At 57.2% G+C, this 368624-nt stretch carries 351 protein-coding genes and 6 tRNA genes (1 of these 357 running past the window's edge); 151 read left to right on the top strand and 206 right to left on the bottom strand.

The features are described from left to right. A protein-coding gene (purU, locus tag FVV99_RS09560; RefSeq protein WP_148253855.1) for a formyltetrahydrofolate deformylase crosses the window boundary here: on the top strand, positions 1-323 show its final stretch. It extends 532 nt beyond the left edge of the window; 323 of the gene's 855 nt are visible here — the last part of the coding sequence; its start codon lies beyond the left edge, outside the window; it ends in the stop codon at positions 321-323. A 50-nt stretch (positions 324-373) separates the two neighbouring features. Here the strand turns inward: purU and dinB are convergent, their stop codons facing one another. Then, positions 374-1441, bottom strand: coding sequence for a DNA polymerase IV (gene dinB / locus FVV99_RS09565; RefSeq protein WP_148253856.1), 1068 nt, complete (start codon positions 1439-1441; stop codon positions 374-376). A gap of 7 nt (positions 1442-1448) precedes the next feature. Further along, positions 1449-2111: a transcriptional repressor LexA gene (gene lexA, locus FVV99_RS09570; protein WP_148253857.1), complete on the bottom strand. Its 663-nt coding sequence runs from the start codon at positions 2109-2111 to the stop codon at positions 1449-1451. A 219-nt stretch (positions 2112-2330) separates the two neighbouring features. Here lexA and FVV99_RS09575 point away from each other — a divergent pair, with 219 nt between their 5' ends. The 5 genes from FVV99_RS09575 to FVV99_RS09595 all read left to right on the top strand — a co-directional run bounded on the left by FVV99_RS09575 (position 2331) and on the right by FVV99_RS09595 (position 6491). Next, positions 2331-2999: a TetR/AcrR family transcriptional regulator gene (locus FVV99_RS09575; protein WP_148253858.1), complete on the top strand. Its 669-nt coding sequence runs from the start codon at positions 2331-2333 to the stop codon at positions 2997-2999. A gap of 9 nt (positions 3000-3008) precedes the next feature. Further along, positions 3009-3527 carry a L,D-transpeptidase gene (locus FVV99_RS09580; RefSeq protein ID WP_148253859.1) on the top strand — a complete coding sequence of 173 codons (519 nt, stop codon included), beginning with the start codon at positions 3009-3011 and terminating at the stop codon, positions 3525-3527. Positions 3528-3618: 91 nt separating this feature from the next. Continuing rightward, a complete protein-coding gene (gene nagZ / locus FVV99_RS09585; protein WP_148253860.1) occupies positions 3619-4644 on the top strand; it encodes a beta-N-acetylhexosaminidase in 1026 nt (341 codons plus the stop codon). Between the two features lies 1 nt (position 4645). Then, positions 4646-5905 carry a mechanosensitive ion channel family protein gene (locus FVV99_RS09590; RefSeq protein WP_148253861.1) on the top strand — a complete coding sequence of 420 codons (1260 nt, stop codon included), beginning with the start codon at positions 4646-4648 and terminating at the stop codon, positions 5903-5905. 7 nt (positions 5906-5912) lie between these two features. Then, positions 5913-6491: a hypoxanthine-guanine phosphoribosyltransferase gene (locus FVV99_RS09595; protein WP_148253862.1), complete on the top strand. Its 579-nt coding sequence runs from the start codon at positions 5913-5915 to the stop codon at positions 6489-6491. Positions 6492-6507: 16 nt separating this feature from the next. On the opposite strand, the gene FVV99_RS09600 is transcribed toward FVV99_RS09595, so the two are convergent. Continuing rightward, entirely contained in the window at positions 6508-6945 is a 438-nt protein-coding gene (locus FVV99_RS09600) for a MerR family transcriptional regulator (protein WP_148254184.1), read from the bottom strand. Between the two features lie 134 nt (positions 6946-7079). Here FVV99_RS09600 and FVV99_RS09605 point away from each other — a divergent pair, with 134 nt between their 5' ends. From FVV99_RS09605 to FVV99_RS09615, 3 genes are all read left to right on the top strand, one after another. Beyond that, on the top strand, positions 7080-8186 hold the full coding sequence (locus tag FVV99_RS09605) for an enoyl-CoA hydratase/isomerase family protein (RefSeq protein ID WP_148253863.1): 1107 nt from the start codon (positions 7080-7082) through the stop codon (positions 8184-8186). Positions 8187-8272: 86 nt separating this feature from the next. Next, the gene (locus FVV99_RS09610) at positions 8273-9451 is read left to right on the top strand and encodes an acyl-CoA dehydrogenase (protein WP_148253864.1); all 1179 of its coding nucleotides are present in this window, start codon (positions 8273-8275) and stop codon (positions 9449-9451) included. A 154-nt stretch (positions 9452-9605) separates the two neighbouring features. Next, positions 9606-10811, top strand: coding sequence for a CaiB/BaiF CoA transferase family protein (locus tag FVV99_RS09615; RefSeq protein WP_148253865.1), 1206 nt, complete (start codon positions 9606-9608; stop codon positions 10809-10811). Between the two features lie 21 nt (positions 10812-10832). Here the strand turns inward: FVV99_RS09615 and ppsR are convergent, their stop codons facing one another. After that, positions 10833-11666 carry a posphoenolpyruvate synthetase regulatory kinase/phosphorylase PpsR gene (ppsR, locus tag FVV99_RS09620; RefSeq protein ID WP_148253866.1) on the bottom strand — a complete coding sequence of 278 codons (834 nt, stop codon included), beginning with the start codon at positions 11664-11666 and terminating at the stop codon, positions 10833-10835. Between the two features lie 214 nt (positions 11667-11880). Between ppsR and ppsA the strand changes: the two genes are divergently transcribed. After that, entirely contained in the window at positions 11881-14253 is a 2373-nt protein-coding gene (gene ppsA, locus FVV99_RS09625; RefSeq protein WP_148253867.1) for a phosphoenolpyruvate synthase, read from the top strand. 25 nt (positions 14254-14278) lie between these two features. On the opposite strand, the gene FVV99_RS09630 is transcribed toward ppsA, so the two are convergent. The 4 genes from FVV99_RS09630 to acnB form a co-directional block, all read right to left on the bottom strand. Next, entirely contained in the window at positions 14279-16174 is a 1896-nt protein-coding gene (locus FVV99_RS09630) for a glycerophosphodiester phosphodiesterase family protein (protein WP_148253868.1), read from the bottom strand. 70 nt (positions 16175-16244) lie between these two features. Beyond that, on the bottom strand, positions 16245-16733 hold the full coding sequence (gene rraA / locus FVV99_RS09635; protein WP_148253869.1) for a ribonuclease E activity regulator RraA: 489 nt from the start codon (positions 16731-16733) through the stop codon (positions 16245-16247). A 142-nt stretch (positions 16734-16875) separates the two neighbouring features. Continuing rightward, complete coding sequence (locus tag FVV99_RS09640; RefSeq protein WP_148253870.1) at positions 16876-17478, bottom strand: porin family protein; 603 nt, start codon at positions 17476-17478, stop codon at positions 16876-16878. A 311-nt stretch (positions 17479-17789) separates the two neighbouring features. Beyond that, positions 17790-20393 carry a bifunctional aconitate hydratase 2/2-methylisocitrate dehydratase gene (gene acnB, locus FVV99_RS09645; protein ID WP_148253871.1) on the bottom strand — a complete coding sequence of 868 codons (2604 nt, stop codon included), beginning with the start codon at positions 20391-20393 and terminating at the stop codon, positions 17790-17792. A gap of 362 nt (positions 20394-20755) precedes the next feature. Between acnB and miaE the strand changes: the two genes are divergently transcribed. Together miaE and FVV99_RS09655 are read left to right on the top strand one after the other, a co-directional pair. Continuing rightward, a complete protein-coding gene (gene miaE / locus FVV99_RS09650; protein ID WP_148253872.1) occupies positions 20756-21415 on the top strand; it encodes a tRNA-(ms[2]io[6]A)-hydroxylase in 660 nt (219 codons plus the stop codon). Positions 21416-21488: 73 nt separating this feature from the next. Continuing rightward, entirely contained in the window at positions 21489-25376 is a 3888-nt protein-coding gene (locus FVV99_RS09655; protein ID WP_148253873.1) for an AAA family ATPase, read from the top strand. 23 nt (positions 25377-25399) lie between these two features. On the opposite strand, the gene FVV99_RS09660 is transcribed toward FVV99_RS09655, so the two are convergent. Genes FVV99_RS09660 through queC form a run of 4 tightly spaced genes read right to left on the bottom strand, consistent with a single transcriptional unit; the run spans position 25400 to position 27883 of the window. Beyond that, positions 25400-25696 carry a YkgJ family cysteine cluster protein gene (locus FVV99_RS09660; RefSeq protein ID WP_148253874.1) on the bottom strand — a complete coding sequence of 99 codons (297 nt, stop codon included), beginning with the start codon at positions 25694-25696 and terminating at the stop codon, positions 25400-25402. Continuing rightward, a complete protein-coding gene (locus FVV99_RS09665; RefSeq protein WP_148253875.1) occupies positions 25693-26538 on the bottom strand; it encodes a 6-pyruvoyl trahydropterin synthase family protein in 846 nt (281 codons plus the stop codon). The genes FVV99_RS09660 and FVV99_RS09665 overlap by 4 nt, the downstream gene beginning before the upstream one ends. Then, positions 26538-27185: a 7-carboxy-7-deazaguanine synthase gene (gene queE / locus FVV99_RS09670; protein WP_148253876.1), complete on the bottom strand. Its 648-nt coding sequence runs from the start codon at positions 27183-27185 to the stop codon at positions 26538-26540. Before queE ends, FVV99_RS09665 begins: the two co-directional genes overlap by 1 nt. Beyond that, entirely contained in the window at positions 27185-27883 is a 699-nt protein-coding gene (gene queC, locus FVV99_RS09675) for a 7-cyano-7-deazaguanine synthase QueC (RefSeq protein WP_148253877.1), read from the bottom strand. Before queC ends, queE begins: the two co-directional genes overlap by 1 nt. A 184-nt stretch (positions 27884-28067) precedes the next feature. Here queC and FVV99_RS09680 point away from each other — a divergent pair, with 184 nt between their 5' ends. Next, positions 28068-28478: an SRPBCC family protein gene (locus tag FVV99_RS09680; protein WP_148253878.1), complete on the top strand. Its 411-nt coding sequence runs from the start codon at positions 28068-28070 to the stop codon at positions 28476-28478. Between the two features lie 20 nt (positions 28479-28498). On the opposite strand, the gene FVV99_RS09685 is transcribed toward FVV99_RS09680, so the two are convergent. From FVV99_RS09685 to flgA, 3 genes are all read right to left on the bottom strand, one after another. Continuing rightward, positions 28499-28951 carry a flagella synthesis protein FlgN gene (locus tag FVV99_RS09685; RefSeq protein WP_148253879.1) on the bottom strand — a complete coding sequence of 151 codons (453 nt, stop codon included), beginning with the start codon at positions 28949-28951 and terminating at the stop codon, positions 28499-28501. Positions 28952-28987: 36 nt separating this feature from the next. Then, a complete protein-coding gene (gene flgM, locus FVV99_RS09690; RefSeq protein ID WP_148253880.1) occupies positions 28988-29275 on the bottom strand; it encodes a flagellar biosynthesis anti-sigma factor FlgM in 288 nt (95 codons plus the stop codon). 65 nt (positions 29276-29340) lie between these two features. Continuing rightward, complete coding sequence (gene flgA, locus FVV99_RS09695) at positions 29341-30042, bottom strand: flagellar basal body P-ring formation chaperone FlgA (protein WP_148253881.1); 702 nt, start codon at positions 30040-30042, stop codon at positions 29341-29343. Between the two features lie 224 nt (positions 30043-30266). Here flgA and flgB point away from each other — a divergent pair, with 224 nt between their 5' ends. The 11 genes from flgB to flgL all read left to right on the top strand — a co-directional run bounded on the left by flgB (position 30267) and on the right by flgL (position 40899). Then, complete coding sequence (flgB, locus tag FVV99_RS09700; RefSeq protein WP_148253882.1) at positions 30267-30680, top strand: flagellar basal body rod protein FlgB; 414 nt, start codon at positions 30267-30269, stop codon at positions 30678-30680. A 21-nt stretch (positions 30681-30701) separates the two neighbouring features. Continuing rightward, positions 30702-31109, top strand: coding sequence for a flagellar basal body rod protein FlgC (gene flgC, locus FVV99_RS09705; RefSeq protein WP_148253883.1), 408 nt, complete (start codon positions 30702-30704; stop codon positions 31107-31109). A 14-nt stretch (positions 31110-31123) separates the two neighbouring features. Then, entirely contained in the window at positions 31124-31819 is a 696-nt protein-coding gene (flgD, locus tag FVV99_RS09710; RefSeq protein WP_148253884.1) for a flagellar hook assembly protein FlgD, read from the top strand. Positions 31820-31926: 107 nt separating this feature from the next. After that, a complete protein-coding gene (flgE, locus tag FVV99_RS09715; protein ID WP_148253885.1) occupies positions 31927-33117 on the top strand; it encodes a flagellar hook protein FlgE in 1191 nt (396 codons plus the stop codon). Positions 33118-33129: 12 nt separating this feature from the next. Further along, complete coding sequence (gene flgF, locus FVV99_RS09720; protein WP_148253886.1) at positions 33130-33885, top strand: flagellar basal-body rod protein FlgF; 756 nt, start codon at positions 33130-33132, stop codon at positions 33883-33885. A 39-nt stretch (positions 33886-33924) separates the two neighbouring features. Continuing rightward, positions 33925-34707: a flagellar basal-body rod protein FlgG gene (gene flgG, locus FVV99_RS09725; protein WP_148253887.1), complete on the top strand. Its 783-nt coding sequence runs from the start codon at positions 33925-33927 to the stop codon at positions 34705-34707. Positions 34708-34723: 16 nt separating this feature from the next. Beyond that, the gene (locus FVV99_RS09730) at positions 34724-35413 is read left to right on the top strand and encodes a flagellar basal body L-ring protein FlgH (protein ID WP_148254185.1); all 690 of its coding nucleotides are present in this window, start codon (positions 34724-34726) and stop codon (positions 35411-35413) included. Between the two features lie 48 nt (positions 35414-35461). Continuing rightward, positions 35462-36586, top strand: a complete 1125-nt coding sequence (locus FVV99_RS09735; RefSeq protein WP_148253888.1) for a flagellar basal body P-ring protein FlgI — start codon at positions 35462-35464, stop codon at positions 36584-36586. After that, positions 36586-37638, top strand: a complete 1053-nt coding sequence (gene flgJ, locus FVV99_RS09740) for a flagellar assembly peptidoglycan hydrolase FlgJ (RefSeq protein WP_148253889.1) — start codon at positions 36586-36588, stop codon at positions 37636-37638. The genes FVV99_RS09735 and flgJ overlap by 1 nt, the downstream gene beginning before the upstream one ends. 77 nt (positions 37639-37715) lie before the next feature. After that, positions 37716-39626 (top strand): flagellar hook-associated protein FlgK, encoded by a 1911-nt coding sequence (gene flgK, locus FVV99_RS09745; protein ID WP_148253890.1) that lies wholly within the window; start codon positions 37716-37718, stop codon positions 39624-39626. Between the two features lie 28 nt (positions 39627-39654). Continuing rightward, positions 39655-40899 (top strand): flagellar hook-associated protein FlgL, encoded by a 1245-nt coding sequence (flgL, locus tag FVV99_RS09750; protein ID WP_148253891.1) that lies wholly within the window; start codon positions 39655-39657, stop codon positions 40897-40899. 100 nt (positions 40900-40999) lie between these two features. Here flgL and fliR read toward each other — a convergent pair whose 3' ends face one another. The 13 genes from fliR to fliF all read right to left on the bottom strand — a co-directional run bounded on the left by fliR (position 41000) and on the right by fliF (position 52549). Continuing rightward, positions 41000-41791, bottom strand: coding sequence for a flagellar biosynthetic protein FliR (fliR, locus tag FVV99_RS09755; RefSeq protein ID WP_148253892.1), 792 nt, complete (start codon positions 41789-41791; stop codon positions 41000-41002). 2 nt (positions 41792-41793) lie between these two features. Further along, positions 41794-42063, bottom strand: a complete 270-nt coding sequence (gene fliQ / locus FVV99_RS09760) for a flagellar biosynthesis protein FliQ (protein WP_148253893.1) — start codon at positions 42061-42063, stop codon at positions 41794-41796. An 84-nt stretch (positions 42064-42147) separates the two neighbouring features. Further along, positions 42148-42882 (bottom strand): flagellar type III secretion system pore protein FliP, encoded by a 735-nt coding sequence (gene fliP, locus FVV99_RS09765; protein ID WP_148254186.1) that lies wholly within the window; start codon positions 42880-42882, stop codon positions 42148-42150. Positions 42883-42914: 32 nt separating this feature from the next. Beyond that, positions 42915-43406 (bottom strand): flagellar biosynthetic protein FliO, encoded by a 492-nt coding sequence (gene fliO / locus FVV99_RS09770; RefSeq protein WP_236645361.1) that lies wholly within the window; start codon positions 43404-43406, stop codon positions 42915-42917. Further along, the gene (fliN, locus tag FVV99_RS09775) at positions 43403-43912 is read right to left on the bottom strand and encodes a flagellar motor switch protein FliN (RefSeq protein ID WP_148253894.1); all 510 of its coding nucleotides are present in this window, start codon (positions 43910-43912) and stop codon (positions 43403-43405) included. The genes fliO and fliN overlap by 4 nt, the downstream gene beginning before the upstream one ends. Continuing rightward, a complete protein-coding gene (gene fliM / locus FVV99_RS09780) occupies positions 43905-44957 on the bottom strand; it encodes a flagellar motor switch protein FliM (protein WP_148253895.1) in 1053 nt (350 codons plus the stop codon). The genes fliN and fliM overlap by 8 nt, the downstream gene beginning before the upstream one ends. A 48-nt stretch (positions 44958-45005) precedes the next feature. Continuing rightward, complete coding sequence (fliL, locus tag FVV99_RS09785; RefSeq protein WP_236645362.1) at positions 45006-45497, bottom strand: flagellar basal body-associated protein FliL; 492 nt, start codon at positions 45495-45497, stop codon at positions 45006-45008. A 221-nt stretch (positions 45498-45718) separates the two neighbouring features. Continuing rightward, a complete protein-coding gene (locus FVV99_RS09790; RefSeq protein WP_148253897.1) occupies positions 45719-47089 on the bottom strand; it encodes a flagellar hook-length control protein FliK in 1371 nt (456 codons plus the stop codon). Positions 47090-47164: 75 nt separating this feature from the next. Beyond that, the gene (fliJ, locus tag FVV99_RS09795; RefSeq protein WP_148253898.1) at positions 47165-47644 is read right to left on the bottom strand and encodes a flagellar export protein FliJ; all 480 of its coding nucleotides are present in this window, start codon (positions 47642-47644) and stop codon (positions 47165-47167) included. Then, a complete protein-coding gene (fliI, locus tag FVV99_RS09800; protein ID WP_407921345.1) occupies positions 47641-49029 on the bottom strand; it encodes a flagellar protein export ATPase FliI in 1389 nt (462 codons plus the stop codon). Before fliI ends, fliJ begins: the two co-directional genes overlap by 4 nt. 2 nt (positions 49030-49031) lie before the next feature. Then, positions 49032-49778: a flagellar assembly protein FliH gene (gene fliH / locus FVV99_RS09805; protein WP_148253900.1), complete on the bottom strand. Its 747-nt coding sequence runs from the start codon at positions 49776-49778 to the stop codon at positions 49032-49034. After that, on the bottom strand, positions 49771-50781 hold the full coding sequence (gene fliG / locus FVV99_RS09810; RefSeq protein ID WP_148253901.1) for a flagellar motor switch protein FliG: 1011 nt from the start codon (positions 50779-50781) through the stop codon (positions 49771-49773). The genes fliH and fliG overlap by 8 nt, the downstream gene beginning before the upstream one ends. Next, positions 50774-52549: a flagellar basal-body MS-ring/collar protein FliF gene (gene fliF, locus FVV99_RS09815; protein ID WP_148253902.1), complete on the bottom strand. Its 1776-nt coding sequence runs from the start codon at positions 52547-52549 to the stop codon at positions 50774-50776. Before fliF ends, fliG begins: the two co-directional genes overlap by 8 nt. A 289-nt stretch (positions 52550-52838) precedes the next feature. Between fliF and fliE the strand changes: the two genes are divergently transcribed. Further along, positions 52839-53168 (top strand): flagellar hook-basal body complex protein FliE, encoded by a 330-nt coding sequence (fliE, locus tag FVV99_RS09820; protein ID WP_148253903.1) that lies wholly within the window; start codon positions 52839-52841, stop codon positions 53166-53168. A gap of 3 nt (positions 53169-53171) precedes the next feature. Here the strand turns inward: fliE and FVV99_RS09825 are convergent, their stop codons facing one another. The 3 genes from FVV99_RS09825 to folD all read right to left on the bottom strand — a co-directional run bounded on the left by FVV99_RS09825 (position 53172) and on the right by folD (position 55596). Then, complete coding sequence (locus FVV99_RS09825; protein ID WP_148253904.1) at positions 53172-54242, bottom strand: asparaginase; 1071 nt, start codon at positions 54240-54242, stop codon at positions 53172-53174. A 7-nt stretch (positions 54243-54249) separates the two neighbouring features. After that, positions 54250-54615, bottom strand: a complete 366-nt coding sequence (locus FVV99_RS09830; RefSeq protein ID WP_148253905.1) for a flagellar protein FlaG — start codon at positions 54613-54615, stop codon at positions 54250-54252. A 117-nt stretch (positions 54616-54732) separates the two neighbouring features. Beyond that, a complete protein-coding gene (gene folD, locus FVV99_RS09835) occupies positions 54733-55596 on the bottom strand; it encodes a bifunctional methylenetetrahydrofolate dehydrogenase/methenyltetrahydrofolate cyclohydrolase FolD (protein WP_161598984.1) in 864 nt (287 codons plus the stop codon). Between the two features lie 177 nt (positions 55597-55773). Here folD and FVV99_RS09840 point away from each other — a divergent pair. From FVV99_RS09840 to FVV99_RS09885, 10 genes are all read left to right on the top strand, one after another. Continuing rightward, positions 55774-55850, top strand: a tRNA-Pro gene (locus FVV99_RS09840). A gap of 68 nt (positions 55851-55918) precedes the next feature. After that, positions 55919-55995: transfer RNA gene (locus FVV99_RS09845), tRNA-Arg, on the top strand. 60 nt (positions 55996-56055) lie between these two features. After that, positions 56056-56130: transfer RNA gene (locus FVV99_RS09850), tRNA-His, on the top strand. A 105-nt stretch (positions 56131-56235) separates the two neighbouring features. After that, positions 56236-56310, top strand: a tRNA-His gene (locus FVV99_RS09855). 253 nt (positions 56311-56563) lie between these two features. Next, positions 56564-57940: a trigger factor gene (gene tig, locus FVV99_RS09860; protein ID WP_148253907.1), complete on the top strand. Its 1377-nt coding sequence runs from the start codon at positions 56564-56566 to the stop codon at positions 57938-57940. Between the two features lie 105 nt (positions 57941-58045). After that, positions 58046-58666 (top strand): ATP-dependent Clp endopeptidase proteolytic subunit ClpP, encoded by a 621-nt coding sequence (gene clpP, locus FVV99_RS09865; RefSeq protein WP_148253908.1) that lies wholly within the window; start codon positions 58046-58048, stop codon positions 58664-58666. Positions 58667-58745: 79 nt separating this feature from the next. Further along, a complete protein-coding gene (clpX, locus tag FVV99_RS09870; protein WP_148253909.1) occupies positions 58746-60026 on the top strand; it encodes an ATP-dependent Clp protease ATP-binding subunit ClpX in 1281 nt (426 codons plus the stop codon). A gap of 149 nt (positions 60027-60175) precedes the next feature. After that, on the top strand, positions 60176-62584 hold the full coding sequence (gene lon, locus FVV99_RS09875; protein WP_148253910.1) for an endopeptidase La: 2409 nt from the start codon (positions 60176-60178) through the stop codon (positions 62582-62584). A gap of 175 nt (positions 62585-62759) precedes the next feature. Next, a complete protein-coding gene (locus FVV99_RS09880) occupies positions 62760-63032 on the top strand; it encodes an HU family DNA-binding protein (protein WP_148253911.1) in 273 nt (90 codons plus the stop codon). Between the two features lie 127 nt (positions 63033-63159). Beyond that, entirely contained in the window at positions 63160-64971 is a 1812-nt protein-coding gene (locus tag FVV99_RS09885) for a SurA N-terminal domain-containing protein (RefSeq protein WP_148253912.1), read from the top strand. A 90-nt stretch (positions 64972-65061) separates the two neighbouring features. Here FVV99_RS09885 and FVV99_RS09890 read toward each other — a convergent pair whose 3' ends face one another. Together FVV99_RS09890 and FVV99_RS09895 are read right to left on the bottom strand one after the other, a co-directional pair. Beyond that, entirely contained in the window at positions 65062-65808 is a 747-nt protein-coding gene (locus FVV99_RS09890) for a UDP-2,3-diacylglucosamine diphosphatase (RefSeq protein WP_148253913.1), read from the bottom strand. Between the two features lie 54 nt (positions 65809-65862). After that, the gene (locus tag FVV99_RS09895; RefSeq protein WP_148253914.1) at positions 65863-66357 is read right to left on the bottom strand and encodes a peptidylprolyl isomerase; all 495 of its coding nucleotides are present in this window, start codon (positions 66355-66357) and stop codon (positions 65863-65865) included. Between the two features lie 184 nt (positions 66358-66541). Here FVV99_RS09895 and FVV99_RS09900 point away from each other — a divergent pair, with 184 nt between their 5' ends. The 12 genes from FVV99_RS09900 (at position 66542) to FVV99_RS09955 (ending at position 80635) form a co-directional block, all read left to right on the top strand. Continuing rightward, on the top strand, positions 66542-68221 hold the full coding sequence (locus FVV99_RS09900) for a glutamine--tRNA ligase/YqeY domain fusion protein (RefSeq protein ID WP_148253915.1): 1680 nt from the start codon (positions 66542-66544) through the stop codon (positions 68219-68221). A gap of 2 nt (positions 68222-68223) precedes the next feature. Then, a complete protein-coding gene (gene cysS / locus FVV99_RS09905) occupies positions 68224-69606 on the top strand; it encodes a cysteine--tRNA ligase (protein WP_148253916.1) in 1383 nt (460 codons plus the stop codon). 111 nt (positions 69607-69717) lie between these two features. Further along, the gene (gene osmF / locus FVV99_RS09910; RefSeq protein ID WP_148253917.1) at positions 69718-70629 is read left to right on the top strand and encodes a glycine betaine ABC transporter substrate-binding protein OsmF; all 912 of its coding nucleotides are present in this window, start codon (positions 69718-69720) and stop codon (positions 70627-70629) included. Positions 70630-70667: 38 nt separating this feature from the next. Beyond that, entirely contained in the window at positions 70668-71840 is a 1173-nt protein-coding gene (locus tag FVV99_RS09915) for an ABC transporter permease (protein WP_236645363.1), read from the top strand. Then, a complete protein-coding gene (locus tag FVV99_RS09920; RefSeq protein WP_148253918.1) occupies positions 71827-72792 on the top strand; it encodes an ABC transporter ATP-binding protein in 966 nt (321 codons plus the stop codon). The genes FVV99_RS09915 and FVV99_RS09920 overlap by 14 nt, the downstream gene beginning before the upstream one ends. A 20-nt stretch (positions 72793-72812) precedes the next feature. Beyond that, positions 72813-73538, top strand: coding sequence for an ABC transporter permease (locus tag FVV99_RS09925; protein WP_148253919.1), 726 nt, complete (start codon positions 72813-72815; stop codon positions 73536-73538). 148 nt (positions 73539-73686) lie between these two features. Next, positions 73687-74895 carry a thiamine pyrophosphate-dependent dehydrogenase E1 component subunit alpha gene (locus FVV99_RS09930; protein WP_148253920.1) on the top strand — a complete coding sequence of 403 codons (1209 nt, stop codon included), beginning with the start codon at positions 73687-73689 and terminating at the stop codon, positions 74893-74895. A 2-nt stretch (positions 74896-74897) separates the two neighbouring features. Then, positions 74898-75875, top strand: coding sequence for an alpha-ketoacid dehydrogenase subunit beta (locus FVV99_RS09935; RefSeq protein ID WP_148253921.1), 978 nt, complete (start codon positions 74898-74900; stop codon positions 75873-75875). 25 nt (positions 75876-75900) lie between these two features. Continuing rightward, positions 75901-77037 carry a 2-oxo acid dehydrogenase subunit E2 gene (locus tag FVV99_RS09940; protein ID WP_148253922.1) on the top strand — a complete coding sequence of 379 codons (1137 nt, stop codon included), beginning with the start codon at positions 75901-75903 and terminating at the stop codon, positions 77035-77037. 6 nt (positions 77038-77043) lie between these two features. Beyond that, positions 77044-78861, top strand: a complete 1818-nt coding sequence (locus FVV99_RS09945; RefSeq protein ID WP_148253923.1) for a protein kinase domain-containing protein — start codon at positions 77044-77046, stop codon at positions 78859-78861. Between the two features lie 119 nt (positions 78862-78980). Then, positions 78981-79706, top strand: a complete 726-nt coding sequence (locus FVV99_RS09950) for a 5-oxoprolinase subunit B family protein (RefSeq protein WP_236645364.1) — start codon at positions 78981-78983, stop codon at positions 79704-79706. Then, on the top strand, positions 79703-80635 hold the full coding sequence (locus FVV99_RS09955; RefSeq protein WP_148253925.1) for a 5-oxoprolinase subunit C family protein: 933 nt from the start codon (positions 79703-79705) through the stop codon (positions 80633-80635). The genes FVV99_RS09950 and FVV99_RS09955 overlap by 4 nt, the downstream gene beginning before the upstream one ends. A 26-nt stretch (positions 80636-80661) precedes the next feature. Here FVV99_RS09955 and csiR read toward each other — a convergent pair whose 3' ends face one another. Then, positions 80662-81390, bottom strand: coding sequence for a DNA-binding transcriptional regulator CsiR (gene csiR, locus FVV99_RS09960; protein ID WP_148253926.1), 729 nt, complete (start codon positions 81388-81390; stop codon positions 80662-80664). Positions 81391-81543: 153 nt separating this feature from the next. Here csiR and lhgO point away from each other — a divergent pair, with 153 nt between their 5' ends. Then, complete coding sequence (lhgO, locus tag FVV99_RS09965) at positions 81544-82743, top strand: L-2-hydroxyglutarate oxidase (RefSeq protein ID WP_148253927.1); 1200 nt, start codon at positions 81544-81546, stop codon at positions 82741-82743. A 4-nt stretch (positions 82744-82747) separates the two neighbouring features. Here the strand turns inward: lhgO and FVV99_RS09970 are convergent, their stop codons facing one another. Further along, entirely contained in the window at positions 82748-84478 is a 1731-nt protein-coding gene (locus FVV99_RS09970) for a SulP family inorganic anion transporter (protein ID WP_148253928.1), read from the bottom strand. Between the two features lie 219 nt (positions 84479-84697). Between FVV99_RS09970 and FVV99_RS09975 the strand changes: the two genes are divergently transcribed. The 3 genes from FVV99_RS09975 (at position 84698) to FVV99_RS09985 (ending at position 89077) form a co-directional block, all read left to right on the top strand. Then, positions 84698-86044 carry an aspartate aminotransferase family protein gene (locus tag FVV99_RS09975; RefSeq protein ID WP_330860328.1) on the top strand — a complete coding sequence of 449 codons (1347 nt, stop codon included), beginning with the start codon at positions 84698-84700 and terminating at the stop codon, positions 86042-86044. A 49-nt stretch (positions 86045-86093) separates the two neighbouring features. Then, positions 86094-87590: a CoA-acylating methylmalonate-semialdehyde dehydrogenase gene (locus FVV99_RS09980; RefSeq protein WP_148253930.1), complete on the top strand. Its 1497-nt coding sequence runs from the start codon at positions 86094-86096 to the stop codon at positions 87588-87590. 410 nt (positions 87591-88000) lie between these two features. Next, positions 88001-89077 carry a hypothetical protein gene (locus FVV99_RS09985; protein ID WP_148253931.1) on the top strand — a complete coding sequence of 359 codons (1077 nt, stop codon included), beginning with the start codon at positions 88001-88003 and terminating at the stop codon, positions 89075-89077. Here FVV99_RS09985 and rarD read toward each other — a convergent pair. Beyond that, entirely contained in the window at positions 89074-89997 is a 924-nt protein-coding gene (rarD, locus tag FVV99_RS09990; protein WP_148253932.1) for an EamA family transporter RarD, read from the bottom strand. The two genes, FVV99_RS09985 and rarD, sit on opposite strands and share 4 nt — an antisense overlap. 142 nt (positions 89998-90139) lie before the next feature. Here rarD and FVV99_RS09995 point away from each other — a divergent pair, with 142 nt between their 5' ends. Together FVV99_RS09995 and FVV99_RS10000 are read left to right on the top strand one after the other, a co-directional pair. Then, the gene (locus tag FVV99_RS09995) at positions 90140-90943 is read left to right on the top strand and encodes an amidohydrolase (protein WP_148253933.1); all 804 of its coding nucleotides are present in this window, start codon (positions 90140-90142) and stop codon (positions 90941-90943) included. Next, a complete protein-coding gene (locus FVV99_RS10000; protein ID WP_148253934.1) occupies positions 90943-91644 on the top strand; it encodes a pseudouridine synthase in 702 nt (233 codons plus the stop codon). The genes FVV99_RS09995 and FVV99_RS10000 overlap by 1 nt, the downstream gene beginning before the upstream one ends. Positions 91645-91714: 70 nt before the next feature. Here FVV99_RS10000 and FVV99_RS10005 read toward each other — a convergent pair whose 3' ends face one another. From FVV99_RS10005 to gloB, 6 genes are all read right to left on the bottom strand, one after another. Next, positions 91715-93304, bottom strand: a complete 1590-nt coding sequence (locus FVV99_RS10005) for an ABC transporter ATP-binding protein (protein ID WP_148253935.1) — start codon at positions 93302-93304, stop codon at positions 91715-91717. Further along, a complete protein-coding gene (locus FVV99_RS10010; RefSeq protein ID WP_148253936.1) occupies positions 93294-94388 on the bottom strand; it encodes an ABC transporter permease in 1095 nt (364 codons plus the stop codon). The genes FVV99_RS10005 and FVV99_RS10010 overlap by 11 nt, the downstream gene beginning before the upstream one ends. 5 nt (positions 94389-94393) lie before the next feature. Next, on the bottom strand, positions 94394-95434 hold the full coding sequence (locus tag FVV99_RS10015) for a microcin C ABC transporter permease YejB (RefSeq protein WP_407921346.1): 1041 nt from the start codon (positions 95432-95434) through the stop codon (positions 94394-94396). Between the two features lie 54 nt (positions 95435-95488). Further along, positions 95489-97279 (bottom strand): extracellular solute-binding protein, encoded by a 1791-nt coding sequence (locus tag FVV99_RS10020; protein ID WP_236645365.1) that lies wholly within the window; start codon positions 97277-97279, stop codon positions 95489-95491. 207 nt (positions 97280-97486) lie between these two features. Next, positions 97487-98689, bottom strand: coding sequence for a transglycosylase SLT domain-containing protein (locus tag FVV99_RS10025; RefSeq protein WP_148253939.1), 1203 nt, complete (start codon positions 98687-98689; stop codon positions 97487-97489). A 58-nt stretch (positions 98690-98747) separates the two neighbouring features. Continuing rightward, positions 98748-99515, bottom strand: coding sequence for a hydroxyacylglutathione hydrolase (gene gloB, locus FVV99_RS10030; protein ID WP_148253940.1), 768 nt, complete (start codon positions 99513-99515; stop codon positions 98748-98750). A gap of 323 nt (positions 99516-99838) precedes the next feature. Between gloB and FVV99_RS10035 the strand changes: the two genes are divergently transcribed. The 4 genes from FVV99_RS10035 (at position 99839) to nudC (ending at position 102534) form a co-directional block, all read left to right on the top strand. Beyond that, positions 99839-100462: a methyltransferase domain-containing protein gene (locus tag FVV99_RS10035; RefSeq protein ID WP_236645366.1), complete on the top strand. Its 624-nt coding sequence runs from the start codon at positions 99839-99841 to the stop codon at positions 100460-100462. After that, positions 100446-100913 (top strand): ribonuclease HI, encoded by a 468-nt coding sequence (gene rnhA, locus FVV99_RS10040; protein WP_236645367.1) that lies wholly within the window; start codon positions 100446-100448, stop codon positions 100911-100913. The genes FVV99_RS10035 and rnhA overlap by 17 nt, the downstream gene beginning before the upstream one ends. A gap of 65 nt (positions 100914-100978) precedes the next feature. After that, positions 100979-101758 (top strand): DNA polymerase III subunit epsilon, encoded by a 780-nt coding sequence (gene dnaQ, locus FVV99_RS10045; protein WP_148253941.1) that lies wholly within the window; start codon positions 100979-100981, stop codon positions 101756-101758. Beyond that, positions 101758-102534 (top strand): NAD(+) diphosphatase, encoded by a 777-nt coding sequence (gene nudC / locus FVV99_RS10050; protein ID WP_148253942.1) that lies wholly within the window; start codon positions 101758-101760, stop codon positions 102532-102534. The genes dnaQ and nudC overlap by 1 nt, the downstream gene beginning before the upstream one ends. On the opposite strand, the gene FVV99_RS10055 is transcribed toward nudC, so the two are convergent. Further along, positions 102531-102848, bottom strand: a complete 318-nt coding sequence (locus FVV99_RS10055) for an SCP2 sterol-binding domain-containing protein (protein WP_148253943.1) — start codon at positions 102846-102848, stop codon at positions 102531-102533. The genes nudC and FVV99_RS10055 overlap by 4 nt on opposite strands. A 144-nt stretch (positions 102849-102992) precedes the next feature. Here FVV99_RS10055 and sohB point away from each other — a divergent pair, with 144 nt between their 5' ends. Next, positions 102993-104030: a protease SohB gene (gene sohB / locus FVV99_RS10060; protein ID WP_148253944.1), complete on the top strand. Its 1038-nt coding sequence runs from the start codon at positions 102993-102995 to the stop codon at positions 104028-104030. Positions 104031-104034: 4 nt separating this feature from the next. Here sohB and FVV99_RS10065 read toward each other — a convergent pair whose 3' ends face one another. Beyond that, on the bottom strand, positions 104035-104358 hold the full coding sequence (locus FVV99_RS10065) for an ArsR/SmtB family transcription factor (RefSeq protein ID WP_148253945.1): 324 nt from the start codon (positions 104356-104358) through the stop codon (positions 104035-104037). Positions 104359-104725: 367 nt separating this feature from the next. Between FVV99_RS10065 and FVV99_RS10070 the strand changes: the two genes are divergently transcribed. Next, positions 104726-105403 carry a 7-cyano-7-deazaguanine/7-aminomethyl-7-deazaguanine transporter gene (locus FVV99_RS10070; protein ID WP_148253946.1) on the top strand — a complete coding sequence of 226 codons (678 nt, stop codon included), beginning with the start codon at positions 104726-104728 and terminating at the stop codon, positions 105401-105403. Between the two features lie 35 nt (positions 105404-105438). Continuing rightward, entirely contained in the window at positions 105439-106248 is an 810-nt protein-coding gene (locus FVV99_RS10075; RefSeq protein ID WP_148253947.1) for an alpha/beta fold hydrolase, read from the top strand. On the opposite strand, the gene FVV99_RS10080 is transcribed toward FVV99_RS10075, so the two are convergent. Then, positions 106245-107414: an ABC transporter substrate-binding protein gene (locus tag FVV99_RS10080; protein WP_161598985.1), complete on the bottom strand. Its 1170-nt coding sequence runs from the start codon at positions 107412-107414 to the stop codon at positions 106245-106247. The genes FVV99_RS10075 and FVV99_RS10080 overlap by 4 nt on opposite strands. A gap of 150 nt (positions 107415-107564) precedes the next feature. Here FVV99_RS10080 and FVV99_RS10085 point away from each other — a divergent pair, with 150 nt between their 5' ends. Both FVV99_RS10085 and FVV99_RS10090 read left to right on the top strand, forming a co-directional pair. Further along, complete coding sequence (locus tag FVV99_RS10085) at positions 107565-109274, top strand: potassium/proton antiporter (RefSeq protein WP_148253949.1); 1710 nt, start codon at positions 107565-107567, stop codon at positions 109272-109274. Positions 109275-109352: 78 nt separating this feature from the next. Further along, positions 109353-109442, top strand: a tRNA-Ser gene (locus tag FVV99_RS10090). Positions 109443-109837: 395 nt separating this feature from the next. Here FVV99_RS10090 and FVV99_RS10095 read toward each other — a convergent pair. Beyond that, the gene (locus tag FVV99_RS10095) at positions 109838-110347 is read right to left on the bottom strand and encodes a peptidase associated/transthyretin-like domain-containing protein (protein ID WP_148253950.1); all 510 of its coding nucleotides are present in this window, start codon (positions 110345-110347) and stop codon (positions 109838-109840) included. 550 nt (positions 110348-110897) lie between these two features. Then, positions 110898-111203, bottom strand: coding sequence for a hypothetical protein (locus FVV99_RS10100; RefSeq protein ID WP_148253951.1), 306 nt, complete (start codon positions 111201-111203; stop codon positions 110898-110900). Between the two features lie 200 nt (positions 111204-111403). Between FVV99_RS10100 and FVV99_RS10105 the strand changes: the two genes are divergently transcribed. From FVV99_RS10105 to FVV99_RS10135, 7 genes are all read left to right on the top strand, one after another. Then, the gene (locus tag FVV99_RS10105; protein WP_236645368.1) at positions 111404-112081 is read left to right on the top strand and encodes a metallophosphoesterase; all 678 of its coding nucleotides are present in this window, start codon (positions 111404-111406) and stop codon (positions 112079-112081) included. A gap of 98 nt (positions 112082-112179) precedes the next feature. After that, positions 112180-112848: a Bax inhibitor-1/YccA family protein gene (locus tag FVV99_RS10110; RefSeq protein ID WP_148253952.1), complete on the top strand. Its 669-nt coding sequence runs from the start codon at positions 112180-112182 to the stop codon at positions 112846-112848. A gap of 106 nt (positions 112849-112954) precedes the next feature. Next, a complete protein-coding gene (gene tusD, locus FVV99_RS10115) occupies positions 112955-113347 on the top strand; it encodes a sulfurtransferase complex subunit TusD (protein WP_148254192.1) in 393 nt (130 codons plus the stop codon). Positions 113348-113373: 26 nt separating this feature from the next. Next, positions 113374-113745: a sulfurtransferase complex subunit TusC gene (gene tusC / locus FVV99_RS10120; RefSeq protein WP_148253953.1), complete on the top strand. Its 372-nt coding sequence runs from the start codon at positions 113374-113376 to the stop codon at positions 113743-113745. Positions 113746-113769: 24 nt separating this feature from the next. Continuing rightward, positions 113770-114060 carry a sulfurtransferase complex subunit TusB gene (gene tusB, locus FVV99_RS10125; RefSeq protein ID WP_148253954.1) on the top strand — a complete coding sequence of 97 codons (291 nt, stop codon included), beginning with the start codon at positions 113770-113772 and terminating at the stop codon, positions 114058-114060. Continuing rightward, on the top strand, positions 114060-114413 hold the full coding sequence (locus FVV99_RS10130) for a TusE/DsrC/DsvC family sulfur relay protein (RefSeq protein ID WP_148253955.1): 354 nt from the start codon (positions 114060-114062) through the stop codon (positions 114411-114413). Before tusB ends, FVV99_RS10130 begins: the two co-directional genes overlap by 1 nt. A gap of 23 nt (positions 114414-114436) precedes the next feature. After that, positions 114437-115018 carry an acyl carrier protein phosphodiesterase gene (locus FVV99_RS10135; protein WP_148253956.1) on the top strand — a complete coding sequence of 194 codons (582 nt, stop codon included), beginning with the start codon at positions 114437-114439 and terminating at the stop codon, positions 115016-115018. Here FVV99_RS10135 and FVV99_RS10140 read toward each other — a convergent pair. The 11 genes from FVV99_RS10140 to FVV99_RS10190 all read right to left on the bottom strand — a co-directional run bounded on the left by FVV99_RS10140 (position 114998) and on the right by FVV99_RS10190 (position 125652). Then, positions 114998-116239, bottom strand: coding sequence for a molybdopterin molybdotransferase MoeA (locus FVV99_RS10140; protein ID WP_148253957.1), 1242 nt, complete (start codon positions 116237-116239; stop codon positions 114998-115000). The genes FVV99_RS10135 and FVV99_RS10140 overlap by 21 nt on opposite strands. Further along, positions 116229-116756 (bottom strand): molybdenum cofactor biosynthesis protein B, encoded by a 528-nt coding sequence (gene moaB / locus FVV99_RS10145; RefSeq protein ID WP_148253958.1) that lies wholly within the window; start codon positions 116754-116756, stop codon positions 116229-116231. Before moaB ends, FVV99_RS10140 begins: the two co-directional genes overlap by 11 nt. Then, positions 116753-117070, bottom strand: a complete 318-nt coding sequence (locus FVV99_RS10150) for a DUF1244 domain-containing protein (RefSeq protein ID WP_148253959.1) — start codon at positions 117068-117070, stop codon at positions 116753-116755. The genes moaB and FVV99_RS10150 overlap by 4 nt, the downstream gene beginning before the upstream one ends. Positions 117071-117178: 108 nt before the next feature. Next, on the bottom strand, positions 117179-118246 hold the full coding sequence (locus FVV99_RS10155; RefSeq protein ID WP_148253960.1) for a formate dehydrogenase subunit gamma: 1068 nt from the start codon (positions 118244-118246) through the stop codon (positions 117179-117181). Between the two features lie 12 nt (positions 118247-118258). Beyond that, positions 118259-118873 carry a formate dehydrogenase FDH3 subunit beta gene (fdh3B, locus tag FVV99_RS10160; protein ID WP_148253961.1) on the bottom strand — a complete coding sequence of 205 codons (615 nt, stop codon included), beginning with the start codon at positions 118871-118873 and terminating at the stop codon, positions 118259-118261. 63 nt (positions 118874-118936) lie between these two features. Beyond that, a complete protein-coding gene (locus tag FVV99_RS10165) occupies positions 118937-121795 on the bottom strand; it encodes a molybdopterin-dependent oxidoreductase (RefSeq protein ID WP_148253962.1) in 2859 nt (952 codons plus the stop codon). Positions 121796-121830: 35 nt separating this feature from the next. After that, positions 121831-122043 carry a twin-arginine translocation signal domain-containing protein gene (locus tag FVV99_RS10170; RefSeq protein ID WP_148253963.1) on the bottom strand — a complete coding sequence of 71 codons (213 nt, stop codon included), beginning with the start codon at positions 122041-122043 and terminating at the stop codon, positions 121831-121833. Positions 122044-122116: 73 nt separating this feature from the next. Then, positions 122117-122773, bottom strand: a complete 657-nt coding sequence (locus FVV99_RS10175; RefSeq protein ID WP_148253964.1) for a TorD/DmsD family molecular chaperone — start codon at positions 122771-122773, stop codon at positions 122117-122119. A gap of 5 nt (positions 122774-122778) precedes the next feature. Next, a complete protein-coding gene (locus FVV99_RS10180) occupies positions 122779-124491 on the bottom strand; it encodes a 4Fe-4S binding protein (protein ID WP_148253965.1) in 1713 nt (570 codons plus the stop codon). A gap of 88 nt (positions 124492-124579) precedes the next feature. Next, positions 124580-125212: a DUF3306 domain-containing protein gene (locus tag FVV99_RS10185; protein ID WP_161598986.1), complete on the bottom strand. Its 633-nt coding sequence runs from the start codon at positions 125210-125212 to the stop codon at positions 124580-124582. Beyond that, on the bottom strand, positions 125209-125652 hold the full coding sequence (locus FVV99_RS10190; protein ID WP_148253967.1) for a DUF3305 domain-containing protein: 444 nt from the start codon (positions 125650-125652) through the stop codon (positions 125209-125211). The genes FVV99_RS10185 and FVV99_RS10190 overlap by 4 nt, the downstream gene beginning before the upstream one ends. A 120-nt stretch (positions 125653-125772) precedes the next feature. On the opposite strand from FVV99_RS10190, the gene FVV99_RS10195 reads away from it, so the two are divergent. Continuing rightward, positions 125773-126615 (top strand): formate dehydrogenase accessory sulfurtransferase FdhD, encoded by an 843-nt coding sequence (locus tag FVV99_RS10195; protein ID WP_148253968.1) that lies wholly within the window; start codon positions 125773-125775, stop codon positions 126613-126615. A gap of 8 nt (positions 126616-126623) precedes the next feature. Here FVV99_RS10195 and FVV99_RS10200 read toward each other — a convergent pair whose 3' ends face one another. Beyond that, positions 126624-127256 (bottom strand): helix-turn-helix domain-containing protein, encoded by a 633-nt coding sequence (locus FVV99_RS10200; protein ID WP_148253969.1) that lies wholly within the window; start codon positions 127254-127256, stop codon positions 126624-126626. Between the two features lie 153 nt (positions 127257-127409). Beyond that, positions 127410-128345, bottom strand: coding sequence for a histone deacetylase family protein (locus FVV99_RS10205; RefSeq protein WP_148253970.1), 936 nt, complete (start codon positions 128343-128345; stop codon positions 127410-127412). A gap of 106 nt (positions 128346-128451) precedes the next feature. Between FVV99_RS10205 and FVV99_RS10210 the strand changes: the two genes are divergently transcribed. The 4 genes from FVV99_RS10210 to FVV99_RS10225 all read left to right on the top strand — a co-directional run bounded on the left by FVV99_RS10210 (position 128452) and on the right by FVV99_RS10225 (position 134519). Further along, positions 128452-131199 carry a bifunctional acetate--CoA ligase family protein/GNAT family N-acetyltransferase gene (locus tag FVV99_RS10210; protein ID WP_148253971.1) on the top strand — a complete coding sequence of 916 codons (2748 nt, stop codon included), beginning with the start codon at positions 128452-128454 and terminating at the stop codon, positions 131197-131199. A gap of 264 nt (positions 131200-131463) precedes the next feature. Then, a complete protein-coding gene (locus FVV99_RS10215) occupies positions 131464-132666 on the top strand; it encodes a quaternary amine ABC transporter ATP-binding protein (RefSeq protein WP_148253972.1) in 1203 nt (400 codons plus the stop codon). Beyond that, positions 132666-133487: an ABC transporter permease gene (locus FVV99_RS10220; protein WP_148253973.1), complete on the top strand. Its 822-nt coding sequence runs from the start codon at positions 132666-132668 to the stop codon at positions 133485-133487. Before FVV99_RS10215 ends, FVV99_RS10220 begins: the two co-directional genes overlap by 1 nt. A gap of 156 nt (positions 133488-133643) precedes the next feature. Then, positions 133644-134519, top strand: coding sequence for a glycine betaine ABC transporter substrate-binding protein (locus tag FVV99_RS10225; RefSeq protein ID WP_201745067.1), 876 nt, complete (start codon positions 133644-133646; stop codon positions 134517-134519). 95 nt (positions 134520-134614) lie between these two features. Here the strand turns inward: FVV99_RS10225 and pdxH are convergent, their stop codons facing one another. The 4 genes from pdxH to FVV99_RS10245 form a co-directional block, all read right to left on the bottom strand. Further along, positions 134615-135256, bottom strand: coding sequence for a pyridoxamine 5'-phosphate oxidase (gene pdxH, locus FVV99_RS10230; RefSeq protein ID WP_148253974.1), 642 nt, complete (start codon positions 135254-135256; stop codon positions 134615-134617). A gap of 94 nt (positions 135257-135350) precedes the next feature. Further along, on the bottom strand, positions 135351-135746 hold the full coding sequence (locus FVV99_RS10235; protein ID WP_148253975.1) for a DUF2069 domain-containing protein: 396 nt from the start codon (positions 135744-135746) through the stop codon (positions 135351-135353). Beyond that, entirely contained in the window at positions 135746-136375 is a 630-nt protein-coding gene (wrbA, locus tag FVV99_RS10240) for an NAD(P)H:quinone oxidoreductase (protein WP_148253976.1), read from the bottom strand. Before wrbA ends, FVV99_RS10235 begins: the two co-directional genes overlap by 1 nt. 161 nt (positions 136376-136536) lie before the next feature. Beyond that, on the bottom strand, positions 136537-136950 hold the full coding sequence (locus FVV99_RS10245) for a gamma-glutamylcyclotransferase family protein (RefSeq protein WP_148253977.1): 414 nt from the start codon (positions 136948-136950) through the stop codon (positions 136537-136539). A gap of 103 nt (positions 136951-137053) precedes the next feature. On the opposite strand from FVV99_RS10245, the gene smrA reads away from it, so the two are divergent. After that, positions 137054-137641 carry a DNA endonuclease SmrA gene (smrA, locus tag FVV99_RS10250; RefSeq protein WP_148253978.1) on the top strand — a complete coding sequence of 196 codons (588 nt, stop codon included), beginning with the start codon at positions 137054-137056 and terminating at the stop codon, positions 137639-137641. Positions 137642-137680: 39 nt separating this feature from the next. Here the strand turns inward: smrA and FVV99_RS10255 are convergent, their stop codons facing one another. From FVV99_RS10255 to metH, 4 genes are all read right to left on the bottom strand, one after another. Continuing rightward, complete coding sequence (locus tag FVV99_RS10255; RefSeq protein WP_148253979.1) at positions 137681-138190, bottom strand: DUF934 domain-containing protein; 510 nt, start codon at positions 138188-138190, stop codon at positions 137681-137683. Continuing rightward, a complete protein-coding gene (locus FVV99_RS10260) occupies positions 138183-139835 on the bottom strand; it encodes a nitrite/sulfite reductase (RefSeq protein ID WP_148253980.1) in 1653 nt (550 codons plus the stop codon). Before FVV99_RS10260 ends, FVV99_RS10255 begins: the two co-directional genes overlap by 8 nt. 157 nt (positions 139836-139992) lie before the next feature. Beyond that, positions 139993-141321 (bottom strand): MATE family efflux transporter, encoded by a 1329-nt coding sequence (locus FVV99_RS10265; RefSeq protein WP_148253981.1) that lies wholly within the window; start codon positions 141319-141321, stop codon positions 139993-139995. 9 nt (positions 141322-141330) lie between these two features. Next, positions 141331-145038: a methionine synthase gene (gene metH, locus FVV99_RS10270; protein ID WP_148253982.1), complete on the bottom strand. Its 3708-nt coding sequence runs from the start codon at positions 145036-145038 to the stop codon at positions 141331-141333. Positions 145039-145231: 193 nt separating this feature from the next. Between metH and nfuA the strand changes: the two genes are divergently transcribed. Then, the gene (gene nfuA, locus FVV99_RS10275; protein WP_148253983.1) at positions 145232-145822 is read left to right on the top strand and encodes a Fe-S biogenesis protein NfuA; all 591 of its coding nucleotides are present in this window, start codon (positions 145232-145234) and stop codon (positions 145820-145822) included. Positions 145823-145840: 18 nt separating this feature from the next. After that, positions 145841-146269: a SufE family protein gene (locus FVV99_RS10280; protein ID WP_148253984.1), complete on the top strand. Its 429-nt coding sequence runs from the start codon at positions 145841-145843 to the stop codon at positions 146267-146269. An 11-nt stretch (positions 146270-146280) separates the two neighbouring features. Here FVV99_RS10280 and yidD read toward each other — a convergent pair whose 3' ends face one another. From yidD to gorA, 10 genes are all read right to left on the bottom strand, one after another. Next, positions 146281-146556 carry a membrane protein insertion efficiency factor YidD gene (gene yidD / locus FVV99_RS10285; protein ID WP_148253985.1) on the bottom strand — a complete coding sequence of 92 codons (276 nt, stop codon included), beginning with the start codon at positions 146554-146556 and terminating at the stop codon, positions 146281-146283. Further along, positions 146556-146999 carry a phosphoribosyl-AMP cyclohydrolase gene (hisI, locus tag FVV99_RS10290; RefSeq protein WP_148253986.1) on the bottom strand — a complete coding sequence of 148 codons (444 nt, stop codon included), beginning with the start codon at positions 146997-146999 and terminating at the stop codon, positions 146556-146558. The genes yidD and hisI overlap by 1 nt, the downstream gene beginning before the upstream one ends. A gap of 22 nt (positions 147000-147021) precedes the next feature. After that, positions 147022-147453, bottom strand: a complete 432-nt coding sequence (locus tag FVV99_RS10295) for a Fur family transcriptional regulator (protein ID WP_407921340.1) — start codon at positions 147451-147453, stop codon at positions 147022-147024. A 70-nt stretch (positions 147454-147523) separates the two neighbouring features. After that, a complete protein-coding gene (locus tag FVV99_RS10300) occupies positions 147524-148528 on the bottom strand; it encodes an alpha-L-glutamate ligase-like protein (protein WP_148253988.1) in 1005 nt (334 codons plus the stop codon). A 4-nt stretch (positions 148529-148532) separates the two neighbouring features. Next, the gene (locus FVV99_RS10305; RefSeq protein ID WP_148253989.1) at positions 148533-150038 is read right to left on the bottom strand and encodes a UUP1 family membrane protein; all 1506 of its coding nucleotides are present in this window, start codon (positions 150036-150038) and stop codon (positions 148533-148535) included. A gap of 28 nt (positions 150039-150066) precedes the next feature. Beyond that, entirely contained in the window at positions 150067-150942 is an 876-nt protein-coding gene (locus tag FVV99_RS10310) for an ATP-dependent zinc protease family protein (RefSeq protein ID WP_236645369.1), read from the bottom strand. A gap of 289 nt (positions 150943-151231) precedes the next feature. Further along, positions 151232-151627: an ectoine synthase gene (locus tag FVV99_RS10315; RefSeq protein WP_148253990.1), complete on the bottom strand. Its 396-nt coding sequence runs from the start codon at positions 151625-151627 to the stop codon at positions 151232-151234. A gap of 93 nt (positions 151628-151720) precedes the next feature. Continuing rightward, a complete protein-coding gene (ectB, locus tag FVV99_RS10320) occupies positions 151721-152986 on the bottom strand; it encodes a diaminobutyrate--2-oxoglutarate transaminase (RefSeq protein WP_148253991.1) in 1266 nt (421 codons plus the stop codon). 157 nt (positions 152987-153143) lie between these two features. Beyond that, positions 153144-153722, bottom strand: a complete 579-nt coding sequence (gene ectA, locus FVV99_RS10325; RefSeq protein WP_148253992.1) for a diaminobutyrate acetyltransferase — start codon at positions 153720-153722, stop codon at positions 153144-153146. A gap of 184 nt (positions 153723-153906) precedes the next feature. Next, the gene (gene gorA / locus FVV99_RS10330; RefSeq protein ID WP_236645370.1) at positions 153907-155268 is read right to left on the bottom strand and encodes a glutathione-disulfide reductase; all 1362 of its coding nucleotides are present in this window, start codon (positions 155266-155268) and stop codon (positions 153907-153909) included. A gap of 155 nt (positions 155269-155423) precedes the next feature. Between gorA and can the strand changes: the two genes are divergently transcribed. The 9 genes from can (at position 155424) to FVV99_RS10375 (ending at position 165356) form a co-directional block, all read left to right on the top strand. Further along, positions 155424-156089 (top strand): carbonate dehydratase, encoded by a 666-nt coding sequence (can, locus tag FVV99_RS10335; protein ID WP_148253994.1) that lies wholly within the window; start codon positions 155424-155426, stop codon positions 156087-156089. Between the two features lie 165 nt (positions 156090-156254). Next, on the top strand, positions 156255-157838 hold the full coding sequence (locus FVV99_RS10340; protein ID WP_148253995.1) for an ABC transporter substrate-binding protein: 1584 nt from the start codon (positions 156255-156257) through the stop codon (positions 157836-157838). A gap of 58 nt (positions 157839-157896) precedes the next feature. Then, entirely contained in the window at positions 157897-158943 is a 1047-nt protein-coding gene (locus FVV99_RS10345; RefSeq protein ID WP_148253996.1) for an ABC transporter permease, read from the top strand. Next, on the top strand, positions 158940-159878 hold the full coding sequence (locus FVV99_RS10350) for an ABC transporter permease (protein WP_148253997.1): 939 nt from the start codon (positions 158940-158942) through the stop codon (positions 159876-159878). The genes FVV99_RS10345 and FVV99_RS10350 overlap by 4 nt, the downstream gene beginning before the upstream one ends. Before the next feature lie 19 nt (positions 159879-159897). Beyond that, positions 159898-160920, top strand: a complete 1023-nt coding sequence (locus FVV99_RS10355) for an ABC transporter ATP-binding protein (RefSeq protein ID WP_148253998.1) — start codon at positions 159898-159900, stop codon at positions 160918-160920. Then, the gene (locus tag FVV99_RS10360; RefSeq protein ID WP_148253999.1) at positions 160917-161945 is read left to right on the top strand and encodes an ABC transporter ATP-binding protein; all 1029 of its coding nucleotides are present in this window, start codon (positions 160917-160919) and stop codon (positions 161943-161945) included. Before FVV99_RS10355 ends, FVV99_RS10360 begins: the two co-directional genes overlap by 4 nt. A gap of 59 nt (positions 161946-162004) precedes the next feature. Beyond that, positions 162005-162934 carry a LysR family transcriptional regulator gene (locus FVV99_RS10365; protein ID WP_148254000.1) on the top strand — a complete coding sequence of 310 codons (930 nt, stop codon included), beginning with the start codon at positions 162005-162007 and terminating at the stop codon, positions 162932-162934. Continuing rightward, positions 162934-164241 carry a Xaa-Pro dipeptidase gene (gene pepQ, locus FVV99_RS10370; RefSeq protein ID WP_148254001.1) on the top strand — a complete coding sequence of 436 codons (1308 nt, stop codon included), beginning with the start codon at positions 162934-162936 and terminating at the stop codon, positions 164239-164241. The genes FVV99_RS10365 and pepQ overlap by 1 nt, the downstream gene beginning before the upstream one ends. A gap of 74 nt (positions 164242-164315) precedes the next feature. After that, positions 164316-165356, top strand: a complete 1041-nt coding sequence (locus tag FVV99_RS10375; protein WP_148254002.1) for a hydrolase — start codon at positions 164316-164318, stop codon at positions 165354-165356. On the opposite strand, the gene msrA is transcribed toward FVV99_RS10375, so the two are convergent. Genes msrA through FVV99_RS10395 form a run of 4 tightly spaced genes read right to left on the bottom strand, consistent with a single transcriptional unit; the run spans position 165337 to position 172779 of the window. Continuing rightward, positions 165337-165975, bottom strand: coding sequence for a peptide-methionine (S)-S-oxide reductase MsrA (gene msrA / locus FVV99_RS10380; protein ID WP_407921341.1), 639 nt, complete (start codon positions 165973-165975; stop codon positions 165337-165339). The genes FVV99_RS10375 and msrA overlap by 20 nt on opposite strands. Positions 165976-166010: 35 nt before the next feature. Next, a complete protein-coding gene (tamB, locus tag FVV99_RS10385) occupies positions 166011-169964 on the bottom strand; it encodes an autotransporter assembly complex protein TamB (protein ID WP_148254004.1) in 3954 nt (1317 codons plus the stop codon). A 23-nt stretch (positions 169965-169987) separates the two neighbouring features. Further along, complete coding sequence (tamA, locus tag FVV99_RS10390) at positions 169988-171946, bottom strand: autotransporter assembly complex protein TamA (RefSeq protein ID WP_148254005.1); 1959 nt, start codon at positions 171944-171946, stop codon at positions 169988-169990. 14 nt (positions 171947-171960) lie between these two features. Next, on the bottom strand, positions 171961-172779 hold the full coding sequence (locus tag FVV99_RS10395) for a uroporphyrinogen-III C-methyltransferase (protein ID WP_148254006.1): 819 nt from the start codon (positions 172777-172779) through the stop codon (positions 171961-171963). A gap of 230 nt (positions 172780-173009) precedes the next feature. Between FVV99_RS10395 and FVV99_RS10400 the strand changes: the two genes are divergently transcribed. Next, a complete protein-coding gene (locus tag FVV99_RS10400; protein ID WP_148254007.1) occupies positions 173010-173657 on the top strand; it encodes a superoxide dismutase in 648 nt (215 codons plus the stop codon). On the opposite strand, the gene FVV99_RS10405 is transcribed toward FVV99_RS10400, so the two are convergent. Both FVV99_RS10405 and galU read right to left on the bottom strand, forming a co-directional pair. Further along, positions 173621-174913 carry a nucleotide sugar dehydrogenase gene (locus FVV99_RS10405; RefSeq protein ID WP_148254008.1) on the bottom strand — a complete coding sequence of 431 codons (1293 nt, stop codon included), beginning with the start codon at positions 174911-174913 and terminating at the stop codon, positions 173621-173623. The two genes, FVV99_RS10400 and FVV99_RS10405, sit on opposite strands and share 37 nt — an antisense overlap. Positions 174914-174916: 3 nt before the next feature. Next, complete coding sequence (gene galU / locus FVV99_RS10410; protein ID WP_148254009.1) at positions 174917-175807, bottom strand: UTP--glucose-1-phosphate uridylyltransferase GalU; 891 nt, start codon at positions 175805-175807, stop codon at positions 174917-174919. Between the two features lie 142 nt (positions 175808-175949). Between galU and ubiG the strand changes: the two genes are divergently transcribed. After that, entirely contained in the window at positions 175950-176681 is a 732-nt protein-coding gene (gene ubiG / locus FVV99_RS10415; protein ID WP_148254010.1) for a bifunctional 2-polyprenyl-6-hydroxyphenol methylase/3-demethylubiquinol 3-O-methyltransferase UbiG, read from the top strand. Beyond that, positions 176678-177355: an HAD family hydrolase gene (locus FVV99_RS10420; RefSeq protein ID WP_148254011.1), complete on the top strand. Its 678-nt coding sequence runs from the start codon at positions 176678-176680 to the stop codon at positions 177353-177355. The genes ubiG and FVV99_RS10420 overlap by 4 nt, the downstream gene beginning before the upstream one ends. A 12-nt stretch (positions 177356-177367) precedes the next feature. Here FVV99_RS10420 and FVV99_RS10425 read toward each other — a convergent pair whose 3' ends face one another. From FVV99_RS10425 to FVV99_RS10490, 14 genes are all read right to left on the bottom strand, one after another. Continuing rightward, positions 177368-178129, bottom strand: coding sequence for a YciK family oxidoreductase (locus FVV99_RS10425; protein ID WP_148254012.1), 762 nt, complete (start codon positions 178127-178129; stop codon positions 177368-177370). A 17-nt stretch (positions 178130-178146) separates the two neighbouring features. Next, the gene (gene ybgF, locus FVV99_RS10430) at positions 178147-178920 is read right to left on the bottom strand and encodes a tol-pal system protein YbgF (RefSeq protein WP_148254013.1); all 774 of its coding nucleotides are present in this window, start codon (positions 178918-178920) and stop codon (positions 178147-178149) included. A gap of 32 nt (positions 178921-178952) precedes the next feature. Next, on the bottom strand, positions 178953-179492 hold the full coding sequence (gene pal / locus FVV99_RS10435) for a peptidoglycan-associated lipoprotein Pal (RefSeq protein ID WP_148254014.1): 540 nt from the start codon (positions 179490-179492) through the stop codon (positions 178953-178955). Between the two features lie 45 nt (positions 179493-179537). Beyond that, a complete protein-coding gene (gene tolB / locus FVV99_RS10440; RefSeq protein ID WP_148254015.1) occupies positions 179538-180830 on the bottom strand; it encodes a Tol-Pal system beta propeller repeat protein TolB in 1293 nt (430 codons plus the stop codon). Further along, positions 180830-181936 carry a cell envelope integrity protein TolA gene (tolA, locus tag FVV99_RS10445; RefSeq protein WP_148254016.1) on the bottom strand — a complete coding sequence of 369 codons (1107 nt, stop codon included), beginning with the start codon at positions 181934-181936 and terminating at the stop codon, positions 180830-180832. Before tolA ends, tolB begins: the two co-directional genes overlap by 1 nt. A gap of 9 nt (positions 181937-181945) precedes the next feature. Further along, positions 181946-182386, bottom strand: a complete 441-nt coding sequence (gene tolR, locus FVV99_RS10450) for a protein TolR (protein WP_148254195.1) — start codon at positions 182384-182386, stop codon at positions 181946-181948. Between the two features lie 14 nt (positions 182387-182400). Then, the gene (tolQ, locus tag FVV99_RS10455) at positions 182401-183090 is read right to left on the bottom strand and encodes a protein TolQ (protein ID WP_148254017.1); all 690 of its coding nucleotides are present in this window, start codon (positions 183088-183090) and stop codon (positions 182401-182403) included. 24 nt (positions 183091-183114) lie between these two features. Then, positions 183115-183510, bottom strand: a complete 396-nt coding sequence (ybgC, locus tag FVV99_RS10460; RefSeq protein ID WP_148254018.1) for a tol-pal system-associated acyl-CoA thioesterase — start codon at positions 183508-183510, stop codon at positions 183115-183117. Continuing rightward, the gene (ruvB, locus tag FVV99_RS10465) at positions 183507-184547 is read right to left on the bottom strand and encodes a Holliday junction branch migration DNA helicase RuvB (protein WP_148254019.1); all 1041 of its coding nucleotides are present in this window, start codon (positions 184545-184547) and stop codon (positions 183507-183509) included. Before ruvB ends, ybgC begins: the two co-directional genes overlap by 4 nt. A gap of 38 nt (positions 184548-184585) precedes the next feature. Then, on the bottom strand, positions 184586-185203 hold the full coding sequence (gene ruvA, locus FVV99_RS10470; RefSeq protein ID WP_148254020.1) for a Holliday junction branch migration protein RuvA: 618 nt from the start codon (positions 185201-185203) through the stop codon (positions 184586-184588). A gap of 175 nt (positions 185204-185378) precedes the next feature. Next, a complete protein-coding gene (gene ruvC, locus FVV99_RS10475) occupies positions 185379-185924 on the bottom strand; it encodes a crossover junction endodeoxyribonuclease RuvC (RefSeq protein ID WP_148254021.1) in 546 nt (181 codons plus the stop codon). Between the two features lie 9 nt (positions 185925-185933). Then, on the bottom strand, positions 185934-186683 hold the full coding sequence (locus tag FVV99_RS10480) for a YebC/PmpR family DNA-binding transcriptional regulator (RefSeq protein WP_148254022.1): 750 nt from the start codon (positions 186681-186683) through the stop codon (positions 185934-185936). Positions 186684-186751: 68 nt separating this feature from the next. Further along, positions 186752-188530, bottom strand: a complete 1779-nt coding sequence (gene aspS, locus FVV99_RS10485) for an aspartate--tRNA ligase (protein WP_148254023.1) — start codon at positions 188528-188530, stop codon at positions 186752-186754. A gap of 49 nt (positions 188531-188579) precedes the next feature. Further along, positions 188580-188918 carry an FmdB family zinc ribbon protein gene (locus tag FVV99_RS10490; protein WP_148254024.1) on the bottom strand — a complete coding sequence of 113 codons (339 nt, stop codon included), beginning with the start codon at positions 188916-188918 and terminating at the stop codon, positions 188580-188582. A gap of 211 nt (positions 188919-189129) precedes the next feature. Here FVV99_RS10490 and FVV99_RS10495 point away from each other — a divergent pair, with 211 nt between their 5' ends. The 3 genes from FVV99_RS10495 to FVV99_RS10505 are packed head-to-tail and all read left to right on the top strand — an operon-like array spanning position 189130 to position 191993. After that, positions 189130-190074: a D-2-hydroxyacid dehydrogenase gene (locus FVV99_RS10495; protein ID WP_148254025.1), complete on the top strand. Its 945-nt coding sequence runs from the start codon at positions 189130-189132 to the stop codon at positions 190072-190074. Then, complete coding sequence (locus tag FVV99_RS10500) at positions 190067-191017, top strand: ribokinase (protein ID WP_148254026.1); 951 nt, start codon at positions 190067-190069, stop codon at positions 191015-191017. The genes FVV99_RS10495 and FVV99_RS10500 overlap by 8 nt, the downstream gene beginning before the upstream one ends. Before the next feature lie 34 nt (positions 191018-191051). Beyond that, positions 191052-191993, top strand: coding sequence for a nucleoside hydrolase (locus FVV99_RS10505; protein ID WP_148254027.1), 942 nt, complete (start codon positions 191052-191054; stop codon positions 191991-191993). Positions 191994-192049: 56 nt separating this feature from the next. Here FVV99_RS10505 and FVV99_RS10510 read toward each other — a convergent pair whose 3' ends face one another. Together FVV99_RS10510 and FVV99_RS10515 are read right to left on the bottom strand one after the other, a co-directional pair. After that, positions 192050-192322, bottom strand: coding sequence for an acylphosphatase (locus FVV99_RS10510; RefSeq protein ID WP_148254028.1), 273 nt, complete (start codon positions 192320-192322; stop codon positions 192050-192052). A 107-nt stretch (positions 192323-192429) separates the two neighbouring features. Next, positions 192430-193335 (bottom strand): YihY/virulence factor BrkB family protein, encoded by a 906-nt coding sequence (locus tag FVV99_RS10515; RefSeq protein ID WP_148254029.1) that lies wholly within the window; start codon positions 193333-193335, stop codon positions 192430-192432. 164 nt (positions 193336-193499) lie between these two features. On the opposite strand from FVV99_RS10515, the gene FVV99_RS10520 reads away from it, so the two are divergent. After that, positions 193500-194579 carry a bifunctional nicotinamide-nucleotide adenylyltransferase/Nudix hydroxylase gene (locus FVV99_RS10520; RefSeq protein ID WP_236645371.1) on the top strand — a complete coding sequence of 360 codons (1080 nt, stop codon included), beginning with the start codon at positions 193500-193502 and terminating at the stop codon, positions 194577-194579. 93 nt (positions 194580-194672) lie between these two features. On the opposite strand, the gene FVV99_RS10525 is transcribed toward FVV99_RS10520, so the two are convergent. The 6 genes from FVV99_RS10525 to FVV99_RS10550 form a co-directional block, all read right to left on the bottom strand. Then, positions 194673-195590: a LysR substrate-binding domain-containing protein gene (locus FVV99_RS10525; protein ID WP_148254031.1), complete on the bottom strand. Its 918-nt coding sequence runs from the start codon at positions 195588-195590 to the stop codon at positions 194673-194675. Between the two features lie 128 nt (positions 195591-195718). Next, positions 195719-197137 carry a cardiolipin synthase gene (gene cls / locus FVV99_RS10530; RefSeq protein WP_148254032.1) on the bottom strand — a complete coding sequence of 473 codons (1419 nt, stop codon included), beginning with the start codon at positions 197135-197137 and terminating at the stop codon, positions 195719-195721. A gap of 64 nt (positions 197138-197201) precedes the next feature. Beyond that, positions 197202-198707: a fumarate hydratase gene (locus tag FVV99_RS10535; RefSeq protein WP_148254033.1), complete on the bottom strand. Its 1506-nt coding sequence runs from the start codon at positions 198705-198707 to the stop codon at positions 197202-197204. 197 nt (positions 198708-198904) lie between these two features. Further along, positions 198905-200935: an excinuclease ABC subunit UvrB gene (gene uvrB / locus FVV99_RS10540; RefSeq protein WP_148254034.1), complete on the bottom strand. Its 2031-nt coding sequence runs from the start codon at positions 200933-200935 to the stop codon at positions 198905-198907. Positions 200936-200999: 64 nt separating this feature from the next. Continuing rightward, entirely contained in the window at positions 201000-201416 is a 417-nt protein-coding gene (locus FVV99_RS10545; protein WP_148254035.1) for an OsmC family protein, read from the bottom strand. Then, complete coding sequence (locus FVV99_RS10550; RefSeq protein ID WP_148254036.1) at positions 201413-201610, bottom strand: hypothetical protein; 198 nt, start codon at positions 201608-201610, stop codon at positions 201413-201415. Before FVV99_RS10550 ends, FVV99_RS10545 begins: the two co-directional genes overlap by 4 nt. A 144-nt stretch (positions 201611-201754) precedes the next feature. Here FVV99_RS10550 and ygfZ point away from each other — a divergent pair, with 144 nt between their 5' ends. Next, positions 201755-202792: a CAF17-like 4Fe-4S cluster assembly/insertion protein YgfZ gene (gene ygfZ, locus FVV99_RS10555; RefSeq protein ID WP_148254037.1), complete on the top strand. Its 1038-nt coding sequence runs from the start codon at positions 201755-201757 to the stop codon at positions 202790-202792. Between the two features lie 10 nt (positions 202793-202802). Here ygfZ and FVV99_RS10560 read toward each other — a convergent pair whose 3' ends face one another. Then, a complete protein-coding gene (locus tag FVV99_RS10560; protein ID WP_148254038.1) occupies positions 202803-203573 on the bottom strand; it encodes a TatD family hydrolase in 771 nt (256 codons plus the stop codon). Between the two features lie 72 nt (positions 203574-203645). Beyond that, complete coding sequence (locus FVV99_RS10565) at positions 203646-205235, bottom strand: peptide chain release factor 3 (protein ID WP_148254039.1); 1590 nt, start codon at positions 205233-205235, stop codon at positions 203646-203648. 155 nt (positions 205236-205390) lie between these two features. On the opposite strand from FVV99_RS10565, the gene FVV99_RS10570 reads away from it, so the two are divergent. Continuing rightward, positions 205391-206665 carry an ATP-binding protein gene (locus FVV99_RS10570; protein ID WP_148254040.1) on the top strand — a complete coding sequence of 425 codons (1275 nt, stop codon included), beginning with the start codon at positions 205391-205393 and terminating at the stop codon, positions 206663-206665. 20 nt (positions 206666-206685) lie between these two features. After that, the gene (locus tag FVV99_RS10575; protein WP_148254041.1) at positions 206686-207225 is read left to right on the top strand and encodes a response regulator transcription factor; all 540 of its coding nucleotides are present in this window, start codon (positions 206686-206688) and stop codon (positions 207223-207225) included. 87 nt (positions 207226-207312) lie between these two features. Here the strand turns inward: FVV99_RS10575 and FVV99_RS10580 are convergent, their stop codons facing one another. After that, the gene (locus FVV99_RS10580; protein ID WP_148254042.1) at positions 207313-208080 is read right to left on the bottom strand and encodes a 3-hydroxybutyrate dehydrogenase; all 768 of its coding nucleotides are present in this window, start codon (positions 208078-208080) and stop codon (positions 207313-207315) included. 68 nt (positions 208081-208148) lie between these two features. Further along, positions 208149-208574 (bottom strand): [NiFe]-hydrogenase assembly chaperone HybE, encoded by a 426-nt coding sequence (gene hybE / locus FVV99_RS10585; protein ID WP_161598987.1) that lies wholly within the window; start codon positions 208572-208574, stop codon positions 208149-208151. Positions 208575-208722: 148 nt separating this feature from the next. On the opposite strand from hybE, the gene FVV99_RS10590 reads away from it, so the two are divergent. The 5 genes from FVV99_RS10590 (at position 208723) to FVV99_RS10610 (ending at position 213168) form a co-directional block, all read left to right on the top strand. Then, on the top strand, positions 208723-209544 hold the full coding sequence (locus tag FVV99_RS10590) for an inositol monophosphatase family protein (RefSeq protein WP_148254044.1): 822 nt from the start codon (positions 208723-208725) through the stop codon (positions 209542-209544). Between the two features lie 150 nt (positions 209545-209694). Next, positions 209695-209970 (top strand): GrxA family glutaredoxin, encoded by a 276-nt coding sequence (locus FVV99_RS10595; RefSeq protein ID WP_148254045.1) that lies wholly within the window; start codon positions 209695-209697, stop codon positions 209968-209970. A gap of 164 nt (positions 209971-210134) precedes the next feature. Further along, positions 210135-211109, top strand: a complete 975-nt coding sequence (locus tag FVV99_RS10600; RefSeq protein ID WP_148254046.1) for a bifunctional enoyl-CoA hydratase/phosphate acetyltransferase — start codon at positions 210135-210137, stop codon at positions 211107-211109. A 16-nt stretch (positions 211110-211125) separates the two neighbouring features. Further along, positions 211126-212304: an acetate/propionate family kinase gene (locus FVV99_RS10605; protein WP_148254047.1), complete on the top strand. Its 1179-nt coding sequence runs from the start codon at positions 211126-211128 to the stop codon at positions 212302-212304. A 96-nt stretch (positions 212305-212400) separates the two neighbouring features. Then, a complete protein-coding gene (locus tag FVV99_RS10610; RefSeq protein WP_148254048.1) occupies positions 212401-213168 on the top strand; it encodes a VOC family protein in 768 nt (255 codons plus the stop codon). Positions 213169-213204: 36 nt separating this feature from the next. Here FVV99_RS10610 and FVV99_RS10615 read toward each other — a convergent pair whose 3' ends face one another. From FVV99_RS10615 to FVV99_RS10635, 5 genes are all read right to left on the bottom strand, one after another. Then, entirely contained in the window at positions 213205-214392 is a 1188-nt protein-coding gene (locus FVV99_RS10615; RefSeq protein WP_148254049.1) for a Gfo/Idh/MocA family protein, read from the bottom strand. Between the two features lie 17 nt (positions 214393-214409). Beyond that, positions 214410-215465, bottom strand: coding sequence for a sugar phosphate isomerase/epimerase family protein (locus FVV99_RS10620; RefSeq protein ID WP_148254050.1), 1056 nt, complete (start codon positions 215463-215465; stop codon positions 214410-214412). A gap of 84 nt (positions 215466-215549) precedes the next feature. Beyond that, entirely contained in the window at positions 215550-216503 is a 954-nt protein-coding gene (locus FVV99_RS10625; protein ID WP_148254051.1) for an ABC transporter substrate-binding protein, read from the bottom strand. A 61-nt stretch (positions 216504-216564) separates the two neighbouring features. Beyond that, entirely contained in the window at positions 216565-217578 is a 1014-nt protein-coding gene (locus tag FVV99_RS10630; RefSeq protein WP_148254052.1) for an ABC transporter permease, read from the bottom strand. Continuing rightward, positions 217559-219088, bottom strand: coding sequence for a sugar ABC transporter ATP-binding protein (locus FVV99_RS10635; protein WP_148254053.1), 1530 nt, complete (start codon positions 219086-219088; stop codon positions 217559-217561). Before FVV99_RS10635 ends, FVV99_RS10630 begins: the two co-directional genes overlap by 20 nt. Before the next feature lie 302 nt (positions 219089-219390). Here FVV99_RS10635 and FVV99_RS10640 point away from each other — a divergent pair, with 302 nt between their 5' ends. Next, positions 219391-220614, top strand: a complete 1224-nt coding sequence (locus FVV99_RS10640) for an ROK family transcriptional regulator (RefSeq protein WP_148254054.1) — start codon at positions 219391-219393, stop codon at positions 220612-220614. A 21-nt stretch (positions 220615-220635) separates the two neighbouring features. Here FVV99_RS10640 and FVV99_RS10645 read toward each other — a convergent pair whose 3' ends face one another. After that, positions 220636-221964, bottom strand: a complete 1329-nt coding sequence (locus FVV99_RS10645) for an MFS transporter (protein ID WP_148254055.1) — start codon at positions 221962-221964, stop codon at positions 220636-220638. 330 nt (positions 221965-222294) lie between these two features. Between FVV99_RS10645 and FVV99_RS10650 the strand changes: the two genes are divergently transcribed. From FVV99_RS10650 to FVV99_RS10675, 6 genes are all read left to right on the top strand, one after another. After that, a complete protein-coding gene (locus FVV99_RS10650) occupies positions 222295-224244 on the top strand; it encodes an acetoacetate--CoA ligase (RefSeq protein ID WP_148254056.1) in 1950 nt (649 codons plus the stop codon). A 110-nt stretch (positions 224245-224354) separates the two neighbouring features. Then, positions 224355-225227: an acyltransferase gene (locus FVV99_RS10655; RefSeq protein ID WP_148254057.1), complete on the top strand. Its 873-nt coding sequence runs from the start codon at positions 224355-224357 to the stop codon at positions 225225-225227. Further along, positions 225173-226096: a M23 family metallopeptidase gene (locus FVV99_RS10660; RefSeq protein WP_236645372.1), complete on the top strand. Its 924-nt coding sequence runs from the start codon at positions 225173-225175 to the stop codon at positions 226094-226096. The genes FVV99_RS10655 and FVV99_RS10660 overlap by 55 nt, the downstream gene beginning before the upstream one ends. Before the next feature lie 92 nt (positions 226097-226188). Continuing rightward, positions 226189-227346 carry a glycosyltransferase family 4 protein gene (locus FVV99_RS10665; protein ID WP_148254058.1) on the top strand — a complete coding sequence of 386 codons (1158 nt, stop codon included), beginning with the start codon at positions 226189-226191 and terminating at the stop codon, positions 227344-227346. Next, entirely contained in the window at positions 227318-227863 is a 546-nt protein-coding gene (locus tag FVV99_RS10670) for a phosphatase PAP2 family protein (RefSeq protein WP_148254059.1), read from the top strand. The genes FVV99_RS10665 and FVV99_RS10670 overlap by 29 nt, the downstream gene beginning before the upstream one ends. A 48-nt stretch (positions 227864-227911) precedes the next feature. Further along, complete coding sequence (locus FVV99_RS10675) at positions 227912-228553, top strand: alpha-ketoglutarate-dependent dioxygenase AlkB family protein (RefSeq protein WP_148254060.1); 642 nt, start codon at positions 227912-227914, stop codon at positions 228551-228553. Here FVV99_RS10675 and gcvT read toward each other — a convergent pair. The 3 genes from gcvT to FVV99_RS18935 all read right to left on the bottom strand — a co-directional run bounded on the left by gcvT (position 228528) and on the right by FVV99_RS18935 (position 231655). After that, the gene (gene gcvT / locus FVV99_RS10680; RefSeq protein WP_148254061.1) at positions 228528-229640 is read right to left on the bottom strand and encodes a glycine cleavage system aminomethyltransferase GcvT; all 1113 of its coding nucleotides are present in this window, start codon (positions 229638-229640) and stop codon (positions 228528-228530) included. The two genes, FVV99_RS10675 and gcvT, sit on opposite strands and share 26 nt — an antisense overlap. Positions 229641-229781: 141 nt before the next feature. After that, on the bottom strand, positions 229782-231161 hold the full coding sequence (locus tag FVV99_RS10685; protein WP_148254062.1) for an alanine/glycine:cation symporter family protein: 1380 nt from the start codon (positions 231159-231161) through the stop codon (positions 229782-229784). A 368-nt stretch (positions 231162-231529) separates the two neighbouring features. Next, positions 231530-231655, bottom strand: coding sequence for a hypothetical protein (locus tag FVV99_RS18935; RefSeq protein WP_269090059.1), 126 nt, complete (start codon positions 231653-231655; stop codon positions 231530-231532). 49 nt (positions 231656-231704) lie between these two features. Here FVV99_RS18935 and gcvH point away from each other — a divergent pair, with 49 nt between their 5' ends. Further along, a complete protein-coding gene (gene gcvH / locus FVV99_RS10690; protein WP_148254063.1) occupies positions 231705-232100 on the top strand; it encodes a glycine cleavage system protein GcvH in 396 nt (131 codons plus the stop codon). Between the two features lie 69 nt (positions 232101-232169). Next, positions 232170-235064: an aminomethyl-transferring glycine dehydrogenase gene (gcvP, locus tag FVV99_RS10695; RefSeq protein WP_148254064.1), complete on the top strand. Its 2895-nt coding sequence runs from the start codon at positions 232170-232172 to the stop codon at positions 235062-235064. A 48-nt stretch (positions 235065-235112) separates the two neighbouring features. On the opposite strand, the gene FVV99_RS10700 is transcribed toward gcvP, so the two are convergent. Next, complete coding sequence (locus FVV99_RS10700) at positions 235113-236057, bottom strand: LysR family transcriptional regulator (protein WP_148254065.1); 945 nt, start codon at positions 236055-236057, stop codon at positions 235113-235115. A gap of 145 nt (positions 236058-236202) precedes the next feature. On the opposite strand from FVV99_RS10700, the gene FVV99_RS10705 reads away from it, so the two are divergent. Then, positions 236203-236493 (top strand): YfcL family protein, encoded by a 291-nt coding sequence (locus tag FVV99_RS10705; protein WP_161598988.1) that lies wholly within the window; start codon positions 236203-236205, stop codon positions 236491-236493. Between the two features lie 14 nt (positions 236494-236507). Beyond that, complete coding sequence (ppnN, locus tag FVV99_RS10710; protein WP_148254197.1) at positions 236508-237872, top strand: nucleotide 5'-monophosphate nucleosidase PpnN; 1365 nt, start codon at positions 236508-236510, stop codon at positions 237870-237872. A gap of 34 nt (positions 237873-237906) precedes the next feature. Here ppnN and FVV99_RS10715 read toward each other — a convergent pair whose 3' ends face one another. The 15 genes from FVV99_RS10715 to FVV99_RS10785 form a co-directional block, all read right to left on the bottom strand. Further along, a complete protein-coding gene (locus FVV99_RS10715; RefSeq protein WP_161598989.1) occupies positions 237907-238209 on the bottom strand; it encodes a hypothetical protein in 303 nt (100 codons plus the stop codon). 61 nt (positions 238210-238270) lie between these two features. Continuing rightward, positions 238271-238735 carry a flavodoxin domain-containing protein gene (locus FVV99_RS10720; RefSeq protein WP_148254068.1) on the bottom strand — a complete coding sequence of 155 codons (465 nt, stop codon included), beginning with the start codon at positions 238733-238735 and terminating at the stop codon, positions 238271-238273. Positions 238736-238873: 138 nt separating this feature from the next. Then, positions 238874-239179 (bottom strand): integration host factor subunit alpha, encoded by a 306-nt coding sequence (ihfA, locus tag FVV99_RS10725; protein ID WP_148254069.1) that lies wholly within the window; start codon positions 239177-239179, stop codon positions 238874-238876. 87 nt (positions 239180-239266) lie between these two features. After that, positions 239267-241645, bottom strand: coding sequence for a phenylalanine--tRNA ligase subunit beta (gene pheT / locus FVV99_RS10730; RefSeq protein ID WP_148254070.1), 2379 nt, complete (start codon positions 241643-241645; stop codon positions 239267-239269). Between the two features lie 37 nt (positions 241646-241682). Next, a complete protein-coding gene (gene pheS / locus FVV99_RS10735; RefSeq protein WP_148254071.1) occupies positions 241683-242702 on the bottom strand; it encodes a phenylalanine--tRNA ligase subunit alpha in 1020 nt (339 codons plus the stop codon). A 204-nt stretch (positions 242703-242906) separates the two neighbouring features. Then, positions 242907-243260 carry a 50S ribosomal protein L20 gene (rplT, locus tag FVV99_RS10740; RefSeq protein ID WP_148254072.1) on the bottom strand — a complete coding sequence of 118 codons (354 nt, stop codon included), beginning with the start codon at positions 243258-243260 and terminating at the stop codon, positions 242907-242909. 37 nt (positions 243261-243297) lie between these two features. After that, a complete protein-coding gene (rpmI, locus tag FVV99_RS10745; RefSeq protein ID WP_148254073.1) occupies positions 243298-243492 on the bottom strand; it encodes a 50S ribosomal protein L35 in 195 nt (64 codons plus the stop codon). Positions 243493-243580: 88 nt separating this feature from the next. Next, entirely contained in the window at positions 243581-244117 is a 537-nt protein-coding gene (gene infC / locus FVV99_RS10750; RefSeq protein ID WP_269090061.1) for a translation initiation factor IF-3, read from the bottom strand. Between the two features lie 75 nt (positions 244118-244192). Beyond that, the gene (gene thrS, locus FVV99_RS10755; protein WP_148254075.1) at positions 244193-246100 is read right to left on the bottom strand and encodes a threonine--tRNA ligase; all 1908 of its coding nucleotides are present in this window, start codon (positions 246098-246100) and stop codon (positions 244193-244195) included. A gap of 259 nt (positions 246101-246359) precedes the next feature. Then, positions 246360-247238, bottom strand: a complete 879-nt coding sequence (locus FVV99_RS10760) for an OmpA family protein (RefSeq protein ID WP_148254076.1) — start codon at positions 247236-247238, stop codon at positions 246360-246362. 300 nt (positions 247239-247538) lie between these two features. Next, a complete protein-coding gene (locus tag FVV99_RS10765) occupies positions 247539-248006 on the bottom strand; it encodes a DUF2489 domain-containing protein (RefSeq protein ID WP_148254077.1) in 468 nt (155 codons plus the stop codon). Between the two features lie 36 nt (positions 248007-248042). Then, positions 248043-248957, bottom strand: coding sequence for a heme o synthase (gene cyoE, locus FVV99_RS10770; RefSeq protein WP_148254078.1), 915 nt, complete (start codon positions 248955-248957; stop codon positions 248043-248045). Further along, the gene (locus FVV99_RS10775) at positions 248950-250005 is read right to left on the bottom strand and encodes a COX15/CtaA family protein (protein ID WP_148254079.1); all 1056 of its coding nucleotides are present in this window, start codon (positions 250003-250005) and stop codon (positions 248950-248952) included. The genes cyoE and FVV99_RS10775 overlap by 8 nt, the downstream gene beginning before the upstream one ends. Before the next feature lie 27 nt (positions 250006-250032). Then, positions 250033-250554: a hypothetical protein gene (locus tag FVV99_RS10780; RefSeq protein WP_148254080.1), complete on the bottom strand. Its 522-nt coding sequence runs from the start codon at positions 250552-250554 to the stop codon at positions 250033-250035. Positions 250555-250589: 35 nt separating this feature from the next. Then, complete coding sequence (locus FVV99_RS10785; RefSeq protein ID WP_236645373.1) at positions 250590-251297, bottom strand: SURF1 family protein; 708 nt, start codon at positions 251295-251297, stop codon at positions 250590-250592. 11 nt (positions 251298-251308) lie between these two features. On the opposite strand from FVV99_RS10785, the gene FVV99_RS10790 reads away from it, so the two are divergent. After that, positions 251309-251503 carry a DUF2909 domain-containing protein gene (locus tag FVV99_RS10790; protein ID WP_148254081.1) on the top strand — a complete coding sequence of 65 codons (195 nt, stop codon included), beginning with the start codon at positions 251309-251311 and terminating at the stop codon, positions 251501-251503. A gap of 28 nt (positions 251504-251531) precedes the next feature. On the opposite strand, the gene FVV99_RS10795 is transcribed toward FVV99_RS10790, so the two are convergent. The 5 genes from FVV99_RS10795 to FVV99_RS10815 all read right to left on the bottom strand — a co-directional run bounded on the left by FVV99_RS10795 (position 251532) and on the right by FVV99_RS10815 (position 256179). Continuing rightward, entirely contained in the window at positions 251532-252389 is an 858-nt protein-coding gene (locus FVV99_RS10795; protein WP_148254082.1) for a cytochrome c oxidase subunit 3, read from the bottom strand. Continuing rightward, positions 252386-252955 carry a cytochrome c oxidase assembly protein gene (locus FVV99_RS10800; protein ID WP_148254083.1) on the bottom strand — a complete coding sequence of 190 codons (570 nt, stop codon included), beginning with the start codon at positions 252953-252955 and terminating at the stop codon, positions 252386-252388. The genes FVV99_RS10795 and FVV99_RS10800 overlap by 4 nt, the downstream gene beginning before the upstream one ends. A 31-nt stretch (positions 252956-252986) precedes the next feature. Then, positions 252987-254642: a cytochrome c oxidase subunit I gene (gene ctaD, locus FVV99_RS10805; RefSeq protein WP_148254084.1), complete on the bottom strand. Its 1656-nt coding sequence runs from the start codon at positions 254640-254642 to the stop codon at positions 252987-252989. Between the two features lie 62 nt (positions 254643-254704). Next, positions 254705-255808, bottom strand: coding sequence for a cytochrome c oxidase subunit II (gene coxB, locus FVV99_RS10810; RefSeq protein WP_236645392.1), 1104 nt, complete (start codon positions 255806-255808; stop codon positions 254705-254707). Between the two features lie 197 nt (positions 255809-256005). Beyond that, positions 256006-256179: a DUF2970 domain-containing protein gene (locus tag FVV99_RS10815; RefSeq protein ID WP_148254086.1), complete on the bottom strand. Its 174-nt coding sequence runs from the start codon at positions 256177-256179 to the stop codon at positions 256006-256008. Positions 256180-256244: 65 nt separating this feature from the next. Here FVV99_RS10815 and FVV99_RS10820 point away from each other — a divergent pair, with 65 nt between their 5' ends. After that, entirely contained in the window at positions 256245-256610 is a 366-nt protein-coding gene (locus FVV99_RS10820) for a hypothetical protein (RefSeq protein WP_148254087.1), read from the top strand. 131 nt (positions 256611-256741) lie between these two features. Here the strand turns inward: FVV99_RS10820 and FVV99_RS10825 are convergent. The 8 genes from FVV99_RS10825 to FVV99_RS10860 form a co-directional block, all read right to left on the bottom strand. Continuing rightward, a tRNA-Pro gene (locus FVV99_RS10825) sits at positions 256742-256818 on the bottom strand. A gap of 128 nt (positions 256819-256946) precedes the next feature. Continuing rightward, the gene (locus FVV99_RS10830) at positions 256947-257264 is read right to left on the bottom strand and encodes a cytochrome C oxidase subunit IV family protein (protein ID WP_148254088.1); all 318 of its coding nucleotides are present in this window, start codon (positions 257262-257264) and stop codon (positions 256947-256949) included. 47 nt (positions 257265-257311) lie between these two features. Then, positions 257312-258022: a cytochrome c oxidase subunit 3 gene (locus FVV99_RS10835; RefSeq protein WP_236645374.1), complete on the bottom strand. Its 711-nt coding sequence runs from the start codon at positions 258020-258022 to the stop codon at positions 257312-257314. Between the two features lie 27 nt (positions 258023-258049). Continuing rightward, entirely contained in the window at positions 258050-258721 is a 672-nt protein-coding gene (locus FVV99_RS10840) for a cytochrome c oxidase subunit 3 (protein ID WP_148254090.1), read from the bottom strand. Further along, the gene (locus tag FVV99_RS10845) at positions 258718-260499 is read right to left on the bottom strand and encodes a cytochrome c oxidase subunit I (protein WP_148254091.1); all 1782 of its coding nucleotides are present in this window, start codon (positions 260497-260499) and stop codon (positions 258718-258720) included. Before FVV99_RS10845 ends, FVV99_RS10840 begins: the two co-directional genes overlap by 4 nt. 3 nt (positions 260500-260502) lie before the next feature. Next, the gene (locus FVV99_RS10850; protein ID WP_148254092.1) at positions 260503-261909 is read right to left on the bottom strand and encodes a c-type cytochrome; all 1407 of its coding nucleotides are present in this window, start codon (positions 261907-261909) and stop codon (positions 260503-260505) included. A 137-nt stretch (positions 261910-262046) separates the two neighbouring features. Next, positions 262047-262769, bottom strand: coding sequence for a GntR family transcriptional regulator (locus tag FVV99_RS10855; protein WP_148254093.1), 723 nt, complete (start codon positions 262767-262769; stop codon positions 262047-262049). Positions 262770-262836: 67 nt separating this feature from the next. Next, complete coding sequence (locus FVV99_RS10860; RefSeq protein ID WP_148254094.1) at positions 262837-263472, bottom strand: TetR/AcrR family transcriptional regulator; 636 nt, start codon at positions 263470-263472, stop codon at positions 262837-262839. Positions 263473-263671: 199 nt separating this feature from the next. Between FVV99_RS10860 and xdhA the strand changes: the two genes are divergently transcribed. The 7 genes from xdhA to FVV99_RS10895 all read left to right on the top strand — a co-directional run bounded on the left by xdhA (position 263672) and on the right by FVV99_RS10895 (position 273081). After that, the gene (gene xdhA, locus FVV99_RS10865) at positions 263672-265150 is read left to right on the top strand and encodes a xanthine dehydrogenase small subunit (protein ID WP_148254095.1); all 1479 of its coding nucleotides are present in this window, start codon (positions 263672-263674) and stop codon (positions 265148-265150) included. Next, positions 265134-267626, top strand: coding sequence for a xanthine dehydrogenase molybdopterin binding subunit (xdhB, locus tag FVV99_RS10870; protein ID WP_148254096.1), 2493 nt, complete (start codon positions 265134-265136; stop codon positions 267624-267626). The genes xdhA and xdhB overlap by 17 nt, the downstream gene beginning before the upstream one ends. Next, the gene (gene xdhC / locus FVV99_RS10875) at positions 267613-268503 is read left to right on the top strand and encodes a xanthine dehydrogenase accessory protein XdhC (RefSeq protein WP_236645375.1); all 891 of its coding nucleotides are present in this window, start codon (positions 267613-267615) and stop codon (positions 268501-268503) included. Before xdhB ends, xdhC begins: the two co-directional genes overlap by 14 nt. A gap of 34 nt (positions 268504-268537) precedes the next feature. Next, on the top strand, positions 268538-269854 hold the full coding sequence (gene guaD / locus FVV99_RS10880) for a guanine deaminase (RefSeq protein WP_148254097.1): 1317 nt from the start codon (positions 268538-268540) through the stop codon (positions 269852-269854). 97 nt (positions 269855-269951) lie between these two features. Further along, positions 269952-270599 carry a hypothetical protein gene (locus tag FVV99_RS10885; RefSeq protein ID WP_148254098.1) on the top strand — a complete coding sequence of 216 codons (648 nt, stop codon included), beginning with the start codon at positions 269952-269954 and terminating at the stop codon, positions 270597-270599. Positions 270600-270773: 174 nt separating this feature from the next. Next, entirely contained in the window at positions 270774-272159 is a 1386-nt protein-coding gene (locus FVV99_RS10890; protein WP_236645376.1) for a glycine cleavage T C-terminal barrel domain-containing protein, read from the top strand. Continuing rightward, positions 272146-273081: a methylenetetrahydrofolate reductase gene (locus FVV99_RS10895; protein ID WP_161598990.1), complete on the top strand. Its 936-nt coding sequence runs from the start codon at positions 272146-272148 to the stop codon at positions 273079-273081. Before FVV99_RS10890 ends, FVV99_RS10895 begins: the two co-directional genes overlap by 14 nt. Here the strand turns inward: FVV99_RS10895 and FVV99_RS10900 are convergent. From FVV99_RS10900 to FVV99_RS10950, 11 genes are all read right to left on the bottom strand, one after another. Beyond that, entirely contained in the window at positions 273078-273479 is a 402-nt protein-coding gene (locus FVV99_RS10900; protein WP_148254100.1) for a DCC1-like thiol-disulfide oxidoreductase family protein, read from the bottom strand. The genes FVV99_RS10895 and FVV99_RS10900 overlap by 4 nt on opposite strands. An 11-nt stretch (positions 273480-273490) precedes the next feature. Next, positions 273491-274498, bottom strand: coding sequence for an adenosine deaminase (locus tag FVV99_RS10905; protein ID WP_148254101.1), 1008 nt, complete (start codon positions 274496-274498; stop codon positions 273491-273493). 77 nt (positions 274499-274575) lie between these two features. Then, on the bottom strand, positions 274576-276351 hold the full coding sequence (cydC, locus tag FVV99_RS10910; protein ID WP_236645377.1) for a thiol reductant ABC exporter subunit CydC: 1776 nt from the start codon (positions 276349-276351) through the stop codon (positions 274576-274578). Next, positions 276348-278036: a thiol reductant ABC exporter subunit CydD gene (gene cydD, locus FVV99_RS10915; RefSeq protein WP_148254102.1), complete on the bottom strand. Its 1689-nt coding sequence runs from the start codon at positions 278034-278036 to the stop codon at positions 276348-276350. The genes cydC and cydD overlap by 4 nt, the downstream gene beginning before the upstream one ends. A 3-nt stretch (positions 278037-278039) precedes the next feature. Further along, a complete protein-coding gene (gene cydB, locus FVV99_RS10920; protein ID WP_148254103.1) occupies positions 278040-279041 on the bottom strand; it encodes a cytochrome d ubiquinol oxidase subunit II in 1002 nt (333 codons plus the stop codon). Between the two features lie 3 nt (positions 279042-279044). After that, positions 279045-280457 (bottom strand): cytochrome ubiquinol oxidase subunit I, encoded by a 1413-nt coding sequence (locus tag FVV99_RS10925; protein WP_148254104.1) that lies wholly within the window; start codon positions 280455-280457, stop codon positions 279045-279047. 283 nt (positions 280458-280740) lie between these two features. Then, the gene (phnE, locus tag FVV99_RS10930; protein WP_148254105.1) at positions 280741-281559 is read right to left on the bottom strand and encodes a phosphonate ABC transporter, permease protein PhnE; all 819 of its coding nucleotides are present in this window, start codon (positions 281557-281559) and stop codon (positions 280741-280743) included. A 29-nt stretch (positions 281560-281588) separates the two neighbouring features. Further along, positions 281589-282416, bottom strand: coding sequence for a phosphonate ABC transporter, permease protein PhnE (gene phnE / locus FVV99_RS10935; protein WP_148254106.1), 828 nt, complete (start codon positions 282414-282416; stop codon positions 281589-281591). Continuing rightward, complete coding sequence (gene phnC, locus FVV99_RS10940) at positions 282413-283237, bottom strand: phosphonate ABC transporter ATP-binding protein (protein WP_148254202.1); 825 nt, start codon at positions 283235-283237, stop codon at positions 282413-282415. The genes phnE (FVV99_RS10935) and phnC overlap by 4 nt, the downstream gene beginning before the upstream one ends. Positions 283238-283266: 29 nt before the next feature. Then, positions 283267-284199: a phosphate/phosphite/phosphonate ABC transporter substrate-binding protein gene (phnD, locus tag FVV99_RS10945; protein WP_236645393.1), complete on the bottom strand. Its 933-nt coding sequence runs from the start codon at positions 284197-284199 to the stop codon at positions 283267-283269. A gap of 200 nt (positions 284200-284399) precedes the next feature. Beyond that, on the bottom strand, positions 284400-285380 hold the full coding sequence (locus FVV99_RS10950; protein ID WP_148254108.1) for a calcium/sodium antiporter: 981 nt from the start codon (positions 285378-285380) through the stop codon (positions 284400-284402). A gap of 133 nt (positions 285381-285513) precedes the next feature. On the opposite strand from FVV99_RS10950, the gene FVV99_RS10955 reads away from it, so the two are divergent. Genes FVV99_RS10955 through FVV99_RS10965 form a run of 3 tightly spaced genes read left to right on the top strand, consistent with a single transcriptional unit; the run spans position 285514 to position 289204 of the window. Continuing rightward, a complete protein-coding gene (locus FVV99_RS10955; RefSeq protein WP_148254109.1) occupies positions 285514-286854 on the top strand; it encodes a paraquat-inducible protein A in 1341 nt (446 codons plus the stop codon). Then, complete coding sequence (pqiB, locus tag FVV99_RS10960; protein WP_148254110.1) at positions 286851-288515, top strand: intermembrane transport protein PqiB; 1665 nt, start codon at positions 286851-286853, stop codon at positions 288513-288515. The genes FVV99_RS10955 and pqiB overlap by 4 nt, the downstream gene beginning before the upstream one ends. A gap of 14 nt (positions 288516-288529) precedes the next feature. Further along, the gene (locus tag FVV99_RS10965; RefSeq protein ID WP_236645378.1) at positions 288530-289204 is read left to right on the top strand and encodes a PqiC family protein; all 675 of its coding nucleotides are present in this window, start codon (positions 288530-288532) and stop codon (positions 289202-289204) included. A gap of 1 nt (position 289205) precedes the next feature. On the opposite strand, the gene FVV99_RS10970 is transcribed toward FVV99_RS10965, so the two are convergent. Continuing rightward, a complete protein-coding gene (locus tag FVV99_RS10970; protein WP_148254204.1) occupies positions 289206-289901 on the bottom strand; it encodes an RNA polymerase sigma factor FliA in 696 nt (231 codons plus the stop codon). Positions 289902-290110: 209 nt separating this feature from the next. Here FVV99_RS10970 and FVV99_RS10975 point away from each other — a divergent pair, with 209 nt between their 5' ends. Then, positions 290111-290740 (top strand): histidine phosphatase family protein, encoded by a 630-nt coding sequence (locus FVV99_RS10975; RefSeq protein ID WP_148254111.1) that lies wholly within the window; start codon positions 290111-290113, stop codon positions 290738-290740. Between the two features lie 3 nt (positions 290741-290743). On the opposite strand, the gene FVV99_RS10980 is transcribed toward FVV99_RS10975, so the two are convergent. The 27 genes from FVV99_RS10980 to FVV99_RS11110 all read right to left on the bottom strand — a co-directional run bounded on the left by FVV99_RS10980 (position 290744) and on the right by FVV99_RS11110 (position 321203). Beyond that, positions 290744-291166 carry a flagellar protein FlhE gene (locus FVV99_RS10980; protein WP_161598991.1) on the bottom strand — a complete coding sequence of 141 codons (423 nt, stop codon included), beginning with the start codon at positions 291164-291166 and terminating at the stop codon, positions 290744-290746. A gap of 14 nt (positions 291167-291180) precedes the next feature. After that, positions 291181-291684, bottom strand: a complete 504-nt coding sequence (locus FVV99_RS10985) for a hypothetical protein (protein WP_148254113.1) — start codon at positions 291682-291684, stop codon at positions 291181-291183. Beyond that, positions 291684-294053 carry a flagellar biosynthesis protein FlhF gene (gene flhF / locus FVV99_RS10990; protein WP_148254114.1) on the bottom strand — a complete coding sequence of 790 codons (2370 nt, stop codon included), beginning with the start codon at positions 294051-294053 and terminating at the stop codon, positions 291684-291686. The genes FVV99_RS10985 and flhF overlap by 1 nt, the downstream gene beginning before the upstream one ends. After that, the gene (flhA, locus tag FVV99_RS10995; RefSeq protein WP_148254115.1) at positions 294050-296134 is read right to left on the bottom strand and encodes a flagellar biosynthesis protein FlhA; all 2085 of its coding nucleotides are present in this window, start codon (positions 296132-296134) and stop codon (positions 294050-294052) included. Before flhA ends, flhF begins: the two co-directional genes overlap by 4 nt. Beyond that, the gene (gene flhB, locus FVV99_RS11000) at positions 296131-297306 is read right to left on the bottom strand and encodes a flagellar biosynthesis protein FlhB (RefSeq protein ID WP_148254116.1); all 1176 of its coding nucleotides are present in this window, start codon (positions 297304-297306) and stop codon (positions 296131-296133) included. Before flhB ends, flhA begins: the two co-directional genes overlap by 4 nt. A 153-nt stretch (positions 297307-297459) precedes the next feature. Next, positions 297460-298143, bottom strand: a complete 684-nt coding sequence (gene cheZ / locus FVV99_RS11005) for a protein phosphatase CheZ (RefSeq protein WP_148254117.1) — start codon at positions 298141-298143, stop codon at positions 297460-297462. 21 nt (positions 298144-298164) lie between these two features. Beyond that, positions 298165-298554, bottom strand: coding sequence for a chemotaxis response regulator CheY (gene cheY, locus FVV99_RS11010; RefSeq protein WP_148254118.1), 390 nt, complete (start codon positions 298552-298554; stop codon positions 298165-298167). Positions 298555-298616: 62 nt separating this feature from the next. Then, entirely contained in the window at positions 298617-300368 is a 1752-nt protein-coding gene (locus FVV99_RS18995) for a methyl-accepting chemotaxis protein (RefSeq protein ID WP_148254119.1), read from the bottom strand. A 55-nt stretch (positions 300369-300423) separates the two neighbouring features. Next, entirely contained in the window at positions 300424-301485 is a 1062-nt protein-coding gene (locus FVV99_RS11020; protein ID WP_148254120.1) for a protein-glutamate methylesterase/protein-glutamine glutaminase, read from the bottom strand. 174 nt (positions 301486-301659) lie between these two features. Further along, a complete protein-coding gene (locus FVV99_RS11025; RefSeq protein WP_148254205.1) occupies positions 301660-302478 on the bottom strand; it encodes a CheR family methyltransferase in 819 nt (272 codons plus the stop codon). A 50-nt stretch (positions 302479-302528) separates the two neighbouring features. Further along, positions 302529-304739, bottom strand: coding sequence for a methyl-accepting chemotaxis protein (locus FVV99_RS11030; RefSeq protein ID WP_148254121.1), 2211 nt, complete (start codon positions 304737-304739; stop codon positions 302529-302531). A gap of 42 nt (positions 304740-304781) precedes the next feature. After that, positions 304782-306482, bottom strand: coding sequence for a methyl-accepting chemotaxis protein (locus tag FVV99_RS18940; protein WP_161598992.1), 1701 nt, complete (start codon positions 306480-306482; stop codon positions 304782-304784). Positions 306483-306655: 173 nt separating this feature from the next. Continuing rightward, positions 306656-307150 (bottom strand): chemotaxis protein CheW, encoded by a 495-nt coding sequence (gene cheW, locus FVV99_RS11040; RefSeq protein WP_148254122.1) that lies wholly within the window; start codon positions 307148-307150, stop codon positions 306656-306658. Continuing rightward, the gene (cheA, locus tag FVV99_RS11045) at positions 307147-309318 is read right to left on the bottom strand and encodes a chemotaxis protein CheA (RefSeq protein WP_148254123.1); all 2172 of its coding nucleotides are present in this window, start codon (positions 309316-309318) and stop codon (positions 307147-307149) included. The genes cheW and cheA overlap by 4 nt, the downstream gene beginning before the upstream one ends. Positions 309319-309356: 38 nt before the next feature. Beyond that, positions 309357-310304, bottom strand: coding sequence for a flagellar motor protein MotB (motB, locus tag FVV99_RS11050; protein ID WP_148254124.1), 948 nt, complete (start codon positions 310302-310304; stop codon positions 309357-309359). Then, positions 310301-311176 carry a flagellar motor stator protein MotA gene (gene motA, locus FVV99_RS11055; protein ID WP_148254125.1) on the bottom strand — a complete coding sequence of 292 codons (876 nt, stop codon included), beginning with the start codon at positions 311174-311176 and terminating at the stop codon, positions 310301-310303. Before motA ends, motB begins: the two co-directional genes overlap by 4 nt. Before the next feature lie 220 nt (positions 311177-311396). Then, entirely contained in the window at positions 311397-311975 is a 579-nt protein-coding gene (gene flhC / locus FVV99_RS11060) for a flagellar transcriptional regulator FlhC (protein ID WP_148254126.1), read from the bottom strand. A gap of 3 nt (positions 311976-311978) precedes the next feature. Continuing rightward, positions 311979-312311, bottom strand: a complete 333-nt coding sequence (flhD, locus tag FVV99_RS11065) for a flagellar transcriptional regulator FlhD (RefSeq protein ID WP_148254127.1) — start codon at positions 312309-312311, stop codon at positions 311979-311981. A gap of 337 nt (positions 312312-312648) precedes the next feature. After that, the gene (locus tag FVV99_RS11070) at positions 312649-312939 is read right to left on the bottom strand and encodes an EscU/YscU/HrcU family type III secretion system export apparatus switch protein (RefSeq protein ID WP_148254128.1); all 291 of its coding nucleotides are present in this window, start codon (positions 312937-312939) and stop codon (positions 312649-312651) included. Further along, positions 312936-314222, bottom strand: coding sequence for a flagellar hook-length control protein FliK (gene fliK, locus FVV99_RS11075; protein ID WP_148254129.1), 1287 nt, complete (start codon positions 314220-314222; stop codon positions 312936-312938). The genes FVV99_RS11070 and fliK overlap by 4 nt, the downstream gene beginning before the upstream one ends. 8 nt (positions 314223-314230) lie before the next feature. Next, positions 314231-314602 (bottom strand): flagellar protein FliT, encoded by a 372-nt coding sequence (gene fliT, locus FVV99_RS11080; RefSeq protein ID WP_148254130.1) that lies wholly within the window; start codon positions 314600-314602, stop codon positions 314231-314233. A gap of 3 nt (positions 314603-314605) precedes the next feature. Further along, positions 314606-315025, bottom strand: coding sequence for a flagellar export chaperone FliS (gene fliS, locus FVV99_RS11085; protein ID WP_148254207.1), 420 nt, complete (start codon positions 315023-315025; stop codon positions 314606-314608). Positions 315026-315128: 103 nt separating this feature from the next. Next, positions 315129-316487 (bottom strand): flagellar filament capping protein FliD, encoded by a 1359-nt coding sequence (gene fliD, locus FVV99_RS11090; protein WP_148254131.1) that lies wholly within the window; start codon positions 316485-316487, stop codon positions 315129-315131. Positions 316488-316684: 197 nt separating this feature from the next. Next, positions 316685-317536 carry an ABC transporter permease gene (locus tag FVV99_RS11095; protein WP_148254132.1) on the bottom strand — a complete coding sequence of 284 codons (852 nt, stop codon included), beginning with the start codon at positions 317534-317536 and terminating at the stop codon, positions 316685-316687. 4 nt (positions 317537-317540) lie between these two features. After that, complete coding sequence (locus FVV99_RS11100; protein WP_236645379.1) at positions 317541-318803, bottom strand: ABC transporter permease; 1263 nt, start codon at positions 318801-318803, stop codon at positions 317541-317543. A 77-nt stretch (positions 318804-318880) separates the two neighbouring features. Continuing rightward, complete coding sequence (locus FVV99_RS11105; protein WP_148254133.1) at positions 318881-319981, bottom strand: extracellular solute-binding protein; 1101 nt, start codon at positions 319979-319981, stop codon at positions 318881-318883. Positions 319982-320033: 52 nt separating this feature from the next. Continuing rightward, the gene (locus FVV99_RS11110) at positions 320034-321203 is read right to left on the bottom strand and encodes an ABC transporter ATP-binding protein (RefSeq protein WP_148254134.1); all 1170 of its coding nucleotides are present in this window, start codon (positions 321201-321203) and stop codon (positions 320034-320036) included. Positions 321204-321437: 234 nt separating this feature from the next. Here FVV99_RS11110 and FVV99_RS11115 point away from each other — a divergent pair, with 234 nt between their 5' ends. Together FVV99_RS11115 and FVV99_RS11120 are read left to right on the top strand one after the other, a co-directional pair. After that, positions 321438-321941: a hypothetical protein gene (locus FVV99_RS11115; RefSeq protein ID WP_148254135.1), complete on the top strand. Its 504-nt coding sequence runs from the start codon at positions 321438-321440 to the stop codon at positions 321939-321941. 9 nt (positions 321942-321950) lie between these two features. After that, a complete protein-coding gene (locus FVV99_RS11120; RefSeq protein WP_236645380.1) occupies positions 321951-323132 on the top strand; it encodes a CynX/NimT family MFS transporter in 1182 nt (393 codons plus the stop codon). On the opposite strand, the gene pyrC is transcribed toward FVV99_RS11120, so the two are convergent. Continuing rightward, positions 323119-324183 (bottom strand): dihydroorotase, encoded by a 1065-nt coding sequence (gene pyrC / locus FVV99_RS11125; protein WP_148254136.1) that lies wholly within the window; start codon positions 324181-324183, stop codon positions 323119-323121. The two genes, FVV99_RS11120 and pyrC, sit on opposite strands and share 14 nt — an antisense overlap. A 74-nt stretch (positions 324184-324257) precedes the next feature. Here pyrC and FVV99_RS11130 point away from each other — a divergent pair, with 74 nt between their 5' ends. Continuing rightward, positions 324258-324806, top strand: coding sequence for a hypothetical protein (locus FVV99_RS11130; protein ID WP_236645381.1), 549 nt, complete (start codon positions 324258-324260; stop codon positions 324804-324806). A gap of 14 nt (positions 324807-324820) precedes the next feature. Here FVV99_RS11130 and FVV99_RS11135 read toward each other — a convergent pair whose 3' ends face one another. The 3 genes from FVV99_RS11135 to FVV99_RS11145 form a co-directional block, all read right to left on the bottom strand. Continuing rightward, complete coding sequence (locus FVV99_RS11135) at positions 324821-325777, bottom strand: OmpA family protein (protein ID WP_148254137.1); 957 nt, start codon at positions 325775-325777, stop codon at positions 324821-324823. After that, positions 325770-326618 (bottom strand): motility protein A, encoded by an 849-nt coding sequence (locus FVV99_RS11140; RefSeq protein ID WP_148254138.1) that lies wholly within the window; start codon positions 326616-326618, stop codon positions 325770-325772. Before FVV99_RS11140 ends, FVV99_RS11135 begins: the two co-directional genes overlap by 8 nt. A gap of 200 nt (positions 326619-326818) precedes the next feature. Then, entirely contained in the window at positions 326819-327478 is a 660-nt protein-coding gene (locus FVV99_RS11145) for a GntR family transcriptional regulator (RefSeq protein ID WP_148254139.1), read from the bottom strand. 175 nt (positions 327479-327653) lie between these two features. On the opposite strand from FVV99_RS11145, the gene FVV99_RS11150 reads away from it, so the two are divergent. Genes FVV99_RS11150 through FVV99_RS11160 form a run of 3 tightly spaced genes read left to right on the top strand, consistent with a single transcriptional unit; the run spans position 327654 to position 330748 of the window. Continuing rightward, positions 327654-328685 (top strand): Bug family tripartite tricarboxylate transporter substrate binding protein, encoded by a 1032-nt coding sequence (locus FVV99_RS11150; RefSeq protein ID WP_201745070.1) that lies wholly within the window; start codon positions 327654-327656, stop codon positions 328683-328685. Further along, positions 328682-329203 carry a tripartite tricarboxylate transporter TctB family protein gene (locus FVV99_RS11155; RefSeq protein ID WP_148254140.1) on the top strand — a complete coding sequence of 174 codons (522 nt, stop codon included), beginning with the start codon at positions 328682-328684 and terminating at the stop codon, positions 329201-329203. The genes FVV99_RS11150 and FVV99_RS11155 overlap by 4 nt, the downstream gene beginning before the upstream one ends. 39 nt (positions 329204-329242) lie before the next feature. Then, entirely contained in the window at positions 329243-330748 is a 1506-nt protein-coding gene (locus FVV99_RS11160; protein WP_148254141.1) for a tripartite tricarboxylate transporter permease, read from the top strand. 91 nt (positions 330749-330839) lie between these two features. Here the strand turns inward: FVV99_RS11160 and FVV99_RS11165 are convergent, their stop codons facing one another. The 5 genes from FVV99_RS11165 to FVV99_RS11185 all read right to left on the bottom strand — a co-directional run bounded on the left by FVV99_RS11165 (position 330840) and on the right by FVV99_RS11185 (position 336005). Then, on the bottom strand, positions 330840-331697 hold the full coding sequence (locus FVV99_RS11165) for a glycine betaine ABC transporter substrate-binding protein (protein WP_148254142.1): 858 nt from the start codon (positions 331695-331697) through the stop codon (positions 330840-330842). A 73-nt stretch (positions 331698-331770) separates the two neighbouring features. Further along, positions 331771-333039 (bottom strand): M24 family metallopeptidase, encoded by a 1269-nt coding sequence (locus FVV99_RS11170; protein WP_148254143.1) that lies wholly within the window; start codon positions 333037-333039, stop codon positions 331771-331773. Between the two features lie 41 nt (positions 333040-333080). Beyond that, a complete protein-coding gene (locus tag FVV99_RS11175; RefSeq protein WP_148254144.1) occupies positions 333081-333983 on the bottom strand; it encodes a HalD/BesD family halogenase in 903 nt (300 codons plus the stop codon). A 114-nt stretch (positions 333984-334097) separates the two neighbouring features. Continuing rightward, on the bottom strand, positions 334098-334970 hold the full coding sequence (locus FVV99_RS11180) for a LysR family transcriptional regulator (protein WP_148254145.1): 873 nt from the start codon (positions 334968-334970) through the stop codon (positions 334098-334100). A 147-nt stretch (positions 334971-335117) separates the two neighbouring features. After that, positions 335118-336005, bottom strand: a complete 888-nt coding sequence (locus tag FVV99_RS11185) for a MurR/RpiR family transcriptional regulator (RefSeq protein WP_161598993.1) — start codon at positions 336003-336005, stop codon at positions 335118-335120. Between the two features lie 120 nt (positions 336006-336125). Between FVV99_RS11185 and FVV99_RS11190 the strand changes: the two genes are divergently transcribed. The 6 genes from FVV99_RS11190 (at position 336126) to FVV99_RS11215 (ending at position 342681) form a co-directional block, all read left to right on the top strand. Beyond that, complete coding sequence (locus FVV99_RS11190; RefSeq protein ID WP_148254147.1) at positions 336126-337346, top strand: diaminopropionate ammonia-lyase; 1221 nt, start codon at positions 336126-336128, stop codon at positions 337344-337346. Then, positions 337339-338568 (top strand): Zn-dependent hydrolase, encoded by a 1230-nt coding sequence (locus FVV99_RS11195; protein ID WP_148254148.1) that lies wholly within the window; start codon positions 337339-337341, stop codon positions 338566-338568. The genes FVV99_RS11190 and FVV99_RS11195 overlap by 8 nt, the downstream gene beginning before the upstream one ends. 20 nt (positions 338569-338588) lie before the next feature. Continuing rightward, positions 338589-339503, top strand: coding sequence for an N-carbamoyl-D-amino-acid hydrolase (locus FVV99_RS11200; RefSeq protein WP_148254149.1), 915 nt, complete (start codon positions 338589-338591; stop codon positions 339501-339503). Between the two features lie 289 nt (positions 339504-339792). After that, a complete protein-coding gene (locus FVV99_RS11205) occupies positions 339793-340305 on the top strand; it encodes a TRAP transporter small permease (RefSeq protein WP_148254150.1) in 513 nt (170 codons plus the stop codon). Positions 340306-340322: 17 nt separating this feature from the next. After that, positions 340323-341609, top strand: a complete 1287-nt coding sequence (locus FVV99_RS11210) for a TRAP transporter large permease (RefSeq protein ID WP_148254151.1) — start codon at positions 340323-340325, stop codon at positions 341607-341609. 31 nt (positions 341610-341640) lie between these two features. Beyond that, positions 341641-342681, top strand: coding sequence for a TRAP transporter substrate-binding protein (locus tag FVV99_RS11215; RefSeq protein ID WP_148254152.1), 1041 nt, complete (start codon positions 341641-341643; stop codon positions 342679-342681). A 64-nt stretch (positions 342682-342745) separates the two neighbouring features. Here the strand turns inward: FVV99_RS11215 and FVV99_RS11220 are convergent, their stop codons facing one another. Next, on the bottom strand, positions 342746-343792 hold the full coding sequence (locus tag FVV99_RS11220) for a LacI family DNA-binding transcriptional regulator (RefSeq protein ID WP_148254153.1): 1047 nt from the start codon (positions 343790-343792) through the stop codon (positions 342746-342748). A gap of 437 nt (positions 343793-344229) precedes the next feature. Here FVV99_RS11220 and FVV99_RS11225 point away from each other — a divergent pair, with 437 nt between their 5' ends. The 4 genes from FVV99_RS11225 to FVV99_RS11240 all read left to right on the top strand — a co-directional run bounded on the left by FVV99_RS11225 (position 344230) and on the right by FVV99_RS11240 (position 348098). Next, positions 344230-345207, top strand: coding sequence for a TRAP transporter substrate-binding protein (locus FVV99_RS11225; RefSeq protein ID WP_148254154.1), 978 nt, complete (start codon positions 344230-344232; stop codon positions 345205-345207). Between the two features lie 116 nt (positions 345208-345323). After that, positions 345324-345812 carry a TRAP transporter small permease gene (locus FVV99_RS11230; protein WP_236645382.1) on the top strand — a complete coding sequence of 163 codons (489 nt, stop codon included), beginning with the start codon at positions 345324-345326 and terminating at the stop codon, positions 345810-345812. A 2-nt stretch (positions 345813-345814) separates the two neighbouring features. Further along, positions 345815-347107, top strand: coding sequence for a TRAP transporter large permease (locus FVV99_RS11235; protein ID WP_148254155.1), 1293 nt, complete (start codon positions 345815-345817; stop codon positions 347105-347107). A gap of 37 nt (positions 347108-347144) precedes the next feature. After that, positions 347145-348098 (top strand): NAD-dependent epimerase/dehydratase family protein, encoded by a 954-nt coding sequence (locus FVV99_RS11240; protein WP_148254156.1) that lies wholly within the window; start codon positions 347145-347147, stop codon positions 348096-348098. Positions 348099-348135: 37 nt separating this feature from the next. Here FVV99_RS11240 and FVV99_RS11245 read toward each other — a convergent pair whose 3' ends face one another. Further along, entirely contained in the window at positions 348136-349041 is a 906-nt protein-coding gene (locus tag FVV99_RS11245) for a LysR family transcriptional regulator (protein WP_148254157.1), read from the bottom strand. Between the two features lie 158 nt (positions 349042-349199). Here FVV99_RS11245 and FVV99_RS11250 point away from each other — a divergent pair, with 158 nt between their 5' ends. The 4 genes from FVV99_RS11250 to FVV99_RS11265 all read left to right on the top strand — a co-directional run bounded on the left by FVV99_RS11250 (position 349200) and on the right by FVV99_RS11265 (position 353569). After that, on the top strand, positions 349200-350192 hold the full coding sequence (locus FVV99_RS11250) for a Bug family tripartite tricarboxylate transporter substrate binding protein (protein WP_148254158.1): 993 nt from the start codon (positions 349200-349202) through the stop codon (positions 350190-350192). A 19-nt stretch (positions 350193-350211) separates the two neighbouring features. Next, the gene (locus FVV99_RS11255) at positions 350212-350649 is read left to right on the top strand and encodes a tripartite tricarboxylate transporter TctB family protein (RefSeq protein ID WP_148254159.1); all 438 of its coding nucleotides are present in this window, start codon (positions 350212-350214) and stop codon (positions 350647-350649) included. Positions 350650-350682: 33 nt separating this feature from the next. Next, positions 350683-352176, top strand: a complete 1494-nt coding sequence (locus FVV99_RS11260) for a tripartite tricarboxylate transporter permease (protein WP_148254160.1) — start codon at positions 350683-350685, stop codon at positions 352174-352176. Positions 352177-352252: 76 nt separating this feature from the next. Further along, complete coding sequence (locus tag FVV99_RS11265) at positions 352253-353569, top strand: aminotransferase class V-fold PLP-dependent enzyme (protein WP_236645383.1); 1317 nt, start codon at positions 352253-352255, stop codon at positions 353567-353569. A gap of 117 nt (positions 353570-353686) precedes the next feature. On the opposite strand, the gene FVV99_RS11270 is transcribed toward FVV99_RS11265, so the two are convergent. After that, positions 353687-354178: a Spy/CpxP family protein refolding chaperone gene (locus FVV99_RS11270; RefSeq protein WP_148254162.1), complete on the bottom strand. Its 492-nt coding sequence runs from the start codon at positions 354176-354178 to the stop codon at positions 353687-353689. A gap of 192 nt (positions 354179-354370) precedes the next feature. Beyond that, complete coding sequence (locus FVV99_RS11275) at positions 354371-355252, bottom strand: glycosyl transferase family 90 (protein WP_236645384.1); 882 nt, start codon at positions 355250-355252, stop codon at positions 354371-354373. Positions 355253-355616: 364 nt separating this feature from the next. Here FVV99_RS11275 and FVV99_RS11280 point away from each other — a divergent pair, with 364 nt between their 5' ends. Next, the gene (locus FVV99_RS11280) at positions 355617-356768 is read left to right on the top strand and encodes a glycosyltransferase family 4 protein (protein WP_148254164.1); all 1152 of its coding nucleotides are present in this window, start codon (positions 355617-355619) and stop codon (positions 356766-356768) included. A gap of 502 nt (positions 356769-357270) precedes the next feature. Further along, the gene (locus FVV99_RS11285; RefSeq protein ID WP_148254165.1) at positions 357271-358050 is read left to right on the top strand and encodes a sulfite exporter TauE/SafE family protein; all 780 of its coding nucleotides are present in this window, start codon (positions 357271-357273) and stop codon (positions 358048-358050) included. On the opposite strand, the gene FVV99_RS11290 is transcribed toward FVV99_RS11285, so the two are convergent. Genes FVV99_RS11290 through FVV99_RS11300 form a run of 3 tightly spaced genes read right to left on the bottom strand, consistent with a single transcriptional unit; the run spans position 358033 to position 361426 of the window. Further along, entirely contained in the window at positions 358033-359397 is a 1365-nt protein-coding gene (locus FVV99_RS11290; protein ID WP_148254166.1) for an enolase C-terminal domain-like protein, read from the bottom strand. The two genes, FVV99_RS11285 and FVV99_RS11290, sit on opposite strands and share 18 nt — an antisense overlap. 41 nt (positions 359398-359438) lie before the next feature. Beyond that, entirely contained in the window at positions 359439-361094 is a 1656-nt protein-coding gene (locus FVV99_RS11295; RefSeq protein WP_148254167.1) for a thiamine pyrophosphate-dependent enzyme, read from the bottom strand. 14 nt (positions 361095-361108) lie between these two features. Then, positions 361109-361426 (bottom strand): NIPSNAP family protein, encoded by a 318-nt coding sequence (locus FVV99_RS11300; protein ID WP_148254168.1) that lies wholly within the window; start codon positions 361424-361426, stop codon positions 361109-361111. Positions 361427-361695: 269 nt separating this feature from the next. On the opposite strand from FVV99_RS11300, the gene yiaK reads away from it, so the two are divergent. The 4 genes from yiaK (at position 361696) to FVV99_RS11320 (ending at position 365896) form a co-directional block, all read left to right on the top strand. Further along, positions 361696-362712 (top strand): 3-dehydro-L-gulonate 2-dehydrogenase, encoded by a 1017-nt coding sequence (gene yiaK, locus FVV99_RS11305; protein ID WP_148254169.1) that lies wholly within the window; start codon positions 361696-361698, stop codon positions 362710-362712. A gap of 87 nt (positions 362713-362799) precedes the next feature. Further along, positions 362800-363771 (top strand): Bug family tripartite tricarboxylate transporter substrate binding protein, encoded by a 972-nt coding sequence (locus FVV99_RS11310; protein WP_148254170.1) that lies wholly within the window; start codon positions 362800-362802, stop codon positions 363769-363771. Between the two features lie 83 nt (positions 363772-363854). After that, positions 363855-364364 (top strand): tripartite tricarboxylate transporter TctB family protein, encoded by a 510-nt coding sequence (locus tag FVV99_RS11315; RefSeq protein WP_148254171.1) that lies wholly within the window; start codon positions 363855-363857, stop codon positions 364362-364364. 5 nt (positions 364365-364369) lie between these two features. Further along, positions 364370-365896 carry a tripartite tricarboxylate transporter permease gene (locus tag FVV99_RS11320; protein WP_148254172.1) on the top strand — a complete coding sequence of 509 codons (1527 nt, stop codon included), beginning with the start codon at positions 364370-364372 and terminating at the stop codon, positions 365894-365896. A gap of 101 nt (positions 365897-365997) precedes the next feature. Here FVV99_RS11320 and FVV99_RS11325 read toward each other — a convergent pair whose 3' ends face one another. From FVV99_RS11325 to cysC, 3 genes are all read right to left on the bottom strand, one after another. Next, positions 365998-366852, bottom strand: a complete 855-nt coding sequence (locus FVV99_RS11325; RefSeq protein WP_148254173.1) for a hypothetical protein — start codon at positions 366850-366852, stop codon at positions 365998-366000. Positions 366853-366924: 72 nt separating this feature from the next. Next, the gene (locus FVV99_RS19070) at positions 366925-367242 is read right to left on the bottom strand and encodes a glycosyltransferase (RefSeq protein WP_148254174.1); all 318 of its coding nucleotides are present in this window, start codon (positions 367240-367242) and stop codon (positions 366925-366927) included. Positions 367243-367254: 12 nt separating this feature from the next. After that, the coding region (cysC, locus tag FVV99_RS18805; RefSeq protein ID WP_148254175.1) for an adenylyl-sulfate kinase at positions 367255-368624 on the bottom strand (1370 nt) is incomplete at its 5' end.

Raw genomic sequence — 368624 nt, forward strand, 5'->3', positions numbered from 1 at the left:
CAGGGCTGTGTGAGCGATATCGAGGCCGAGTGATCAACATCCACCACAGCTTCCTGCCCTCGTTCGCTGGTGCCAAACCTTATCATCAGGCGTACGAACGAGGGGTCAAATTGATAGGTGCAACATGTCATTACGTGACTGCCGAGCTCGATGCTGGCCCGATCATCGAGCAGGACATTCATCGTGTATCGCATTGCCATACGACCGCTGACTTGATGCGCTTCGGCCGGGATATCGAGAAGCTGGTATTGGCGCGTGGGTTGCGCTGGCATCTACAGGATAGGGTACTGATTGATGGCAACAAGACAGTCGTATTCGCCTAGGCCCTGAAGCCTTGGAGTGTCTCTACACACGGCGTCGGGCCTGCTATCCGCTAGATGGCATCCAGCGACAGGCTGAGTTGGCGTTGTCCTTCGCGGGGTGTCAGCCGGACGCCGACCCCCAGTAGCCGTATCGGGCGCGGATTGCGCCGCCAGATCTGTTCCAGCAATGTGGCATAACGCGTCCGGTCGATGTCCTGTCCGGCGATTTCCAGGGTGGTCAGGCTGAAGTCGTTGAAACGCACTTTAATGAAGACCTTGTCCAGCGACGGCCTCCCTTGACGGGCCAGACGACCGTCCAATTTGTCGATCAACGGGGGGAGGGCGTCAAGGGAGGTGTCAAGATCGGGCAGATCGCGATCATAGGTCGTTTCGACGCTTACGGACTTGCGTTCGCGGGAAATGGCGACATCGCGGTCGTCGATCCCGCGCGACAGTTCATAAAGCCGGTAACCGAATTTTCCGAACCGATCGATCAAGGACTCCAGTGGCCATGTCCGCAAGTCTGCACAGGTTTTTATGCCCATCTCTTCCAGTTTCATCGCCGTTGCCGGGCCGACGCCATGTAGTCGTGTCACGGGGAGGTCAAGCAGGAAGGGCTCGACCCGCGCCGGTTCGATGACGTATAGGCCGTCCGGCTTGTCCCAGTCGCTGGCGATCTTGGCAAGGAACTTCGCCGGTGCGGCGCCCACCGACAGAGTGATTCCCGTGTGCCTGTAGGTTTCCTCCTTGAGCCACTGAGCCATCCAGGTTGCGCTACCGCGAAAGCGTGAAACGTCACTCACATCAAGATAGGCCTCGTCGAGGGAGAGAGGCTCGACCAGCGGTGTGAGTTCGTGAAAAATCGATTGTATGCGCTGTGATACGGCACGATATCTGTCGAAGTCGGGCGGCAACACCAACAAGTCGGGGCAAAGGCGTAATGCCTTTGCCGTCGGCATGGCCGATCGTACGCCATAGGTACGTGCCGGATAATTGCAGGTGGCGACCACTCCGCGTCGTTCGGCGCTACCGCCAATGGCAAGCGGCACGTCTTTCAGTGCCGGATCATCTCGCATTTCGACGGCGGCATAAAAACAGTCGCAATCGGCATGCAGGATTTTCCGCGTCCGCGTACTCATGGCTCCATCAATGCAAGGCTTGGCCACTGCCGCCACGAATGACACCGACACCGATACCTTCGATTTCCAGATGCTGCGTCTTCAAGTCGATATCGATGGGGGCGAAGTCGGTATTTTCCGCGATCAATTGAACGTGGTGACCATGTTGTTTGAAGCGTTTGACCGTGACGTCATCCTCGAGCCGAGCGACAACGATCTGACCGTCACGGACCTGGTCGGTACGATGTACGGCGAGGAGGTCGCCTTCGAGGATTCCGATGTCCTGCATGGACAGCCCTCTGACACGCAACAGATAGTCGGCACGGGGAGTGAAAAAGTCCGGCGGTAGTGGGCAATAGCGGTCGACATGTTCTTCGGCCAGGATGGGGCTGCCGGCGGCAACATCGCCGATGATGGGCAGGCCTGTTTGAGCCGGTGCATGGTCGCCGCTGGTGCTCGTCTCGGTTTCATGATCCTGCGTCGTGAGTCGGATGCCACGAGACGTGCCCGCGATCATGCGGATGACTCCCTTCTTGTTCAGTGCGCGCAGATGTTCCTCGGCGGCATTGGGCGAGCGGAACCCCAACGCCTTGGCGATTTCCGCGCGTGTGGGCGGGTAGCCCAGTTCGTTGACAGTCTTGACGATGAAGTCATAGACGTTCTGTTGGCGCGGGGTCAGGGCGCGGGACATGGGACAACCTCCGGCATCGGTAGCTATTTGGTTAAGTATACAGCATGGAATTGCATCCAGTCATGCCCGCTGCTTGTTTTCCACGGCTTACCTACCGATGATGGATCGAACGGGATACCGTTATCGTTTGAAACGCATTGGTTTGTGGCCCGGATATGATATGCGTAAAATCGACCCACGTTTCAAACAAATGTTTATAATATAACGAGAGGCGGTTCCATGGCCCAGAACGATACAGTCACACGGATACTCGATACCGCTGAAGTGCTGTTTGCAGAGCGCGGTTTTGCCGAGACGTCGTTGCGTCATATTACCAGCAAGGCCAGAGTCAACCTGGCAGCCGTTAATTACCATTTCGGCTCCAAGAAATCATTGATTCAAGCCGTATTCGCTCGTTATCTGGACCCATTCACTGAACGCTTTCATGACGTGCTCGATGAACTGGAACGTCGCTACCAGGGCGATGTCATTCCCCTGGAAGTGCTACTGGACAGCATGGCGAGAACGGTGCTCGAAGTGCCGGCGGAGCGCAATAGCCTCAAGGTGTTCATGCGTCTGTTGGGGTTGGCTTACAGTCAGGCTCAAGGGCATCTGCGCCGTTATATCCAGGAGCACTATGGTAGTGTGTTCACGCGCTTCTCATCGCTTGTTCGGCAGGCGACGCCTGATTTACCGGATGCCGAGCGATTCTGGCGGTTGCACTTCGTTCTGGGGACCGTGATATTCACACTATCGGGCCTGGATGCCTTGCGCGACATTGCGGAAAAGGATTACGGCGAACACGTCAGTGTGCGCGAATTGGTCGATCGCTTGCGTCCCGTCGTTGTGGCTGCCATGCAGGCTCCCTTGCCGTCGGCGGAAGCTAACCACTTTCCAACAGCCAGCTGAGTTCGGGCCATGCAAACGCCGCGACTTTCTCATTTGCCTCCCGAAGATGATGTCTGGTTGGAAATCGACCTGACCGGGCAACGCCTGTGCGTCTGGCGGGGGAGGGACCGTGAGGCAGACTATCCGGTATCCACGGGTGCAGCCGGCATCGGTCAGCAGCAAGGCAGTGGTCGCACGCCGGCTGGCTGGCACTACATTCGTGCCATGATCGGTCATGGGATGCCGGCAGGCAGCGTATTTCGTGGGCGGCGTCCAACGGGAGAAATCTACTCTCCACACATGGCGCGATCATTTCCCGAGCGCGACTGGATCCTGACTCGGATCCTATGGCTGACCGGCCTTGAGCCCGGTGTCAATCGTGGCGGAAACGTCGATTCTCAGCGACGCTATATTTACCTGCATGGCACGCCCCCGGATGAACCGATGGGGACACCGGCCTCGCATGGCTGCATCCGGTTGCATGACACCGCGCTACTGGCCGTGTTCGATCGCGTGACTCCTGGTACGCCGGTTTGGCTCCATGTTTGATACCACCCGGTGAAGGAGGCGTCAGAGAATGCCTGTCGTCGGATAACGCATTGCTCTAGAATCATCGCCCTCAACACCAAGGAATTCGCTCATGACTCAACCTCTCGGTCCCCTGATGCTGGATATTGAAGGGACTCGGCTGACCAGTGAGGACAATGACCTGCTTACGCGCCCTGAAGTCGGGGGTGTCATCCTGTTTTCACGCAATATCGAGGATGCCGATCAGGTGCAGCACCTGTGTGCCGACATACGACGCGTACGGCCTGATGTCCTGCTGGGCATCGATCAAGAGGGCGGTCGTGTACAACGCTTGCGCAAGGGTGTGACTCGCATGCCGTCGATGTCGGTGTTGGCCGAGGGGTATCACGACGCGCCTGAGTCGGTCACCCAACGTTGCCAGGATGCGGGATGGTTGCTGGGACTGGAAATGGCCGCATGTGGTTTGGATGTCGTGTTCGCGCCGGTACTGGATGTCGACAGTGGTATCTCGTCGCTGATCGGCGATCGCAGCTTTTCAGGCGAACCGCACGTAGTGACGACCCTGGCCGGTGCCTTCATCAATGGTATGCATGAGGCGGGCATGGTGGCAGTAGGCAAGCATTTCCCGGGACACGGCGGTGTGGCCATGGATTCTCATCACGAGTTTCCCATCGACCCTCGTTCGATGGAGACGTTACGGGCTCGAGATCTGGTGCCGTTTGCCGCCTTGGCGTCTCGGCTCGAGGGGATGATGCCGGCACATGTGGTCTACTCCTGCTTCGATGAACGCCCCGCTGGGTTTTCGCCCAACTGGTTGGGCATGCTGCGTGAAGACGTGGGGTTCAAGGGAGCGATATTTTCTGACGACCTATCCATGGTCGGTGCGAGTGTCGCAGGTGATGTCGCCCAACGTGTCAGTGCGGCACTCGATGCCGGCTGTGACATGGCACTGGTATGCAATGATCGTGATGCCGTCATGAACGCACTGCCTGTCTGCCGGGATCGGCAAGGGAAACGTCAGGCTCGTTTGCGTTACGGTCGTGCTCGGCCGAATCTGGCGTCGCTGTCCGCACTATCTCGTTGGCGACGCGCACACGCACGCTTGGAGGCCCTGGCTAGCCAGCAAAGCGATCATTGATATGCAAGACTGGATGACCCCGCTCGAAACATTGGTCGAAGCCCGGTTGGGCGTTCCCGACTGGTTGGTGATCCCGGCGCTGCTGCTGCTGGCTGCCGCGGTTGCCGATCTGGCGGCCTGGTTGTTGATCTGGCGGTTGGGTCCGCTATTGGAACGAACCCGCAACCGCTGGGACGATACCATCGTCATGGCGCTACGGCGTCCGTTGCGGGTCTGGATCTGGGGCATGGCCATTGTCGGGTTGCTGCGTTTCACCGGCTTGCGCTTGGAGTGGGACTGGATCAATGACCATTACGGACATCTGGCGGGACTGTTCAGTCTGTTGATGTTTGCATGGACGGGCGTGCGCTTGGTCGGCTTGATCGAGAAGCGGCTCATTTTTCCGCCGGCGAAACACAAGGCGAGGTCCCTGGATCCCACGACGGCATCAGCGGTCAGTAAAGTGGTCGGTGCCATCATCATGGTCGTGGTTTTCCTGCTTGCCTTTCAGCTCATGGGGATGAGCGTGTCAGGGTTGCTGGCATTCGGCGGTGTCGGCGGCATCCTGGTCGGATTTGCCGCACGTGACGTCTTGGCGAATTTTTTTGGTGGATTGGCAGTCCATCTCGATGATCCCTTCAAGGTGGGGGACTGGATACGCTCGCCGGACCGTGACATCGAAGGTATCGTGGAAGATATCGGTTGGCGATTGACGCGCATTCGCACCTTCGACTCCCGCCCCTTGTATGTGCCGAATGCCACGTTCAGTACGATCAGCGTGGAAAACCCCTCGCGGATGTTCAATCGCAGGATATTCCAGCAGCTAAGCTTGCGCTACGAGGATCTACCTCAAGTCCGCGACATCGTCCACGATATTCGCCAGATGCTGGATGCTCACGAGTACCTCGATCACCAGCAGACAACGTTGGTCAACTTCCAGCGCTTCGGTGACGATGATCTTGAGCTCTTCGTGCATGCCTATACCCGTACGACCGATTGGGCCGAGCATCAGGATATCCAGCAGGACGTACTGTTGCGGATTGCCGACATCATCGCATCCCACGATGCCGCGCTGGCCATACCATCACGTGAAGTGCATTTGCATGATATGGCGCAGACACAGGCGTCCGGCGATACGGGAAGCCGCGGGCGGCCTGAGGGCTCGATCGATGAGCAGCGGGCTGCAAGTGAACGCCCGGAAACACCGGGCCAAGATCATTCGCCCGGCTCGCGTCCGTTACGCGGCGACGAGCCGGGCGCCGATTCTCCAGCCAACGATTAAGAGAGCGATGCCTAAACTCGTGCCCACTGAACAGGACTCCTTGGCCAGCATGCGCGACCTGATGGACAACGCCGACTGTCTCATCGATCAGTCACAGGTCGAAAAAGCTCTGGACCGGATGGCTGCCGATATTACCGCAGCACTTGGCGACAAACTCCCTGTCTTCTATTGCGTCATGAATGGTGGCTTGATCACTACCGGCCATCTGTTGACGCGTCTTGGGTTCCCATTGGAGGTCGACTATCTTCATGTGACGCGATATCGCGGTGGTACGCATGGGGGAGAGTTGTTCTGGCGTGTCTCCCCCGAGATCCCCATGACCGATCGCCATATCGTGATCGTCGACGACATTCTCGACGAGGGAACCACGCTCTCCGCGATCCTGGATTACTGCCGTGCCGCGGGAGCGGCCAGTATCGCCACGGCAGTACTGGTCGACAAGCGCCATGATCGCAAGGCCGCTCCCGGACTCCAGGCCGATTACTGCAGTCTGGAAGTGGCGGATCGCTATGTATTCGGTTTCGGTATGGACTACAAGGGCTACTGGCGTAATGCCCCCGGCATTTTCGCCCCGCAGGATCAATGACAGACCAGGGTATCCGTCAGGTCCGATCCGCGAGGGCATTGCGACAGCGACTCTCGACATCATCGAGTTCACGTTGCATCAAGCGAATGTCCTCGAGCTGACGCTGCATCTCGGCACGCTTTTCAGCGAGAAGTTCCAGCAGTCGGCGCAATTGCCGAACATCGCCATCGGGCATGGCATCGTAAAGTTCCACGACCTCACGTATCTCGGCGAGCGAGAAGCCGAGCCGTTTACCGCGCAGCGTGAGCTTGAGCCTGACGCGTTCCTTGTCATGATATATACGTGTTTGGCCACGTCGTTCCGGCTCCAGCAATCCCTCTTGTTCGTAAAAGCGGATGGTACGAGGCGTGATATCGAACAGACGTGCCAATTCACCGATCGTGTAGTGGCGCCGAGTGTCGCTACGGTTGGAAACGCTATCCGTTGGTTCGATTGTCGGATCGCTCTGGTGCATGCACGCTTGCCCTCGAGTTTCGATATCCATGAGCATGGTATGGTCATGCTTTTTGACGTTTACGTAAGATGCAGTCATTCATTGTCATGAATGTCGAATGATGGTTCAACCTGCATGGGAACAGGAGATACCCAATGACCGACTCCCCGGTACATTTCGAGGAACGAAGTACCCGCTCTGGCGGGCGTATCGGTATCGCGACGTTGAATGCGCCGCGATCGCTCAATGCGCTATCCCTGGCGATGATCGATGCGCTGACTGCCAAGCTGGATGCATGGGCGAGCGATGATCGGATCGTTGCGGTTTGGCTGGAAGGCGATGGTGATAAAGCGTTTTGTGCCGGGGGCGATATCGTGGCCCTGTATCAGTCGATACAGGGCGATAAGGACGCAACGGCAACCTTTGCGACGCGCTATTTCACGGCCGAGTATCATCTCGATTACCGTATTCACCGCTATCCCAAACCGTTACTGGTATGGGGGGACGGTATCGTCATGGGCGGTGGTCTGGGCCTGATGGCAGGAGCCAGCCAGCGTCTGGTGACACAAACCTCTGTACTTGCCATGCCGGAGATCAGTATCGGTCTGTATCCTGATGTGGCGGCTAGCTGGTTTTTCAATCGCATGCCGCCGGGCATAGGCGCTTATCTGGCATTGACCGGAGCCCAGTTGAATGCCCGCGACGCTCTGGATCTGGGATTGGCAGACCGATTCATCCCGCGTGAATCGCATGCGGCACTCATGCATGCCTTGCTTGGCGCGAATTACCACGACGGGGCGTTTGCGGCCGTCATGTCCATCCTGGACGATTTCGACGATCGCTCGTCGGTGCCGGCGGCGCGCGTTTGGCCTCTGCGAGATCATTTGCAGAGGTTGGCAGGCACCGCCGATGACCTCGAAGCAACGCGGCGCATTCTAAGTGATTCGAGCAATGATGAATGGTTACGTGCGAATCGTGACCGTCTCTCAGTAGGGTGTCCCCTGACCGCGCGGCTGTCCTGGCATATGTTGAACCGTCATCGTCATGCGAGTCTGGCCGATATCTTCAGAGACGAGTTGAACCTGTCCGTTCAGTGTTGCCTACGCGGCGATCTCGGTGAGGGCGTACGCGCGTTATTGATCGACAAGGACAAGCAACCACGGTGGTCGCACAAGCATGTTTCGGAGGTTTCGGATGCGCATGTCGAGGCCATGCTGCAGCCATTATGGAGTGCCGCAGCGCATCCACTGAAGTCGCTGTAGACGGCGATGCTTCGCACTCATCGCGCTTGGCAGTGAATCATTATTAGTCTACATTATCTCAAAATGTAGAAATTTTGGAGCCTGCCATGAGTCAGATTACACCGATGACCTGGGACGACCCGTTCCGTTTGGTCGATCAGCTCGACGAAGAGGAACGGATGGTCCAGCAGACGGCGCGGGGGTATTGCCAGGATAAGCTATTACCCCGTGTGCTCGAGGCCAATCGCCATGAGCATTTCGATCGTGAGATCCTCAACGAAATGGGGGAGTTGGGACTGCTTGGCGCTACTATTGCCGGGTATGGCTGCGCCGGGCTCAACTATGTGAGTTATGGTCTGATCGCTCGCGAAGTCGAGCGCGTCGATTCCGGTTACCGTAGCGCCATGAGTGTTCAATCGAGCCTGGTGATGTACCCCATCCATGCTTTCGGCAGTGAGGCGCAGCGAGATACCTACCTGCCAAAACTGGCGAGTGGCGAATGGGTCGGCTGCTTCGGGCTGACCGAGCCGGATCATGGTTCTGACCCTGGTGGTATGTCGACACGCGCACGACGGACCGAGTCGGGATGGCGGCTGAATGGTGCCAAGACCTGGATCACCAACTCGCCGATCGCCGATGTGTTCGTGGTCTGGGCGCGTGATGAAGAGGATATCCTGCGCGGTTTCATCCTCGAGAAGGGCATGAAGGGCCTCAGCGCTCCCAAGATCGATGGCAAGTTCAGTCTGCGTGCGTCGATTACCGGTCAGATCGTCATGGAGGACGTCGAGGTCGGCGATGAACAACGGTTACCCAATGTGCAGGGCTTCAAGGGACCCTTTTCATGCTTGAACCGGGCCCGCTATGGCATCGCCTGGGGCAGCATGGGAGCGGCAGAGGCCTGCTGGCATGCCGCGCGTGAGTATACGCTGGAGCGCAAGCAATTCGGGCGGCCGCTCGCTGCCAATCAGTTGATCCAGAAAAAGCTGGCAGATATGCAAACCGAAATCGCCCTGGGGCTTCAGGCTGCATTACGTGTGGGGCGAATGATTGATGATGACCAGCTCGTGCCCGAGACGATTTCGCTGATCAAGCGTAACAATTGTGGCAAGGCGCTGGATGTGGCGCGTGCCGCACGCGATATGCATGGCGGTAACGGCATTTCCGATGAGTATCATGTCATTCGTCATGTCATGAATCTTGAAGCGGTCAATACCTACGAAGGGACCCATGATATCCATGCGTTGATCCTTGGGCGCGCCCAGACTGGCATTCAAGCCTTTTCCTGAGATCTGTTGAACGCTCGACGAGCTATGGGTGGATATCAGTCATGAGACAGCGAAAGACTGCAACCAATGGGGACCGTGAGCCGATTGATGACGGCGTATGCGTGAGTTCGGTCATTGTTCATACAGCGCGTAGTCAGACCGATGGGAGACAGTCATGACACATCCTCTGGAAGGGAGGTTGGTGCTGGACATGTCACGAGTGTTGGCCGGTCCGTGGGCGGGACAGATGCTGGCGGACCTTGGCGCTCGGGTCATCAAGATCGAGCGTCCCGAACGAGGTGACGATACGCGTAGTTGGGGGCCGCCCTGGCTGGAAGATGCCGTCAATGATGTCCATGAGGCCGCGTATTACCTGTGCGCCAACCGGGGGAAACAGTCGCTGGCCATCGATATCGCCGATCCGCGTGGACAGGCATTGATTCGCCGGCTGGCCGAACAAGCCGATATCCTGATTGAAAACTTCAAGGTTGGCGGGCTGGAACGTTACGGCTTGGACTATGCCTCCTTGGCCAAGCGCAATCCGGGGCTGATCGGGTGCTCGATCACCGGGTTCGGCCAGGATGGTCCGTATGCCCAGCGTGCTGGCTACGACTTCATGATCCAGGCCATGGGCGGCTTGATGAGCGTTACCGGCGACCCCGATGGCATGCCGATGAAAACCGGCGTCGCCATCACCGATGTCATGACTGGCTTGTATGCTGCCATTGGCGTACTGGCGGCATTGGATGAGCGCGGCCGTACGGGGCGAGGGCGATACATCGACCTGTCTCTGCTGGATGTGCAGGTCGCGACGCTGGCCAATCAGTCACTCAATGCCCTGGTGGGGCATCGGGATCCCGACCGTCATGGCAATGCGCATCCCAACATCGTGCCGTATCAGGCATTTGCCTGCAGCGATGGCTATTTAGTGTTGACGGTCGGCAACGACACGCAATTTGCACGCTTGGCGGATCTGCTGAAGCATCCGGAGTGGAGCGACGACGAGGCCTATGCAACCAACGCGGCACGCGTCGCGCACCGGGATCGATTGGTGCCGATGATCGCCGAGTGTCTTGCCGAGCGTGGGCGCGATGCATGGTTGGCAGAGTTCGAACGCCACGGCATTCCAGCGGGGCCGATCAACACGATTACGGAGGCGCTTCACGATGCTCAGGTCAGCCACCGCGGCATGGTGACGACGCTGATGCGTGACGGTGTCGCTATCCCTCAAGTGGCCAATCCGCTCAGGTTCGATGGCGAGTCGAGAACCAGTCGGCGTCCGCCGCCGGCATTGGGCCAGGATAGCGATGCCGTCCTGGCAGGGATGGGATTGTCGGAAGCACAAATTGCCGAACTGCGTGAGCAGGGCATCGTGTCATGATGTCGATGTGGCGGACAGCGCTCAATGGGGAGAAAAGCGTCTATGCAGACCGGTTTCGGCAATCATGCGGGTCGATATCTCCTCGATCGAGAAGCGGGTGGTATCGATGTAAGGAATGTGTAGATGGCGATACAGCGTTTCCACCTGCTGGATTTCCTGCATGCATTGGTCCATTGAGCAGTAACGGCTGTTCGGGCGACGTTCGCTGCGTATGGCGGCGAGCCGTCGTGCATCGATGGTCAGGCCGAAGAGCTTGTGTCGATAGGGTTTCAGTACCGCAGGCAGTTTGAGCGTGCCATCTTCGTCCTGATCGTCTTCGGTGAGCGGGTAGTTGGCGGCACGAATACCGAACTGCAGCGCCAGGTAGAGTGATGTCGGCGTCTTGCCGCAACGCGACACCCCGATCAGGATGACATCGGCCTTGTCGTACTGGTATGTCCGTGCTCCATCATCGTTGTCGAGTGCGAAATGAACCGAGTGAATGCGGTCCATGTAGACGTCGTCGCGGCCAATGGAGTGTGTACGCCCCACGGTGTAGGTCGAGTGTGTGGCCAGTTCCTTTTCCAGTGGCTCGAGAAAGGTCGAGAAGATATCGACCTTGAATCCTGGCGCTTGGCTGATGATGGCACGAATGGCAGCGTCGACGATCGTATCGATGATGATCGGCGTCTCGCCGTCTCGAACGGCCGTTGCCTCTATGACCTGAACCAGTGTTCGCGCCTTGTCGGTCGTGTCGACATAAGGTTTGGTGATCATGTGCATATCGACGTTCTCGAACTGAGCCAACAGGCTGCGTCCCAACGTTTCCGCCGTGATACCGGTACCGTCGGAGATGAAAAAGGCCGTGCGTGACATGAATAACCCCGTTGTTGCGTGATGAAAGAGTGATGTCCCGTTGGGCTGGATGACTACATAACTCGCCACCTTATCCCGATTGTTGTAAAAATTCTCCAGTGACTTCGCTGTTAGACCAATGGCGAATAGTGGTTCCCCTTGATAGGGTGCAGAACAGTGTGCCGGCGTGTCGATATGGCGGCGGTATGTCGTTCAGTGAGAATGAGGGGGATGCGTGAACGAGTACATCTTGTGGTTCGACCAGTTGGGCATGGGCGATGTCGAGCAGGTAGGCGGGAAGAATGCCTCGCTCGGGGAAATGATTTCCCACCTGGCGGAGTTGGGCGTCAGTGTGCCCAGCGGTTTCGCCACGACAGCACATGCCTATCGCGAATTTCTGGCGCACGAAGGTCTCAATGAGCGCATCAATGACGCACTGGCCCGGCTCGATGTCGATGATGTGTCCGCCCTGGCGAAGGCCGGTGCCGAGATCCGCCAATGGGTGATCGATACGCCGTTGCCGCCGGCATTCGAACAAGCGTTGTATGAGGCGTACCAGGAACTCCTTTCCCGCTATCCCAACCTCAAGGCGGCCGTGCGCAGTTCGGCGACAGCCGAGGACTTGCCGGATGCCTCGTTTGCCGGGCAACAGGAAACATTCCTGAATATCGAAGGCTTCGACAACATCAAGCGGGCGGTACACGAAGTGTTTGCGTCGCTGTTCAACGATCGCGCGATTGCCTATCGCGTTCACCGCGGTTACCCCCATGAGAGCGTTGCGCTGTCTGCCGGTATCCAGAAGATGGTGCGTTCGGAAACGGGTGCCAGCGGTGTCATGTTTACTCTGGACACGGAGTCCGGCTTCCGCGATGCGGTATTCGTTACTGCCTCCTGGGGCTTGGGGGAAACCGTGGTGCAGGGGGCGGTCAACCCCGACGAATTTTACGTTCACAAGCCGACATTGAAGGCGGGGCGGCCTGCCGTCTTGCGTCGCACTCTCGGCTCGAAACTGATCAAGATGGTCTATACGGAAGATGCCAGTGCCGGCAAGTCCGTGGCGACGGTGGACGTTCCACTGGTGGATCGGACGCGCTTCTGCATCAATGACGAACAGATCATGGAGTTGGCACGCCAGGCCGTGACGATCGAAACCCATTATGATCGACCCATGGATATCGAGTGGGCTCTCGATGGTGACGACGGCCAGCTATATATCGTCCAGGCCCGGCCGGAAACCGTGGTGTCGCAGCAGGAAGGCGGCAAGCTGGAACGTTTCCACCTGAATGAAAAGGGGCGAACACTGGTGACTGGACGCGCCATCGGTCAGCGAATTGGCCGGGGCACGGTCAAGGTCGTCATGACGCCGGATGACATGGACAAGGTTCAGGAAGGCGATGTGCTGGTGACCGACATGACCGACCCGGACTGGGAGCCGGTCATGAAACGGGCGTCGGCCATCGTTACCGACCGCGGGGGACGTACCTGCCATGCCGCCATCATCGCTCGCGAACTCGCGATTCCCGCTGTCGTGGGCTGCGGTGAGGCGACCGAGCGTTTAACGGAGGGGCGTGACGTCACGGTATCCTGCGCCGAAGGCGACACCGGGCATGTCTATGAAGGATTGCTGGATTACGAATGCAAGACCACCAGTGTCGACGCCATGCCTGCCTTGCCGTTCAAGATAATGATGAACGTCGGCAACCCGGACCGGGCTTTTGCCTTCGCTAGCCTGCCTAATGCCGGGGTCGGCCTGGCGCGGCTGGAATTCATCATCAACCGGATGATTGGCGTTCATCCCAAGGCGTTGATGGACTACGATACTTTACCGCTGGACCTGCAGCAGATCATCGACGTGCGCACGGCCGGTTATGATGATCCGGTCAGTTTCTATGTCGACAAGCTGGTCGAAGGTATCTCGACATTGGCAGCCGCGTTCTACCCGCAACCGGTCATCGTGCGACTCTCCGATTTCAAGTCCAACGAGTACGAGAACCTGATCGGTGGCAAGCTCTACGAGCCCGGAGAAGAGAACCCCATGTTGGGCTTCCGTGGTGCCTCGCGCTACATTTCCGATGCCTTCCGAGCTTGCTTCGAACTGGAATGCCGCGCAATCAAGCGTGTGCGTGACGTGATGGGGCTGGATAATGTCGAAATCATGGTGCCTTTCGTACGCACCCTCGATGAAGCCAGTGAGGTCACCAGTCTACTGTCGGCGTGCGGCCTTGCACGAGGCGATAATGGTTTACGAATCATCATGATGTGTGAACTACCGGCCAATGCGCTGTTAGCCGACGAGTTCCTCGAGTATTTCGATGGTTTTTCCATTGGCTCCAACGATTTGACCCAATTGACCTTGGGGCTCGATCGTGATTCCGGCGTCATCGCGCATCTGTTCGATGAGCGGAATCCAGCCGTCAAGAAATTGTTGGCGATGGCCATTACCGCCTGTAAGGCGCAAGGCAAGTATGTCGGCATATGCGGTCAGGGCCCTTCGGATCATCCGGACCTGGCAAAATGGTTGATGGAGCAAGAGATCGACTCCGTCTCTCTCAATCCGGATGCTGTTCTGGAAACCTGGTTCATGCTGGCGGGCGAGGCGCTTGCCTGAATCGATGGTCGCGTTGCATTGACGTTCACGAGCGTAACCAGTTGCGCAACTTGACCAGCATGAGCTCGCCGTCGCTGAGGCGACGGCGAGTCCTCAACAGCTCGGTCAAAGCACCAGGACGGTCAGTGATGATGTTGTCGACGCCCATGTCGATCAGGCGTGACATGTCGGCAGTATCGTTGACCGTCCAGGCATGCAGTTCGTAATCATGACGAGCGGCTCGCTGGACCTCATCTTCAGTGATGCGATTGTATCGCAATCCCAGAATGTCGAAGCTGGAACGACTGAGCCCCCCGGGGAGCACGAGCTGAGCGAACAGGGTCGTTCGTAACCGAGGGGCCTGTGCTCTTATTTCGCGTACCAGCGTTGGCGACATCGATGCGATGACGACATCGTCGAAGATATCGGGGTTGCCACATTGGTGCGTCATCGATTCTTGTTGGTGGCATCGTTCGCGACGCGCCTGTTCGTTCTCGAGTTCCTCGATGACGGCATCGATGAGTTGTGGTGCCGTACCCGCATCGGGTTTAAGTTCGATGTAAAGGCGTCCACGACCTCGCGTTTGCTGAAAGGCCTGTTCCAGAGTGGGAATCCGCTCATTGTCGAAGGGGTCGCCGAACCAGCTACCCACATCGACCGTTTTCAAGGTCTCCAACGTCGTTTCGGAGACGACCATCGAGCTACCCGCAAGGCGTTGCAGGTTGCTATCGTGAAAGAGCACGACCTCACCGTCGCTGGTCAGCCGCACATCGATTTCGATGAAATCGGCCCCATCGACGATGGCCTGTTCAATCGCGGCAAGGGTGTTCTCCGGCGCCGCCATGGAACTGCCGCGGTGGGCCGTCACCATGACATCGTCTCGCAATTCGAAACTGGTGAGTATCCCCCACGCCTGGAATACGGCGAAAACCAATACCAACGCTTCGGCAGCCCAGGCCAAGCCCCAGGGATGCTTGCTCGGTGGTGGAGGTGCTGGGCGAGGTTGCCGGTGTGCAAGACGTAGATACAGGCAGCTCATCAATAGGCTGTTGATGGCAATACCGATGAATGTGACGGCAAGCATCAGGATCAGATAGATGATCAGATAGGCCAGCATCACCGGTATCACGAGATCGATATCTTCAGGTAGCAGATCCAGAAACGGCAGGGCCGAGTTGTTGAACAGCCAACTGGTGGTGAGGGGCAACAGCAGTATGGCGAGAACGACGGTCGCGACGGGGGCGACGAGTCGTATTTTGTGCCCCTGGGTCAACTGATGGCTGCGTGTCAGGGCGACGTGGGGAGAGGCCCCTTCGAGGATCAGCGCTGGTAGCGAGAGATGCCAGCGCAGAAAGAGCCTGGCGGCCAGATACAACCAGAGCGTGACGATCGGCAGGCTGGCGGCAATAAAGTACCAGAGTGCCGGTGGTCGGACACGTTGCACATAGTAGCTGTCCAGATGGCCGAGCAAGGCATCATAGAGCCACCCCAGTGACAACAGACAGGGGAGTGCCAGCAAAACGTGAGCGCTGACCTGGATGATCGTGAGCGCAGCCAGCCCGGGGAATCGCCATGCTACGGACCAGAGTGCTTCGATGGCAACACGATAACGATTGCCCCGCGGTCGAATCGCGACCAGGATCATGCCGGCCTGTTGCAGGTAAAGAATCAGGAATGTCAGCGATAGCGTCGCCATCGCCCAGAGCACACCCAACGGAGAGAGAACTAACTCCCAGAGTTGATGGTTGGTGAATATCGGCCGGTTGATCTGGCGGAGTAAATGAGCCAGTGACCAAGCCGTTGCGGGGAGCAGTACCGTGACGGCCAGAACGGTGAAAAAGACGTGGAAAATCGCCAGAGGCCTCAAATGCTCGCGTAGCGAACGAGTGACGTCCTGGGCCAATTTGGCAAGTGTCAGCTCGGCATTGGCATGGTTCGGCATGCCCATTACCCTCTCATCGAGAACGTCACGTGACAATATTGACCAATGACGATTTCCTTATGGTGTTTGCTTAGTTCTCCAGAGGAAGGCGCTCGTCGGTAATCAGGATACCGTTATTATCGGCATACAACCATTGACCGGGCGTGACGGTGACTCCCGCGAAAGTCACATCGATATCACGTTGTCCCTCACCGTGCTTTTCGCTCTTACGTGGATGAACGCCGAGTGCCTGGATGCCTAGCTCGGTTTCTGCCAGCACATCGATATCCCGCACGCACCCATAGATGACGATCCCGGCCCAGCCATTGCCGGCTGCCTGCTCGGCGAGCATGTCGCCGAGCACGGCGCATCGCAACGACCCTCCGGCATCGACGACGAGAATGGCACCATCGCCCGGTTCGGCTACGGCTTCCTTGATACGGGAATTGTCCTCGAAACATTTGATGGTTCGAATAGGGCCATGGAAAGCGTCGAGTCCGCCGCAATTGACGAAGAGCGGGTCCAGAACATCGACCTGAGGATGGGCATCGCAAATGTCGGGAGTGACGATATGGCTCATGACTTTGGCTCCGAAGCGAATAGGGATACCTTGGATCATGCCATAGATGTCGTGTGGGTAAATCCTTCGATCGCCGTAATTTCTCCTTCGCATCGGCTATACCGGGCAATGCGCCCGGTATGCTCGATTGTCGTCAGCGATGTCAGAATCGCCAGCCGGCTGAGGCGGTAAACGTGTCTATCTGGTAATCGCTGTCGAAGTCGTAACGTTCGTACTCGGTACGGACCATGAAAGGATCGAAGTTGAATTGGGCGCCTACACCATAGACAGGGTCCGTTCCATCGTTATCCTTGAGATCGATGTTGGCATTGCCAAGATTGCCATCGACATCGGTTTCCCAATCGGCCATGCCCACTTTGGCGAAGGCCGTGAACCACGAGGTGACTGGCAGCTGTCCGATCAAGTTGACCCCATAGGCATCGGATTCCAGGTCGGTATTCGCTCCATTATTGCCTTCCAGCCGAGTGCGCCCAAGGTCTGAATAGAATAGCTCCGTGGCAAAATAGGGGGTGAACTCGTAGCCGACGAATCCTTTCCAGACGTTGTCGTTATCATCCATGTCGTAATCTTCGGCACCGGCTTCGACGAAATCGTCGACGTCATCGCGGTCGTTTTCCAATGAACTGAAACCGGTACCAGCCCCGAAATAGAAGCCTTCAAGCTCGTCGGGTGCCGCCATGAGGCTTGTGGCACCGAGCAGTGTCGAGGATGCCAGAGACGCGGCGAGAACTGTCTTGAGTTGCATGATCTCTCTCCTTGAATGCCGGATAACGGTGACGTTGCGATGAAACCGCTAATTGTGATTTGCCAGCATCCTGCCAACAAACATCTGTATGACTTTCCTTACTCTAGGTGAGTCTCGTTGATTTAGACAACGCCAAACTGTGACGAAACGTACAGTGTCGTTGCGATATGGCGACAAAAAAACACCCCGCTCGATTGCGGGGTGTTTCGGTCATCGGCTCCAGCGGTTCGGTCAAGAACGACCTCGCCGCTTACGATGTTGCGAGCATCGGAGTCGAAATTCCCGTGCTTCCTGAGGCCCGAAGACCTGAATCAGGCTTCTTGGGCGACGGGAATCACATTCGAGGCAGCTTTCTGAAACTCCTCGATTTCATGGAAGTTCATGTAGCGATAGATCTCGCTGGCCATCGCATCAAACTCCCCCATGTAGCTTCGATATTCTTCCACGCTGGGTAGCCGGCCTTCCACAGCCGCTACGGCGGCCAACTCCGCCGAGGCCAGGTAGACATTGGCACCATCACCCAGGCGATTGGGAAAATTACGTGTCGAAGTCGAGACGACGGTGGATTTCGGGGCTACCCGTGCCTGGTTACCCATGCACAAGGAGCAGCCGGGCATTTCCATGCGGGCACCCGCTCGACCATAAACGCCATAATAGCCTTCTTCGGTCAACTGATGTTGATCCATCTTGGTCGGTGGCGCAAGCCACAAGCGGGTTTTCAAGCTCCCGGCAGGCTGTTTTTCGAGCAACTTGCCAGCGGCCCGAAAGTGGCCGATGTTGGTCATGCAAGAACCGATGAAGACCTCTTCGATCCGCTCGCCGGCGACATCCGACAGGGTGCGGGCATCGTCGGGATCGTTCGGTGCGCAGAGAATCGGCTCCTTGATCTCATCAAGATCGATTTCAATGACTTCGGCATACTCGGCGTTGTCATCGGCACGCATTAGACTCGGGTTTTCAAGCCACTCTTCCATGGCTTGAATGCGACGTCCGATCGTGCGCTCATCGCCATAGCCGTTGCTGATCATCCACTTCAGCAGGGTGATGTTCGACGTCAGGTATTCGCTGACGCTGTCCTCGGACAATGTGATGGTGCAGCCGGCCGCACTACGCTCGGCGGAGGCGTCGGACAGTTCAAATGCCTGTTCAACGGTGAGGTCTTCGAGGCCTTCGATTTCCAGGACGCGTCCGGAGAACGCATTTTTCTTGTTGGATTTATCGACGGTCAGCAGGCCTTCCTTGATTCCATAGTAGGGGATGGCGTGAACCAGGTCGCGCAGTGTGACCCCGGGCTGACGCTTGCCTTTGAAGCGCACCAGCACTGACTCAGGCATATCCAGCGGCATCACACCCGTTGCTGCTGCGAAGGCCACCAGGCCGGAGCCGGCAGGGAAGGATATCCCCATCGGGAAGCGCGTATGAGAGTCGCCGCCCGTACCGACGGTGTCAGGCAGCAGCATGCGGTTGAGCCATGAGTGGATGATGCCGTCGCCCGGTCGCAAGGAGACACCTCCCCGATTCATGATGAAATCGGGCAGTGTATGATGGGTTTCCACATCGACCGGCTTGGGGTAGGCGCTGGTATGGCAGAAGGATTGCATCACCAGGTCGGCCTGGAAGCCCAGACAGGCCAGATCCTTGAGTTCGTCGCGGGTCATCGGGCCGGTGGTGTCCTGGGAGCCGACAGTCGTCATCTTCGGTTCGCAGTACATGCCGGGACGCACGCCATCCATGCCACAAGCCTTGCCGACCATTTTTTGTGCCAGGGTATAGCCGTTGTCACTATCGGCCGGTTGCTCGGGGGTCTTGAAGACATCGGACGGGCCCATTCCCAACTCGGTACGTGCCTTGTCGGTCAAGCCACGCCCGATGATCAATGGGATGCGCCCACCAGCGCGTACTTCATCGAGGATGACGCGAGTCTTCAGTGCGAAGGTGGTCAGTTCTTCATCGGACCCATGCTTGCAGACCTTGCCTTGGTAAGGATAGACATCAATGACATCCCCCATCTCGAGCTTGGAGACGTCCATTTCGATAGGCAGTGCACCGGCATCTTCCATGGTATTGAAGAAAATCGGAGCGATCTTGCTACCGAATACGAAGCCTCCCGCACGTTTGTTGGGGACGTTGGCGATGTCATCACCGAAAAACCACAGCACGGAGTTGGTGGCAGACTTGCGTGACGACCCTGTGCCAACGACATCGCCGACGTAGACGACCGGATGCCCTTTGGCACGCACGGCCTCAATCTGCGCCAATGGGCCTTTTTCGCCGGGGACGTCCGGTTCGATGCCGTCTCTAGGATTCTTGAGCATCGCATTGGCATGCAGGGGAATGTCGGGGCGGGACCAGGCATCCGGTGCTGGTGACAGGTCGTCGGTGTTGGTCTCGCCGGGAACCTTGAAAACGGTCAAGGTGATTTTGTCATCCAGCTTGGGTCTGGAGAGAAACCATTCCGCTTCAGCCCATGAGTTCAGGACATCGTCGGCCACAGCGTTGCCGGCTTTGGCGCGATCGGCGACATCGTGGAAGGCATCGAACATCAACAGTGTATGCTTGAGTTGCTCGCCGGCTTCCTTGGCTAGATCGGCATCGTCCAGCAGTTCCACCAGCGTGGCGATGTTGTATCCCCCCTGCATGGTTCCCAGCAGCCTGACAGCGTGCATCCGATCGATCAACGGCGATTCGGTGTCGCCCTTGGCAATGGCCGTCAGAAAGCCAGCCTTGACGTAAGCCGCTTCATCGACGCCCGGGGGGACGCGGTCGGTAAGGAGTTCCAGCAGGAACTGCTCGTCACCGGCGGGGGGACGCTTGATCAATTCGATCAACTGAGCGACCTGTTCCGCATCCAGCGGCTTGGGGGGAATCCCCTCCTGAGCGCGTTCCTCTAAGTGTTGGCGGTAGGCTTCAAGCACGATAGGGCCCTCATCAGGTTGCGTGGCCAAAACGAGCTTTCCGTCATCGGTTGGGCGGGGCAAGGCATGGGAAGCAAGGCCGTGAACCGCTATCTGTCGATCAACGAGTCAACCATCAACCATGGCGGTATCGGTGACTAACGTCGTCGAAAAGTCTCGTTCTGGAGCTTATGGTAAGCGTTAACCAAGATGAGGCGAATTCTACGTGAAACTGTCGACAATGTTAAGCAAGATGTTGTCGACAATCTTGGAACTTTGGTCGATGACGATGCCATGGCAAGATGTCAGCGTATTGGGAGTGGCAAGTGGGCAAGAGCCATCCCAATGGTCACGCTAAGCTGTCGCCCGAGTCTGGACTGATAATGAAAGGAAGGGGTGTTTTGGTGGATGACACGATAGAGTCACTATTACCCGACGAACTGCTGGCGTTTCTGCCTTGTGCTACCCCTGATGAATGGATCGAAGCGGCGCTCAGGCAGCAGACCCTGTTGTTGATCGATCATGCGCAGTGCGAGAAGAAGGCGGCATCGACGGCCATGAGTCTGATGTATCGTTATGTCGATCGTCCTCTGCTGCTGACCAAGATGTCGCAGTTGGCGCGAGAGGAGTTACTGCATTTCGAGCAGGTGATCAAGTTGATGCAGGACAGGGGCATTGCCTATCGTCACTTGAGCGCATCGCGTTACGCGGCAGGGCTACGCGCCCATGTCCGTGGGGATGATCCGCAGCGCTTGATCGATATTCTCATCGTCGGTGCCTTTATCGAGGCACGAAGCTGTGAGCGCTTCGCTCGATTGATTCCTCATCTCGACGCCGAGCTTGCCAAGTTCTATCGCAGTCTGGTTAAGTCTGAGGGGCGTCATTACGAGGATTATCTGATGCTGGCCCGGGAGGCCGCCGCTGATACCGGCAGTGATGATGTCGATGCGAGAATTGCTTGCTTTTCGATGGAAGAAGAGCGGTTGATATGCTCGCCGGATTCGAGTTTTCGTTTCCATAGTGGCATGCCGGCTGCCGCCTGAGATACGAGGTCACGCAAGAAGGACATCGGGCGGACGACGATTACTAACGTCAGAACAACGCAGGAACCAGATCATGCGGGAAGTCGAGAAGTTATCGTTGTTCGGTCATTTCTCCCTCACCCTCGGTGAGGATGTCCTTACGCAATTCAGTTACGACAAGGTCAAGGCGCTGCTTGTCTATCTATTGTTGCATGAGCAGCCAGTCAACAGGGCCACGCTAGCCGAGTTGCTCTGGCCGGACCAAGGCTTGTCTTCCGGACGGACGAATCTGCGGCATGCCTTGCATTGCCTGCGCCAGTCGTTAGGCAACGATGCCGACCAGGTGCTGGTCGTATCACGGCAGACCATTGCATTCCGGATACCGGAGCGCTGGCAGTTCGATCTGCATGAGCTCAAGGCGTTGCTCGACTCTCCACCGGACGTTGCGACACTCGAAGGCATTATCGAGTCGTATCAAGGCGACCTGGTCGAAGAGTTGCAATTGGCTGCCTGTGCCGAGTTTCAGCGTTGGTTGGTGCGGGTCCGCAGCGAATGGCGTCAGCAAGTCATCGCCTTCGCCGAACGTGTTCTCGATCAGCATGACGATGTCCCCGATCATGTCTTGCGGGCGTTGGTGAGTCGCTTTTCCGGATACGGCCCGTTCCACGAACGTCTGGTACGCCAGTTGGCCGAACATGGCCAGTCGGCGGCGGCTCACGAGCAGTACAATGCCTACTTGCAATTGTTGGCACTTTCCGGTCAGCAGCCAGAGCCGAGTTTCCTGCAATTGGCTCGCTACTGGTCCGAAGGGCATCCCGACATGCAGGGGCTGTCCCCTCAAGGTGCCTTTTCCCGTGCGTTGTCGCTGGAGAGTGCTCCCATTCATGACAGTGAGATCGATCATCGACAGCTGTCGGTCATGGCCATTCGTCTCCGTTTGATCGGCGAGTGCCAGGATCGGGCGGAAACCCGGGCCTGCCTGTCGCTGCAATTCGAGCTGCTCCGTTGGCTAGAGCAGCAATGTCATCATCTAGGGGGCTTTTGGCTGCCGGGGGCGACCGGCGGACTGGGACTGGCCTGCTTCGGGACTCATGGTCAGGCTCATCAACTGGCCGAACTGGTCGCGCTATACGAACACTGCCGACGGGCGCTCCCGGAAGAAAGCGAGCGCCATTGGACAGAGGATGGAGAGGTGCCACGCTTCGAACTGGCGGCAGGGCTCAATAGCGGCCGTGCGGTCTATCTCCCTGAACGTCAGTTGGTCGACCCCCTGGGTCAGGTAACTCAAGGGGCACTGGAACTGATGAGTGCAGCCGATGGGAGTGAACTGGTGATTTCCCAGGAGGCCAGCCAACACATGCCCCCTGCACTGGATCTGCAGCCTCGTCTGTCATCACGTCTTGTGGCCAGTGATGGCAAGGTGCACTTGCGGGCGCTGGTGTTGGGGGTCAATGAAGGGGGACGTGAGGCCTTGCCGCCAACGTTGGTTGGACGTGAATCGGCACTACGCATGTTACGCGATGCGTTGGCGCGGGCCGGCATCGGATTGCGCCAGAGCGTGCTCGTCAGAGGGGCATCGGGAATGGGCAAGTCGGCGCTGCTGGTCGGGTTCCGACAACTCGAACGACACCGGGAAGCTGCAGTTTGCTGGCAACCCAACACCCGCCTGTCGGTTCAAGTGCCTTTTGGCGTTGCACGTCACGTTCTACGTTGGCACATGGGGGAAGACCTCGAAAGGCATCATCTCGACCGCTTGTTGGACAGCATGCAGTGGGATCTCGATGCCGGTCAGCGTGCGTGGCTGGAGGAGGCCTTGGGGCTAAGTGAACCAGCCCAGGCGTCGGCGCTGGTACAGAGCGGGGAAGCTATTGATCTGGTGGTCCAGCTACTTCATCGGCTTATTGAATGGACAACCGCCGATCATCCCCTCGTGCTGATGGTCGACGACCTGCAATGGCTGGATGAGTCCTCCGTCAAGGTTCTGGCCGGCTTGCAGGCACGTTTACCGATCAACTGTCCTTTATTGCTGGTGGCGAGTCACCATGGCCGCGAAGCGCTACCCGTGAAGCTTCGCTGGGACCAGCAGATCGTGCTGGACAGGCTCGATGGCGAACAGTCTTCGCGTCTGTTGTCGCAACTGGCACGACGTTATCGATTACACCTCAGCCCTCGCTTGCGCAGTCAATTGATCGAGCGATGCGATGGTGTCCCGCTGTATCTCCAGGAGATCTGCCGTCGGCTTGATATGGACCGGCGCGAGGGGCGTAGTTTCAACATCGACGAATTGCCGCGAGGGTTGCTCGGTCTGCTGGCCAGTCGCATCGACCAGTTGGATACCGATCGTGATATCGCTCATATCGCCGCCGTACTGGGGCGCCAGTTCCGACTGGATTTTCTGACGGCTTGCAGCCAGTGGCAGGAAGCACGGCTCAAGCGAGCCCTGGAACAAATGTGTCGTCTGGAAATCATCGAGCCTTGTGGACAGGCAGACGAGTGTGATTTCCAATTCAGTCATCAGTTGCTGCAGGAAGCGGCATACTTGTCGTGTCCTCGTGACGTTCGCGTCGGTATCCATCGCCAGATAGTGACGCTGGTCGAGGAGCAGTTCCCCGTCTGGATCAGTCGTCATCCTGGTGACTTTGCGGTGCATCTTCGCCGCAGCGGGCATTATGCCAGGGGAGCGCGTTACTTCGAATTGGCGGCACGCGAGGCGCTCAAGGTGAGTGCCAACCGCACGGCCATGAAAATGTCGGATTTCGGTTTGGCCAGCTTGCGTCACGTCGACGGTCAGAACGAGAGAGAAATTAGTTTGTTGACCGTTCGTGGCCAGGCGGCGTTCGCTCTCGAAGGGCATGGTTCGCCAACGGCTCATGAAAGTTTCGTACGTGCCCGACAGTTGCTGGAAAGCGAAGTGGCCGATCTGGAGGTGGATGAAGAAGAGGACCTTGAACAGCGCTTCCTCGTGACCTGGGGGCTCTGGGTCGGTTGTAGTCAACGGCATGCCCATGCGGATGCGTTTACGCTTGCATCGAAGCTGAGCGATCTGGCGGCCCATCTGGAGGATCCGCGTTATCGGCGGCTTGCCGATTATGCCAGAGCGAATTGCGAGTACTGGGCCGGGCGTATACGCCAGGCTTACGATCACCTGGAAGAGATCGATCCTCTCAATCAACCGATGTTGATCGAATGGCTGCCCTTCTCCGACCATCCGCAGGTAGCGGCCGCCTGTTTCCAGGGATGGGCGCTATGCCTGCGTGGCGATTACCGCCGGGCCGAGCGACAGACCGAGGCTGCCATAAGAATGGCCGAGACCTTCAACCACCCCGGTTCGTTGGCGATGGCCCTGATGTTCGCGGCAGCACTGTATCGTCAGTTGGGGCATGTCCACCTGGCCGGCGACAGCGCTCAACGCGCCTTCGAACTGACCGGCTCTCCCGATCTCCACCTATGGCGGATGTCGTCGCAGTACACGCTGGGCTGGCAGCGGGCCTTGGCGGGCGATAGCGAAGGCCTGGCACAGATCGAACACAGCATGGAGGAATTCAACGAGGTGACGGGGCGTGATCGTTACCAGCGGCCGATCCTCTGGTACGTCGATGCCTGCATTGCGCTGGGTGACTATGGGCGTGCCGAGGACTACCTGGACCAGTGCTTGTTGTTTGCCCAGGAACGGCAGTCCTTGTACGTACCGGAACTGGCATGTCAGCTGGCGCGTGTACGCTACCACCAGGGCCATCCGGTCTCGGTCATTCGCGCCTTGGTCGAACAAGCGCTCGATCAGGCCAGGGAACACGAGAACCTGCACCAGCAGTTGGGGGCGTTGGAATTGTGGTTGACGCTCATCGATCCCGAGGATAACGAAGCACGTCAACGCTTCCGCCGGCTGTTTGGTCAAGTATCGCATACCGATGCGCCGGTACTGGTTCGCTGGCGGACACTGCTCGATCAACGGCAGGCCCACCCAGTCGATGCAGAATTCTGAGACGCATGACACGCTTGGCGTGGTCACTGTCCGGTAGCCGCTTCCCACTCGGCCAGTCGTGCAATGGCCTGGTCCCTGTCGTCTCCGCAGAGCGCCGGGTCGTAGTCGAATCGGCGGCATACCGTGGGGCGCCGCGGGTCACCGAAGAGTTGGCACAGATTGTCCGCATCCAGATTGGCGCAGCGCACGCCGGCAGGTTTGCCATCCGGCATGCCGGGGATCGATGAAGTGATGGATGGAGCAATGCAGCAAGCGCCACACCCGGGCCGGCATTCTCCCCCGGAAGCTGACATGTCTGAAGCGATAAGGTGTTGCATCATGATTCGCTTTCGGCAATGGCGCCTTTACCGATGCCTTCGAAAACCTGCACACGGCAGCGTTTGCCTTCGGCAGTGGCAATCCTCGTGGCAAGCCAGGCGGCGATGTGTTCGATGGTGGTTGGTGTCGTTAGTATGGCGCAGCATGCTTGGGGCAGTCGCAGGTGAAACCGTCCTTGAGACGCGTGATAGCGGATGGTGACGCGTTCCTCGGCATTCCCATCCTCGCTTGCCACGATATCGTTTTCATCAATCAGGTAGCGGCCATCTAGCCACTGGGCCCAATGGGATTCCAGTGCTGGTGCTCGTTTCCCGTCCAGCCGGATGACTAAGCGTGAGCGGTGACCATGCGCTATTCGTTGACAGTTTCCGCGATGGTGCTTGAGCCCATGGCTGTAACGATAACTGGCACCCTCGATCATTTCCGATCGGAGTGACAAGCGTATATCATCGACCCGTGGGGGAGGACGACGGGTCAGTTCTGCGGATAGTTGGTCGGCCAGTCGCTCGGCAGTGATGGCCTTCCAGGGCAGCAGAGTGAAAGATTGGCGCGGTCCGCGCACCTCCAGTGGGTACGGATGGTCTGCATGCAGACATAGCCCCTCGGTACACTCGGTCACCGTAACGCCGGGGGCCTCTGTCGGTACGAGCAAGGTATGGTCTGCACCACGATCGAGCCGGGCTTTGATCCATGGTTTGACCTCACCGAAGTCGAACAGCATGCCATCCTCGCCCAGCTCGCCATCGAGTTCGACGTCGACATGCCAGGAGGCTCCCATCAACCCTTGCTGCGTGCAGTACAGCGAGACATCCATGTGGCTCAAGTCATTGACGAATAGCGTCATCAGTCGATTCCCGTGATCTTATGGGTCTGCAGAGACAGCCGCCATTGAGGAGATCTCAGACAGTAGGCGATGGTGTCGGATGTCGTCTGACGCTCGGTGTCCCATGGGGAGACATCCATGGGCTGCAGATAGAAATGCGTGAAATTCATGGTTTCGAAACGCTCCGGCGGTGCGTCGTCCTGCGGATAGACGAGCTTGAGTTCGTCCCCGCTGGCTAGGGCGAGCTGTCTGCTTCCCTTGGGGCTCACGCACAGCCAATCGATACCGTCGGGGGCGGGCAATGTCCCGTTGGTTTCCACCGCGATTTCGAAACCCCGAGCGTGCATGGCATCGACGAGAGAGGCATCGAGTTGCAACAAGGGTTCGCCGCCCGTGAAAACGACATAGGGTACGGCGGAAGCGGTTGTCGCTGTTGGCCATAACGAAAGCAAGTGCTCGGCCAGTGATGCAGCATCGCTGAAACTCCCACCATGTTGGCCGTCGGTTCCAACGAAATCCGTATCGCAGAATCGGCATGAGGCACGAGGGCGGTCGACTGCACGCCCCGACCATAGATTGCAGCCGCTGAAACGGCAAAAAACACTGGCCCGGCCCGTTCGTGCTCCTTCTCCCTGAAGCGTGTAAAAGGCCTCTTTGATGTGATACATCAGCGAGCCTCCTGACGATAGGGCAGTGGATCGACGAGGCCATTGGAATGAAACGCAGCGAGACGCTCTCGACAACTGCCACACTCACCGCATGCGAGTTCCTCCCCCAGATAACAGGTCCAGGTGGACCGGTAATCCAGGCCCATCGTCACGCCATCGGCGAGTATCTCGGCCTTGGTCTTGTCCAGGTAGGGCGCGATGATCTCGACGGCATCGAAATTGGCGATGGCGGCTACGTCGTTCATTCGCTGCACGAATTCCGGACGACAATCGGGATACAGCACATGGTCGCCACCGTGGGCACCGTAAAAGACGCGGGCGGCGCCGATGTTGACGGCGTTGGCGATGGCTAATGACAGCAGAATCATGTTGCGGTTGGGAACGACAGTCGCAGCCATTGTCTCACTGTCATAGTCACCGCAGGGTAAGGCACGACCGGCATCGGTCAATGCGGATTGGTCGATCAGCCCATGTATGGCGCGGATATCCACGATCCGATGCGGAATGCCCAGCCGTTGACACTGTCGGGCGGCGATATCGAGTTCGCGCCCGTGTCGTTGCCCATAGTCGAAAGAGAGCGCATGGACACGCTCGCCCATGCGTATGGCATGGTGTAGAACCGTAAACGAGTCCATGCCGCCAGAGTAGATGACGACGGCTTCGTTGCCCTGATGGGAAGGCGTGGAGAAGTTCGGCATGAGAGAAGCGCCTGTATCGGAGAATTTGTCCTCCCATCGCATTGCAATGGGTGTCCGGGGTCCGGTCCGAACGTGAGGCGCTATTGTAGCCATCATGGCTGGCGCTGACCAGAATGGGGGTAGCGGATAGGGGACGCGGCCGTTACTCTCGTGGGTCGCAGCAGACCAACCGCCAGGGAATGATATGGCCACTATCGAACACAGTGCGATTCTGCATGCTCCCCCGGAGCGGGTGTTTGCCCTGCTCGAGCGGGTCGAGGATTTCGTCGACTACTCGGATCTCATCCAGGCTATCGAGCCGCTGGGCGACGATTGCTACCGTTGGCATGTGCATGCTGTCGGGATGGACTGGACGTTCGATGTCAAGATCACCGAGTCGCGTTCGCCCGAGGTGCTGGCGTGGGAGTCGCTCGATGGCGTCCATAATCAAGGACGTTATCGTCTGATACCCATTGATGACGGTACGGAAGTCACGCTGACGCTGGTTTATCAGATCCGTAACCGATTCGTGGAACGAGCGGTCAACAAGGCGGCTAAACCCCTCGTCAATCAGGTCAGCCGCCAGATTCTGGAGCGGGTGGAGAGCCGGTTGTAGCCTGGCTCTAGGGCATCAGATCAGGCCTGGGAAGCGACGCGGCCCAGGCCTTGTCGGCGGGCCTGACCGTCGGCACCATAGACGCCATTGTCCGCGGCTTCATGCAGGAAATTGAGCAGCCGCTGGTTATGACTCAAACGATTCTGTATCACGCTGCCATTGAGCTGATTGAGTCGGCGAACGCGTTCGGCGGTATCACAAAAGTCCTGCCAACTGTCACGGCAACCCGCATCGCGGGCCGCTCGGTCGCTACCTTGCCGGCTGTTATCATAGCCTAGCCGTTGGAGTGCCTGGCGACGTTGCGATTCCAGTCGCTCGAGCTCGTCGAAACGCTGTTGCTTGCTCTCCGCCAGGTCGTTCAGCCGTTGACCATCGACCCGGCCGGTGGCCAGAGCCCGACGCTCGTCATCGAGCAATTCGAGCAACGACGACATACATTGATGCTGTTTCTTCAGATGGTCGCTGAGGCTCATGGCGCTTCCTGTGACGACAGAGAGTGTACGTTTTCGTTACTCGCTCGAGGATTGCCCGAGGAGATCGCGGACACTGTCTATCAGTCCGTCGGCGATCTTGTCGGCGCGGATCTCCAGCCGGCCATCACTGATGGCCTGGCGGATCTCTTCAACCCGTGCACCGTCAATATCCTGGCTGGCATCCCCGCTATTCTGGCCGAGATGCGTCATCGCAGCCGGCGACGACGCATCCGTTGTCTCGCTCTTGCTGCGTGACTCTTGCGTCTTTTCGGTGTTTTGCTGCTGATCCGGGCGAGTCAGCGGCTGAGTGCTATCGATTTTCACGAGCGTCTCTCTTGAACGTGTCTTTCCCCTAGTATCGACCAGCGAACAAAGAACTTGAACCCCATTTACAAATCGACCACCAAATGGTCTTCGCCGGTGACTCTGGCCGTCAAGGTCTCGCGATTGCCCAGGCGGACCCTGACCCTGGAGCCCATCCCGCCACTGTCGATGGCTTCGCCTTTGCGTGACACCGAGAAACCATTGCCGCGGGCCTCGACTTTGACTCGGGAACCGCGTTCGACCAGTGCGACTTCACGCAACTGACGCTGCGTTAATGCCTTGCCGGCGGCAAGGAATCGGGTTGCCTGCTGGCCGACGGCTTGCCCGTTTTCGAGAACGGCGTCCCTGGGCAGGCTGCCCAGCTCGGTCTTGCGCGTTGCGAGCATGTCCTGCGTAATCACGGTATCGGGCGAAATATCCTGTGCCGGCACGACGTACTGTCCTATCACCTCGATGGTGGCGCGCATGTATCGCACTTGTTGACCATCGGGGCCACATTTGACGCCTACCGAAACACGGCCGGTCAGGTCGCTGTCTTCATGCGGCAGGAAGGGTGAGGGCGCTTCGCACTCGGCGAGTCTGGCCGATGGCGGGCGCACGTCGATCTGCACGTCTTCACCCAGCTCACTGACACGTTCATACAGGAATTGCTGGACTTGATGAATGACTTCGTCGCTTGCAACGGCATAAGACGGCAACACAGACATCGATAGCACGATGGCCAGCCGGCACAAGCGGCGAAACAGCGAGTATGGCGATAGTGTCATCGTGTCACCCGTCAGTTCGTTCGAACGGTTCGTCTCTGAAGGTCGGTATGGGTTCGTACGAGACGATTCTAGACCGTCTCGTGATCATGCATACGGGAAAATGGCTATTCAAAACGCGCTTATTCATCCCTTTGCCCTGACAAAATCCCCACTATTCTCCACTCTGACAAATTTCCTTTGGTAAACCATCGGGAGTCACCGGTGGCGATAATGAGGCCAGAAGGATGATTGACCAACTTAGTGCCGCCTTGGGCTTTGACAAGCAAGCGCTCAATCTACGCGCACAGCGCCATGAAGTGCTGGCCAGCAATATTGCCAACGCCGATACGCCGAACTACAAGGCGCGAGACTTCGACTTTTCCGAAGAGCTGTCGCGCGTCATGCAGGAAGGTCGCAGCCAGGGCCAAGGGATGGAGCTGCAGGTGACGTCATCGCGTCATATCTCGGGGCAGGCGCCCGCCTCGGCCGGTGTCGATATGCAGTATCGCATCCCTGACCAACCGAGTCTGGATGGTAATACCGTGGATATGGACCGTGAACGAACCCAGTTTGCCGATAATGCCATGCGCTATCAGGCCAGTCTTACCCTGGCCAACAGTCGCATTCAGGGGCTGAAGAGCGCGATGCAACCCGAATAATGAATCAGCAGGAGTGACATCATGTCGATGTTTTCTGTCTTCGATATCTCTGGCTCGGCGATGAGTGCTCAGTCGCAGCGCATGAACGTGACGGCCAGCAATTTAGCCAATGCCGACAGCGTTGCTGGTCCGGATGGCGAAGCCTATCGCGCCAAGCAGGTCATGTTCGAGACGCGGGCCAACCATCAGAGTGGCATCGGCGGCGTTCGTGTCGACGAAGTGATCGAGGATCCCTCGCCGATGCGTCAGGAGTATCAGCCCGATCATCCACTGGCCGATGAGGCGGGATATGTGACCATGCCCAACGTCGAGCCGGCGCACGAAATGGTCAACATGATCTCGGCGTCACGCTCCTATCAAGCCAATGTCGAGGTGATGAATACCAGTAAGCAGCTGATGACCAAGACCTTGACCATCGGCGAGAACTAAACGGAGACAGGGCGATGAGCAATTCCATCGATAGTTCGGTGCTCGATAGCGTCAATGCCGGAGGGCGGTCTTCAGCCAGCCTGGGGAGTACCGCCAGCGGAGGTATCGAGGATATCAGCGACAGCTTCATGACGCTGCTGGTAGCGCAACTCGAGAACCAGGATCCCATGAATCCCATGGAAAATGCCGAGATGACCTCGCAGATGGCGCAGATCAATACGGTCCAGGGGATTAACGACCTCAACTCGTCTCTGGAAGATATCAATAGCCAGATCGACGAGGGGCATACTCTCCAGGCAGCTTCACTGATCGATCAGGGCGTACTGGTACCTGCGGATCACGTGCTGGTCAATGATGGCGCGACCACACCGTTCGGTATCGAGCTGGATTCCCCTGCCGAGGAGGTGACGGCGACGATCGCCAATGAGAATGGCGAAGTCGTGCGCAGCTTCGAGATCGGTTCCCTCGATGAGGGCGTCGAGTCCTTCACCTGGGACGGCACGCTGGAGAATGGCGAAACGGCTCCCGACGGTACCTATCGCGTGTCGGTAGAAGCGACGCAAGCGGGAGAAGCCGTGAGCCATGAAACGCTCGGCTATGCGCGGGTCAGTGGCGTTGCCGAGGGCGATGACGGGCCGTTGCTGGATCTTGGCGGGGCATTGGAACTGGGGCAGATCGGCCTGAACGATGTCCGTCAGATCCTGAATTGATGACGGGAGTGAGCCACTTCCGAGAAAGCGAGACGAGCATTCGACATGACCATGACGTGTTCCGGAACGCAGGCCGGTAGCACCATCAAACGCACAGGGAGCTGAACATGGGTTTTTCACAAGCGCTCAGTGGCATCAATGCCGCCGCCGATAACCTGGATGTGATCGGCAACAATATTTCCAACTCGCAAACCGTGGGTTTCAAGAGTTCCAATACGCAGTTCGCCGATGTGTATGCCGGCGCCGAAGTCGGCTTGGGCACGCGGGTGTCTGCCGTACTGCAGGATTTCTCCGATGGCACGCTCGAGAGCACCGGGCGTAACCTGGACCTCGCCATCAGCGGCGATGGGTTTTTCCGCATGAGTCAGAACGAGCAGGTCGTCTACTCCCGCAATGGCCAGTTGTCGCTGACGGCTGACGGGTATCTGGAGAATGCCCAGGGGGCACGCCTTACCGGGTACCCGGCCGGGGTCGGTGTCGGGGGGCAGCCGCAGGAGTTGCAGGTGCCCTCCGATGCGCTCGAGGCGTCGCCGACGACGGGCATCGATGCCAGTCTGAACCTGGATTCGGGGGTAGATGAGGTTGATCGGGGTGCAACCCCCTTTGATGCAACCGACTCCGATACTTATTCATATTCCAATAGCGCTACTGTCTATGATTCCTTAGGCAATTCTCATGATTTGACCATGTATTTTACCAAGATTGGTGAAAATCAATGGGACGTACATCAGGCCATGAATGGCACAGTCGATGGCGCCAATACCGGCACACTCGAATTCAATAATGACGGCACGCTAAATGAAGCTGCTTCAACATTCGGTACTTTTGAGTTTTCACCTGGGGGTGGTGCAAACGATCTAGACCTTGCCATGGATTTTACCGGGACCACTCAGTTCGGTAACGATTTCGAGCTGAGCTCGCTCAACCAGGATGGCTATAGCTCCGGCAGCCTGGTCGGCACGACCATCGACGATGCCGGCAATATCATCGGCAACTACTCCAACGAGGAGTCCCAGGTGCTGGGCACGATCGCCATGGCCAACTTCCGCAATCCGGCCGGCCTCGATCCGCAAGGCGACAACGTCTGGGCGGAAACCAGCGAGTCCGGCCAGGCACTGTTGGGGCAGGCCGGTCAGGGCGTGTTCGGTTCCATCGAGTCGGGCACCATCGAAACCTCCAATGTCGATCTGAACGGGGAACTGGTCGATCTGATCATTGCGCAGCGCACCTATCAGGCCAACTCACAGACCGTGAAGGTTCAGGACGAAGTGCTGCAGGGCACCGTCAACCTACGTTAATCGGGGGCTGAGATGGACCGCATTCTCTATACCGCGATGAGCGGGGCCAAACAGACCATGGACCAGCAGTCCGTGGTCAGCAACAACCTGGCCAATGCGACCACCACGGGGTTCCGCGCCCAACTGTCCGCGATGCGGGCCGTGCCGGTGCAAGGGGAAGGCCTGCCGACGCGTGTGTCGGTGGCGGCGACGACCCCTGGGGCCGATATGTCGCCGGGGCCACTGAATAGCACGGGACGTGCCTTGGATGTGGCAGTCGACGGGAGCGGTTGGCTAGCCGTTCAAACCGACGACGGTGGCGAAGCGTACACGCGTCGAGGCGATCTGCAAGTCGATGCCGACGGAGTCTTGACCAGTGCCGGCCGGCCGGTCATGGGGGAGAACGGGCCGGTGGTGATACCGCTGGGGGCCGACGTCAGCATCGGTGAGGATGGCACCATCAGCGCGATCGAACCGGGGCAGACTGCCGATGCGATTGCCAATGTCGGTCGTCTGAAGCTGGTCGACCCGCAAGATCAGCAACTGCAGCGCGGGGAGGACGGGTTGTTCCGCACGCTGCCCAACGCTGAGGGCGAGGTCGTACCGCTGGCTCAGGATGAAGACGTACGCCTCGTCAGCGGTTCGCTGGAAGGCAGCAATGTCAGCCCCATCGAAACGATGGTGGCGATGATCGATACGGCACGTCGCTACGACATGCAGATGAAGAGCATAGAGACGGCCGATGAGAATGCGCAGCGAGCCAACAATCTGCTCTCAATCAGCGGCTAATGCGAACCTGACATTCAGGCAGGCGCAGGGAAGATAATCATGATCAAATCATTATGGACCGCCAAGACCGGTCTCGAATCGCAGCAAGTCCAGATGGATGTGACGTCCAATAACCTGGCCAACGTCTCCACCAATGGTTTCAAGAGTTCTCGTGCCGTTTTCGAGGATCTGCTGTATCAGAATATCCGTCAGCCGGGAGCACAGTCATCGGCCCAGGATACGCTGCCGTCGGGCATGCAGGTTGGCACCGGGGTCCGCCCGGTTGCCACGGAACGGCTGCATACCCAAGGCAACCTGGAAAATACCGGCAATTCTCGGGATATGGCTGTCGAGGGTGACGGCTTCTTCCAGGTCATGATGCCTGATGGCACGACTGCATTCACTCGTGACGGCAGTTTCCAGCTCGACCAGAACGGCCAGTTGGTCACCGCCAATGGCTATCCGGTCGAACCGGCGATTACCGTTCCCGAAAACGCCTTGTCCATCAACGTCAGTGAGGATGGCATCGTTTCCGTGACGGAACCGGGGACGGCTCAGGAGAACGAAATCGGTCAGTTGACGCTGTCGACCTTCGTCAACCCGACCGGGCTGGAAAGTATCGGGGGCAACCTCTATCGCGAAACCGAGGCATCCGGTCCACGCAATGACAACATTCCCGGCATGAATGGCGCCGGTACGATTCAGCAGGGGTACGTCGAAACCTCCAACGTCAATGTCGTGGAGGAAATGGTCAGCATGATCCAGAACCAGCGTGCCTATGAAATCAATAGCAAGGCCGTACAGACATCCGATGAAATGCTTGGCCGGTTGAGCCAGCTGTAATCCTGGCGAGGCCATGATGATGAACAAGGACAGGCTGCACCGTTGTTTTCAACTTGCCGTCAGTGTGGCTGCAATTCTGGCATTGGCCGGCTGTGCACAGTTGCCGCGTCCGTCGGTGGTGGGCGAGCAGGAGCAGATCGAGATTCCTGAACCTCAGGAAGGGCAGGCCAATGGCGCCATTTACCAGGCCAGGGGCGGCCATCAGCCATTGTTCGAGGATCGTCGCCCACGTGCGCCGGGTGACGTGTTGACGATCGTGGTCGACGAAGAGGTCAGTGCCAGCAAGGATGCGTCATCGAGCGCCAATCGCAACGGATCGAGTTCGCTGGGGTTGGAACAGTTGCCCGATGCGCTCGAGGCCTTGGCGGAGTACGGTTACGAGCTGGAAGGCGAGAACGATTTCGAAGGCGGTGGCGGTGCCGCAGCCAGCAACTCGTTCACCGGTACCATGACGGTAACCGTGCTTGAAGTCATGAATAACGGCAACTTGCGGGTGCGTGGCGAGAAGCAGATCGCGATCAATCAAGGTGTCGAGTTCATCCGGTTTTCCGGTGTGGTCAATCCGCGTTCGATCAATGGCAACAATCGTGTGCCGTCCACGGAAGTCGCCGATGCACGCATCGAGTATGTCGGTGACGGCTATATCGATGAAGCACAGCACATGGGATGGCTGCAACGGTTCTTCCTCAATGTTTCACCATTCTGACCTGTCTGGCGTTGCCGGCTCGTGTCCACGTTCAAGAGTGTGATTCGCATGACATCGTATCGCTATGTAGTTCGCTTCACGGCATTGTTGACGCTGTTGGTTGGCTTGCTGCTCAGTGCGCCGGCCCAGAGTGAACGATTGCGTGATCTGGCCAGCTTTGCCGGGGTCCGCGACAATGCCCTGGTCGGTTATGGCCTGGTCGTGGGGCTCGATGGCACCGGCGACCAGACCATGCAGACGCCCTTCACGACCCAGAGCCTGGAAAACATGCTGTCGCAGTTGGGAACCAACGTACCGGAAGGGACGAACATGCAGGTGCGTAACGTGGCCTCGGTGATGGTAACGGCCGAATTGCCACCGTTTTCCCAACAGGGCCAGGAATTGGACGTGGTGGTGTCGTCGGTGGGGAATGCGCGCAGCTTGCGTGGCGGTACCTTGTTGATGACGCCTCTCAAGGGGGCCGATGGTGAGGTATACGCCATGGCGCAAGGGAATCTCCATGTCGGGGGAGCCGGCGCCGAAGCGGCGGGCAGCAGTGTGTCGATCAACCAGCAAGCGGGTGGCCGAATCGATGGCGGTGCGACGGTCGAGCGAGAGGTTCCTCTACAGATGGCCGGTGACGATGGCGTCATGGAGCTCGAGCTGAACGACGCCGACTTCGGCACGGCGAGAGACGTGGTCGAAGCCATCAATGGCGAGTTCGGATCTACTGTCGCCAGTGCGGTCAACAGCCGGGTCATTCGCTTGCAGGCGCCATTGAGCGATAACGAACGGGTCAATTTTCTGGCGCGAGTCGAGAGTCTGGATGTCGACCCCGGCGAGGGGCCGGCCAAGGTCGTCGTCAATTCGCGCACCGGCTCGGTGGTATTGTCGAGCGCCGTCACTCTGCATCGTGCCGCCGTGGCTCACGGCAACCTGTCGGTCACGATCAGTCAGCGCTTCAATGCTTCGCAGCCCAACCCTTTCGGTGAGGGGGAGACGGTAGTGACGCCGGAAGCGGATATCAATATCGAGCAGCAGGAAGCGCCGTTGCAGTACATGGACGATAGCGCCGATCTGGTCGATGTCGTGAATGCGCTCAATACATTGGGGGCAACACCGCAAGACTTGATCTCGATCCTTCAGGCATTGAAAGCCGCCGGCGCCTTGCGGGCAGAGTTGGAGATCATCTGATGGCCATCGAAAACGATCTGAGTTCGCAGTTTGCGCTCGATATGCAGGGGTTGGAGCGCATGAAGCAGAGTGCGCGCAATGCTCCACGAGAGGAAATGGCTCAGGCTGCCAAGCAGTTCGAGGCGATTCTGATGCAGATGGTCATGAAAAGCATGCGCGATACGGTACCCGAATCCGGCTTGCTGAGTAATAAGCAGACCGAGTTCTACACCCAGATGCTCGATCAGCAGTGGTCCCAGCATCTGTCCGGACAAGGGCTCGGTGTGGCGGACCAATTGGTCGAGCAGCTCGAGAAGCGCGGCATGGTGCCTGCGGCGGCTTCCGCCAGTAGCGGGAATGATACGAGCGACGATCTCATCGCGGGGATACCGCGCGGGACACCGCGTGTGCTGGGAAGTGACAGCGCAGAAGAGACGGGGCGTGATCCAGTACATGGCATGTTAGCCGATGAACTGGATACCCGGTCCGCGACACCCATGCCAGATGACGCCAGCGACCGACGCATGACGTCTGCATTCGACTCTCACAAGCAAGCCTTCCTGAATGAGCTAGAAGCCCCGGCACGGGCCGCCAGTGACAAGACCGGTGTGCCGGCAGAGGTCATATTGGCTCAGGCCGCGTTGGAAACCGGCTGGGGGCGGCGTGAGATCCCGCGCGCCGATGGCGGGAACAGCCACAATCTCTTTGGTATCAAGGCGGGGAGTCAATGGCAAGGCAAGACCACGGATATTGCCACCACCGAGTATGTCGATGGTGAGGCTCGTAGCGTGCGGGATCGGTTTCGCGTTTACGATGACTTCGAGTCCGCCTTCACGGACTATGCGCGTCTGATCGGCGACAATCCCCGTTATGCCGACGTATTGACGGCATCTTCGCCGGAAGCGGCGGCACGTGAGCTCCAGAGTGCCGGTTATGCCACCGATCCCGCGTATGCCGACAAGCTGATTGCGGTCATGGAGGGCATGAGGGCCGAGCGGGGCGATGACGCGCTACCCGCGACGGCTCGCCGAGATACCTTCTCGACCGAGCAGGTACCCACCCGCATTTTCTGATCAATGAGGCCGGTTCCGGCTCAAGTTTTTCGACGATAGGCCGATAATTCGACTAGTACCGCCTGGGGAAGGGAATCATGAGTATCTTTTCGATAGGTTTGAGCGGGCTCAATACGGCACAGCAAGCGCTCTCAACGACCAGTAGCAATATCAGCAACGTCAATACACCGGGATACAACCGCCAGTTGACGCTGCTGGGCGAAAACGTGACGGGGGGCGGCGTTCAGGTGAACGACGTGCAGCGTCAGTTCGATGAATTCGTCGCCGAACAACTCAATGCCGCCAAGAGTACCTCGAGTGCGCTCGAGGCCTATGAAGGGCAGATCAGTCAGGTGGACGACCTGCTGGCGGACCGCGAGGCCGGATTGTCGCCGTTGATTCAGGATTTCTTCTCGTCCATGGAAGACTTGGCGGGGGCGCCATCCGATCCGGCATCCCGGCAAGGGGTGATCGGTAACGCCGACACCTTGTCCGCACAGTTCCGTTCCTTCGACAGTTACCTGAATGACATGCAGTCCGGCATCAATGGGCGTATCGAGGATGGCGTCACCGAGCTCAACAATTCAGCGCAAGAGCTGGCGAGCTTGAATAAAGAGATCACCTTGGCCAAGGCCAAGAACGGGGAAGCGCCCAATGGCCTTCTCAATCAACGTGACCAGTTGATTTCCGATATCAGCGAGATCGCCAACGTGGATGTCGTCAAGCAGGACGGCGACACATATAACCTCACGATTGGCAACGGTAAACCGCTGGTATCCGGTGACCGGGTCAATACACTGGAAACCATGAGTTCCAACGCAGACCCCGAGCGTACCATGGTGGGCTATCGCGACTCCGGCGGTAACCTCCAGGAGCTCGGCGCGGAAACGTTCGAAGGTGGTGAACTGGGCGGTTTGATGCGCTTCCGTGAAGAGTCGCTCGATAAGGCCCAGAACCAGATTGGTCAGTTGGCCATTACGATGGCCGCGGAATTCAATGATCAGCAACGCCAGGGTGTCGACCTCGATGGGGAGCGGGGCGGCGACATGTTCTCGATTGCCGCGCCCAAAGCCATCGCCAACGATACCAATACCAGTGATGCGAGTATTGACGCTACGTTTACCGATACCCGCGAACTGACGACCGGCGATTATGATATCCAGTACGATGGTACGGACTATACTGTGACACGACGGGATACGGGGGAAGACGTCGCCTTCGAGCAGGATGGTAATGAGCTGACGTTCGATGGCGTTCAAGTGACATTGGATCAAGAGCCGGATGCCGGCGATCGCTTTCAGGTACAGCCGACCCGCGAGGGAGCCGGTGGTATCGAAAACCTGATCAACGATGGGGCCGATATCGCGGCCGGTCAGTTGCTGTCCGTCGACGCCGATGAGGGAAATGGCGGCGATCTTGCGGCCAGTGATGTCCGTACGGCGGAAGGCTACACGCTGAATCCGCTGACCATGGAGGTCTCGGGGGCGGATGCGGCGGCAGGCACCTTTACGTTGGAAAACAGTGCCGGTGGCAATTTGGGTGCGGAGGTCCTCGTCAATGGCGAGACAGCGACCGATCCGGCCAGTGTCGACCTGGAGGTCGGCGACACCCTGACCATCGATGGGGTGAGCATGACGCTCGACGGCATGCCTGAAGACGGTGATACCTTGTCCATTGACGAGGCGGCTACCGGAACGGGGGACAACCGCAACGCCTTGGCCATGCAGAACCTGCAGGATCGGGATATGGTCGACAATCAGGCCAGCTTCAGTGAGGCGTATGCCTCCATGGTCAGCGATGTGGGCAACGATACCAACATCGCCCAGGTCAACCTGGACGCCCAGCAGGGGCTCACCGAGCAACTGCGTGAGGTGCAGCAGTCGGAATCCGGCGTCAATCTCGATGAAGAAGCGGCCAACCTGGTGCGCTACCAGCAATTCTATCAGGCGAATGCCAGGGTCATAGAAACCGGAACCACCTTGATGGATACCATCCTGGGACTGCGTTGATCCGGTAAACAAGGAGTGGGAGAGCGCGATGCGTATCAGCACCGTTACCATGTTCGAGCAAGGGTTGTCTTCCATGAATCGCCAGCAGAGCGATTTCATGCAGGTCGGGCAGCAGATCGCCAGCGGCCGTAAGGTCGTCAATCCTTCCGATGATCCACAGGCTGCCTCGAGAGCCGTCGGTGTCTCTCAGTCACAGGCCGTGAATGAACAGTATGCCGATGCCCGCGTCAGCGCTCGCAACAGCCTCAGTCAGGAAGAGAGTGTCTTGAATAGCGTCAGCGATGCGATCACCAGTGCGAAGACGCTGCTGATCCAGGCGAGCAATGACACCCTGAGCGATGCCGACCGCGAGTCCGTGGCCAGCGAGCTGAACGGTATCTATGAAACCTTGATCGGTCAGGCCAATAGCACCGATGGCAATGGTCGTTATCTGTTTGGCGGGTATCAGGAGTCCGATCCGCCGTTCGTCAGCAGTAACGGTCAAATCGAGTATGTCGGCGACGATCAGGTCAAGGAGCAGCAGATCGATGCCTCGCGCAAGATGCCTTCGGGAGATAGCGGCGAGGACGTCTTCAACAGCGTTCCCAACGGGGCCGGGTATGTGGCGCGTGCCGATGACGGCAATACGGGCGATGTGACGTTCAAGGGACCCAACCGTGTCGACGCCACTGCCGCCGGCTATGGGGAGTCCTACGACGTCGAATTCTACGAGGATGCCGGTGAGATGCGGGTGCAGGTGCTCGACGAAGCCGGCGATCCCGTATCACTGAATGCCGGTGGTGACACCAACCTGGCTTACGATAGTCTGCAGGGTGGCGAGGTTCCTTTGTCATTCGCCGGCATGGAAATGACATTCAAGGGTGACGCCCCTGGCGATGGTGACAGCTTTCAGGTGAGGCCGGCCGAAGCGGGTAATACCAGCCTTTTCAAGAGCATGGAAGATGCCATCACGGCGCTGGGATCCGAAAACCAGACACCGGCGGAGGCGGCCAGTTTGCGTAATACGCTGTCGAGCGTCAGCCGTGAACTGGATAATAGCCTCGATAACGTACTGACAGTGCGAGCGTCCGTCGGTGCCCGAATCAACGAACTCGATGTGGTCGATGCCGTCGGTAATAATCGGGCGTTGAGTTACGAAAACAACATGTCGGAACTCGTCGATCTGGATTATGCCGAGGCGATTTCCGAGTACAGCCTGGCGCAGGTAGGACTTCAGGCTTCGCAAAAGGCTTTTGCCGATATCAATAGCATGTCGCTATTCGATCAGATCTAGCTTGGCAGTCGATCGGTAGAGAGGGGCCCCTGGATGGGGCCCTTCGTCGTGTCGGGGTATCGGTTGCAGGGCGCGATGGCCGGATTCGCCGCTTGGCCATTCAATTCAATGGCGCCAGAGTGTCCAGCATGTCTTGCATGAAGAATAGGGTTTCGGTGAATAGCCGTTCCAGGAAACGCTGATAATCGGTCATCAGCACCATCAGTAGAATGATCCCCGTGATCAACGACATCGGAAAGCCGATGGAAAAGATGGTGAGCTGCGGGGCGGCACGGTTGAGGATGCCCAGTGACAGGTTGATGATCAGCAGCGACCCGACCAATGGCAACGCCAGCAACATGCCGGAGAGAAAGATCGTTGAACCGAAGCGCGCCAGCATTTCAAACCCGCCGGCATTGAATCTGCCTAGCCCTATCGGCAACGTATCGAATGTCGTGGCCAGGATTTCAATCACGATGAGGTGTCCGTTCAAGGCGAGGAACATCAGCAGCGCTATCATGTAGAAAATGCGGGATAGCACCATGGAGTTGGCGCCGGTATCCGGAGAAAAGAAGGTCGCAAAGGCGAGCCCCATTTGCAGACCGATGAATTCGCCGGCCGCCTGAACGGCAGCGAACATGACGCGTGTCACGATTCCCAGCGATATGCCGATCAGTACCTGTTCCACCATGACCCCCAATCCCGCCCAGGACATGACAGGGATATCCGGCATGGGGGGAAGCGTGGGCGCGACAACGACGGCAAGCAGGGCACCTAACCCGATCTTGACTTGATTGGGTACGCTACTATGTCCCCACAGAGGCGAGGCCATGAAGAAGGCCGTGATGCGGGTGAACGGCCACAAGAAGGCGACCAGCCAGCCGTGCAGTTGCGCGAATGTGACCTCGACCATGCCTAGCTGATCATCGTCGGTATATTGCTGAACAACTCACGGGTAAAATCGGTGATCACCTTGAGCAGCCAAGGGCCAGCGAAGGTGAGTACAGCGAACACCCCCAGCATCTTGGGGATGAAGGATAATGTCATCTCATTGATCTGTGTGGCGGCCTGAAAGAGACTGACGAGCAAGCCAATACCCAGGGCCGTCAGTAGTAGGGGCCCGGCCAGGAATAGCGTGACACGCATCCCTTGATAGGCCATGCTCATGACCATTTCCGGTGACATGCAATTACCTCCTGGACGCCGTGCGTCAGATCGGGACCCGCGATAGCCGTAGCCGTCGTCGGATCATAGGTCGTGGAACCTGGTTTACAGGTAAAAACTTTCCGCCAATGACCCCACCAATAATTGCCATCCATCGACCAGAACGAAGAGCATGAGCTTGAATGGCAACGAGATCGTGGCGGGCGGAACCATCATCATGCCCAAAGACATCAGCACGCTGGCGACGACAAGATCGATGATCAGAAAGGGGATGAAGATGGTGAAACCGATCTGGAAGGCGGTCTTCAATTCACTGGTGACGAATGACGGTAAAAGCACCTGCAAGGGAACATCCTCGGGGCCCTGCATGTCGCCGATATCGGCGAGTCGGGCGAACAGCGCAAGGTCAGGCTCCCGTGTTTGTGCCAGCATGAATTCACGGAAGGGTTGTACCCCGCGTTCCAGGAAGGTCGTGAAATTGATCTCGTCATTGGATAGCGGTTGCCAGGCGACGTTATAGACGTCGGTAAATACGGGCGACATGATGAACAGGGTCATGAACAGGGCCAATCCGAGGATCACCTGGTTGGGAGGCGTCGACTGTGTGCCCATGGCGGTACGTAGCAGACTCAAGACGATGATGATGCGAGTGAAACTGGTCATCATCAGCAGCATCGCCGGCAGAAACGCCATGGAGCTGAGCAATAGCAGGGTCTGGAGTTGAATGGACCACTGCTGACCACCATCGGCCGTTGGCTGGCTGACGATACCGGGGATTTCCTGAGCGATGCCCTGGGTAGGTAACAGGGTCAGCAGTACCAGTGGAAGGGCCAGGTACAGTGATTTGATACCATGACGCTTGGATTGACGCCTCACCGTTGACCTCGTGTATTGCGTGATGCAAAGCGTTGACGGGTGTTGTCCTTCATGGCGCGAGCAAAGCGTGCAGCAAAGCCGTCATTGGCCGTTTGTGACGTATCCAGATCGGCCTCCTCGTCGACGGGAGCCGGGAGGTCGTGCAGCTTGTTGACTTGACCGTTGGCCACTCCCAGTACCAGCCAGGTATTGTCGACGGCAACGATGACCACTCGCTCGCGTTGTCCGACCCCGACGCTGCCGACGACTTCCAGATGGCGTCCGCCCATATGGCGGTGTGCACCGAACCGTTTGAGCAGATAACTACACAACAGGATCAAGCCGATCACCAGCGCCAGCACGGCGGCCGTCTTGCCCAGTGCAGTCATGCTCAACAAGGAGTCGCCATTGGAGGCGGCAGCGTCCCAGCCTTGACTCGAGAGGGCGTCGAGCCCGCTGGTGTCCACACGCGGGCCGTTTCCTTGCATGTCGGCGGATGGTTCGCTCATCGGTTGAGTTTCTGTACGCGTTCAGAGGGCGTGATGATTTCCGTGATACGAATGCCGTACTTATCGTCCACGACCACGACTTCGCCTTGAGCGATCAGGTATCCGTTGATCAGAATATCCATCGGTTCTCCGGCCAGACCGTCGAGCTCGATGACGGATCCCTGAGCGAGTTCCAGCAACTGTTTGATGGTGATGCGCGTTCGGCCCAACTCCACAGTGAGTTTGACCGGGATGTCCATGATCATTTCCAGGTCGCGCATCCCACTGTTTCCGGCATCCTTGTCCAGTGGTTTGAAGACCTGATCACCAGCTGCCTGCGAGGCAGAACTCGTGTCAGCCTGAGGCTCCGGGTCGGTGGCGGATGACTCGTTCGCTTCCTGTTCGGCAAGTGCCGCCGCCCAGGGGTCTTCTTCGCCACCATCGGCCCCTTGTTCCGCCATGGCGTCCGCCCAATCGTCTTCACCGGTGGTTCCGTCTTGATTTTCAGGGTTCTTGGGATCAGTCATTATCAGATTCCTTGGCTTGCGGCGTCGACTGTTTGACGAAGGCGTCCTCGGTGGGCTGTTGGCCCGGTGCATGATCGATCAGTTGCTTGACTCGTAAAGCGCGCTGGTCACTCTGGCTGCCATAATCGCAATGCATCACAGGGACGCCATCGACATTGGCCGTGACGGTGTCCGGCAGTTCGATTGGCAGTACGTCTCCCACCTTGAGGGACATGACGTGCCCGATGGTGGACGGGATATCAACAAAATCGGCGATCAACTCCACGTTGGAGTGTTTGATCTCGCCGGCCATCCTCTGACCCCATAGACGATCTTCCTCGGGATGGCTATCGGTCAGAGGGCCGGACAGTTGATCCCGCAAGGGCTCGATCATCGAATAGGGCATGCATATCTGGAAGTAGCTGCTGAGATTGCCTACCTCCAGATGAAAGGTGCTGTTCACGACGATTTCGTTGGGCGAGTTGGTGATATTGGCGAACTTGATCTGCATCTCGGAGCGGACATACTCCAACTCGAGGGGGTAGACCGAGGCCCAGGCTTCTTGATAGCCGTCGATCGCCAATCTCAGCATGCGCTGAATGATGCGTTGTTCCGTGTGCGTGAATTCCCGGCCCTCGGATTTGGTCAGGAAGCGCCCATCGCCGCCAAACAGATTATCGACCACCATGAAGACGAGGTTGGGTGGAAAAAGCACCACTGCCGAGCCACGTAACGGTTTCATGGCGATCAGATTGATGTTGGTGGGTACCGGCACGTTACGCGCAAAATCGCTGTAGCTCTGATAACGCACGGTATCCACCGTGATGTCGGCACTGCGTCGCAAGAGATTGAACAGACTCATGCGGAAGTGGCGAGCAAAGCGCTCGTTGATGATATCCAACGCATGCAGTCGCTCGCGAATCACACGGTGCTGCGTGGCGGGATCATAGGGTTTGATGCGCGCATCATTTCCCGTTTCGGCGGTGGGCGCCGATTCTTCCTCACCACTGACGCCCTTGAGAAGGGCGTCAATTTCATCCTGCGATAGCATATCGTCTTGGGACATAGCGCTCGAGCACTTCCGTAGTCTGTCTCGCCCGTCGTCGGTTGACGTTTACTGGACGATGAATTCGGTATACAACACGTCATCGACGGACAGTGGCTCCTCGCTTCCCCCGATAGGGCGTTCGAAGAGACTGATAACCTCGTCCGTCAATGCTTCCTTGCCCTTAGGCGAGGTCAATGCTTCAGCATTCTGACTGGACATCAACATGATCAGCCGGCTCCTGACCTGCGGCATGTTGTCTTTGAGTCGTCGTTTCGTTGCTTCGTCAGTGACTTGTAAGGACAAACCGACATAGAGCAGTCGCTGGTCGTATTCATCACTTTGTAAGTTGACGGTAAACGGCTCGATCTTGATGTAGCTGGGTTGAGGAGCGACAACCTCCTGTTGCTGTTCACCTTCCGACTGTTGTTCGCCGGTATCTCCACTGGTTTCGTCCAGTAGATAGTAGACCGCCGCTGAACTGCCCATGGACAGGAGGATGATCAGTAAGCCCAGGACCCACCAGGGTTTGCGTGTTCCGCCGCTACGTTTCTTCGCCATTATATTTGCCATCTTGCTGTCGGTCGGCCTCGTACGGTGCGCCTAGGCGCACGTCGAAGACACTGAAGATTATGGCGATAGCCAAGCCATCGTCATGGTTCGAAAAGACCGGGCTATTGCGCTTATCTTCACGCTTTGCATTCGGCATTTCCGGTCTTGATACGAGTTATCGGCGGCAATCGGCTCGAATGTAGGCCGAATTGAATCGCGCTGACTGCCGATCAGGCATATAAGTCGACGCGGCCATTCAAGGCAGATGACAAGCTGTCGGCCGACAGGACATCTGCCGGTTGATCCTCGAGTGCAACACTGCCATCAAGGCCGGATGCGGAGCCGGGATAACGGCGGCCGGATTGATCGTTCGCCAATCCGGCTTGTTGCTGCTGTCCTTGGGGGTGGTCACCGACCATGGCCTCACCGAGGGAGATGCCCTGTTCCTCGAGCGCTTCCCGTAGTTGCGGTATGGCTTGCTCTATGGCTTGCCTGACCTGGACCTGAGACGACAGGAATTGGGCCTGGGCGCCTTGGTCCCCGACTTTCAGGCTGACCGACAAGGGGCCTAGTTCGGGCGGATTGAGCTTGAGATCGATCTGCTGTTCACCGCTGCGAGACAAGTTGACGAGTTGCTGTCCGAGTTGTTGTTGCCATGCCTGGCTGGCTACGGGTTGCGTCAGCGTGGCAGTGGGCGTGGCGCTCGTGGCGGCGGCAGTTACCGGCTGTGTGTTGCCATTGAGCGATGCAAGGCTTGGCGACGGATCGGCATGACGGGCGGAGCCGTCAGCGCGTTGTTGCATGAGGTTGTCCTGAAAGTTGAATTCTTTCCAGGCGCCTTCCGCGTCGCCTTGAACCGCCTGCATCATCGGATTGGCTGGTGTGGCTCCCGGTTGCTGCGTATTCCAGGCGGCTTGAGCCAAGACGTGTCGGCTGATGAGGCTCTCAGAGGAGCCTGTATTGTTCGGGTTGCCCGACGAGGCGGTGTTGCCAACCGCTGTTCCCGGCGTGTCGCTTGCCGCCATTCCCGACGCGTTTCTCACTGTCGAGGTCATGGTGTCGGAGAACGTTTGCCCGCCGCGTTGAAGTACGCCGTTGTCGATGAAACTCGCCGTGATTTGAGCCAGTTCGCTGGTGTCATCGAGTTGCGTTAGCTGTTCCTGAATGGCAGCCAATGCTTCCTCGCTGGAGAGAGTGTCGAGATCGATGCCGTCGGCAGTTAGCGCTTGACCGAGTGCTGAGTCCTCGTCCAGGAGGCCATCAGCGGTCAGCCCTTCGACGAGCGCCTGGCTGTCCAGTCCTTGTCGGTCGAGTACGGCGCCCAACTCATCAGCCAGGGTCCCGAGCATATCCTCCGAGAGCGTCTCGGGGTTGCCCAGGCGTTCCATGATCTGACGTAAGGACAATGTGTCTTCCTGATCCTGTTGCATCAAGTTCGATGGCAGTTTGCCGGAATCCGCCGTCGAGGTTCCCTGATGTTCACGTGCCACCTGTTCGAGCTGCTGGGCAAATGACGACATGTCTCCGCCCGCATCGCGCGGCTGGCCGGAGGCGGGGGTCGATGACTTGCCGGTAGCGGCCAGTAATGTGGTGATGTCCATGTGGCCTCCTTTTCAGGCGGCAGCGGATTGCCGCGCCTGGGTCTCGTTATTCCGTGTCACGTCGATATGACCGGGTCATTGGTAACCGTGTCCGGTTCCACTATGGTTATCGTCCCGTTGTCGACGTGCCTGCATGTTGGCGCTCATCTCATCGTTGAAGCGCATTTCACGGCGATGCTGGGCCTGTCGTTCACGGGCTTCTCTACGTGACACCAAGGTGTCATAGGATGACAGCGTGCGTTGTTTCTGCTGCCATTGTTGTTGACTTTTGGTAACGCGCTGCTTCTGTTGTGCCAGTGTTTGCTTGGCACGTCCGATTGCCGCGTCGAGTGAATGCAGAAACTGTTGATAATTCTGCATGCTGGCCGGGTCGATGCCGCTATGCATGGCGCTTTGCAGGCGACGTGCATATTCCAGCCGGTAGCCCTCCAGCGTGTCGATCTGCGCCCTTGCTTGCTGTTGTGACTGGCGTTCGTCAGCGAGAGCTTTCGCGGCGTTGTCACGAGCGTCACGGGCGAGCTCGACCAGAGTGTCCAGAGGCGTTTGATCCGTCATCGGTTACCTCCCATCAACGCAGCCATGGATTGCTGTGATGCGGCTATGTCGGCACGCTCATGCATGCCCTGTTGCAGGAAACGTTCGAGCTGCGGATACATTTGCACGGCTTGGTCCAGTTCCGGGTCATGCCCGGGGCTATAGGCGCCGACACTGATCAGGTCTCGATTGCGCTGGTAGCGCGACACAAGTTGTTTGAACTGTTGCGCTTGCCGTTGTTGATCGCCATGAGTGATCGCGTTCATGGCGCGACTGATCGATGCCTCGATATCGATCGCCGGGTAGTGCCCAGCTTCGGCGAGTTCACGAGATAGCACGATGTGACCATCGAGAATGGCTCGTGCGGAATCGGCAATGGGATCCTGCTGATCGTCACCTTCGGTGAGCACCGTATAGAAGGCGGTGATGGAGCCACCGCCGCGCTTGCCATTACCCGCACGCTCAACGAGATTGGGCAGTTTGGCGAACACCGAGGGGGGATACCCTTTGGTGGCCGGCGGCTCACCGATCGCCAGGGCGATTTCACGCTGAGCCATGGCATAGCGAGTCAATGAATCCATGATCAGGAGCACATTGCATCCTGCATCGCGATAATCTTCAGCCAGACGTGTGGCGTAGGACGCGCCTTGCAATCGTTGCAAGGGGGAGGTGTCAGCCGGTGCTGCGACGACCACGGCCCGTTTGCGGCCTTCGTCACCCAGGATGTTGTCGATGAAGTCCTGAACTTCACGGCCACGCTCGCCAATCAGCCCGACCACGATGACATCGGCTTGTGTGTAGCGTGCCATCATGCCCAAGAGAACGGATTTCCCGACCCCTGAGCCGGCAAACAGCCCCATACGCTGGCCGCGACCGACGCAGAGCAAGGCGTTGATGGCACGAATGCCGACATCGATCTGTGTCTCGATCGGTGCTCGGTTCAACGGGTTCAGGGGGGCGGTGGACAATGGGGCATGCGGGGCGTCACCCAGCGGTTGCTGATCATCCAAGGGGCGGCCATTCCCATCCACGACGCGGCCCAGTAGGGTGTTCCCCAGCGGGAATCGCCGTGCGCTGCTGGCTTCTCCATCGCCCAGTGGAAAAACCCGTGCCCCAGGGGTCAAGCCGCTCAGTTCAGCCAAAGGCATGAGAAATATCTTTTCACCGGCGAAGCCAACGACCTCGGCTTCAGCAACATTGTCGCCGTGCAGGCCGTTATCGGGGTGCAGTTCGATATGGCAGGCACTGCCCACAGCCACTTGCAGGCCGACGGCTTCCAGTACCAATCCGGTTGCCCGAATGATTCGCCCACTGGCACGGTAGTGCGGCATCCGTTCGATACGCTTCCCGACACGTTGCAGGGTTTGTTGCCAGTGGTCGTGGTGTGGATTGGTGATCGAAGCCAGTGTCATGAGTCATCATCCCCGGCAGTCGGCCGTATTGTCTGATGGCGACGACGGACTTGACGAGTCACCGACTGCCAACGCTCTTCCCAGGTGGCATCGAGTTCTCCACTGGCACTGGTAGCACGGCAGCCTCCTCGTTGTATCTGATCGTCGGGCTGTAGCTGCCACCCGGCTGCGTCGAGTTCGTCGCCCAGGTGTTCTTTGACCAGAGCGAGATCTTCCGGGTGTAACCACAGGCGTGGTTTACCGGAAAGGCTGGGTTCGACATGGAGTAGTTCGCGTACCAATTCCAGTACATGGTCGTGGGATGCCGTCAGCGCATCGCCTGCCAACTGGCGGCCGGTTGACAGTGCCAGTGTGACAAGTTCATCGGCGATATCTTCATCGAGTCGTTCCAGTGCCTGTGAAAAGCGCTGGGCCAGCGGTATCAGAGGTTGCACCGTTTCCTGTGTCCGCGTCTGCATCGTTGTCTCGGCGGCGATACGTCCTTCCTCTTCGCCCTTGGTATAGCCGGCTGCGTATCCTTCGTCATAGCCCGCCTGATAGCCCTCTTTGCGCGCTTCTTCACGGGCGTGTTCACGTATCGCTTCATATTCGGCATTACGCTTGTAAGCCTGTTGGCGAATGGCCTCACGGCGCTGTCGTTCCTGCTCTTGACGTTCACGCTGCGGCCGCCCCAGCTCGTCCATTTGCCAGCGCCGCCATTGGTTGCCCGTAGAGTGGGGGCGGGAGAAGTGCGGATCAGACATAGGTGTCGTCTCCTCCGCTCAGCACGATCTCTCCGCTATCGGCGAGACGCCTTACGACCTGCAGAATGGCCTTTTGCTCGTTTTCGACTTGCGAGACACGGATCGGTCCACGTCCCTCCATGTCTTCCTGCAACAGTTGTGCAGCCCTTTGCGACATGTTGCGCATGAACTTTTCCATCAACGCATCGGGTGCTCCCTTGAGTGCCAGGACCAGCGAATTGGTATCGACTTCCTTGAGCACCAGTTGAATGCTGCGATCGTCGAGGTCGAGCAGGTTCTCGAACAGGAACATTTCGTCGATGATCTTTTGTGCCAGGTCTTCGCTGTGTGCCCGTACCGTGTCGATGACCTCCTCTTCCTGACTGGAATTCATCAAGTTGAGTATCTCGGCGGCGGTACGAACGCCCCCCATCTTGCTGCGCTTGAGGTTCTGTCCGTCCAGCATGCCGCTGAGGACTTCGGTCAGTTCTTGCAGGGCGGCAGGCTGAACGCCACTGAAGGTGGCGATGCGAAGCACGACGTCATCACGCAGGCTTTCGTCGAACAGTTCGATGATGTCAGCGGCCTGATTACGCTCCAGGTGAACGAGGATGGTCGCGATGATCTGGGGATGCTCGTCACGGATCATCTCCGACACGATCGACGCTTCCATCAGGTTGAGCGCATCGATGCCCGAGCCGGTGCCGGTGGTCTCGAGGATGTCCTCGATCAGGCTGGATGCTCGTTCGTTGCCCAATGCCTTGGTGAGTACCGAGCGAATATGGTCGCTGGAGTGCAGGTTGACCGCGGTGAATTGCTGAGCCTCGTCGTGAAACTCGTTGAGGACCTGGTGCATTTCCTGGTGCGAGACCTGATCCAGGGTTGCCATCTCCTGACTGATATCCTGTACCTCCTTGGGTGAAAGGTACTTGAAGACTTCGGCGGCACTATCTTCGTCCAGAGCCAGCAGTAGAATGGCGCTACGGCGAGCATTGGACATTTTCTTAGTGGCAAAGTTAGTCATCTTGATTAATCCAGCTGCGCACGATCATGGCAATCAGGCGAGGATCCTCTTGGGCAATCTCACGCACATCCTTGAGGCTCTGTTCATAATCAGCGGGTTGCGGTCCTTTGCGTGGAGGCGGTGTATAGGCCGCAGGCTCGCTGACTTCGGCGCTTTCCGCGTTTTCTTCGCGCTCGCTGTCATCGCCGATGGCCCGGGTGCCCCCGCCGGCCACGACCGGCTGGTCGGTATAGCGGCGAATGAAGGGCCGCAGAATCAGCCAATACAGCATCAGGGCGGCGAAGGCGACCAGCAGATAGCGGCCGAGTGCCATGGCCAAGCTCTGCACGTCAGGTGATTGCCACCACGCACGGGCAACCTGTTCGCTATCGTCCTCCGTGAACGGGCTGTTGACGACCTCGATCTGGTCGCCGCGTGCGGTGGAGAATCCCATTGCCTGGCGGATCAAGCCGCGAATCTGATTCATCTGTTCGTCGTCAATGGGAGTCGGTTCAACCTCGCCATCGTCGTTGACGCTTTCCTGGTAATCGACGACTACGGCAACGGATAGCCGGTCGATCTGGCCGCGACGGTACTGAATGTGCTCGACGTTGCGGTCCACTTCGTAGTTGACGACACGGTCGTATTGGCTACGGCCGGGCGTTTCGTTGTCTTCCGCATCCGCGTCGGCGCCTTCATCGTCACCGGCCCCCTGGTCTTCGTCGCCTTCTTGTTCATCGCCATCCTGGGCGTCGGAAGGTGTCTGGATGGGAGAGGCGGCCGTTCCGGGGGGCGTGTTCGAGAGCGCACCGGGCACCCCGAGTGCCAATGCATCTCCGCCATCGTAGGAGGCACTTTCCTGGGCGCTGCGGATGGCGGCTTCATTCGGCGCCTGGTTGGGCTCGAAGTGTTCTCGGGTTTCCTCGCGGCGGGAAAAGTCCACTTGTGCGGCAACTTGCGCACGTACGTTGTCGCGCCCCAGGATCGGGGTGAGGATGTTTTCGATTCTCTGTCGGTAAGAGCGTTCGATTTCATCGATATAGCTCAACTGGGTACCGTCGAGATCGCTGTTGCCATTGTCGGGTTTTGACAGCAGGTTGCCTCGCTGGTCGACGACGCTGACGTCTTCCGCTGCCAGTTCCGGCACACTGCTGGAGACCATGTGAATGACGGAGTTGACCTGGCCTTCCCCCAGTGTGCGACCGCCATGGAGCGTCAACACGACAGAGGCCTTCGCCGGTTCCTCCTCGCGAACGAAAACCGATGGCTTGGCCATCGCGAGGTGGACACGGGCGCGAGATACCGGGCCGAGCGCCTCTATCGATTGAGCCAGCTCTCCCTCGAGTCCGCGCTGATAGTTGACGTGTTCCGTGAACTGGCTGACGCCGAACGCCTGGTTGTCCATGATCTCGAAGCCAACGTTGCCACCTTCCGGCAACCCTTGCTGAGCGAGCTGCAAGCGTAGTGTATGCACTTGATCACCAGGCACGAGCAGGGTGCTGCCACCGTTGCTGAACCGGTAAGGAATTTCCCGCTGATCGAGTTCATCGATGATCTGGCCGCCATCCGAATCCGCAAGGTTGCTGTAAAGGACGCGGTAATTGGGGCTTTGAGCCCAGAGTAGTAGGGCGATGACGAGGGCGATGACGGCAGCCGCCACGATCAGTAGTGGCAACAGAGGGTTGCCACGAAGCTGCCCGAGCAGGCGTGTGAACGCTTGCCGGCTATCGTTGGTTTGATTCGACGAGCTCCTGGTCGTCGTCTCGTTAGCCGAGGCGGCGTTACTCATTCTCCCCTCCTTTGGCCGAGGGGACGGTTACAGGACTCATTACGGCTCTTGGCTCCACAATCCATCGACTCAGCAATCTCATTGGCTCCACGATCCAGGGACGCCTTGCGTTGCGTATCTCGCTGCCGCTTGACACTTCGACGGGCGGACGAGTGATGGACGCTATTATGAGCGAGCATGAACAGGGTAAAGGGAAGAAAAGCCGACGTTTTAGGCGGCAATTGGTTGCTTGGCTATGATTCAGACTTGTTAGGCTTGCTGGCATCCGATACGAGCGCAGGAGTTGGGTATGAGTGCCACTGCCATTCAGGAGACGCTGGCGCAAATGCAATCGCTGGCCAGCCAGGCATCGATGTCGCCAGAAAAAGGACAGCAAGTCGCGACGACGGTAGGTGAGAAGGGATTCGCCGACGAATTGCAAGCGTCGATCGAGCGCATCAATGAGCTCAAGCAATCCGCCAAGAGCCAGGAGCGTGCTTTTCAGGCCGGTGATCCCGATGTTGCGCTCAATGATGTCATGATCGACAAGCAGAAGGCGAGCGTGGCATTCGAAATGGGGGTTCAGGTCAGAAACCGGCTGGTGACGGCTTACAAGGATGTCATGAATATGCAGGTTTGATGGCTAACGCTCTCCGACAAGAGAGGTGAGAAAGAGCCGTCTCCGTTCCTTGTCGCCGATAGGTTGTGCAAGCAGGTGAAACAGTTTCGTCATGGCCGCTTCCGGCGTCATGTCGCCACCTGATAGCACATCGGCAGTCGTCAATCCTTGGCTGGCTGCATACGTACCCATGGATATCTCGCCTTGTGGGCACTGACTGATAGCTGCGATCAGTACTCCGGCTTGCGAGGCATTGGCGAGCACATCCGTCAGTTGCGGGTCGTCGGGCATATTGCCGCCGCCCCAGATCTCCAGCAGTACCCCGCGGACATGATCGTTGGTTAACCATTGCCGTAGTAGTGCAGCGTCAAACCCTGGCCAGAGAACGACTCTGATAACCGATGACGGGTGCATGCCGCGGTAATTCGCGAGTTCGAAGTCTGGAGAGCGTTGTCGTGTCATCTGGCACGCGGCGGATGTTAGCCGTGGCTGATAGTCGACGATGTCCCCGATGACGGAGAAATTGGGGCTGTCGAAGGCATCATGGGCCGTTGTATGGCATTTTCGGGTGCGTGAGCCACGCATCAGCTTGCCGGCGAAGCAAATGGCCACTTCTCGCAATTGACGGCAAGCCGCGAAGCGTAGTGCCGCTTCGACATTCTCGAGTGCATCGCTTCCCTGGTGTGCAAGAGGCGTCATGGCTCCGGTTAGAATGATTGGTAGGTCGATTCCCGACAGTTGGTAGGACAGGCTGCTGGCCGTCCAGGCGAGTGTGTCGGTGCCGTGCAGGATCACGATGCCGGCATAGTCCGCATGATACGCGGCAACCATACCGGCAAGCATTTGCCAGTCTGCGGGGTTGGCGGCACTGGAGTCTATCGGCGCGTGAGTTTCCGTCATGTCGAAAGCCGGCAAGGTATCCAGGCGCTCGGCGGCAAGGTGTTCCAGGGCGGCGCATAACTGCGCTTCGAACCCTCGAGACGGTTCCAGGCCATGGTCGCCGGCGATCATCCCAATCGTGCCGCCGCTATAGATGATAAGCACCTTGTCGGCTCGTCGAGTGTCGTTACCCCTTGCGTGCGAGTTGTTGGACATGCGGGGATCAGGCCTCCAGGTCGATAAGACGCCCTTGCATTTCACTCAATGATTCGGCAATGCGCAAGATCTCTTCCCGCGGGATCTGTCGGATGACTTCGCCGCTGTCCCGGTCGATCACTTTGGCTACCGTACGGTTTTCATAGCTGTTGATGTCGAACTCGATACGGTACGGACGCATGGCTTCATTGATGCGGGATAATGGCATGCTCAGTTCGCCCAGCGTTGGAGTGGGGGCAACGCCGGGGTCGCCCTCGTGCTGCGGAGGTGTGGAGCCCGACTGCCTGTTGAGCTGGGCCAGCAACGTGTCCAGACGCTGCTGGGCGGTGAGAGCATGCGCTCCTTGGCTCGGTTCGTTGACCTGGTCGCTCATGAGGAATTCCTCGCTTTCCTTGTCGCTTCTTGATGAGAATGCCGTTATAGCGTCTATCGACAGGACGCGGGAAAGCTTGAGAGAAACTCAACATCGGCAGAGGCGGATGCCCGAGGGTCAAGTGCCTGTATTGTCATGCAGCTCGGCAGCGAAGAGCGTGTTTTCGAGTAACGAGGCCACCGTCATCGGGCCGACGCCTCCCGGCACCGGTGTGATATGACTGGCACGCGCCGATGCACCCTCGAAGTCGATATCGCCGACCAAGTAACCTTCCTCGTTGCGGTTGATCCCGACATCGATAACGATGGCGCCAGGCTTGACCCAATCACTGTTGACGATACCGGGCTTGCCGACGGCAACCACCAGCAGGTCGGCACGTCGGACATGGGATGCCAGGTCTTCGGTAAAGCGATGACAGACCGTCGTCGTCGCTCCGGCGAGCATCAATTCCAGAGCCATGGGTCTACCGACGATGTTCGAAGCGCCAACGATGGTGGCATCCAAACCGCGCACTGGCAGGTCGCTCTCCTGTAGTAACGTTATTACGCCTTTCGGTGTACAGGGACGAAGAATCGGCAGGCGCTGTGCCAGCCGTCCGAGATTGTAGGGGTGGAAGCCGTCGACGTCCTTGCCGGGTTGTATGCGTTCCAGGAGAGGGCGCTCATCCAGGTGTGCGGGCAACGGCAGTTGCAGAAGTATGCCGTCGACTGCGGGGTCGTCGTTCAGTTCATCGATCAATGTTTCCAGCGCATGCTGACTGACATCCGGGGATAGCGTGTGTCGCATCGAGAGTATGCCGGCCTCTTCGCAGGCGCGGTGTTTGTTGCGTACATAGACTGCGGACGCAGGATCGTCTCCCACGAGGATGACGGCAAGGCCCGGGCGGCGGGTTCCCGCCTCGCGACGAATGGTGACCTGACGGGCAACCTGTTGGCGGATATGCGCAGAAATCGCCTTGCCATCGATAAGTCGTGCGGTCATCAATGTCTCCCCGGAAGCGGATGTCAAAAGAGGGTGAATTTTCGCACGTGCAGGCCTCATAGCAAAGCCAAAGTCAGTGATGACATCGCTAAAGACTTGACCGATGGGAAAACATACGTAGAATACGCCTCGCATTGGCGAGCCTGCGGTAGCGGTAACGAGGCCGTGCAATGTGCACGGGGTGTAGCGCAGTCTGGTAGCGCGCCTGCTTTGGGAGCAGGATGTCGGGGGTTCAAATCCCTCCACCCCGACCACAACATGTTGATTTGGTTGGCATGTTGGTCGTGTGAATGTTGCTTGCAGGATCCTTGAGCAGTAATATGCGCCCATAGCTCAACCGGATAGAGCAACGGCCTTCTAAGCCGTAGGTTGCAGGTTCAAGTCCTGCTGGGCGCGCCAGTTGCCTGGCTGGACATATCCTGCTTGGCCAGATGACTATGAAGCCCGAGTTCGGTAGTGGTGGATGTAGCTCAGTGGTAGAGCCCCGGATTGTGGCTCCGGTGGTCGTGGGTTCGATCCCCATCATCCACCCCACTTCGCGACTCGTGTTCTGTCATCGGTACTTTATCGATGGTAAGGCGTCATTGATGGTTTCGGTCGATATGTCCGTTCCCTGGCCCGTTACCGTTATTCTTCGTGGTGGATGTAGCTCAGTGGTAGAGCCCCGGATTGTGGCTCCGGTGGTCGTGGGTTCGATCCCCATCATCCACCCCAATTGCGAAGACCCTCCTGTCATGGCCGTTCCTGCTAGCAGATTGCCCGGTGGTACGCGCTGGGTGTGGTCTGTCCGAATCGCCTGAGGCACTGCCATGAAGTAAAAATTGGCGTCTTACGGTTGTAATGTCACGCGATACACCCCATTTTCTTCTCATGGCGCGCTTGCCAGCGCGGTGCGGGGTTCTTAAAATTGCCCCTTTGATTCTTTCAACGCATTCACTGGAACGCCCCAGTCGGTAGAGGACTATTCATGCAAGTTTCCGTCGAAACGACCTCCCAGATCGAACGTCGTGTCAAGGTTCAAGTGCCGGCGACAGAGGTCGACCAGGCCGTAGCGGCTCGTCTCAAGGACACCGCCAAGAACGTCCGCCTCAATGGCTTTCGTCAAGGCAGGGTGCCGATGGCGGTGGTACGTCAGCGCTATGGCCGCGGTGTCCGTAACGAAGTCGTGGGCGAGTTGATGCGTGAGCGTTACGTCCAGGCAATCACCCAGGAAAGTCTCAACCCGGCAGGGAACCCGCAAATCGAGCCAACCGTCGATGAAGACGGTAAGGACCTCGAGTTCGTCGCCACGCTGGAGATCTATCCTCAGATCGAACTGAACGGTATCGAAGGCACGGATGTCGAGCGTCCGGTCGTGGATATCAGCGATGCCGATGTCGATGAGATGATCGATACGCTGCGTAAGCAGCATGCGACATGGGAAGAGGTCGAGCGGGAGGCTGCCGATGGTGATCAAGTCACTATCGATTTTCAGGGCTATATCGGCGGTGAACCGTTCGAGGGGGGCAGTGCCGAGAATCATGACCTGGTGCTGGGATCGGGCAGCTTCATTCCCGGTTTCGAAGAGCAGTTGAGTGGCGCGCAGGCAGGTGACGACACGGAAATCAAGGTGACGTTCCCCGAGGACTACCAGGCCGAGAATCTGGCCGGTCAAGAAGCCGCATTCAAGGTCAAGGTTCACAAGGTCAGTGCGCAGCAACTGCCTGCATACGATGCTTCCTTCTTCGAGCAGTTCGGTGTCGAAGACGGCAGTGAGGAGACCTTCCGTGCCGAAGTTCGCAAGAACATGCAGCGTGAAGCTGACAAGGCGATCGACAATCGGGTCAAGCAGCAGGTTCTGGAAGCGCTGAAACGCGTCAATGATATTCCCGTCCCTCAGTCACTGGTCGAACAGGAAATCGACGGTCTCAAGCGCCAGGCGGCACAACAGTTCGGTCTGGGAGAAGATTTCGATGTTTCTCAGTTGCCAAACGAACTCTTCAGTGAACAGGGCAAGAGCCGTGTACAGGTCGGACTGTTGTTAGCCGAAGTCATCAAGGTCAACGAAATCGATGCCAGCGATGACGAGATTCGAGCCAAGGTCGAAGAGGTCGCTCAACAGTATCAGGAGCCTGGGCAGGTCGTTGACTATTATATGAACAACGAACAGCTCAAGAACCAGATCAAGTCGTCCATCCTGGAAGACAAGGCGGTGGACCAACTGCTGGAGCAGGCTAACGTGCAGGATGTCCCGATGTCTTACGAAGAAGCCCTTCAAGCAGCCCAGCAACAGCCGGAGTCCGATGAAGGGGCTGATGATGCAGAGGCCGACGAGACGCCGTCCGAGGACGAAACCAAGGCTTGAGGGGTGGCCTCGGCTGCTTGATGACCGACATGGTACGGTTGGTGCAGCCGGGGGATACTGCCTCTGGCAATGCGAATTCCAAGCGCGATGAAGGATGTCACACCGATGAGCAATGAGTTCGATATTCAAAACGCGGGCGGCCTGGTGCCGATGGTGGTCGAGCAGAGCGCACGCGGCGAGCGAGCCTATGACATCTACTCGCGGCTGCTGAAGGAGCGTGTCGTTTTCCTGGTTGGGCCAGTTGAAGACTACACGGCCAATTTGATCGTCGCTCAAATGCTGTATCTTGAATCCGAAAACCCGGACAAGGATATCCATTTCTACATCAATTCGCCGGGCGGCTCTGTGACAGCGGGTCTGTCAATCTACGACACCATGCAGTTCGTCAAACCCGATGTTTCCACCGTCTGTATCGGGCAAGCGGCCAGCATGGGGGCGCTGTTGTTGGCAGGGGGCGCTGCGAACAAGCGCTACTGCCTGCCCAACTCGCGGATGATGATCCATCAGCCGTTGGGTGGCTATCAGGGTCAGGCATCGGATATCGAGATCCATACCAAAGAGATCTTGAGCATCCGGCACCGGCTCAACACCATTCTGGCGCATCATACCGGTCAGTCGATCGATACGATCTCCAAGGATACGGATCGTGACAACTTCATGACTGGTGAGCAGGCTGCCGAGTACGGATTGATCGATGCCATGCTGGATAAGCGTCCGACATCCTGATAGCGTGAATGGCAGCACATTCACCCATAATATTTTCCAGTGAGCCCACTGAGGCCGCTGTTAGTCAAGAGGTACGCGAATGGCCGACGGCAAGGGCAAGGACGAGAGCGGCAAGCTGCTGTACTGCTCGTTCTGTGGCAAGAACCAGAACGAAGTCCGCAAGCTGATTGCAGGCCCGTCCGTGTATATCTGCGATGAATGTGTCGATCTTTGCAACGACATCATTCGCGAGGAAGTGCTGGAAGCCGATTCCGAGGTTGAAGAAGAACGGTTGCCTGCACCGAGTGAAATTCGTTATACCCTGGACGATTACGTCATTGGACAGGATCGGGCCAAGATGGTCTTGTCGGTCGCTGTCTACAATCATTACAAGCGTCTGCGTGCCGAGGTTAAGTCCGACGATGTCGAGTTGGGCAAATCGAATATTCTGCTCATCGGCCCGACCGGTAGTGGCAAGACACTGCTTGCTGAAACTCTGGCACGATTGCTGAACGTCCCCTTCACTATTGCCGATGCCACGACCTTGACCGAAGCAGGTTACGTCGGTGAAGACGTCGAGAACATCGTACAGAAGCTGTTGCAGAAGTGTGATTACGACGTCGAGAAGGCCCAGAAGGGAATTGTCTATATCGATGAGATCGACAAGATTTCTCGCAAGTCCGACAACCCTTCGATCACTCGAGATGTTTCGGGGGAAGGGGTGCAGCAGGCACTGCTCAAGCTGATCGAGGGGACGACTGCCTCGATACCGCCACAAGGGGGGAGAAAACATCCCCAGCAGGAGTTCCTGCAAGTGGACACGGGCAACATCCTGTTTATTGTGGGCGGTGCGTTTTCCGGACTGGACAAGGTGATCCGGGACCGCGCGGAGAAAGGCGGTATCGGTTTCAATGCTACGGTAAAAAGCAAGGAGACCGACAAAGGCGTTGGCGATGTTCTGGTGGATGTCGAACCGGAAGACTTGGTCAAGTTCGGCCTGATTCCAGAGTTCGTGGGTCGTTTGCCCGTCATTGCAACGTTGACCGAGCTATCGGAAGATGCGTTGATCCAGATTCTGACCGAACCCAAGAACTCTTTGATCAAGCAGTATGTCAAACTGTTTGACATGGAGGGGGTGGAACTGGACTTCCGAGAGGATGCACTGCGAGCTGTGGCCGAGAAAGCCATGGCCCGTAAAACCGGTGCTCGCGGGTTGCGTTCGATACTGGAAGGCGTGTTGTTGGATACGATGTACAAGGTGCCGTCTCTGGAAGGCGTGTCCAAGGTCGTTATCGACGACTCCGTCATTGCGGGCGAAAGTGAGCCCCTGCTGATTTACTCTCATCAGGAAGAAGGCAAGGTGGCCGGCAAGGATGGCTAGGGCCGATTGAGGACGAAGGGGTCGCCAATGCGACCCCTTTTCACGTCATTCGTGGCGTGAATATGCCAACGTCCAGGCCGGCACTTGGAATTGTCTCCATCCACCCCCATCACTTGACCAAATCCCTTCATTATTGAGGAACGTCTGCGATGCAGCAGCACGACGCACAGACCCTGAATCTCCCTCTGTTACCCTTGCGCGACGTGGTCGTCTATCCGCAGATGGTGATTCCCTTGTTTGTCGGCCGCGAAAAATCCATCCATGCGCTTGAAGCGGCCATGGAGGCGGACAAGCGTGTCCTGTTGGTGGCTCAGCGAGAAGCCGGCCAGGACGATCCAGACAGTACCGATCTGTTCGCGGTGGGTACGGTTGCCGAAATCATGCAGCTGCTGAAGCTGCCCGATGGAACCGTCAAGGTACTCATCGAGGGGGCTTCACGTGCCAATGTTGGTCAAATCAGCATAGCGGATGGGGGGTACACGCAGGCTGAGGCGGTGTTACGTGAGAGCGAACCTCTGAGCTCGCGAGAGCAGGAATCCCTGGTTCGTGTACTGCTGAACCAGTTCGAGCAGTATGTGAAGCTTTCCAAGAAAGTGCCTAACGAGGTTCTCAGTTCACTATCGGGCATAGAGGATCCCAGCCGTTTGGTCGATACCATCTGTGCCCATTTGTCATTGAAGATCGATGACAAGCAGCAACTGCTTGAAATGGATCGCGTGCGGGACCGTATCGAGCACCTCATGGCGCTCATTGAAGCGGAAATCGACCTGCTACAGGTAGAAAAGCGTATCCGCTCGCGGGTCAAGGACCAGATGGAAAAGTCCCAGCGCGAGTATTACCTCAACGAACAGATGAAAGCCATCCAGAAAGAGATGGGGGAGCTTGAAAACGCTCCGAATGAGGCGGACAAGTACGAGCAGGCGATCAAGGATTCCGGCATGCCGAAAGAGGCGGCCGAAAAAGCCAATCAGGAACTCGGTAAACTCAAGATGATGGCTCCGACCTCGGCAGAGGCTACGGTCGTGCGCTCTTATCTCGACTGGTTGATCTCGGTACCCTGGAAAAAGCGTACTCGCGTCAAGCATGACCTGGTCAGGGCCGCCGGTGTTCTTGACGAAGATCATCATGGTCTTGAGGAAGTGAAGGAACGTATTCTTGAATACCTTGCCGTTCAAAAGCGGGTAAGAAAGCTCAAGGGGCCAGTGCTCTGTCTGGTGGGGCCACCTGGTGTCGGCAAGACGTCATTGGGACAGTCCATTGCGCGGGCAACGAACCGCAAGTATGTCCGCTTGGCTCTTGGTGGGGTTCGCGATGAGTCGGAAATACGCGGTCATCGACGAACCTATATTGGCTCGCTGCCGGGTAAGATCGTTCAGCGGATGAGCAAGGCTGGTGTCAAGAACCCGCTGTTCCTGCTCGATGAAGTCGATAAATTGGGCATGGATCACCGCGGTGATCCCTCCTCCGCGCTGCTCGAGGTACTGGATCCCGAACAGAACGACAAGTTCAGTGACCATTACCTCGAGTTGGATTATGACCTTTCCGATACCATGTTCATCTGCACTGCAAATTCGATGAACATTCCTGAGCCTTTGCTGGACCGGATGGAAATCATTCGTTTGCCAGGCTACACGGAAGATGAAAAACTGGCCATTGCTCGACGTTACCTCGTGCCCAAGCAGTTGAAGGCCAATGGGTTCAAGTCCGACGAACTGGCATTCGGTGATGACGCTCTGCTGGAGCTCATTCGCTATTACACGCGTGAAGCTGGTGTGCGCGAGCTGGAGCGCCAGGTTGCCAAGGTGTGCAGGAAGGTGCTTCGTCAACGCCTGGAAACAGCGAGCAAGGAGGGTGCCCAAGCGCCTCATACGCTCGCAGCGACTGATATTGAAGAATATGCGGGTGTCCGCCGATATAGTTATGGTCTGGCCGATCAGGAAGATCAGGTGGGTCGTGTCACCGGCCTGGCCTGGACATCCGTGGGTGGTGAACTGTTAAATATCGAATCGGTCGTGACTCCCGGCAAAGGGCGGACCAACAAGACAGGTTCGCTGGGCGATGTCATGAAGGAGTCCGTCAGTGCTGCCTTGACCGTGGTTCGAGCCCGCGCCTTGCAATTGGGCGTCGATGCAGAGCGTTTCGAAAACGAGGACTTGCACATTCACGTTCCCGAAGGGGCAACGCCGAAGGATGGACCGAGTGCCGGGGTCGCCATGGTGACGGCTATGGTTTCCGCCTATACCGAGCGCCCGGTACGCTGTGATGTTGCCATGACTGGTGAAGTCAACCTACGCGGTGAAGTGATGCCGATCGGTGGTCTCAAGGAGAAATTGCTGGCGGCACGTCGTGGTGGTATAAAGGTTGTGCTAATACCTGAGGAAAACCGGCGTGATCTCAAGGAGGTTCCGGATAATATCAAGGATGCGTTGGACATAAGGCCCGTACGCTGGATCGATGAAGTTCTGGACGTGGCCTTGGCTGGGAATGCAGAGATAGAAAACGATGAACAACATCGGAATGATCCTGTTTCTTCCCACTCAATGATTAGTACGCATTAGTGATAATTTTCCCGATTATCAGGATATGAAGCCTGACATGGTGGGGTTGGTGGCTAAGGTTACTTGACAGACGTTTTATGGCATTGCTATAAAAAGGTTCTTCCAACGAGCTTGCAAGGTGGCCTTAGAAAGCGCCAATTAAAAGTCAATTTTCGTAACAGTCAAGGGGTGAAGTGTGAACAAATCTGAGCTGATCGAGGCGATCGCTGCGTCTGCTGATATTCCTAAAGCTGCCGCTAGCCGTGCACTTGATGCCATGGTGGAAAGTGTCACGGACAGCCTGAAAAAGGGTGACTCTGTCTCTCTGGTTGGATTCGGGACGTTCTCCGTCAAGGAGCGTGCTGCACGTACAGGACGTAATCCACAGACGGGAGAAACGATCCAGATTAGTGCCGCTAAAGTACCCAACTTCAAGGCAGGTAAAGCGCTCAAGGATTCGGTCAACTGAGAACTGGGTAAGTGTTCTACGTCGTTGTTCGTATCCAGGCGCATCGCGAGAGCGGTGCGCCTTTTTGTTAGAGACATGTAATTAGGCACTTGCCGCTATTGTTAAGTGCTTAGTGTGAGGCCAGCACATGCTGCAACGTATTCGGGAAGGCTCCAGTAGCTGGGGCGTCAAGATCATCATAGGCGTTGTCATCCTGGCTATGGCTCTGTTCGGGGCCGAGTCACTGCTGGGATTGTTCGGTGATGATGAAAATGAAGTGGCTGAAGTCAATGGCGAGAGCATTGCGCGCCAGGATCTGGAAATACAGGTCCAGCGTGCCATGCGTTCTGGCCGGGTGCCTCCGGAAGCCGAGGATGAAGTGCGCCAGGAGCTTCTGAATGAGCTGATTACCAGTACGTTGTTGACCCAGTATGCTGAAGAGGGCGGGATGGCTTTGTCTGACGATCAGCTCGACGAGGTCATTGTGTCTTTACCCGAGTTTCAGGATGACGAAGGTGGCTTTTCCTCCGAGCGTTTCCAGCAGCGCTTGTCTCAGGCTGGATATACGCCTAATACATTCAGGAAGGAGTTGCGCAAGGATCTTCAACGTCGTCAGTTACAGCAAGGACTGGCCATGAGTGATTTCTCGCTATCTTATGAGCGAGAGCGCTTGGAAAGGCTGGAATACCAGCGTCGCAGTTTTCGTTATCACCTCTTGACGCCGGATGACCTCGAGGAAGTACCGGAAGCGAGCGACGAGGATATCGAAGCCTACTATGAAGCGAACCAGGATGCTTATCGGCGTCCTGAACAGGTTCAGCTAGCCTATGTCATCGTTGATCGTCAGCGTCTGGCCGATAATGTGGATGTCGAGGAGCAGGCGCTTCGCGATGCTTATGCCGAACGTGCGGAAGAGGCGGATCGTCGTGTGTCGCATATCATGTTATCGCTTGATGAGCATGATCGTGCTGAAGCGGAAGAGCAACTGTCGTCATTGCGTGAGCGTATCGAGGAGGGTGAGTCGTTTGCCGATTTGGCGCAGGAGTATTCGGACGACTCGGCATCTGCCCAGGACGGCGGTGACCTAGGGGTCATTACTCCGGGTATTTTTGGTGATTCCTTCGATGACGCCGCGTTTTCGCTGGAGCAAGATGAGGTTTCCGGTATCGTCGAGACCGATAGCGGTTTGCACCTTCTGCAGGTTACCGACATCGATATGCCTGCGTTCGAGGAACTGCGTGACGAGCTTCGTCAGGAGGTGGCGCAAGCACGGGTGGAAGAGCAGTTCAATGACAAGGTACAGCAGCTGATCGACGAAAGTTTTGCGGCTGACGATTTGGCCAGTGTGGCCGATAGCGTCGGTGTGCCACTTGAAACGAGCGACTGGGTATCACGTGATGGGGCCGAAGGAGTGCTGTCCGAGCCGGGCGTCATGGATGCCGCGTTCAGTGACGACGTGCTAGAGGAAGGATACAACAGCGACGTGATCGAACTTGGCAACGATCGACATATGGTCGTACGCGTCGTTGATCATCGGTCGGCGACCACTCTGCCCCTCGACGACGTGCGCTCCGAGGTGGCATCAGCTGTCGAGACACAACTGATGCGTGAAGGACTGCGAGCGCTGGCGAATTCGCGACTGGACCGTTTACGTCAGGGCGAGTCATTGAATATTGATTGGCAGAGCGTCGAGCGGGTTACGCGTGATCATGATGCGGCCCCGGAGGCGGTCGTCCGTGGGGCATTCCGACTGGAGGTCCCTGCCGACGAGGAATCGACCTATGGACAGGTCGCTACTGATGAGTCAGTGGCGTTGATCGCTCTCGATAGTGTCGAAGAGGGGGAGGTCGATGAGCAATCTCAGGGGAATGTCGCGCAGATGGCAGAGCGGTTGCGTGCCCAGGCGGCTATCCAAGGTCTTTCGGAACACTTGAGGGAAGAAGCGACGATCGAGCGATGATACGATAGTCGTCGCATTGGCGTACGCCGACCGGCCCGATGTGGCTCGTATGGAGCCATCGGGCCGGTCGTGGTTTGGGCTGGAAAAGCGTTACTTGAGTGGGAAATCCCGCAATTGGGGGCGTGCCCCATCTTCGATGAGAATGTCCCAGCCGCGGGTTGGTTGCCAGTCGCCGAGTACGTAACGAATGGCTGTCTGTCCCTGTAGCTTCAATTCATGGGTGTCGGGACGATGGGTATGGCCGTGAATCATGTGGTGCGCCCGCTGGTCAAGCAACGCTTTCTCGACCTCGTCGGGCGTTACGTCCATGATGTCTTCGGCCTTGGTGGACGTTGCTTCACCGGATTGGGTTCTGAGTGTCTTGGCCAGTTCGAAGCGTTGCTCAATGGGCAAGGACAGGATGTAGGCCTGCCATTCGGGATCGCGAGTTTGAGCTCGGAAAGTCATGTATGCTTCATCTCGGGTACATAGACTGTCGCCATGCATCAATAGATATCGCTCGCCGTCGTGCTCCAGGATAGTGGGCTCGTCCAGTAGCATGGCTTGGCAATCATTGGCAAAGCGTTGTCCGAGCAAGAAGTCGCGATTGCCATGCATTAAATACACGGCCGTACCGAGTCGACTCAGCGCGGCCAGTCTGTTTATGACATCTTCTGCGAGCGGATGCATGCCTGGCGCATCCAGTATGTCATCGCCGATCCATGCATCGAATAAATCACCCAGTATGTAGAGTGCGTCGGCCTTGGAGGCGCGACGTTCGATATAGTCGAAAAAACCATCGGTGATTTCGGTTGCACCGGGATGAAGGTGCAAGTCAGCTATCAGCAAGGTCGTCATGTCGAGGTCCAACTAGCGGATGATGTTGGTTGGTGAGGCGTCGACTGCCGAGGATCAATTGCGAAGGTAAGCACGTCGAATGAGAATGTCCTCTGCAGGAACATCGCCATGCATGCCGCGGCGCGTCGTCGGCACAGCACGTATCTTGTCGACGATATCCATGCCGTCGACGACTTCGGCAAAGACACAGTACCCCCAGCCCTGGAGGTGCTTGCCACTGTGATCGAGGAAGTTGTTGTCGGCGACATTGATGAAGAACTGTGCTGTGGCGGAATGAGGATCCTGGGTACGTGCCATCGCGAGTGTGCCACGACGATTAGAGAGGCCGTTATCCGCTTCGTTGTGAACCGGTGCGCGAGTAGGCTTCTGCTCGAAGCGACTATCGAATCCGCCTCCCTGGATCATGAAACCATCGATCACGCGATGGAATAGCGTATCGTCATAATGCCCATCGTTGACATAATGCTCGAAATTGGCAGCGGTTTCCGGAGCTTCGTCATGATGCAACTCAATGACGATGTCGCCAAAATTAGTGTCTAAAACGATCATGAAACTGTTCTCGATTGCATGACATCGCCGCTTCGTGCCCACGCTTCGCGTCGGCGCGGCGATATGGAGGAGTAGCACGCCTTGGCGTTGCACGGTGGCGTCACGCTATAATAGCCGTTTTGCACCGACACGCGAAGTCGATCCGGTTCTTTGCGTAACCCAGCAAGAGGTTTTCAGACATCCCATGAGCCATGACAGCACCACGGCCCCGAATTTCATCCGCAACCAAATTCGCGATGAGATCGATGAAGGCAAGGTCGACAAGATAGTTACGCGTTTTCCTCCGGAGCCGAACGGGTTCTTGCATATCGGGCATGCCAAGTCGATCTGTCTGAACTTTGGACTGGCAGAGCAATTCGGTGGCGACTGTCATTTGCGCTTTGACGATACCAATCCGGCCAAGGAAGAACAGCAATACATTGATGCTATCAAAGCGGATGTCACATGGCTGGGCTTCGAGTGGGCGGGCGATGTTCGCTACGCGTCCGACTATTTCGATCAGTTGTATGCCTGGGCGCAGCATCTGGTTCGTGAAGGCAAGGCCTATGTCGATGATCTCACGCCCGACGAGATTCGCGAGTATCGAGGTACGTTGACCGAACCCGGCAAACCGAGCCCTTACCGTGAGCGTTCGGTCGAAGAGAACCTGGAGTTGTTGGAACGCATGCGTGTCGGTGAGTTTGCCGAGGGTGACAAAGTCCTGCGTGCCAAGATCGATATGGCGTCGCCCAACATCAACCTGCGTGATCCCATCCTCTACCGTATCCGCCATGCCCAACACCATCAGACTGGTGATAAGTGGCATATTTACCCATCCTATGACTTCACGCACGGTCAGTCGGATGCGATAGAAGGGGTCACTCATTCGGTCTGCACGCTGGAGTTCGAGGATCACCGTCCGTTGTACGAGTGGTTTCTCGAGAATCTGCCGGTGCCGTGCGTGCCCCGTCAGATCGAGTTCGCTCGCTTGAACATGAACTATACGTTGACGTCCAAGCGAAAACTGAAGCTATTGGTCGATAATGGCATCGTCGACGGTTGGGATGATCCCCGTATGCCGACGCTCTCGGGCATGCGACGTCGTGGCTATACACCGGCATCGATACGCAAATTCTGTGAAATGATTGGCGTGACCCGTGCCGATGGCGGCTTGGTCGATATTGCCATGCTTTACCATGCCATCCGCTCTGATCTGGAGGATAACGCGCCACGTGCCATGTGTGTCCTCAAGCCCTTGAAAGTCGTCCTGACCAATGTGCCTGAAGGGTTCGAGGAAGTGTACGACGTGAAAGGGCATCCGGCACGTGACGATATGGCACCTCGACGAATTCCATTGACTCGAGAAGTCTGGATTGACCGTGACGATTTCATGGAAGAGCCCCCCAAGAAATTTTTCCGCCTTGCCCCGGGCAAGGAAGTCCGCTTGCGCAACAGCTATGTGATCCGCTGTGATGATGTGATCAAGAACGATGCCGGCGAGATCGAAGCGCTTCACTGTTCGGTCGATTTCGATACGCTTGGCAAGAATCCGGAAGGACGTAAGGTCAAGGGCGTGATTCACTGGGTGAGTGTGACCCATGGTGTGCCTGTGGAACTGCGACTCTACGACAATCTCTTCCAGGTGGAACTGCCCGACAAGGACAAGGATGCCGATTTCCTCGAGCACCTCAATCCCGAGTCGCTGATCACGCTGGAAGGCGTCGCTGAACCCGGACTCAAGGATACGGCTCCCGAGACTCGTTTTCAGTTCGAGCGGGTCGGCTATTTCTGTGCCGACCGCTATGCCCGGCGCGATAACAAGCTGGTGTTCAATCGCACCGTTGGACTCAAGGATACCTGGGCGAAAATGCAGAAGAAGAGTTGAGCATGCAGATCTACAATACCTTGACCCGCCGCAAGGAAGCGTTTGTCCCGCTCGAGCCCGGCAAGATCCGCATGTATGTATGCGGTATGACCGTTTACGATTATTGCCATCTTGGTCATGCGCGCGTCATGGTGGCCTTCGACGTCATTACGCGTTTCCTGCGCGAGTCGGGATACGATGTCACGTATGTACGCAACATCACGGATATCGACGACAAGATTCTTCGACGTGCCGAGGAGAACGGTGAACCGATCCAGGCTCTCACCCATCGGATGATCGATGCCATGCACGAAGACGAGTCGCGCCTGAATGTCCTCCGTCCCGACCAGGAACCTCGAGCGACGGCGCATATCGATGACATCGTCACCATGATCACTACCCTGATCGACAAGGGGTTTGCCTATTCGGCCGAGAATGGTGATGTCTACTATCGTGTCCGACGCTTCGAGGGATACGGCAAACTCAATAACCGCGATCTCGATGAGATGCGCTCCGGCGCTCGCATCGATGTCGACGAGCACAAGGAAGATCCGCTCGATTTCGTGCTGTGGAAAGCCGCTAAACCCGGGGAAGCGAGTTGGCCATCACCATGGGGCGATGGTCGGCCCGGCTGGCACATCGAATGTTCGGCAATGTCGACATGTTGCTTGGGAAACACTTTTGACATTCATGGGGGAGGGCCGGATCTTACCTTTCCTCACCATGAGAACGAGATCGCTCAAAGTGAAGCGGCGACAGGCAAGCACTACGTCAATACCTGGATGCACGCCGGGGCAGTGCGTGTCGACGACGAAAAGATGTCCAAGTCACTGGGCAATTTCTTCACGATACGCGAGATTCTCGAGGTCCATGACCCGGAAGTGGTGCGCTACCTGTTGGTTGCCAGTCATTATCGGAGCCCTATCAACTACTCCCTGGCGGCCCTGACCGACTCCCGTAAATCTCTCGAGCGTTTCTACAATGCGCTCGATGGCGTTACGCCGGAGGCAGGCACGGTCGACGACAGGTTCGCCCGGCGTTTCTCGGCCGCCATGGAAGATGACTTCAATACACCGGAAGCGCTGGCGGCATTATTCGACCTGACCCGAGAACTCAATCGGGCCAAGGCGGATGAGGCGGGCAATGAATCGGCCCTGGCCTATGAGTTGAAGCGCTTAGGGGCGGTGCTTGGACTGTTCGCGCAGCATCCGGCTGATTTCCTGCGCGGAGTACAGGGTGAATTGCCGATGAGCGAGACCGAGATCGAAGCACAAATTGCCAAGCGCCGTGATGCCAAACGTGCTCGAGACTTCGCGACAGCCGACAGGATTCGTGATGAGTTGGCGGCGCAAGGCATTATTCTCAAGGATTCCCGAGAGGGAACGACCTGGGTGGTGGATCGGTAGAAGGGTCACGCCTGCTCGAGCGTTGATCATCGTGACAGGATGAGTTCCTGACACCGGGATATCGCTTCATTATACTGCAGGCATATTGGTCGCGGATGGGGGAGTTTCCCTATGAACAGGATCTCATTGGGCGTTGCGGTGGCTGTCGGCGGGTGCATCATGCTGGGTACGGCTCAGGCCGATGAGCCGGTTGTCGTGTCGTCGAAGATCGATACCGAAGGGTCGGTATTGGGCGAGTTGATCATCCAGACACTGGAAGACGGCGGTATAGCGACTCAGGATCGTCTTCAATTGGGTGGGACCAGCATCGTGCGGGAAGCCATCATTGCCGGTGAGATCGACATCTATCCGGAATATACGGGGAATGGCGCCTTCTTCTTCGATCGCGAGGATAGCGATGTATGGAAGGACGCCGATGCAGCCTATAAGGAAGTCAGGCAGCTCGATGGCGAAGAGAACGATCTTGTCTGGTTGACACCGGCCGATGCCAACAATACGTGGGCCATGAGTGTGCGTGGCGACCTGGCGCGCGACCATGACCTGAAAACGCTGGAAGATCTTGCCACTTATCTTGACGAGGGTGGCGAGTTCAAGTTCGCTGCTGGCTCCGAATTCGTCGAATCTCCTTCGGCATTGCCGGCGTTTCAGGAGGCCTATGGATTCGAACTCTCGTCGGATCAGTTGGTCGTGCTGTCAGGCGGTAATACCGCGGCCACATTGCGCGCCGCTGCCAGACAGACCGATGGCGTGAATGCGGCTATGGCCTATGGGACCGATGGTGGCCTGGATGCTCTCGATCTGGTGGTCCTCGAAGATTCTCTCGGTGTTCAGCCCGTCTATCAACCGGCTCCAGTGGTACGTCAGGACGTACTGGACACCTATCCTGATATCGAGACGTTGCTTGAACCCGTCTTCTCGGCGCTGGACCTGAAAACACTGCAACGCCTCAATGGCAAAGTGGCTGTACAGGGTGCCGATGCGGCTGACGTCGCCGCCGAGTTTCTCGAGTCAATGGACGATTGACATCGTGGGGCGAGTTCATCAGGGGCCGGGAGTGACCGGTGATCCGGTCTCCATCCAATAGCGTTCTCGTCACGTTGATGCTGGCAGCGTTGCTAACGTTGCTGGCAGTCGATGTGGCGACCCTTCAGCCCAACCGAATCGTGGCGGGAGAGGGCTATTCGCTGCGTGCGATCATGGGCCTGGACGGTTTGCTGCTGTCACTTCTTCCATTCATGTTCGCGACCTGGCTGGCCTGGTTCGCGAATGCCCGCCGTTATGTCGTGATAGTCGTCATCCTGCTTGTCTACTGGGTGTCATGGCCCTGGGGCATGAGTCTTTTTGCGCAGGCAATGATCGAACCCGGCCAGCAAGCTGCGCGTGTCGGTATCGGTCCGGGACTGTGGGTCTTGCTTTTCCTGCTGTTGCTCATGGTGCTGGAAGTGCAGACAAGACTGGGTATGCCTCATCTTGGGCGTTGGCTGCTGTGGTCGGCGATTCTCGTGTCGGTGGCAGTACCATTCTGGTCGGGAGTGCTGAACGACCTGGCATTGGTGCGTGAGTATCAAGGTAATGCCGACGACTTTGCGGCGGCGTTGCAGTATCACACTCTGCTTGTGGGCGCGGTGGTGGTCATCAGCTTGACGCTGGCTGTGGCTATGGCGTTGGCGATGCGGTCCCATGACGGCTTGAAGAGAAGCGTCTTTGCCATCCTCAGTGTCATCCAGACCATCCCGAGTCTGGCGTTGTTCGGGTTGTTGCTTGCACCGTTGGCTTGGTTGTCATCGCAATTTCCACTATTGGCCGATCTAGGCGTGCAGGGTATCGGTTGGGCGCCGGCAGCGTTGGCATTGATCGGTTATAGCCTGCTGCCGATGACACGTAACACCTATGTCGCGCTGGACAGTATCGATCCCAATGTGACCGAAGCGGCACGTGGCATGGGAATGAGTCGTTGGCAGGTCTTCTTTCACGTCAGATTGCCGCTTGCTCTACCTGTCATCGTCGAAGGCATACGGATCACCAGTGTTCAGGCAATTGGCCTGGCTGCCGTGGCGGCACTGATCGGGGCGGGGGGACTCGGTACCTTCGTGTTTCAGGGACTTGGCCAGGCGGCCATGGATCTGGTGCTGCTGGGTGCCGTTCCGATCATCGTCATGGCGGTATTGGTCGACATGGCATTGAGTGGGTTGGCCGCAGTGTGCCGACGAGGGGTAGCGAATGCAGAACCATGACACGCCGACGATTGCGTTGGACGGTGTGACCAAGCGTTTCGGTGACGAATGTGCGGTTGACGATATCACGTTAGCAGTGAATCACGGTGAGCTGTGCGTACTGGTAGGCACGTCGGGATGCGGCAAGTCGACCACGCTGCGCATGATCAATCGACTCATCGAGCATAGTGATGGACAGATTCGTATCGAAGGGCAGCAGATCCGCTCGTTCGATCCTGACCAGCTCCGGCGACGCATAGGCTACGCCATTCAAAGCACAGGCTTGTTTCCGCACTGGTCAGTGTCTCGCAATATCGGTCTTGTCCCCCGCTTGTTGAAATGGCCACCGGACCGGATTGCCGCGCGTGTCAGCGAATTGATGGCGATGCTGGATCTCGACCCGGAGACCTTCAGCGATAAGTATCCCGCACAGTTATCCGGCGGTCAGGCACAACGCGTTGGCGTTGCGCGGGCATTGGCCGCTGACCCCGATGTATTGTTGATGGACGAACCCTTTGGTGCTCTCGACCCTATCACGCGTGAATCGCTGCAGGATGAACTCCTGCACCTGCAAGGGCAGCTGAAGAAGACCATTGTCTTCGTGACTCACGATATGGATGAGGCACTCAAACTGGCGGATCGTATCGTCGTGATGCGAGCTGGGCATATCGTTCAGCAGGGGAAGCCGGCGGACTTGCTCGCACGTCCGGCCGACAGTTTCGTCGAATCCTTGTTGGGAGGCCGTGACCTTGGGTTGAAGCATGCCTCGCTGGTTCCGGTCGCCATGCGCATGAGTGCGTTGAATGGCGAATGTCTACCGGATGACGAGAGCGTACTCGATACGGATTCTTTGCGAGATGCCTTGTCGGTCATGCTGTGGCGGGATACGTTCCGTTTGTTGGTCAGGGATGTCAACGGTAACCCTATCGGCATCCTGCATTGGCGTGATGCCATCCGTGGGGACGATGCGTGATGTCGGTACGGCGGTCGAACATGCGCCTGATACTGTGGGGTCTGATGCTGACGGCTGCCGTGTTGGTCATTCCGCATCTGGATGTCTTGTTCAGGTTGTGGTTGCCGGATGCTCGTGAAGTCATCTATCGCCGCGACAGTTTCGTGTCGCTGCTCGGCAACCATCTTGCCATCGTGACTGCTGCCGGTTTGATTGCAACGCTGCTGGGCGTCGGAGCCGGTATCGCTGTGACACGTCACTGGGGCAAGGACTTCCTGCCGTTGGTGGCCCAACTTGCCTCGATCGGACAGACGTTTCCCCCCGTTGCGGTACTGGCGCTATCCGTTCCCGCACTGGGGTTCGGAACGCTGCCGACCATCATCGCACTAGTGCTTTATGGGCTGCTTCCTATCGTGCGGAATACGCTGGCAGGGCTACAGGGTATCGATGATGACGTAATGGAAGCGGCGCGGGGAATGGGAATGTCGTCGCTTCAGCGCTTGTGGCAAGTCGAGTTGCCGCTATCGAGCGATATCATACTGGCGGGTATTCGGACATCGGTCACCATCAACATTGCGACTGCCGCCATCGGGTCGACAATCGGGGCCAAGACATTGGGGGATCCGTTGATCGCGGGTATCGTCAACGGTAATGGCGCCTATGTGATTCAGGGGGCCATCGTTATCGCCCTGTTGGCGTTGTGCGTCGATAGTCTGTTCGAGCGTATCGGTTGTGCCTTGCCCAGTTACGACCAAGGTCGGATATAAAACATGCACCCAATGGATGTTGCTCCTTCCATTTTACGTTAACGTTAAATGTAGAATCGTGTTCGACCCATCCGGTCCGACACGACAGTGACCGCAAACTCCCCAAAAGGGAGTGGAGTACCTCTACCGATACCCCGAGGATGAGGTCATGAGCTCTACCAAGACGCCTACCATTGTCCATGAACTGGCACTGCTGGATGGTGACGAGTACCGTTTGCCGACCTTCGCGCTGCTGGATCCACAAGGCATGCTGTATCCCGGCGTCGAATCTCCCTTACTAGACTACGACAAGGCACGGCGAATCTATCGAGCCATGCTGTTCACGCGTGTGCTCGATGAACGCATGATGGCGGCTCAGCGCCAGGGTCGTCTGAGCTTCTATTTGCAATGCACCGGTGAAGAGGCGGCTGTGATCGGCGCTACCGCCGCGTTGGACGATGGCGACATGATCATGGCGCAGTATCGTGAACAGGGAGCGTTAGCGTATCGGGGCTTCAGTACGGATGCATTCATGAATCAGCTTTTCGGCAATGATCGCGACTGTGATAAAGGCCGTCAGATGCCAATTCACTATGGGTCCGCCGAACTGCATTATATGACGATATCGTCACCGGTGGCGACGCAGATACCTCAGGCCGCCGGCTATGCCTATGGCCAGAAACTCGCCAATGACGGCCACTGTACCATTACCTTCTTTGGGGAAGGAGCGGCATCGGAAGGTGATTTCCATGCGGCCCTGAACATGGCGACCGTTCACCAGGTACCGGTCATCTTCTTTTGCCGCAATAATGGCTACGCGATATCGACGCCGGCCGTGGAACAATATGCCGCCGACGGCGTGGCGCCTCGTGCATTCGGCTACAAGATGCATGTGATCCGTGTCGACGGCAATGATGTGCTGGCCGTGCATGAAGCGACGCGTGAAGCTCGCCGCCTGGCCGTCGAGCAGCATCATCCCGTATTGATCGAGGCGATGACTTATCGACTGGCCGCTCACTCGTCTTCAGATGACCCTTCTGGTTATCGGTCGCGCAAAGAGGAAGAAGCCTGGCGTGAAAAAGACCCGATCCGACGCATGAAGCGTTGGCTCATCGACCTGTCGTGGTGGAGCGAGGACGAGGAGTCGGAGTGGCTGGAGACGTATCGGCATGATGTGCTCGAGAGCATGAAGCGTGCCGAAAAGCGGCCGCCGCCGCCCCTCGAGACATTGATCACCGATGTCTATGACGAAGTGACACCTCGCTTGACGGAGCAACTGGAATCCTTGGAGGCGCATATTCGCCGCTACCCGGAGAATTACCCACGCGGTGCCCGGGCGCTTGGCATCGATGTGCCCGACGAGCGGGGGGAAGGATAGCCATGGCGACCATGAACATGTTGCAGGCCATCAATAACGCGTTGGATACGGCCATGGCGACGGATGATCGCGTCGTCTGCTTCGGCGAGGATGTCGGCAGCTTCGGCGGAGTGTTTCGTGCTACCAGCCACCTGCAGGAGCGATATGGCAAGGCGCGCTGTTTCAATACGCCTCTGGTCGAGCAGGGAATCGTCGGCTTCGCCAATGGCCTGGCGGCTCAAGGAGCAATCCCCGTTGCCGAAATACAATTTGCGGATTACATCTTTCCGGCCTTCGATCAGATCGTTAGTGAAACCGCGAAGTTTCGCTATCGCTCGGGCAATCTCTTCAACGTAGGCGGATTGACGATCCGTGCACCCTACGGTGGCGGTATATCCGGCGGTCTGTACCACTCCCAATCACCGGAAGCCTATTTCACCCACACGCCGGGGTTGAAAGTCGTCGTGCCACGTGATCCGCATCAAGCCAAGGGCTTGTTACTGGCAGCGATCCGCGACGCCAACCCGGTACTGTTCTTCGAACCCAAGCGACTGTATCGCGCGTCGACAGGGGAGGTGTCCGAAGCGGATTATCAACTGCCCCTGGGAAGTGCTGACGTCCTCAAAACCGGCGACGATATTACCCTGGTTGGCTGGGGGGCACAGATGACCATGATCGAAGCGGCTGTCGAGTTCGCTGAGGAACAGGGGATTTCATGTGAAATCATCGATTTACGCACTCTTATGCCGTGGGATGTCGCGACGGTGGTCGAGTCGGTTGTGAAGACCGGTCGTTTGGTCGTCACGCACGAGGCCCCTTTGACCGGGGGATTCGCCGGCGAAATCGCGGCAACCATTCAGGAACGTTGTTTCCTTTATCTAGAGTCTCCCATAGCACGTGTCACGGGCCTGGACACACCGTTTCCCCTGACTCTGGAAAAAGAGTACATGCCGGATCAATGGAAACTGTTCGAAGCGATCAAGGCCAGTATCGAATTCTGAGGCGGTGTCAGGACGGAGGTCCATGATGAGCGAGTTCATTCTGCCCGATATAGGCGAAGGCATCGTCGAGTGCGAGGTGGTCAAATGGCTGGTCGCTGAAGGGGATTGTATCGAGGAAGACCAGCCGGTCGTTGAGGTCATGACCGACAAGGCGTTAGTCGAGATTCCGTCGACTGCCAAGGGACGTGTGACCAGGCTTTACTATCGGGAAGGAGAGGTGGCCAAGGTGCATACTCCTTTGTTCGCCTGGCAGGGAGACAGCGAAACACTCGATGCGCCGCCTCCGTCGAGACCTCCACGCCCACCTGCCAGTCCGGCCGTTCGACGGCTGGTCCGTGAACATGGTGTTGATCTCGGATCGATCTCCGGCTCCGGCAAGGAGGGAAGGGTGCTCAAGGAGGATGTTCTGGCACACATCGAATCGGATAGTGCCGCGACCGATCACTCTACGGTCAATGAGGGGCGCGTCGAACCGTTGAGAGGGGCCCGTGCGGTCATGGCCAGAAGGATGAGCGAGTCGGCGCAGACGGTGCCGCATTTCGGTTATAGTGACGATGTCGATGTCACGGATTTGCTGGCACTCCACGAGCGACTCAAACCGAGGGCGGAACAGGTTGGGGTGCGTTTGACGTTGATGCCCTTGTTCATGAAAGCGTTGGCGTTGGCGGTACAGACCCACCCATTGATCAATAGTCGTCTCAATGACGACATGACGGCGATCCACTACCCGTCTGGCTGCCATATTGGCATGGCAGTCGATAGCGAGGCGGGCTTGATCGTTCCCAACGTCAAGCATACGGAGCAGCTCACGATTCTGGAGATTGCTCGGGAAGTCTCTCGTCTGACTCGAGAGGCGCGCGAGGGGCGCATCGGTCAGGCGGATCTGCAAGGGGGCTCTATTACTATCTCGAACATTGGCGTGCTGGGTGGCACCCATGCCGTGCCGATCATCAACTCCCCGGAAGTCGCTATCGTGGCGATCGGCAAGATCCAATGGCTGCCGCGTTTCGATGCCGCAGGAAACGTTGTGGCACGCGCACTCATGACCGTGAATTGGTCCGGAGATCATCGTGTCCTGGACGGTGGCCATATGGCGCGCTTCTGCAATGAATGGAAAGGCTATCTGGAAACGCCTGACAGCATGTTGCTCCACATGGGATAAGCCGTTATGACGGCGCCGTCATTGCAGCAGTTCTATATTCCGGAAGAACAGTCGATTTATCTGCTGAGCCACCGTGATGCCAAGAAGCTCAAGGATTGGATCGAGCTTTGCCGGCGTCAACTCGGCCAATTGGGGTACCGTGATGTCGAGCTGATCGGTAAAGGAGCCTATGGTTTCGTCTTTGCGGGACGTACTGCTACCTCTCTCGACCATGTCTTCAAGTTCACTCGTATTACCTTGCCCCGGCATATCCAGGATCGTCTGGAAGAAGAAGCGTTCATGCTGGATCAGGTGGCACATCCTTGCATTCCGCGTCTGATCGATTTTCAACGCGTGCGACAGCAATCGATGTTGGTCATGGAGCGTGCTCCGGGCAGCAATCTCGAAGACGTGTCCCTCGCCTGGGGACGTTTCCCGCCCCGACTCGTTCTGCGTATTGCAAACCAACTGGCGGATATCTTGCGCTATTTGCGTCGAGACAGCGGTCCGGCAGGACGACCTGTCGTCCATGGGGATATCAAACCTTCCAATCTGGTCTTCGACCCGGAGCGCGAGGTCGTGGCATTGATCGATTGGGGAGCATCGGTCTTCGCACAGTTGGATGCCGAATTGCAGTTCGTGTCGCCGAATGTCATGGAATTGATGTCGGACAATCTACAGCAGAGCAATGCCCGCTTGGGGGATGTCTACTTCATCGGTCAGGAGCAGCTCGAGGGAGCTCTATCGTCACCGCGTTTCGATGAGCAGGGGGCAGCCGCAACGCTCTATGCATTGGCATCGGGGCAGTCATGTCGTTTTGGCTGCAAGGCAATGCCCGCCACATCCCTGGGGTTGCCCAGGGAATTTGCACGAGTTCTGGATGGCATGCTGGCTGCCGATGCGGGGACACGTCGGCAGGCAGGCGATTATTTCCTCGCTGCGATGCCCCGTATGTCAAGAACAGTGGTCCTCGATCGGCCTGAGCCGCTCGAGACGCCATTGGTACCGGTATGGGGGCGATCCCTGGCTCGGGACATCGATACCGTGGTTTATAGTTCACGGAAGGCCTTCCTGCGTGAAGAGGGGGGCGCGCCTTCCCACAGTGAGGTCAACGACATCCAACTGGATCGTTATTACAAGAATTTCATGCAGGGCATGGGCGATACTGAAAAGGCATTTCTGGCGGCGGTCAGTCGGTTAGGACAATACCCTGTCGTCGGTGGCCTAGCCGTGCGCTGGGAACCCGAAGGCGTTTATCTCGATACCTCGTTGAACCTGTACGACCCGTCATCGAGGCCCGCCTTTGTCGTGGCCGTGAACAATGTGGTCACATTGGCCAGGTCGATTTACCGACAAGGTATTTTCAAGAGTTGTCTGTTCAATGCCAGAGACACGCTGCACATTGATCGTGATTCGCCGAATCAGCCGTTCCTTCCGCCATCCGATATGCGGCTACCCTATGAAGTCAGCGATGTGCCGGAACTGGAGAATCGGTCACGGGAACACTCGTATTTCGAGGATGGACCGGACCCCGAGGAGTCGTTGGTCCTTCCTCCACGGATCATGACGCGGCTGGACGCTTTGAATCACATTCATCATACCGGCATGATCATTTTCGAGGCGCTGCCGACTCACCTCAAGATTCACAGTTATTATCGGTTGCTCGATCCGTCCCGTGAGGCAGAGTTTCGTGATTGCCTCGACGGGATTCTGGAGGCGATCGATCGCATCGAAGGGCTGGGGGTATCGGGATATATGAAGATGCCCTACAAGGATACGAAATTTTTTTCTCACATCGAACGTCTACCGGAGCGGTTCTATCCGCGCAACCCGCGTGCCCAGTAATGACGAGCATCGCCGGAATTTCCCGGGTTGCCCTCGGCGAGGTCGGCATAAGATCATGTGACGATGGCAGTGGCCATCGACAGTACCGTTTGGCCCGTCACGCAGATGGAGACGACCCAGTGACATTACCCCGCCTGGAAAATGCCGGTATCGATGCCTGGCTTGTCAGGTTGTTCGAGACGATAGATGAAACCAACATGCCCTGGTTGACTGCCTTGTGCCGGGAGTGCGAGGCAGCATTCGGCAGTGCCTTGATCGACTTGGTGCCTTCCTACACAACCGTGCTGATTCACTACGATCCGTTGCAGTATGACGCCAGCGAAGCAAAAGACTGCTTATTGAACGTATTGAACCGGCTCGTGCCCGATGAACAAGCGGCAGAGACATCGTTCAAGGAAGTCCCCGTTTGGTATGACGAGTCCGTGGGCCCGGAGCTGACTCGCCTGGCGTCTGTCAGTGGGCTGGAGCGCGACGATGTCATCGCGATTCATCAAGCGCGTGACTATCGTGTCTTCGCCCTTGGGTTCGCGCCTGGTTATGCCTTCATGGGACGACTTGATGAACGCCTGGTGGTGCCGAGGTTGACGACACCTCGTCAACGTGTGCCTGCGGGTAGTGTGGCCGTGGCGGAACGTCAGACGGCTGCCTATCCCAGCCTGTCGCCAGGAGGATGGAATCTGATCGGGCGCACTCCGGTCACGCTTTTTGACCGCCATAGAGACGGCTTCAGCCTGTTGCAAGTCGGAGATCGGGTACGCTTTGTGGCGATCGACCGTGATACATTCGTTGAACTGGGTGGCGATGTGCGTCCCGTAACGGAAACCCGGACCGCGGAGGGGGCATGAGTGGTCTGCGAGTAGAGCGTGCCGGTCCGTTGGCGACACTCCAGGATGCTGGTCGTTTCGGAGTGCGTCGGCTGGGAGCGACTCAAGGTGGCCCCGCCGATTTACATGGCTGGGCGTGGAGTAATCACCTGCTTGGTAATCCATGGAATACGCCGGCACTGGAGGTGGTGCTGGGTAACCTGACCATGGTGGTCGAACAGGATGCCATGTTGGCGATTGCTGGCGCGGATCTTGACGCTCACCTGGAAGGAACGCCTCTCCAGCCGGGGAGTGCATTCCTGGCAAAGGAAGGACAGCGTTTGACGTTCCAGTCGCCAATCAATGGCATTCGTGCCTATCTAGCCGTGGCAGGCGGATTCGTTGCCGAGCCGGTACTCGGGAGTGTTGCATGCGTGATGCGCGATGGTTTGGGAGGCCATGATGGCTTCGGACGGTCACTGGACGATGGGGCTCGCTTGCTATTCACCGATTCCTGTGCCGTCGCGAGTGGTGGCAAGCACGAACAACCCGCGGCGGAACGTATTGATTACCGTCAGCCGGTATCTCTGGCCATGGTGCCTGGGGCGCAGATTGCCGATTTCACGGGAGTGAGTCTGTATAGGGCGTTCAACAACGAATGGCGGGTCGACGATCGTGCCGACCGTATGGGCGTGAGACTGGCAGGAGACGTGTTGCGCTGCCAGGTGGCATCGATGATCTCGGAGGGCATCGCGCTGGGTGCCGTCCAGGTTCCTCCCGATGGTCAGCCGATCGTCCTGCTCAATGATCGACAGACGATCGGCGGTTATCCACGCTTGGGCACGTTGACGCCGCTGGCCTGCTCGCGTCTGGCACAGTGTCAGCCCGGACAGACGGTTCGTTTGCGGGCTACCGCGCTGAGTCAGGCTCAGCAGTCATATCGAGCGTTTCGGCAACAGTTTTCAGTGTGAACCGGTAGCGACGCAATGACCTGGAATCACCCGGGGCTCTCGACCCCTCCTTCGGCCCGACGTGCTTGGGCTATCAGCCCACGCCGTTTGAGGACATCGGTGATGATGGGTAATGGCGTTAGCAAGTGATCGCGCATCATGTCGCTGGCTCGTTCGCTATGCCTGTCCAGTACGACCTTGACAAGGGCATTGTGCTGTCGGCGTTTTTCCTCGAGCGCCTGTGCCGAGAATACCGTTTCCTGCAGCCATAGGTGACGGTATCGTTCTGCCTGGTCGAAGAGACCGGCGCGAGCGCGAAGCAAATGATCGGACCCGCATCCTGCTACCAGTGCGGCATGGAACGCCTTGTGCCTGCTATCCCAGACATCGAGCGCATCATCGGCACTATGGACTTCAACGACCTTGTTCAGGGTATGCGACTTGGCGAGTATATCGGCTTCCCAGCTATCGTCGCCCCGTTCGATCGCCAGACGTAGCATCATGGCCTCCAGCTCGGCCCGGGCATCGTAGATGTCTTCCAGTTCGGCCACCGATACGGGCGCTACCCGGTAGCCGCGTTGGCTGATGGCGATGACCAGACGTTCTGCCACCAACTGGGACAGGGCCTCGCGCAAAGGGCCAACGCCCAGTTCGTAGCGGCTCTTCAGTCGACTCATCAGCAATTTTTCGCCGGGAGAAAAGACACCACGGATGATGTCACGCTTCAAACGCTGGTAGGCGCTGATGCCGAGATTCTGGCGTGGTGGCATATCCATTGATTCATCGTTTCCTTGGAACGGCGGACATTGTCCTCGATCATCGATATTCTAGAATCAGGGAATTATAGCGAGCATAGTCGCCGGGTGGCGAGCGGTATCCTTGAGTCGCTTGGCTGTCCTGATAATGGACAAGAATTCACAGAGGTGCCTGTGTACGATTTCATCATCATCGGTGGCGGTATACTAGGTCTTTCGACCGCCATGCAACTCGCTGAAGATTATCCGGGGCATCGCATCGTGGTGCTCGATAAAGAAAACGAGTTGGCGCATCACCAATCGGGCCATAACAGCGGCGTCATTCACGCGGGCGTCTATTATGCACCGGGCAGTCTCAAGGCACGTTTCTGTCGGGAAGGCAATCGCTTGACCAAGGCGTTCTGCCGTCAGCACGACATCGCGTTCGAGGAATGCGGCAAGATGCTGGTCGCAACCAATGAGCGAGAGATGGAGCGCATGCGTTCGTTATGGGAGCGTACGGCGGCTAACGGTCTGGAACGTGAATGGGTGTCGGCGGATGAGTTGAGCGAACGCGAGCCTGCCATCACGGGGATGGGGGCAATTTTCGTTCCCTCGAGCGGCATTGTCGACTACCGTCGCGTGGCGCAGGCGATGGCAGAAGAGTTCGAGCGTCGAGGCGGGGAAATCAAGCTGTCGACGGCAGTCATCGGCCTGGAAGAACGCATTGGTGAGGTGGTCGTCAAGACCTCACGCGGTGAGTTCGTCGGCCGCTATATGATCGCCTGCGCCGGTTTGATGGCGGATCGCCTGGTGAAATTGCTGGGCAAGGATCCCAAGTTCACGATCTGTCCGTTTCGCGGCGAGTATTATCGCTTGCCGCCCGAGCGCAGTGATATCGTGAGCCACCTCATATACCCCATTCCCGATCCCAGCATGCCGTTTCTTGGCGTGCATCTGACACGCATGATCGATGGTAGTGTCACTGTCGGGCCCAATGCCGTCATGGCGCTCAAACGCGAAGGCTACCGCAAGCGAGATGTGTCACTGCGGGACATGGCGACCATGTTCTCCGATCCCGGGATTCTTAAAGTGTGTTCGGCATACTGGCGCCCGGGACTGACGGAAATGAAGAACTCGTTCTTCAAGAAGGGGTATCTCGACGATGTGCGAAAATATTGTCCGAGTCTGACCTTGCAGGACCTGGGATCCTACCCTGCAGGTGTACGTGCCCAGGCCGTATCGCGTGAAGGAAAGTTGATCGATGATTTTCTCTTCGTCAATACGCGCCGTACAGTGAACGTATGCAATGCACCATCACCTGCGGCGACATCGGCGTTACCGATCGGGCGTTATATCGTCGACAAGGTGAAATCACAGGTTGAAGAGGCGTAGTCGCTCAATCTCCTGAATGTTGTGGAGCGCCGTCATTGCGACTCAGTGTCTTCCAGGCGCCATAAGTACTCAGGAACACGCGGCCGGTCAGTTCGTCGAGAAACTCGCTGGACTTGAGACGGTCCATTACGGGGCCCTTGACCTCGGCGAGATGGAGAGTGACGTGGGAATCGTTCAGGCGCGCATTGATGGCGTCGAGGCTTTCCAGCGCCGACGCATCGATCAGGTTGATGGCCGAGCAGATCAATACGACATGCTCGATTTCCGGATGCCGGGTAACCAGGTCGTAGACGGTATCTTCCAGATAACGCGCATTGGCGAAATACAGACTTTCGTCGATGCGTAGTAGCGCCAGATGACTATCGCTTTCCACGTCGTGGCGATCGATATTGCGAAAATGCTCCGTACCCGGCAGTCGTCCTACCAGAGCGCTGTGAGGACGGCTGGTGCGGTAAAGGAAAAGAGCGATCGATAATGTCACGCCTGCCATTATCCCGATTTCCACCCCTTCGATCAGAGTCAGCACGATGGTAGCGCCCATTGCTGCGGAGTCGCTACGCGAGTAACGCCACGTTCTGCGTATGGTGCCGGTATCGATCAAGGTGATCGATGAGGCAATGATGATAGCTGCCAACGTGGCAGTGGGCAGGTACTTGATAAGGGGGGTCAGAAATAACGTGATCAAGGCGACACTGATCCCCGATATGGCGCCAGCCGCAGGGGTCCGGGCTCCGGCACTGAAATTCACCATGGTGCGAGACAGACTGCCTATGACCGGCATGCCCGACGACAGAGCCGATGCAATGTTCGACGTTCCCAACCCGATCAACTCCTGGTCGGGTGAAATACTTTCGCGACGCTTGGCCGCCAGCATCTGCGCCAAGGCAATGGATTCGATGAAACCGACAACACTGATCAGCAGGGCCGGCACCAATAAGGAACGCCATATATCGCTATCCGTCGACGGCAACCCCAAAGGCGGCAGGTGACTTGGCACATGGCCCACCACGGCGACGCCTCGACCGGCTAGCTCTCCAAGCCAGCAGATCCAGGTAGCGAGAGCCACAACCAGGATCGGCCCCATCTTGATCAAGAACCGGGCGCGTGCGGCTGAAAGACCGCTACGCTGCAGTAACGGACCCGAGCGCCGTATCGCTAGCAACAGACCCAGTGACATGAAACCGATGGCGAGCGTCAGTGGATGCAGGGCATCGATGTGACGCCAGAGGTTGGCCAACTGCTGTGTCAGGGTGAAGCCTGCGTTGGGCAAGCCCGCCATATTGGCCATCTGGCTGGCGGCGATCAGCACGCCGGATGCGCTCAATAGTCCGGAAATCACGGGGTGACTGAGGAAATTGGCAAAAAATCCCAGCCGTAGTGCCCCCATCAATGTCAACAAGATACCGACCATCAAGGTCAAGGTAATGGCGGCATCGATATATGCCTCGCTGCCTGGTGGTGCGACTTTCGACAACGCGGCGGCAGTCATCAGCGAAATCAACGCCATCGGGCCGATGGCAAGCGTGCGACTGGTACCGAAGACGGTATACACGATCAATGGCAGAATGCTGGCGTAAAGCCCGACAACGGCAGGAAGGCCGGCAAGCAGGGCATATGCCAATGCCTGGGGGATGATCATCAGAGTAACGACGAAGGCGGCCAGCGTATCGTCGATCAAGGTATGACGGTTGTAGTGGGGAAGCCACTGCAGTATCGGTAAGTAACGCTTGAGCATGGTGGGCTCTGAATTGTGCTGATCGTGAGGTGCAAGCCTACCTGATCATGCGCACGATTTTGAGGGATGACCGCGGTCGTCCAATGTAATACGTCAGCAAAGTCTAACGTGAGTGTTGGTAATTATACCTTTTATGAACTCATTGAGGGGACCATGCTAAGTCGACGAACAAGATGATCATCGTCAATGACGACAGGAGTGCTCATGAGTCCTTTCGAAATGCCATCGACATCCTCTGTCGAAGCAATGAACGATGTCGAGTTGGCATCGAGTACCGCCTATTGGATGCCCTTTACGGCAAATCGAGACTTTCGGGACCATCCCAGGATGGTCGCTGAAGCGGAAGGACGCTATCTCATCGACCGGCACGGGCGGCGGTTGTTCGACTCCCTGTCTGGTCTATGGACCTGTGGTGCCGGCCATAATCGTCAGGAGATTCAACAGGCCGTGGCCAGCCAACTCGGTCGTCTGGACTTCGCTCCAGGCTTCCAGGTGGGTCACCCTCTGGCCTTCGAGTTGGCGGAGAAGGTTGCCAGTCTGACTCCGGCGGGGTTGGATCATGTCTTCTTCACCAATTCCGGCTCTGAAGCGGCCGATACCTCGGTGAAGATGGCCAAGGCTTACTGGCGACTCAAAGGCAAGCCGGAAAAAACCCGTCTTATCGGGCGAGCCAAGGGCTATCATGGCGTGAACGTCGGCGGTACCAGCTTGGGGGGGATCGGCGCCAACCGTAAGCATTATGGGCAATTGATGGACGTCACTCATTTGCCCCACACGCTTCAGACTGACCAGGCCTTTACACGTGGACAAGCGGATAGCGGGGCGGATCTGGCCGATGCTCTGCTCGATCAGATTGCCTTGCATGATGCCTCCAATATCGCCGCCGTCCTGGTCGAGCCGATGTCGGGATCGGCCGGAGTCATCGTACCGCCTCAGGGGTATTTGCAGCGCTTGCGCGCCATTTGCGACCAGCACGATATCCTGCTGATCTTCGACGAGGTCATTACCGGTTTCGGACGCTGTGGAGCGAATACCGGCGCCTCGGCGTTCGGAGTAACGCCGGACATCATGAATGTCGCCAAGCAGTTGACCAATGGGGCCGTGCCGATGGGGGCGGTCATCGCTTCGCATGAGATCTTTGATGCATTCATGCATGCCGAGAGCCCGAGGCACGTGATCGAATTCCCGCACGGCTATACGTACAGTGCCCATCCCGTGGCGTGTGCCGCTGGGCTGGCTGCGCTTGAATTGTTCGAACGTGAAGACTTTCCTGCTCAGGTCCGTGCGATCGCTCCCGTCTTTGAAGACAAATTGCATGCGCTCAAGGGGCGTCCTCATATCGTCGACATCCGAAATTGCGGCTTGGCTGGCGCCTTGCAGTTGGCGCCACGTGATGGCGATCCCACAATCAGGCCTCGTGATGCGGCGGTGGCTCTTTGGGAAGCGGGGTTCTATGTACGCTATGGTGGCGACACCTTGCAGTTCGGCCCGCCGTTTGCCAGTACCGAAGCGGAGCTCGAGCGGCTTTTCGATGCCGTAGCGACGACGCTGGATCAACTGCCTTGATCGCTCGACCGACCGGTATGTTTCAACCTACTAATATCAGGAGCGTTTGATGGAATCGATTTCTCATCTCATCGGCGGGGAGTCTATCGACGGAGGCCGTACGCTGGATGTTTCCAATCCGTCGACAGGCAAGGTGATTCGGCAAGTGGCGGACGCCGACGCAGCCACCGTCGAACAGGCAATTGCCGCAGCCAAGGCGGCTTATCCGGCATGGCGAGATACGCCTCCGGCCAAGCGTGCTCAAGTCATGTATCGTTTCAAGCAATTGCTGGAACAGCATGCCGACCGGCTGGTCCAGTTGATCAGCGAAGAGCATGGCAAAACGGTCGAAGATGCGCTGGGAGAACTCAAGCGGGGCATCGAGAACGTCGAGTATGCCTGTGGCGTCCCCGAATTGTTGAAAGGGGAGTATTCGCATAATGTCGGGCCCGCTATCGATGCCTGGTCAAACTTTCAGCCCTTGGGGGTGGTTGCCGGCATCACGCCGTTCAACTTCCCTGCCATGGTTCCTCTGTGGATGTATCCGATGGCGATTGCCTGCGGGAACACCTTCATTCTCAAGCCATCGGAGAAGGATCCGACATCTGCACTGGCCATCGCGGCGCTACTTGAAGAAGCGGGCGCGCCTCGGGGGGTGATCAATGTGGTCCATGGCAGCCGGGAAGCAGTGGAAACCCTGCTTGATGCCCCCGATGTGAAAGCGTTGTCGTTCGTGGGGTCTACTCCGATTGCCGAAACGATCTACTCCCGAGGGTGCAGCAATGGCAAGCGCGTTCAGGCGCTCGGGGGAGCGAAGAATCATGCCGTGCTCCTGCCCGATGCCGATATCGAGAATGCTGCCAATACATTGATGGGCGCCGCATATGGCAGTTGTGGCGAGCGCTGCATGGCGATTTCCGTTGCCGTTTGCGTTGGCGACGAGACGGCTGACCGGCTGGTCGAAACACTCAAGCCCAAGATTGCCGGACTGAAGATCGGTGCAGGCACCGATACAGGGCTCGATATGGGACCTCTGGTGACCGCGGAACACCGTGACAAGGTGCTGGAATATATTGGTGACGGTGTGGCAGCCGGTGCTGAATTGGTCGCCGATGGCCGTGAGCTCAAGGTGTCGGGACTGGAGGATGGTTTCTTCATTGGTGGCTGCCTGTTCGACCGGGTAACGCCCGATATGCGCATCTATCGCGAAGAGATCTTTGGGCCGGTGCTGTGCGTGGTTCGCGTCGCAAGCCTGGATGCCGCTATCGAGTTGATCAACGCGCATGAATTCGGTAATGGAACCTGTCTCTTCACGCGTGATGGGGAAGCTTCGCGTCGCTTCGCTGATAGCATTGAAGTCGGCATGGTGGGTATCAATGTGCCCTTGCCGGTTCCCGTCGCCTATCACAGTTTCGGAGGCTGGAAGCGGTCGTTGTTTGGCGATTTACATGCCTATGGACCGGATGCGGTACGTTTCTACACTCGGCGCAAGGCTGTCTCTCAGCGCTGGCCTTCACCGTTCGAGACCAGTCAGGCGGAATTCCATTTTCCGTCGGGAGGGCAGTAGCCGCGTTGTGGCTCCCCCCATCACGTTCGATCCCTCCGGCTGCGTCTTCAATCGACGCAGCCAATGGCCTGAGCCCATTTTGCGGTAATGGCCGGTCTCTTGCGCATTAGTCGGAACACATGGCGCCTGACGTGAGGGCGTCATATATAGGTTTACCATCATAGCATCCTCTGTCGAATATGCGATGCGATCACTGTCCTCATCCTGGTACGCCCGAGACGTCTGGTAAGACTTCGGGAATGTAGCGTCATGCTATGCCATGAGCACAACATTGTGCCGTTTTGCGCTTTTCGGTGACTTTTTGATGTTTTTAGTTCAAGAACGCTCTATTTTTGCCGTTAAGTATTATTAAGTCATTTTCAGCAAATAGAACCGTCCGTTCAGGGATAATCGGCTTTCATGGAGCGTGCATGTCGCATGAAATTGAGACTTCGGCAACGGGGCTGCAAGCGGAGTTGTTGGGGCGTCAGCTCGACGAGTTGTTGACTGAGTCTGTGGTGGCCGAGGATCTTGAGACGGCAAGTCGTTTCGTTGCCGCTCCGCTGCAATCGTTATTGCGTCATTCCGGTGCCATGACAGCCGATGATGCCTTGTGTTTGATGCACTTGAAGGAACAAGCTCAGCGATGGCGATCGTTAGTGCTCGGTGAGTCGACATTGACCCGATGGCAGGGTGATGGCGCTTGTGAATGCCGGGATTTTGTGGCGTTAGTGGCCTTCTTGAGGGGGCTGGAGAGCGATCATGGACCGGTCGGGCCACTGCAACGGCTGGAACACATGCTTGCGCTGGGCGCGGTACGCTTGAAACTCGAACCTCAATGGGGAGCGGAAGTGGCCAGGTCTCAGCGGTTGTTTCTGAGCAACCCCGGATATCTCAATGCGCGTGAGATTGCCGCCGTATGCCAGCTGCGCGAGGGGACCGTCAAGAACGCCATGTCTCGACGCGAACTGACAGTGATCCCCGGTCGAGGTGTGCCTGTCGCCAGGGGCCTGGACTGGATGGTTCAACGGCGCGGTTTCCTGTATCCGGCTCTCAATGCCGCCAGCCGCGAACGACGTATCAATGGGCGCATAGTCGACCAGGTGCTATGCGGCGATGTACGTGTCGCTCGGGTCCGATATATCAGTCGGCTGCGATTGAGTGAATGGCGCCTGCGACAACGCGAGTATCGTTTTGCCATCAATGCCGAGGGGGTTCATCACTGCCAGATCATGTTGCCTGGAATCGATGGGGAAGGCTTGACCTCCATGGGAGTGCTGGATCTGGCCGAGCGTTCCGGCGACACTCAGGCCAGACTCTACCGGGAAAGTCTGCGTGCCGAGGAAGGTGTCGCGCTCTGGCAGGGGACGATACCAACGATGCAGGTGCTGGATGATGTTCTCAATTACCTGCTTTCCATGCCGGACGGCAAGACTGAGGCCGGTGCCTCTCGGAATGCAGCAGGACCACAGGACCTTGGCGCTAGGCACTTTTCGGACAATGGCTAATCCCGAAACCGTGGTTTGGCATGTTGGGGCCGACCCTGCCATGCGGACCATGAATAGAGTGCCAAACCGATCCAGATCAAAACGAAGGTGCCGAGTTGAGCGCTGGATAGGGGTTCCTGAAATATCACCAGAGCAATGAAGAACTGGATCGTCGGATTGAGATACATGAGAAAGCCGAGGGTTGCCAGCCTCAGGCGACGAGCGGCACCGGCAAAAGCCATGAGCGGCAGCGCAGTGATGACACCGCTGGCAATGAGCAATGCCGTGGTAGTGCTGTCATCCATGAAATGAGAGGCTCCTGAGGATGTCAGCCAACTGATGGCCAATAGAGCGAGTGGGAAAATCAGCAATGTTTCCACGAACAACCCCGATAACCCGTCCAATGGCACTTGCTTACGCAAAAGACCGTAGGTACCGAATGAAATCGCTAGTGTGAGTGTGATCCAGGGGAGTTGATCGAACCCGATCAGTTGAATGGCAATCGCCACTGTCGCCAGCCCGACCGCGATGCCTTGTAGAAGCGTCATGCGTTCACGCAGTACCAGCATGCCCAACGCGACATTGACCAAGGGGGTCAGGAAATAACCGAGGCTTGCCTGAAAGACCTGGCGGCTTTCGACAGCGTAGATGTAAATGCCCCAGTTCAACCCGATCAGCAAGGCGCATGCGAGTACGCGTCCAAGCCGATGAGGGCGGGACAGGGCGGTAGTCACTGGCGTCCACCGCCTGAGTAGCGTGATCAGGACAGCGAGAAACACGCATGACCACAGCACCCGATGGATCAAGACCTCCCAGGCGGGAAGCCCTTCGAACAGTGCGAAGAAAAGCGGAAAACAGCCCCACATCAGATAGGCGGTGAGTCCATATCCGACACCAGCCATTGCCGTCCTGTCGGGCGTAGGGGGTGACGAGACAGCCATGATACCCTCGCTATCAAAAGTGGCTAATATACCATATTACTCCTTGAGTGCGTGTGCAGGGTTCTTCGGCTGGACTCGGGCTGCGCTCTGGAGGTGACTGGTTTAGGCTGGAGGCAGTCGTCCATGGGAGGAAAATGATCGTATGAGTGAGTTACGAACGACACTGGTGCAGTGTGACCTGCGCTGGGAAGATCCTGCGACGAATTGCCAACGACTTGCCGAACAGCTGGGCGACATTGGCGAGGCCGAAACCGATCTCATCGTTCTGCCTGAAATGTTTGCGACCGGCTTTACCATGAATTCGCGCGAGATGGCTCAGTCGATGGAAGAGAGCGAAGCACTCGCATGGATGCGAGAGCAAGCACAACGACGAGGGTGTGTCATGACGGGCAGCTTGGCCATCAAGGACCACGCGAGCTATTTCAATCGCTTGATCTGGGCCTGGCCGAATGGGGATATCGCTCACTATGACAAGCGCCACCTGTTTCGCATGGCGGGGGAACATGAACGCTATGGCATGGGACGTGATCGTGTTGTCGTCGAGTACAAAGGAATACGCTTGCTGCTGACGGTCTGCTATGACCTGCGTTTTCCCGTGTGGCTTCGTCAGCAGCCCGGCGAACATGATGGCTTCGAATACGACGCACTGCTGTGCGTTGCCAATTGGCCGGCGCCTCGTCGGCATCCCTGGAGGACGCTCTTGCAAGCTCGCGCTATCGAGAATGCATGCTATACCATTGGCGTGAATCGGGTTGGTGAAGATGCCAAAGGCCTATCCTACGCCGGCGACTCGATGCTGGTCGATTTCAAAGGAGAGCCGCTGATCGATGAACCGCGCGATACGCCATTCATTCGCACTGGCGTGATCGATAGCCAATCGTTGGCCCGATTCCGGGAAAAGTTTCCCGCCTGGATGGATGCCGACCGTTTTACGGTGGAAGTCTGATGCGACTGGACAAGTATCTATGTGAAACCGCGGACTTGACACGCAGTCTCGCCAAGCGGGCTGTGCGTCGAGAGGAAGTACGTGTCGATGGGGAGGTTGTCAAGGACCCTTCAACGCATGTCGATGAGACGAGTGACGTGAACTGGCTTGGGCAGTCGCTGGTTCTGACCGGCCCCAGGTATCTGATGATGAACAAGCCTACGGGTGTGGAGTGTACGTCGCACTCGTCGCATTATCCGACATTGCATGATTTGATCGATCTGCCCAATGCCGAACGTTTGCATCCTGCCGGACGCCTGGATGTAGAAACGACAGGCCTGGTATTTCTTACCGATGATGGGCAATGGTCACATCGCGTCACGTCGCCTCGACATGCAAGCGCCAAGGTATATCGCGCGACATTGGCAGAGCCTGTGGAAGGGCGCGCAGCCGAAAAAGCCATGCAGTCGTTTGCCGACGGACTTCTTCTGAAAGGTGACAGCAAGCCCACACGACCTGCCGAATTGCATATGCTGACGCCCCGTGATGCTCGCTTGACGATTCATGAGGGCAAGTATCATCAAGTGCGTCGGATGTTCGCTGCTATTGGCAATCGGGTTGAAACGCTGCATCGGGAGTCGATTGGTCCCGTCCAGTTGGATCCCGGACTGGCCCCGGGCGAATGCCGAATGCTGCGTCCGGACGAGATTCAGTGTTTTTGATGTATTTATACCGTTATCTCTTCTGCGCTTCGAAACTCACTGATTAACCTCTTTTCACGGACATGACGGGTCATGCAAGGTGAACAGGGCGAGCAGCGTTGATGAGTCGTTTCGTATAGGGGTGTCGAGGGGCATTCAGGACCCGTTCGCAGCCACCTTCTTCGACGATACTACCATCTTTGAGCACGATCACACGATGGGCCATGGCCCTCACGACGCTCAGGTCATGACTGATGAATAGATAGCTTAGCCCGCGACGAGCCTGCAACTCTCGCAGCAGTTCGACCAGATGCTTCTGTACGGTTCGGTCCAGTGCCGATGTCGGCTCATCGAGAACGATGAGCTCCGGTTCGAGAATAATGGCTCTTGCCACGGCAATGCGTTGGCGCTGACCACCCGAAAACTCGTGAGGGTATCGAGCGGCACAATCCGTGGGTAGACCGACTTCTTGCAGGGTGGCAACGACTCGTCGTTCCACTTCTCGATCATCGAGCTCAGGAAAGTGGAATCGCAGCCCCTCGCTGATGATCGATGAAACGGGGAGACGGGGCGATAAGGAACCATAAGGGTCCTGGAAAACGACCTGAAATCGGCTCCGTTGTCGTCGCAGGGCATTACCGGTCAGTCGATCGAGGCGCTGCCCATCGAAATTTATCTCGCCTTGACTGGGTACGAGGCGCAACAGTGCTTGGGCAAGCGTCGTTTTGCCGGAGCCGGATTCTCCGACGATTCCTAGTGTTTCCCCCTTTGCCACGGTCATCGTCAAAGGCTGAACGGCAATGAAAGGAGGGGGGCGACGTGAGAAGAGTCGTTTGGGGCGAGAGAAACTGACACTGAGTTGCTGTGTTCGCAGTAACGTCTTGGCATCGTCAAGGGGAGTGGGGTTACCGCTGGGTTCCGCGGCCAGCAATGTGTGAGTGTATTCGCTGCTGGGCGAGGTAAAGACCTCAGTCACAGTCCCCGTTTCCTCAACACGGCCCTGCTGCATGACACAGACACGGTCGGCATGACGGCGTACCAGATTGAGGTCATGCGTAATGAATAGCATGCCCATGCCTTGGTCATCTCTGAGTTCGGCAAGTAATGCCAGGATCTCTTGCTGGACAGTGACATCCAGCGCCGTGGTTGGCTCGTCTGCGATCAACAGATCCGGTTCGTTGGCGATGGCCATGGCTATCATGACGCGTTGACGCTGGCCTCCGGACAGTTGATGGGGCCAGGCATCGAGCAGTTCGTCAGGGCGCGGCAACTGGACCTGCTCCAGCAGTTCTCTCGCACGCTTGCGTGCGGCTTGGCCGCCAAGTCCTTGGTGCAGTCGCAGCGACTCTCCAATCTGCTTCGAGACCGTGTGTAGCGGATTGAGCGAGGTCATGGGTTCCTGGAACACGAAACCGACGCGCGACCCTCTGATCCCGTACCATGCCTTGGCGGGTAAATGCGATAGATCGACGTCTTCAAGCCAGCGGCCGCCCACGATGTCGGCGTTGGGGGGTAGCAGATTCATCGCTCCCAGCGCGCTGACGGATTTTCCGGAACCGGATTCACCAACCAGAGCCAGGGTTTCTCCCCGACGGATCTCCAGTGATAGACGGTCGACGACGGAGATGCCATCGAAGCGGACCGAAAATTCCTCGAGTCGCAACAAGGCGTCAGGATGCATGAGTGACTCTCTGAGAGTGGTTGGTGGTCGGTGATGTATTGGTTGCCTGAATATGGCGGGGATCAAAGGCATCGCGCAGGCCTTCACCAATGAAGACCAGTAGTGAAAGCATGATGGACAGGCTGAGGAAGGCCGTAATGCCTAGCCAGGGTGCTTGGAGGTTGCTCTTGCCTTGAGCGACGAGTTCGCCTAGCGAGGGCGATCCCGGAGGTAACCCGAACCCCAGGAAATCGAGGGCTGTCAGGGTAGTTATGGCGCCGGTAAACAGAAAGGGAATGAACGTCATGGTGGCTACCATGGCATTGGGAAGGACATGACGCCACATGATCAGTCGTGACGGTAGCCCCAGCGCTTTGGCCGCACGCACGTACTCCAGGTTGCGTGCCCTGAGGAACTCCGCCCTGACGACGTCGACGATGCCCAGCCATGAAAACAGGAGCATGATGCCCAATAACCACCACAGGTTGGGCTCGACGAGACTGGCAAGGATAATGAGCAGAAAGAGTACGGGAAGACCCGACCATATTTCGGTCAGACGCTGTCCTATTAAATCAATCTTACCGCCGAAATAGCCTTGGATGCCGCCAATGACGACGCCCATGACAAGCGAGCCGATCGTCAGTACCAGCGCGAAGATGACCGATAGGCGAAACCCGTAAATCACGCGTGCCAGTACATCTCTCCCTTGGTCATCGGTGCCCAGCCAGTGTCGGCTATCCGGAGGCGAAGGAGAGGGACGACCGAGTTCCATGTCCAGGGTCTGATAGGAGTAGGGGATCGGTGGCCATAGTGCCCAGCCTTCCGATGCGAGCCTTTCGCGTATTACCGGATCGTGGTAGTCGGTCGGCGTGGGCAGGAACCCGCCGAACTCGGTCTCCGGGTAATCTATCAGGACCGGCGCATACCATTGATCCTGATACGTCATGATCAGCGGTTTGTCGTTAGCGATCAATTCGGCACACAGGCTGAGCAGAAACAGGATGCCGAAGATCCACAGCGAGACATAGGCGCGACGGTTGTGGCGAAAGACCGTCAAGCGTCGTTGCGAGATAGGGGATAACCGAGCCGCAAGGCGATGAAACATGGCCATCAGGACTCCCGAGTCTCGAAATCGATGCGAGGATCGACCCAGACATACGTCAGATCCGAGATTAGCTTGAGCACCAGGCCGATCAGCGTGTAAAGAAAGAGCGTACCAAAGATAACGGGGTAATCTCGTTGCATGACGGCCTCGAAGCCAAGCAATCCCAAGCCGTCGAGGGAAAAGATCACTTCGATGAGCAGAGAACCGGTAAAGAAAATGCCGATCAGAGCCGAGGGAAGGCCGGCAATGATGATCAACATGGCATTACGAAACACATGACCGTAGAGTACCCGATGATCATCGGCCCCTTTGGCTCGAGCGGTCAGTACGTACTGCTTGTGAATCTCATCCAGGAAGCTGTTCTTTGTCAGCATGGTGAGCGTGGCGAAGCTCCCGATAGCCGATGCGATTACGGGCAAGGTGATATGCCAGAAGTAATCCTTGACCTTGCCGAGCATGGAAAGTTCGTTGAAATTGGGCGACGTGAGTCCGCGTAGCGGGAATAGCTCGAAATAGCTGCCACCGGCGAATAGAACGATCAGGAGAATGGCGAACAGAAAGCCGGGAATGGCATAACCGACGATGACCAGCCCGGATGACCACACATCGAAGCGTGAGCCGTGATGGAGAGCCTTGCGAACCCCGAGTGGAATCGAGATCAGGTAAACGAGGAGGGTCGTCCAGAGTCCTAGTGAGATCGAGACCGGCAATCGGTCGACCATCAAATCGATCACTTCACGATCGCGAAAGAAACTTTCGCCGAAGTCGAACTGTGCGTAATTGACCACCATGGTGATGAAGCGCTCGTGGGCGGGACGATCGAAGCCGAACTGCTGTTCCAACTGCTGTATGAAGCGCTCTTCGACACCACGGGCGCCCCGTGACTGGCCAGATGAGACAGCGTCGCCACCTCCGCTGTCGAGCCGAGTGCTGGATGTATCCTGCATGCCTTCGAAACGCGCGAGCATTTGATCGATGGGGCCGCCGGGAGCAGCCTGCACAATGACGAAATTGAGCAGCAGGATGCCCAGCAATGTCGGAATCATCAGTAACAGTCGGCGGACTACGTAAGCACCCACGGTCGCTCCTGAGGCTTGTTGTTATTCGTTACGCTGGCGTTCGCGAACAGCTTGCGCCTGGTCGGGATCGACCCACCAGGCATCCATATCCTGTTGGTATCTAGGGAACGGTTCAGGCCAGTCGAATTTGTCCCACATGGCCACGCGTGTACCGGCCAAATGCCACTGCGGGACGACGTAAAACCCCCAGCGCAAGACACGGTCGAGCGCCCGAGCTGCGGTGTCGAGTGCCTCACGAGAGTCGGCGCGGATCAGTTGTTCGACTAACGTGTCGATAACCGGATCGCGTAGGCCTATCAGATTACGGCTGCGTGGTTGGTCGGCATAAGGGCTCGTCCAGAACTCGCGCTGTTCGTTGCCGGGATTGGTCGACTGGGGAAAGCTGCCAACGATGATATCGAAATCGAAATCGCGCAAACGGCTGAGGTACTGATTGACGTCGACCAACCGTATACGGCCCTGGATGCCTAATCTATCCATATTGTGCAGCCAGGGTTGTACCACACGCTCGAACTGGCTGTCGTAGAGTAGCACCTCAACCGTCAAAGGGGTGCCAGTGTCACTGTCGACCATGATGCCATCACGCACTTCATAGCCTGCCTCCAGTAACAGCTCGTAGGCCTCTTTGAGCCGCTCGCGACGATCTGACGGGTGGTCGACAGGTAGGCGACGGGTAAAGACCTCTTTTGGCAATGAGTCCCGATGAGGGGTCAGCAAAGCCAGTTCCTCTTTGCTGGGCAGTCCTTCGGCGGCCATTTCCGAGTTTTCGAAGAAACTGTGAGTTCGCTCGTAGGCGCCGTAGAACAGGTTGTCGTTGAGCCATGGAAAATTGAACGCCAGGTTCAATGCTTCACGTACCCGTCGATCCTGAAACTGTTCGCGTCGAAGGTTCAGAATGTATGCCTGCATGCCGGCTGGCTGCCCATCGGGAAGGGTCAGGCGCTCGACGAATCCTTCCTCAGCGGCAGGAAATTCATAGGCCGTTGCCCACAGGCGTGCGCTTGATTCCATGCGCATATCAAGGTTGCCGGCCTTGAACGCTTCCAGGGCGACTGTCTGATCGCGGTAATAGTCGTAGATCAAGTGATCGATATTGTAGCGCCCTTTGTTGACGGGCAGGTCCCGCCCCCAATAATCTTCGACACGGCGATAACTGATACGACGTCCAGGATCTATCTCGTCGATACGATAGGGCCCCGATCCCAGGAGCTTGTCGAGAGTCGTACTACTGAATTCACGATCTTTCCAGAAATGGGCAGGGAGAATGGGAAGCTGGCCAAGGATCAACGGCAGTTCGCGGGAATTGTCTTCTGCGAACTCGAAACGCACGGTTCGCTCATCGAGAGCTGCAACGTTGGTGACGTCGGCATAATAGGAGGCGTAGAAAGGTCGACCCTGCTTGACCAGGGTGTTCAGGCTGAAGACGACATCATCGGCAGTGATGGGTTCTCCATCATGAAAACGAGCGTCGGGGCGTATATCGAACTCCATCCACCGGCGGTCAGGGTCCAGCCGAATCCCTTCTGCAATCAGGCCGTACATCGAAAATGGTTCATCGGGGTTGGTGGTCAGCAGGGTATCGTATGTCTGGGTCAACCCAGTGGCAGGGGTACCTCTGATGATGAATGGGTTGGTGGAGTCGTAACTACCGGTTGCAGCACGGCGCAATCGACCCCCCTTCGGGGCCTCAGGGTCGACATGCGGGAAGTGGTCGAAATCGGCCGGTAGCGCAGGGTCATCATAGAGTGCTAGACCATGTACGGTTTCAACGTCGTCCACCGACTCCGCCAGCAAGGGCGACGGTAGAAGCATCAGACTGGTCATGAGTAGCAGAACGAATCTCGAAAGCGCGATGACCCTCATGGAAAATGCCCTGATATGATCGTTTAACAGCCAACATGTTGTGTGGCATGGCGATGTGCAGTCATAAAAAGCCACCTTCGCGCTAAAGTGTCAGCGAGAGTGGTATTTGTAAACTGTTATCGCTAGCGATATATCAACTGTTGGCTGCTGGGCTTCTCAACGGCGAGAGACTTTTGCCAATGTCGTTCCTTGCGTGGGTACCTGAAGAGTCTGTCCTACCTGCAAAGTATCGTCATCCAGTGCGTTTCTGGAGCGTAACGCATCGACCGAAGTACCGTACCGGTTGGCCAGAGTGGAGAGGTTATCGCCTCGTTGAACCTGATAGTTGCCCCAGCCCGGCGTGCTGGTGGAAGACGTATCCATGTTCTGTATCGAGGCGAGCAGGGCATCACGCTTGTTGGCAGGCACCAGCAGTCCCGTCATGCTGTTGGGACTGATCCTTCCATCCAAAAGCGCCGGATTCAGTTTTCGTAGTATCCGTGGGCTAGTATCAGCAAGCTTGGCGGCTCTGCTGAGGCTGATTGGACTGTCGAGTTCGATCTCTGCAAACGCCTGGGAATCGTCAATTTCCGGGAGCGCAACGTCATAACGTTCCGGATCTTCGATGATAGCGGCCAGTGCGAGCAGTTTGGGAACATAATTCATGGTTTCGTCGGGAAGCTGGAGATCCCAATAACTATCGCCTTCGCCTCGGTTGATAGCCGCTTGTCGCGCTTGGTTGACGGTACCTGATCCCGCATTGTAAGCAGCCAGAGACAGTTCGATATCGCCATCGTACCAGCGCTCGGCTTGCTGTTGCAGATAATCCAGGGCGGCCTCTGTCGATGCTACGACATCTAGCCTGCCGTCATAAGAGCCATTGCGAGGTATCCCTAATGCGTCACTGGTACCAGGCATGAATTGCCATAAGCCCGTCGCTCCGCCCGGGTTGCGTGCGGTTGGGTCGTATGAGCTTTCAACGAACGGGACGAGAGCAATTTCTCCCGGCATGTCACGTTCTTCCAGGCGTCGTGTGATCCAGGACAGCCATGGCCGGGCGCGTTCTGTGATCGCGACGATGTTTTCCGGGCTCGACCGGTAATGATCAATCCATTCCTGAACGCGTTGGTGGTCGACATCGTTCTGCCACTTGAAATTGTCGCGCAAGCGGGCCCAGGCATCCTCATGCACCGCTGGGTCGAGCGCGAGGGCATTCCAGAAATGAGTCTCGCCCGTGGCATTCGGGGTACTATGATAGGTAGTGCCGCCTTGATGCGGTGTATATTCCGCCTTGGCTCCAGCGGCTGCCAACAGGACACTGCACAGTAATGCGCTACCTGCCAAGCCAAGGCTGAAACGACGGGTCGTTAGATAGGTCATGATGGGGCTCCGGGCGCTATCGTGGCGTCCATGGATCACTCTGATCCGAGGAGGAGTCTCAGAATCGGTCCTTCCAGGCGCGAAGCGTGGCAAAGGTCGAGAGGGCGTCCTTCGCCTCGCCGTGCGAGGCCGCTTGTTGGCGAACCGAGGCCTGTTCCGTTCTCAGGAACGGATTGATGAGTGCTTCACGTCCCATGGTAGACGGCAAGGTCGGTCGGTCCAGGTCGCGTAACCGCTGACACTCGCTGGTGTAGTCACCGAGGTATGGGTTGTCCGGCTCGACTGCCTCGGCAAAACGCAAATTAGCCAATGTATACTCGTGGGCAGCGAAGACCAGTGTCTCGTCGGGTAACCCGGTCAGCTTGCCCAATGACTCGAACATCTGTTCCGGCGTGCCTTCGAAGATACGCCCGCATCCGCCTGAAAACAGGCTGTCGCCGCAAAACAGCAGAGGCGGAACACCGGCGGCAAAATAGGCGATCTGATCCAGGGTATGACCAGGAACAGCGATGACCTGGAACTGGCGTCCCATGACCAAGCATTCATCGCCTTCGTTGAGGTGCTCATCGATTCCCTTGATATCCTGGTTGTCGGGCCCATAGACGCGCGGGCGGTATCGTTGGATGAGCTCAGCCAACCCACCGGTATGGTCATGATGGTGATGAGTGATCAGGATACTGTTCAGTTGGAGCTGTTCCCGTTCCAGATACTCGATTACCGGGTCGGCTTCTCCGGGATCGACAACGGCAACACGTGAGGTGGTGTCTTGACGCAACACCCATATATAGTTGTCACTGAGGGCTGGAATAGGAGTCACGCTGAGCATGGTGCTACTGTCCTCGGTCTGGTCGAGATCAATGACTTAACCAATCAGGCAGCTCCCTTTATAGTCGTGCAACAGTTATCGACATGAAAGACATGACACGGATCCTGCTGCCATAATGGCTGGGTCGATCACAAAACGAGAGACTTTGGAGGCTTTGTTCTAGTGTGTCAAATTCGCATATGACGATGTCGTTGGCGCAAATCGTTCATGAAGGCCGCCGTTACTGGGCCTCTGCAGATGGCCGAGCGCATTGGCAGTCGGAGCGGGCATGCCTCGGTCCAGTGTGTGAGGCCCTGCATGGGCATCATCGCCTGGAGTTGAGCATGGCTCCTTCGTTATCGGATATGTGTCCGATACGACACGCTATCGATTGGTCACCAACCCGTGAGCTTGCAACGAGTCCATCGACCTTGGTGTGTCGACCCGATCAGTTACCTCTTGCGGATGAAAGTGTACAACTGGTCGTGGTGCACCATTTACTCGAGGTCGTTCCCGAACCACACCATGTTTTGCAGGAGGCGGCACGCGTGACCGCTGACAGCGGGTGTCTGGTCATTTTCGGTTGGGGGCCGATGGGGGTGACCGGCTTGTCTCGTGCCCTGCCTCGCCGCCGGCGATGCATGCCCTGGAGCGGACATTGGCGGACTCCAGCCAGGTTACGCGACTGGCTTGCTTTTGTTGATTTCGAGATCGAACGCGTAGATTATTGCGGCTTTCATTGGCCGGGAGGTGTCCCACGCAATGCTTGGCTGGAAGCGTTGGGACGGCGACATAATCTGCCGCTTGGAGACACCTTCATGATCCGTGCCAGAAGACGGAGCCAACCTGTGCAGACACAAACGCATCGGTTGCCGCTCACTGCGCCGCTCAGCAGCCCGACACTGGGACATGCGACGCGCTTGACCCGACAGCCCGACACCAAGGTGGAAAGTGAACGAGTCGCCTGATCCGGATACGAGCTTGCCTAACGTCACTATCTATACCGATGGAGCGTGCCGTGGGAACCCAGGACCGGGCGGTTGGGGGGCCTGGCTGCAAAGTGGGGGGCATGAAAAGTCGCTTTATGGCTATGAAGCGCATACGACGAATAATCGTATGGAGCTGATGGCCGCGATCATGGCCTTGCGAGCTCTCAAGAAACCTTGCGATGTGTCGTTATGGACCGATTCCGAATATTTGCGTAAAGGGATTACCCAATGGCTTCCCAACTGGCAGCGTCGTAACTGGAAAACGGCATCTCGCCAGCCGGTCAAGAATGCCGAACTCTGGCGTGAACTACTGTCAGAAAGCGAAAGGCATCGAGTACATTGGCAGTGGGTAAAAGGGCATGCGGGTCATCCCGGCAATGAACGTGCTGACGAACTTGCCAATTACGCGATCGATGAAGCTCTGGCTTGATCCGGGCCACCCATGTCGGGTTTACCTAGACGCCTGAACCGAAAACATCAGCGAAAGAGAACGCTATGCGTCAAGTCATTCTGGATACAGAGACGACGGGGATCGATCCTCGCGACGGTCACCGCCTGATAGAGGTCGGGGCCGTCGAGATGGTTAACCGGCGCTTTACCGGGAACACCTATCATCAGTTCATCAATCCCGAACGGGATATCGAGGCTGAGGCGGTCGGGATCCACGGGATCACCAATGAGCGTGTCGCCGATGAACCGGTATTCGCTGACATCGCCGATGAGTTCTGGCATTTCATCAAGGGGGCTGAGCTGGTCATCCACAATGCGCCTTTCGATGTGGGATTCATCGATCATGAATTCGAGCGGCTTAACGCGATGCGAGGTGAGCCGCTTTTAGGTCCTGTCGCCAAGCATTGCGGTGTCCTCGATACCTTGACGATGGCGCGTGAAAAACACCCTGGACAGAGGAACAGTCTCGATGCGCTCTGCAAGCGTTACGACATTGACAATGGTCATCGAGTCCTCCATGGCGCCTTGCTCGACGCCGAAATTCTAGCTGACGTCTATTTGGCAATGACCGGTGGACAGACGGCTCTTTCGCTGGATGCGAGTGCCACGCCTGCCGTTGATGCTGCCGGTAATCAGCAGTCTGCTACCCAAGGAGTGCAGCGTCTCGATGAGCAGCGTGCCCGGTTGGCTGTGCCACCTCTCACGCATGAAGAGCAGCAGGCTCATGAAGCCAGATTGCAGGGTATCCGTGATTCCGCCGGTCAGTGTTTATGGGACCATCTGGATGTGCCGACGAGTCCTGATGAACCAACGGTGAGTCATTGATGTTTCGACGTGATTTGCCGCCACAAGGGGTGTCGAAGGGACTGGTCATCTACGTGGCAGCGGGCAGGATCAAGCCTTCGAGTCGCGAGGGTTTCCTGCATGCCGCCTGCGACTGGCCCAGCCATGCCGTCCCTTTGGGATTCTGGCATGATGAGCCGGTGGCGGTGGTCGTGGATGAGCCTGTTTCGGGAGAGGAGTGGCCTGAAGGGCGTGATTGGCTTTCCGATTTGCCTGCATCGCAGTTTGCTTTGCTGGCGACGGCATTGCAGGTGGCCAGCTGGCGCAGGAACCATCGCTTCTGCGGTCGTTGCGGTGTCGAAACGGCACAGGTTCCGGGCGAGTTCGCCATGCATTGTTCCGCTTGCGGCCATCGCAACTATCCTCGTATTTCGCCGTGTATCATTACGCTTGTGACGCACGGAGACGAGTTGTTGCTGGCCAGAAGCCCCCGGTTTCCCGCAGGCCGTTATTCGACGTTGGCTGGCTTCATCGAGCCTGGCGAGGACGCAGAAGATGCCGTGCGCCGCGAGGTGCACGAGGAGGTCGGTATCAGCCTTGGCCGGATTCGTTATTTTCGCAGTCAGGCTTGGCCGTTTCCGCATTCGTTAATGCTGGGCTTTTATGCCGAAGCTGCCAGTCGACGCATCATGATCGACCATAAGGAAATCGTCGATGCTGCCTGGTTTTCGCCTCGCCACCTGCCTCGACTGCCGCCTCCACATTCCATTTCACGGGACCTTATCGAGACTCACGTGAAAGGCGTGGCTGGCCGCTAGGTACTCCGCTTGGGAAACAGATTGGTCAGGCGAGTGGCAAGCATGATGTTGCCACTCGCCTTGAGCTTGCCGGTCATGAAAGCGTTCATTCCACTGATATCGCCACTCATGATCCCCTTGAGGGTGTCGGTACTCATCGACAAGGTGACTGAAGGGGCGTCGTGCTCGCCCTGCTGCACATCCAGATTGCCGTTACTGATGGATAGGTAGTAGTCATCGGCATCACTGAAGTGGAACTGGAATATATCCTCCATATCGTGAGCGGCAGCAGGATCGAAGCGGTTGCGTAACTTGTCGATGAGAGGCTGGTTCATGTTGATGGCCCTGTCGTCCGGTTGCGAGAGTGCAACTGAACGTTAGCGTATTTAAAACGAATGTTTCAATCAAGTCCGTCGTGGCGTGGACCCTTTTCAAAGGCATAATGCGTTCATCGAAGCTAGCGAAGCAAGGAGTCGGTTGTGAGCGAATGGTTGTATGAGTTTGGGATGTTCCTGGCACAGACCTTGATCTTGTTGGTGGCATTGGGAGTCGTGGTTGCCATCGTTGCTCGTTCCAGAAGTGGTCAGGGGGGCGAAAAGAGTCGGCTTCGTATTGAGGATTTGAGTCAACGCTATCGCAAGCGTCAGCGACAGTTGCGTCTATCAGGTTTGACGTCTTCGGCCAGGAAGTCGCTGGCCAAGACGTTTCGCAAGGAAGATAAACGTTTGCAGGCCGCGAAGGGCGAGGGCCAAGCGAAGCACCGGGTGTGGGTTCTCGACTTTCAAGGGGACCTGAAGGCATCGGCCACCACGCGCTTCTCTCAGGAGATTTCCGCGTTGCTGGGCGTTGCCGAGAGCGGTGATGAAGTTGTCGTACGTCTCGAGTCCGCCGGTGGTCTGGTACATGCCTATGGTCATGCTGCGGCCGAATTCGACAGGCTCAGAACGGCGGGCATCAAAACGACGGTTTGTGTTGACAAGGTGGCGGCCAGCGGCGGTTATCTCATGGCGTGCTGTGCCGAAAAACTCATGGTCGCTCCTTTTGCCGTGTTGGGGTCGATAGGTGTGATAGCCCAGTTACCGAACGTACATCGACTGTTGCAGCGCCATGATGTGGATGTCGAGCTCCACACGGCAGGCAGGTACAAGCGAACACTGACACTGTTTGGGGAAAATACTGATGAAGGTCGTGATAAATTCAGAGAGGATCTCGAGCATATACATGCTCTCTTCAAACAATACGTGGGAGAGCGTCGCCCTGCACTGGACATCGACTCGGTAGCTACCGGGGAAAGTTGGTATGGCAGTGACGCGGTAGAAAATGGGCTGGCCGACGTGCTGAGTACCAGCGAGAGTTATCTGCTGGAGCGCATGCAGTACGCTCGGGTCTTGTCGCTGCACCTCGAAACAAGGAAAGGCGTCGCCGAGCGCATGGGGTTGGCTCTGGAGTCAGGTATCGAGCGTGGCATACAGCGTGCCATCGAAGCAGTGGATGCGACTCGCTGGCTAAAACGCTAGCCACTCAGGGTAGATGGGCATATAAATCAGCCAGCGAGGCTATCACGTGTTTTGCATGGTTGCCTTGCAGCGAATAGTAAATGGTTTGCGATGCTCGACGGGTAGAGACGATGTTTTCCCGGCGCAGTATCGCGAGATGTTGCGACAGTGCCGATTGGCTGAGGCTGAGCTTGGCGTTCAATTCCGATACAGAGAGCTCCTGTCCCTCAAGCAGACACAGTATGCGTAAACGGTTGTCATTGGCCATGGCCTTTAACAGGTTCGTGGCCTCATTGAATGCAGGATCGCCGGCGTCTAGCAACTGAGCGGCGGGTTGGCGTGTGCTCATGGTGTGTCTCCTGGGGTGGGCGGGCCATACCTAACGCCTGGGCTAACGTGTCACGGTTCATTTCACGCGTGTTGTTTCTTCTCTATCTATACTGATTTAGTAAATCTTTAAACGCCACGCCACCCTTTTGTCACCAATGAGTTAACGGTGAGTCAATGGGAGGATGTGTCTGCTGTGTGTGTTTATGTAACTAATGGCTGAATGAATCTTAGGTGCGTAAGCGCCTGAGCAAGTGGTTCCTGCCAACCAGACAAGTTCGTGTCATCGATTCAACATAGGTATAATGCCCAATTCAACGACTCCGTCACACTGGGGCGGTTTGATCCGCATTGAGGGTTCCCTCACCCCTCGGCAAAAAAGGTGATCGATGTTCTCGCTTTCTTCGTTTCAAACACAGCGCCTGGTAGCGCTGTTGGTTGCTTTCCATATTCTGGTGATTGCTGCCAGCAATTATCTGGTGCAATTGCCTTTCACGCTGTACGGATGGCATACCACCTGGGGGGCTTTCAGCTTCCCTTTCATCTTTCTGGCAACCGATTTGACGGTGCGCTTGTTCGGGAAACGTCCGGCCCGTAAGATCATCGCCCGAGTCATGTTACCTGCGCTGGTGATTTCCTATGTCGTGTCGGTGGTGTTCCCGCAAGGCGGATTTGCCGGTTGGGGCGTGCTAGGCGAATGGAATCTGTTCGTTGCTCGAATCGCATTGGCCAGTTTCATGGCTTATGTGTTGGGACAGCTACTCGATATCCATGTTTTCGATCGGCTACGTCGACTCCGTTTCTGGTGGGTTGCACCTGCTGTTTCCACTGTCTTCGGCAATCTGGCCGATACGGTTGCTTTCTTCTCCATTGCCTTTTATCAGAGTCCGAACGCCTTCATGGCGGGTCATTGGCAGGAAATTGCTGCCGTCGACTACACCATCAAGCTGGCGGTCAGCTTGATGTTCTTCTTGCCGCTCTACGGCTTGCTGCTTAGTGGATTGAGCCGGTGGCTGGTTCGTTGGACGGGGCAGTCCGACGAAACCGTCATCGCGAGTCAATCGTAGCGGTATTCAGGAACGTGGATAAAGGACTGAAATCAATGAGTCTTGTGTTGCATTGTCACGATAGTGGCCCTGTGTCTGATAGTCAGCTCGAACGGTTGCCGCTACTGGTCATTCATGGGTTGATGGGTAGCGCAGACAACTGGCGATCGCATATCAAACAGTGGCAGGCAAAGCGTCGTGTCGTGGCGGTGGATCTGCGCAATCATGGGCGCTCTCCCCATGCGGAGGGGATGAGCTACGAGGATATGGCGAATGACGTGTTGCTGACGCTGGATCGGCTGGGGATTGGTCGTTGCCATGTTCTAGGGCACTCGATGGGTGGAAAAGTGGCCATGACTCTGGCAAGGCGCCAAAGTCAACGTGTCGCGTCTTTGTTGGTGGCCGATATTGCCCCCATCGTTTATCAGCATGGCCACGACACCATTTTTGCTGCGCTACGACACGTAGAGGCAAATCACCCTGCTGATCGTCGTGAAGTCGATGCACTGTTGGCCGAGTATATCGCTGAGAGGCCCACCCGCTTGTTTCTGGCCACGAATCTGGAGCGTGATGATGATGGCTGCATGCATTGGCGCATCGGACTGAATGAGATCGAATCAGGCTATGAGGATATTCGCGCGGCACCAGCCGGGGAGGGCTCTTATCAGGGCCCATGTCTGCTGCTGCGAGGTGCACACTCCGATTATGTGGGTGACGAGGTGTTGGCGGATGTCGAGGCCGTGATGCCTGCGGTTCACGTCGTGACCCTGAACGCTGGACACTGGTTGCATGCTGAGCAACCAGAGGCATTCCAGACGGCGGTCAATGAGTTTTTGGATGGGCTCGTCGAAACCGAAACCGCTTAAGAGTTCAGATCTGTCGCCAGGCGATTGACCGAATGGCGTTCGTTCTGTCCACGCTCTTGATCGCTCAAGAACTGTTCAAAGTGCCGGTACCTTTCCGAATCCAGGGCCGACGGCCGTAATGCCAGTCGTCTTAGGGTCTCGGGCCAGGCTTCACGATTGGCTTCACTATCCAGGCTGGGTTGTGCGCTTGACAATAGCTCCCACGCCTCGTCCGGGTGGTTGATCATCCAGTGCGTGGCATCTTCGATCGATGTCAGTAAGCGACGGAAGTCTCCGCGTTGAGCCGTTAGCCGGTCACGATTGGCCATAAGGATCAGTCCATCGTAGCGTGGAACACCATGCTCTTCGGCAAGAAAGTTGCGTGTCGGAATCCCATCCCGGTCTAGCTGGTACGGTGTCGTATGCCGTATCTCACCGACGACAGCGTCCACCTGTTCCGTGGCCAATGATCGTTCTTGAGCGAAATTGATGTTTTTCATGGTCACATCGTCAGGGGTGAGACCATGATGCGCCAACATGGCGGTCAAGATTGGATCAAGCCCGTCATTGACGCTGTATCCAATGGTTTTTCCGGATAGTTGGGTCAGCGATTCAATGCCACTGTCACTGCGGACCAGTAAACTGGTCAATGGCGTCGCTACCAGCGTACCGATGCGAATCAGTGGGGCGCCTTCGTCGACCAGGTTGTGCAAGGCGGGTTGCCGGCTCAAGGCGAGATCGATGCGTGAAGCGGAAAGTAGCTTGGCAGGCACTGAAGGATCTGCCGGTGTGATTAGCTTGACACTCAGCCCCTCACGGTCGAAATAGCCGCGCTCCTGGGCAATCAGCAGTGCCGCATGCTGTGGACTGGGATACCAGTCAAGCATGATACGCATCTGTCGCAAGGGGGGAGGCGAGATAGGTTCAGGGTCGCGCTGGGTCACGGATGGGGTATCCTCCACATCATCTGTGGTTTCACGCGACGCCTCGGATAATATCGATAGTGCGGCGTTCACGTCGACCAGCGGCTCCAGCAGCGGTGTCGGATCTGGCGCAGCGCTTTCGGCGGATTCCGACTGGGAAGAGGGGGCTTGAGCCAATGCCGACTGGCAAAGCGTTATGCCGACCATAAGTATCAGAAGTCGCTTCGGGAATGACATTCCCGAGCAACGTGGCAGTAGCGTCATGGATATCCTCATCAGCGTCCGGCAGTGCGCCAGTGTATCCTCAGGGGTCCGTAACTGGCCAGTCGCCGACTACACGGCCTCATGGCGGTTGTCATCGAAGGCGCACGCGTGACATGACATACTTACACTTTAAGTGACGTTCGGAAAGCAATGGATAGCATCAACAGTCTCTTTCTCTTGAGTGGCGCACTCATTGCGCTCAGCATTCTCGCCAGCCGATTGTCTGCGATGGCCGGTGTTCCACTGCTGGTCATCTTTCTTGGGTTGGGCATGTTGGCCGGCGAAGACGGTGTGTTGGGTATACAGTTCGATGATTACTCGCTCGCCTTCCTGATTGGTCACCTGGCCCTTGCCATGATCCTGCTGGATGGTGGCTTGCGCACGCGTCTCAAGACGTTTCGTGTCGGGTTCAAGCCGGCGTTGTCACTCTCGACGTTTGGCGTCTTCATCACCAGTGGGATCGTCGGTCTCGTGGCTATGTGGGTCTTCGATCTTTCCATCCCCGAGGGGTTGCTGGTTGGTGCGATCGTAGGCTCTACCGATGCTGCGGCCGTGTTTTCGATGCTGAGTGGCCGTGGCGTCAATTTGAATGAGCGTGTGGGGGCGACGTTGGAGATCGAGTCGGGAACCAACGATCCGATGGCCATCTTCCTTACGGTCACTCTTGTCGAGCTCCTGGTCGGCGATATCGGGGGCGTTGTCGAGACGCTCACCTTCCTGTTGTTGCAGTTCGGGTTAGGAATTGCCCTGGGTCTTGGTGCCGGGTGGCTAATCGCACGCCTTCTCAGGCATCTGGACCTGGCTCCCGGATTGTACTCATTGTTGGCCTTGGCGCTTGGTTTCTGCGTTTTCGGGGTGACTAGCGCCTTGGGAGGAAGTGGGTTCCTGGCAATTTATCTCACGGGCTTGATGATAGGCAATCAGCCGGGCCGGCATCTCAATTTCATCTTGCCCGTTCATGACGGGTTGGCGTGGCTGAGTCAGATCGGGTTGTTCCTTGTCCTCGGTCTGCTGGTCACCCCCAGCCACTTGATTGACTATGCGTGGCCTGCATTCGCCGTGGCTCTGGTGTTGATTTTCGTGGCCCGGCCATTGGCCGTCATCATCGTCATCAAGCCCTTCTTCAAGTTTCGCTGGAAAGAGGTCGGTTTCATTTCATGGGTGGGATTGCGCGGTGCCGTCCCTATCGTATTGGCTATCTTTCCGGTGATAGGTGGGGTGGACAATGCAGGGCTGTATTTCAACGTGGCTTTTGCCGTGGTATTGCTTTCCTTGCTGATTCAGGGCGGCACCTTGCCGAAAATGGCGCGCTGGATGAACGTCGAGGTCCCGGAAGGCACAACACCAGAACGGCGAGGACCGCTGGGCGTATTGCCAGAAAACGACTATGAGATGTTCGTTTATCATGTTCAAAGTGAGCATCTCGACGATGTTCCCATCCGCTTGTTGCGTTTTCCGTCTGGCGCCTTGATTTCGGCCCTGTTTCGCAATCATGCGATGCTGCACCCCAAGGGGAGTACGCGCCTTCGACTGGGTGACGTGATTTGCGTGATAGGACGCACCGATGATTTGCCAGTTCTGAATCGGTTATTCAATGGAGAAGCGAAGCTGAAGCGCGAGCGTGCCTTTTTCGGTACGTTCTCGCTCGATGGCGATGCCCTGATGCGCGATGTCGCCGATGCCTATGGCCTGACGCTGAGTCCTGGTGAGCAGGAAATGACGTTAGGCGAGTTCATCTCGCTACGCGTTGGCGGGCATCCGGTCGTCGGGGACGATGTGGGGTGGCACGGCATTCACTGGGTCGTCAGCCAGATGGACGGCAACAAGATCACCCGAGTCGGGTTGCGTCTTTACCAATGAGCGAGGGTGGTAACACCTTGATCGCAAACCAGCAGTTGACGAAAACAGAGAAACTGGTAAGATTGCTCGCCGTGAGCCGGAGGGATGGCAGAGCGGTTGAATGCACCGGTCTTGAAAACCGGCGAGGGTTAGCGCCCTCCCAGGGTTCGAATCCCTGTCCCTCCGCCACTTCTTCTTGAAAACCAGCCAGTTACGGCTGGTTTTTTATTTATACTCCTCCATCTAGACCACAAAAATCCCAACTGGTCATGAAATGACCGGACAGCCCGCGATTGCCGCATGATGCGACCGGTTTTCTAATCCTGCACGATAATTTGCAATCATTGGCCTTGGGACAGGTGATGATCTGCTCTGCGGTATGTCAGTTACTCTTCACGGCGAGATATACCTTCTCTCAAGGTAAGCGTTGCGAAAATTTTACATTGCCGGTAATCCGCTTGCAGGGGAAGGTCAGGGACCGCATAACGAGATCGCGGAGTTTGGAAAATGAGAGAAAATCAGGAAACGGGATTTCGTTAACTTTCAGGTCTGCCCTGGCATTGCACCAGGGCATTGTGGCCGTTTTAGATAGTGCCGATCTTCTCGAGGTTATTACGCTCGCTTTCCGGCACGTCTTCCAGAAGTACCAGCGTCATTGAGCTGCCTTCATCCGTAGACGCGACTTCTTCGCCGAGGTCGGCGTCGATGTCGTCCGGGTTGAGGTTGTACATGGCGCCGGTCAGAGGATCGACAACCAGCCAGCCGATCAGACCACCGAAGCCCAGATTGCCCGCGATGTACCAACCACTGGGGTTGCTGTCGATCGTAACAGTGCGGTCTGAATAACCTTCCTTGGACACTGTTACATGGTATGTCTTACCACCGAAGTAGGAGCCATCAGACTTGCGAAGCTGTACAGTTGCCGGCGTTTCACCAGAGAAGACTTCCTGACTGGTTTCATCGGTAATGATGACCTCTGCATCGTCAGGCGAACTGTTGATCGTGATGTTCTGATCCGTGTCGCCAACAATGCTTGCACACCCGGTCACACTCAGAGCGCACACAGCTGCGAGAAGCGTCTTGATGAACTTCATTCTGTCCCCTTGTTCCTTGCGTAAGTGTTGGTTTTTCTGTGCTTCACTATCCAGGCGAAGCGTAGCTAGCTTATATCATCGCGTATCATGCGCACAAACGGGACGGAGCTTTTAGCTCACTTCGAAGGCCGACATTCTGTTTTTAAATACTTGATTATTAAAGTTTTATTCCTGAGATACATTTGCCCGCCAGCAAAAAGGTGCCGATTGTCACGTTCTCCAGACTTGGGGCGAGAGTAGCGATCAATGACGGATTTGTGGACATCGGGTAGCCATTGCCTGCGTGGGGATCGCTGCCGCCGTACATGCTCGCCGCGAGTACCCGTCAAGTCGATATATGATTTTTTTAATCCAGGTATAGTGAATTTGAAAGTTAGCCATAAGCTTAAGCACTCCCTTTCTGTGGTAAGTTTTCCTGCTTCAAATCAACCTCACTGTTGGCATTGGAGCCTTGCGTGTTAGAGGCTGGCCTGAGACGGTTCATGGAATAGGGAGCGAACCTTGCCGTCATTGCATGACGGCGTTGTGGTTCGTGAGTTCAGATGGCGTGTCATCCATTACAGGCGCAGCCGGGAGGCTGGTGACAAGTGTAGCTGCGGTTGATGCAACTATCTCCACACGCCTTGCCGGTCGTGCAGACCCGGCAACAGCCTTGAGCCATGAGTAATTCGTCACCGACAGAGGGCAGTTGGCAATATTCGGCTGCTGCACTTTCAGTATCGGGTACCGTCTCGATCGCTGCAGCGAAATCATGGACATGATTACTGTCGTTATCGGCATCTGCAGGTAGATCGGCGAAGGCACTACAGGCGCATAGTAGCGAGAGTATCAAAACGGACACGCGTTTGATTGACATGGTTTCTCCCATCAGGACTTATTGTTATGCATTGCATGGGCAGCGTAGTGAGGCGGTATGTATGATGCCAACCAGAAGACCGGAATGGCACAGCTTAACCACTCTGGAGACTAGTGAGCATGGGGTTTGGACGAGGAAAATACGATATAGGCATACTGGCCGGATAAAACCGTTAATTCCGATGCTGGTTAGCAGGTGACATGATCCATCAAATTGCTGAAAAGAATATGCAGGGGCGTGATTTCGTTGTCAGTGACATCCATGGGCAATATGGCACCCTGATGGATGAACTGGGACGCGTCGATTTCGATGGCGAGCGGGATCGTTTGTTCAGTGTCGGTGACTTGATTGACCGCGGTGCCGAAAGTTACCGATGCCTTTCGCTGCTGTTTGAGCCCTGGTTCTTTGCAGTGAGGGGCAATCACGAAATGCTTGCGTATCAGGCGCTGCATGAGAAGGGCGGACCCGACTATTATCTATGGCTCGAGAATGGCGGAACATGGGTGTTTCAGGAAGATCCGAGCGCTGTGAAGCAGGTTCTTGAACGGGCCATGCAGCATCTTCCCTATGCACGAGAGGTGCCTATCGGAAAATGGCGCGTTGGCATCGTGCATGCTGAAGCTCCGAGTGACTGGTCCGACGTGTCTTCTCCGGATGAGGCGTTACAGCAACGAATGGTATGGGGACGTTCTCGAATCGAGCGACGAGATACTCGACCCATTACAGGCATCGACACTGTGGTCGTCGGACATACTATCGTCAGACAGCCTGTCTGGCTGGGCAATGTGCTATATATCGATACAGGCGCATTCCTGACCGGTAAGCTGACGCTGCTATCACTTGATGATATCGTCAATGGCCGTATAGTGCGGGATTGACCCACGAATGGTAACAAGTGATCAAAGGCCTTGCCTTGAGCCGTAGTAGACGGCATCCTTGTCGAATAGGTATGTGAACTACATAGGAGCATCAATCGATGGCCTACCACGATACGCAGGTGACACAACATCAAACAGGTGCGGTCAGTGCCAATAAGGTGTTGCGCAACACCTATGCGTTATTGGCAATGACATTACTGTTTTCCGCCGTGACGGCAGGTGCTGCCATGGCAATGGGGATCGAGCGAATGAACATCCTGGTGTTCTTCATCGGTGCCTATGGCTTGATGTTTCTGGTCCACAAGACAGCGAATTCAGCGACAGGATTGTTGGCGACATTCGCTTTCACCGGATTCATGGGCTTCACTCTGGGGCCGATCCTCAGCGCTTATCTGACGCTTCCAAACGGGCCTGCTCTGATCATGAATGCCCTGGCCATGACGGGAGCGACGTTCATTGGGCTGTCGGCCGTCGCGCTGATCACCAAGAAGGATTTTAGCTTCCTGGCCAACTTCCTCATGGCGGGAGCGATCGTTCTGATTCTGGCGATGGTAGCATCGCTGTTCTTCGCTATCCCGGCGCTTTCCATGGCTGTGTCAGCAGGCTTCGTGCTCTTTTCATCGGCGGCGATTCTGTATCAAACCAGTGAGATCATTCATCGTGCCGGAGAGACCAACTACATTCTGGCGACGGTCACGCTGTACGTGTCGATCTACAACCTGTTCGTCAGTCTGCTCTCTTTGCTGGGTATCATGAGTAGCGACTGATCGTCGGAGAGGCATGAAGACACTATCCTGGCCCCGTCGACTGGCGGGGCCAGTTCGTTATGACTCCAGCATTGTCACCATGGCCATGGAGGTAGGGAGTTTACCGATGCGATACGCGCTTTTGGTTCAGGGGCCGCCGTACAGTGTGCAGGCATCTCATTCGGCCTTGCGTTTCGCTGGGGCCGTCGTGGCCCGAGGCCATCAATTGGATACAGTCTTCTTCTACCATGATGGGGTCTATAATGCTGCGAGACTGGCATCCCCACCCCAGGATGAGCCGCACCTTGTCGATGCCTGGCGAAATTTGCATGATCAACACGGTACCGCACTGCTGGTATGTATTGCGTCTGGACTACGGCGAGGTATCGTGGATGCAAAAGAGGCCTCTCGCCATGGCAAAGAGGGTTTCAGTCTGGCACCGCCTTTCGAGCTGACGGGACTCGGGCAACTGATCGATGCTGGTTTCACGCATGATCGTTTGGTGACTTTCGCTCCTTGATAGGCTGTCGTTTTGAAGGTGTTGTTATGAGCGATTCTCATGCCAATGACATGCTGGTCGTCCTGCGTCACTCTCCGCATGGCAGCAGCTGGCTCCGTGAGGGCTTGGAAGCTGCGCTGGTTGCGGCCGCTTTCGGCCGGGGAGTGTCCCTGCTATTCAGCGGGGAAGGGGTGATGGCGTTGCTGGATAGCCAGCAACCAGGCCCTCTAGGGCAAAAGGGAACACAGCCGATGCTGGAGATGCTCCCCATGTATGATATTGACGCGTTCTGGGTCGATGTCGATACCTTGCGTTCATTGGGTCTGAAGCAGGACGATCTGATCTTTCCGGTTGCTGAGATGGCTCGGGAGGCGTTTCCCGATTTTTTCCAGCAGCATCAACTGATACTCAATTTCTAAAGGTTTGACGCCTTTCTCTTCGATATGATCCTTCACATCCTCAACAAATCGCCCGTCACGAGTAGCGTTTATCAGCAGGCATTGTCGGCCATGGGCGCCGAGGATCGCTTGTTGTTGATCGAAGATGCTGTGCAAGGAGGACTGCCTCAACTGTCCTGCCATTTCGAAAAAGCGGCAGGGCGGTTGTTTGTATTGCAGGAAGACATGGATTCACGTGGCTTGGGAGGACGCCAGGACCCTGCCGTATCGGTCGTGGATGTCGATGGATTTGTGCGTTTGACTGAGCAAGCTGTCAACATTGTGAGTTGGTTCTGATGCCATCAGTCGAAATATACCGTTATCTTACAGTTCGAGATAAAAGGGTGCCGCTCGATATCGAAGGCTACCTCATCAACCTTGATGACTGGTCAAACGATCTCGCCCATGCCATGGCTGCTGAAGAAGGCCGCGAGTTGACCGAGGCTCACTGGGAAGTGATCTACGTCTTGCGCGATTTCTATAAGCGCTTTGAAATGGCCCCTTCAATGCGTCCTCTCGTCAAGGCCATGGCCCAGGCTCATGGACCGGAAAAAGGCAAGTCGGTGTATTTGATGCGTCTGTTTCCCGATAGTCCAGCCAAAGTGGGGGCACGATTGGCTGGATTACCGAAACCGGCCAATTGTCTCTAGGGCCCGACGCCTATGGATGAAAAATGAATTTCCTGGCTCACGCCTGGCTTGCAAAAGCCGGCAATGACGATTTTCTCTATGGCAATCTGATTGCCGATGGTGTCAAAGGGCGGGATCTGTCGGCATGGCCACACGATGTATCTGCAGGTATCAGGTATCATCGACATGTGGATGCCCTGGTTGATGCCCATCCCCAAGTCAAACAGGCACGCCGGCGTGCGCCGTCACAGCAACGACGATATGCGGGGATCGCGCTGGATTTGGTATGGGATCATTTCCTGGCGCGAGACAAGGTTGGGTTGCCAGCTCACGCTGAGTTGATCCAACGGTGTTATCAATTGTTCGATACGCGATCGGCCCCTGATCGGTTGGCGGATATGGTACCAGTGCTGGTCGATCAGGATTGGTTATCCGCCTATGCAAACTTTGACTTTACATGCCGTGCCATTGTCGGAATTGGCCAACGTCTCTCCGGTCCGAATCATCTTGCTCGACTGACGCCCTGGTTGCATGACGACTATGCTGGACTCGAACGAGATTTTGACATCATGTGGCCAGAACTCGTGTCCCGGTTAGGCATTACTTCACCCCTCGAGCAACCATAGGCATTCAACCTCATCGCCTTCGCTGATATGGCTGTGTTCGGGAATCACGGCGAGTGCATTGGCCTGTATGCACGATGAGAGTACGGCGGAGTTCTGGTCTGCGGCGGCATGCGCGATCGGCCCTTGTTCAGTAAATGAGAGGGTAGCCCGCATATAGTGTCGACGAGCTTGGGTCTGCGTGGCGAAAGCGGCCCGAGCAGGAATGGAGGGCAGTGTTGACAGTGCTGGACAGCCGAGTAGAGCCCCCATCAATGGGCGAAGATAAATCCAGGCACCGACATAGCCGGACACCGGATTTCCCGGTAGTCCGACGAACCGGCACGCGCCTGTATGTGCGGGAAGCCGCCCGAGAGCCAGCGGCTTACCTGGTCTCATGGCGAGTCGCCAGAGATCGAGCTGACCCAGAGTTTCAAGCGCTTGTTTGACGTGATCTTCTTCTCCCACACTGACACCTCCGGTGGTGACCACGACATCGGCGTCTTGCGCCGCCTGTTGCAATAACCGGCAAGTCGCTTCGAACGCGTCGGGAACATCCGCCGTCATCGTGATGTGTGCTCCGAACCGTTCGAGAAGTCGTTTCAACATGGGCCGATTGGAGTTGTAGATCTGTCCCGGGGCCAATGGCTTGCCCGGGGGCACGATTTCATCGCCGGTAGAAAGCAGTGCCACCCTAGGGGCCCTGGTGACGGTAACGGTAGTGATTCCCTGACCGGCCAACTGCCCAAGAGCTGCCGCTTCGAGTTTTGTTCCTCGCACTAGAAGACGATCACCGGCCCTTACATCCTGGCCTTGACGGCGGATGTTGTCGCCGATGTCAACGATGCGAGGATCATGGATAGAGAGGCTGCCATCGTCGTTGAAGGAGACCTGTTCCTGCATGATGACCGTATCGGCACCAGGAGGAATTTCACTGCCAGTGAAAATCCGGGCACATGTCTCCGGCTCCAGGGCCGTTGCTGGTTGTCCCGCCACGATACGTTGGGAGATCGACAGTGGGCGACCCACATCAGCATGGTGGAAGGCATAGCCATCCATGGCGCTATTATCGAAGCCGGGCACGTCCAGTCGAGCCGTTATGTCTTCTGCCAGTACGCGACCTGCGGCATCGTCACAAGCGATCCGTTCACCATCCAATGCCATGACGTCCCTGAGCAGGGCATCGAGGGCCGATTCGACCGACGTCAGTGAAAGTGTACTGTCGCGGCCTGCGTCATGCGCCATGGGTACCTCGCTCAGGGATCACCAGGTTGGCGAAATTGCAGGGCTGATGACTACCATCCAGTTGTTCGTGCAATATACCGTCCCAGGCCGTACGACAGGCACCACTCGAACCCGGTAGGCAGAAAATCGCCGTGGCATTGGCGAGGCCGCCAAGACAACGACTCTGTACTGTGGAACTGCCGATCTCCTGATACGACAACTGCCTGAATAGTTCTCCAAAACCTTCGATAGGTTTGTCGAACAGGACACTTACCGCTTCCGGGGTGGAATCTCGCCCGGTAAACCCGGTGCCACCAGTCGTGAGAATGACTTGAATCGCAGGCTCGGCGATCCACACAGCCATCTTGGCTCTGATGCGGTAGACGTCATCGATGACGATTTGCTTGTCCACCAACTCATGCCCGGCGTCCGTGAGACGCTCTCGTAATAACTGCCCGCTGCGATCGGTGTCTTCCGTCCGCGTATCGGAGATCGTCAGAATGGCACATCGCAGCGATACGAAACCCGCCTGGCTCATGCTTGATCCTTGTTCCGTTGTTCACCGGCTTGCATGGCATCGAGTTGCTCCTGGGTCGCAGGTTTCTGGTATTTGGCTTTCCAGTCGGGGTAGGGCATACCGTAAACATATTCCCGCGCCGTTTCGTAATCGAGAGTCACATCACGTGTTTCAGCCGCTGCCACCAGCCACTTGGAGAGACAGTTGCGACAAAACCCTGCCAGATTCATCAGGTCGATATTCTGGACATCCTTGTTGTCGTCCAGGTGCTCAAGAAGTCGACGGAATGCAGCCGCTTCCAGTTCAACACGAGTGCTTTCATCCAGGTGTTTCATGCGGAACTCCTCTAGGGATCGTGGCCATCGGGTGGTGACTTGCAGTTGACTGTGACAAGCATAACAAAAGACACCGCCCGTGGGCGGTGTCCATGAGATGGTTTCGATCTATCCCGGTCTATCCGTTGCGGGATTGTCAGGTGGATGTCGCTGGACGTTTTCGGAGGCCAGTTCCGTTTCATCACGCGCCGAATCCTTGACTTCCTCATACCAGAGGTTGTGATGTTCCTTGGCCCAGGTTTCGTCGACATAGCCGGTGGACATTCCCTCAATGGACCCTTCGGTGCCTAGCGTGCCAATATAGATATGTCCAAACGCCACAGCGGTCAGTCCAAGAGCGGCAACGGCATGAAGCAGATTGGCCCACTGCATGGTGTCACGTGCCTGACCGTAATTGGGGAAGTCGAGAACGAAGCCGCTGGCAATGACGAGCAGGCCGACGCTAGCCAGCAACCAATACCAGACTTTTTCACCGCCATTCGCAAATCCGGCATCCACATGCCCTTTGCCGATCAAGCCGCCCCCTTTCTTGAACCATTCCCAATCATGCTTCTTGGGTAAGTTGTGCTTCAAGAACTTGGCTAGAACGATGATCAGCAGAATGCTGAAAATCGGTCCCAGATAATTGTGCAGGAGTTTTGAGCCCGAAATCATGCTTGCCCAAAGGGCATCGCCAAATAGTGGTTTGAAGACGAACTTCCCATACAGAAGATTCAGACCAGTCACCGCGAGAACCAGGAACAGCGTTGCCACCGACCAGTGCAGTGATCGATCGAGAACCGTCCAGCGCAACAACTTGCGCCCGGTACGCGGTTCATCGAGTGCCTTACGGCCAAAGATGACATAGAAAATCGCGATCATGGCCAACATGCCACCAAGGACGATCAGACCATAGGGGGAAACCCACTGGTTACGCCATTGTCGCCAGGTCTCGCCGCTGGCATTGACCAGATTGTAGTTGGAGTCGGCTCGGCTATCCCGGTAGTTGGGGCCGGTGTCTCCACTACGCACTTGTCGCCAGATATCAGCATCGACAGCCGGAACGGCGAAACCCGCTTCTTTGTCCGGGTCGGATTGGGCCACCGTCAGTTGGCTCAATAGCAACCCAGCCATCAATAGCACGGCGATCAGCGACAATCGCCTCACTACTAGCCTCCAAGGGGTGGAAACGGTCATGACATGGCCTCCTTACCCCTCTTGGGCGGCATCATAAGCAAGGTTGTCGGCATCGGCACGAGCATTGCCCGACCAGGCGCCATCCTCGTGACCACGCTGAACGACACGTTGACGGAAGATATCGGCGATCGTCTGGGCATCGCCGGCTAAAAGTGCCTTGGTCGAGCACATCTCGGCACAAAGCGGAAGTTTGCCTTCGGCAATCCGGTTGGCACCGTATTTTTCGTACTCTTCTTCCTTGCTGTCAGCCGGACCACCTGCACAGAAGGTGCACTTATCCATCTTGCCGCGTTCCCCGAAGGCATTCTGTTTCGGAAATTGCGGTGCTCCAAAAGGGCACGCATAAAGGCAGTAGCCACAACCGATGCAGAGATCCTTATCATGCAGAACGATACCGTCATCGGTCTTGTAGAAGCAGTCGGTGGGGCACACGGCCATACAAGGTGCATCGTCGCAATGCATGCACGCTACCGAGATGGATACCTCATCGGATTCGCCATCGTTGAGGGTGACGACACGACGACGTTGCACACCCCATTCCACTTCATTGGCATTCTTGCAGGCGGTAACGCAACCATTGCACTCGATGCAACGTTCCGCGTCGCACATGAATTTCATTTGAGCCATGTAGAGTCTCCTCATTGCCAGCGTGTCACGGGAAGCCGGCAAAGTTGTTCATCGTTGTCGTTCTCAACTGGCCTTCTCGATCCGGCACAGGGTGCACTTGGTTTCCTGCATCTGTGTCACCGAATCATAACCGTACGTTGTCGCCGTATTGGCCGCTTCGCCAAGCACATAGGGAGCTGCGCCTTCGGGATAGAGACTTTCCAGATTCTCACCCTGGAATATGCCGCCGAAGTGGAACGGCATGAAGACAACCTCTCTGGCCACTCGCGGTGTTACCATGGCCTTGACGCGAACTCTGCCGCCTTCGGCACCTTCGACCCAGACCATGTCGCCTTCTTGAATGACCAGGTCGTTGGCCAGGGCAGGATTGATTTCGACGAACATTTCCTGTTGCAGTTCGGCAAGCCAGGACATCGAACGCGTTTCCTCTCCGCCGCCTTCGTATTCGACCAGACGGCCTGAGGTCAGAATGATGGGATAGTCGCCGGTCATATCCTTTTCTTGTATCGAGCGATAGAGCGTGGGTAGTCGATAGTGGGAAGAGACGTCATCCCAGGTAGGGTAGTTTTCGACAAGATCACGCCGGCTGGTGTACAGCGGCTCCCGGTGTTTCGGAATCGGATCCGGGAACGTCCAGACATTGCAGCGTGCCTTGGCATTGCCGAAGGGGGCGCACTCATGGGCGATCACGACACGCTGAATGCCACCTGACAAATCTGTCTTCCAGTTCCTGCCATCGGCAGCTTGCTTTTCTTCATCGGTGAGATCATCCCACCAGCCGAGATCCTTGAGCATGTCGGCAGTGAATTCCGGATAGCCGTCATCCAGTTCCGAGTTCCTGCTATAGGAACCGTCGGCGAGGATATCCGTGCCGTCATGTTCGACTCCAAAGCGCGCCCTGAATGTCAATCCACCTTCGGAGACGGGTTTGCTCGTATCGTAGAGAATCGGCGTTCCAGGATGCCCCATCTCCGGATTTCCCCAGCAAGGCCAAGGCATGCCGTAATAGTCGCCATCGGCGGGGCCTCCTTGAGCTTGAGTCGTCTCGAAGCTGAAGGTGTGCCAGTTTTGCTGGTGTGTCTTGAGACGTTCGGGACTCTGCCCGGTATATCCCACGGTCCACATACCACGGTTGAACTCTCGGGTGATGTCTTCAATGAGAGGTTCCGTGCCATTGACTTCGATGTTCTTGCACAATTCGTTGGCGAATCCAAGCTTCTGCGCCAATAGATACATGATTTCATGATCGGGTTTTGACTCGAACATGGGCTCGATGACGCGGTCACGCCATTGAAGCGCACGATTGGTGGCTGTAACGCTACCGTAGGTCTCGAACTGTGTGGCGGCTGGCAGAAGGTAGACACCATCGGTGCGACCGTGCATGACACTTGCAACGGTGGGGTAGGGGTCGACGACGACCATCATGTCGAGTTGCTGCATGGCCTTTTGCATCTCGGGACCCCGGGTCTGGGAATTCACCGCATGCCCCCAGTAGAACATGGCCTTGAGTTGGGTCCGTTGAGAAATATCCTCTTCCTGCTCCAGGACACCATCGACCCACCGGGACACGGTAATGCCATTGCTATGCATGGGTTTGCCATCGGCGTATTCCGTCTGATCGAAACGACTTTCGAGCCATTCGTAATCCAGGTCCCAGACACTGGCCCAATGCTGCCAGGCTCCTTCCGCCAGGCCGTAGTAACCAGGTAGCGAGTGAGACATCAGACCAAGATCGGTGGCTCCCTGGACATTATCGTGACCACGGAAAATATTGGCGCCACCCCCTGACTTGCCAATGTTGCCGAGTGCCAGTTCAAGGATACAGTAGGCACGGGTATTGTTATTGCCGGTCGTATGCTGGGTACCTCCCATGCACCAAACGACGCAGCCTGGTCGGTTATCGGCCAGGCGCTTCGCCGTATCGTACATGAGGTCTTCTGGTACACCCGTAATGTTTTCAATGACATCAGGAGGAAAATTACTGACTTCTTCACGAACGTCATCCATGGCATAGACGCGTTGGTCAATGTACTCCTGATCTTCCCAGCCGTTCTCGAAGATATGCCACAGCAATCCCCAGATGAAAGCGACGTCCGAGCCCGGACGTATCCGGACGTAGCTGTCGGCCTTGGCAGCGGTCCGGGTAAATCGCGGATCGACAACAATGATATTGCACTGACTTTTTTCTTTGGCGAGCAGGATGTGCTGCATGGCCACCGGGTGCGCTTCGCTGGGATTGGAGCCGATAAACATGATCGAGCGACTGTTCTGCAAGTCGTTCAGTGAATTGGTCATGGCGCCATAGCCCCAGGTGTTGGCAACACCGGCAACCGTGGTCGAGTGGCAGATACGAGCCTGATGATCAGTGTTGTTGGTGCCGGCGAGCGCGGCGAACTTTCTCATCAGGTACGCTTGCTCGTTATTGAACTTGGCGGAGCCTAGCCAATAGATGCTGTCCGGGCCATGCTGGTCGGTCAGTTCCCGCACCTTGTCACCAATTTCCTCGATGGCTTCATCCCAGGAAAGACGCTGCCATTCGCCGCCTACCAGTTTCATCGGGTACTTGAGACGACGGTTGGAGTGGCCGTGATAGCGCAGCGAAGCTCCTTTGGCACAATGCGCACCGCGATTGAAGGGATGATCGAAAGCGGGCTCCTGTCGAGTCCATACGCCTTCCTGGACATCGGCATAGACGCCACAACCCACGGAACAGTGTGAGCAAACCGTACGTTTTGTCTCGACAGGGGCGTCGAGAACGGGGGTTTTGCCGTCGTCCGCATCGGCTCTCTGCATCATGGTATTGCCCATGAAGCCGACGGCGGCGACACCTCCGGTGGCGGCACCACTGCGTTTGAGGAATTGGCGTCGTGAGATACCAAGTCCCGTTGCACTAGACATATCGGATTTACGAGTTAGACGCATGGTATCGGTTCTCCTGGCCCGCAATTGTCAGCCCGTCAATCACGCAGGGTCGCGTAAAAGGCTCGGATATGGTCGGTTTCGCGATACTGACTCGACGTATCGGCATGTTCGGCAGCCGTTTCGTTGCTGTCGGCTTGGGCTAGAGTGACATGGCCCACTGCAGCGGCAGCACCGGCTGCAGCCGTACCCCATCCGAGCGTTTTCAGGAAATGTCGCCGTTGAGGATTAGGCGCTTTTTTCGTTGTCATGGATATTTCCTCATTATTGGAAGGCCCGGGATGGCCTGTCTTTATGCCGTGCGGCACCGTCTTGGGTGCAATCCTAACGTTGCGTTTCTTGCCCCGCTTCTGAAGGCATGGTCAGGCGAATCGGCTCATGTCCGGCCAGAGCAGACAATCTGTCCGCTTCCAGGCGCATGAAGGTCTGACCAAGGTCACCGATACTGGCATAGAACGGCGTATCGACGTTGGCAAGGTCGTTGAAACAAGTCGCCGCCCAGGGCTCAAGATGTCGCATGAAGAACCCGGCTTGCTGCACGGAACTTGATTCGATCAACATTGCCATGACCTCGCACAATGCCGCGAGATGATCTTCGGGGTCATGGTGCCCCTCCTGCTTCTCGAACCCCAGATAACGTAGCTCCTGTCGCAGCGTCACCAACGCTTCATCCATCAATGTGCCGTTGCGATACCAAGAGGCGTAAGGAATGACATCCCCTTCGATCACACCGATCAAGTGCCGGAAGTGAGCACGTTGAAGTGGTTCCGGCGAGACCTGGCCGGCTGCCTCGCTCAAGGCCTCCCAGCAAGGGAACAACGTGGAGCCGTCATCCACCGGCTGTAGTTCGGCTAACCAGGTCAATAATTCCCTGTCCGGAGCCGTCAACAAGCAATTGGCCAAAAGCCTGTACACGTCGGTCCGGAGTCCGTCGATATCCGACAATTCGGGCATTGGGTCAGTTGAAGCAAGATCATTCATGACAGTCATACCTTCAACTGTGATTCAGGATTTTTAGCCATGTCACGCCAGACGTCCTTGACGCGACAGTCTTCACACATTTCGAGTCTCGCCATGGCATCGCCGGCAAAGTAGGGGTGATCTGCCAGCTTGGCCTTGATGGTCTCTATGGTGCTGATCGTAGCGAACGGTTTGCCACAACTGATGCATTCAAAGGGTGGTTCTTCGTGCTTGATGTGCCGCTGGTGTCGTTCGGGAGCCGAAAGAAATCCCGGTGTCAGTCGAATGGCGTCCTCGGGACAGGCACTGGCACACAGACCGCATTGCACACAGTCTGCTTCACGGAAGTGAAGCTGCGGTGTCGACTCGCCGGAAGCCAGCGCCGGCGTGGGACACGCTGCGACACAGCTCATGCACAAGGTGCACGCTTGGTCGTCGACCACTAGACCACCGAAGGGAGCATCGCCAGGTAAAGGATGGCGTTCTCCATCGACCGTTCCCCGGGTTTCCAACCACTCCAGGATAGTATTGAGCCGGTCACGTTTTTCGCTGCTTCGGCTGATCTGACTGAGTATCGTTGCCTCGGTGCTTGCGTGGCCGGTATCAAGGGTATCGCTATGATGTGGCAGGGCATCTCGTGCCTCCTGATCGTCCTCCCTCAGCATCTGCATGCGTTCCGGCGAATGGCCCAGCGCGGCAAGCAGAGCACGCGTCTGTTCCCATTGATCCTCGAGCATTGTCACGATGCTGGCAGGAAGCGCGTCATGGCAATGGATACGAACTTCACAAGCGCCTGCAACCAGCGCCCCCAACCAGTGCTCCATGCCACCGGCACCCAATTCGTCGAGCGGTACGTCAAGCAAGTGGCCGGGAGTCGGGAACGCCTCGCGTTGACGGTGGGCTGCCTCGATGAATCGCACGACGGGCTGCCCGCCACCGGCCTGTCGGTATCGGGTCAGCATGCGTCCGATGTAATCGTGTTGCTGTTGGGGTTGAGGGAGTCGGTACTGGATGGCCCCGGTCGGACAGACTGACGTACAGCTACCCGCGCCCTGACAGCGATACGGGTCGATTTCGATCCATGACTCGATGCGTTGCTGTCGTTCACGGATGGCATCGGCAGGGCATACCGTCAGGCAACGTGTACAACCGGTATGGCCGCTGCTGTCATGCGCACAGCGATCATGATCGATTTGGAAATAGCGCGGTTTTTCGAAGATACCGATATGCTCGGGAATGGCCTGCAGCGCGTTCTCGGCTTCGGTGGTGCGCCAGTGGCAGGCAAAGTAACCGGGCGGGTTGAGTTCCAGATCCAATCGCGGCGAGGCGCCAAGGTCCAGTATCAGATCGAAATGAGGATGACCGATTGCGGCCTTGGCCAGGTTGATCGGGCCGTCCGGATGGTCGAGCCAGACATCGAACGCCCCCAGATATCCTTGAATCTCGATGGACTGTTGTTCCTGGGCGATATGCCATGTCGAGGCGTCGACCGCCTCGGTATCACGACGTTCCCCATAGGCGAGAAGCGTTACGGAAGCCAGTCCGTCCCCTTGCAGGCTGTCTGCTGCCGCAACGCAGTCGTCATGCGTGCCGATGATGAGCAGATTGCCCCGGCTCTGGTACTCGACGCTGGCGGGTGTCAGGTTGACCGGCCAGGAAACCTGCTGCATTGCAGTATCACGTGCCTGTGTATTGGCACCGGCATCCAGTACGGCCGCACCTATAATGCGTTGGTCCATGTTTCCCCAAATCAAGCCAGTAGCGAACGTCTGAGTCGTTATGTAGTGCGTTCGTCTTGTCTATTTCATCAATTTCTTATCATCAGTGTTAGCTATTTTTCGCTCCTTTGCCAACACGACCTTGGGACGAGAGTGTCGACGGGGCGACGCCTTCGTCACCATCAATCTGTGACGATGCGGCGGATGCCTCGTCTGTAACGCCTGCTTCCTGGCTTTGGTCTCCGTCGTGGTGCGAACTCAGTGATGCCGTTTCCCTATCATCCGCCTCTGATGGAGACTGGGATGATGACTCATCTTGCGTTGACTGAACGGACTCTTCCAACTTATCGGACCAGCGCCGCAATCGACTGGCCACCTCTTGGGCAAGGGGCTTGAGGCGCTGTCGATAGTCATCATCGTAATCATCGAGCCCGTCACGCATCTGGTAGTGCGGGGCTTGGTACAAGCGTCGTAATGCCCGTTTCCTCAAGCCGGCACTTACCCCAGGAACCAGAAATGCCTTGATATCACTGCCTGGCGGCAGGTCATCCGGGTCGGGGAGGGTGTGGTCAAGACTGCCGGGTTCAGGGGGTGGGGATGACGATGCCGAGGGTTGATCGTGCTCCTCGCCTGACAATTCCTCGGCCAATGGCATCGCATCGTATTCCGACACCTCAGGTGCCGGCACGTCATCATCGGGCTGGCGACGTTTGCGTCGGGACCAACGAGATAACCGATTCATGACTGTTTCTCTTCGGGTTGAGGATGGGGTTTTCCTTTTTTCTTTCTGCCTTCGACCGGGGCCTCGCCATGATGGGCAAGGTAGGCTTCTATCCATGCCTGGATGGCCAGAGGCATGTCGGTGTCGAGTACCTGGCGTTCACCGTCCATCCAGGCCGCGGCCACTTCCTGACTGGCAGTAATGGCTGAAGGAACTGGAGGTTCTCCCGTCATGCCGCCACACACGAACAACTGGGGAGAATCGCCATTCAAATTGAAGCGATAGGCAGCACGTTCGGTCATGTAAAGCTGCAATTCAAGCACGTGAGGGCCTTGCGACCCCGGCGACAGCGAGGCAATTTCCCATTGGTCAATGGTGAACCCCTTGACGGTACGAGGTTGCCGAGTGAGCGACAGGCTCAGGGTTCGTCTGCTGTTGATGACCGGTTGTGTCCTGGACATCGAAAGCTCCTGGCGTTTGGCAGCGACAATGACGACAGTAAGCGCCAAGCGTGCAATGATGGTCAAGCCGTCGTCTTTCTCACGCCTGAAATGGGCCATACTAGCAATTGAGAAGTTGCCATGAGTGATCTCCAGTTAAGCCACGCCCGAATGCCGACCACCCTGGAAATCGAGGTCATTGATGAGTTCGGGGAACCCCGTGAACAGGCCATTGCCGCCGAACGGGCACTCACCCTGTATCTCAATCGCCGGGAAATCGTGACACTGATGACGCTTGGGGCGGAACCAGAAGCGTTGGTCATTGGCTATCTACGCAACCAGGGCTTGATTCACAGTTACGACGATCTCCTGACCGTGCATGTCGATTGGGATGTAGGCGCTGCTGCGGTAGTGACGGGGCACGAACCGGAGGATCTTGCCGAACGTCTGGGGCAACGAACCGTAACGACAGGGTGTGGGCAAGGAACGGTCTTCGGACGATTGTTGGAGACGACGGACATGACGGCACTACCCGACACCGTGGTGGAGCAGTCCGTACTGTATCAACTACTGGAAAACCTGGGTGCCTATAACGAAACATACCGAAGCGCAGGTGCCGTTCATGGCTGTGCGTTATGCCATCAGGATCAAGTGATCGATTTCATCGAGGATGTGGGGCGCCACAATGCCGTGGATACCCTGGCAGGTCGACAATGGCTTCAAGGTACCTCCGATCGTGAGCCGGTCGATATCTTCTACACGACTGGCCGCCTGACCTCGGAGATGGTGCTGAAAGTCGCCCAAATGGGCATCAGTGTATTGGTGTCCCGATCGGGCGTGACGCAAAAGGGCGTAGAGCTGGCCCAGCGCTTCGGCGTGATGCTGATAGCCCGAGCCAAGGGGCGACGGTTCCAGGCGATCGGTAGCGCCGGTCGCCTGATGCATGATGCCATTCCCCCTAAACGCCCCGGGGACCGTCGTTGAGTTGCCCCTCAAGGGCTGTCGCCTCGCGTACAGACAGATAACACGACGGCATCTTCATCGCTTAGGGAAACCAGGGCATGGCCCATGTCACTGTCGAAATAGATGCTGTCCCCCTGGTGTAACGCCAATGGTTCATAAAATTCGGTATAGAGCATGATGTCCCCATCCAGGACGATGAGAAATTCTTCGCCATCATGTCGCACCCATTCCATGAATTCTTCGAATTGACGGGCACGCACGATGGTCTTGAACGGAATCATGCGCTTTTGCGCCAACTGCCAGGAGAGCAGTTCATGCTCATAGGTCGGCGTAGGATGGCGCTGTCCATCGCCAACACGGGTCAGATCGCGGCGTCCAGACGTGGCATTCTGCGGTTTAGGCGGACTCAACAATTGTGGCAAGTCGATACCTAACCCATTGATCAGTTTCTGCACGGCACTGAACGTCGGCGATATCTGATCGTTCTCGATCTTGGACAACGTCGAGCGGGCGAGGCCAGTGCGTTGGCTGACATCGTCCAGCGTCCATTGCTGAGCAAGACGAATTTCTTTGAGGCGCTCCCCCAGACGTAGCGGTTCGACGAAGGGTTTGCGGCCTGAGGCGATGCGCAAAGCGGCATTTTGATCGTTGCTGGCGGTCATGAAGCGTTCACTATAGGAAACTTTCTTTCCCGGTAGTCTACCATACAATTGCTACCCGATTGGCCCGTTATCGCTTGAGTCATAGCAATACGACACACGGAGAGGGAATCCATCGGCGTCACCTAGTTTCCCCATGATGGGAAACATCGCTCGTCATGTCGAGAAAGGCTGCCCCAGTAGCGCCTTGAGGTGCGCTTCCGCACAAAACCCCAACGTTGCCAGGTCGTAGCCTCCCTCGAGGGTCGATACCAGCCGATTGTCGGCATATAAGGCAGCCACCTCGATGATCTGCTGGGTAATCCAGTGATAATCGATCGTTTCGAGACATAACTCGGCCATTGGGTCGTTGCGGTGGGCATCGAATCCCGCCGATATCAGTACCAGATCAGGCTGAAAATCGTGCAGAGCCGGTAGCCATTGCTGTTCCACCGCGCGACGAAACACATCGCTATCGGCGCCGGCCGGCAACGGTGTGTTAATCACATTATCGAATGTCCCCTCAAGATAACGCCACGGATAAAAAGGGTGCTGATAACTGGTGCAAATCAATACATTGGGATCATTCTTGAAGATATCGATCGTTCCATTGCATTGATGGACATCGAAGTCAACGATCGCAATGCGCTTGGCACGATAGCGGGTTTTGGCATAGGCCGCTCCAACAGCGATATTGTTGTAAAAGCAAAAGCCCATGGCGTTAGCCACTTCTGCGTGATGTCCCGGCGGGCGTACCACGCAAAAGACATTGTCAGCCTGTTGACGATATACCTTGTCGATACCGGCAATGACAGCGCCGGCAGCCATACGACCAACCGAAAGGCTATGCGGATTGAGTATCGTGTCGCTATCCAACTCGGCCCAGTCGTGTGTCGGTTGGCGCTGCTCCAGTCTTTTGAGGTAGTCGAAGGAGTGGACACTGACGAGTTGTGCATCGGTTGCCGGTTTGGCATCGAACTGCATGGTCTGTTGCAAGACCCCGGCCAACGCCAGTCGAGCTTGAATCGCTTCCAGGCGGGCAGGGCACTCTGGATGTCCCGGCCCCATGTGATGAAGATAGTAATCGCGATGGGTCAGATAGGCGGTGATCATGCAGCGCTCCACTGGACTGACGAATCCGTCTTGCAATAGGAAGCCTCTTGCACGACGGTGTCAATGCATCGTACATAGTAATCCTACTCGGATCGGGAGATAAGCGTTGGGAACGCGTTTTCTACGACACTTCCTTGAACCGCAGAGCCTGGTCGTGATCGGTGCGTCGGAAAAAGCTTACTCCATGGGGGGATTGGTCATCTGCAACCTCCAGGAAGGCGGTTTCCCAGGGCGGCTGCATGTCGTCAATCCCAAAGGGTATGCCGACGTCTATGGTGTGCCTTGCGCCAAGCGCGTAGCCGAATTGCCCTATGTGCCGGACATGGCGGTCATATGTTCTCCTGTAGCCACGGTTCCCGAGTTGATCGAAGCGCTGGGGCGTTTTGGTGTCCGGGCCGCCATGGTGCTTTCGGGCGGCGCCTTCCTCGATGATCGGGGCGAGGATGGTGGTTCGATTCGTGAACGCATGTTGAAAGCCGCCCGTCGCTCGGGCATTCGCGTGCTGGGACCGGAATGTCTGGGCGTGATCGTGCCTGGCCGCAAGCTCAATGCGACTTATGCCAGTCAACCGGTCAAGCCTGGGCGGGTTGCCTACCTCGGACAATCGGGCATGCTAGGCAATGCCATGATCGATTGGGCTGCCGGCCGAGGCATCGGTTTTTCGCACTTGGTGACGCTGGGGGATAGTATCGATGTGCTGATCCCTGACTTGATCGACTATATCAACCAGCACTCCCCGAGCCAGGCCATCCTGTTGCATCTGGAACGTATCCATGATGCATTGCACTTCATGACGGCGCTTCGTGAAGCGTCACGCAATCGACTGGTATTGGCCATCAAGAGCGGTCGGACACACCAGTCGGAGCTGTCCGGTTTGCCACCGACGCCGGGTGTCGACAATCGGGATGTCATCGTCGATGCCGCATTGGCCAGGGCAGGGGTCGTACGCGTCGATGACTCCGATGAACTGTTTGATGCGCTGGAAACGCTTTCCCGTATGAAACCCCTGCGTGGAGATCGCCTGGCCATTGTGTCCAACGGTCTCGGGCCGGCGCTTCTGGCCATCGACAAATTGATCAATGCAGGAGGTAAACTCGCCACGTTCGATGTGTCCACACGTGACGGCTTGCTCAAAGACGATGTGGACATGAGTCTGCCGGGCAGCAACCCAGTAGATTTGGGCGGTAACGCCACACCACAGAGTTTCGTCGATGCACTGACTGTCGTGGCGAAGGATCCCAATGTCGATGCGGTACTCGTGGTTCATGCACCAACACGCCTTGCTCCATCGAAGACGACCGCGGAAGCCCTCATTGCCAACCGCAAGCATTTCAAGCGGAACTTGCTGACCAGTTGGATGGGGTTGGAGGAAGCTCTGGCGGCACGCCATGAAAGCAACCTGGCAGGCATTCCCACCTACATTTCCCCAGAGAAGGCAGTCAAGGCCTTCATGCATATGGTGGATTACCAGCGTGTACAGACGCTACTTCAGGCAACGCCGCCCAGTTTACCGTTTGCCACGACGGCAGAAATTCGCAACCGTTGCCATGACTTGATCGCCGAAGCCAAGGCATTGGGACATTCTAGCCTGACACATTCACAAACCGCGATGGTGCTCGCTGCCTACGGTGTGGCTACTGCGACCAGCCGCTATGCCACGACGGCCGAGGAGGGGGCGGCGATCGCTGCCAAATTCAATGGCCGGCTGGCCGTGAAGATCGTTCATGCGTACAACTGTGTACCGTATCGGTATCGACGCCATCCGCATAAATTGTCTTCGGGGTTACTTCAGGATCTGGAAACACCAGAGCAAGTGGCTGAAGGTATCCATCGTCTCAGCGCCAAGGTGCATGAGAAATTTCCGGACAGCGAAGTGCATGAATACTGCCTGCAACCCATGCTACGCGGCAGACACTCACTGCAATTGTGCACCGGTATCACCAGGGATCCGGTCTTTGGTCCTGTCATCGTGTTCGGTATTGGTGGTTACAAGGTCAATGTGATGGCCGATCGGCATGTGGCATTGCCGCCTTTGAACATGACACTCGCTAACGACTTGATTGCCAGCACGCATGCTTCGCGCCTGATTCACGAACACTCACGTGACCCGGAACGAGATATTCATCGGATTGGGCAACTATTGGTCAAGCTGTCGCAAATGGCATCGGACATGCCCGAATTGCGAGGGCTAGAGATCAATCCACTGTTGCTCAATCGCGAGGGCCTGAGCGCGGTGGATTTTGCGATGGATCTTGGCCCACCATCACGCCATGCCATCATGCCTTACCCCGAAGAGTTGCGGGAGTGGGTAACGCTGGATAACGGCATGCGTGTAGAGGTACGTCCGATACGTGCGGAAGATGCGCCCTTGATCACGAATTTTCATACCCAGCTTTCTGAAGAAAGCATTCGTTTTCGCTATTTTCAGCACAAGACAGACCTGAGCAAGCGTGAGTTATCCCGCTTGGCCCATATCAATTACGATCGACAAATGGCCTTCATCGCCGAGCATGAACGGGAGGATGGACAACCGGAAATGCTTGGTGTCGTGCGTGTCTGGAACGATCCTGACAACATTCGTACCGAATTCTCGGTCATCATCCGGGATGACCTGCATGGTGTCGGGTTGGGCAGCCTTCTGATGAACAAAATGATCCGTTATTGCACCAATGTCGGCACGCTGGAGATGGAGGGGAAGGTGATGCTCGATAATCACCCCATGCGTGCACTGATGAAGCATCTAGGTTTTCGTATGCGCTACAACATGGAGGAGCAGGTCGTCGATGTCAGCTTGCGCCTGAATGAGCCCGAGACGGATTGGCAACGCCACCGTCTCGAGAGCCGGCCGGATTAGCCGATTACGGTAGCGTTGGTAGACAGGCGAGACAGCCCGCGAACCGACAAGCTATGATACCCCACTGTGCCGATATCCCGGTTGATCATCAAATGTTCTGATTTGATGAGCCTCCAATAAAAAATTATGATACGCGCCAGAATAATGGATAGACGAAAACGCGTTCTGCCCGAAGCAGCACGATAGGGTGGTATTGGTACGCAAGGGAAGGGGAAGATCACGTCTTCTCGTGCGTGCCTGGAAATGGCATAACAGGCAAATCAGATGACCGACACACAATCCGTGAAGATCAAGGTCCGAAACTTGAGCAAGGTCTTCGGGAGCAACCCGAAGAAAGGTCTCGAGTTACGCGACCAGGGCTTGAAACGTCCCGAGATATTCGAAAAGACCGGCCTGACATTAGGGCTCTCCAAGATAGACTTCGATGTCCATGAGGGTGAGTTGCTGGTGATCATGGGACTGTCCGGTTCCGGCAAATCCACTCTGATCCGTTGCCTCAATCGCTTGATCGAGCCGACCGAAGGCGAAATCGTCATCGATGGAGAGGATATCCCGCAACTCAGCGACAAAGAACTGCTGGAGTGTCGTCGTCGGCATTTTTCCATGGTTTTTCAGAACTTTGCACTGTTTCCTCACCGTACAGTGCAGCAGAATGCTGAGTATGGCTTGGAAATCCGTGGGGTAGCGAAAGAAGAGCGCGCCGAAAAGGCCAGGAACTCCCTTAAACAAGTTGGACTAGATGGGTGGGAAGACGCGTTGCCTAACCAGCTATCCGGTGGCATGCAACAGCGTGTCGGTCTGGCCAGGGCGCTGGCCAATGATTCCACCGTGTTGCTGATGGATGAGGCCTTTTCCGCACTTGATCCCTTGATCCGCAAGGATATGCAGCAGGAACTGCTGGAATTACAACATCGCATGAAGAAGACGACTGTCTTCATCACGCACGATCTGGACGAAGCACTGAACATCGGTGATCGCATCATTCTGCTCAAGGATGGCGAAATCGTGCAGATCGGTACGCCCGAACAAATTCTGACTCAGCCTGCCGATGAGTATGTCGAGCGCTTCATAGAAGGCGTGGATATGTCGCGCATCCTGACCGCGCGCAATGCCATGCGTCCGGTACGAGCGACGGCCAGAGAAGACGATGGTCCTCGCACTGTGCTTCGCAAGATGAGCGAAAACGGCCTGGATTCCATCTATGTGACCAGTCGTGAGCGCAAATTGCTGGGGCTTGTCGAGGTCGATGCCGCTGACCAGGCGACCAAAGAGGGCAAGCAGGATATCAGCAGCGTGTGGCATCAGGACTTTGCCTGTGTCGGCCCCGATGAGCCATTGCACAATCTTTTTGCCATGTTCAGCGAGAAGAGCTTCCCCATCGCTGTCGTGGATGAGGATAAACGTCTACTCGGCGTTGTGGTGAAAGGCGCCGTATTGGCTGAACTGGCAGAATCAGGAGACAACTGATGGAATTTCCACGCATTCCGCTGGGTCAGTGGATTGAAGGCGGACTAGACTTTCTGACATCGGAATACTCGGTGGTTACTCGTGCTATCTCGCGTGTCACACAGACCGGCATCGAAGCTCTCAACGACAGTTTGATGTGGTTGCCGGAATGGGTACTGATGGCACTCATTGCCTTGCTTAGCTGGAAAGTCGCCGGTACCCGGCTAGCCATTGGCGCCGCGGCAGGCTTGGCATTGATCTGGAATCTGGAACTCTGGGATCCCATGATCGAGTCGTTGACTCTCGTCGTCATTGCCACGCTCGTGGCTGTGTCGATCGCGCTTCCAGTCGGTATCGCTGCCGCGTTGTCCGAGCGTTTGTATCGCACGCTGATGCCGGTACTCGACTTCATGCAGACGATGCCAGCGTTCGTCTACCTCATACCTGCCATTCCTTTCTTCGGTATCGGGTCGGTATCGGCGATCTTCGCGACGGTCATTTTCTCCATGCCACCGGCCATCCGCTTCACGACGCTGGGGATACGCCAAGTCCCCACGGAGTTGATTGAAGCAGCCGACGCATTCGGGTCGACTCGTAAACAGAAATTGCTCAAGGTGCAATTGCCACTGTCTTTGCCTACAGTGATGGCAGGTATCAACCAAACCATCATGCTGGCGTTATCGATGGTCGTGATTGCGGCCATGATCGGTGCCGATGGGCTCGGTAACGAAGTATGGCGGGCTATTCAACGGCTGCGTCCGGGTGATGGCTTTGAAGCTGGTATTGCCGTGGTCATATTGGCAATGATCCTGGATCGCCTGACCCAGGCGTTACGCAAGTGACGCCCGGGCGTCGAGTAACGGCTGACCATTCCTGGACTTAACCACCGAATAAGATGCAGGATACATCAGTACCGATCAGAACCAAGTAGTAGGGGAGCGGTTCGCATCTCGAGCCGCTCAATACGAAGCATGGAGCAAGATAAGGAGAGGTACGCAATGTTGACACAAACCCCCAAGCCTATGGCCATGCGTTATAGCGCACTGGCTCTTGCCGCTGGTCTCGGCCTGGCAGCCGGTTCGGCGCATGCGCAAGAGGACAAGGGAACGGTGGAACTGGCCTATGTGGAGTGGTCCTCCGAGGTTGCTTCTACCAATGTGGTCCGTGCCGTGTTGGAACAGCAAGGCTATGATGTCGAGATTAATTCTCTGTCAGCCTCCGCCATGTGGCAGGCAATCGCTCATGACGATGCCGATGCGATGGTTGCTGCCTGGTTGCCGACGACGCACGAGAATTATCTGGAGCAGACCAAGGACGATGTCGAGGATCTCGGCCCCAATTTTGAAGGCACCAAACTGGGACTGGTAGTACCGGCGGATTCTGACCTCGAGTCCATTGAAGATATCAACGATCACGCTGACGAGCTTAACGGTGAGATTATCGGAATCGATCCGGGTGCCGGCCTGATGTCTCAGACGGAAACAGTGCTTGAAGAGTACGATCTCGATGTCGATTTGCGTAGCGGCAGTGGTGCGACCATGACCTCATCACTGAGCACGGCGATCGAGAACGACGAGCCTATCGTCGTCACGGGTTGGACACCTCACTGGATGTTCTCTCGTTGGGAACTGAAGTATCTCGACGATCCGCAAAATGTGTATGGTGACGCTGAACGGATCCATACCGTGGTTCGTAAAGGGTTGAAAGAGGATATGCCTGAAGCCTACGCAATCCTTGATAACTTCGAGTGGACTCCGGAGCAAATGGGCGAAGTCATGCTCATGAACCAGGAAGAGGATGCCGATCCCTACGAGAATGCCAAGCAGTGGGTCGAAAACAACCAGGATGTCGTGGAAGAGTGGTTGGCCGATTAATACCCATGATTGTTGGGAACAGCCATCCAGCAACGAAGCCGGCCAATAGGGCCGGCTTCGTCGTTGACGATACTATGTGTTGAGACCCATGCCGGTCAGGGCGCCAAGCGGACTTTCGTCCATTGGTCATCACGGCGCTGGTATCTTATCCGATCATGCAAACGGCTTGGCTGGCCCTGCCAGAACTCGATCATCTCCGGAGTGACACGGTATCCACCCCAGTTGGCCGGACGGTCGACTTTCTGATTGTCATAAACCTGTTCAAAGCGCTGACGACGCTCTTCCAGCCAATGTCTATTGGGAATTTCGACGCTTTGGGTGGCAACCCAGGCACCTAATTGACTACCCCGCGGACGGGTCTCGAAGTAGGCATCCGATTCCTGTTCAGGAATCTGTACTACACTGCCTTCGAGTCGCACTTGGCGCCCCAGCGAAGGCCACCAGAATACCAGGGCGGCGTGGGGGACGTTTGCCAGCTCACTGCCCTTATGGCTGTGATAGTTGGTATAAAACACCAGACCGCGTTCATCCACTCCCTTGAGGAGAACGATACGAGCGTGGGGGATGCCTTGACTGTCGGCCGTCGCTAGCGTCATGACATTCCCGTCATCACCCTCACTATCCAGTGCTAGTGCCAACCACTCTTCGAACAGCGGCAATGGAGCGTCCGGCGTCACTGACTCGTCCAGCAGTCCACCTTCGTAGTCGCGTCGAATGTCGGCGATATCACGCATTATAGCTATCTCCCGAGAAGTATATTTCTATCATGGCCGCTGGCAGGTGCATGCTCAATGTCTCTTTGTCATTGCAGCGTACTCAGAAGCGCGTTAGTCACCCGCGTTTGAGTTGTCGGCTGCGGAAACGGGCGAACCCGGTGCTGCCCAAGAACAGACCTATCGCTGCTAGGCTTTCCAGGACTCCGGTTATACCGAAGCCGGGTAAGGTCGTGACCATGACGCCCTGCATGAAATAGAGCAGGCTGACAAAGGCCAGCCAGGCATGTCCTCGTGGACGTCGGGTCATGATACTAGGGAGGAATAAAACGAGAGGAACGAGCCGGACCAGCAGGGGTAATATGCCGTTATCGGTGTATTCCTGAACCCGCAGCGCGCCAAATCCCAGCAGCGCCAGCAGAACAACATAGCTTCCGATGACCAGTTGACGAGAGCGATGTGCCAGGTGATCCAAACCGTATCGTGCTTCCAGTGCCTCAACGCGTTGTCGCATCAATCAGCCTCTTGCAATGAAGATAACGCCAGTGCTAGACGGGCCAGCCGGCGGCCTTGAGCCTGGGCCAGCTGACGCTCCTGTTCATCCACGGGACGTTCACTACGAGGACCAGCCAAGTGACTCGTTCCATAAGGCGTTCCACCACTGGAGGTGTTGAACAAGGCCATTTCACTATACGGTACGCCAGCGTAGACCATACCTTGGTGAAGAAGTGGTAGCAGCATGCTGATCAACGTCGTTTCCTGGCCACCGTGAATACTGGAACTGGAGGTAAATGCCGTTGCCGGTTTATCGATCAGAGCGCCATTGGCCCAAAGCTCCGTCGTCCCATCAAGGAAGTGTTTGAGAGCCGATGCCATGTTGCCGAACCGCGTTGGGCTTCCTAACGCTAGACCGGCACAATGTCGTAGGTCCTCCAGGCTGGCATATACGGCTCCTTCATCGGGAATCGAAGGGGCTACGGCTTCACATGTTGCAGACACTGTGGGAACCGTGCGTAGGCGAGCCGATATACCCGCCAAAGACTCGACACCGGCGGCAATCTGTTCCGCCAGCGTGCGGGTGGCACCATGTCGAGAATAGTACAAGATCAGCACATAGGGCGGTTCTGTCTTGCTTGTGCTCATGCTCGGCTCCCTGATGTCGTAGGATCCCTCGGTGGTCAGCCTGGGTATTGTTTCACCGTGAATTCGGCTTATGGGGCGCTGTTGCCATACCTTTCTTGATCGTATGGAAGACAAGCGTGCTCACTATACACTGCGACGAAGACGTCATGAAACATGCGCCGTCATAGCCGTATATAGACCCATGCTCGGGTCCCATCGGCTAGCTGAAGGCGCTGTCGTTCATAACGCTGTCCCAAGCGTTCATAACGATCCAGGCGAGCCAGCTCGGTCTGATTCACCGTGAGGAGATAGCCTTCAACCTCTGTGTCTGGGGACTCGACCAGGTCCAATCCCTTGCGTCGATAACCTTGCAGAATTGCGGTTTCCGGATTGCCGGATCGTCCATAGACCAACCAGCGTACGGGAGCATACTGTAACGTGCCATAAACAAACACCTGATGGGGACCGGGTTCGATTGCCTCGAGATCATCAGGACGATCATAAAAAAACGGGCTCAGCATGGTGAGCCAGAGATAAAAAGCCACGCAAGTGAGACTACCGAGGACTGCAACCACTAGATAGCGCCAACGATGCATGAGTACTCCGGGCGACTATGCCTCAAGTGACTGGACATCAACTGTCGCCACCTTTGCACGCTTTGGTAGAATCGCAAAGAGTTCACTGAGAGAGGAAGTTGACATGAAGCAGGATGACCTCGACTTCCAGCGCGAGATGAGCGATGTGCAACCTCTCTTTCAAGGGCGCGATAAGGCAGACTTGTCATCCAGCAAGCCCGCGGCTCCGTCTCCCGCTCAGATCGCTCGACGGGCGAATGCTGAACACGCGGTGGATGAAGACAACTACCTCTCCGACGATTTCGTTGAGCTCGTCGGATCGCATGATCCCTTGGAGTTCCGCCGCGACGGCATTCAGATCGGCGTGTTCGATCGATTACGTCATGGCGACTACATGCCCGATGCACAATTGTATCTGGTCAAACGCCCCCTGGCAGAATGTCGGCGCGAGCTTTTCCAGTTCCTCAAGGAAGGGTACGACCATGGCATGCGCTGTGTCATGTTGATCCATGGGCGTGGCAAACATGACGACAGTCGTGCCAATGTCCTGCGATCCTATGTGGCCAAATGGCTATGCCAGTTTGAAGAAGTGCAGGCATATACCTCGGCGCCAGCGTCTCGAGGAGGGCTGGGAACGACTTATGTCATGTTGAAGAAATCCGAGAAGGCGAGGGCGCGAAATCGAGAGCGACAGCAAAAGCGTCGTGGGTAAGGAAAAAATGGCCCGGTACCGTATGCCCGGGCCGAAGACTCAAGCTTGTTTCAACCGGCGGGCAAACAACGGTTCATCGACATCGACCGCTGGCTGGTAACTGACACTGAAAGCTCCCAGGGCTCGTAGAGCGTCATCGAGGCGCTGGTCATCACGAAGCGCCAGCGCATCGAAGCCGCAACGGCTCATGTAGAACAGTTGGTCGACCAGTACGTCACCCACTGCGCGGATTTCTCCTTGATATCCATATCGCTCCCTGAGCAAACGGGCGAGTGTATAGCCGCGGCCGTCAGTGAAAGCGGGGAAATCGATGGCAACCAGCGGTGCTTTGGCCAATATCCTGGCCAACTCTCCGGTCAGTTCCGTATCACTTGGCAGCCAGGGTGCCAATGCCTCATCCAGCGGCTGCTCCATCCAGAGCGCGAGGGGAATGATGACGGGACGCGAACTTGGCATTTCGTCCTCGATACGCGACAAGGACCATGTGTCTTCCTCGGGTTGACCAAGCTTGATCAAGGTCCGCGCTTTCTCGAGTTGGCTGTCAGGCATAGACACGCTCCTTGAATGGCTTGATACCGATACGGCGATAGGTATCGAGAAAGATTTCATCGTCCTGGCGTTGTTCGACGTACACCTGTAGCACCTTGTCGATCACGGAAGGTACGTCTTCTCTGTAGAACGAAGGGCCGAGTATCTTGCCTAGCGAGGCATCGTCAGTCGAGTTACCGCCCAATGACACCTGATAATACTCTTCGCCTTTCTTGTCGACGCCAAGAATGCCGATATGTCCCACATGGTGGTGACCACAGGCATTCATGCAGCCTGAAATATTCAGATCCAACGGCCCCAGGTCATACAGGAAATCGAGATCCTCGAAACGTTCCTGAATCGCCTGAGCGACCGGAATCGCGACCGCATTGGCAAGGCTGCAATAGTCGCCACCAGGGCAGCAGATGATGTCATTCAACGTCCCTACGGTAGGATTGGCCATTCCGAGGTCGTCAAGGGCACGCCATAGTGCTTCGAGCTGATCGACTGGCACATCGGAGAGCACGACATTCTGCTCGTGAGTGACGCGAATCTCGCCAAAACTGTACGTATCGGCAAGATCGGCAATGGCATCCATTTGATCGGCAGTGACATCACCAGGAGCGTGCTCACGACGTTTCAGCGACAGTGTGACTGCCTTGTAGCCGGGCACTTTATGATCAGTGACGTTATTGGTGACGAAGCGCCCAAACGCACGACTTTCATCAATTAAACGACTGAACTGCGTGATGGCTCGGTCGTCGACCGAACGACGCTCCGGCTCCGGGAAATGTGATCGAGCCGCTTCCACAGCAGAGTCGGTAAGCGTTTGCGGACCATCCTTGAGATGGGCCCACTCCTCTTCGACGCGTCGGCGATACTCTTCGGTCCCCAGCGCCTTGACGAGAATCTTGATGCGAGCCTTGAACTTGTTGTCACGGCGACCGAACTGATTATAGACACGGACACACGCTTCCAGATAAGTCAGCAAGTGTTGCCAGGGGAGGTCTTCACGCACCACATCGCCGATCATCGGTGTGCGGCCCATGCCACCACCAGCGAGAACCTTGACGCGCAGTTCACCTTGCGCATTGCGCCATAGGCGTAGCCCGATGTCATGCACCTGAATGGCTGCACGGTCGGCATTGGCGCCGGTAACGGCGATCTTGAACTTGCGTGGTAAATAAGCAAACTCGGGGTGCAAGGTCGACCACTGTCGAATCAGTTCACACCAGGGCCGTGGGTCTTCGACTTCGTCACCGGCGATACCGGCGAACTGGTCGCTGGTCGTATTGCGAATGCAATTACCACTCGTCTGAATGGCATGCATCTGAACCTGCGCCAGTTCCGCCAGGATATCGGGCACATCTTCCAGTTTCGGCCAGTTGAGCTGCAGATTCTGGCGTGTGGAAAAATGACCGTATCCACGGTCATAACGACGTGTAATGGTAGCCAGCGCCCGTAGTTGGCGACTGGAAAGCATTCCGTAAGGGATGGCTATCCGTAGCATGGGGGCATGCTTCTGGATATACAGACCATTCTGCAGACGCAGAGGGCGGAATTCATCTTCCCCCAGGCGCCCAGCCATATAGCGTTCCATTTGATCGCGGAACTGGGTGACACGCTCATCGACGAGCGTCTGATCGTAGGTGTCGTACCGATACATTCAGACAGTCCTGCTAGTCAGGGCGAATGAAGGAATATGCCGTGAAACGTACCATACTCCTATCTGTTTATTCTATGAAAGAATAAATGGTCATAGAAATTTATTGAAGCATTATAAGTGGCCATGCCGCAAGCTGGCTACCCGGTGCCGTTCATGGTCACAGCACCAGCTCCTGCCAGCGTCGACGTTGCCATATCAGTGCGAACCACAGGGAGTTGAGACAACGGTAGGCGAGCTGCATCCACCAGATTCCCAGTAGACCGTAGCCAAGTACGATTCCCACCCACCAAGCCAGTGGCAGAAATACCAGCCACTGAGTCGTCAGAGTCGTCGTCATGACGGTGCGGTTTGCACCCGCTCCAAGGAGCGCTTGCCCCAGCACTAATGCTGCGGCATCAAGGACAATCATCAATGCCGTCAGTTGCAGGGGAAGGCGTCCCATATCGATCAAGTCCGGTTCCGTCAGGAACAGGTTCAGCACGAGATCCGGGAACAACAGCATCGGTAGGGCCAGCAATGCCAAGCCGGCCCAGGCGACCTGGACGACATCCCAGCCCCAACGGTGGGCGTCACTCTGTTCGTCACGCCCAATAGCCTGGCCGACCAGGCTCATGGCGGCCAATCCCAATCCCACGCCGGGAAGGATCAGAAACAACGACAGATTGACCAGGACATGGCCCACCGCCACGCTGGCTGTATCCAGATGACCGAGTATCCAGAATAGTACCGCATACCCACCGGCAAACCATAGTTGCTGGAAGGAGTGGGGCACGGCCAGACGCAGTGTGTTGGCAAACACCCTTGGTGGTGGGCGATGTACCAGGAAGCCGCTTGTGGTGGCATGACGAAGGCTATAGACAGCCCAGATGCACACCCCGATGGTGATAGACACCGTCGTGCCGGCCCCGGCTCCGGCAGCCCCCATTTTCGGTAATCCTGCGTGACCGAAAATGAAACCGATGCTCGCCAGGACATTAACCAAGTGCGTTATGCTGATAATGCCTAAATAAAGTCCCGTTCGCTGAATGCCATTCCAATAACCTCGGAAGCAGAAGATCATCGCGATCGCCACCAAGGCGATGACACGCCAGCGAAAGTACTCTACGGCGATATCGCTGACACTGGCTTCTTGAGTGATCAGCGACATCAGCCAGGGAGCCTGCCACAAGCAGAGTACCGAAAGCGGCAGGGCAACCACCAGGGCGATGACCAGACCGGCGTTCAGGGCCGTCGCCCGTCGGTCCCAGGCCATTTCACCGTGGCGTCTTGCCGTCTGTGCCTGAACGCCGGATGACAGTCCAAACACGACGGCAGTGACCAGGAACATGGCATAGCCGCCGATACCGACTCCCGCCAAGGCCTCTTTCCCTAGCGTGCCGACAAGCGCAGCATCAACCAGGTTGAGTACGCTTTGTGACAGCATCCCGCCAATGATTGGCAGGGCTAGTTTCAAGATGGCATGGCGGCGAGAGCGTTCCGGCAGCATGTGACCCTGTTACGATGGATCGTACGACAGTACCGGCGCAAGCCAGCGCTCCAGCTCTGCAAGCGACATCTGTTTGCGTTCCGCCAACGATTCCGCCTGGTCGCGCCCGATCTTGCCCGTCGAGAAGTACTTCGACTCGGGATGCGCGAAATACCAGCCCGAGACGGCCGCAGCAGGCCACATGGCAAAGCTCTCGGTGAGCGTCAATCCCGTATGGCGCTCGGCATCGAGGAGCTCGAACAACTTGCGCTTCTCGGTATGGTCCGGACACGCTGGGTAGCCGGGGGCAGGGCGTATGCCTTGATACTTTTCAGCAATCAACTCCTCGTTGGGCAACGCTTCATCCGGTACGTATCCCCAGAATTCCTTCCGCACGCGCTCGTGCATATGCTCGGCGAATGCCTCGGCCAGACGGTCGGTAAGCGCCTGGACCATGATGGCATTGTAGTCATCGCCTTCCGCTTCATAGCGCTTGGCCAATTTATCGACACCATGACCGGTAGTCACCGCGAAGCCGCCAATCCAGTCGGGCTTGCTGACACCATCATCTTTGGGAGCCACGAAATCGGCCAGGCTATAGCAGATGCCACCACGGTTTTTCGACGTTTGCTGGCGAACATGATGCAGGCGCTCGATGACTTCCGTACGCGTCTCATCGGCATAGACCTCTATGGTGTCATCGTCGACCGTATTGGCCGGCCACAGGCCGATGACACCACGCGCTTCCACCAAGCGCTCATCGACCAGCTTGCGTAGCATGGTCTGAGCGTCATCGAATAGATTGCGTGCGACTTCGCCCACTTTTTCGTCATCGAGAATCTTCGGGTATTTGCCCGACAACTGCCAGCTCATGAAGAACGGAGTCCAATCGATGCGCTCGACAAGTGTATCGAGATCATAATCGTCGAAGGCCTTGAGTCCGGTAAATGCAGGTTCTGGGGGCGTGAATTCACTCCAGTCAGGCGCGAACTTGCGTTTACGGGCCTCTTCATAACTCACATCCGCGGCTTTCGGACGACGTTTCGCATTACGCTCACGAACTTTTTCGTACTCTTCGCGAATCTCGGACACGTAGGTGTCCTTGAGTTCGTCCGACAACAGCCGTCCTGCTACACCAACCGCACGCGACGCATCCGTGACATAGATGACCGGATGATCGTATTGGGGTTCGATCTTCACGGCGGTATGCGCTTTGGATGTCGTTGCACCACCGATCAGCAAGGGGAGATCGAAGTCTTGACGCTTCATTTCCTTGGCGACATGCACCATTTCGTCAAGCGACGGTGTGATCAGACCGGAGAGCCCGATGATATCAGCTTTCTCTTCCTTGGCAGTCTGGAGGATCTTTTCAGTCGGTACCATGACGCCCAGATCCACGACATCGTAATTGTTGCACTGCAGGACAACGCCCACGATGTTCTTGCCGATGTCATGGACGTCGCCCTTGACCGTTGCCATGACGATCTTGCCCTTGGGCTTGGTATCGGCTGTCTTCTCGGCTTCGATATACGGGATCAAGAGGGCAACGGCCTGCTTCATGACGCGGGCGGATTTCACGACCTGCGGCAGGAACATCTTGCCTTCACCGAATAGATCGCCGACCACGTTCATGCCGTCCATCAAGGGGCCCTCGATGACTTCGATAGGGCGCTCGGCACGCTGTCTGGCCTCCTCGGTGTCATCCTCGATGTAGGCAGTGATGCCTTTGACAAGCGCATGTTCGATACGCTTTTCGACCTCCCAACTGCGCCATTCGAGGTCTTCCTGTTTGTTGGCGCTGCTACCATCACCCTTATAATTATCGGCGATCTCCAGCAGCCGTTCCGTCGAGTCGTCACGGCGATTGAGCACGACATCCTCGACGGTCTCACGCAGCTCTTCGGGCAAATCATCGTAGACGGCGAGTTGGCCGGCGTTGACGATCCCCATCGTCATGCCGGCATGTACGGCATGATAGAGGAACACGGAGTGGATCGCTTCGCGCACCGGGTTGTTGCCCCGGAACGAGAAAGAGACGTTGGAGACGCCCCCCGAGATCATGGCATGGGGTAAATTGTCGCGAATCCACCGGGTCGCCTGGATGAAGTCCACCGCATAGTTGTTGTGTTCCTCGATCCCGGTCGCGATGGCGAAGATATTGGGATCGAAGATGATGTCTTCGGCAGGATAGTCCAGTTCATCGACGAGAATGCGGTAGGCGCGTTCACTGATTTCGGTCTTGCGTTCGAAGGTATCGGCCTGTCCCTCTTCATCGAAGGCCATGACCACGATGGCTGCCCCGAAACGCCGGCAGGCGGTGGCTTGCTCACGAAAAGCGTCTTCCCCTTCCTTGAGCGAGATGGAGTTGACCACGGCCTTGCCTTGAACGCACTTGAGACCTGCCTGAACGATCTCCCACTTGGAAGAGTCGACCATGATCGGCACCCGCGAAATGTCAGGCTCACCGGCGATCAGCTTGAGAAAGCGCTCCATGGCTTCCTCGGACTCGAGCATCCCTTCGTCCATGTTGATGTCGATGATCTGGGCACCGTTCTCGACCTGTTCCAGGGCAACTTCAAGTGCTGTGGTGTAGTCGTCGTCCTGGATCAAGCGCTTGAAGCGCGCAGAGCCCGTCACATTGGTTCGTTCCCCGACGTTGACGAACAAGGAGTCCGCGTCGATGTTGAAGGGTTCCAACCCAGACAGGCGGCATGCCTTGGGACGTTCAGGAATCTGGCGGGGCGCCAGGCCACGAATGGATTCGGCAACGGCGCGAATATGTTCCGGTGTACTGCCGCAGCAACCACCCATGATATTGACCAGCCCGCTGGAAGCGAACTCGGAAACGATAGCCGCCATTTCATCAGGCGTTTGATCGTATTCACCGAATTCGTTGGGCAGACCGGCATTGGGGTGGGCAGATATGTAGGTATCAGCTTTGTTCGAGAGTTCCTCGATATAGGGGCGCAGCTCTTCAGCCCCCAGGGCACAGTTCAAGCCAATGGAGAAAGGCTGGGCATGTCGGATGGAGTTCCAGAAAGCCTCTGTCGTCTGTCCCGAGAGTGTGCGCCCCGATGCATCGGTGATCGTGCCGGAAATCATTACCGGAACACGCTCTCCATGGGCTTCGAACATCTCTTCCAGGGCATAGACGGCTGCCTTGGCGTTGAGCGTATCGAAGATGGTTTCGATCAGGATCAGGTCGACCCCACCTTCGACGAGAGCTTCCGCCGCTTCACGATAATTTTCTCGCAATTCGTCGAACGTGACGTTACGTTTCGACGGATCGTTAACGTCCGGCGATATCGAGGCTGTTCTGCTGGTCGGGCCCAGGACGCCAGTCACATAGCGAGGAATACCGGTTTCCTCGGCGACTTCGTCACATATCTCGCGAGCCAGCCTGGCCGATTCACGGTTGAGTTCGGGGACCAGCGACTCCATTTCGTAATCGGATTGCGACAGGCGCGTACTGTTGAAAGTGTTACTTTCGATGATGTCCGCACCCGCCTCGAGATAGTCCCGATGAATGCGTTTGACCAGTTCCGGTTGGGTTAGCGACAAAAGGTCGTTATTGCCCTTGAGTTGCCCAGCCCAGTCCTTGAATCGCTCACCTCGAAACTCTTCTTCGCTGAGATCGGCGTTCTGCAGCATGGTCCCCATGCCGCCATCCAGTATCAGAATGCGTTCTGCCAGGCTTGCGTTCAATTGGTCAGTCACGGGGGTAAAGGCAATAGCCATATAAAATCAAATCTCCCGCATCGAAATGCGTTTCGTTGTGATGTCGAAATGAGATAGCCAAGCCACTATATCAGAAAGCACCATGCCTCTTCACATCGGTCATGCCTGAGTATTTCACTCGGGATTGTGTCAGACGCCAGTTTTTCTTATCATTAGAGGCAAATCCGTTCTCAGCCTTTGGGATCCAAGCGTCATGAGCGAGAGCATTCAAATTACCGATAGTGCCCAGGAGTACCTGGCAGAGCTGCTCGACAAGCAGAATGTCGAGGGCATCGCCGTTCGTATCTTCATCACTCAACCAGGTACGCCTTACGCAGAAACCTGCCTGGCTTACTGCCGGCCGGGCGAAGAGGAACCCACTGACGAAAAACTCGAACTCGACAAGATCAATGTCTTCCTGGACCAACACAGCCTGCCATTCCTGGAAGAGGCCGTGGTCGATTTCAACGCCGACCGCATGGGAGGGCAACTGACCATCAAGGCACCGAATGCCAAGATGCCCAAGGTCAACGCCGACAGTCCCATGGAAGATCGCGTCAACTACGTCCTTTTCAGTGAGATCAACCCCGGGTTGGCCTCGCACGGCGGGGAAGTGCGTCTCATCCAGTTGACCGATGACAACCTGGCGGTGTTGCAATTCGGCGGGGGATGCCAAGGGTGTGCTGCCGTCGACTTGACACTCAAGGACGGCGTCGAACGGACGCTGCTTGAGCGTGTCCCCGAATTGGCCGGCATCCGTGACGTGACGGACCATACCGACACCAGCCAAGCTTACTACCGTTAACTGTATAATACGCCGCTTATGACATCGATCCCGAGCCCTCAGGCAGCCCAGGAAGAGCTGGTGGATGAATTCGATATATTCGATAACTGGATGGATCGTTATCAGTACATTATCGACATGGGAAAACAGCTACCGGCTTTTCCCGATGAGTGGAAAACGGACGACCTGAAGATTCAGGGCTGTCAGTCCAACGTCTGGATGCATCATCGGTTCGATGGCGAGCGCTTGCACTTCGATGCGACATCGGATGCCGCGATCGTATCCGGGCTGATAGCCGTACTGATGCGCATCTATAATGATCGCCCGCCGCATGAAATCATTCAGACCCCCCCCAGTTTTCTGGACGCACTGGGGCTCGATAAGCATCTTTCGCCGACACGGAGCAATGGGCTGCACGCCATGCTCGGCCGTATCTATGACACCGCCAAGGAAGAAACGGCAGCGTAGCAGCATTGGCCTTAGCGGTGTCTGCTGCGGCTGGTCGGTCTGTGATCGGGGCAGGGCACGGGGTCAACTCCGCCGGGATGCCACGGGTGGCATTTTACGACGCGCTTGAGTGCTAGCCAGCCTCCAGTGAATGCGCCATGCGCTCGTATGGCCTCTACAGCGTATTGTGAGCAACTTGGCCAGAAGCGGCAACGAGGGCCCAGCAAAGGGCTGATCAGATACTGATAGCCCCTGAGCAGGCCAATCAAGGACCCTCGTACCAGTAATTTGAGCCAGTGCAGTGACATTACGAATGATCCGCGTAGAGCGTCTCTGGCGACATCATGGGGGCCTGGTTGATACGCGCCATGCCATCGTCATCGAGTCGCACGTAAAAGCAGCTACGGCGTCCCGTATGGCATGCGGGTCCATCCTGCTCGACCTGGAGCAGCAAGGTGTCGCCGTCGCAATCCAGGCTGGCTGACTTGAGACGCTGCTCTTGTCCCGATGACTCGCCTTTGCGCCATAATTTAGCGCGAGAGCGGGACCAGTAACAAACGCGCTGCGTTCGCAACGTCTCCTCCAGCGCATCCCTGTTCATCCAGGCCATCATTAGCACCTCACCACTATCGTGCTGCTGAGCGATAGCGGGGAGCAAGCCGTCGGCATTCCACTGAACAGCATCCAGAACATCGGCAAGCAGCCGTTCTGCGCCGTCATCTCGCTCTAGTTCTTTGAATAGCTGGCTCATAAGTTCATGTATCCTCGTTGCGTCAAGGGCGTGTCATACCACACTGATCGCATAGCCCCTGTAGCTCGATGGTTTGCCGCTCGACGCGAAAGCCGAGGGCGCGTGCCTGCTCACCAAGCAAAGAGTTGACATCATCGAGATGCAATTCTTCGACACGTCCGCATGAGCGACAAATCAGTAATTGAAAGCCATGTACGTGTTCGGGACAAGGGCAGGCGACGTAAGCATTCAGCGACTCGATACGATGCACAAGGCCTTGCTCGATCAAGAAGTCCAGCGCTCGGTAGACGGTAGGGGGGCGTGCAGCACCGTGCTCGACGGCTAGTTTGTCGAGCAACTCATATGCCTTGAGACCACCACTAGCCGTGGCAATCATTTCCAGCACTCGGCGTCGAATCGGCGTAAAGCGTGCCCCGCGATTCTGGCACTGGCGTTCAGCTTGTTGTATAAGCATGGCGGTATCGGGCATGAAAAGCCTAATTTCATCGAACGTAACGCCGACATTCTACGTGGGCTGGAGCTCGTCAGCTAGCCGATACGGAGACTGTACCAGGCGTATTGTTCATGGTGGGATGCAATTCACCACGGCGGGCGAAATGCTGCTGGGCAAAAGAAACACGGGATTTCGCATCAACGTGAGGAGGCTGTTGTTCGATCAAGTCGAGTCGAGGACGAAGGCCTTCACCATTGGCCATTTGAATGGCGAGTCCTGGGCGGGCATTGAGTTCAAGCAACATCGGTCCATGATCCCGGTCCAACACCATGTCGGCACCGAGATAACCGAGCCCGGTCATTTCATGACAACCGGCGGCCAGCAGCAGCAGGGTATCCCACCCTGGAATCTTGAGGCTGGCCAATTCATGCCCAGTGTCAGGGTGATCGCTTCGCGATCGGTCAAACTGCACACCACGCAATGCCGTTCCTGTTGCAATATCCAACCCAACGCCAACGGCACCCTGATGCAGGTTCGCCTTGCCATCCGAGGCAGCGGTAGACAGACGCATCATGGCCATGACGGGGTAACCCTGGAAGATGATGACGCGAATATCGGGGACACCTTCATAAGTATATTCAGTCAGCGATTCATCAAAGTTGATGAGCGCTTCAACGACGGCGACATCGGGTGAACCGCCCAGCGAATATAATCCCGAAAGAATGTTGGAGACATGTCGTTCGAGATCACCCCGACCGAGCCGGGTACCACTCGGCTTGACATAGGCATCGTTCGCGACGTGTTCCACGACGAGGATACCTTTCCCACCACTGCCTTTGGCCGGTTTGATGACGAATCCCGGCTGCCCAGAGACAATGCGACTGATATGCTTGACATCGAATTGTGTCGTCACCGTTCCGATCAAGGCAGGTGTCGTGATGCCATGTTCATGGGCCAACAGCTTGGTCTTGAGCTTGTCGTCGACCAGCGGGTAGAGGCGGCGATTATTGTATCGCCCGATATAGCGTATGTTGCGGCGATTCATGCCGATGATGCCCTTGGCCGACAACTTGCGCGGGGATGTCCAGTTGAACATGGTTTCAGTCCTCCGTGACCGGCTTGAAACGGCGTAACTCCAATAGCCGGTACCCCGTATAATTACCCAGCAGGAGAATCAGGGACATCAGGATGAACTGCACGCCAAGGAAGTTGAACGTGATGTGGCGAACCCAGGGATTGTTCATCGCCAGATAGGCCAGAATGGCAGTCAACAGGCTGCCGCCCCCTTGAATGAGGACTTCTTTCGGGCCTTCTTCTTCCCACAGGATCGACATCCTTTCGATGGTCCAGGCCAGAATGATCATGGGGAAGAAGGTGATCGTCAGCCCCGCATTGAGGCCAAACCGATAAGAGAGCACCGAGAACACCGAAATGATCGCGATGACCGTAATAATGACGGCAGACACTCGTGCCACGAGCAACAAATTCAGATAGGACAGATAATTACGGATAACCAGACCAACGGCGACCACCAGCAGGAAACCGATGAGCCCGGTCAACAAGGATGTCTGTATGAAGGCGAGGGCGATCAATACCGGCATGAACGTCCCCGATGTCTTGATGCCGACCAGTACCCGCAGGAAGACCACAACCAGAGCACCGATGGGGATCAACAGAATTGTCTGGAACAGTGCCTGTTCTTCCAGTGGCAGGCTATGGATCGAGAAGTTGAGCAGGGTATCCGTCGACAGCTGGTTACGAACTGCGGCTGCCGCGGGCTGGTTGTGGCGGATCATGGAAAAGCCAATGTCGGAATTGGTTCCACCCTCGACCTCAAGCACGGCTTCACCGTTGGCTTCCCACAACAATAAATTATCCGGTCGGCCTTGCTCCCCCGTCGTCGGGTTGTAAAGTGCCCACTGATCCTCATCGAACACCTGTAACCAGGTCGTCAGGTTCTGACGCCGCCGCCCGTCCTCGAGCAAGAGTCCACTGATAGAACGTGCATGCACTCCAGCTTCGTTCAAGAGTCGGACAAACAGGGGAGTACGCTCGAACTCATTCAGCAGTAACCGAGCGTTTTCTCCCTGACGATCGCCGGTGAATTCACGAATGAGCTCACGAGTGAAGGTGAATGGGTCTGCAGAACGCTGATGGGCACGGTCGATGATTTCCGTGGCTGCCGTACCATAGGGCCGTTCCCACACGATGGTTTCAGGCAGCTCGGGCCGAACGGAGCGAGGAGGGCGCGAGTCAGGCGCGGCAAGCAGTTGCACCGAGTAATAGAGCCGCTGGGTACCGCTGGCCTCTCGTCTCGACCACTCGGCACGCCGCCCGCGATCATCTTCCAGGAACGACAGTCCATAGCCCGACGATGCGGTATTTTCCGTCAAGACCCGGTAATCCTGCTGATTGGAAGGTAATGCCATGTCGACAATGACAGGACCATTATCTGCATCGAAACTGACCTGGGCTTCGACTTCCCATACTTGACGTTGTTCACCGGGAGTCCAGGGCACATCGAATTGCACATGCCGATGGATGCTCATGCCGATGCCGGCAATCATCAAGATCCCTGTGAGGATATAGAAGGGCAAACGTGACATGCAGGATCCTTGCAATCAGGTGTGTTGATCACTCTTCATCATATTCGGCATCGCGAGCCTCGTCCTTGGCTGCTTGATCCGAAGGTTCTCCACCGGGGAACTCGGGGCGCTCATAGCGGTAATTCTCGGCGACATCGACGATCGCAATGTCCATCATGAAGCGTCGTCCCAGCAGGATGGGAAAACTCATATTCCGCCGGTCACTCAAGGTGAAGTCCACATGTTCGCGAATCGGGCCCAATGTCATCAATAGACTGATGACAGGGCGTGTTTCCGTTCCGGACGCCTGCATGATCCGTACCTGACGCTCGACTGGCGCTTCGATCCAGGCATCTCTGACATCCTCGACAACGGCCTGGTCGTCGTCGAGAGCCAGCTTGAAGCGTACCCAGTCTTCGCCGTCACGCTCGAACGGCGTGATGTCGCGGGCAGATATCGATGACGTATTGGCACCGGAATCGATCCGGGCCTTCAAATAAGTACCGATATCGGGAAAACCGACCCATTCACTGCGACCCAGGACCTGCTTGTCGCGGTAGCTATCCATTTCATCGTCCGGGTCGCACAGCGTCGGTGGGCGTTGAGGATCGACATCCAGCAGTTTGATATCGCTATGTAGTTGACGCAACAAGCTACCGAGTTCGCGGACATCCGCAGTGAGCATGGCGGTTTCGTTCCGGTGAGCTTCAAGCGCATTGTCGCTGGCTTTGCATTGGCTGGCGACATGTTGTTCGAATTCAGCGAGTCGGCTTTCGAACATGGCGGGTGTCAAGCGAGGTTCGGGCTCTTGCTTGGACCATTGCACGATCCCGCATCCCGACAGCAACACGGCCGCCGACACGAATGACACGAATAACAGCATGCGTGGTAACGGAGAGCGTGAAGAGCGCAGGGGGGTAAGCATGTCGTCAGGAGTCCTTGGACGGATGATAGCTCGGTACAGAAAATGCTATGGGTTCGGGAATCATAAAGATTTGGCGACCAGACTTCCAATCCATGCCGCGGGGATTGTGTTCTGATAGACCTTATTTAACATAATATACATTATGCGCAATTTCATCATGGCAAGAACACCCAACCATATGCTCTCTCTATCCATCGCACCAATCATCGTCATACGACCCCCATGACGCCTCATCGCGTGATCGAAGCGTCATGGGTGCAGATAGTAACGCGCCTATTGACGTCTACACTCAATCGTCTTCCGCTGGTGCATACGAACCATCTTCCCGATGTACTTCATTGCCCGTGATCGGTGGCGTGAATACACAGGCCAGATGCATTGTCTTGCGGGCACGCAACAGATGTTCGTCGTGTTGATCGAGAATGTAGATGTCGCCCGGTTTAATTGGCCAGATCTTGCCATCGGCCAAGGTCTCTACTTCACCTTCACCTTCGATGCAGTACACGGATTCGTAATGATGCTTGTAGTGAATATGAGTCTCTGTCCCTTCGAATATCCTGGTGATGTGGAACGAAAAGTTACCACCATCGTTGGCCAGGACCAGGCGCGTGCTATCCCAGTTGCCGTTTTCTGCCGTCACCAGACGTTCCGTCTGGCGAGCCTCTTCGATATTACGCACGATCATCGCGAATTCCTCCATGCGGTTACACATAGACGACGGCCCGTCAGGAACGGGCCGTCGCAGCGTTTGGTCAGCCTAGCCGTCTCCCGGTAGAGATCAAGCAAAGGCCGCTTTGGTACTGGCATCCAGGATGTCCAACCCTTCCAACAGGTCTTCATCACTGATCGTCAGCGGGCACAAGCACTTGACGACATGGCCATCGTGACCACTGGTTTCGATGATCAAACCCCGTTTGAATGCTTCTGCACTGATCTTGTCAGCATTGTCACCGGTTCCGACATCAAGGCCGCGCATCAAACCGCGGCCACGTTCTGATGCGTCGATACCCTGCTCGGTTAACCAGGCTGCCAGTTTTTCGAAGCGATCGGCGACGACCCTGCCCTTGCGCTGCACGTCGCGCTCCAGAGTGTCATCGCTCCAGAAACGCTTGAGCGCGGCAGTGCCGGTCACCATGGCCATGCCGAAGCCTCGGAACGTGCCGTTATACTGTCCAGGTTTCCATTTGTCGAGTTCAGGTCGCATCAGGACATGGGCGAACGGCAGACCAAAACCGGACAATGACTTGGAGTTGGTGACGATATCCGGCGTAATACCGGCATGTTCGAAGCTGAAGAACTTACCTGTACGCCCGCATCCTGCTTGGATGTCATCGACGATGAGCAGAATATCGTGGCTACGGCAGATCGATTCGAGTCGCTTCAACCAGTCTAGACCCGCGGGATTGATACCGCCCTCGCCTTGTACTGTCTCGATGATGACAGCGGCAGGTAAATCCAGGCCACTGGAATTATCGCCGAGCAGTTTCTCGAAATAGGACAGCGTATCCATGCTGTCGCCCATGTAGCCATCGAACGGCATGAACGCGCCGCCTTGCGTGGGTATGCCTCCCGTCGCTTCACGGAACTTGCGATTGCCGGTCGTGGCCAGCGCGCCCATGGTCACGCCATGGAAGCCATTGGTGAACGCGACGATGTTGTGGCGCCCTGTCGCAACACGCGCGAGCCGAATTGCCGCTTCAACGGCATTGGTACCGGTTGGACCCGGCAGGTGTACCTTGTAGTTCAGTCCACGCGGTTTGAAGATGACTTCTTCGAGCGTCTCGAGATAGTCGCGCTTGGCTTGTGTCCACATATCCAAGCCATGTACTACACCATCATCCATTAGATAATCGACGAGGGCCTGTTTCAGTTCCGGATGGTTGTGGCCGTAATTGAGCGTGCCGGCACCGGCCAGAAAGTCGATGTATTCACGTCCATCTTCCGAGGTCAGCCGTGCTCCTTTGGCCTTCGTGAATACAACGGGGAAGGAGCGTGAATATGTCCGAACGTCTGACTCCATGCGTTCGAGGATTTCGGTCTGCATCATGCTCTCCTGTGACTATGGCGAGAAAGGAAACTCATTGGAACGATCGTGTTCATTGGCCCGAGCCCATGTCGGCCGGACCCGAGCGAATACACGAGGTCTACGTCGACCTGTCTGTTGACAGCAGGCCGGCGCGACCGGGTTAAACGGGAATGCATCAGATACGCTCGGGCTGGAAAGGTCCGATGCGTACCAAGTTTTCGGGATCGTGTTCCCCACCGAGTTGATCGGTCGAGAAATATTCACGGCTATTGAGAGGTGCTTGCCAACGATCCGCAAGGCGAGTGAAAAGCCCCCAGGAGGCTTCATTATCCGGCGTGATAGTGGTTTCCAGATGACGCACATCCGTCATTTCCGGGCGACCCATGACGGCTTCGACCAAACGGCGAGCCAGCCCCGTACCCCTGGCCTTTTCACCGACGGCGACCTGCCAGAGGAAATAGGTGTCCGGCGAGTTGCTTTTGACATAACCGGAAACGAAACCAACGATTTCTCCCTCTTCGTTGGTAGCGACGGCACAACTGTTGCGAAATTGTGTCGCTAACAGCAAATAAGCATACGCCGAATTGACATCCAAGGGCGGGCAGGACTTGACCAGTTCGTAAATCCCCCAACCGTCATCGGGGTTGGGCTTACGAATGAATAGCGGCGCTTTTTCATTGCCAACCACAGCATCCGCAACACTAGGTCGTGCGAGGTCGGCAGATGGCGTGAAAGGCTGTGTCGTTACGTTCATGGTTCTACTTCGCTGTTGCGAATTCGTTAGTGATTATAACAGCCCTTTCGATTAGATCAAAAAGTCTCTTATCTCAGAGCGGAAACTCCATAAATCCCCATTATACGGCTGAACCCTCAAAGCATGGCGACTCCACGCGAGAGTGCCATGCTTGAGTATAGACTGGTCGAATGGTATCGGCTGCCTACCGGCGGGTCACACTGCGCATGGTGACGAACTCTTCCGCCCCGGTGGGATGAATGCCGACGGTAACATCGAAATCTGCCTTGGTCAGCCCGGCACGTACTGCGATGGCAATCCCCTGGATCACTTCTCCGGCTTCTTCGCCCACCATATGAGCCCCAATGACACGGTCGGAAGCATCATCGACGATGAGTTTCATCAGGCAACGCTCATCGCTTCCCGACAGGGTATGTTTCATGGGGCGGAAATCGGCGCTATAGACACGGATGTTGCCGTAGACCTCTCTGGCCTCCTCTTCAGAGAGGCCCACAGTGCCGATATTCGGATGGCAGAAAACCGCTGTCGCAATGTTGTGGTAGTCCAGATTCCGGGGAGGATCATCGGTGAAATGGTGCTGCACCATATGCATCGCTTCCTCCAGAGCGACAGGTGTCAACTCCGGTCCACCGGTAACGTCGCCCAATGCCAGAATGGACGGTACCGAGGTTTCATAAGCTTCATTGACTTTGAGGGTGCCGTCGTCGTTGAGGACGATATCAAGCTGATCGAGCCCCAGGCTTTGCAGATGTGGCTTACGTCCTGTCGCTGCCAGTACGGCATCGACTTCGATGACTTCGCCGTTGGTGAGCGTCACTTGCAAACCACTCTGGGCACGTTCAATGCATTCGATATTGGTTTCAAAGTGAAGCTGAACGCCCTTCTTGGCCATTTCATCGCGCGTGAATTCACGGACTTCGCGGTCGAAGCCTCTCAGGAACAGCTCGCCTCGATAGATCAAGTGGGTCGAGCTGCCGAGTCCGTTGAAGATGCTCGCAAACTCAACGGCGATGTAGCCTCCACCGAGTACCAGGAAACGCTCGGGGAAGGTGTCGAGATCGAAGACCTGGTTGGAATCGACGACGTGTTCGTTACCGGGAAAGTCGGGTACCCAGGGCCAGCCGCCGGTGGCGACGAGAATCTTGTCGGCGCTGACCGTCTCGCCCGCGACGTCAATGTGGTGGGCATCGATGACATGAGCACGAGCGTTATACAGACGAACATCGGCACCATCCAGCAAGCGCCCGTAAATCCCATTGAGCCGCTGGATTTCCGCAATCTTGTTGTCGCGCAGTGTCGCCCAGTCGAAGCGTGGCGCTTCAGGCAGGTTCCAGCCGAATCCGGCACTGTCCTCGAAGGCGTCATGAAAATGCGCCGCATAGGAATAGAGTTTCTTGGGGACGCAGCCCACGTTGACGCAGGTACCCCCTAGATAGCGATCCTCGGCCACAGCGACGCGGGCCCCGGTTGCCGCCGCCGTCCGCGCGGCTCGGACTCCGCCTGAACCGGCGCCGATTACAAAGAGGTCATAGTCGAATTCGGACACGAAGTATCTCCTGAAATGACAGTTCATCGTTGATCGGCAATGATGATACCAGCCGAGGAGGCAACTCGGCAGTGGCATCGATTGACGCGGACATGCCTGCACGGTAAAAACCGGGCTCGATGTCGATCATTCCAATCCGTTGGGGGGAACAAGCAATGAAAGAGGAAATGCGACGCCTGCTGGAGCGTAACCAGCAATGGGCGAAAGCCATCAGTGAACAAGACCCTGACTTCTTCCCACGCTTATCGCAACAGCAGAATCCGGAATATCTCTGGATCGGCTGTTCCGACAGCCGGGTACCCGCCAACCAGATCATCGATCTGCCTCCAGGGGAAGTGTTCGTCCATCGTAATGTGGCCAACCTGCTCCATCCCAATGACATGAATGCACTGTCCGTCGTGCAGTACGCGGTCGACGTGCTGAAGGTCAAGCACATCATGATCGTCGGTCATTACGGGTGCGGAGGCGTGCGTTCCGTCGTGGCCGGCGGAGAATGCGGTATCGTCGACTACTGGTTGCACTCCGTACGGGATCTTTTCAGTCGTCATCGTGCTGAATTGAGCGCCCTCTCCCAGGACGAACAGGTCGACCGTCTTTGCGAGCTCAATGTCCAGATGCAAGTGGACAATCTGTGTCGGACCAAGATCATCCAGCGTGCCTGGCAGCGTGGCCAATCGTTGGCGGTACACGGCTGGATTTATGGCCTGGCGGACGGGTGCGTTCATGATTTGGACTGCAGTGTGACGGGGCTTGATCAAGTCGCCCAACTGTACCGTGTCGACCGTCCGGCATCGGCAGACGAGGGCACGTCAGACGATTGAACATCCGGTGATATTCAGTCAGCGAATGGCGCGTGTCATAATTTCGATTGTCCCTATCTCAAACGACTGTCTAAGGTTAAGCCGTCATCGGCGTCCACACTAGCGACTTCCGAGGGCGTGCGATAACAATCAACAATAGATAGTCAACCCGGAGTTGGGGACCTCATGAATTTCAACAAGACCGTAATGGCCGCCGTCATTGGCGCGACCATGGCAGGCGCTGTTGCATTACCTGCCGCTGCACAAAGCGACGATGTGACCTCCTTGCGCATGGCGTACGATGCCGACCCGGTATCACTGGACATCCACGAGCAACTGTCCGGCGGCATACTGCAACTCTCCCACATGACATTCGATCCTCTGGTTCGCTGGACCCAGGACCTGGATTTCGAGCCACGCCTGGCTAGCGACTGGGAGCAAGTCGACGATACGACCTTGCGCATGACCCTGCGTGAGGACGTCAGTTTTCATAGTGGCAACACGTTCACCGCCGAAGATGTCGTCTGGACCGTTGACAGGCTCAAACGCAGTCCGGATTTCAAAGCGATTTTCGAACCGATTTCCCGCGTCACGGCCGTCGATGAGCACACTGTCGAGTTCGAGACAGAGAAGCCTTACCCGCTGCTGCTCAATCTGGCGACCTATATCTTTCCGATGGACCGAGAGTTCTACACCGGTACGGATGAAGACGGCGATCCGAAGGACGAGATCGTCAAGAACGGCAATTCCTATGCCTCGACTCATGTGTCGGGCACCGGCCCATTCACGGTGAGCGAGCGTCAGCAAGGCGTGCGCGTGGAATTCGAGCGCAACACCAATTATTGGGATGAAGCGTCTCCCGGTAATGTCGACCGGATCGAACTCACGCCGATCAGTGAGAACGCGACTCGAGTCGCCGCCCTGCTCTCCGAGGATGTCGATTTCATCGCCCCGGTGCCACCCAACGATCTGGAACGTGTTCGTGAAGACGAGAACGCGAATCTGGTCACCATGTCCGGTACACGGATCATCCTGTTCCACATGAACCAGGAGCGCGTCGAGGCCTTCCAGGATCCGCAGGTGCGAAAGGCTTTTGCCTACGCCATCAATCAGGAAGGTATCGCAGATCGGTTGATGAAAGGGTTTGCCACGCCTGCTGCCCAGTTCTCGCCGGAAGGCTATGCGGGGCATGTGCCGGATCTCGAACTTCGCTATGACCTGGAGAAAGCCAAGACACTGATGGCCGATGCCGGTTACGAGGATGGCTTCGAGATCACGATGATGGCTCCGAACAACCGTTACGTGAACGATGCCAAGATCGCTCAAGCCGTTTCCGCGATGCTGGCACGTATCAACGTCGACGTCGACCTCAAGACACTGCCGAAAGCGCAGTATTGGGGAGAATACGATGACCGTGCCGCTGACATGATGATGATCGGTTGGCATGCTGATACAGAGGACTCGGCCAACTTCCATCAGTACCTTACCGAGTGCCCTGACTCGGAAAGCGGTGGTGGGCAGTACAATGCCGGTAACTACTGCAATCCCGAGGTCGATGAGCTGGTCTCTCAGGCCAACCTGGAAATCGATCAGGACAAGCGCGCCGAGATGCTTCAGGAAGTCGAGCAGACGCTGTATGACGAAGCCGCCTTCGTTCCCTTGCATTGGCAGGATCTGGCATGGGCATCGGCGTCGCATATCGAGATCGAACCCATCCTCAATGTGATGAACTTCCCCTATCTGGGAGATCTGGTCATCAACGACGAATAATCCATGACGGCGCGCCCGGACCAGGGCGCGTCACCGTTTCTCGTGTGGGACGCCTCTCATGCTCGCTTTCTTGATCAAGCGTTTGTTTCATGCGCTGTTGGTGATGTTCGTCATCAGCGTGATCGCGTTTGCCATTCAGGACAACCTGGGAGACCCGATCCAGCAGATGGTCGGCCAGTCGGTACCTGAAAGCGAACGCGCCCAATTACGTGAGGAATTGGGACTCAACGACCCATTCCTGGTGCAGTATCTCCGCTTCGCGATCAATGCTGCTCAATTCGATTTCGGCTACTCCTATGTCTTCAACCAGCCGACCACGGAGGTCATTGCTCGGCATCTTCCAGCGACTCTGGAGCTGGTGGCTTCGGCAACCTTCCTGATCGTCGTGCTATCCGTACCTATCGGCGTCTACAGTGCGATCAAGCCCCGCGCCTGGTTGTCACGTTTCTTCATGGGCATATCGATCATCGGTATCTCGATTCCCGTGTTTCTGACCGCGATCGTGTTGATTCAGATTTTTGCCATTGGCATCAGTTGGACCCCCTTCCCTGCGGATACGTCCTGGGGAACATGGCTCAACGAGGTGGTCTCTACCGAGGGAGGCATGCCGGCCTATGGCCGTGGTGACCCCATCCATGTCGTGGGTACCTGGTATACCAACTTCGCCTCTCCTCGTGGGCTCCTCTATCTGGTATTACCCGCCATATCATTGGCCTCGATCATGTTACCGCTGTTCATCCGGCTGATACGTGCCGAGATGCTCGAAGTGCTGCAATCCGATTACATCAAGTTCGCTCGTGCCAAGGGCATTCGCTTGCGTCGTATCTACTTCTTGCATGCGTTGAAGAACACCATGTTGCCGGTCATTACCGTCGGGGGGGTACAGATAGGCACCCTCGTGGCCTACACGATTCTCACCGAAACGGTTTTCCAGTGGCCTGGCATGGGCCTGATGTTCCTCGATGCCATTGAGCGTTCCGACATACCGTTGATCGTGACCTATTTGATGATCGTCGGGTTGATCTTCGTGATCACGAACACACTCGTCGACCTGATTTACGGGCTCGTCAATCCTACGGTCAAGCTGACAGGAAAACCTGCATGAATTCGATGTCTCCTTCGCTAAGCCGCTGGTCACGTTTCCGCGACTCCTATTTACTGTACAGCTTCAAGCGTGACCTGATAGCACAACTCAGCCTGGTCATCTTCATTCTGCTCTTGGCCGCGGCAGTGCTGGCACCCTGGTTGGCACCAACCAACCCTTACGACTTGGCACAAATCGACCTCTTGGCTTCGGAATTGCCCCCATTCTGGATAGAAGGCAGTGACGACGCTTATCTCCTGGGCACCGATGCTCAGGGGCGAGACCTTCTGTCAACGATCCTTTATGGGGCGCGGGTGTCCTTGATCATCGGTTTCGGAGCGGTCGCACTGCAGGCAACCCTGGGGGTTTGCTTCGGACTGCTTGCCGGTTATCTGGGCGGTCGTATCGATGCATTCCTGATGCGTCTTGCCGATATCCAGCTTTCCTTTTCCACGTTGATGGTCGCGATCGTGGTCGGCGCACTGGTCAAGGCGATTTTTGGCGGTGACACCTTCGGTGCCTACGCGGTCCCGCTCCTGGTACTGATCATCGGTCTGGCCGAATGGCCGCAATACGCTCGAACCGTACGAGCTTCCGTACTGGCCGAAAAGTCCAAGGAATACGTGGATGCCGCTCGTGTCATGGGGTTGCCGAGTCGGCGCATCATGTTCCGGCACATCCTGCCGAACACCCTCTCGCCGATTTTCGTGATTTCCACGGTTCAGGTGGCCAATGCGATCATTTCGGAAGCTGCCCTCTCCTTCCTGGGGCTCGGTATGCCCGAGACACAGCCATCCTTGGGGTCATTGATCAAATCGGGATTCGACTACCTGCAGTCGGGCTCCTGGTGGATCACGTTGATTCCAGGCGCCGCCCTCGTCGTTCTCGTACTGGTGATCAACCTGCTCGGCGATTGGTTGCGTGATGTTCTCAATCCACGACTCTACAAGGGCTGATGACACCTCAGGAGATACCATGTCACTTCTCGACGTTACCCATCTCGACGTGCGATTCGCCCTGCGAAAAGGCGATGTGAAAGCGCTCCGCGATGTCAGCTTCAGCCTGGATCGTGGCGAGCGGTTAGGCATCGTGGGTGAATCCGGTGCCGGCAAGTCGGTCGCCGCTTTTACTTTGCTCAATCTGATTGCCAAGCCAGGCTACATCGCCGGTGGAAGCATCTGCTTCGATGGCCAGGAACTGATCGGTCGCAGCGATCGATCCCTGCGTCATATTCGCGGGCACCGCATTTCGATGATCTTTCAGGACCCGATGATGACCCTCAATCCGGTATTGAGCATCGGCGAGCAGATGGTCGAATGTCTCAAGGCGCATCGACGCATTTCGACGCACGAAGCACGAGCCATTTCCCTGCACAAGCTAGTTCAGGTGCAGATACCCTCGCCCGAAGCGCGTCTCGACCAATATCCGCATGAACTGTCTGGCGGTATGCGACAGCGTGTGATCATCGCGATCGCCCTGCTGCTCGACCCAGACATCATCATTGCCGATGAACCCACGACGGCACTGGATGTCACGATTCAGGCCGAGATCATGGCGTTACTCCTTTCTCTCTGCGAGAAGCATAATGTCGGGTTGATTCTGATCACTCACGACCTGGGCGTCGTTAGCCAAGTGACGCAACGCATGTTGGTCATGTATGCCGGTCGAGTCATCGAAGACGGTCCGACTCGGGAAATCATCAATGATCCTCAGCACCCTTATACTCAGGGGCTGATGAATGCACTTCCCCAGATGGCCACTCCTGGCAGTCATCTCAACCAGATTCCGGGCAGTATGCCTTCGCTCGACAACCTGCCGAGCGGCTGTGCATTCCATCCTCGCTGCCATTTCGTGACACGCCCCGATGGTCAGCATCGCCAGGCCTGCAAGGAGCAAGTCCCTGACTTCGTTACCTCCGGAAACTGTCGGGTCGCCTGTCATATGGTAGCCGACATGCTCGGGTACGAACGGATACCGGCTGAGGAGATAACGCAATGAGTGTGGCAGACGCAGCATCGCCGCTGCTGGAAATCCGTGGCCTGGAGAAGCATTTCTCGCTGTCCGGTGATTTTCTCGAACAGTTGCAGTTTCAAGGCGGACGGCTGGTACGCCGCCAGGAATATGTCCATGCCATCAACGGCGTCGATCTGGAAATCCAGCGAGGTGAGGCCCTCTGCGTCGTTGGGGAGTCCGGATGCGGCAAATCCACCGTGGCTCGCACGGTCATGGGCTTGTTGCGTCCTTCTGCCGGCGAGATCCGTTATCAGGGACAGCGGATCGATGATCTATCGACACAGGCACTGCTGCCCTACCGACGACGCATGCAGATGATTTTCCAGAATCCCTATGCCTCGCTGAATCCTCGCATGACCATTCAGCAGACGCTCGAAGAACCGATACGCCTCCATCATCCCGATTGGAACCGACAAGCCGTCGAGGAAAAGGTACAGGAAGTGATGACGTCGGTGGGCATCGCCTCGGACTGGGGAACGCGCTACGGCCATGAATTTTCCGGCGGTCAGCGACAGCGTATCGCCATTGCCAGGGCGCTGGCCGTCGATCCGGAGTTCATCGTCGCTGATGAGCCCATCTCGGCTCTGGATGTCTCGATACAGGCACAGGTTCTGAATCTGCTCATGGAAGCGCGCCACGAACGGCAACTGACCTATCTGTTCATCACTCACGATCTCGCTGTCGTCGAACACTTCGGGACCCGAGTCGCCGTCATGTATCTGGGACGGGTTTGTGAGATCGCGGATACGGCCACCTTGTTCAGCCGCCCACGACATCCTTATACACAGGCATTGATGTCCGCCATCCCGCGGCTAGAAGATGATCGTCCTCAACATATTCGACTCGAAGGCGAAGTCCCTACGCCGGTCCACTTACCTGCCGGCTGTGTCTTTCATGGACGTTGTGCTCATGCCGATGAACGTTGTCGACGCGAGATACCATCGCTCATCGCTACCGATGATGGCAGTCGCGTCGCTTGCCATGCAGTCGAAGAAGGCAGACTCGATTGAGGCTGGATACATACGGGATGCGATGAGACTCCGGCAAAACGCCCGGTGAAGGGGACGAGATGGAATTACGATGGATGGAAGACTTCATCGCCTTGGCCCGTACCCAGCATTTTTCGCGGGCCGCGGATGAGCAGAATGTCACTCAGCCGACATTTTCACGGCGGATAAAATTGCTTGAAGAGGAGATGGGGACGACGCTCATCAATCGTCAGAGCTTACCTCTATCCTTGACACCGGAGGGCGTGGAATTTCTCAGGCTGTGCGAACAGGTGACCGAGCGCGTTCGTTTGACACGTGAGCGTCTCGGGCGAATGTCTGAAGAGCATGCCAACCGTGTGCTCATTGCAGCGCCGCAAAGCTTGTTGACGCATTTTCTGCCGCAATGGATTGCTGATCAGCCCGGATCATCACGCATGCAGCCCTATCTACGTGCGACCGGCTGGCTGATCGCCGACTATTTTCAGGGGCTCGAGCGTGGCGAATGCGACCTGGCCATGTGCTATTGGCCAGCCGGTCGATGCGAGATCGATATCGATGTCGGAGCATTCCGTTATCGGGTCATCGGCCATGAGCACTTGATTCCATGTTCAGCACCGGATGACGACGGCAAGCCTCGCTATGCACTGCCCGGCTCGCGACGCCATCCGCAAGCCTGGATCGCCTATCATCCGCGAGGGCTCTTGCGTGCCGCAGTCCGGGGTCATCTCGGCCGTATGGGCGAGTCGACACATCTCACGGTATTGAACGAGACGATACAGACCACCAATGTGAAGGAACTCGTCACCCTGGGCTACGGAATGGGCTGGTTACCGCTGCGTATCGTACAAAGTGCCCTGGAGCAAGGCAACCTGGTACGAGCTGGCGATGAACACTGGGATATCCCGCTGCAGATCAGGCTCTACTGCCTGGCTTCCACGCAACATGATGAAATCGATAATCTTTTGTCCCGACTGGACGCCACACCAGACACGCTTCCGGGAGCCGAATAATGACCGATGACTTGGCGGATGCCCAACGCCAACACCTCGACCGCTTGCAGACCCTCTATGCTCATATCCTGGAAAATGCTGGATATGATGGGGTCCTGTTGTACAGTGGTCATCCGCGTACGCACTTTGCCGACGATCAGCCGACCGGTTTCATCGCGTATGCGCATTTTCTGCACTGGGTCCCCATGCCGAGTCTAGCGCATAGCTGGCTGCTCATACGCCCTGGACATCGGCCGCTGTTGCGCTTTTACGCGCCCAGCGATTTCTGGCATCTGACAGCGGAAATTCCCTCTGCGGCCTGGGGCGATAATATCGATATCGCATTGACCGATCACCCCACGCCGCCTGAATTACCCAGGGGACGCTTTGCCGTACTGGGTGATGTGACGCACGACATGGCGGGCTCATTGCCTGCGGATCTCAACCCTGCTCGTTTGACCCGAGCACTCGATGACATCCGCCTGTACAAGAGTGATTATGAGGTCATCTGTCTGCGTGAGGCCAATCGTCTGGCACTGGTCGGGCACCATGCAGCTGCCGATGCCTTTTCCAACGGCGGCAGTGAACTCGATAGCCAGCTAGCCTACCTTGCAGCAAGCCGACAGCGCGAGACCGCACTGCCTTATCCGAACATCATCGCCACCAACCAGCATGCGGGCGTACTTCATTACCAGCATTATGCAACCCAACCACCCGCTCATCGGCACAGTCTACTGGTCGATGCCGGATACCGTCATCATGGTCACTGTGCCGATATCTCGCGAACAACCGCGGGGCCGGATGCCGATGAACGCTTTGTCGCCTTGATCGATGGCGTAACGGAGATACAGCGCCAATTGATCGCTGAATTGAAACCCGGTCTCTCCTTTCCCGATCTACATCAACAAATGCATCGACGGCTAGGCGAGTTGTTGATCGATCAGCGGATTGTACGATGTACCAATGATTCAGCGGTTGAGCGAGGCATCACGAGGGCCTTCTGTCCCCACGGACTTGGACATTCGCTAGGACTGCAGGTCCACGATGTCGGCGGCCTCACCGCGAATGATGGAACGTCGCTCCCTCCTCCTGCGTCGGATCCTGCACTACGCTTAACACGAACGCTGGATAGCGGCATGGTCGTCACTATCGAACCGGGATGGTATGTCATTCCCATGCTGCTCGATCCGTTGAGAGACCAGCCAGTGGGGCGTGATATCGCGTGGCCGATAGTCGATACTCTAGTTTCCCATGGTGGCATACGCATCGAGGACAATCTGTTGATTCGCGACGACGGCTATGAAAATTTGACGCGAGTCAGCCCATAGGCCGTTGGTGGCGTTTGCTTGGGTAGCGAGCCGCGATAAGCTAGCCACCATAGCTCATCCGTGTCGAGGACGGCATGTCACGTACTATCGTTTCCGCCGATTTTCAGCCTCCCAGGGGGCTAGCCAATCGTCATGTGCAAACCCTGTTGCCACGCTTGTTGCCGTATCGACGGCTGGCACGCGATACCGAGATCATCAATCTTCCCGATGGTGATTTCGTCGAACTCGCCTGGTTGCGTAAGGCACCCGTACGTCACGATGCCCCGCTATTCGTGCTTTTTCATGGCCTGGAGGGGTCGTTCGATTCACCGTATGCACGGGAATTACTGGCTGCCGCCGCAGGGTGTGGTTGGCGAGCGGTACTCATGCATTTCCGGGGGTGTGGTCAGGCAGCGAACCGTTTGCCACGTGCCTATCACAGTGGCGATACAGCCGATGCCTATTGGGTCATCGCTCAATTGGCCCAGCGTTATCCACATGCCATCAAGGTGGCGGCGGGCGTATCGTTGGGTGCCAACATGCTGGTCAAGCTCGTGGCGGAACAGGGTGGTGACGGACTCGACCTGGCAGGGGCGATCGCGATCAGTGCCCCTTTGGATCTGGCAGCGAGCGCGGATGCCTTGAATACGGGGTTTGCCAGAGTCTATCAGCGTCATCTGCTGAGGTCGTTGAAGCGCAAGGTGACCAAAAAGATGGCTCAGGGCCCACTACCGATTTCACTGCCCCCCCATCAACTGCAAGAACTCGACAGTTTCTGGGCCTACGACAATGAAGTGACGGCCCCCCTGCATGGTTTTGCTTCAGCCAGCGATTATTACCGCCGCGCATCGGCGGGCCGATTGCTCGGCGATATCGAGCTGCCCACCCTGATCCTGCACGCCGCCGACGATCCATTCATGCCTGGCGAACTGTTCTCGCGGTTACCGACACCATCGGACGCCGTGCGCGTAGAAATCGCCCGTCACGGTGGTCACGTCGGATTCATCGAACGTCACGGATGCCGCCTCAGGCCCTGGCTGGCGCGGCGTGTTGCCGCTCAACTCAGAGACTGGTCGGCCCTGTCACCGTCGGCCAGCGGATGGCCATCGAGGTCAGCTAGCCAGTCGGACAACTGACACCGGTCCCCTTCAGTCCACAATAACCGCCGGGGTTCTTGGCCAAGTACTGCTGGTGATACTCTTCAGCGATATAAAAGGCATCGAGTGGACGAATCTCCGTAGTAATGGCGTTCTTCCCTGCCGCCAGCAGAGCTTGCTGGTATTGATCACGGCTATCCAATGCGATCCGCGCTTGCTCGTCGTTCGTCGTATAGATCGCCGAACGATACTGGGAGCCGACATCATTGCCCTGACGCATGCCCTGTGTCGGGTCATGAGCTTCCCAGAATACCTGCAGCAAGTGTGCCAGTGATATCCTGGACGGGACATAAACGACCCGTACAACCTCGGTGTGTCCGGTTAGGCCAGTGCATGTCTCTTCATACGTAGGGTTGGGGGTATATCCACCCGCGTACCCCACTGCTGTCACATGGACACCAGGCAGTTGCCAGAAACATTGCTCGGCGCCCCAGAAACATCCCATGCCCAGCACGATGACTGCTGAATCATCAGGAAACGGAGGTAACATCGATTGACCACTGACCACATGCACACCGCTGACGGACAGGGGCCTTTCTCTGCCGGGCAGTGCCTGGCCCGCGGTGATCATCGATGGTTCCCGGTGACGTTTGAACATGATCATTAGTCTCCAATGTCAGTCGTTCTTCATTGTCAGGGAGCATTTGCAGTGTTGCCAAGACTAAAGCGATAGACGAGATCCACGGCCTGAGCGGCACCGGAAACGGCTTCCAGATACAGATTCTGCCAGAGTGTATAACGAAGCGTAAGCTCGGCGATCGGCGAGAAGATCCCCACACCGTAACTGACCTTTAGATCGTCGAAAACGTAACCGCTTACCACTACTTGGCTGTCATCACCAGCACCAGCAGTATCCAATGCCAGCTCGTCGACACCGAACACTTCGCCAATCTGCCCGACGGTGCTTCCTGTACGGGACAGAGATAATCCGATCAGTGCCGAGGTCAAGGCCCCATCGGCATCACCGTCCTCGGGAGCCCGGCCGCGTAATAAATACGACAGGGCGCGCGTTTCATCCATTGCCGGTTCAGAGAAAACCGTCAATTGCGGTGAAGATGCAGGCCCAGTCACACGCAGTCCAGCAATGACACCGTCTTCCGTGACCTCGGGGTCGCGAATCGCTTCGAAATCAAGCAGAGGTTGGTCCGTCGGGCCACTAAACAGGATCTCGCCACGACGAATCAGCAACTCCTGGCCAAAGGCACTGAAACGGCCATCGACTAGATTGACATCACCGAACAGCTGTAGTGGCCCCCGTCCCTGACGGACCTCCAGGTTGCCTTGCAACCCCGATTCCAACCCATACGCGTCGAGTTGCATATCCGGCCCCAAGGCAAGATCGATCTGCATGTCCAATGGCATCCCGGCGTTGGCCAGTGCTTCTGAGGTAGCTGTGTCGCCCCCTGTATCGTCATCCGAACGTCTTGCTTGCTCGGCGGCGCGATCCTCTCGTTCGCTGATGATGACCTCGTCGGGACTCGGGGACGTCGCAGAGGGCGGTATCTGACCCACCTCCAATCTCGCCCAGGGCACCTCGACGCGACCGCGTATGCGAAGGTGCGATGGGGCGGTATCGATGCTCAGATCGGGCGCGATACGCAACCGACCGAATTCCGGCATGTCGATCAGCAAGGGCTCGTCACGACCATCGACAGTGAGCGATGCCTGCCATGACTCGCGGCTCGGCCAGCGAGCATTGCCATCAAGCGTCAGCCGGCCTTCCTGGGCGGCAATGAAACCGTCGATTGAGCCGCGATTGCCCATCAGTTCGATAGTCAGTTCGCCATCGTGAAGATCGAGAGGCAACTCCCCGCCACTCGCTCGTAGCCCCGTCATCTGAAGCGTTCCATCCAGATCCGGGTTGTCGAGCGTTCCAGCGATGTCGACTTCCCCACCAATGTCACCTTCGAAGACATCCACGCCCGTGACAAATGCACGATATGGAGCAAGCCGTATCCCCTCGAGAGACAGCGTACCGCTCAAGTCGCCCGCTTCGAGCGGTTGGTCGATATTGAGAGTGAGTGTCATGTCGCCTGCTTCGGCAAGGCTGGCTTCCAAACCGAGTTCCGCTTGTGCCGGCGTCGCGTCACTGGTCAAGGACAGACGCGATTCCGGCAGTTCCCATGGCTGTCCATAGGCATCGACACCTTGCAGAGACAAACGACTATCGATCGCGGCATCCAGTGACCAGTCAGCACCGCCCTGCTGCCAGACGACAGTCACCTCACCTTGCGTCTCGCCATCCACTGTCCAATCGTCAGGCAGGGTGGCGGATATCAAGTCCATGGGAAGTTCATGCAGGGCGACCACAGCCCGTCCTGCATTGGCGGAGGCGTCGAGACGTTCAGAAAGGCACAGGCGGCCTCCTGATTCACGACGCAGACAGAACGGTTGTACCAGGAGATTGCCAGCGTCCAGGTTCGCGGTGAAATCGATCGCTTCGGCTAAACGGATGTCACCTTGCTGAGTATCGATCGATAACGGATCGAGACGGCCTTGATAGCGAGTCCGGTCGTTATTCATTCCGCCCGTGAGAGCCAGTTCAGCACGTGTGAGCGGCATACTGTCATTGGCCTGGGCATTCAGCGTCAGCCGATGATCGGACAACCGGCCAGTCAATCCAAGCACCAGAGTCTCAACGCGCTGATTCCCTGCTTCGATGCCGCTCGCCTCGAGGGTCATGTCCATCCGGGGATCATCGATACCGTTGACCTCGGCGACGACCGAGAGGTCATCGAGTCGGTTAGCGGCGAAATGCAGCGCTTCTCCCCGCACGTCGAGCTCGAGTTGAGGCGACGCCAATGTCCCGCCGATGACGATGTCGCCACGTACCCTGCCACCGAGCTGGTCGGAAATTGTCCCAAGCCGAGGTGCATCCAGTGTGCCTACGAAATCGAGATGCTCGGCCAGTTCCCCTTGTGCTGTCAGGCGGTTGTCACCCTGTCGGAGATCGAGCCTTTCCACTTGCCAATGCATAGCGTCATTGCCTGCCAGCCGGGCATCCAGCGCAAATGGCAATGACTGCAACTGCCCATCCAGAGCCAATTCCGGGACATCGATGCGCCATCCCTCGGCGTCCTGAGTAAACTCGATTCGGCTCTCGCCACTGATCCGGCTATCATCGATGGCGTCGCTGAATTGACCGGGATCCAGGTCATCGAGTTGTATACTCGCGCCAACGTCCAGCCCCTCTGTCCAACTGATCGTGCCTTGGCTCTCCAACGATCCCCGTTCGGTCGTCAACGATAGTGGCGACCATTCGAATCGTCCGAGATTGCCATCACCTGTCATGTCCAGGCGGGTGCGCGGCAATTGCGTACCACTTGCCATGACCGACAGTTCAGTGCGATATCCTTGCAAGTCACCTGCGACCTGCAGATTCAGATCTTCCAGCCGGTAGATCGTGGCGTCATCGGTGGCCGCCTGCTCTCCCAATGGCCATCGCAGTGCCTGAGCCTGTAGTGCCAAGGAAAATGGCAAGGTCGGGTTCAACACGTTCAGTGTCCCATCGGCTTGCAGTGTTGCCGGTCCCTCGGCACTCACGCTCGCGTCGAGATCGGCAAGACTTCCCCCGAGCGTGAGGGAAAGCCGTTCACCTGACAGCTGGGGAAACATGTCAGGCAAATAAAGTTCGGCCAGCAACTCGGCATCCAGGGGGTAGTCGTCGCGTAGCGTGATATCGGCACGGAGCTCGATGTCGGCATCGCGTGTCTCGATCTCTAATGGCTCGATATGGACACGATGTCCTTCACCGGATACGGCCAGCGCCAGATGCGGCACCTGATAATCCGTCGGCCCGGTCAACTGGAAATCCTCAACCTGCAAGTCGGGGGCCTCAATGGCGATCGGCAAACGAATGGCGGGCAGTTCGAGCGCCTTCCGCTCGTCCAGAGGCACCGTCTCGGTGTCCGACAAGGTCTCTTCGGCCGTAGCCGGCAGAGGCGATTGGGCAGCAAGAGAGGCGTCAATGGCCGATGCAACGATGCGATCGTCATGAGGTTCCGCATCGCCGGCAAGCGCGAGGACGTTGCCGGGACTGGCCGGCAACGCCAGAAAGGGCGACATCAGCGTCGTCGGTGAGAGCGTCAGACGATCCGCTTCCGCAACAGCGCCGGAATGGAATGATTTCCATCCCAGACGCGTACCATCGGCCAGGGTGATCTCGATATCGGTTAACGACAAGCGTCGCAGCTCAATCGGAAACGGCAGATCAAGCGACAGTGGCTCGGCGTCTTCATCACCGGCGGAGGAAGGCGCTTCCTCGGTCGTTGCACTTCCATGCAGGTCGAGACGCAGTCCATCGAGGGATAAATCGTCGATGCAGAGTCGCCCCGACAGCAGGCAATCGTCTGCCCAGACGAGGCTGAGGCTGTCCAGGCGGACTTCGACTTGCCCTGCCGTCAAGTGCAGACCATCGATCCGTAATGCGTCGAGAGGCGCCCCTTCCGCCGACTCATAAGTCAGCCACCCTCGCGACTGGCCCTGTTCGAGCAACACATCGGTTCCCCATGGCGATAAAGCCAATCCCGACACCAATAGCATCAGGCCGATCAGCCAGAGTGGAATCCATAGTAACGTGCGTAGCATGGCCCAGAGGGCCACTATGACGTTTAGAATTCGGGGCCGATGGCGAAATGAATGCGCCACGAATCATCCTCGTCGTCGAAAGGGTGAGCGATATCGAGTCGGATCGGGCCGACAGGAGAAATCCAGCGGACTCCCAGGCCAGCACCGGTGTTGAGCGTATCCGGCCACCAGCTATCGAATGCATCACCGGTGTCGACGAAGGTGGCTCCCCACCAATCACCGGTGATGCGTTGCTGTACCTCGGCACTGGCAGTGAACATGTGGCGACCGCCACGCAGTTCACCATCGTCATTGCGCGGTGCCAGACTCTCATAGGAGTACCCACGTACACTGCGATCCCCACCCGTAAAAAAGCGCAATGACGGCGGTATCTTGCTGAAGTCTTCCGTATCGATGGTCCCGACACCGGTACGACCGACCAGGCGGGTGTCGTCTCCGATCATCCGAATCCATTGAGAGTCGAGTGTGGCACGCAGGAAGGTGGCATCAGAGCCCCACAGCGTGTCCGAATATTCGAATGCCAGTCGTTGACGGTCGCCCCATGAGGGAAAGGTCGGGTTACGTGTACGGGTACGGGACCAACTGATGCCGGGGTAATAGAGCAGTACCTGATCCTCCTGATCGGCCTGAGTAAAATCTTCATAAAGCGCACGGACATAAAGGCTTTGATTCCAGCCATTGTCGAATTCCCAACGCCTTGCAAGCTCGACGGCGGCTTCCAGACTCTGGGTATCTTCATTGTCGCGTTGACGAAACCCATACTGCAGTCGATAGCTATCCCTGAGAGGGTCTGCCAGGGGCATCGTGTACTCACCGGTCAATCGTTGCTCCGGTGCCGACAGAAAAAGATCGTGATCCAGGCTGTCACCATCGCTATTGATCCAGGGTTGCTCCCAGGAGAAACGGAGTCTGGGGCCCACATCCGTGGCATAGCCGATGCCGGCTTCGAACTGATGCCGGTCGGCGGGAGTAAGCTCCACGTCGACCGGCACATCGTGGGTTCTGTCCGGGTTGATGGAGCCGACTGCCGACAAGGCCATTGCCGTCAGTCTCGAGGACGATGATCGGGACTCAACGTCTGCCAGTTCCGCTTCTTGCCACCACTGCGAGGTCGGCGTCTTGATCGCCAATCCTTCCGTAGCTCTCAGACGAGGACGGACACTGATGGAGGAAAACCAATCGCTTTGGCCCAGCCGCTGGTTGTAGGTTGCCAGATCGCTGGCAAGGTAAGGCGAACCGGTGTCGAACGGCAACATGCGACGCAAGCGAGTCTCATCGATATGACTACCACGATAATGGACGTCGCCAAAGTGGTACCGGCGACCGCTGTCAAGAGACAGATACAATCTCGCACTCTCTTCCCAAGGGCGGATTTCCATCCGTCGTTGTCGAAAGCGTGAATCAAAGTATCCACGCTCCATCGAGAGCGCCGATAAGCGGTTTCTCAGACTATCATATGGTGCATGAACCAGAGGATCGCCAACAGATAGCGAAAAATCGTCGAGAACCTCCGTGAAGGCGTTGTCGTTCGAGGCATCACCGGTGACACCGATATTGAGTTCAGTGATAGTGACACGTGGACCGGGGTCGATCGTCAAGTTGGCATGTTCGACTGGCTCCCCAACGAGCTCCACATTGAATTGGGGCTCATAGTAGCCATAAACGCGCAACGCTTCCGCGCTCCGTCGTCTGATGACCGCCTCGAGTCGGCTACGACTGTAGCGCTCACCAGCCACGCCATCGAGATAGGTCACCACATTGTTCTTGGCCTGCTCATTATCCAGGCCATCGACACGGGCTTCCAGAGCCATAGCGGGTGGCGATAGGCAAACAATGAGAACGAACAGGCCCCAACGGCGGGTCACGCGTTGCCCGAACGCTGTCTGAGTTCGATGACACCCCGTAAACTCCGACTTTTCGCCGATCGTTGCCTCGTGGCCATCGCTCGATGACTTATCGGACACACTCAGGCAATCATCCATGCACCGACATCCTTTTACTGTCCTTGCAGTGCTTCAAGCTGTGCATTGAGAGCCAATTGGGATTGACGCAATTCCCTTAACTGATCCTGATTGTCTTCCACTTGTTGCTGCAACTCGCTCAAGCTCTGCTGACCGGTCTCTCGGCTATCCTCCAGCGAGCCTAGCCGTTCTTCCAGTGAACGAACGGATGTCATCAGAGATGAAACGAGCACGTCCTGGGCAGTCTGCCGATCTTCCCACTGGTCCAACCGTTCTTGCCAAGCATCAAGGCGTTCCGTGTTATCCGCCTGCCGGCTTTCCAGTGTGGCACGACTATCTTCCCCGGCTTGCTCCAGAGCATTCAGTGACTCTCGGGTTGCCGCGACGATATCGCTCAGGGTCTGGTAATCCTCGTCCATGCTTTCCAGGCGTTGGGTCAATTCAGCAAGGCGCTCTTGATCATCCTCGTTTCCTTCGACCGTATCGAGCCGATCCTGCTGATCGTCTAGCCGGCTTGTGAATGTCTGTTGTTCATTGGTCAGTGATTCCAACTGATCTTCGATATCATCCAGACCCGTGGTGCGCGTTTCATCGACGCTATCGAAACGTGCGTGAATGTTGGATAGTTGCCCTTCCAGCGCGTTGATATCACGCTGAAGCGTCTGATACACCTGCCAACCGACATACCCAAATCCCGACATGGTCAACAGGACGATAAGCAACAAGCACCACAATGGCCAGACCCTGGGTGACGGCGCATGACGCTGCCTAGGAGGGGGATGTGAGCCAAAACTGGCATCGGCATCAGGCACGATACGTGGGGTAATACGTTCTTCCTCCGGGCGCTCGGCCATAGAAAAGGACTCCTGTCCGGACAACGACTCTCGTGACGGTATGCACGATCGTAAGCAGGGAACGACGGTATGGCTCGTTATTGGCGAGCATACCCCATGCTGCTACGATGTGGCGATCCGCCTTGCGCAGATAGTTGGTATTGTACGGTTTTTTATGCCGGGTTCGGTAGCGGGTGGCAATTATCCATCAAAACATTCGTCTAGCAACGACTGATTCAGGAGTCGTCGGAATGCCATTTGAATTACCCGCACTGCCCTATGACACTCCCTCGCTGGCGCCTTATCTATCCGCGGAAGCGATTGAGTACCATTACCGGCACCATCATGGGGACAGCATCAAAGCACTCAATCGATTGACTCACGCAACCTCCCGGGCCGATTGGTCTTTGGAGACACTCCTACTTCAGTCAACGGGAGCGCTGTATGAACATGCCGCCGATGCCTGGAATCACACCTTTTTCTGGCACTGTCTTTCTCCCTTCGGCGGCGGTAGACCCAATGCATCTTTGCTCAATGACCTGGAGTCGGCTTTTGGCAGTTTCGAAGGCTTTCAGCATGCCTGCACCACCTGTGCTCATCGTCATGTCGGCTCTGGTTGGCTCTGGCTGGTCAAATCATTCGATGGCGAGCTTGCCGTGCTCTCCACAGACGACAACGATACGCCACTGACTCACGGCTTGACGCCACTCTTGGCGATCGACCTCTGGGAACACGCCTATTACCTGGATTACGTGAGAAACGGCGATCACTTGACCGCCTGTCGTCGGTATATCGACGCATTGTGGCACATCGTCAACTGGGAATTCGTTGCCCTGAACTCGGACTCGCCATTCGTGGGCCATTACCCGGGATCGGCTCGACGTCCAATGCCACGGTAGCTTAAACCGCTGGCCGCGACATAGTCCGGGTCGTAGATATTGCGACCATCAAGTATCAACCGCTCAGTGAGCTCTTTGCGCAGACGTCGCCAGTCCGGATTCCAGTACAGCTTCCATTCAGTCACCAACATCAGCGCATCGGCTCCCTCGCATGCTTGATAGGGATCATCCTCGAATACCGTGAGCAATGGGTGGTTGCCAACGTCGCTGATCAGCGCAGGGATGGCTGCAGGATCGTGCAACTGCACCTTGACGCTTTGTGCCCAGAGCGCTTTCAGCAACGTCAATACCGGCGCATGATCGATGCGAGCCGTGCCCGGTTTGAACGCCGCTCCCCATATGGCAATGGTTCGTCCTTCCAACTGCCCTTGGAAATAGGCCCACAACTTTCTGAAAAGCGTTTCCTTCTTGTGCTCGTTGATGTCCAGGACGCGTTCAAGAAGCACCGAATCTCGTCCACTGGCCGATTGTACATCGGCCAGACGCATCAAATCGCGTGAAAAGTTGGGACCGCCGAAACCGCACCCCGGATAGAGATATTCGTAACCGATACGAGAATCCGCCCCCATTCCTCGGCGCACTTGTTCGACATCCACGTCGAGGGAATCCGCCAGCCCTGCGACCTCGTTCATGTAACTGATACGCGTAGCCAGCATCCCGTTGATCGCCAGCTTCGTCAGTTCGGCAGCACGACGCGACATGCATTGAAACACATCGGCACGGCGGTTGAAGGCCCGCAACAACTCGCGAACTTGACGTTCGGCCTCGTCATCCTCGCACCCCAGCAACCAGCGTTCCGGTCGTGTAAATACCTGCCATGCCCGCCCCTCTTCAATCATGTCGGGTAATGCGACGGCCACCTGCCCTGCATGACCGAGTGACGCTTCCAGGCGTTCGGTATCGCCTACAGGAAAGGTCGAATTATTGATCACGACCAGCGGGCTGGTCTGCGAATCAGCCAGCCGGGCAACACAGTCTACGGCGCTATGGCGCTGATCGGGCGCTAACGCCAGCCACAGGACATCATGGTCAACGGACGTTGCGGCCAAGGATTCGACAATCGCCAGATCCCGGGACGCGATGGCCGAATCGATTTGTTCGAGTAGCGAGGGTTCCCGTGTGAGCCAACTCGCTTCACGCAACGACGACCATGGCGTGTCCGGGTGGGGATACCAATTGACGCGATGACCGACACTCGCTAACGCTGCCGCCGCTGTAGCGGCCGATAGCTCACTGCCATGAACGATAACTCTCATGATTCATGTCCTGGCCGCGTAACGGGTCAACAAGTCATCGAACTCAGTGCCGTATTTCGGATGGCGTTTAGCGAATGCCAGGATGGCCTCAAGGTAACCCAATTGATGACCGCAATCGTAGGTCTCGCCTTGCATGCGATAGGCCGATACGCCGGTCTCGCTTCTCAAACTGTCAATGGCATCCGTCAACTGGATTTCATCACCAGCCCCGGGGGGGGTCTGGGCCAGTATTGGGAATATGGCGCCAGGCAACAAGTAGCGACCTATCACCGCCAGCGTTGATGGTGCATCTTCCACGGCAGGTTTTTCCACCATCCCGATCAGAGACGTCGACTTGCCTGGTTCGAGGCCCGGTTCATCCAGCTCGACGATCCCGTACTTGTAGACAAGTTCACGGGCGACGTTCTCGACCATCACCTGAGCTTGCCCGCTAGTTTCATAGGCTTCGATCATACCGGCCAGATCGTTTCTCGACATGCCATCGTCGTCTACGAGAACATCCGGCAAGAGTACGGCGAAAGGGTCATCGTCACCGACAATGGGGCGTGCACAGAGTACCGCATGCCCCAGACCGAGAGGTTCGGACTGGCGAATGCTGATGATCTTGACGTCATCAGGGATGATGTTGCGTAACGCGTCCAGCAAGTCGGTCTTCCCTTTCGCTTCCAGCGTACTCTCAAGTTCGAAATGCTTGTCGAAGTGATTCTCGATGGCCCCCTTGCTGGAATGAGTCACCAGAATGATTTCCTTGATACCCGCTTCGACAGCTTCTTCCACGACATATTGAATGACAGGCTTGTCGACGATCGTGATCATTTCCTTGGGAATGGCCTTGGAGGCAGGCAGGCAACGCGTGCCAAAGCCCGCGACGGGAAGTACGGCCTTGCGAATCATGACGGATCCTTGCATTGCGGTGTATGTATGGAGAAATTATGCCACAGCCTGACTGGCGACTCTTCCACACAAACGGAAACATCGCGGGTAGAATGAGTCTGTCATAGAATCGAGAACCTGAATCTCAGCGTAGAGGCCTATCATGACCAGTTCGTCAGTCCCATCTCAAGCTGAAAATGTCGATGATGTCGAAATCGCCAAATTCGAAGCATTGGCCAGTCATTGGTGGGATAGCCAAGGCGAGTTCAAGCCGCTACACGATATCAACCCCTTGCGTCTGGACTTCATCGACTCCCGAGCCGATTTGGCGGGAAAACGCGTTCTCGACGTTGGTTGTGGGGGAGGAATCCTCAGTGAAGCCATGGCCCATCGAGGTGCGCAGGTAACAGGGATTGACATGGGCAGGGAGCCATTGGCCGTTGCGCGATTGCATCAACAGGAGAGTGGCGTTGAGGTGGAATATCGCCAGGTCAGTGTCGAAACGATGGCTACCGAACACCCCGGCGCATACGATGTCGTGACCTGCCTGGAAATGTTGGAACACGTACCTGATCCAGCTTCGGTCGTCCGTGCCTGCGCCACCTTGGTGAAACCCGATGGCCATGTGTTCTTTTCTACCATCAATCGCAACCCCAAGGCTTATGCATTCGCCATTCTCGGTGCCGAATACGTCCTGAGCCTGTTGCCACGAGGGACGCATGACTATCACAAGTTCATCCGTCCTTCGGAACTGTCGAGCTGGTGCCGACATACCGGATTACAGGTTCGCGAGCAATGCGGGTTGACCTATAACCCGGTCACCCGTCGTTACCGTCTGGCGACGCATGATGTATCCGTCAATTACCTGATGCACTGCCGTCTGGACTTACCGTGAAACCAACATCTCTTCCGCGCACGTTACTGTTCGATCTCGACGGTACCCTAGTGGACACAGCGCCGGATCTGGCAAAAGCGACCAATGCGTTGCGCACCTACCATGGCTTGCCGCCCTTGCCGTATGCACAGATTCGATCCGAGGTATCCAACGGCGGGAATGCGCTGGTTACACTAGCGCTGGGTATCGATGAGAACGATGCAGCCCACGCTGCTGCGAGAACCTTCCTGTTGGAGGCCTATGGTAGGGATGTCGCCACCGATAGTCGCCTGTTTCCGGGACTCGACGCCTTGTTGACACATTGGTCTCAACCGCCGCGTTCATGGGGCATTGTCACCAATAAGCCCAGGGCGTATGCGGTTCCATTGATCAAGGCCCTCGGGCTGGAACCGGGAGTCTTGTTGTGCGCTGATGACACGGAAACAAAGAAACCGTCTCCTGAACCGCTTTGGGAAGCGGCCCGGCAACTGGGGGTGCCGGTGAATGAATGCTGGTATATCGGTGATCATCGACGCGACATGGAAGCGGCAAGCGCCGCCGGAATGGTCGCTGTTGCTGCGGGGTATGGGTATCTCGATGCCGGGAACGACTACGTTGATTGGCCAGCCGACTTGTGGGCCTCGACGCCGGAGGCCCTCGTTGCGCTATTGATCACGACATCCTGTTCGACGTAATGGCCTGCCCGCTCAATGACGAGGGGGTTGAGCATCGAAGCGTTCGCCACTGTGAGCACGACTATCCGGCCCCATTAGCCATAGGTATGTCGGCATGATGTCTTCCGGCGTACGCAAGGCATCAGGATCTTCCCCCGGATACGCAGTCTTGCGCATCTGTGTGCGAGTGGCGCCAGGATTCAAACTGTTGACGCGAATGGGAGAGACATTCTCCTGTTCATCGGCAAGCACGTCGACGAAACCTTCTGTAGCGAACTTCGATACGGCATAGGCGCCCCAGAATGCACGTCCTTTGCGTCCGACACTCGACGACGTAAAGATGACCGACGCATCCTGCGACTGTTTCAGCAAGGGCAGCAAGGCCTGAGTCATCCAGATAGGACCGTTGATGTTCACTTGCATTACCTGCTCCCACAGTGCGGGATTGTACTGTTCGACTGGGGTAATGCGTCCTAGTAAACCGGCGTTGTGTAGCAAACCATCCAGCCGGCCGAATTCCTTGTCGAGCGTTTCGGCCATATGTTGATAGTCCGCAACGGCGGCTCCTTCCAGATTCAAAGGATAAATCGCCGGCTGTGGGCCACCTGCAGCCTCGATCTCATCGTAAACCGCTTCCAGCTTGGCAATCGTACGCCCAAGCAGCACCACGGTAGCGCCATGAGCTGCGAACACCTTGGCAGCGGCGCGACCAATCCCATCGCCAGCACCAGTCACCAGCACGACACGATCCTTCAACAGATCATGTGCAGCCTGGTAGTCGATCATGCATTTCATCGCGCCCTCTTCTAGCCTCAATCGGTATTCTGTTTGAGGAACTCATTGGCCAATTCGGCGGCCGTGCTATCAGGATACTCGTCGCGAGTTCTGGTCAAGAGTTCACGTCCGCCACTGGTCTCCCCTTGCCTGATTTGCAGTAAGCCCAGCTTGTACATGGCATCAGGCACCTTACTGCTGTCCGAAAAGTCATCAATGACCCGTCGAAAGGCAGTCGCTGCCTCGTCGAGTTGAGACTCCGCAGAATACAACTCACCTAGCCAGTAATAACTGTTGGCCGTATAGCGAGAATCAGGATAGGTGCCGACAAACCGCTCGAAAGCCTCGATAGCCGTGGGGAATTCGCGTGACTGCACATGTTGGAATGCCTCTTGATAGGCCGATTGCGCCTCATTGTCAGCGCTATCATCTTCAGAGCCTCCTGCAGCCACGTCCTGTGCTGATTGGGTATCGACTCTAGGCGTCCCGTTACCCGACTCGCTAATAGACCGGAGGCGCTCTTCTAGATCGAGATAGCGTTCTCGGGATAGTTGTCTTTCCTGTTCTAATTGATGGCGCAGCTCTTCCAGTTGACCGCGCAACTGACGAATCTGATCCTGTTGCTCATCCAGTTGATTGAGCAGCATCAGATTGCCGCCCCCACGAGCTTCAGTCTGCTCGTAGAACGAGCTTCCTCCGCCATTACCACCGTTGGCACTGTCGGAAAGGTCGGTAATCTCGGGACTGGCCAATACAGATAACGGGAGCAACAGGGCTCCCGCACCGCATAGCCCTTTCAGACCATGTTTCATTATCGACTCCCTGGATACAGGGTCATATCGCCTCAGTAATCAAACACTACACGACGATTGCGTGCATAGCTCTCTTCGTCGGTACCGTCGACTGCGGGACGCTCTTCGCCATAAGCGACCACGTCCAGCTGTGAAGAAGAAACGCCTTGCACCGATAGATAACGTTCGACGGCTTTGGCACGGCGTTCACTCAATGCCATGTTGTACTCGCGAGTTCCCCGTTCATCGGTATGTCCTTGCAACACGACTTCCGTACCCGGGTTATCGTTGAGGTACTCTGCATGGTCGTTGAGCACCGATTCAAATTCGCTACGAATGCGGTCACTATCGAACTCGAAGTAAATCGTTCGGGTCTGGGGAATGCCATCGGCACCATCCATCCCGCTACCCGTGCGAGTACCGCTCTGCTGATCAGTGCCGGTGGCTCCCTGCGTGGATGCCGAATCGCGACCACTAACGGCACCATCGCTGTCCATCGAACCATCCTGGGTTCCACCGGTACTGGAGCAACCTGCTAACGCTGCCAATGCGAGTACCGCAACCAGGTATTTGGCGTGAGGCTTGAATTCCATTGTCGACTCCTTGCTAGGAATGAATGATATCAACGTCGTGACACATCAGTTCATGAACGGTGACCATGCCGGTTCCCGTACATTGCCTTCGGACGAAGGCAGGCGAAACGATGCCTCACCATCGGCCGATACCGCTCTCAGTTCCCCGCGGCCACCTTGTTGGGTGGCGAAGATTACCATGGTTCCATTGGGGGCAACACTGGGAGATTCGTCACGCCGGGAATCCGTCAGCGTCACCAACCTATCATCATCCAGATCCTGGCGCGCCACACGATAACCATTGTTATCGCGGTGTATCAGGAAAATAGCGTCGCCGTCCGGCGCGTAACGCCCTCGCGCATTGTAATTGCCAGTGAAGGTCATGCGTTCCGTGTTACCATTGGCGAGATCGATCTCGTAGAGTTGCGGACCGCCACTGCGATCAGAGGTAAACAGGAGGCTATCGCCGTCGGGAGACCAGCTCGGCTCCGTATCGATGGCGCCATTATTGGTTATCCTGTCGAACTCACGACTACCGATATCCAGTACATAGATCTCCGGTTGCCCATCCCGAGATAGGGACATCGCCAGTTTACGACCATCCGGTGACCAGGACGGTGCACCGTTGATGCCATCGAATGACGAGGCCCGTACACGTTCACTAGAGGCGATGTCTTGAATATAGATAGCCGGGCGACCGGTTTCGAAGGATACGTAGGCCAGCTTCTGACCATCCGGTGACCAGTCCGGTGACAGGATCGGCTCATTGGAGCTCAATATCTGTTGGCTATTGTGACCATCGGCATCCGCAATATGGAGTGCGTAGCGGCGGTCGTCTGCACTCCCCCGTGCCGTCACATAAGCGATTTGCGTCGAGAAAGCACCGCGTACGCCGGTAATCTCTTCAAAGATCTGGTCGCTGATGTAGTGAGCGGCAGCACGCAATTCACCACGGCTACTGGTCACCACCTCACCCAGAATGCGCTCTTCACCGTAGATATCGAGCAATTCAAATTGAATACGATACTGCTCTCCGGTGTTCTCGACGCGCCCGACGACAAGATATTCACTGTCGACGGCACGCCACTCTCGATAGTTGACGTCACCACTCTCGCTGGGCTGCGCGATCAGAGCGCTGGCCGATAGCGGGTCGAACTCGCCACTGCGTTCCAGATCATTACTAACGATATCGGCGATATCTTCCGGTAGAGCCTCGTTGCCCTCGACCTCGAACGGTACGACAGCGATGGGAATAGCGCGATCGCTACCCTGAGTGATCTCAATGGTAAGATCGGCCTGAGAGATGGCACTGCCCAGCAGCAGGGCAACCCCTAGACAGAGATTCAGTAAATGTTTCATCAGCGTACTTCCCCTGGACTGAATCGTAGGTTGAATTCACGGAAGCGACGTTGAGCCCCCGGCGGTAAGTCCTGCATTTCCCTGAATGGTGCAGCCCGTTCGACAGCGCGAACCACTGAACGATCAAATGAGTCACTGCCGCTTCTTTGAATCACATTCGCCTCGACAAGTTCGCCCGTAGGCAGAAGGCGCAATCTGACCAAGGCGACCGTGCCGGAATCCGCTTCGGGTGGGACATTCCACGCCTGTTCCACATACCGTTTTACCAGATTCTGAAAGCTATTGGCGGCTTCGTCGGCCTGGCGTGCTTGAGCAATCGCATCCTGCTCGCCGGCAATTGCCCTATCCAAGCTACCGCTGGCCGCTTCCGCCGCTCGCTGTGCTGCATCCTCCTGGCGTTGACGCTCGGCCTCGGCTTCTTCCCGACGACGCTGTTCCTCCTGGCGCTGGCGCTCGGCCTCGGCTTCTTCCTGACGACGCTGTTCTTCCTCCTGGCGTTGGCGCTCGGCCTCGGCTTCTTCCTGACGACGCTGTTCTTCCTGGCGCTGACGCTCGGCCTCGGCTTCTTCCTGGCGACGCTGCTCCTCTTCCTGACGTCGGCGCTCGGCTTCCGCCTCCTCGCGACGTTGCTGTTCTTCCTCACGTTGACGCTCAGCCTCTTCCAAACGACGCTGTTCCTCTTCGCGTTGCTGCGCCAGACGTTCGGCTTCCTGCTGCCGGCGTTCCGCTTCTGCAAGGGCCGCTTGGCGGGCTTCCTCGCGTTCCTGAGCGGTAGTTTCACGCTCAGCCGCCTGTTGTTCGGTATTGTCTGCCGGTTCAGGCGTATTCTCTTCCGCAGGTTCCTGCTCAGCCTCTTCCGCTTGCGTCTGCTGTTCCTCCGGCTCCTCATCGGAAGACTCAGTGCCACCGCTAGCGTCCTCGTTGCGAAGCGCCTGATCCGTCGTCGTTTCGGTTCTGACCAGCGTAGCCTGAACCACCGACGCCTCAGTCGGATCACTGGTGCTGGACGGCAAACTGATCATGCTGATGATAATCACCAGAACGTGAAGACCGACTGCCAACATCGTTGGCAGGCCATAGCCTACACGCTTGTCGTGTCTGGCCATGACGCTTCCTCAATCCTCATCGGCGGGCGGCTCTGAAATCAGCCCCACATTCGCGACGCCGGCAGTCTGCAGTGTGCCCATCAATGTCACGACCTGACCGTAGGAGACATTCCGGTCACCTCTGACCATGACCGGGGTGTTGGGATTCCGTTCCAGAATCGCCATCACGCGATCCGCGATGTTGTCCAGCGACACCGTGGTCTCATCGTCATCGAGCGAGATGTAATAGTTTCCCTCCTTGTCTACCGATACGATAACAGGGTCGCTATCCTCGACATCCTCAATGGGCTCCGACGTGACTTGGGGAAGATCCACTTGCACACCTTGCGTCAACATCGGAGCGGCAATCATGAAGATCACCAGCAACACCAGCATGACATCGATGAAAGGGACCACGTTGATTTCGCCCATCGGCTTGTTGTGACCGCCGCGGTGAAAAGGACCATGCATCATAGCCTGTCTCCTCAAGCCCCTTCGGAATTACCACGTCCCTGCAAATTGCGATGCAGGATTGAATGAAACTCTTCGGCGAAGTCCTCGTACTTACCCAGGAGCTTGCTCGAGGCGGACGAAAGGCGGTTGTAGAAAATGACTGCCGGGATCGCAGCGAACAATCCCATCGCAGTCGCAATCAAGGCCTCGGCGATCCACGGGGCGACCGTGGCCAATGTGGCCTGTTGTGCCATCGAAAGACTCTGGAATGATCCCATGATTCCCCATACCGTTCCGAACAGACCAATATAGGGGCTCGCCGATGCGACTGTCGCCAGAAACACTAGATGCAAGTTCAAGCGCTCTTCTTCGCGAGACCAGGCAACGCGCATGCTGCGCTGGACCCCTTCAAGAATCGATTGAGGGTTGCGGGTTTTGGGTAGCAAGCGATTGAATTCACGGAAACCGGCACGAAAGATGTGTTCGGCACCCACGGTTTCCTGTTCGGAAGGGGTTTCCTTATACAGCTCGTTGAGATCGATTCCCGACCAGAATCGTTCTTCGAAATCCTGGTGAGCTCGTTTCGCACGACGAATGACGAAGCTACGCTGAAAGATCACGATCCAGGACAGCAGCGAGGCCAGAATCAGTATCAACATCACGAATTGCACGACGCCACTGGCGTTCATGATCAAGTAGGGAATGGACATGGAGTCGTTCACGGGTGTCCTCGTCAGTCTTGCTGGTTAACCATTGAGGGCCGCGGCAAGTGCCGTCGGCCAGCGAGTCGGCTTGCCTCGAGTCGCATCCATGCATGCAATATCGACTCGGGCATCACAAAGCCCTTCTCCACGTCGGGTGACTTCCTGGTGGAAGCGTAAGCGACAGGAAGTGTGTGATTCGATGACGGCACTGACCAGTAGTTCGTCATCGAGTCGAGCGGGTTTGGCATAACGGCAGTCAAGTCGGTGTACGACAAGCTGGATGCCCTTCTGGAATAGCTCGTATTGCGTGATACCAAATCGCTTGAGCCATTCACTACGCGCCCGTTCCATATATTTGAGGTAATTCACGTAATAGACGATGCCTCCAGCATCGGTATCCTCGATATATACGGTCACCGGCCACTCAAAATGCCTCATGGACGCGTCTCTCCCGCCGCCTCAGGAGCATCGTTGCTGCCACTGGAAAGACCGAAGTGTACGTATGCCTGGCGAGTGACCATCCGACCTCGTGCGGTTCGCATCATCAACCCTTGCTGGATCAGGTACGGTTCAATGACATCTTCGATGGTATCTCGTTCCTCACTGATGGCCGCAGCCAGTGAGTCGACACCGACAGGTCCCCCCTCGAACTTCTCGATCATCGCCAACAACAGGCGACGATCCATGTTATCCAGGCCATGACGGTCGACATGCAACAGATTGAGTGCCTGATCGGCTATATCGGCTTGCAGCCGTCCGTTGCCACGGACTTCAGCGTAGTCACGAACACGACGCAAGAGTCTGTTGGCAATCCGCGGTGTCCCGCGAGAGCGACGTGCAATCTCCGTTGCGCCGTCATGGTCGGATTCGACCCCGAGCAGACGTGCCGAGCGCGCAACAATCTCGGTCAGTTCATCGATGTCGTAGAACTCGAGACGTTGAACGATCCCGAAACGATCACGCAGAGGCGATGTCAACAAACCGGCTCTCGTGGTGGCCCCGACCAGGGTGAAACTCGGCAAATCCAGCTTGATCGACCGGGCTGCCGGTCCTTCGCCGATCATGATGTCGAGCTTGAAATCCTCCATGGCGGGATACAGGATTTCCTCGACAACCGGCGACAGGCGATGTATCTCATCGATGAACAGAACATCGCCCTCTTGCAGATTGGTCAGCATTGCGGCGAGATCGCCAGCACGCTCCAGAACCGGGCCCGACGTCGATTTGATATCGACGTCCATTTCGGAAGCGATGATATTGGCTAGCGTCGTCTTGCCCAGCCCCGGTGGACCGAATATCAGCGTGTGATCGAGACTCTCCTGTCGACCGCGTGCCGCGCTGATGAAGATGTCCAACTGCTCACGGACCTGGGGCTGGCCAATGTAATCGGTCAGCCTGCGAGGCCGTATCGCTCGATCGACACCGGCCTCTCCTTCCTTCTCGTCAGCAGCAATCAGGCGATCACTCTCCAACATGGGAATCCCCATTCGTCATGGTCAGCTTCCTCATGAGTTCAGCTCGATAGCTTGCGGGCCAGAGCCGACTTGATCAAGGCTTCGGTAGTCTGTCCGTCATCGAGACCAGACAGCATGCGAGCTGCTTCCGCTGGCTTATAGCCCAGAGAAACCAGCGCTGCCTCGGCATCAGCCAACGTATCACGTCGGGACGACGTGCCGCTGGTTGTTGGCATGTTTTCCATCGCCGTGGCCGGCGCCGCCTGATTCTGCCAATGAGGAAAGCGGTCACGCATCTCGATGACGAGTCGCTCGGCAGTCTTGCGACCCACACCGGGCAGTCTCGTCAAGGCCTTGATATCATCATCCATGACGCACCGTATGAAGGCGTCTTCATCCATGCCAGACAGGATGGCAAGTGCCAGTTTCGGCCCGATGCCATTAACCTTGACCAGGGCACGAAAGAGTTCGCGCTCCTGCTCACGGGCAAACCCGAAGAGCAGATGCGCATCTTCGCGTATGGTCAAATGCGTGAATAGTCGAACCGTCTCTCCAGTGTCGGGCAGGGCCATGAAGGTATTCATGGATGCCTCGATTTCGTAACCGACACCGCCAACATCGATCATCAGCCAAGGAGGCTTCTTCTCGACAAGCGTGCCATGCAAGCGTCCTATCATGCCATGACTGTCCTTGTGTGACGGGGGGGCCCCGAACATGGGAATGCCAGTATGACGTCACCATCAGATGACCGGCTGGAAATTACTATACTGATCAGTAGCGGCACTGACCAGCATTGTATAGAACAGCGTTTGATAATTAGCGGCCCATCACATACATGAGCCGACGATCCCGTCACTCTGGGCGAAAATCCCGCCAACGTTGAGCTTTACCCCGCCCCGTTCGGCGGCGACTGTAGGGTTGGCTGGGCACGCGCCCTTGACGGGCATACGCATGGGTCAATGCAATGGCCAGTGCATCGGCAGCATCAGCCGGAGGCGACGCATTCAGGCCCAGAACGGCGACCACCATGTGCTGGATTTGCGTTTTTTCAGCGCTTCCTGACCCTGTCACGGCCTGCTTGATCTGACGCGCTGCGTATTCGCTAACAGCAAGTCCATGGTTGGCCGCACACACGATAGCCGTACCGCGAGCCTGCCCCAATTTCAGCGCCGAGTCGGCATTTTTCGCCATGAACACCTTTTCAATAGCGAATTCGCCGACTCGATGCATAGCGATCAACTCACTGAGTCCGGCATAAATCTGGGCAAGCTTCTGTGCCAAATCATCGGCCTGAATACGAATGCAACCACTACCGACATACACCGGCTTGCCACTGGATATATCGATGAGACCATAGCCTGTAGTGCGTGAACCAGGGTCAATACCCAATATCAGCATGCAGTGCGCTCACTCGAGCTGATCGAGGATGGCATCGTCGAAATCAGCGTTGGTATAGACGTTCTGCACGTCGTCCAGGTCTTCGAGCATATCGGTCAGCTTGATGATACGGCGTGCGAGTTCCACATCGTCTATCGGTGTATAGTTATCCGGATAGAGTCCGACGTCACTGGAAACCGGTTCGATACCTGCCGCCGCCAGTGCGTCTTTTACCGCACCAAAACTGGTCGGTGTCGTGACGACCTCCAGCGCCCCGTTGTCCTGCTGCTCGATCTCCTCGGGTTCCGCGTCCAGCGTTGCCTCCATGGCGGCCTCTTCGGTAACGTCATCGGGCAACAACAGACGCCCCTGTTTATGGAACATGAAGGCAACGGAGCCCGATGTGCCCATGTTGCCGCCGTGTTTGTTGAACGCATGACGCACTTCGGAAACGGTGCGGTTGCGGTTGTCGGTCATGCATTCGACCATGACCGCGACGCCTTCCGGACCATAACCTTCGTAGACCGTCTCCTCCATGTCGTCGCCGTCGGTATTCCCGGCCCCACGATCGACGGCACGCTGGATCGTATCCTTGGTCATATTGTTCGAGAGCGCCTTGTCGATCGCGGCCCGCAAACGAGGATTATCATTGGGTTCACCACCCCCTTGTCGGGCAGCGACGGTCAATTCCCGGATCAATTTGGTGAAGATCTTGCCCCGCTTGGCGTCCTGAGCGGCCTTACGGTGTTTGATATTGGCCCATTTACTGTGACCTGCCATACAAAAGACTCCTGTGGCGTGCCACCGGCGTCCAACGACGCCGGTCAATTGCAGGGGGATACGTGCCCTTACTCGCTGGACTCGGATTTAGCTTTATGGCGTAGCCGAATATTGAGCTCCTTGAGCTGCTGTGACGACACATCACCCGGGGCATCGGTCATCAGACAAGCGGCACTCTGTGTTTTAGGGAAGGCGATGACTTCACGAATCGTCCGTGCTCCCGTCATCAGCATCACCAGGCGGTCCAGGCCGAAAGCCAGTCCTCCATGCGGGGGGGCACCATATCTCAGGGCATCCAGCAGGAAACCGAATTTCTCTTCGGCCTCCTCCTCACCGATGCCCAGCACCTCGAAGACGACGCGCTGCATGGCCTGATCGTGGATACGAATCGAGCCACCGCCGAGTTCCGTTCCGTTCAGAACCATGTCATAGGCCCGTGAAAGTGCGGCAGCCGGGTTCTCCTTGAGAGATTCGGGCGTGCAGGAAGGTGCCGTAAAGGGGTGATGCAGGGCGGCCAACTTGCCATCGTCATCGACCTCGAACATGGGGAAATCGACGACCCACAGCGGTGCCCAGTCGCGAGTATAGAGGCCGAGATCTTCGCCCAGCTTGACACGCAGCGCCCCCAGCGCTTCATTGACAATGCGCGTTTTGTCGGCGCCAAAGAAAATGATGTCGCCGTCGCGTGCATCGAGACGATCGAGCAGCGGATCGACGATACCCTCCATGAACTTGACGATCGGTGACTGCAGACCGTCAATGCCTTTACTACGCTCGTTGACCTTGATCCAGGCCAGCCCCTTCGCCCCGTAAATACTCACGAACTGGGTATACTCATCGATCGCCTTGCGAGACAGCTCTGCCCCGCCACTGACCTTCAGCGCGGCGACTCGCCCGTCACTGGCATTAGCGGGGCCGGAGAAGACCTTGAAATCAACATCCGTCATCAGGTCGTCGACATCCACCAGTTCCAGCGGGATGCGTAAATCCGGCTTATCGGACCCGTAACGGCGCATCGCCTCATCGTAAGGCATCCGCGGAAAGTCGGGTAACTCGATATCGAGAACGTCTGCGAATAGCGAACGAATCATGGACTCCGTGATGTCCATGATATCGTCTTCCTCGACGAACGAAGCCTCGAGGTCGATCTGGGTGAACTCGGGTTGGCGATCGGCGCGCAGGTCTTCATCGCGGAAGCATTTGGCGATTTGGTAGTATCGATCGAAGCCCGACACCATCAGCAGCTGCTTGAACAACTGCGGTGACTGGGGCAGTGCAAAAAAGCTACCCGCATGGGTTCGGCTCGGTACCAGATAGTCTCGTGCCCCTTCGGGAGTCGCCCTCGTCAGAATAGGCGTTTCAATGTCGAGAAAGCCCTGCCCCTCCAGGAATGCACGCACGCTGTGCGATATCCGGGAACGCAAGCGTAGCTTATCGATCATGTCCGGACGTCGCAGATCGATGTAACGATGCGTCAAGCGGACCTCTTCACCGACCTTGCCATGTTCATCCAGTTGGAACGGCGGAGTCGCGGCACTGTTGAGGACCTCGACCTGATTCGCCAGGACTTCGATCAGCCCGGTCGGCATGTTGGGATTCTGCGTGCCCTCCGGACGCATGCGTACGCGACCGACAATGCGCAGGACGTACTCATTGCGGGCCCTGTCGGCATTGGCGAAGGCCTCGGCGGTATCGGGATCGACTACGACCTGGGCTATGCCATCACGATCGCGCATGTCGAGGAAGATCACTCCTCCGTGATCGCGACGGCGGTGTACCCATCCGCACAAGGCGACCTCTTGGTCCACCAGAGTTTCGTTCAGCTGGCCGCAATAATGGCTGCGCATGTCAAATCCTGTTCTGTTGCGTTATCGAAAAATCATCAAATGGCGAACATCAAGCCACTGAGCCATCTCGAGACGAGGCGCTGCCCGCTGGCGATTGACTGCCACCACCTTCGCTTTTTGCATTCGTCACTTTAGTCGCGGCGCCATTACTTGATGAGTCGGACGAATGGCTGCCGGTACTGTCACCAGCGAGGTTTTTCTTGCTGCCCGATTTAAAATCGGTTTCATACCAGCCACCACCGGCCAGTCTGAAACCGGCTGCCGACACCAATCGCGTCAACTCGGCCGTATGGCATGAGGGACAATCGGTCAATGGGGAGGCACTAATTTTCTGCAGCTTCTCAAGACGATGGCCGCAGGCCTTGCACTCGTACTCATAGATGGGCATGGTTCTATCACTCCTAAGAACGTCGACACTCCGGGACGACGACCATGAGGAACGCGCTGACAGGAGTACATCGCGAACCTCTGGCCAGTGATAGGCATATAAGGCCAATCATCGCGCTTTCCAAGCCTGCCCCGAAAGCTCGACATTATAGCGTGTTGCGCCCCCTGCCGGGCAAGATGGCACGACATCGATACCAGGAAGGAACTTTGCCATGCATGCCGTAATCCTCGACGCCGCCACTCTGGGCGATGACATCGACCTGTCTCCCTTGCGCAGTGAAGTCGATCGACTTGATGTCTATGACAATACGACCTCAGATCGGCGCATTGAGCGTTTGAAGAACGCCCGCGTTGCGCTCGTTAATAAAGTGGTACTCGACGCGGATACACTGAATGCCTTGCCGGAACTGGAATTGATCTGTGTGCTTGCCACCGGCACCAACAACATCGATATGGAGGCCGCCAACAAGTTGGGCATTGCCGTTCGCAACGTGACTGCGTACGGCACCCAGAGCGTGGCACAGCATACCATGATGCTGATGCTCGCATTGGCGAACCGGTTACCGTTATACCAGCGTGATGTGCAGCAAGGCCATTGGGAGAACAGCCCGTTTTTCTGTCTGCTCGACCATCGCACGCTCCAACTCGCCAATAAACGACTCGTCATTGTGGGACAAGGAGAGTTGGGGCGACGAGTCGCATCCCTGGCGGAAGCGTTCGGCATGCATGTGCAGTTCGCTGCACGTCCCGGGAATGAGCAACAGGATGCGCGCCCGAGCCTTCGCGAGCTTGCCCCCCAGGCCGATATACTCAGCCTGCACTGCCCGTTGACCGAAGCAACTTGCCACCTAGTGGATGCCGACTGTCTGAGTACTCTGAAAAGAGAGGCGATCGTCATCAACTGTGCACGTGGTGGCGTCATTGATGAAGAAGCCGCGTTGGCGGCATTACGTCAGGGTCACCTAGGGGGACTAGGTGTCGACACGTTACCGGTAGAGCCTCCCCACGATGGTCATCCTTTGATTTCGGCACTATCCGAGCCGCTCAACTTGATCGTCACACCGCATAGCGCCTGGATCGCACCGGAGGCCCGTGCCAACGTTGTCAAACTGACTGTCGACAATCTCAGACAATGGCGAGGCTCCAAGGATGACTGATCTAGTGCAGCAGCCACTGTTCAATCTAGGCTCGATCAATATCGATCATATCTATCGCGTACCTCACCTCGTGCGGCCTGGCGAAACGTTATCCAGCACGAGTTATCGGCAGGTGCTTGGCGGCAAAGGGGCTAACCAGTCACTGGCCATTGCGAGAGCCGGTGGCGATGTCACGCACTGGGGTCGTTTGAATTCGGGGGATGACTGGGCTCGTGACATTCTCGCTACATCAGGCGTGAAAACCCGTGATATCGTCCCTGTCGATGAGCCGAGCGGCCATGCTTTGATCCAGGTCGATGATGACGGCGAGAACGCCATCATTCTCTATCCCGGTGCCAATCACGGTTTTAGTGAATGTGACATTGACCGTTGGGTTGCGATGGCTCCTGCGCAAAGCTGGCTGTTGCTGCAAAACGAATGCAACGGTCTGGCCCATATCATGAAGCGAGCTCACGAACACGGCCTTTCGATCGCATTCAATCCGGCTCCGATGACGGCGGCGGTCCATGAACTCCCCCTGGATACGTGCTCGGTCCTGTTCGTCAATCGAGGGGAAGCCGCCAGCCTGGCTGGCATGAGCGACAATGCAGGTGCCGATGAACTACTCGATGCGCTGGCCTGTCAGCTCCCCGAGGTGGAAATCGTTCTGACACTTGGCGCCGCAGGCGTCTGTTATCAGCATGGTACGCAGCGATTCGAGTTGCCCGCTCACGAGGTAGTGGCCGTCGATACGACGGCAGCCGGCGATACGTTCATTGGCTATTTCATGGCGTCACGTCAGGTCAACGAGACGATCGAACATTGCCTGCAGCGTGCCAGTGTGGCCTCTGCCCTGTGCGTCCAGCAGGCGGGAGCGGCTCCCAGCATTCCTTCTGCGGTGGATGTCGATGACGCATTCGCCGATTGGGATAGCCTGGTAACATCCGCTTCCCACGCTGAATGAAGCCGCTCATCCCCGCTTATCGACGAGGACTGTCATGCGCTACCCCATCATTTTCGATACCGACCCAGGAGTCGACGATGCCCAGGCCATCGCCATCGCGATGGCTCACCCTGACATCGAACTTCTGGGACTTACTACCACCTTTGGTAATGTCGATGTCGCGACGGCGACACACAATGCGCTGCTGCTCTGTGAACTGGCTGGACAGAACATTCCCGTCGCACGTGGCGCTGCTGTGCCGCTGGTCAAAAAGAAACACCCTGCCCCAGCCCATATCCATGGCACCAATGGATTGGGGAATATTGCCCTGCCTGACGTTCGCGGCGACGCAATGCCTCAGAGTGCCGCCCAATTCATTGTCGATACAGTCAATGCTCGGCCTGGTGCCGTCACGCTGGTTGCTGTTGGCCCGTTGGGCAACCTTGCGGCTGCACTGCAACTCGATCCGGAAATCATCAGTAAGGTCAAGCAAGTCGTCATCATGGGGGGATCGATCAAGGAGGGCGGTAATGTGACACCAGTCGCTGAAGCCAATATCTTCAATGACCCCCATGCCGCGGCGCACGCCCTGACGGCTGGGTGGCCACTGACCATGGTCGGTCTGGATGCGACTCATCGCTGTACCCTGAAACCGCACGACATGGAAGCCATCGCTACCGGCCAAGGGCGGCTCGGCGCGGTTCTCGCCGACAGTTATGCGTTCTATCGCGCCTTTTACCAACAGACGATGGGGTTCGATGGATGCTGCCCGCACGATAGTTGTGCGTTAGCCTGGCTGCTATGCTCGGAACTGTTCACCACGGCGCGGGGCCATCTCACCGTAGTTACCGAAGGAGATGCCGAAGGACAGACGATCTTCGCGCCTGAAGCTCGCCCCTTCATCGATACACGCTGGACTCGCACTCCTTCCGTCGATGTCTGTCTTGACGCCGATGGCCCGGCGATAGTCGACTGGATCGTTTCGACCTTACATTGATCCAATCATGGCGGCTCCCCCCACGTATATTTCAATGACCAGGAAAATCGCACTGGCTATAGGGTCAGAAAGGCATCGCGGTCTCGCCACTCGACACCTTCCACCTCCACATGAGTGACGTGGGCATCCGGTGGCCCTTGCCACAGCCACTGACTCACGGTATTGACCGCCTCACCGTCACCGCATAACAGGACTTCCACGCGCCCGTCGGGCAAGTTTCTAGCGTAGCCGGTGACGCCTGCCTGCAAGGCACGTTCTTGCGTCGCACGGCGAAACCAGACGCCCTGCACCTTGCCGGTCACTAGTGCCTTGACGCAACATTTGCTCATTTCGGGCCTCCTCGTCTGCATGGTTCGCCGGCACGGTTTCCACGTTATCGTGTCGAATGCCGTCTGTATAACCTCATGAATATATTGTCCTCAATGGCGACGTATCATCAATCGGATAGCAACTCTCGCTTGACCAGAACGGCAGAATTGCGCGGCACAATAGGCCTGCCTCGTGCCAACAAATGGCATTTGGTAAACGCAGCGCCGAATAGCAGAATCAGGGACGAGTAGTAGACCCACAGCAGAATCAGCACGACAGAGCCCGCTGCCCCGTACGTCGAAGCCGTTGCGGTGTAAGCCAGATAGGCGGCTATGGCATAGCGACCCAAAGCGAACAGCACTGCCGTCACGATGGCCCCGACGAGGACATCTCGCCACCGTAGCAAGACATCGGGCAGTACCTTGAAGATCGTGGCAAACAGGGCGGCGATCATGGCCAACGACACCAGGAATTCTGCACTACCGGCCATTATCCCGACGACAGGCAGAATGTCTTCGGTATGGCTCAGTACCGCCCTTAGCATGACGCCAAATATCAGGGAAACGAGCAGAATGAAACCGATAGCCAGGACTACCATCATCGATAACACGCGATTCTTCAGAAAAATCAGAATGCTGTTACCCGACGGTTTGGCTGTGACTCCCCATAACGTATTGAGGGAAAATTGCATTTGCGCGAAGACAGTCGTGGCACCAGCGAACAGGGCACCGAAGCCAAGCAGCGAAGGCCACCAGCCCGCTTCCTGAATACGCGACTGCGAGACGGCCCGCTCGACGGCAAGTGCAGCATCGTTGCCAACCGCACCTTGCAGTTGAGAATAGATTTCACCACGTGCGGCATCTTCGCCCAGCACCAGTCCAATCACCATGACGGCGATGATCACTGTGGGTGCCAGGGAAAACAGCGTATAGAACGCCAAGGAGCCGGCATAGCTGAACGCATTGCTGTCCAGCCAAAGCCTTAACGCATCGTGGACGATACGCCACCAATAGATGACGGTGTCTCTAATCACGACTCATTCCCTCCCTGGATGCAACAGTCTGCCCAGCATACGTCAGATAGTTGGTATCAGTCGTCAACGCAGGAGTGTCCTTAGTGCATTGCAGCGACGTCATCGTGGACCGATAATGGCCGGATATTGCACTTCCAATCGGGAGCTACATGGTGCCATCTTCCATGGACGACAACGATAGCCAGGATTTTGACTGCCTGGTTTTCATCGGACGCTTTCAACCCGTGCACCTTGGGCACCTGGCAGTCATTCACGACGCTCTGAAACGTGCCCATCAGGTCATCGTGTTGGTTGGCTCGGCCTGGCAGGCTCGATCGTTGCGCAACCCATGGCGTTTCGCCGAACGCCAGGACATGATTCGTGGCTGCTTTGACGATGAAGATAATGAACGCCTCGAAATCGAACCCTTGCTTGATGCACTCTACAACGATGATGTCTGGGTACGCGATGTGCAGCGCAAGGTTCGTGACATAGCGTCCCCCATAAACGGCCGCCTTCCCCGCATTGGCCTGATTGGCGCTAGTCGCGGTCAATCCAGTTATTACCTGACGCTCTTCCCGCAATGGGAATCGGTCAGCGTGCCCCTGGTCGACGGAATCTCCGCAACCAGTATTCGTGAACGACTGTTCCGCTCCACGTCATCGGCGGATGACTATTTATCGACCGGTGCAGCGCATGATCTGCCGCCAAGCGTACATCAAGGTTTGCTCTCATTCATCTGTACCGATGACTACCAGAATCTACGAGAAGAACAGGCACTGCTGGACCAGTATCGACAGGCATGGTCGCAGGCCCCCTACCCCCCGATTTTCGTTACAGTGAATGCTGTCGTCGTTCAATCCGGCCATGTCTTGCTGGTCAAGCGCACGGCGGCACCTGGCAAGGGGTTGCTCGCCCTGCCCGGCGGCTTTATCAATCCCCATGAACGCTTGCTGGACGCTTGTTTGCGGGAACTGCGCGAACGACTCCGGCTCAAGGTCCCGGAGCCCGTTCTCAAAGGGTCGTTGCAAGGACAACGCCTGTTCGATGAGCCTCACCGCAGTTGGCGCGGCCGTACACTGGCGGAAGCCTTCTATTTTGCACTAAGGCCGGAACAACAGCTTCCCCGCCTCAAGCCTGTCAAGGGTGGCGATCATGCGCGCTGGGTTGCGCTGGCCGACCTCGAACCTGAAAGTCTATTCGAAGACCATTTCTTCATCATTCAGAACTTCCTGGGCTTGCCAGCGGATTTCAGTGGTATGTAGCACTCCTCACTCGCAGTGACCCGGTCGTTCCCGCCGAGGGAGCTCACGCATTGTCATTGCACGATTGTGTGACTCTCTCCGAGCGCTGGCCTCTCACGCTTGCAGGAAATCTCGTGGCAGCTTCATCATTTGTCGCCAGAGTTTTTCCACCCCTGGTTTATGCACCAACGAACAACGGTATAACCGGATTTCAAGCGGAACATCCCAATGGCTGTCACCAGCCCTGACCAGCCGCCCCGTGGCAAGTTCGTCTCGAATGCAGAAATCGGGGATCCAAGCCATCCCCGCTCCTTGCAGCATCATGCTTTTCAGACCTTCCGCCATGGCTGTCTCGTAGACAGTGCGTAATTTCAGGCGCAAAGGGTCGTTCTTCAACATCATCCGCACACTACGCCCCAGAAAAGCGCCTTGGGTATAGGCGAGAAACGGGATAGGGGGTTCACTGTCCAGCGGAAAGCGCGGTTCCCCTCGGTCGTCGGGCAAGCATACCGGCAGCATCTTGACCTGGCCGATGGAAAATGATGGGAACACCTCGGCATCGAGTTGCATCGTGGCATAAGGGTCATAGTAACCCAGCATCAAATCACAATTGCCCTCACGCAGGACATGGATCGCATCTCCTACATTCATCGCAACCAGACGGGTAGGCAGCTCACCGACGCCTTGCTGGAGACGCGAGATCCACTGAGGATAAAAGGCCAGGGCCAGTGAATGTGCCGCCACGATGTCCAGAGCCTCATTATCCATCGAAACGCCCCGCAAGTGGCCCAGGCATTCTCCCAACTGCTCGACCAGGTTACGCGCCGTCACCAGGAATAATTGCCCTTCAGGCGTCAGGCCGACGGGTGTCGTCGACCGATCGACCAACGTCACGCCCACAGCTTGTTCCAACGACCGGATACGACGACTGAAAGCAGGTTGTGTGACGTGGCGCTGGCGAGCCGATGCAGAGAAGCTGCGCGTATTCGCCAATGCGACAAAATCTTCCAGCCACTTGGTTTCGAGATTCACCGTCTCTCCCAATCGAAGATCATTAGAATGCCGGCAGTCTACTCAAGCGACCTAGCCGACTCCAATACCAATGTCGTGTTTTGACAAATTGATAGGCACATTCGTGAGATGCATGCGCCAGCGAGGCATCATTGAATGGGGGCCATCAGATAGGTGGCTCGGGACAAGATCTTACGCCACACAGGACGCTGTCGAAGTTCCTCGAGTAACACCTCGCGGCAATTGGCGAAATCGTTTTCCAACATCGTTTCCACGTCGCTGACGAACGTCGGATCGGCAATATAGGCGGTGATTTCGAAATTCAACCGGAACGAGCGATTGTCCAGATTCACCGTGCCGACCGTAGCACCGACATTGTCAATCAACATGACCTTCTGATGCAGGAATCCCGGCTGGTAACGATAGATCTTGACGCCTGCCATCACCATGTCCGGCAAGAAGGCGAACGCCGATAGGAACACCAGCAAATGGTCGGGACGTTCCGGCATCATGATACGCACATCGACACCACGCATCGCCGCGAGGCGCAAGGCATCCTGTACGCCCTGATCCGGGACGAAATACGGGCTCGTGACCCAGAATCGTTCCTTGGCGCCATGTATGGCCTGCTGAACCATCAGACTGGCGGTTTCTTGTTGATCGGCAGGACCCGATGGAATGATCAGGACATCCTGACATTCATCACAGGTAATGCGGGGTTGCCAATCGAGGCCCAGCACCTCCCCCGTCGCCCAATGCCAATCTTCCCAGAACGCTTCTTGTAACCCCAGGACGCTCGGCCCCATGAGTTTCAAGTGGGTGTCCCGCCAGCCACCATGACGACTGTCATGCCCCAGGTATTCATCCCCGACATTGAAGCCGCCAAGCCAACCCGCATATCCATCCACGACCACGATTTTTCGGTGGTTACGAAAATTGAGCTGAAAGCGGTGGCGAAATCCCCTTGATGAGTGGAAGGCGCTGACAATCACGCCGGAGTTGCTGAGATCCTGCAGGTAGCCTTCATTGAGCGCTCGACTACCAATTTCGTCATAAAGGAAGTAGACCCTGACCCCGCGCATGGCCGCCTCTTCAAGATGACTTTTGAGGCGTTGGCCCAACCCATCATGCCGCACGATGAAGAACTGAATGAGTATATACTCCTCGGCAGCATCGATGCCGGCGAAAATACTATCGAATGTCGCTTTACCGTCAGCCAGCAGTTCTACCCGATTCCCCGTGGTCAAAGGCATCTGCGCCAAACGTTCGAGTGCCCTCAGCTCATTGGGATGGTCATGGCTCAAATACGGGGCGACATTGGGTCGATGGTGGGCAAGTACACGGCGCAGTACCGTATCCCGCTCGCCCCGCGCCGACACATACCCATAAAAGCGAGGTCGACCGAATATCCAATAGGCAGGTAGAGCCACATAGGGAAAGGTAACCAGCGAGATAATCCAGGCGATTGCGCCTTGAGACGTTCGACTGGACATCAAGGCCATGATTGATGACAGTGCGCCCAGCAAATGCACCAGGAACAGCACCACCCCTACCAGCCAAGTCGTCATCGCCTCTCCCTGTCAGCCAATGTCCGCCCCTCTATTATATGATTCTGTCCATGACGCGGCGTGATCACACACGTTCAGCGATGATCTCTTTCCACTTGGCCGGCCCAGTCTGGTGCACGGACTCACCTAGACTATCGACGGCGACAGTCACTGGCATGTCTTCGACTTCGAACTCGTAAATGGCTTCCATTCCCAGGTCTTCGAACCCAACGACGCGAGACTTCTTGATGGCCTGAGCGACCAGGTAAGCGGCCCCGCCGACCGCCATCAGATAGACGGCACGGTTGTCGCGTATCGCCTCAATCGCTGCCGTACCACGCTCCGCTTTACCTACCATCCCGAGCAAACCGGTCTGTTCAAGCATCGTACGGGTGAATTTGTCCATTCGCGTGGCGGTCGTCGGGCCGGCGGGTCCCACGACTTCATCCCCGACGGGATCGACAGGGCCCACGTAGTAGATGAAACGTCCTTGCATGTCGACGGGCAAGGTCTCTCCCCTGGAGAGCATATCGATCATGCGTTTGTGAGCAGCATCGCGCCCCGTCAGCAGCTTGCCATTCAATAGCAGAGTATCGCCGGGTTGCCATTGCTTGACCTCTGCGGGCGTCACCGTATCAAGATTGACACGTTTGACGTTGTCTCCGATCTCCCGAGTAATGTCCGGCCAGTCTTCCAACCTGGGAACGGGGAGAATAGCAGGACCACTGCCATCCAGGCCAAAATGCACATGCCGGGTCGCAGCACAGTTGGGTATGATGGCTACCGGCTTGTTGGCAGCATGCGTCGGATAATCCTTGACCTTGATATCGAGCACCGTCGTCAAGCCCCCCAAGCCCTGAGCGCCGACCCCGCTCTTGTTGACCTTGTCGTAAAGCTCGATCCGCAACTCCTCGGCGCGCGTCTCTGCACCACGCGACTGCAGTTCCTGGATATCGATGGGATCGAGCAGCGACTCCTTGGCCAGTTCCATTGCTTTCTCTGCAGTCCCTCCAATACCAATACCCAGCATACCGGGAGGACACCATCCCGCCCCCATCTTGGGTAGTTGCTCGAGCACCCAATCGGCCACGCTATCCGACGGATTCAGCATGGCAAATTTTGCTTTAGCCTCACTACCTCCGCCTTTCGCCGCAACGTGAATATCCACGGTATTGCCGGGAACCAACTTGTGATGAATCACTGCCGGTGTATTGTCACGTGTGTTCTGGCGTTTCCCATCGGGATCGGCCAACACTGAGGCACGCAGGATGTTATCCGGCAATTGGTAGGCACGACGTACGCCCTCGTTGATCATGTCATCAAGACTCATGTCAGTATCCCATTGAACGTTCATACCGACATGAACAAACACGGTAACGATGCCCGTGTCCTGACAAATGGGCCTGTGACCGGTCGCACACATCCGTGAATTGATCAGTATCTGAGCGATGGCATCCTTGGCGGCAGGATTTTCTTCCTGCTGATGAGCTGCCTCCATGGCGTCTATGAAATCTTTGGGGTGGTAGTACGAAATATATTGGAGGGCATCGGCCACGCTCTGAATAAGATCGTCCTGACGAATCACGGTCATGCGGAAGGCTCTCCTCGGTTATGATGCCCCGGCCGTTGTCATGTCAGGTGGCTTGGTCGGGGAATTGCCTGTTTGCGGTCGCGGGATTGTATCGCAGATTGCTCGAATTCGGCAGAAGCGCTTGGTTTGGAGATGGTTCTAGTAACTAAAAGATAACGGTATAAATAATAAGCTTCTGCTTACAACCGATGGAAACACTACTTCAAATCAATCAGCCTTGCCTTGAACGTTTGTACTCGATCCCTCAGCCTCGCGGCTTCTTCGAACTCTAGATTCTGAGCGGCTTCGTGCATGTCATCTTCGATCCTGCCGATTTCACGCGTGAGCTCTTCAACGGATAGCCCCTTGATTTCGGCGATGTCATACCTCTCCTGCCCTTCCGCGACTTTTCGCTCACTCCGTTGACGACCGCCTTTCTTGCCGGGGGTTTGCGCCCCTTCCATGATATCTGCCACCGATTTCGTCACCGTCATCGGCGTTATGTCGTGCTCTTCATTGAAGGTGATCTGCTTGGCTCGACGCCGTTCCGTCTCGTCAATGGCCCGTCGCATCGAATCCGTGACATGGTCACCATAGAGGATGGCTGTGCCATGAGCATTGCGCGCCGCTCGACCGATCGTCTGAATCAACGATCGCTCGGCACGCAAGAAACCCTCCTTGTCGGCATCGAGAATCGCCACCAGCGACACTTCAGGGATATCGAGCCCTTCACGTAGCAGGTTGATACCGACCAGGACATCGAACTTGCCCAACCGCAAGTCACGGATGATCTCGACTCGCTCGACCGTATCGATATCGGAATGCAGATACCTGACCCGCACATCATGCTCATCGAGGTATTCGGTCAAATCTTCCGCCATGCGCTTGGTCAAGGTCGTGACCAGGACCCGTTCCTCAACCGCCGTCCGTCGTTTAATTTCCGAGAGCAGGTCATCCACTTGCGTCGATGCGGGCCGGACGTCGATCTCGGGATCCACCAGCCCCGTCGGACGCACGACCTGCTCCACGACCCTGCCGGCATGCTTCTCCTCATAGGGACCAGGGGTCGCGGAGACAAAAATCGTCTGCGGGCAGATCGACTCCCATTCCTCGAATGTCATGGGCCGGTTATCCAGTGCCGAGGGTAAGCGAAAACCGTATTCCACCAACGTTTCCTTACGCGACCGGTCACCTTTGTACATGCCCCCTACCTGCGGCACGCTGACATGCGATTCGTCGATGAACAGCATTGCATCCGGCGGCAGATAGTCGAAGAAGGTGGGGGGTGGCTCGCCCGGTGCGCGCCCGGACAGGTAGCGTGAATAGTTTTCGATCCCGTTGCAGTAGCCGAGCTCGAACATCATCTCGATATCGTAAAGCGTCCGCTGTTCCAGTCGTTGTGCTTCCACCAGCTTGTCATGCTTGCGCAGCCACTCCAGACGTTCGGCCAACTCCGTCTTGATGTTCTCTGCCGCTTCAAGAATGGTTTCGCGAGGTGTCACATAGTGCGTCTTGGGGTAAATGGTCATGCGCGGCACCTTGCCGCGAACTTCACCGGTCAATGGATCGAAAAGACTGATGGCATCGATTTCATCATCGAACAACTCGACGCGAACCGCTTCATCTTCGGCATCGGCAGGAAAGATATCGATCACGTCTCCACGCACACGATACGTACCGCGCCGAAAATCCATGTCATTGCGCGTATATTGGAGCTCCGCCAACCGGCGCAGTAAACGGCGTTGATCGATCAGTTCACCTCGATTGACGTGCAGCCGCATCTTCAGATATTGATCGGGATCCCCCAGTCCGTAGATCGCCGACACCGAGACGACGATCAGTGCATCGCGGCGCTCGAGCAATGCCTTGGTTGCCGAGAGTCGCATCTGCTCGATATGTTCGTTGACCGAGGCATCCTTCTCGATAAACGTATCCGATGAAGGCACATACGCTTCAGGCTGGTAGTAATCGTAATAGGAGACGAAATACTCGACGGCGTTGTCCGGAAAGAACGCTTTGAACTCACCATAGAGTTGGGCAGCCAGGGTCTTATTCGGGGCCATGACAATGGTAGGGCGCTGCAGACGCTCAACGACATTGGCCATGGTGAATGTCTTTCCGGAGCCTGTCACACCCAGCAACGTTTGGTGAGCCAGCCCTGCTTCAAGACCTTCCACAAGCCCTTGAATCGCGCTCGGCTGATCACCTGCAGGCTGGAACTGGGAGGCGATACGAAAGGATTTACTCATGTCGATTCCAGCTCGCTTTGAACGATGGATTGCACTTCAATATGATAGATAACGGTATAAGTGATCAGATTCCATTCGCCTCATCCATCCACGTCGTGACCTCTACGGTGGAGTCAGTCATCAGTCGATGGATCGGACACCGGTCCGACAGCTCTGCCAAACGGGCTAGCTGCTCCGGATCGTCGATGCCTTCGAAACGCAACGTCACACTCAGACGATAGAGTCCCTCGCGCTCCTTGCTTTCGTCACGCTCGACAACGGCCGTGACCCCGGTCAACGGCCACCCCTTACGACGAGCATACATTTGTGCCGTGATAGCCTTGCATGCTCCTAGTGACAGGTCGAAGTAATCGTGGGGATCCGGGGCGCTCTCCTCTCCCCCGACCCAACGTGGTGCATCAACGAAAAGATCGTCGAACCCGTCGAGCTGGACTCGTTGCCGATAGCGCCCATCCTGCTGACTGACCACGGTAATCGTCATCGTTGACTCACCCTTATGCCAAGCGTCTCCAATACCTCCAACAAGGTCCTGTATGCAGCATTCCCCTCGACATCCGCACCGTAGCAACCGACTTCCACGCTTTCGACACCATCAACCATCATTAATGCCGTCGTGATGCGATTGACCTCTTCAGCACTATCGACATTCTCGAACGTGAACGAATAATGCGCCATGCAACGACTTCCTCGATCGTCAGAGTATGGAATCGCTAGAGTCTAGCATGCACTGCCGGGTTGAATCGTGTCCGTTCGCCCCCACAAACAAGGAAAGCACCATCGGCGACGGTCATACCGTCATAGACCTAGGGAGCGCAAAGCATGACCGATTGGACCCACCGTCTGGGAGCGACACGTGTCGATGACAGCACAGTGACATTCGACACCCCCTCTCCCGCACGCCAGGCACTCGATACAACGACTGTAAGTCCGTTGGTTCACTTGGGTATCCTTGAAGTCACTGGAGCCGATGCCGAACGCTTTCTCCAGGGGCAGGCAAGTGCTCAACTGGAACTCGTACATGACGGTTTTGCGCCGCTTGCCTGTTTCTGCACGCCCAAAGGGCGTTTACTGGCCAATGCGCAACTGATGCGCATCGACGACGATCGATTCTGGTTGTTACTCGATGACAGCCTTGTGCAACCGTTGAAGCAGCACCTGGACAAGTTCGCCGTCTTCTATAAGGTCGAGATGATCCATCGTGACGATATCGCCATGCTTGGCCTCATCGGTCACGATGCTCCCGCGCTCCTCGAAGCCAAGCTCGACATGGCCCCCCCCGCTCTATGGCACGGTAGCGTCAATGGCGATATGCGAGCTCTGCGTCATCCTGGTCCCAGACCACGCCTGTTAATTTGCCTTCCGCTAGCCATGACGGAACGCCTCTGGTCGGATCTGGCATTGCAATCCACGCCGGTGGGTAACGACGTCTGGCGGTTGCATGACATACAAGCCGGGCTAGGCTGGCTGAGCCGTTCGCAACAGGACACCTATCTTCCTCAGATGCTCAATTGGGAAGCGCTGGGCGGCATCAGCTTCAAGAAAGGTTGTTACACGGGACAGGAAGTCGTGGCACGTGCGCATTTTCGCGGGCAAGTCAAGAAACGACTGGTGCGCGCCCAACTCGATGGAGGCGCCTTACCCGCCAAGGGCACGGCAGTCGAAGACGGTAATGGCAAATCGCATGGCGAGGTCTTCGCGGCAGAACTCGACGCCTATGGGCAAGCGGAAATCCTGGCAGTAATGACGACTCGTGACATCGATGGCCCGCTAACGGTGGATGGCCAACGTTTCAAGACGCTCAAACTGCCTTATGCCATCGAACGCCTGGACCCGGAATCCATGCCCACGACTCATTGAATGGAGCGTGCTACGCATGATCGCTAATGCCGAATAACCGGCGAGCGTTCGTCGTGCTGCAAGCCGCCACGGTAGCGGCCGATTCTTGGCGAAGTTCGGCTACCGTGTCGCGCACGCGGCTCACGTTTGCCGGCTCATTGCGTTGTCCCTGATTTCCCGATAAGGGCATGTCAGGGCTATCCGTTTCCAGAACGAAGCCCGACGCCGGCAACGATGACACGGCACGCCTGAGCCGTTGCGCCCGTTCATACGTGACGGCGCCCCCCAATCCTACGACGAATCCAAGATCCAGGAAGCGTAACGCCTGTTCCGGACTTCCCGAGAAGGCATGAATGAGGCCGCCGTCAGGCAGACTGAGTTGCTTCAGTCGTTTGGCCACCCGATCGTTCGCGTGTACACAATGAATCACGACCGGTAACCGGCGTGCCTTGGCGATGCGCAATTGCGCATCGAACAAAAGCCACTGCGACTCCTGTTCGCCATTGCCCCGTCCGTCGATGCCACATTCACCGATGGCGACGACATCGGAGACGGCGTTCAACTCAGTCTCCAGTGCTGCGATATCATTCTCGCCATGCACCTGCATAAAGCAGGGATGCAGCCCCAGGCAAACACTCACATCAGCGCGCTGACCGAGCGACAATACATCCGGCCACCTCGCCCGCGTCGTTCCCGGCACGACGAAATGGCTGACACCGGCCGCCTTGGCTCGTGCCAGCACCGACTCTCGATCAGTATCGAATGCGGGGAAATCCAAGTGACAATGCGCGTCAATCAACATGAAACCACCGTAAGCCCGAGCCCCCAAGCTTCAACGACGTAAGGCCTGAGGGCGCACAGCTCATAGCGGTGTTCAATGCTCTCTCGTCGCAGCAAAACGGACATCCGGCCAACGCTCCTGAGTCATCTGCAAATTGACCCGCGTCGGGGCGATATAGGTCAGATAATCGCCGCCATCGTAGGCCAGGTTAGCGCTGGCCTTGCGTTTGAAGTCTTCGAGCATCTTGGGGTCATCGCAATAAATCCAACGTGCCGTATGTACATTGACCGCTTCATAGATGCAATCCACCTTGTACTCTTCCTTGAGACGGTGAGCCACGACGTCAAACTGTAGCGCTCCCACGGCCCCCAGGATCAGATCATTGTTGTCCAGCGGCATGAAAACCTGTGTGGCCCCCTCTTCCGAAAGCTGTTTCAAGCCTTTGTGCAAGGCTTTCATCTTCATCGGATCCTTGAGACGCACACGCTTGAAGAGCTCGGGAGCGAAATGCGGAATGCCCGTGAAACGCATGTCCTTGCCCACCGTGAACGAATCACCGATCTGGATCGTCCCGTGGTTATGCAGACCGATGATATCCCCCGACCAGGCCTCCTCGACCTGCTCGCGATCGGAGGCCATGAACGTTAGTGCATCGGCTATCTTGATATCCTTGCCTTGTCGAACATGACGCATCTTCATGTTCTTCTGGTATCTGCCGGAGCAGACGCGCAGGAACGCAATGCGGTCGCGATGGTTCGGATCCATGTTCGCTTGTATCTTGAACACGAATCCCGAAAAGGCGTCATCGTCCGGTGCGACGACCCCTTTGTCGGTTTCACGTGGCTGTGGGGCCGGCGCATATTCCACGAAACCATCCAACATTTCCCGTACGCCGAAATTCCCCAAGGCCGTACCGAAATACACCGGCGTCAACTCTCCACGGCGGTACTTCTCGAGGTCGAATTCATGCGAGGCACCACGGACCAGCTCGACTTCCATGCGTAGCTCCTCGGCCTGTGCCTCTCCCAGCAACTCATCCACTTCCGGGTTGTCCAGCCCTTCAATACGGCGATCTTCAGGAATACGGTTGCCCTGGCCCTGCGTATAGAGGTGGATGACATCGTTATAGAGATGGTAGACACCCTTGAAATGCTTGCCCATACCAACGGGCCAGGTCATGGGCGCGCACTGAATGTTCAGAACCGTCTCGATTTCATCCATGACTTCGACCGGATCACGGGTATCCCGATCCATCTTATTGATGAACGTCAGGATCGGCGTCGTACGCAATCGGCAGACGTCCATCAGTTTGATGGTGCGTTCTTCGACCCCTTTCGCGGCATCGATCACCATCAACGCCGAGTCGACAGCGGTCAGCGTACGGTAGGTGTCCTCGGAAAAGTCGGCGTGTCCAGGCGTATCGAGAAGGTTAACGATGCGGCCGTGATACGGGAACTGCATCACTGAGGTCGTAACCGAGATACCGCGCTCCTGCTCCATTTTCATCCAGTCGGACGTGGCATAGCGATCATCGCGCTTGCTTTTGACCGACCCGGCCAACTGGATCGCGTTACCGAACAACAGCATCTTCTCGGTAATGGTCGTCTTGCCCGCATCGGGATGCGAGATGATGGCGAAAGTTCTTCTAAGCCCGACTTCACGGGCTAACGGCGTCTCTGACATTGAGTGTGTTTCGCGAACGTTGTGTCATCACGGCGCAACCGGGGTATCCTTGTGCGCGCGATGCAATGAATGGGAAAGCCAAGATTTTACGGAGTCATGGCCGTTACGTGTAGCCCTATCCGCCAGAAACTCGCCTGGCCAAGCAAGGAGACGACATGCATCCTGCCCTGCCACCGCCGCTGTCGACCCCGAATCGCAACCTGGTACGGCTCACCATTGTGCGGGGTATCACCTGGACCGGATACCTGGCAGCCATCATTTTCGGCATCGAAGTGCTCGGCTTTCAGTTACGCGTTCTCCCTGTCATCAGCGTGATCATTGCCATGGGACTGGTCAACGTCGTTACCTGGTGGCGACTGGGCCGACCACGTGCCGTCACCGATACGGAATATCTACTGCACTTGCTCATCGACCTGACGGGGCTGACCCTGCTCTTCTACTATACGGGTGGCTCGACCAATCCCTTCATCACCTACTACCTGGTTCCGATCACGATCGCCGCCGCCACCCTGCCCTGGCGCTATGCCTGGATCATCGCCTCGGTCGCATTGGCGGGTTACACCTTTCTGATGCTGTTTTACGAGCCGGTCCCGCAACTCAGTCATGGTATCGTCGGCCCCGGTATCAACCTGCATGTCCTGGGAATGTGGCTAAACTTCGGCCTTTCGGCAGGACTGGTCACCTTTTTCATCTACAAGATGGCCCACGCCCTGAGACGTCGCGACCAAACCTTGTCACGTACTCGAGAAGCCTCCTTGCGTAACGAACAGGTGCTGGCCGTGGCCACCCAGGCAGCGGGCACCGCTCACGAACTCGGCACCCCTCTCTCGACAATGGCTGTCCTGCTCAAGGAGATGAAACAGGACGCCAAGGATGATCGAACACTGGAAGCCGATATCGACCTGCTACGTGAGCAGGTCGATACCTGTAAATCCCGCTTGCAAACGCTGGTCGACAACGCAGATCGGCGCCGGCTGTCGGAACCCGAAATAACGCCGGCCCAGCAATGGCTGCACAATGTGATTCAACGATGGTTGGTGCTACGTCCCGATGTCAGCCACCGACTCGAGGTCACCGATAAGCGTGGCCAGCCACAGTTGGCTGTCGATGCCACTCTCGAACAAGCGCTCATGAACCTGCTCAACAATGCCGCCGATGCCAATCCCGACCACATTGTCATCAACCTTGACTGGAATATCGACGAAATCGTCATCGACATCCGCGACCACGGTCCCGGAGTGGCCATGTCGATCGCCGACCAACTGGGCGAAACCTTTGTCTCGACAAAGTCCAAGGGCATGGGAATCGGCCTGTTTCTGACCCATGCGACCATCAATCGCTTTGGTGGTGGCGTCAGCCTGTATAATCACCAGGAAGGCGGCACCTTGACCGAGGTCAAACTACCTCGAGCGGATACCGGCGCTACCTGAACTGCAAGCAAGAGGCAACGATGCAACAAAGTTCCCAACGACTACTGATCGTCGACGACGACGAGATGTTCTGTCATGTCATGCAACGCGCCATGAGCAGGCGTGGTTTCGATGTCGCCATCGCCCATGATGCGGATGAAGCCTTGCGACTCGCTCAGGAGTCGCAGCCGGCAGTCGCCACGCTGGATCTCAAACTGGAAGACACATCGGGGTTGAAATTACTTCCCGAACTGCTGGATGTCGTTCCCCATTGCCGTATCGTCGTACTGACCGGCTATTCCAGTATTGCCACGGCCGTGGAAGCCATCAAACTCGGTGCCGTCAACTACCTATGCAAACCGGCCGATGCCGACGACATCCTGTCAGCTCTCGACAAGCAAGATGGCAACCCGGACACGGAACTGGCGGACAATCCCCCCTCAGTCAATCGCGTCACCTGGGAGCATATTCAAAAGGTTCTACAGGAACACGACGGCAATATCTCAGCCACCGCTCGCGCCCTCGGGATGCACCGTCGTACCTTGCAACGCAAACTGCAGAAGCGACCGGTGCGGCGTTAGCTTAGGGCTTGCGAAAAAGCACTGCTGCGCGCGACTCGTCGCTCTCGACCCGAGCGCGCGGTGCGTCGTACTCGGCAGCATTCACCATTACTGCGCTGTCCATCCCAAATCGATGTTCCAACTCGCGCCAGTGACAGCGCCAGCCGCATCCGAGATCAAGTAAGCAACCAGCGAGGCGACTTCCGAAGGATCGATCAACCGTTTGATGGCGGCATTCCTGAGCATGATCTGTTCGATGACCGCCTGCTCATCCATGCCGTGCAGCCGCGCCTGGTCGGCGATCTGATTGTCGACCAACGGTGTTTTCACATAAGCCGGACAGATAGCATTGGCGGTAATGCCCTGGGATCCCCCTTCGAGTGCGGCAGTCTTGGTCAAGCCGATCATGCCGTGCTTGGCGCTGACATAGGCGGCCTTGCCGGGCGACGCGACCTGCGCATGCACCGAAGCGATATTGACGATACGCCCCCAGCCACCACCGCGCATATGAGGCCAGGCTTCCTGAGACAGCAGAAAGGGAGCCGTCAACATCAGGTCAATGATCCTGCGCCATTTGTCTTCAGGAAAGGTCTCGATACTATCGACATGCTGGATCCCTGCATTGTTGATCAGGATATCCAGACGTCCGAAGCGCTTGACCGCTTCGGCTACCGCATCACGGCACACCTGTGCGTCGGTCAGATCTCCTTGAAAGAAAACGGCACCGGCCCGATCCGCGACTGGCTTGCCTTCCGGGTCGAAGTCCACAGCCAGCACTTGGTGACCAAGTTGACATAACTGCTCGACGACGGCTTCACCGATGCCACTGGACGTGCCGGTTACCAGGGCGACCCGGGGTGTCGGATTCGCGTTCATGATGGACTCCTGAAGGCTGGGATACGGAGATCACTGCATTGTCATCGAGTGTCCAGCATAGCACGACACTAGCTGTCCGCTGCGAGGCCAGGAGTCATGACACGATCCAAGAGATATTGCGCCAGTCGGCTGGCTTCCTCAACGCTGTCGATATCCTGCACATCTTCGAGCAACGAGCAGCGCCACAACCAGCGGCCGCTCTCGAGACATTCCGCGACAAAGGGATAGTCGCCGTCCGGCAAGGAGACCCAGCGCTTGTCACCGTTCTCCGGCGGACACAGGCCAACTGTCACAGGGACTAGAGCGAGGGATAACGACAACGGTGTGATCAAAGCCCCGCACAGTTCATCTTCCCATGGTTGAAAACAGAGCAGATCGACGGACAGCGCCGGATTTCGCCGGGCACCATGGGTCAATTCGTCCCGATATCGCCTGTGGTAGAGCCGCGCCAGTTCACGCAGCTCGTCATAGTGTTCGACACTCAGTGCCTGCATTGCTCGATGCCCAACAGTGGAATTGCCAACGTCTGCCAGCGATGACGATAAGGCAAGAAAGCACGGAACGCCATTGACCCGAACCATCACCGGGCATGAACTGTTAGACTGGCAAGGCAACGACAACCGCCGCCTGCCAGGAGAGTGCATGCGACTCACCGAACGTCTCGACATTACTACCGCCATCGCGAAACGTGCCGGCGAGCAGATCCGCGAGGCTCGCCATCGCCAGGATTTCGACCAACATTACAAGAAAGGTAGTGAACTGGTCACCAATGTGGATATTGCAGTCGATACCGCCATCGGCGAAGCACTACAAAGCCGCTTTCCGGAAGAACGCCGTTTGACCGAGGAACTGTCGCCGGATCAGCAGATTCTCGAACGCCTTGAATCACTATGGGTCATCGATCCCATCGATGGGACTGTCAATTTTGCCCACGGACTGGCTCATGTCGCGGTGTCCATTGCCTGGAACAACGCTGGGCGCACCGAACTGGGCGTCGTTCACGCTCCTTTCCTAGGCGAAACCTTTACCGCAATCCGAGGCCAAGGTGCGTATCTCAACGGTACGAGGATCCGTGTCAGCCGTACCGACAGCCTGGCACGCGGCCTGGTGGCCACCGGTTTTCCTTACCGCCGAGACAGTCGAACCCCGCTGATGCGACGTCTTGCTGCCGTCCTGGCCAATTGTCAGGATATCCGGCGCAACGGCTCCGCCGCGCTGGACCTGTGCGATGTCGCTTGCGGCCGGCTCGATGCCTATTATGAAAGCGTCAAACCCTGGGATTTCGCCGCAGGCCTTCTCATTGCGCGTGAAGCGGGGGCACGCACCGGGCATCTCTATCCTTGTCCGGCAGGCGTGCCACACGACCTGTATGGTGAAAACATCGTCACCAGCACTCCCGATCTTTACGGTAGCCTGACCGACTTGTTGCAACGGGCCGATGCCGATAAAGTACCCAACGATTGAGAGCGTCATGGCATGCACGCTCCCATAGCCGCCTCCAATAGCCAAAGTAGTCAGAGACTATTGGCCTGGGGTATTCGACTAAGGAACAATACACAGCAGTTTATTGGCTTATTCCATTCTCATCGCATGCGTCATTGCAAGGAGAGACAGATGTTTGTCGTCATCTTCGGCCGTCCCGGTTGCCCGTTCTGCGTTCGCGCCAAGGAACTCGCCGATCAATTGAGTGATGCCGGCGCCATCGGCGGTTTCCGCTACGTGGATATCCATGAAGAGGGCATCACCAAGGCCGACATGGAGAAGACCATTGGCGAACCCGTGGAAACCGTGCCTCAGATTTTCGTCGATCAGACCCATATCGGCGGCTTCACCGAATTCGACCAGTATGTCAAAGACAACGCATTGCTGCCTGAAACGTCCGCGCAGTAACCGTCCCGTCATCCCTGCGTCTGTCGTCCGGGTCGCTCCAAGGAGCGGCCTTTTCGTATGGCCTGACCTCCATCAATAGGTTGCGGGACTGTCCGTGCAACCCCCTCGCGTTTCCTCTACATTGAAGATCCAGCCCCCTCTTCAACCAAAGGAATCGCTTGTCCATGCGTGCACCGCCGCCTCAAGCACCATTACCATCTGCATCCTCACACCATCACGATATCGGCGAGTGCCACCGTCAGTTGATCGAATCGACACGCGAGTTCACAGCGATTCGCACAGCCGTCGTACATCCGTGTAGCGCGTCGTCGTTAGGCGGCGCTCTAGCCTCCTGGAAGGAAGGCTTGATCGACCCTGTCCTGGTCGGGCCACGGCGCCGTATCGAGGCGGTAGCCGCAGAACTCATGGAATCACTCGACGGCGCAGAACTCATCGATACCCCCCACAGTCATGCCAGTGCCGAACGAGCGGTTACGCTCGCTGCCGATGGCTGCGTGGATGCGCTGATGAAAGGTTCACTGCACACGGATGAGTTGATGGGCGCCGCACTCACACGAGATGCCGGGCTGCGCACCGAGCGGCAGATGAGTCATGTTTATGCGCTGGACGTACCCAGTTACCCCATTCCCTTGCTGATAACCGACGCGGCTCTCCATATCGCCCCCGATCTAATAGCCAAGCGGGACATCGTGCAGAATGCCATAGAGCTCGCTCACGCACTGGACATCGAACGACCTCGCGTCGCTATCTTGTCCGCGGTGGAAACCGTCAAGGCCGACATCCCATCGACCCTGGATGCCGCGGCGTTGTGCAAGATGAGTCAAAGAGGCCAAATTACGGGCGGTACCCTCGATGGCCCGCTGGCCATAGACAATGCCGTTTCCCACGAGGCGGCTCGCCAGAAGGGAATCGTATCCGAGGTGGCCGGTCAAGCCGATATCCTGGTCGCTCCCGACCTGGAAGCTGCCAACATGATCGCCAAGTTACTGATTCACCTGGCCGGTGCACAAGCCGCTGGTATCGTCATTGGCGCCCGTGTTCCCATCATGTTAACCAGCCGTGCCGACGACATTGCCGCTCGTCTGGCATCGGCAGCCATCGCGTTGCGGCTCGTACATCACCGACCTGACTACCTTTGAGCACGGATACAGCGCCATGTCATCGATACTGGTCATCAACAATGGCTCATCGAGCCTGAAATTCGGCCTCTACCAAGCGAATCGAATCGTTCTGCGCGGTATCGTCGATCGTATCGGGAACCAGCCCAGCATGACCCTTGTGCACGGAGATATCGAGACGCGCAGCTTCCAACCTCGACATTCCGATCATGCCAGTGTCGCGGAAGCACTGCTCGAATGGCTGGATAATCAGGATCGGCTGCGTACGCTCCAGGGTATCGGCTACCGGATCGTGCACGGAGGACTGACGATTCGTGAACCGGTATTGCTGAATGAAGACACGCGCGCCTATCTCGAGTCATTGATCCCTCTCGCACCACTACACCAGCCCCAAGCGCTAGCCGTCGCCGGACGACTGCAAGAACGATTTCCGAATTTATTCCATGTCGCCTGCGTGGACACGGCATTCCACCGAACGCAACCTTGGGTCAATCAGCAGTTCGCTATCCCCCGGCATCTAAGCGATGAAGGTATTTTGCGTTATGGCTTCCATGGCTTGTCATATGCCTCAATCGCCAAACGGCTCGCTCGTCATCTCGGTGACACCGCCGATGGACGGATCGTCGTAGCGCATCTAGGCCAGGGTTGCAGCCTCTGTGCGTTACTGCATCGACAAAGTCAGGCAACGTCCATGGGCTTCACTGCCCTCGATGGTCTGATGATGGGACGCCGATGCGGTAGCCTGGACCCTGGTGTCATCCTCTATTTGCTGCAACAACGCGGCTGGAGTGCCGACGCCATCGAGCGAATGCTTTATCACGATAGTGGCCTGTATGGCGTTTCCGAGCTATCGGATGACATGCGTGATCTGGAAGCCAGCAGTAATCCGCAAGCGCAACAAGCCATCGAGCTGTTCGTCAACCGAATCATCCAAGGCATAGGCGCTCTTGTTGCACAACTCGGTGGACTCGATGCGTTGGTGTTTACCGCCGGTATCGGTGAACACAGCTCGACTATCCGATCAGCGATCTGTCAACGTCTGACATGGTTGGGCATTGAACTGGACGAGCGCGCTAACGCGCGGAACGACACACGACTCGACAACGGACAAGGGCCGACTGTTCTGATGCTACCCGCCGATGAAGAGCGGGAGATCGCCATGGCGACCCAGCAATGGGTCAATCAGGCCGGCGAGCATGAGCGGGATCGGACCTAGTCCCTGGCGTTGAATGCTCACACGCACGCTATGCCTATACTTTGAGCAGGGGTCAATGTCCATGTCGGCTGGAACGTCGCTCAAAAGGTACGCCAGATGCAACGCCAGGAATTCCTGCAACAATTATGGTTGGATTACATCCACAGGCATCCGGATCTGGGTACACTACGAGTGTGGCCACTGGACAGTACGCCGGAATATCTCGTCATCCTGACGCTCAACCATCGCAACTTCTCCATCGACAGTCTGTTACCGACACTGGCGCACTTCGGCTATCGACGCATTGAGCGATACGCGATGGCCGATCGCGGCCTGCTGATCTCCTTGATGGCTCCACCTGACGACGGTGCCTGGCTGATTCTCGGTGAACTCCAATTGGGCACGCTGACACGCGAACCTCGCCACTACCTGGAAAGTCTGATCGCCAAGACACCGAAAGCTGACTGCCGAGGGCAGGATCTGCTCTGTCGGGGTCGACCATGGCCCATGCCGGACTGGTCCCATTTCCAACTCCTCCGACAAACCCACCCGATCGCCGCCTGGCTATCGGTCATGGGCCCCCGCTTACACCATGTCGGCTTCGATTGCCAACGACTCGGCAGCGATCTGGACACGCTCGATCATGACATGCAGCAGGTTGGTTTCACGGGCAATACCGATCGGCATCATGGCGTATTTCCCGTCTCGCCGTTGCTCAATTACCGCTTTTACCCGACGAACTCACAACGCCTGATCTTCGAGAACGGGGATGAGCATCGTGAGGTACTGGGCGGCATCGCTCTGGTTCAGAAATGCTTGTCCAGCCACCAAGAGCGTGCCGCCGAGTTACTTCTGCCACTACATACCCGTTGCGAGATTGCTTAAGACGTTATGCGTCGCGTTACCGTTGTCTTCGCGTGCTCACTCAGCGTCGTGGCAACCGGCAGAGAATGTCACCCAGGCGCCTCCAGCCGTTGACGACTCGAGTGCCCGAGTGATGAATCGCAAGCCATCCACACCATCGGTGACCCCTGGCACAGACAGTGTGAGGGGGTCGGCTTCACGTCCCTCGTTGAGAGCGCATATCCTCTCGGCAAAGTCGCTGTAAAGTTGTGCAAAGGCCTCCAGGTACCCTTCAGGATGGCCTGGTGGTATGCGAACCGCCGCCATCGCTGCGTCATTCAGACCAGGCCCATTGCGGGTCAGCACACGCGGTTGCTGCCCCTGTGGAGAATGGAACAATCGATTGGGATCGGACTGCAGCCATTCCAATCCGCCACGACTGCCGTAAACGCGTAATTTCAAGCCATTTTCGTTGCCCGGTGCGACCTGACTCGACCACAGCATACCGCGAGCTCCACCCTTGAAACGAAGCATCATATGGACATTATCGTCGAGCACACGGCCTGCAACGAACGCATGCATATCGGCAGCCAGCGATTCGACTTCCAAACCGGTCACGAAACGCGCCAGATGATAGGCATGGGTGCCGATATCTCCCAAACAACCCGCCGGTCCACTACGCTGGGGATCGGTACGCCATTCCGCTTGCTTGACCCCACTTGCCTCCAAAGGGGTAGCAAGCCAATCCTGGGGATATTCGACCTGCACCACCCGCAGATCCCCCAATTCGCCAGCCATGACCATATCGCGCGCCTGGCGTACCAGCGAATAACCGGTGTAGTTATGGGTCAGTCCAAAAAAGCGACCGCTACGTTCGACCAGGGCAGCCAGCGCCTCGGCATCTTCCAGCGTCGTGGTCATCGGCTTGTCGCAAATGACATGAATGCCCGCTTCCAGAAAGCACTTGGCGATATCAAAGTGCAAATGGTTGGGCGTCACGATCGCCACGACATCGATACCGTCAACTCGACGACTTTCCCCTGCAGCCATGCTGCGGTAATCAGGGTAAGCTCGATCCGGTTCGACATGCAGATCCGCTGCGGCTGACTGGCTGCGTTGGGGATCGGAAGCGAATGCCCCAGCCACTAGCTCATAGTGGTCATCGAGACGAGCGGCGATACGATGAACGCCACCGATGAACGCGCCTGGACCACCACCGACCATGCCTAGTCTCAGCCGGCGGCGGGTTTGATCTTCATGACTCATGTCGTCGTCTCCTCCGCTCAGACAAGCCCGAGAATGCGCCGGTTGGCGGCTTCGTCGGATCCCCCATCGGCGAAATCATCGAACGCTCGTTCGGTAACTTCGATGATATGCTCACGAATGAAATTCGCTCCTTCACGCGCGCCAACTTCGGGGTGCTTGAGACAACACTCCCATTCCAGTACCGCCCAGCCATCGTAGTCATTGGCGGCAAGCCACGAGAAGATACGCTTGAAATCGACCTGACCATCGCCTAGCGAGCGGAAACGACCGGCACGCTCGGTCCAGGATTGATAGCCGGAATAGACACCCTGCTTGGGGCTCGGGTTGAATTCCGCATCCTTGATATGGGCCATTTTGATACGATCGCGATAGACATCCATGAACCCCAGATAATCGAGTTGTTGCAGCAGCAAGTGGCTGGGATCGTAGAGGATATTGCAGCGCGGATGGTTCCCGACTCGTTCCAGGAACATCTCGAATGTGATGCCGTCGTGCAAGTCCTCACCGGGATGGATCTCGTAGCAGAGGTTCACTCCCGCCTCGTCGAAGGCATCGAGAATCGGTCGCCAACGCTTGGCGAGCTCATCGAAAGCGGCATCGACAAGCCCCGGCGGACGCTGGGGCCAGGGATAGATGAATGGCCAGGCCAAGGCGCCGGAGAAGGTGCCGTGATCGGACACACCGAGATTGCGCGAAGCGCGCGCGGCAAGATGCAACTGATCGACGGCCCAGGCCTGACGAGCCTCGGGATTGCCCTTGACTTGGGGAATGGCAAAACCGTCGAACACCTCGTCGTATACGGGATGGACGGCCACCAGTTGGCCTTGCAGATGTGTGGACAGCTCGGTCAGCTCGACCCCGTTTTCCGCTAACGTTCCCTTGATCTCATCACAGTAGGTGGAACTCTCAGCAGCCAACTTCAAATCAATCAACCGCTGATCCCAACTCGGTAATTGCACCCCTTTGTAGCCATGTCCCGCCGCCCAGGCGGCGATACTGTCGAGACGATTGAAGGGTGCCTCGTCACTCGCGAACTGAGCGAGAAAAATGGCCGGCCCCTTGATGGTTTTCATAAACGGATACTCCTCGATTCTGCAGTGCTTGACTTTCAGAGCCTCCTGGAGCGGGCCCACCTGGGCCCGCTCGGCCGACGAACGTCAGAATGGTGAGTCCGGATAATAGTATTGCTCGGCATTATCCTCGGTGATCAACGGCGAGCCGAGGATATACTCCCCGACGACTGGCCCGTTGGAAACGAAATGCTGGACCGTGAGATCCATCGCCGTTGCAATCATCGCGGGTGGATACAGGACATCAACCGGCACCAGCTCATCGCCTTCCATGACACGCTTGATGATGTCTTTCATGCCTGCGCCTCCGACGATGAACAATTCATCCTCGCGCTCGGCCTGTCTCACGGCCTCGATCACACCCAGGGCGGTATCGTCGTCCTGCGCCCACACGGCATCGATGTCGTCGAAACGAGACAGAAAATCCTGCATGACTTCGAAACCGTCATCGCGATTCCAGTTGGCATGCTGCATGTCGAGGATCTCGATGTCGGAACCTTCGATCGCGGATTGAAACCCTTCGACCCGTTCATCGTCGATCACCGTGGGGATGCCACGCAGTACCACGACGTTACCCTCGCCATCGAGCCGGTCGTGAATGTACTCCCCGGACACGCGCCCCATCTCATGATTGTTCCCGGCGACATACAAGTCCTCGATCCCATCCTGAGTCAGCCCCCGGTCGACTACGGTGACGAAGATGTCTTCTTCCTTGACGCGGCGGACCGGGTCGGTCAGCGGTCCGGACTCGAAAGGCAATATCACCAAGGCATCGATATCGCGCAACGAGACCAGATCTTCCAGATCGTTGGCTTGTTCGCCCGGATTGCCTGCCGTGGAAATCGTGAACGAGATATCGGGATAGAGCGATTCCAATCGCTCCTTGGCTTCTTCGGCGTGATAATTGACCCCACCGGTCCAACCATGGGTGGCCGCGGGTATCGACACGCCGATGGTATACTCCTGAGCCGCGGCAAACGCCGGTAACCCCAGCGCCGCCGACGTAACGCAGGCAGCCAGCGTCGTTTTAATGCTTGGCATGATCATGCTCCTCTCCTGCTTGTGATTGTTGTCCTGCCATCGATCATGGAACCTTTTTCCTTCATGGCTCCCCCTTCCTCCACGCTGCACGTTGCAGATACACCGCCACGATGATGATGATTCCCTGCACCGTACCGTTGAGATAATTGGAAATGGCATCGGTCAGGTTGAGAATATTGCCGATCATGGTCAGCATGATCGCCCCGACTACCGTGCCCCAGATACGACCGTGCCCCCCCTTGAGCACCGTGCCACCAATGATCACCGCAGCGATGGCTTCCAGTTCCCATAGCACACCCGTCGCTGCCGATGCCGACCCCAGCCGCGGCACATATATGATGGTCGCGAGAGACACACAGACCCCTTGCATCACGTAGGTCAACGTCTTGACCCGGTCGACATGGATAGCACTGTATTCAGCCACTTTCTCGTTGGAGCCTATGGCAAAGCAATAGCGGCCGAAACGGGTGTAGTTGAGAAGAATGTATCCGGTTACAGCAACAAACAAAAAGACCCATACCGGAATCGGGATCCCCAACAGACTGTCGTAATAAACCGGGCGATAGACATCGCGCACGTTCCAGTCAAGCGTCAATGTGCCGCCATCGGCCAGGTAAGTCACCAGTGAACGATAGATTCCCATGGTCCCAAGAGTCACGATAAAGGCTTCGATCCTGCCCTTGGTCGTGACGATGCCGTTGATGAAACCGGCACCTACCCCAAGAATCAATGACGCCCCCACCCCGATCGACACCGTCACCAACCCGGGGCCGAATTGCTCGAGTACACCGTTCATGAGGATGATCATCACGCCAGCGATGAACGCTGCCATCGAGCCTACCGAAAGATCCAGCCCACCGGCTGTGATGACGAATGTGGCTCCGACGGCAATGATGCCGATGAAGGCACTGCGTGTGAGCATGTTGGCGAGATTATCCAGGCCAAGAAAGGCCGGATTGATCAATACTCCGAGAAGCGCTAACACCACCAACGCGACGAAAGGCCCCCAGGTCTTGAAGTCTATCGAGACAGTCCCGCGTTTGCTGGACTTGTGTTCAGGCACGACGTTGCTCATCCGCTCCTACCCCCTTGATCCCGGATGCATACTGCATGATTTCCTGTTCGCTGATCTGTTCTTCTTCAAGGATGCCTGTCAGTACACCGGCACACATGACCGCCACTCGATGCGAGAGCCCGATCAATTCGCTCATCTCCGAAGAAATCAGAATGACCGACTTTCCCGCATCGGTCAGTTCGCGAATGAAATGATAGATTTCCTGCTTGGTCCCTACATCGATGCCCCGGGTGGGCTCATTGATGATCACGATCTCGGGATCGATCGACATCACCTTGGCCAACAGCAGCTTTTGCTGGTTACCACCCGATAGTTCAGCAACCGTTGACGCCTGAGTCCGCAGGCGAATGTCAAAGCGCTCGACGGCCGCATCGAATGCCTGATCCTCGCGTCGACGGTCGATCAACGGATGACAATAGTCACGCAGATTCATCAACGTCAGGTTGGGACGCAATCCCATGTTGAGAACCAGCCCCTTGCCCTTGCGATCTTCCGTGAGATAGGCAATACGGTGGCGTACGGCATCACGCAAATGACGAAATATTACCGGCTGTCCCTTATGCAGCACCTGTCCTGCAGATCGCCGACGCAGACCCAGTATCGACTCGATCAATGCCGTTCGTCCGGCTCCCACCACACCACCGAATCCCAGCACCTCCCCCTGACGAAGAGAGAAGCTGGCATGATGGACAGCTCTCGGTACGACGATATCGCGAGCTTCGAGCACGACCGGCGCCTGCTCGGACACGACCGCCCGCGCTGGATACATCTCGGTAATCTCACGCCCGACCATCAGTCGAGACAGCTCTTCCGTGTCATAAGCGGACGCCAGTCCGGTTTCGATCAGACGTCCATCACGCAACACCGTGACGCGATCCGCTATCTGGGCGATTTCACGCAACTTGTGAGAGATGTACAGGATCGCCACCCCACGCTCGCGTAGCCGTGCGATCAAGGCAAACAACACCTGTACTTCATGTTCGGTCAACGCCGCGGTCGGCTCATCCATGATCAGCACACGCACATCGTGCGTGATGGCCTTGGCGATCTCGACCATCTGCTGATCGGACGTACTCAACTCCTTGATCCGCTGGCGCGGATCGACATCGCTTTCCAGTGCCGCCAAGGCCTCACGACAACGAGCGCGCATGGCTGAGCGATCGAGGAATGGACCCTGGCGGATCTCGCGGCCCAGAAAGATATTCTCTTCGACGGACAGTTGATCGGCCAGCGCCAACTCTTGATGGATCATCACGATGCCATCCGATTCCGCTTCGCCACTCGACCGATACTGCCGCTGCTCACCGCCGACGAGAACGTCACCCGACGATGGCGACAGGTATCCGGCGAGAATACGCACCAGGGTGGACTTACCTGCCCCGTTCTCTCCCAGCAGGGCATGTACCTCGCCAGCACGCAGAACCAGATCGACGTCGAACAGTACCTGATTCCCGCTAAAAGATCGGCAAATGCGCCGTCCTGCCAATACGCTATCGTGAATAGACTCCATCAGCCCGCCTTGCATCGATTGGTTTAATGGCACGTCAGCCCTATGCTGTCGTCAATCAGTCAGGACAGCCTCTCCACTGTCATTGACATCGCCTTATTGCAACACGTGAATGAAAGCGGACGACGGTTTTACTTTAGTCACTAAAATAAATTCCTACGTATGCCACTTTTGTCGCATCGGCCACGCTATATCGCCCTACCTCTCACTCAGTGGCTCACGGGCATGGAGACTCATCAATGATTTACGCGCTCATTCCACTGATATACTTTACTCGTAAAACTTATTGATTCGGCGTTTCCATCATGGCCATCCAGCTCAATGACATCACGCGTCAGGACAATACCTTGGCCGTTCTACGAACCCTACGCGCTCAAGGACCCTTGGCGCGTGTGGACTTGGGAACCTTGAATGGCATCAGTTCCGCAACCGTGACTTCGATCACGTCCGAATTGTTGAAACAAGGTCTGGTTGTCGAATTGCCACATGACACCCTGCAAAGCAACGGCCGTGGACGCCCCAAGACGCTGATTCAACTCAACGCCAATGCCGCCTGCGTCATCTGCATCAAATTATCGATCAATGACGTACAGATCGTCGTGGGCGACTTCACCGGGCAAGTACGCTATAGCCGCCACTATCCTTTGGTGACACTGTCATTGTCGCCGGAAGGACTCAGCGATTTCCTGGAAGCCAAAGTCGCGGACATACGTGCTGACATTGCCAATACGTATCGATGTTTTGCCGGCATTTGCCTGGCCGTGCAAGGCGTCGTCTCACCCAGCAACGGCACCATCATCTGGTCGCCGGCACTGAGCTTTCGCAATGCCTCGCTGTCGGAACGACTCGCTAACACGTTCGCTTGCCCCGTGCTGCTCGAAAACGATACCAACTGCATTGCGAAAACGCTCGCCGGGCAACCCGGTTACTCAGCCTACCCGAACCTTGTGGTCATCATGCTCGGCTATGGTATCGGCATGTCCGTGCTGATCGACGGCAAGCCCTTCGTCGGGGCGAATGGGTCGGCGGCTGAATTCGGTCACAGCAAATACGAACCCGGGGGCGCGTTATGTGCCTGCGGTCGTCGCGGCTGTATCGAAGCCTACGCCAGCGATTACGCCCTGTACCGTGAAGCACGCGCTATGCTTTCCCTGCCACCCGGCGATAGTGCCCATCCCTCTGCCGAGCAAATGCAGGCATTGACCCAACTGGCGATGCAGGGCGACCCCATTGCAAAACAGATATACGACAAGGCGGGACGTGCACTCGGTCATGGCATTGCCAATGTCCTGGCATTATTCAATCCGGACATGGTGCTGATCACCGGCTCCGGCATACGCGGATACGAAGCGATGCGCCCCTCGCTAGAGCACACATTACGCGACGCTCTGGTCGATGAGTTGATCAGCCCCAGCCACCTGGAGACCTGTCCATGGGACCGGGACATGACCTGCCTGGGAGGGATTGCCATGACACTCGATGCCACTGAACGGGATATACTAACGGCACTCCCTGCCGAACCTACGTGAACGCAGCACCTGATACACCATTCACCGCCGCCGATCGTGGGTTACATCCATATCCCCTTCCTCTGGAAATGCCAACGGTTCCAGTTGCAAGTCCAACTCGAGCTGTTGCGGTTCATGGCGAGGATCCAACTCACTGATATAGTGCATGGTTTCCATGACCGGCACCGCCACGTAAGGTTCCTGGTCGACGTCCGGCTGATATTGCCTGGCCCCATGAAGGTTGATCGCAATGAACATCGCCAGTGTCAGGGCAACCGCACCAAGAAATATCCACAAGCCATCCGGCCCTATCACCTGCATGACCAGCGACGCGGAAAACGGTCCGATAATCGAGCCGATGCCATACCACATCATCAGCTTCGAATTCGCAGCAACGATTTCCTCGGGCTCTAGCCAGTCATTGGTATGCGCCAGACTCAAGGAGTAAAGCGTATGCAGCATCGCAGTGTGAAAGCAGGCCACCAGCAGCAGCATGACGAAACTGACACGAGCCGCCAGTGAGATAACGACGCCGGCAATGGCCATGATGACAGCCATACACAGGATCACCTTGCGCCGATCGAAATGATCCGACAGACGCCCCAGACTCCATTGCGCAACGAGTGCCACCAGGGTGGTTATCGACATGAACTGAGCTGTCTGAGCAGTACTCAGACCGATTTCCTGACCGTAGTAAGGTGTCATGGCAAAGAATGCTTGAACCATGAGGCCGGATACGAAAGCGGATACCAGCCCGACGGGCGCACGTTGATACAAGGTACGCAAGCGGATTTTCAACGGCGCTAAATCCGTCGTTCGGCTCGGCCCGTGGATGCGATGGATGGACAGCGGTACCAACGACAGCGCAAATAGCATGCCGGTCACTGAGAAAAGCGTCATCGTGGCGGGATCAGCAAGGTTGAGAAGCCATTGCCCACCCGCCAGGGAAGAGGTCGAAATCACCATGTACCAGGCCAGAACTCGGCCACGGTTCTCATTGGTCGATTCACCGGATACCCAGGATTCCATGACCATCAGCAACCCGGCGGTCGAGGCCCCACCAAAGACACGCCATACCAGCCACGCCCAAGGATTGACCCACAACCCGTGCAACATGGCGGTGACCGCCAGCATAGCTGCGCACGCTGCGAACACACGAATATGCCCCACCGCCCGGATGCGCTTTTCCAGCCAGTAGCTGCCACAGACGAACCCGATCGAGAAGCTCGACATCAACAGCCCCGCCATTTGCGATGAGAAGCCTTCCAACGACATGCGCACGCCAAGCAGGGTCATGATCAAACCATGCCCCAGCAGGAAACTGATCTCGCACAGGAACAGAATCGGCAACGTGGCTGGAATGCTGCGCACGACGCTCTCCTCCCTCTTCAACGGGATATCAAACGGACACGGTCAACCTGACCAGCAGGCGGGCATTCTACAATCTCCTCCGATGCTTTCCACCCGACTTCCCCTACTCGGGAAGTTATTCACCGATACTGTGGATAACATTGTGAAAAATGGCTGCATATATAATGCAAGCGAGCAGGACAGCCGGGTATGAGTCGGTTTGGTGGATTTTTCGGCACCTTCCCGTTTCGTCGAACAGCACCGACTTGTGCGGTGCAACACCTAGGCATGCCGCAAAAAGGGTGGCAGGCTTATATCATCAATGACAACAAGGTCAGGAGAGGAAAAGGCATGTCCAGTCCACTTTGGCAACCCGCACAAGCCGCCATCGACGCCTCTCAATTGAACGCCATGATGCGCCGAATTGCCGTTGAGCACGGTGTCGAACTCAATGACTACGCCGAGCTCCATGACTGGAGCGTCGAGCACCTGGAAACGTTCTGGTCACTATGGTGGGATGAAGCGGGCATCCTCGCCGATACCAAAGGCGCCACCATTCTCGAGCGTCCGGATGCCATGCCTGGCGCCCGCTGGTTCCCCGAAGCCCGTCTCAATGTCGCCGCCAATCTGCTGCAACGACGCGATGACCATGCCGCCCTCATTGTCCGTGACGAGCGTCAGCGTCGTCGCATCATCAGCTATCGTGAGCTTTATCGGCTGGTTGCCAAGCTGGCCCACTCACTCCGCCAAAGTGGCATCAGCCCCGGTGATCGCGTCGCCGGCTTCGTCCCCAATAGCGAGCATGCCGTCATCGCCATGCTCGCCTGCGCCAGCATTGGCGCTGTCTGGTCTTCCTGTTCACCGGATTTCGGTTTTCACGGCGTGCTCGACCGTTTCGGCCAGATTCAGCCCAAGGTACTGATTGCCACGGATGGTTACACCTGGAATGGCAAACCCATCGATACCCATGAACGACTGGTCCAGATCAGTGAAGCCATCGATTCACTCAATCAGGTCATCATATTTCCCTTTCTCAACGACGAACCGATGACTCGTGGCATCGACAAGGCCGTGAGCTGGGACGATTACCTCAACAACGAGGCCGAAGACGTCGTTTTCGAACCGCACCCCTTCGACCATCCGCTGTACATCCTATATTCGTCCGGCACGACGGGGGCCCCTAAATGCATCGTCCATTCAGCCGGCGGCACGCTTCTACAACATCTCAAGGAACACCGATTACATACCGACATCGACGAACACGATGTCCTTTTCTACTACACCACCTGCGGCTGGATGATGTGGAATTGGCTAGTCTCCGGGTTGGCCTGTGGCGCCAGTCTGGTACTTTACGACGGCTCTCCGTTTGCACCGGATCCCGATGTGCTCTGGCGGATCGCGGAGCGAGACGGCATCACGGTCTTTGGCACTAGCGCCAAGTACATCTCCGCTTGTGAGAAGGAGGGGCTATGTCCAGGCGACACGTTCGATCTGTCATCCTTGCGTGCCATCCTTTCCACCGGCTCGGCACTCGCCCATGAATCCTTCGATTATGTCTATCGAGATATCAAGCAGGACGTGCTGTTAGCCTCGATTTCCGGCGGTACCGATATCGTCTCCTGCTTTGCCCTCGGTTGCCCCATCCGACCCGTTTATCGAGGCCAACTGCAATGCCGCGGCTTGGGTATGGCCGTGGACGTGCTCGATGATAATGGTCAACCGCTGCGTGGTGACAAAGGGGAATTAGTATGCACCAGACCGTTCCCATCGATGCCCATCGGCTTCTGGAATGACCCCGATGGTCAACGTTATCGCGATGCCTATTTCGCGACCTTCCCGGGCATATGGGCCCACGGAGACTATGCGGAAATCACTCCGCAAGATGGCCTGATCATTCATGGACGATCGGACGCCGTACTCAATCCCGGCGGGGTGCGTATCGGGACTGCTGAAATTTATCGCCAGGTCGAGAAAGTGACTGGCGTCCTCGAGTCCCTGTGTATTGGCCAGGAATGGGACGATGACGTTCGAGTCGTTCTCTTCGTGCGATTGCGGGACGGCCTTACCCTCGATGACGCCTTGTGTGACGAAATCCGGCGCACGATCCGCGCCAATACCACGCCACGCCATGTCCCTGCGAGAATCATTCAGGTCAGCGACATTCCCCGTACCCTATCGGGCAAGATCGTCGAGCTCGCCGTACGCAATGTGGTCCATGGCCAACCGGTCAAGAATCGGGAAGCGTTAGCCAACCCGGACGCCTTGTCGCTGTATGAAAACCTGCCGGAACTCAGGAAATGAACTGACCGAGATCGGCTTCATTGATGCCGCGCTGGGCACATTCCAGGCTTTGACGTAGCATGAGACGTCCAAGAAGAACGCTTATGCTATCGGATCGCGAGGAGCAGGGAATGTCGACCCTGAAAGGGATCATCAGCGTACTGCTGCTGTGTCTTAACACACTGTTCTGGACACCGCCGCTATTGTTGTTGACGCTGATCAAACTGACCATGCCGACACGCCGATTACAACGATACATTCTCGGTGGGCTCAATCGAGTGGCGCTCAACTGGATCGGCGTTAATCTCTGGTGGATGCGGCATTGGCTGAAACCGCAACTGCAAACGCGGTTGCCTGACGGTCTGTCGCTCGACCGGTGGTGGTTGGTGATCTCCAATCACCAATGCTGGACGGATATCTTCGTGTTGCAAATGGCCCTCCACCGTCGCATTCCCATGCCGCGCTTCTTCCTCAAGCGCGAACTGTTCTGGGTGCCGATAGTCGGGCTCGCTTGGTGGGCGCTCGAGTTCCCTTTTCTGCGGCGCTACCGACGTCAGCAAATCGAACGCAATCCACGTCTTGCCGAACGCGATCGACGTGCCACAGAACGGATGTGCCAACGCGCTCAGGATATGCCTATCGCGATCTACAACTTCGTCGAAGGAACGCGTTTTACCCAAACGAAACACGCCGCACAGCAGTCCCCCTTCCGACATTTGCTACGTCCCAAGGCTGGCGGAACGGCGCAGGTCATTAACCTCATGGGCCGCCGTCTCAGTGGCATTCTGGACGCGACTCTGATATATGCGACGCCCTCACCTTCGTTCTGGCGCTTCCTGTGTGCACGGGAGGGGCCTATACGGCTCGAAGTGAACCATTTGGATGTCCCCAATTGGATGACCTCCGGCAACTATCATCAGGACCCTGAGTATAAGGAACGTTTCCAGTCATGGCTCAATGCCTTATGGGAAGAGAAGGATCGGCGACTCGATACCTGGTCGTGATGCTGATCGTGATCCTCGGAGTACTGGCAGGCTGCGCCAGCACCCCGAAAAGCACACAACGCATGAATACCATTGCGGGTAATTGGATCGAGGTTCAGCGCGGAGATACGCTCGGCGGCATCGCTCGTCGGGCAGGCGTACCGGTTGAGCGGCTGAGCCGATTCAATCCAGGAGTAGATCCTGAGCATCTGGCCATTGGTCAACGCTTGCTGGTACCGACATTGCGGGAACGTGCCCCTTTCAAGGGCCCGTACCGATATCAAGTACGCCCGGGAGACACGTTTTCGTCCATTGCCAGACGATTCGACACACAGGCATCCAGCCTCCAGCAAGCCAATCCCGGTACCGCCCCTACCCGGCTTGCGGTAGGACAGCTGATCAATGTCCCCCTCGTTCACAGCCCAACCGCGACGGCCAGCGCTGAACGACAACGCTCTGCCACAGCCGCGCCGACGTCATCCAAGGCGCCTGCAACCGATAACGGCCTGCCCGACGAGACCGACGACTGGTCCTGGCCGCTTGCGGACTACCGGATCGAGCGTCGATATGGCAAGGATGGGCATGGCACTTTGCAGCCTATGCTATTGTCGGCACAGGCCGATGAACATGCCAAAGCCGTCGCCGATGGCGAGGTCAAATTCGCCGGCAGCATGCGGAAACTAGGACGGGTCGTCATCATCCATCATCCCAACAATCTACAAAGCGTCTATGCTCAGTGCGACGCATTGGATGTCGACGCCGGCAACCGTGTTGAACAGGGTAGTAGCCTCTGCCGAATATCACAGGACGACGCCACTCAGCGTTCCGTGTTGTTGTTCGACATGCGCCGGGGAGGCAAACCCGTCGACCCGGAACGCATTCTTCCCTAGCCCGCCACTGTCATCGTTCGGTCACCTCCTCGTCGACAAATTGTCATGCCGAAACGTGACACTACGTCAAAGCACGACGGCGAGGATTCACCATGCGCGTTTGCCTGGTCAGTGAAACTTGGGCACCTGAAATCAACGGCGTCGCCCACACTCTGATGCATATCAGCCGAGAACTTTGGCAGCTCGATATAGCGTTACAGCTCATTCGTCCTCGCCCCAGGCACGCACCTCATCGTGCCGAGTTCATGGAAGCCGAGCATCAGGTTCGTGCCATGGCGCTACCCGGCTACGATGCGGTCCAGTTGGGATTGACCCGGCCCAGAGCGATCATGCGCTTCTGGCTACGACAACGTCCATCCGTCGTCTATATCGCCACTGAAGGCCCCCTGGGATGGGCGGCATTGCACGCCGCCAGACGGATGGACATTCCTGTCGTCAGTGGTTTTCACACCAACTTCGATCATTATGCACGGGACTACGGAGTCGGCTGGCTCGGTAACGGCATCAATGCCATCCTGCGACACTTTCATAATCGTACCCAAACGACCTTGGTTCCGACGACCGCTCAGGCCGAAGCACTCCGTCAACAGGGCTTCGATAATCTGCGTGTACTCGGACGGGGCGTCGATAGCCATCACTTTCATCCCGGCAAACGCGATCCCATCTTGAGACATCAGTGGGGAGCCAACGATAACCAACCGGTGGCGCTGCACGTCGGTCGGCTGGCCAACGAAAAGAACCTCGACTTGCTGGTTGAAACCTGTCACGCCATGCAACGCGTTCAGCCCGACCTGATCCTCGTACTGGTAGGCGATGGTCCCGGCAGAGAGAAGCTTCAGGAGCAGCTTCCGGACGCCGTTTTCACGGGCTTCATCGACAGCCAGGCGCTGGCAAGACATTATGCCAGCGCTGACCTCTTCGTGTTCCCTTCGTGTTCGGAAACCTATGGCAATGTTGTGGCCGAAGCCATGGCCAGTGGCCTCGGCATCATCGCATTCGATTACGCCGCGGCCGCCGAGTTGATCGACCATGGCCAGAGCGGCATCAAGGTGGCGTTCGGTGATCACCACGCATTCATCGAACACGCAGTCACGCTCTGTCAACAACCAGCGACTTACTCGCGACTTGGACATGCCGCACGTCTGCGTGTCACTTCGCACAGCTGGCGGCAGATTGCCAACGACTTTCTCGCAACACTAGCGCATGTACAGGAGACCCCGGATGACGCCACGCATCCCTACCGTCTTTGAACGACTCGATGCATTGGAATGGCAACTATGCCGACGTCTCGCCAAGGCCGGTAGCCAGCGACGTTTTCTGATGATGCTGCGTATCGCCAGTCGTCTCGGCGACTGGCCAGCATGGGTGGCACTCATCATTACGCAGCCTCTGCTTCACGGATCCACGGGCTGGCGATTGAGCCTACACTTCACCGTCATCGCCCTGGTTGCCATTGTTGTTTACCGGTTGATCAAGACACGCGCCTGCCGAGAACGCCCATCGATCACCTATCGAACCATCCCCTGCATCACTGAGGCCCGTGACCGATACAGTTTCCCTAGCGGCCACACGATGCACGCGGTGATATTCTCGCTACTGACTGCTGCGACCGCCCCCGTCATGTTGATCATCGTTCTGCCATTGGCTCTTCTGATCGCCGCTTCGCGAGTCGGTCTAGGACTTCACTACATCAGTGATGTCATCGGGGGTGGGCTACTCGGCGTGGCTTTTGCCTGGCTCGGTCTGATGGGATTGCCGCATGTATGAAGAGCATTCCGGCTGACAAGACGGGAGGCTCGTGGCAACCTCATCGATATGAATGAACGACAGTCAGCATGGCAACGTATTCTTGATCAACCGCCGCTATGGCATTACAGCGGCGTGCTGGGTAACGACGTTGCAACGACAAGTTTCCACCGTCTCGACACCGAACTCGCATGGGAGCGCCCGACACTGTCACTGTATGGGCGACAACATGTCATCCCTCGCCAGCAAGTCTGGATGGGAGACTCGCAAACGACGTACCGCTACTCGGGGCGCGATTTCTCGCCGGTACCCTGGCACCCGATCGTCGAGACAATCAAATACCGCATAGAGACTTTACTGGCGTCTAGCGGCTTTGCTCCCTGCACGTTCAATAGTGTGCTGCTCAACCGCTATGACAGTGGCGATGACAGGATGGGATGGCACAGTGACGACGAACCCGAACTGGGACAAGACCCTGTGGTTGCCGCCCTCAGCCTGGGGGCTGAACGACCGCTACGCATGCGTTGGAAAGATCGCCGTACGGCGCCATTCAATATCTGGCTTCCCCACGACGGCTTACTACTCATGGGCCCCGGCACACAACGCTGGCTACAGCATGCACTCTTGCCGCGTCGCATACCCGGGTTACGGATCAGTCTGACGTTCCGCCGTGTACAATCGCCTATCATCCCCGATGATAACCGGGACTGACGAACGGCATTTTGCTGACCTTCATCGGCAATTGCTTGCCGCGAACTTCTGCATAAACCTCGCTACCGACAGCCGCATGTTCGACAGTGACATACCCCATGGCAACGGGGTGACCGACACTGGGGCCGAAGCCTCCAGAGGTCACGTGACCAATGGCGTGCCCCTCGGCGTCGAACAGTTCGGCGCCCTCTCTCACCGGAGCTCGCCCTTCACCCAATAAACCGATGCGCTTGCGGGAATGATCCTTGGCCTCGATCTGATGAAGGATCAGGTCGGCGCCGGGAAATCCGCCGGGTCGCTCACCATCCCGACGTCGTGGCTTGCTGACTGCCCATATCAGCGACGCTTCAACGGGAGTCGTCGTCGTGTCGAGATCATGCCCATAGAGACACAGTCCGGCTTCCAGACGTAATGAGTCGCGCGCCCCCAGGCCGATGGGCTGCACTTCATCCTCCTCACACAAACGTCGTGCCAAGGGGTCGCAATCCTCGGTCGCGACGGATATCTCGAAGCCGTCTTCACCGGTATAACCACTACGGCTGATCCATACCGGCATGCCGTCGATCTCAAACCGGCCGTGCTGCATGAATACCAGTTCACAGGCCTGAGGACACAGTCGGCGCATGACGGCATCGGCATGGGGTCCCTGCAATGCGAGCAATCCCCGATCGAGCACATCGACGTCATGATCGGCTCCCAAACCGTTGCGCAAATGCGCGATGTCATGCTCTTTACATGCGGCATTGACCACTAGATAGAAATGATCACCGGCATTGACCACCATCAAGTCATCCAGAATGCCACCCTCGTCGTTGGTGAACAGCGCATAACGCTGACGTCCTCTTTCCAGCCCCACGATATCGGCCGGCAGCAATGTCTCCAGCGCTTCCGCGGCGTTCGAACCATGTACCAGCACTTGCCCCATGTGAGAGACATCGAACAAGCCACAGAATTGACGTGTGTGTTCGTGCTCCTTCTTGACGCCCAGGGGATATTGCACAGGCATCTCATAGCCAGCAAAAGGCACCATTTTTCCACCTTTTTCACGGTGAAACGCATACAATGGTGTTTGATTGAGTTCACTCATGATGGATCTCGGCCCTCGCAGTCGATCGCAATGAAAGGAACCCGGCGTTCAACGGGTTCCGCGTACTTGAGCAAATCATGGTTTCGCAACGTCGCGAAGACGAACGGCGCCATTCGGCGCCGCTCGTGAACCACGACGCACTTACCGGTTCAGATCCTCACCCGGCAGCACATCCTTGCCTGCAAAATAGTCGTTGGTCAGTTTGAAAACGACCGGTGACAATAGTGCCAGTGCAATCAGGTTGGGGATCGCCATCATGGCATTGAAGACACTGGCCATCAGCCAGACGAAATTCAGAGGGGCCACGGCACCCGCCAGAATGGCCAGGATGTAGACGACCCGATAAATCTTGATGGAACCGACACCGAACAGGAACTCGAAACATTTTTCGCCATAGAATGCCCAGCCCAGAATCGTCGTGAACGCAAATACCGCTAGCGAGAAGGTCACGACATACTGACCGATTCCGGGAAGCGTGGCGTTGAACGCAAGAGCTGTCAGTGCCGCGCCTGTCTCGCCGGAGGTCCACTCGGTCGTAGTGAGAATCGCCAGGGCCGTAATGCTGCAGACCACGATGGTATCGATGAACGTACCCAGCATGGCGATCAATCCCTGACGCACAGGATTTTTGGTCTGTGCAGCCGCATGCGCGATCGGAGCGCTACCCAGACCGGCCTCGTTGGAAAACACACCCCGAGCCACACCAAACTGAATCGCCTTGGCAACCGCCGCTCCGGCGAAACCGCCAGCGGCGGAAATCGGCGTGAACGCATGGCCGAAGATCATGCCCAGCGCGCTGCCGATCTGATCAATGTTGATCAGCAGCGCCAGCAAACCACAGAGGATGTATGCCACGGCCATGATCGGAACCAGTTTGCCGGCCACCTTGGCGATACGCTTGATCCCGCCCAGAATGACAGCCCCTGCCAGAACCATGATGATGATGCCCGTCAACCAATGCGGCATGTTGATCGATTCGGCCAGACCGTCTGCCACCGAGTTGGACTGTACGGTATTGCCAATACCGAATGCGGCCACTGCACCGAAAAAGGCGAAGGCAAAACCCAGCCAGGCCCACTTGCGGCCCAACCCGTTGCGAATATAGAACATCGGGCCACCGACGTGATCCCCGGCTTCATCGACCTCACGATAGCGAACCGCCAGCACGGCTTCCGCAAACTTGGTCGCCATGCCCACCAGTGCGGTAATCCACATCCAGAACACGGCTCCCGGCCCCCCCAGGAAGATAGCCGTTGCCACACCGGCGATGTTCCCAGTACCGATGGTCGCCGACAACGACGTCATCAAGGCATTGAACGGCGACACTTCGCCTTCACTTTCTTCCTCCTTGGTGGTCGTTCGCCCCTTCCATAGCAAACTGAAGCCCATCCCGAGCTTGCGAATCGGCATCAACTTGAGACCGGCCTGAAGATAAAGCCCGACCCCTAGTAGCAGCACCAGCATCAGGGGTCCCCATACCACGCCTTCGATGGCGCTCAAGAGACTCGTTAAGGTTTCCATTACGTCCTTCCCCTTACCTTGGTTGTTGTTGTGCACTCGTTGGCATGCGGTGCACTGATTCGCGCGTTAAGCAATGTGTCATAACGCTGGATGTCCCCATTCACGTAGAATGCTTAGCCATCCAACCCGCGTAAGATAGCGAATCACACCACGATTCGACCAGCCCACCACAAAAAAATCGTGCTGCTGAGAATGCGACCGCTGCTGAGCAGCCCATGCCCGGCCTCAGCCCACTGCAACGTCAGCATCCGAGTTCCATGGTAGCCGACGTCCTGGAAGTACGCTGTGACATAGACGGCAACGAAACTTGTTTCTTATTGGAAACATAGATACATTATGCCGCAATATGGGTACACGACAAGTGCCCATCATGCCTGCAATGGCGTGTAACGCTGGACGTCTATGGCAAAGTCGGCCAACTTAGGAGGTGGCTCGATACGGAGTCGGCACAGACCGACACGGCCAATCATGGTGCCGGACGGCATCGTCGCCATGCCTTCCTACAGCGCCGACAACAGACCCTTTTTCGTATAGGAAATTGCAATGAGCTCGATTCCATCCAACCTGCGCTATACCGACAGCCACGAGTGGGTCCTCGACAACGGTGATGGCACGGCCACGCTAGGCGTCACCGACCATGCTCAAGAAGCCTTGGGTGACGTGGTGTTCGTTGAACTTCCAGATGCCGGTCGCGAACTCGAGACCGGCGAAGAGTTTGGCGTCATCGAGTCGGTCAAGGCCGCTTCGGACCTCTACAGCCCGATTAGCGGAGAGATTCTGGAAGTCAATGAGTCACTGGAAGACACGCCTGAAGCGATCAACGAGTCCCCTTACCAGGACGGCTGGATCGTCAAGGTAAAACTGACTGACAGTGACCAACTCGGCTCACTGCTCGATGCGGACGCCTACACCCGCATCGTCGAAGCCGAGCAAGACTGATACTTCCATCATGCACGGGGGCTGTGCACCAAGCGCCCGTGCTTTCTCACTACCATGGCAGGGTGTTTCATGGCACTAGATAATCGCCGACTGACTGAACTGGCCGACCACGACGCGTTTGTGCATCGCCATAATGGCCCGGATGCCGATGAAGTGCAGGGCATGCTTGAAACGGTTGGAGTCGATACGCTCCCCAGCTTGATCGAAAAAACGGTACCGCCGGATATTCGACTGGGACGCGAGTTGGCGCTTGACGGGCCCCGTTCCGAAGCGGAAGCCCTCGATTACCTGAAGCATCTGGCTCGTCAGAACAAGGTCTGCAAGACCTACATTGGCCAGGGGTATCACAACACCCATCTTCCCGCTGTCATCCAGCGCAATGTCCTGGAAAATCCAGGCTGGTATACCGCTTACACCCCCTACCAGCCGGAAATCGCTCAAGGTCGTCTGGAAGGACTTCTCAACTTCCAGCAAATGGTCATGGATCTGACCGGCATGGAACTGGCGAATGCCTCCTTGCTCGACGAAGCCACAGCCGCGGCGGAAGCCATGGCACTCTGCAAGCGTGCCAACAAGAAATCCAAGAGCCAGGCTTTCTTCGTCGCCGACGACGTATTGCCCCAAACGCTGGACGTCTTGCGTACGCGCGCCTACTACTTCGGCTTCGAGCTCGTCGTCGCCCCGGCCGAGGATCTAGCGCACACGGATGTCTTCGGGGCACTGCTGCAGTACCCGGGTCAGAGCGGTCAGGTACGTGACCTGTCCTCTCTGCTGTCGCAAGCGCGTGATGCCAATATCATGACTTGCGTCGCCGCCGATATCATGGGTCTGGTACTGCTGAAGGAGCCAGGCGCTCTCGGCGCCGATATCGTCGTCGGCAATACTCAGCGCTTTGGTGTGCCGATGGGTTACGGCGGCCCGCATGCCGCCTTCTTTGCCACCACCGACAAGCTCAAGCGTTCCGTCCCCGGCCGCATCATCGGTGTGTCCAAGGATACCCATGGAAACGATGCCCTGCGGATGGCGATGCAGACGCGCGAACAGCACATCCGACGCGAAAAGGCGACCTCGAACATCTGTACCGCCCAGGCACTGCTCGCCAATATTGCCGGTTTCTATGCCGTGTATCACGGCCAGGAGGGATTGCACACCATTGCCTCCCGAATCCACCGACTGACGACCGTCCTGGCCGAAGGCCTGCGACAACGGGGCGTTCATCTGGCGCATGACAGTTGGTTCGATACTCTGCGTCTCACGGATGCCGATGCCGGAAAGATCCATGGCCGCGCCTTAACGCATGACATCAACCTGCGCTATTTCGAGGATGGGGATATCGGTGTCACGCTGGACGAGACGACCACAGCCGCCGACCTGAGCGTGCTGTTCGATGTGCTGGTCGGCGAGGAACACGATCTGTCGGTGCCGACGCTCGACGAACAGGTCGTGGCGCAGGGAATCACCGGCATTCCCGGCGAGTGTCAGCGACAGTCAGAGTTTCTGACCCACCCTACCTTCCAGCGCTACCGCAGCGAAACGGAAATGCTGCGTTACCTCAAACGACTGGAAAACCGCGATCTGTCGTTGACTCATTCCATGATCCCCTTGGGGTCATGCACCATGAAGCTCAACGCCACCAGTGAAATGGTGCCGATCACTTGGCCGGAATTCGCCAATATTCATCCTTTCGCTCCTAGTGACCAAGCCGTCGGCTATCAGCAGATGATCGATGAACTTGCCGCCTTTCTGGTGGAGATCACCGGTTATGAGCATATCTCCATGCAGCCCAACTCCGGCGCACAAGGTGAATATGCCGGTCTGGTCGCCATACGTCGATATCAAGCGGCACAAGGCGAGGGACATCGGGACATCTGTCTGATCCCCAGTTCCGCCCATGGTACGAATCCGGCGTCGGCCGCCATGGCGCACATGAACGTCGTGGTCGTCGAGTGCGACGACGATGGCAATATCGATCTCGAGGACCTTCGTCTCAAGGCAGATAAGCATCGGGACTCGCTTTCCGCCATCATGCTCACGTACCCCTCGACGCACGGCGTTTTCGAAGCAGGTATTCGCGAAGCGTGCCGTATCGTGCATGACAATGGCGGCCAAGTGTACATCGACGGCGCCAACATGAACGCCCAGGTTGGCCTCACTCGTCCCGGCGACTTCGGTGGCGATGTATCGCACCTCAATCTGCACAAGACCTTCTGTATACCGCATGGCGGTGGTGGTCCCGGCATGGGTCCCATCGGCGTCAAGTCACACCTGGCACCGCATGTATCAAACCATGTCGTCACCCCCATTCAAGGCGTCGAAACCACGGCGGGTGCGGTATCCGCTACAGCCTATGGTTCTGCATCGATCCTGCCGATCTCCTGGGCCTACATCAAGATGATGGGTGCGCGGGGCCTGCGTCAGGCAACCGAACTGGCCATTCTCAACGCCAATTACATCGCCAAGCGGCTGGAAGCGCATTATCCCATTCTCTACAAGGGAACTAATGGCACGGTTGCCCATGAATGCATTATCGACGTGCGGCCCCTGAAAGCGTCATCCGGCATCAGTGAGGAAGACATCGCCAAGCGGTTGATGGATTATGGGTTTCACGCACCGACCATGTCGTTCCCGGTCCCCGGTACACTGATGGTGGAACCCACCGAATCGGAATCCCGCTATGAAATCGACCGGTTCTGCGATGCCATGATCGCGATTCGAGAAGAGATTGCCAACGTCGAGAAGGGAGTATGGCCGGCTGACGATAATCCACTGGTCAAGGCACCGCATACCATGGCCGACCTGATGGATGCGCATTGGGAGCGAGCCTACAGCCGGGAGCTTGGTGCATTTCCATCGCAAGCCGCCAAGGCCGCCAAGTTCTGGCCGGCCGTGAACCGGGTCGACAATGTCTTCGGTGATCGCAACCTGATCTGCTCCTGCCCCAGTATCGACGAATACCGGGATTGAGCCCGGCTACGCCCCATCCCCGTACCAGGTCGATGGGGCGTTATCAGGTCACGGAGAAGGCCATGGCTCCGATGCCGTCTTCTCCAGGCCCGGCTCCTCGGCATACCCATAGAGCGTATGCCGTCGCTGGTCCCGAAAGTCGGCAAGCAGTTGGGCATACCGTCTGGGCAACTCGCTACCCACCTGCGTGACTCGATGCAGCGTTTCATACACCGGTTGCGATAACGGCCATTCCTTGACTTGGCGCTGCCAGGGCGAGGTCTCCAGTACCAGCCGGGATATCACCGTGAACCCGAGTCCACGGGCAACGGCATCTAATACCATGCTCACTTCATTGGTGAATCCCTGCCGTGGCACCTGCCCCATGGAACGAAATTCGTCCGGAAAATTGGTACGTAGCATCTGTCCGGCATGGTTGATCCCATCGGAGTAATTGACGAACCCCAGGGCCATGAGATCAGCCAATGTGGTACCGGTAAAGTCGGCCGGAACCACCAGGCAAAGCGGTTCCTGATGCCAGAGTTCGTAACTCAAATCGGGGTGCTTGATGACGTCGGTAACGATACCTACATCGCAACGGCCCTTGAGGACATCCTGAACTATGTCGCCATTGAAAGCGAAGCTGTAGTTGACGCGTAATCCCGGATACATCTGCTGGTAGCCCAGAATGAAAGGATAGAACATCAAACCGACACTGCCCGGCGAAGCAATACGACATTCACCGGAATCCAGCGATTCATTATCCAATGAATGACGGAATTGCTCATGCTCGGCAAACAACTTGACCGAGTAGTCATAGGCACGTCGCCCACTCTCCGTCAGTGTGAATTTACGTCCGTGCCGGTTGAGCAAGGGCTTCTGCAAATACTGCTCGAGTTTACGTATGTGCTGACTGACTCCAGGTTGAGTCATGTCGAGACGCCGTGCCGTCAGCGTGAAACTGCCGGTCTCGACCAAGGTCACGAACGTACGGAAATACTGAGCATTAAACATGGAGCAGCGCTTCACTCGATGACGAACACAAGGCGTGGCAAACGGCGTCGATAATATCAGAATTCTTCATCCGGGGCAGCGCTGCGGTAGCGAGCACTCCCATGTTATGATGAGAACAGTTTCAGCAACCAAGGCTCAAGTCGATATGCCCGACCCGCTAGCTCGTCGCGCAGACGCCATCCATCAAGCACTGGTCGTCATGGAACAGCAAGCTGACGACGATGACCTCTTTGCCCTGGGGTATCTGATCCCCCAAGTGCCCCTCGTCATGGAAATGGTCGAATACGACCCCGAGAACGTCCTCGCCGAGGATTTCGACGACGTCTTTCTCGAGTGGCTGAATGATGCCTTCACCAATGACGCCATGAGCCAGGATGACCAGCACCATATACGCCGCTTATGGGATCGGGCCGTACAGGAAGCAGAGACCACATGACAAAGATGACGCCGATGCCCCCCACGGTTTCCACCATCATTTCTCCCGAAGGCAGCCTGGAAGTCCTGTCTCAGCATGAAGTGAATCGGCTACGAGACACGTCGGCCAATGGCCTTCACGACCTTCTGTGGCGCTGCGCCCTGGCCGTTCTGAATTGTGGCAATCCCACGGACGATGGCCGTGAGGTCATGGAGACATATCACGATTTCGATATCGAAGTACTGCAGCAGGATCGCGGCATCAGGCTCAAACTCAGCAACGCGCCGGCGGACGCCTTCGTCGATGGCAAGATGATTCGCGGGATTCGGGAACTGTTATCCGCGGTGCTACGCGACATCGTCTATGTCTATAACGAAATCCAGACGCAGCAACGCTTCGATCTCAGTACCGGGGAAGGCACGACCAATGCCGTCTTTCATATACTGAGAAAGGCGGGGGCCCTCAAGCCATCACTCGATCCCGGACTGGTGGTCTGCTGGGGAGGACACTCGATCACCAGGGAAGAGTACAATTATACCAAGGATGTCGGTTACCACCTTGGTCTGCGCGACATGGACATCTGTACCGGGTGTGGACCCGGCGCCATGAAAGGGCCGATGAAAGGCGCCAATGTGGCTCATGCCAAGCAACGGCGGAGCCTGGGGCGCTACATAGGAATATCCGAGCCCGGGATCATTGCCGCGGAGTCACCGAACCCGATCGTCAATGAACTGGTCATCATGCCCGATATCGAAAAGCGTCTGGAAGCCTTCGTGCGGCTTGGACATGGCATCATCATCTTTCCCGGCGGCGTCGGCACCGCCGAGGAAATTCTCTATCTGCTGGGAATCCTGCTACACCCGGAGAATCGCGAAACGCCCTTCCCGGTCATCTTTACCGGCCCAGCGGGGTCAGCGGATTATTTTGCCCGGATCGATGAATTTCTCAGCTACACACTGGGTGACAAGGCTCGCGAACGCTATCGAATCATGATTGACGACCCTATCGGGGTGGCTCGTGCCATGCGAGAAGGCATTGATGACGTTGCTGAGTTCCGCCGCCAACAGCAGGATGCGTTCTACTATAACTGGCGCTTGAACATCGCTCGAGATTTCCAGGCACCCTTCGAGCCCACGCATGAATCCATGGCCAACCTGGCATTGCACCGCCAACAGCCCATCCATGAGCTGGCTGCCAATCTCAGACGAGCGTTTTCGGGCATCGTGGCCGGCAACGTCAAGGAACCGGGGATTCGCGCGATCGAGGCCCATGGCCCCTTCCGCCTCCATGCCGAGCCGGAGCTGATGACGCGGCTGGATGAATTGCTCACGTCATTCGTCGAACAGGGACGGATGAAATTGCCTGGTAGCCATTACGTGCCTTGCTATACACTGAATTGAACAGCGTCACAGGCGTTATGACGTCAGGATCGTCTCAGGCCCGCTGCCACAACAACGTTACGACATGCAGCAGTAACCCGGACAGCGCTGCCTGAGATAGCCACAGCGGCCAGATGATGATGCCATGCGTCGAGATCTGCCATAGTGCGGTGATAGTCAACCCGGCGGCCAGCCAGCCGCCGAGACGACCCACCATTTTCGGCATCCGCTGCCGCGAATCGCTATCCAGTAGTCGCCAATGCCAGATGGCAACGATGCCCACCCCGACGAACGCGACCACCATCAACCCCAAGCGAGTCGTATGGTGATCGATCAGATAGCGCGGGATACTCGCCACGATCAAAATAAGCACCCCTAAAAGAGCGCTCAACCGCTGAGGGGACACATTACCCATCACGTCAGGCAACCTGTAGATTCTGAGTCTCGATCCACTCTTCCGCCCATGGCAAGGCAGCATCATCCGCCATGAATGTCTCCATGGCATCGACTTCAAGGCGATCACCCAGACGCTCTGCTCCCAAGTCCTGCAGCAGGGCATCGAGGGAGCGCCCTCCACCACAGAAGGTCTCTCCGTAAGAACTGTCTCCCAACGCAATCAGTCCGTAACGCAGCCCTGCCAGGGATGGGCTCTGATCCTGCAAGGCACGTACAAACGGGACTAGATTCCCGGGGCAATCCCCACTACCCGTCGTAGAAACGCAGAATAGCGACAAATCAGGACTGGATCCTACCAGATCGTCCAGTGACGGTTGCTCGTGGATCTCGACATCATAACCTGCTTGCTCGAATAGCGGCTGGATCTGCTCGGCGACATCCAATGCCCCGCCGTAGACGGTGCCAACAAATATCTTGAGGTTGGGCATACAAAGACTTTTCTCGGTGAATTCGCGGGCGATTCTACCACAGCCAGTGTGGTGGACCGAATCCTATACTGGCGGGTCTACGCGAAACGCAACGGAGCCGGGAGCGGCTCCGTCACCAGAATGAGACACCGTCCCGTCTTATCTCTGCAATTCACCGTCGAAGTCTTCGACCCGAGTTTTCAATTTCTGCCCCGGGCGGAACGTCACGACACGTCGCGCGGAGATCGGGATTTCTTCGCCGGTTTTAGGATTTCGACCAGGTCGCTCACGCTTGTCACGCAAATCGAAGTTGCCAAACCCGGATAGTTTGACCTGTTCATTCTCACGCAAACAGCCGCGAATCTCTTCGAAAAAGGTTTCAACCATCGATTTGGCTTCGCGCTTTGACAAACCCAACTCGACATGGAGATGTTCGGCCAGTTCCGCTTTGGTCAACGCACCCATTGGTCATTCCCTCGTGGTGGATACCGTTCAACGCCGTTAGCCGACGCGATATCGTCTGCCCATGTCCGCGTGTCGGAAGCGAGATCATCAACGTCGCAACCGGGCACCGAAACGCTCCCCCGTCTGGGCGATGATAGTATCGACTAACTGATTGATTTCATCATCGTTGAGCGTGCGTGAAGGATGCTGCCAGGTCAAGCCCAGCGCAACACTCTTCTCACCATCGGCAACGCCTTGGCCGTGATAGACGTCAAACAGCCGCAGTTCACTGAGCCATTCCCCCGCGGCATCTCGCAAGCAGTCCAATAACGCCTGTACCGGGAGAGCCTCATCGACCAACAAAGCCAGATCGCGCCGCACTTCGGGATAACGTGACAAGGGGTGGAACGATGGCACCCGCCCTTTCGTCAAGGCGGATAACGACACTTCGAAAAGGATGGCATCGGTTTTCAGCCCCAGTTCCGCCCGCTTTCCTGGATGCAGCGTACCGATCCACCCAACCGGTGTCCCCTCATGTACCAAGCGAGCGCTCTGTCCGGGATGCAGGGCGGGATGTTCAGCCGGCTCGAAACGCCATGCCTCGGAATCGCCCAAAGCCAATAAATTTTCCAGATCGCCCTTGAGATCGAAGAAATCGACCGCCTGCGACGTAGCCGCCCAGCCTTCCGGGTCGCGACGACCGCTCACCACGGCACCGAGCATCGGCACCTGAGTCAATGCATCCAGTTCGCCCTGGAATACCAGTCCGGTTTCGAACAGACGAATGCGTGTCTGCTGTCGGTTGAGATTGTATTCGAGAGCCTTGATCAGCCCCGGGAACAGGCTGACCCGCATGACCGACATGTCATTGGAAATGGGATTCGCCAATGCAGGCGACACCGCGTCAGGGAACAGCATACGCTGCAGTTCGGGCGAAACGAAACTGTAGCTGATGGCCTCCTGGTAACCACGATCCACCATTTGCCGACGAAGGCGAGACAGTGTCAGTCGGTGTTCCTGGTCGGCACGCAACGCCAACCTGGCCGCCGGACGTCTAACGGGCAAGCGGTTATAGCCGTGAATACGAGCGACTTCTTCGACCAGGTCCTCCTCGATGGCAATATCGAACCGCCAGCTTGGGGCCATCACGGACCAGCCATCCGAGCGGGACGTCACCGACAAGCCAAGACGCTCCAGGATATCGGTCACTTCACTATTCGCCAGGGACGTGTCCAGCGCCTGTTCCAGGCGGCTCGTGTGCAGCGTGATCGGTTCCGAGGACGGCATGTGCCGATCATCGCCCGCCTCCACCACAGGGCCGGCTTCCCCACCCGTGATCGATAGCAACAGTTCAGTGGCTCGCTCCACGGCAGTGCGCGACAGATGCGGGTCGACACCGCGTTCAAAACGATGGGACGCATCGGTATGCAATCCATATTGACGGGCCTGTCCGGCGACAGCCAGCGGTGTAAAGAAAGCCGATTCCAGGAAGATATCTCTAGTGCCGGTGTTGACCCCTGACTTGTCTCCCCCCATCACACCGGCAATTGCCAAAGGTCCATTGGCATCGGCAATGATCAGCGTCTCTTCGCTCAAGGACACGCGTTGGCCATCGAGCAGCACCAGTGTCTCGCCAGACTTGGCCCCCCTGACTTCAATTGCCTGAGTCAGGTTCGCACGATCGAAAGCATGCATAGGCTGACCAAGCTCGAGCATCACGTAATTGGTGATATCGACAACCGGATCAATGGAACGCAAGCCGCTACGACGCAAGCGCTCGACCATCCATAAGGGACTGCTGACGCTGACATCGACATTCTTGATGATCCGCCCTACATAGCGGGGGCACCTGACGGGATCCATGACCCGGACATCGAAGGTGTCTTCGTGAGCCGGGGATACAGCATCGATAGACGGCCCAGTGATATCCAGTTGATTAAGCACGCCGACTTCACGTGCCAGCCCGCGGATACTGAGACAATCACCTCGATTCGGCGTCAGGTCGACTTCGATGGACACATCCTCCAACCCCATCCAGTCCCGAAAGTCGCTACCAACCGGCGCATCGGACGCCAGTTCCAGAATCCCTTGCGAAGTCTCTTCACTCAACCCCAATTCGGATGACGAACAGATCATGCCCTGAGAATCCGTCCCGCGTACCCGGGTTTCCCGGATCTGCATCTCGTCCGGAAGAACGGCACCCACGCGAGCGAAGGCTACCTTCTGCCCCTCCGCGACATTGGGCGCTCCACAGACCACTTGCAGTGACCCACCGCTACCGTCATCAACTCGGCAAACGCTCAGTTTATCCGCATCCGGATGTGGTCGTTTCTCTATCACCTCTGCCACGACCACCTGGCTGAATGTACCGGCTACCGGCTCTATGGCATCGACCTCGAGACCGGCCATGGTGATTTGATCAGCCAGTGCCTGAGTCGACAATGCCGGCGAGACCCATTCTCGCAACCACTGTTCGGAAAACTTCATGACGAATCCTGTGTTCTACATTCTATCCGGTGGACGATCAGGCGAACTGGCGCAGGAAGCGCAGGTCGTTGTCGAAGAAAAGTCGCAAGTCATTGACACCGTATCGCAACATCGCTAGACGTTCGGCTCCCATCCCGAAGGCGAAGCCGGTATAGCGAGACGCATCGATGCCGGAATGACGAAACACCTCGGGGTGCACCATTCCACACCCCATGATTTCGAGCCAGCCGCTGTGGGAACAGACACGGCAGCCTTCCCCCCCGCACATGACACACTGGATATCGACTTCCGCTGACGGCTCCGTGAACGGAAAATAGGAGGGTCGGAAACGTACCGACAGATCATCACGCTCAAAGAAAGCGTGCAGGAAATCCTCGATAGTGCCCTTGAGATCGGCAAAGCTGACGTTCTCGTCGACCAGCAGCCCTTCCACCTGATGAAACATCGGCGTGTGTGTCAGATCCGAATCACTGCGATAGACACGCCCGGGACACACGATACGAATCGGTGGTTGCTGGTGCCTCATAGTGCGGACCTGAACCGGCGATGTATGGGTTCGCAACAAGCGCGTGGCATCGAAATAAAACGTATCGGCCATGCCCCGCGCCGGATGGTGCGCCGGAATATTCAGGGCTTCGAAATTATGGTAGTCGTCTTCGATCTCCGGTCCGACTGCCACGTCGTAGCCGATGCGCGTGAATAGCCCTTCGATACGCTCCAGAGTACGCGTCACTGGGTGAAGCCCGCCATTGGATTGTCCTCGACCAGGCAGAGTGACATCCAATCGCTCGGCATTCAGGCGTGCTTCGAGTGCCGCCTCCTGTAACGCCCGCCGGCGCACTTCCAATTCTTCGCCAAGGGTTTGCTTGGCCTCATTGATACGCTCGCCGGCGGCCGGACGCTCGTCGGGAGGCAACTTACCCAGCCCCTTGAGCAGCGACGTGATTTCGCCCTTCTTGCCGAGATAGCGCACCCGAACTTCATCCAGAGAGGAGATGTCCTGGGCATCGGCGATCGCGGCACGGGCATCGGCGACCAGTTTGGGAAGATGGTCCATCCGTTGAGCTCCGAATATGCTGCCTGATTCTCTGATGGGATATCAGCACAGCCTTGATAACCTGAAAAGTAACGACGTAACAAATCACGATTCGGGGAGCCATTGGATCGCCCGAAACAAAACAGGGGAAGAGCGGCTGCTCTTCCCCTGTACGTTCACGGTAAATACGCGACACGGCATGTCACCATGGCACGTTACCATTCCTTACTGAGCAGCTTTGGCCTTCTCGACAATGGCAGCAAAGGCTGCTTTTTCGTGAACAGCCAAATCCGCAAGCACCTTACGGTCAATCTCGACGCCCGCTTTTTTCAAGCCCGCGATGAAACGGCTGTACGACAAACCATTCTGCCGAGCAGCGGCATTGATGCGAGCAATCCACAGCGCACGAAACTGACGTTTGCGCTGGCGGCGGTCACGATAGGCATACTGTCCTGCCTTGATGACGGCTTGCTTGGCAACACGAAAGACGCGCGAGCGCGCTCCGTAATACCCCTTGGCCTGCTTCAAAACCTTCTTGTGACGGCGGCGCGCCACGACACCACGTTTTACACGAGTCATCGCCTTCTCCTGACGTTAGCTAAATTCGAACCAAGGATTAAAGTTTCGGCACCATGCGGCGTACCAGGGCCTTGTCTGCATCATGGACCTGTTTCATACCGCGTAGCTGACGCTTACGCTTGGTCGGCTTCTTGGTCAGGATATGGCTACGGAAAGACTGCTTGTGCTTGATACCGTGAGCCGTCTTCTTGAAGCGCTTGGCAGCGCCACTGTTACTCTTGATTTTCGGCATGAGGGAAACTCCACTCGATGTTTTTCAGAAAACCCAAGGCCGATACCCGCCGTTGCACACGACGGGCACCCGTTCAACTGCCTTCGGATCACTTCTTCTTGGGGGCAAGGATCATGATCATCTGACGCCCTTCCATCTTGGGGAAGGACTCGACGGTCGCCAGATCGTCTAGATCATTGGCAATCCGTTCCATCAGCTTACGGCCGATTTCCTGGTGTGCCATCTCGCGGCCACGAAACCGCAAGGACACCTTGCCCTTGTCGCCACTTTCGAGGAAACGGGTCAGGTTACGTAACTTCACCTGATAATCGCCCTCGTCAGTGCCAGGCCGGAATTTGACTTCCTTGACCTGGATCTGCTTCTGCTTCTTCTTCTGAGCAGCTTTCTGCTTTTTCTGCTCGAAGACGAATTTGCCGTAATCCATGATCTTGCAGACGATTGGATCGGCATTGGAGATCTGCACCAGATCCATACCAGCTTCTTCGGCCTGTTCAAGCGCCTCGCTCGTGGGCACGATACCCAGCTGCTCTCCATCAGAGCCGATGAGCCGGACCTGATCTTCACTGATACGGTCATTCATTGGGGGGCGCTTCTCTTGACGCCCACGCTGATTATTCCGCTTGATCGTTAAATCTCCGTGTTGATTGACGTTGACACTGAACCGATGCGGCCGGGTCGTCGACCTGACGCCAACACAGATTTAGCACGTAAGTCGCTCGGCTTCCAGCATCGTGACGAACTCATCGATCGACATGGTTCCGAGATCTTCACCGCTCCTGGTACGCACGGCCACCTTATCGGACTCGACTTCCTTGTCTCCCGTCACCAGGAGATAAGGAATTTTTTGCAACGTATGCTCGCGGATTTTAAAGCCGATCTTTTCGTTCCTCAAGTCCGACTTGACACGCAAGCCGATTTTTCGCAGCCGTTGCTCCAACTGGGTCGCATAATCACGCTGTGCATCGGTGATCGTCAGTATCACGGCCTGCTCTGGGGCCAACCACAGCGGCATCGCCCCCGCGTAGTGCTCTATCAGGATGCCGAGGAAACGCTCGAAGGAACCGAGGATCGCCCGGTGCAACATTACCGGAGTCTTGCGCACCCCATCCTCATCGACATACTGTGCACCCAACCGCCCCGGCAGATTGAAGTCCAGTTGCAGAGTACCACATTGCCAAACCCGATTGAGACAATCCCGCAACGCAAACTCGATCTTGGGGCCATAAAAGGCGCCCTCGCCCGGCTGTAACTCCCAATCCAGCCCCGTCGCATTCAAGGCAGCTTCCAGGCCTGCTTCGGCACGATCCCACAACGCGGGGTCGCCCATGAAGTCTTCATCAGGCCGAGTCGACAGCTTGAGTTCGACATCCTCGAAGCCTAATTCCTTGTAGACTTTCAAGGTCAGGCCGATGAAATTCTCGGCCTCGGACTGAATCTGCGACTCGGTACAGAAGATATGCGCATCATCCTGAGTGAACCCCCGTACACGCATCAGGCCATGCAATGAACCTGATGGCTCATTACGGTGGCAACTCCCGAATTCCGCCAGACGCAGCGGCAGATCGCGATAGCTCTTGAGCCCCTGGTTGAAGACCTGGACGTGGCAGGGGCAGTTCATCGGCTTGATCGCGAACTCGCGCTTCTCCGACTCGGTCGTGAACATCAGATCACTGTAATGCCCCCAATGCCCCGATTTCTGCCACAGCGACAGATCCACCACCTGCGGCGTCCTGATCTCCTGATAGCCATGCTCACGCTGAATGCGGCGCATATAGCTTTCCAGCGCCTGATACAAGGTCCAGCCATTCGGATGCCAGAACACCATGCCCGGCGCTTCTTCCTGCAAATGAAAAAGATCCATCCTCTTGGCCAGCTTGCGGTGATCCCGCCGCTCGGCTTCTTCGAGGCGCTGGAGATAGGCCTTTAGCTGTTTCTTGTCTCCCCACGCAGTGCCATAGATGCGCGTCAACATCGGCCGTTCGGAATCACCGCGCCAATAGGCACCAGCAAGCTTCGTGAGCTTGAACGCCTTGAGATGACGAGTATTCGGCACATGCGGCCCCCGACACATGTCGATATACTCTTCATGATGATACAGCCGAATGGTTTCCCCTTCGGGAATTTCACGGACGATTTCCTGCTTGTAAGGCTCATCGCGATGCAGGAACGTCAGCATCGCAGTGTCACGATCGACGTATTCGCGAACGACCTCGTACCCCCGTTCGATCAAGGCGCTCATGCGCTCCTCGATACGTTCGAGGTCATCCGGCGTGATCGACTCGCCAAAATCGATATCGTAGTAGAAACCGTCGTCAATTACCGGCCCGATAGCCATCTTGGCCTCAGGGTACAACTGTTTGACGGCGTGCCCGATGACGTGCGCGCAAGAGTGTCGAATGACATCCAGCCCTTCCTCATCTCGCGCGGTCAAGATGGCCACCTCGGCATCGTGATCGATGATGTCGGCGGCATCGACCTGCACACCGTCGATCTTGCCGGCCACACAGGCCTTGGCAAGCCCTGGACCGATCGATTCGGCCAGCTGCATGACGGTAAGCGGTGCGTCGAACGTTTTTTGACTGCCATCAGGCAGAGTCACGATGGGCATTATGCACATTCCTTAAGGGCAGTGGTGATCCATACCAAGGATCACGTGCAACAGAGTCAAACGGTATGGGATCCTATCGTCGCCTCCTGGCCCAAGGCCGACAGGGCAGATCGCCATATGATGAAGACACCGAACTCTATCAGATAGCAGCGTGTGGATGCCATGCTGCGCAAGCGTAAAACGGGGGCGCCTTTGGCGCCCCCGTTTTACGCTACGTTCCGGCCACTACGACCGGAACATCCAGCCATCAGTCAGTGGATCAGTTAGTCCACTCGTCCAGTTCGACACGACGGTTCTCGGCACGGCCGGCGTCGGTTTCATTGGAAGCGATTGGCTGTTCCTCACCGAAGCCCTGAGCACGCATGCGATTCGCCGCGACGCCTTCAGACTCAAGATAGGTCATCACGGATTCCGCGCGACGCTGGGACAGATCCATGTTGTACTGAGCGGAACCGACGGCATCGGTATGCCCTTCGATGCTCACCCGGACACCGTCATTGGCAACCAGGCGCTCAGCCACCTCATCCAGAATCGACTCGGCCTGCGAGGTCAATCGAGCGGAATCGAACTCGAAGTTGACGTCACGAAGTACGACACTGTCTGGGCAGCCCAGGGCATTGACTTCTTCACCGGCCGGTGTGTTCGGGCACTGATCCTTGAAGTCCGGCACGCCGTCGCCATCGGAATCCAGTGGGCAACCATTGGCATTCACTTCGACACCGGATGGTGTGCCAGGGCATTCATCGCGGAAGTCCGGTACGCCATCGCCATCGGAATCCAAGGGGCACCCTTCCGCATCCTTGGCAACGCCTGCCGGAATGTCACCCGGGAAACTCGGACACTCCTCTACTTCAGGCTCAGGCTCATTGTCAGCACACAGCAACCCGCCGATCGTTGCGCCAGCGGTACCACCGATGGCAACACCGGCATCCTCATCGGAACTACTGCTGGTCGCATAACCGATACCGCCACCAATCAGGCCTCCTGCCAGACCACAAACGGCCGGGTGCTGATACCAGGCACGATCAGCCGATTGAGTGCTTCCTTGGCCGGAAGTCTGAGATGCTGAGCTGGCGCAGCCGGACAAACCGACAACCAACGCAGAACCAAGCAATAAGCCAGTCGAAGATTTTTTCATGTAAGACTCCTTCTTAACATTCTGCTAGTCGTAACCTCAGGTATCCTAGTCGTCACTTCAGGCTAGTCATAACCCTTCGAGTCGTCACCCTGAGTTACCAAGTGGTTTCCACGAATGCGGAACCCAACTATCGGACACAATTCGCGTCCTCTCACCGCAAAGAAAGCACATTTGCGCGATTTCGGCTAGTGCTTATATGGCGATGATGACCGCATTATGTGCGTAACATCAACAGGAGTACATAGATGGCTCCGTCTGACGCAACATGACAACAGGCTCATTCGCTATCGTATCGAAAGCCTACCGTCCGCTGACAGGCCAGTTGGCGCGGAACGTCAGAACCTCTCGTGCGGCCGCCCTGATCGTTTCATCCAGTTCGGATTCTACTGCCAGTCGCTCGCGGTCTTCCTTCATGCGATCGCGTGGGGTCAGGGCTTGTCGAGAGGAATGTGTATGCAGGTGGGCCGTGCGTTCATGCATTTCGGCAAACACACGGAAACGTTCCTGCCCCGTCAAATCCGAATCGATGATTTCCAGTAGTACCTTGCAACGCAAGGCACCTTCCGTCAGGTCGACCTGGTCATCCAACATCGCCTTGGCGATGGCATCCAGGCTGTCCAGACACTGCTGGTTGGCTCTGTCCACTTCCTCGCGTTTAAAAGCCTCACGACGCTTGACTTCACGCCACAAGCGTAATGCATAGAAACCAAGGCCAGCGTTGACCAATACGGCCAGAGCCAGCAGCAACCAGGCGACAGTCGGACTCATTGGGAGCTCACTTCTTCCTTATGGACGGTCGTTCATTTATAACCAGATCGAGGCGTAGTGATCCACCAGTAGAACACCGAAAACATAAAGAATATAGCGGATGGAAAACCAGAATGCGTTGATGGGTGCCCTAGGGTCATGGCCACGCCAAACGCGCCAGTTCCAGATCATGAACCGGACGTTGAGCACGGTAATGCCCACCAAGTACAACAGACCACTCATGCCGATAGCAAACGGTAACAGGGTGACGGCGACGGTCAACCAGCCATATAGCCAAACCTGCAGACGCGTGAACTCATCGCCGTGCGTCACCGGCAACATCGGTACACCGGCATTGGCGTATTCATCGCGCTTATGAATCGCCAGCGCCCAGAAATGCGGTGGCGTCCAGGCAAAGACAATGAGCATCAGCAACAATGGCTCGGGCCCTAGTTGCCCGGTGACGGCCGTCCAACCAAGCAGCGGAGGCGCAGCCCCCGCGACTCCACCGATGACAATATTCTGCGGGGTCGCACGCTTCAGGAAGGCGGTATAGATCAGGGCATAACCGATCAGCGACGCCAGTGTCAGCCACGCCGTCAACGCATTGACCTGCCACCACAGCAGCCCGATACCCAGCACTGACAAGAGGGTCGCCCAAACCAGCGCCAGCGAGGTAGGCAGGCGCCGTGTCACTAGCGGACGTTCCTGAGTCCTGACCATCATCGCATCGAGGCGTCGATCCAGAACATGGTTGAAAGCTGCGGCACCACTGGCCGACAGCCCGATACCCAGCAGACCATAAATCACGGGCGCCGGCGGTGGTAACAGCGGCGCGGCCAACGCCATGCCGACCATACTGCAGACCAGCATGACAACCACGACACGCGGTTTGCACAAGGTCACGAAATCACGCCATAACCATGTCGACGACGCCCAACGCGTGGTGTCATCGGCTACCGCATTACGCATTAACCCACTCTCCTGTCGCGCTGGATCGGGCCATCGCATCGAGCCAGCGAGCTTGCCAAACCGACAATACCATCATCACCACTAAAACGATCGCACCGGCCGTGTGTACCAGCGCCAACCCCGCCGGTAGCCACCAGATGACATTGAGCGCACCGATGACCAGTTGCCCAGTATACCCGGCAAACAGCCCCAGCATCACCGGTCGCAATCGTCGTTGATGCCAATGACGCCATATCAATACCAATATGGACAAACCCAGTGCCAGCGCTCCCAGCCGATGTCCCATATGAATCGCGCTACGAGCATCGGCATGCAGTTGTCCATAAAGATAGTTGGGACCGACGGTCTGAGTCAGGTGAAAGCCTTCGCTCCAGTCCATCGACGGCCACCATTCACCATTGCAGGTGGGGAAGCCCTGGCATGACATGCCGGCATAGTTGCTGGAAGTCCATCCTCCCAATGCCAGCTGGCCAACCAGTAAAGCGATCACCACCCCCCACCACCAGGACAAGCGGCGAGGCCGGACCACTATACTGTCTGAGCGGGGAGATATCGATCGGGCATATCGTCGCAGGCTGAGGTGCAGCCAGAGAAACAACGCCAGAACCAACAATCCTCCCAGCAGATGCAAGGTCACTATCTGAGGCCATAGCTTGAGTGTCACGGTCAATGCACCGAAAGCCCCTTGCAACAGAATGACCGACAACAGAACCAGACTGACAGCCCACGGAAATCGTCTGTCACGACGCAAGGAGATCCCCAGGCCAACCAGCGACAACACGATCAGGCCCAGCAGTGACGCGACATACCGATGAAACATCTCGATCCAGGCCTTGAACGGCTCAAGAGGCAGGTGTGGAGAATGCGCCTGGGCCGCCCTCGAATCAGGCACGACGAAGCTACCGTAACAGCCGGGCCAGTCAGGGCAACCAAGCCCCGCATCGGCAAGGCGAGTCCAGGCCCCCACAAGGACAACCGCTGCGGTCAATACCGTTCCCACCAAGCTCAGTGCCACTAGCAGGTAGCAACGCGTCCCCCGTCGCGACATGGGCGTTCCCTCTCCGTATCCATAGTGCTATTGCTCGACACTCCCCGGCTCCTCGGGATTCGTATCGAGCAACAACTGAATGTCGTTCAAGACGTTTTTGGTTTCCACTTGCGGCGAATAGCTCAACACGACCTCCCCGTGAGGATCGAATACCCAGATTCGCCCATTGGCAGTCCAGTCGGGCCGCTCGAGCCAATGCGCCTGATATTCACCCGGCAGCGGTTCACCGCTTGTCCCGCCGATTCTCAAGCGGGAGACACGCGGCGCTTCACGCCCCAGAGCACGATGGAGACGCCACCAACGGTCTGCTCGTTGCTCGCATTGCTGGGAACAATCGAACGCCAATACCCAATCCCGTTCGTCCATCGTCCAATCCGCCAGCGGCCATTGCTGCAGAGACGGCAAATCCGGTTCCAACTGGCCATGAGCCGTTCTCGAGTCCGGTATGCCGATGCGCCATTGCACCATGATCCAGGCAACGATCAGGGGCGCGGCAAACACGCTTATCAGAGCCAGCAACTTGCAGCGCTGACGGGTCAAGTATGTCATTCAGTCAATCTCTTCTATGAAGCCACTGTTGTCATCTATTGTTTACACGACGATCGTTTACCCAATCCCAGATATCTCGCCCCAAGGCACATGACTACCAGGGCGGCGAGTGACAGCCCCCACCATTGCACGGCATACCCGATATGCCGGCTGGGTGGCATGACACTCGGTTCCCACCATGGCGTGAGCCGGCCGGGTCCTTGCTGCTGATGAATCCAGCCTTGGTGGGCAAACTTACCGAGATCCGACCAAGCCGACAGATCGATTTGCTGCAGCCTCTGACCTTCACGATTGTCACCCAGCAGTAGCCCACGGTCCCCCGCAGCTTGCCACTGACCGGCGATTTCGACGTGCTCTGGGGGTGTAGCAACCGAGGGAGTCGCACGGCTGGCCCGCATATCCTTGAATCCACGTTCAATAAGCCAAAGCCGATCATCATCGGATCGAAAGGGGGTCAACACAGCGACACCAACACGCCCCTCAACCACTCGGTTATCCAGAAACAAGGTATGCTGAGCCAGAAATTCGCCTTCGAGACGAATCTCGGCCCCCTCAGGCGGCGCCTTGGCAGGGGCTTCGAGACGAGGCGCCGAAGCCAGTGCATCGAGATACTCGCGCTTGTCTTCGGCCCGTTGCCACTGCCATAGTCCTAGGGCAATGCCAAGTGACACCAGGACGCTCCAACCAAGCCACCAGATTTTCTTCAGGACGGTATGGCGCGCATTGGTTGAATGCCCACTCACGGAGACTCCTCATGCTGAAAGCGTTGATCGTATTAGTGTTTCTGGTCATGGTGTCGAGCTTAGCGGCTGGCGCCGGGTTCCTGCTCAGTGACGACAGCCGCTCGAGGCGCGTACTGGTATCGCTCAAACTGCGCGTGGCGACCGCTAGCGTACTCCTCGTCCTGTTGCTATATGGGTTCTATTTTGGCGACCTGGCCGCCGGCTGATGCCGGCCCCATCAAGATCGCCCTTTGTTCAGAAGACATAGACGAACAGGAACAGACCAATCCAGACGACGTCGACGAAGTGCCAATACCAAGCGCCCGCTTCGAACGCAAAATGGTCATCGCGACTAAAATGCCCCTTGAGAATACGCGCCAGCATCACTGCCAGGGTGACGACGCCAATCGTGACATGGAACCCATGGAAGCCAGTCAACAGGAAGAATGTCGACCCATAGATGCCGGCATCCAGGGTAATGCCGTAATGCGTATACGCTTCGTAGTATTCGACACCCTGAACGATCAGGAAGCAGGCTCCCAGCACCAACGTCACGATCAGCCAATTGCGAGCCGTTGCACGCAGCCCTTCCTTCAATGCCTCGTGAGAGACGGTCAAGGTGATGCTGGAAGTGACCAGGAACAAAGTGTTGACCAGCGGTAACTGCCAGGGGCTGACGATGTCATGCGGACCGCTGATACTGCTGTCCGGTGGGTTCATCAGCGGCCAACTGGCCGTGAAGTCAGGCCACAGTAAGGTGGCAATGCCTTTGGCCCCCTCGCCATCCAGCCATGGAAGAGCGAAGGTTCGCACGTAGTATAGGGTGCCAAAAAACGCGGCGAAGAACATGATCTCGGAAAAGATGAACCAGCCCATCCCCCAACGAAACGAGCGATCCATCTGCGCATCATAGAGCCCTTGACGGGATTCGATCACGACATCACGAAACCAGAACCACATCACGGCAAGTACGGCGACAGTTCCTAGCGCCATGATCAGGCTGCCGACACCGTGCACCAGCACGACCCCCAACCCGATCATCATCACACCAACGGCAGCGGATCCCAACGCTGGCCACTTGCTGGTCTCGGGAACGTAGTAACTGCCACTCATGCGTCACCTCCTTCACGCCAAGTTCTCTGAACCTGCTGCGACACGTTGTCTTTGTTCTCCACCGGATACAGGGTGTACACCAGTGTCACGGTATTGATCTCCGAAGGCAGGTCACGCGTCAGCTGGAATACCAACGGCATCGCCACACGCTGTCCTCCCTCAATTCGCTGCTCCTGAAAGCAGAAACACGTCAGCTTGCGCATATGCAGCGAAGCTTCCGAGGGCGTTACACTCGGTACCGTCCGCCCCCATGAAGCCGAGTCGCTCTTGTTGGTAAACGCAAACTCGACTTCTGTGGGCTGACCAGGATGCACACGCAGTTGCCGCGTCATCACGTCCAGTTCCCATGGCAGCCCCTTCGAGGAACGGGTAATGAACTGCACTGTGACATAGCGGGACGTATCGACCCCCTCATTGCTCATGGCACGCGGCTGGTTGGCCGCCTTGCCATTGAGACCGGTCACCTGACAGAACACGTCGTATAGCGGGACCAGCGCGAAGGCGAAAAAGTACATGCCGATCAGCGCTGCAACCGTACGAGTGACCGTTCGTTGTACCGGTGTCACGAGTTGTCATCTCCCGAAAACCTTGCCCTTGTCAATGTCGCTGCGGAGCCTGGGACGTCATGTCAGGCGGCGTTTCGAAGGTATGCAACGGCGCCGGAGACGGGACCGACCACTCGAGGTCCTCCGCGCCCTCCCAAGCTTTTGCAGGCGCCTTCTCACCACCACGGACACACTTGATCAGCACGGCGACGAACAATAGCTGGGATGCCCCGAAGAGAAAACCACCGAGACTCGATACCATGTTGAAATCGGCAAATTGCAGTGCATAGTCCGGAATGCGGCGTGGCATACCGGCCAATCCCGAAAAGTGCATGGGGAAGAATGTCAGATTGACACCAATGACCGACAACCAGAAATGCCAGCGCCCCAGCCGTTCATCCGGATAATGACCGGTCCATTTAGGTAGCCAATAATAGACACCGGCGATAATCGCGAAGATCGCACCAGGCACCAGCACATAGTGAAAATGGGCCACCACGAAATAAGTATCATGATACTGAAAGTCGGCAGGCACGATCGCCAGCATCAGGCCGGAAAATCCTCCGATGGTAAACATGACGATGAACGCCAGCGAGAACAGCATCGGCGTTTCGAAGGTGATCGACCCGCGGAACAGTGTCGTCACCCAGTTGAACACCTTCACGCCGGTCGGCACGGCAATCAGCATCGTGGTGTACATGAAGAACAGTTCCGCTGCCAACGGCAGCCCCACCACGAACATGTGATGCACCCAGACCAGGAACGACAGGATGGCAATGGAGGCCGTCGCGTATACCATCGATGCATAGCCGAACAACGGCTTGCGAGCAAAGGTCGGAACGATCGCCGAGACGATACCGAATGCCGGCAGGATCATGATGTAGACTTCAGGATGCCCGAAGAACCAGAACAAGTGCTGGAAGAGTACTGGATCGCCCCCGCCGCCGGCGTCGAAGAAACTGGTACCGAAGTTGATATCCATCAACATCATGGTGATGACACCTGCCAGTACCGGCATGACAGCGATCAACAGGAAAGCCGTGATCAACCATGTCCACACGAACAGCGGCATGTCCATCATGCGCATGCCTGGTGCACGCATGTTGAGGATCGTGGCGATGATATTGATCGCGCCCAGGATCGAGCTGATCCCGGCAATATGGAGCGAAAAGATGAAGAACGTCGTTGAAGGCGGCCCGTAATCGGTGGATAGCGGTGCATAGAAGGTCCAACCGAAATTGGGGGCGCCTCCCGGCATGAACAGAGTCGACAACAGTAGACCAAAAGCGACAGGCAACAGCCAGAAGCTGAAATTGTTCAACCTGGGCAATGCCATGTCCGGAGCCCCGACCTGCAAAGGGATCATCCAGTTGGCGAGCCCGACGAATGCTGGCATCACGGCTCCGAACACCATGATCAAGCCATGCATGGTCGTCATCTGGTTGAAGAATTCGGGCTGTACGAGTTGCAGGCCGGGCTGAAACAGCTCGGCACGCACCACCAGTGCGAAAATGCCGCCGATGAAAAACATCGACAACGAGAAGATCAGATAGAGCGATCCGATTTCCTTGTGATTGGTCGTCAGCAGCCAGCGCTTGATGCCGCCGGGCCCCCCATAATGATGGTGGTCATCATGCTCATGGGCCTGCCCCGCTGTCGTGGCAGTACTATGCTCCAACGGGTGTTGGGGTGGTAACTTCGGAGCCATCGAAAATCTCCTGTTCAATCAATGATATCCAGAACAACATCCTTAACGGGAACACAGGCTGGCTACTCGAGCATTTCCTGAATTTCCGATGGTTGCACGACATCACCGGTATCATTGTCCCAGGCATTGCGCTCATAAGTGATCACGGCAGCCACTTCCACAGCACTGAGGCTACCGCCGAACGCCGCCATCGGCGTTCCGGACACGCCATTGACGACGACATCCTTATGCCAGTCGACATCGTCCAGCATTTGGTCATTTCCCGCTAACGCGGGGAATTGACCCGAACCGGAACCGTCCTGCTGGTGGCAGGTAGCGCAGACGGAACCATAGACTTGCTCGCCACGCTCCATCAGCTCGTCCATCTCCCACTCACGGTCCACGCTATTGGCCTCGGCCTCGGCTTCTGCCTTGCGCTCGGCCAGCCATTCATCGTATTCGTCCTGTTCCATCGCATGAACCACGACCGGCATGAAAGCGTGATCCTTGCCACATAGCTCCGTGCACTGGCCGCGGTAGATTCCCGGCTCCTCGATACGTACCCAGTTTTCATTCACGAAACCAGGCACGGCATCCTGCTTGACCGCCAACTCTGGCACCCACCAGGAATGAATCACATCGTCGGAGGTCAACAGAAAACGCACTTTCTGATCGACAGGCAGCACCAGCGGGTTATCGACATCAAGGAGGTAGTTCTCGCCACGCGCCTCCTCACCGCTGATCTGACTGGTCGGCGTGCTCATGCTGGAGGTGAATGATACGCCTTCGTCCATGTATTCGTAGTGCCAACGCCATTGCTGGCCGGTCACCATGACATCCAGGTCGGCGCCGGAGGGATCATACATCCTCTGTAGCGTCGCCGTAGCGGGCAACGCCATCCCGACCAGAATCAATAGCGGAATCGTCGTCCACAAGACTTCAACGGTCGTGTGTTCGTGAAAGTTATCGGCCTTGGCGCCCTGGGAGCGGCGATAGCGGAATAGCGAATAGAACATCACCGCAAACACCACGACACCGATCACCACGCAGATCCAGAAGATCGTCATGTGCAGTGAATAGATATCGCGGCTGATCTCGGTCACACCCTTCGGCATGTTCCAGCCATTGGCAAGTGCCGCAGGAGCCAGTAACCAACTGACCCCCATACCCGTCACCCAAGCGAGCATCGCGCGCATTGGCCCCCTCCTTGTCATGGATGACTGCCCTGCGCCGAGAGCAATCGTCAAATCATCAAACACTAGTCTTTCTGCTAATTAGTATTTTCTACTAATACGGACGATGAGCCAGTATCCGTCATATCGCCGTCCAAGCCGACCGATGGAGCTAACGTTACCATCAACGACCATCCGGTTGACACCGCCACCTAACCGGCCGCAGTCAACGCTATCATCGCTATCAGTATCACCAGCACGGCGGCCAGCAAGATGCCAACCACGATGAACTTGATTGGCTCCCCATGGGTAAAATCCTCCTGCCGGCGTCGTTCTTTCTGTACACCGAAAAAAGCAGCCAGAACCGACTTTACGACATTCCACATGGTGACCCCATGACACTTCGCTATAATGAATAACGGCTCAACGATTCTGTGCGAGGATAATCTCTATGGCTTCCGACAAACCTTCTCCTTTCGTCGCAGATGAGCTGTTTGCCTCTTCTCGACCGCTCGTCAACCTCTGGTTCAAGCACTGTCTCGATCCTGCCGCACCGATGCTCAGGATGCAGCTCGCATGGCTGGAAAGTGTCAATGACGCCATTCAGTTCGAAGCAGAGTTCCTGACAGCCTGTGCCGACACGAGCGGCAAGCTCGCAAACTGCCTGACGAATCCCGCTACTCTGCAGAATCCGACTCAGCTCAGCGAATGCTATCAGCAAGCAGTCGATCAGGTCACGAATGCCCACATGACACGACTCACTCGAGCCACCGAATTCTCCAGGGAATTTCGTGAACGGCTGTGGGAAGAGATTTGACTACCAGTTCATCCTGGTATGCAAGATGTAGCCCTCGACAAAACGACACGCACAAAAAACCGCTTGAGGCAGGCAGCCTCAAGCGGTTTTTTCATGACACGACATGATACGTCACGTCACCCCACAGGTAGTGGTCGGAGCGACTGGATTCGAACCAGCGACCTCTGCAACCCCATTGCAGCGCGCTACCAAGCTGCGCCACGCTCCGGCAGAATCGGGTCGGCCCCGATGAACGACGCGTATACTACCTTCGTTGTCGGCAAATGAAAAGCCCTTTTAGGCGCTGTCGGAAAAGTGCCTAGCGCTTGCCTTTCAAAAACTTGGCGCCGACGAGGCTCAATGCAGGAAGAACTCGAGCCGCGCAAGCAACGTATAGCGCCCTTCCAGAATCATCAGCCCCATGAAGAACAGCAGGACGCCTGGTGGAACCAGCACGACACAGATGATTGCCAGCCGCTCCCAGACCATATGCATGAAAACGGCCATGATCAATCCAGCTTTCAGCAGCATGAATAACGTGATCAGCGCCCACTTCAGATAGCCCTCGAAACCGACATAATCCACCAGATAGGAGAGTACGCTCAGCACGAACAGCAATAGCCAGACCCATAGATAGACCCTGAGCGGGTGATGCTGGTTTTCGTTCGTCACCATGACTCACCTCCTCTCGACATGGTCCGACACCCACCACGAGATACGCATTACCACAAATAGAAGAACGCGAAGATGAACACCCAGACCAGATCGACGAAGTGCCAGTACAGGCCCAAGGTCTCGACCATCTCATAGCTTCCCTTGCGTCCAGTGAGAAAGCCGGGGCGCGCTCTATCCAGCGACCCTCGCATGACCTTGATCGCCATGATGATCAGGAACAGCACTCCAAACGACACGTGGGTGCCATGGAACCCCGTTATGAGAAAGAACGACGCACCGAATTGCGGTGCTCCCCAGGGGTTACCCCATGGCCTGGCGCCTTCACTGATCAGCTTGGTCCATTCGAACGCTTGCATACCGACGAACGAGAGGCCGAGCAATGCCGTCAATACCAGCAGCCCCGACGTCATGCGGCGGTTCTTTTCGTAACCGTACTTGACCGCCAAGGCCATGGTGCCGCTGCTGCTGATCAGGATGAATGTCATGATGGCAATCAACAGCAATGGTACGTTTTCGCCTCCGACATGCAGTGCGAACACCTCACTGGCGTTCGGCCAATGCTGGGCAGAAGCGATACGTGCCGTCATGTAGCCAATCAGAAAACAAGCAAAGATGAAGATGTCACTCAGTAGAAACATCCACATCATCACCTTGCCCCAGGGCATCTGCTTGAACGTCTGCTGATCCGATGCCCAGTCCTCCCCCATCCGCTGCAACGCAGGCACGAGTCGGACATTACGGAAATTCGCATTCACCATCATGACCTCCAAGCCGTGCCACATCGATCATGCATCGAGCAGCAACAGGGCGAAAAGGACGATCCAGACCACCGCCAGGTAATGCCAATAGAGGGTGCAGAGTTCGAGATGGGAGTGCACCGACACTGGTGCCGCACCACGACGGACACGAGCGAGCAGCCTCCCCCACACGACTAGCCCCCCCAGCAAATGTACGCCATGCAGGGCTGTCAGCAGATAAAAGAACGCATCGGCGGGATTGCTGTCGACATGGTGTCCGTTCACACTGAGTTGATACCAAACGACCAATTGGCCGACGATGAACACCATGGAGCCGATGCCTCCTGCCCACAGCCCCCTTGCAACCATCGAGCCATCAGCTCTTGTGGTGCCATGCCGGGCCCACTGCAAAGCGACGCTAGCCAGCATCAACGCCAGGGTGTTGAACCACAACAAGCCCGGGATCGGTAACGGCTGCCAATCACCGCTGACTTCCATACGCATCATGTAGGCACTGATCGTCAGAGCGAAAAGCGACGTCACCACGGCCAGGAAAACGATCAAGCCGACACGTCCTGCACTCATCATGCTCGGCAATGGCTGCGCAGGATCATCGGTGGCCGACTGGGCCTCCCAGGGTCGGACGTTGAAGGACGACCAGAGCAACCAACCGGCGAACGTCACCATCAACGCGGTCAAAAATACCAGGCTGACTGTCATGATTGCCTTCCTTCCGCCTGCCAACGGGTCTCCTCCGGCGACACATTCTGCGGAATGAAATCCTCGCTCGCGCCCGGTACCGAGTAATCGTAAGGCCAGCGATAGACCAGCGGCAGCGACTCACCGAAATTGCCATGACGTGGTGGTGTATGTTCGGTCTGCCACTCCAACGTCGTGGCCCGCCAAGGATTCGGTCCCGCGTCGCGCCCGCGGTAATAACTCCACACTAGATTGATGAGGAATAGCACCTGCGCCAGCGCCACGATGAAGGCGGCGATACTGATGACCACGTTGAGCGTCTGAACGGAGTCGGAAATGAACGTGGTCTCACCATAGGCGTAATAACGCCTTGGTACGCCTTCCAATCCCATGAAGTGCATTGGATAGTAAATGACATACGTGCCCAGGAAAGTGATCCAGAAATGCACCTTGCCCAGCGTGTCATTGAGCATTCGACCGGTCATTTTGGGATACCAGTGGTAAATGGCACCGAAAATGACCAGCACTGGTGCCACCGCCATGACCATGTGGAAATGTCCGACCACGAAATAGGTATCCGACAGCGGCACATCCACGGTCACGTTCCCCAGGAACAGACCACTCAATCCGCCATTGACGAATGTGAAAATGAACCCGATCGCAAACAGCATGGGAACCGTCAGACGGATATTTCCCCGCCACAGCGTCAATACCCAGTTGTAGACTTTTATCGCCGTCGGCACGGCAATGATCAGGGTCGTGATGGCAAATAGAAAGCCGAAATAGGGATTCATGCCACTGACATACATGTGGTGAGCCCAGACCACGAAACTGAGCACGCCGATGATGACGATGGCCCATACCATCATTCGATAGCCAAAGATGTTCTTGCGGGCATGACAGGCCAACAGGTCAGAGACGATACCGAACGCCGGCAATGCCACGATATAGACTTCGGGATGACCGAAGAACCAGAACAGATGCTGAAACAGGATCGGGCTCCCCCCTCCATGATCGGACGTTTCTCCCATGCTGAGCATTTCCGGCATGAAGAAGCTGGTACCCAGCAAGCGGTCGCAAAGCATCATCAAGGCCGCCACGAACAGTGCCGGAAACGCCAGAAGCGCCATGACCGTCGCCATGAAGATCCCCCAGATGGTCAACGGCAACCGCATCAGTGTCATTCCGCGTGTACGTGCCTGTAGCACGGTCACCACATAGTTCAGCCCCCCCATGGTGAAACCGGCGATGAATACCGCCAGCGAAAGCAACATGACGACAATGCCAGCCTCCGACCCCGGCGTTCCTTCACTGATCGACTGAGGGGGATATAGTGTCCAACCGGCGCCCATCGAACCGCCGGGAACAAAGAAGCCGGCCACCAGAATCAACACCGATGCAAAGTAGAACCAGAAGCTCAACATGTTGAGATAGGGAAACACCATATCCCGGGCGCCACACATCAAAGGAATCAGATAGTTACCGAATCCGCCCAGAAAGATGGCGGTGAGAAGATAGACCACCATGATCATGCCATGCATGCTGACATACTGCAGGTACTCGCCGGGGTCTATCAGCGAGAAGGCGTTGGGAAACCCCAGCTGCAGGCGCATCAGCAGCGACAATACCAGCGCAACCAGTCCGATAGCGGTTGCCGTGACGCCATATTGAATGGCGATGACCTTGGCATCCTGGCTCCAGATATACTTGCCGATGAATGTTTTCGGATGGACGAGCTCCATCTCTTCGGTTTCGGCAGGCGGCACATAGGCGCCGGCATCGTATTCACGCTCCCCCATGAATCACTCCTCCGCCCGAGCCTGCTCGGAATCCTGTTGAGGTGACGATTCACCACCGGATAACGTACCAATGTAGGCGACAACATCACGCAAGGCGGCGTCATCCACCAGAATCTGTGCCATATCGACCATCTGGTTGCCGTACCAGTCATCCGGATGACGTCCACGAACTCCATCCTTGAAGTGTTGCAGCTGGCGAACCAGGTACCAGTCATTCATACCGGCCAAACGTGGCGCCTTGAGAGCACGTCTCCCTTCGCCATCAGCACCATGACAACTGGCACAGGAACGATAGAAACGTTCGCCGCGTTCAGCATCACCGATGATCGTTGGACGCGTTGGTTCGACGGGGAACGTTTCGATATGGGCTGCCACATCAGCGTTCATTTCCCTGTCCTCGAGCGTCATCGCAAACGGCCGCATCTGCTGGCCGAACCGGTCGGCCTCGTGCTCTCCACGTGCGCCTTGACGGAAATTGCGTAACTGACGCTCGATATAATCGTCGTCAAGCCCCGCCAACCGCGGTGCATTCATCTCTTGGCGTCCGCCCCCCTGGGGGCCATGACAGGCGACACAGCGGGCATAAAGTTCCGCTCCTGCCTCGGGGTCGCCCTCCCCGACGTCTTGCAATTCACCGAAGGTAGGTTGTTGCGCGACCCAATCGTCGAATTCGCCCTGCTCAACGACTTCGACCCGGCCACGCATGGCGAAGTGAGCCATTCCGCAAAGTTCCGCGCACACGGCCTCGAAATCCCCCGTCTTCGTGGGTGTCAGCCACATGTAAGACACCTGACCGGGCATGACATCCATCTTGGCGCGGAACTGGGCTACCTTGAAGTTGTGGATCACATCGGTGGATCGCAGCATGAGCTTCACCGGGCGATCGATCGGCAGCTTGACATGCGAGCTATCGATCAATACATCGTCCTGCCCCGCCGGATCGTCAGGATCCAGACCGAAGGGGTTGCTCTCATCGATCAGATGCGTACGCACGTCGCCGAAACGGCCATCGTCACCGGGAAGTCGATAACTCCAGTGCCATTGCTGTCCTATCACTTCGACTTCATGGGCGTCGTCCGGCACATTGACGTAGTTCCCCCATACGAACAGTCCCGGCGCCAGCAACGCGACGATCCCCAACGTCGTCAGCCCTGTCAGCCAAGCTTCCAGTTTCTTATTCTCGGGTTCGTAATGCGATCGCCGTTGCCGTTTGAAGCGATAACAGAGAATGGCGTAGGCCATGAAGACATTGATGGCGACGAAGACCGCTCCCGTCACCACGAACGTAATGTCTATGGTGGCGTCGATGGCGCCCCAGTTGGACGCCAGCGGCGTCAGGCCCCAGGGACTGAGGAAATAGAAAACGACCGACCCCAGCGCCAGCACGATCAAGACAATCGCAATCGCCATAGTCCCCCCTCGTTAGGGAGTAAGGCATCATGAAGAGGTCACACAGCTTGAATATAGTGACTGCCTCCGCGACTCGCCAACTTCACTCACAACGGTGAAGGTCGGCTGTCGAACAGGCGGGGAGGAACGCGCAGAGCTCACACGTTGAAGGCAAAAATCGATGCCAGGTCGATATCCGTGTCGGGGGCGCTCAAGTCGAGCAGATTCTCCAACGACTCAAGGTGGGTTTGTACATGACGACGCGCGATGTCGGCTTTCCCCTCCCGTAACAGAGCCAGCAAGTCAGCATGATCGTTTTCCAGATAGCAGGATGTCATGCCGGAACGCTTGTATAAGGCGATCACGATCGAGGTTCTCAGGATCAGGTCCGTCAACATGACCCCGAGAATCCGGTTGGGAGAATGGTCCGCGAGATAGTGGTGTATCGCCAGCGACTGTTCGATACGACGACTTTCGTCGCCCTGCTCATATGCCAACTGCTCGGCATGTACCAGCGTTTCCAGCGCACCATACTGAGCTCCGTCGAATGCACCGCACAACAATGACACCACTTCGCCTTCGACAAGACGTCGGGCAGCAAATATCTCTCGGGTTTCGGCAACGTCAGGCGCTGCAACGCGAGCGACCTGATTCGGCTGCTGAACGATGACATGGTCGGATGCCAAGCGGGTCAAGGCCTTGCGAATCACGGAGCGACTGACACCGAACACTTCCCCCAGAGTCACCTCCGGCAGTCGCGTATTCGGCGGCAAACGCTGTGTCAGTACGGCATGGCGTATCCGGTCGACGATATGCTGGTCGCTGATTCGTCCGGTCCCCCTGGCACTGACGCTCAACTCTTCCTGCCACCGACTGGTCATACTGGTGCCCCTTCATGGCCACATTGCGATACAGCTATTGTATACAAAGTGTCGTACCACGGTCGAATCAGCGTCGACGTACACCACAGCCTTTGAGAATCACCTGACAAAGAAAGTCGGTGATACCTTGATAATCGCCGTCACTCAACGTTTCACGACCGGTGATGGCAACCACCTGGGCTTCGAAATCCGCATAGTGCTGCGTCGCCGACCAGATCAGAAATATCAGCCAGACGGGGTCGACCGGATCCATCAGTCCTCGTTCAGCCCACTCCCGGAACACTTGGGCGCGCGCCTCGACCCACGTACGCAATTCGTTATGCAGGTACTCTTGCAGAAAGGGTGCCCCGCCCAGAATTTCCGCCGCAAAGAGCCGGGATCCCTGAGGGTGGGCTTGGGTCAACTTCATCTTGCTGCGAATGAAGGCTTCCAGCACATCGGCGGGATCGTCATCGACGTGAATATCGTCAAGCATCGCATTCCATCGTTCCATCATGCGCTCGAGCAATACGACGTACAGCCGACGCTTGCTGCCGACATAATACAGGACATTGGATTTGGGCAGGCCGGCGGTCTCGGCAATCGCCTGAACACTGGCTCCTCGATAGCCGTGACGGGCAAAGACTTGCTCCGCCGCTTCGAGGATCGCCTTTTCATTGCGTGTGCGCGCGCGCGTGGTTTCGGGCATGTTCATGGAAGTCATTCGCTCAAGCCCTTGGTCGGGAAATTGTCAAGCTTGCCGCAGCCTGCGCCTAGGTGCAATGGAATATGGCATGGCGAAAATGTGGTCTCCCGGGCTTGCGCTCGCAACCACTTTGAGCCACGCTTATCCATAGTTGACCAATTGGTCAAAGTGTAGAACACCCAACATCAACAACAATCAGTAGACAGCGGACACCGTGATGATCGATTTCTATCTCAATGGCAAACGCCAGCGATGCGCCGACGTCGCTCCGGATACCAGCATCCTCGAACTATTGCGTAACCATCTTGGCGACACGGGGACCAAGGAAGGCTGCGCCTCCGGAGATTGCGGTGCATGCACGGTTGCCATCGGGGAACCCGATGGCAATGGGCACTTGCAGTACCACAATGCCAACAGTTGCATTACACCAGCACACCAACTTCATGGCAGTCATCTCGTCACTGTTGAAGGCTTATCGCGCGGTGATGCTTTGCACCCCGCCCAGGCCGCCATGGTCGCATGCCACGGCAGTCAATGCGGCTTCTGTACCCCCGGCATCGTCATGTCGCTGTTCACTCTGTTCGAGCAGCAGCGTCACGCACCAGCGCCACTGAATCAGCAACGGCTGGAATCTGCACTAGGCGGCAACCTATGCCGTTGTACCGGTTATCGACCCATTCGCGATGCGGCACTGTCGATGACGGAGCATCCGGACACGCATCCCGCCTGGGCAGATGATCCCTCACTCGCCGACAATGTCGCCGAGTTGAGTCGAACCACGAACGAGGGGTCGACAAGGTGCGGACATTTCACTGTGCCGCACGATCTTGCGAGCCTGCGTGAGCTCAAGCGTAGCCGCCCCCAGGCACGCTTGGTTGCCGGTGCTACCGATCTTTGGCTGGAAACGACACAACAGCTCAAACCACTCAACGACCTGATTGACATTCGTCGCATCGCCGAGCTCAACGTGATCGACGAAACGGCCGATGGCTGGTGGATCGGCGCCGCCGTCACCTACTCACGACTGATACCGTTGCTGGCCGATGCCTACCCGGCTTTTGAACATCTGATGCATCGTTTTGCATCATCGCAAATTCGCAATCGCGGTACATTGGGCGGCAATATCGCCAACGCCTCTCCGATCGGCGACACGCCTCCCGTATTGCTGGCACTGGATGCACGGCTCCTGCTGGATGGACCGGGAGGTGAAAGGCAACTGCCGCTGACCGAGTTCTTCCTCGATTACAAACAGACGGCACTGGCCGACAACGAGTTCATTCGTGCCGTTTTTCTGCCAAGGCCGACCGAGGCTCACAACCTCAAGGTCTGGAAACTGTCAAAACGACGTGAAGATGACATTAGTGCCGTACTCGGTGCGTTCGCCTGGCGGAAGGACAAGGGCATTCTGAGGGATGTCAGACTGGCCTTCGGAGGAATGGCTGCCACTCCACGTCGAGCCCGTCATGCCGAAGCGGCCCTGGAAGGTCAGCCGGTGACCGCAGCCACTTTCGCTGCAGCCCGCAGCGCCCTGAACGGAGAGTTCTCACCGATGACGGATGTCCGCGGTTCCAGCGAGTACCGGCAGTTGGCAGCCAGCAATCTGCTGGAACGGCTGCGGCTGATGATGAACGAGGAATCTGCCTCATCAAACGATCATACCGGAGCGGAGGTGACTCTCGATGCGTACGCTCACTGATCTTGCCAACGTTACCGCCCCCGAGATCGACGACGAGACACGACAGACCCGGCAAAGGCAGGGGGGGCACAGCGCAGACGACGGCCCAGAGGCACGTGATACCGAATCGGCACATCAACACGGCGGAGCGGGCGCGGCCCGTCCTCATGAAAGTGCCGTCAAGCACGTCACGGGACGAGCGACATACATCGATGACATGGCCACGGCCGTTAACACGCTTCATGTTGCGCTTGGACTTTCCCCCGTGGCTCACGGCCGGTTGACGCGCCTGGATCTGGACGAGGTCAGGAGCGCCCCCGGTGTCGTCGACGTCATCACCGTCATCGATGTGCCCGGCCATACCGACATCGGTCCCGTATTTCCCGGCGACCCCATTTTCGTCGACGACGAAATCAGCTACGTCGGACAGACGCTGTTCGCTGTGGCCGCGGAGAGTGACAAGGCCGCCCGGCTGGCTATCAAGCAAGCCACTATCGACATCGATGAACAACCGGCCAGCCTCGATCCGGTGGCGGCCACCGAACGCGGCGAGTTTGTCCGCCCGACCCATGTACAGCAGAGCGGAGACTGGCGGCAGGCGATCGAGTCGGCCCCCCACGTCCTGGAACGCGAGCAATTCGTCGGTGGACAGGAACACTTTTATCTCGAAGGTCAGGCCTGCATCGTCGAGCCTTCCGAAGATGAGGGCGTCGTCGTCCATACATCCAACCAACACCCCAGCGAAACACAGAAACTGGTTGCCGAGGTGCTCGGCATCCCGTTCCATGCCGTCATCGTGGAAAACCGGCGTATGGGAGGCGGTTTCGGTGGCAAGGAAACCCAAGCGTCGCCCTGGGCTTGCATCGCCGCCATCTTCGCCCGCCGCACGGGCTGCACGACGCGCGTCCGTCTGCCGCGTGCCGAAGACACCCGCGCCACCGGCAAGCGTCACCCCTTTCATAACCGTTATCGGCTAGGCTTTGACGATCAAGGTATTCTGAGCGGTGGCGATATCACGGTCATCGGCGACTGTGGTTACTCTCCCGACCTGTCAGAAGCGATCGTGGACCGTGCCATGTTCCATGCCGACAATGCCTATTCCTTGGGTCAGGCGCGGGTGACGGGACACCGTGCGCGAACGCACACGGCATCCAATACCGCCTTCCGTGGGTTCGGTGGCCCACAAGGCATGATGATCATAGAAGCGGCAATGGATGATATTGCCCGGCATGTCGGGGAAGATCCGCTGACGATACGCAAGCGCAACCTCTATCGCCCTGGCCGGGACATGACACACTATGGCCAGCAGGTCGAACAGTTGAGCCTATTGCACGATATCGTCAACGATCTGGAAACACGCAGCGACTATTGGGCACGCCGCAAGGCAATCACCGAGTTCAATGACACCAACCCCGTCATCAAGAAGGGGTTGGCTCTCACTCCGGTCAAGTTCGGCATCTCGTTCACCGCCAAGCATCTGAACCAGGCTGGTGCCCTGCTGCACGTCTACACCGATGGCAGTGTAATGATCAATCATGGCGGCACGGAGATGGGCCAGGGATTACATACCAAGGTATGTCAGGTAGTCGCGCGCGAACTTGGCCTGGACCTTGAACAGGTCCGCATCACGGCCACCCGTACCGACAAGGTACCCAATACCTCTCCGACCGCTGCGTCCAGCGGGGCCGATCTCAATGGCCAGGCCGCTCGAGATGCCGCGCGCCAGGTCAAGGAACGGCTGTTCGATTTTGCCGCCGAGCAGTTTTGCCGGGATCAAGGGGGGCTCGACCGGGAAAGCATGCGTCTGGAAGCTGGACGACTGGTGGCCGGCAGTGGGGAGTCGACACGCTGCATCCCTTGGGGCGAGCTGGTCCAGGCCGCTTACCTGGGCCGTATTTCACTATCGGCCAAAGGGTTCTACTCGACTCCACTGATTCATTACGATCGCGATACCGGCAAGGGACGGCCGTTCTACTACTATGCCCATGGTGCAGCCGTTGCCGAGGTGAGTGTCGATACCCTGTCGGGCGAATACCAGGTCGACCGGGTCGATATCCTGCACGATGTCGGCGACTCCCTGAATCCAGCCATCGATATCGGGCAGATCGAAGGAGGCTTCATTCAAGGAATGGGCTGGCTCACCAGCGAGGAGCTAAAGTGGAACGACAATGGCCGGCTGATTTCGGATGGTCCATCCACGTACAAGATCCCTGCGTTTGGTGACCTACCTCCCGTATTCAATGTCGAATTGATGCAGGGCCATCCCAACTCTCAGGCCAGCATCTATCGCTCCAAGGCCGTCGGAGAACCTCCGTTCATGCTTGGCATCTCGGTATGGTCAGCATTACGTGACGCACTGGCCAGCCTGACCGGCTATCGCGAATGCCCGCACCTGGACACCCCTGCGACACCGGAACGCGTGCTGATGGCAGCCCATGCCATCCAATCGCGACAAGCGACACCTCAACCGGATACCACTCGCCATGAACCGGTCTGACGTGACCCACATGAGCTGGCATCAGGCACTGCATTCACTGCAAACCAGTGCCCGTCCTCACGCCTTGGCCAGCGTGGTCGGCACCGCGGGCTCCACCCCGCGGGAGTCCGGTGCCAAGATGGTGATCACTCCCGACGCCGTGCATGACACATTGGGAGGGGGAGCGTTTGAATATCAGGTCATCACCCAGGCACGCGAAGCCCTGAGACAAGGGCGCACGGGACCCCAACTCGAAGCGTTTCCTCTCGGTGGACGCAGTGGACAGTGTTGCGGTGGTTATGTGCATGTCCTGATCGAAGTCTTCGGCGGCGCCGAAGCGACCATTGCCCTATTTGGCGCCGGCCATGTCGGGCAAGCATTGGCCGCTGTCATGGCCCCTCTTCCCTGGCGCATCATCTGGCTCGATTCCCGGCCCGATATCTTCCCTGGCAGCATTGCCGAGTCAACACGGCTCGAGTGCCATCGCCTCGATGATCCTGCAACACCGGAAGCCACGATGACTGCGCTCGATAATCTGCTACCGGCCGGCGTTCATGCCTTGGTCATGACGCACGATCATGGCCAGGATCGTGTCCTGATCGATGCGCTGCTCAAACGTGGAGACTCCGCCTCCATCGGCCTGATCGGCTCCCATAGCAAATGGGCCAGTTTCCAACGGCGGTTGCGCGACAGCGGACACTCCCGGGCATCGCTCGACAGCGTGCGATGCCCGATCGGTATCGCCGGTGCCAAAGGCAAACGCCCCTATGAAATCGCACTGGCGGTGACTGCCGAACTACTGACGCTGACGTCTACCGACGCATCATCGGACCTGCAAGGCATTGCGCCCGATACCTTGCGCCAAGCGTTCCCGACAACGTCTACCGGATACCGTTAATCCTACGTTATCTACGTTCTTTCGGAGAGACGAGATGAATAACCATCGCATCCTGCGAGGCCCTCTGGTGAGTTTTCTCAATGATCCAGGGGAAGGCGACACCCCAGCGCCAGGCAGTGTACTGCACCATGACGACGGCGCCATCTGGATCGAAAACGGCAAGATACGGGCCGTGGCCGACTATCGGGAAATCGCGTCAATACTGCCTGCGGACATCGAGGTGGTCGACTACAGCGACAAGTTGATGATGCCCGGCTTTATCGATAGCCATGTTCACTATGTGCAACTCGATATCATGGCATCCTACGGTCGGCAGTTGCTCGACTGGCTCAATGACTACACGTTTCCCGAAGAGTGCCGGTTCGCCGAACGCTCACACGCCGAAAATGTCGCGGAAGCCTTTCTCGACGAGCAGCTACGAGTTGGTACGACAACGGCTCAAGTCTTCTGCACATCGCATCCCGTATCGGTGGATACCTTCTTCGCCGCCGCCAAACGACGTGGGCTGCGCATGCTCGCCGGCAAGGTCATGATGGACCGTAATGCGCCGGATGCATTAACGGATACGGCCGAAAGCGGACTCCGGGACACGCAGCGACTGATCAGTGACTGGCACGGCAAGGATCGTCTTGGTTATACATTGACGCCGCGTTTTGCACCTACCTCGACGCCGGCACAGCTCGATGCCACCGGCGGCATACTGCGTAATGCCCCTGACCTGCATCTACAGACGCACCTGTCGGAAAATCAGGGCGAGATCGACTGGGTCGCCGAACTGTTTCCGGACTGTACGGATTACCTGGAAGTCTATGAGCGTTATGATCTCGTCGGTCCCCGTAGCACCTTTGCGCACGGCATCCATCTGACACAACCGATGCGCAACCGACTGGCCGCCGCCGGTGCCAACATCGCCTTCTGCCCTACGTCCAACCTGTTCCTGGGCAGCGGCCTGTTCGATCGACTCGCATGTCGTGATGCCGGCTTGAACATCAGCATCGCCAGTGACGTCGGCGGTGGAACTGATCTGTCCGGTCTGGCGACGCTCAAAGCCGCCTATCAAGTCGGGCAACTCCTCGGCCAGCCGCTGACGGCCTGGCAAGGCTTCTACCGATTGACACTGGGGAATGCCCGCGCCCTGCATCTGGATAGCCGAATCGGCAGCTTTCGCGAAGGCGGCGAAGCCGATATCGCCGTCCTCGACCCTCATGCCACCCCTTTGTTGTCACGGCGTAGCGAGCGGACCCGCAACCTGACCGAACAACTGTTCGCACTCATGATGCTGGGTGACGACCGCACCATCTACGCTACCTGGGCCAATGGGGAATGCCTTCACCAGCGCGATATCGCCTGACCGACGATTCGTCTCCTGCCTCGCGCAGTTCAGGGTGGCTTGTCGGCCACCCTTTTTTTAAGCTGATACGGTTGCCACCACCACCAGAGGTCATCTCATGCTATGGATCAGCGAAAATGCCAGCGCCATCACTGCTATCGGCAGTATCCTGACGTTTTTGGTGTGGCTCGCCTACATGCACCTACTCTACAAGAGCTATTCGCGTCAGCGACGCCCTCGTATCATCATCAACCGGGGACGTGGCATGAATATCGACTCGCTCTGCCTGATCAGCAACATGAGCGCTGAATCGATCTTCATTCAACACATCGTGGCCGCACTGGAAACGCCCCAAGGCACCAAGCAACTGGATATCATCGATTGCCAGCAATCCGAGGAAGATGGCGACGTCTACCGTCCCCATCAGGGGCCATTGGACTCCGGCGACTACCTGCATGTCGGCACCTTTCGAGACATCCTTTCCCATGTCGCTCGTCATCACGGCGAATCGCTGGACGATTATCGCTCAGGTAATCTCCCGATGCCGGATGCGCTGGATATTCGAGTCATCGCGATCTACGGTTCGGAAGACACCCACATAGGCGCCAGGCGGCGGTTCCTCGTCAATGAGGACGAAGGCGACTACGCCATCACCCCGGACCGACTCGTCACACAGCGCCTGACCAGCCGTCGCGACCGACAACGCATTCGACGCTGGATGCAGCAGCTCGAACAGGATGCTCGCGACACCAGCCGACCAGGTTGAGCTTTGTCTGAAAACTGCCTGCGCTCGCCCTCCACTCACGACTGCCCTCCTGATGGCTGCGGTTTCCCGAGGCGTTTTTAGCGACGATGACGTCGCAACCAGCATGCCGGGTCGTCCTCTTCGCTTCCACACTGACATCGAGACAGGCATTCAAGGAACAGGAGGATTGCCGTCATGACCCAGCAGCACGCCACCCGCACCAACGACGACAGTGTCATAGCCATGCCTGGTACCGAAGCCATCGTCAAGGACTATGTCAACCATCAATGCCCTTCGGTCGATCAAAGCGAGCGTCGGGTGCCCATCAACTTACGTCAATCCGGCCCCACGCCGGTCGAAATGCTGATTTCCACTCGGGTACGCAAGTCACCATACTGGCACCTGTCGTACCAGGCCGGTTGCTGGCGAGCCACGGTCTATAACCGTGTCTATCACCCGCGCGGATATATCCGCCCCGAAGACGGCGGCGCCATGGCCGAGTACGAATCGCTCGTACACGACGTGACGATGTGGAATGTCGCCGTCGAACGTCAGATTCGCGTCAAAGGTCCCGATGCACAGGCCTTCGTCGACTATGTCATCACCCGTAATGCATCCGCCATCAAACCGATGCATGGGAAGTACGTCATCCTCTGCAATGAAGACGGCGGCATCATCAATGATCCGGTGCTGCTAAGGGTTGCAGAAGACGAGTTCTGGTTCTCGATTTCCGACAGCGACCTCGAACTGTGGCTGCGGGGAGTTAATCTCGGTATGGGATTCAACGTCAGTATCGGCGAAATCGATGTCGCCCCCGTGCAGATACAAGGGCCCAAATCGGAGGCCTTGATGGTCGACCTGGTCGGCGACGACGTACGTCATATTCCCTATTACGGGTTGATGGAGGCAACGATCGGAGGGCGTGACGTCATCATCTCGCAAACCGGGTTCACCGGCGAGAAGGGCTACGAAATCTATCTCCTCAATGCCACGCTCCACCCCGACGACATGTGGAATGCCGTGCTCGCGGCTGGTGAAAAACACAAGCTGCGTGTCATCGCCCCGGCCCACCATCGCCGTATCGCGGCCGGCATCCTGTCGTGGGGCCAGGACATGGATCAGGAAACCCTGCCCTTCCAGTGCAATCTGGGCTATCAGATTCCACGTCAGAAGGAGTCCGACTACATCGGACGAGCGGCACTGGAACGCGTCCGCGGAGAGATCGATCAGGGTCGCTATCCATTCCGCAATATCCTGGTGGGCATGGTGCTCGGCGGACAGCCAATCGACGACTATGCACCGGACTTCTGGCTGATTTCCGATGATTCGGGCGGTGATCCGGTCGGTTACGTCACCTCGCCCTGGTATTCACCGGAACTGGAAACCAATATCGCCATGGGGTATGTGCCGATCGAACTCAAGGAGACAGGCACGTCTCTGAAAGTCTGGTTACCCGACCATTACGCCGAGTCGCCGGGCACCCCCGTGGATGCCACGGTCGTCGACATGCCCTTCCGGGCTTCGGTCAATCCCAATGCACGTGAAGTCGCCAGATCCAGGGGGTTGGATGCTTCAAGCTGACCATGCCGGAGCGGCGCCGTCCAGCACGGAAACCATCCAGGACACGCCACCGATCGGGCAACGCATACAGTCACTGTGCCAGGACTGGTCGTTGGAGGTAACGCCAGGGACGGCGGCCTCCCTGCTAGACATGATCCCGAGCTCGGACGTCAACCGACAGGTCTATATCACACACCTGCCAGGACAACCGTTCGAGGATGTCATCCACACCGCTCGACGTCTGAAGTGCCAGAACTTCGACCCAGTCCCCCATCTAGTCGCCCGCCGCGTACCGGATCGCAATACACTGTTGCGCTGGATCGAGCAGTTGTCGGGCGATATCGGTATCGACGCGGTGCTGCTGATCGCCGGCGGCATGACCACGCCGCTTGGCCCCTATCAGGACACATTGGCCTTGCTCGAGGATATCTCGCTGTCGGAGCAAGGAATTCGACGTCTGGCCATCGCCGGCCACCCGGAGGGGCACCCCCATGCCAGCGAGGCCACTCTCGATCAGGCGTTGGAAACCAAGCTCGACCATGCCGAACGTGATGGCTTGCAGCCCTATGTTGTCACGCAGTTCCTGTTTGATGCCCAGCCTCTGATCGATTGGCGGCAACACCTGCATCAGCGTGGTATCGATGTCCCTATACGCGTTGGCCTGCCCGGTCCTGCCAGTCTGGCCACGCTCTGGAAATATGCCCTATCATGCGGCATCGGCCCTTCCGTGGCGGCCCTCCAGCACCAGGGGGGAAAACTGTTCCAGCTCGCCAGATCACGCCCCCCGGTCGAACAGGTCATGGGACTAGCGCAAGCGAACGATCCGACGCTGTCACTGCACTTCTATCCATTCGGCGGTATCGACAAGACAGTTGCTTGGTGTCGTGCACTGGAAACCGGTCAGTTCGAGCCACAGCACCAGGACATTGTCGTCAAGGGCTAGAAGTGAGTGTTGTTCGGCCACGACAGGTTATTGACCTTGGTTTTGCGCAGCAGCTTGAGCAGGAGGTTACGACAACGTCGCAACCAGGGATACAACCAGCGAGCCCGACGTCGCGAACGAAAAATCCAGTGATTGAACCGGTTGAAGAGCCCTGAGCGGCTACTCATCAACGCCAGCGCATGGATGGCATCGTCACCATAATAGAGATGGCCATCCAGCTTCAGCACCATGCCCTGGTCGATATCCAGACCCGCTTGAGTAATTTCCTCCATGACCTCGCTTTCCTGGCGAGCATCGACCAGCGTCAGTTCACCGATCGCATCGCGCAACCGAACCAGGCGACAATAATGGTCACAGAAAGGACATTGCGTGTCGTAGACCAGGATCGCATCCGTCATAGCACCGCCTCTCAGGCATCCGACGCTTGGCAAGCATCCAGTTCGGCCAGCAACTCCCGACGACGTGCATCGCTCATGAATGCCACGTTCAAAGCGTTGCGTGCCAGTTGGGCGAACGTCTCGCGCGACCATTCGAATGCCTCGTGACAGGCGAGATAGTTATCCAGTACACCACCACCGAAATAGGCGGGATCGTCGGAGTTGATGGTCAGCACCAACCCGGCATCCAGTAACGTCGGCAACGGATGATCGCGCATGTCCTCGACGACCTTGAGGCGAACATTGGACAACGGACACACCGTCAGGGGAATACGCCGATCTCTCAATGTATCGACCACGGAGGCGTCCTCCAGACAGCGGACACCATGATCGATCCGACACACATCCAGCGATTCCAGCGCCTCACGAACATAGCTGGCAGGGCCTTCCTCGCCGGCATGAGCAATACGCGGTATGCCCAGTTCCCTGGCACGCTCGAATACCGCTGCGAACTTGCTCGGCGGATTGCCGAATTCCGCGCTGTCCAGCCCTACCGCATCGAGGGCCTCCCAGTAAGGAGCGGCCTTCTCGAGCACGTCCAGGGCGTCTTCGGCCGAACGATCACGCAGGAAACTCAGGATCAGTGCCGTGGAAAGACCCAATTTCCGCTCGCCTTCACGCATGGCACGCAACAAGCCATCGATCTGAGTCGACAATTCAACGCCGCGCGACAAGTGAGCCTGCGGATCGAACGACAGTTCGACATGCACGACACCTTCAGCATGAGCCCGACGGAAGTAGTCCATGGCCAAGTCGAAAAAATCATCGGCCGTTCGCAGCACACTCATGCCCTGATAGTAGAGATCCAGGAACGATTGCAGGTCATCGAACTCGTAGGCCGCACGCACGGCATCGACCGAATCGTAAGGCAATTCAATGCCATTGCGATTGGCCAACGCAAACATGAGCTCGGGTTCCAACGACCCCTCGATATGCAAATGCAATTCCGCCTTGGGCAAGCGCGTCAGAAACTCTCGCATGATTCACTCCAGTCATGGGAATGGACTCATCCTGAGACAGGTTGACCATTCGATCAAGTGGCGGAGCACGACGATTTTCAACACCCGTCGACACCGAGCTGTTGGGCTTCCCTCGCCGTAATCAGGTGGCTGTCACGTATCGTCAGACAACGTTGGATACCCGGCGGATCGAATGGACCACCATCGAGTTGGTGCATGAGGAACAAGGTCGACCGACCTTCGAGCCAGTGATCCAGTCGCAGCGAGATCCGCGCTGCCAGGCCACCGTCCAGACCGGCGAATGGTTCATCGAGGATCACGACCTCAGGATCCATCAACAGCAGACGGGCCAGGGCCAACCGGCGAGCCTGACCGCCCGACAACTGACGTCCCCCTTCACCGACCGTGGTCGACAGCCCGTGGGGAAGCTGTGTTACCCACGCATCCAACTCCACCATGGCCAGAGCGTCCCATAATGATGCGTCATCGGCGTCACTTGCCCCAAGCCGTAGGTTGAAAGCGATGCTGTCATGGAATAGCTCAGCCTGTTGGGTCAAATAGCCAAGCCGGGCGCGCCAGTCATCAAGGGAAAGATTGCGTGCATCCACTCCGCCGATTCGGACACTCCCCCGTTGCGGATCGATCAGACGGGCAATCAACTGTGCCACACTGGACTTGCCAGCACCGGAAGCGCCGAGCAGCGCAACGCGTTCGCCAGGCTCGATGTGTAGATCCACCTGTTGCAATGCCGGTAGCAGTGCATCGGGATAGTGCAGCGTCACCTGCGTCAACCGTATCGCAGGCGGCACCCCCTGCGGTTGCCGTGGAGACTCCGGCTCAAGGATCATGCCGCGCGACCGTCCCAAGCCATTGAGACGGCGTGCCGCGGCCCGTGTCGCACCCAACTGGGTGAACGCCATCGGCAACCCCGCCAGGGCTTCATTCAAGGCCAGCACTGCCAACGGCAACATCACCATCACCGGCGCCGATACACTCGCCATATGGTAAGCCTGCGCAGCCAGAAACAGGGCCATCAGAGACGTTCCCCCGATGACGGCAGATACCAGGGCATTGCCCAGGGCGGAAAGAGCGGCCAGGCAGCGCTGATCGCGATATAGAGCGCTTTCAAGGGCGTCGATACCCTCATGATGGTGCTGTAGCGCTCCATATGCCGTCAGCTCCGCCAATCCCTGCAGATGCTCGATGACGCGGGAGCGCATGCGATCCTGAGCCACGACTCGATGCTGACTTGCCGCCATTCCCAATCCGGCCTGTCCAACGACCAACCATAGCCATGAGGCCAGCAGGACGACAGTGAGCGGGAAAACGGCAGACGGGACGAAAACCGCCGACAACAGGCTAACCAACCCGATCGCCACCAGAGCGACGACCGGCGGAGCCATGAGCCGAAGGTAGAGACTATCGAGCGTATCGATATCGGCGGTCAGCCGATTCAGCCACTCACTCGCCCGACGCCGCGATAGCGTGTAACCATCGAGACGCGACAACACGGCAAACATGCCGGCACGCAGCTCAGCCAGCAGCCGTAACACCGTATCGTGGTTATAGACACGTTCCAGGTAACGCGCCACCGTACGAGTAACGGCAAACAATCGAATGCCGCCTCCCGGCACATAGACATCGAGCGTCACCGCCCCACCGACGGCCAGCAGCGATCCGGCCACGGCCGTTGCCGTAATGAACCAGCCCGATAATGCCAGCAACCCGATTGCCGACCCCACCGTCAGCAACATCAGCATGGCCCCTGCCGACAAGCGAGCACGGTGTCGGGACAACAACCGTAGCCAAGGAGCGAGTTCGGTGACCGACTCACGCACCCGACCACGCTGAGCCTTGAATGCATCCCGGCTCATGGCCTCTCCTCGACAAGGCAACCCTGATACAGGCACAGGGTTCGGTCCGCCATTGCCATCAAGGCAGGATGATGGGTCGCAACGACCAGCGTCCGGTGGCGGCTGGCCAGCTTGCGGATCGATTCGATGACATGGGTTTCCGTAGCATGATCGAGGTTCGCCGTGGGCTCATCGAGCAGGACCAGGCCGGCCTCGGCGAGAAAGACCCGAGCCAAGGCCAGTCGTTGCGCCTGGCCCCCCGAGAGTCCTACGCCACGCTCACCCAACTCGCTCGCCACCCCTGCCGGCAATCTGGATATCAGATCCTCCAGCCCCGCCATCGACAAGGCTTCCGTCAACCGTTCCTCCGACGCATCCGGTGCCACCAGACGCAAGTTGTCCGCCAGTGAACCTTGAATCAGCCATGGGCGCTGATCCATCCAAGCCATGCCATCGGTTGGCGTCGTCTGCACAACGCCGGATTCAGCGGAGACGAAACCTGCCAGCAATTGCAGCAAGGTCGACTTGCCCGACCCTGAAGGGCCCGTCAGAGCGACGACCTCACCACGATGCAATGTCAGCGATATCGGCCCCAGCACACGACCGCGACCACGGTGACTCACACAGGCATCCACCAAGCGAACGCTGGCATCCCTCGACGACCGCCCTGCGCGACCGTGCGGCGCCGCATGCCTCTCACCTGGCGCATCGACGAGCAATGCAGTCAGCTCCTCGGCAGCGCCCAACGCTGACGCACGGTCATGATAGTGCTGCGATAACGTACGCAGCGGCTGGAAGAACTCCGGAGCCAGCAACAGAATCAGCAACCCTGAAAACAACGTCAACGACGCTGAAGGACCATACTCGATATATCCCAGCAACCCGAATCCGATATAAATGGCAACCACCGCGATCGCCACAGCGGCGAAGAACTCAAGCACTGCCGACGACAGAAAAGCCAGGCGTAGCGTCTTCATGCTCAAGCGCCGGTAATGATCAGCGGCCGCATACACCTCCTCGGTCGCCTGAGAGGTGCGTGCAAACAACTGCAGCGTGGTAACGCCCCTAACGCGGTCCAGAAAGTGCCCCGACAGTCGGGCAACGGCAGCGAACTGATCACGGTTGAGCCGTTCGGCTCCCATGCCGACCAACGCCATGAACAAGGGAATCAGCGGTGCGGATGCCAGCAGAAATATAGCCGCCAGCCAATCGAGCCAGGCGACCAGAGCCAGGATCAACAGTGGCTGACAGATTGCCAGCCATTGCTGAGGCAGGAACTTGGCGACATAGCCATCCAGCGCCTCGACCTGTTCGACCAGTTGGTTACCGAGTCCGGCACTATGATAGCCCGACAGGCGTATCGGTCCGAGTCGCTGCAGATGCGCCAGTACATCGCGGCGTGCTCGATGCCGAGCTCGCAGGCTGGCCTCTTGCCCGGTGACTTCCTGCCCCCATTGCAGCAGCGACCGGAGTAGTATCACGGCCCCCAGCCCCAGAAACTGCGGCAGCAAAGTGGTGGGCGCTACCCCTGCCACGATCAGACGATCGACCAACCACGCCAGACCGATCATCTGAACTATCGTCAAGACGCCGGCAATGACACCGAACAGAACGCTGCCCATCAGCCATTGGCGCTGCCCCGCCACCAGCGAACGCAACCAGCGGCGGGGCGTCAATGACTCCGCGCCAGAATCGGAGGTCGTCATCGATCAGTGATAACCCTCGCCAACCCGGACCTTGCCGCGAAACACCCAGTAGGTCCATGCGGTATACACCAGGATAATGGGCGTGACGAACAATACACCGATCAACAGAAAGAGCTGCGACTCAGGCGCGGATGCCGCATCCCAGATCGTGTGATCGGGCGGCACGATGACCGGCCACTTGCTGACCAGCAATCCCAGGTAAGTGAACAGGAAGATCCCCAGCGTCGCGAGAAACGGCAGGGACTCATGACGTCGTTTGAGCGACCAAAGCAGCATCACCATGCAGGCCAGCGCCAGGCCGGGAAGAACCCAGATCCAGCGCAGGTGACCGAACCAGCGTTCCCAGACGGCCGGATCGATGAATGGCGTCCAGAAACTGATGACCAGGAAGATCGCCAATACCGCCAGCACCAGACGAGGCGTCACCCGATAGGCCCATTGCTGGATATAGCCTTCCGACTTGAGGATCAGCCAGGTCGACCCCAGCAAGGCGTAACCGACCATCATGCCGACACCGGTCAACACCGTGAACGGCGATAACCAATCCAGCGCGCCCCCCACATAGACGAACCCTTGCGTCTCGAAGCCTTGTATATAGGTGCCTACGACCGCTCCCTGGGCGAACGCAGCCACGGCCGAGCCCCAGCAGAAAGCACGGTTCCACCAATGACGCGAGCGGTGGGATTTGAAGCGGAACTCGAAGGCGATACCGCGGAAGATCAGCCCCGCCAGCATCAGGAACACACCGATGTAGAGTGCCGGCAGGAACACCGAGTAAACCAGCGGAAACGCCCCCAACAGGCCGGCGCCTCCGAGCACCAGCCAGGTCTCGTTGCCATCCCACACCGGTGCCACCGAATTCATCATCACATCCCGCGCTTGTTCATCCGGCGCGAAGGGAAAGAGAATCCCGAGACCCAGGTCGAAACCATCCATCAGAACGTACATCATGACGCCAAAAGCGATGATTGCCGCCCAGATCAGCGAAAGATCGATCAATTCCATGAGTTAGCCCTCCACCTTGGCCGGACCGTCATCGAAGGGAATGTGCGCCGCCGACCAGGGACGCTTGGGACGCTCGACTTCATCGACCTCATCCTCCTCGTCCAGGATCGTCATACCGTTACGCACCACCTTGGTGAGGTAATAAACCCCGGCGTAGAAAACGACCGCGTACACAACGACATAACCAATCAGCGTGAACAGTGCCATCCCGCCCGTCAGCGACGGCGTCAAGCCCTCGGAGTGGGTCATCATGCCTTGTACCAGCCATGGTGCACGACCGGATTCGGTCACGAACCATCCCGCCAGCACAGCGACGAACGGCGAAACACTCATTACACGCAGCAACTGCAGGTAACCGCGGTGGTGATAAACCCGGCCACCACGACGTAGCCATAGACCTGCCAAGGCAACCGCGATCATCAGGAAACCGAGCCCGACCATCACCCTGAACGACCAGAACACGAACCATACGGGAGGCTGTTCGTCGGGAGAGACTTCATTGAGTCCCGGCACCACACCATCAAGATGATGCGTCAGAATCAGGCTGGCGACATTGGGCACTCCCAATTCCACGATATTCTCTTGAGCGTCTTTATCGGGCCAGGCGAACAGCAACAACGGCACGCCCGACCGGGTTTCCCAATTACCCTCCATCGCGGCCACCTTGGTCGGCTGATGTTCCAGCGTATTCAGCCCATGGAAGTCGCCTACCAATGCCTGAGTGGGAGTCAAGAATAACAGCAGCCACAGGCACATCGACAAAGCACGCTTGTTGGCATCGACATCCCGCCCGAGCAGCAGATACCAGGCACTGACACCCGCGACGACGAAACCACCGGTAATGAACGAAGCCATGACCATGTGCGCGAACCGGTAAGGGAAGGAGGGATTGAAAATCGCCTCGCCCCAGGAGGTCACCTGGAACATGCCGTCCACCAGTTCAACGCCTGCCGGTGTCTGCATCCAGCTGTTGGCAGACAGGATCCAGAAGGACGAAATGAACGTGCCTAATGCCACCATGACCGACGCGAACAGGTGAACCCCTTGCGGCACCTTGCCGCGCCCGAACAGGAGCACCCCGAGGAAAGCCGCTTCGAGAAAGAAGGCGGTAACCACCTCGTAACTGAGCATCGGGCCAAGGAAGTTCGATGTCGCCAGCGCAAAGTTGCTCCAATTGGTGCCGAACTGAAAGGACATGACAATGCCCGACACCACACCCATGCCGAAGACCACGGCGAACACCTTGGTCCAGAAGTTGGCCAAGCGTTCCCAGGCCTGAGTGCCAGTGGTGTAGAACAGCCCGTTGAGTAACGCGATGTAAGACGCCAGACCGATGGTGAACACCGGGAAAATCGCGTGAAACGAGACAACGAATGCAAATTGAAGTCGCGACAACACCAGTGGATCCAGTTCCATGATTCCTCCCCTACGACTTCCAGAAAACGACCGTCACCCCGATGTATACTTTCTTGGAATACTTGGCACGTCAGTGTCGTTCAGTCATTGCGATCCCGCCAATGAACGCACCGTACGCCCGGATGACGACCATGCCCTGCCCCAGACGCATCGATGACAATCGATCCTGTGCTGAGGCGCGCTCTCATGCTACTGCGGCAATGCTTTTGGCAGAAGGGAATTTTCCACTTAACCCTGAGACGTCTTGACGCATGTCAAATCAGGGGACATTTATCAAGCAGAATCAAATGATGGCATGACGTACTTTGGCGGAAACCCATTCGGATACCATGACCGTCGCAAAGATCAACACGAAGATCACGGCCACGCGATCCCAGGCCAATGTGTTGATCGAGGCATTGAGTTCCAGACCGATGCCACCGGCCCCCACCAGCCCCAATACCGTCGCTTCACGAATGTTGATGTCCCAACGGTAGACGCTGATACCGGCAAACGCAGGCATGATCTGCGGCAGGACGCCATAGCTCATGAGTTGCAAGCGACTGGCACCGGTCGCCGAGACGGCTTCCATGGGCGTGAGGTGGATCTCCTCGATTGCCTCATAAAGTAACTTGCCGATGAAACCGATGGATCGCAACGCGATAGCGATGATACCGGCCAACGTACCGGGGCCAAGGATCAAGACCAGCAAGAGTGCCCAGATCAGGGAGTTGATGGAACGCGAAGAGACGATGACCATCAAGGCCAACGGGCGTAATGCCGGATGCGGGGAGGTGTTCCGCGCTGCCAGGAAAGCGATCGGAAACGCGATCAGGATACCCAAGCCAGTGCCCAGAGTGGCAATGTTCAGGGTATCCCAGAGCGGACGCCATAACTCGCCGGCATAGTACCATTCCGGCGGAAGCATGCGGCCGATGAGGTCACCTGCCTGTCGTCCAGCGTCCGCGACGAAGGACCAGGTCGTATTGTCCGCAATCACCTTGCTGCACAAGACCAGCAAGGCCGTACCTACTAACCATGCACTCCATAGTGCCCACTGAGCACGCGTCGTGCGCCGACGCCAGACGGGCTGATGATTGCGTGTCGCTATCGACAAGGGCATGAAACGGCTCCAGGAGCAGGAATGCGAACTTATTGGAGGAAACGCCGAGCATGACTGGAGGCGTATTCCGTAACCATGACGATGGCAATGATGACCAGCAGTATCGCCGCCGCCGAACCGTATTCGTAGCGATCGATCGCTGTATTGAGCGTCGCCCCGATACCGCCGGCCCCCACGATGCCGATCACGGCGGATTCGCGAAAATTGATGTCCAGTCGATACAGCGACAAGCCGAGCAGACGCGGCGTCACCTGGGGTTGGACGGCATGATTCATCAACTGCCACCACCCCGCGCCTGTTGCGCGTACCGCCTCGACCTGGCGCCAATCGATCGACTCGATATCCTCGGCCAGCAGTTTCGCCATGAACCCGATCGTCGCGAATGCCAATGTCACGACACCCGCCAAGGGGCCAAAACCGAACATGGCCACGAACAGGATAGCGATGATCACTTCCTGGAACGTCCGTGATACGGCAATCATGCCCCGGCAAAACATGTACACCGGCCAGGCGGAGACATTTCGTGCGGCGCCGAGCCCGACCGGGATGGAAAGCAGGATCCCGATGAACGTCGACACGACCGTCATGGTCAAACTCTCCAGAATACCAGCGACGATATCTTCCCAGCGCGATACGAAATCCGGTTGCGCAAAAGCCGCGACGAAGGCCGCCCCACGCGCCAGGCCATCGACGACGCGGGACCAATCGACTTCGATGCTCGCGATGGCCAACGCCAGATAGACGGCAGTTCCCGCCATCAACCCCCAGCGCCAGCGACGATCGCGAATCAAGGGAGGACGTCGCCAGGTAACCGCATGCCCCGTCGTTGTTATCGTTTCGCCACGCCCCCCTGTCATGATGCGTCTCCAACCGGCAGAGGCATCTGCCGGGTATGGCCGACGCCTCCCGACTCTTCATCGCCTGCTGGCGCGGTACTCCACTCTTCTTCGCCATAGATCGTCGTCAAGACTGCAGGGGTCAGCCCATCAGGCGTGCCATCGTAGACGATACGACCGTCACGCAACCCCACGATACGGTCGGCGAAACGTTGTGCCAGAGCCACGTCATGGATATTGATGATTGCCGCCAGATCGCGTTCGGAACACAACTCGCGTATCAAACGCATGATCTGGCGCGAGGTCCTGGGGTCGAGACTCGCCGTCGGCTCATCGATCAACAGTAGCGAAGGAGCCTGCAGTAATGCGCGAGCGATGCCCACTCGCTGACGTTGCCCACCCGAAAGCGCATCGGCACGCTTGTCCATGGAGTCAGGCATGCCGACACGTTCCAGCATGCGCAATGCCTCGGCGACATCCTCCCCCGGATAGCGGCGCAGGAAACTTCGCCAGAATCCTACGTACCCGAGACGCCCGGACAGTACGTTCTCCATCACCGTCAGCCGATCGACCAGTGCGTACTCCTGAAAGATCATGCCCATGCTGCGCCGCGCACGGCGCAACTGGGCTCCCCGCAGACGCGTCACGGCGATGTCTTCGAGCCAGACATGCCCTTGCGTCGGTTCCACCAAACGATTCACACAGCGAATCAAGGTGCTTTTCCCTGCGCCGGAAGGACCGATCAATGCCAATACCTGACCGCGCGGCAGTGATAGGTCGATGTCGCTCAACGCCGGAACGTCCTTGCCGTAACGCTTCGACACCCCCGCGAGCCTCAACATCGGGATACCGGCCATGATATTCGCTCCCCTCAATCGCAATCGTAGGAGACGCCATTGGCCTCATCGATCGTGCGAATCACATCCCAATGCTGTTCATACGTGATCGGGATGAATTTGGCCTCGCCGGAGTTCTCGAACTCTTCCTGCAGGGCACTGCCTTCCCATTCGAAGGTGTCAAAGGCTTGCTTGACGTCTTCAGCGACATCCGGATGGAGGTTATAGACATGGCCATAACCCGTGGTAGGGAAGGTAGTCGACGTGTAGATGCTGCGATAATCGTCTTCATCGATCACATCGCGTGACACCATCCGCTTGAGCACGGAATTGGCGATGGCAGCGGCTTCATAATCACCATGCACGACCCCCATGATGGAATTGTCGTGCTTGCCGGAAAACTCGCTGTCGAAGTCCTCTCCGGCCACCAGGCCAAACTCCGAATCGAGCAACGCCGACGGCGCTTTATAACCGGAATTGGACGACTCCGACGTGAAGGCCAAGGTCCGTCCCTCGAGATCCTCGGGCGAATCGATGTCGCTGTCCGGTTGCGTGATGATTTCCATCTCGTAACCGAAACTGTCATCCTCACGTGCCATCATGGTGAATGGCACGAAACCGGCACAGTTCACCGCCAATGGATTGGAGCCGGTGTTGAAGCCCGCCACATGTAGCCGCCCTGCCCGCATGGCCTCGATCTGAGCGGCATTCGACTGCACCGGGAAAAATTCCACGCGCTTGCCGGTCACCTCCTCCATATGATCCAGAAACCCTGCCCATACATCGGCATAAACGGCAGGATCCTCGACGGGAGTATAGGCGAAGACGAGCGTCTCGGGGTCGACCCACGCCGATTCGTCGTCAGGCAGATCGGCAACCAGATCGCCATTCTCATCCTGGTAACGCGATGACAAGTCATCGGCCGCGCTCACCGAAGCGGAGACCAGCATGACGGTTGCCACCGCCATGCTGAGCAAGTTCGGCAGCGGGAACACACCGGTGGTGGACGTCGTTTTTCCTGCGTAAGTCAATGGTACTGTCATGTCATCGAACCTTTGGCGGATTAGCGAAGAACCAAGCCAGACCCTAGGTCATGCAGATGACAGACCAGCGACAATGCAATGTCGTTCCTGTTACCGTTCGAAGACGTTGCGATGACAAAGCAGCGCTATCCCGCTGCCGCCACCACCGTGGCAACCAGATAGCTGGTGTAGGCAATGAACAGGAGTAACAGCAAACTGCCCTCGACACGGTTGACGCGGCCGGGTCGACCTTTCCAGCCCATGGCGAAAATACCCATCAACAGCGTCATCACGGCCATTACGACCCAGTCACGCATCAACACTTCGCTGCCCGAATCAATGGGATGAATGACACCGGCGAGTCCGACGACTCCCAGCGTATTGAACAAGTTCGATCCGACGACATTACCCAGCACGAGATCATGTTCACGACGCCTCAGCGCGCTGATCGACGATGCCAACTCAGGCAACGACGTACCGACGGCAACGACCGTCAGTCCAATGATGAGGTCGCTGACACCAAAGCGCTGGGCAACGGCCACCGCCCCCCAAACGAGCACCCGCGAACTCGCTATCAGCACGACCAGGCCAATAAGCGTCCAAACGATCCCTTTCTTCAGCGACATGGGATGAGCAGCGAGGGTCTCCTCGGTGTCGCTGCCGAGGCCATCCGTCCCCGTTTGCCGAGCACGCCAGATACTGATCGCCACGAAAGCACTCAGGACCACCAGTAGGCTGACTGCATCCAGCGTGCTGATGCGCCCATCCCACAATTGCCACGCGGCCACCAGAGTGACGCCACCAAGCAACGGTATTTCCTGACGTAGTACCTGGGAGTGAACGGCCAATGGGGAAAGCAACGCCACTAGACCGAGAATCAAACCGATGTTGGTGATATTCGATCCATAAGCGTTCCCCAACGCCAGTCCGGGGCTTCCCTGCCAGGCGGCCAGCGCCGAGACCATCATTTCCGGGGCCGAGGTCCCGAAACCGATGACCAGGATACCGATCAACAACGGCGACAGCCCCAGATGTCCCGATGTCGCTGCCGCGCCATCAACGAAGCGCTCGGCACTCCATACCAGCACGACAAGACCTACGATGATCGCCAGCAGCGGCCACAGCATCGTCGTTACTCCCTTGACTATTCCCCGCAATGAACAAAGGCATTCATGAACGAATGTTTGTCTGTCTCATGACACGCGGCATAATGACACCAGGTTGAGTGATTAACCAGCAGTTGCGCAGCGGAGTTCACCAGTGGCAGGGAGTCGCGAGACACCACAGCAAGACGCCTCGTTCGTCCCGGAATCCCCGGAGGCGCGCACGTCACGCCGTCGCCTGCGAGCATGTCATGAATGCGACTGGTTGACCGCTCTTCCCCCGCTGCATCCCGGTGAAAAGGCGGATTGTCCTCGTTGCGGCCATACGCTGGTGACTCGCCATTTCCGCCCCGTACAACGCAGCATGGCACTGGCGATCGCTTCACTGCTGGCACTGGCGATGTCGGTGTCGTTTACCTTCGTCAGTTTCGAAGCGCGCGGTATTGGCAACCGAATCGAATTGACAGAAACTGCAACGACGCTACTCGGCTTCCATGAGCCACTCGTGGCCATCGGGGTCGCATTGACCGTTATCGTCCTCCCTGCCGTCTATCTAAGTAGTGTCATCTGGCTCCAGTTGGGTCTGTTACGAAACGCGCCTCTGCCTGCCAGCCGCACGATTGCACGCTCACTGGCGCATTTGCATCCCTGGATGATGGCCGATGTTTTCATCATCGGCGCACTGGTCAGCCTCTTCAAAGTGGCCGGACTGGCCGATGTCGAACTGGGCATTTCATTCTGGGCCTTCTGCGCCTTTGCCCTGCTACTGCTCTTTACCACACAATCGATCGATGCCGACTGGATGTGGTTCTCGCTGGCCGGTGAACCGCCGGCTCCCGAAGGCAGTCAGGTCGGCAAAACGGCAGCCTCTCAAGGGTTGGTCGGGTGCTCCACCTGCAGGCTGGTCAATCGAATCGACAGCAACGCCCGTCACACTCAATGCCTCAGATGTGGTGAGCGACTGCACGCACGCATTCCGCACAGCCTGCAGCGGACCTGGGCGCTGCTGGTCGCCGCCGCGATTCTCTATATTCCCGCCAACATCTATCCAATAATGACCACGACCTCACTGGGACGCAGTGATCCCTCGACAATCATCGGGGGAGTGGTCACGCTATGGCAATCGGGATCATGGCCGATCGCGGCGATCATCTTCATTGCCAGCGTGCTTGTCCCCGTCGGCAAACTGATCGCTCTAGCCTGGCTATGCATCGCGATTCGCAACAGCGATCGACTGCAGAACAGCATCCGCACACGCCTTTACCGTGTCACGGAATTCATCGGTCGCTGGTCGATGGTCGACGTTTTCGTCGTTGCCTTGCTCGTGGCGCTGGTACGTGCCGGTGACCTGATGTCGATCACCCCGGGACACGCCGCACTGGCTTTCGGTGCCATGGTCGTATTGACCATGCTGGCCGCCATGACCTTCGATCCCAGGCTGATCTGGGATGCACCGAATGCGACCGAGAAGCGTAACCGCCAAGGAAGCCACTCATGACCGATGACAATACGTCACCCAACGAGTCATCCCGTGCGATCAGGCGCCGCCAGACTCGACTGTCTCCCATCTGGATCGTGCCCCTGGTTGCCGCACTGATCGGCTTGTGGCTGGTCTACGACAATGTCGCCGGTCGCGGGCCTCAGGTCACCCTGGTCATGGAAAATGCGGAAGGAATCGAAGCCGGCAATACCTTGATCAAGAGCCGGAATGTCGAAGTGGGACGCGTCGAGGATGTCCGTCTCTCCGACGACCTGGGGCATACCGTGATCACGGCGCGCATGGATCCTGAAGCCGAGCCCATGCTGGTAGAAGACAGCCAATTCTGGGTCGTCAAGCCGCGCATTGATCGTGAAGGCATCAGCGGGCTCGGTACAGTACTCTCTGGCGCTTATATTCAGATCCAACCGGGAAACAGCGATGTCCCCCGGCGGCGCTTCGACGTCCGCAATCAGCCACCGGTTGCCTCCCAGGATGCCGAAGGACTACGGCTCAACCTGGATAGCCAGCTAGGCAACTCACTACGCGTCGGTGATCCCGTGACATATCAGGGGTTCACCGTCGGCCGCGTCGAGGAAACCGAGTTCGATGCACAAGCGCGCAAAATGCGCCATCAGCTATTCATCGAAAGCCCGTACGATGTTCTCGTCACCACCAGCACACGCTTCTGGGGAGCCAGCGGATTCGATCTTCGCCTCGATTCCGAGGGCGTACGTGTCAATGTCGACTCACTCGAGTCCCTATTGGGTGGCGGGGTCACCTTTGGCGTGCCGGAAGACATCCCGATGGGTGATCCCGTCGGAGCGAATACGACCTTTACCCTTTATGCCGACGAAGAGAGTGCACGCCAGGGCACCTTCAATCGCTATCTGGAATATGTCCTGCTCGTCGATGACAGTGTCCGGGGGCTGTCCCACGGTGCATCCGTGGAATACCGCGGTGTCCGTGTCGGTACCGTGGATAGCGTCCCCTGGAACTTTACCGCGCCACAACCCGACTCCCGCTCCAGTTTCACCATCCCCGTTCTCATCCGCATCGAACCGCAACGGCTCGGTGAAGATGAACAAGGGCGTACTCTGGAAGAGTGGGATCAGCAGATGAAGCAGATGTTCGATCTGGGTCTGCGAGCGTCTCTGAAGTCAGGCAATCTACTGACCGGGGCACGGTATGTCGACCTCAATTTCCAGCGCGACCTGGAGGGAGACTACACCCCGGAACGCTTCGAGGGCGTTACCATCTTTCCCACCTCGTCATCGGGATTCGCCCAGATCGAACAACAGGTATCGGACTTGCTGAGCAAACTCAACGCTCTGGACGTCGAACCGGTACTCAATCGACTCGATAGCAATCTGGCCGCGTCGGAGGCCACGCTCGGGGAAGTCCGACAGACGACGTCAGCGTTGAGAGAGTTGCTTGAAGCCCCCGAAACGCAGGAGCTGCCCGGCAACGTCAACCAGACCCTGGAGGACATGCGCAGAACACTGGATGGCTTCTCGCCCGAATCCGCCGCCTATCAGGACATCACCACGACGCTGGAGCGACTCGACAAGTTGCTGCGCGATTTGCAGCCGACAGTCAGAACGTTGCGCGAACAACCCAATGCACTGATTTTCGACCACCGCGAAGGCGAAGATCCGGAGCCGCAAGCGCCCAGACAATGACGAAGGATTCCTATATGACGCCGAACATGTTGTCCGATCGCCGTTGCATACCACGCTCTGACAGCCCGTATCGAACATGTCTCGCCATGGTCGTGATGAGTCTCGTTCTCCTGACCGGCTGTGCAGGATCACCTACCCCCAGCGAACGCTATACCCTGCCCGGTCCGGCGCCTGAGCACACGGCAGGCGCTGATGCCGAGCATGTCCTGTTGGTCGAGTCGCTCGATCTGGCCGAGTATCTGGATAACGAGGGTATCGTGCTGCAACTCGATGAACTGCGTCTCAACGAAGCGAGTCAACACTTGTGGGCCGAACGACTCGACCACCAACTCGAACGCGGGCTACGCCACCGCTTGGCCGAACGGCTCGACACGACGTACGTAGCGAGTGATGCCCGAGATATGAACCTGGCGACCGGGGAAGACGACGAGCGACACGTGGAGGTCGCGAAATTACGCATCGACGTCGACCGTTTTCAGGGCGATCAACACGGTTATGCCATCGCCGGTGGCCGTTGGCAGCTACGCAATACGCATGACCGTCTGATCGCCGCTCGTCCCTTCAATGTTCGCACGGAGCTCGAGCATGACGGTTATCCCGCTCTGGTCAGGGCGCTCGGGGCAAGTTGGGATGGTCTGGCCGACGAAATCGCCACTGTCGTGCGTGAACGATATCGACCCTCTGAATGAATCAGGCCAGGCGTGAGCGCAATCGTGACACTGCCTGACTGTGGAGTTGGCAGACACGTGATTCACTGACTTCAAGCACGGCGCCAATCTCCTTGAGGTTGAGTTCTTCCTGGTAATAAAGCCCCAATAGCAGTTTTTCGCGTTCCGGCAAGGCATTGATGGCATCGAGGAGTTGTTGCCGTTGCTCTCCATCAACCAGGGACGCAAACGGTGAGAGAGGCCCACTATCTCCCGCACTGGGTTCACCACCGTCACTGACGAGCTCTTCAAACGGCAAGAGCTGCCCTCCATTCGCGTCTCCCAGCAGTTGCTGATACTCCTCCAGTGCCAACCCCATGTCATCGGCGATCTCCCGCTCCTCCGGCGCCCGTCCCATTCGCTGCTCCAGACGTCGGATGCTTTCATCGATCGACCGGGCATTGCGCCTGACGCTACGCGGCACCCAATCACGACTGCGAAGCTCATCGATCATCGCACCGCGAATACGTTGGCTGGCATAGGTCGTGAAGGCTGCCCCCTGACCGGCATCATAACGGTTCAAGCAATCCAGCAGCCCCACCATGCCAGCCTGAATCAGATCGTCCAGTTCGACACTCGCAGGGAGTTTCACTTGCAGCGCCAGCGCCTGACGACGAACTATCGGCAGGTATTGTTCCAGCAACGCTTCCTGATCGATCTTGCCTTGTGCCGTATACATCTCTCTCGCCTTGGCCCCTGGCAACTTGCCGGGTCTGAGGAACATGAGCCATCAACGACTCATGAGTGCATTATTGCCGCCGAGACTGAGCGGCCATAGCGGGAATACCCCTATCGAACGGAGGCTTTTCATCGTTTTGCGGATATCGCAGTGGCAACACCGCTCGCTTGTCGCTAAGCTGACCGGCCACGCTCTGAGCGGAGATCACCATGTACGCCAAACCGAACGAGCATGAATTACACATCGCCGACTATCGATTACGAAACCGCTACCTGCTCGTCCGGCATGGACATAGTCAAGCCAATGCCTGTCACCGTATCGTCAGCGATCCCGCAAACGGTCTGACAACCGCCGGACTGTCACCATTGGGCATCACCCAACTCGACGAACTCATCGAAGGCTGGCACTGGCCCCTGCCATTACGGATCGTACATTCTGACTTCTTGCGTACAACTCAAACCGCTCAAATCCTGGCACATCACTTTGCGCTGCCCACCCGAACCGACCCACGGTTGCGCGAACGCCATTTCGGCGAACTGGAAGGCGAACCGGATCATCACTATGAATCCGTGTGGGCCTATGACCGGCACACTCCGTCACATTGCGAATTCGGCGTAGAAAGCCTGGAACATGTCGCTTCGCGCATGATGGCCGTTATCGAGGCGCTGGAAATCGAACATCATGGCGAGGTTCTGATGCTAGTCAGTCACGGCGACCCGTTACATATCCTGCTGACCCACATGGAACGGCGCCCCTTGACCGAACATCGTCAACGCCCGGCACTGGAACCCGCCAGCATCACGCTCCTGACAGGCGACTCTGAATCCGTTGATTCTTAGCCTCTATCGGAACTCAGCGATCAACTGCAACTGCGTTACCGACACGGCCGTTGCGCCGTCGGGCAAACGAAACCGGAACCACAACGGCTGTGTCGCCGATTTACCGGCCAGTGCATCACTTTGCCCCTGCTGCGAAGATAACGGTATACATTGAGCTGGATGACATAGCCACGCATCCACACGGTGTCCCGGAGCAATCGAAAACCGCCAGCGCACCGACTGAAGTCGATGCCCGGCGGCAATCTCCGATGAAGGTCGTATCCGCTCGCTGTCGGTCGCACGGCCAGCCACTGCGACACGCACCCCGGACGGTTCTCCCACCCAGCTTCCGGGCACGCCAAGTGCCACTGGACCCAGTGGTCCGACAAGCAAGCACGCCAGGCCCATCAGCGCCATGACATGCCACTTGAAACGACGCTTCGTCATTGCACTCATCATGTTCATCGTCTGGCCAGTACCAGCAGTTCAATGCCCAGAAACGACCCGGCAGCTTCTCTCAGATTATTGAGCAGCCCCCGGGACGAGGGAAAGCCTGGATGCACCGCCAATAGTCGACGCGGCCCTTCACGCAGACTCAACTGTTTCAACACGCGGTAGGCGCGACGAAAGCCATCCGGATCCTCATCCACCCACAATGCCCAGCGGGATTGTTGCTCGGCGAGTACTGCCAGGTGCGGCGTGTTAGCATCCAGCCCCACCACTCGCCATGCAGCAGGGTCACCGATCCATTGTTGTCCTGCGTCATGCCACTGCGCCAGCACATCGATGACCCGTTGTGTCTGGGCATTCGACGTATCCGGCAACCCGACCACCATCAGTGTCGTCGAGGCGTCACCGGTGCTTGACGATGGTGGAGACATCCTGGCTCGTTCACCAGCCCAGCGCCGCAGACCGGCAGCCTGATCCGTCCGAGAGTCCTGCATCTCGATAGCGTCATCGCTCATCACCGCTGGCTCGCCTCGCCGACTTGTCGTGCATCACTCGCCCTCGCACTGAAGGCATCGGCTCGAGGCCCACCCAGCTCCCGGAGGGCATCGTAGGCGACGAATGCCTGCAGTAACGCCTCCAATAAGCGCTTGGCGCGACGCTGGCGCTGGCCTCCCAGCAAGCTGAGCAGTCGCGCCCTGACATCCATGGCCCAAGGGGAATCATCCTGCTCGAGACGCACCGCAATGGAGGCAAGGCCGCTCGCCAACGATAACCTGAGGGACACATCGGCGCCCCCCATGCCGGCATCGTCGATGCCCTGCCACGCCTGCCTGGTCAGTGCCGGCAGTTCACCGTGAATCATTTGTCGCGCAATCAATGCACTACCCAGCTCACTATCGGGCGACGCCAGCCAGTAGCGTCGGCCCATTCGGCGGCCACTATCGGCATCGGTCAGCTCACCGAACCACGCCGTCAACCCTACACCGTCTTGCGCACGAGCATCGTCGAGCGTACCTGACGCAACCTCCAACGCCGACAGTTGCATGACAATCCGCCGCCCCCGATGCCTCAGCGTCAATGTCGTCACCGGCGATGCCAACGCTACCAACGACGCCATTGCCACTCGCTCGCTATCGCGCAGGACCTTGCTGTTATGTTGCGCCGCCGCGATCCAGGGCAATTGCCAGGCGGCCAACCACTCCATGATCGCCACCCCGGGACAACGGGCAAAGACATGTTCGGACACCCCCAGCGCATGGGATGCCCAGTCCAGGCGTTGTTCATCGGAGGCTGGCAAACGGTGGCGCTGCCAGCACAGCGGCAACGGGTTGCCAGCGCCATCCAGCATCTGCACGGGCATCGGCCACGCGCTTCCTGCATGCTGAACGGGCCCCCACAATAGTGTCATACCCGCACTCGACTCACCCGCTTCACGGGCCATGGGCAGGACCTTTCGTTCCAGGGACTGCCAGGCATCGGCCTGTTGTTGACGCGCTAAACCACATAGCGTCCAAGCCGCCTCAACGAGAGAGAACCCGGTGATCTCACGACGCAGTGAATCGAACGCTGCCGTCAACGCGCGCCCCTGTCCGAGCAACCCTCGTGACAGCCGTTGCAACTGCGCACCTTGCACACTCATCTGTTCGGCATCGGGCGAATATGGCGAGTCACCGGCCGCTGACAGGGCCTGCTCGATGAGCGCCCGGCCATCGGCAAGAGCCAGATCCTCGGGCACCTGCTGGCCATACGAGACATAATGTAGCGTCAATCCGTGCCGCATGATGCTATCCAGCACCGGGCCAAGCCGTGCCGCTTCATCATGCTTGGTCAGGATACAGTGGTGGAGACTGCCGCCGGCACCGCTAACCGCCTGCTTATACGTCGTCACGACGTCCTCGAGGGTGTCTCCCTGACTGGCAGCATTCAGAAGCAGCATCAGGTGTACGGGAATCACGCGATCATCGTTGACGGAACGCAGACGGGCCAGATCGGCGATTTGTCGTACCAACCGCTGGTCGCGCTGGCTCATGCCCACCGTATCGATGATGATCAGCGCCTTGTCGGCCAAGCGAGTCAGTTGCGAACTCAAGTCGGCCTCACTGTCGAGTGCGTACACCTCGATACCCAGCAAATCGGCATAGATGCGCAACTGCTCATGCGCACCGACACGGTACCCGTCAGTCGTCACCAGCGCGACATGTTCACTGCCGTGCTGCATGACATACCGGGAGGCCAGCTTGGCCGTCGTCGTCGTCTTGCCTACCCCCGTCGGCCCGACCAAGGCAACGATACCGCCACTATCCAGCAACGGGATATCACTGTCCGGCGTCCGCAAGGATGACATCAGTTGTCGGATCAGCCAGTCATCCAGGCCTGGATCATCGACAGGCAGTTGGGCTATCTCGTCAGGCAGCATTGCCAGCACATCGTCACTCAAGGCCACGCTGAATCCGGCACTGACCAGGCGATGACGCAGGCGAGACACCACGGACGATACGTCGGCAGCGTTGTCCGTTCCCTGACGACTCAGCATCGCCCGCATGTCTTGCATTTCACCCAGCAACTGGCGGCTCAAGGCAGCAAAATCATGATGACCGGGGAAGTCACTCTCTACAACGGAAGGCTGCGCTGCCGATGGTATCGAGCTCGCAGGCGCCGCGTCGTCCTGGACCGTCGCTCTGACAGGTTCGGATGCCGATATCGTTGATTCTTCCGCATTGGCAGATGACGTCATGCGTCCATGGTCTGCATCGGCCAGGGCGAGGACCTCGACGCCCTCGTCGGTGCGCCGATTGGAGAGAATGAGCGCATCATCTCCCAGAGCGGCGCGAACTTCACGCATTGCCTCGCGGCTATTGTCACCTACGAAACGCCGGACACTCATTCACGACCTCCTACCAGGCTGGTCACGCGCAGGGTTCGATCATCAGGGATTTCCGCTTGAGACATGACGACCAGGTGCCGCATGCGTCGACGCAGGAATCGGGCCAGTAAGGCACGCAGCGAATGCTGAACGACCAGCACAGGAGGCTCGCCGGACTTTTCCTGACGCTGCAGGGCCGCTTCGGTCTGCTGCATCAGATTATCGGCCAGCCCCGGTTCCAATGCACCGCCACTATTCATGGCCTGCATCAGGACCTGTTCGAGTTGCGCATCGAGTCCCATAACATGCATTTCGCCACTGCCCGGGAACCATTGCTGAGTAATGGCCCGACCAAGCGCAACCCGAATTTGAGCCGTCAATTCGTTAGGATCCGTTTGATGGGGAGCATGCTCGGCCAACGTATCCATGATGGTACGCATGTCCCGTATCGACACTTCCTCGTCGAGCAGGTTTTGCAGGATACGCTGCAGGACCGTTAGCGAAATTGCCTTGGGCACGACTTCCTCGACCAGCGACTTCTGGTCTTCGCCCAACTTGTCGAGCAACTGCTGCACTTCCGCACGCCCCAGCATCTCGCTGGCATGCCGATGCAACAAGTGGTTGAGATGCGTTGCTACCACAGTGCTCGCATCCACGACGGTATAGCCATAGACCTGTGCGTGTTCACGCTGACCGCTGTCGATCCACACCGCCGGCAAGCCGAAGGCAGGATCCTCGGTCGGCGTACCGTCGACATGACCTGACACCTGCCCCGGATCGATTGCCAGCCACTTGCCCGGGTACGCCTCTGCCTGACCGATTTCGACCCCTTTCAAAGCGATCGCGTAACTATTGGCACCGAGTTCGAGATTGTCACGTATGTGCACCACGGGCGGCAGAAACCCCACTTCCTGGGCAAACTTCTTGCGCACGCTCTTGATGCGAGCCAGCAATTCGCCTTCCTGTCGGTGGTCTACCAGAGGAATCAAGCGGTGTCCGACCTCCAGTCCGAGCGTATCGACCAATTGAACGTCATCCCAGCTCGCTTCAGGCGCTTCTGGAGGTGGCGGCGGTTCCGCCTGGGTCGCCGATTCGACCAACTCACGCTCCTGTCGACGCATCAGATACCAAGCCAGAGACCCCAGCAGTACAGTGAAAATCAAGAAGACCAGGTTGGGCATCCCGGGAACCAGACCCAGTAACCCCATGACAGCCGCTGCAAGGATCAGTACCTGCGGATTGACGAACAACTGCCCCATCATCTGTTGCCCGACATCCTGATCGGTAGTGACGCGTGACACCGTCACGCCGGCGGCAGTGGAAATGACCAGAGCGGGGATCTGCGCCACCAGTCCATCGCCGATCGTCAATAGGGTGTAGGTCTGAGCGGCGTTGGTGAAGCTGAGATCGTGCTGCAGCATGCCGATCAGCAGCCCCCCGATGACGTTCACGATCATGATGATCAAACCCGCAACCGCATCGCCACGCACGAATTTACTGGCCCCATCCATCGACCCGTAGAAATCGGCTTCCTGGGCTACATCGGAACGCCGCTGGCGCGCGTCCTCCTCACCGATCAACCCGGCGTTGAGATCGGCATCGATCGCCATCTGCTTGCCTGGCATGGCATCGAGCATGAAGCGCGCACCCACTTCCGCGATGCGCCCCGCGCCTTTGGTAATGACCATGAAGTTGATGATCACGAGAATCATGAAGACGACCAGCCCGACAGCGAAATTCCCACCGACCAGGAAGGAGCCGAAGGCTTCGATCACTTTACCGGCTGCATCGCCCCCCTGATGCCCTTCCATCAACACGACGCGGGTCGACGCCACGTTCAATGACAGGCGAAGCAACGTGGTGAAAAGCAACACGGCCGGAAATGCGGCAAAGTCCAATGGCTTCTGAGTGAACATGCTAACCAACAGCACCATCACCGCCATGGCTATGTTGAACGTAAACAGCAGATCAAGCAGGAAAGGCGGCAACGGCAGGATCATCATGGCCAGAATCATGATGATCAGTACCGGTCCGGCCAGCAGTTTCATGCGGACGTCATTCATCCAGTCATGACGTCCCAGATAATCGCGTAACGCACTCATCGAGGCTCCTCGCTTGATTCATCGCCTGATGCTCCTCCGGTACGAGGACCATCCATCGCCGCCGGTACCGGCAAGTCACCGGGAGTATCAGGCACATCGCCACCATCCTGCTGTACCCGTTTGAGTCGAAATGCCCATGCCAGCACCTCGGCGGTCGCCGTATACAGGTCGACCGGAATCTCCTGATCGAGATCGACATTGTGATAAAGCGCTCGCGCCAGTGGCGGCGCCTCCAGACGAGGTATGGCATGTTCATCACCGAGCTCGCGGATGTTGGCCGCCACGGTATCGGCGCCTTTGGCCACCACGCGCGGCGCCGACATGTGGCTGTCCTCGTACTGCAAGGCCACGGCATAATGCGAAGGGTTCGTCACGATGACATCCGCTTCCGGCACCTTGCTCATCATCCGCCCCCGCGCCATGGCCTGTTGTTGGGAACGAATCCGTGCCTTGACTTGAGGATCCCCCTCGGATTCCTTGTGCTCGCGCTTGATTTCATCCTTGGTCATGCGCAGTTTCTTGTTGTGGCTCCACAGTTGGAACGGCACATCGATCAAGATCACCACGACCAGCATCAGCACCATCAGACCACACGCCATGGCCGCCATGTTCAAGGCGGTAGCGACGCCCTGTTGAACCGGCTGATCCATCAGCGACATGTACTTGCCCTTATTGAAAAACAAGAAGGACAAGCCAACGCCTCCCACCAATCCGGACTTGGCGATCCCCTTGGCCAGCTCGGCTAGCGCTTGTGACGAAAAAATCCGTTTGATGCCCTTGAAAGGGTTGAGCTTACCGAGTTGTGGCTTGAGCGACTTGGCCGAAATCAACCAACCACCGAGCAGAGCCGGCGCCACCAATGCCAGCACCCCGAGCAACAGAAACAGCGGTAACATGATCTTCAAGGTGCGCTGGCCAAGCTCCCACGCTGCAATGAGCATGGACTCATCCTGAAAGGCCTGGCGTCGTTCGAACAGGAAGGCTTGCTCCATGACCAGGCCCAATTGATCCTGCAGCAACGAGCCCATCGACCAGAATCCGGCGACCCCACCCAGTAGCAACATGAACGTGGTCAACTCGCGCGAGCGCGCAACCTGGCCCTCTTCACGGGCTTTCTCCAAGCGTCGCGGCGTCGGGTCTTCGGTCTTTTCCTGATCGTCTTCTTCGGCCATGGCCCGTTTATCAGTTCAGGCTGGAATTAGGACATCGGGCATTATCGGAAAAGATCGGCAACGGCAATACGCCGAACAGCGTGACGAATCGTGCGCTAATTCACGATTGCCACGTGCTCGGCATCAAGGTGGGAAGCAATAACCGCAGGTGGATCAAAAGCCCAGCTCGTCGAGCAGGTCGTCCACCTGATCCTGAGAGTTAACGACATCCTCTCCCTCAGGTTTGACTTGCGGGCCGTTCAGCAATGACTCCTCGCGCTGCTCGTCAGCCTTCCATTGACCTTCGGCACGCTTCTGCATCGCTTCACGCCCTTCACTCTCAGGGACACTATCGAGCAGCACTTGAACCAACTGATGTTCGATCTCACGGATCACATCCATCATTTTCTTGATCACCTGGCCGGTCAGGTCCTGAAAATCCTGGGCCATCATGATTTCCATCAACTCGGCATTGGTAGCCTGTGTCTGCGCGGGGACGTTACCGAGATAGGCGCGCGTATCGTTGACCAACTCCTTGGCCTGATCCAGCTCGATGGGATCGGCGAACCATGCCTGCCAGCGTTCATCGAGTGCCTGGGCCTGGGCCCCCATATCATCCTGAATGGGTTGAGCCCGATCGATGGCATTCAATGCTCGCTCAGCCGCCTGCTCCGTCATGGAACCCACATAACTCAGGCGATCACGGGCGTCCGGAATAGCCTCAGCAGCACGCTCGATCTCCTTGTCCAACCCAAGCTCGCGCATGTTTTCACGCAGCATACGTGTCAAATGACCGATACGCTGGACAAGCTCATCCTGAGCATTCGGTTGCGATGCATCCTGTGAATTATCACTCATGACCATTTCCTCTTGAGGCCGTTACTTGCCCAGCTTCTCGAAGATCTTGTTCAGCTTCTCTTCAAGCGTGGCGGCGGTGAACGGCTTTACCACGTAGCCATTCGCCCCGGCTTGGGCAGCCGCAATGATGTTTTCCTTCTTGGCCTCGGCAGTCACCATCAACACAGGCAGTTCCTTCAGGGCATCATCCTCACGGATCTGCTTCAGCATTTCCAGGCCATCCAGATTGGGCATGTTCCAATCGGAAACGACGAATTCGAAATTACCGTTCTTGAGCTTGGACAGACCATCCTGGCCATCCTCGGCTTCCTCGACATTGGTGAACCCCAATTCCTTGAGTAGGCTACGTACTATCCGCCTCATGGTCGGAAAGTCATCCACCACCAAGATGCTCATGTTTTTGTCGGCCATTGCTGCTCCTCGTTACTTCATCGCAAGTAGGCGTGACCGACCCCATGTCGGCCACGAACTGGTCAAAATTCTTCCCAATCGTCTTCAGTGACAGTGTCTTGTTGCTTCGCTGGTTGCGAAGCGGACCGAGTCTGCAGACCGCGTTGGCCAGATGTCGGCTCGTTTTGTTGTTGACTCTCTTCCTGAGACACAGTATCGCCTGGACGGCCGTCCTCACGTCGCGTTGACCCGGAAGAAGTCGACAGTCCCTTCTTCTCTCCCGCTAGCCGGAAGACCGAGACGGCTTGCTCGAGGCGATTGGCCTGCTCTTCCAGCGATACGGCTGCCGTGGCTGCCTCTTGCACGAGAGCCGCGTTCTGCTGAGTGACCTGGTCCATCTGGTTGACTGCATGGCTGACCTGCTCGATACCGTCGCTCTGCTCCTGCGATGCAGACGAGATCTCGTCCATGATGTCGGTGACTCGTCTGACCGAGGCAACGACTTCCGTCATCGTCTCTCCTGCCTGTTCGACCAGATTCGATCCTTCCTGGACCTGAGTCACGGACGTATCGATCAACTCCTTGATTTCCTTGGCCGCCGATGCGCTACGTCCCGCCAGGTTCCGAACCTCGCCGGCAACCACGGCGAACCCACGCCCCTGTTCTCCTGCACGCGCCGCCTCGACGGAAGCATTCAGTGCCAGGATATTGGTCTGAAAGGCAATGGAGTCGATCATTCCGGTAATGTCGGCAATTTGCTGAGAGCTACCGGAAATACCATGCATTGTCTTGATGACACGATCGACCACTTCTCCGCCACGTTCGGCAGTACTCGACGCGTCGGTCGCCAGACCGCTGGCCTGACGCGCATTGTCGGCGTTCTGTTTCACCGTGGTGGTCAACTGCTCCATGCTGGTAGCCGTTTCCTGCAGCGACGAGGCCTGTTGTTCGGTCCGCGATGACAGGTCCGAGTTGCCGGTAGCAATTTCACGGGTACCGACATGGATGGAGTTACTACTGTCACGAACCGTCGCAACCGTTTTGCTCAGTCCCTGCTGCATCTTTTGCATGGCGCGGAACAGTTGCGAGATCTCGTTGCGACCATTCACCCGAATATCATGGGAAAGGTCTGCCTCGGAGATGGCTTCCAGGTTCGTTACGGCCTCGCGGAGCGGCTGAATGACCAACTTTCGCAGTCCCAGATAAATCAATACCAGCAACAGGACCGTAACACCGATGACAGCAAGACCGATCCATTGAAAACGCTCGACTTGTCCCTCGTAACCCGCCATTTGCTCATCGCCACGCCGATTGGCGTATCTGACGAACTCAGTCATGTTCGCTGCCAACGCTTCCGTCGGCTCCTGCAATCCTTCACGCAACTCGTTGTAAAGCGGGGTGTTCGCCTGCTCGAGAGCCTCGACCTGCTCAGCGACTACGTCAAAGATCCCATCGAAATTCGACTGGATTGTCGTCGCCAATTCGCGCCCCTGGTCCGTCTTGGGCGTATCGACGAAGTTCTGGTAACGCGCCTGCGAGCGTTCCAGCTTGTCCTTGGCCTTGGCCAGTTCCGCCTGGGAAAGATCCATCCGCCCCAACATGATGTGATTCGAAGCGATCTCCAGACTGATACGAGTCGAGTTGAGCAGTGCGTCGGCGCGGTTGATTTCGTTCAACTGCTCGACATTGATCTGATTGATCGTCTGCAGCGACTCATCGGCCGAACGATTGGCGACATAGCCAAGCGACGCAATGATGGCAATGAACAGCGCAAAGCAGAGCAGTACGCAGCTCATCGCGACATTGATACTCAAGTTGCGTAGTAGTGATCTCATGCCGACAGTTCCTCTTTACCGTTATCGTTATCAGTTTGCTGTCTACCCGCTTCGCTCAGACGCGTTGCGCGCGCCCCGAATCGGCAGCCAGTTTCATCAGGCGCGGCGCGATATCCTCAAGCGACACCACGTCATCGACCCCACCCAGCGCGACCGCTTCACGCGGCATACCGAATACCACGCAGCTCGCTTCATTCTGAGCGACCGTACGCGCACCGGCCTTTTTCATTTCCAGCAAACCCGCTGCGCCATCCTTGCCCATACCGGTGAGCAGAACCCCAATGGCATTACGGCCGGCGACTTGCGCAGCCGAGTGAAACAGCACATCGACCGAAGGTCGGTGGCGGTTGACAGGCGCACCGTCATCCAGCTTCACGACGTAATTCGCACCACTACGCCCCAGCTTGAGATGCGTGTCGCCCGGCGCGATATAGGCATGTCCGGGCAGGATACGCTCACCTTCCTGCGCTTCCTTGACCGTGATACGGCATAACTTGTCGAGCCGTTCAGCGAAGGATCGTGTGAAACCACCCGGCATATGCTGGGTAATCAATACTGCCGGGGAGTTGGGTGGCAGCGGTTCCAGGACACTACGAATCGCTTCGGTTCCGCCGGTGGAAGCACCGATGATCAACAGTTTTTCACTGGAAATCATCGGTGCCTCCACCGCCTTGGGCGCCGGCTTGTCCTTACGCCGTGCCTGGCGAGGCCGCGAACGAGCAGCGGCGCGAATCTTGTCGCCGATCAGCTCGCCGTACTCCATCATTCCACTACGAATTCCCAGTGATGGCTTGGCAAGAAAATCCACGGCACCAAGCTCCAACGCCCTCAACGTCACTTCCGACCCTGCCTGGGTCAGCGACGACACCATCAGTACCGGCATGGGGCGTAGCCGCATCAGCCGTTCGAGGAAATCCAGCCCATCCATGCGCGGCATTTCGACGTCCAGCGTCAGCACATCGGGATTGTGTTGCTTGATCAAATCCCTGGCAGCCAGGGGGTCCGGAGCCACGGCGACGACTTCCATGTCGGCATGGCTATTGATGATTTCGGTCATCAGGTCACGAATCAACGCCGAGTCATCGACGCAAAGGACCTTGATTTTCGCTGCGCTCAAGGCGTATCTCCTTTCCATTGTCGCAACGCCCAGCCAATGGCGTGACGCGCATCCGATATAGGCGATATCGGCCAACGTACCGATGTCTTTAATCAAACCGACAAAGAAAATGGCCCATGAAGCATCATGGGCCGAGGGAGGAGGGAAAATGACGTACTTGAGACGTCGCTAAGCTTACCGTGGCGATAGCACGTAAATCGTCTGACCACGCAAGCGAAAACGTTGGCTGATATAGGAGAAGTTTTCCGAGTGGCCAGCAAAAAGCAGCCCGTCAGGCTTCAACAAAGGGGCGAAGCGGTCGAGAATGCGTGCCTGTGTCTCCTTGTCGAAGTAGATCATGGTATTGCGACAGAAGATGGCATCGAATGGCCCCTTTACCGGCCACTCACTGGACAATAGATTCAATGTCTGGAATTCGACCAATGCCGATACCTCCGGACGCACGCGCGCCAGCCCCAGACGTTCACCGCTCCCCTTGAGAAAGAATCGCTTGATGCGCGACTCGTCCAGCTTACGCACCTGCTCCATGGGATAAATGCCGGCACGCGCGCGTTCCAATGCTTCGGTGTCGATATCCGTGCCTACCACTTCAGCATCCTTGGCACGGTCCCCCAATGTTTCGATCAGGGTCATGGCGATCGAATATGGCTCTTCCCCCGTCGAAGCAGCAGCACTCCAGACACGAATGGGGCCGCGCCGCTTCGCTACGTGCTCGGCGAGCTGGGGGAAGTGATGCGACTCACGAAAGAACGCCGTCAGGTTGGTCGTCAAGGCATTGGTGAACGACTCCCACTCACGCGCTGCCGGCTGCTTCTCGAGTCTTGCCAGATAATCACTGAAGCGTGTGAGTCCATGATGACGCAAGCGCTTCGCCAGCCGGCTATAGACCATCTCCCGCTTGTGCTCGGCCAACACGATACCGGCGCGTTGATAGATCAGCTCCCGGATGCGCGCGAAGTCAGCGTCGGTCAAGACAAGATCGCGCTCCAGCATGCTGGACACCGGCCAAGACTGGGTCGATGGCTGTTCCGGGGGTATCTGATTCAAAATTCCTCCCACTCATCCGTCGCCGAGGCGAGTTGACGCTGCCCTGATGCGCTCTCTTGCGAGAATTCTGCGTCATTATTCTCGATCCGCTTGGCACCCCGCTCAACCTGCGCCACGCGCTCGTTGGCCTGAGCCGCCTGCCGTTTCGTGCTCTTGACCTCTGCCTTGGCCTCCTTGGCGGTCTCCGCACCACTGCCGGACAAACGGAACGCTGCAACGGCATTGGACAACATCAAGGCCTGATTTTCCAGGTCGGCCGCAGCACGCGCGGATGACTGCACGCGCTCGGCGTTCTGCTGGGTGACTTCATCCATCTGCGCAATCGCCTGGTTGATCTGGCTCAAGCCACTACTCTGCTCTTCAGAGGCCGCAGTGATCTCGCCCATGATGTCATTGACCTGCTGCGAGGAGGACACGACTTCGCCGATAGAACTTTCGGCACGCTTGACCAGCGAGGCCCCGCTATCGATCTCGTGCGCGGAACTGTCGATCAATTCACGAATATCCTTGGCGGCATCGGCGCTACGCCCAGCCAGACTACGCACTTCACCGGCAACCACCGCGAAACCGCGTCCTTGTTCGCCGGCTCGCGCAGCCTCGACCGACGCATTCAGTGCCAGAATATTGGTCTGAAACGCGATAGAGTCGATCAAACCAATGATTTCAGTCATCTTCTTCGAGCTTGCGGTAATGCGCTCCATGGTATCGACGACCTGATTCATCAACTCGCCGCTCTCACCCACACTCGAGGCATTATTGACTGCCAGTTGACTTGCCTGGCGGGCATTGTCGGCATTCTGACGCACGGTTCCGGTCATCTGCTCCATGCTAGAGGCGGTTTCCTGTAGCGATGCCGCCTGCTCTTCGGTGCGCGACGACAGATCGTCGTTGGCAGAGGCTATATCGCGAGCAGCCGGCGTCACGACCGAGACACCGGAATTGACATCACTGACGATACTGCCCAGGCAACTTTTCATGACGTTCAGGGCGTTCATCAGGCGCCCCACTTCATCACGCCCCCGGCGAGGTGCCTTGGCCCCCAGATTTCCAGCCGCCATTTGCAGCGTGAAATGCATGGATTCCCGCAACGGCTTGAGCAACGCCCGAATGGTCAGGCCGCCCAGCAGGATCAGTAATGCCATCCCGACGACGAGAAGTGCCACCTGCACCATCACCAGGCGCTGCTGGTCATCGCGGGCAGCCACCGCAAGTTCGCGGGCATCTTCCTGCTTATCCGCCACCATCTCGCTGATCCGATCGCGCAGGACGTTGCCTTCATCCACCAGGATATCGTTGTAGGCAGTGTAGGCACCGTAATAATCATCTCCGGTCATTCCCTGAAGTACCGTCATCATGCCATCGTCGACGTATCGTCTCAGACTCTCGGTGAAGGCCTCGGTCGCATCGTTGCGATTGACATCGCGAGACATATACTCGCTCCACAACGTATCGATACGCTCGGCGGTCTCCTCGACGTCGCTGCTCATGGCCTGAACTTCATCCGCACGGGGCGCATCGATATGCTCGCCCAGCATATCCCGGCCACTCACCATCGAGCGCTCGAGCTGCTGCAAGCGTGCCACGTCGGTGAGACCGTTCTCATTGAGTTGCTGCAGGCGTTTACCGGCCTCATTCTGGGCAAAGATTCCCAGGCCACCGCTCGCCACCAGCAAGACGGCCGCCAATCCGATGATCGAGATCAACCGCGCCCGCGTCGTACTCAGATTCAAGCGACTGAGCCACCCATGGACACCACGGCGTTGCAGGGTGCCCCGCGCCAATCGATAGCCTGTCTTCCTGCCCTCTCGCATTTGCGCATAAACACGTTCAGCGCGTACCACTTCCCTGGCATCGGCCTTGACACGGACCGAGGCGTACCCCTGGACTGCCCCCTCTTCCACGATCGGCGTCACACTGGCCCGAACCCAGTAATAATCGCCGTTCTTACGACGATTCTTGACCAGGCCCTCCCAGGTTTCTCCGGCCTTGAGAGTCGACCAGAAATTATCGAACGCCTGAGTCGGCATATCGGGATGCCGCACGATATTATGCGGTGCACCAATCAACTCCTCACGAGAAAAGCCGCTCACTTCCACAAAGGCCGGATTGGCATACGTGATACGCCCCTTGAGGTCGGTACGCGATATCAGGAAATCATCGTCCTGTAACTCATACTCTCGGTGGGTGACCGGTTGGTTGTTCCGCATGATACCTATCCTGTAACTGAATTGATGATGATTGGCTAACGCTTAAAACGCTTCCCACTCTGTCTCGAGACGCTCGCTACTGGCACGTTCCAGCCGACCGGACGCCGCCTGTCTCGGCTGAGGAAGCGATGCCGAGGAAGTCCTGGGAGCGTCATGTCCTGATTGGGCGTCGGCATCTGCCAGGCGGAAGAACGAGACCGCATCACGCAGTTGCTTGGCTTCGGTTTCCAGCTCTACCGCAGAGCCGGCCGCTTGCTGAACGAGCGAGGCATTCTGTTGCGTCACCTGATCCATCTGCGTCACGGCGTCATTGACCTGTGCGATGCCATGACTCTGTTCCTGGGAGGCAGATGCGATTTCATCCATGATGTCGGTTACCCGTTGAACGGAAGCGACGACTTCATTCATCGTCTTGCCGGCCTGATCCACGAGCGAGCTTCCCGCGGCTACCTTGGCCGCCGACGCCTCAATCAATTCGCGGATTTCCTTGGCGGCCTCGCTACTACGGCTGGCCAGGTTACGTACTTCCCCCGCCACGACGGCGAACCCACGCCCTTGCTCACCGGCTCGTGCCGCTTCGACCGAAGCGTTGAGCGCGAGAATGTTGGTTTGGAACGCGATGGAATCGATGACCTGGATAATATCGGCAACCTTCTGCGATCGCTGATCGATCTCTTGCATGGTCTCGATCACTTCACCCACCACATTCCCGCCTCGTGTTGCAGTCTGCGATGCGTCAGTAGCGAGTTGGCTGGCCTGCCGGGCATTGTCGGCGTTCTGGCTGACGGTCGAGGTCAACTCATCCATGCTGGACGCCGTTTCTTCCAGCGATGCGGCCTGTTGTTCAGTGCGAGCCGACAAGTCGCCATTACCTTGTGCGATGCTTTGCGACCCTTCATGGATTGTCTGGCCACTGCGCCGCACCGTAGCCACGATGCCGCCCAAACTACGCTGCATATCGGCCAGGGAGGAAAATAAGCGGCCGATTTCATTATTGCCTCGCTGCTCGACAGGTTGAGACAAGTCGCCCTTGGCGATCCTGTCGAAATGGTCAACGACACGATTTAGCGGGCGAATGACATTGGCAGTCACCCCCCAGAGAACGACCGCTACCGTGAGAGCCGAGATTACCAAGGCGACGATGATCGCCCACTGCAGAAGAGATGCAACGCCGAAGAAGTTTTCGTTAAGCGCGTGTCCTTCGCCCTCGACTGTCTGGAAAAAATCGACGGCATCCTGATAGAAACGGTCGTTCAATTCGCCCGCTTGCTCGAGATGGCTGTTGTATTCCGTCAGTCCATAGCCGGTCAGAGCTTGCTGCTGCGGCCATAAAGCCTCTTCCATGAGCGCCTTGAAACTGGCTTCGACCTCGTCGATCAGGCGCTCATGATCGTCTCTGGCAGGCAGTGCCAGAAACTCCTCCATGATCGATGATGCGTCGGTCAGTTCCTCTTCGACGGCTTCAGCGCGAGCCAGGGCGGCTTCGCGATCCTCCTGCGTCGTCGCACTTTCCAACGCCTCATATATCTCGGCCATTTCCAACCGGGCGTGCATCATGGTCGAATTGACCCGGTTGAGTGACGATTGCTGATTCACATTGACTGCATCGAAACGAGCCAAGGACGTCTCGCTGTAATCGACCGCATACAGGCCCAAGCCGCTCAACACCATCACGAGCAGGGCAAAGACCACCAGAACGAGTGCCCAACTCATGCGTACCGTCATGTTATCGAGTAACTTCACGTCTATCCCTTAAAATCAGTGGCAACGGCATGCCGCTGCCCACCCGGAAACGACAGCGACATGTGAAGACGTCGACGAATGACACAGGCCGCGGCAAGCAACGCCGGTGCCATCGCCTCCCTTGTCAGGTGTTGAGCCGTATTGGCTTGTCATTGTTGTCGTGATCGATCGGCCTACTCCTTGACGCTTTCCACGAGCGCCATCTCTTCACTGGTCAGGAGCTTGTCGATATCGACGATGACCAACATGCGATCTTCCAGACTGCCCAGACCACTCAGGAAGTCGGAAGATAACGTGACGCCGAATTCCGGCGCCGGCTTGATCTGATCCGATGTCAACGTCATGACGTCGGACACCCCGTCAACCACGATGCCGACAATGCGTTCACCGACATTGACGACGATGACGACCGTCTGGCCTCCATATTCGACCTTGTCGAGATGGAACTTGATACGCAGATCAACGATCGGGACGATGACGCCACGCAGGTTGGTGACTCCCTTGATGAAATCGGGTGCATTGGCGATTCGTGTCACGTTCTCGTAACCACGAATTTCCTGCACTTTGAGAATATCGATGGCGTACTCTTCCTCGCCCAACGAGAACACCAGAAATTCTTGACTATGCGCCTCCACGGCGGCTGTGCTGGCGGAATCCAGAGTTGTCATGACTCGTCTACCTCCTTGAAAGGCACTGGCTGATTTGTGGCGCCCTGCTGAAGCTGACGCGCTTCTTTCTTGGTACGGCTGAGGCGATGCATGCCGGTGATATCAAGAATCAACGCAACACTGCCATCGCCGAGAATGGTCGCTGCGGATACCCCCGGCACTTTGCGATAATTGGTTTCCAGGTTCTTGACCACGACTTGCTGCTGACCGAGCAATTCATCAACCAACAAGGCGTAGCGACGCCCTTCACCTTGCACAATGACAGCGATACAGTCGGTCAAGTTGGTCTGCGCCTTGGGTACATCCATCACCTCGTTGACGGCGATTACCGGCAAGTACTCATCCCTGACCTTCATCAGGATATCGTCGCCGGCCATCGCATAGAGGTCTTCATCGCGTGGCTGCAGGGACTCGAGCACGGCATCGAGCGGTAGTATGAATATCTCGTTACCCACCTTGATCGACATGCCATCGAGAATGGCCAACGTCAGAGGCAACACGATACGCGTCGTCGTCCCCACTCCGGTTTCCGACTGAATCTCGACATGGCCACCCATGGCTTGAATGTTGCGTTTGACGACATCCATGCCGACACCACGGCCGGATACATCGCTGACCTGATCGGCGGTCGAAAACCCGGGGTCGAAAATCAGTTGCCAGACATCGTCATCACTCATGTTCTCCGACGCCGGCACCCCGTTTGCCTGGGCCTTGGCCAGAATCTTGTCGCGACTGAGGCCGGCACCATCATCGATCACCTCGATCAGGATATTGCCGCCCTGGTGCTGAGCAGACAGTGTCAACTGGCCAGCGCGTGACTTGCCGGCAGCCTCGCGTTTGTCCGGCGTTTCGATTCCGTGATCGAGACTGTTGCGTACCAGGTGGGTCAACGGGTCAATGATGCGCTCGGTCAGACTCTTGTCGAGCTCCGTGGACTCCCCTTGGGTCACGAGCTCGATATCCTTATCGAGCTTGGCGGCAAGATCACGCACCAGCCGAGGAAAACGACTGAAAACATAATCCATCGGTACCATGCGAATGGACATGACGGCTTCTTGCAGATCGCGGGCGTTGCGCTGTAGAAGGCTGACACCACTGTTCAATGAACTATTATTGACATCATCGAGTTCACTGACGGTCTGATCCAGCATCGACTGCGTAATGATCAGTTCGCCGACCAGATTGATGATCTGGTCGACTTTATCCACAGGCACACGAATCGAACTCGACTCGCTGGACTTGGCCTTGGTCTTGGCCTTGCCCTTGTCCGAAGCGGCCGCTTCCTCGGTTGGCTGAGTCGTTTGACGCGTAGCCTGTGTATCGTGCGCCGGCGCCTCGTCGGCTGCAGCCCTCTCTTGATCGTCGGAACTCGTCTCACTGACTGGCTGATCGGCAGTGACCGGGCCGGAACTCTGGCGAATCTCGACTTGATCATCATCGACGATGAAACACATCACCGCTTCGATATCGGCGGCACTGGCTGTCGTCGAGAGGGTGACTTCATAGCGGTCGTCATCCCCCGCTTGCGCAAGGATGTCGCCTAGCTGATCCAGTTCTTCGGTCAGCAGATTCCGGTTCTCACCATCAACGCCAAGCAAGGTCACCGTCAGAGAGGCTGCTTCTGCCGATGGTGCCTCGCGGCTTTCATCGTCAGCGGCGGCCTCCCCGCTCTCCTTGGCTACCGTAGCGGAGGCGGTATTCGGTGCAGATTCATTTTCCGGCTCGGTTGCCGAGGTGGTCGGGGCAAGCGTCGGTGCCTCACCGCCATCGACGCTCTTGCCCATCTCATCCAGGGCCAGTTGCTGCAATGTCTTGCAGATACGGTCAAAAGCCTCGGGATCCGGCTCCTCCCCGTTGCGATAGGCATTGAGCTGGTCATGCAACATATCTTTGGCTTCCAGAAAGGTATCAACGATATCGCGCCGCAGGGGCAATTCGCCTTGGCGTGTATGATCGAGCAGGTTTTCGAGCAAATGCGTCGTGTGTTGCAGCACATCGAAGCCAAAGGTCCCCGCCCCACCCTTGATCGAATGGGCTGCCCGAAAAATGGCATTGAGTTGTTCGTCATCCGGATCTTCGACATCCAGTTCAAGCAAGTGGCGCTCCATGTCGCCAAGAAGCTCTTCAGCTTCCTCGAAAAACGTGTCGTAAAAATCTGTGATATCCATGCGTGTTCCCACTCGTATTGTTGAAGGCAGTCACTGGACTATTCGCCGGTAGTCGCCTCACGCAACCCCTGTCTGAACTGTTGTATCGGCACCATGTTGATATCCGAACGCAGCGACTCGCCTGCCGGCGATGGCGGCAATCCGATCGTAGCGCCTGGATCGCCTTGAGACTGAATCCGCTCCTTGGCACGACGGTCCAGTACCAGAATCGCGATGCGGCGGTTGACGGGATCCCCCGGCTCACTCTCGGTCATAGGGACTCGATCCCCCAGGCCCGTGATACGCAACAACTTGTCAGGATCCAGCCCGCCACTGATCAATTCACGTCTGGAGGCATTGGCCCGATCGGATGAGAGCTCCCAATTACTGTAATTTTCTTGTCCGGATGCATACTGCAGGCTATCCGTATGACCGGTAATGCTGATCGGATTGGTCAGTTCATTAAGCAGTGGCGCAATCGTGCGAAGCAGGTCGCGCATATAGGGTTCCACCTGATCACTACCGAGCTCGAACATGGGACGCTGTTCAGAATCCACCAGTTGAATCCGCAATCCCTCGGGCGTCATGTCCAGACGCATCTGGTCTTTCAGATCACGCAACCGGGGATCCTCCTCGATGACCGATTCGAGTTGACTCTGCAGGTTCCTGAAGGTACGGCGCTCGTCACTGGGGCGTGTCTGGGAACGGCGGTCGATGCGCATCCTTTCCCCATCCTGGTGAGTTGGGTCCGGGCCACCGCCAGGAATGGCGCTATCACTGGCAGTGGTCTTGTCGCCTCCTGCCATGGCAGCGGATAGTGACGTATTGAAATACTCGGCAACGCCCTCCAACTCTTCCTCACTGGCGGTCGACAAAATCCACATCACCAGGAACAGTGCCATCAGAGCCGTCATGAAATCCGCCAGAGCGATCTTCCAACTGCCGCCGTGATGTCCTTTGACGACTTTTTTCCGTCGAATGATTATCGGGCGCTGACCCTCGCTCATGCTCCCTCCGTACCGGTGCCCTTGGAAGACCTGACGTGCTCTTCCAGCTCGGTGAAGGTTGGCCGTTCAGCGGTATGCAAGGCCTTACGGCCAAACTCCACTGCCAGTTGTGGTGCATAACCGTTCAGACTCGCCAGCAAGGTGACTCGGATACACTGAAGCATCTTGACCGCCTCGCCGACCTGACGGTCGATACGGCTCGACAATGGATTGACGAAACCGTACGCCAGCAAAATGCCCAGAAACGTCCCCACCAGGGCATGGGCGATCATGACCCCCATTTCGCTCGGCCCGGAATCGGCCGCGCTCAGCGCCTTGATCACGCCCATCACTGCCGCCACGATGCCAAAGGCCGGCAACCCATCCCCTACCTTGGCCAAGGCATCGGCCGGGATATGTGCTTCATGCTCGAACGCCTCGATCTCATGTTCCATCAACTCGTCGATCTGATGCGGATCCATGTTGCCGCTGATCATCAAGCGCAGGTAATCCGTCAGAAACCCCATGATCATGGGGTCCTGTTGAATTCTCGGATAATCGGAAAACAGCGCACTGTCGTCGGGATTGTCGATATCGCGTTCGATGGCCAGCATCCCGTCCCGGCGTGCCTTGGTCAGCAGCTTGTACTGCAAGGCCATCAATTCCATGTACGTTTCCTTGTCATACTTGGTCGTCCGCTTCAATTTGGACGCTGTACGCAAGGTGGCCTTGATGGCCTTGAAGTTGTTGGCGGCAATGAATGAGCCCACGGCAGCACCGACGATCATCAGAACCTCGGTAGGCTGATATAGCGGCCCAAGCTGCCCACCAGCCAGGGTGAAGCCGCCAAAGACGGAGACAATAACGATGATAAATCCGAGAGGTATCAGCACAACCGGCTTCCTTATCCATGACAATTTACAGCGACAAGCGCAGTGTCATAACTCATATCGGCAGGTCGCGTGAGCTCTTGAGGGTGGCGTCATAAAAAAGCAGCCACCGACATGGCTATCGGGCGAACGCGATTACCGACTCACCAATGCACAAGCACCCCACGCCCATAAACGTGAGGTGCTCGTTACCGGTTATCATTGGCGATCCTGCGTCGCGGAACTAGCGCATGGCGACGCGCGCACTGTTCATGACCGCGTCCGCCGCCGTTTGGCGTGACACTGTCTGCTTGCGCGTCTTGCCCGCTCGAGAAGGTGGCTGACAAATGCCACAAACGAAGTGCTTGGATGGGGTATAGGCGTGGGCCACATAATGGCCGCCGCAACTGTTGCACTCGATCAACTCGAGCATATCGCTTTCGAAGAAGCGTACCAACGTCCAGGCGCGTGTCAGCCCCAGAACGGGTTCCGCGTCATCAATAGCGATCTGCTCGAGATAGAGGCGAAACGCCTTGACAAAGCCTTCCATACGATCGCACTGCTGCTCTTCTGTCAGAGCACGATAAATGTTGTAAAACAACGACGAATGGATATTGGGCAGCCAGGTGATGAACCAATCAGTCGAAAACGGCAGCATGCCTTTGGGAGGTGACATGCCCCGGACCTCTTTGTAAAGCTTGATCAAGCGACCACGGCTCAATTCGGTCTCGGTTTCCAGGACTTGCAGACGAGCCCCCAGCTCGATCAGCTCGATGGCCATCTGCACCTGCTGCATCTCACTAACAAGACTTTTTTCCGCCACGACTCAACTCCCCTGAGCATGCAAGGCACCGGCCGAAGCCGAAGAGGCCATCAACAACGACGTATGAGTCTGGGATAGACCCTGCTCTCGTTGATTATGGGTCAACTTCATCAACTGCTCTGGCTCATCAAAACAGAGCCGACAGAGCAACTGATTGGTACGGGAAAGCTGACTGAGTTGCTTGACGGATAAAGAGGCGAGTAGGTCTGCCATTTGTTCGTCGATTTTCAGACGGAACATCGCTGTCGTCCGATCTTCGTTCAACATCCGCTGGACGAGCAGCAGATAAGACAGATTGATTTCCTGGATTTCATCCAGGATACCGTCATTTTGCATTGTAAACCCCTGCGTTTAATCGGGTTATCGACGTATAGCGTCTATTTTTTTATGAACCCTTCAGTGGATTAGCTTTAATGTAGTCCACGTTGTTATAAGGTCATTTTGAGACTTTTTTATGAAAGGTTTCAACATGCGGATGAGTAGTTATCTTTCATACTGACGTATGAGAAATATCCAGCAGATCCAACAACCCCTTTAATAACAGGAATTTGTGTACAACTTACAGAATTGAAAAGTATCAGAACAGTGACTGAAAGGTGTCGATCGATACATTTCCCTACAAAACGACACATCAATTAATGGGACTCGGTATACAAACATACCAGCGTCACCTTCAATGGGAACGGTCCTTCGCATCGATTTCACGCACCCAGACCAACAGCTCGGCAATGACCTGATAAAGTTTGGGGGGAATCCGTTCATCAATGTTCAGTTGCATCAACAATGCCACCAATTCAGGCGCATCGTGTACATAAATTCCCTGGCGCTTGGCTTCATCGACGATGCGTTCGGCCAGTTCACCATAGCCTTGTGCCAGCACGCGAGGCGCTTGATCGCCATCCTGATAGGCTAGCGCAACGGCCTGTCGACGACTCCCCCCCTGACGGTCACGCTCATCCCTCATTCTACGCCTCCTTCAGGCTCCGCCAGGGTGGTACGCAACAGCACTTCGTCGAACCCGCACGCTTCAAGCCGCGATCGCAGCCCCCCCTGTCCTGACTCCAGTGACCGGACGACATCCGGTGACGAACTTGCCAGTGTCATGGCCAGACGCTCACCGGCCAAACGCATCGACACTTTGAGTTCACCGAGATTGGGTAACCGCAAAGTGATATCGGAACGCCAGGGAGGGGCGTCATCACCGTCCTCCGAGGCCCCCTCCTCACCTTGACGGTGCCGCTGGTCCGTTGGCTCAGGCACGTGAATCATCAAGGCCATGAAAATGCCTGACCAGACATCACCTTCCCAACGCAACACCGGTGTCACCAGCATTTCCAACTGATGGCGTACCAAACCTTGCAACGCTTCATTGATCGGTTCTTGCAGAAGCCCCGAGCTACGCGACGATGTTTCCGGAATCACGACATCGCCAGGAGACCATGCCTGATGCGACTGGCCAGGTTGCCCACCTTGCCCCAGCGATGCTTGTCCTGATGCCATCGTCGATGGCGGTGCGGGTGACGCTGATGAAAAGACGGTTCCCGACGTTACCGATGCTCGCTCTCCGGCACCACTCGCCACTGCCTGCCCAGATGCCGCTGGTTCGAGTAACGGCAGCAGTCGCGTCAGCGTATTGGCATCCGGAGGCGTCAATGGCGCAGGTGGCGTAGCCTGCGCGGCATTGAGCGGGCGCAACGTCCCCAGCGCCGCAAAATCACCGGGCGAGGGTCGCTGCGTCTGAGTCGTCAGCATCTGAGGCTCACGTTCCAGAGCCTGTCGAGAGAGCCCGCCGCGAAACCAGCGCCCGAGATGCGACTCGTAGAAAAGCCCGCTTTCGTTGATACTCGCTTGCAGTGTCGAAGCCACTTGGCTAGCGGGCGCAGACTCATTGCCTGACACCATCAAGGGTGCCGACTGCATCAACACCGAAGGAGGCGCGGGAAATTTGAACAGTATATCGGCAATGGACCTTGCCGCCGGGCTGAACTGAGTCGTTGTCGAGGCTAGCGGCAGTTCAGGCTGAGACTGTGTTCGCCCCTGAGGGGTCTCTCGGGTCGGGACTCCCGTCAACGGTGCAAGCTGCGATTGACGTGTGTCCAGACGCGAGTCGCTGTGCAGCGCACGGGGCGCCTCAGTGGGATTCATGGGCTGAACGGGTTCGTTCAGCACCTTTGGCGGGGGGGTATCGGCACGCTTACCCAACACCTGGTGGAGAAGCGTGTCGAGTATCGGTGTGATACCGCTCACGGCACCACCTAACGTCGATCAGCGGAACGATAGGCTCGGTGCAGATCGCGTTGGCGACGCGCTGTACCGATCAACTCGCCTAACTCATCACGCCGATTCAGCAACCGCCGGCGTATTTCCATATCCTGCTCGAGAATCTGCTCCAACAGGCTCTCTTTGCGAGCCTGTTGCTCGCCATTCAATGCTTCCTGTCCTTCCAGGCGTGACACACGTTCGATATCGATGACGTACTGAGACTCCTCCTCGATCAGAGCTTCCCAGTCCTCCTCACGCGCCTGTGTCAACATCCGCGATGAACGCTCGAGCAGACTCTCATAGACGGACAGCAGCGCCTCTTGCGGAGGGAGTTCGGAAGTGGCATGGAGCGATGACTTTTGCATGAATCAGTTTCCGTGTGCCTGGGGCCCGACTTCACGCCAGGCAGAACCGATATCGTCGAGCAAACGGATAGCCTCATCGAGCCGTTGCTGATCGTTATGCAAGTTGGCTTGCAACAATATCCTCGCCACATAATCGTACAACGCATCGAGATTCTCGGCTATCTCGCCACCTTTTTCACCATCCAGAACGGCGCGCAGACCATTGTTGACGATGTCCAGCGCTTTGGAAATCGACTTGCCCTTTTCCTGGTAATTACCATTGTCCATATGCAACTTCGCTGCACGAATGGACGCCAAGGCGCCATCGAACAGCATGACGATCAACTGATGCGGGCTCGCTGACATGACCCCACTTTCGACACCAACGCGAGCATAAGCTCCCGCACCTCGCGCATAGGCTGCGCCACCCCGTGCAGCTGTCACTGCCATTTCGTTTCTCCTGATCTGAATGATGGAAACGGAAACCGCCTTCCATTGCCAGATGTACTCATCGCGAACCGATGTACGAGTTTCGGACCTGAAACCATTACATCAGGCTACTCATGCCGCCACTACCACCACCGAGCTGTTGTGAGAGATAGGAACTCATGGAGTTCATCTCAGCCACCATGCTATCCATCTGAGAGAACTGCTCCTGATAGCGCGCCATGGTGTTATCGATATTGCGCTGAACGCTCTCATAGCGATCGTCAAGCCCGTCGGTACGCGTATTGAGCCCCTCAACTGCGGTTTCCAGGCTGCCATCGGTGCCCGTCACCGCTTCCAACTGAGCATCCAGCATCCCCGCCAGACCGCCTTCGGCGTCACTGCCGGCAAAGAAATCCACCAACGTGCCCTGATCCGTTGCCACGACGTCATCGAGGGTTTCCTCATCAATGCTGAGCCGCCCGTCGACCTCCAGACTGATGCCGACATCGGAAAGCAGCGTCAGTTGCCCGTCGTCACCTTCGACACCCTCGCCCAACGCACTACGCAGTTGGCTCTGTATGCCACGCAGGGTGGAATCGCCCATCAATTCCGCGGCCTCACCGGACTCCGAATCGAAGGCCGTCAAGTCGGCCATGGTGTCCTGCAACGCATTATAGTCGTCGACGAAACTGGTCACCGCATCCTTGATTGCACCGGTGTCCTGTTCGACCGTGACACGGGAATCACCGGTCTCGTTGAGGTCCAGTGTCACACCTTGCAGCGCACCTTCCACGGTATTCGACTGACTCTCGATCGCCACGCCATTGACCGACAACTGCGCATTCTGGGCTGTTTGCTCGGTCGCAGCATCTGTTGCCAAACCGCTGGCCCCCAGATCACCGGTAAACGTCACCGAGTCGATGGCCGCCTCCGTACCTGACTCGACGGACGACAGGGCCAGGCGATAGCCGGTACCATCATTGATTACCGAAGCACTGACACCGCTTTCCGAGTCATTGATCGCATCGCGAATCGATTCGAGCGAACTGTCTTCCTGGGTAATATCCACGCTCGTCGTAGTGCCATCGGCGAGAGTGATGTCGACCGTTCCCGCGCCCTGTTCCGCCGCAGTATCGTCGACTCTTGTCGTTGCTATGCTGCTGGCTTGCGCCAACTGAGTGACCGAGACACCATACTCGCCCGGCACCGCATCGGAATCAGCCGCAACGTCGATTGCCGATCCTGTGGCCTCACTGGTAACGCTTTGAAACGTCTCGGGCTCATTGAGCGTCGACAATGACGATTGGAACTTCGAAAGTGCACTATCCAGCTCGCCATAGGCTGAAATCTTGGCGTCGTAACTTGCCTGCTGATTCTCGATCGGTTGGAGCTTTTCCTCTTCGGCCGAACGCAATTGATCCAGCAAGCCGTTAAGGTCCAACCCTGACCCGACACCGAGCGATTGTATCGTCGCCATATCCGTCCCCTTTGACGCTGTGTCCTTTTTACCAGCACGACGCCGAAGTGACGTCTCGAATAGGCTGGTATTCCACGGTTATTTCTTCTTATCGACAGAAAAGCGCCAGACTTTAGACCGCCGACCGTTTTTTTGGCAGCGACGGAAATGCCCGGCACGCGACCGGGCATCCAGTAACCTCCGCAGGCACGGGTCTCCTACCCCGGCGACAGACCTCGCAGCCGCTCGCTGCGCCGACGCAACAACTCCAACGTCGTCAGCAGCAGAATCGACAACAACACCAGTAGCGTCGCTACCGCCAGGATGGTCGGACTGATCTCCTCGCGGATCCCCGACCACATCTGGAGCGGCATGGTTCGCTGCCCCGGCCCCGCCACGAACAGAACCACGACGACTTCATCGAACGAGGTAATGAACGCAAACAAGGCTCCCGACACCACACCCGGAGTGACCAACGGCAAGACCACCTTGAAAAACGTTCTGGAGGGGCTGGCCCCTAGGCTGTGTGCTGCCTTGATCAAGGTGGTATCGAAGCTCGACAACGTCGCCGTTACCGTAATCACGACGAACGGAATGCCCAGCACGGTATGCGCCAGGATCACCCCAAGATACGTCTGAGCCAGGTGTACCTTGGAAAAGAAGAAGAACATGGCCGCTGCCGAAATGATCAATGGCACGATCATCGGCGAAATCAACAATGCCATCACGACGCTACGGGCCGGCATGTGACGGCTCGTCAGCCCTAGTGCTGCCGTCGTTCCCAGGACAGTAGCCAGCAGAGTCGAACAGATACCGACGATGAAGCTGTTCTTGATCGAGTTCAGCCATCTCGACGAGGTAAAGAAGTCCTCGTACCAGCGCAGGGAATAACCGGCAGGATCGAAACTCAACATCTCCCTGGTAAAGGTGAAATAGGGCTCGGCATTGAACGATAATGGAATGATGACCAGCAACGGACCGATGAGGAACAGGAAAATGAGTGTGCATAGTCCCCGAAACGCATAGTGCCAAAGTCGTTCGCCTCGGGTTGCATAGGAAGGAATCGCCATTTCATCACCCCAATTTGACTTTATCGACGCCAATCAGGCGATTGAATACCAGGTAGAAGATGATCACCACGAACAACAGAATCGACGCAATCGCGGCTGCCAGGCCCCAATTGAGCGACGTCTGCATATGGTAAGCAATGTAATTGGTGATGAAGCGGCCGGATTGCCCTCCCACCAGTGCCGGCGTGATGTAATAGCCGATCGAGAGAATGAATACCAGAATGCCGCCAGCGGCAATGCCGGGGATCGTCAGCGGGAAATAGACGCGCCGGAACGACAGGAACGGCTTGCCACCGAGCGAGCGGGCCGCATGCATGTAACTCGAGGGTATCGTCTTCATTACCGAATACAGCGGCAGGATCATGAACGGCAGCAGGATATGCGTCATGGCGATGATGGTCCCGAGCTTGTTATGAATCATTTGCCAGCGCGCATCGTCGGCAATGACCCCTAGCGCAACCATCATGTCATTCAGTACTCCCTGAGACTGCAGGATGGCAATCCAGGTAGTGGTGCGTACCAGTAGCGATGTCCAGAATGGCAGCAGCACCAGAATCATCAGCAAGTTCGACTTGCGCAGAGGCAAATTCGCCAACAGATAGGCGATCGGAAAGCCCAGGACCAATGTCAGCAACGTGATGACGCCACTCATCCAGAAGGTACGCCAGAAAAGTGCTTGGTAAATTTTCTGATTATCGGCAACATCGACGATCGCTCCTTCCGGAGAGAGTTTCATGTCGACCGCTGCGAGATAATACGACATCGTGTACGGGCTGGATTCGCGCTTGATGAGCCGCCAGGTTTCCAGCTGCCCCCAGGCCTCATGGGCCTCCAGCAGGCCCTCCTTGTAAGGGGGCTCCATGGTGCGGCTGGCCATGCCACTGCGCATGATGGCCGAGCGCATACCCGACTGTTCATAATTCAAACGGCTCGACAGACGCCCTATCGCACGATTTTCATGCCCCTCGGCCAGATCAGTGGCCAACGCGGCGTAGGTCGATTCATCGGGCAACTCACCGGATTGTGAGTCCCAGTCTTCCAGGGCCGCCACCGTACGTGACAAATGAGTTGGAACCTCTGGATTCGCGACGCTTCGCGACAACATGTCGAAAATCGGCATGACGAACGCGATCCCCAAGAACAACAACAAGGGCGCAACCAACAGCAACGCCTTGAATCGTGAGCGGCGCACCGCTCGACGCAGACTGACTTTCAACGGCACGCCATCGGCCGTCGTCAATACACCGGACGAGGTGGATTCAGACACGCAGAACCTCCGTGACGGGAACGGACAAACGGCATGAGGTGCCCCGAACAGCGCACCCCACACCGATCCTCAAACGATTATTGTGCCAACCAGGCGTTGAAGCGCCGCGTCAGTTCATCGTTATTGTCCGCCCAGAACGGATCGTTCTTGGGGATGGCCGTTTCGAAGTTGGCCGGATAGGTCGGCATGTGCGTTTCCATCTCGATACCGGTTTCCGCATGCGTGGAGACCAGTGCGTTGGAGGACTCGCGTGCCGGCCCATAGGAGATATACTTCGCCTGGTCGGCGAGGCGTTGCGTATCGGTTGCCCAATACAGGAAATCCTCGACCTTGTCGAGTTTGCCTGCAGGCACCACCCAGCCGTCGAGTTCGAATACCTGGGCGTCCCAGATGATTTCGAACGGCTGATCCTCGCTCACCATGGCATTGAAGATGCGACCGTTGTATGCCGAACCGAAGGCCACTTCCTGATCGGCGAGCAACTGGGGTGGCTGCGACCCTTCCTCCCACCAGATCACTTCATCCTTGATCGTATCCAGCTTGTCGAACGCTCGCTGAACGCCTTCTTCGGTCTCGAGTACATCGTAGACATCCTCCGGCGCCACGCCATCGGCAACCAACGCCCACTCGAGATTATTGATCGGCTTGCGAATCAGGGCCCGCTTGCCGGGATAATTCTCCAGATCGAACACATCCTCGATGGAATCGGGCTGGTCATCCTCGGGGAACATTTCCGTGTTGAACGCCACGATGTTGGAGTAGACGATCTGGGGTATGAAACACTCGGACAATGACCCTTCGACGAAATCCTCACTCGGCGGGGTACCATCGGGGGCATCGGCAAGCATGGCATCATGATCGATCGGCTCCAGCAGCCCCTCGGCACAAGCGATCATGGCATCGGCCGGCAGCATGTCGACCAGATCCCAGGTCACGTTACCGGCCTCGAACTGGGACCGAAGACCGGCCAAGGCGTTACCACTACGATCGATGTTGATGATCTCGTCTCCGGTCTTCTCCATCCATGGATCATGATAGGCCTTTTGCTGACTCATGCTATACGCCCCACCCCAGGAGACGACATTCAGCTCTTCAGCCTGCACGATCGCCGCCATACCCAGCACGGAGACACCGGAGCAGGCCAGAATCGCATGGTGTAGCATCGATTTCTTGAACATGTCAGTTTCCCTTTCCATTGTTGTTGTCGATCTAGTCGGCTTCTTCTCGTTGTCACGCATCCAGGGCGTGACAGTCACCACTCGCCCAACCCACCTCGATCTCTTGACCGGGCCGCAAGGCGTAATGTCCTTCCGCATTCGGCGTCTTGATGATGAACTCTTCGTTACCACAAACCGCGATACGCGTGCGCAAGTGATCGCCGAGATAGATCACTTCCTGCACCTTGGCGGAAAATCGGTTATCCAGCGCATCGCCACGTGGATCGCTGGCACCGTGCAATACGGTGACCCGTTCCGGACGCAACGACAGAGTCGTACGTGAACCGATGCCCCCGACCGCAACCGGCTTGGCCAAGACGGTGTCTCCACCGTCGAGCCGTACCTTGCACTGCTCTCCCAGGCGCTCGATGACGTCACCGACCAAGCGATTGTTTTCGCCGATGAAATAGGCCACGAACGCGTTGGCCGGCGACTCATAAAGTGTCTGAGGATCTGCCAGCTGCTGAACCACACCATCGTTGAACACGGCGATGCGATCGGACATGGTCAATGCTTCACTCTGGTCGTGGGTGACATAGATCATGGTCACCCCGAGGCTGGCATGAATGCGCTTGATTTCGTACTGCATCTCTTCACGCAGATTCTTGTCCAGGGCGCCTAGCGGCTCATCCATCAATACCAGCTCCGGCTCAAAGACCAGAGCGCGCGCCAGCGCCACACGCTGCTGCTGGCCACCCGAAAGTTGGGCGGGCCGGCGGTCACCAAAGTCTTCGAGACGAACCATGGAGAGAGCCCGTTCGACATTGTCCTTGATCTGCTCTTTCGTGAAGTGCCGGACTTCCAGGGGAAACGCGAGGTTCTCCGCCACGGTCATGTGAGGAAAGAGGGCATAGTTCTGGAAAACCATGCCGATGCCTCGCTTATGGGGAGGCAAGTCATTGATCGGTTGCCCCTTGAGCAGGATCTTACCGTGCGTCGGCGTTTCAAACCCGGCCATCATCATCAAGCACGTGGTTTTACCTGACCCGGAAGGACCCAACAGGGTGATGAACTCTCCCTTGTTGATATCGAGATTGAAAGCCTTGACCACTAACTCGACGCCATCGTAACTCTTCTGGACATTGACGAACCGAGCAAAGCAATCGTCTTGTTCATTGGTGGGGCGTTCAACGTCGGCAAGTTCAGGGTCGACCTCGCCGATAGGAGCACTATTATCCGTCATTCAGTCATCCTGAGTGTGGTCGTTATCATTGTGTTACACACTTGTTTGACTAAGACCATAGTGCGTCCATAGCCATCATCACAACCCAGGTTCAGGACATTTATCGTTGAAGCCGGTAGCTGTATTGCATCGCAATATTGGCTATGGGAGGCAAGTCCGAAATCGCCGCCGGCTCTGGCCAAATCCCGCGCTTTATGCGAATGTAACCAGCCAATCGGTGGATACGGAGATCGCATGGATTCAGACTCTCGCATCAAGGAATACCGCCGCTGGCTCATTTACCAGCGTCAGGAACAACTCGGCCGTGAACATCGCGGCGCCAGTGAGAAGCTGATCAATGCAGGCGTTACCGCGCAAGGCGTCACCGATGCCTACCGCAGCATGGCGGACAAAGGTGCCAATGAAGGCGCCTGCTATCGCACGCTGTTTCTGCGTGAATACCCGGAGAACGAGCTACTGGCCTGCGAAGGCTGGCTGTTCGTACGCCGTGTCCTGTCGGAAGGAGGCTCGACCCGCGTCCGCGCCACCCTGCTGGAAACGTTTTCGCTGGATAATGGCCTCATCAACCCGGGTGAGCACCCCGCCGAGAAGGTCACGCTGGAAATATTCGATCAGGTTCAGGTCGGCAGTAGCCTATCCACCAGTAGCCGCGTAGACCGCATCGATACCGGCGGCGACACGCGCTTCATCACGTTCCTTGACGCCGTTCGCGGCGATCTTCAGCCCTACATGAAGTAAAAGGCCACCATGCCCGGTTTCGTCCTGCTGATGGTATTGGTCGGGCTCAATCTGCGCCCGGCCCTATCTTCCCTCTCCCCCGTACTCAACCGCATCCAGGACGACACTGCCCTGACGGCGTTGGGGGCTGGGGCCTTGACCACGCTGCCGGTACTCTGCCTGGGGTTTTTTGCGCCTACCGCTCCCTGGCTGGCCAAACGTCTGGGCCCGGAAAGGACCTTATCGTTCGCACTGGCGATATTGGCCATTGCTCTCTTCATGCGTGGTGGCGACAGCCTCATTTTCCTATATAGCGGCACCGTACTTGCCGGGGCGTCGATCGGCGTCTGCGGTACCCTGTTACCGGCACTGGTCAAGCGTGAGCTGCCCAAAGGGGCCGATGTCATGACCGGTGTATACACCATGGCACTGTGCCTGGGTGGGGCCCTGGGGGCCGGGTTAAGCATACCGTTATCGGATTGGTTGGGAAGTTGGCAACGCAGTCTTGCAAGCTGGTCCCTGATCGCCCTGCTTGCCCTGATTGCCTGGTGGCGCATGATGCCTCAGCAGCGCCCTGAAGCACCAGCCACCACGAACGAGGCTCCCCGATTGTCGTTATGGCGACACCCCCTTGCCTGGCAGGTTACAGGCCTCATGGGTGCTCAATCATCACTGGCCTATATCGTTTTCGGTTGGCTGCCGGTGCTGATGCAGCGACGCGGCCTGGGTGAAGCAGAAGCCGGCTCACTGCTGGCCATTTCCGTCATGGTGCAACTCATCGCCGCCCTGGGGACTCCCTGGCTGGCCAGACTGGGGCGAGATCAGCGACCGGCGATACTCCTGGCAATCGCCGCCAGTCTAACGGGCCTGCTTCTCCTGCTGTTGGGTCCACTGGAGTGGCGCTGGTGGGGAATCATCGCACTGGGGTTGGGCCAGGGCGGCAGCTTCAGCATGGCGTTGACGCTCATCGCCCTACGAAGCGGCACCTCACGTATCGCCGGCAAACTCTCGAGCATGGCGCAAGGCATCGGATACTGCCTGGCCGCCATGGGCCCCCTGGCCATTGGTATCATGCTCGATATCGGCGCCGGGTTGAACACGATCAGTGCCATTCTGGTCGCCATTGCCTTTCTGGCTATCGGTTGTGCCCTGTTCGCAGGACGCAATCGACGACTGGAAGTCGATGGCAATGGTCTACTCACGATGAAATAATGTCGTCTTCCGCTGACATCAAACGCCATGGCAGGCGTTCACCCGCCAACATGGGGATGATCGCCTGGTCGCCATCGCCGTACGGAAACGACGGTGGCATCATCCATTCGCTTTTCGCCAGCGTAATGCGATCCGCATTGCGAGGCAGGCCATAAAAGTCAGGGCCGAAATGACTGGCAAAGCCCTCCAGCCGATCCAGCGCCCCTGCCTCTTCGAACGCCATGGCATAAAGCTCGATCGCGGCCGGTGCCGTGAATGCCCCGGCGCAACCGCATGCCGACTCCTTGTCCCCCTGTGCGTGTGGTGCACTATCCGTGCCCAGGAAGAACTTGGGATTACCGGAGGTCGCCGCCTCCAGCAAGGCATCGCGGTGTGACGCCCGTTTGAGGATTGGCAGGCAATAGTAGTGAGGGCGAATACCTCCCACCAGCATATGATTGCGATGAAACAAGAGGTGATGGGCCGTGATGGTGGCCGCAACCGTATCCGGAGCCTGAGTCACGAACTCCACGGCATCACGCGTGGTAATATGCTCGAAGACGACCTTGAGCGATGGATGACGTTCAAGCAACGGTGACATCACCTCATCGATGAAGATCGCCTCACGATCGAAGATGTCGATCGACGAGCGCGTCACCTCTCCATGCACCAAAAGCGGCATGCCGAGCCTGGCCAACGCCTGAATCGCCGCATCGCAACGGCCGATGTCGGTCACCCCGGATGCCGAATTCGTCGTCGCACCGGCTGGATACAGTTTCACCGCCTGAATCACACCACTCGCTTTTGCAGCCTCTATCTCCTCGACCGTGGTGTCATCGGTCAGATACAGCGTCATCAACGGCTCGAAACCACTGTCTTCCGGTAGCGCCGCCAGGATACGCTCACGATAGGCCAGCGCCTGTGCCGTCGTCGTTACCGGCGGTTTCAGATTGGGCATGATAATGGCACGGCCGAACTGACGCGCGGAATACGCCAGCACCGCACGCATCGGTGCCTCGTCACGCACATGGAGGTGCCAGTCATCAGGCCGGGTCAGAGTGAGTCGATTCATAACAGCGATGGTGCCCTCATTGCAGCAATATCATCGGCGGCACTATACCTGAAACATCCAGCGATTACCCATCGATGGCAATCGAGAAACTCAACGGGGTCATGACGCCACGCAGGCAACTGGCGTATTATCCCATCCTTGACGTCCACCGCCATCCCTATGGGCCCGCTGCCTCGAGAGTCAATGCCGAGATGCTTCAAATTCGTAACAAGGCCGACCTCATCGCCATGCTGGAAGGCTTGATGTGGCTAGCCATCAGCTGGTCGATCAGTGTCACCCTATGGCAAGGCACCATCAAACCGACGCTGCTCGCCCTCAGCCTTGCCGGCACCCTGATCATCGTATCCTGGGGACATCGTCCGATGCGGCTCGCACTTCGCCGCTACCGTATACGCCGCCGACGTACCGAAATGTGGATGCACCTCGCTGCCCTCCCGATCCTGCTCTCCCTCTTTCTCGCCGTTATCATCGAGGGAATACTCAGCCCGCTCGGCGGGCAGGGCAAAATGCTGTTGTTCAATATCGTCGCAACGGCCGGCTGGTTGGTCTTCGTGATTACGCTCTTGCTCAAGAATGTGACATCACGCGTGGTCGGCAGCCGCAAGCAACGTTCGTCCGGGTGACCACCGCCAGTGGTCTAGAGATGAACGATCACTTCGACACGACGGTTTTGCGCCCGCCCGTCCGCCGTGTCGTTGCTTGCCAGGGGCCGCGTTTCCCCGAACCCGACAGCACGCAACCGTGACGGTTCTACACCGGCCGATTCCAGATAACGCAGAATGGCCATGGCCCTTGCACTGGACAACTCCCAGTTCGAAGGAAACTCCGGAGTGCTGATCGGACGGCTATCGGTATGCCCCTCGATCGAAACGTCACCATCATAGCGCTCGATGATCGTCAGCAGCTCGTCGACGAGTCCTTCACCCGAGTCGATCAGTTCCCCCGACCCGGACTCGAACAGTAGATGATCCTCGACACGCAGACTGATGCCCTCCTCGACTCGCGACACCTCGACACCGTTCAGGCTCGGCAAGCGGGGCGCATCAGACAGTTGAGCCACCAGATCCACGACGTTCGGATCCAGTTCACGGGTATTGTCCGGAGCGATCTCCGTCACGACCACCACGACATCGTCATCGATCTCGGGGGTCGCCAGATCCACCGGCGCCACGACCTTGGGGGGTATGACGACCGGGTTCTCCGACATTGTCGGTCGCGCAACTCCCAAGGCGATGACGATCGCTTCCGGGGCAACCGCCTGTGCCGACGGTGGTGTCGGCCTGGCCGCCGGAGGCGACGCCATGGCGCGAACCGCATCCGCCGGCAGAGGTACCCCCAAACGGTCGACGTGCAGAGGAGCCACCGACGCAGCCTCTGCCAACATGGACGCTCTCAGTACCCTGGCGTCTAACCGCGGCTCGCTAGCCCCACCATCACCATCGACATGACTCGATAGCGACAACAGCAGCACGAACAACGCAACCAGGAGGGTCATGATATCGATGTAACTGACCATCCAGCCCCCGCTGGACTCCTCTTCAGGCGGGCCAAGCAGGGTGTCATCCATCGCCACATGACGACGCTCGTCATGCATCGGCGGCCTCCGCAGCAGAGGGACGCCGCAACCGATCCCGCCAGCGACGGCGAGGCGCATCAGGCATCTCGTCTTCGCGAATTTCATCGCGATGCGTTGCCACGAACGACTTCAATGTTTCCTCGATGAAGGAAGGCAGGCGACGCTTGGACATCAATGCCACGCCCTCCAGCACCATATGCATGGCAATCAAACGCTCCTCGGTGCGTCGTTCGAGCTTGACCGCAATCGGCTTGAAGACCAGGTTGGCCAGCAGAATGCCATAGAACGTCGTCAATAGAGCCACTGCCATTCGCTCGCCGATCATGCCGATCTCACCGCTGTCCATGACATCGAGCATGTTCACCAATCCCACGAGCGTACCGATCATGCCAAACGCGGGAGCATACAATGCCATGGTCCGGAAGATCTGCGCCTCGGCCCGCTCTCGCGCCTTCAACCGGGCGATTCGCCAACGCAATAGCTCCAGTACGTCTTCCTGCTTGGTGTTATCGATGACCAGTTGGATCCCGGTCCGAAGGAACGGATTGCGAGTCGCTTCCAGCGAACGTTCGACAGCCCGAACATCCCCCTGGAACCACAACCGCGCCATGGCGACCAGTTCCTGAATATCGTCATCGATATAACGGTTTTCGCGACGAAACACGATGCCGACCAGACGTACGACACGTAGCACTTCGCGCAGAGGATAGCTGATGAAAGTCGCCGCCAGGGTCCCGGTCAATACGATCGCCAGGCCAGGCAAATTGATGAAACTGGTTGCCGATTCAGCGCTCAGCAACAGGACACTGGCCAGCATCAATACGCTGGCCGCAATACCGATCAAAGTGGAAGGATTCATGCATCACGTCCGAGTGGAGTCCATGGCATGCCACCATGCTAGCGTGATACGTCAGGATCAAAAGCCGGAAAAGACGCCAAGAGCGGCGCTACTCTGAAGGACAGTCACCAGAACGGCCATCGACAAAGCGCCGAATCCACCGCTGCCCAACGCCTCGAGAGTGACTGCTCCCCGCCCGAGTGGGCGAGGGTTCTCGCGGTTTATGGCTGACAACATCCTTTGGCCACATCGTGAGACAGCCGAATATGATCATCCAGTAACGCTCGCCCTGCCGCGATGTCACGATTCAACGCATGCTCGACCAAGGTACCGTGCTGTGCATCCAGTTCGCCCCTGACCGTCGGGTTGGGCGGCGCCATGCGACGGTAACGGTCGAACTGATCATGCAGTTGCTCAATGAAACGTAGCAACCAGGTCGAGCCACAGGCCGCCAACAACGCACGATGGAATCGGAGATGGGCCTGTTCCCACTCTTCGATCTGCTCCGGCATCTCATCGGCACGACGAAGACGGTGATGGGCCGCCACCAGTAGCGACTCCCATTCGGCATCGCCGTTCTGAAACGCCTGAGTCAATGCCATGCACTCCAACTGCGAACGCAGGTTGGCAATGTCGTTCAGCTCCTCCAGACGCATCGCCGGCACACGAAAGCCACGCTGATTGACCTGCTCTAACAAGCCATAGGCCGACAACCGGTTGAGCGCTTCACGCAGTGGACTGAGCCCCACTCGATAATGCGACTTGAGCGTACTGATCGCCAGCTTTTCTCCCGCCTTGAACTTACCACGTATCAAGTCCTTCTTGAGCGCATCGAACACCTGGCTGGAAGCTGTCGCGCTCGCTGAATCCGGTAACGTCATGGTGATGTTCTCGATAACCGCAAGTGATGATTTTACCTATCGGGTTGACGCCCACCCAATACCATACCATAGTCCTCATAAAATCGATTTTTTTATCGATATAGGATTTATAGCACAATAATCGACCTCGGTTGATGACAACCAATCAAGCTGATGACAACAGAGGAAGGCAATCATGCAATTGACGCCTGAACAACAATATCAATCGCTACCACCGGTCGGCGAGACCTCTCTTCCCACGCGCATGAGCGTCTTGAAACCCGCGCTCGGTGCCCTCGTCTTCGGTATCGCCTTGGCAGGGATCACGAATGCTCAGGCGCAATCGGAGTATCCGGACGATACCGTCGAATTCATCGTTCCCTGGTCGCCAGGAGGCGGTAGCGACACCTTGATGCGCGTCGTCGCCGAAAACGTGGATGACCATCTCGGCCAATCCATGCAAGTCATCAACATGCCGGGGGTCAGTGGCACCACAGGTCTGGAAGAACTCTCGGACCGAGATCCGGATGGTTACACTGTGGGCCAGGTTCATGAAGGCTTGATGGTAGCGCATCATACCGGCCTCACCGATATCAACTGGGATGATTTCACTCCCATCGCCTCGATGACGGCCTCGCCACAATATCTGACCGTCAATGCCGATGATGATCGCTGGAGCAATGTCGACGAGTTCATCGATTTCGCCAAGGATAATCCCGGTGAAATCCGATTCGGCGTCACGCTCGGCGGTATACCCCACGTCCATGCTGCGATGATTGCCGATGCCGAGAACCTCGACTTCCGTTACGTGGGTTTCGAAGGCACGGGGGAACGTATTCGTGCACTGGTCGGCGGCAACATCGATGCCGCCATGGGTGACATCGCGTCCAGCGGCGAATTCGTCAAGAACGGTGACCTGCAGTTCCTGGCCGTCGGCAGTGATGAGCGCATCGAGGAAACGCCGGATGTGCCGACCTTCAACGAGCTGGGGTATGAGTCGCTCGACCTCAACATCGTGCGCGGTCTGGTAGCCCCCGAAGGGACGCCGGAAGAGCGCATCGACGTGCTGGCAGAAGCCATGAAATCGCTCGCTGACGACAAGGCTTTCATCGAAGGCATCAATAATGCCGGCGCCGAAGTCCTGTACAACGGACCAAGCGACTATAGCGATTATCTCGAGACGACCAACGAAACCATCGAGCGCCTGTCGGGAGAGCTTGAGAAATGAACGCCAAGGCGTCTTCGCAGACGGCCCGGTCGACAGACCGGGCCAATGCATGGGCCCATATCGTGCTTAACGGGGCACTGGCCCTGCTCTTCGCCTACCTCTTCTTGCGGGCCGGGTCACTTCCGGAATCCGCCTGGGAGCCTCTGGGTGCGGGTACGTTTCCCCGGTTGATCCTGGCCGTGCTGATCCTGCTCAACCTCGGCATCGTGGCCAAGCAAGTGCCTCGTGCAGTCCACAGTCCCCGACTCCCCGCAGGGTCGACCCGACAATGGCTCTGGCGCCATCGACTGGCATTCGGAGTCCTCGGGCTGTTCGGCGCTTACACCTTGACCGTCCCTCTACTTGGCTTTCGCCTCGCCTCGTTCGCGTTTCTGATGCTCGTGCAGTATCTGCTCGGTGCACGACGCTGGCGCAGCCTGCTCATCGCTCTGGCCATCGCCCTCACCTTCTCCTTTGGAATCTATGCACTGTTCCAGAGTGTGTTTTCCATCAGCCTGCCAAGCGGCATTCTCGGCTGACGGCACAAGCGATCTCGGGCACGACAGGAGACCAAACGCATGCTAGACGCCCTGCTTTCCGGCGCGCATCAGTTATTCACTCTAGCGACGATGCTGACCATGCTGGTCGGAGTGGTCGCTGGCGTGATCGCCGCCGCCATACCAGGCTTCACGATCACCATGGCCATCGTGCTGACGCTTCCGCTCACGTTCGCCATGCCCCCTCTGCAAGGGGTCGCTACCATGCTGGCGGTGTATGTGGGTGGCTACACCGGCGGCATGATCAGTGCGGCATTACTCGGCATTCCAGGCACACCCTCCGCCGTTGCCACAACCTTCGATGCCTACCCCATGGCTCGTCGAGGAGAGCCAGGCCGGGCGCTGGGTATCGGCATCTGGTCCTCGTTTTTCGGTGCATTGGTCAGCACCTTCGTCCTCATCGTCGCGGCCCCGCCATTGGCGATGGTCGCCGTCAAATTGGGTGCCTGGGAGTATTTCTCGCTCATCATCTTCGCTATGACCGTCGTTGCCAGCCTGGTCGGAAAATCGATGCTCAAGGGGTTGATGACCGGTTGTCTGGGCTTGTTGATCGCCACGGTGGGTAGCGATCCAATGATGGGCGAGCCGCGTTTCACGTTCGATCTATCGTTGCTCGCCAATGGCTTTCCGTTTCTGGTAGTCCTGATCGGTGTCTTCGCGGTCAGTCAACTTCTCCAGGAAGTCGAGGATGCGGAACAGGTCAAGCAAGGCAAGAAACTGATTTCTGCCAATGTCGTCTTCAAACCCATGGACGCAATGCGCGAAACCATCGCTCGCCCACTCAATCTGATTCGCTCTTCGCTGGTCGGCGTATTCATTGGGGCGGTCCCCGGCGCTGGCGGTAGCATCGCCAATCTGCTGGCTTACGATCAAGCCAAGCGCGCTTCCAGGCATCCCGACAGTTTCGGCACCGGTACACCGGAAGGCGTGGTCGCCTCCGAGTCGGGCAACTCCGCCACCTCCGGCGGTGGCTTGATTCCCATGATCGCACTGGGCATCCCCGGCAGCGCCGTCGACGCCGTGTTGATGGCGTCCTTGATGATTCACGGCATCGGCGTCGGTCCTCGGCTCATACTCGACCATGGTGACATCGTCTACGGCATGTTCATGGCTATGATGCTGGCCGCGGGAATGGTACTGGTCGTCTGCCTGTTCAGCATGCGTTTGTTCTTGCGTGTCACCGACGTACCGCGTTCGATCATCGTCCCGGTCGTGCTGGTCTGCTGCGTGATCGGTGCATTCGCACTCAACAATCGCGATACCGATATTTACTTGCTGTTGTGCATCGGCATCGTCGGCTATCTGCTCAGCAAACTGGACTATCCGCTAGCCCCACTGGTACTCGGCGTCATCCTCGGCCCCATCGCTGAAACCAATTTACGTCGTGCGCTGATGAGCAACGAAGACTGGATGTTATTCCTCACCCGCCCCATCTCCTTGACGTTGCTGATACTCGCGCTCATCTCCGTCATTCTGGCGTTACGTTATCGATTCAAGGCAAGCAAACGGCAACCCTCGCAGACGTAGCCAATGAACAGTCGCCTATACTGACGTCAAGGCCTCCCCATGACAGGGCATGGGAAGGCCTTTTGACAGCGCAGATGGTGCTACGGAATCACTAGTTATCGTTTCCGGCGGCCAACCACTCATCGACGAGATCGCGATTCTCTTCTATCCATATGGCCGCACCTTCAGCCGGTTCCCCGTCTTCCTCGATGGTGAGCATCAAGTCAGCCAGTTGCTCATGAGACATGTGCCACTCATTCATCATGGCCGCGACATCGGGATGACGATCGGCGAAGCCCTTGTGCGACATCCACATGATGTCGTCGCCACCGCCGTAGGATTTCTTGGGATCTTCCAACGCCTTGAGATCGTATGCCGCGTAGGCCCAATGCGGTTGCCAAAGCGTTACGGCAATCGGTTGCTCCTTCCGATAGGCATCGTCCAGAGCTCCGAGCATCGCTGGACCTGAGCTATTCAATTGCCGAAACGGAAGGTCGTAACGCTCGATGGCATCTTCCGTTTCACCGGAGATGGCCGAGCCCGACTCGATGCCGACAATCGTCGGTTTACCCTGATGTTCAAAGCGATTGGCGTGTTTTTTGAGATCGCTGATGGTGTCGATCTCGGTCATATAGGCGGGAACGACCAACTCATCCTGAGCTCCATCATACCAAGAATCGTGCACATCGATCTGATCCTGGTATGGTTCGATATACTGGGCATCACCATGCGGTAACCAGACTTCCAGGGACATGTCGATCGAATCCTGAGCCAGCCCGCTGAAAATGACACTCTTGCCGGTCGAGCGCAATTCGACATCATACCCTTGCTCGACAAGCAACTGCTGCCACATGTTCGAAATTGCGATATTCTCGGCCCAATTGTTGGTACCGATCGTCAACTCATCGGCTTGCGCCACCACTGCATAGCCACAACATCCCATCAATACGGCCGTACGAAGCAATTTCATTATCTTCCCTCTCGCCAGGTTCACATTATTCATTTATCGATCGTTATATACATCAACCATCTTTTGGCATGATTCAGTCATCAAGCAGGTCGCCGGCATATCCATAGGTAGACAACCGTTCGATACCCTGTTCGGTAATCAGCACCTGCTCCTCAAGCTTGACCCCTTGCACGCCATCGCGATGGCCGATATAGGCTTCGACACAAAGCGTCATGCCAGGCTCGATGACGCCGTCGTAACCGACATCATCCCAATCACCATCATGAGCAATTAATGGCCATTCCCCCGACATGCCACAGCCGTGGACGATATCGAGATAGCGGTTTTCAAGGTATCCATCGGGGATTGGCCAGGCGCGTTGCGAATACTCCCGGAATGTCATCCCGGGAGACAGCAAGGCGATGTTCGTTTCCAGTTGATCCGCAGCCATCCGGTAAAGCGCTTTCTGATCATGAGTTGGTCCTCCCGCGCCCGGGACATGAAACGTCCGCGAAAAATCCGTGTAATAGCCGAAACACCCCACGATGTCTGTATCAAAGGCAACCAGCTCACCAGGCGCGATCACCTTGTCGGAGCATTCTTGAAACCATGGATTCGTCCGATCACCGGAAGACAGTAATCGTGTTTCGGCATATTCTCCCCCGGTGGCCAGCACATGTTGATTGAAGATCGACCATAACTCGTTTTCCGTCATTCCAGGGCGCAACGCACTTTCCATGCGTTCCATCGCCGCTTCGGTAAGAATGACCGAGCGATAGATCAATGCCAGTTCATCCAGGCTCTTGATGGATTTCGCACCTTCGGTAGCAACGGTGCCATCCACCAATGTGAAGCCGGCATCCGCCAACCCCTGGATGACACCTGTCGGCGCCGATTCGATCCCGATACAACGGCCATTCGTCGAAGAACGGGCGAACAGTCCCTCGATGTCCTTGACGAAAGCGGAGGTATGCTGAGCACACTTTGGCCCACTGTATTGCGGCATGACAGCACGAGCGGGATAGACTTCATCGAGCACGACGGAGCCCCGCGTCAAGTGAAGACACGCACTGAACTCGTACAGTACGACAGGCCCCTCTGCCGCCACATAAAGGTAACGAGCCGGGTTGCGACGCGAGTAAACCTCCATGTTGCGCACACCACACGCATAGCGAATGTTGACTGGATCGAACAGAATCACGGCGTCCATGCCGTGATATGTCATCTGTGCACGTAATCGCGCCAGGCAATACCGCTGAACACGCTCCAGCAGTGCAGTATTGATCTCTGTTTCGCGAAACCTCGCATCACTGTATTGAGTACCATTCGAGCAGCTATCGGGGAGAGAAACTATCCCGCTCATATGCAATTCATTTCCTTTATTTTATGTAGATAACGCAACATTCATCCCATCAAATTATCTTGACGACGCTGATTTTCGGCATCGATGTGTTGTTGAGTCACACGTCCATATATTTTTCGAGTATGCTCCAGACTTCCCATCATGTCGGGCGTTTTCGAATAGCCGAGTAATGTGCACAAACGCTGACCTTTTGCCGATGCCACTCGGTGCATGGAGTACCGGCCCTTGAAAAGCTGCAGATCTCCGGTATTCAGAGTCAGGGACTCAACTCGGTCATGATTGCCTTGCAACACCTCACGCACGGCATCGAAATTTTCATCGCCTGGCTCACGAATGTTCGGACAATACTGGAACTCTCCTCCCTCTTGTGGTCGGCGAGTCATCAGACTGACGATGAACTCATTGGTATCAAAATGCCAGGGAAGTTCAGTGTCATCAGGCATGACGTTGATCACCAAGCCAGCGATCGGGTCCGAGAATTCATATATGACCGGTTCTTCCAAGCAGTCGGCAATGAACCGCATGAAATAAGGGTTCTGATATAAACGTTTGATAATGGCATCATCGGGAATCAGGTCCCTGGCAACGAAACCATTGGTATAATGCTGAAAAAAGCGTATCGGGTGATCTTCCGGTAATGAAGGATCATCCTTTGTCACATAAGGGTTGACGTTGTTATCTGAATAGAATGCTTTCGGCGCCAGCTCTTCGCTTTCTTCTCTCAATAAATCGATGACGTCGGATTTGATGAAATTGGAAAGCAGTGCACAACCATCCCCACGAAGCTGATTTCTTACACGCTCCACCGCCTCCCAATAAAAATGACTTTCCTGCTCTTCACTAGGGCGCTTATCTACAGGGTAGTCGGATAAATTGACGAAACGCCGCAGGGTTTCAATATCACGATCTTGCTTAGCCGTTTCAGTTGCAGCATTGGTTCCCATATAACTTCCCCCTAACACCTCGTTGGATGCGACATATGCTAGGAGGACCCGCGAACGAGTACTAATTAGAATCTCAAGGGACCTGCAACGAGATTTTTATAGGTGCGCAGCGCTCTAATAGAGAGCGCGCAACGTGGAAGCCAGCGGGCTGGCCACTTCAGCTACGTGAGGCTCATCGGCATAAGCCAGATACCATGGAATCGGGGCAATGTCGGCCGCCAAGGGACGCATGGCGACCTTGCCCGCCCGATGGGCGTCCTGTGCGGCCCATTGCGACAGTATGCTCACGCCTTTACCTGCCGCCACCAATTCCAGAATCAAGGACACGGACTCGATCTGAATCATATGCGAGGGATAGATGCCGGCCGGCTGAAAAAAATGCTCGAACTCATGTCCCGCTTCCGGCGACGTGCTATATGTAAAATGCCGACCTTCATCGAACACCTGCGGAGGAATGACAGAGGCATTGGCATAAGCATGTGAAGGCGGTAACACTGCGACAAGCGGCGCCTCGAAGACAGATTCATAGGTGAGTCCACGCTGAGAAGGCACATCGATCATGAGAATGATGTCAACGCGACGAGACAACAACGCTGCCGTCATCTCACGCATTGGCAACCGGACCAGATCGACATCGCGATCATGCTGGTCATACAAGGACGGAATGATATGAGCAAACGTATCATAGGGGCCGATCCCCATGCGCAGAGCCGGCTCCACGCGTCGCGCCAATTGCCATGCTTCATGCTCGGCAGTTTGCAACTGGGGCAATACCTCACGCGCCGTCGCCAGTAGCCGTTTGCCAGGGGAAGTCAGCACCAGGCGACGCCCTTCCCGGATGAACAGCGATACGCCTAATCGACGCTCCATTTCACGCACTCGATGCGTAGCCGCCGGTTGGGTCAATCCGATCGCTGCCGCAGCATCCTGCAGTGTGCCATGCGTCGCGATGGCATCGATGAGTACGTAATACTTGATATCCAGCATGGAAATTCCCTGTTTCTGGCAACGGACCAAACGACTATGTTACCGCCGCCTCTGTGCCTGAAACAAAACTCCCCTCCTCGTCCGATGGAGAAGACGGGTATGCAGGTCGGGTCATACTGACACTCAAGGCATGCTTGCCGGCCGCAGCTACGACTCCTTCAGCCATGCAAAGGCGTCGAGTTCTTCCAGTTCGTCGTGCAGACTCTCGATGCGACGCAACCGACTGTAGCGATCGGTTTGGCCGCGTTCGAACAGCGTGATGCATAGCAGATTCAACACGCTCATGGCTGCAGAGTAGCTATCGAGCAGGGACGACGATCGAACCTGACAGTTGAGTGTCCATGTCGCGAGTTCCGAGGCTTGAGTGGCCGACGGATCCGCCACGAGTAGTATCCGGGCACCGCTATCGCGAGCGATCTCGATGAGTCGGGCGATAGCCGCAACCCGACGACGCATGCCGATCACCACCAGTACGTCCTGCTCGCCCATGTCCACCAGGTCCTCGCCGAGAGTCTGCCCCGCTTGAGGCAGCAGACTCACGTCCGGACGCATCAGCAATAACTGCCGCTGCAGATAGAGCGCCAGCATACGGCTGTTGCGGAAACCGACGACTTGCACACGACGCGCCCTCGCCAGTGCATCCGCGACATCCCGTAATACATCCGGTCGAATGGCCTCCAGCGTGCGCGTCAGATTCAACGTTTCCTGATGAAGATGATCGGCCAGGAACTGGCTTGGCATGGCGGCGTCGTCACGATGACTCGACGACAGATAGACCGGCGACCCCCACTGTTTGGCCTCGCGAACCTGTCGGCGGGCTTCGCTGAAATCCCTGTAGCCCAGCCGTTGAAAAAAGCGTGATGCCGCTGCCTTGGACGTACCGGCCGTCTCGGCCAGTTCCCCGGCACTGTAGTTGGCGATGTCTCCCGGGAAATTGAGCAGCAAATCGCCCAGGCGCTTTTCGGCCGGGGGCAGGGATTCGTAATGCGCCTGAATGCGCGCTTCTAGCGTGATCGGCTCTTTCATCGTGTCCATGCTAGTCATCCTGACACAGGGTGGGAAGAACTGAAAATTAATTTTCACTAACTTGACATAATAAAAATATAGATCCAGATTAAAACCACTGCCTACGACAATCTTGATCTCGGGAACACCATGAGCCAGCTCATTCACGACGACACCATCGACCATCACGTCAACGCACGCGCCTGTCGCGACGCCAGATTTGCAGAACGCCTTCGCGCGGTACTGACTCAACAAGCCATGCAGACGGCCCGCGATGAGATTCGTACCTGGCCGGGGTACCACGTCACTCCGCTGGTCGATCTAGCGGGTGTGGCAGCGCACACTCGCATTACCAGCATCCACTACAAAGACGAGGACAAGCGCTTCGATCTTCACAGTTTCAAGGCACTGGGTGGCGCCTACGCCGTACTTCGGCTGCTGAAACGCCAGCTTCCCTCGGCAACGACCGAGGAACTACTCGCCGGCAAGCACCGCGATGCCGCTACTCACGTCACCGTCTGCTGTGCCACCGATGGTAACCATGGCCGCTCGGTCGCCTGGGGAGCCCATCTATTCGGCGTTGCCTGCGTCATCTATCTCCATCACACCGTGTCCCAGGCTCGGGAAGACGCGATACGCCGCTTCGGTGCAGAAGTTCGCCGCGTGCGGGGTAACTACGATGACGCCATCCGGCAGGCAGCCGAGGACGCCGATACCCACGGCTGGTTCGTGGTCTCGGACACGTCCTATCCGGGCTACATGTCCATTCCACGTGATGTCATGCAGGGCTACACGGTGATGATTGACGAAGCCGTTCAGCAATTGCCACAGCCACCGACCCACTGCTTCATTCAGGGAGGCGTCGGCGGACTGGCGGCAGCCACCGTGGCCCAGCTCTGGGAAGCCTACGGTGAACGTTGCCCGCGCATCGTCGTCGTGGAACCGGATCAAGCCGCCTGCCTGATCACCAGTGCGCGCGAAGGACGCCCCACCCCCGTGCATGGCGATCTCGATACCTTGATGGCCGGCCTGGCATGCGGCGAAACCTCGCTACTGGCCTGGGAAATTCTGGATCAGGGCGTCGACGACTATCTCACCATTACCGACCACGCCGCCGTCGATGCCATGCGACTGCTGGCGAACGGTATCGATGGCGATATCCCGCTGGTTGCCGGCGAGAGTGCCGTCGCCGGACTGGCCGCTCTGCTGATCGCCAGGCAGGACGAGGCCCTGAGCGCCGGCCTGGGACTGGATACCGACAGCCGGGTGCTGTTGATCGGCAGTGAGGGGGCTACCGACCAGGCACTCTACGAACGACTGGTCGGGCTCGCCGTCGAGGATATTGACACAGGAGCCAAGCAGCATGCATGACACACTACGCATCAATGGCGACCGCCTGCGGCAGCGCCTGTCGGAACTCGGCAACATCGGTGCCCTTCCCGGCGGCGGCGTCTGTCGTCTAGCCCTGACGGATGAAGACCGCCAGGGACGTGACACCGTCATGAACTGGATGCGAGAACTGGGTCTGGACGTCACGGTGGACGTGATGGGCAATGTGTTCGGTATCCGCCCGGGCAGTGCAGAAGGCCCGCCGGTCATGACCGGCTCCCACATCGACACCGTGCGTACCGGCGGCCTCTATGACGGCAGCTTGGGGGTATTGAGCGGTCTCGAAGCGATCGAAACCCTCAACGACGCCGGTATCACCACACGACGGCCATTATGCGTCGCCTTCTTCAATAACGAGGAAGGCGCCCGCTTTGCGCCGGACATGATGGGAAGTCTCGTCTACGTCGGCGGCATGTCGCTCGAAGAGGCCATGGCCACCGAAGGCATTGATGGCAAGACGGTCGGTGAATGCATGCAGGCCATCGGCGCCCAGGGCGACGCCCCGGTCGGCAACCCCGACGTTCACGCGTTCGTCGAAATCCATGTCGAACAAGGCCCCGTACTGGAGGAGTCCGGCATCACGATTGGTGCCGTCGAAAAAGTTCAAGGCATTTCCTGGACCGAGTTCACGTTGACCGGCACCTCCAACCATGCCGGCACCACACCGATGCGCCTACGTCACGATGCCGGTTATGTAGCAATGGCGACCGCCAGCTTCGTACGCGACCTCGCTACGCGTTTGGGTGGCGATCAGGTGGCTACCGTGGGAGCCTTCGAAATCGGTCCCAATCTGGTCAACGTCGTCCCCAATCACGCCCGTTTCACCGTCGACCTGCGCAATACCGACAGCGACCGTCTGCAGCAGGCCGAATGGCAGCTCCACGAATTCATCACCCAACTCGCCGAACGCGAGGGTGTCACGCTGGAACGACGCCAACTGGCACGCTTCGAGCCGGTGCCGTTCGATCCCGCTATGGTCGACCGAGTCGAGGCTGCCGCCCGTACTCAAGGACTCAGCGTCATGCGGATGCCCAGCGGTGCCGGCCACGATGCACAGATGCTCGCCCGAGTCTGCCCGACCAGCATGATTTTCGTACCCAGCGTCGACGGTATCAGCCATAACATCGAAGAATACACTGCGCCTGACGATCTGGAAGCCGGGGCCAACGTACTGCTTCAAGTGCTGCTCGACCTGGCCGCTTGACTGCTGACAAGGAACGACCAATGAACCGTAGATTGACGATTGCCGCCGCCCAACTCGGCCCCATTACCCGCGATGAATCGCGTCACGACGTCGTGGCACGTCTGCAGGACATGATGCGTCGCGCTCACAGCCGGGGGGCTCGACTAGTCGTGTTTCCCGAATTGGCGCTGACCACCTTTTTCCCGCGCTGGTATTTCGAGGATCAGGCCGACATCGATGCCTTTTTCGAGCGCGACATGCCCGGCCCCGAGACACAACCCTTGTTCGATACCGCCCGAGAGTTGGGTCTCGGTTTCTATATCGGCTATGCCGAACGGATCGCACAGAACGACCGTATCCAACGTTTCAACACCGCGATCCTGGTCGGAGGCGACGGTCGCATCATCGGCAAGTATCGCAAGATCCATTTACCCGGGCATGATGAACATGAGCCCTGGCGACCGTTCCAGCACCTCGAAAAGCGCTATTTCGAAATCGGCGATCTGGGATTCGGTACTTGGGAGGCCCTCGGCGGTACCCTGGGTATGGCCCTATGCAACGACCGCCGCTGGCCGGAGACCTATCGTATGCTTGCCCTGCAAGGTGCGGAAGTCATGCTGCTGGGGTACAACACCCCCATCCACTACCCACCGGTACCCGAACACGATCATCTGCAGGGCTTTCATAACCATATATGCATGCAGGCAGGCGCTTACCAGAACGGCATGTGGGTCGTCAGCGTCGCCAAGGCCGGCGATGAGGAAGGCTGCCGGCTACTCGGTCAAAGCAGTATCATTGCCCCTACCGGCGAGATCGTCGCCATGACCTCGAGCCAGGAAGACGAACTTCTCATTCACGATTGCGATCTTGATCAGACCCGAAAAATTCGAGAACACATTTTCAACTTCAAACGTCATCGACAACCGCAACAGTATGGATTGATCACCGAGTATTGAACGAAGCCATCCCTACATGGATTCCGCAACGTAACCGGCTATTCATGTCATGGAATGACTGAAGCTTATTGACGACAAAACAGCCAATCACAACATTAGTGAAACACGAAACACAATGCACCAATAAAGTGCACAATACAAAACAAGTGACTTACCAATAACATTATATCTTATTGATAATTATGGATATAAAAATAACAGGCAAAAAAATTGCCCCCATTGAAGGATCGGTATCACTGATACGAATTCTGTAACGACCTAATGATAAATAGCCAAAAGGCTCACGATCATGAACCAGATCCACCACTACGTACAATCCATCAGTGACAGCCTCGACCGTTGGGTTGAAAGAACCTGTGTCGCCTTGCTGGGCATTCTGGTACTCACTGTATGGATCGGCATCCTGTCACGCTACATCCTGCCCTGGAACCTTACCTTCACGGAGGAACTGGCAAGATATCTGATGATCTGGACGGCACTATTGGCTATCTCCATCGGGATATGCCGCCGACAACATGTCGGCATGTTAGTGATTTTCGAACGTCTCCCCCGAGTGCTGTCGAAAGCGCTGGCACTCTTCTTTGACGTCATCGCCTTCATCTTCTTTGCGTTCATGTTCTATTACGGCATCGGCCACGTCGAACAAGGATTCTCCCAGGTCACCATGATCTACGGCATGCCCAAGGGCTATCCCTACCTGGTCATTCCGGTGGCCTCGGCATTGGCCTGCATTCAACTGTGTCTGGCGCTGTTACGCGACCTATTGGCCGACAAACCGAAAACCGCCATCGAACATACCTGAACCGAGAGGATAATCCCATGGTACTGGTTGCCGTCACGTTCTTCGTACTTCTTCTGCTGGGTATGCCGGTCGGGCTCGTTCTCGGTGTCGCCGGGTTAACCGGACTGATCGATATGGGCGGCGACCAGTTTCTGTCCATGGTCCCCGGCCGCTTCTTTTCCGGACTCAATCTGTTCGCTTTTCTCGCCATGCCGTTTTTCATCCTGGCCGGCGAAATCATGAATCGCTCAGGCATGACACTGAGCCTCGTCAATTTCGCTCAGGCACTCGTCGGCTGGCTGCGGGGCGGGATGGCGCACTCCAACATGCTCGCCTCCGTTCTCTTCGCCGGTTTGACAGGGTCCGCCACCGCAGACGCGGCGGCTTTCGGCAACACCTTTGTGCCCGCGATGAAGAAAGCCGGCTATCGCGGCGATTACGCCTGTGCCGTCACGGCTGCCGGCTCCATCATCGGGCCGATCATTCCGCCTTCGACCCTGGCCATCATCTATGGCTCCCTCATGGGGGTATCGATTGCCGGTCTCTTCGCGGCGGGCATCATTCCCGGCCTGCTTCTCTGCTTGGTATGCATGTGCCTGATCGCCGCCACCGCCCGACGGCTGAAACTTCCCAAGGACGATACACGGCCCAGCTTATTCCGGATCTTCAAGGAATTTCGTGCGAGCTTGCTGGCACTGATCCTGCCCGTCTTCATTCTCGGCTCGATCCTGTTAGGTTTCACGACCCCGACCGAAGCCGCCGCCCTGGCCGTGTTCTATGCGCTGTTCGTGGGTTGCGTCATCTATCGCAACATCTCGTGGAGCGACCTGTACGAGATGTTGGCGCGAACAGTGGTGATCTGCGGCATCATTTTCTTGATCATCGCTTCGGCCTCGATTCTCGGCTGGTGGATGACCTTCAACCAGATTCCCCAGATGATCGCCGACGGTTTTCTCTCCATTTCGGAAACGCCAGCCATCGTGCTCGGCATGATCATCGTGCTATTGCTGTTCATCGGGCTGTTCATGGACATCAATGCGGCTCTTATCATCCTGGCTCCGGTACTGACGCCTCTGACGCTCTCCATCGGTATGGATCCCATCCACGCCGGGATGATCATCATTCTCGCCTTGACGATTTCTCTGATGACGCCCCCGGTCGGTGCCTGCCTGTTCGTACTGGCATCGGTCACCGGCGAACGTATTGAATCCATCACCAGATATCTGTGGCCATTCATTCTCGTTGAACTGGGAGTTCTGTTTCTCACCGCTTACTGGGAACCCGTCTCCCTCTTCATACCCAGCCTGTTCGGACTCTCAGGTTAGTCCGGCAGTCAACCTCAGCAAGGAGTCATCCATGCGACACATCAATCCAAAAACAATGACGTCCATCGCACTGTCCTTCGGTCTCGTTGCCAGTTTCCCGGTGGCCGCCGAAACGACGATGCGGATTGCCCACCTCAACCCACCCGAGCCGACGGAAAGCCACTCCGGCGCCATGACCGCCGTCTTCAAACAACTCGTGGAAACGGCCAGTAGTGGTGACATCCAGGTAGAAATCTACCCGTCCGGCCAATTGGGAGAAGATTCCGACGCGATCAACCAGGTGCGCCAGGGTGTCGTCGAATCATCCATCTCCTCTGCCGGAGGTATCGCGGAACATTATCCGCCTATCGGCGTTTTCGACATGCCGTTCGCCTTCCCGAACATCGGTGTCGCTACCGAGGTCATCTCGCTGGACAGCGAGTTCGGTCAAACGCTCGCCGATGACATCCATGCAGAAACCGGTCTCAAGGTGATGGGTCTGCTGGATAGTGGCGGTTTCTTCCAGTTCACAAACTCACAGCGTCCCATCACTTCACCGGAAGATATGGACGGGCTGCAGATTCGCACCATGACACTGCCGACCCATGAAGCCATGATCAATGCACTGGGTGCCGAGGCCACCCCCCTCGCCTGGTCGGAAGTCTATACCGCGCTCGAAACCGGCGTCGCCGATGGACAGATGAACCCCATTCAGCAGACCGCTTTCGCCAATTTCGATGAAGTCCAGGATTACCTGACCATCAGCAACCACGTGATCACGCCCTATGTCTGGGTCGTCAATGAAGACTTCTACAATGGCTTGTCCGCAGAAAACCAGGAGATCCTCGACTGGGCCTCGGATATTGCCGTGGACGCCGGACGTTCGATGTCACGCATCATAGAAGCGTCGGATGAAGGGCTGCCTCAGTTGGCCGAGAACATGGAAGTGAACACCCTCAGCGATGATGCGCGTCAAGCGTTCCAGGATGCCGCCCAACCGGCGGTACGGGACGTCATCGAAGACCGCTACGGTGAAAAAGGCACTGAGTTGCTGAACGCCATGATGGCAGCCATCGAGGAAGCCAACGAGTAACGTTACGTCCTGTACAGCAATAACGTTCAAGAAGGGGCTACGGCCCCTTCTGGCATGCAGGCATTCACGTGCTCTCGCGCACAGCCAGTCGGTAGCCGAGATCGACACGCTGCGAATGCCGCTCGCGCCCTGCCAGACGGTCGAGCATCATCTCCGCCGCCTTGACGCCCATTTCGAAACGCGGCAAGGCCACCGTCGTCAGCCGTGGGGTCAGATGTTCGGCCAGGGACAAGCCCAGGTAACCACCAATGGCAACGTCTTCGGGCACCCGAATGCCCTGACGGTTGGCCTCCATGATCGCTCCGGCCGCCAGATTGTCGTTGGCGAAATGAATGGCATCGATATCCGGTCGCGCTTCCAGGGCCTCGAGAAATACGCGACGCCCCGCCTCGTACGATGCCGGCTCCTCGTTCTGAAACAACAACGTGCCATCGAGCCCCGCACGCTCCAACACTTCACGGTGAGCCTGATAACGATAGCGGGCGCGATAATCACGCTCCATCCCCGTGCCCAGGAAGGCGATACGGCGGTAACCACGCTCCACCAGGTGACTCGCCATGCATCCCCCCGCTTCACTGGTCTCGACGCCAACATTCATATCGATGAATGACGTCCCCAGTTCCATGAGCTCGACCACGGGTCGCCCCCATGCCTTCAACCGTTGCACGGTCGTATCTCGATGGTGCAATCCCGTCATGATCACGCCCGAAGGTGAATACCCCAGCACGGAGTCGACCAGCGCCGCCTCGCGATTCAAGTCGTAATCCGTTGAGCCAAGCAACACCTGGTAACCAGCATTTTCGAGCGTCTGCTGGATCCCGTGGATGACCTCGATGAACGTCAATATCGACAACGACGGTACCACGACCGGAATGACCTTCGTTCCCGCCGACGCCAGCCCACCCGCAATCAGGTTGGGCACATACCCCAACACCTTGACGGCATGATCGACACGCTCCCTCAACTTGGCGGAAACCTTTTCCGGCGTGTTCAGTGCACGTGACACGGTAATGGGCGCAACCCCGGCATGTCGGGCGACATCCTCCAGCGTCACCCGATTTTCGCCCTGATGTCGACGACGTTCCCTGTTGGCCAACTTCTCACTCGGCATGGTTCGTACTCTTACCCTCGTGTGCGTTTTCCCCATTCTCAGTGTAACCCAATACACATTTTTTGGTAGCGCTACCAAAAACTCCGTGCTAGCTTTTCTCATAAGGTACGGGAGTTAGACCGAACAGCATGTTTGACGTCGTAGGAACGGTTTCAACCGCGATGCAGGGCGATACGCCCTGCCCGGTGCAGACCACCACCGGGAGCCTGACGGCCCCCACCGCGATGGAAGTCGCTACTACATCGAGCTGCGGAGAAACAAGACATGATGACAAATAACTATCACTCAAAATGGTAGCGCTACCAAAACGATCAAAGGCGTTCGCCAAAGCGTCGCCACGACAGGACCTCGACCAAAGGGTCGCGCTGCGGGCAAATGAACGCCCGTTTTCAGGACGATGCATCAACAACACGCCAACTCCACAGGAGAGAACCGTCATGAAGACAATAAAAGCTAGCGGTATCGTATTAACCGGTCTCGCTGCATGGGGCACCGCCCTGTCAGCGTCGGCCGAAGAATTGGCCATCGCCATTCACGTAGAACCGTCTCACGCCATGTTCCAGGTCGGCGAACGTCTCAAGGAGACGATCGAGGAAAAGACCGATGGCGAGTTTTCCGTCACCCTACTGGGTACGGAAGTTGGCGGAGAACGGGATCACCTCGAAGGCGCCAGCAACGGTGAATACGAAATCGCTCTAGGCGGCTCCATGCCAATGACGCTCTACGCGGAACAGTTTGCCGCCGCCGACCTGCCGTTCGTTTATGGTTCCAGCGAGGAAGCTCGCGAAGTCTATGCCGGAGAAACGGGCGAGTTGCTCAACGAACAACTCATCGATAACGGCAACATGCGGCTGGTGGCTCTTTCCGCCCGCAACCCGCGCAACCTCACTTCCAACTTCCCGGTTGAAACGCCCGAGGATGTACAGGATGTCCGCATGCGCGTGCCGGAAATCGCCCCCTGGGTGCAAATCTGGGAAGAGATAGGCGCCCTGCCCAGCCCGATCGCCTGGCCCGAGGTATACACCTCCCTGCAGACCGGCGTGATCGACATGCAGGAAAATCCGGTCGATCTGATTCACGCCGGCAAGATCTACGAGGTCCAGGACCATATCAACAAGACCGAGCACGTCTACTCGTTCTTCCATTGGTTGATGAACGAAGATTTCTATCAAGGGCTGTCGGAAGAGAACCGCGAAGTCATCCTTGGCGCCATCGAGGACGCTACCAATTGGGGTGACGACATGGTCGCCGAAGGACAGGCCGAGCTCTACGAGCAACTTCAGGAAGAAGGCATGACCGTCGTCGAGCCGGATGTCGCCGCTTTCCGGAGCGCTGCCGAACCGGCCATTCGGGACATTGCCGAAGACTATCACCCAGCGGTACGCGACTACGTGCTCTCACTGCTCGAAGAGTAACGGCGCGACAGCACCAACTCCGAAAACGGTACGATCATGCCCGCTCTCGCCGCACGGCGGAGCGGGCTGAACGATCCCGTTACGGTTTCTGAAATCATGGCCACCTGGGGGTTCACGTGACCTTCTCGACACTCACCACCCGGACCGTCGAGCGTGCCTGGCAATTGCTGACCGGCATCGTGATGACTGCCTTTGCCCTGATGCTGACCATCATGGCAATTCAGGTCATCTCGCGCTATGTCCTCGGCATCGCCGTTCCCTGGACGGATGAAGCTTCACGCTATCTCTTCCTGGCCGAAATCTTCCTCGGCTCGATCCTGGCATTGCATCACCAGGAACACATTCGCATTACCGTGCTCGTCGACATCCTGCCACCGGCCATGCGCCGAATCGCCGCCAGCGTGGCAGATGTCATCTGCATCATTGTGCTCGTGATGCTGGTCGTCGGGGCCTGGAACATGATGGGCCGCACCGCCGGCATTCTCGCCAGCACCTTCAACCTTAGCTTCTCCTATATCTACTTCATTCAAGGCCTGTCGGCGCTGATCATGATCGGCCTGTTGGCAGGCAATCTCTATCGCCGGCTCAACGGCAGGAGCGACTGACCATGGAAATCTTCATCATCATGTTCGTCGGCCTGATAGTGCTGCTGGCCATCGGTGTCCCGGTCGCCTTCGCCATGATCGCTTCGTCGGCACTCGTTCTGGCTTATGCGCGCGGCCTGGAAGCGATCCCGATGGAAATGATCGCCCAGCGTACGTTGTATGGGGTCAACAGCTTTACCCTGCTGGCGATCCCCGCCTTCCTGCTGATCGGCCGGCTTATGAACGCCGCCGGGATATCGGATCGCGTCTTCGACATCGCCCGCACCATGGTCGGCCACTTCAAGGGTGGACTTGGCCACGTCAATGTCGTTGCCAGCATGCTGTTTGCCGGCATGTCGGGCTCGGCAGTCGCCGATGCCGGTGGGCTCGGCTCGGTCGAGATCAAGGCAATGGAAGACGATGGTTACCCCACCGGGTTCAGTGCAGCAGTTACCGCCAGCTCGGCCACCATCGGACCGATCATTCCTCCCAGCATTCCGGCGGTTATCTATGGCGCCCTGGCCAATGCCTCGATCGCTTCCATTTTTTTGGCATCGATCATACCCGGGCTGTTCATGGGACTGGGCTTGATGATCATGATTGCGATCATCTCCCATCGCCGTGGTTATCCGACGCGCGCACGAGCCCGCCTAGGCGAGTTCATCAGCGCCTTGTCACGCGGCATGCTGCCCATGCTGACACCGCTGATCATCATCGTCGGCATTCTCTCGGGCATTTTCACGCCGACGGAAGCCTCGGTAGTCGCATTACTCTACTGCATGATCATCTCGTTCATGGTCTACCGTTCCATCAGCTTTCGGGACTTCCTGGGCATTCTGAAAGCCACCGCCATCGATACCGCAGCGTTGCTTTTCATCATCGCCGGCAGCGCCTTGTACAGTTGGGTCCTCGCCCGCTACCAGGTGACCGCGCTGGTCGCCGACTTCTTGCTGGCCACAGTGACCGACCCACTGGCCCTGTTGCTGATACTGGCCCTGTTCATCCTGTTGATCGGCTTGTTCATCGACTCGGTTCCCGCACTGTTTCTGCTGACACCATTGTTGGTACCGGTCGTGGTCCAGTACGGCATCGACCCCGTTCACTTCGGTGTCGTCATGATCTTTACCTTGATGATCGGATTGATAACGCCCCCCGTAGGGACCGTGCTCTTCACGATACAGAAGATCACCAACATGTCGTTTTCGGACCTGGTACGCGAAACCATACCCTTTTATATCCCGTTGTTCGCCGTACTGCTGATCATCACCTGCTTTCCGTCGATCGTCATGTTCCTGCCCAACCTGGTCTTCAACTGATGCACGGCCAAGCACCATCCAAGAGGAGAATCCAACCATGGCAGTACTGATTACCGGAGGCCTCGGCCACGTCGGTTCCTGGGTCGCCTACCAGCTCGCCAAGCAAGGCAAAAAGATCATCATCTGCGACATGGCCGCCGGTCACTTCGATCGCCTGGAACTCGACTACCTGGAGGAAGTGCGCGACCAGCTAGTCCTGGAAAGCGTCGATGTACTCGACTATCACACCATGTTCGAGACGCTGCTACGTCATCGCGATGAGTTGGAAGGGGTCATTCACGGCGTATCTGTGATTGCAGGCCCTCATTTCCAGCAACGTCCCTTCAAGCATATTTCGATCAATGCCACCGGCACACTGAACGTGCTCGAAATCTGCCGCATCCTCGGTATCGAGCGCATCGTCAACATGAGCTCCGGTGCCGTTTACGGCGATGCACCTGGCGGTCAGACCGAGGCAACGCCCTACAAGGCAACCGATCTCTACGGTGCCACCAAGATCGCCGGTGAACTCTATGGCATTCAATACAGTGACACCTACGGGATGGACGTCCGAAATGCGCGCCTGTTCTTCGTTTACGGCCCGGGTAAACGTCCATCGCATATGCATCCGGTCTATCAGGCGCTGTTCGGCCCTCTGGAAGGAATGGATGACATCCGTTCCGAGAATGGAGCCGACCAGGCATTGGACTGGACCCATGTCGAGGACACCGCCCGAGGCATCGTCCTGCTGTTCCAGAAAGATCACGTCAGTGAACGCAACTTCAATATCTCCAGTGGTGTCACCATCGACCATCGGGAGCTCGTCGACCACGTCGCCGATACCCTCGGCAAGCGCGCCAACGTCACGCTGGGGCCGGGCCCATTCGCCGGCCGTGGCTCGCCACTGGATATCACGCTGGCACGTCGCGAACTCGGCTTCGCCCCGGTCTACACCGACATAAAGGCTGGACTGGCGGATTACCGACGGTGGCTGCAAGGTCTCAGATCTTGAGCCAGGCATGATGGCAGGTGTGGCATAAGGGCAGCGACTAAACGAAAAACGGTTCGGTAAAATCAGCGGCATCACGCAATCGCTGGGCTAACTCATCCAGCAGCTTGATGCGTACACCATCGTGGTAGAACGCATGATAGCTGATATCCGGCAGTGAAGGCGTGGTGTCGATAACCACCAGCGACTCATTTCTCGCCAAGCGTTGCACACAACGCTTGGGTAGTACGCTGATGCCACGCCCCGCCGTGACCAAGCCCACCAAAGCGAGCAGGTTATCCGCCGTCAACGTCGCCGCCCCCATTCCTTGATGGTATAACCAGCGGTTGATGTGTTGCGCGAAACCGGAACGCTTGCCTTGGCCGATCAGCGTGTAATCGTCTAGCATACTGATCGGTAAGGGCTGGGGGGCTTCTACCGCTCCCTCGCACGCCATCAGCGCCATTTCCACATCTTCGATCCTACGCGTTTCCACTCCAGGTTGAGCGAAAGCTTCCGGCATGAACGGGATCACGACCAGATCGAGTTCGTCATCCTGAAACTGCTGATACAGCGTCCGGCTCATGTCGATGGTGATATCCAGTCGTACCTCAGGGCGCTCGACCGTATAGTCGCTCAGGAAGTTAGGTAGCCATGTCAACGCCGCCAATTCGGTAAAACCGATACGTACCCGATGAAACGTGCGTTCGGACTCTCGGTTCAACTCATGGATTTTCTGTGCATTTCCCAGTGTCGAGTAAGCAAGCTCGAGTATGCGCTCGCCATCTTCCGTCAGCCGCGCCACTCGATGGGAACGATCGAATAGCCGTAAGCCAGTGGAGTCTTCCAGTTCGGAAATGCGCTTGGAGACCGTCGATTGAGTGGCATTCAACCGTTGCGCAGCACGTTCGAACGTTCCCAATTCGACGACTTGCACGAATGCCTGAAGTTGCTTGAGCGTCAACATAGCGACTCATCATCACATGAAAAAAACGAATATTATTTTATGAAACTTATTCGCTTTTATGAAAGCATTAATACTCAGTACGATGATCAAGCACCTGTAGCGGTGCGCTCCAGCAAGTAGGCCAATTCCAGAACACAACAGCAATAAGGAGTCTCCCGATGGTGGGAAAACAACGAATCACCCAATGGTTCCCGCTCACCGCAATGGCCGCGCTCATCAGCGTAGGTACCGCCACGACGACCCTAGCGGCAGACTACCCGGAAAAACCCATCCAGCTCATCGTCTCTTATGGAGAAGGTGGTAGCACCGACACCATGGCACGGATTTTCGCCAAATATGCCGAGGACGTCATCGGCGAACGCATGGTAGTGGTCAACAAGCCAGGCGCAGGCGGCGAACTGGGTTGGGTCCATCTAGCCAATGCCGAGCCAGATGGTTACACCATCGGGCTCATAAACTCTCCCGTCGTGGAGGTCTATCCATTCACGCGTGAAGACACTGTTGGATACGAGTACGAAGCCATTCGCCCATTGGCCAATGTGGTGACTGACCCGGGGATCCTGGCGGTCGACGCAGACAGTCCCTATCAGGATCTGGATGCCTTCGTGACAGCGGCTCAGGACGACCCTGACTCGATCACCGTTTCACACGAGGGTGTCGGTGGTGATGACCACCTGGCCGCGATCAATTTTGCCAAAGAAGCGAACCTCGACCTCAATTTCGTCACCTTCAATGGCAATGCCGAAGCGACAGCGGCCCTGCTGGGCGGACACATCACTGCTTTCGAAGGCAATATGTCGGAAGCCGCATCACAAGTTCAAGAAGGTGAAATCCGGGCACTGGCCGTCTGGTCCGATGAGCGGATGGATGCCATCCCCGACGTCCCCACTGGGAAAGAGCAGGGATATGACGTCGAAGCAGCCGCCTCACGCGGTTTCGCCGTGCCGGCGGATGTTCCGCAGGATATCTATGACAAGCTCCTCGACGTCATGCAGGAAGTCATCGAAGACCCCGAGTTCCGTGACGAGATGGCCGCACTCAACATGCCGGTCAACCCAATCTACGGCCAGGACTATGCTGACTTCCTGGATGCGAGTCATGAACGCCTGAAAGCGCTATGGGAAGAGGATCCCTGGATCGACGCAGAATAACGCATTCAGGAGCGTGGACATGACACTCAAATGGATCGATCGCGGTGTCGCCCTGCTGCTTGGCTTGGGATGCACAATGATCGTAGCAACTGGTCTCATGATGCGTGGCGACGCGGGGGTCATCCCCGCGATCGCCGGTAGTCTCGGTATTTTCGCTTGTCTAGGCGTTGGCATCACAACGTGCAAACGTGCCGGCGATGATGCTCCTCCGACACCGCTGCCAATATACCGGTTCAGTATCTGGGGCCTGTGTGTACTGGGACTGATGGTACTGATGGTGTCGGTGGGTACGATCGTCGCGTTACTACTCTTTCTGTTGGCCAGCTTGCGGTTACTCGCCGGACTTGGGTGGCGTCAGGCCATTTCGATCGCGGTCGTCTTCACTGCGTTGATCTACTTGGTGTTTGCACAGCTACTGGGAGTCCCCTTACCCACCGGGCAGCTCTCATTCACATAGTTTGTCCAAACGATACCCTCCACGGAGATCGCCATGGATGCCTTGCTTCCCGCTCTCGGTAATGTGTTCTTGCCAGCGGCCCTGCTCACCCTTCTCGTAGGGACTCTAGCCGGTGTCGTGATCGGTTCACTACCGGGGCTATCATCAACGATGGGGGTCGCTTTATGCATTCCCATCACCTTCAACATGCCGCCGGATCTAGCGTTGATCCTGCTTGGTGCTGTCTATGTCAGTTCGGTCTATGGTGGATCGGTCGCAGCAATCTTGTTGCGAACTCCCGGCACCGATGCCTCCATCGCCACGACCTTTGATGGCTATCCGCTGGCGGCAGCAGGGCGAGGCGGCGAAGCGCTTGGTATTGCCACCATTGCGTCCCTGATTGGTGGTATCTTCAGCGTCATCGTGCTGCTAGTGATCGCCCCGCCACTATCAACCATCGCCTTGGCATTCGGTCCGCAGGAATACACATTACTGGCTATCTTCGGCTTGGTAACGATCATCGGTGTGGCCTCGGAGCGGCCACTCAAGGGAATGCTGACTGCCGCCATGGGTCTGGTCCTGGCTTGCGTCGGGCTGGATGCCTTCACCGGCATTCAGCGATTCACCTTCGGCCAGAGCGAACTCTTTGACGGCGTGCCTTTACTACCGGCACTGATCGGCCTGTTCTCGGTATCACAGGCCTTCAATCTCAGCATCCCTGCTGGCGGCGGCATCCTCAACGATCAAAGCCAACCGCTTCAGGGACGCCGTTTACCCCCCTGGCAGAGTATCCGTCGTTGCTTTAGAACGATCATGCGCTCCTCGGTCATTGGCTCTATCATCGGTATCCTTCCCGGTGCCGGTACGAGCATTGCCTCATTCATCTCCTATAATGAAGCACGACGGCATTCCGCCACGCCTGAACGCTTCGGCAAGGGGGAAATCGAAGGCGTTGCTGCATCCGAATCGGCTAACAACGCCGTCACCGGCGGCACCCTGATTCCTACACTGACACTCGGCATTCCTGGTAACGCCGTCACTGCGGTATTTGTCGGTGGGCTGACCATCCACGGCATGATCCCCGGCCCTAGCCTATTTACCGACCATGCCGAAACGACCTACACCCTCATTCTTTCACTGCTACTCGCCAATCTACTCTTTGCCGCTCTCGGCTTGTGGTTGTGCCGCTACTTGATCGTGATCACCAGAGTTCCGGGACCGGTTCTAGGCCCCATGATCCTCATTTTCAGTGTGATCGGCACCTATGCACTACGCAATGAAATCTTCGATGTGTGGTTGACCATAGCATTCGGCGTGATCGGCTATTTCATGGAACGCTGGCGTTATCCAGCGGCACCATTGGTAATCGCCCTGATTCTCGGCCCCATCCTGGAGGTCAACTTTCGCCGCTCGATGCAGATCTCACACTGGGACCTGAGCACCTTCTTCACCCGGCCGCTGTCTCTGGCGTTGTGCCTGCTGGTGATCGTTGCCCTGGCCTACCCACTATGGAGCCGGTGGCGCCGTCGCAAGACTGCATTGAATTGATTCACCCATAACGCCCCTGCACCAACGAGGAATGCATCGGGGCGATCAGCACTCATACTTTCAGGGAAAAGACACCATGGCAACGACAGAACAAACGACCGGCACCCATCCAGGCTCCTCTCATGCCAATGACTGCACTCTCTTACCGGACGCTCTACTAGGTCATATCCGGGAGAGATTTCACTATGTCGAACATTGCCCCTATGCCGGCAAACGCATCTTCCTGGAAAATGCCGGGGGATCGCTGACTCTAAAGTCAGTAGTGCAACGGACTGCAGACATTGCCGCGATTCCTGACAATGAACACCGTGATAACCCCGCCTCGCAGGCACTATCCGAGATAGTCAATCAGGGGCGCAAGGACCTGACCACCTTCTTCGGTGCCTCGAACGGAACCCTGTTCGGTGGTGAAACCGGTACGGAATGCCTATTTCGCATAATTCGTACTGCTGCACTCAACGCACCAGCCGGCGGCAATATGATCGCCTGCGAAATAGAACACCCGGCCACTTTCGACGCCTCTGCTCAATGGGCCGACAGGACCCAGCGTGAGTGGATTCGTATACCGTTCGATGCCCATACCGGTCGCGTCACGGCCACTGATTACGCCACGCATGTTCGCCCTGATACGCGTATCGCCACCATACTGCATACCAGTCCGATCACTGGCCAGACGATGGACATCGGCGCCATTGCGCACCAGATTCGTAGGATCGCCCCCGAATGTTTCATCATCGTCGACGGCATACAACATGCCCCACACGGCTATCTGGAAATTGACGACTACGACGTCGATGCATACGTCGTCTCTCTCTACAAGGCTTTCTGCCGTTTCAACAATGGCTATGCATGGCTTTCCGAACGGCTCAACACCATTGACCACGACCGATTGCTGAGCAAGCCGAAAGATGCCTGGGAGCTGGGCAGCCGTGATCCCTCGGCCTTGGCGGGAGCCAGCGCCGTCATTGATTATCTCGACTGGCTGGGCAGCCATGTAACGACGGCAGAGTCGCGACGCGAACGTCTGATCGCTGCCGGCACCGCAATCCGTGAACACGAACAGGCACTGATCCATTGGTTGCTTAACGGGCGCAATGGACTCAAAGGACTGACCGACTACCCACAGGTTCGACTCATCGGCGAAAAAGACTCCCCTTATCGTGAAGGGGTGGTCTCCTTTGAAGTTCAGAACATGGATGCCAAACAGCTCGTCTCCCGACTCGGCGAACGCGGCATACGTGTCCATGCCCGTTCCAACGACGTGTTCTCGGGTAACATCCTTCGCCCATTGAGCATGGATGCCGTGACAAGAATTTCTGTGGCACATTACAACAGCATCACGGAAATCGATACTTGCCTGTCAGTGCTGAGCGAGATACTGGAATCAGCGTGAATCGTCTTATCCATGCATGCCTTACAACGAAACCGGCCCCGCAGTGCGGGGCCGGTTTCCACTAGCCATCGTGGCCAATGTCACGCCGGGCGCAGGTGCCCGACAAGCATCAACGCCTCATTGGCCACCACCTTGGCTCTGGTTCTGCTGTTGTTGCCGCATCTGCTCTTGCATCTGCTGCATTTGCTGGCGCTGCTTGGCTACCTGTTCATCGAGCGTGTCACGCTGTTCCTGGGTAAACACTGCTTCCATCTTGGACTGCATCAGCAGGCGTTCGGCCATCATGTCCGCAGTCATATCGCCAAGCTTCTGGCTATCCGCGCGAATCGCGGCCTCATCGTAATCCGGGCCGACATGCTCACTCAGTTGCTGTTGCAGGGCCTGAATCTCCTGGCGTTTCTCACTCATCCCGTTCTGCATTTCATTCATCAACGAGCGCATTTCCTCTTCCTGTCCGGCATCCAGATCCACCATCTCATCGATCTGGCTAACCTGGTCGTCGACACTGGGCGCACCCATCTGTTGACCGCCACCCATTTGCTGGGCCATGGCAGGGGCACTGATCATCATTGCGGCGAGTGCCGGGGCAAAAAGCTTGGCTACCTTCATGGTTACTCCAATTGCGTACGTATTGCGTAGTCGACCCTAACGTATCCGGGCCCAACGATATACCCTACACGGGCTGGTCCGTTTCATCATCAACGGACCGGTCTTCCCTGCGACCACACAAACGCGAAAAAATTCGACCGACCAAGACCTCCAGATTCCGTCCGGCATGCCGCCGGAGGTGCGCGCCGTCAGTCACGTCAGGCCAAGCATCGAAGAGTTGGTAGTCAATTGCCCGGACAGAGTCAGGTATTTCTCGATCACCATCAAGGAAACGAGCAACTCCGTTTGCTTATCATAGAACTGATCGGCAAATTGCTGTGCATTCGACACGATCGCTTTCGCTTCGGCAGGGTAGTTCAGATAATACTCGATCTTCTCCCCGAGATCCGAAAAGTCATCGGCAAGCTGGACATAATGAAAGCCGGGAATCAGCCGGCCTTCCATGAACCATGTCTCATAGCGAGGCCGGGGCATCAGACACAGGGAATTGGACGACAGCACCCATTTCAGATTCGTCGCCACGTCCTTGCCTTCCACACTCAGGATGAACTTGTACTGCAGTTGCTCGCGAATCGATAGCGGCCCACGGTCGTACGTCCCCGTCGGGTCACCACCGACCGCACCAATGTCACATAACGGATGAGAAAAATTGTCTGCGACGAATTGTCGACGATGCGCCTGATGTATGGAACCACGCCACACGGCCAACGGCTGTTTCTCGTCGAATGACACACGGTCACGCAAGCGATAATAATGGCGAACCCGGTTGAGTTTCAGAAGCACTGAGTTGGCATTCCCGCTATCCACCGGACGGCTTTTCACGAAGGTCGGTTCGTCAGGCACGCGCGTGCAGTCACCGAACAGATAGGAAAAGCGCACATCGGCAGGAAAATAGCGTGCAACGTGCTTGAAATCCAGATGATAGGCGGAACGCCTCGTACCTACCCTGAAGTCCCGATTGAGTCGGCAATCGTCACCTACATCAAAGACGGATCCCAACTTGTTATAGTAATCGACCCGGGAGAATAACGCTTCCCGTTGATGGTCACTCCGGCTGTCCAAATGCCGTAGCACGGTGTCTCTACGCTTTCTGTAATAGGCATCGGGGATAACGAGACCAGAAACCTCTCTAAGGTAAAAACCCACTTTGTGGGCACTCTTCCAATAGCCGCTTCGCGTCGTCATAGCTCAGCCGATTCTGGCAATAATGTAAAAAGAGGCAATAAGTTGACGTTACTGTCTGTGTATTCCCCTGCGAGGTCAAGCAGTTGTATCCAACGCTAGGCATGCTACCCCCACCGGATGACGATAACGTTATCGCGCTATGACAGTATTGTCATGGTATTGGTTTCATAGGACATATGGTCATGGTCAAGGTGAGCTTGCATACCCTCGTTGAATCCGTATCCTCACCGCATTCCCACGTTAAGGTCAGGCCATGACATCGCCCAACGACTCACCGCTTGCCGCAATCGCCATTCGTCAGGTCGAAAAAAACACCGGCGCCAGCCGTAATGCCTTCGAGCAGACAGCGGCATTACGCGAGCTTGGCTATCGTGTCGTCATCCTGGCCGAGCGTGCTAACAAGGCACTGATAGAACGTTCCGGAGTAGACTGGGTACGCCTTCGGCGATGGCCCCTCAAAGGACCCTATCGACGCTTCTGGTTCAACCAACGTGTTCAAGCCTGGTCCCGTCGGCACCAACCGGACCTGTTGATCAGTCATGGAGACTGCGCCAGCCGTGACGTAATCTATCTACACAATTGCGTGCATCTTGCCAGCGAGCGGATCCATGGCCGCCCCATCGCCACCAGTGAAGTGGCCGCTATCCACGACCACGTACTCAGCCAGGACAACTTTCGCCGCATCGCCGTCAATTCGCGCATGATGAGAAATGATGTCGTCACACGTTACGGCATCAGTGAGCACAAGGTGGAAATCAGCTACCCGGGTTATGATCCTGAGCAGTTCAACACTCGGAATGCTCGTCTGGATCGTCAGACAGTCCGAAAAACCCTGAGCATCGATGCCACGACCCGGTTTATCGGACTCGTTACCTCAGGTAATTTTCGCAAACGTAACGTCGCCGGTTTTGTCGAGATGGCCGCTCAACTGGAGGCAAATCGCCCCGGCCACTATCGTTTCCTGGTCGTCGGCAAAGACGACGCCACACCCTATCAACGCCAGGCGGAACGGCTGGGCATCGCTGATTCCATACTCTGGCGCTCGACCGTCGCGGATGTCGAACGGCTTTATGGTGCGCTCGATCTATTCGTGCTGCCCGCTCATATCGAGGAATTCGGCCGTGTCGCGCTGGAAGCGATGGCCTGTGGAACACCGGTGCTACTATCCAGTTGGGTCGGCGCATCCGAACTTCTGGAACGCGATTTTCAGGAGCTAGTTGTCAATAGCAACGACCCGACCGACTGGGTCGAACGCATCATCACTATCTTAGAGCGGAGGGATTATCACGAACTGGCTGCCAACCTGGCCAAACTGGCAACCAATTATTCCCATGAACGTCAGTATGCAAAGTTGAAGGAGTCGTTCCGACAACTCACCCAAAACACAGCCACTCTCACTCAATGAGTGGGTGAGGCCAGAAACCTCTCGACGACGGTTTCCGGCAGAAAATCCATCAGCCATGGTGCCTCAAAAAGATCATGATCTCTTGCTTCGGGCCTATGCCAAAGCGGTTGTGGCTCCAGCATCGACTGCCGAATGGCCTTTATCAGACAAGGATTGACGATCACCGATAGCGATGCCGGTGTAAAGCCTCAACGTTGCTACCCTTCTCTAACCGTCTCGGTGCCTCCCTTAACGTTGACATCGTCGCGTGTTAGAGCCAGCCCTTTTCAGGCTTCGGACCACTATCAAGGTTCGCAACCCGTCCTCCCGTTCGATCTCGCAGCAAAAAGGCCCGGCATCCCTGCCAAGGCCATCGCGGCATTATGACGCAATCCGCTTGCCGATACATCCAGGGCAAGCGCATGGCCATGACCTGAATTAGACATTGGCGTACGGTTAATGCAGGCTTTCTGGATTCAGGACAGCGGGTTACGTACGAAACTTCAACGAAGATAGTTGACTTATGGCCGATTTACTCTGGTATCAATATCTGCTCATCGGGCTAATCTTTGCCTGGAGCGGCTTCGTCAGAACGAGCCTGGGATTCGGCGGCGCCGTTCTCTCGCTTCCCTTCCTACTGCTGGTGCACGACGACCCCCTCGTCTTCCTGCCGATCATCGCAGTACACCTGTTGATTTTCTCGAGCTGGATAGCCTGGCGAGGTCACAGATCGCGGAAGCTCGATGCCAGAGGACACCCTGAGGAAAGCAATATCGATTGGGCGTATCTCGGCAAGGCGATGAAGGTCATCATCATCCCGAAGCTGATCGGCGTGATCGGGCTGCTCACCCTGCCATCACGGCTCATGGCCAGCATCATCTTCGTGATCGTGATCATTTACGCCACCGGCTATGTGCTGAATCGTCCCTTCAAGAGCCGCAACACGTACGTCGATAACGTGCTACTCGCCCTAGGCGGTTACATAAGCGGCACGTCACTGATCGGTGCCCCGCTGCTGGTGGCAGTCTTCGCATCGCACGTCGCCAAACACCAGCTGCGCGACACACTGTTCGTTTTATGGTTCATTCTGGTGGTGATCAAGATGACATCGTTCGTCATCGCCGGCGTGGATCTACAATTGATCCACCACCTGTGGCTGCTCCCCTGCGCCCTCGTCGGACATATCATCGGCGAGCGGGTACACCGGACCATGATCGCCGCCGAAACACCCCTCTTCTTCAGGGTGCTCGGCGTGGTACTCATCACCGTGAGCATCATGGGTCTGTTACGTCCCCCGGCATAGGGCAGGCCGTTTAGGATCGAAACGCCAGTCGTCGATCAGGTACTGCATCGCCATGGCATCGTCACGACCGCTATCAGGCAGTGAATTGTACAAGGCATGAGCCCGCTCCACCGCTTGCATATCGATCTCGACACCAAGGCCCGGGGCATCGGTAACGGCAACCCGGCCATCGACGATCTCGGGCGGGCAGCGCGTCAATCGAGCATCGCCCTCCTGCCAGATCCAGTGGGTGTCGAGAGCGGTCATTCGGCCACAGGCAGCCGCACCGACCTGAGCGAACATCGCCAGCGAAATATCGAAGTGATTATTGGAGTGCGATCCCCAGGTCATGCCATGATCGCGACATAATTGCGATACCCGCACAGCGCCGGACAGCGTCCAGAAGTGAGGGTCGGCGAGCGGAATATCGACCGATCTCAGCATCAAGGCATGGGCCATCTCGCGCCAATTGGTAGCCACCATATTGGTCGCCACCGGTAACCCTGTGGCATGCCGGAATTCCGCCAGGATCTCGCGCCCCGAAAATCCCTGCTCGGCGCCGCACGGATCCTCGGCATAGGCAATCACGTCATGCAGGTTCTTACAGAGCCGAACGGCATCATCAAGCAGCCATGCGCCATTGGGATCGATCGTGATCCGTGAATGCGGAAACGCCTCGGACAGCGCCGTAACGGCCTCGATTTCCTGCTCCCCGGCCAGTACGCCGCCCTTGAGCTTGAAATCGCGGAACCCGTAACGATCCTGCGCCGCTTGCGCCATTTCAACGACCCGGCGCGGCGTTAACGCTGCCTTATCGCGCAGGTGATACCATTCATGCGACGCGCCAGATGTCCCTCGGCGATACTCCAGCGGTGTTGCGTGTCCATCACCAACGAAGAACAGATACCCCAACACCTCGACGCTGTCACGCTGCTTGCCATCGCCCAACAGCTCCGCTACCGGCACGCCGAGGTATTTGCCGAGCAGATCGAGCAATGCGGCTTCGAGTGCCGCCACGGCATTGACGCGTAGCTCGAACGTCCATGCTCCTTGGCCCATGGCATCGAAATCGGCACTCTGTCCTGCCGAATGCAATGACGTCACCAGCGACTTCCAGGCACCAATGGAGCGCCCTTTGATCAATGGTGCCGCTTGTTCGAGCGACGCCTGTATCGTCTTGCCTCCCGGTGCTTCCCCGATGCCGACATGGCCTGCATTATCCTTCAGGATCAGTAGGTTGCGGGTGAAAAAAGGCGCATGCGCCCCCCCGATGTTCAGCAGCATACTGTCCCGGCCTGCCACCGGGATGACCTGAATGTCGGTAATGACCGGGGTATCCCCGGCACCGGGCGATTGGGATTCATTCATCACAGATGTCCTTTCGTCAGGCCCGCTATCGTTATCAGGCATCAGGGTTTAGGTGGCGTCGCATAGGCAGCCCCGGTCAAACGGATCTCCAGCAAGGAAGGTCCGTCATGACACTGGCAACGGGACAACGCTTCGGACAACTGGGCATTGTCATCGATGGCTTCGGCATGCAGGCCAAACCCCTTGGCCAGGGCAACGAAATCCGGGTTATCGAGCTCCGTTCCCGACACCCGGCCTGGAAAGCGGCGCTCCTGGTGCATCCGAATCGTTCCATAGCTGCCGTTATTCACGACCACGAAGAGAATCTGCAACCCCAGCATGTTGGCCGTCGCCAGTTCCTGGATACTCATCAGCGCACACCCGTCGCCACCGAAGGCCACGACGGTTCGCTGCGGATATGCCAGCTTGGCGCCAATGGCAGCGGGAATGCCATAACCCATCGCGCCGCTCGTCGGCGCCAGTTGGGAACGGAAGGTATGAAAGTTCAAATAGCGCTGCAGCCACAACGTATAGTTGCCCGCACCATTCGAGTAAATCGTGTCTCTCGGCAGCGCCTTCCCGATCGACGACACGACAGTCTGGAGATCCAGTTTGTCTTGTGTCGGTTCAGCATGCGCATAGGACTCGTAGGCCTGCCGGGCTGCGGATAAATAGGCCGCCCGCGAGTCGTTTCCCGTGTGCGGCAGCGAGCTCAGCGTTTCAGCAAACTCCGGTGACGTCGCATTGATCAGTATCCCTTGATAGACACGGCCCAATTCGCGGCTATCGGCATGGATATGAACGAGTGGCTGTTCAGGGTTGGGTGGCGTCAACAACGTATAACCTTGCGTCGTGGCTTCACCTAACCTGGCTCCCAACGCAATGACCAGATCCGACTGCTTGACGAGCTCATTCGCCTGGGCCGATGCGCCCAGTCCCAGCCGCCCGACATAAGCATGTGAGTCATTGTCCACGAAATCCTGACAACGGAACGAAGCCAGAATCGGCACTTGGTGAGCTTCAGCAAACCGGCGGACATCGTTCCCCGCCTGCTGGCTCCAACCACCACCTCCCACGATCAGCACTGGCCGCTGTGCCGCTCCCAGTGCCTCGGAAAAGCTGGCCAATGACGACCCATGCGGTGCGATCGGTAGCCGGCTGGCCGGTGCCGCGTCGCTGACCGTTACCGTTTCATCCAACATGTCCTCGGGTAGCGACATGACCACAGGGCCCGGCCGACCGGAGATGGCGGTTTGAAAAGCGCGCGCCAGCATTTCGGGCAGGCGCTTGGCATCATCGACCTCGGTTACCCACTTGGCAACCGGACCGAACATCTGCCGGTAATCGATTTCCTGGAACGCTTCACGCTCACGCATGTCACGTGCCACCTGACCGATGAACAGGATCATCGGCGTCGAATCCTGATGTGCGGTATGCACGCCGATACTGGCATGCGACGCCCCTGGTCCACGCGTCACGAAACAGATACCCGGCATTCCGGTCATCTTCCCGTAGGCCTCCGCCATATTGGAGGCCCCGGCCTCGTGTCGACAGGTCGCCAGAGACAGTCGTTCACGGCAGTCATACAAGGCATCGAGGATACCAAGATAGCTTTCACCCGGCACGGCAAAGGCCTGGGTCACGCCATTATGCAACAAGGCGTCGACAAGGACCTGCGCCCCGGTTCGGGGCGGCGGCTGTTCTTGCGCAGTGGTCATAAGCGCCTAATGCCTCATAGCGGAGAAAAACTGGTCGAACGGAGCAGTTTATTGGTCTGGTGCTGCACATTACCCGCCTCGGCACTCTTCTTGCGATAGGCGATCCAGTCGGGATCGTTCTCCATCGCCGTCCGGCGGGCTTCACGATCCGCAGCGCTCTCATATCCCCACATGTGCACCACCTGATTCAAATCCCCCGTCTCGGTGACGAAATACCCCAACAGATTGCCCAGATGCTTCTGTTGGATAGGCAACCCCTCGCGCTCGTACAGTTCAAGAAAGGCCTTCAAACGTCCAGGTACCATGGTGTAAGTGCGTAAATCGACGAGCATGTTTCCTCCTTTTGATCTTGGAACCCTCCCACTTGTAATACATATGATGAAATTCGCTAATACGACGTTAGTCGTGCATGTCGTAGGCGACTAGCTCAATAAGCTGTCAGCATGTCTCTGCGCGACTGGGTGATTCGACCGATAGCTTCACGCTTGTGGCTGATAGCCGACTCGTTCATGGCCCACGATAGACTAAAGATTAATATCCTGCAGCCAAGTCTACCGCTAGGTTAGTTGTATGATGTATTACCTAAAGGGCAGCATGATCAATGACAGCAGTTCCCTTTTCGACCCTGGCTAGCACGCTGGAACGAGTCTTGTCGCGGGCCGGCCTACGCAGCGAAGAGGCCAAGCTCTGTGCGCGTATTCATGCCGAGAGCACCTGGGACGGCGTCGCCTCGCATGGCGTCGGTCGTATCGTGCGTTTCGTCGATTACGTCAAGCGCGGCTGGATCGATACCGATGCCACACTGAGCAAAGTGCAAGCGCTGGGGCCATTAGAAGTCTACGATGGCGGATTCGGCATCGGTGTCCGCAATGCCATGGACGCTACGGAGCGTGCCATGACCCTCGCCAGCGAGCATGGCCTGGGGCTTGTCGCGGTACGCGATACCACACACTGGATGCGTGGTGGCAGCTACGGCTGGCATGCCGTCGAACGGGGATATGCCGCCATCATGTGGACCAATACCGAATCCTGCATGCCGGCCTGGGGAGCGTCACAACAGAGTATCGGCAACAATCCGCTGGTCATGGCCGTGCCCAGCGACAACGGCCCGCTGGTCCTCGACATGGCCATGTCACAGTTTTCCTACGGCAAGCTCAAGACACAACGGTTGCAGCACCGCCAGTTACCGATCGATGGCGGCTTCGACGACAGCGGCTCCCTCACCAGAGATCCAGCCGCCATCGAAGCGACACGTCGTATACTTCCCATGGGATACTGGAAAGGCTCGGGACTGGCCATTCTACTCGATGCTCTAGCGGCCCTGCTCTCGCAAGGGAAGCCGAGTCATGAAATCGACGAACTGCAACGGGGCAGCGGAACGGGTGCCTGTCAGGTCTTCATGCTGTTCGACCCCACGCATCTGGGCGGTCAGGATATGTGCCAGACTCTGGTGGACAGCATTACCGCCCACCTGGAAGCCGCCACCCCGGATGAGAGCGGTAACACAGTACGCTGGCCGGGCAAGACGACATACGAGACTCGCCGGCGGGACAAGAACGACCATGTCGTCGAGGTCGACGATACGACCTGGAACGATATCCTCGCTCTCGCTGAGTGAGGTCACTACGTTCACCAAGCACCACCTCCGCCGGTACCTTATCGGCGGAGACATCACCAAGCGCAAGACAACAACAGGAGCAACGCGATGCTTAAACGAGCGATGGGTATTGCCTGCATCATGTCAGTCGCAGCCACGAGTGCCAGCGCTGACGACTATCCAACACGCGACATCCGCATGATCGTGCCTTGGGCAGCCGGTGGTGGTACCGACGGTATCGTGCGCAAGATCACCGATCTGACGGAAGAGACGCTGCCGGGCACCATGTACGTCGAAAACATCGAAGGCGGCATGAGTGGCAATGGGCTGATCCAGCTCATCAACGCCAACGCCGATGGGTACACCCTGGGCGCGCTGACCTACGACAGTGTCGTCACCGTTCCCTGGCAGGACATGCTGTCCGGCTACAGCGTCGACAAGATGGACTTGATCGCGCGGATCACCAGCGAGCCGGATGCGCTCATCGTACCCGACGAGTCGGAGTACGAGGACTTCGACGAGCTGATTGCAGCCGCCAAGGAATCCCCCGGCGAGATTCGTGCCGGCATCCAGAACATGGGCGCCCGCACTCACCTGACCCTGCTCCAGTTGATGGACGCAACCGGCGCAGACTTCAAGCTCGTCTCCTACCCAGGCGGTGCTGCACCGCAAAAGGAAGCGCTGCTGAATGGTGAAATCGATTTCGCCATTACCAGCCTGGGCGATTTCGCCTCTCTGATCAACGGCGGCGATGCACGCGGTCTGCTGGAGTTCACCGACGTACAGAGCGAGTCCTTCCCGGAGATTCCGCCGGTTTCCGAGTATGATCTCGACGTCCAGATGGGCAGCTTCATCATCCTGGCCGCGCCAGCCGGCACCCCGGAAGACGTGCTGGACAAGCTCGAAAGCGCTTATCAGGAAGCGTATGAAAGCGACGAGTTTCAGGAATGGCTGGTCGACGTAGGTGTCACCCCCAACTGGTTGGGTAGTGACGACGTCACCGAGTGGGTGAAGGAGACTCAGGAAGAAATCTTCGCCACCATGGAAGACCTGCAGGAGCAAGGCATCATCGAAGAATGATATTTGGCCCGCTACGGCATCGCTCCGTAGCGGGCTCATCATTCCCAGTACCAAGGCTTTCCGATGACTAGAGGGTCAATTTCTTGAAACATGCGTACGGTTTGGGGGGCAAATGGGTCGTGCCCGCCCTGATACTCATAGTAACGACCATCTATCTGGTCGAAGCCCTGAAAATGGCACCCCCCATCCAGGGAGGTGACATAACGGCATCGTTCTTTCCAGTCCTTCTCGCTGTAATCATGTACCTGTCCATCGTCGTCGTGTTATGGCAAGGCCGCAACAAACGAGATGGCCACGATACCGATGACAGCGGGGATGAAGCCAAGGCGACAGAGACGGGCGAGCGGCAGTTCGGCGCACTCTGGGTCACCCTCTTGACAGGTGTGTACATCGGCGTCTTTTCCGTCATCGGATACTCTCTCTCGACGTTCCTGTACGTCTTCCTGCTGACGTTCATTTTCGGCGAGCGCGGATTCGGTAAAGGTGGCAAGGCCTGGATCGTGAAGATCCTTGCCGCAGCCATTATCACACTGCTCGGTTACGCCCTGTTCGAACTCATTTTCCAGGTACGACTGCCCACGTTGTGGACGTAACGGTTATGGACTACATCAACGAGATACTCAACGGATTCGCCACACTGGCGCAGCCGGAAATCCTTGCCTACATGATCGGCGGCTACCTGATCGGCACGTTTTTCGGCGCGGTACCGGGGCTGACATCGATGCTAGCCATCGCCCTGCTGCTGCCGCTCACCTATAGCCTGGACGTAACGGCAGCCCTGGTTGCCTGCGCCAGCATCTTCATGGCCGGCATGTGCAGCGGCAGCATCACGGCCACCACGATCAACATTCCCGGCGCCCCTGCCTCAATGATGACCGCCATCGAAGGCTACCCGCTGCAACAGCGCGGTCAAGGTGCCAAGGCGCTGGGCCATGCCGCTCTGGCTTCCATGATCGGCGGCGCCATCGGCGCGGTTCTACTGATGCTGATCGCTCCCATGGCGGCCGAAGCCGCGCTTCTGATACGCACGCCCGGCAAATTCTCGCTAATTGCCTTTGCGTTAATCGTGATCGTCATATCCCAGCGTGACTCCATCCCCAAAGGGCTGGTAGCCACGACACTTGGCGTCATGGTCGCTACGGTCGGCATCGATGTGATGCAGCCGATCGCTCGTTTCACCTTCGGGACCAGCACCCTGATGCAGGGTATCGATATCATGCCTCTGGTCATCGGTGCCTTCGCCATCAGTGAATTGCTCGTTCAAGCCCAGAAGCGCGAGGCACGCACGGTCGACACGGAGGATATCAAGGCGCAGAAAGTCCGCCGTCGGGATTTCATCCCACCGCTCAGCGAGGTGCGTGAAATCGGGCTGTTCCGCTATATCAAGTCCGCCATCATCGGTTATGGCATCGGCGTCTTGCCCGGTGCAGGAGGCTCGATGGCCGCCTTCGTTTCCTATGCCGAGTCAATGCGCAGTTCCAAACATCCCGAGCGCTACGGCAAAGGGTCGCATGAGGGAATCGCGGCCGCGGAAGGCGCCAACAACTCGATGTGTAGCGGGGCTTTCGTACCGATGCTCACGTTCGGTATTCCCGGCGACCCGACCACGGCGATCGTACTTGGGGTGCTGGTGATCAACGGCCTGCAGCCTGGCCCTCAATTTCTGGATACCCAGCTGCATCTCATCGCCCCGATGTTCGCCGCGCTATTCCTCAGCGCTCTGGTGCTGGTGCCCTTGACGCTGTACATCCTGGGCCCCTACTTCGTGCGTATCGTCTCGATCAGGCGGGATATACTCTACTCGAGCATTGCTGTCGTCGCACTGGTGGGGAGCTACGTCGCCACGTACTCGATGTTCCAGATGATGCTAGCGCTGATCTTCGGTGTCGTCGCCTTCATACTGCGCAAGCACGGCTACCCCATCGCCTGTCTCCTGCTCGGCTTCGTGCTTGGGCCGAGTCTGGAAGAGTACTGCCGCCGTTCGCTGTCCATCAACGATGGCAATCCGCTGGTATTCATCACCAATCTCGACAGCTTGTTCTTCCTGCTGCTGACGGCTGTCTTCTATTACTTCATGGTGATTCGCAAACCCAAGACGCCAACGGTGGAAGACGTCACGAAATAGCGTGACACGCCGTCTTCGCGCAAGACAGGTACCGCGCTAAACGCAAGACGCCTCGGCACGAGCGATGCCGAGGCGTCTTCTTTCATCGCTGAGCCGTCTCGTCATGCCATGGATACTGGCTCGCAATCGTTCAAGGCAGCGACGAATCGATTCAACGCTTCCTGTCCATGAGCTCCCTGCGTTACCTCTCGCCACCAGTCCACATGAACGGCCCGAACACGTACGACAATCTTATCCAGTCCTACCACCTGGGCCATCGCCAGACGGTGCAACCCTTTGTTGAGCTTGAGTATCCGACCTTGCCGATCGATGGCTACGCCTAATCGATCCTTCCCGCGTGTTGCATCGAACCCAGACCGGGCCATCACATCCATGTAACCAAGATACAACGTCAGATAGTGGCACACTCGCATGCTGGTGTTGAGCAGCACGCCCCGATGCGGAGAACAGAACGGCTTCCCTGACTTCAACTGTTGGACGAAGTGCTGATAGGACGAACTTTCACCAAGGTTGCTGCGATGCTGCCAGATGTCACTGATAAAACGGTAACGCTGGCTCGTCTGAAAATCGAAACGCATCAAATCCCAATCCCCCTGCCAAATGAAGCGATTGGAAGCGCCGCGCCGCTCTCGCCGATCCGTGAACGACCGCTTGAGCGACATCGAATATACCAGCTTGGCAGGGTCGATAGTGATATCCAGCTTGCTGTCCAAATACGTTTCGACACTACGACGCGGCAGTCCCATCGCTTCAATACGATGACTCAAGGGACGTTCTTCCAACCACTGCTTGAACAGCCAGTCCTCCGCCGGACGAACCGTATAAGACGACACGGAATCACGCAGCCAATATAGCCAACGCGAACGCTGCATGGCCCAGCGCAACTTGGGATCGTAGAGCTCGGGTTGAACCGGCTCCCCAGTAGGGGTTTTGGGTAGTTCGTCCCTGGAACTCATAACACGTCCTCTACACCCACAGCGAATGCGACTCATGCATCCAACACAACGACAACTTACCATTTCGGCCAGTCAGTGAGACTTGACTCGCCGGCGGCGAATCTTGCGATGTTTCATGGCCAATCGCAGCCGCTTTGACCATGGTAGCCGCTGCCTCAATTCTCGTGCATCAATCGGCCAGGGAGTCCTTTGCGTATAAGACAGAAACACTGACTGCAAAGGATGCACACACATGGAATGCCACGGTTTGACCGAACCGATGAAATGAACGATACGGGGTGTCCGAATCGCGTTTTCCAACGCCCGCAAATAGGGACGTAAATGCGTATATCCCTTTTCAACCGCCGCATAGGCCGTCGGTTGAAAGTTCCACGCCGGCGACAGCGGCATCAAGCAGTGAACTCACAACCGCTTCAGTAACCGGGCAATGATATCCTGGGGCTCGGCAGTCTCGGTATCCGCCACCACCTCGGCATTCCTGGGGGGTTCATAGGGGCTGTTGATGCCGGTGAAGTCCCTGATCTTGCCTTCCCGCGCCTTCTGATAAAGCCCCTTCGGATCACGCTGCTCGCAGATGTCCATCGGCGTGTCGACATGCACTTCGACGAAGTTCCCGGTCTCGAAGAGCGAACGTACGGCATCCCGGTCATCGCGGAACGGTGAAATGAAGGCGGTGATCACGATGATCCCGGCATCCGCCATCAGCTTGGCAACCTCTCCGACCCGACGAATGTTCTCGGCGCGGTCCGCCTCGCCCATGCCAAGATCCTTGCACAGCCCATGGCGGACATTGTCGCCATCCAGCAACATCGTATGATAGCCCCGGCGATTGAGCTCGACTTCCAGCGCATTGGCCAGACTCGATTTACCCGAGCCGGACAAGCCCGTAAACCAGAAGCACTTACCGCTATGGCCCTTGATCTGCTCACGCATCGCCGGCGTGACACTGGTGCGGTTCCACACCACATCGGCCTTGCTGTCGTGATCGCGAAACTCGTAGGGAAGCTCGGTATCCAGCGTGCGGTGAATCATGCCTGCCCCCACCGTCACGTTGGTCAGTCGATCGATGACGATGAAGCTGCCCGTGCCTGGGCTCTGACGGTAATCATCCAGCGGAATCGGCGCCGTCAACTCGACCCGGCAACGGCCGATGGCATTCAGATCGAGATGATCGGCGCGCTTATGCTCCAGCGTATTGACGTCGACCTGATAATCGATCGCCGTCACCTGTCCGGCCAGATCGCGCGTGGCCAGTTTCAGGTCATACAATTTGCCGGTTTCCAGTGCCGTATCGTGCATCCAGACGATATCCGCCTCGAAGGCGTTCGACAGCGGCACCTCGGCATCGGCCGCCACCAGCCAGTCACCGCGTGAGATATCGATTTCATCCGCCAGGGTCACCGTGATGGCCTGCCCGGGGTAGGCTTTTTCCAGGTCGCCATCGAACGTCACGATACGCTCGACCGTACTGGACTTGCCCGAGGGCAAGACCTTGACCGCCACCCCCGGACGCAGGATGCCGGCCGCCAGCGTGCCACTGTAGCCGCGGAAATCGAGATTCGGTCGGTTGACGTACTGCACCGGCAGGCGCAGGTCCGTCAGGTTTTGATCATGCGTGATCTCGACCGTTTCCAGCAGTTCCAGCAGTGGCTGGCCGTCCTTGCCGGCGGTCTGATACCAGGGCATCCGTGCGCTGCGATTGACGACGTTGTCGCCTTCCAGCGCCGACATCGGCACGAAACGGATGTCGCGGGCATTGAGCTTCTCGGCGA

Source organism: Aidingimonas lacisalsi (genome assembly GCF_008079445.1).
Lineage (GTDB): Bacteria > Pseudomonadota > Gammaproteobacteria > Pseudomonadales > Halomonadaceae > Aidingimonas > Aidingimonas lacisalsi.

Bases quoted from the DNA above. Each gene is read 5' to 3' on its own strand.
- dinB (WP_148253856.1), bottom strand. From the start codon at position 1,441: ATGAGTACGCGGACGCGGAAAATCCTGCATGCCGATTGCGACTGTTTT.
- lexA (WP_148253857.1), bottom strand. From the start codon at position 2,111: ATGTCCCGCGCCCTGACCCCGCGCCAACAGAACGTCTATGACTTCATC.
- FVV99_RS09575 (WP_148253858.1), top strand. From the start codon at position 2,331: ATGGCCCAGAACGATACAGTCACACGGATACTCGATACCGCTGAAGTG.
- FVV99_RS09580 (WP_148253859.1), top strand. From the start codon at position 3,009: ATGCAAACGCCGCGACTTTCTCATTTGCCTCCCGAAGATGATGTCTGG.
- nagZ (WP_148253860.1), top strand. From the start codon at position 3,619: ATGACTCAACCTCTCGGTCCCCTGATGCTGGATATTGAAGGGACTCGG.
- FVV99_RS09590 (WP_148253861.1), top strand. From the start codon at position 4,646: ATGCAAGACTGGATGACCCCGCTCGAAACATTGGTCGAAGCCCGGTTG.
- FVV99_RS09595 (WP_148253862.1), top strand. From the start codon at position 5,913: ATGCCTAAACTCGTGCCCACTGAACAGGACTCCTTGGCCAGCATGCGC.
- FVV99_RS09600 (WP_148254184.1), bottom strand. From the start codon at position 6,945: ATGCACCAGAGCGATCCGACAATCGAACCAACGGATAGCGTTTCCAAC.
- FVV99_RS09605 (WP_148253863.1), top strand. From the start codon at position 7,080: ATGACCGACTCCCCGGTACATTTCGAGGAACGAAGTACCCGCTCTGGC.
- FVV99_RS09610 (WP_148253864.1), top strand. From the start codon at position 8,273: ATGAGTCAGATTACACCGATGACCTGGGACGACCCGTTCCGTTTGGTC.
- FVV99_RS09615 (WP_148253865.1), top strand. From the start codon at position 9,606: ATGACACATCCTCTGGAAGGGAGGTTGGTGCTGGACATGTCACGAGTG.
- ppsR (WP_148253866.1), bottom strand. From the start codon at position 11,666: ATGTCACGCACGGCCTTTTTCATCTCCGACGGTACCGGTATCACGGCG.
- FVV99_RS09630 (WP_148253868.1), bottom strand. From the start codon at position 16,174: ATGCCGAACCATGCCAATGCCGAGCTGACACTTGCCAAATTGGCCCAG.
- rraA (WP_148253869.1), bottom strand. From the start codon at position 16,733: ATGAGCCATATCGTCACTCCCGACATTTGCGATGCCCATCCTCAGGTC.
- FVV99_RS09640 (WP_148253870.1), bottom strand. From the start codon at position 17,478: ATGCAACTCAAGACAGTTCTCGCCGCGTCTCTGGCATCCTCGACACTG.
- miaE (WP_148253872.1), top strand. From the start codon at position 20,756: ATGAAAGGAAGGGGTGTTTTGGTGGATGACACGATAGAGTCACTATTA.
- FVV99_RS09655 (WP_148253873.1), top strand. From the start codon at position 21,489: ATGCGGGAAGTCGAGAAGTTATCGTTGTTCGGTCATTTCTCCCTCACC.
- FVV99_RS09660 (WP_148253874.1), bottom strand. From the start codon at position 25,696: ATGATGCAACACCTTATCGCTTCAGACATGTCAGCTTCCGGGGGAGAA.
- FVV99_RS09665 (WP_148253875.1), bottom strand. From the start codon at position 26,538: ATGACGCTATTCGTCAATGACTTGAGCCACATGGATGTCTCGCTGTAC.
- queE (WP_148253876.1), bottom strand. From the start codon at position 27,185: ATGTATCACATCAAAGAGGCCTTTTACACGCTTCAGGGAGAAGGAGCA.
- queC (WP_148253877.1), bottom strand. From the start codon at position 27,883: ATGCCGAACTTCTCCACGCCTTCCCATCAGGGCAACGAAGCCGTCGTC.
- FVV99_RS09680 (WP_148253878.1), top strand. From the start codon at position 28,068: ATGGCCACTATCGAACACAGTGCGATTCTGCATGCTCCCCCGGAGCGG.
- FVV99_RS09685 (WP_148253879.1), bottom strand. From the start codon at position 28,951: ATGAGCCTCAGCGACCATCTGAAGAAACAGCATCAATGTATGTCGTCG.
- flgA (WP_148253881.1), bottom strand. From the start codon at position 30,042: ATGACACTATCGCCATACTCGCTGTTTCGCCGCTTGTGCCGGCTGGCC.
- flgB (WP_148253882.1), top strand. From the start codon at position 30,267: ATGATTGACCAACTTAGTGCCGCCTTGGGCTTTGACAAGCAAGCGCTC.
- flgC (WP_148253883.1), top strand. From the start codon at position 30,702: ATGTCGATGTTTTCTGTCTTCGATATCTCTGGCTCGGCGATGAGTGCT.
- flgD (WP_148253884.1), top strand. From the start codon at position 31,124: ATGAGCAATTCCATCGATAGTTCGGTGCTCGATAGCGTCAATGCCGGA.
- flgE (WP_148253885.1), top strand. From the start codon at position 31,927: ATGGGTTTTTCACAAGCGCTCAGTGGCATCAATGCCGCCGCCGATAAC.
- flgF (WP_148253886.1), top strand. From the start codon at position 33,130: ATGGACCGCATTCTCTATACCGCGATGAGCGGGGCCAAACAGACCATG.
- flgG (WP_148253887.1), top strand. From the start codon at position 33,925: ATGATCAAATCATTATGGACCGCCAAGACCGGTCTCGAATCGCAGCAA.
- FVV99_RS09730 (WP_148254185.1), top strand. From the start codon at position 34,724: ATGATGAACAAGGACAGGCTGCACCGTTGTTTTCAACTTGCCGTCAGT.
- FVV99_RS09735 (WP_148253888.1), top strand. From the start codon at position 35,462: ATGACATCGTATCGCTATGTAGTTCGCTTCACGGCATTGTTGACGCTG.
- flgJ (WP_148253889.1), top strand. From the start codon at position 36,586: ATGGCCATCGAAAACGATCTGAGTTCGCAGTTTGCGCTCGATATGCAG.
- flgK (WP_148253890.1), top strand. From the start codon at position 37,716: ATGAGTATCTTTTCGATAGGTTTGAGCGGGCTCAATACGGCACAGCAA.
- flgL (WP_148253891.1), top strand. From the start codon at position 39,655: ATGCGTATCAGCACCGTTACCATGTTCGAGCAAGGGTTGTCTTCCATG.
- fliR (WP_148253892.1), bottom strand. From the start codon at position 41,791: ATGGTCGAGGTCACATTCGCGCAACTGCACGGCTGGCTGGTCGCCTTC.
- fliQ (WP_148253893.1), bottom strand. From the start codon at position 42,063: ATGTCACCGGAAATGGTCATGAGCATGGCCTATCAAGGGATGCGTGTC.
- fliO (WP_236645361.1), bottom strand. From the start codon at position 43,406: ATGAGCGAACCATCCGCCGACATGCAAGGAAACGGCCCGCGTGTGGAC.
- fliN (WP_148253894.1), bottom strand. From the start codon at position 43,912: ATGACTGATCCCAAGAACCCTGAAAATCAAGACGGAACCACCGGTGAA.
- fliM (WP_148253895.1), bottom strand. From the start codon at position 44,957: ATGTCCCAAGACGATATGCTATCGCAGGATGAAATTGACGCCCTTCTC.
- fliL (WP_236645362.1), bottom strand. From the start codon at position 45,497: ATGGCGAAGAAACGTAGCGGCGGAACACGCAAACCCTGGTGGGTCCTG.
- FVV99_RS09790 (WP_148253897.1), bottom strand. From the start codon at position 47,089: ATGGACATCACCACATTACTGGCCGCTACCGGCAAGTCATCGACCCCC.
- fliJ (WP_148253898.1), bottom strand. From the start codon at position 47,644: ATGACGGATCAAACGCCTCTGGACACTCTGGTCGAGCTCGCCCGTGAC.
- fliH (WP_148253900.1), bottom strand. From the start codon at position 49,778: ATGTCTGATCCGCACTTCTCCCGCCCCCACTCTACGGGCAACCAATGG.
- fliG (WP_148253901.1), bottom strand. From the start codon at position 50,781: ATGACTAACTTTGCCACTAAGAAAATGTCCAATGCTCGCCGTAGCGCC.
- fliF (WP_148253902.1), bottom strand. From the start codon at position 52,549: ATGAGTAACGCCGCCTCGGCTAACGAGACGACGACCAGGAGCTCGTCG.
- fliE (WP_148253903.1), top strand. From the start codon at position 52,839: ATGAGTGCCACTGCCATTCAGGAGACGCTGGCGCAAATGCAATCGCTG.
- FVV99_RS09825 (WP_148253904.1), bottom strand. From the start codon at position 54,242: ATGTCCAACAACTCGCACGCAAGGGGTAACGACACTCGACGAGCCGAC.
- FVV99_RS09830 (WP_148253905.1), bottom strand. From the start codon at position 54,615: ATGAGCGACCAGGTCAACGAACCGAGCCAAGGAGCGCATGCTCTCACC.
- folD (WP_161598984.1), bottom strand. From the start codon at position 55,596: ATGACCGCACGACTTATCGATGGCAAGGCGATTTCTGCGCATATCCGC.
- tig (WP_148253907.1), top strand. From the start codon at position 56,564: ATGCAAGTTTCCGTCGAAACGACCTCCCAGATCGAACGTCGTGTCAAG.
- clpP (WP_148253908.1), top strand. From the start codon at position 58,046: ATGAGCAATGAGTTCGATATTCAAAACGCGGGCGGCCTGGTGCCGATG.
- clpX (WP_148253909.1), top strand. From the start codon at position 58,746: ATGGCCGACGGCAAGGGCAAGGACGAGAGCGGCAAGCTGCTGTACTGC.
- lon (WP_148253910.1), top strand. From the start codon at position 60,176: ATGCAGCAGCACGACGCACAGACCCTGAATCTCCCTCTGTTACCCTTG.
- FVV99_RS09885 (WP_148253912.1), top strand. From the start codon at position 63,160: ATGCTGCAACGTATTCGGGAAGGCTCCAGTAGCTGGGGCGTCAAGATC.
- FVV99_RS09890 (WP_148253913.1), bottom strand. From the start codon at position 65,808: ATGACGACCTTGCTGATAGCTGACTTGCACCTTCATCCCGGTGCAACC.
- FVV99_RS09895 (WP_148253914.1), bottom strand. From the start codon at position 66,357: ATGATCGTTTTAGACACTAATTTTGGCGACATCGTCATTGAGTTGCAT.
- FVV99_RS09900 (WP_148253915.1), top strand. From the start codon at position 66,542: ATGAGCCATGACAGCACCACGGCCCCGAATTTCATCCGCAACCAAATT.
- cysS (WP_148253916.1), top strand. From the start codon at position 68,224: ATGCAGATCTACAATACCTTGACCCGCCGCAAGGAAGCGTTTGTCCCG.
- osmF (WP_148253917.1), top strand. From the start codon at position 69,718: ATGAACAGGATCTCATTGGGCGTTGCGGTGGCTGTCGGCGGGTGCATC.
- FVV99_RS09920 (WP_148253918.1), top strand. From the start codon at position 71,827: ATGCAGAACCATGACACGCCGACGATTGCGTTGGACGGTGTGACCAAG.
- FVV99_RS09925 (WP_148253919.1), top strand. From the start codon at position 72,813: ATGCGCCTGATACTGTGGGGTCTGATGCTGACGGCTGCCGTGTTGGTC.
- FVV99_RS09930 (WP_148253920.1), top strand. From the start codon at position 73,687: ATGAGCTCTACCAAGACGCCTACCATTGTCCATGAACTGGCACTGCTG.
- FVV99_RS09935 (WP_148253921.1), top strand. From the start codon at position 74,898: ATGGCGACCATGAACATGTTGCAGGCCATCAATAACGCGTTGGATACG.
- FVV99_RS09940 (WP_148253922.1), top strand. From the start codon at position 75,901: ATGAGCGAGTTCATTCTGCCCGATATAGGCGAAGGCATCGTCGAGTGC.
- FVV99_RS09945 (WP_148253923.1), top strand. From the start codon at position 77,044: ATGACGGCGCCGTCATTGCAGCAGTTCTATATTCCGGAAGAACAGTCG.
- FVV99_RS09955 (WP_148253925.1), top strand. From the start codon at position 79,703: ATGAGTGGTCTGCGAGTAGAGCGTGCCGGTCCGTTGGCGACACTCCAG.
- csiR (WP_148253926.1), bottom strand. From the start codon at position 81,390: ATGGATATGCCACCACGCCAGAATCTCGGCATCAGCGCCTACCAGCGT.
- FVV99_RS09970 (WP_148253928.1), bottom strand. From the start codon at position 84,478: ATGCTCAAGCGTTACTTACCGATACTGCAGTGGCTTCCCCACTACAAC.
- FVV99_RS09975 (WP_330860328.1), top strand. From the start codon at position 84,698: ATGCCATCGACATCCTCTGTCGAAGCAATGAACGATGTCGAGTTGGCA.
- FVV99_RS09980 (WP_148253930.1), top strand. From the start codon at position 86,094: ATGGAATCGATTTCTCATCTCATCGGCGGGGAGTCTATCGACGGAGGC.
- FVV99_RS09985 (WP_148253931.1), top strand. From the start codon at position 88,001: ATGTCGCATGAAATTGAGACTTCGGCAACGGGGCTGCAAGCGGAGTTG.
- rarD (WP_148253932.1), bottom strand. From the start codon at position 89,997: ATGGCTGTCTCGTCACCCCCTACGCCCGACAGGACGGCAATGGCTGGT.
- FVV99_RS09995 (WP_148253933.1), top strand. From the start codon at position 90,140: ATGAGTGAGTTACGAACGACACTGGTGCAGTGTGACCTGCGCTGGGAA.
- FVV99_RS10000 (WP_148253934.1), top strand. From the start codon at position 90,943: ATGCGACTGGACAAGTATCTATGTGAAACCGCGGACTTGACACGCAGT.
- FVV99_RS10005 (WP_148253935.1), bottom strand. From the start codon at position 93,304: ATGCATCCTGACGCCTTGTTGCGACTCGAGGAATTTTCGGTCCGCTTC.
- FVV99_RS10010 (WP_148253936.1), bottom strand. From the start codon at position 94,388: ATGTTTCATCGCCTTGCGGCTCGGTTATCCCCTATCTCGCAACGACGC.
- FVV99_RS10015 (WP_407921346.1), bottom strand. From the start codon at position 95,434: ATGATTCCGACATTGCTGGGCATCCTGCTGCTCAATTTCGTCATTGTG.
- FVV99_RS10020 (WP_236645365.1), bottom strand. From the start codon at position 97,279: ATGCTTCTACCGTCGCCCTTGCTGGCGGAGTCGGTGGACGACGTTGAA.
- FVV99_RS10025 (WP_148253939.1), bottom strand. From the start codon at position 98,689: ATGACCTATCTAACGACCCGTCGTTTCAGCCTTGGCTTGGCAGGTAGC.
- gloB (WP_148253940.1), bottom strand. From the start codon at position 99,515: ATGCTCAGCGTGACTCCTATTCCAGCCCTCAGTGACAACTATATATGG.
- FVV99_RS10035 (WP_236645366.1), top strand. From the start codon at position 99,839: ATGGCTCCTTCGTTATCGGATATGTGTCCGATACGACACGCTATCGAT.
- dnaQ (WP_148253941.1), top strand. From the start codon at position 100,979: ATGCGTCAAGTCATTCTGGATACAGAGACGACGGGGATCGATCCTCGC.
- nudC (WP_148253942.1), top strand. From the start codon at position 101,758: ATGTTTCGACGTGATTTGCCGCCACAAGGGGTGTCGAAGGGACTGGTC.
- FVV99_RS10055 (WP_148253943.1), bottom strand. From the start codon at position 102,848: ATGAACCAGCCTCTCATCGACAAGTTACGCAACCGCTTCGATCCTGCT.
- FVV99_RS10065 (WP_148253945.1), bottom strand. From the start codon at position 104,358: ATGAGCACACGCCAACCCGCCGCTCAGTTGCTAGACGCCGGCGATCCT.
- FVV99_RS10070 (WP_148253946.1), top strand. From the start codon at position 104,726: ATGTTCTCGCTTTCTTCGTTTCAAACACAGCGCCTGGTAGCGCTGTTG.
- FVV99_RS10075 (WP_148253947.1), top strand. From the start codon at position 105,439: ATGAGTCTTGTGTTGCATTGTCACGATAGTGGCCCTGTGTCTGATAGT.
- FVV99_RS10080 (WP_161598985.1), bottom strand. From the start codon at position 107,414: ATGACGCTACTGCCACGTTGCTCGGGAATGTCATTCCCGAAGCGACTT.
- FVV99_RS10085 (WP_148253949.1), top strand. From the start codon at position 107,565: ATGGATAGCATCAACAGTCTCTTTCTCTTGAGTGGCGCACTCATTGCG.
- FVV99_RS10095 (WP_148253950.1), bottom strand. From the start codon at position 110,347: ATGAAGTTCATCAAGACGCTTCTCGCAGCTGTGTGCGCTCTGAGTGTG.
- FVV99_RS10100 (WP_148253951.1), bottom strand. From the start codon at position 111,203: ATGTCAATCAAACGCGTGTCCGTTTTGATACTCTCGCTACTATGCGCC.
- FVV99_RS10105 (WP_236645368.1), top strand. From the start codon at position 111,404: ATGATCCATCAAATTGCTGAAAAGAATATGCAGGGGCGTGATTTCGTT.
- FVV99_RS10110 (WP_148253952.1), top strand. From the start codon at position 112,180: ATGGCCTACCACGATACGCAGGTGACACAACATCAAACAGGTGCGGTC.
- tusD (WP_148254192.1), top strand. From the start codon at position 112,955: ATGCGATACGCGCTTTTGGTTCAGGGGCCGCCGTACAGTGTGCAGGCA.
- tusC (WP_148253953.1), top strand. From the start codon at position 113,374: ATGAGCGATTCTCATGCCAATGACATGCTGGTCGTCCTGCGTCACTCT.
- tusB (WP_148253954.1), top strand. From the start codon at position 113,770: ATGATCCTTCACATCCTCAACAAATCGCCCGTCACGAGTAGCGTTTAT.
- FVV99_RS10130 (WP_148253955.1), top strand. From the start codon at position 114,060: ATGCCATCAGTCGAAATATACCGTTATCTTACAGTTCGAGATAAAAGG.
- FVV99_RS10135 (WP_148253956.1), top strand. From the start codon at position 114,437: ATGAATTTCCTGGCTCACGCCTGGCTTGCAAAAGCCGGCAATGACGAT.
- FVV99_RS10140 (WP_148253957.1), bottom strand. From the start codon at position 116,239: ATGGCGCATGACGCAGGCCGCGACAGTACACTTTCACTGACGTCGGTC.
- moaB (WP_148253958.1), bottom strand. From the start codon at position 116,756: ATGAGCCAGGCGGGTTTCGTATCGCTGCGATGTGCCATTCTGACGATC.
- FVV99_RS10150 (WP_148253959.1), bottom strand. From the start codon at position 117,070: ATGAAACACCTGGATGAAAGCACTCGTGTTGAACTGGAAGCGGCTGCA.
- FVV99_RS10155 (WP_148253960.1), bottom strand. From the start codon at position 118,246: ATGACCGTTTCCACCCCTTGGAGGCTAGTAGTGAGGCGATTGTCGCTG.
- fdh3B (WP_148253961.1), bottom strand. From the start codon at position 118,873: ATGGCTCAAATGAAATTCATGTGCGACGCGGAACGTTGCATCGAGTGC.
- FVV99_RS10165 (WP_148253962.1), bottom strand. From the start codon at position 121,795: ATGCGTCTAACTCGTAAATCCGATATGTCTAGTGCAACGGGACTTGGT.
- FVV99_RS10170 (WP_148253963.1), bottom strand. From the start codon at position 122,043: ATGACAACGAAAAAAGCGCCTAATCCTCAACGGCGACATTTCCTGAAA.
- FVV99_RS10175 (WP_148253964.1), bottom strand. From the start codon at position 122,773: ATGAATGATCTTGCTTCAACTGACCCAATGCCCGAATTGTCGGATATC.
- FVV99_RS10180 (WP_148253965.1), bottom strand. From the start codon at position 124,491: ATGGACCAACGCATTATAGGTGCGGCCGTACTGGATGCCGGTGCCAAT.
- FVV99_RS10185 (WP_161598986.1), bottom strand. From the start codon at position 125,212: ATGAATCGGTTATCTCGTTGGTCCCGACGCAAACGTCGCCAGCCCGAT.
- FVV99_RS10190 (WP_148253967.1), bottom strand. From the start codon at position 125,652: ATGTCCAGGACACAACCGGTCATCAACAGCAGACGAACCCTGAGCCTG.
- FVV99_RS10195 (WP_148253968.1), top strand. From the start codon at position 125,773: ATGAGTGATCTCCAGTTAAGCCACGCCCGAATGCCGACCACCCTGGAA.
- FVV99_RS10200 (WP_148253969.1), bottom strand. From the start codon at position 127,256: ATGACCGCCAGCAACGATCAAAATGCCGCTTTGCGCATCGCCTCAGGC.
- FVV99_RS10205 (WP_148253970.1), bottom strand. From the start codon at position 128,345: ATGATCACCGCCTATCTGACCCATCGCGATTACTATCTTCATCACATG.
- FVV99_RS10215 (WP_148253972.1), top strand. From the start codon at position 131,464: ATGACCGACACACAATCCGTGAAGATCAAGGTCCGAAACTTGAGCAAG.
- FVV99_RS10220 (WP_148253973.1), top strand. From the start codon at position 132,666: ATGGAATTTCCACGCATTCCGCTGGGTCAGTGGATTGAAGGCGGACTA.
- FVV99_RS10225 (WP_201745067.1), top strand. From the start codon at position 133,644: ATGTTGACACAAACCCCCAAGCCTATGGCCATGCGTTATAGCGCACTG.
- FVV99_RS10235 (WP_148253975.1), bottom strand. From the start codon at position 135,746: ATGCGACAACGCGTTGAGGCACTGGAAGCACGATACGGTTTGGATCAC.
- wrbA (WP_148253976.1), bottom strand. From the start codon at position 136,375: ATGAGCACAAGCAAGACAGAACCGCCCTATGTGCTGATCTTGTACTAT.
- FVV99_RS10245 (WP_148253977.1), bottom strand. From the start codon at position 136,950: ATGCATCGTTGGCGCTATCTAGTGGTTGCAGTCCTCGGTAGTCTCACT.
- smrA (WP_148253978.1), top strand. From the start codon at position 137,054: ATGAAGCAGGATGACCTCGACTTCCAGCGCGAGATGAGCGATGTGCAA.
- FVV99_RS10255 (WP_148253979.1), bottom strand. From the start codon at position 138,190: ATGCCTGACAGCCAACTCGAGAAAGCGCGGACCTTGATCAAGCTTGGT.
- FVV99_RS10260 (WP_148253980.1), bottom strand. From the start codon at position 139,835: ATGTATCGGTACGACACCTACGATCAGACGCTCGTCGATGAGCGTGTC.
- FVV99_RS10265 (WP_148253981.1), bottom strand. From the start codon at position 141,321: ATGCTGCCGGAACGCTCTCGCCGCCATGCCATCTTGAAACTAGCCCTG.
- metH (WP_148253982.1), bottom strand. From the start codon at position 145,038: ATGGCTATTGCCTTTACCCCCGTGACTGACCAATTGAACGCAAGCCTG.
- nfuA (WP_148253983.1), top strand. From the start codon at position 145,232: ATGAGCGAGAGCATTCAAATTACCGATAGTGCCCAGGAGTACCTGGCA.
- FVV99_RS10280 (WP_148253984.1), top strand. From the start codon at position 145,841: ATGACATCGATCCCGAGCCCTCAGGCAGCCCAGGAAGAGCTGGTGGAT.
- yidD (WP_148253985.1), bottom strand. From the start codon at position 146,556: ATGTCACTGCACTGGCTCAAATTACTGGTACGAGGGTCCTTGATTGGC.
- hisI (WP_148253986.1), bottom strand. From the start codon at position 146,999: ATGAGCCAGCTATTCAAAGAACTAGAGCGAGATGACGGCGCAGAACGG.
- FVV99_RS10295 (WP_407921340.1), bottom strand. From the start codon at position 147,453: ATGCTTATACAACAAGCTGAACGCCAGTGCCAGAATCGCGGGGCACGC.
- FVV99_RS10300 (WP_148253988.1), bottom strand. From the start codon at position 148,528: ATGTTCAACTGGACATCCCCGCGCAAGTTGTCGGCCAAGGGCATCATC.
- FVV99_RS10305 (WP_148253989.1), bottom strand. From the start codon at position 150,038: ATGTCACGTTTGCCCTTCTATATCCTCACAGGGATCTTGATGATTGCC.
- FVV99_RS10310 (WP_236645369.1), bottom strand. From the start codon at position 150,942: ATGCTTACCCCCCTGCGCTCTTCACGCTCTCCGTTACCACGCATGCTG.
- FVV99_RS10315 (WP_148253990.1), bottom strand. From the start codon at position 151,627: ATGATCGTGCGTAATATCGAAGAGGCTCGCCAGACGGAACGTCTGGTG.
- ectB (WP_148253991.1), bottom strand. From the start codon at position 152,986: ATGCAGACCGAAATCCTCGAACGCATGGAGTCAGACGTTCGGACATAT.
- ectA (WP_148253992.1), bottom strand. From the start codon at position 153,722: ATGAACGTAACGACACAGCCTTTCACGCCATCTGCCGACCTCGCACGA.
- can (WP_148253994.1), top strand. From the start codon at position 155,424: ATGAAAGAGGAAATGCGACGCCTGCTGGAGCGTAACCAGCAATGGGCG.
- FVV99_RS10340 (WP_148253995.1), top strand. From the start codon at position 156,255: ATGAATTTCAACAAGACCGTAATGGCCGCCGTCATTGGCGCGACCATG.
- FVV99_RS10345 (WP_148253996.1), top strand. From the start codon at position 157,897: ATGCTCGCTTTCTTGATCAAGCGTTTGTTTCATGCGCTGTTGGTGATG.
- FVV99_RS10350 (WP_148253997.1), top strand. From the start codon at position 158,940: ATGAATTCGATGTCTCCTTCGCTAAGCCGCTGGTCACGTTTCCGCGAC.
- FVV99_RS10355 (WP_148253998.1), top strand. From the start codon at position 159,898: ATGTCACTTCTCGACGTTACCCATCTCGACGTGCGATTCGCCCTGCGA.
- FVV99_RS10360 (WP_148253999.1), top strand. From the start codon at position 160,917: ATGAGTGTGGCAGACGCAGCATCGCCGCTGCTGGAAATCCGTGGCCTG.
- FVV99_RS10365 (WP_148254000.1), top strand. From the start codon at position 162,005: ATGGAATTACGATGGATGGAAGACTTCATCGCCTTGGCCCGTACCCAG.
- pepQ (WP_148254001.1), top strand. From the start codon at position 162,934: ATGACCGATGACTTGGCGGATGCCCAACGCCAACACCTCGACCGCTTG.
- FVV99_RS10375 (WP_148254002.1), top strand. From the start codon at position 164,316: ATGTCACGTACTATCGTTTCCGCCGATTTTCAGCCTCCCAGGGGGCTA.
- msrA (WP_407921341.1), bottom strand. From the start codon at position 165,975: ATGTTCAAACGTCACCGGGAACCATCGATGATCACCGCGGGCCAGGCA.
- tamB (WP_148254004.1), bottom strand. From the start codon at position 169,964: ATGCTACGCACGTTACTATGGATTCCACTCTGGCTGATCGGCCTGATG.
- tamA (WP_148254005.1), bottom strand. From the start codon at position 171,946: ATGGATGATTGCCTGAGTGTGTCCGATAAGTCATCGAGCGATGGCCAC.
- FVV99_RS10395 (WP_148254006.1), bottom strand. From the start codon at position 172,779: ATGGCCGAGCGCCCGGAGGAAGAACGTATTACCCCACGTATCGTGCCT.
- FVV99_RS10400 (WP_148254007.1), top strand. From the start codon at position 173,010: ATGCCATTTGAATTACCCGCACTGCCCTATGACACTCCCTCGCTGGCG.
- FVV99_RS10405 (WP_148254008.1), bottom strand. From the start codon at position 174,913: ATGAGAGTTATCGTTCATGGCAGTGAGCTATCGGCCGCTACAGCGGCG.
- galU (WP_148254009.1), bottom strand. From the start codon at position 175,807: ATGATTCGCAAGGCCGTACTTCCCGTCGCGGGCTTTGGCACGCGTTGC.
- ubiG (WP_148254010.1), top strand. From the start codon at position 175,950: ATGACCAGTTCGTCAGTCCCATCTCAAGCTGAAAATGTCGATGATGTC.
- FVV99_RS10425 (WP_148254012.1), bottom strand. From the start codon at position 178,129: ATGAAATGCATGATCGACTACCAGGCTGCACATGATCTGTTGAAGGAT.
- ybgF (WP_148254013.1), bottom strand. From the start codon at position 178,920: ATGAAACATGGTCTGAAAGGGCTATGCGGTGCGGGAGCCCTGTTGCTC.
- pal (WP_148254014.1), bottom strand. From the start codon at position 179,492: ATGGAATTCAAGCCTCACGCCAAATACCTGGTTGCGGTACTCGCATTG.
- tolB (WP_148254015.1), bottom strand. From the start codon at position 180,830: ATGAAACATTTACTGAATCTCTGTCTAGGGGTTGCCCTGCTGCTGGGC.
- tolA (WP_148254016.1), bottom strand. From the start codon at position 181,936: ATGGCCAGACACGACAAGCGTGTAGGCTATGGCCTGCCAACGATGTTG.
- tolR (WP_148254195.1), bottom strand. From the start codon at position 182,386: ATGCATGGTCCTTTTCACCGCGGCGGTCACAACAAGCCGATGGGCGAA.
- ybgC (WP_148254018.1), bottom strand. From the start codon at position 183,510: ATGAGGCATTTTGAGTGGCCGGTGACCGTATATATCGAGGATACCGAT.
- ruvB (WP_148254019.1), bottom strand. From the start codon at position 184,547: ATGTTGGAGAGTGATCGCCTGATTGCTGCTGACGAGAAGGAAGGAGAG.
- ruvA (WP_148254020.1), bottom strand. From the start codon at position 185,203: ATGATAGGACGCTTGCATGGCACGCTTGTCGAGAAGAAGCCTCCTTGG.
- ruvC (WP_148254021.1), bottom strand. From the start codon at position 185,924: ATGCTGATATTGGGTATTGACCCTGGTTCACGCACTACAGGCTATGGT.
- FVV99_RS10480 (WP_148254022.1), bottom strand. From the start codon at position 186,683: ATGGCAGGTCACAGTAAATGGGCCAATATCAAACACCGTAAGGCCGCT.
- aspS (WP_148254023.1), bottom strand. From the start codon at position 188,530: ATGCGCAGCCATTATTGCGGCCAGCTGAACGAAACTCTGGTGGACCAA.
- FVV99_RS10490 (WP_148254024.1), bottom strand. From the start codon at position 188,918: ATGCCCATCTATGAGTACGAGTGCAAGGCCTGCGGCCATCGTCTTGAG.
- FVV99_RS10495 (WP_148254025.1), top strand. From the start codon at position 189,130: ATGCATGCCGTAATCCTCGACGCCGCCACTCTGGGCGATGACATCGAC.
- FVV99_RS10500 (WP_148254026.1), top strand. From the start codon at position 190,067: ATGACTGATCTAGTGCAGCAGCCACTGTTCAATCTAGGCTCGATCAAT.
- FVV99_RS10505 (WP_148254027.1), top strand. From the start codon at position 191,052: ATGCGCTACCCCATCATTTTCGATACCGACCCAGGAGTCGACGATGCC.
- FVV99_RS10510 (WP_148254028.1), bottom strand. From the start codon at position 192,322: ATGAGCAAATGTTGCGTCAAGGCACTAGTGACCGGCAAGGTGCAGGGC.
- FVV99_RS10520 (WP_236645371.1), top strand. From the start codon at position 193,500: ATGGACGACAACGATAGCCAGGATTTTGACTGCCTGGTTTTCATCGGA.
- cls (WP_148254032.1), bottom strand. From the start codon at position 197,137: ATGACGACTTGGCTGGTAGGGGTGGTGCTGTTCCTGGTGCATTTGCTG.
- FVV99_RS10535 (WP_148254033.1), bottom strand. From the start codon at position 198,707: ATGACCGTGATTCGTCAGGACGATCTTATTCAGAGCGTGGCCGATGCC.
- uvrB (WP_148254034.1), bottom strand. From the start codon at position 200,935: ATGAGTAAATCCTTTCGTATCGCCTCCCAGTTCCAGCCTGCAGGTGAT.
- FVV99_RS10545 (WP_148254035.1), bottom strand. From the start codon at position 201,416: ATGACGATTACCGTGGTCAGTCAGCAGGATGGGCGCTATCGGCAACGA.
- FVV99_RS10550 (WP_148254036.1), bottom strand. From the start codon at position 201,610: ATGGCGCATTATTCGTTCACGTTCGAGAATGTCGATAGTGCTGAAGAG.
- ygfZ (WP_148254037.1), top strand. From the start codon at position 201,755: ATGACCGATTGGACCCACCGTCTGGGAGCGACACGTGTCGATGACAGC.
- FVV99_RS10560 (WP_148254038.1), bottom strand. From the start codon at position 203,573: ATGTTGATTGACGCGCATTGTCACTTGGATTTCCCCGCATTCGATACT.
- FVV99_RS10565 (WP_148254039.1), bottom strand. From the start codon at position 205,235: ATGTCAGAGACGCCGTTAGCCCGTGAAGTCGGGCTTAGAAGAACTTTC.
- FVV99_RS10570 (WP_148254040.1), top strand. From the start codon at position 205,391: ATGCATCCTGCCCTGCCACCGCCGCTGTCGACCCCGAATCGCAACCTG.
- FVV99_RS10575 (WP_148254041.1), top strand. From the start codon at position 206,686: ATGCAACAAAGTTCCCAACGACTACTGATCGTCGACGACGACGAGATG.
- FVV99_RS10580 (WP_148254042.1), bottom strand. From the start codon at position 208,080: ATGAACGCGAATCCGACACCCCGGGTCGCCCTGGTAACCGGCACGTCC.
- hybE (WP_161598987.1), bottom strand. From the start codon at position 208,574: ATGCAGGCACTGAGTGTCGAACACTATGACGAGCTGCGTGAACTGGCG.
- FVV99_RS10590 (WP_148254044.1), top strand. From the start codon at position 208,723: ATGCGACTCACCGAACGTCTCGACATTACTACCGCCATCGCGAAACGT.
- FVV99_RS10595 (WP_148254045.1), top strand. From the start codon at position 209,695: ATGTTTGTCGTCATCTTCGGCCGTCCCGGTTGCCCGTTCTGCGTTCGC.
- FVV99_RS10600 (WP_148254046.1), top strand. From the start codon at position 210,135: ATGCGTGCACCGCCGCCTCAAGCACCATTACCATCTGCATCCTCACAC.
- FVV99_RS10605 (WP_148254047.1), top strand. From the start codon at position 211,126: ATGTCATCGATACTGGTCATCAACAATGGCTCATCGAGCCTGAAATTC.
- FVV99_RS10610 (WP_148254048.1), top strand. From the start codon at position 212,401: ATGCAACGCCAGGAATTCCTGCAACAATTATGGTTGGATTACATCCAC.
- FVV99_RS10615 (WP_148254049.1), bottom strand. From the start codon at position 214,392: ATGAGTCATGAAGATCAAACCCGCCGCCGGCTGAGACTAGGCATGGTC.
- FVV99_RS10620 (WP_148254050.1), bottom strand. From the start codon at position 215,465: ATGAAAACCATCAAGGGGCCGGCCATTTTTCTCGCTCAGTTCGCGAGT.
- FVV99_RS10625 (WP_148254051.1), bottom strand. From the start codon at position 216,503: ATGCCAAGCATTAAAACGACGCTGGCTGCCTGCGTTACGTCGGCGGCG.
- FVV99_RS10630 (WP_148254052.1), bottom strand. From the start codon at position 217,578: ATGAGCAACGTCGTGCCTGAACACAAGTCCAGCAAACGCGGGACTGTC.
- FVV99_RS10635 (WP_148254053.1), bottom strand. From the start codon at position 219,088: ATGGAGTCTATTCACGATAGCGTATTGGCAGGACGGCGCATTTGCCGA.
- FVV99_RS10640 (WP_148254054.1), top strand. From the start codon at position 219,391: ATGGCCATCCAGCTCAATGACATCACGCGTCAGGACAATACCTTGGCC.
- FVV99_RS10650 (WP_148254056.1), top strand. From the start codon at position 222,295: ATGTCCAGTCCACTTTGGCAACCCGCACAAGCCGCCATCGACGCCTCT.
- FVV99_RS10655 (WP_148254057.1), top strand. From the start codon at position 224,355: ATGTCGACCCTGAAAGGGATCATCAGCGTACTGCTGCTGTGTCTTAAC.
- FVV99_RS10660 (WP_236645372.1), top strand. From the start codon at position 225,173: ATGGCTCAATGCCTTATGGGAAGAGAAGGATCGGCGACTCGATACCTG.
- FVV99_RS10665 (WP_148254058.1), top strand. From the start codon at position 226,189: ATGCGCGTTTGCCTGGTCAGTGAAACTTGGGCACCTGAAATCAACGGC.
- FVV99_RS10670 (WP_148254059.1), top strand. From the start codon at position 227,318: ATGACGCCACGCATCCCTACCGTCTTTGAACGACTCGATGCATTGGAA.
- FVV99_RS10675 (WP_148254060.1), top strand. From the start codon at position 227,912: ATGAATGAACGACAGTCAGCATGGCAACGTATTCTTGATCAACCGCCG.
- gcvT (WP_148254061.1), bottom strand. From the start codon at position 229,640: ATGAGTGAACTCAATCAAACACCATTGTATGCGTTTCACCGTGAAAAA.
- FVV99_RS10685 (WP_148254062.1), bottom strand. From the start codon at position 231,161: ATGGAAACCTTAACGAGTCTCTTGAGCGCCATCGAAGGCGTGGTATGG.
- FVV99_RS18935 (WP_269090059.1), bottom strand. From the start codon at position 231,655: ATGGCGACGATGCCGTCCGGCACCATGATTGGCCGTGTCGGTCTGTGC.
- gcvH (WP_148254063.1), top strand. From the start codon at position 231,705: ATGAGCTCGATTCCATCCAACCTGCGCTATACCGACAGCCACGAGTGG.
- gcvP (WP_148254064.1), top strand. From the start codon at position 232,170: ATGGCACTAGATAATCGCCGACTGACTGAACTGGCCGACCACGACGCG.
- FVV99_RS10700 (WP_148254065.1), bottom strand. From the start codon at position 236,057: ATGTTTAATGCTCAGTATTTCCGTACGTTCGTGACCTTGGTCGAGACC.
- FVV99_RS10705 (WP_161598988.1), top strand. From the start codon at position 236,203: ATGCCCGACCCGCTAGCTCGTCGCGCAGACGCCATCCATCAAGCACTG.
- ppnN (WP_148254197.1), top strand. From the start codon at position 236,508: ATGCCCCCCACGGTTTCCACCATCATTTCTCCCGAAGGCAGCCTGGAA.
- FVV99_RS10720 (WP_148254068.1), bottom strand. From the start codon at position 238,735: ATGCCCAACCTCAAGATATTTGTTGGCACCGTCTACGGCGGGGCATTG.
- ihfA (WP_148254069.1), bottom strand. From the start codon at position 239,179: ATGGGTGCGTTGACCAAAGCGGAACTGGCCGAACATCTCCATGTCGAG.
- pheT (WP_148254070.1), bottom strand. From the start codon at position 241,645: ATGAAGTTTTCCGAACAGTGGTTGCGAGAATGGGTCTCGCCGGCATTG.
- pheS (WP_148254071.1), bottom strand. From the start codon at position 242,702: ATGGACCATCTTCCCAAACTGGTCGCCGATGCCCGTGCCGCGATCGCC.
- rplT (WP_148254072.1), bottom strand. From the start codon at position 243,260: ATGACTCGTGTAAAACGTGGTGTCGTGGCGCGCCGCCGTCACAAGAAG.
- rpmI (WP_148254073.1), bottom strand. From the start codon at position 243,492: ATGCCGAAAATCAAGAGTAACAGTGGCGCTGCCAAGCGCTTCAAGAAG.
- thrS (WP_148254075.1), bottom strand. From the start codon at position 246,100: ATGCCCATCGTGACTCTGCCTGATGGCAGTCAAAAAACGTTCGACGCA.
- FVV99_RS10760 (WP_148254076.1), bottom strand. From the start codon at position 247,238: ATGAAAAAATCTTCGACTGGCTTATTGCTTGGTTCTGCGTTGGTTGTC.
- FVV99_RS10765 (WP_148254077.1), bottom strand. From the start codon at position 248,006: ATGAGTCCGACTGTCGCCTGGTTGCTGCTGGCTCTGGCCGTATTGGTC.
- cyoE (WP_148254078.1), bottom strand. From the start codon at position 248,957: ATGCGTAATGCGGTAGCCGATGACACCACGCGTTGGGCGTCGTCGACA.
- FVV99_RS10775 (WP_148254079.1), bottom strand. From the start codon at position 250,005: ATGTCGCGACGGGGGACGCGTTGCTACCTGCTAGTGGCACTGAGCTTG.
- FVV99_RS10780 (WP_148254080.1), bottom strand. From the start codon at position 250,554: ATGACATACTTGACCCGTCAGCGCTGCAAGTTGCTGGCTCTGATAAGC.
- FVV99_RS10790 (WP_148254081.1), top strand. From the start codon at position 251,309: ATGCTGAAAGCGTTGATCGTATTAGTGTTTCTGGTCATGGTGTCGAGC.
- FVV99_RS10795 (WP_148254082.1), bottom strand. From the start codon at position 252,389: ATGAGTGGCAGTTACTACGTTCCCGAGACCAGCAAGTGGCCAGCGTTG.
- ctaD (WP_148254084.1), bottom strand. From the start codon at position 254,642: ATGGCTCCGAAGTTACCACCCCAACACCCGTTGGAGCATAGTACTGCC.
- coxB (WP_236645392.1), bottom strand. From the start codon at position 255,808: ATGCTCGCTTGGGTGACGGGTATGGGGGTCAGTTGGTTACTGGCTCCT.
- FVV99_RS10815 (WP_148254086.1), bottom strand. From the start codon at position 256,179: ATGTGGAATGTCGTAAAGTCGGTTCTGGCTGCTTTTTTCGGTGTACAG.
- FVV99_RS10820 (WP_148254087.1), top strand. From the start codon at position 256,245: ATGGCTTCCGACAAACCTTCTCCTTTCGTCGCAGATGAGCTGTTTGCC.
- FVV99_RS10830 (WP_148254088.1), bottom strand. From the start codon at position 257,264: ATGGTGACGAACGAAAACCAGCATCACCCGCTCAGGGTCTATCTATGG.
- FVV99_RS10835 (WP_236645374.1), bottom strand. From the start codon at position 258,022: ATGGTGAATGCGAATTTCCGTAATGTCCGACTCGTGCCTGCGTTGCAG.
- FVV99_RS10840 (WP_148254090.1), bottom strand. From the start codon at position 258,721: ATGACAGTCAGCCTGGTATTTTTGACCGCGTTGATGGTGACGTTCGCC.
- FVV99_RS10845 (WP_148254091.1), bottom strand. From the start codon at position 260,499: ATGGGGGAGCGTGAATACGATGCCGGCGCCTATGTGCCGCCTGCCGAA.
- FVV99_RS10850 (WP_148254092.1), bottom strand. From the start codon at position 261,909: ATGGCGATTGCGATTGTCTTGATCGTGCTGGCGCTGGGGTCGGTCGTT.
- FVV99_RS10855 (WP_148254093.1), bottom strand. From the start codon at position 262,769: ATGACCAGTCGGTGGCAGGAAGAGTTGAGCGTCAGTGCCAGGGGGACC.
- FVV99_RS10860 (WP_148254094.1), bottom strand. From the start codon at position 263,472: ATGACTTCCATGAACATGCCCGAAACCACGCGCGCGCGCACACGCAAT.
- xdhA (WP_148254095.1), top strand. From the start codon at position 263,672: ATGATCGATTTCTATCTCAATGGCAAACGCCAGCGATGCGCCGACGTC.
- xdhB (WP_148254096.1), top strand. From the start codon at position 265,134: ATGCGTACGCTCACTGATCTTGCCAACGTTACCGCCCCCGAGATCGAC.
- xdhC (WP_236645375.1), top strand. From the start codon at position 267,613: ATGAACCGGTCTGACGTGACCCACATGAGCTGGCATCAGGCACTGCAT.
- guaD (WP_148254097.1), top strand. From the start codon at position 268,538: ATGAATAACCATCGCATCCTGCGAGGCCCTCTGGTGAGTTTTCTCAAT.
- FVV99_RS10885 (WP_148254098.1), top strand. From the start codon at position 269,952: ATGCTATGGATCAGCGAAAATGCCAGCGCCATCACTGCTATCGGCAGT.
- FVV99_RS10890 (WP_236645376.1), top strand. From the start codon at position 270,774: ATGACCCAGCAGCACGCCACCCGCACCAACGACGACAGTGTCATAGCC.
- FVV99_RS10895 (WP_161598990.1), top strand. From the start codon at position 272,146: ATGCTTCAAGCTGACCATGCCGGAGCGGCGCCGTCCAGCACGGAAACC.
- FVV99_RS10900 (WP_148254100.1), bottom strand. From the start codon at position 273,479: ATGACGGATGCGATCCTGGTCTACGACACGCAATGTCCTTTCTGTGAC.
- FVV99_RS10905 (WP_148254101.1), bottom strand. From the start codon at position 274,498: ATGCGAGAGTTTCTGACGCGCTTGCCCAAGGCGGAATTGCATTTGCAT.
- cydC (WP_236645377.1), bottom strand. From the start codon at position 276,351: ATGAGCCGGGATGCATTCAAGGCTCAGCGTGGTCGGGTGCGTGAGTCG.
- cydD (WP_148254102.1), bottom strand. From the start codon at position 278,036: ATGACGACCTCCGATTCTGGCGCGGAGTCATTGACGCCCCGCCGCTGG.
- cydB (WP_148254103.1), bottom strand. From the start codon at position 279,041: ATGGAATTGATCGATCTTTCGCTGATCTGGGCGGCAATCATCGCTTTT.
- FVV99_RS10925 (WP_148254104.1), bottom strand. From the start codon at position 280,457: ATGGAACTGGATCCACTGGTGTTGTCGCGACTTCAATTTGCATTCGTT.
- phnE (WP_148254105.1), bottom strand. From the start codon at position 281,559: ATGCCCTTGTCGATAGCGACACGCAATCATCAGCCCGTCTGGCGTCGG.
- phnE (WP_148254106.1), bottom strand. From the start codon at position 282,416: ATGACAGGGGGGCGTGGCGAAACGATAACAACGACGGGGCATGCGGTT.
- phnC (WP_148254202.1), bottom strand. From the start codon at position 283,237: ATGTTGAGGCTCGCGGGGGTGTCGAAGCGTTACGGCAAGGACGTTCCG.
- phnD (WP_236645393.1), bottom strand. From the start codon at position 284,199: ATGGCGGTGGCAACCGTCATGCTGGTCTCCGCTTCGGTGAGCGCGGCC.
- FVV99_RS10950 (WP_148254108.1), bottom strand. From the start codon at position 285,380: ATGCTGTGGCCGCTGCTGGCGATCATCGTAGGTCTTGTCGTGCTGGTA.
- pqiB (WP_148254110.1), top strand. From the start codon at position 286,851: ATGACCGATGACAATACGTCACCCAACGAGTCATCCCGTGCGATCAGG.
- FVV99_RS10965 (WP_236645378.1), top strand. From the start codon at position 288,530: ATGACGCCGAACATGTTGTCCGATCGCCGTTGCATACCACGCTCTGAC.
- FVV99_RS10970 (WP_148254204.1), bottom strand. From the start codon at position 289,901: ATGTATACGGCACAAGGCAAGATCGATCAGGAAGCGTTGCTGGAACAA.
- FVV99_RS10975 (WP_148254111.1), top strand. From the start codon at position 290,111: ATGTACGCCAAACCGAACGAGCATGAATTACACATCGCCGACTATCGA.
- FVV99_RS10980 (WP_161598991.1), bottom strand. From the start codon at position 291,166: ATGACGAAGCGTCGTTTCAAGTGGCATGTCATGGCGCTGATGGGCCTG.
- FVV99_RS10985 (WP_148254113.1), bottom strand. From the start codon at position 291,684: ATGAGCGATGACGCTATCGAGATGCAGGACTCTCGGACGGATCAGGCT.
- flhF (WP_148254114.1), bottom strand. From the start codon at position 294,053: ATGAGTGTCCGGCGTTTCGTAGGTGACAATAGCCGCGAGGCAATGCGT.
- flhA (WP_148254115.1), bottom strand. From the start codon at position 296,134: ATGAGTGCGTTACGCGATTATCTGGGACGTCATGACTGGATGAATGAC.
- flhB (WP_148254116.1), bottom strand. From the start codon at position 297,306: ATGGCCGAAGAAGACGATCAGGAAAAGACCGAAGACCCGACGCCGCGA.
- cheZ (WP_148254117.1), bottom strand. From the start codon at position 298,143: ATGAGTGATAATTCACAGGATGCATCGCAACCGAATGCTCAGGATGAG.
- cheY (WP_148254118.1), bottom strand. From the start codon at position 298,554: ATGGCCGACAAAAACATGAGCATCTTGGTGGTGGATGACTTTCCGACC.
- FVV99_RS18995 (WP_148254119.1), bottom strand. From the start codon at position 300,368: ATGAGATCACTACTACGCAACTTGAGTATCAATGTCGCGATGAGCTGC.
- FVV99_RS11025 (WP_148254205.1), bottom strand. From the start codon at position 302,478: ATGCTGGAGCGCGATCTTGTCTTGACCGACGCTGACTTCGCGCGCATC.
- FVV99_RS11030 (WP_148254121.1), bottom strand. From the start codon at position 304,739: ATGCGGAACAACCAACCGGTCACCCACCGAGAGTATGAGTTACAGGAC.
- cheW (WP_148254122.1), bottom strand. From the start codon at position 307,150: ATGACAACTCTGGATTCCGCCAGCACAGCCGCCGTGGAGGCGCATAGT.
- cheA (WP_148254123.1), bottom strand. From the start codon at position 309,318: ATGGATATCACAGATTTTTACGACACGTTTTTCGAGGAAGCTGAAGAG.
- motB (WP_148254124.1), bottom strand. From the start codon at position 310,304: ATGAGCGAGGGTCAGCGCCCGATAATCATTCGACGGAAAAAAGTCGTC.
- flhD (WP_148254127.1), bottom strand. From the start codon at position 312,311: ATGCAAAATGACGGTATCCTGGATGAAATCCAGGAAATCAATCTGTCT.
- FVV99_RS11070 (WP_148254128.1), bottom strand. From the start codon at position 312,939: ATGAGGGATGAGCGTGACCGTCAGGGGGGGAGTCGTCGACAGGCCGTT.
- fliT (WP_148254130.1), bottom strand. From the start codon at position 314,602: ATGCAAAAGTCATCGCTCCATGCCACTTCCGAACTCCCTCCGCAAGAG.
- fliD (WP_148254131.1), bottom strand. From the start codon at position 316,487: ATGGCGACGATACAATCGCTCGGTGTCGGGTCAGGGTTGGACCTTAAC.
- FVV99_RS11095 (WP_148254132.1), bottom strand. From the start codon at position 317,536: ATGGCGATTCCTTCCTATGCAACCCGAGGCGAACGACTTTGGCACTAT.
- FVV99_RS11105 (WP_148254133.1), bottom strand. From the start codon at position 319,981: ATGTTCAAGAAATCGATGCTACACCATGCGATTCTGGCCTGCTCCGGT.
- FVV99_RS11110 (WP_148254134.1), bottom strand. From the start codon at position 321,203: ATGACGGATAATAGTGCTCCTATCGGCGAGGTCGACCCTGAACTTGCC.
- FVV99_RS11115 (WP_148254135.1), top strand. From the start codon at position 321,438: ATGGATTCAGACTCTCGCATCAAGGAATACCGCCGCTGGCTCATTTAC.
- FVV99_RS11120 (WP_236645380.1), top strand. From the start codon at position 321,951: ATGCCCGGTTTCGTCCTGCTGATGGTATTGGTCGGGCTCAATCTGCGC.
- pyrC (WP_148254136.1), bottom strand. From the start codon at position 324,183: ATGAATCGACTCACTCTGACCCGGCCTGATGACTGGCACCTCCATGTG.
- FVV99_RS11130 (WP_236645381.1), top strand. From the start codon at position 324,258: ATGGCAATCGAGAAACTCAACGGGGTCATGACGCCACGCAGGCAACTG.
- FVV99_RS11135 (WP_148254137.1), bottom strand. From the start codon at position 325,777: ATGCATGACGAGCGTCGTCATGTGGCGATGGATGACACCCTGCTTGGC.
- FVV99_RS11140 (WP_148254138.1), bottom strand. From the start codon at position 326,618: ATGAATCCTTCCACTTTGATCGGTATTGCGGCCAGCGTATTGATGCTG.
- FVV99_RS11145 (WP_148254139.1), bottom strand. From the start codon at position 327,478: ATGACGTTACCGGATTCAGCGAGCGCGACAGCTTCCAGCCAGGTGTTC.
- FVV99_RS11150 (WP_201745070.1), top strand. From the start codon at position 327,654: ATGCAATTGACGCCTGAACAACAATATCAATCGCTACCACCGGTCGGC.
- FVV99_RS11155 (WP_148254140.1), top strand. From the start codon at position 328,682: ATGAACGCCAAGGCGTCTTCGCAGACGGCCCGGTCGACAGACCGGGCC.
- FVV99_RS11160 (WP_148254141.1), top strand. From the start codon at position 329,243: ATGCTAGACGCCCTGCTTTCCGGCGCGCATCAGTTATTCACTCTAGCG.
- FVV99_RS11165 (WP_148254142.1), bottom strand. From the start codon at position 331,697: ATGAAATTGCTTCGTACGGCCGTATTGATGGGATGTTGTGGCTATGCA.
- FVV99_RS11170 (WP_148254143.1), bottom strand. From the start codon at position 333,039: ATGAGCGGGATAGTTTCTCTCCCCGATAGCTGCTCGAATGGTACTCAA.
- FVV99_RS11175 (WP_148254144.1), bottom strand. From the start codon at position 333,983: ATGGGAACCAATGCTGCAACTGAAACGGCTAAGCAAGATCGTGATATT.
- FVV99_RS11180 (WP_148254145.1), bottom strand. From the start codon at position 334,970: ATGCTGGATATCAAGTATTACGTACTCATCGATGCCATCGCGACGCAT.
- FVV99_RS11185 (WP_161598993.1), bottom strand. From the start codon at position 336,005: ATGGACACGATGAAAGAGCCGATCACGCTAGAAGCGCGCATTCAGGCG.
- FVV99_RS11190 (WP_148254147.1), top strand. From the start codon at position 336,126: ATGAGCCAGCTCATTCACGACGACACCATCGACCATCACGTCAACGCA.
- FVV99_RS11195 (WP_148254148.1), top strand. From the start codon at position 337,339: ATGCATGACACACTACGCATCAATGGCGACCGCCTGCGGCAGCGCCTG.
- FVV99_RS11200 (WP_148254149.1), top strand. From the start codon at position 338,589: ATGAACCGTAGATTGACGATTGCCGCCGCCCAACTCGGCCCCATTACC.
- FVV99_RS11205 (WP_148254150.1), top strand. From the start codon at position 339,793: ATGAACCAGATCCACCACTACGTACAATCCATCAGTGACAGCCTCGAC.
- FVV99_RS11210 (WP_148254151.1), top strand. From the start codon at position 340,323: ATGGTACTGGTTGCCGTCACGTTCTTCGTACTTCTTCTGCTGGGTATG.
- FVV99_RS11215 (WP_148254152.1), top strand. From the start codon at position 341,641: ATGCGACACATCAATCCAAAAACAATGACGTCCATCGCACTGTCCTTC.
- FVV99_RS11220 (WP_148254153.1), bottom strand. From the start codon at position 343,792: ATGCCGAGTGAGAAGTTGGCCAACAGGGAACGTCGTCGACATCAGGGC.
- FVV99_RS11225 (WP_148254154.1), top strand. From the start codon at position 344,230: ATGAAGACAATAAAAGCTAGCGGTATCGTATTAACCGGTCTCGCTGCA.
- FVV99_RS11235 (WP_148254155.1), top strand. From the start codon at position 345,815: ATGGAAATCTTCATCATCATGTTCGTCGGCCTGATAGTGCTGCTGGCC.
- FVV99_RS11240 (WP_148254156.1), top strand. From the start codon at position 347,145: ATGGCAGTACTGATTACCGGAGGCCTCGGCCACGTCGGTTCCTGGGTC.
- FVV99_RS11245 (WP_148254157.1), bottom strand. From the start codon at position 349,041: ATGTTGACGCTCAAGCAACTTCAGGCATTCGTGCAAGTCGTCGAATTG.
- FVV99_RS11250 (WP_148254158.1), top strand. From the start codon at position 349,200: ATGGTGGGAAAACAACGAATCACCCAATGGTTCCCGCTCACCGCAATG.
- FVV99_RS11255 (WP_148254159.1), top strand. From the start codon at position 350,212: ATGACACTCAAATGGATCGATCGCGGTGTCGCCCTGCTGCTTGGCTTG.
- FVV99_RS11260 (WP_148254160.1), top strand. From the start codon at position 350,683: ATGGATGCCTTGCTTCCCGCTCTCGGTAATGTGTTCTTGCCAGCGGCC.
- FVV99_RS11265 (WP_236645383.1), top strand. From the start codon at position 352,253: ATGGCAACGACAGAACAAACGACCGGCACCCATCCAGGCTCCTCTCAT.
- FVV99_RS11270 (WP_148254162.1), bottom strand. From the start codon at position 354,178: ATGAAGGTAGCCAAGCTTTTTGCCCCGGCACTCGCCGCAATGATGATC.
- FVV99_RS11280 (WP_148254164.1), top strand. From the start codon at position 355,617: ATGACATCGCCCAACGACTCACCGCTTGCCGCAATCGCCATTCGTCAG.
- FVV99_RS11285 (WP_148254165.1), top strand. From the start codon at position 357,271: ATGGCCGATTTACTCTGGTATCAATATCTGCTCATCGGGCTAATCTTT.
- FVV99_RS11290 (WP_148254166.1), bottom strand. From the start codon at position 359,397: ATGAATGAATCCCAATCGCCCGGTGCCGGGGATACCCCGGTCATTACC.
- FVV99_RS11295 (WP_148254167.1), bottom strand. From the start codon at position 361,094: ATGACCACTGCGCAAGAACAGCCGCCGCCCCGAACCGGGGCGCAGGTC.
- FVV99_RS11300 (WP_148254168.1), bottom strand. From the start codon at position 361,426: ATGCTCGTCGATTTACGCACTTACACCATGGTACCTGGACGTTTGAAG.
- yiaK (WP_148254169.1), top strand. From the start codon at position 361,696: ATGACAGCAGTTCCCTTTTCGACCCTGGCTAGCACGCTGGAACGAGTC.
- FVV99_RS11310 (WP_148254170.1), top strand. From the start codon at position 362,800: ATGCTTAAACGAGCGATGGGTATTGCCTGCATCATGTCAGTCGCAGCC.
- FVV99_RS11320 (WP_148254172.1), top strand. From the start codon at position 364,370: ATGGACTACATCAACGAGATACTCAACGGATTCGCCACACTGGCGCAG.
- FVV99_RS11325 (WP_148254173.1), bottom strand. From the start codon at position 366,852: ATGAGTTCCAGGGACGAACTACCCAAAACCCCTACTGGGGAGCCGGTT.
- FVV99_RS19070 (WP_148254174.1), bottom strand. From the start codon at position 367,242: ATGCCGCTGTCGCCGGCGTGGAACTTTCAACCGACGGCCTATGCGGCG.